The 353742-nt window shown below is 65.2% G+C and carries 314 protein-coding genes, 4 tRNA genes, 3 pseudogenes and 1 riboswitch (1 of these 322 cut by a window edge); of the genes and pseudogenes, 122 read left to right on the forward strand and 199 right to left on the reverse strand.

What is annotated here, in order from left to right:
* On the forward strand, positions 1-274 hold the final stretch of the coding sequence (rapA, locus tag ABD002_RS15475; protein ID WP_343792669.1) for an RNA polymerase-associated protein RapA. It extends 2573 nt beyond the left edge of the window; 274 of the gene's 2847 nt are visible here — the last part of the coding sequence; the start codon falls outside the window, past its left edge; it ends in the stop codon at positions 272-274.
* Between the two features lie 75 nt (positions 275-349).
* On the opposite strand, the gene ABD002_RS15480 is transcribed toward rapA, so the two are convergent.
* The 14 genes from ABD002_RS15480 to prmB all read right to left on the reverse strand — a co-directional run bounded on the left by ABD002_RS15480 (position 350) and on the right by prmB (position 13462).
* The gene (locus ABD002_RS15480; protein WP_343792671.1) at positions 350-634 is read right to left on the reverse strand and encodes a type II toxin-antitoxin system RelE/ParE family toxin; all 285 of its coding nucleotides are present in this window, start codon (positions 632-634) and stop codon (positions 350-352) included.
* A gap of 5 nt (positions 635-639) precedes the next feature.
* Positions 640-927 carry an addiction module protein gene (locus ABD002_RS15485; RefSeq protein WP_343792673.1) on the reverse strand — a complete coding sequence of 96 codons (288 nt, stop codon included), beginning with the start codon at positions 925-927 and terminating at the stop codon, positions 640-642.
* Positions 928-1248: 321 nt separating this feature from the next.
* Complete coding sequence (gene accD / locus ABD002_RS15490) at positions 1249-2112, reverse strand: acetyl-CoA carboxylase, carboxyltransferase subunit beta (RefSeq protein WP_343793302.1); 864 nt, start codon at positions 2110-2112, stop codon at positions 1249-1251.
* Positions 2113-2322: 210 nt separating this feature from the next.
* A complete protein-coding gene (gene trpA, locus ABD002_RS15495; RefSeq protein ID WP_343792675.1) occupies positions 2323-3132 on the reverse strand; it encodes a tryptophan synthase subunit alpha in 810 nt (269 codons plus the stop codon).
* Positions 3129-4340 (reverse strand): tryptophan synthase subunit beta, encoded by a 1212-nt coding sequence (gene trpB / locus ABD002_RS15500; protein ID WP_343792677.1) that lies wholly within the window; start codon positions 4338-4340, stop codon positions 3129-3131. Before trpB ends, trpA begins: the two co-directional genes overlap by 4 nt.
* Positions 4337-4990, reverse strand: a complete 654-nt coding sequence (locus ABD002_RS15505; protein ID WP_343792679.1) for a phosphoribosylanthranilate isomerase — start codon at positions 4988-4990, stop codon at positions 4337-4339. The genes trpB and ABD002_RS15505 overlap by 4 nt, the downstream gene beginning before the upstream one ends.
* A gap of 136 nt (positions 4991-5126) precedes the next feature.
* Positions 5127-5894 carry a tRNA pseudouridine(38-40) synthase TruA gene (gene truA / locus ABD002_RS15510; RefSeq protein ID WP_343792681.1) on the reverse strand — a complete coding sequence of 256 codons (768 nt, stop codon included), beginning with the start codon at positions 5892-5894 and terminating at the stop codon, positions 5127-5129.
* A 127-nt stretch (positions 5895-6021) separates the two neighbouring features.
* On the reverse strand, positions 6022-8664 hold the full coding sequence (locus tag ABD002_RS15515) for a motility hub landmark protein FimV (RefSeq protein WP_343792683.1): 2643 nt from the start codon (positions 8662-8664) through the stop codon (positions 6022-6024).
* A 112-nt stretch (positions 8665-8776) separates the two neighbouring features.
* Complete coding sequence (locus ABD002_RS15520) at positions 8777-9805, reverse strand: aspartate-semialdehyde dehydrogenase (protein ID WP_343792685.1); 1029 nt, start codon at positions 9803-9805, stop codon at positions 8777-8779.
* Positions 9806-9854: 49 nt separating this feature from the next.
* The gene (locus ABD002_RS15525) at positions 9855-10175 is read right to left on the reverse strand and encodes an NAD(P)-dependent oxidoreductase (protein WP_425545132.1); all 321 of its coding nucleotides are present in this window, start codon (positions 10173-10175) and stop codon (positions 9855-9857) included.
* Entirely contained in the window at positions 10172-10861 is a 690-nt protein-coding gene (locus ABD002_RS15530; protein ID WP_343792689.1) for an NAD(P)-dependent oxidoreductase, read from the reverse strand. The genes ABD002_RS15525 and ABD002_RS15530 overlap by 4 nt, the downstream gene beginning before the upstream one ends.
* 13 nt (positions 10862-10874) lie before the next feature.
* On the reverse strand, positions 10875-11252 hold the full coding sequence (locus ABD002_RS15535; RefSeq protein WP_343792691.1) for a hypothetical protein: 378 nt from the start codon (positions 11250-11252) through the stop codon (positions 10875-10877).
* 41 nt (positions 11253-11293) lie between these two features.
* Positions 11294-12382, reverse strand: a complete 1089-nt coding sequence (aroC, locus tag ABD002_RS15540; RefSeq protein ID WP_343792693.1) for a chorismate synthase — start codon at positions 12380-12382, stop codon at positions 11294-11296.
* A 159-nt stretch (positions 12383-12541) separates the two neighbouring features.
* Positions 12542-13462 (reverse strand): 50S ribosomal protein L3 N(5)-glutamine methyltransferase, encoded by a 921-nt coding sequence (gene prmB / locus ABD002_RS15545; RefSeq protein WP_343792695.1) that lies wholly within the window; start codon positions 13460-13462, stop codon positions 12542-12544.
* 107 nt (positions 13463-13569) lie between these two features.
* On the opposite strand from prmB, the gene ABD002_RS15550 reads away from it, so the two are divergent.
* The 3 genes from ABD002_RS15550 (at position 13570) to ABD002_RS15560 (ending at position 15727) form a co-directional block, all read left to right on the forward strand.
* Positions 13570-14232, forward strand: coding sequence for an SCO family protein (locus ABD002_RS15550; protein ID WP_343792697.1), 663 nt, complete (start codon positions 13570-13572; stop codon positions 14230-14232).
* A complete protein-coding gene (gene asd / locus ABD002_RS15555; protein WP_343792699.1) occupies positions 14233-15090 on the forward strand; it encodes an archaetidylserine decarboxylase in 858 nt (285 codons plus the stop codon).
* A gap of 199 nt (positions 15091-15289) precedes the next feature.
* The gene (locus tag ABD002_RS15560) at positions 15290-15727 is read left to right on the forward strand and encodes a hypothetical protein (protein WP_343792701.1); all 438 of its coding nucleotides are present in this window, start codon (positions 15290-15292) and stop codon (positions 15725-15727) included.
* 49 nt (positions 15728-15776) lie between these two features.
* On the opposite strand, the gene ABD002_RS15565 is transcribed toward ABD002_RS15560, so the two are convergent.
* Positions 15777-17294, reverse strand: coding sequence for a transglycosylase SLT domain-containing protein (locus ABD002_RS15565; protein WP_343792703.1), 1518 nt, complete (start codon positions 17292-17294; stop codon positions 15777-15779).
* Between the two features lie 158 nt (positions 17295-17452).
* Here ABD002_RS15565 and ABD002_RS15570 point away from each other — a divergent pair, with 158 nt between their 5' ends.
* Positions 17453-18937, forward strand: coding sequence for a helicase HerA-like domain-containing protein (locus tag ABD002_RS15570; RefSeq protein ID WP_343792705.1), 1485 nt, complete (start codon positions 17453-17455; stop codon positions 18935-18937).
* Positions 18938-18967: 30 nt separating this feature from the next.
* Complete coding sequence (locus ABD002_RS15575; RefSeq protein WP_343792707.1) at positions 18968-20248, forward strand: hypothetical protein; 1281 nt, start codon at positions 18968-18970, stop codon at positions 20246-20248.
* A gap of 12 nt (positions 20249-20260) precedes the next feature.
* Here the strand turns inward: ABD002_RS15575 and ABD002_RS15580 are convergent, their stop codons facing one another.
* Complete coding sequence (locus tag ABD002_RS15580; RefSeq protein ID WP_343792709.1) at positions 20261-21763, reverse strand: rhomboid family intramembrane serine protease; 1503 nt, start codon at positions 21761-21763, stop codon at positions 20261-20263.
* Between the two features lie 146 nt (positions 21764-21909).
* On the opposite strand from ABD002_RS15580, the gene greB reads away from it, so the two are divergent.
* On the forward strand, positions 21910-22419 hold the full coding sequence (greB, locus tag ABD002_RS15585) for a transcription elongation factor GreB (RefSeq protein WP_343792711.1): 510 nt from the start codon (positions 21910-21912) through the stop codon (positions 22417-22419).
* Positions 22420-22670: 251 nt separating this feature from the next.
* Here greB and ABD002_RS15590 read toward each other — a convergent pair whose 3' ends face one another.
* The 3 genes from ABD002_RS15590 to ABD002_RS15600 all read right to left on the reverse strand — a co-directional run bounded on the left by ABD002_RS15590 (position 22671) and on the right by ABD002_RS15600 (position 26018).
* Positions 22671-23828, reverse strand: a complete 1158-nt coding sequence (locus ABD002_RS15590; protein ID WP_343792713.1) for an SRPBCC family protein — start codon at positions 23826-23828, stop codon at positions 22671-22673.
* Positions 23829-24192: 364 nt separating this feature from the next.
* Positions 24193-24834: a response regulator gene (locus ABD002_RS15595; RefSeq protein WP_343792715.1), complete on the reverse strand. Its 642-nt coding sequence runs from the start codon at positions 24832-24834 to the stop codon at positions 24193-24195.
* On the reverse strand, positions 24831-26018 hold the full coding sequence (locus ABD002_RS15600) for a sensor histidine kinase (RefSeq protein ID WP_343792717.1): 1188 nt from the start codon (positions 26016-26018) through the stop codon (positions 24831-24833). Before ABD002_RS15600 ends, ABD002_RS15595 begins: the two co-directional genes overlap by 4 nt.
* Positions 26019-26347: 329 nt before the next feature.
* Here ABD002_RS15600 and ABD002_RS15605 point away from each other — a divergent pair, with 329 nt between their 5' ends.
* The 5 genes from ABD002_RS15605 (at position 26348) to ABD002_RS15625 (ending at position 29611) form a co-directional block, all read left to right on the forward strand.
* Positions 26348-26971 (forward strand): GNAT family N-acetyltransferase, encoded by a 624-nt coding sequence (locus tag ABD002_RS15605; protein WP_343792719.1) that lies wholly within the window; start codon positions 26348-26350, stop codon positions 26969-26971.
* A 14-nt stretch (positions 26972-26985) separates the two neighbouring features.
* A complete protein-coding gene (gene minC / locus ABD002_RS15610) occupies positions 26986-27780 on the forward strand; it encodes a septum site-determining protein MinC (protein ID WP_343792721.1) in 795 nt (264 codons plus the stop codon).
* A gap of 103 nt (positions 27781-27883) precedes the next feature.
* On the forward strand, positions 27884-28696 hold the full coding sequence (gene minD / locus ABD002_RS15615; protein ID WP_343792723.1) for a septum site-determining protein MinD: 813 nt from the start codon (positions 27884-27886) through the stop codon (positions 28694-28696).
* 2 nt (positions 28697-28698) lie between these two features.
* A complete protein-coding gene (gene minE, locus ABD002_RS15620; protein WP_343792725.1) occupies positions 28699-28986 on the forward strand; it encodes a cell division topological specificity factor MinE in 288 nt (95 codons plus the stop codon).
* Positions 28987-29095: 109 nt separating this feature from the next.
* Entirely contained in the window at positions 29096-29611 is a 516-nt protein-coding gene (locus ABD002_RS15625) for a hypothetical protein (protein ID WP_379988494.1), read from the forward strand.
* Positions 29612-29706: 95 nt separating this feature from the next.
* On the opposite strand, the gene ABD002_RS15630 is transcribed toward ABD002_RS15625, so the two are convergent.
* The 3 genes from ABD002_RS15630 to ABD002_RS15640 form a co-directional block, all read right to left on the reverse strand.
* Positions 29707-32700, reverse strand: coding sequence for a TonB-dependent receptor plug domain-containing protein (locus ABD002_RS15630; protein ID WP_343792727.1), 2994 nt, complete (start codon positions 32698-32700; stop codon positions 29707-29709).
* A gap of 134 nt (positions 32701-32834) precedes the next feature.
* Complete coding sequence (locus ABD002_RS15635) at positions 32835-33722, reverse strand: helix-turn-helix domain-containing protein (RefSeq protein WP_343792729.1); 888 nt, start codon at positions 33720-33722, stop codon at positions 32835-32837.
* A 316-nt stretch (positions 33723-34038) separates the two neighbouring features.
* A complete protein-coding gene (locus tag ABD002_RS15640; RefSeq protein ID WP_343792731.1) occupies positions 34039-36309 on the reverse strand; it encodes a winged helix-turn-helix domain-containing protein in 2271 nt (756 codons plus the stop codon).
* Between the two features lie 351 nt (positions 36310-36660).
* Between ABD002_RS15640 and ABD002_RS15645 the strand changes: the two genes are divergently transcribed.
* The 3 genes from ABD002_RS15645 to ABD002_RS15655 all read left to right on the forward strand — a co-directional run bounded on the left by ABD002_RS15645 (position 36661) and on the right by ABD002_RS15655 (position 43176).
* Positions 36661-36921 (forward strand): hypothetical protein, encoded by a 261-nt coding sequence (locus ABD002_RS15645; RefSeq protein ID WP_343792733.1) that lies wholly within the window; start codon positions 36661-36663, stop codon positions 36919-36921.
* A gap of 573 nt (positions 36922-37494) precedes the next feature.
* Positions 37495-40443, forward strand: coding sequence for a carboxypeptidase regulatory-like domain-containing protein (locus tag ABD002_RS15650; protein WP_343792735.1), 2949 nt, complete (start codon positions 37495-37497; stop codon positions 40441-40443).
* 174 nt (positions 40444-40617) lie between these two features.
* The gene (locus tag ABD002_RS15655; RefSeq protein WP_343792737.1) at positions 40618-43176 is read left to right on the forward strand and encodes a beta propeller repeat protein; all 2559 of its coding nucleotides are present in this window, start codon (positions 40618-40620) and stop codon (positions 43174-43176) included.
* 241 nt (positions 43177-43417) lie between these two features.
* Here the strand turns inward: ABD002_RS15655 and ABD002_RS15660 are convergent, their stop codons facing one another.
* Positions 43418-44644 carry a multidrug effflux MFS transporter gene (locus ABD002_RS15660; RefSeq protein WP_343792739.1) on the reverse strand — a complete coding sequence of 409 codons (1227 nt, stop codon included), beginning with the start codon at positions 44642-44644 and terminating at the stop codon, positions 43418-43420.
* Between the two features lie 139 nt (positions 44645-44783).
* Here ABD002_RS15660 and ABD002_RS15665 point away from each other — a divergent pair, with 139 nt between their 5' ends.
* The 5 genes from ABD002_RS15665 to cfa all read left to right on the forward strand — a co-directional run bounded on the left by ABD002_RS15665 (position 44784) and on the right by cfa (position 51203).
* Entirely contained in the window at positions 44784-45851 is a 1068-nt protein-coding gene (locus ABD002_RS15665; RefSeq protein ID WP_343792741.1) for a hypothetical protein, read from the forward strand.
* A gap of 91 nt (positions 45852-45942) precedes the next feature.
* Positions 45943-48795 (forward strand): fibronectin type III domain-containing protein, encoded by a 2853-nt coding sequence (locus tag ABD002_RS15670; RefSeq protein ID WP_343792743.1) that lies wholly within the window; start codon positions 45943-45945, stop codon positions 48793-48795.
* 333 nt (positions 48796-49128) lie between these two features.
* Positions 49129-49189: riboswitch (Fluoride riboswitch) on the forward strand.
* A 93-nt stretch (positions 49190-49282) separates the two neighbouring features.
* Positions 49283-49669, forward strand: a complete 387-nt coding sequence (gene crcB, locus ABD002_RS15675; RefSeq protein WP_343792745.1) for a fluoride efflux transporter CrcB — start codon at positions 49283-49285, stop codon at positions 49667-49669.
* A 14-nt stretch (positions 49670-49683) separates the two neighbouring features.
* Positions 49684-50019, forward strand: coding sequence for a DUF190 domain-containing protein (locus tag ABD002_RS15680; protein WP_343792747.1), 336 nt, complete (start codon positions 49684-49686; stop codon positions 50017-50019).
* A gap of 65 nt (positions 50020-50084) precedes the next feature.
* Positions 50085-51203, forward strand: coding sequence for a cyclopropane fatty acyl phospholipid synthase (cfa, locus tag ABD002_RS15685; protein ID WP_343792749.1), 1119 nt, complete (start codon positions 50085-50087; stop codon positions 51201-51203).
* A gap of 81 nt (positions 51204-51284) precedes the next feature.
* On the opposite strand, the gene ABD002_RS15690 is transcribed toward cfa, so the two are convergent.
* Positions 51285-51776, reverse strand: coding sequence for a hypothetical protein (locus ABD002_RS15690; protein WP_343792751.1), 492 nt, complete (start codon positions 51774-51776; stop codon positions 51285-51287).
* Between the two features lie 264 nt (positions 51777-52040).
* Between ABD002_RS15690 and parC the strand changes: the two genes are divergently transcribed.
* Both parC and ABD002_RS15700 read left to right on the forward strand, forming a co-directional pair.
* A complete protein-coding gene (gene parC, locus ABD002_RS15695; protein WP_343792753.1) occupies positions 52041-54281 on the forward strand; it encodes a DNA topoisomerase IV subunit A in 2241 nt (746 codons plus the stop codon).
* Between the two features lie 139 nt (positions 54282-54420).
* Positions 54421-56907 (forward strand): penicillin acylase family protein, encoded by a 2487-nt coding sequence (locus tag ABD002_RS15700; protein WP_343792755.1) that lies wholly within the window; start codon positions 54421-54423, stop codon positions 56905-56907.
* A 41-nt stretch (positions 56908-56948) separates the two neighbouring features.
* On the opposite strand, the gene ABD002_RS15705 is transcribed toward ABD002_RS15700, so the two are convergent.
* From ABD002_RS15705 to ABD002_RS15715, 3 genes are all read right to left on the reverse strand, one after another.
* Complete coding sequence (locus ABD002_RS15705; RefSeq protein WP_343792757.1) at positions 56949-59987, reverse strand: BACON domain-containing protein; 3039 nt, start codon at positions 59985-59987, stop codon at positions 56949-56951.
* Between the two features lie 228 nt (positions 59988-60215).
* On the reverse strand, positions 60216-62195 hold the full coding sequence (locus ABD002_RS15710; RefSeq protein ID WP_343792759.1) for a hypothetical protein: 1980 nt from the start codon (positions 62193-62195) through the stop codon (positions 60216-60218).
* A 6-nt stretch (positions 62196-62201) separates the two neighbouring features.
* On the reverse strand, positions 62202-64190 hold the full coding sequence (locus ABD002_RS15715; protein ID WP_343792761.1) for a hypothetical protein: 1989 nt from the start codon (positions 64188-64190) through the stop codon (positions 62202-62204).
* A 157-nt stretch (positions 64191-64347) separates the two neighbouring features.
* Between ABD002_RS15715 and ABD002_RS15720 the strand changes: the two genes are divergently transcribed.
* The 3 genes from ABD002_RS15720 to ppk2 are packed head-to-tail and all read left to right on the forward strand — an operon-like array spanning position 64348 to position 67820.
* On the forward strand, positions 64348-66450 hold the full coding sequence (locus tag ABD002_RS15720; protein ID WP_343792763.1) for an O-linked N-acetylglucosamine transferase, SPINDLY family protein: 2103 nt from the start codon (positions 64348-64350) through the stop codon (positions 66448-66450).
* 37 nt (positions 66451-66487) lie between these two features.
* Entirely contained in the window at positions 66488-67006 is a 519-nt protein-coding gene (moaB, locus tag ABD002_RS15725) for a molybdenum cofactor biosynthesis protein B (RefSeq protein ID WP_343792765.1), read from the forward strand.
* A gap of 37 nt (positions 67007-67043) precedes the next feature.
* The gene (gene ppk2 / locus ABD002_RS15730; protein WP_343792767.1) at positions 67044-67820 is read left to right on the forward strand and encodes a polyphosphate kinase 2; all 777 of its coding nucleotides are present in this window, start codon (positions 67044-67046) and stop codon (positions 67818-67820) included.
* Positions 67821-67921: 101 nt separating this feature from the next.
* Here the strand turns inward: ppk2 and secF are convergent, their stop codons facing one another.
* The 12 genes from secF to ABD002_RS15790 form a co-directional block, all read right to left on the reverse strand.
* Positions 67922-68860, reverse strand: coding sequence for a protein translocase subunit SecF (gene secF, locus ABD002_RS15735; RefSeq protein ID WP_343792769.1), 939 nt, complete (start codon positions 68858-68860; stop codon positions 67922-67924).
* A gap of 11 nt (positions 68861-68871) precedes the next feature.
* Positions 68872-70788 carry a protein translocase subunit SecD gene (gene secD / locus ABD002_RS15740; protein WP_343792771.1) on the reverse strand — a complete coding sequence of 639 codons (1917 nt, stop codon included), beginning with the start codon at positions 70786-70788 and terminating at the stop codon, positions 68872-68874.
* Positions 70789-70903: 115 nt separating this feature from the next.
* Positions 70904-71236 carry a preprotein translocase subunit YajC gene (yajC, locus tag ABD002_RS15745; protein WP_343792773.1) on the reverse strand — a complete coding sequence of 111 codons (333 nt, stop codon included), beginning with the start codon at positions 71234-71236 and terminating at the stop codon, positions 70904-70906.
* Positions 71237-71865: 629 nt separating this feature from the next.
* Entirely contained in the window at positions 71866-72978 is a 1113-nt protein-coding gene (gene tgt, locus ABD002_RS15750) for a tRNA guanosine(34) transglycosylase Tgt (protein ID WP_343792775.1), read from the reverse strand.
* Positions 72979-73153: 175 nt separating this feature from the next.
* Positions 73154-74212, reverse strand: a complete 1059-nt coding sequence (gene queA / locus ABD002_RS15755) for a tRNA preQ1(34) S-adenosylmethionine ribosyltransferase-isomerase QueA (RefSeq protein WP_343792777.1) — start codon at positions 74210-74212, stop codon at positions 73154-73156.
* Between the two features lie 50 nt (positions 74213-74262).
* Positions 74263-76380 (reverse strand): hypothetical protein, encoded by a 2118-nt coding sequence (locus ABD002_RS15760; RefSeq protein WP_343792779.1) that lies wholly within the window; start codon positions 76378-76380, stop codon positions 74263-74265.
* Positions 76364-77575: a DUF3142 domain-containing protein gene (locus ABD002_RS15765; protein ID WP_343792781.1), complete on the reverse strand. Its 1212-nt coding sequence runs from the start codon at positions 77573-77575 to the stop codon at positions 76364-76366. Before ABD002_RS15765 ends, ABD002_RS15760 begins: the two co-directional genes overlap by 17 nt.
* A 29-nt stretch (positions 77576-77604) precedes the next feature.
* Positions 77605-78207, reverse strand: a complete 603-nt coding sequence (locus tag ABD002_RS15770; RefSeq protein WP_343792783.1) for a response regulator transcription factor — start codon at positions 78205-78207, stop codon at positions 77605-77607.
* A 93-nt stretch (positions 78208-78300) separates the two neighbouring features.
* Positions 78301-79458 carry a sensor histidine kinase gene (locus ABD002_RS15775; protein WP_343792785.1) on the reverse strand — a complete coding sequence of 386 codons (1158 nt, stop codon included), beginning with the start codon at positions 79456-79458 and terminating at the stop codon, positions 78301-78303.
* Positions 79459-79570: 112 nt separating this feature from the next.
* Positions 79571-82102: a CIA30 family protein gene (locus ABD002_RS15780; RefSeq protein ID WP_343792787.1), complete on the reverse strand. Its 2532-nt coding sequence runs from the start codon at positions 82100-82102 to the stop codon at positions 79571-79573.
* Between the two features lie 38 nt (positions 82103-82140).
* Positions 82141-82914, reverse strand: coding sequence for an ABC transporter permease (locus tag ABD002_RS15785; RefSeq protein ID WP_343792789.1), 774 nt, complete (start codon positions 82912-82914; stop codon positions 82141-82143).
* On the reverse strand, positions 82911-83804 hold the full coding sequence (locus ABD002_RS15790; protein WP_343792791.1) for an ABC transporter ATP-binding protein: 894 nt from the start codon (positions 83802-83804) through the stop codon (positions 82911-82913). The genes ABD002_RS15785 and ABD002_RS15790 overlap by 4 nt, the downstream gene beginning before the upstream one ends.
* A gap of 258 nt (positions 83805-84062) precedes the next feature.
* Between ABD002_RS15790 and ABD002_RS15795 the strand changes: the two genes are divergently transcribed.
* Both ABD002_RS15795 and ABD002_RS15800 read left to right on the forward strand, forming a co-directional pair.
* Positions 84063-85571, forward strand: a complete 1509-nt coding sequence (locus ABD002_RS15795) for an aminotransferase class III-fold pyridoxal phosphate-dependent enzyme (RefSeq protein ID WP_379988480.1) — start codon at positions 84063-84065, stop codon at positions 85569-85571.
* Positions 85572-85789: 218 nt separating this feature from the next.
* Positions 85790-86182, forward strand: a complete 393-nt coding sequence (locus ABD002_RS15800; protein WP_379988478.1) for a PsiF family protein — start codon at positions 85790-85792, stop codon at positions 86180-86182.
* A gap of 100 nt (positions 86183-86282) precedes the next feature.
* On the opposite strand, the gene ABD002_RS15805 is transcribed toward ABD002_RS15800, so the two are convergent.
* Entirely contained in the window at positions 86283-86471 is a 189-nt protein-coding gene (locus ABD002_RS15805) for a GDCCVxC domain-containing (seleno)protein (RefSeq protein WP_343792793.1), read from the reverse strand.
* Between the two features lie 352 nt (positions 86472-86823).
* On the opposite strand from ABD002_RS15805, the gene ABD002_RS15810 reads away from it, so the two are divergent.
* The gene (locus tag ABD002_RS15810) at positions 86824-89544 is read left to right on the forward strand and encodes an FG-GAP-like repeat-containing protein (protein WP_343792795.1); all 2721 of its coding nucleotides are present in this window, start codon (positions 86824-86826) and stop codon (positions 89542-89544) included.
* A 314-nt stretch (positions 89545-89858) separates the two neighbouring features.
* Here the strand turns inward: ABD002_RS15810 and pip are convergent, their stop codons facing one another.
* The 15 genes from pip to uvrB all read right to left on the reverse strand — a co-directional run bounded on the left by pip (position 89859) and on the right by uvrB (position 107541).
* Positions 89859-90818, reverse strand: coding sequence for a prolyl aminopeptidase (gene pip / locus ABD002_RS15815; RefSeq protein ID WP_343792797.1), 960 nt, complete (start codon positions 90816-90818; stop codon positions 89859-89861).
* Between the two features lie 136 nt (positions 90819-90954).
* The gene (locus ABD002_RS15820; protein ID WP_343792799.1) at positions 90955-93903 is read right to left on the reverse strand and encodes a TonB-dependent receptor plug domain-containing protein; all 2949 of its coding nucleotides are present in this window, start codon (positions 93901-93903) and stop codon (positions 90955-90957) included.
* Positions 93904-94483: 580 nt separating this feature from the next.
* A tRNA-Pro gene (locus ABD002_RS15825) sits at positions 94484-94560 on the reverse strand.
* Positions 94561-94655: 95 nt separating this feature from the next.
* Complete coding sequence (locus ABD002_RS15830; RefSeq protein WP_343792801.1) at positions 94656-95012, reverse strand: MerR family transcriptional regulator; 357 nt, start codon at positions 95010-95012, stop codon at positions 94656-94658.
* A complete protein-coding gene (gene ihfA, locus ABD002_RS15835) occupies positions 94990-95292 on the reverse strand; it encodes an integration host factor subunit alpha (protein ID WP_131998830.1) in 303 nt (100 codons plus the stop codon). Before ihfA ends, ABD002_RS15830 begins: the two co-directional genes overlap by 23 nt.
* 1 nt (position 95293) lies before the next feature.
* Positions 95294-97672, reverse strand: coding sequence for a phenylalanine--tRNA ligase subunit beta (gene pheT / locus ABD002_RS15840; protein WP_343792804.1), 2379 nt, complete (start codon positions 97670-97672; stop codon positions 95294-95296).
* Between the two features lie 118 nt (positions 97673-97790).
* A complete protein-coding gene (locus tag ABD002_RS15845) occupies positions 97791-98783 on the reverse strand; it encodes a phenylalanine--tRNA ligase subunit alpha (protein WP_343792806.1) in 993 nt (330 codons plus the stop codon).
* A gap of 88 nt (positions 98784-98871) precedes the next feature.
* A complete protein-coding gene (rplT, locus tag ABD002_RS15850; RefSeq protein ID WP_343792808.1) occupies positions 98872-99231 on the reverse strand; it encodes a 50S ribosomal protein L20 in 360 nt (119 codons plus the stop codon).
* A 12-nt stretch (positions 99232-99243) separates the two neighbouring features.
* Positions 99244-99441 carry a 50S ribosomal protein L35 gene (gene rpmI / locus ABD002_RS15855; RefSeq protein WP_182532429.1) on the reverse strand — a complete coding sequence of 66 codons (198 nt, stop codon included), beginning with the start codon at positions 99439-99441 and terminating at the stop codon, positions 99244-99246.
* 187 nt (positions 99442-99628) lie between these two features.
* Entirely contained in the window at positions 99629-100153 is a 525-nt protein-coding gene (gene infC, locus ABD002_RS15860; RefSeq protein ID WP_343793310.1) for a translation initiation factor IF-3, read from the reverse strand.
* Between the two features lie 167 nt (positions 100154-100320).
* Complete coding sequence (gene thrS, locus ABD002_RS15865; RefSeq protein WP_343792811.1) at positions 100321-102225, reverse strand: threonine--tRNA ligase; 1905 nt, start codon at positions 102223-102225, stop codon at positions 100321-100323.
* A 521-nt stretch (positions 102226-102746) separates the two neighbouring features.
* Positions 102747-102821, reverse strand: a tRNA-Val gene (locus ABD002_RS15870).
* Between the two features lie 82 nt (positions 102822-102903).
* Positions 102904-103842, reverse strand: a complete 939-nt coding sequence (locus tag ABD002_RS15875) for a response regulator (protein ID WP_343792813.1) — start codon at positions 103840-103842, stop codon at positions 102904-102906.
* On the reverse strand, positions 103839-105182 hold the full coding sequence (locus tag ABD002_RS15880; protein ID WP_343792815.1) for a sensor histidine kinase: 1344 nt from the start codon (positions 105180-105182) through the stop codon (positions 103839-103841). The genes ABD002_RS15875 and ABD002_RS15880 overlap by 4 nt, the downstream gene beginning before the upstream one ends.
* A 337-nt stretch (positions 105183-105519) precedes the next feature.
* Positions 105520-107541: an excinuclease ABC subunit UvrB gene (gene uvrB / locus ABD002_RS15885; RefSeq protein ID WP_343792817.1), complete on the reverse strand. Its 2022-nt coding sequence runs from the start codon at positions 107539-107541 to the stop codon at positions 105520-105522.
* A gap of 179 nt (positions 107542-107720) precedes the next feature.
* Between uvrB and ABD002_RS15890 the strand changes: the two genes are divergently transcribed.
* Together ABD002_RS15890 and ABD002_RS15895 are read left to right on the forward strand one after the other, a co-directional pair.
* A complete protein-coding gene (locus tag ABD002_RS15890) occupies positions 107721-108278 on the forward strand; it encodes a GspH/FimT family pseudopilin (RefSeq protein WP_343792819.1) in 558 nt (185 codons plus the stop codon).
* Between the two features lie 41 nt (positions 108279-108319).
* Positions 108320-108396 (forward strand) — tRNA-Asn (locus tag ABD002_RS15895).
* Between the two features lie 67 nt (positions 108397-108463).
* Here the strand turns inward: ABD002_RS15895 and ABD002_RS15900 are convergent.
* The 44 genes from ABD002_RS15900 to ABD002_RS16115 form a co-directional block, all read right to left on the reverse strand.
* Positions 108464-116200, reverse strand: coding sequence for an ADP-ribosyltransferase-containing protein (locus ABD002_RS15900; RefSeq protein WP_343792821.1), 7737 nt, complete (start codon positions 116198-116200; stop codon positions 108464-108466).
* 2 nt (positions 116201-116202) lie between these two features.
* Positions 116203-117702, reverse strand: a complete 1500-nt coding sequence (locus ABD002_RS15905) for a hypothetical protein (protein WP_343792823.1) — start codon at positions 117700-117702, stop codon at positions 116203-116205.
* Positions 117703-117711: 9 nt separating this feature from the next.
* Entirely contained in the window at positions 117712-119595 is a 1884-nt protein-coding gene (locus ABD002_RS15910) for a hypothetical protein (RefSeq protein WP_343792825.1), read from the reverse strand.
* A 15-nt stretch (positions 119596-119610) separates the two neighbouring features.
* Positions 119611-121269, reverse strand: a complete 1659-nt coding sequence (locus ABD002_RS15915) for a hypothetical protein (RefSeq protein WP_343792827.1) — start codon at positions 121267-121269, stop codon at positions 119611-119613.
* A complete protein-coding gene (locus ABD002_RS15920; RefSeq protein ID WP_343792829.1) occupies positions 121266-121760 on the reverse strand; it encodes a hypothetical protein in 495 nt (164 codons plus the stop codon). Before ABD002_RS15920 ends, ABD002_RS15915 begins: the two co-directional genes overlap by 4 nt.
* A gap of 237 nt (positions 121761-121997) precedes the next feature.
* Positions 121998-122483, reverse strand: a complete 486-nt coding sequence (locus ABD002_RS15925; protein WP_343792831.1) for a hypothetical protein — start codon at positions 122481-122483, stop codon at positions 121998-122000.
* Between the two features lie 4 nt (positions 122484-122487).
* Positions 122488-122979 carry a hypothetical protein gene (locus tag ABD002_RS15930; RefSeq protein WP_343792833.1) on the reverse strand — a complete coding sequence of 164 codons (492 nt, stop codon included), beginning with the start codon at positions 122977-122979 and terminating at the stop codon, positions 122488-122490.
* Between the two features lie 5 nt (positions 122980-122984).
* Positions 122985-123458 carry a hypothetical protein gene (locus tag ABD002_RS15935; protein ID WP_343792835.1) on the reverse strand — a complete coding sequence of 158 codons (474 nt, stop codon included), beginning with the start codon at positions 123456-123458 and terminating at the stop codon, positions 122985-122987.
* Complete coding sequence (locus ABD002_RS15940) at positions 123458-126313, reverse strand: CAP domain-containing protein (protein WP_343792837.1); 2856 nt, start codon at positions 126311-126313, stop codon at positions 123458-123460. The genes ABD002_RS15935 and ABD002_RS15940 overlap by 1 nt, the downstream gene beginning before the upstream one ends.
* The gene (locus tag ABD002_RS15945) at positions 126313-126915 is read right to left on the reverse strand and encodes a hypothetical protein (protein ID WP_343792839.1); all 603 of its coding nucleotides are present in this window, start codon (positions 126913-126915) and stop codon (positions 126313-126315) included. The genes ABD002_RS15940 and ABD002_RS15945 overlap by 1 nt, the downstream gene beginning before the upstream one ends.
* Positions 126916-126920: 5 nt before the next feature.
* The gene (locus ABD002_RS15950; RefSeq protein ID WP_343792840.1) at positions 126921-127088 is read right to left on the reverse strand and encodes a hypothetical protein; all 168 of its coding nucleotides are present in this window, start codon (positions 127086-127088) and stop codon (positions 126921-126923) included.
* Positions 127089-127111: 23 nt separating this feature from the next.
* The gene (locus ABD002_RS15955) at positions 127112-128425 is read right to left on the reverse strand and encodes a hypothetical protein (protein ID WP_343792841.1); all 1314 of its coding nucleotides are present in this window, start codon (positions 128423-128425) and stop codon (positions 127112-127114) included.
* Between the two features lies 1 nt (position 128426).
* Positions 128427-129110, reverse strand: a complete 684-nt coding sequence (locus ABD002_RS15960) for a phage adaptor protein (RefSeq protein ID WP_343792842.1) — start codon at positions 129108-129110, stop codon at positions 128427-128429.
* On the reverse strand, positions 129110-129616 hold the full coding sequence (locus tag ABD002_RS15965) for a hypothetical protein (protein ID WP_343792844.1): 507 nt from the start codon (positions 129614-129616) through the stop codon (positions 129110-129112). The genes ABD002_RS15960 and ABD002_RS15965 overlap by 1 nt, the downstream gene beginning before the upstream one ends.
* 73 nt (positions 129617-129689) lie before the next feature.
* Complete coding sequence (locus ABD002_RS15970) at positions 129690-130133, reverse strand: hypothetical protein (RefSeq protein WP_343792846.1); 444 nt, start codon at positions 130131-130133, stop codon at positions 129690-129692.
* A 56-nt stretch (positions 130134-130189) separates the two neighbouring features.
* Positions 130190-131314 (reverse strand): N4-gp56 family major capsid protein, encoded by a 1125-nt coding sequence (locus ABD002_RS15975; protein ID WP_343792848.1) that lies wholly within the window; start codon positions 131312-131314, stop codon positions 130190-130192.
* A 79-nt stretch (positions 131315-131393) separates the two neighbouring features.
* Positions 131394-131591: a hypothetical protein gene (locus ABD002_RS15980; RefSeq protein ID WP_343792849.1), complete on the reverse strand. Its 198-nt coding sequence runs from the start codon at positions 131589-131591 to the stop codon at positions 131394-131396.
* Between the two features lie 5 nt (positions 131592-131596).
* Positions 131597-132574, reverse strand: a complete 978-nt coding sequence (locus tag ABD002_RS15985) for a hypothetical protein (RefSeq protein WP_343792851.1) — start codon at positions 132572-132574, stop codon at positions 131597-131599.
* Positions 132522-134807 (reverse strand): portal protein, encoded by a 2286-nt coding sequence (locus ABD002_RS15990; protein ID WP_343792853.1) that lies wholly within the window; start codon positions 134805-134807, stop codon positions 132522-132524. The genes ABD002_RS15985 and ABD002_RS15990 overlap by 53 nt, the downstream gene beginning before the upstream one ends.
* Entirely contained in the window at positions 134804-135196 is a 393-nt protein-coding gene (locus ABD002_RS15995) for a hypothetical protein (RefSeq protein ID WP_343792855.1), read from the reverse strand. Before ABD002_RS15995 ends, ABD002_RS15990 begins: the two co-directional genes overlap by 4 nt.
* Before the next feature lie 18 nt (positions 135197-135214).
* On the reverse strand, positions 135215-136603 hold the full coding sequence (locus ABD002_RS16000; protein WP_343792857.1) for a terminase: 1389 nt from the start codon (positions 136601-136603) through the stop codon (positions 135215-135217).
* Entirely contained in the window at positions 136551-137012 is a 462-nt protein-coding gene (locus ABD002_RS16005) for a terminase small subunit (protein ID WP_343792859.1), read from the reverse strand. The genes ABD002_RS16000 and ABD002_RS16005 overlap by 53 nt, the downstream gene beginning before the upstream one ends.
* Before the next feature lie 40 nt (positions 137013-137052).
* On the reverse strand, positions 137053-137370 hold the full coding sequence (locus ABD002_RS16010; protein ID WP_343792861.1) for a hypothetical protein: 318 nt from the start codon (positions 137368-137370) through the stop codon (positions 137053-137055).
* 69 nt (positions 137371-137439) lie between these two features.
* Positions 137440-138426, reverse strand: a complete 987-nt coding sequence (locus tag ABD002_RS16015; RefSeq protein ID WP_343792863.1) for a glycine-rich domain-containing protein — start codon at positions 138424-138426, stop codon at positions 137440-137442.
* 3 nt (positions 138427-138429) lie between these two features.
* Positions 138430-138951, reverse strand: coding sequence for a hypothetical protein (locus ABD002_RS16020; RefSeq protein WP_343792864.1), 522 nt, complete (start codon positions 138949-138951; stop codon positions 138430-138432).
* Positions 138952-138955: 4 nt separating this feature from the next.
* Positions 138956-139513 carry a hypothetical protein gene (locus tag ABD002_RS16025; RefSeq protein WP_343792865.1) on the reverse strand — a complete coding sequence of 186 codons (558 nt, stop codon included), beginning with the start codon at positions 139511-139513 and terminating at the stop codon, positions 138956-138958.
* The gene (locus ABD002_RS16030; protein ID WP_343792866.1) at positions 139510-140154 is read right to left on the reverse strand and encodes a hypothetical protein; all 645 of its coding nucleotides are present in this window, start codon (positions 140152-140154) and stop codon (positions 139510-139512) included. The genes ABD002_RS16025 and ABD002_RS16030 overlap by 4 nt, the downstream gene beginning before the upstream one ends.
* Positions 140151-140426: a hypothetical protein gene (locus ABD002_RS16035; protein WP_343792868.1), complete on the reverse strand. Its 276-nt coding sequence runs from the start codon at positions 140424-140426 to the stop codon at positions 140151-140153. Before ABD002_RS16035 ends, ABD002_RS16030 begins: the two co-directional genes overlap by 4 nt.
* Before the next feature lie 65 nt (positions 140427-140491).
* Positions 140492-140704, reverse strand: coding sequence for a hypothetical protein (locus ABD002_RS16040; protein ID WP_343792870.1), 213 nt, complete (start codon positions 140702-140704; stop codon positions 140492-140494).
* 9 nt (positions 140705-140713) lie between these two features.
* Entirely contained in the window at positions 140714-140911 is a 198-nt protein-coding gene (locus ABD002_RS16045) for a hypothetical protein (RefSeq protein ID WP_343792872.1), read from the reverse strand.
* Entirely contained in the window at positions 140887-141408 is a 522-nt protein-coding gene (locus ABD002_RS16050) for a hypothetical protein (protein WP_343792874.1), read from the reverse strand. Before ABD002_RS16050 ends, ABD002_RS16045 begins: the two co-directional genes overlap by 25 nt.
* A gap of 109 nt (positions 141409-141517) precedes the next feature.
* Entirely contained in the window at positions 141518-141820 is a 303-nt protein-coding gene (locus ABD002_RS16055) for a hypothetical protein (RefSeq protein ID WP_343792876.1), read from the reverse strand.
* 178 nt (positions 141821-141998) lie between these two features.
* Positions 141999-142256, reverse strand: a complete 258-nt coding sequence (lysC, locus tag ABD002_RS16060; RefSeq protein ID WP_343792878.1) for an Rz1-like lysis system protein LysC — start codon at positions 142254-142256, stop codon at positions 141999-142001.
* Entirely contained in the window at positions 142232-142639 is a 408-nt protein-coding gene (locus tag ABD002_RS16065; RefSeq protein WP_343792880.1) for a hypothetical protein, read from the reverse strand. Before ABD002_RS16065 ends, lysC begins: the two co-directional genes overlap by 25 nt.
* Positions 142636-142854, reverse strand: a complete 219-nt coding sequence (locus ABD002_RS16070) for a hypothetical protein (RefSeq protein ID WP_343792881.1) — start codon at positions 142852-142854, stop codon at positions 142636-142638. Before ABD002_RS16070 ends, ABD002_RS16065 begins: the two co-directional genes overlap by 4 nt.
* Positions 142851-143567, reverse strand: a complete 717-nt coding sequence (locus tag ABD002_RS16075; RefSeq protein ID WP_343792883.1) for a transglycosylase SLT domain-containing protein — start codon at positions 143565-143567, stop codon at positions 142851-142853. The genes ABD002_RS16070 and ABD002_RS16075 overlap by 4 nt, the downstream gene beginning before the upstream one ends.
* A gap of 1 nt (position 143568) precedes the next feature.
* A complete protein-coding gene (locus ABD002_RS16080) occupies positions 143569-143880 on the reverse strand; it encodes a hypothetical protein (RefSeq protein ID WP_343792885.1) in 312 nt (103 codons plus the stop codon).
* A 128-nt stretch (positions 143881-144008) separates the two neighbouring features.
* Complete coding sequence (locus tag ABD002_RS16085; protein ID WP_343792887.1) at positions 144009-144338, reverse strand: hypothetical protein; 330 nt, start codon at positions 144336-144338, stop codon at positions 144009-144011.
* Between the two features lie 420 nt (positions 144339-144758).
* Positions 144759-145430: a DnaJ-like cysteine-rich domain-containing protein gene (locus tag ABD002_RS16090; RefSeq protein WP_343792888.1), complete on the reverse strand. Its 672-nt coding sequence runs from the start codon at positions 145428-145430 to the stop codon at positions 144759-144761.
* A complete protein-coding gene (locus ABD002_RS16095) occupies positions 145354-145896 on the reverse strand; it encodes a RusA family crossover junction endodeoxyribonuclease (protein WP_343792890.1) in 543 nt (180 codons plus the stop codon). The genes ABD002_RS16090 and ABD002_RS16095 overlap by 77 nt, the downstream gene beginning before the upstream one ends.
* Complete coding sequence (locus tag ABD002_RS16100) at positions 145893-146150, reverse strand: hypothetical protein (protein ID WP_343792892.1); 258 nt, start codon at positions 146148-146150, stop codon at positions 145893-145895. Before ABD002_RS16100 ends, ABD002_RS16095 begins: the two co-directional genes overlap by 4 nt.
* Entirely contained in the window at positions 146147-146500 is a 354-nt protein-coding gene (locus tag ABD002_RS16105) for a hypothetical protein (protein ID WP_343792894.1), read from the reverse strand. Before ABD002_RS16105 ends, ABD002_RS16100 begins: the two co-directional genes overlap by 4 nt.
* 187 nt (positions 146501-146687) lie before the next feature.
* Positions 146688-146912, reverse strand: coding sequence for a hypothetical protein (locus ABD002_RS16110; RefSeq protein WP_343792896.1), 225 nt, complete (start codon positions 146910-146912; stop codon positions 146688-146690).
* Positions 146909-147121: a hypothetical protein gene (locus tag ABD002_RS16115; protein ID WP_343792898.1), complete on the reverse strand. Its 213-nt coding sequence runs from the start codon at positions 147119-147121 to the stop codon at positions 146909-146911. Before ABD002_RS16115 ends, ABD002_RS16110 begins: the two co-directional genes overlap by 4 nt.
* 35 nt (positions 147122-147156) lie before the next feature.
* Here ABD002_RS16115 and ABD002_RS16120 point away from each other — a divergent pair, with 35 nt between their 5' ends.
* Positions 147157-147339, forward strand: coding sequence for a hypothetical protein (locus ABD002_RS16120; RefSeq protein WP_343792899.1), 183 nt, complete (start codon positions 147157-147159; stop codon positions 147337-147339).
* 56 nt (positions 147340-147395) lie between these two features.
* Here ABD002_RS16120 and ABD002_RS16125 read toward each other — a convergent pair whose 3' ends face one another.
* Genes ABD002_RS16125 through ABD002_RS16175 form a run of 11 tightly spaced genes read right to left on the reverse strand, consistent with a single transcriptional unit; the run spans position 147396 to position 153614 of the window.
* Positions 147396-147815: a recombination protein NinB gene (locus ABD002_RS16125; RefSeq protein WP_343792901.1), complete on the reverse strand. Its 420-nt coding sequence runs from the start codon at positions 147813-147815 to the stop codon at positions 147396-147398.
* Complete coding sequence (locus ABD002_RS16130; RefSeq protein WP_343792903.1) at positions 147812-147988, reverse strand: hypothetical protein; 177 nt, start codon at positions 147986-147988, stop codon at positions 147812-147814. The genes ABD002_RS16125 and ABD002_RS16130 overlap by 4 nt, the downstream gene beginning before the upstream one ends.
* Complete coding sequence (locus tag ABD002_RS16135) at positions 147981-148178, reverse strand: hypothetical protein (RefSeq protein WP_343792905.1); 198 nt, start codon at positions 148176-148178, stop codon at positions 147981-147983. The genes ABD002_RS16130 and ABD002_RS16135 overlap by 8 nt, the downstream gene beginning before the upstream one ends.
* A complete protein-coding gene (locus ABD002_RS16140; protein ID WP_343792907.1) occupies positions 148175-148975 on the reverse strand; it encodes an ATP-binding protein in 801 nt (266 codons plus the stop codon). Before ABD002_RS16140 ends, ABD002_RS16135 begins: the two co-directional genes overlap by 4 nt.
* Positions 148938-149723: a YdaU family protein gene (locus ABD002_RS16145; protein ID WP_343792909.1), complete on the reverse strand. Its 786-nt coding sequence runs from the start codon at positions 149721-149723 to the stop codon at positions 148938-148940. Before ABD002_RS16145 ends, ABD002_RS16140 begins: the two co-directional genes overlap by 38 nt.
* Entirely contained in the window at positions 149720-149893 is a 174-nt protein-coding gene (locus ABD002_RS16150) for a hypothetical protein (protein ID WP_343792911.1), read from the reverse strand. Before ABD002_RS16150 ends, ABD002_RS16145 begins: the two co-directional genes overlap by 4 nt.
* Positions 149890-152400 (reverse strand): DNA methyltransferase, encoded by a 2511-nt coding sequence (locus ABD002_RS16155; protein ID WP_343792913.1) that lies wholly within the window; start codon positions 152398-152400, stop codon positions 149890-149892. Before ABD002_RS16155 ends, ABD002_RS16150 begins: the two co-directional genes overlap by 4 nt.
* Positions 152397-152570 carry a hypothetical protein gene (locus tag ABD002_RS16160; RefSeq protein ID WP_343792915.1) on the reverse strand — a complete coding sequence of 58 codons (174 nt, stop codon included), beginning with the start codon at positions 152568-152570 and terminating at the stop codon, positions 152397-152399. The genes ABD002_RS16155 and ABD002_RS16160 overlap by 4 nt, the downstream gene beginning before the upstream one ends.
* Positions 152567-152827: a hypothetical protein gene (locus ABD002_RS16165; RefSeq protein WP_343792917.1), complete on the reverse strand. Its 261-nt coding sequence runs from the start codon at positions 152825-152827 to the stop codon at positions 152567-152569. The genes ABD002_RS16160 and ABD002_RS16165 overlap by 4 nt, the downstream gene beginning before the upstream one ends.
* Positions 152827-153312 (reverse strand): hypothetical protein, encoded by a 486-nt coding sequence (locus ABD002_RS16170; RefSeq protein ID WP_343792919.1) that lies wholly within the window; start codon positions 153310-153312, stop codon positions 152827-152829. The genes ABD002_RS16165 and ABD002_RS16170 overlap by 1 nt, the downstream gene beginning before the upstream one ends.
* A gap of 47 nt (positions 153313-153359) precedes the next feature.
* On the reverse strand, positions 153360-153614 hold the full coding sequence (locus ABD002_RS16175) for a helix-turn-helix domain-containing protein (RefSeq protein WP_343792921.1): 255 nt from the start codon (positions 153612-153614) through the stop codon (positions 153360-153362).
* A gap of 83 nt (positions 153615-153697) precedes the next feature.
* Between ABD002_RS16175 and ABD002_RS16180 the strand changes: the two genes are divergently transcribed.
* The 23 genes from ABD002_RS16180 to ABD002_RS16290 all read left to right on the forward strand — a co-directional run bounded on the left by ABD002_RS16180 (position 153698) and on the right by ABD002_RS16290 (position 168565).
* Positions 153698-154186, forward strand: coding sequence for a helix-turn-helix domain-containing protein (locus ABD002_RS16180; protein ID WP_343792923.1), 489 nt, complete (start codon positions 153698-153700; stop codon positions 154184-154186).
* Positions 154187-154347: 161 nt separating this feature from the next.
* Positions 154348-154911 (forward strand): hypothetical protein, encoded by a 564-nt coding sequence (locus ABD002_RS16185; RefSeq protein WP_343792924.1) that lies wholly within the window; start codon positions 154348-154350, stop codon positions 154909-154911.
* A gap of 42 nt (positions 154912-154953) precedes the next feature.
* A complete protein-coding gene (locus ABD002_RS16190; RefSeq protein WP_343792925.1) occupies positions 154954-155241 on the forward strand; it encodes a hypothetical protein in 288 nt (95 codons plus the stop codon).
* A gap of 3 nt (positions 155242-155244) precedes the next feature.
* On the forward strand, positions 155245-155499 hold the full coding sequence (locus ABD002_RS16195; protein WP_343792927.1) for a hypothetical protein: 255 nt from the start codon (positions 155245-155247) through the stop codon (positions 155497-155499).
* A gap of 280 nt (positions 155500-155779) precedes the next feature.
* Entirely contained in the window at positions 155780-156268 is a 489-nt protein-coding gene (locus ABD002_RS16200) for an Lcl C-terminal domain-containing protein (protein WP_343792929.1), read from the forward strand.
* Positions 156269-156298: 30 nt separating this feature from the next.
* Positions 156299-156676: a hypothetical protein gene (locus ABD002_RS16205; protein WP_343792931.1), complete on the forward strand. Its 378-nt coding sequence runs from the start codon at positions 156299-156301 to the stop codon at positions 156674-156676.
* The gene (locus tag ABD002_RS16210; RefSeq protein WP_343792933.1) at positions 156673-156987 is read left to right on the forward strand and encodes a hypothetical protein; all 315 of its coding nucleotides are present in this window, start codon (positions 156673-156675) and stop codon (positions 156985-156987) included. The genes ABD002_RS16205 and ABD002_RS16210 overlap by 4 nt, the downstream gene beginning before the upstream one ends.
* A gap of 16 nt (positions 156988-157003) precedes the next feature.
* Positions 157004-157405 carry an Lcl C-terminal domain-containing protein gene (locus ABD002_RS16215; RefSeq protein ID WP_343792935.1) on the forward strand — a complete coding sequence of 134 codons (402 nt, stop codon included), beginning with the start codon at positions 157004-157006 and terminating at the stop codon, positions 157403-157405.
* A gap of 239 nt (positions 157406-157644) precedes the next feature.
* Positions 157645-158616, forward strand: a complete 972-nt coding sequence (gene bet, locus ABD002_RS16220) for a phage recombination protein Bet (protein WP_343793312.1) — start codon at positions 157645-157647, stop codon at positions 158614-158616.
* Between the two features lie 41 nt (positions 158617-158657).
* Positions 158658-159212 carry a hypothetical protein gene (locus ABD002_RS16225; RefSeq protein ID WP_343792937.1) on the forward strand — a complete coding sequence of 185 codons (555 nt, stop codon included), beginning with the start codon at positions 158658-158660 and terminating at the stop codon, positions 159210-159212.
* On the forward strand, positions 159209-160081 hold the full coding sequence (locus tag ABD002_RS16230) for a hypothetical protein (RefSeq protein WP_343792939.1): 873 nt from the start codon (positions 159209-159211) through the stop codon (positions 160079-160081). Before ABD002_RS16225 ends, ABD002_RS16230 begins: the two co-directional genes overlap by 4 nt.
* Positions 160078-160578 carry an HNH endonuclease signature motif containing protein gene (locus tag ABD002_RS16235; RefSeq protein ID WP_343792941.1) on the forward strand — a complete coding sequence of 167 codons (501 nt, stop codon included), beginning with the start codon at positions 160078-160080 and terminating at the stop codon, positions 160576-160578. The genes ABD002_RS16230 and ABD002_RS16235 overlap by 4 nt, the downstream gene beginning before the upstream one ends.
* Before the next feature lie 81 nt (positions 160579-160659).
* Positions 160660-161031, forward strand: coding sequence for a hypothetical protein (locus ABD002_RS16240; protein ID WP_343792943.1), 372 nt, complete (start codon positions 160660-160662; stop codon positions 161029-161031).
* Positions 161031-161840, forward strand: coding sequence for a DUF2303 family protein (locus tag ABD002_RS16245; protein ID WP_343792945.1), 810 nt, complete (start codon positions 161031-161033; stop codon positions 161838-161840). Before ABD002_RS16240 ends, ABD002_RS16245 begins: the two co-directional genes overlap by 1 nt.
* Positions 161841-161860: 20 nt before the next feature.
* Entirely contained in the window at positions 161861-162040 is a 180-nt protein-coding gene (locus ABD002_RS16250) for a hypothetical protein (RefSeq protein WP_343792947.1), read from the forward strand.
* Positions 162041-162103: 63 nt separating this feature from the next.
* A complete protein-coding gene (locus ABD002_RS16255) occupies positions 162104-162622 on the forward strand; it encodes an Lcl C-terminal domain-containing protein (protein ID WP_343792949.1) in 519 nt (172 codons plus the stop codon).
* A 25-nt stretch (positions 162623-162647) separates the two neighbouring features.
* Entirely contained in the window at positions 162648-163082 is a 435-nt protein-coding gene (locus ABD002_RS16260) for a four helix bundle protein (RefSeq protein WP_343792951.1), read from the forward strand.
* Positions 163079-164467, forward strand: coding sequence for a reverse transcriptase domain-containing protein (locus ABD002_RS16265; protein ID WP_343792953.1), 1389 nt, complete (start codon positions 163079-163081; stop codon positions 164465-164467). Before ABD002_RS16260 ends, ABD002_RS16265 begins: the two co-directional genes overlap by 4 nt.
* 184 nt (positions 164468-164651) lie before the next feature.
* Positions 164652-165749, forward strand: coding sequence for a hypothetical protein (locus ABD002_RS16270; RefSeq protein ID WP_343792955.1), 1098 nt, complete (start codon positions 164652-164654; stop codon positions 165747-165749).
* 414 nt (positions 165750-166163) lie between these two features.
* Positions 166164-166622, forward strand: a complete 459-nt coding sequence (locus ABD002_RS16275; RefSeq protein ID WP_343792957.1) for a hypothetical protein — start codon at positions 166164-166166, stop codon at positions 166620-166622.
* Positions 166623-166684: 62 nt separating this feature from the next.
* A complete protein-coding gene (locus ABD002_RS16280) occupies positions 166685-166891 on the forward strand; it encodes a hypothetical protein (protein ID WP_343792959.1) in 207 nt (68 codons plus the stop codon).
* Positions 166891-168039 carry an integrase gene (locus ABD002_RS16285; RefSeq protein ID WP_343792961.1) on the forward strand — a complete coding sequence of 383 codons (1149 nt, stop codon included), beginning with the start codon at positions 166891-166893 and terminating at the stop codon, positions 168037-168039. Before ABD002_RS16280 ends, ABD002_RS16285 begins: the two co-directional genes overlap by 1 nt.
* 412 nt (positions 168040-168451) lie before the next feature.
* Positions 168452-168565 (forward strand) — tRNA-OTHER (locus ABD002_RS16290).
* Positions 168566-168760: 195 nt separating this feature from the next.
* On the opposite strand, the gene ABD002_RS16295 is transcribed toward ABD002_RS16290, so the two are convergent.
* Positions 168761-169108, reverse strand: a complete 348-nt coding sequence (locus tag ABD002_RS16295) for a type II toxin-antitoxin system PemK/MazF family toxin (RefSeq protein WP_343792964.1) — start codon at positions 169106-169108, stop codon at positions 168761-168763.
* Positions 169105-169356, reverse strand: a complete 252-nt coding sequence (locus ABD002_RS16300; protein ID WP_343792966.1) for an AbrB/MazE/SpoVT family DNA-binding domain-containing protein — start codon at positions 169354-169356, stop codon at positions 169105-169107. Before ABD002_RS16300 ends, ABD002_RS16295 begins: the two co-directional genes overlap by 4 nt.
* A 430-nt stretch (positions 169357-169786) precedes the next feature.
* Between ABD002_RS16300 and ABD002_RS16305 the strand changes: the two genes are divergently transcribed.
* A complete protein-coding gene (locus ABD002_RS16305; RefSeq protein WP_343792968.1) occupies positions 169787-170182 on the forward strand; it encodes an MmcQ/YjbR family DNA-binding protein in 396 nt (131 codons plus the stop codon).
* Positions 170183-170282: 100 nt separating this feature from the next.
* Here the strand turns inward: ABD002_RS16305 and ABD002_RS16310 are convergent, their stop codons facing one another.
* The 8 genes from ABD002_RS16310 to ABD002_RS16345 all read right to left on the reverse strand — a co-directional run bounded on the left by ABD002_RS16310 (position 170283) and on the right by ABD002_RS16345 (position 180947).
* Complete coding sequence (locus ABD002_RS16310; RefSeq protein ID WP_343792970.1) at positions 170283-172118, reverse strand: aspartyl protease family protein; 1836 nt, start codon at positions 172116-172118, stop codon at positions 170283-170285.
* A 78-nt stretch (positions 172119-172196) separates the two neighbouring features.
* On the reverse strand, positions 172197-173003 hold the full coding sequence (locus ABD002_RS16315; RefSeq protein ID WP_343792972.1) for a helix-turn-helix transcriptional regulator: 807 nt from the start codon (positions 173001-173003) through the stop codon (positions 172197-172199).
* A gap of 597 nt (positions 173004-173600) precedes the next feature.
* The gene (locus ABD002_RS16320) at positions 173601-174878 is read right to left on the reverse strand and encodes a hypothetical protein (protein ID WP_343792974.1); all 1278 of its coding nucleotides are present in this window, start codon (positions 174876-174878) and stop codon (positions 173601-173603) included.
* Between the two features lie 2 nt (positions 174879-174880).
* The gene (locus tag ABD002_RS16325; RefSeq protein ID WP_343792976.1) at positions 174881-175207 is read right to left on the reverse strand and encodes a hypothetical protein; all 327 of its coding nucleotides are present in this window, start codon (positions 175205-175207) and stop codon (positions 174881-174883) included.
* 27 nt (positions 175208-175234) lie between these two features.
* The gene (locus ABD002_RS16330; protein WP_343792978.1) at positions 175235-176581 is read right to left on the reverse strand and encodes an NHL repeat-containing protein; all 1347 of its coding nucleotides are present in this window, start codon (positions 176579-176581) and stop codon (positions 175235-175237) included.
* Positions 176582-177106: 525 nt separating this feature from the next.
* On the reverse strand, positions 177107-177460 hold the full coding sequence (locus ABD002_RS16335; protein WP_343792980.1) for a hypothetical protein: 354 nt from the start codon (positions 177458-177460) through the stop codon (positions 177107-177109).
* A gap of 347 nt (positions 177461-177807) precedes the next feature.
* Complete coding sequence (locus ABD002_RS16340) at positions 177808-180084, reverse strand: LamG-like jellyroll fold domain-containing protein (protein WP_343792982.1); 2277 nt, start codon at positions 180082-180084, stop codon at positions 177808-177810.
* 2 nt (positions 180085-180086) lie between these two features.
* The gene (locus tag ABD002_RS16345; protein ID WP_343792984.1) at positions 180087-180947 is read right to left on the reverse strand and encodes a winged helix-turn-helix domain-containing protein; all 861 of its coding nucleotides are present in this window, start codon (positions 180945-180947) and stop codon (positions 180087-180089) included.
* A 185-nt stretch (positions 180948-181132) separates the two neighbouring features.
* On the opposite strand from ABD002_RS16345, the pseudogene ABD002_RS19750 reads away from it, so the two are divergent.
* A pseudogene (locus ABD002_RS19750) lies at positions 181133-181522 on the forward strand (ATP-binding protein); the annotation flags it as partial.
* A gap of 129 nt (positions 181523-181651) precedes the next feature.
* Here ABD002_RS19750 and ABD002_RS16350 read toward each other — a convergent pair.
* Complete coding sequence (locus tag ABD002_RS16350) at positions 181652-184219, reverse strand: VPS10 domain-containing protein (RefSeq protein ID WP_343792986.1); 2568 nt, start codon at positions 184217-184219, stop codon at positions 181652-181654.
* On the opposite strand from ABD002_RS16350, the gene ABD002_RS16355 reads away from it, so the two are divergent.
* Positions 184189-184554 carry a hypothetical protein gene (locus tag ABD002_RS16355; protein ID WP_343792988.1) on the forward strand — a complete coding sequence of 122 codons (366 nt, stop codon included), beginning with the start codon at positions 184189-184191 and terminating at the stop codon, positions 184552-184554. The two genes, ABD002_RS16350 and ABD002_RS16355, sit on opposite strands and share 31 nt — an antisense overlap.
* Positions 184555-184605: 51 nt before the next feature.
* Here the strand turns inward: ABD002_RS16355 and ABD002_RS16360 are convergent, their stop codons facing one another.
* The 4 genes from ABD002_RS16360 to ABD002_RS16375 all read right to left on the reverse strand — a co-directional run bounded on the left by ABD002_RS16360 (position 184606) and on the right by ABD002_RS16375 (position 189221).
* Positions 184606-186435 carry a zinc-dependent metalloprotease gene (locus ABD002_RS16360; RefSeq protein ID WP_343792990.1) on the reverse strand — a complete coding sequence of 610 codons (1830 nt, stop codon included), beginning with the start codon at positions 186433-186435 and terminating at the stop codon, positions 184606-184608.
* Positions 186436-186926: 491 nt separating this feature from the next.
* Entirely contained in the window at positions 186927-187187 is a 261-nt protein-coding gene (locus ABD002_RS16365; RefSeq protein ID WP_343792992.1) for a hypothetical protein, read from the reverse strand.
* 63 nt (positions 187188-187250) lie between these two features.
* Positions 187251-187856: an alkaline phosphatase family protein gene (locus ABD002_RS16370; protein ID WP_343792994.1), complete on the reverse strand. Its 606-nt coding sequence runs from the start codon at positions 187854-187856 to the stop codon at positions 187251-187253.
* Between the two features lie 639 nt (positions 187857-188495).
* Entirely contained in the window at positions 188496-189221 is a 726-nt protein-coding gene (locus ABD002_RS16375; protein ID WP_343792996.1) for an AraC family transcriptional regulator, read from the reverse strand.
* Positions 189222-189849: 628 nt separating this feature from the next.
* Here ABD002_RS16375 and ABD002_RS16380 point away from each other — a divergent pair.
* From ABD002_RS16380 to ABD002_RS16395, 4 genes are all read left to right on the forward strand, one after another.
* The gene (locus ABD002_RS16380; RefSeq protein WP_343792998.1) at positions 189850-191013 is read left to right on the forward strand and encodes a VirK/YbjX family protein; all 1164 of its coding nucleotides are present in this window, start codon (positions 189850-189852) and stop codon (positions 191011-191013) included.
* Between the two features lie 29 nt (positions 191014-191042).
* Positions 191043-191561, forward strand: a complete 519-nt coding sequence (locus tag ABD002_RS16385; RefSeq protein WP_379988443.1) for an RNA polymerase sigma factor — start codon at positions 191043-191045, stop codon at positions 191559-191561.
* A complete protein-coding gene (locus ABD002_RS16390) occupies positions 191558-192574 on the forward strand; it encodes a FecR family protein (RefSeq protein ID WP_343793002.1) in 1017 nt (338 codons plus the stop codon). Before ABD002_RS16385 ends, ABD002_RS16390 begins: the two co-directional genes overlap by 4 nt.
* Before the next feature lie 121 nt (positions 192575-192695).
* Positions 192696-195086, forward strand: coding sequence for a TonB-dependent siderophore receptor (locus ABD002_RS16395; RefSeq protein ID WP_343793004.1), 2391 nt, complete (start codon positions 192696-192698; stop codon positions 195084-195086).
* Between the two features lie 95 nt (positions 195087-195181).
* Here ABD002_RS16395 and ABD002_RS16400 read toward each other — a convergent pair whose 3' ends face one another.
* On the reverse strand, positions 195182-196633 hold the full coding sequence (locus ABD002_RS16400) for a hypothetical protein (RefSeq protein ID WP_343793006.1): 1452 nt from the start codon (positions 196631-196633) through the stop codon (positions 195182-195184).
* An 897-nt stretch (positions 196634-197530) separates the two neighbouring features.
* On the opposite strand from ABD002_RS16400, the gene ABD002_RS16405 reads away from it, so the two are divergent.
* The 5 genes from ABD002_RS16405 (at position 197531) to ABD002_RS16420 (ending at position 204857) form a co-directional block, all read left to right on the forward strand.
* Positions 197531-198220 carry an AraC family transcriptional regulator gene (locus tag ABD002_RS16405; protein WP_343793008.1) on the forward strand — a complete coding sequence of 230 codons (690 nt, stop codon included), beginning with the start codon at positions 197531-197533 and terminating at the stop codon, positions 198218-198220.
* 499 nt (positions 198221-198719) lie between these two features.
* Positions 198720-201041, forward strand: coding sequence for a M9 family metallopeptidase (locus tag ABD002_RS16410; RefSeq protein WP_343793010.1), 2322 nt, complete (start codon positions 198720-198722; stop codon positions 201039-201041).
* A gap of 130 nt (positions 201042-201171) precedes the next feature.
* Positions 201172-201399: an ATP-binding protein gene (locus tag ABD002_RS19755; RefSeq protein WP_425545134.1), complete on the forward strand. Its 228-nt coding sequence runs from the start codon at positions 201172-201174 to the stop codon at positions 201397-201399.
* 405 nt (positions 201400-201804) lie between these two features.
* Positions 201805-204369 (forward strand): hypothetical protein, encoded by a 2565-nt coding sequence (locus ABD002_RS16415; protein ID WP_343793012.1) that lies wholly within the window; start codon positions 201805-201807, stop codon positions 204367-204369.
* A gap of 98 nt (positions 204370-204467) precedes the next feature.
* Entirely contained in the window at positions 204468-204857 is a 390-nt protein-coding gene (locus tag ABD002_RS16420) for a hypothetical protein (protein ID WP_343793014.1), read from the forward strand.
* A 236-nt stretch (positions 204858-205093) separates the two neighbouring features.
* On the opposite strand, the gene ABD002_RS16425 is transcribed toward ABD002_RS16420, so the two are convergent.
* The 18 genes and pseudogenes from ABD002_RS16425 to ABD002_RS16515 form a co-directional block, all read right to left on the reverse strand.
* On the reverse strand, positions 205094-206707 hold the full coding sequence (locus tag ABD002_RS16425; protein WP_343793016.1) for an efflux transporter outer membrane subunit: 1614 nt from the start codon (positions 206705-206707) through the stop codon (positions 205094-205096).
* Positions 206647-209847 carry an efflux RND transporter permease subunit gene (locus tag ABD002_RS16430; protein WP_343793018.1) on the reverse strand — a complete coding sequence of 1067 codons (3201 nt, stop codon included), beginning with the start codon at positions 209845-209847 and terminating at the stop codon, positions 206647-206649. Before ABD002_RS16430 ends, ABD002_RS16425 begins: the two co-directional genes overlap by 61 nt.
* A 51-nt stretch (positions 209848-209898) precedes the next feature.
* Positions 209899-211083 carry an efflux RND transporter periplasmic adaptor subunit gene (locus ABD002_RS16435; protein ID WP_343793020.1) on the reverse strand — a complete coding sequence of 395 codons (1185 nt, stop codon included), beginning with the start codon at positions 211081-211083 and terminating at the stop codon, positions 209899-209901.
* A gap of 249 nt (positions 211084-211332) precedes the next feature.
* The gene (locus ABD002_RS16440; protein ID WP_343793022.1) at positions 211333-212634 is read right to left on the reverse strand and encodes a sensor histidine kinase; all 1302 of its coding nucleotides are present in this window, start codon (positions 212632-212634) and stop codon (positions 211333-211335) included.
* Positions 212635-212683: 49 nt separating this feature from the next.
* Positions 212684-213415 (reverse strand): winged helix-turn-helix domain-containing protein, encoded by a 732-nt coding sequence (locus ABD002_RS16445; protein ID WP_343793024.1) that lies wholly within the window; start codon positions 213413-213415, stop codon positions 212684-212686.
* Positions 213416-213614: 199 nt separating this feature from the next.
* Positions 213615-215438, reverse strand: a complete 1824-nt coding sequence (locus ABD002_RS16450; RefSeq protein WP_343793026.1) for a choice-of-anchor Q domain-containing protein — start codon at positions 215436-215438, stop codon at positions 213615-213617.
* Between the two features lie 518 nt (positions 215439-215956).
* Entirely contained in the window at positions 215957-217420 is a 1464-nt protein-coding gene (locus ABD002_RS16455; RefSeq protein ID WP_343793028.1) for an alpha-L-fucosidase, read from the reverse strand.
* Positions 217417-218743: pseudogene (locus ABD002_RS16460) on the reverse strand (alpha-L-fucosidase). Before ABD002_RS16460 ends, ABD002_RS16455 begins: the two are co-directional and overlap by 4 nt.
* An 18-nt stretch (positions 218744-218761) precedes the next feature.
* Entirely contained in the window at positions 218762-220126 is a 1365-nt protein-coding gene (locus ABD002_RS16470) for a glycoside hydrolase family 47 protein (protein WP_343793033.1), read from the reverse strand.
* Between the two features lie 17 nt (positions 220127-220143).
* On the reverse strand, positions 220144-221412 hold the full coding sequence (locus ABD002_RS16475; RefSeq protein ID WP_343793036.1) for an AGE family epimerase/isomerase: 1269 nt from the start codon (positions 221410-221412) through the stop codon (positions 220144-220146).
* The gene (locus ABD002_RS16480) at positions 221396-222388 is read right to left on the reverse strand and encodes a carbohydrate kinase family protein (protein WP_343793038.1); all 993 of its coding nucleotides are present in this window, start codon (positions 222386-222388) and stop codon (positions 221396-221398) included. The genes ABD002_RS16475 and ABD002_RS16480 overlap by 17 nt, the downstream gene beginning before the upstream one ends.
* 23 nt (positions 222389-222411) lie before the next feature.
* Positions 222412-223722 (reverse strand): sugar MFS transporter, encoded by a 1311-nt coding sequence (locus tag ABD002_RS16485; protein ID WP_343793040.1) that lies wholly within the window; start codon positions 223720-223722, stop codon positions 222412-222414.
* Between the two features lie 73 nt (positions 223723-223795).
* Entirely contained in the window at positions 223796-224836 is a 1041-nt protein-coding gene (locus ABD002_RS16490) for a LacI family DNA-binding transcriptional regulator (protein ID WP_343793042.1), read from the reverse strand.
* 159 nt (positions 224837-224995) lie between these two features.
* Positions 224996-227446: a GH92 family glycosyl hydrolase gene (locus ABD002_RS16495; RefSeq protein WP_343793044.1), complete on the reverse strand. Its 2451-nt coding sequence runs from the start codon at positions 227444-227446 to the stop codon at positions 224996-224998.
* Positions 227443-230088, reverse strand: coding sequence for a beta-mannosidase (locus tag ABD002_RS16500; RefSeq protein ID WP_343793046.1), 2646 nt, complete (start codon positions 230086-230088; stop codon positions 227443-227445). The genes ABD002_RS16495 and ABD002_RS16500 overlap by 4 nt, the downstream gene beginning before the upstream one ends.
* 77 nt (positions 230089-230165) lie before the next feature.
* The gene (locus tag ABD002_RS16505; protein WP_343793048.1) at positions 230166-232397 is read right to left on the reverse strand and encodes a glycoside hydrolase family 20 protein; all 2232 of its coding nucleotides are present in this window, start codon (positions 232395-232397) and stop codon (positions 230166-230168) included.
* Positions 232394-233713 (reverse strand): sugar MFS transporter, encoded by a 1320-nt coding sequence (locus ABD002_RS16510; RefSeq protein ID WP_343793050.1) that lies wholly within the window; start codon positions 233711-233713, stop codon positions 232394-232396. Before ABD002_RS16510 ends, ABD002_RS16505 begins: the two co-directional genes overlap by 4 nt.
* A gap of 90 nt (positions 233714-233803) precedes the next feature.
* Positions 233804-236761 carry a TonB-dependent receptor plug domain-containing protein gene (locus ABD002_RS16515; protein WP_343793052.1) on the reverse strand — a complete coding sequence of 986 codons (2958 nt, stop codon included), beginning with the start codon at positions 236759-236761 and terminating at the stop codon, positions 233804-233806.
* 452 nt (positions 236762-237213) lie between these two features.
* Between ABD002_RS16515 and ABD002_RS16520 the strand changes: the two genes are divergently transcribed.
* The 8 genes from ABD002_RS16520 (at position 237214) to ABD002_RS16555 (ending at position 247966) form a co-directional block, all read left to right on the forward strand.
* Positions 237214-238221, forward strand: a complete 1008-nt coding sequence (locus tag ABD002_RS16520) for a glycosylasparaginase (protein WP_379988432.1) — start codon at positions 237214-237216, stop codon at positions 238219-238221.
* A gap of 104 nt (positions 238222-238325) precedes the next feature.
* Positions 238326-239090: a copper homeostasis protein CutC gene (locus tag ABD002_RS16525; RefSeq protein WP_343793056.1), complete on the forward strand. Its 765-nt coding sequence runs from the start codon at positions 238326-238328 to the stop codon at positions 239088-239090.
* A gap of 25 nt (positions 239091-239115) precedes the next feature.
* A complete protein-coding gene (gene glk, locus ABD002_RS16530; protein WP_379988607.1) occupies positions 239116-240090 on the forward strand; it encodes a glucokinase in 975 nt (324 codons plus the stop codon).
* 188 nt (positions 240091-240278) lie between these two features.
* Complete coding sequence (locus tag ABD002_RS16535) at positions 240279-241256, forward strand: right-handed parallel beta-helix repeat-containing protein (RefSeq protein ID WP_343793060.1); 978 nt, start codon at positions 240279-240281, stop codon at positions 241254-241256.
* Positions 241257-241589: 333 nt separating this feature from the next.
* A complete protein-coding gene (locus ABD002_RS16540; protein WP_343793062.1) occupies positions 241590-242684 on the forward strand; it encodes a sensor histidine kinase in 1095 nt (364 codons plus the stop codon).
* Positions 242656-243462 (forward strand): LytR/AlgR family response regulator transcription factor, encoded by an 807-nt coding sequence (locus tag ABD002_RS16545; RefSeq protein ID WP_343793064.1) that lies wholly within the window; start codon positions 242656-242658, stop codon positions 243460-243462. Before ABD002_RS16540 ends, ABD002_RS16545 begins: the two co-directional genes overlap by 29 nt.
* A 166-nt stretch (positions 243463-243628) precedes the next feature.
* Positions 243629-246736 (forward strand): efflux RND transporter permease subunit, encoded by a 3108-nt coding sequence (locus tag ABD002_RS16550; RefSeq protein WP_343793066.1) that lies wholly within the window; start codon positions 243629-243631, stop codon positions 246734-246736.
* Positions 246737-246844: 108 nt separating this feature from the next.
* Positions 246845-247966 (forward strand): efflux RND transporter periplasmic adaptor subunit, encoded by a 1122-nt coding sequence (locus ABD002_RS16555; protein WP_343793068.1) that lies wholly within the window; start codon positions 246845-246847, stop codon positions 247964-247966.
* Here the strand turns inward: ABD002_RS16555 and ppnN are convergent.
* The 6 genes from ppnN to grxD form a co-directional block, all read right to left on the reverse strand.
* Positions 247963-249369 (reverse strand): nucleotide 5'-monophosphate nucleosidase PpnN, encoded by a 1407-nt coding sequence (gene ppnN, locus ABD002_RS16560; protein WP_343793070.1) that lies wholly within the window; start codon positions 249367-249369, stop codon positions 247963-247965. The two genes, ABD002_RS16555 and ppnN, sit on opposite strands and share 4 nt — an antisense overlap.
* A 137-nt stretch (positions 249370-249506) precedes the next feature.
* On the reverse strand, positions 249507-252722 hold the full coding sequence (locus ABD002_RS16565; RefSeq protein ID WP_343793072.1) for a TonB-dependent receptor: 3216 nt from the start codon (positions 252720-252722) through the stop codon (positions 249507-249509).
* A gap of 221 nt (positions 252723-252943) precedes the next feature.
* The gene (gene olsF, locus ABD002_RS16570; protein WP_343793074.1) at positions 252944-254671 is read right to left on the reverse strand and encodes a bifunctional ornithine lipid synthase OlsF; all 1728 of its coding nucleotides are present in this window, start codon (positions 254669-254671) and stop codon (positions 252944-252946) included.
* A 213-nt stretch (positions 254672-254884) separates the two neighbouring features.
* Entirely contained in the window at positions 254885-255481 is a 597-nt protein-coding gene (locus ABD002_RS16575) for a YhgN family NAAT transporter (protein ID WP_343793076.1), read from the reverse strand.
* Between the two features lie 58 nt (positions 255482-255539).
* A complete protein-coding gene (locus ABD002_RS16580) occupies positions 255540-256304 on the reverse strand; it encodes an SDR family NAD(P)-dependent oxidoreductase (RefSeq protein ID WP_343793078.1) in 765 nt (254 codons plus the stop codon).
* Positions 256305-256307: 3 nt separating this feature from the next.
* Entirely contained in the window at positions 256308-256625 is a 318-nt protein-coding gene (grxD, locus tag ABD002_RS16585) for a Grx4 family monothiol glutaredoxin (RefSeq protein WP_343793080.1), read from the reverse strand.
* A gap of 163 nt (positions 256626-256788) precedes the next feature.
* Here grxD and ABD002_RS16590 point away from each other — a divergent pair, with 163 nt between their 5' ends.
* Entirely contained in the window at positions 256789-257367 is a 579-nt protein-coding gene (locus ABD002_RS16590; protein WP_343793082.1) for a Fe-Mn family superoxide dismutase, read from the forward strand.
* A gap of 129 nt (positions 257368-257496) precedes the next feature.
* Here ABD002_RS16590 and ABD002_RS16595 read toward each other — a convergent pair whose 3' ends face one another.
* The 3 genes from ABD002_RS16595 to purE form a co-directional block, all read right to left on the reverse strand.
* Complete coding sequence (locus ABD002_RS16595; protein WP_343793084.1) at positions 257497-258408, reverse strand: DUF7450 family protein; 912 nt, start codon at positions 258406-258408, stop codon at positions 257497-257499.
* Positions 258409-258586: 178 nt separating this feature from the next.
* The gene (locus ABD002_RS16600; protein ID WP_343793086.1) at positions 258587-259714 is read right to left on the reverse strand and encodes a 5-(carboxyamino)imidazole ribonucleotide synthase; all 1128 of its coding nucleotides are present in this window, start codon (positions 259712-259714) and stop codon (positions 258587-258589) included.
* Between the two features lie 145 nt (positions 259715-259859).
* Positions 259860-260372, reverse strand: a complete 513-nt coding sequence (gene purE / locus ABD002_RS16605) for a 5-(carboxyamino)imidazole ribonucleotide mutase (RefSeq protein ID WP_343793088.1) — start codon at positions 260370-260372, stop codon at positions 259860-259862.
* 84 nt (positions 260373-260456) lie between these two features.
* Here purE and ABD002_RS16610 point away from each other — a divergent pair, with 84 nt between their 5' ends.
* From ABD002_RS16610 to nadC, 3 genes are all read left to right on the forward strand, one after another.
* Entirely contained in the window at positions 260457-260726 is a 270-nt protein-coding gene (locus tag ABD002_RS16610) for a Trm112 family protein (RefSeq protein ID WP_343793090.1), read from the forward strand.
* Between the two features lie 121 nt (positions 260727-260847).
* Positions 260848-263280: a DUF1631 domain-containing protein gene (locus ABD002_RS16615; RefSeq protein ID WP_343793092.1), complete on the forward strand. Its 2433-nt coding sequence runs from the start codon at positions 260848-260850 to the stop codon at positions 263278-263280.
* Positions 263281-263403: 123 nt separating this feature from the next.
* Positions 263404-264264 carry a carboxylating nicotinate-nucleotide diphosphorylase gene (gene nadC, locus ABD002_RS16620; RefSeq protein ID WP_343793094.1) on the forward strand — a complete coding sequence of 287 codons (861 nt, stop codon included), beginning with the start codon at positions 263404-263406 and terminating at the stop codon, positions 264262-264264.
* A gap of 18 nt (positions 264265-264282) precedes the next feature.
* Here nadC and ABD002_RS16625 read toward each other — a convergent pair whose 3' ends face one another.
* Positions 264283-265077, reverse strand: a complete 795-nt coding sequence (locus ABD002_RS16625; RefSeq protein WP_343793096.1) for an FHA domain-containing protein — start codon at positions 265075-265077, stop codon at positions 264283-264285.
* 137 nt (positions 265078-265214) lie between these two features.
* Here ABD002_RS16625 and ABD002_RS16630 point away from each other — a divergent pair, with 137 nt between their 5' ends.
* A complete protein-coding gene (locus tag ABD002_RS16630; protein ID WP_343793098.1) occupies positions 265215-265559 on the forward strand; it encodes a DUF3301 domain-containing protein in 345 nt (114 codons plus the stop codon).
* A 121-nt stretch (positions 265560-265680) separates the two neighbouring features.
* Here ABD002_RS16630 and ABD002_RS16635 read toward each other — a convergent pair whose 3' ends face one another.
* The 5 genes from ABD002_RS16635 to petA form a co-directional block, all read right to left on the reverse strand.
* A complete protein-coding gene (locus ABD002_RS16635) occupies positions 265681-266067 on the reverse strand; it encodes a ClpXP protease specificity-enhancing factor (protein WP_343793100.1) in 387 nt (128 codons plus the stop codon).
* 77 nt (positions 266068-266144) lie between these two features.
* A complete protein-coding gene (locus ABD002_RS16640; RefSeq protein WP_343793102.1) occupies positions 266145-266768 on the reverse strand; it encodes a glutathione S-transferase N-terminal domain-containing protein in 624 nt (207 codons plus the stop codon).
* Positions 266769-266908: 140 nt separating this feature from the next.
* Positions 266909-267643, reverse strand: coding sequence for a cytochrome c1 (locus ABD002_RS16645; protein WP_379988421.1), 735 nt, complete (start codon positions 267641-267643; stop codon positions 266909-266911).
* A gap of 31 nt (positions 267644-267674) precedes the next feature.
* Positions 267675-268970, reverse strand: coding sequence for a cytochrome b (locus ABD002_RS16650; protein WP_379988419.1), 1296 nt, complete (start codon positions 268968-268970; stop codon positions 267675-267677).
* Positions 268970-269575 (reverse strand): ubiquinol-cytochrome c reductase iron-sulfur subunit, encoded by a 606-nt coding sequence (petA, locus tag ABD002_RS16655; RefSeq protein ID WP_343793104.1) that lies wholly within the window; start codon positions 269573-269575, stop codon positions 268970-268972. The genes ABD002_RS16650 and petA overlap by 1 nt, the downstream gene beginning before the upstream one ends.
* A gap of 245 nt (positions 269576-269820) precedes the next feature.
* Here petA and ABD002_RS16660 point away from each other — a divergent pair, with 245 nt between their 5' ends.
* Complete coding sequence (locus ABD002_RS16660) at positions 269821-271110, forward strand: S1C family serine protease (protein WP_343793106.1); 1290 nt, start codon at positions 269821-269823, stop codon at positions 271108-271110.
* 1 nt (position 271111) lies between these two features.
* Here ABD002_RS16660 and ABD002_RS16665 read toward each other — a convergent pair whose 3' ends face one another.
* Entirely contained in the window at positions 271112-272233 is a 1122-nt protein-coding gene (locus tag ABD002_RS16665) for a lytic transglycosylase domain-containing protein (RefSeq protein WP_343793108.1), read from the reverse strand.
* Between the two features lie 230 nt (positions 272234-272463).
* Here ABD002_RS16665 and miaB point away from each other — a divergent pair, with 230 nt between their 5' ends.
* The 8 genes from miaB to ABD002_RS16705 all read left to right on the forward strand — a co-directional run bounded on the left by miaB (position 272464) and on the right by ABD002_RS16705 (position 280447).
* Complete coding sequence (gene miaB, locus ABD002_RS16670) at positions 272464-273807, forward strand: tRNA (N6-isopentenyl adenosine(37)-C2)-methylthiotransferase MiaB (protein ID WP_343793110.1); 1344 nt, start codon at positions 272464-272466, stop codon at positions 273805-273807.
* 310 nt (positions 273808-274117) lie between these two features.
* Positions 274118-274690, forward strand: coding sequence for a sigma-70 family RNA polymerase sigma factor (locus tag ABD002_RS16675; protein ID WP_343793112.1), 573 nt, complete (start codon positions 274118-274120; stop codon positions 274688-274690).
* Positions 274687-275418, forward strand: a complete 732-nt coding sequence (locus ABD002_RS16680) for an anti-sigma factor (protein WP_343793114.1) — start codon at positions 274687-274689, stop codon at positions 275416-275418. The genes ABD002_RS16675 and ABD002_RS16680 overlap by 4 nt, the downstream gene beginning before the upstream one ends.
* A 151-nt stretch (positions 275419-275569) precedes the next feature.
* Complete coding sequence (locus tag ABD002_RS16685) at positions 275570-276565, forward strand: PhoH family protein (RefSeq protein WP_343793116.1); 996 nt, start codon at positions 275570-275572, stop codon at positions 276563-276565.
* Entirely contained in the window at positions 276555-277070 is a 516-nt protein-coding gene (gene ybeY / locus ABD002_RS16690; RefSeq protein ID WP_343793118.1) for an rRNA maturation RNase YbeY, read from the forward strand. Before ABD002_RS16685 ends, ybeY begins: the two co-directional genes overlap by 11 nt.
* A gap of 147 nt (positions 277071-277217) precedes the next feature.
* Positions 277218-278060, forward strand: a complete 843-nt coding sequence (locus ABD002_RS16695; protein ID WP_343793120.1) for a CorC family transporter — start codon at positions 277218-277220, stop codon at positions 278058-278060.
* 76 nt (positions 278061-278136) lie between these two features.
* On the forward strand, positions 278137-279360 hold the full coding sequence (locus ABD002_RS16700; RefSeq protein WP_343793122.1) for a lipoprotein N-acyltransferase Lnb domain-containing protein: 1224 nt from the start codon (positions 278137-278139) through the stop codon (positions 279358-279360).
* Positions 279361-279427: 67 nt separating this feature from the next.
* Positions 279428-280447, forward strand: a complete 1020-nt coding sequence (locus ABD002_RS16705; protein ID WP_343793124.1) for a magnesium and cobalt transport protein CorA — start codon at positions 279428-279430, stop codon at positions 280445-280447.
* 42 nt (positions 280448-280489) lie between these two features.
* On the opposite strand, the gene ABD002_RS16710 is transcribed toward ABD002_RS16705, so the two are convergent.
* Genes ABD002_RS16710 through ABD002_RS16720 form a run of 3 tightly spaced genes read right to left on the reverse strand, consistent with a single transcriptional unit; the run spans position 280490 to position 284337 of the window.
* The gene (locus ABD002_RS16710; RefSeq protein WP_343793126.1) at positions 280490-281725 is read right to left on the reverse strand and encodes an alpha-hydroxy acid oxidase; all 1236 of its coding nucleotides are present in this window, start codon (positions 281723-281725) and stop codon (positions 280490-280492) included.
* A gap of 49 nt (positions 281726-281774) precedes the next feature.
* Positions 281775-282947, reverse strand: coding sequence for a hypothetical protein (locus tag ABD002_RS16715; RefSeq protein WP_343793128.1), 1173 nt, complete (start codon positions 282945-282947; stop codon positions 281775-281777).
* Positions 282922-284337 carry an MBOAT family O-acyltransferase gene (locus ABD002_RS16720; RefSeq protein ID WP_343793130.1) on the reverse strand — a complete coding sequence of 472 codons (1416 nt, stop codon included), beginning with the start codon at positions 284335-284337 and terminating at the stop codon, positions 282922-282924. The genes ABD002_RS16715 and ABD002_RS16720 overlap by 26 nt, the downstream gene beginning before the upstream one ends.
* 223 nt (positions 284338-284560) lie before the next feature.
* Here ABD002_RS16720 and ABD002_RS16725 point away from each other — a divergent pair, with 223 nt between their 5' ends.
* The gene (locus ABD002_RS16725; RefSeq protein ID WP_343793132.1) at positions 284561-286618 is read left to right on the forward strand and encodes a carbon starvation CstA family protein; all 2058 of its coding nucleotides are present in this window, start codon (positions 284561-284563) and stop codon (positions 286616-286618) included.
* Positions 286619-286673: 55 nt separating this feature from the next.
* Here ABD002_RS16725 and ABD002_RS16730 read toward each other — a convergent pair whose 3' ends face one another.
* Positions 286674-287270, reverse strand: a complete 597-nt coding sequence (locus ABD002_RS16730) for a hypothetical protein (RefSeq protein ID WP_343793134.1) — start codon at positions 287268-287270, stop codon at positions 286674-286676.
* Between the two features lie 35 nt (positions 287271-287305).
* Positions 287306-287500 carry a YbdD/YjiX family protein gene (locus ABD002_RS19760; RefSeq protein WP_379988605.1) on the reverse strand — a complete coding sequence of 65 codons (195 nt, stop codon included), beginning with the start codon at positions 287498-287500 and terminating at the stop codon, positions 287306-287308.
* A 174-nt stretch (positions 287501-287674) separates the two neighbouring features.
* Between ABD002_RS19760 and ABD002_RS16740 the strand changes: the two genes are divergently transcribed.
* From ABD002_RS16740 to ABD002_RS16755, 4 genes are all read left to right on the forward strand, one after another.
* On the forward strand, positions 287675-287824 hold the full coding sequence (locus tag ABD002_RS16740) for a DUF3096 domain-containing protein (RefSeq protein WP_343793138.1): 150 nt from the start codon (positions 287675-287677) through the stop codon (positions 287822-287824).
* Positions 287825-287929: 105 nt separating this feature from the next.
* Entirely contained in the window at positions 287930-289765 is a 1836-nt protein-coding gene (locus ABD002_RS16745; protein ID WP_343793140.1) for an autotransporter assembly complex protein TamA, read from the forward strand.
* The gene (locus ABD002_RS16750; protein WP_343793142.1) at positions 289762-293616 is read left to right on the forward strand and encodes a translocation/assembly module TamB domain-containing protein; all 3855 of its coding nucleotides are present in this window, start codon (positions 289762-289764) and stop codon (positions 293614-293616) included. Before ABD002_RS16745 ends, ABD002_RS16750 begins: the two co-directional genes overlap by 4 nt.
* A 59-nt stretch (positions 293617-293675) precedes the next feature.
* Positions 293676-294374 carry a class I SAM-dependent methyltransferase gene (locus ABD002_RS16755; protein WP_343793144.1) on the forward strand — a complete coding sequence of 233 codons (699 nt, stop codon included), beginning with the start codon at positions 293676-293678 and terminating at the stop codon, positions 294372-294374.
* A gap of 3 nt (positions 294375-294377) precedes the next feature.
* Here the strand turns inward: ABD002_RS16755 and ABD002_RS16760 are convergent, their stop codons facing one another.
* The 3 genes from ABD002_RS16760 to ubiH form a co-directional block, all read right to left on the reverse strand.
* A complete protein-coding gene (locus ABD002_RS16760; RefSeq protein ID WP_343793146.1) occupies positions 294378-295679 on the reverse strand; it encodes a glycosyltransferase in 1302 nt (433 codons plus the stop codon).
* Positions 295680-295854: 175 nt separating this feature from the next.
* Positions 295855-297090 carry an FAD-dependent monooxygenase gene (locus ABD002_RS16765; protein WP_343793148.1) on the reverse strand — a complete coding sequence of 412 codons (1236 nt, stop codon included), beginning with the start codon at positions 297088-297090 and terminating at the stop codon, positions 295855-295857.
* Positions 297087-298301: a 2-octaprenyl-6-methoxyphenyl hydroxylase gene (gene ubiH, locus ABD002_RS16770; RefSeq protein ID WP_343793150.1), complete on the reverse strand. Its 1215-nt coding sequence runs from the start codon at positions 298299-298301 to the stop codon at positions 297087-297089. The genes ABD002_RS16765 and ubiH overlap by 4 nt, the downstream gene beginning before the upstream one ends.
* Positions 298302-298408: 107 nt before the next feature.
* Here ubiH and ABD002_RS16775 point away from each other — a divergent pair, with 107 nt between their 5' ends.
* From ABD002_RS16775 to pdxA, 8 genes are all read left to right on the forward strand, one after another.
* The gene (locus ABD002_RS16775; protein ID WP_343793152.1) at positions 298409-299017 is read left to right on the forward strand and encodes a hypothetical protein; all 609 of its coding nucleotides are present in this window, start codon (positions 298409-298411) and stop codon (positions 299015-299017) included.
* A 53-nt stretch (positions 299018-299070) separates the two neighbouring features.
* A complete protein-coding gene (locus ABD002_RS16780) occupies positions 299071-299628 on the forward strand; it encodes a cob(I)yrinic acid a,c-diamide adenosyltransferase (protein ID WP_343793154.1) in 558 nt (185 codons plus the stop codon).
* Between the two features lie 33 nt (positions 299629-299661).
* A complete protein-coding gene (locus tag ABD002_RS16785) occupies positions 299662-299853 on the forward strand; it encodes a hypothetical protein (protein WP_343793156.1) in 192 nt (63 codons plus the stop codon).
* Positions 299854-299867: 14 nt separating this feature from the next.
* Positions 299868-300305, forward strand: a complete 438-nt coding sequence (locus ABD002_RS16790; RefSeq protein WP_343793158.1) for a hypothetical protein — start codon at positions 299868-299870, stop codon at positions 300303-300305.
* On the forward strand, positions 300302-301225 hold the full coding sequence (locus ABD002_RS16795; protein ID WP_343793160.1) for a histone deacetylase family protein: 924 nt from the start codon (positions 300302-300304) through the stop codon (positions 301223-301225). The genes ABD002_RS16790 and ABD002_RS16795 overlap by 4 nt, the downstream gene beginning before the upstream one ends.
* Before the next feature lie 103 nt (positions 301226-301328).
* Positions 301329-303722, forward strand: coding sequence for an LPS-assembly protein LptD (locus ABD002_RS16800; protein ID WP_343793162.1), 2394 nt, complete (start codon positions 301329-301331; stop codon positions 303720-303722).
* Between the two features lie 122 nt (positions 303723-303844).
* Positions 303845-305167: a peptidylprolyl isomerase gene (locus ABD002_RS16805; RefSeq protein WP_343793164.1), complete on the forward strand. Its 1323-nt coding sequence runs from the start codon at positions 303845-303847 to the stop codon at positions 305165-305167.
* A 98-nt stretch (positions 305168-305265) separates the two neighbouring features.
* Entirely contained in the window at positions 305266-306267 is a 1002-nt protein-coding gene (pdxA, locus tag ABD002_RS16810; protein ID WP_343793318.1) for a 4-hydroxythreonine-4-phosphate dehydrogenase PdxA, read from the forward strand.
* Between the two features lie 6 nt (positions 306268-306273).
* On the opposite strand, the gene ABD002_RS16815 is transcribed toward pdxA, so the two are convergent.
* Positions 306274-307161, reverse strand: a complete 888-nt coding sequence (locus tag ABD002_RS16815) for a LysR substrate-binding domain-containing protein (protein ID WP_343793166.1) — start codon at positions 307159-307161, stop codon at positions 306274-306276.
* Between the two features lie 47 nt (positions 307162-307208).
* On the opposite strand from ABD002_RS16815, the gene ABD002_RS16820 reads away from it, so the two are divergent.
* The 4 genes from ABD002_RS16820 (at position 307209) to ABD002_RS16835 (ending at position 310545) form a co-directional block, all read left to right on the forward strand.
* Positions 307209-308249 (forward strand): YeiH family protein, encoded by a 1041-nt coding sequence (locus tag ABD002_RS16820; RefSeq protein WP_343793168.1) that lies wholly within the window; start codon positions 307209-307211, stop codon positions 308247-308249.
* Between the two features lie 176 nt (positions 308250-308425).
* Positions 308426-309241 carry a 16S rRNA (adenine(1518)-N(6)/adenine(1519)-N(6))-dimethyltransferase RsmA gene (gene rsmA, locus ABD002_RS16825; RefSeq protein WP_343793170.1) on the forward strand — a complete coding sequence of 272 codons (816 nt, stop codon included), beginning with the start codon at positions 308426-308428 and terminating at the stop codon, positions 309239-309241.
* A gap of 72 nt (positions 309242-309313) precedes the next feature.
* Positions 309314-309697, forward strand: coding sequence for a Co2+/Mg2+ efflux protein ApaG (gene apaG, locus ABD002_RS16830; RefSeq protein ID WP_343793172.1), 384 nt, complete (start codon positions 309314-309316; stop codon positions 309695-309697).
* Positions 309697-310545 carry a symmetrical bis(5'-nucleosyl)-tetraphosphatase gene (locus ABD002_RS16835; RefSeq protein WP_343793174.1) on the forward strand — a complete coding sequence of 283 codons (849 nt, stop codon included), beginning with the start codon at positions 309697-309699 and terminating at the stop codon, positions 310543-310545. Before apaG ends, ABD002_RS16835 begins: the two co-directional genes overlap by 1 nt.
* 98 nt (positions 310546-310643) lie before the next feature.
* On the opposite strand, the gene ABD002_RS16840 is transcribed toward ABD002_RS16835, so the two are convergent.
* The 4 genes from ABD002_RS16840 to ABD002_RS16855 form a co-directional block, all read right to left on the reverse strand.
* On the reverse strand, positions 310644-311129 hold the full coding sequence (locus tag ABD002_RS16840; protein ID WP_343793320.1) for a dihydrofolate reductase: 486 nt from the start codon (positions 311127-311129) through the stop codon (positions 310644-310646).
* A gap of 14 nt (positions 311130-311143) precedes the next feature.
* A complete protein-coding gene (locus tag ABD002_RS16845; protein ID WP_343793176.1) occupies positions 311144-311938 on the reverse strand; it encodes a thymidylate synthase in 795 nt (264 codons plus the stop codon).
* Positions 311939-311963: 25 nt separating this feature from the next.
* Positions 311964-312860 carry a prolipoprotein diacylglyceryl transferase gene (lgt, locus tag ABD002_RS16850; protein ID WP_343793178.1) on the reverse strand — a complete coding sequence of 299 codons (897 nt, stop codon included), beginning with the start codon at positions 312858-312860 and terminating at the stop codon, positions 311964-311966.
* Between the two features lie 201 nt (positions 312861-313061).
* Positions 313062-314267 (reverse strand): class I SAM-dependent rRNA methyltransferase, encoded by a 1206-nt coding sequence (locus ABD002_RS16855; RefSeq protein ID WP_343793180.1) that lies wholly within the window; start codon positions 314265-314267, stop codon positions 313062-313064.
* A 181-nt stretch (positions 314268-314448) separates the two neighbouring features.
* Between ABD002_RS16855 and ABD002_RS16860 the strand changes: the two genes are divergently transcribed.
* Entirely contained in the window at positions 314449-316665 is a 2217-nt protein-coding gene (locus ABD002_RS16860; protein ID WP_343793182.1) for a thioredoxin domain-containing protein, read from the forward strand.
* 147 nt (positions 316666-316812) lie between these two features.
* On the opposite strand, the gene ABD002_RS16865 is transcribed toward ABD002_RS16860, so the two are convergent.
* From ABD002_RS16865 to ABD002_RS16885, 5 genes are all read right to left on the reverse strand, one after another.
* On the reverse strand, positions 316813-317301 hold the full coding sequence (locus tag ABD002_RS16865; protein WP_343793184.1) for a TPM domain-containing protein: 489 nt from the start codon (positions 317299-317301) through the stop codon (positions 316813-316815).
* 5 nt (positions 317302-317306) lie between these two features.
* The gene (locus tag ABD002_RS16870; protein ID WP_343793186.1) at positions 317307-318194 is read right to left on the reverse strand and encodes a TPM domain-containing protein; all 888 of its coding nucleotides are present in this window, start codon (positions 318192-318194) and stop codon (positions 317307-317309) included.
* A gap of 135 nt (positions 318195-318329) precedes the next feature.
* Positions 318330-318980 (reverse strand): LemA family protein, encoded by a 651-nt coding sequence (locus ABD002_RS16875; RefSeq protein WP_343793188.1) that lies wholly within the window; start codon positions 318978-318980, stop codon positions 318330-318332.
* Between the two features lie 117 nt (positions 318981-319097).
* Positions 319098-319865, reverse strand: a complete 768-nt coding sequence (locus tag ABD002_RS16880) for a TerC family protein (RefSeq protein WP_343793190.1) — start codon at positions 319863-319865, stop codon at positions 319098-319100.
* 19 nt (positions 319866-319884) lie between these two features.
* On the reverse strand, positions 319885-320259 hold the full coding sequence (locus tag ABD002_RS16885; protein WP_343793192.1) for a diacylglycerol kinase: 375 nt from the start codon (positions 320257-320259) through the stop codon (positions 319885-319887).
* Between the two features lie 91 nt (positions 320260-320350).
* On the opposite strand from ABD002_RS16885, the gene ABD002_RS16890 reads away from it, so the two are divergent.
* The 8 genes and pseudogenes from ABD002_RS16890 (at position 320351) to ABD002_RS16925 (ending at position 327279) form a co-directional block, all read left to right on the forward strand.
* Positions 320351-320530 carry a hypothetical protein gene (locus ABD002_RS16890; protein ID WP_343793194.1) on the forward strand — a complete coding sequence of 60 codons (180 nt, stop codon included), beginning with the start codon at positions 320351-320353 and terminating at the stop codon, positions 320528-320530.
* A 49-nt stretch (positions 320531-320579) separates the two neighbouring features.
* The gene (locus ABD002_RS16895) at positions 320580-321263 is read left to right on the forward strand and encodes a phosphatase PAP2 family protein (RefSeq protein WP_343793196.1); all 684 of its coding nucleotides are present in this window, start codon (positions 320580-320582) and stop codon (positions 321261-321263) included.
* Positions 321264-321404: 141 nt separating this feature from the next.
* Positions 321405-321779 (forward strand): annotated as a pseudogene (locus ABD002_RS16900) (oligopeptide:H+ symporter); the annotation flags it as partial.
* Between the two features lie 67 nt (positions 321780-321846).
* The gene (locus tag ABD002_RS16905; protein ID WP_343793198.1) at positions 321847-322935 is read left to right on the forward strand and encodes a peptide MFS transporter; all 1089 of its coding nucleotides are present in this window, start codon (positions 321847-321849) and stop codon (positions 322933-322935) included.
* Positions 322936-323128: 193 nt separating this feature from the next.
* Positions 323129-323830 carry a response regulator gene (locus tag ABD002_RS16910; RefSeq protein ID WP_343793200.1) on the forward strand — a complete coding sequence of 234 codons (702 nt, stop codon included), beginning with the start codon at positions 323129-323131 and terminating at the stop codon, positions 323828-323830.
* 22 nt (positions 323831-323852) lie between these two features.
* Positions 323853-325256, forward strand: a complete 1404-nt coding sequence (locus tag ABD002_RS16915) for a sensor histidine kinase (protein ID WP_343793202.1) — start codon at positions 323853-323855, stop codon at positions 325254-325256.
* Positions 325257-325417: 161 nt separating this feature from the next.
* On the forward strand, positions 325418-326719 hold the full coding sequence (locus tag ABD002_RS16920) for an ATP-binding protein (RefSeq protein ID WP_343793204.1): 1302 nt from the start codon (positions 325418-325420) through the stop codon (positions 326717-326719).
* Positions 326716-327279, forward strand: a complete 564-nt coding sequence (locus ABD002_RS16925; RefSeq protein WP_343793206.1) for a response regulator transcription factor — start codon at positions 326716-326718, stop codon at positions 327277-327279. Before ABD002_RS16920 ends, ABD002_RS16925 begins: the two co-directional genes overlap by 4 nt.
* A 49-nt stretch (positions 327280-327328) precedes the next feature.
* On the opposite strand, the gene ABD002_RS16930 is transcribed toward ABD002_RS16925, so the two are convergent.
* The 8 genes from ABD002_RS16930 to ABD002_RS16965 form a co-directional block, all read right to left on the reverse strand.
* Entirely contained in the window at positions 327329-328453 is a 1125-nt protein-coding gene (locus tag ABD002_RS16930) for a winged helix DNA-binding domain-containing protein (RefSeq protein ID WP_343793208.1), read from the reverse strand.
* 67 nt (positions 328454-328520) lie between these two features.
* Complete coding sequence (locus tag ABD002_RS16935) at positions 328521-328913, reverse strand: DUF3037 domain-containing protein (protein ID WP_343793209.1); 393 nt, start codon at positions 328911-328913, stop codon at positions 328521-328523.
* Entirely contained in the window at positions 328900-329667 is a 768-nt protein-coding gene (locus tag ABD002_RS16940; protein WP_343793211.1) for a HipA family kinase, read from the reverse strand. The genes ABD002_RS16935 and ABD002_RS16940 overlap by 14 nt, the downstream gene beginning before the upstream one ends.
* Positions 329664-329963, reverse strand: a complete 300-nt coding sequence (locus tag ABD002_RS16945) for a type II toxin-antitoxin system RelE/ParE family toxin (protein WP_343793213.1) — start codon at positions 329961-329963, stop codon at positions 329664-329666. The genes ABD002_RS16940 and ABD002_RS16945 overlap by 4 nt, the downstream gene beginning before the upstream one ends.
* Positions 329963-330223, reverse strand: coding sequence for a type II toxin-antitoxin system ParD family antitoxin (locus tag ABD002_RS16950; RefSeq protein ID WP_343793215.1), 261 nt, complete (start codon positions 330221-330223; stop codon positions 329963-329965). Before ABD002_RS16950 ends, ABD002_RS16945 begins: the two co-directional genes overlap by 1 nt.
* Before the next feature lie 266 nt (positions 330224-330489).
* Positions 330490-331473: an isoaspartyl peptidase/L-asparaginase family protein gene (locus ABD002_RS16955; RefSeq protein ID WP_343793217.1), complete on the reverse strand. Its 984-nt coding sequence runs from the start codon at positions 331471-331473 to the stop codon at positions 330490-330492.
* 222 nt (positions 331474-331695) lie between these two features.
* Positions 331696-333858: a peptidyl-dipeptidase Dcp gene (dcp, locus tag ABD002_RS16960; protein ID WP_379988401.1), complete on the reverse strand. Its 2163-nt coding sequence runs from the start codon at positions 333856-333858 to the stop codon at positions 331696-331698.
* Between the two features lie 156 nt (positions 333859-334014).
* Positions 334015-334638, reverse strand: coding sequence for an arylesterase (locus ABD002_RS16965; RefSeq protein WP_343793219.1), 624 nt, complete (start codon positions 334636-334638; stop codon positions 334015-334017).
* Here ABD002_RS16965 and ABD002_RS16970 point away from each other — a divergent pair.
* The 4 genes from ABD002_RS16970 to ABD002_RS16985 all read left to right on the forward strand — a co-directional run bounded on the left by ABD002_RS16970 (position 334637) and on the right by ABD002_RS16985 (position 339162).
* Positions 334637-335326 (forward strand): ABC transporter ATP-binding protein, encoded by a 690-nt coding sequence (locus ABD002_RS16970; protein WP_343793221.1) that lies wholly within the window; start codon positions 334637-334639, stop codon positions 335324-335326. The genes ABD002_RS16965 and ABD002_RS16970 overlap by 2 nt on opposite strands.
* Positions 335323-337803 carry an ABC transporter permease gene (locus ABD002_RS16975; RefSeq protein WP_343793223.1) on the forward strand — a complete coding sequence of 827 codons (2481 nt, stop codon included), beginning with the start codon at positions 335323-335325 and terminating at the stop codon, positions 337801-337803. The genes ABD002_RS16970 and ABD002_RS16975 overlap by 4 nt, the downstream gene beginning before the upstream one ends.
* A 44-nt stretch (positions 337804-337847) precedes the next feature.
* A complete protein-coding gene (locus tag ABD002_RS16980; RefSeq protein WP_343793225.1) occupies positions 337848-338186 on the forward strand; it encodes a DMT family protein in 339 nt (112 codons plus the stop codon).
* A 247-nt stretch (positions 338187-338433) separates the two neighbouring features.
* The gene (locus ABD002_RS16985) at positions 338434-339162 is read left to right on the forward strand and encodes a DUF3761 domain-containing protein (RefSeq protein WP_343793227.1); all 729 of its coding nucleotides are present in this window, start codon (positions 338434-338436) and stop codon (positions 339160-339162) included.
* 118 nt (positions 339163-339280) lie between these two features.
* Here ABD002_RS16985 and ABD002_RS16990 read toward each other — a convergent pair whose 3' ends face one another.
* From ABD002_RS16990 to gspG, 13 genes are all read right to left on the reverse strand, one after another.
* A complete protein-coding gene (locus ABD002_RS16990) occupies positions 339281-340420 on the reverse strand; it encodes a choice-of-anchor Q domain-containing protein (RefSeq protein ID WP_343793229.1) in 1140 nt (379 codons plus the stop codon).
* 97 nt (positions 340421-340517) lie between these two features.
* Entirely contained in the window at positions 340518-341333 is an 816-nt protein-coding gene (gene mazG / locus ABD002_RS16995; protein WP_343793231.1) for a nucleoside triphosphate pyrophosphohydrolase, read from the reverse strand.
* Between the two features lie 139 nt (positions 341334-341472).
* Positions 341473-342270 (reverse strand): 3'(2'),5'-bisphosphate nucleotidase CysQ, encoded by a 798-nt coding sequence (cysQ, locus tag ABD002_RS17000; RefSeq protein ID WP_343793233.1) that lies wholly within the window; start codon positions 342268-342270, stop codon positions 341473-341475.
* Entirely contained in the window at positions 342267-342827 is a 561-nt protein-coding gene (gene nudE, locus ABD002_RS17005; RefSeq protein WP_343793235.1) for an ADP compounds hydrolase NudE, read from the reverse strand. The genes cysQ and nudE overlap by 4 nt, the downstream gene beginning before the upstream one ends.
* A gap of 74 nt (positions 342828-342901) precedes the next feature.
* Positions 342902-343696 carry an inositol monophosphatase family protein gene (locus ABD002_RS17010; RefSeq protein WP_343793237.1) on the reverse strand — a complete coding sequence of 265 codons (795 nt, stop codon included), beginning with the start codon at positions 343694-343696 and terminating at the stop codon, positions 342902-342904.
* A 2-nt stretch (positions 343697-343698) separates the two neighbouring features.
* Positions 343699-344463, reverse strand: a complete 765-nt coding sequence (locus tag ABD002_RS17015) for a type II secretion system protein N (protein ID WP_343793239.1) — start codon at positions 344461-344463, stop codon at positions 343699-343701.
* 134 nt (positions 344464-344597) lie between these two features.
* Positions 344598-345089 (reverse strand): type II secretion system protein GspM, encoded by a 492-nt coding sequence (gene gspM / locus ABD002_RS17020; protein WP_343793241.1) that lies wholly within the window; start codon positions 345087-345089, stop codon positions 344598-344600.
* Positions 345086-346342, reverse strand: a complete 1257-nt coding sequence (gene gspL, locus ABD002_RS17025) for a type II secretion system protein GspL (RefSeq protein WP_343793243.1) — start codon at positions 346340-346342, stop codon at positions 345086-345088. Before gspL ends, gspM begins: the two co-directional genes overlap by 4 nt.
* Before the next feature lie 183 nt (positions 346343-346525).
* Positions 346526-347533, reverse strand: a complete 1008-nt coding sequence (gene gspK, locus ABD002_RS17030; RefSeq protein WP_343793245.1) for a type II secretion system minor pseudopilin GspK — start codon at positions 347531-347533, stop codon at positions 346526-346528.
* Entirely contained in the window at positions 347530-348141 is a 612-nt protein-coding gene (gene gspJ, locus ABD002_RS17035; protein ID WP_343793247.1) for a type II secretion system minor pseudopilin GspJ, read from the reverse strand. Before gspJ ends, gspK begins: the two co-directional genes overlap by 4 nt.
* Positions 348138-348509: a type II secretion system minor pseudopilin GspI gene (gspI, locus tag ABD002_RS17040; protein WP_343793249.1), complete on the reverse strand. Its 372-nt coding sequence runs from the start codon at positions 348507-348509 to the stop codon at positions 348138-348140. The genes gspJ and gspI overlap by 4 nt, the downstream gene beginning before the upstream one ends.
* Entirely contained in the window at positions 348506-349018 is a 513-nt protein-coding gene (gene gspH, locus ABD002_RS17045) for a type II secretion system minor pseudopilin GspH (protein ID WP_343793251.1), read from the reverse strand. Before gspH ends, gspI begins: the two co-directional genes overlap by 4 nt.
* A gap of 219 nt (positions 349019-349237) precedes the next feature.
* Positions 349238-349681 carry a type II secretion system major pseudopilin GspG gene (gene gspG / locus ABD002_RS17050; protein WP_343793253.1) on the reverse strand — a complete coding sequence of 148 codons (444 nt, stop codon included), beginning with the start codon at positions 349679-349681 and terminating at the stop codon, positions 349238-349240.
* Between the two features lie 43 nt (positions 349682-349724).
* Here gspG and ABD002_RS17055 point away from each other — a divergent pair, with 43 nt between their 5' ends.
* The 4 genes from ABD002_RS17055 to ABD002_RS17075 all read left to right on the forward strand — a co-directional run bounded on the left by ABD002_RS17055 (position 349725) and on the right by ABD002_RS17075 (position 353675).
* Entirely contained in the window at positions 349725-351080 is a 1356-nt protein-coding gene (locus tag ABD002_RS17055) for an adenosylmethionine--8-amino-7-oxononanoate transaminase (protein ID WP_343793255.1), read from the forward strand.
* Positions 351081-351282: 202 nt separating this feature from the next.
* Positions 351283-352017 carry a 16S rRNA (uracil(1498)-N(3))-methyltransferase gene (locus tag ABD002_RS17060; RefSeq protein ID WP_343793258.1) on the forward strand — a complete coding sequence of 245 codons (735 nt, stop codon included), beginning with the start codon at positions 351283-351285 and terminating at the stop codon, positions 352015-352017.
* 187 nt (positions 352018-352204) lie between these two features.
* The gene (locus ABD002_RS17065; protein ID WP_343793260.1) at positions 352205-352552 is read left to right on the forward strand and encodes a hypothetical protein; all 348 of its coding nucleotides are present in this window, start codon (positions 352205-352207) and stop codon (positions 352550-352552) included.
* A gap of 460 nt (positions 352553-353012) precedes the next feature.
* Positions 353013-353675, forward strand: coding sequence for a transposase (locus tag ABD002_RS17075; protein ID WP_343793262.1), 663 nt, complete (start codon positions 353013-353015; stop codon positions 353673-353675).
* Positions 353676-353742 lie beyond the last annotated feature (67 nt).

Raw genomic sequence — 353742 nt, forward strand, 5'->3', positions numbered from 1 at the left:
CAAGCTCGTGCCGCCGATGCTCGCTGCCTGCGAAACCCACGCGCGTGGCCTCGCAGCGGCCGAGATCGGCACCGCGCTGACCGCTGCGCAGCGCGAACTCGATGCCGAGCATGCGCGCCTGAGCGCACTCGCGAAGGTCAACCCGTCAGTGCGCGCCAGCGAGATCGAAGCGATCGCGGCCGAACTCGATGCACTGCGCGAGGCGTTGGCAACCGCGGCGCCACGGCTGGATGCGATCCGCTTTGTGTGCAGCGCGGATATCGCCGCGCGCTGACGAACACCGCAGGGTGGGCCTCGGCCCATCATTGCCCGCTGGTGGGCCGAGGCCCACTCTACTTGCCTTGAGCGATCAGGTTCGTCGCATCCAGTAGGCCGGTCGCCGCCGCTTGTGCGCGACCGCCAGGATCTGCACTTCGCCATCGACCTCGCGGAAGATCAGTGTCATCGGGAACTGGCGAAGGTGCAAGCGTCGCAGCCCCGGCTCGTGCTCGACCGGAAAACGCTTCGGCGCCCCGCAGATGAGCGCAATGGCCGCTTCTATTTCATCGAGATATCGGGCGCCGAGACCGGCCTGACGCGATTCGTAGAACGCAACGTGTTCGAGGTGTTCGGCTTCCGCGGCCGGATGGAACACATGCCTCACTTCAACAGCGCCCGCGCCTTGCGGGACACGTCCTCGCCGGAAGCCAGCGAAACCACCCCTGCGTCGATCTCGCGGGCGCGCCGATCTGCCTGTTCCAGCCAGAGTCGCTCGCTCTCTGCAGTGGACAATGAATCGAGGCTCTCCAGCAGTTCCTGAGCGAGCTTGGCGCGATCCTCAGGTGGAAGATTGAGGGCTTCGCGTTCGAGGGATTTGAGGTTCATGGCCGCCAGTCTACCAGTGCCAGAGAGCGGCAGCTTGCGCAGATCGGGCCGATTGGCGTCCAACTCGCTGCCCCTCGCGCGCCAAGATTGTTGGGCGTCACTGCGGCCAGTCCAACCTGCGCTGACGAACAACGAATCCGTAGGGTGGGCCTTGGCCCACCATTGCGCGTTGGTGGGCTGAAGCCCGCCCTACTCGCTGAGGCGTGAGAACGCTTCGTAGGTTGGGGTGAGCGACGCGAAGCCCAACGCTCGTCATGCGCCGCAACTGTTGGGCATCGCTACGCTCAGCCCAACCTACGCACTGGATGACCAGCCTGCGGTTGTTGAGAAGCGCTCCGGCTTTCGCCGGAATGACGAGCTAGCCTTCCCAAATGACGCCACGCGTCAGGCCGCCCTCGCCTGCTTCATCAGCAACGCCAGCATCGCCGCGAGCTTGTCGCGCATCTCCCGCCGGTCGACGATCAGGTCGATCGCACCGTGCTCGACCAGGAACTCGGAACGCTGGAAACCTTCCGGCAACGTCTCGCGCACGGTCTGCTCGATCACGCGCGGGCCGGCGAAGCCGATCAGTGCCTTCGGTTCGCCGATGTTGATGTCGCCCAGCATGCCGAGGCTGGCCGAGACGCCGCCGGTGGTCGGATGGGTCAGCACGCTGATGTACGGGACCCCGGCATGGCGCATGCGCGCGAGCGCGGCCGAGGTCTTGGCCATCTGCATCAGCGAGAACAGGCCTTCCTGCATGCGCGCGCCACCGGTCGCGGAGAAGCAGACCAGCGGCATGCGCTCGGCCAGTGCGAGTTCCGCGGCGCGCGTGAACTTCTCGCCGACCACTGAGCCCATCGAGCCGCCCATGTAGCTGAACTCGAACGCGACCGCAGCGAGCGGATGGCCTTTCACCTTGCCGCGCATCGCGATCAGCGCGTCCTTCTCGCCAGTCTGCTTCTGCGCGGCGACGATGCGGTCCTTGTACTTCTTGGAATCGCGGAACTTCAGCGGATCGGTCGGCTCCAGCGTCGCGAACAGCTCCTGCGTGCTGCCTTCATCGAAGAACGCGGCGAGGCGCGCACGCGCGCGGATCGCGTGGTGATGGGCGCATTTCGGACACACCATCAGCGCGGCTTCGAGCTCGGGCTTGTACAGCACCGCGCCACAGCCGTCGCACTTCTCCCACAGACCCTCGGGCACCTTGCCCTTGCCGACGGTCTTCGTGCGCGCACGCGGGCCGACCAATTTCTGCAACCAGTTCATGTCGTAAACCTCTCCCGTATCGAGCGGCGGCGCCGCAATCGGCGACGAATCCGCTGGGAATCCGGATTCGCCGTTGTCATCCGAGTGCGTTGGCATCCGACTCGCCATTCCGTACCCCGTTCATCCTTCGATCCCTCGGTACGAACGACGGTAGCCGCTCGCCGGGATCGAACCACGGGCGCATCGAAACGCCCATGCAAGGCAACCTTGTTATCGTCCTGCCCGCGCTTCGAGCGCGGCGCGGATCGGCGCCAGGAAATCGCGCGCGCGGGCGCAGGTTTCCGCCGCATCCGCACTGCCGGCAAGCCGGTCGACCAATGCGCTGCCGATCACGACCGCATCGGCGAATTCGCCGATCGCCGCGGCCGACGCCGCGTCACGTACGCCGAAGCCGACCGCAACCGGCGTCTTCGCCTGGCGCTTGATCGCCGCGACGCGCTCGCGCACGGTGTCCATGCTGAGCCTGTCCGCCCCGGTGATGCCGGCGAACGAAACGTAGTATAGAAAACCCCGCGCCGCCGCGCAGATTTGCGCCAGGCGCGTATCGGAGGTGGTCGGTGCGGCGAGCATGATCTGCTGCAGGCCGGCGTGGCGCAGTGGCGCGGCCGCGTCGATCTCCTCGATCGGGCAGTCGACCAGCAGCACGCCATCGACGCCCGCGTCGATCGCCTCTCGCGCGAAACGGTCGGCGCCGTGGATCTCGACCGGATTCATGTAACCCATCAGCACGACCGGCGTATTCGCGTCGCGTGCGCGGAATTCGCGCACCCAGCCAAAGATCTGCTTGAGGCCGACGCCACGCGCGAGCGCGCGTTCGCTCGCATGCTGGATCACCGGGCCATCGGCCATCGGGTCGGAGAACGGCACGCCGAGTTCGATCAGGTCGGCACCGGCCGCGACCAGCGCATGCATCAGCTCGACCGTTGCGTCCGGCAGCGGATCGCCGGCGGTGACGAACGGGATCAGGCCGGTGCGGCCTTTGGCTCTCAGCTCGGCGAAGCGATTGTCGATGCGGCTCACAGCGAGATCCCTTCCCTGGCGGCAATCGTGTGCACATCCTTGTCGCCGCGGCCGGACAGGTTGCACAGGATCAGCCGGTCCTTCGGCAGCTCGCGCGCGAGCTTGATCGCCTGCGCGACCGCATGACTCGATTCGAGCGCAGCGAGAATGCCTTCACTGCGCGCGAGTTCGTGGAACGCGGCGAGCGCCTCGTCATCGGTAACGCCGACATAGGTCGCGCGACCGCTGTCCTTGAGAAACGCATGCTCGGGGCCGACACCCGGATAGTCGAGGCCGGCCGAGACCGAATGTGTCTCGGTGATCTGGCCGTCGTCGTCACACAGCACGTAAGTGCGGTTGCCGTGCAGCACGCCGGGGCGGCCGGCCGCGAGCGAGGCCGCGTGGTGGCCGGTCGCAATGCCCTCGCCCGCGGCTTCGGCGCCGACGATCGCGATCTCGCGATCGTTGAGGAACGCATGGAACAGGCCGATCGCGTTCGAGCCGCCGCCAACGCAGGCGGTCAGCACGTCGGGCAGACGGCCATATTGTTCGAGCATTTGCGCACGCGCCTCGCGACCGACGACCGAGTTGAAGTCGCGCACCATCTGCGGATACGGGTGCGGGCCGGCGACCGTGCCGATGATGTAGAACGTGTCGGCGACATTCGTGACCCAGTCGCGCATCGCCTCGTTGAGCGCGTCCTTCAGCGTCTTCGAGCCGGAGGTGACCGGCACGACCTGCGCGCCGAGCAGCTTCATGCGGTACACGTTGATCGCCTGGCGCTCGATGTCGACCGCGCCCATGTAGACCACGCAGTCGAGGCCGAAGCGCGCGCACACGGTCGCGGTCGCGACGCCGTGCTGGCCGGCACCGGTCTCGGCAATGATGCGGCGCTTGCCCATGTGGCGCGCGACCAGCGCCTGGCCGATCGTGTTGTTGATCTTGTGCGCGCCGGTATGGTTCAGGTCCTCGCGCTTCAGCAGGATCTGCGCGCCGCCGATCTTCTTCGACAATCGCTCGGCGTGGTAGATCGGCGATGGCCGGCCGACGTAGTACTTGAGATCGCGCTCGAACTCGGCGATGAACGCGGGGTCGACGCGCAGCGCCTGATACGCGGCATTCAATTCGGCGAGAGGTGCGATCAGTGTCTCGGCGACATACGAGCCGCCATAGTCGCCGAAGCGACCGCGTGCATCGGGATATGCGAAATAGTCTTCGATCTTGTTCATCGTGCTGCTGGATGGGTAGGTTCTGGCGCCACGCTGCGCACTGCGTCGACAAACGCGCGCATCTTCGCGACGCTCTTGATGCCGGGAGCGGTTTCGATGCCGCTCGACACGTCGACTGCATAGGGTCGCACGAGCGCGATCGCTTGCGCCACGTTTTGCGCGTCGAGCCCGCCGGCGAGCACGACGGGACGCCCCAGCTGCCTCGGTGCGCGCGTCCAGTCGAACGCCTCGCCGGTGCCGCCGGTCGCGCCGCCCGTATGGCTATCGAGCAGGAAACCGGCCGCGTTCGGGTGCTGCGACGCATAGGTCGCGACATCGGTCACCGAGGCCATCGGCACCGCCTTGATGTAGGGCCGCGCGAAACTCGCGGCGAATCCGGCCGCTTCGCCGCCATGGAACTGCAGGAGATCCGGCTGCACTTCGGCGATCACTTCCTCGATCCATCCGGGCTCGTCGTCCATGAACAGCGCGACCGTACTCACGAACAGCGGCAGCGCGCGGCGGATCGTGCGTGCCTGCGTGATCCCGACGAAGCGCCGGCTTCTGCGCGTGAACACCAGGCCGATCGCGTCGACGCCGAGACCGGCGGCGAACCGCGCATCCTCGGTGCGCGTGATTCCGCAGAACTTGATGCGCGTCGGGCTGTTCATGATTTGCAAGACCGGGCATCCTGCCGCGGCTTGCAACAAACGGTCGCGGCAAAGCCGCGCCACGTTTGTCGCGCCGAGCACTCGCGTGCTCGCCGCGGCGGCACGTCCTTGTGCCGAAGCATTGCATAGAGGCAGCTCATAGGGTCACCTCCGCGGGCAGCTTCCATTCGGCCGGATAGCGCGGCGCGAGGAAGGTCAGGCCGGACGATGGAGCAGTCGGCCCGGCAACGCTGCGGTCGCGACCGTGCAACAGCTCGGCCAGCCATTCCGGTGCACGCTCGCCACGTCCGATCGGCAGCAGCGAACCGACGATGTTGCGCACCATATGGTGCAGGAACGCGTTCGCCTCGATCTCGATCGAGACTTCGTCGCCGCTGCGCGTGATCGCGATCTCGCGCACGTTGCGCATCGGCGAGTTCGCCTGGCACGCAACCGTGCGGAACGCACTGAAATCGTGCTCGCCGATCAGGGCCTGCGCGGCGCGCTGCATCGTGTCCACCTCCAGCGGCGCGCGTTCCCAGGTCACGAAACGCGCGCTGAGCGCAGCACGGACCGGCCGGTTCAGGATCGTGTAGCGATAGCGCCGCGCACGCGCGCCGAAACGCGCGTGAAAATCGTCAGCGACCGGTCGCGCCCACAGCACGGCGACGTCGCGCGCCAGATTCGAGTTCGCCCCGAGTGTCCACCCGCGTTCGCTGCGCTCGGCCACGGTGTCGAAATGCACGACCTGGCAACGCGCGTGCACGCCGGCATCGGTGCGCCCGGCACAGGTCACCTCGACCGGATGCGCGGCGACGAACGACAGCGCGGCCTCGACCTCGCCCTGCACGCTGCGTCCGTGCGACAGACGCTGCCAGCCGAAAAAATCGGTGCCGTCGTATTCGATGCCGAGGGCGATGCGCATTGAGGGCTTGTGGCGGAAGACTGGAGATGGAAAGACCGGACAGAATACAGGCAGCGTTCGTTTCACGTGTCCGCAAACGACAAGGGCCGGGAAACCCGGCCCTTGTCGCGATGGAAAATGCCTTGGATCAGCGGATCTCGGCCATCAGCCGGTGCGCCTCGGCCTTCTGCGCCTCATTGCCTTCGGCGATGACCTCCTCGAGCATCGAGCGCGCGCCTTCCGGATCGCCCATGTCCATGTAGGCCTTGGCGAGGTCGAGCTTGGTGCCGATCGCATCGTCACCGGCAAAGAACTCCTCGTCCAGATGCGCGGCCGGCGCGGCGGCGGCGTGATCGTGCTCCACGTGCTCCACAGGTGCGACCGGCTGCTCGAAATCGAGCGGCGGAAGGTCATCGAAATCGAACCCCTCGGCGGCACGCGCCGGAGCCGTTGGCGCGGCGTGCGTCATGTCGTCGTGATTGAAGCCGAATCCGACCGCCGGCTCCGGATGCTCGGGCTGCTGCACGACCGGTTCCTCATGGTTGTGCGCGTAACTGCCGCCGCGATGTTCGAACGCCGGCCGTTCGACCGTGTCGGCATAGCCGACCGCGATCGCCGCATCGCTGTCGTCGTAGTGCGCGGCTCCGGCGAACAACGGATTGTGCGGTGCGAGTTCCTGGCCCATCGCCTGCGCCTCCAGCCATTCCGGTTGATGAGGGTCGGTCACGTACGCATGCATCTCGGTCGCCGCATCCTCGAACTGGGCGACGTTGCGCTCGGCGTAGTAGAGACTCAGCAATTCGAGGTGCAGGCCGACGTTGGACGGCTCATGCTGAAGCTGCTCGTGCAGGCTCGCCGCCTCCGATTCCATCGAAGCATGCGCCGCATCGGACGCGCCCCCGGTGGAGTCGCCAAACGAATCGGCGAGCGAACCCCGCGCGACAGCGGTCGCCGGCTTGCGTTTGCGCAGACCGAGCAGACCGAACAGCAGGAGCAGGATGCCGGCGGCGAGCGCGGCCGACTTGACCCACACCTGTTCGTACCACGGCGCCGTGGCAGGCAGCGGCTGCGGCTTGGGCTTGCTCACCGCCGTGGCCGGGGCCGATGCGGCAGGTTTCGGGGCTTCGCTGGTCGCATGCGCCGGCGCCGGCGCCGGATTCGTCGTGGTGGGCGGCGTCGGCGTCAACGGCGTTGTCGTTACCGTCGTGCCAGCCGGAGCAGGCGACGCCGCCACAGGCGTAGCGCCGTTAGCGGTGACAGCGGGCGCCGGCGAAACCGGTTTGCCGGCTTCGGCAGGCTTCGTTGTCGCCGCCTTGTCGGCGGTGTTGCCCCAAATGTCCTGCTTTCCGATCTTCGCATTCGCGGCGGCGGCAGCGGCAGCGGCTGCCCCTGCTGCCGCCGGAGTCGATGCCGACGGTGCAGCCGCAGGCGTCGGATGCGTAGTCGCGGGAACGCTTGCGACCGGTGCGGGAGCACTTGCCGTTGCCGTCGCCGCTGCGGGTGCGGGTGCGGGTGCGGGTGCGCTTGGCGGACTCGCCGGCTTGGCCGTCGGAGCGCCCGACTTCTCCTGCAACTGCTTGAGCTTCTGCTGCAGTTCGGCGATCTCGGAATCCTTGAGGCTGATCAGACGATCGTTCTTGCCTTTCAGGTCCTCGAGTTCCTTGACCCGCGATTTCAGCTCGCCGGCTGCCTGCTGCTGCGTGGTCAGCGCTTCCTTGGCACGCGCGAGTTCGGATTTGAGCTCGGTGGTCGCGGCCGCACTGCCGGCGCCAGCGCCGGGCCGGTCCGCCATCGCGAGACTGTCCTTACCGGCCTTCGGTGGGACCAGCTCGAGACGCTCACCGGATGTCTTGCCGTCTGACGCAACCGCCTTCGGTGCCTTCGCGGGCGCGGCCGGAGCCGAAGCGGGCGCCTTGCTGCCGGTGTCCGCCACCAGGGTCGGGCTGGCGCGACCGCCGCGCCAGTCCTCGACCTGCGAGTGCACCTGTGCGGCGGCCTCGCTGGCCGATCCGACTGCCTTGATCTCGTCGGCCGACGGAACACGCAGGATCGCACCCCGCTTCAGCGCGTTGATGTTGTCCTTGTAGAACGCATTCGGATTGTTCTTGAGCAGCGCCAGCATCATCTGGTTGATGTTGACGCCCTCGTTCGGACGCGAGGCGCGGGCGACTTCGGACAGCGTCTCGCCGGCCTCGACCGGGCCGTACTCGCCCTCTTTTGCGTTGTGCGCAGGCGTCTCGCGTGCAGGCTTCGCGCTGGCACGCGGGACCGGTGCCGGCGTGGGAGTCGCTGCGGCCGTCGGATGTTCGGCCGGCTTCTTCTCAGGCTTCGGGATCGACGCCGTCGCCGGCGTGGCCGGCAACGGGGACGTGCTCGCGCTGCGCGTTCCCGGCGCGCTCACCGGCGGATCGAGCAGCACGGTGTATTCACGCAGCAGGCGGCCCTTCGGCCAGTTCGCCTCGACCAGGAAATCCAGGTATGGCTCGCGCACCGCTTCCTTGCTGGTGACCTTGATGACCAGGTCGCCCTGCGCGCCCTTGACCACCGCGAACTCGAGCGGAACGCCCAGGCGCGAGCGGTTCAGGCCGATGCGCTCGAAATCTTCGGCGCCGGCCAGATTGACGAGCAGGCCTTCGGCCTCGCCCGCGGTGCCCTGGATGACCGGAATCTCCGCGTCCAAGGGCTGGTTGAGCTTGGACTTCACATGCACAGGCCCGAGGCCCAGCGCCAGCGCGTTCGTTCCGCCCAGCGCGAGCGCGATCGCAAGTGGCAGTTGCAGCGGTCGTTTCATCTAGGCATGCCCCCCGGAGGCGTTTTGACCTGATCGAGTACATCTCGAAACGGGCTTATAACACAATCGTAACTATAGATCACAGCAGGTTTTAGCGGCCATGGGGCCTGGATCACAGGTAGCTTTTCACGAGGAGCTCGGCGACCTGCACCGCGTTCAGCGCGGCGCCCTTGCGGATGTTGTCCGAAACCACCCAGAGGTCGAGACCGTGCGGATGCGAAATGTCCTCGCGGATGCGTCCGACGAATACCTCATCTTTGCCGGCCGCGTGCGAGACCGGTGTCGGATAGCCTCCCGGCTTGCGCTCGTCGACGACGATCACGCCGGGTGCTTTCTCCAACAGCTCGCGCGCGGCGTCCGCGCTGATCTTGCCGCGCGTCTCGATGTGCACGGCCTCGGAATGGCCGTAGAACACCGGCACGCGGACCGCGGTCGGGTTCACCTGGATGGCCTCGTCCTCGAGGATCTTGCGCGTCTCCCAGACCATCTTCATTTCTTCCTTGGTGTAGCCGTTGTCCTGGAAGTCGTCGATCTGCGGAATCAGGTTGAACGCGATCTGCGCCTGGAACTTCTTCGGCTCGACATCCTGGAAATTCAGCAGCGCCGCGGTCTGGCGGCCCAGCTCCTCGGAACCGGAGCGGCCCGCGCCGGACACCGATTGATACGTCGCGACATTGATCCGCTCGATGCCGACCGCGCGATGGATCGGCGCGAGCGCGACCAGCATCTGCATCGTCGAGCAGTTCGGGTTCGCGATGATGCCGCGGTTCGTGTACTGCGCGATCGCGTGCGGGTTGACCTCGCTGACGACCAGCGGGATGTCGTCCTGGTAGCGGAACTCCGAGGTGTTGTCGATCACGACCGCGCCGGCCGCCGCCGCGCGCGGCGCATGCACGCGCGACACCGAGCCGCCGGCCGAGAAGAACGCGATGTCGATGCCGTTGAAGTCGTGCGTCGCGAGATCGCGCACGGTGATCTCGCGATTGCCGAACGCAACCTTGCCCCCGGCCGAGCGCTCGCTCGCCAGCGGCACAAGTTCGCCGATCGGGAACTCGCGCTCCTTGAGGATCGCCAGCAGCGCTTCACCGACCGCGCCGGTCGCGCCGACGATGGCCACGTTGTACTTCGTCTTCTTGCTCATGGGATTTGTCGGGATGGGGAATTGGGAATCTGTCGAAGCATGAACCGGATCAGGCCCCGCGCGCCAATAACGCATCGGCATTAATCGGATTCGGCGGCCGGCCGGCCAGTGGGCCGGCGCCGAGCGCTGCAACCAGGTTGTCGACCGCGAGCGCGACCATCGCACGCCGTGTCGCGGTGCTTGCGCTTGCGATGTGCGGGGTCAGCACGATGTTGCGGCAGGCGAGCAGCGCCGGGGGCAGGTTCGGTTCGTTCTCGTAGACGTCGAGCCCGGCCGCGGCGAGGCGACCGTTCGCCAGCGCGTCGGCCAGTGCCGCATCGTCGACGATGCCGCCGCGAGCGACGTTGATCAAGGTCGCGGAGGCCTTCATGCGCGCAAGCTCGGCGGCGCCGACGGCGTGATGATTGCCTGGGTTGTAGGGCGGTGTGAGCACCAGATGGTCGCTCGCCGCGAACAATTCATCCTTGTCCACGTAGTGCGCATTGCAGTCGCGCTCGACCGAAGCGGGCAGCCGCGAACGATATAGTAGAGCACGCGCATGCGGAACCCGGCCGCGCGCCGCGCGATCGCCTGGCCGATGCGGCCCATGCCGAGGATGCCGAGCGTGCTGCCGTGGATGTCCTGCCCGAGCATCAGCTCGAACGACCAGGTCGTCCAGTGCCCTTCGCGCAGCCAGCGCTCGGCCTCGGTGACGCGTCGCGCGGTCGCGAGCAGCAGCGCCCAGGCGAAATCGGCCGTCGTCTCGGTCAGCACATCGGGCGTGTTCGTCGCGACGATGCCCGCCGCGGTGAGGGCGGCGATGTCGAGATTGTTGTAGCCGGTGCCGATGTTCGCGATGGCCTTGAGGCGTGTCGCGCCTGCAATCGCGGCTGCATCGATGCGATCTGGAATGCAGACGATCGCGCCGTCGACGTCGCGCAGGCCCGCCGCAAGTTCGGCGCTCGTATAGCGCGTGACCGCATGCGCCTGCACGAGATCGAAATCGGATTCGAGCCGCGCGACGATATCCGGGAATACCGGCTGGGTGACCCAGACCTTCTTGCGGGAAGCGTTCATCGCGCAGTGAGGCTCAGGCACCGACCGACGGATAGATTTCGTCGACGACCCAGTAGTACGCCAACGCGACTGCGAACAAGGTGCCGGCGAGCCATGCGATCCACCTCCCGCCCCGCCATGTGGCGCGATACGACGAGTACTGGATTGGAATGTCCGCGAGATACGCCGCGCAGTAGCAGATATTGGCGAGCACAGCCAGGACGAGCAGCGCCAGCACGTGCTCCAAATTGAACTGGCCGCGGAAATACGGCCACTTCCTCGCGAAGCAGCCCACGACGACAAGAGCCAGCGCGAGGTTGTAGGCAATCCGGAGCCACTCCCAGTAGTGGATTGCGTCGCTCCATATTTCGCGGAACGAAACCGGTGCCCCTGATTCGGATGGTGTTGCCATATCGACCTCCAGAGCGCGCCGGATGCCCCTCGCTGCCCGCATCAGGGAATGCGCGGCGACACCGGCCCGACGTCGCCGCATTGCGCACGATGACGCAGCGCCTGATCCATCAACACCAGCGCGACCATCGCCTCGGCGATCGGCGTCGCGCGGATGCCGACGCAGGGATCGTGGCGGCCCTTGGTCACGACTTCGACCGGCTCGCCGGCGAGATTCACGCTGCGGCCCGGGATCAGGATGCTCGAAGTCGGCTTCAGCGCAATCGAAGCGACGACGCTTTGCCCGGTCGAGATACCGCCGAGGATGCCGCCGGCGTGGTTCGACAGGAATCCATCCAACGTGATCTCGTCGCGATGCTCGCTGCCCTTCTGCGCGACGCTCGCGAAGCCGGCGCCGATCTCGACGCCCTTGACTGCGTTGATGCTCATCAGCGCGGATGCGAGTTCGCCATCCAGCTTGCCGTAGATCGGCTCGCCCCAGCCCGGGGGCACGCCGTCAGCGACGACGGTCACGCGCGCTCCCACTGAATCGCCGGACTTGCGCAGCGCGTTCACGTAGCTCTCGAGCTCCTCGACCATCGCCGCATCGGGCCAGAAGAACGGATTGGCTTCGACCGCGCCCCATTCGAATGTGCGTGGCACGAGTTCGCCGATCTGCGCGAGGTGACCGCGCACACGCACACCGAATCGTTCGGCGAGCCACTTCTTCGCGATCACCGCAGCGGCGACGCGCATCGTCGTCTCGCGCGCGGACGAACGGCCACCGCCGCGCGGATCGCGGATGCCATATTTCTGCCAGTAGGTGTAGTCGGCGTGGCCAGGGCGAAACGTGTCGGCGAGCTCGTTGTAGTCCTTCGAGCGCGCGTCGGTGTTGCGAATCACGAGCGCGATCGGCGTGCCGGTCGTGCGGCCCTCATACACGCCGGAAAGGATCTCGACCTCGTCGGCTTCGCGGCGTTGCGAGGTGTAGCGGCTCCTGCCGGTCGCGCGACGCTCAAGATCCTCGCGAAAATCGCCCGGCGCGATCGCAAGGCCGGGCGGGCAGCCATCGACCACGCAGCCGATCGCGGGACCGTGGCTTTCACCGAAGGTCGTGACGGTGAGCAGTTTTCCGAAGGAGTTGCTGGACATGCCGGGTTGCTGCCTAGCCTCGAATCTGTTGACGAACTACTCTGCCATTAGTGCTGCGGTATCGAAGCACGAGCGACTCTTAACGATCTGTGCGTGCCGGCCATTCGCCCTTCGATACCTCAGGGCGAACGGCCTGATCAATGCCTACTCGAAGATCGATCAGCCGCGCGCTTTCGCCGCTTTGCGGATCGAGTCGGCATGCTCGACCAGGTCGCGCCGGTCGAGCAGGAACACGCCCATCTGGCCGACATCGAACTCGATCCAGTTGAACGGTACTTCCGGCAGCAATTCGACCAACGCGCGTTCGCTCTCGCCGACTTCGACGATCAGCACGCCGTCGTCGCTGAGGTGCTCCGGCGCCGCAACGAGGATGCGCAACGCGAAGTCGAGGCCGTCCTGGCCCGCAGTCAAACCTAGCGCGGGCTCATGGCTGTATTCGGGCGGAAGCGCGGCGAACTCCTGTTCGGTCACGTACGGCGGATTGCTGACGATCAGGTTGTAGCGCTCGCCGGCGAGTCCGGCAAACAGGTCGGAGCGGATCACACGCACGCGCTCGCCCACGTCCTGAAACTCGACGTTCTCGCGCGCGAGCGCCAGCGCATCGGCGCTGATGTCGGCAAGATCGACCCGCCAGCCCGGATTGTGCGCGGCCATCGCGATGCCGATGCAGCCGGAACCGGTGCACAGATCCAGCGCGCGCTCGACGTGACGCTCGTCCAGCCACGGCGAGAAACCGCCCTGGATCAGCTCGGCGATCGGCGAGCGCGGCACCAGCGCGCGCGTGTCGGACTTGAACTTGAGGCCGGCGAACCAGGCCTCGCCGGTCAGGTACGCGACCGGCTTGTGCTCGTCGATGCGACGATCGATCAACGCGAGCACGGTTTGTTTCTCGGTGGCGGTCAGGCGCGCCTGCCCATACGCGGGCGCGAGATCGTGCGGAAGATGCAGTGCGTGCAGGACCAGGTGCGTGGCCTCGTCGAGCGCGTTGTCGTAGCTGTGGCCGAAAGTCAGGCCGGCGGCGCCGAAGCGGCTTGCGCCGTAGCGGATGAAGTCAACGATCGTGGCGAGTTCGCTGGTCACGTAGGGAAGGCGCCGTCAAAAAAGGCCGCACAGTATAAGGCCGAGCCGCCCACATCGACCGCATGGCCGGCGTCGCGCCTTATAATGGGCGGATGACTCCTGCCCGCATGTCCGGCCGCATCTCCGCGACCGTGTTGATCCTCGTTGCCGCTTTCGCCGCCGCATTCGGACTGTGGTTCGGCGCACGCATGCTGGGTGCGCCGGCACCGCTTAAGCTCCAAGCCGCCGTGCTCTATCCGGCGCCGCGCGCACTGCCGGATTTCCATCTGGCCCGCAGCGATGGGCAGTCGCTGACGCCGGCGGACTGGAAGGGCCACTGGACGGTCGCGTTCTTCGGCTACACGAACTGCCCGGACGTCTGTCCGACCACGCTGGCCACGTTCAAACAGGCCTGGAAACTGCTCGAGCCGGTCGAGGCGGAGAAGGTCCGCTTCGACTTCATCTCGGTTGACCCGACGCGCGATACGCCCGAGCAGCTCGCACGCTACGTCGGGTTCTTCAGCAAGGACTTCGTCGCCGCGACCGGCGATGACGAGAACCTGACCCGCCTGACCCGCGCGCTCGGCCTGATCTACTCGCGCGAGAAGACCGACAACGGCAACTACGCGGTCGACCACAGCGCATCGGCGGTGATCATCGACCCGCAAGGCCGCCAGATTGGCCTGTTCCGGCCGCCGTTCGAGGCCACAAAGATCGCGGCCGACCTGAAGACGTTTGTTTCCCTCCCTGGCGCCGGGTCCCGGCCAATCCATGGCCGGGATGACGATTGAATGAGCCACTCCGGACTGAAGCTCGCCCTGCAATACATCCTGCCGCACCGCTTCCTGTCGCGCCTCGTGCTGTGGGGCACGCGCTGGACGTTCGCGCCGTGGAAGAACTTCCTGATCGGCCGGATCGTGCGCAGCTACCGCGTCGACCTCGACGAAGCGGAAACCGCGGACTTCGCCGCCTATCGCCATTTCAACGCGTTCTTCACGCGCGCACTGAAGCCCGGTATGCGACCGCAGCCGGCCGACGCTGACGCGATCCTCTGTCCCGCTGACGGGCGCATCAGCCAGTCGGGCCCGATCCTGGCCGGACGCATCCTGCAGGCGAAGGGACAGACGTTCAGCGCCGCCGAGCTGCTCACCGATGCCGATGCCGCGTCGGCGTACGCCGATGGCAGCTTCCTCACCGTGTATCTGTCGCCGCGCGACTACCACCGCGTGCACATGCCGCTGGCCGGCGAACTGGTCGAGACCGTGCACGTCCCCGGTCGCCTGTTCAGCGTCGCGCCGTTCGCGGTCGCGGCGATCCCGCGCCTGTTCGCGCGCAACGAACGCCTTGTCTGCCATTTCCGCGGCGAGCATGGGCCGTTCGCGGTCGTGCTGGTCGGCGCGATGCTGGTGTCGGGCATCGAGACCGTCTGGGGCGGCGTCGAAGTGCCACCCTACGCATCGACGATCACCCGCCGCGACTGGCGCGGACGCGGCATCCGGCTCGCGCGCGGCGCCGAGCTGGGGCGTTTCAACATGGGCTCGACCGCCATCGTGCTGCTGCCGCTCCAGGCGGGACGATTCGACCCGCACCTGCGCGCCGAACAGCCGGTCCGCGTCGGGGAGCGAGTCGGGAGCCTGGCAGGCCGATAGTCCCTCCGCCTCCCGCACGACTCCCTACAAGCCAGCCTCGCCAGAATCGGCCGCCTCGCTTTCCATTCCCGGGGGAATGGGTCAGAATGTGACGCAGTTCGGCAATTTGTGACGCACTGATCGAAACCGAGTTGCTCGGAAGACTTAAGATTTCGCTAATGGACCCTCGAATTTGATCCATGGATGGCAGGGAGGATCAATGCACTTCGTCACCCGTCTGATCGCTTTGACTCGCTCGGTGCAGTTGCGCCGGCAATTCCGTGAAATCAACAAGGCGCTGGAACAGCTGGCTCCGAACGTGCGGCGTCAGCTCGCCGCGATCGCGCTGCGCGAGTTTGCGAACGCGTCCAAGAGCGAATTCCCGCACCTGTACGCGACCCCGCCCGAGGAGAAGTACCGCGCCTGGGGCAGCGGCACCGACATCGGCCTGGAGCGCCTGCGCTCGGACAACCTGCAGGTGCGCCTGCGTGGCGTCGCGCTCTGGCTGACCGTGGTCTACCACGAAACCAAGGATTCGCCGTTCACCGAGCAGCAGGAACTGCACCGCCAGGTCATGCGCCTGCTGCGCACGCTGAAGGAAGCGATCCCGGCGACCGAACTCAACCGCTGGATGCTTGGCGAGGCCGAGGCGGCCTGAGAGCCCCTCGCGCAGTCGCAGCGACCGCTTCGGCGTCGCTGCGGCCTGCTCAGCAGCCCGGCAACTTCAGCGTCTGGCCCGTCTTCAACGCATAGTGCGGCGCGCGCAAGCCGTTCGCCGCGGCGATCTCCTGGACTCCGCCGCAACTGCTCTTGCGTGCGATCGATGCCAGTGAGTCGCCCTTGCGCACGACATAGCTCTTGACCTTCGATGCCTTCTGCTTCGGTGTTGCCGCCTGCTGCGCCAACGCGGACGGCGGCGACGGGATGGCCGCCGCATGCAGTTCGGCGGCGAGCTGCGGCCAGCGTCCGGCCGCGCAATCGCGCTGATAGGTCTTCTCCAGCCGCAGTGGCACCGCGAGGCGCGCGCCGGCCGGCTCCTGCTGCTGCGGGTCGAGCTGCGGATTCAGGTTGCGCAGGGTTCGAAACCAACCGTCATGCGCGTTACCGTCCTGGCCGAGGCACATCGTGAGTTCCGCGATCGATGCCGGACGCTTCAGCGTGATGCTGCCTGGCCGTCCCGGAATCTTCGGGAACTCGAGGTTGTAGCGCTCCGGGTGCATGAACAGCCAGGCCGCTGCGAGCACCATCGGTACGTATTCGCGGGTTTCCTGGGAGACGCCGAAGTACACCTGCGGATCCCAGAAACTGAGCGCACCCTCGCCCTTGCCGGCACGACGCTGCATCGCGCCCTCGCCGCCGTTGTACGCACCGATCACGAGCTCGAGGTTGTTGTTGAAGATCGCGAGCTGCTCGTTGACATAAGCCGCGTTCGCACGCGCCGCGAGTTGCGGGTCGAAACGCTGGTCGAAACCGTCGACCGTGCCGAGGCCGAAGCGCTGGCCAGTCGCATACATGAACTGCAGCGGCCCGGACGCCCCCGAGCGCGATACCGCATGCACCTTGCCGCCGGATTCCTTGGCGAGCATGCCGAACAGAAGCGCTTCAGGCAGCCCGGCCTTCTCGTATTCGGGCCACATGCGGTAACGCAGGTACTGGTAGTTCTCGTACGCGTCCATCAGGTTCGGGCGGTACTGGGTCAACCAGGCCTCGAGCGCGACCTTGACCGGGCCGTTCAGCGCGATGATGTCACCGAGTTCACGGCCCTTGAGCAGGGTCACCGTGCGGCCGAGTTCGGGCAGCGCCGCGGTGGCCGGCGAGGATTCTTCTGGCGGGACGGTCGCCTCCGGCGTCGCGCCGCTGGTATCGCCTTCGGCCGCACGAGCCGAGCCTTCACCGATGCCGAGCCGCAGCAAGTTGTCGAACACCGCGACGAAGCGCTGCTGGTCGCAGCCCGGCAGCTGGCCGCAACGCGTGGCTGCGGCGCGCAAGTCGTCGAGCGCGGCCTTCATCTCGCCCTGCGCCTGCGCGCTGTCGCCTTTGCGCGCGAGATCGAGGCCGCCTTCGTAGCGCTGGCTGTCCTGGTCGAGCTGCGCGTACAGCGCATCCACCTGCGCATCGCCGGATCGGGCAGCGCCCGTCGGCTGATTGCGTTGCTGTGGCGTGCCCGCGCAGGCGCCAAGAACCAGCGTGAGCGCAACAAGAGGGATGCGAGGGACTGACTGCATGTTTCTACTCCGGGACAATCGCTGCAAGTTACCCGTCGGCACCGGGTCCGGCAACCCGAAGCGCATGAATCCGAGCGCTCGTGGGCGACGCCACGACGCCGGTGCCGGCTAGAATCGACGCTCTTGCATGAACGGCGCGACGCGACAAGGAGCTGCGAGTGAACGACATCCTGATCGGCAAGGGCGACCATGAAGTCCGCCTGCTGACCAAGTACGCGAACCGCCACGGCATGATCGCGGGTGCGACCGGCACCGGAAAATCGGTATCGCTGATGCTGCTCGCCGAAGGTTTCTCGAAGCTCGGCGTGCCGGTGTTCCTGGCCGACGTCAAGGGCGACCTCGCAGGGTTGTCACAGGCCGGCGCGATGAGCGACAAACTGAAAGCGCGCATCGACCAGCTCGGCATCGCGTGGACGCCGGGCGCGAATCCGGTCGTGTTCTGGGACATCTACGGCAAACTCGGTCATCCGGTACGCACCACGGTTTCCGAGATGGGACCGAACCTGCTCGCACGCCTGCTCGAACTCAACGACATCCAGTCCGGCGTGCTCGAGATCGTGTTCAAGACCGCCGACGACGAAGGCCTGCTGCTGCTCGATCTCAAGGACCTGCGCGCGATGCTCGCGTTCGCGAGCGAACACGCCAAGGACCTCTCGCAACACTACGGCCTGATCTCGCCGACCTCGATCGCCGCGATCCAGCGCGCGCTGCTGTCGCTGGAGCAGGCCGGCGGCGACCAGTTCTTCGGCGAGCCGGCGCTCGATCTCGCCGACTTCATGCGCCAGGACCTGTCCGGCCGCGGCATCGTCAACATCCTCGCCGCCGACCAGCTGATCCTGAAGCCGAAGCTGTACACGACCTTCCTGCTCTGGATGCTGTCGGAACTCTTCGAGAAGCTGCCCGAGGTCGGCGACCTCGACCAGCCAAAACTCGTGTTCTTCTTTGACGAGGCGCATCTGCTGTTCGACGACGCGCCGCCTGCCCTGCGCCAACGTGTCGAGCAGGTCGTGCGCCTGATCCGTTCGAAGGGCGTCGGCGTGTACTTCTGCTCGCAGAATCCGGACGATCTGCCGGACGTGATCCTCGGCCAGATGGGCAACCGCATCCAGCACGCGCTGCGCGCATTCACGCCGCGCGACCAGAAAGCGGTCAAGGCTGCCGCGGAGACGTTCGCGCAGAATCCGAAGGTCAATGTCGTCGAGGCAATCACCCAGCTCGGCGTCGGCGAGGCGCTGGTCTCGACGCTGCAGGAAGGCGGCGTGCCGATGCCGGTCGAACGCACGTTGATTGCCTCACCCGGCTGCCGGATCGGCGTCGTCAGCGACGAGGAACGCGCCATGGTGCGTTCGCGCTCGCCGATCGGCGGCAAGTACGACACGGCAATCGACCGCGAGTCGGCATTCGAGATACTCACGCAGCGCGCCGCCACCGGCGCCGTGACGACGCCTTCGGGCGACGCCGGCAAACCCGGCGCCGCATCCCAGGGTCCCGGCTGGATGGGTGCGGCGAAGGACATGATCCTCGGCACCGGCCGCCGCCAGGGCATGCTCGAGGCGATGGCGAAATCAATGGCGCGCAATGCCGGCAGCCAACTTGGACGCTCGATCCTGCGCGGCGTACTCGGCTCGATCAGCAAGCGCTGAGCTCACGATCATCACACACAGGGGGTTTCAATGACGACGGACCATCCACCGATCGAGCCGTTCTGGAACCGGCTGCGCGAGATCTCTCTGTACCCGGCCCACAGCGGTGCGTTGACCACGATCGTCGTGCTCGCGCTTTGCCGCCTTGTCGGCTACCTGCCGCTCGGTGTCGTCGGCTGGCTGTTCCAGATGCTGATCTGGGTCGCACTCTACAAGTACGCGTTTGAATGCCTGCGCGCCTCGGCCAACGGACGGCTGAAGCCGCCCGAGATCGCGGTCTCCGTCGAGGACAGCCTTGGCTGGTCGCAGATCTGGCTGCAGGTCGCGTTCTTCGCGCTCAACCTGATCGGTTTCCTCCTGCTCGGCCCAGTGGGTGGCGCATTCGTCGCGATCTTCCTCGCACTCGCCCTACCCGGCGCGATCATGTCGCTGGCTATGGACGAGAACCTCGGCCACGCGCTGAATCCGGCGACCTGGCTCGCGATCATGGGGCGCTTTGGCTGGCCTTACATCGCGGTAGCAGCGCTCTATTTCATGTTCAACATCAGCCAGCGCTATGCGCAGGCTCTCGTATTGCCGTTCCTGCCGCCGGTGATCTCGGCGATCGCATTCCATTTCATCACCGGTTACGCCGTCGTCGCGACGTTCCATCTGATGGGCTACCTGATCTACCAGTACCACGAGGAGGTCGGCTACGAGCCCGTGCAGGCGCCGCCTCCGCTACGGAATGTTCGCGACGATCCGGATCAGGCCACGCTCGACGAAGTGGCCCGGCTCGTGCGCGACGGCCAACCGGATGCGGCAAGCGAGCTGGTCGGTGCGCAGTTGCGCGGACAGGGCGGCTCCGAAGCGCTGCATGCGCAGTATCGCAAGCTGCTGGCACTCGGCGACCGACGCGACGAGCAACTGCGCCATGGTCGCGAGTGGATCAGCATGCTGCTCGCACAGGACAAGGACCGGCGCGCCGTCGACGTCGCGCGCGAATGCCTCGAGCTCGATCCCGGGTTCCAGCTCGCGCATCCGGACCAGGTATCGCGCGTCGCGCAGAAGGCCGTGGATGCCGGCAACACCCAGGTTGCGCTGAAGCTGGTTTCAGGGTTCCACAAGCGTTACCCGAAGCACGCCGACATCCCGCAGAACTACCTGCTCGCGGCGAAGCTGCTCGCCGAGCGCATGGGCAAGGACGCCGAGGCGCGCGCACTGCTCGACCAGCTCACGCAGGCCTATCCGAACCACGCGCTCGCCGCCGATATCGCGGCGTACCGGCGGTTTCTCGACAAGCTCACGCCCGCGACCAGCCCGGCACGCTGACGAAGCGCAGGCCTACGCCGTGTCCGCAAGCAGCAGGCGCGCCTTGGCCGCCTCGCTGCTCTGCGGGTAGGCAGCGACGACCTTTTCGAGCAGCCTCTTTGCGTTGGCCGGTTCGCCGCGGGTGCGCAAGTCACGCGCAACGCCGAGGCAGGCTGCTTCAAGACCCGCCGTCGTCGGCGCGCGCTCGATCAGCGTCGCCAGCAACCTCGCCGCGTCGGCGCCGGCGCCGATCACCGGCCAGCGCCGCACCATGGCGATCATCCGCTCGTCGCTCAGCGGCAACGCGCCTCCGGCCGCCTTGACGTAGTCGTCGTAGAGCGCCTTCTGCTCGCGCACCTCGCTGGCGCTGTGCGTCGCGATCGCCAGCACGGCGCGCGCGGCTTCGGCAAGGCGCGGCGTGCGCGGCTCGTAGCGCGCGCAGCGGTACAGGGCGACGCGCACTTCGAAGTCTTCGGGCCGTGCCGCGGCCAGTGGTTCCAGCAACGCGCGCGCTGCCGGGAGTTCGAGACGACCGATATGCTCGCGTGCCTTGACCAGAGCGGCACGCCCGTCGGCGGCCGCCTCCGCAATCGCATCCTCGTCGAGAAAATCGCGACGTTCCCAGTGCAGCGCGCGCGCGCCGAGCGAGAGCAGCGCGCCGGCCACGATGCCGCCTGCGTGCGCGTCGAAACCGACGTGCGCGCCCTTGTTCCAGAACAGGTTCAGCAGTTCCCAGCCGAGCCAGAACGGCAGCAGCACCAGCGCGGGCGCCTTCACATAGTCGAACACGACGAAGAACCACCAGAAGAACCTCACCTTGCGTGTCCCCCAGAGCACGCAATAGGCGCCCATCAACGCGGCGATCGCACCGGACGCGCCGAGCGCACTGCCGGTTTCACCCCAACGCCACAAGAGGCTCAACATCGCACTGCCCAGTCCGCCGAGCAGGTAGACCGCAAGGAACAACCCGTGCCCAAGTGCGCCCTCGACGAGCAGGCCGAGCAGCGCGAGAAACAGCATGTTGCCGAGCAGGTGGCCGATGCCTCCATGCAGGAACATCGCACCGAACATGCGCCGCGGATCGAAGTCGGAGAAGTGGATCATCCAGCGTTCGGTGAACGCGGCGTTCCAGAGCCGATCGAATTCGTCACGACGTTCGCGCCAGTCGGCATGGCCCTTCGCCTGCGGCGTGATCAACTTGTCCGCGCGCAGGTCGGCGAGAAACGCCGCGTCCGACTGCAGGACCTGTATGGCGACCGCGCCATCGGCATCGGCGAAGCGCTCGAACAGCGCGCGACGCTGCCCGGCGTCGGCGTGCGCCGCCAGCCAGTCGCGATAGGCCGGGAACTCCCACTTCGCGAGGCCCTGCTGCGCGTAATAGTCGAGTGCACGCTCCTGCACGCGCGCATCGCCCGATTGCAGACCCAGGAACACGAACACGTTGGCCACGATCAGCATCAGCGTGATCCATGGGAAATTCGCCAGCGTCGGCGCACGATGCAACGGGATGATCAGCACGACGCGGTCTTTCCCCAAGGCCCTTCGCCGCGATTCTACGCATCCGCGACGGCAGGTGTGCACGCCAGGCCATTGGCGCCGGCCGGCCATCCGAGGATGTATCCGTTGACGATTGCCGGGCTCGTCGCTAGCGTCGCTGCCCTGCTTCGCACTGGATTGCCCGCATGAGCCGTTGGCGCCCTGCCGCCGCCGCTTCAACCGCCGTGATCACGCCCGAAGGCCATCGCCGCCTGAAGGCGGAACTCGACGACCTCTGGCGCGTGCGGCGCCCCGAGGTCGTGCGCGCGCTGGCCGCGGCCGCGGCCGAAGGCGACCGTTCGGAAAACGCGGAATACACCTATCGCAAGAAGCAGCTCGGCGAGATCGACCGGCGCGTGCGCTATCTCAGTAAGCGCCTGCCGGATCTGCGCGTGCTCGACACATTGCCGACGGACCGCTCGGCGATCTTCTTCGGCGCGTGGTTCCGCATCGAGGACGAGCGCGGCAACGAGCACGAGTACCGCATTGTCGGTCCGGACGAGACCGATGCCGCGCTTGGCTGGATCAGCATCGACTCGCCGCTCGCGCGCGCCGCGCTGAAGCGTCGCGCGGACGATGAATTCGAAGCGGATTTGCCGGGAAGGCGAGCGCGTTTCGTGGTCGTCGCGGTGCGCTACGAACAGGAGGCGCAGTGACGCTCCGAGCCTCTCCCCTGCAGGTGAGAGTTCGGGCGTAGTGGCGTTCCCCCGTCTTCAGCCGCACACCAAGACCGAACCCTCATCTAGCGCCGCGCGCCACGTTTATTCGCCACCTCCTTGTGGCTCTCCCTTCGGGCGGCTTCGCCGTGCAAATCGGCAATCCTTCCGATTTGTCTCCCGACCGGAGAAGGGAATAACGAAAAAGCCGCGCAATGCGCGGCTTTTTCTTCGGCAACGTTGCCAGTCCGTTACAGCTGGATCGGCAGATAGACCTTGAAGGTCTGCTGATCCTGCGCCGCGTCCGGCGCCGAGGTCAGTTCATCCCAGAAACGGCCGACCCCCTGCTCGTTGTAATGGTAGCCGTGCGTCTCCGCATAGGCTTTCTGGTTCAGGCGCATCAACGGCAGTGCAGCCGGGCTGCCGGTGTATTCGGTGACCAGCGCCTTGCCCTGGGACCAGAGTGCGGCGCGCACGTTGGCGTCGATGACCAGCATGCCGCTCTTGTCCTTGTCGCCCGGGTTGAAGGTCTTCGGCTGCTCCTCCTCATCACCGCCGGTATCGCTCGGTGACAGGACCGGGGTTTCAATCGCGTGCTGCTGACCGGCGATCGTGACGGATGCCGCGCTGACCGGCACCGCGACGCTGAACGTGTAGTCTTCCTCGCCCCAGTTCGTCGTGATCGTCATGCGCGGACCGACCGCGGTCAGACCGGCCTTCTTCATCGCCGCGTCGATCGCGGTCATTGCGGTGCTGGTCGCTTCGGCAACGTCCTCGAGCGTGCGCTTGGCCTTGGTGTTGACCAGGAACACCGGCTTCGCGGCCAGGTCGGTGATCGCGATCTGCTGGTCCTTGTAATCGGTATTCGGGAAGCCCGCAAGCATCGCCGAGAGATTGTTGAGGCTGGTCTGAATCACCGTGGCCGGATCGCCATTGATGTAGAGGCCGGCGTAACGCCACATCAGGTTCCAGCCGTAATCGACGTCATAGGCGACGTAGATCTTGAGCGTCTTGCCGCTCGAGGATGGTTGCAGCGAGACGGTGTAGTTCTTGTTGTTGCCCGTCCAGTTGTTGTCGATCGCGATGTTGACCTTGCTGTCCGGCTCGTTCGACTTGATCTCGAGGCTGCCGGTGCCGATCTTCTGCACCGCGCTGGTCCAGCTGACCTTGGCGCGGGGGCCGGACTCGGGACCTTCGAGCGTCATCTGGATGCGCGGATCGAAGCTGCGCAGCGCCGACCACTGCGGATAGCGGCGGAAGGTGTTGATCGAGTCGTAGACCTGCCGGACCGGACTGGACACCTCGACCGTGCGCTCGATGTGGCCATGATCCGGCAACATGACGCCGACCACGACGGCGAGCAGGAACACGATCAGCAGAGCAACCAGCACTTCGACAATACGAATCATCCGAGGCATCTCCAGACTTCAGCCATTGCTGCGCGCATCGCGGCGACCGTGGAGAGGGCCATCAATGACCACGCTCCCGATTCCCCGTCTCGCGCACGCGCGCGACCCCGCACGGGCGGGACAAGGAAGTGGATGGTACTGGACTCGGGGGCGGAAACGCTACGTCTACCCACCGGACGCTCAAACCCGTTCTCAAAGCGTAGCGAGCGAACGCAGTTCGGGCGCGCACGGAGCGCAGGAACCGGAGTGTACGCGCGGGTCCATGAGGGTGAGCGCGCGCTGCATGGCTCGCATGCGCACCGCGCGGGCCGGGAGCACCGTACGCGCGCGAAATGCCGAGCGCAGCAGCCTTGATGGCAGGTTTTCAGACGATGCCGAGTTCGAACGCCTTGAGCACCGCGCGCGTGCGGTCGCGCACGCCGAGCTTGGACAGGATGTTGGAGACATGATTCTTCACCGTTCCCTCGGCGACGCCGAGCGAATTGGCGATCTCCTTGTTGCTGTAGCCGCCCGCCATCAGGCGCAGGATCTCGGTCTCGCGCTCGGTCAGCGGATCCGGCCGGTCCAGGCTGACGAACTCGTTGTGCATGCGCTCGAGTCCGGACAGCAGGCGCTGGGTGACCACCGGCGCCACCAGCGAGCCGCCATCGGCCACGGTCTTGACCGCATCGACGAGCTGGTCCAGCGAGACATCCTTGAGCAGGTAGCCGCGCGCGCCCGCCTTCAGTCCGGCCAGCACCAGTTGGTCGTCGTCGAACGTGGTCAGGATGATCGTCGGCGGCAATTCGTTGCGGGCGGCGAGCGCATTCAGCACGTCGAGGCCGGACATGCCCGGCATGCGCATGTCGAGCAGGACCACATCGGGCTTGACGCGCGGGATCGTCTCGACCGCCTGCGTGCCGTCGCCGGCCTCGGCAACCACGCGGATCGAGTCGGACAGCTCCAGCAGCGACCGGATGCCCTGGCGCACCAGCGTCTGGTCGTCGACCAGGCAGACTTGGATCATGAGGTTCCCTCCAATGGCAGCAGGGCATCCAGCGTGAAGCCCTGTCCCTTGCCGGTGACGATATCGAGTTGGCCGCCGAATTGCGCGAGCCGCTCGCGCATGCCGGAAAGGCCGTTGCCTTGCTTGAACTGGATCGCGCCGTGGCCATCGTCACGCGCGTGGATCGCCATCTGGCGGTCTGCGCTGCGCTCGAAGCGCAGCCACAGGTTGCGCGCGCCGGCATGGCGCACGGTATTGGTGATGATCTCCTGCGCGCAGCGCAGCAGCACCTGCGCGCGCTTCGGATCGTCGACGCTGAAACGCGGCGGCAGTTCGAGATGGATGGTCAGGCCGGGCACGCCTTCGGTCAGATTCGTGAGCGCCTGGGTCAGGTCGATGCTGTCACCCTCGCGCAGCTGGCTGACCACCTCGCGCACGTCGCTGAGCAGCAGCTTGGCGACCGACTGCGCCTGGCGCACGTGCTCCTGCGCCTGACCCTGCACGAGATGGCTCGCGACTTCGAGATTGAGGCTGAGCGCCGTCAGGTGATGGCCGACCAGATCGTGCAGCTCGCGCGAGATGCGCATGCGCTCGGCCAGCCGGCTCGATTCCGCGAGCAGGGTGCGCGTCGCGCGCAGTTCCGAATTCAGCCGGCGCTGCTCTTCGCGCGCCTCGACCTGGCGCTTGGTGACGAACGAGGTGACGAACGCGAGCACGATGAAGCCGAAGTACAGGCTCGACTGCAGGAACGCATCGCTGAGGCTGAACACCGGCTCGCGGATGCTTGCGAATACCGGCACCAGCGAGAAATTCTGCAGCACCATCCAGGCAATCGCGACACGCAGAGGCAGCAGCCACGGCAACACCACCGCTATCACCGCCAGCAGCAGCGCACCGATACCGCCTTGGCTGAACCAGCCGATCGCGACCACGGTCACGTTGAGGACCAGCAGCAGCGCGATCTGCATGGCGCGCCGGAACGGCGTGCGGCGCTGGTCGCCGAGATCGCTGGTCAGGTACCAGTAGACGACGCCGAACACGGCATAGCAGCCCAGCCACAGGTGCGCGTAGGCGGTCGGCAGCTGCTTCTGCGCAAGATCCTCGACCAGCGTCTGATAGCGCAGGAACGGCGTGCCGACGCTGGCGTACTGGAACAGGCCGGCGTAGCGCAGCAGTTGGATATGGTTGAACTGCGGCAATGACATATCGCCATCATAGGCGCGACACAGCGCGGCGTAACCTGCCCGAAGTCATTGTGCCGCGGCCACGAGGGCGTGACTGCGAACCGACGGTTGTCGCGCCCGAAGGCGGCTGCCGGGCTGATCGTGGCGCCGGATCCGGCCGCCGAACCGGTGAATATCGGGCATCGTTCCGGCGCCCATGCGGTCCTGACCCCTTACTTCCTTTTAACGCCGCTGCCCGCACGGTGCCATGACCGCGCCGCGGCCACGTGCGATAATCGACGCAGTGGGAGTCGATCGGCGACCGCAACGCAAGCCACTCCGGCGCGATCTTCGATGGAGCAGAACACGACATGGCCTTGAGCATTCGCGATGTGCAACCGCACGAACTCGATTCGGTGCTCGCCCTCAACAATGCCGCCGGCTCCACGATCCTCCCCCTGGACAGTGCCGCCCTGCACGCGCTCTACGAGCAGGCGAGCTATTTCCGCCTTGCCGAAGTCGATGGCCATGTCGCCGGTTTCCTGCCCGCGCTGCGCGAGGACGCCGACTACGGCAGCCCGAATTTCCTCTGGTTCCGCGAGCGCTACCCGGCGTTCGTCTACATCGACCGCATTGTGATCGCAAAACCCTACCGCGGCCTCGGCCTCGGTCGCGTGTTCTACGCGGATGTGACCAGCTATGCGGAGACGCGCGTGCCGCTGCTCGCGTGCGAGGTGTTCCTCGAACCACGCGATGACATCTCCGTACTGTTCCATGGCACCTATGGCTTTCAGGAAGTCGGCCAGCAGACGATGCTGGGCGTCGGCCGCCGTGTCTCGCTGCTGGCCAAGACGCTGTGCAGCTTCCCGTTCGTGCGCGACACCTACCTGCACGAACCCGGCGGCCGACTGCCCGACCTGCCCTGGCTCGCCGAACGCTCGCGCACGAGCGCGCTGACACCGACCCGCGGCGCGCGCGCCGCGGGCGGCGCTTGAGCCATGCCGACCCGATGACGGCAGCCCCCCTCGCAACGCTCGAACCCGTCGCCGAGATCAAGTTCGGCCAGGTCGGCATCGCCAACCTCAAGCTCAAGCGGCTCGATCCGGACGGCATGGCCGCGGAATTGCGCGACAAGGTCGCCACCGCCGCGAAGCTGTTCCTGCGCGCGCCGGTCGTGCTCGACCTCAGCCATCTGCCGGCGCTGCCCGATCTCGACACCGTGCGCGACCTGCTCGCGCGCATTCGCGATGCCGGCATGCTGCCGGTCGGCCTGTCCTACGGCACCAGCGAGAACGATGCGCTGGCGCAGACGCTGGGCGTGCCGGTGTTCGCAAAGTTCCGCGCCGCGTACGAGCGCGCCGATGCGGCGCCGGTCGAGGAAGCACCGGCGCCTGCGCGCGCGACGCCGCGTCCACCGTCACGCGAGCCCGCTGCGGCCGAGCGGCCGACGCCGCTGCCGCCGAGCGCCGTCGCGACGACCGTCGGCCTGCTGCACGACAAGCCGGTGCGCTCGGGTCAGCAGGTCTACGCGCGCGGCCGCGATCTGGTCCTGACCGCGCTGGTCGGCAACGGCGCCGAAGTGATTGCTGACGGGTCGATCCATATCTACGGCGCCCTGCGCGGCCGCGCACTCGCGGGTGCACAGGGTGACGAGAGCGCGCGCATCTACTGCCAGGAGTTCCACGCCGAGCTGGTGTCGATCGCCGGTCAGTATCGCGTGTTCGAGGACATCCCGAAGGAGCTGCGCGGCCAGGCCGTGCAGGCCTGGCTGGACGGCGACAAGTTGTTGTTGAAGAAGCTGTGAATCGGGAATCGGGAATCGGGAATCGTGGAGGCCGAAGCATGTGCTTCTGCTTCCTGCTGTTCCCGATTCCCGATTCCCGATTCCCCATTCCCAGGAGAATCCATTGACTGAAATCATCGTCGTCACCTCCGGCAAGGGCGGCGTCGGCAAGACCACGACCAGCGCCTCGCTCGCGGTCGGCCTCGCCAGGCGCGGCAAGAAGGTCGCGGTCATCGACTTCGACGTCGGTCTGCGCAATCTCGACCTGATCATGGGTTGCGAGCGGCGTGTCGTGTACGACTTCGTCAACGTGATCCAGAGCGAATGCACGCTCAAGCAGGCGCTGATCAAGGACAAGCGCATCGAAACGCTGTTCGTGCTCGCCGCTTCGCAGACGCGCGACAAGGACGCGCTCAGCAAGGAAGGCGTCGAACGCGTGCTCAACGAGCTGACGGAAGACGGCTTCGACTACGTGATCTGCGACTCGCCGGCCGGCATCGAGAAAGGCGCCAGCCTCGCGATGTACTTCGCCGATCGCGCGATCGTCGTCGTGAATCCGGAAGTCTCCAGCGTGCGCGACTCCGATCGCATCCTCGGCCTGTTGTCGAGCAAGACGCGCCGCGCCGAACTTGGCAACGGCGGCGTCGAGCAGCACCTGCTGCTGACGCGCTACAACCCGGAGCGCGTCGCCGGCGGCGACATGATGGGCATCAACGACGTCAAGGACATCCTCGGCATCGAAGTGCTCGGCGTGATCCCGGAATCCTCCGGTGTACTGAGCGCATCGAACGCCGGTGTGCCGGTGATCCTCGACGACGCCTCCGATGCCGGGCAGGCGTATGCGGATGCCGTCGCGCGCCTCAGCGGCGAACAACGCCCGATGCGCTTCGTCGACGCGCAGAAGAAAGGCCTCCTTGCCCGCATCTTCGGGAGCTGACCATGGGACTGTTCGATTTCCTGCGTTCACGCCCGCGCAACACCGCCTCGGTCGCCACCGAACGCCTGCGCATCATCGTCGCGCAGGAACGCGCCGCGAGCGGCCGTCCCGACTACCTGCCGCTGCTGCGCCGCGAGCTGCTCGAGGTCATCCGCAAGTACGTGAACATCGATCCCGATGCGATCGAGATTCATGTCGAGCGCGATGGCGACCAGGAAGTACTGGAACTCTCGGTCGCGTTGCCGGAGAAGCAGAACGCCGCCGCCGTGGCTGCCGCCGGCGAAGCCTGAACACGCGTTGCGGTGTTCGGGCGTGATCGCCGGCAACGGGCCGGCGTTCGCATTCGCATATCGCCGCTTGGCGTTTCTTGCGCCGGCTTTTCTCACGCGGGATGGATCCGTGTCTGCCACACTCATTGATGCACCAGACGCGGACTCGGCCGTGCTCACGTTGGCCGACATCGACGTCGAAGCCGCGCGTGCACTGCTTGTGCGTCACGATCTCGCCCTGCTCCTGGTCGACGACGGCACGCCGATTCCGGGCAGCTACTGGGGCGAGTCCGAAGCCGGCGTCATCGCGCACACCGTCTACGCGCGCACTGACACACCGGTGCACTCGCTGCTGCACGAAGCCTGCCATCTGATCGTCGCACCCGCGGAAAAACGCGCGCAGATCCATACCGACGCATCCGACTCGCAGGCCGAAGAGGATGCGACCTGCTACCTGCAGATCCTGCTCGCCGACGAACTCGCGGGCGTCGGCCGCGAACGCCTGATGGCCGACATGGACACGTGGGGCTACACGTTCCGGCTGGGCTCTTCGCGCGCGTGGTTCGAGCACGATGCCGACGACGCGCGCGCTTGGCTCGCGCAGCGCGGCCTGCTGCCTCGATGCGACCGCGAGCACATGCCGTAGCAATCAGCGCGTTCGATAGCGCGTGCGCATGGCCGCCCGAAAAAAAGGCCGCGCGGAAAGCCCGCGCGGCCGTCACATTGCACTATCAACCCGTCTTAGAACTTCACGGTCACGCGACCGAAGTAGTAGCGCCCCAGCAGATCGAAGTCGCTCGGATCGGTGTTCGCGTTACCTGTGTTGTTCGCGTACAGCAGCGGCGGCTGCTTGTCGGCCACGTTGTTGATGCCCACATCGATACGCGTATTGAGCGCCTCGAGGTTGTAGCCGAACTGGACGTCGTTGTAGACCGTCGCGCCGAAGTCGGTGAACTGGCCTTTCAGGCGCGCACCGGCCGGATGCGTGTCCTGCGACGCGGCTGGCGAACCGTTGCGGAAGCGACCGATGTAACGCATCGACCACGACGCGTCGAACGGCCCCATCTGCCAACCGACGTTCGACTGGGCACGCCAGCGCGGGAACAAGCATACGGCGGTGCCGCCGGCCGGCGGCGGGCAGGCGCCCGCCTGCGCTGAGCCCCTCTTCATGAAATGGCCGGCGTAGTGGTACGTCACGTTCGAACCGAGGCCCGGCGCGGTCTGCTGATCGTAGTTCTTCATATACGTCGCGTTGAGCCCGACCTTGAAGCGACCAAATGCGGTCTCCGGCAGGCGGTAGTTCGCCGCGAGGTCGACGCCACCGACATCCACGCGACCGAGGTTGCCCGTCGGTTCGAGGATGAGCTGGAACTGACCCTGGCTCGGACCGCTGGCGAAACGCCGGAGCAGCGGGCAGTACTGGGTCTGGCCGGCAAAGCACAGATCGAGCACGCTCTGCGCGCGGACGGTGGTGATGTTGTTGGTCAGGTACAGGCGCCAGATGTCGGCACTGACCGATAGGCCTTCCAGCCAATGCGGGTCGTACACGGCACCGAAGTCGAACGACTTGCCCTTTTCCGGCGCGATCGGGAAGCCCGCATACGCGGCGCCCGACGTGGCCGCGTTGATCTGAGACGCGTTCGCGACATTGTCGTTGCGGAACGGGCCGGTGGCAGGCACGCCCTTGCAAGCCGGGTTGCCCGCGTTCGGATTCGCTCCAGTGCCGGAGTAATCGCACGGATCGCGCGTGAGGCCGGGCGCATCGCTGCCCGCGGCGCCGAAGATATCGGCGACCGTCGGTGCGCGGAACACCTTCGACACCGTGCCGCGCAGCAACAGGTCCTCGATCGGACGCCATTCCACCGCGATCTTCGTGTTGTTGGTGTTGCCGAACGTGCTGTACTTCGAGTAACGGTCGCCGACCGTCAGGTTCAACGCATGCACGAACGGCAGGTCTTTGAGGACCGGGATGAACAGTTCCGCGTACGCTTCCTTGACGTTGTAGCCACCCTGTAGTGCCGAAGCGCACTGGCTGCCGAGCGTGCAGTTGCCGTTGAAGTCGATGATCAAGCCGGTATCGGCATTCGAGTGGGTGTACTCGGTACGATAGTTAGCGCCAACCGCGAGCTGCATCGTGCCAGCCGGCAGCTCGAACAGACCGCCGTTCAAGTCGATGCGCTTGACCGTTTCCTTGGTGTAGAAGCTGCTGACGCCCGGCGACGCACCGGCGCGCAGCGCGGCGACGCTGTTCGGGTCCTGCAGGTTGAACGGATTGAATGGCGTACACCCGTCGATCGCGTTGCCCGGCCTGCCGCATTTGACGACGCCGTCGGTGTCGAGGAACGACGGACCCATCGCGACATTCAACTTGTCGACGTTCGGCAGGCCATAGGTGGTCGTGCTGAGGGCGACATGGCCGTAGTCGTAACCGATGTCCCAGTTCCACTGCTGGTCGTTCCAGACCGTGAACGAGCCTTTGAAGCCGGTCGAGACCTGGTCGTTCGTGGTGCCATTCGCGGCGCGCCGGTTACCGAGCGATTCGAGGCGCGCCGCAAAAGTCCCTGCTCCCGGGCCGAAGTCCTGGTGGAACGGATTGTAGTAACTGTCCTTGGAAACGACGGCGCCGAACGGCGTGCCAAACACGGCCGGGGCGAGCTGGAACGCCGACGAGGTCTTGTTGTGCATCACCGACAGGTAGGCCTCAACGCTGTCGGTCAGCTTGTAGTTGCCGTTCAGGAACAGGCCGGTGCGCTCCTGCGGGGTCAGGACCAGGTTGACCGTCGCATAGTTGTAGAGGTCGCTCGGCCCGTTGGCATCGGGCGTATTGCGGTAGCAGTGGTAGTCGGTGGCAACGTTCATGCCGCTCGCGCCCGGGTTGCGAGCGATGGACCCGGAGGCACAACCCGGGAAATCGCTGGCGAACGCCGCCGGAATCTTGATATTCCCATACGGCGACCGCGGCGACCCGCCGACGAAAAGTCGAATCGGGCCGCCGTCCGGACTGTATCTCGACACCGCGTTCTTCGAGAAGTCGCGATGTCCGGCGAGCACGCCGTCGATCTTCTTGTAGCTGACGCCGGCCATGATGCTGCCCTTGTCGGAGCTCTGGCCGAACGTGAACTGGTAACCCTTGCTGGTGCCGTCGTCGTGATTGGAAATGCCGTAGTCGACCGAGAACTCCGCGCCCTGGTAATCCTTGCGCAGAATGAAGTTCACGACGCCCGCGATCGCGTCCGAGCCGTACACCGAGGAGGCGCCGTCGGTCAGCACTTCGATGCGCTCGACCATATTGGCCGGGATCGCGTTCGGATCGCCGCTGAGGAAACGGTGGCCGTCGATCAGGACCAGCGTGCGGGTCGAACCGAGGCCGCGCAGGCCGATACTCGACGTACCGGTGCCGCCGCCGTTGTTGACCTGAGGGTTCATGTTCGGACCGGTGACCGCCGGCAGCTGCTGGACGAGATCGCCGAGGGTCAGCTTGCCGGACTTCGCGATCGCGGCGCGGTCGATGGTGACGACCGGGTTGGACGTTTCGATATCGACGCGACGGATATTCGAACCCGTCACCGTGATCGTTTCCAGCTTCTGGCCCGCCTCATCCTGGGCGATGGCCGGTACAGCCATCAGACCAAACGTCGCCAGCGCCGCGGCCGGCAGCGCGCGCAACGGAATCGTGTTCATGCCGGGAGCTTCGAGGGCCTGCCGGATCGACTGTCGGAGCAGCGTGTGTCGCATTGAATTCTCCTATTCTGGGTATGCATCCGCCGGCGGAATGAGGCCGAGGACTTGCTCGAACATTAGAAAAACGTGAACACTCAGCCTTTGCGTCTTCTTGCAGAGGACTTTGCAGAAATTGTTGGGGACGGCGGCTAGGCCGCGGCCGTGGCCGCCGCCGGGCCTCCCATTCGCAGGTCGGTGGCGGAGACGCCGAAACGCCGCTTGAACGAGCGCGAGAACGCGCAGCGGTTCTCGAACCCGCTGGCCCGAGCCACCTCGGTGATCGCCATCGAGCTGTCGTTGACCAGGCGCCGGGCACGTCGGAGCCGCTGCTCGATCAGCAATGCGTGAGGCGTCTCGCCATAGACCGCGCTGAACGCGCGAATGAAATGGCACGGCGAATAGCTCGCCATGCGCGCGAAGTGCGCGACATCGAGATCGAGATGGCAGCAGGTCGACATGTAGTTGCGCACGCGCTGCAGGCGCAGGAACACATTGCGACGTTGTGCGTGCGTGCGTCCTGCGCAGCGCTCGATCAAGGGGCGCAGCTCCGCCTGCAGATCGTTGACCAGCAGTGCGAATACGGAGGCCGCGGCGAGTGCGTGGCCGGCATCTCCCGTTTCGGCCGCGCGCACCAGGCGCAACGCGGCCCGACGCATGGATCGGTCAGCCGCGTGCACGGCCGGCAGCAGCCCGGCTGCAACCAGCGGCTCGCCGATCACATCGGCGACCAGGCGTTGCCAGCCTGCGGCCGGCAACAGAACCGCGATCCACAGCGCTGGACCGCGCCCGACCGCCTGCAGCGTCAGGCCGGGTTCGACCACCAGCGCCTCACCACTGGTCAAGCTGCGCGAGGTTTCGCCATCAGACAGCTGCAGGCGACCTCGCATCGGCACCATGACCAAGGCCGGCAGGCGTTCGCCATACAGCACGCAGCCGCGTCCGCGACCCAGCACGACGTGCAGAGCGTCCTCATCGCGCTCACGTGCATTCCAATCCCACCGCCCACCATTCGCGAGCTGCTCGCATTCGATACGCATCGGATCCTCACCATTGCCTGGCTGGCCCCGATGCTTCCGTCACGCGCACGTGTGAGTCAGGAAGATCCGCCGAAATATCGCCGAAGCGACCCTTCGTATCGACGAAGATTCACCGAAGGAGACCTGCATCGCCCGTGGCGGGCGGCCGACATGCAACGGGCTCAGGAGCGCGGCCGGCATCCGCCGTGAAAGGTCGAGACTCCGGGACAGACAAATGCGTGCACATCCCGCAGCACGAGCGCGCTGCGCGCGACCAGGCACGTCGAATCAATCGGGCGCGTATCACCCGGGAAGCACTGCGATTGGGCAGGGACGGTCAGTCGGCTGACACGTACGGAGGATTGCCCTCAGCGGGGACGCTGCGCTTCAACGTGATCGCGCCGATATCGGTATCGAGCGCTTCGATCCGCACGACAACGGCGTGCGTGCGATCGTGCGAGACGCTGAAGTTGAGATCGGCAAGCGTACCGGGGAACGCGGTGAGCTTGCGGTCGAGGCCGCTTGCCAGGTCGAAGACGCGGAACTCGTCGTGCCCGACAACATGCGGAACGACATAGAAGAGCTGGCCCGCCGACACCAGCCAGCCGTCGCGATCGCTCGGGTCGATGCCACGTGTGGCGACGGTTTCCGGGCCGGTCCGTGGATCGATCCGGAACAGGCCGGCCTGGCCGACATGCGTGAAATACAGCACGGCATTCGCACGGTCGTACTCGAAACGGCCGACGCCGCGCGCGAGCACGCGCTTCGAGACCGCGTGGCCTTCCCTGCTTTCGAATTCGACCAGCTCCCGCGCCTGCAGCGCATTGTTGATGATCGCCAGATACCGGCCGGGAGCGGATCCATAAGTCCCGTAGCGGATGTCATCTTCCGGGGAAGTCAGCACCGTCCGGCGGCGTGTCGCGACATCGATCTCGGTCAGATACCCCCAACCCTCGCCGCGTGCGTTTATCAACACGCGTGCACCGTCGGGCCGCCAGACCGGGTAGCGCAATGCCGGCTCGTCACTGTCGGCCAACGCGAAGGTTTCGTCGGTTGCCGGGTCGTGCAGCCAGAGCTGGGGTGCGCCGCCGCGATCGGAAACGAACGCGACGCGGTCGTCCGTCGGCGACAAGGCGGCCGCACTGTCGCTGCCGGTGGACGCCACGATGTCGCGAGGCGGTTGCGCATCAACCTCGAGCGAAATCATCGCCAATTGCGTACGCCCACGCGGAATCTCGTATACGACGGTATCGGACGCACGTGCGCAATTCGGGAACTCGGCCGGTTGCACGCCAAGCGCATCGACATGACCGTCTTCCATCGACACGGTGTAGAGCGCCTGCTCACCAGCGTGCCCCGATGAGAACACGAGGGCGCTGCCATCGCGCGTCCAATCGAATCCGCGGATCGTGCTGACCAGATGCGTCAGGCGACGTACGGCGCCACCGCGCGCATCCATCACATAGAGGTCGCTGAACGGGTTCGCTCCGCGTCGAAACGCGATGCGATTGCCATCTGGTGAATACACTGCGTCCAGGTCCATGTCGAATGGCGCCCGTTCGTAGTCGAGGGCATGCGCGCTGCCGCCATCGATCGGAACCAGCGTGATGGCCTTGGCCGTGCCATGCTGATCCGGCGACTGGCTCACCAGGAGATGGCGCGCATCCGGTGCCCAGGAGAAATGGCCAGGCACGTTGCCGGAACAACGTCCGACCTCGCGTTCTGCCCCACCGAGGGCTGGTTCGATCACGAGCCTGCAGTCGTCACCGCTGAACAGCACGTACGCGATCTCCGCACCATCCGGCGACCATGCCGGATATAACTGATCACCTTTCGCGATACTCGTCAGGCTGACCGCGCGCGAGGCCCCGAGCGAGCGCTGCATGATGCGGCTGTTGCGCAGATTCGCATCTGTCACCGTATAGCTGACGCGCGTTCCGTCGGGAGATATCCGAGGAGCCTTCTCCGCGCCCGGATCAGAGGTGACCGAGTGTCTGGCCGTCACTTGCCACGTTGGAGATGCCGCTGTCGCGCGCGCCATCTGGGTACGCGACGCGAGTACTGCCCACGCGAGCATCGCGACGATCACGCCGAGGCCGATCGCGAGCCACTTCCAGTACTTCGGCGATCCCGCAATGCGTGCGACGGGCACCGGCTCCATTTTGAAATCCGCCGGTGTCTCCGTGGGCTGCGGTGACGAGAGTTCCGCTGCGTCGACGAAGCGCGCCTGCGCAACCAGGCGATAACCGAGCCTTGGCAAGGTTTCGACATAGCGTGGCGCGTGGAGATCGTCGTCGAGGGCGCGGCGCAGATCCTTGACCGCCTGGGTCAGGACATCGTTGGTGGGACAGGTGCCCTTCCAGACCTCGTTGATCAGCTCGTCACGGCTGAGCGTCCGGCCGCCAGCGCGCACGAGCTGCAGCAACACCGCAGCCGCCTTCGGCGTCAGCCGGACGCCATCGGGCCGCGACAGCATGCGCAACGTGTCCACATCGACCACATGCGCACCGATCACGAGATAGCGGTCAGCATCGGACCGCAGGTTGCCGAGAGCATTCATGTCCGCCGTCTGTCCGCCATTATCCGCCGTCTGACGTACGAAACTCATCGTAACTCAATAGTGCCGAACCCGCAAATTCTGCTTATCCGACCGTATACAAATGGCAAAGCACCGCGCAAGAACCATTCGGGCCATGAATCCGACTACCCAAGCGGTACCGAAATCGCATGAGATTGCGGTCGTGAGGCGCATGCCAACGGCGCGTGCCCGCTTCCTCCATGACGGCCCGAAGCCCGCGCGCGCCGAAGCGAGTTGAAACGGAACGGTCGCCGGCGCTTGCCTGGCGCTTGCGCGCCAACTTGCGTCTTCCATGGCGATCGGAGCCAGGCATTGGATCCCGGCTTTCGCCGGAACGACGAATCGGCGAAGCTCTCCCCATTCACCAGTCACGGACCCGCCATGCAACGCTGGATCAAACTCCCCGACGGCCGTTTCATCGACGCCAACCGCATCGCCTATATCAGCAAGCCGGAAACCTTCGCTCGCGTCGATGAAGACGGCAACGACCTCGGCATCGGCTACGCGGTTTATCTCGGCACCGATTTCCCGCGCGACGCGCAGCTGACCGTGACAGGCGGCAAAGATGAGGTGTTCGCTGTGTTGCGCGCGATCCTCGGTGGTGCCCCGGTCGCACCCGCGGCCACTTCGGCCACGCCATAGGGTCGTTCGCAAAGACGCCCCTGCACAGGACGCGCCGCCGAGCAGGCGGCCCGTTCTCGTCGCCGCAGACGACCACACCGGCGACCAGCCTCCGTCGTCAGGTGGACGCAAGGTAGGCCGTGATACTTACTCGGGTTCCGTCCAGCCATGCCGTGGGGAGGCGCATTGCAGGCACGCGCATGCGCGCGCGTGATGGGTGATTACCCGTATCGCTGAAGCAGGCTACTGCTCGGCGTTCCCGATTCGTCCAGCGAGCCTCCGGAAAGACGTCGTTCCCGCCGAGGCGGAATCCAGATCGCGCCCTGAATGATTGCCGCTTCGCGGGCATGACAGGTTGTGTCCGGCTTCGCGACACGATCCCGAACGAGTCCATCTGCTGACCGAACCACGCAGATCACCCATGACCGCCTGAGTGCGCAGAGAGTCCTTCAGTAAGGGTCAGGCCGTGTCGACGACAGCTCGTTTGTCGTCGTTCCTGCGGCCGCGGTCGGTGTTTGCGTGACTACATGTCGGCACGAGCGTCCGCGCTCCGCCGCGATGATCAACTGGGGTTACATTTCGGGAGAAAAGACGATGCAGATTGCACGAGCGGCGTGTTGCGCTCTCTTGTTCCTGGCTCCACTGGCTTGGGCTGAGGAGTTCGGCGACGCCGAGGCCATCCAGCCAGGCCCTTCACTGTCGGCCATTCCGGCCTCGGCGATTCCGGCACCGGCGCGTCCGATCGGCGATGGCGGCGCGGTTCCCTATGTCGCCAAGCCGTACCTGACCGGTGTATCGCCAGCGGTACGCGACTTGCCGGCGGCGCCACCGATCACGGGCCCGCTGCCCGACGTCAGCGGGCCGCAGAACCCGTCACTGATACCGTTCCTGCACAAGGGCCCGTTGCATCGGGGCACCCTGCTGTGGAGCGGCCCTGACGCCGCGCTGTACTCATTTGCACCGAGTGTCGTAGCGATGCCTGCGCCGCTCGCCACGTTCGAAGGAATGAGCAACCACGACACCGGCCAGCTGTTCGGCGGTTACGTCGAGCCGCCGGATACCAACGGCGCGATCGGCAAGGCGCACTATGTGCAGACAGTCAACCTGACCACACAGGTCTACGGTCGCGATGGCACCGCGCTGACACCGCCGTTCAAGATGAGCCAGCTGTTCGCCAGCCTCGGCAGCGCCAGCCCGTGCGCGACGACCGATGACGGTGATCCCATCTCGCTGTACGACCACCTCGCCGACCGCTGGCTGATCAGCCAGTTCGTCGTCGCCGGCCCGCCGTTCCACCAGTGCATCGCGATCTCGCAGACCGGCGATCCGACCGGCACGTACTACGTCTACGATTTCGTCGTCCACCAGAGCAAGTTCGGCGACTACCCGCACTTCGGTGTGTGGCCGGACGGCTACTACATGACGACCAATCAGTTCGACGGCGCGACCCAGGCGTTCGCCGGCGACGGTGCGTTTGCGTTCGAACGCGCGAAGATGCTGGCCGGCGATCCGACTGCGAGCTTCATCTACTTCGATGTGGCCTCGATCGATCCGAACATCGGCGGCATGCTGCCGTCGTCGCTGGACGGCCCGCCACCGCCCGCCGGCGAACCGAATGTGTTCTCGAACTTCACCTCGACGCAGTTTGGCAATCCGAATGACGGCCTGAACCTGTTTGGTTTCCACGCCGATTTCGCGACACCGGCGAACACGACATTCGCGCTGATCGGCAACGTCCCGGTAGCGACCTTCGATCCACGCGTGCCTTCGACAGCACCCAACGGTGGCCGCGCCGTGATACCGCAACCGGCACCGGCGACCGCTACTGCGTATCTGGATGCGATCACCGACCGCCTGATGTATCGATTGCAGTACCGCAATTTCGGCGGCTACGAGTCGCTGGTGCTGAACCACACCGTCAACGTATCCGGCGATGCCACGGCTGCGACGTTCCGCGGCGGTGTCCGCTATTACCAGCTGAAACGCACGTTGCCGAGCGGCTCGTGGGCAGTCAACGAACAGGCGACCTATGCGCCAGCGGACACCACCAACCGCTGGATGGGCAGCGCCGCGATGGATAGTGCCGGCAATCTTGCGGTGGGCTTCAGTGTGTCGAGCGCGTCGGTGTTTCCCGGCATCAGCTATGCCGGCCGCCTGGCGACGGACCCGCCGAATGGCCTGGCCCAGGGCGAGCAGGTACTGCAGCTTGGCTCGGGCGTGCAGACGGACAACGGCGACCGTTGGGGCGACTACGGCAACCTGTCGGTCGATCCGGTCAATCAATGCACGTTCTGGCTCACCAGCGAGTACTACTCGAGCTCGAAGCCGGCGCCCTGCTCGTCGACGCGGTGCTGGCAGACGCGCATCGGCTCGTTCCGCATGCCGAACTGCACCAACGCGCCCGCCAACGGCCAGATCAGCGGCACGGTGACTGTCGCGGCCACCGGCGATCCGGCTGCCAATGTGGTCGTTATGGCCGGTAACGGCTACTCCGGTGTGACCGATGCCAATGGTCACTATCAGGTGGCGCTGCCGGCCGGCACCTACGGCATGACCGCCAGCAAGACCGGCGCGACGACCGCCACCGCCAGCGGTGTCAGCGTCGCCAGCGCCGGCACGCAGACCCAGAACTTCGCGCTGACCGGCGTGCCGTTGCTGCATGCCGGCACGCAATCGGTCAGCGATCCCTTGCCACAGGGCAACGCCAACGGCGTCGCCGATCCAGGCGAGTGCTTCGCATTCACCGTGCCGGTGAAGAACTCGGGCCTCGGCACCGCCGGATCGGTGCTTGGCACGCTGAGCACGACGACGACCGGCGTCAGCATTCCGGGCTCGCACGCGAGCTACGGTTCGATCTACCCGGGCAACTATGCCGCCGGCACGCCGTACCAGCTCTCGCTCGCACCCAGCATGATTCCGGGCGCGCCGGTTTCGCTCGCGCTCGCACTGAGTTCCGACCAGGGGCCGTCGACGCTGAACCTGATCCTGCCCACCGGCACGCCGGACACCGTCACTGTCAGCACCAGCACGGCCATGGGCCCGGTCGCGATTCCGGACGGCACGAACAGCGGCCCTGGCGCCCCCGCGAACCTGCCGATCACGGTGTCCGGCCTGACCACCGCGATCTCCAAGATCACGGTCGCGGTCTATGTCACCCATACCTACGTCAGCGACCTGACCTTCACGTTGACCGGCCCCGACAACACGAAGATCACGCTGTCCTCGGGTGTCGGCGCCAACGGCAAAAACTTCGGCACCCAATGCCCCGCCACAGCGGCCAACAACACCGTGTACGACGATGCGGCGGCGGTGTCGATCAACAACGGCAGCGCGCCGTTCAGCGGTAGCTACCGGCCGGCCCAACCGCTGTCGACGTTCATCGGCAAGGCCGGCGCCGCGGCCAACGGCACGTGGACCTTCACCGCCATCGACGGCTTCCCGGTCGATACCGGCACCATCCAGTGCGTGGCGCTGAACATCAACGGCTATTTGCACACGGTCGGCGCCTGCGGCGACACGATCTTCGCCAACGGATTCGAGTGAGTCTCGCAGGATTAACGAAGCAACACGGACGGCCCCGCAAGGGGCCGTTTTTTTGCCTGGAACAGCAAATATCCGTCCATGGGCGCAGCCGGTTGATTCGTAAGGCTGATGTAAGCTCCGTCGTGATATTGAAACCGACTGCTTTTGCATCCAACCAACCAGAGGGGAATCAGCATGTCTGTCTGGGTGCGCAAGAGTGTGATGGCAGCTGTCGCTGTTGCGGCGGTCTGTGCAAGTGGATCGGTGTTCGCCGTCAAGCCGCCGGCGGAGACGGAAGGCGAATCGAGCGACGTCGCCGCGCAACGCGAGGCGTACTACGCGCTGCGGCGCATGAATCCCTATGACTCGAATTTCGATTCGGCCAAGGCGCGGCTACAGGCCTACAACCAGTTCCAGCAAGTGCTGCTGGCGCGGTCCACCGGCATCGTGCTGCCGGGCCCGGTCCACACTGAAAGCTGGCAGAGCATCGGGCCCGCGCCGATCACGCTCGGCCAGACACCGACCAATGCAACCGCCACGTCACGTTCTCCTGTATCCGGACGCGTGTCGTCGCTGGCGATCGATCCGATCGACAACGCGGTCTACGCGGGCGGCGCGCAGGGCGGCGTGTGGCGCACGCGGAACAATGGCGCGTCATGGACGCCGCTGACCGATTTCCTCGGTTCGCTCGCGGTCGGCACGATCGTTGTCGCACCGGGTACGCATCCGCTCAACCAGGCGACGCTGTATCTCGGTACCGGTGAAGGCAACTTCAGCGGCGACAGCTACGGGGGTGTCGGCATCTACAAATCGACCGACTCGGGCCACACTTGGCAGGGTCCTTACGGCCAAGCCCAGTTCGGGAACCGCAGTGTCGCCACGATCGCTGTCGATTCGGCGAACGCCAATCATGTGTTGGCCGGGTCCACAAGCGGCATCTTTGGTGTCGGTGGCGTGCTTGGCCCGACTCTGCCGGTGCGCGGCATCTATATCTCTAACGACGGCGGCGCGACCTGGGCGATCTCCGCTTCGTTATCTGCACACGCGCGCATCTCGAAGATCGTGCAGGATCCAGTCGTGCCCACGATCTGGTGGGCCGGCGTTTCGCTGATTGCTCCAGCAAGTGGTGGCGGCCTGCTGAAATCCATCGACAACGGTGCGACCTGGAGCGCCGTCGACGGGGTCGCGACCGGCCTGCCAGCCATCGTCGGCGCCAACGGCGTCAGCGGTATCGCGCGCACCTGGCTCTCAGTCTCCTCCGGAGGCGCTTCCAGCGTGATCTATCTCGGTGTCAGCGTCGTCACCAGCCCCGGCAAAGGCGGCAGGCTGTACGTCTCGACCGACAGCGGCGCCACCTGGACCAACAAGCCCGCCGCCGATGGCTACTGCCAGGGCCAGTGCTGGTATGACATGCCGGTCTATTCACCGCCCGAAACAACGACCACGGTATTCACCGGCGGTGCCGGCAGCTCCGGTGCGTTGCCGAGTTCATTCATGCGCTCCACCGACAGCGGCGGTACCTTCGTCGACAAGATGGTCGGCATCGACGGCAATTCCGCATTGCACGCCGATTTCCATGCGATCACCTCCTGGCCGGGCCAGCCGACCCATATCTGGGTCGGCAACGACGGCGGCGTGTTCCACTCGGACGACAACGGCGATCACTGGATCAGTGCGAACACCACGCTGCAGTTGACCCAGTTCGAAGGGTGCGATCTGCATCCGACCGATCCGTCGCAGGCGTATGGCGGCACCCAGGACAACGGCACCGACAGCTTCCTCGGCAGCACCGCGTGGACACACAGCGACGACGGCGACGGCGGCTTCGCGCTGATCGACCAGGGCACGCCGACCAACGTCACACACACCTACTTCAACCAGTCAAACTACCTGATCGGTGCTGCGGTGGCGTTGAACGGCCCTGCGTCGGGTCCGGCCGACTATCTGTACTTCTCCGGAGACTACGTTCCCGGGGGCCAGAACAACGGCATCAATCCTGCCGACAACGTGTTGTTCTACGCACCAATGGCGCTCGATCGCGGCGTGCACGATACGCTGTACTTTGGCACCGATCATCTCTACATCGCACCGTCGTTCTTCGCCAATACGGTAGCCGCGACGAACACCAGTATCGTCTACACCGCCCTTAACGGCGGCGGTGGATTCGCGCCGCCGGTTCCGCCGTCAACCTTCCCCGGCGCGATCAGCGCGATCGAGACAATCGCGAACGTCGTGCCCGGCTCGCCGGCGAACACGATCCTCGTCGGCACCAGCAACGGCCGCGTCTGGCGCTCAACCAACGCCGGCACCAGCTTTACTGAAACCGATATGACCCCGTTGGTGATCGCGCAATACGTGTCGAGCATCGTGGTGAACCCGCGCAATCCGAACAACGTGTTCCAGTCCCGTGCCGGCTTCACCGGCGCAATGCCGGCGCACAACGTGCGCGTGTCCAACGACGGCGGCGCGACCTGGACCGACGCGTCCAACGGTTTGCCGGACATCCCGGTCAACTCGCTCGCGTTCGATCCGGTGTTCTCCAACCAGATCTGGGCCGGCACCGACATTGGCATGTACCTCTCCGCCGATGGCGGCGCGACCTGGATTCCCTATAACCAGGGCGTGCCGAACGTCGCGATCTTCAGCGTCAAGGCCAACGGACACACCGGCAACGTGCTGACTTGCACGCATGGCCGTGGCGCCTTCCTGCTCAAGCTCGATACGATCTTCATCGACGGCTTCGACGGTAACTAAACCGCTGTAAAGCCATCGAACCCGGCGCGTGCTGCGCCGGGTTCGATGCGTGTTACCGACCATCTTCGTCTTGTTTGTCGATCGGTACCCCAGTCAATGGGCATACCTTGTTGCGTGCTCTCGGATCAGCCGACACGCCGATGCGAGAACGTCCTTCGCCTTGAAGTAGCGGCGAACCAGCCGTTTCCCGCCGCTGCCCCAGCAGCTATCAAGGTCTGAAGCCGCATCACGCGAATCACGCCTACGCCTGCGCACCAGCAAGCTGCATTTCCCGCTGCTGGATTACCCGATACAGCCGCCACGCGCCAAACCCGAGCGCGGTCGACAGCAAGGCTCCCGACGCGAGCCAAACCATGCTGCCGGACAGCAGCGGCGAGATCACGCTCGCGATCGTCGCGCTGATCACGAGGCTGATGAACGCCTGCACCGAGGACACCGCTCCGCGGTGCTGCGGGAAGCGGTCGAGCAGGAGCAGGGTCAGGGTCGGGAAGTTGATGCCGATGCCGATCGCGTGCAGACCGATCGGCAACACCGACCACGGCACTCGCGGCGTGGGCAATGCGAACGCGACGATGAGATTGAGCGCGCCCGCGGCGAGCATGATCGTGTAGCCGAGACGCACGGTCGCCCCCGCACTCAGGCGTCCGGCGAGACGACCGGACAGGAAGGCTCCGAACATCATGCCGCTGATCGCCGGCACGAACAGCCAGGCGAAATGCTGTGCATCGAGCTTCAACAGGTTCAGCACGACCGCAGGGGCGGACGAGATATAGATCCACAATGCGTTGAAGTTCAGCGAGCCGGCCAGTGCGAGCGGATAGAAGGCGCGATCGCCGAAGATCATGCGATAGGTCTTCGCGAGTTCGCGCGGCGACAGCGCGACGCGACGCTCGCGCGGATGCGTTTCCGGCAGCAGCGCGAGGCAGGCAAGCCACAACACGAGTGCGAACGCGGCGAGCAGCCAGAAGATCATCGGCCAGCGCGCGAACGCGATGACCCAGCCGCCGACGATCGGGGCGACCGCCGGCGCGATGCCGAAAATCATCGACACGGTCGACATCAGCTTCTGTGCCTCGATGCCGTCGTAGCAGTCGCGGATGATCGCGCGGCCGACGATCAGGCCGGCGCCTGCGGAGACGCCCTGCAGCACGCGGAACGCGAGCAGCGCCTCGATCGTGCCGGACAGCGCACAGCCGATCGAGGCGAGGGAGAACACGATCACGCCGGCCAGGATCACGCGACGCCGGCCGAGCGCGTCCGAGAACGGCCCATGCAGCAATGACATCAGCGCGTAGGCGATCATGTAGACGCTGATCGTCTGCTGCATCGCGAACGGATTCGCGCGCAGCTGCGCCCCGATCGCCGGAAATGCCGGGAAGATCGTGTCGATCGAGAACGGTCCGAACATCGCCAGCGCGGCGAGCAGCGGCGCGAGCAGACGGCGGCGGGGAGTGGCAGCAGGGGTCATCGGCGGCGGATCGGGCGGGCGCGCATGCTACACCGGCTCCGCCATGCGCAGCACGCGGTTGCGCGACCAGCGATCCGTCTCGGCAACTGATAGCCTTTTCGTGCGCCACTGCCGGGCGAGCCACCGGACAAGACCCAAGATGAAGTTCTTCACGACCCGCTTCGCCCCGGCGACGGAGCGCTGCCACGCATTTCGCAGGCGGCTGATCGCCCTTGTGGCATGGGCCTTGGTCGCGCCTTGCGCATACGCCGATCGCCTGGCGTCACCGCTGGAATTGATCTATCAGCCGACCAACAGCCTGATCACGGGCAAGCTCATCGAGATCAATCCGGCGGGGCGCCTGGTATTCGTGCGCGGCCAGGTGCTCAGCGGAGAGGATCACCCGCCCGAACGCATCGATGTCCGCGTATCGGCCAGCCTGCTTTCTCAGGTGAAACTCAATCAGGACTACATCCTCGCCTATACGGCTTACATTTCCAGTCCGATGCAGGCGGAGAAAATGATCCGCAATCCGGACGGCCCGCGACTGCTGGTCAGCAATGGTCTCGAGCCGGCGCTGTTCCGCGACACCGCGCCGATTCGTGCGCTGTTGCGACTCGGCAGTTCCGAACACGGCCGGGAATCGAGACGAACGCTCGACGCATTGCTGGACGCACTCGGGGGCGCCGACCCGGCGTTGCAGAATCTGGCTGCCGCGGAAATCGCGTTGAATGAGGACCTGCGCGCGCGCATCCGGGCGACGGACCGCGGCCGCGTCGAGACCTTCGTCCGCAATGCCGAGGCGCCTCCTGCGGCACGCACCACCTTGCTGGAACTGGCAGCACGCGAACCGGCCCGGTTCGGCGAGGGCTGGTGGCTGGATGTGGCGCAAGGCCTGGTGGCGGGCATGCCTTTGGACGGATATGCTGCAGCGTCTGACGGCCGAGGTGGTCTCGTGCGTTCCGCACTGGGACTTCTCGACCGCAGGTCCGTCAAGCTTCCATCCTCGGCATTGATCCGTTGGGTCCGCAGCGACAGCTCCGCCATCGCGGAAGTTGCACTGTTGATGCTGCGACGGCAGGCCCCCGAGCAGGAGCGGCCTGCGATCGAGGCGGCGTTGGCGGATCCGCACTTGCCGACAGAGATGCGAGCGTTCTTGAGCGACCACCTGCGTCGACTCGACTTGCTCGAGGAGAGATTGCGCGCGCAGCGGGAGGGGTCCCGCTGAGCGGTGGGCGTGGCTCGGCCGCGCGTCCATTCGTCCAGGGAGGCCGAAAACTTACCAGACGGGAGGATTGCGAATGTCTAGAGTCAGTCGTATGCCCATTGCATCGGGCATCGTTGCCCTGTTGTTGCTGACCAGTGCGGCCCATGCCGCTAGCGGCGTGCCGGAGGTGATCACGGCGGTCCGGCACGATGTTTCGGCGCCCATGCGCGACATCATCGCGCAACTGCCGCCGGCACAGGTTCCGGGCAGAGAGCAGGAACCGCGAGAAGTTCCGAATATTTTCCTGAAGCCCGGCTATGTCGGCATCAGCCAGGAACAAGCGGATTTCCGCCTCCCCGGCATCCAGACCCGCAAGCTCGGCATTACGGCGCCCAGCCCGATCCAGTCCTTCGATGGTCAGGACTACACCAGTTGCGGCCCAGGTTGCGTTCCGCCAGACACCAATGGCGACGTCAGCGACAAGCACTTCATTCAATGGGTCAACACGAGCTGGGCGATCTACGACAAGATCACCGGCAGCAAGGTCTCCGGCCCGACGCCGGGAAATTCATTCTGGATCGGCTTCGGCGGCGCCTGCGAAAGCGGCAATGACGGCGACCCGATTGCGCTGTGGGATCCGCAAGCGCACCGCTGGGTGATGAGCCAGTTTTCGGTAGCTGGAAACGCACAGTGCGTGGCCATCTCCACAACCAGCGATCCGCTCGGCACCTACTATCGCTACCAGTTCAACTGGCCGAATTTCGGCGACTATCCGAAGCTTGCCGTGTGGACCGACACGACCGGCACGCAGGACGCCTACCTGCTGATCACGCACGAATTCGACGCGAGCTCGAACTTCGTCGGCGCGGCCTTCATCGCGATGCAGCGCGACAAGATGCTGCAGGGTCAGCCGGCCGCAATGGTTCGCTTCCCCGGCAACGATGCCTATGGCGTCGAGCCGGTCAACCTCACCGGTCTGCTCGCCGCTCCGGCCGGCAGTTGCCCTGCCTACGTTCACTTCGATGCCTCGACCAGCGAATACAAGTTCTGGGATCTGTGCCTGAACTGGACGACGCCGGCGAGCAGCACGCTGTCGGCCACGCCGACCCGCGTCGCGGCCGGCGCGCCGTTCGTGCCCAACTACAACGACGTCGCCGAGCTGGGCACCAGCAGCGGCCTCAACGCGTTCGGCACGCACATCATGTACCGCGCGAATGCGCGCGCGTTCCCGCCCGGAGCGCCGACCCAACTGTCGCTGGCGGTGAATCACACCGTGCTCGGCGCCGCGCAGCAGGGCGGCATCAAGTGGGTGCATTTCGCGTTGAAGTCCTCCTCGCCTTCGGTTCCATCCGATCGGATCTTCAGCGACGGCTTCGACCCGGCTGCCGCTGCGCAGGCGCTCGGCAAGGCGATCCTCGACGAAGGCACGTTCGCGCCCGACAACAATACGCGCTGGATGGGCGGCATCGCCGTCGATGCCAACGGCGACATCGGCGTCGGCTATTCGGTATCGAGCAGCAGCATCAACCCGAAGATCAACATCACCGGGCGCAGCCTCAACGACGCGGCGGGCATGCTGCGCGACGAGCAGACCTGCACCGCGGCGGCGACCGGCTCGCAGCTCACTACGCTCAATCGTTGGGGCGACTATTCCTCGATGAGCGTGGATCCCGCCGACCAGTGCACGTTCTGGTTCACCAACGAGTACTACCCGACCACCTCCAGTGGCGCCTGGTCTACGCGCATCTGTAGCTTCCGGTTCGCCGGCTGCGGCAGCCCGGATTTCGCATTCGTATCGGACACACCGCGGCGCCTTCAGATCTGCGGCGCGACGGCGACGGCTGATCCGAGCTACGCACTGCGCGCCGGCGTGCTGAACGGTTTCGCCGGTCCGGTCACGCTGGATACCAGCGGCATTCCGGCCGGAACGACCGCCAGCTTCTCGGTCAACCCGATCCAGGCACCCGGTTCCAGCACCTTCACCCTCACCGGCGGCCGCAATCTGCCATCGGGCGAGTACAGCTACACCGCCATCGGCGCCAGCGGCGCGTTGACGCGCACGCTCGGTTTGCAGCTCGGCGTATCGGCCACTGCGGCGGCGGCGCCGCCTCTGGTCGCTCCAGTCAACGCGACGACCGGCGTCAAGGTGCGTCCGCTGCTCAGCTGGACTGCGACGCCTGGTGCACTGAGCTATACCGTGGAGGTCGCTACCAGCGCGGCGTTCAGCACGATCGTGGCCAGCGGCAACGTGACCGGCACGTCCTGGGCGGTCAATGTCAGCCTGACACCCAACACTCAGTATTTCTGGCGCGTGCGCGCACACAACTACTGCGGCGACGGTGCGAACTCGGCCGCATTCTCGTTCACCACCGGCGTGCCGGGCCAGTGCGCGGTGGGCACCACGCTCAACACTGTGTTCAAGGACAATTTCCAGGGCGGCATAAACGGTTGGACTACCGCAGGCGGCGGTGCAACCGGTTGGACGCAGATGACGGCACCCACCGGCACCGGGCTCACCGGCACGCTATGGGGCATCCCGGACAACTCGACCACCAGCGACCGGCAGCTGATCTCGCCGACGATCGCACTACCGGCCGCAGCGAAGTCAGTGATGCTTTCCTACGATACCTATCACCACTTCGAGGAAAACGGTCCTCAAGGCTGCTGGGACAACGCGACCTTGACGATCAAGGCTGGCAATGCGGCGGGCTTCAGCTACCTCGGCCCGAACCGCATGTTCACCGATCCGTACACGGGCCTGGTCGCAAGCGGCGAAATCAACGCCGGCCTGACCGCCTGGTGTCAGGTCGCGGCCAGCGTGCCGGTGCGCTCCGTCGTCGACCTCGATGATTTCGCCGGGCAGAGCGTGCAGCTGAACTTCCGCGCGACGACCGATTCCAACGGCGTCGCGCCGGCGCCGAACGGCTGGTACATCGCCAATCTGAAAGTCGACGTCTGCCAGTAAGTGTCGTAGCCGGGGCCGTGCGCCCCGGCTTTTCTTCGATCAAAGCCACCGCGGCAATGCGGTGGCTTTTTTACGCACCAAGGCCGCCAATCGGTAGCTGCTGCACACGACTGGCAAGATCTCGCCATGCACGCTTTCGGCATTCCCCGAGCGACCCCAAGTTCCCTGAAGTGGCTGATCGACAAACAGACAAGGTTGGCGGGTCAGATCCAGCGCATCGTTGCGGTCGTCCCGCTGCAGGCCTATCGGAACGATCCGCACGTATAGGTCCACTGTTCGAAAAGCGCAGCGCCCGACAGCCGATCACGCACAAGGGACTGCGCTATCATGCTGCGGCTGCAAGGAGATGGCATTCTCCTCGAACCGCCGCAAGGCTGATGATGCCTGACGAAGTTCCCGGCAACGTGAGCCGTCGGGCGTCGTGGGCAGCCTCCACGATTCCTCGCGGTTCCGCGTTCCGGATGTCGCCAATCGAACCGGGAGTGCCATGAATCTCGTCTCCTTTCTCGCCGTGGGTTTCGGCGCCTTCGCCGGCGCGGTGCTGCGCTGGCTGCTCGGCCTGCTGCTCAACCCGATACTGCCGACGCTGCCGCTCGGAACCCTCGCTGCAAACTTGTTCGGTGGCCTCGTCATGGGCGTTGCGATGGGTCTGTTCGCGCACTATGAGGCGCTGCCGATCGCCTGGCGCCTCGCGATCACGACCGGCTTCCTCGGCGGCCTGACCACGTTCTCGACGTTCTCGGCCGAAACGGTCACCTTGTTTCTGCGTCAGCAATACGCCTGGACCGTGACGATCATCGCAGCGCACCTGTTCGGTTCGCTGCTGATGACGCTCGCTGGCATCGGCCTGGTCCGCCTGCTGCTGCGCGCCTGATGGAGGAACCCTGCATGAAAGGCTGCTCACTGCGTTTCTACCTGCACGAGAACCAGAAGCATCGCGGCATGCTGCTCTACGAATGGCTGCTCGAGCAGGCGAGGCAACGCGGCATCCACGGCGGCTCCGCGTTCCGCGCAATCGCCGGTTTCGGCCGCCACGGCGTGATGACCGAGCAGCACTTCTTCGAACTTGCCGGACAGTTGACGGTGCTGGTCGAGTTCATCGTCTCCGACCAGGACGCCGATGCGCTGCTGGAACTCGTGCGTGAAGAGGGTGCGCCGTTGTTCTACGCGCGCCTGCCGGCCGAGTTCGGCATCGTCGGCGAAAAGAAACCTGCCGGAAACTGACACCCACCTGCGCGCGCCTTACCGGCGCGTTATCCTTGCCGTACCGATGGCTGCTGGGGTAACGGATGTCTCAGGCCGGATCGCGTGCACGCATCGAATCCCTGTTGAACATCGCCGGCGTACGCATCGGCGGCGATGCATCCACCGACATCCGTGTGCACGATCCACGCCTGTATTCGCGCATCCTCGCGCACGGATCGCTCGGCCTCGGCGAAGGTTACATGGACGGCTGGTGGGACGCCGGCGACCTCGATGGCTTCCTGTTCAAACTGCTCGATGCCCACCTCGACGAACGAGTCGGCACGTTCGAGGACGCCTGGCTGTTCCTGAAAGCACGCCTGGTCAACCTGCAGCACGGTCGCCGTGCCTACGTGATCGGTGAGCGCCACTACGACCTCGGCAACGATTTGTTCCAGGCCATGCTCGGCAAGCACCTCGTCTACAGCTGCGGCTATTGGGACGCGGCGACCGATCTCAATACCGCGCAGGAAGCCAAGCTCGATCTCATCTTCCGCAAGCTCGGCCTCGCGCCGGGCATGCGTGTACTTGACATCGGCTGCGGCTGGGGCGAAGCGCTGAAACTCGCCGCCGAACGTCACGGCGTATCTGCTGTCGGCGTGACCGTGTCGCAGGAGCAGGCCGACTACGCGCGCGAGCTGTGCCGCGGCCTGCCCGTCGAGATCCGCCTTGCCGACTATCGCGCGCTCGACGAACGCTTCGACCGGGTGTTCTCGGTCGGCATGTTCGAGCACGTCGGCGTCAGGAACTACCGCACCTATTTCGAAGTGGCACGCCGCTGCACGGCCGAAGACGGCCTGTTCCTGCTGCACACGATCGGCTCGAACGTGTCATCGAACCATACCGATCCGTGGATCTCGAAATATATCTTTCCCAATTCGATGATCCCGTCCGCGGAACAGATCGCGAACCACGTCGAAGGCATCTTCGTGACCGAGGACTGGCACAACTTTGGCGCCGACTACGATCGCACGCTGATGGCCTGGCGCGCCAACTTCGACGCGGCATGGCCACGGCTCGCGAGCAAATACGGCGAACGCTTCCGGCGCATGTGGCATTTCTACCTGGCGGCCTCCGCCGCGGTGTTCCGCGCGCGCCGCGACCAGCTCTGGCAGTTGGTGCTGTCGCCCAATGGCGTGCCCGGTGGATATCGGGCGCCGCGTTGATCGCACCGAACCCCGGCGTAACGCCGGCGAACGCAGTGGGCCCGCCGGACGCCAGGCCGGAACGATGGGACGTTCCGGGCTTCAGTACCCCTCGACCGCTGTCAGGAAATATTGACCGCACATGGGATACTGCTGCCCGGTATTCCCGGTAACGATCACGTAGTACCAGCCCCATTGGGCAGGCACGGTCACGTGTTCTGACACGCCGATGCCGTAGTTGTCCGACACGTCCACGCAGCCGCGCACTATGTTGCCGCTCCTCGACTGGCAGACCCACAGCGCGAGATCCGCCCCATAGGGTGTCATGTTGATCTGGAACGGAACAAGCTGCGGCGGCGGCTGGTGGGGGCGCTGCACCGCGATCTGATTGATCGTGTAGACGTTGGACGGTGTGTAGATCGGGAAATAACCGTCGTCCATGTACAACATCTCCCACGGGGCGGCGCAGGTATAACCGCCGTAAGCGTCGCCGTTGTGCAGTTGTATGGGGCTGCTCCACGTCTGTGCATGAGCCGAGATGCCGATCATCAGCAGGACCGCCGCGGCGGCCCATTTCAGGGCATGAATTCGCATTGCAGTTCTCCGGGTGTGCGCGCGGCATTGCGCGCTTGCTTCCGGGAAAATGCGCAAGAATGACAGACCGAACACGATCCGGACCCGATACGCGGTGCCGAGTTCAGGGAATCACCGGAAACGCCAAACCTGGGGCCGCAATCGCCGACCCTTCTGGCGCGCCTATGCCGGTCGGCAATCCCGCGCGGCTATCGACCGGCGGCACCTTGCGTCAAACTATGCGTTTCGCGTCGGCAGTGCCGGCGCAGTCTTTCGTCGGACCCCATGAACATCCAAGCCAACTACGAACAGATCCCGCTCAAGGACTACGCCGAGCGCGCCTACCTCGACTACTCGATGTACGTGGTGCTCGACCGCGCGCTGCCGTTCGTCGGCGACGGCCTCAAGCCGGTGCAGCGGCGCATTGTCTACTCGATGAGCGAGCTCGGCCTCGACGCCTCCGCCAAGCCGAAGAAGTCCGCGCGGACGGTCGGCGACGTGATCGGCAAGTTCCATCCGCACGGCGACAGCGCCTGCTACGAGGCGATGGTGCTGATGGCGCAGCCGTTCTCGTACCGCTATCCGCTGATCGACGGCCAGGGCAATTTCGGCTCGACCGATGACCCGAAGTCGTTCGCGGCGATGCGCTACACCGAGTCGAAGCTGACGCCGATCGCGGAACTCCTGCTCGCCGAACTCGGACAAGGCACGGTCGACTGGACACCGAACTTCGACGGCACGCTGAAGGAGCCGTCGTGGCTGCCGTCGCGCGTGCCGCATGTGCTGCTGAACGGTTCGACCGGCATCGCGGTCGGCATGGCGACCGATATTCCTCCACACAACCTGCGCGAGATCGCGAGCGCCTGCATCCGTCTGCTCGACGATCCGGAAGCGAGCCTCGCGGACCTGTGCGAGCACGTGAAAGGCCCGGACTTCCCGACCGCCGCCGAGATCATCACGCCGCAGAGCGAACTCGCCGCGATGTACGCGACGGGCCTCGGTTCGGTGCGCTGCCGCGCGGTGTGGACGAAGGAAGACGGCAACGTCGTCGTGACCGCCCTGCCCTACCAGGTATCGCCGTCGAAGATCCTGGAGCAGATCGCCGCGCAGATGCGCGCGAAGAAGCTGCCGATGATCGAGGACATCCGCGATGAGTCGGATCACGAAAACCCGATCCGCATCGTGCTGATCCCGCGCTCGAACCGCATCGATCTCGACGAGATGATGCAGCACCTCAATGCGACGACCGATCTCGAGAAGAGCTACCGCATCAATCTCAACATGATCGGCCTCGACGGCAAGCCGCAGGTCAAGAATCTCCGGCAGATCCTGTCCGAGTGGCTGCGCTTCCGCCAGGACACGGTGACCAAGCGCCTGCAGCACCGCCTCGCCAAGGTCGAGCGCCGCCTGCACCTGCTCGAAGGCCTGCGCATCGCGTTCCTCAATCTCGACGAGGTCATCCGCATCGTCAGGACCGAGGACGAACCGAAACCGGTGCTGATCGCGCGCTTCAAGCTCAGCGAGGAACAAGCCGACTACATCCTCGAAACGCGCCTGCGCCAGCTGGCGCGGCTCGAGGAGATGAAGATCAATGCCGAGCGCGACGAACTGGAAGAGGAACGCGCGCGCATCAACGTGATCCTGAATTCGAAAGCACGCCTGAAGACGCTGATCAAGGACGAACTCAAGGACGACGCGAAGAAGTACGGCGACGAACGCCGCTCGCCGCTGATCGAACGCGCTGTGGCACAAGCGCTCGACGAAACCGCACTGGTCGCCAGCGAACCGCTCACGGTCGTGTTGTCCGCAAAGGGCTGGGTGCGCGCCGCGAAGGGCCACGATGTCGACGCGCCCGCGCTCGGCTACCGCGAGGGCGATGCATTCCTCGCCGCCGCGCAGGGGCGCACTACGCAGCAGGCCGCGTTCATCGATTCGACCGGCCGCAGCTATTCCACACCGGCGCACACGCTGCCATCCGCGCGTGGCAACGGCGAACCGTTGACCGGCCGCTTCGCGCTGCCGGCCGGCGCGCGCTTCGACGCAGTCGCGATCGCGGATGCATCAACGAGGCTGGTGCTCGCTTCCGACTTCGGCTATGGCTTCGTGACGAAGTTCGAGGCGCTGCTCGCGAACAAGAAAGCCGGCAAGCAGATCCTCAACGTCGAAGACGACGCACGCGTGCTTGCGCCCGCACTGGTCGCCGATTCCGCGCGCGACCGCATCGTGGTCGTGACCAACGCCGGACACTTGCTGATGTTCTCGGTCGCGGAATTGCCGGAACTCGAAAAGGGTGGCAAGGGCAACAAGCTGATCGAGATCCCGAAGGCGAAGCTCGCCGAGGGTGAAAGAGTCATCGGCATCGCAGTGGTTGCCGAGGGCAAGGGCGAAGTCACGCTGTATGCGGGCCAGCGCAAATTGACGCTGAAGTGGGCCGACCTCGTCGAGTACGGCGGCAACCGCGCGGCGCGCGGCGGCCTGCTCCCGCGCGGACTTCAGCGCGTGGAACGCATCGAAACCAGCGCCTGACGCCTTCCTGCGCGACATCTGTGGACCGCGTCACCGGGTGTGACGTGGTCGGCGCTCCGGATTTCTCCACCCAAAGACTGCCCGACACCGAGCCCGCGAATCAACTACGATGCGCGGTCCTTCGCCTGGGGAATCCTCAATGCGTCGTTCGTTGCGTCTGCTTGCGCGTCTGTTCGTTGTCGCGGTGATCGTCAGCACTGCGCTGCTCGCTTCCGGCTGGTTCGCACTGCACGGCAGCCTGCCGCAGTACGATGGCGACGTGCACAACCCCGCGTTGTCCAAAGCCGTCGAGGTCGAACGCGATGCGCTCGGCACGGCGACCCTGCGCGGCAGCAACCGGCGCGATCTCGATTGGACGCTCGGCTACGTGCACGCGCAGGAACGCTACTTCGAAATGGACCTTCTGCGCCGTCGTGCGGCGGGCGAACTGGCCGAGTTGTTCGGCAAGGTCGCACTGCCCGCCGACCGCACCGCGCGTGCGCACCGCATGCGCGCGCGCATGCAGGCCGCGATCACGGCGCTGCCGCAGGAACAGCGTGACGCGATCGAGGCGTATCGTGACGGTGTCAACGCCGGGCTCGCGGCGCTATCGGTGCGTCCGTTCGCGTATCTGCTGACGCGCAGCGAGCCCACGCCCTGGCGCAATGAGGACACGCTGCTGGTGGTCGCCGCGATGGCGTTCACGCTGAACGACGCCGAGAACAAGCGCGAACTCGCGTTCGCGCAGATGCACGCGGCGTTGCCGGAGTCCGCATTCCGCTTCCTCGTTGCGAGCGGTGGCAGCTGGGATGCGCCGATCGCGGGTGGCGCTCTGTCATGGCCGGATCCGCCGACGCCGGCCGAGCTCGATCTGCACGCGCTCGATCCGAAGTTGCTGCGCCACGACGCAGCTACCGTAGGTTGGGCTGAGCGTGAGCGATGCCCAACGTTCGTGGCGCTACTGGATTGTTGGGGTTCGCGGCGCTCACCCCAACCTGCGCCATTGCTCGACGACGACCGCGTATACGGCAGCAACAGCTTCGCGGTCAACGGCGCGCTCGCCGGTGGCGCCGCGCTGCTCGCCAACGACATGCACCTGGACCTGCGCGTGCCGAGCCTGTGGTTCCGCACGCGTCTGGTCTATCCGGATCCGCGTCACGTCGGACAGATGACCGACATCACCGGTGCCAGCCTGCCCGGCACGCCGGCGATCGTGGTCGGCAGCAATGGCCACGTCGCCTGGGGATTCACGAACAGCTATATCGACGCCACCGACTGGGTGCGCGTGATCCGCGATCCGCAGGATCCGGACCGCTATCGCACCACGGACGGCTGGACCTCCATCTCGAAACACGAGGAAATCATCCGCGTGCACGGCGCAGCCGACGAAAGCCTCGCGGTCGAGGAGACGCGGTGGGGCCCGATCATCGGCAAGGACGCCGACGGCACGCCGCTGGCGCTGGCCTGGACCGCGCAGCAACCCGGCGCGATCAACGTGGAGCTGCCGCGCATCGAGCAGGCCGAGACAGTCGACGAGGCAGTCGCGATCGCGCAGGTGAGCGGCGTGCCACCTCAGAACTTCCTCGTCGGCGACAAGGACGGCAGCATTGCGTGGACGATCGCCGGACGCATTCCCAAACGCATCGGCGGCTTCGATGCCAGCCTGCCGGCGGACTGGTCGCAGCCGGGCATCGGCTGGGATGGCTGGCTCGATGCGCGCGATGTGCCGCTGATCGCGAATCCGCCCTGGCAGCGGTTGTGGACTGCCAACCAGCGCCTCGTCGAAGGCGCGGCACTGGCGACACTCGGCGACGGCGGCTACGACCTCGGCGCACGCGCACTGCAGATCCGCGACGGCCTGCGCGCGCGCGCGCGCTTCACGCCAGCCGATCTGCTCGCGATCCAGCTCGATGATCGCGCACTGTTCCTCGAGCGCTGGAAGGACCTGCTCGGCCTCGAACTCAACCGTGCACCGTCGTCCGCGTTGAACGACGCGATGAAACGCGCGCTCGCTGACTGGAACGGGCATGCCTCGACCGATTCGGTCGCGTACCGGCTCGTACGCGCGTGGCGCAACGAAGTGATCGACACCGTGCTCGACGGTTTCGCCGCCGCGGTGCGCGGCCAAGTCGTGGACTTCGCGCTACCGAAACTGCAGCAGGGCGAGCACGCAGTGTGGAAACTCGTCGGCGAGCGACCTGCACATCTGCTGCCCCCGGGCTACGCGGATTGGGACGCGCTGCTGATCGCGTGTGCCGAACGCGCCGGAAAGAATCTCGACGCGCAGCCCCGTGGTCTTGCCGAACGCACTTGGGGCGAACGCAACACGATGCGCATCGTGCATCCGCTTTCTCGCGCGCTGCCCGCGTTCGTCGCGCGCTGGCTCGACATGCCCTACCAGCCGCTGCCCGGCGACAGCAACATGCCGCGCGTGCAGGGACCGGCCTTCGGTGCCTCCGAACGTTTCGCGGTCGCACCCGCTGACGAGGAACACGGCTATTTCATGATGCCCGGCGGCCAGAGCGGCCACCCGTTGTCACCGTACTACGGCGCCGGCCATGCCGACTGGGCTACAGGAACGCCGACACCGTTCCTGCCGGGGCCTGCGCAGCATGTGGTGCATTTCGTGCCAGCGTTGTCGCGCTGAGCATCGGCAACCCCGCGATCACGCATTGCTATGGCAAGCGCTCAACGCGTGCCGTCGAAGCCATCGATGAAGATCACGTCGTTCGGATCGAGAACCACGAGATTCACCGGAACCTGAATCGTCGGCTGCGCCGGATCGTTCGTGCCGACGCACAGGGTCGCCGCGTGATTGCCGAATGCGAGCCCATTCGAGTTCGCCTGCACGCTGATCGCGGCCGCGACCGCGCCCATGGCGACCGAACCGCTTGTCGGCGTCGCGCGCAGCCATGCAACCGAATTCGGATGCGCGCAATCGACCGGCGTGTGATCGGACATCGCGATCGTGAACTGCAGAGTCGTGCCCGCTGCTCCGGTGTTCGTGATATCGAGCGTGCCGCTGCCAGTGGCATTCCCGACGACGGTAAACCTGAAGCTGCCCGGCGACACCGAAGCGGCTGGTGGCGCGCTCACAGTCAACGCGACCGGCACCGCAATCACCGCGTGTGCGGGATCGTCACTGTGCACGCAGACCTGTGCAGAGTAGCTGCCGGCTGTCAGGTTCGCCGCGTTCGCAGTTGCGGTGACCGTCGCCGCCGTCGCGCCTTGCGCGACCGAGCCCGAGGTCGGTGACGCACTCAGCCACGTAACCGCGGACGGACTTGCACACGAGGTTGGCGCGACATCGATCGTGTAGTGCAGCATGCTTCCGGTCGCACCGGTATTGCCGATCGTGAACGGACCGCTGGTGCTCGCGCCCGCGACCACGCTGAGCGACAGGCTGCCCGGTGAAACCGCCGCAGTCGGCGGCGGCGGCGTGACGGTCAACGTGACTGGCACCGCGATCAGCGCGTGTGCCGGGTCATCGCTGCGCACGCAGACTTGCGCCGAGTAGCTGCCGGCGGCAAGGCTGGCTGCATTCGCGGTTGTGGTGATCGTCGCGGCCGCAGCCCCTTGCGCGACCGAACCCGAGGTCGGTGACGCACTCAGCCACGCAACCGCGGACGGACTTGCACACGAGGTTGGCGCGACATCGATCGTGTAATGCAGCGTGCTGCCGGCATCACCGGAGTTGCCGATCGTGAACGGACCGCTCGTGCTCGCGCCTGCAACGACGCTGAGCGCAAGGCTGGCCGGCGATATGGCCGCCAGAGGTTGCGACGGGGCGCCGGAAACCGGGCCGAGCGTGGCCACATGGAAACTTGCCGGACTGCCCGTCTGCGCAACGTGCAACGTGCTGCTTACGGAGCCCGGTGGCACATTGACGGTGAGCGAGAACGCGTAGAGCGAGCCCCAGTCCAAGGTCGGGCCAGATGCCTGCGCCGTCCAGGTGACGCTGCCACCGCTGGTGCTGACGCTCCAGTCGTTGGCCGCACTGAGATCGCCGTTGCTGAAGCGCGTGGCGCTGACCGTTGCGCCAGCCGGCAACGGAACACTGAAGCTGTCGAAGCCCTTGTTGCTCAGCACCTTCAGGTTCGGCTCGCTGCCCTGCGTGGTCGCGCGCGAGAAATCGAGATTCATCACCGCATAGTCGTATCGCCAGATGCCGCCGCCAAGATTCGTTGCCTTGACCGCCAGCTTGGCGTGGCCTTCGGTGACCGCGAGCTCGGTGTTGCCGGTATTCGCGGGTGGCGCGGTCGGGCTGACCCAGCGGTCGATCGCCGGACCGAGCTTGTAACCCGAGGCGCTGATACCCCAGAAGCCTTGTGCGGGCGGATTCGGTGGACTCCAGTTCTGCGCGGTCGCGACCGTGCCCATCGAGTTGTAGATGTTGATGTCGTCACGTGCGAGATACCACGATTCGAACAGCCAGCTGGCGCCGGGGTTCGCCGTCGCGCTGATCTGCGACTCGCCGACGACAAGACGGTAGGCGTAGCTGCCGTTGTTCGGGTTGTCGTTGACGCCATTGCAGTTCACGTCGTAGATCGAGCCGCAGCGGCCCCATTGGTTGGTCGCCGGAATGACCTCCGAGCGTGGGCCGAGTCGACTGCCGTTGTCGTTACTGCCAGTGCCATAGTTGTCCTCGCAGGTGACTCCGAGCACATGCCCCTCGGTATAAGGACAGCTGGCGCCACCATTGACGGTCAGGTACGCATGCTTGAGGCCGGAACGGCCGATCTGCTCGATACTGCCGTCCGCATTGATCCGGTACATGTTCCAGATCAGGTACGGATGCTGATCGTTGCCATAAGGCGGAAAATTTCCGGAGAACATCTCGAACCACGCGATATCCGCGGCCCACAGCGCGCTGCTGACGCCGAGCGCGCCCTGTCCCGGGATCGTGGTCTGGATCGATCCGGCGTTGACGTTGTTCTTCAGTGTCGACGACGGCGTGAACACGACCTGGCCGCTGCCTGAGGGACCCGTGCAGCCCTGGCAGCGGCTGTATTGCGGCGTGAAGCTCTCCATGAACAGGTCGGCCTGATAGGTGCCGCTATTGGGCGCCGCGATGCCCGCGAAATGGCAGTTCGCGCCCGAGTTCACGTCGCAGGTCGCGGTTGGCGCCAGCTGCGCACCGCGGCTCAGCACTTCGCTGTTGAGTTCCATGTCGGCGATCGCCCAGCCTGCGACCATCGGCTGGCCAAGCCGCGTGGCGAGCTGCGCGCTGATCCGCAGATCCATCGAACGCACCGCAAGCAGGTTGTTCCTGCCGGCGGTCTCGTACATCAGGCGGTCGACATAGAACCAGGCCTTGCCATCTGCGGAGACGAGATCGAGCAGGAACGGATCGTCCGTGCTTGGCACCAGGCGGAAATGGGTGAGATCGATCCTGCCGTCGGGCAGATCGATCACGTAGCCGCCACGAACCTGCAGTGCGCCGCCACTGAAACCGCGGAAATGGCCGTTCTCGACACGGAACCCGAGTGCATCGCTGCGACGCACCGCGAAGCGCTCGAAGTGATGGTCCGGCGCGTCGGCGAGCTGCGTGCTCGGCGCCGCGATGCGCAAGCCGATGTCGCCGGCCAGGTCGCGGTTCCAGCTCACGCCGACTTCGCCGCCCGAGACCGACCATTGCTGCGACACTGCCGCGGTCGTACGCGCCGCATCGGGCGCAGCCGCGTGGACCGACAAGACCGCGCCAACGGTGAGGATCAAACCCAGCATGAAACGCTTCAAACGCGCCCCCAGACAGAACACCGAAAGAGGGTTGTCCCGTCGTTTCGGCACGGACGGCAGCCGAAAAGCAGATCATCCGGCCGTGATCTTAAGGCTTGGCGTTGCGGCAGTCGATGAAATTCCTGCGGCGGCTTCGGTGCTGGCGATCTTGACCTGCGACGCGAAGGCGGCATCGGGAGGTGTCGACGGCCGCGGCACCATCTGCGATGGATCACGTCAGGGCGTGGCCGCGGACGCGCTCTGCATCAGTTCCGGCGGTGACTTGCCGTACCCGGGCTGCACCGGATCACTCGGTGCGTTATTCCACAATTCGTACACGTACTCGCCGCGCGTACGCTGCTTCGGGCCGACGACGAACGGCCGCCCCGTGCTGGCCGCACACATCGCGTTCTCGCTCTGCGAGCCGTTTGCGATCGCCTGGTCGCGTACGAACGCGATGTAGTCCTTGCTCTCGGTCTGGTAGTAGAGCCGCGCGGTCGCGGTCAGCGGACCGGGCGTTCCGATCGGCACGATCAACGAGTAGTACGTCGTGTCGAAGTTGACGAGGACACCCGAGCCGGGCGAAGTTTCCGGATACGTGCCGAGCGGTATCGGACGCAGCTCATAGCCGTTCGGATCGACCGCGGTCGCCGGCCTGAAGCCAAGCGGCGGAATGCGGTTGTCCTTGACGATGCAATCGTTCAGCGCAAAGTGGAACAGCGGCTTGCCGGCGCCATCGACGAAATCGCACTTGCCGGTGCCGTTGTGATTCCAGATGCCCTGCTGGGTCTCGTAGACCCGCGCCTGCGCATCGAGGGTCAGCACGCCGCCCGCCGCATCGTAGGCGCCGCTCTCGAACACGAGCGCGCCGTTCCTGTCCTTGACCTGCAGGTTCAGCCACATGCGCCGGCCTTCCGGATAGCCGGTCGGCAGCTTGTGGCCGCTGAGGTTGGTGACCTTGACCTGCACGGTCATCGAACCGGCGCCGATGCCCGGCGGCATGTAGTTCTGGATCGTCGTCGCGATGCTGGCCGCGCCGCCGAGCATCTGCCGCGCCCAGGCGACGGTCTGATCGAACGAAGCCTGTCGGCCGACGCCGCCATACGCACCGGGAATCGCCGCGGTATTGCTGTACTCGCCCTTGATGATGCCGGGCACCCAGGTGTTGCCGCCAGCGAACGCGTGCACCGGCAGGTTGCCGGTGCGGCTTGGATACCCGCCCAGCGAGCAGGCGCTCGCGCTCGGATCCTCGCTGGTCGGCATATGGCAGATCTGGCACGGCTGCGCATGCGCGACTATCGGTGTGCCGGCCAGCGGATCGCCGAAGCCGTCGCGGAAGATCGCATCGGCGAACAGGCTCTGACCCCATTCCGAATAGGTGCGCTCGATCGGGAAAGGCCGCGTGGTATCGGTACCGTTGTCGAGCAGCAGCGTCTTCAGCGGTCCCATGCTGGTATCTGGCGTCGTCACGTCATGGCAGACACCGCAGACGCCGCTTTCGGTGTGGTAGGCGGATTGCTTCCACGGATGCGGCGGCAACAGCGATCCGCTTGGATAGTCGTACGGCCCGCGCCGGCATGGCTCGCTGGCGTTCGCGTCGCAAAGCGTATCGTCGACCCAGGCATTCGCGTTGCCGATCATCGCCGGCGCGCTACCCGGTCCGCTGTCGGTCAGGCGATGGCAGTAGTGGCACGGCAAACCGCTGTAATCGTTGTCGGTGGTGTCCTGCCAGTCGTAACCGCCACTGAGCAGGCAGCCTGCGGCGCCGAGCGTCACGTCGTTGTTCGGCGCACCGAAGCCGGCCTTGACCACGCGCCCGCCGTACCAGCCGCGCGAGGCATGGCAGCGCAGGCAGTAGTCGCCGACGCCGGGCGCATCCACGTTGGCGATATCGAGCGCGGCGAAGAACACCGGATCGCGCGTCGCGTTGGCCATCATGCTGCCGCCCCAGCTCGGGTACGGACGGAAGGCCGTACTCGTGCCGCCGTTTGCGCCGTGGCAGCTCGAGCATGATGGGTTGGTTTCGAGCAGGGGGAGGAACAACCCCGGCTGCGTGCCGTGCGGCGTGAAGTTGGTCGCGCTGACGACCTGCGGCAGCGCTTGCGCAACGCCCTGCCAATCGACGGCCCCGGACTTCGCTGGCGCCGAGACAACCAGCATCGCGGCCAGCAGGACCTGGAGAGTGCCGGGCATGACGCGCGAACGGAACAGGCGCATGGCGGATTACTCGGTCGAATGCCCCGGCAGGGTCGAATTCGACCGCCTGCCCGGGCCGGACAGCACAAGTGCATAGGATAACTCTCCCTCGCCCGGACTTGCTGCGCCGACCAGGGTGATCGCGCTGCCGGCGACGGGTGCGGCGTTCGCGACGAACTCGAAGTGGTAGAGCGTGCCCCAATCGAGCGTATTGCCGGCGGCCGGCGCGGTCCACGTCACCGCACCGCCACCGGCGGCTCCGATCCAGTCGTTGCCGCTGTCGCCGTCGGCGTCGTCGAAGCGCAGTTCGGTCGCGCTCACCCCCGCCGGCAGCGGCACGCTGAAGCGCGCGAAGCCGTGATTCGACAGCAGTTTCAAATCCGGCGTGGTCGCATGCGCGGGATCGATGTAGGCGTGCGCATAGTCGAAATTCATCACCGCGTATTCGTAGCGCCAGCGGCCGTCGCCGAGATCGGTCGCCTTGACCGCCACGCGCGCGCGACCGAGCGGCGTCGCAAGTTCCCGATTCATCGCAGGCGACGCGGACGGATCGACCCAGCGGTTGATCGCGGGCCCGAGGAAGAAATCGCGATCCGGCGCATTCGCGTTGACCAGGCCGACCGACCAGTTCGCGCCGTTCTTGCGCGGCTGGATCTGCCGGTAGCCCATCGTGTTGTAGATGTTCGCGTCGTCGCGGACGATGTACCAGAACTCGAAGAAGTACTGCGCAGCGACGCTGAGCGGCGCGAGCAGGTCGCTCTCGGTGACCTGCATGCGGTACTGGTACAGGTCCTGCGCGCCACTGCCCGCGTCCATCTTGCCGTCGCAGTCCGCATCCCAGACCGATCCGCAACGACCCCAGGTCGCGCCATACGGGATGATCTCCGAACGCGGCGCGAGGTTCTGCTCGGTGATGCCGCCGCCGTTGTCGTTGCTGCTGAACGAGTAGATGTCCTCGCAGCCCGGCCAGAACACGTTGCCGGCAGCGCAGCCGCAGTCCTTGTTGATCGAATAGAACGCGTGCTTCACGCCGGATGCACCGATCTGCTTGATGCGGCCTGCGCTGTCCACGCGATACAGGTTCCAGATCAGGAACGGGTGCTGGTCGTTGCCGTACGGCGGATGGTTGCCGCTGAAGTGTCCGTACCAGGGAATTGCGGTCTTGCCGATGTTGCGCAGGCTGGCGTCGGCGCCGAGCACGAGCTTGCCATTCGTGCTGGTCGCTGTGCAGGCGCCACCGTTCGGCAGCGGCGGCAGTCCGCAGCGCGGCGCGTAGACCGAGTCCCAGAAGCCGCTCAGATTCGAATTGAACACTTCGATGTCGGTGACCAGGCCCGCTGCGGGCCACGGTGCACGACAGGTCGCGCCCGTTTCCGCATGCTCGTTGGCGTCGGCTGACGCATGGAATTCAAGCGTCCCGATCGCGGAGCCGGTGAGCTCGGGATGACCGAGCACCTGCGCGAAATGCGGCGCCAGGCGCAGGTTCATCTCACGCATCGAGAACTCGCGCGGATCGTCCTTGCCGAAACCGTAGTGCGCGTGGTCGGCGCTGAGCCAGGCCGTGCCCCGTGCATTCACCAGATCGATGCCGAGGCGCACTCCCGCGCCGCCGCGCAATGCGAACCCGCGCAGGTCGGCCGCGCCGCCCGGATACGCGAGCACGAAGCCGCCGCGGAAGCGCAGCTCGCCTTCACCGATGCCGACGATCGCGGAACCGCGCTGCAGGATCTCCAGCGTGCTGTCGCCGAGCGCGGCGAACGTGCTCGCGTCGTAACGCACGCCGGGCTGGCCGGGTGTGCGCGCGGATGCGCCGTTCACTTCGCCGACATTCAGTGCGAGCGCCGCCAGCGCATCGGGGTTGAAGCTGATCGCGGCTGCGCCGCCGTGCACCTGCAGCGCGCGCGCGGCCGCCGGGGATGGCTTCGGGGCATCCGCCCCCGGCGGAGACGCGGGGTCCGCGACCGCGACCTGTGCGGCGATCGCGGCGCAGGCCATCGCAACGAGCCATCTGTGCATCGCAGTTCCGAAGGATCCCAGTGGAGGGCGCGCGGAGGCGCGGTCCGCCGAATGGTGCCATGCGCAGCGGCGACAAATGAACCACCCACCAGCAGAGGATCTGCAGCACATCGCAGCAGGCTGGCGAAATCGGGGCCATTCGCGTTAGCGTGGCTCGATGAGCCAGCCGATTCCCTCCGACCTCTCCACGGCCCTCGACCAGCTCGTGCACCTCTTCGACAGCGGCCGTCCCGACCTGGCCGCGTCCGAGGCGATCGTGCTGCGCTCGCGTTTCCCGCGCGAGGCTGAGGTTGCGCGCCTGCACGCGATCGCGCTGCTCCAGCTCGGCCGCGTCGCCGACGCACGCGCGGCATTGGCCGAGGCGCACGCCCTCGCGCCGCAGTCGGTCGAGGTGCTGTGCAATCTCGGCAGCGTGCTGCTGGCAGGCGGCGAGACGGCTGCCGCGCTCGCCGCGCTCGAACAGGCGATCGCGCTGGAGCCGGAACATCCCGCGGCGCTCAACGGCCTCGGCAATGCGCGGCGCGCGGCCGGCGACCTCGAGGGTGCGCGCGATGCGTATGCAGGCGCGACGCGCGCGGCGCCGGACCATTCCGGTGCGTGGCTCAATCTCGCGGCCATCGAACTCGCGCTCGGGGACCACGCGGCCGCCGAGCGCGACGCACGCCACGCGCTCATGCTCGCGCCCGGCCATCCGGAAGGCCTGCTGCTGCTCGGCCACTTGCACGCCGCGCGGCGCCAGTACGCCGAAGCCGAAGCCGCGTATGCGGCCGGCGCGCGTTCCGCGCCGCGCGATGCGCGCTTTGCGTACCAATGCGGCCTGATGGCCGAGGAGCAGAAGCATCTCGCGACTGCGGCACAGGCGCATGCGCACGCATTGGCGCTCGATCCACACTTCGATCGCGCACTCGGCCAACTCGTGTTCCTGCGCCGGCAACTGTGCGACTGGGGTTCGCTCGACGAGCTGTCCGCGCGACTGCGCGCGCGCGTGGCCGGGAATGCCGGCGGCATCGCCCCGTTCGGCTTCCTCGCCGAACCCGCGAGCGCGGCCGAGCAGTTCCGCTGCGCGCGGACCCATGCGGCCGGGATCGAGGCGGCGATGGCGCCGCTGCGCACGCGACTGGCCTTCGCACGTGCGCTTAGTACTTTGCCCGCAACCCTTCGCGTGGGTTTCGTTGCCAGCGGGTTCGGCAATCATCCGACTGCGCTGCTCGTTGTCGCGATGTTCGAGGCGCTGCGAGAGCAGGCGATCGAAATCCATCTGTTCTCGACCGCGCCGGATGACGCCAGCGCGCTGTCGCTGCGCCTGCACGCCGCCGCCCATGCCTGGCACGATGCGGTCGGCGCGACGCCCGCGGCACTGGCGCGCACGATCCACTCTGCCGGGATCGAGGTGCTGGTCGATCTCGACGGCTACTGCAGCGGCGCGATGCCGGAGGTGTTCGCGCTGCGCCCCGCGCCCGTACAGGTGAACTGGCTTGCCTATCCGGGCACGCTGGCTGCGCCATGGATCGACTATGTGATCGCGGATCGGATGGTCTTGCCGAGGTCGCTGTGTGCGCAGTTCTCCGAACAGGTGGTCTGGCTGCCGCGCTGCTTCCAGCCGTCCGACACGACCCGCCGCGTTGACGAACCGCGCGCGCGCGATGCCTGCGGCCTGCCGGAAACCGGCGTGGTGTATGCCTGCTTCAACAACAGCTTCAAGATCAACCCGGCGAGTTTCGAGCGCATGCTCGCCGTGCTGCGCGCAGTGCCCGATTCGGTGTTGTGGTTGTTGGCGGCACCCGACGGTGCCGACCAGCGCCTGCGCGCGGAAGCCGTGCGGCGCGGCGTCGACGCGACGCGTCTCGTGTTCGCACCGAAGGTCGCACACGCGGACTATCTCGCGCGCTACCGGCATGCGGACCTGTTCCTCGACACAGCTCCATACAACGCGCACACGACCGCGTCCGATTCGATCTGGGCCGGCTGTCCGGCGCTGACGGTCCCCGGCGAGACGTTCGCCTCGCGCGTCGCCGCGAGCCTCAATCATCATCTCGGCCTGCCACAGTTGAATGCGCGCGACGATGCGGAATTCATCGAAACCGCGGTGCGGCTCGGACGCGATCCGGCCGCTCGCGCCGCGCTGCGCGCCGAACTCGCCGAACGACGCGAGTACAGCGGGCTGTTCGACATGCACGGCTTCGCTACGGATTTCGCGGCCGTGTTGCGCAAGATGGCGCAGCGCCATCGCGCCGGCCTTGATCCGGCTCCGCTCGACTGAGCTTTCCGCCGCCGCCGTGGCGCGCTACGCTCGGCGCATGACCGCCCAAGCCGACTTCGTTCCGCTGAACCTCTGCGTGCTGACCGTTTCGGACACGCGCACGCCCGACACCGATACGTCCGGCGATTACCTCGCGCTGTCGCTCGGCCAGGCCGGGCACCGACTGCACGAAAAACTCATCGTCAGGGACAATCGTTACGTGATCCGCGCGATCGTCGCGCAATGGATCGCGGACGAGAGCATCCACGGCGTGCTCGTGACCGGCGGCACCGGCTTCACCGGCCGCGACTCGACACCCGAGGCGATCCTGCCGCTGCTCGACAAGCCGATGCCGGGCTTCGGCGAGATGTTCCGCATGCTGAGTTTCGAGGAGATCGGCACCTCGACGATGCAGTCGCGGGCGTTCGCAGGGCTCTCGAACAATACCTTCGTGTTCTGTCTGCCCGGCTCGACGTCGGCCTGCCGCACCGCATGGGAAAAGCTGATCCGCGCGCAGCTCGATGCGACGACGAAACCGTGCAACCTCGCGGGTTTGATGCCCAGGCTGCGCGAATAGCACTCCATCCGCACCCTCTGCACCGGAGCATGCCGCGATGAAGAGTCTCAAGAAGAGGAAATACGAGCTTGCGCTGGAAGAACTCCACGAGCAGCTTGTCGAGCTGCAGCGTTGGATCATCGCCAGCGGCAAGCGCGTCGTCGTGGTCTTCGAGGGTCGAGACGCCGCCGGCAAGGGTGGCGTGATCAAGACGATCAGCGAACGCCTGAATTCGCGCTACACGCGCATCGTCGCGTTGGGCAAGCCGAGTGAGCGCGAGGCGTCGCAATGGTATTTCCAGCGCTACATCGAGCATCTGCCCGCCGCCGGTGAGCTCGTGCTGTTCGATCGCAGCTGGTACAACCGCGCCGGCGTCGAACACGTGATGAGCTTCTGCAGCGACGCGCAATACCAGCGCTTCCTTGCCGACTGCCCGGCGTTCGAGAAGCTGATCACCGGCGACGGCATCATCCTGCTGAAGTACTGGCTCGCAGTCGACCAGCAGGAACAGGAGCAGCGTTTCGAGGAGCGCGCCACCCATCCGCTCAAGCGCTTCAAGATCTCTCCGATCGATCTCAAGGCACGTGAGCAATACGCTGCCTATGGCAAGGCGCGCGACGCGATGCTGCGCGCGACCCATGCCAAATGGGCGCCCTGGCACGTCGCGAACTTCAACGACCAGAAGCGCGGTAGGCTCGACGTGATCGCGCACTTGCTGGATGTGCTGCCCGAGCGCATGCCGCCGGACAAGCCATTGAAGCTGCCGAAGCTGAAGGAGAAGCCGGGAACCGAACGGCTGCCGAACAAGGGCTTCTGGATACCCGAGCGGTTCTGAGCGAACCGCGCGCGGCAAGAACCGGCGCGCTGGACGCGCATCGCGCGGCCGGCCTGTCCACCTCTCCCCCGAGCAAAGTTCGGGGGAGAGGGTTTGAAGGTTCAAGGCCGGCGTGCGAGTTCCGGGTTTTCCTTCGAGACCGGCATCAGGTCAGTCTTGGACACGCCGAGCCAGTACAGGATCGGGTTCGCGAAGAAGATCGACGACAGCGTACCGATCACGATGCCGACCAGCATCGTCAGCGCGAAGCCGTGCACGGCCGGGCCACCAAAGAAGTACAACGCGGCCATCGCGAGCGCGGTGAGCAGCGAAGTCATGATCGTACGCGACAAGGTCTGGTTGATCGCCTTGTTGAGGATCGAATACGGCTCGGCCTTGCGGGTCAGGCGGAACAGCTCGCGCACGCGGTCGAACACGACGACCTTGTCGTTGATCGAGTAGCCGATCACCGCGAGCAGGGACGCCAGCACGGTCAGGTCGAATTCCATCTGCGTCAGCGCGAAGAAGCCGAGAGTCAGGATCGTGTCGTGGATTTCGCTGGCGATCGCAGCGATCGCGAAGCGCTTTTCGAAACGGATGCCGATGTAGATCATGATGCCGAGCATCACGAAGACCGCCGCGACGATGCCGTCGCTCTTGAGCTCGGAACCGACCTGCGGGCCGACGAAGTCATGACGCTTCAGCGTCGCATCGGCGCGCTTCGCCTTGAGCGCGGCGAGCACGTCGGTCGCGACCTTGTCGGCGTTCTTCTGGTCAGCCTGCGGCTGCAGGCGGATCGACACGTCGCGTGTGCCACCGAGGCTCTGCACCTGCGTGTTGTGGAAACCGCCGGCATCGAGCGCACCGCGCACCTGGTCGATCTCGACCGACTGCTCATACGTTGCCTCGACGAGCACACCGCCGGTGAAGTCCAGCGCGTAGTTGAGGCCGCGCGTCGCGAGCAGACCGATCGATAGGAGGATCAGCGCGATCGAGATCGCGATGCTGGCCTTGCGGCCGCCGAGGAAGTCGATGTTGCTGTTGGGATTGAACAGTTCCATGGTCGTTTCCGTCAGGCCGTCGCGGTACGCGTGTAACCGCTGCCGATCGCGAGGCCCTTGAGCTTCTTGCGGCCGCTGTGCACGAGGTTGGTGATCGCATGCGTCACCGTGACCGAGGTGAACATCGAGGTCAGGATGCCGATGAACAGGGTGACGCCGAAGCCGCGGATCGCGCCGGAGCCGAGCGTCATCAGCGCAAGCGCCGCGAGCAGGTGGGTCACGTTCGCGTCGAGAATCGTCGCCCACGCCTTCTCGTAGCCGGCGCGGATCGATGCGAGCGGCGTCGAGCCGTTGCGCAGTTCCTCGCGGATGCGTTCGCAGATCAGCACGTTCGCGTCGATCGCCATGCCGAGGGTCAGCACGATGCCTGCGATGCCGGGCATGGTCAGGGTCACGCCGATCGCGGACATCACTGCGAGCAGGATCACCAGGTTGAACACCAGTGCGATGTCGGCGATCAGGCCGAACAACCAGTAGTAGAACACCACGAACACGAGCACGGCGGCGAGGCCGAGCAGGACCGCGCTGACGCCCTTCTGAATGTTGTCCTTGCCGAGGCTCGGACCGATCACGCGCTCCTCGACGATCACGACCGGCGCGGCCAGCGAACCTGAGCGCAGCAACAGCGCGAGATCCGACGCTTCCTTGTTGCTGCCGAGGCCGGTGGTCTGGAAACGGTTGGAGAACACGCCACGGATGTTCGCGACGCTGATCACCTCTTCGGTGACCTTGGTGCTGCGCACTTCCTTGCCGTCGACGATGGTCACTTCGGGCGTGCGCTCGATGTACAGGACCGCCATCGGCTTGCCGACGTTCTGCGTGGTGAAATCGAGCATCTTGCGGCCACCGACCGCATTCAGCGTCACCGATACCGCCGGCGTACCGGACTGCGGATCCGGCGCGCTCGATGCATCGACCATCTCGTCGCCGCTGACGATGACCTTCTTCTTGAGCAGGATCGGCACCGGCTTGCCGTCGGCTCCGCGCTCACGGCGGTGATAGAGCTTGTCGTCCGGCGGAATCTGGCCGCTCTTCTCGGCCTCGAATGCACTCCCGCTCTCGTCGACCGCGCGGTATTCCAGCGTCGCGGTCGCACCGAGGATCTTCTTCGCCTCGGCCGTGTCCTGCACGCCCGGCAGCTCCACCGCGATGCGCGAGTCGCCCTGCTGCTGGATCAAGGGCTCGGCGACACCGAGCGCGTTGATGCGGTTGCCGAGCGTGGCCACGTTCTGGCGGATCGTGTTCTGCGCAATCGCCTTGAGCTTCTCCGGCTTCACGCTCGCGTTCAACGTGTACGCATCGCCGACCTGCGCACCGTTCGAGACCACGACGTCCGGCACCTTGACCTGGATCGCGGTCCGCGATGCATCGCGATCCTCGGCACTGCGCAGCTGCACGACGATGCCCTGCGGCCCGCGGCCGACCGACTGGTAGCGGATGTTCTTGTCGCGCAGCGTCGCGCGGATGTCGTCCGCATAGCGCTGCAGCTGCTTCTCCATCACATCCTTGTCGTCGACTTCCATCAGGAAGTGCACGCCGCCCTGCAGGTCGAGACCCTTGGGCATTTCCCTGGCACCGATCGCGCGCATCCAGCCCGGCACGGTCGAGGCGAGGTTCAGCGCGACCACGTACTGGTCGCCGAGCGTCGTCTTCAGCGCTTCCTGGGCCTTGGCCTGCTGCTCGGCCTCGCCGACCGGCAGGCGCACCAGCAGGTGATCGCCGTTCAAGTCGATGCTCTGGAATCCGATCTTGTCCTTCTCCAGCGCGCCCTGGACCTGCTCTTTCAGCGCCTGGTCGACGGTCGCGCCGCGGTTGGCGGTGATCTGCACGGCCGGCTGCTGCACGAACAGGTTCGGCAGGCCGTAGAGCACGCCGAGCAGCAGCACCACGGCGACGATCGCGTATTTCCAGCGGGGAAAATCGTTCATGCTTGAGTCCGATACGGCACAGCTTGAGTGTTTGGCGCGGGAGGGCGGACCATGGGCCCGATGTCATCCCGGCCAACGAATGGCCGGGAGCCAGCCCCGGGGAGGGACGACCTGCTCAGGAGGCCTTCAGCGTGCCTTTCGGCAGCACCGCGGAGATCGCCTGTTTCTGCAGCTTGACGGTGACGTTGGGCGCGATCTCCAGGGTCACGAACTGGTCGGCGATATCGTCGATGCGTCCGAGCAGACCGCCATTGGTCAGCACCTCGTCTCCCTTGTTCAGCGCGGAGATCATCGCGCGCTGTTCCTTCGCACGCTTCATCTGCGGGCGAATCAGCATGAAATAGAAAATGCCGAACAGGATGATCAGCGGCAGGAACGACACCAGCGGGTTCGGCGCTGCGCCCGCCCCGGCGGCCTGTGCGTACGCATTGGAGATAAGGAAATCCATGGATGCTCCAGCGGAATAGGGGCTGGCGCGAGAGCCGTCCCCATCAAAAAGGTCGCGGATTATGCCATGCCAGGCCAACACACGCACCGCTCGCCCGTTAAAGCAGGTCCGGCGGACTTGCCCCCTCTCCCCCAACAGCTCGACCGTTGGGGGAGAGGGCTGGGGTGAGGGGGTTGGGGTCGCATCGTGCAGCGAGCCTGGAGGCTGTCGCGAGCATCGCGTCAAGCGCAGGCTTCGCACGCTCTGCAATCCCTCGCCGCACCGAACCCCCGCCCCCTCACCCAACCCTCTCCCCCGAGAAACTCGGGGGAGAGGGCTATGACTTTGCTCAAGGGCTCTGGTCTCGATGATGTCTTGCTTCCTCTCCCCCCCAACAGCTCCATCGTTGGGGGAGAGGGCTGGGGTGAGGGGGCGGGGTCGCATCGTGCAGCGAGCCTGAAGGCCGTCGCGAGCATCGCGTCAAGCGCCCGCTTCGCACGCTCAGCAATCCCTCACCACACCGCCCCCCCGCCCCCTCACCCAACCCTCTCGCGAGAAACTCGGGGGAGAGGGCTATGACTTTGCTCAAGGGCTATGGTCTCGATGATGTCTTGGCCGCTCTCCTCCAACGGCTCCATCGGGGGGAGGGCTTATCCGGCATCGCGGCGCTGCGCATGGAACTCCGCGACGAACTCGTCCAGGGTCCCGCTCGCGATCGCTGCCCGCAGGCCGGCCATCAATTCCTGGTAGTAGTGCAGGTTGTGGATCGTCGCCAGCTGCGGCCCGAGCATCTCGCCGCAGCGGTCGAGATGGCGCAGGTAGGCACGACTGAAGCCGGACCGGCAGGTGTAGCAGGTGCAGGACTCGTCGAGCGGACGCGAGTCGCGCTCGTACTTCGCGTTGCGGATGCGCAAGGTGCCGTGGCGCGTGAACAGGTGCGCGTTGCGCGCATTGCGGGTCGGCATGACGCAGTCGAACATGTCGACGCCGCGGCGGACCGCCTCGACGATGTCCTCGGGGCGGCCCACGCCCATCAGGTAGCGCGGCTTGTCGCGCGGCAGCAGCGGCTCGACGCCTTCCAGCGTCACGTTGCGCTCGTGCTCCGGCTCGCCGACCGCGAGGCCGCCGATCGCGTAGCCGTCGAAGCCGATGCCGACCAGCGCCTCGGCCGAACGTCGGCGCAAGCCCGGATACACGCCGCCCTGCACGATGCCGAACAGCGAATTGGGATTTTTGAGATCGTCGAAGCCGCGCCGCGAGCGCTCGGCCCAGCGCAATGACAACTCCATCGACTCGCGCGCGACCTTCTCGCTGGCCGGATACGGCGTGCACTCGTCGAAGATCATCGCGATGTCGGAGTCGAGCCCATGCTGGATGCGCATCGATTCCTCCGGACTCAGGAACACGCGCGACCCGTCGACTGGCGACGCGAACGTCACGCCCTCCTCGGTGATCTTGCGCTTGTGCGCGAGGCTGAACACCTGGAAGCCGCCGGAGTCGGTCAGGATTGGCCTGTTCCAGCCGATGAAGCGGTGCAGCCCGCCGAACTCGCCGATCACGTCCAGTCCAGGGCGCAGGAACAGATGGAACGTGTTGCCGAGGATGATCTCGGCACCGATGTCGACGAGATTCTGCGGCGTCATCGCCTTGACCGAGCCGTAGGTGCCGACCGGCATGAACGCGGGCGTCTCGATCGTGCCGCGCGCGAACGTGAGGCGGCCGCGGCGTGCGGTGCCATCGCTGGAGAGAAGATTGAAATGCATCGGATCGGGACTCGGGAATGAGAAGGTATAAAGCCCTCTCCCCCAACGGTCTCTCGTTGGGGGAGAGGGTTGGGTGAGGGGGCGAGGCCTGCAGTCTGCTCCGGCGTTTCAAGCAAATCGTAGCGCAGCCCCCTCACCCTGCCCTCTCCCCCATGCAAAGCCTCGGGGAGAGGGTTCAAGAAGGCGGCAGGATCAGCATCGCATCGCCGTACGAGAAGAACCGGTAGCGCTGCTCGATCGCATGGCGATAGGCATCGAGTATCAGCTCGCGCCCGGCGAACGCGGAGACCAGCATCAGCAGGGTCGACTCGGGCAGATGGAAGTTCGTGACCAGCGCGTCGACGCTGGTGATGTGGTAGCCGGGGAAAATGAAGATCTGCGTCTCGCCCGCGAACGGCGCCACCTCGCCATCGCGCAGGCTGGACTCCAGCGCGCGCACGACGGTGGTGCCGACGGCGACCACACGCCCGCCACGCTCGCGCGTGCGGCGGATCTTCTCGACGAGTTCGGCACCGACATTGAGCCATTCGCGATGCATCGTGTGGTCTTCGAGGTGCTCCGCGCGCACCGGCTGGAAGGTGCCGGCGCCGACGTGCAAGGTCACGTAGCCGAAGTCGACACCCCGCTCGTGCAACACCTGCAACAGCGTCTCGTCGAAATGCAGCCCGGCGGTCGGCGCCGCGACCGCACCGGCTTCGCGCGCGAACACGGTCTGGTAGCGCTCGTCGTCCGTACGGTCGGCGGCACGCGTGATATACGGCGGCAGCGGCATGCAGCCGAGACGCAGCAGCAGCTTCTCCAACGGCTCGGGTGTCTCGAAACGCAACAGGAAGAACTCGCCCTTGCGTCCAAGCACGCTGATTTCGCTGCCGTCCTGCAAGATGATGCGCCCGCCGGGCTTGGGCTTCTTGCTGACACCGAGTTGCGCACGCACTTCGTGCGCACCGGTCACGCGCTCGATCAGGATCTCGACGGCGCCCCCGCTCCGCTTGTGGCCGAACAGACGGGCCGGCAGCACACGCGTGTCGTTGAACACGAGCAGGTCACCGGGACGCAGCAACTCCACCAGGTCGGTGAAACGGCGATCCTCGAAGCGGCGCGCGGCCGCGTCGAGGAGCAGCAGCCGGCTCGCCGAGCGTTCGGCAAGCGGCGCCTGCGCGATCAATTCGGGCGGCAGATCGAAATGGAAATCGGACTTCTTCAAGGCAACGCGGCGCAGCGGATGGGCGCGCATTGTAGGCCAGGCACGCCGCGTGCTCCGTATCGCGACGTGCCCGCCTTCCTTCAGGTGCGCCGGCGGCGACGCCAGAGCACGCCGACGACCAGCGCCAACGCGCCGATGCCGAATGCGTAAGGCAATGCCTTGCGGGCATAGCGGTTCGCAGCAGCGATGCGCTCGGCATGCAGCCGCTTCGCCGCACCGACGAAGTCCGGTTCTTCGCACCGGTTGCCGAAGTCCGCAGCCCATTCGACATAAGGACCGTGTTTCACATAGCGATCGTAGTACGCCCGCGCAGCTGCCGGATCGCGCGACAGCAACCAACCGGCCGCCTGGCACAGCGTCGCCGCGTAGGCCTGTGAACGCGAAGGTACGAGGTCGGCGGCGCGAGCGGCAAATCCGGCCGCGACATAGCGATAGTGAAAACGCGCGTTCGGTTGCGCCACGCTCGCAGCGACGCGCTCACGCTCGCCGGCCCCCGGACCGGTCGGAAGATTCAGGACGGGAGCGGACTTCGTCGCCGCAGGAGTTTGGTCGAAATTGTTGCCGAACGTGAAATCCCCACCGAAGTACTGATCGTCGGGGTCGAGTTCGTAACCGAGCAGATCGAGGCCATCCTCACGCGCCGCCACCGCGGCGCGATACCACTGCTCGGCACGCCTGATGCGATCGCCGGATTCCGCACCTCGACGCGCCGCGACGTAAGCAGTCGCCTTCGACTTCAGGGTCGCATCGTCGAAGTACGCGAGCGCATCGTCGTAGCGCTCGCTGCGCAGAAGGCGTCGCGCCAGCAACGCACGCAACAAGCTTGCCTGCTGCTCGCGAACGGCATTGCCAGCATCGGCCGCAAGCGGCTTCGCAGCAACGGAAGCGTGTTTGTCGACGAACTGCCTGAGTTCGTCCAGGGTCAGCACGCGCTCGGCAACGAACGCGGCGTCCATCCAGTAGGTCGGCGCAGCCGCGTACAGGTGTTCGAGCGCGGAGACATACTCGCCGCGAGCGAGCGCCAGCGTGCCCGCCTCACCTTCGACGCGGCAGTACGGCGCTGCGGGCTCGCGCGAATCCTCGTCGCGCGGCACCGCCGTCTCCACCGGAAACGCTTTCGCCGCTTCCGCATAGGCGGCAGCCGCGGCGTTCGCATCGCCGGCGCGCAACGCGAGTTTTGCGCGCACCCACGCGGCGAGTCCATCCGAGTCCTTCGCCGCGAGTTGCGCGGCGAGATCGTAGCGGCCATTGCGATAGGCCAGCGCGGCGAGCCGGTCGGCGCCCTCGACGTGGTCGAGCCCGCGCCGTGCAATCGCGTCGAGGAAGTTCTCGACTACGCCAGGCGACGCGGGCGCAGCGGGTGTATCGGAAGTGGCCGACTCGCCGGCGAGCTCGTCGCTGCGCGTCAGCAGATAGGCGGTGATCAACCGTTGCGTGACGGGATCGGCGATGCCGCGCTCGAGCCGCGCGGGGTCGGCAGCCAACGCGCGCGCAACGCGCAGCAGCGAAGCCTCGCCGAATTTCGAATCGAGCGCCGCTTGCTGTGCATACAGCGCGATCGCACCCGCGTCGTCACCGGCGCCCAGTCGAAGGCGCGCCTCTTCGCCATAGCTGTCGACGGCCATGCCGAGCGGATCGGCGGCGCCGGCCGCGACCAGCGCTCGCACCTGCTGGAATGCCTTCGCGGCAGCTGCGGCATCGCCGGGGGCCTGGCTGCGACCGAGCATGTAGGCCGCCCACACTCCATAACGCACGCGATCGGCCGTGGGCAATTCGAGCACGCTTGCGAAACGCCGCATCGCTTCGGCCATGTCGCCGGCCTGGAATGCGACCGCGCCGGCGAGATAGCGGCGCGCATCCTCGGGCAATCCTTCGCCGGCCGCATACGCGACCGCTGCGTTCTCGCGCCTGCGAATATCCAGCGTGCGCTCGAAGTCCACGCCGAGCAGTGTGCGCTCGACCGCATCGCGCGCCGGTGGCGCCTCGGTCCAGATCCAGTCGGCCCGCTCGACGGGCTTGAATGCCGGTTTGGGCTGCGGCACCAGATGCGCCGCCTCATACGCGAACGTGCCTTCGGGCAGCTGGCTCAAGGTTGCTGCGCGATCGTCGAGCAGGGTCTCCGGGAAGTACGGTCCGCAGGCGCTCGCGGGCGCCGCGATGAACAGCGCAGCCAACGCGGTCTCAAGGTGTCGTCTCATCGCTAAGTGTCGTCTCATCGCTTCTCCCTTCGATGCCATTGCGTTCGAGACGTGCGCCATCCACCTGCGCACAGCGTACCCAGCCGACCGCCCGGCGCGTTCCCGCGCGCAGCGGTTGCGGAGCTTCCGGTTCGAAGCGCCAGCCTTGTGCGACGCGTTCGCCGCGCCAGCCGGGCAGCGCATCGCCGGCCGTGCACTCGCTGCCGGACACGAGCACGCCCCCCACGGTCGCATCGGCTGCGCCGACATTGCTGACAAAGATATCGGATGCCGCGTTGTCCCGGGCGGCCATCGTTGCGGATACCCGCGGCATCGGTACCCGACCCGCGACGACGTCGCGCAAGGCCGCCAATGTCCACGCGCGTCGGTCGCCGGCCAGCGGCAACCGGAACCAGACCACGCCGTTCCAGTTGCGCGGCGGTTCGGCGGCAAGACGGCCAAGCAGTTGTACGACTTCGGCCGGATCGACCCGCAATTCGCGCGCGCTGTCCGTGGCCGCGCGGTCGACCGGCATCTCGCTCTCGACCGCCACCGCACGGCCGTCGCCGCCGAAGCGCACCCGCGAACCATAGGCCGGCAGTGCAACGCGGAAACCCTGCCGCGCGTGCGGCGCGAACGAGCGTATCCAGCGCTCCGCGCGCTGCGCATCGAACAGCCCTCGCGCCGGATCCTCGACCGCATGAACCTGCAGCACGGCCTCATCGCTGGCATCGAGTACGCCATCGAGGGCCGGCGCGCCCAGCCACGCGGGCAGCGCCGTGATCGACAGGCGCACGTCGGACGGCAACCGCGCGCGCACGTCATGCAGGCGTGCCGCATAGTCGGCCAAGCGCGCGCTTGCGCAGTCATAGTCGATCTCGACGCCGGCAATCGCGACACCTGCGCTGCGCCAGTGCGCGAACAGGCGATCGAGAAAAGGCATCAGCGCCGTCACGTCGGGCGGCGTGCCGGCGCCGTCGTACCGGACCACCGCGACGATCGGACGCGTGTCGCCGGAAAATTCCTGTGGAGTGGCCTCCGTCGCCAGCCATCGTCCATCGCGCCCCGCCTGGGCGACCAGCACGCGCGCGCCAGTAAACAGATCGCGACTCTGCTCCAGTGCGGAATGCAGCGCGGGAGTCCACTGGCGTTGCCAGACGTAAACCTCGTGGGTCGTCGCGGCAGGCGCGCCCGCAGCGGCCACGATGGGCAGCATCGCGGCCGCTGCCGCGAACAGCGCACGAATCAAAGCCAGCCCTTCTGCCGCGCCAGCCGATACGCCTCGATGCGGTTGCCGACGCCGAGCTTGCCGATCGCTTCGGACAAGTAGTTGCGCACGGTGCCCTGCGAAAGATTCAGGCGCTCTGCGATATCGCCTGCGGAAAGTCCCTCTCCGGCCAGGCGCAGCACCTGGCGCTCACGGTCGTTGAGTGGATCGGCGTCCGACCACGCCTCGACCGCGAGCTGCGGATCGATCGCGCGGCCGCCGCGATGCACCTTGCGCAGTGCTTCGGCGAGTTGCTCGGCCGGCGCGTCCTTGAGCAGATAGCCGCCGACGCCGGCCTCGAGAGCGCGGCGCAGGAAGCCCGGCCGCGCGAATGTGGTGACGATCACGACCTTGCAGGGCAGTTCATGGCGCTGCACACGCTGCGCGAGTTCGAGCCCGGTCAGGCCCGGCATCTCGATATCGGTGACGAGCAAGTCAGGCTTCGTCGCCTGCAATTGCCGCCAGGCATCTTCTCCGTCGGCCGCGCTGGCGACGACGTCGATATCAGGCTCGAGCTTGAGCAATGCGGACAATGCGCCGCGCACCATCGCCTGGTCTTCGGCCAGCAGCACGCGAATCATCGGCGGTTGGCTTCCATCAGCGCCGCACCTGCGGCGGCGGCGACTTTAGCGCAAGTCGCGCATTCGGCAGCGTGCGCGCAGCAATCGGATCGATCAGACCTGCGCCGAGCGTGCGAGCGCGAACGACGCTTCCGGCGGCATCGGCAGATCAGCGACGAGCCGCGTGCCCTGCCCGCGTACCGATTCGATCTCGAGGTGGCCGCCGAGCATCTGCAAGCGTTCGCGCATTCCGTTCAGACCGTTGCCAGGCACCACCACCTTCGCGGCGCGGCCGTCATCGGCGATCACCAGCAACGCCTTTTCGGAACAGACGCTCAACTCGATGCGCGCAGCGCTCGCACGTGCATGGCGCTGGATATTCGTGACCGCCTCGCGAACCGTCAGCGCAAGCACGGTCTCGATCTCCGGCGGCAGCGCCACTTCGACGGACCCGTAGTCAAGCCGGACGTCCGAGGATTCCAGCAACAACCGCGCCGAAGCCAGTTCGGCCGCGAGACCGGCGGTGCGGATGCCCGTCACCGCGCGGCGCACCTGGCCCAGCGCATCGCGCGCGACCCTTTCGACATCAAGGATCTCGCGCCGCGCCGCGAGCGGATCGCGATCGAACAGCCTGGCCGCGAGTTCCGACTTCAGCGTGATCAGCGACAAGGTGTGCCCGAGCAGATCGTGCAGATCGCGGCCGATGCGTTCGCGCTCGGCCAGTGCGGCGAGCCGGCGCACTTCGTCGTGACTGAGCTTGAGTTCGGCCTGGCGCAGCCGCTTCTCGCGGTGGTAGTGGTTCGCCGCGCAGATCGCCGTCGATACGATCGCGGTGACCCCCACTCCGATCACGACGAACGGGATCGGCCAGTGCAACAGCGACACTTCCAGTGCGAACAGTGAGACGCCGCCAGCGATGATCGCGATCGCTCTGCTCAGCCTGATCCCGCTGAACGGCAGCAGCGCCCCTGCGTAGATCAGGTAGGTGTTCGCGCTGGTATTGAGGGGCATGAGCGCAAAGCCCAGCAGCGCGATCGCCGCCGCATAGGCGAGCACGCGCCGACCGTATTGATGGTAGGCGCGGAAGTAGATCGGCAGGAACACCGCGATGGAGAGCAGGGTCACCGGCAGCCAGATCGACGATTCCTGCCAGTTCATGAAGAGGAACCCGAGATAGAGCAGGTTCCACAACGGCGCCCAGCCCCAATCGGCCAGATGCGCCGGCATCAGGCGCACGCGCAGCGTGTTCATGGCTGTGCCGATCCGCGTCACGCTGCCTCCTCCTGTGCGCCCCGCACCCCGCAATGATACGCCGCGTACACCGATGCACTTGGGCACGCCGCACTGCGATGCGATCGACGCCGGCGCAGGGCGAGGCAGCCGCTCAACGGATTTCCACCCGATCAATCAGGAAACCGAATGCGCCCGTCGCGCCACCCGCGGTGAATCCGATCGCGCGCAGACGTGCCGGGTCGCCGCCGGCGAAGGCCGCAAGCGGCACGCGCACCTGCTTCCACTCGGTGCCCGCATGGAAGGGCTGCATGCGCGGGATACCACTCGCCGCGGTGCCGGAGAACAGCAGCACGCTGTAGTCGCGATCGTCACCCTTGGTCCAGAACACGATTTCCTTGCGCGAAGAAAAGTCGATCGGCTGCATCGGCTGCTCCCCGACGTTGAACATCACGCCGGCCCATGGAAACGGCGCACCGGACTTGACCTCGCCGGCGACCTCGAGCGCGCCTTTGCTTCCCTCAGCACCGCCAGCAGCCAGGTGCATCGAGGCGGCGGATACACCACCCATGATCGCATCCGTGGTCGTCGACCAGCTGCCGAACCGGCTGGCGATCGCATCACCGTCGAAATCGCTGACCAGTGGATCCGTCGGCGCGACGCTCCCGGTCGCCAGCGCCGGCTTGTCCTCGTCCTTCAGCGTCCGGTCGATCGCGTAACCGTTCTTCCAGATCGTGCGGATCGCTCGGGTGGCGGTGATGTCGGTGGTCGGGTCACCGTCGACCAGCACCAGATCGGCGCGCATGCCTCGGGCGATGCGTCCTCGGTCGTCGAGATGGAAGCTGCGCGCCGGCAGCGCGGTTGCCGCACCCAGCGCCTCGACCGGCGTCAGGCCTGCCTTGACCAGCAACGCGAGTTCGCCATGCAGGCTCGCACCGTGTGCGGTGCCCGGATTGCCGGCATCGGTACCGGCCAGAATCGGAACTCCCGCCGTATGGAGCCTGCCGACGCTGGTCAACGCGTTATTGAGGAATGCCGGATGGGTATGCGGAAAGGGCTGGCCCAGCATGTCGTACTGGCCGGCCGATAACATCGGCTTCATGCGCGGATCGTCGCGCAAGTCGCGCCCCGCATCGGCGCCTGCGATGCTCGCCGTGACCGCGAGCGTGGCGATGACGAAGGGATGCCGGCGTTTCGCCAGCTCAACGATGTCCTCGCCGGCCGGTTTGTCCATGAACACGTGCGCGAGCCCATCAACGCCGTCCTCGATCGCCAGGCGCGCGGCCTTCTCCGTGGCGACATGGATCACGGCGAGCTTGTCGCCATGGTGTGCCGCCGCGATCACAGCACCGACCTCGTCGGCGCTCAGCGTCGGGATATGCACGTCAGGGCCATACGCGGAACCGTCGTCGAGAATGATCTTGATGTAGTCGGAGCCTTCCTTCACGCGTGCATCGACGAAGGCCGACGCGTCGGTCGCCTTGTCGAGTGTCGGGATCGTCATGCCGTATTCGGTGCCGTGCCCCTTGGGTGCCGTCACCAGCGTGCCGGAGGACCATTCATCGGCCTGGTCTGTGCGCGCGAGCGATGCGCGCTGCTTCTTCGCCGCGACCAGCGTGTGCCAGTCAGTGAACATGTCCAGTTCGGTGGTCACGCCGAAGCGCAGCGCGTCGCGACGTGCATCGCCCCAGGTATGTACGTGGGCGTCGATCAGTCCCGGCAGTACCGTCTTGCCGCGGCCTTCGATGATCGGCAAATCCGCCGGAATGGCGACATCCGCACCCACCGCCTCGATGCGACCTTCGCGCACGATGACATTGGCCTTCGCCAGCACGCGTGCTCCATCGAACACGCGCACGTCGTGCAATGCAAAGCCGTTGCCTGGCGGCATCGTGGCAGGGTTCGCTGCCGACGGCCGTGCACTCGCATCCGCAGTAGCACCAGAGCCACCAAGCTTCGGCAACAGGCGATCCTTCACCCACACGTAGTCCGGCGCTTCGGTCAGCGCTGCCGCGTATTCACGCCGCGCACCGGAAGCGTCTCCGTCGTCCGCGAGTGCGGCGCCCAGCCACGCATGCGCGCGAGCGCGCCCCCAGTCGGCGTGGACCTGCCCGGTGGACTTGAACGTGTCGAACGCGGATAGCGCGGCGGCGAATTCCTCGTGCGCCCGCTTGCGGTCGCCGCCGAACGTGGACGGCGTCATGTAGCTGGAAATACCCAGGAACAACTGGACGCGAGGATTGCCTGGCGCCGTTTTCCTGGCACGTTCGAGCGCAGCGCTCGCCTTCGGCCCCAGCCACATTCCCTTGATCGGATGCAGACCGATTTCCGCTCCATAGACGAGACCGAGCAGGGCCGCCGTTTCCGCCTCGTCGGCCGCGTTCGCCGGAGAAGCGGCGAGTGCGTCTTCCGCTTCACGCAGCAACACGCTCGCATGACTGCTGTCGGCATCCACGTCGGCGAGAAGATAAGCCGACAATGCGAAATCGTAGGCGCCCTGAGCGTCGTGGGCCGCAGCCTTCTGGTAGGCGGTCTTCAGCGCATCGTGGTGAGTCGCGAGGGTGGCACTGTCGGCGCGATAGTTTGCACGCTCAAGCGTCTGCTGCAGATCGGTGTCGGCGAGAACACTGCCGTCGAGACAGAGGCTGCCGAAGACTGCCAGGGCGATGCCAAGAACCGGCTTCATCATGATTTCCTTCCGTGTATTCGGGGATGGAGAGCAGCTCAACCGGCGCGTACGAGGCGACGCCGTGCCAGTGTGAGAAAAACGATCGTGAAGGCGGCCAATGCAAGGATGTGCGGCAGCGGTGCCTGACCGGGCGCCTGTCCGACTGCGCCGAGCGCGAGTTGGCCGAGGTGGTAGGCCGGCCACAGCGGCGCGATCTTGGCGATGAAGGCCGGCAGGACCGCGAGCGGCATCCACAAGCCGGACAGGAACGACATCGGCAGGTAGATCAGGTTCGCGATGGCGGGCGCGGCCTGGCCGCTGACCAGGCTGCCGATGAACAGACCGATCGCGCAGAACGGCAGCACGCCGAGGATCTCGGCCACGAACAGCAACAGCCACGACGACGCCGGCAGGCGCACGCCGCCGAACGTCGTCGCCAGCACGGCCAGGATCGAGAAGATGATCGCCGCGAACAGCATCGCCATCGCGAGCTTGGAAGCCAGATAGGCTCCGGGCGGCATCGGCTGCGCGCGCTTCAAGGTCATCCAGCCGCGCTCGCGATCGATCGCGACGGTGACGCCGAAGCCGAACAGACCCGGACTCATCGCGCCGAATACACCGTAGGTCGCGAGCAAGTAGACGTTCGCATGGAAGTCGCCACCACGATTGCCGAACAGCACCGCGAACAGCAGGTAGAACATCGCCGGGAAGATCAGTGTCGGCAGCGCGAACGAAGGCGCGCGCAGCAGGCGCAGGAATTCGTGCTTGGCTTCCAGCGCGTAGCAGCGTGCGAGCGACACGCGCGGCGCGGCGAGCACGAGGGTGTTCATGCGGCCTCCCGGGTGATCTCGACGAACGCTTCGGCGAGTCCGGCGCGCTGCACTTCGAGTTCGCAGAGTTCGCTGTCTTCGAAAAGCAGTTGGCGCACGACCACTTCGGCCGCATCCGTGACGATCTCGATGCGTTCGCCGTCGCGGCAGACGCTGCGCACTTCCGGCCAGGCGCCGATTGCCGCCGTATCGAGCGCGCTGATGCAGCGGATGCGCCGCTGCGCGACGCGTGCGCGGATCTGACTCACGCTGCCCGCTGCGACGATGCGGCCGCGCGCGAGTACCGCGACCCGGTCCGCGAGCGCTTCCGCTTCCTCCAGATAGTGCGTGGTCAACACGACGGCGCAGCCTTCGCCGACCAGGGTGCGGATCGTCTGCCACAACGACGTGCGCGCTTCGATATCAAAACCGACCGTCGGCTCGTCGAGAAACAGAAGCTGCGGGCGGCCGCAGACGGCCAAAGCGAACTGCACGCGCCGCTGCTGGCCGCCGGAGAGCTGGCCGTAGCGGCGATCCATCAACCCGTCGACGCCGCCCAGTCGCACGCATTCGTCGGTATCGCGCGGCGCCGGGTAGTAGCTGCGTACCTGCGCAAGCAGCTCGCGCACTTTCAAGGTGTCAGGAAGGCCGGCGCTCTGCAGCATGACGCCGATCCGCCGCCGTGCGGACAGGGCATGCGGGGATTCGCCGAACAGGCGCGCTGCACCCTGATCCGGCTCGACCAGTCCGAGGCAGGTCGCGATGGCCGTGCTCTTGCCGGCGCCGTTCGGACCCAGCAGGGCAAGCAGTTCACCGCTGCTCACGGCGAGATCGACGCCATCGAGCGCAGTGACCTTGCCATAGCGCTTGTGGACGCCTTCGAGTTCGGCGGTTGGGGTACCTGGCTTCATGGGTGCCACTCCGGTTCGGATCGTCGGTGCCACTCTACGGTTCGTCCCCCGCCTGGCCGCAGAAGCAGCCGTCAGGCATCGCTCATGACGCCTGTCATGCCGGACCGGCGCAGGAGAACGGTAGGTCCCGGGGTACCGCGGCCTGGGGGGCTGTGGTAAATTGCCCGCTTGGCGTTTTTTCCATTCCAATCAAAGATTAAAGCGAGCGTGCCCGCACCCGTCACGGGGCGGGCACGTGCCGTTTTCCGGGAGATTCCGATGAATCCGATGTTGGCCAAACTCAAGGAAATGCGCGAGTTCGATGGCGCAGTGCGCACCCGTGGTCTGCCCGACGCGGTCATCGAGCGTTTCGCGGAACGCGATCCGGCCTTGGTCGAGGCGATCGACGAGGCCTATGCCGCGCACCTGGCACTGCGCTCGTGCATGGCCGATTTCCTGCGCCTGGACGAGGTCGCGCAGATCGAACGCGCGCAGGCCGATTTCGTCAATTTCTACCCTGAGGATGGCGTCAACCCCTACATCGCGATGGCCGCGCACGGTCCTTGGCTGATCACGCTGAAGGGCGCGGTGATCTATGACGCGGGCGGCTACGGCATGCTCGGTCTTGGCCATGCGCCGAAGGCGATCCTCGGCGTGATGGCGCGGCCGCAGGTGATGGCGAACGTGATGACGCCGAACCTGTCGCAGCTGAAGTTCGGCAAGGCACTCAAGAAGGAAGTCGGGCACAGCCGCGGCGGTTGCCCCTACGCGAAGTTCATGTGCCTGAACTCCGGCTCGGAGTCGGTCTCGCTGGCCGCGCGCATCGCCGACATCAACGCGAAGCTGATGACCGACCCGGGCGCGCGCCACGCTGGCCGCACGGTCAAGCGCGTCGCGGTCAAGGGCGCGTTCCACGGCCGCACCGAGGCGCCGGCGCTGTATTCGGACTCCTCGCGCAAGGCCTACCAGCAAAATCTCGCGAGCTACCGCAACGAGAACACTTTGCTGACGGTCGAGCCGTACAGCGTCGAGCAGCTCAAGCAGGTGTTCGCCGACGCCGACAAGAACGGCTGGTTCATCGAGGCGGTGTTCATCGAGCCGGTCATGGGCGAAGGCGATCCGGGCCGCGGCGTGACGCCGGAGTTCTACGCGGCCGCGCGCGAACTGACCAAGGCGCACGGCAGCCTGCTGCTGATCGATTCGATCCAGGCCGGCCTGCGTGCGCACGGCGTGCTGTCGATCGTCGACTACCCGGGCTTCGAGAAGCTCGAGGCGCCGGACATGGAAACCTATTCGAAGGCGCTCAACGCCGGCCAGTACCCGATGTCGGTGCTCGCGGTGACCGCGCGCGCGGCCGAGCTGTACCGGAAGGGCACCTACGGCAACACGATGACCGCGAATCCACGCGCGCTCGACATCGCCTGCGCGGTGCTTGGCGCGCTGACGCCGGAATTGCGCGAGAACGTGCGCGCACGCGGCCGGGAGTTCCTCGCCAAGCTCACCAAGCTCAAGGCGGAACTGCCCGGCTACATCACCAAGGTGCAGGGCACCGGCCTGCTGTTCTCGTGCGAACTGTCGCCGGAGTTCCTCTGCTACGGCGCCGGCAGCACCGAGGAATGGATGCGCGAGCACGGCTATGGCGTGATCCATGGCGGCGTGAATTCGCTGCGCTTCACGCCGCATTTCAACATCAATGCCGAGGAAGCGGACATGCTGGTCGAGGGCGTGCGCCGCGCGCTGCTCGAAGGCCCACGCAAGGCCGAGGCCGTGCGCGCCGCCGCTGCCTGATTCGCAACGCAGCGTGCGGCGACCGCGATCGCCGCACGCTGCATTGCAGCACGATCGCTGATTTCCTACACCCCGTGAACCGTTTTCCCGCGCTGAATCGGGGGCAACGCGTTCGTCAAAATTCTTCGCTCCCCTCTCCCGTTCGACGGTGCCAAGCGTAGACTGCGCGGCACCGATGCCAGTCGGCAGCGGATACCCACTCGGAGAGGAGTTTCATCATGCAGCTGAAGACGACGTGTTCGTTGGCTCTGGCTTTTGCGCTGGCATTTGGTTCCGGCGCGGTGTTCGCGCAGGACATGAGCAAGACCGGCAAGCCTTTGACCGCTCAGCAGGAAAAGATGAAGGGCTGCAACGCGGAAGCGAAGACCAAGGCGCTGGCCGGCGCCGATCGCAAGGCGTTCATGAAAACCTGTCTGAGCGGTTCTTCCGCTGCCGCAGCGGCACCCGCCGCCAAACCGGCCGCAGCCGAAAAACCCGCAACGGCGAAGACGACGCAGCAGGAAAAGATGAAGGCCTGCAGCACCGATGCGAAGGAAAAGAAACTCAAGGGCGCCGACCGCAAGACCTTCATGAGCACCTGCCTGAAGGGCGAGGGCGCCGCGGCGCACTGAGTAACGCCTGCATTGCCACGAACGCACGGGCCCGCTTCGGCGGGCCCGTTTCGTTTCCGGCGCCGGCGACCTGTCGCTAGCCGCAGCAGGATCTGCTCTGCTAGATCGGCGGACACGGCACGCTTCCGTACGAGCAGAATACGCAGCAGTCGCCCGGCTTCGGCCGCAACAACTCACCGCAACCGGCACAGTCGTAGAAGAACCAGCACGCGTCGGTCGGCATCGTCTCGGTCGCCTGATGGCCGCAGTGCGGACAGGTCAATGTGCTCTGCAGAATGAGATCGGTCATGGGCCGAGCATACGCCGATGGCGGCGCGGATCTACGCGCCGGCGCAGACACATGAATTCATCGTCCGCATGGCGACTCGTTTGCCGGATCCGGTGCGAATCGGCTTCCGAATCGAATCCGTCGTTCAAGGGCTCGTCGTCTCCCGCGTCACCGGTTCGGTCCGGCAGTGCATAAAGAATCTGTCGGGTCTGATTTATCCAATTGGACATATATCCACAGGTGCACACAACCGTTAGGGTGATCGAAGGGGCGCCCGCCTCCAAAGGAGTGCGGTCAATTGTCAATGGCATGGCTTGCTAAGATCGCGAATCCTCTATTGCGCATCCGACTCACCTCGACCTGAAGGAAAGCCATGTCAACGAGCGCTTTGAACCGGCGTCAATGGATAACGCTTCGCCCGGCATCGTTTCTGGCTGCGTGGGCGTTGTGCCTGGCCGCATCGGCCCACGCCGACACCACGACGCTTACGGTGGCGAACGCAAGCAAAGGCAGCAGCAGCGCCCCCGTCACGATGTTGTTTCCGGTGACGCGCAGCGGCGACCTGGGCTACGAAACGGTGCTGAACTACCACACCTTGGATGGCACGGCGCTCGCCGGCACGGATTATTCGGCAGCCTCCGGCACGGTCACCCTTCCCGCCGGTGCGGGCAGTGCAATGATTCCGGTCACCCTCAGCCCCCAAGCCGGCGGCGGCGCCAACCTCACGTTCCAGTTGCAGCTGGATAGCGGAACCGGTATCGGCTCGGCACCGAGCTTCGCCGCCCAGCAGACCTTTGCCACGGGTGTGTATCCCGATTCCGTCACCGCCGCCGATGTGAACGGCGACGGTAAACCCGACCTGATCGTGGCGAACAGCGGTGACAACACCCTCTCGGTGCTGCTCAACACCTCCGCGCCGGGCGCCACCACGCCGAGCTTCGCCGCCCAGCAGACCTTCTATGCGGGACCGACTCCCAGTTTCGTCACCGCCGCCGATGTGAACGGCGACGGCAGGCCCGACCTGATCGTCGTGGGTCCAAGCGACAAGGAGGTCTGGGTACTGCTCAACACCACCGCGCCGGGTGCCGCTACGCCGAGCTTCGCCGCCCCGCAGTTCTTCCTCACGGGAGCGGGTCCCACTTCCGTCTCTGTCGCTGATGTCAACGGCGACGGTAGACCGGATTTGATCGTGGCGAACGGCAACGACAATACGGTCTCCGTGCTGCTCAACACCACCGCGCCCGGCGCCGTTACGCTGCATTTCGCCGCCCAGCAGACCTTCGCCGCGGGCGTGTATCCCGCTTCCGTCACCGCCACCGATGTCAACGGCGACGGCAAACCGGACTTGATCGTGGCGAACGCCAACGACAACACGGTCTCGGTGCTGCTCAACACCACGACACCGGGCGCTGCGACGCCCAGCTTCACCGCCCAGCGGACCTTCGCCACCGGAGCGAGTCCCCGCGCTGTCACTACGGCCGATGTCAACGGCGACGGCAAACCGGACGTGATCGTGGCGAACGGCCTCGGCGGCACGGTCTCGGTGCTGCTCGATACCACGGCGACGGGCGCCACCACGCCGAGTTTCGCCGCCCAGCAGACCATCCTCACGGGAGGGAGTGCCGATTCCGTCATCGCCGCCGATGTCAACGGCGACGGCAAATCGGACCTGATCGTGGCGAACTTTGGCGGTACGGTCTCGGTGCTGATCAACACCACCCCGCCGGGCGCCACCACCCCAAGCTTTGCCACCCATCAGGCATTCGCCGCGGTGTCGGGCCTCTTTTCTGTCACCGCCGCCGATGTGAACGGCGACGGCAAACCGGACCTGATCGCAACGAACTTCAATGGCAACACTGTCTCGGTGCTGATCAACACCACGGCACCTGGCGCCGCGACGCCAAGCTTCGCCGCCCAGCAGACTTCCGCCACCACGGGATCGACTCCCTGGTCCGTCACCGCCGCCGATCTCAACGGCGACGGGAAGGCCGACCTGATCGTGGGGAGCCTCAGCGACAACACCGTCTCGGTGTGGCTCAACACCTCCGCACCCGGCGCCGCCACGCCCAGCTTTGCCGCCCAGCAGACCTTCGCCACAGGATTGGGTCCAGCTTCCGTCACCGTCGCCGATGTGAACGGCGACGGCAAACCGGATCTGATCGTGGCGAGCAACAACGACAGCACCGTCTCGGTGCTGCTCAACACCACCGCGTCCGGCGCCGCCACGCCCAGCTTCGCCGCCCAGCGGACCTTCGCCACCGGATTGGCTCCCCGCGCTGTCACTACGGCCGATGTCAACGGCGACGGCAAACCGGACTTGATCGTGGCGAACTACAACGGCGGCGTCTCGGTGCTGCTCAACACCACCGCGCCCGGCGCCGCCACGCCCAGCTTTGCCGCCCAGCAGACCTTCGCCACAGGATTGGGTCCAGCTTCCGTCACCGTCGCCGATGTGAACGGCGACGGCAAACCGGATCTGATCGTGGCGAACGCCAACGACAACACCGTCTCGGTGCTGCGCAACACCACGACGTCCGGCGCCACCACGCCAAGCTTCGCTGCGCAGCAGACCTTTGGCACGGGAACTAATCCCGATTCCGTCACCGCGGCCGATGTCAACGGCGACGGCAAACCCGACCTGATTGTGGCGAACCTGAGCTCCAACACCGTCTCGGTGCTGCTCAACACCACCGCGCCCGGCGCCGCCACGCCCAGCTTTGCCGCCCAACGGCTCTTCGCCGTGGGATCGGGTCCCGTAGCCGTCACCGCCGCCGATGTCAACGGCGATGGCAAACCGGATTTGATCGTGGCGAACGCCAACGACAACACCGTCTCGGTGCTGCTCAACACCACCGCGCCCGGCGCCGCCACGCCCAGCTTTGCCGCCCAGCAGACCTTCGCCACAGGATTGGGTCCAGCTTCCGTCACCACCACCGACGTCAACGGCGACGGCAAGCCAGATCTGATCGTGGTGAACTCGTACTCCAACACCGTCTCGGTGCTGCTCAATACCCAGTATCAAGCGCTATTTGCCGGCAGCCCTGCCACCGGCACGATCGTGCACGACTACATCTTCGCGAACGGTTTCGAATAAGCCTCACGTACATGCTCAAGCTCGTCGGCCCGCGAAGGGCCCGCGAGCGATGGCAGACATGTACATGCGCATGCCGTCGCGTCGGCGCTTGCTCGCGAGCGAGCGGTCATCGAGATCTTGCCTTCCTACACTGGCACGCCAACTGGAAGCCGGCGACTTCGCCGAGTTTCAACACCGAGCCGGATGGGCGGCCATGCCGGTTTCCACACTCAAAAAATGAGCGTGCCAGGCAGCGACCTGCATCAGCATGGGACAAGAATCGGACCACGGTCGCCAGCACGCGAGGTCAGGTGCGCCAGAATCTGCGCCGGGCTTCAGCGGAAGCGGTCGGTCGCCTCGATCAGCTCGTGCGTGATGCCGGGCTCGAACGCGGAATGGCCGGCATCGGCGACGATGCGCAGGTCGGCCTCCGGCCATGCACGATGCAGATCCCAGGCGCTGCGCGCCGGGCAGACGATGTCGTAGCGGCCCTGCACGATCACCGCAGGGATGTCCTTCAGGCGATACGCGTCGCGCAGCAGCTGGTCATCGCACTCGAAGAAACCGCCGTTGACGAAGTAATGGTTCTCGATGCGTGCAAACGCGAGCGCGAATTCGTCTTCGCCGCTGGAGGCGATATGCGCCGGGTCCTGGAACAGGAAGCTCGTCGCGCCTTCCCAGATTGACCAGGCCTGCGCCGCAGCGAGGCGCGCCGTCGCATCCGGACTGGTCAGGCGGCGGTGGTAGGCGCTCATCAGGTCGCCGCGCTCGGCGAGCGGGATCGGCTTGAGGTAGTCCTCCCAGGCATCCGGGAAAATCGCGTCACAACCCTTCTGGTAAAACCACTCCAGTTCCCAGCGGCGCAGCATGAAGATGCCGCGCAGCACGAGTTCGGTCACGCGGCCGGGATGCGTCTGCGCATAGGCGAGCGCGAGCGTCGAGCCCCAGGAACCGCCGAACACCTGCCAGCGTGCGATGCTCAGATGCTCACGCAGGCGCTCGATGTCGGCGACCACATGCCAGGTCGTGTTGTCGGTCAGTTCCGCATGCGGGGTCGAGCGTCCGCAGCCACGTTGGTCGAACAGCACGATGCGGTAATGCGCGGGATCGAAGAAGCGCCGCGATTTCGCGTTGCAGCCCGCACCCGGGCCGCCGTGCAGGAACACGACCGGCTTGCCTTTGGGATTGCCGCATTGCTCGTAATACATCCGGTGCAGCGGTGAGACCTGCAGGAAGCCGGAATCGTAAGGTTCGATCTCTGGATAGAGGGTGCGGCGGTTGTCGGTCGTATTCATCCAGACAGTCTACAACGCAGCGCAAGGCTCGCCGGCGCTCGTCCTGCTTCCAAGAACGAGGTCCGCGCATGCGGTTTCGAATGCCTTCGCCGGAGCGCCGTCCCGGTTCCGTCCGGGACGGCGGCAGGCTTCTCGCTCAGAAACGCTGCTGGTAGCGGACATAGGCAAAACGACCGATGTCGAACCCGCCGTAGTAGGCATATTGGCTGTTCGGGTTGGCGTACATCATCTGCCCGTAGTGATCGAAGAGATTGTTCGCGCCGACGGAAACGGTGGCCTTCCACGGCAGCTTGTAGCGCACTTGCACGTCGTGGAACGTGTTTGCGCCATGCTTGTTCACCGGATAAGGCTCATGGCCGAGGTGCGGTGCCTGGTAGTTGGGTGTACTGCACTCCGGACCGCCTTCCTGATCGAACGCGCAGGCTTCCTTCGTACCGGAGAAGTAGCGCACGCCCCAGGTCGCACCGAAATTGCCCAGGCTCCAGTCCACGCCGAGATTGGATTTCATACGGAACGAACTGCCCCAACCCGTGTTGGGCGAAACCAGACTCGTCGGGTCGTTCGGATTGGTGTTCACATTGAAGTAGTCGATGTAAGTCGATTCCCACGTGAGCATGAAGCGTCCGAACGAGAATTCCGGCAGGCGGTAGCGAATGCCGAGATCGTAGCCCGCCGTCTCGACCCAGCCGAGGTTGGTGTTGCCAAACTGCATGCCGGTGATCGTGCCCGTGGCCGGATCGCGCACGAAATTGCGGCAACGCGCCGCCTGCTCGCGCAGGTAGCAATCCTCGAGGATCAGTCCCGGACTGTCGCTCGACACCTGATTGTCGATGCGAACCTTGTACCAGTCGAGTGAGACGTCGAAGCCTTCGACGAAGCTTGGGCTGTAGACGAAACCGGCGGTCCGGGTCTTCGCGAACTCGGGTTGCAGGAATGGATTCGAGCCGGAACTGAATGCATAGCCGGTCTGGCAGTTGGCCGTCTGGCACGTCACGCCCGCTTGTCCGATCTGGCGGTAGCCGCCCTGGCCCGGCGGCTGGTCATATCCCGGAACGCCCGGCACACCGGCGACGCGGCCGCCGCACGCGGGCGTGCCGCGCGCGACCCCGAATTTCGTGTCACACGGATCGGCATAGAACGAGAACGTCTGCGACGTCCCGCCGTAGAGATCGGAAATCGTCGGCGCGCGGAAACCTTCCGCATAGGTGCCACGCACGAGCAGATCGTCGATCGGCTTCCATTTCAGACCCAGCTTGCTGTTGGTCGTATTGCCGAAACTGTCGTAGTCGGAACGGCGCACGGCTGCGTCGATCGCAAGGTCCCTGGCAAACGGCATGTCCTTGAGGATGGGCACATCCACCTCGAGGTAGGCCTCCTTGACGCGATAGCTGCCGCCCGTCGGGCCGGCGCCGAGATCGGTCGTCGCACCGATCTGCGAAAGCGCATCCGGAAGGTAGCTGCCCGATTCGCGACGATATTCGAGGCCGACCGCGACCCCGAGGTTGCCGGCTGGCAACGAGAACGGGCTGCCATTGAGGTTCGCCGCATAGTCGACGGTCTTCGTCTGGCCGGTATGTTTCGTCATCTGGTAGACGTAGCGCTGCACGTTCGGGTCGGACAGCGAACCGACGCCGCCGTCGCCGTACGGCGAGAACACGTTCCACGGCGTGCACTGGCCGATGCCATAGCCGAGCGGAATCGGATTGTCCGGCGTGCCGCACTGGATCTGACCCTGGGAATTCCGGAACGAAGGTCCGATCGCACGCGCGGTGTTGATGAGATTGAAATTGCCGGTGTTGGTCTTCAGCACTTCGTTGCGGTTGAGCATGGTGCCGACGTCCCAGAACCAGGAACGGCCGAACACATCGAACGCACCGTCGAACCCGCCGGTGAACCGATAGGTCGAGAGGCCGCTGTCCGTGACCCGCGGCTGCTCCCATCCGCGACGCGAGAAATTCGCCGACTGCGGCGCCTTCTCGTTGTGCCAGTTTCCTAGCGGGTTGTACCAGCTGTCGATCGACATCGGCCCCAATGATTTGCCCTGGTTGGCCGTGCCGCTTGACAACGGATAGCCGGCTACCTGTTGCGAGGCGTCACGCTTGTTGTAGAGCGCATCGCTGCGGAACGTGATTTCGTCGGTAATCCTGTAGGTGCCGTCGATGTAGATCGATTTACGCTCGAGCCCGGTGTTCAGCATCATCTGCTGATTGGAGTTCGCATACAGGTCTCGTGTCAGACGGCGGTAGTTGGCGATATCGGTCGTGTCCGTGCCCGGAATCGCCGACCAGCTTCCACCGCCCGGACGATTGGTGATCGCACCGTACGCCGTGGTTCCGCTCCAGCCGAGTCCGGGATGACCTTCGCCAAAGGGCTGCGAGCTGAAATATCGGTTGCGCGCCCAAACCGGATCTTCCTTCGCGTATTGCGCGCTCATCGTCAGCGCGCCGCGTTCGCCGTGGGCGCCCAGCGTGAAATCGTACGACTGCTTCTGGCCGTCATCCTGATCGTACTGGCCGACATAGAAATTCGCCTCGGCGCCGTCGAAGCGGGTTCGCGTGATGACGTTGATCACGCCTGCGATCGCGTCGGATCCGTAGATCGACGACGCGCCGTCCTTGAGCACTTCGATACGCTCGACGACCGAGGTCGGAATCGTGTTGAGGTCCTGCAAGCCGCCGTTGGTGATACCCAGCCGCTTGCCGTTGACCAGGACCAGCGTCCGCTGTGGACCCAGGTCGCGAAGGTCGACATAGGAACCGCCGACGCTCTCGCCCGAGGCCAGCACCTGCGACCGGCTGATCGGCGGCGAACCGGCCACCGACATGCTGAGCAGGATATCGGCGACGGACTGGAGCCCCTGATGTTCGATCTGCGCCCGATCGATGACGAACACCGGCTGCGCCGTTTCGGCATCCGCGCGGCGGATACGCGAGCCGGTCACGACCACGGTCTCCAGTTTTTCAGTCGTTTCCTCGCTCTCGCTTTGTGCGAGAACCGGCGAAGCCCCCAGACCGGCGGCTACGGCCGCCCCTGCATACAACGCGTTACGAACCGCCTTGAACAGCGTATTGCTGATCAGTCTCATGGCACGTGTCTCCCCAGACAGTTGTGAAAAACGGATTGAGGTCTCGGGCAAAACGCACCGGCACCTCGTTCCAGCAGCACTCCTCCATCAGTCGATGAATCCCCAGGACAGCCCAATCATTACGTCAATATGAATTTTATATAGTCATATTATATTGACGTCAATAGAGTCTGTGAAATTGCTGGGAAACGTTGCCGTTTCCACAATTGAGCCGATCTTTGGAATGACATCAGCCGAAGGCTGGGGCAGGACGCAAGCGGGCGCCGAACTGTCCGCGCGTACCGGACGAATTGCAGGCAAAGGAATGCAACGCAATGGAAGCTGCATTCGACGAGTCGGCGATGGCGTGCCTTGAGCGTGATCGCGGCGTGCGCGCTTCGATGCCAACGCATCGCTCCAGTGCCGATTACGCCCTCATCGCGGCGATTGACCAGATCGGCGTTCGCGGAGGACCCGCAACACGTCGTCGCATGTGCAAGTTGACGAAGGCTGGGCGTTGGGCTCATCGGCCCGGCGCCGGTGGGCGCACGACGCGTCCGTTCCGACACGCCATGTCTTCACCAATCGGATGTTGTCGCGATGGTCGGGGCGGCGGGATTCGAACCCACGACCCCCTGCCCCCCAGGCAGGTGCGCTACCAGGCTGCGCTACGCCCCGACGTTTACGGCGACTCGAAAAGGGGCGCGGATTGTAGCAGATCGATTCGCAGGAACGTCGCCTCGAAGAGGCGCCAACGCAGCCCTTCGACAACTTCAACGCCGCAAGATCTGCAGCACTTCCTCGAGCTCCTGCCGCACCTGGCGCACGATCTGGTGCGAGATGCTCGACTCCATGCGGCCCTGCGCACCATCGAGGCGCTGGCGCGCGCCGGTGATCGTGAAGCCCTGGTCGTAGAGCAGCGAACGGATCTGACGGATCATCAGCACGTCGTGGCGCTGGTAGTAGCGCCGGTTGCCACGGCGCTTGACCGGTTTGAGGTTCGGGAACTCCTGCTCCCAATAGCGCAGCACGTGCGGCTTCACGCCACACAGCTCGCTGACCTCGCCGATGGTGAAGTAGCGTTTGGCCGGGATGACCGGCAGTTCGCTATTGCTGCCCTGATCCAGCATAGGCTTCGACCCGGACCTTCAGTTTTTGTCCGGGGCGGAACGTCACCACCCGCCGCGCGGAGATGGGAATCTCCACGCCGGTCTTCGGGTTGCGCCCTGGACGTTGGTTCTTGAAACGCAGGTCGAAATTGCCGAACCCCGACAGCTTGACCTGCTCCCCTTTTTCAAGCGCATCGCGTACGACTTCGAAGAACGCGTCGACGAATTCCTTGGCTTCGCGCTTGTTCAAGCCCACGTCCAGAAACAGACGTTCGGCCATCTCCGCCTTCGTCAGCGCCATCCTACCCTCGCAACTTTGCCTTGCAACCGGATTCCAGGGCCCCGACCGCAAGAGCCACGCAACGGTCTGCGTCCTGGTCCGTAAGGGTGCGGTAACGATCCTGCAAAATCAAGCCCATAGCGAGACTTTTGATATTGATTCCGAGGTTGGAATCTGCGTAGCGGTCGAACAGGACGATGCCGGCCAGCGTTTCGCCAACTGCGTCACGAATAGCGATCTCCACCTGCGCATAGGGCACTTCCTCGGGCAGCTCGAACGACAGGTCGCGGCGCACTGACGGATAGCGCGAGACCGCCTCGGTCTTGGGCAGCGGGCGCGGAGCGACCGCGTCGACGTCGAGTTCGAACACGAAAACGTCCTCGTCGAAGTCCAATGCCCTGAGCAGGTCCGGGTGCAGCGCGCCGATAAGGCCGACCAGGCGCCCGCCACGCCGCCATTCGGCGCCCTGGCCCGGATGCAGCCATGGCCGGGATGCCGGTGTGCAGCCGAATTCGTGCGGCGCATTGGTCAGTGCAAGCAGCGATTCGACGTCGCCCTTGAGATCGAAGAAATCCACCGTGCGGCGCGCCTCGCCCCATTGCTCGGCGGCCGCTGCGCCGCAGGCGGCACCGGCGATGCGCAGTGTTTCGATCGGGGCGTGGTTACCGGCATGGAACACGTTGCCGACCTCGCACAGGCGCACGCGCTCCTGCTGGCGACGCCGGTTCGTGGCCAGCGCGGCGACCAGGCCGGGCAGCAGCGAGGTGCGCATCACGCCGAGTTCGGCGGACAGCGGATTCGCGAGAGGAATCGAGCCGTCCCCGAGTTTCCATTTCGCCAGGACGTCGGCGCCGAGGAATGCGTAGCAGACCGCTTCGACGTAGTCGCGCGCGACCAGCTGCGCACGCAGCGCCGCGACGCCGAGCCTTGCTTCCGGCAACACCGGCGCCAGCAGGTCGCCGCGCGGCGCGCGCGTCGGCACGCGCTCGTAGCCGTGCACGCGTACCACCTCCTCGATCAGATCCTCCTCGATCGAGAGATCGAAGCGCCAACTCGGTGGCGTCGCGCGCCAGCCGTCCGCCGTGCGCTCGACGGCAAGACCGAGCGTGCTGAAGATCCGCTCAACTTCGGCATCGCCGATTTCGAGGTCGAGCAGGCGCGCGAGGCGTGCGCGGCGCAACACAATCGGAGAGCGGCGCGGCAGCGCGTCCATGTGGACCGCTTCCGTGACCGGGCCCACCTTGCCGCCGGCGATCTCGACCAGCAGTGCGCTGGCGCGCTCGAGCGCGAGGCGTGGCAGTTCCGGATCGATGCCACGCTCGAAACGGTGCGAGGCATCGGTGTGCATGCCGAGCTTGCGCGCACGACCCATGATCGCGGCCGGCGCGAAGTGCGCGCTTTCGAGGAACACGTTGCGCGTGGTGTCGGTCACCTTCGAGTCGTGACCGCCCATGACGCCGGCCAGTGCGAGCGGCTTCGATTCGTCCGTAATGGCTAGGAACTCGGGATCGAGCTTCGCCTTGCTGCCGTCGAGCAAGGTCAGCGTCTCGCCCGCACGCGCGCGGCGCACGACGATCGCGCCGGCGAGCGTATCGTTGTCGAACGCATGCAGCGGCTGGCCGAGTTCCAGCATCACGTAGTTGGTCACGTCGACGACCGCGCTGATCGGACGCAGGCCGCTGCGGCGCAGGCGTTCGGCCAGCCACAGCGGTGTCTTCGCCGACGCGTCGATGCCTTCGATCACGCGGCCGAGATAGCGCGGGCAGTCGGCGCCGTTCTCGACACGGATGGCGCGCGCAGCATTGCCGCCCACCGCGACCGGTGTGACAGCAGGCGGATGGAACGCGGTGCCGAACAGCGCCGCGGTATCGCGCGCGAGGCCGTGCACGCTGAGGCAATCCGGGCGGTTCGGCGTCAGCTTGATCTCGATGCTCGCATCGGGAAGGCCGAGAACCTTCGCGAGCGCCACACCGACGGGCGCGTCGGTCGGCAGCTCCATCAGGCCGGATGCATCGGCGTCGATGCCGAGCTCCTTCGCCGAGCACAGCATGCCGTTCGATTCGACGCCGCGCAGCGCCGCCTTCTTGATCTCGATGCCATTCGGAAGCGTCGCGCCGATCATCGCCAGCGGCGCCTTGATTCCGAGTCGTGCATTCGGCGCGCCGCAGACGATCGTCAGTGGTTCGCCCGCGCCGATCACGACCTGGCATACGCGCAGCTTGTCCGCGTTCGGATGCGGCTCGCAGCCGACGATCTCTGCGACGACGACACCGGCGAGCGCGCCGCCGATCGGTTCGACGCCTTCGACTTCGAGGCCGGCCATCGTCAGCCGGTGCATCAATGCGTCACGGTCGGGCGGAATGTCGACGAGTTCGCGCAGCCAGTTTTCGGAGAATTTCATGGAAAGAGCCGGGAATCGAGAATGGAGAATCGGGAATGGTCAGAGCAGGCAACGAGGATCGGGAGCGTAGGATTCGGTGAAACCTTCTCAACGATTTCCTGTTCCCGATTCCCGTTCCTCAGGCAAACTGCCTGAGGAAGCGCAGATCGTTCTCGAAGAACTGCCGCAAATCATTGACGCCATAGCGCAGCATCGCGAAACGCTCGCCGCCCATGCCGAACGCGAAGCCGGTGTAGCGCTCCGGATCGATGTCGCAGGCGCGCAGCACGTTCGGATGCACCATGCCGCAGCCGAGCACTTCGAGCCATGAACTCGTGCCGTCCTCGCGATCCCAGCGGATGTCGACCTCGGCGCCGGGTTCGACGAACGGGAAGTAGCTCGGCCGAAAGCGCATCTCGAAATCGCGCTCGAAGAACGCGCGCACGAATTCGGCCAGCGTGCCCTTGAGGTCGGCGAAGCTGACATCCTCGCCGACCAGCAGACCCTCGATCTGGTGGAACATCGGCGAGTGGGTCTGGTCCGAATCGCTGCGGTAGACCTTGCCGACCGAGATCAGCCGGATCGGCGGCGTGCGCACTTTCGCGGCGCGGATCTGCACCGGCGAGGTGTGCGTGCGCAAGAGACGCCCGTCTGGGAACCAGAACGTGTCGTGCATCGTGCGCGCCGGGTGGTCCGGCGGAAAGTTCAGCGCCTCGAAGTTGTGCCAGTCGTCCTCGATCTCCGGACCATCGGCGAGTTCGTAACCGAGCCGCGCGAAGATCTCGGTGATGCGATCGAGCGTGCGCGTGATCGGATGCAGGCCGCCACGCCCGGCGCGCCGGCCGGGCAGCGTGACATCGACGCGCTCGGACACGAGGCGCCGATCCAGCTCGATCTTCTCCAGCGCCGCCTTGCGCGCGCCGATCGCCTCGGCGATGCGTTCCTTGGCGCGATTGACCTCGGCGCCGCGCGCCTTCTTCTCCTCGGCCGGCAACGTACGGAGCGCCTTCAGCGCAGCGGTGATGATGCCGTTCTTGCCGAGCAGCGCGACGCGCAGCGCATCGAGTGCTTCGAGCGTGTCGGCACTCGCGATGTCGTCGAGCGAGTGATTGATTTCCTGCAGTGCTTCCATCGCGGACTTTCCAAAAAACCGGGGCGGCAGAAACGAAAACGGGGAGGAGGCCTGGCCTCCTCCCCGCGCTATTCCTCACGACCGATGGTCACGCAGCCAGACTGGCCTTGGCTTTTTCCGCGAGCGCGCCGAACGCCTTGATGTCGTGCACGGCGAGGTCAGCGAGCACCTTGCGATCCAGCGTGATGTCGGCCTTCTTGAGGCCGTTCATCATGCGGCTGTACGACAGCCCGAACATGCGCGCACCTGCGTTGATGCGGACGATCCACAGCGCACGGAAATTGCGCTTCTTCTGCTTGCGGCCGATGTACGCATACTGATGCGCCTTGGTGACCGCCTGCTTGGCGACGCGGAAAACCTTGCGACGCGCGTTGTAGTAACCCTTGGCCTTGCCGAGGATCTTCTTGTGACGACGGTGGGCGATGACGCCACGCTTTACTCGTGCCATGTCTCGTCCTCCTTATGCGTACGGCAGCATGCGGGAGACGCGACCGGCGTCTTCCTTGCGCACGTGGTTGGTCGCACGAAGGCCGCGCTTACGCTTGGTGGCCTTCTTGGTGAGGATGTGGCTCTTGAACGCATGTCCGCACTTGAACTTGCCGGACGCGGTCTTGCGGAACCGCTTCGCAGCGGCCCGGTTGGTTTTCATCTTGGGCATAACACAACTCCGTGAGTGATTTTTCGTTACTGGCGCGAGCGGTGGCCGATGCCACGCTTTCCGTCCTGCTCGTTCCGGTTTGTATGGCCCGGAATCCCGGGCCGGCTCCTGTTTACTTGTGCGTTCGTCCATGAACGAGAGAATCAACAAGCGGTCTTCCTGACCACGGGTGTCACCAAAAGCCCTGCTACTGCTTCTTCTTCGGCGCGATCATCATGACCATCAGGCGCCCTTCCATCCTCGGGTACTGCTCGATCACCGCTTCCTCGGTGATGTCGGCCGCGATCTTCTTGACCATCGCGTCGCCGAGTTCCTGATGGGCCATCTCGCGACCGCGGAAGCGGATCGTGATCTTGACCTTGTCGCCTTCCTCCAGGAAGCGCCGCAGGTTGCGCATCTTGATCGCGTAATCGCCGACGTCCGTGGTCGGGCGGAACTTCAGTTCCTTGATCTCGACCTGCTTGGTCTTCTTGCGCGCCGCGTGCGCCTTCTTCTGCGTCTCGAACTTGAACTTGCCGAAATCCATGATCCGGCACACCGGCGGATCGCCGTTCGGCTGGATCTCGACCAGGTCCAGACCCGCTTCCTGGGCCATGGCCAGCGCCTCGTCGCGCGACAGGATGCCGACCTGCTCTCCTTCGGCGCCGATTACGCGTACTCGCGGAACTCGGATTTCCAGATTCCTGCGGTTCGCTTTGTTGTCGGTGGCGATACGTCAATCCTCCAAGGGGGAATTAGCAGGATGCTGAAAAAGGGCTGTCCTGCCCTTTTCAGCTCAGCGAGTCCGGTACAAGTCCGGACTCGCTTCCGCCGAATCAATCACCAAGGCGATTGATTCGCGTGCGATCCATCCGTGGATCGCGCTCCCGGAACGCCGGATCAGGCCCGTTCGCTCTCGGATTTCAAGCGCTCGACGAAGCTGGCGACCGGCATCGACCCCAGATCCTCACCCGCGCGAGTACGCACGGCAACGGCTCCCGCATCTCTCTCGCGGTCGCCCACGACGAGCAGATAGGGAACCTTGTCCAGCGTATGCGCGCGGATTTTATAGCCAATCTTCTCGTTACGCAAATCCGCCTCGACCCGGAAACCTTGCGCGACAAGGGCTTGCGCGGTTTCAGCCACGTAATCGGCCTGCGCGTCGGTAATATTCATGACCACGGCCTGCACCGGCGCCAGCCAGGCCGGCAGCAGGCCGGCATGGTGCTCGATCAGGATGCCGATGAAGCGTTCCATCGATCCGACGATGGCGCGATGCAGCATAACCGGCCGCCGGCGCTGCGAGTGCTCGTCCACGTATTCGGCGCCCAGGCGCTCCGGCATCATGAAATCCACCTGCATGGTACCGACCTGCCAGGCACGGCCGATCGAGTCCTTCAGGTGGTACTCGATCTTCGGCGCATAGAACGCGCCCTCGCCCGGCAACTCCTCCCATTCGACGCCGGCTGCGCGCAACGCGCGGCGCAGCATTTCCTCGGTGCGATCCCAGAACTCGTCGGAACCGATGCGCTTGTCCGGCCGCAATGCCAGCTTGATCGCCAGATCGGTGAAGCCGAAATCGGCGTAAACCTTCATCGCCTGCAGATGGAACGCGGTGACTTCCGCCTCGACCTGGTCTTCCGTGCAGAAAATGTGGCCGTCGTCCTGGGTGAACGCGCGCACGCGCATGATGCCGTGCAACGCACCGGACGGCTCGTTGCGATGGCAGCCGCCGAACTCGCCGTAGCGGATCGGCAACTCGCGATAGCTGTGCAGGCCGGTGTTGAAGATCTGCACGTGACCCGGGCAGTTCATCGGTTTCAGCGCGTAGGTGTGCTTCTCCGACTCCGTGAAGAACATGTTCTCCGCATAGTTGTCCCAGTGGCCGGACTTCTTCCACAGCGAAACGTCCAGCACCATCGGGCAACGCACTTCCTGATAGCCGCTGCGCTTGTAGACGCCGCGCATGTACTGCTCCACCTGCTGCCAGACCGCCCAGCCCTTCGGGTGCCAGAACACCATGCCGGGGCTTTCTTCCTGCTGGTGGAACAGATCCAGCGCCTTGCCGATCTTGCGGTGGTCGCGCTTCTCGGCCTCTTCGAGCTGATGCAGATACGCGGCGAGGTCCTTGTCGTTGAGCCAGGCCGTGCCGTAGATGCGCGACAGCATCGCGTTGTTGGAATCGCCGCGCCAGTACGCACCGGCGACCTTCATCAGCTTGAAGGTCTTGAGGCGACTCGTGTTCGGCACGTGCGGGCCGCGGCACAAATCCGTGAACTCGCCCTGCGTGTACAGCGACAGCTCCTCGTTGGCCGGGATGCTCTCGATGATCTGCGCCTTGTACTCCTCGCCCTTGGCGCGGAAGTACTTCACGGCCTCATCGCGCGCCATCACCGAGCGCGACACCGGCAGCGCCTCGGCCGCGATCTTCTTCATCTCGGCCTCGATCGCGGCGAGATCCTCGGTCGTGAACTGGCGCTCGAACGCGAAGTCGTAGTAGAAGCCGTTCTCGATCACCGGACCGATCGTGACCTGTGCCTTCGGGAACAGGCGCTGCACCGCCTGCGCAAGCAGGTGCGCGGACGAATGGCGGATGATCTCGACCGCCTCGGGACTTTTCTCGGTGATGATCGAGAGCGTAGCGTCGTGGTCGATCGGGCGACTGGTGTCGACCAGCTGGCCGTCGACATTGCCGGCCAACGCGGCCTTGGCGAGCCCTGCGCCGATCGAGGCGGCGACGTCCTGCACGGTCGGTGCGTGATCGAACTGTTTCTTGCTGCCGTCAGGAAGCGTGATATTGATCATTGAGGCAATCTTTCCGGGAAGTCCGGCCCGAAATGGCCGGTCTGGCTCGGCCGTCACGACGACGACAGGAGCCACGGACAAAAATAAAGGGCGCCAGGCGCCCTTTTTCGGTGGCGACTCTGCGCGGGGAATTCAGCGGTAGAAAGTTCGCGTGCTCATGTCACACCCTCGACCGGCGATTACCCGCGGGCCACCTGTGTCTCTTCCGCGGCGCCTGCTGCACCGCGGCGACAAACGCTAGTGCAGCTACGGCAGCCTGTCAACGGCGGCCGCACCCAGGTTCAGAAGCGCCAATCCAGGCTCAGCGTTGCACTGCGGCCGACCTCGTCGACTTCGGAGCCGTGCTCGCGATAGCGCCGGTCGCCGAGGTTCTCCAGACGCGCCGTGGCGGGCTGGTGCAAATGTCGACGCTCGGCGGATCGATCCCTGCTTGGCGACGAAACCGACATGGCACGGCGAAACCCTCGCGGAAACGAAAACGGCGCGACTCCATGGAGTCGCGCCGTTGTTTCGTATCAAGGTGGTGGGCGGTACAAGGATCGAACTTGTGACCCCTACCATGTCAAGGTAGTGCTCTACCGCTGAGCTAACCGCCCACATTCGCCGCCGTGCCCGGCTGCGAAGGGCGCGCAAGGTAGCACAGCCTCCGCGGCGCGACAACCGCCACGTGCCCCCGCATCAGGCAACGCGGGCGCCTGCGGCCTCGCGGATGCGGCGCCAGACCTGCAGCAGTCGGCCCGGCATGGTCGGCGCCTCCGAACGCGGTGCCTCGACCTCGTGCCGATGCAGCAGGCTCGAGGTCGCGCGCAGCTCCGCATGTCGCTCCAGCGCCGCGATCAGACCGCGGCGCAGCAACTCGCGCGGCGGCGGTTGCAGCAGGAAGCGGAAGATCTGGCCCTCGTTGATCAGGCCGATCACCAGCCGGCTGTCGCGCAGCGGCGATACCACTATGGCCAGCGTTGCCGGCCGCAGCCGCTTGAGCTGCTTGAGCGCATCCGCCACGTCGCCACCGGCGCTCGACAATTGCGCGACGACGACCGCGACCTCGTGTTCGGCCAGCAGTTCCAGCGCGTCCTCCAGATGCACGGCGTGATCGACCCGGACCGCCATCGGCAGCAATTCACGAACCTGGCTCGCGACCGCTCCGGCATCGTCGAGAACGACGATGCGCGCGGCGATCGCGTCCAGCGCCGGCCTGTTCGGCATCGCGATCGGCGCCGCAGCCGCCGCGGCGAACTCGCGCATCGCGATGCGCGCGGCCTGCTCGACGGTTTCGATCAGGTACTGCGCGTTCCACGGCTTCTCGATGAAGCGGTAGATCTCGCCATCGTTCACCGATGCCGTCACGGCATCCATGTCGGCATAGCCGGTCAGCAGGATGCGCATCGTCGCCGGCGAATGTTCGGCGACCGCGCGCAGGACTGCGACGCCGCTGATTTCGGGCATGCGCTGGTCGCTGACCACGACATGCACCGGCTGCTGGCGCACCCATTCGATCGCCTCGCGACCCGAAGTCGTGGCGAGGATCTCGCAGCGGCCGCGGAACAGCATGCGCAGCGAGCGCAGGATGCGCTCCTCGTCGTCGACGAACAGCACGCGCGGCAGCACAGCGCTCATGGCTTGTCTCCGCGCGCAGCGATCGGCAGCACGACCAGGAAGCGCGTGCCGACGCCCGGCTTCGAGGTCGCGCGGATCACGCCGCCGTGCTGCTCGATGATCTGGTGCGAGATCGCCAGTCCCATGCCGGTGCCCTGCCCGATCGGCTTGGTCGTGAAGAACGGATCGAAAATGCGCGGCAAGTCCGCGGCTGCGATGCCCTTGCCGTTGTCCTCGATGACCACCAGCACGCGCCGATCGAGCGCCTGCGTGCGCACGACGATGCGCCCGCCATCGTGCTCGATCGCCTGCGCCGCGTTGCTGAGCAGGTTGAGCAGCACCTGGTTGATCTGCGCTGGCGCGCAGTCGATCTCCGGCAGCTCGCCTGCTTCGAAAGCCGCCGTGACGCCGCGCTTGCGCAGGATGTGCTGGACGATCTTCAGCGCGCTCTCGACGAGCCGGTTGACGTCGGCCTTCTGCATGCCGGCCTGGTCCAGGCGGCTGAAATCCTTGAGGTTGACGACGAGGTCGCCGATCTGCCCGACGCCGTGCACGGTGTCGTCGAGCAGCCCGCACAGATCCTCCAGCGCCGTGCCGTCGACACGCACGCGCAGATCCGCAATTTCATCGAACCGCGCATCGAGATCCGTGCCCGGCTCCGTTTCGCCGGTCAGCGCGCCGATCACTGCCTCCTGGGCGACAACCAGCCGCGCCGCATCAGCGAGCGCGGCGCGCGTCATCTCGACGTTGTTGCGCACGTAGCCGAGCGGCGTGTTGATCTCGTGCACCAGGCCCGCGACCATCTGGCCGAGCGAGGCCATCTTCTCGGACTGCACCAGCTGCAACTGCGAGGACTTCACGCGCGCGTAGGCACGCTCGAGTTCGACCGAGTGCTGGGCGAGGCGATCCTCGACCGCGCGCAACACATCGAGCACGAGGCCGGTGCCGGCGTAACCGTTGTCGTCGACCAGGATGAAGTCGTCGGTGATCGGGCTCTTGATATGCGTGGCGACAGCACGCGCCGCCTCCTCGATCGGCGTTGCCACCGGCAGCACCAGCGGCGCCGCGTTCATCAACGTGGTGATCGGGCGGCGGCCATACAGCTCGCGGCCGTACGGCATCAGGAAGATGCGCATCAGTTCGTAGCGGCTGATCATGCCGACCGGCTTGGAGCCCGCCGCGACGATCGGCAGGCTCAGCAGGCCCGCGTGCGCCGGCTGCAGGAAGAGCTGTGCGACATCGAGCACGCTGGTGTCCGGCGCGACCGGCGTGGTCGCCAGCAAAAGCAGCCCCAGATCGCTCGGTGCGCCGGCAAGGATCGGCGCGGTCGCCTGCAACGGCAGCGCTTGATTCATCGGCATCGGAACTTCGAAAGCGGGCCGCCACGCGCGAATGGTGACGGATTGCCCGAGGCAGCGCAGCCTAGCTGGCGTTGGCGACAAACATGTGACGCCGATCTCAAAAGCGCGTCGTCACCAAGCGAGAAACGGGCTGCCTTCGCCAACGAGGCGCGGATGGCGCGGCATCCGTTCGTCCTTCGATACCTCAGGACGAACGGATGGATGGATTTCGTAGGCACAGCTTCAGCCGCGATGCTCCGAGGATCAATGCAATTCGTGGCAGAAAAGCATCGCGGCTGAAGCCGCTCCTACAGGCGCGATGCTCCTTCAGCGCATCGGCTGAAGCCGCTCCCGCGCCTCAGCCGATCAATCCCTGCTCGCGGACGCGATGGATCTCGTCGCGCAGGCGCGCGGCGTCCTCGAACTCGAGGTCCTGCGCGTGCTTGTACATCTGCGCCTCGAGCTGGCGAATCTTCGCGGCGATCTGTTCCGGCGTCAGCAAGTGGTAGTCCGGTGCGGTTTCGGCGACCTTGCGCGCGCCACCGCGGCCGCGCGTCGGTTCCGATGCTGCATCGAAGCGCGCGCCTTCCATGATGTCGGTGATCTTGCGCACGATCGACTTTGGCGTGATCCCGTGCTCCTCGTTGTATTCGACCTGCTTGGCGCGACGGCGGTCGGTCTCGTCGATCGCGGCCTGCATCGAGCGCGTGATGCGATCGGCGTACAGGATCGCGGTGCCACGCAGGTTGCGCGCGGAGCGACCGATGGTCTGGATCAGCGAGCCGGTCGAGCGCAGGAAGCCTTCCTTGTCCGCATCCAGGATCGCGACCAGCGAGACCTCCGGCATGTCCAGGCCCTCGCGCAACAGGTTGATGCCGACCAGCACGTCGAACTTGCCGAGGCGCAGATCCCGGATGATCTCGACCCGCTCGACCGTCTCGATGTCCGAGTGCAGATAGCGCACGCGGATGCCGTGCTCCGCCAGATAGTCGGTCAGGTTCTCGGCCATGCGCTTGGTCAGCGTGGTGACCAGCACGCGGTCGCCCAGCGCGATGCGCGCATTCGCCTCGGAGAGCAGATCGTCGACCTGGGTGCGCGCCGGGCGCACCTCGACGACCGGATCGATCAGGCCGGTCGGGCGCACCACGAGTTCGGTGATATTGCCCTGCGACTTGCCGATCTCGTACGGTCCTGGCGTGGCCGACACGAATACCGAGCGTGGCGCGCGCTGTTCCCACTCATCGAACTTCAACGGGCGGTTGTCCAGCGCGGATGGCAGGCGGAAGCCGAACTCGACCAGGGTCTCCTTGCGCGAACGGTCGCCCTTGTACATCGCACCGAGCTGCGGAATCGTCACGTGCGATTCGTCCACGACCAGCAGCGCGTCCGGCGGCAGGTAGTCGAACAGCGTCGGCGGCGGCTCGCCGGGCTGGCGCCGGGTCAGGTGCCGCGAGTAGTTCTCGATGCCGTTGCAGTAGCCGACCTCGGCCATCATCTCGACATCGAAGCGCGTGCGCTGCTCCAGGCGCTGCGCCTCGACCAGCTTGTTCGCCTTGTATAGATACTCGAGGCGGTCCTTGAGCTCCAGCTTGATCGTCTCGATCGCGTTCAGCACGCTCTGCCGCGTGGTCGCGTAGTGCGTCTTGGGATAGACCGTGAAGCGCGGGACCTTGCGCAAGGTCGCGCCGGTCAGCGGGTCGAACAGCGAAAGATTCTCGACGTCGCCGTCGAACAGCTCGATGCGCAGCGCCTCGGTCTCCGACTCGGCCGGAAACACGTCGATGACCTCGCCGCGCACCCGGTAGCTGCCGCGACGCAACTCCATGTCGCCGCGCGTGTACTGCAACTCGGTCAGGTGCCGGATCAGCTGGCGCTGGTCCATGTGCTCGCCGCGCGACAGGATCAGTCGCATCGACAGGTAATCCTGCGGATCGCCGAGGCCGTAGATCGCCGATACCGTCGCCACGATCAAGGCGTCCGAGCGCGACAGCAGCGCCTTGGTCGCCGCCAGGCGCATCTGCTCGATGTGCTCGTTGATCGAGGCGTCCTTCTCGATATAGGTGTCGCTGCCCGGCACGTACGCCTCGGGCTGGTAGTAGTCGTAGTAGCTGACGAAATATTCGACCGCGTTGTGCGGGAAGAACTCCTTGAACTCGCCGTAGAGCTGCGCCGCGAGCGTCTTGTTCGGCGCCATCACGATGGTCGGCTTCTGGATGCGCTCGACCACGTTCGCGATCGTGAAGGTCTTGCCCGAGCCGGTCACGCCGAGCAGGGTCTGCTGGGCGAGTCCGGCCTCGAAACCATTGGTTAGGCGCTCGATTGCGGCCGGCTGGTCGCCGGACGGCTTGAACGGGGATACGAGCTGGAAACGGTCGGACATCGATGACTCCATGCAAGCCGCCGATTATAGAGCGTGCCGCGCGGCGGCTTCGGACGAAGCCACACTGCACTTCTGGCACGCGCGTCGGCCAAATTCCTACAAGGCGAGACATCGTCCCGCCATCGTCCGCGGAAGCGCGAATTCCTAGCATGGCCTGGTCGTCAACCGGAGCCTTCGCCATGCGCAAGAACGTCGCCCGCACCCGTGGATTCACGTTGATCGAACTCCTGATGGGCATCGCGATCCTCGCGGTCCTGCTCGCGATCGCCGCACCGGCCTACGGCAAGCTGATCGGCCGCACGCGTGGCCAGACCGCGCGCAGCGCACTCGACACCGCGTTGAACCAGGCGCGCCTGCTGGCGGTCGACCGCGGCGTTCATGTCGTCGTCTGCCCGAGCGAGGACGGTGAGCAGTGCAGTCGCACCACGCAATGGCAGCATGGCTGGCTGGTGTTCACGGACCTCGATCACGACGGCGCCCGCTCGGCTGACGAGCCCATAATCAGCGTTATGCAGGCACAGCCGCCCGGCGTCGCGATCCTCAGCACGACAGGCCGCCTGCGCGTCGACTATCAGCCGGACGGCACCGTCTCCGGCACGAATCTCACGCTGACACTCTGCGACCGTGCCGCCGGCGCGGCCGCCGCAACTTCGCTGGTCATCAACCGGGCCGGCCGTATCCGCAGGGCCACTGCCAAACCGGACGCGGCCGCGGCCTGCCTGCGCACCGCGGGGTGAGGCTTGACGTAGGCGGCCGACGAAAAGACAATACGCGGCTCGCCCGAATAGCTCAGCTGGTTAGAGCACTTGACTGTTAATCAGGGGGTCGTTGGTTCGAGTCCAACTTCGGGCGCCATCTTTTCAAGCACTTGCGCATACTCAGCCGGTGAAATTTCCCGGCCACGTACAATCCCACGTACAAATCAGGGGGCCGGCGACGCCCCTGATCGCACCTGCTGCAGGTGCTGGCGAACACCCTGGCGCTCATCTTCCGGCAACTGGTCGATCGCGTGCGCGGTGTTCTTGATGTGCTCCGCGAGCTGATACTTCTGCCGTTCCGCTGGCGTCGCCTGATCGTACGCGCGCAGCTTGTCCTCGAGCGAGAGCCGCTGGAACTTGGTCACGTACGGATCCTTGCGCGCGCCCTTGCGCGCCTGCGTGATATCCGCGGCTGACATGTCTGTCGTATCCGGCTGCTTGCCGGCGCGCAAGGCGTCCTCGGCCGCGTAGACGCGTTGCAGACGATCGGACTCTTCCGGAGTCCGCGCACCACTGGGCATCTTGTCGTGCGCCTTGTCGCTGACGAATGCCTGGAACGTGGACCGGTTGATATCGCTCGGCGCGGGCGTGATGCCAACGAACGGCAGCGCCTGCTGCGCGAGGCCGCCACCCGCCTGTTCGATATGGGCCCGGTTCTGGAACGCGTACGGCTCGACGCTGCGACCGAGATAGTCGGCCACCTGCCCGGCCGCCTTGGTCCACGGATCATCCGGATTGACGATCTCGGTGCCGTAGAAGTCCTTGTTGTTCAGGAGTTCGGCGATCATCGAGAACGACGGGTGCAGCTTGTGTTCGATGGTCGTGACCGGATGCGTGGCGAACCCGAACTCATCCTTCACGTACGACGGGAAACTGATGCGCTCCTCGGAGCCGTCGGGATTCTGCCGGCCCGTCTTCGGGAAGAAGTAGTCCTTGAGTTCGGCCGGTGCCTGACCGGTCAACAGGTACTGCGTGGCCGCACCCAGCGCGCCGATGCCGGCGTTCAGCGCGATCAGGTAGGACAGCCGTCCGGTGACGCGCGCCATCGTGGCATCGGTGATCGTACCGGCCTTGTCCAGCGGCGCAACCAGCTTCTCCGGATCGAACAGGCGCTGGGCATCCTTGAGGCCGCCGAAGATCACGTTGCCCGTACCCACGTTCCAGCCGACCGACTGGATCGACGCCTGCGCGATGTCCTTGACCGTGCGGTTCCAGAATAGGTTGTCGTACGCCATCTGGCCGAGACGGTCATCGACCTGGTCGACCACCTTGCCCATGATCTGACGCAGCGCGTCCGGGTTCATCGCCTGCACGATGCCGGCGTAGTCGCCCTTCTGCTTGCCGAGCTGCTGCGCCACGCGATCGAGCTCGAACTTCGCCAACAGCGCGCGCGCGGCCATCTTCTGCGCCGGCACCAGGTAGTGCGCGATCGGCCGCATGGCGCCTTCCAGAAGGCCGGGCAGCGCATTCAGCGCCGTGCCCTTCATGTCGCCCATGCGGATCGATTTGCGCAACGTGTCCCACGAATTATTGATGTCGGTTGCGTGCATGCGCCCGCGCGCGCCGCCTTGCTGCAGGGCTGACAGGATTGCCGCGGTGTTCGGGTCCGCTGCCGCTTCGCCATAGAACTGCTTGAGCAGCTTCATGCCTTCGATCGGCGAATGGATCGGCGATACGATGGCCTTGCCGAGCATGCCGAGCGCGCCACCCACGTCGCCTTCGAGCGCCTTGCGCATGGCGACATCAAGATGCGACACCAGTGTGTCCGTTGTCGTGAAGCCCGCATGGAATGCGGAGAGTCCGAGTCGCGCGGACAGCAGCAGATTTTGTGCGTAGCGGAAGTTGCGCCATGCCCCGAACTGCTGCAGGCCGGGCGCGAGGTAGTTGTTGATGTCCTTCGCGATCAGCGTCGGCACGGCATAGGAGCCCTGCAGGCCGCCGGCGATCTGGAACGCAGGATCGTCGACGCGCGCGAACCCTTCCGGCGGCCGCTCGCCAGCGGCCAGCTTCAGCGACCAATGACGGTCCTGCAGTTCCTTGCTGAACTCGCGCATCGCGATGAACTTGTCCATCTGGTCGAGCTTGGCCAGCGCCAGGTCGACCGGGTTCGTCGAGATCGGTTTCAGACCGCTGTCCATGCCTTCGGCGATCGTGCCCCAGTAGCGTTGCTTCAGGAACGCCTTGTTGCCCTCCAGCGGCCGTTTCGCGGCGACGGAGGCATAGAACGACTTCGCCTTGGTCGGGTCTTCCCACAGGTGCGGGAAGTAGTTCTGGATGACGTGCTCGAGCGCGCCCGGCGCGAGGTCACGAATCTTCGCGATGCGCTGATTGAACGCCTGCTGCATGTCGTTGAAGAATGCCCGGGCATCCGGATCCTTGACCTCGCGCCCGGTCTCCCACTCGTTGATGCTGCGCAGGTTATCGGTTTCTGGCTGCTTGTCGAATCCTTCGCGCGCCGAATCGAACGCCGCGCTGGCGGTGCCGCGGTCGCGCTCCAGTTTCGCCCACATATTGCGCAGGCCACCACGGCCGATGTCGCGCTGGCGCAGCGCTTCGGTGGTCGCGGCCTTGATCGCCTCGCGGTCCTGACCGGACAAGCGATCGCGGTACTGCGCCTTTGATTCACCCGGGGCTCGTGGTGACGCCGGTTCCGCGGCCTTTTCCCGCGGCTGATCCTCGACCGGCATCTCGTCGGCGGTGGCGGCACGGGAGAACTTCGGCGAACTATCCAATGCAGCGTTCCGCTGATCACGGCGGAAGTTGCGAAGGTCATCCGAAGTGCGTAGAGTTTGTTCCTGAGGCTCTTGGCTTCCTGGTTCCACGGTGCGATTCAGCGCATCGTCTGATCCCAGGAAACTAGGGGCCTTTTCTTTGTCTGCGTATCGCAGCCGGCCAGCGGCAACCTGATCCGCCGCCCATGTGTCACCTTCTTTTCCATAAGCGCTCGTCAGCACATGTACTTCCACATGTGCTTGCTTTCCATCTGGATGAATAGTGGCGACGATGGGATGCCCGTTCGCATCTTTCTGCGTCGTGACCACGACCAACGACTTGTCCTTGGTCGCGGAATCGAAGATGGCAACCGGCTCATCCAGCGTTTCTGGAAGACGTGCAATCTGCCGCTCCGTGAGCGCAGGTCGACTTCCGCCTTTGCCGGTCGCCAGTTTGAACAATACGGACGGCGGCATTCGCATCGACAGGTCGCGCAGCCCCAGCATCCGCAGTACCGCAGGAGTACGGCCCATCTCTAGCATCTCGCCACGCGCATCGCCTGACGCAAGACGCTCTCGCACCTGATCAGCGAATGGTTTCTGCACGGCCCTTGAGAATCGGATATCCGGATTGTTGCTCTCGAACGTGCCGCGGTTCTCGCCAGCCGACTTGATCTGCTCCGGCTTGAACGCGATCCAGGTCTTGGCATCCTTGATGCGGATGCCGTCGTATCCTTCCCGCTCCAGCTTCGCGCGCAGTGCGCGCGCCTGCGCCGGATCGTCGATCGCATGCGCCTGTTCCAGCGTCATCGCATACGGCTTCTTGACAGCCAGATAGGCGTCGACCACGCGCTCATCTGCGGGACGGCCATCGGCCGCTTTCTCCGCGTAGCGATCGGCGAGCTTGCGATCCTCGGTGAAGAAGTGGCCAAGCGGTGTGGTGGAATGCTCCGTCGCCGTGCCGGCGTGTTGCGAATCGAACACGTGGAACTCTTCGCCGGTGCCGTGATAGACGACCTGCGGCTTGCCCTCACCGTCAACGACCTTGCTGGCGCCGAAGAAGCGCTGAAAGAACGGCGATTCGGTGCCCTTCTCGCGCCAGGCCTTGGCCGCCGCGGCGATGCGATCGGGCATGCGCGCCTCGGCACCGTTCAGGCCGGCTTCCTCAACGCGTGAGAACGCAGGCGCTTCGCTGACCGGCTTGGCCTCCGGCATAAGCGCCTGCTCGGGACGCTGCCCGGCGAACAGTTCGCCGTCGCCTTCGCGCATCGGCACGGCGCGCTGGCCGGCGCCCGTCAGTTCGGCATCCTTGGCGCGCACCGCCGCGTCGACGTGCTCGCGTGCGGTCGCGTCGCCGAACAAGTCGCCGCTAGCGCGGTCGCCTTTCGAGAACGCCATGCGCTGCACGAACGCGCGCCGCAGGTCCGCCGTCTTCTGGCCCTTGAGATAGGTGTCTGACTTGACCAGCAGCTGCCGCAGGTCCGCCTCGCTGAGCTTCACGTCGAAGCCGATCGACCGCAGGAACTGCTTGACGGCCGTGACGATGCGATCCGACAGCGCGTTGCGCACGCCCCGCTCAGCCATGACCGCCACCGTCTCCGCGGCGCGCGTGGTGGGGTCCGCGTTCGGATAACGCTTGTCGACCTCGGCAAAGACCTTGCGCATCGCTTCCGACGCGTGGCCGCGCTCGCGCAGCGCGTTCACGTCCGCGACGAACTGACCCCACTTCTCCTTGCCGACGATGCGCTCGACGCCGTAGTGCCCGACCGCCTCATGCGCCAGCACCTGCAGCGCACGGGTCTTGTTCGGCAGCGCATCGGCGAACAGGTGGATCGTGCCGCGGTGCACGGCGCCTTCGATGTCGGTACCGAATCCCTCCGCATTGCGGATTTCTGCGGGTGCATCCGCGTGGCGCTGCCACACCTTGATGGGCGGTGCGTTGTCGCCCCACTTAGCACGAACCTCGCGCGTCCAATTCTCGACGTCGACACGCGTGCTGCCGCTCGTCGTCCCGCCGTCGCGCTTGGCCGACACCAGCAGCGGCGATTCCTTCGCCTCCCGCAGTGCCTCGCCGTGCGCGATGGCATCGTGCATCGCTTCGGCATCGCGGTAGCCGAGTTCGCGCGCCAGCCGTTCGTCGTGCTCCTGCTCGCGCTGCATGTGCTCGATGCCGGCGATGCGGCCCTGCGTCTCCTGCCCGCGCTCGGTGTAGAACTTCTTGTCCTGATTGAGCGATGCCATCACACGGTCGACGGCGTCGTTGGCCTCGCTGCTCGGCACACCGTCAGCGCTGTCGGGGGGCAGAAACCCGCGCTCGACCATCGCCTCACGCAGCGCATCCGGCGTCATGCCGCCTTCTTTGCGGAACAGCGGTTTACCGAAGAAGCGCTGGTTCTGGGACTGCGCGCGTCGCGTGTTCCAGGCGTCTGCGCTGACGCCCTGCTTCTCGAACGCGGCGCGATTCAGTCCGCCGTGCAGCGCCGCGAAGTCGAGCAGATCGTGCCAATGCTCGTTGAAGTGGCCGGGGCCGAAGGTGCGGCCGCGCTTGACCGGCAGCGGCGGCAGGCCGAAGGTTTCCGGATGTTCGCGCGGGTCGACGTCAAGCGGCAGCGCTCCGGATCGGCCGGTGTCGGCCGGCGACTCTACTGCTGCGGCGGCGGAATCGTTCCCGGCGCCGGGTTGCCCGGCTTCGGCGCGCTCTGGCTGACGCGGTTCAGCATCGCCTGCACCTGGCTCGCTACCGGATCCGCGGTCGGCTGCGGCGCGGTCGTCTGCGGATCGGTCGGTGACGGCGCGGTCGCCTGCACCGCGCTCCGGTACGCCAGCTGGTCGTTCGCCAGATCCTGCATCAGTTTCTGCTGCAGCGCCTGCGGGTTGTCCTGCAGGTGACTCAGCCCCAGCCTCGCCAGTCGGTTCGGGGTGCTCATAGTCGCCTCCGTTCTTTCGGTACTCTACCAGACGATCCGCAGCGCGAAACGTGTCCTTGAGCGGCGTGTTTGGCTCGATGCCCGCGACGCCGAAGTGAAAGCCGAAGCCGGGCGCGCGATCCGCCTTGGAGTGCGGAAGATCGGTCAGGCCCCGTTCCGCCGCCATCTCGGCCACGTCCTGCCGCGCCTGGTTCATCGCCTCGTGGATTGCGCTGGCGTCGGCGCCGCCCACCACGAACCCCACCTCATCGCCGCCCTTCCGGACTGGCGTCACGGCGGCGCCGATGTCGGCGAGGCGCTGGTGCATGGATTCAGTCGCCGCACGGTAGACCTCGTCAGCCCCACTCGCGCCGAGTCGGTTGTTCAGCCCGGCGAGATTGGTCAGGTCCGCTTCAACGTAAGCAGCGGGCTTGCCCGTCTCAGCGGTCCACTGCTGCGCGCGCTCCGCGGCGGGGTCGAGCTGACTCGCCTCGTAGAAGCCCGTGGTGCGGTCGCGCGGGAGCGGTCGGTGGAGTTCGTCGCGGAGACTGCTGACGGTCTCCGGGTCGAGGTGGCGAGCACCGGCGACGCGCTCAAGGCGACTCTGGAAATCCTGCTCGTGCGATTCATCGGGGCTCAGCAGCCTGTCTTTTGCGGGTGTACCATTCGCAGATGGACCTTCTTGAAGCGCTTTCGATTCTTGACCGCTATCCGGTCGGACATCCGTTGCAGCTTGAGGCGCAGGCTGTGCTGAATCGGGCACAGTCGGATGCGCTTCAGGTGCTTGCGGCGGCGCGCTCGCTTGGGATCGATCCTGATCGGCCGGTGCCGGCCCCGACGACGGGGATGGAGATTCTGGCGCGCGAATGGCGTCCGCAGCGCTAGCCAGCGTGCCCGGCCCAGCAGGCGCTTCGTTCGGCAAGGTTCCACGTGACGCCTCTGCCTTCGGCAGGCTCGCGTCGATGGTGTTTGCGGCATCCGCCAGCGTGCCCGGCTGCGCGTCGGGATAGCGCACGGGTGCGGGCTGGTCGAGGCCGGGGCCGCCGAACGGCTGCCCAAGCGTGCGATCGCCCTTGTTGACGAGCGTCCGGCCTTGCGCATCCGTGATGAAGTCGGGTTCCAGTCCCAGCTGCTTCGGTGCGACCTGCTGCGGGGGCGGAACGTTGGGCGCTTGCTGATCCATGCCCGGGCCGCCCGCCGGAACCGGCTGACCGAGTGTCTGATCGCCCTTGTTCGCGACGGTGCGGCCCTGCGCATCGACGATGAAGTCCGGCTCGTGACCGAGCGCCAGCGGTTCCGGCGCAGGCGCCCGTTCCGGTATCGGAATGCGGCGATGGAGAAGAGCGCCGGCAGCACCAAACGCGAGCGCAGGGAGCGCGCCGCCGGCGATGGACGTCAGGGAATTGGGTAGCAGCGGGCCTTGTTCGCCAGTAACCGATTGCGCACCGGCATTCGAAGCGGCTTCTTGCCCGGCATTGAGACCGCCGAAGATGGGAGCGTCGACCGCTGCGCGCGCGAGGAAGTTGCGTGTGAGCGTTGGCGTAGCGCCCGACAGCGCCTTGATGGCGCCTTCGACGGGCTTGCTGCCGGGAATGGCACCGAACGCGGCGCCGACGCCCGCGGCGGGCAGGAACGCCGCCTGCGCCGCTTCCTGCGCCAGCTGCTCGCGCGCGGCGTCGGGCGCGGTTCCGCCGGCGATCTTCGCCTGGTAGCCGGGCAGTTTCGCGAGATCATCCGCTGGCATCGCGCGGATGCGATCGCGTTGGTCCTCAAGGGCTTGACCACCGGCCTGAGCGCCGAACAAGGCCGCGCCAGCCACGGGAGCGAGTGCTCCATCGGTCGCGGCCGCGCCGGCGATGGCCGGTAGCGTGGTCGCAAACCCGCGGATCAGTGTGTGTCCTACCCCGTTCTGGTTCGATGGATCTTCACTGCCGACGATGGACTGCGACGCGTTCTGGAGCGCGTCTGCCGGGCGATCCAGCAGATTGGGCAGCGCGGCCTTCGTCCCGGCACCCTGGTTGAACGCATCCAGCGTTGGATTCACCGCCCGCTGAGCGAGCCCACCGACGCCGCGGAGCAGCTGGCCGGTACCGCTCAGCAGTCCGGCCGGGATGTCCTTGGCGTAGTCGATCGCCGAGCGTCCGAGGGAGGGCTCTGCCGACGCGGCCGGCGTGCGCGTGAGCTTGGCAGTCGTCGGGTCGAAGCGATCGAAGGGATTCGGGCTCGCCACGGGCGCTGCCGACGTAGCGGAGGCGTCGAACTGATCGAACGGATTGTCGGCCATGATCAGCTGCCCAGTGTTTTCGCCGCGGCTCCGGGCCCGTACTTCTGATCAAACTTGTCACGATAGGACGGGTTCTGTCGCAGGAATTCAGCAGCCTCCTTCGGCGGACCGGACCCGGTGAGCTGGCTGCTTTGGCCGCCCTGCGATTTGCCTGTCGCTCGCTGCATCGCCATCTGGTGAATCTGTTCTTCCGACATGGCAACCTTGGCCGGATTCTTGACAGCATCCTCGGACTGACTCTTGTTGAAAGCGGGGTTGTCGATCTGCGGCGGACTGGCCATCGAGGTCTTGTAGATCGTGTCGTACATGTTCTGCTGTTCCTTGCTCAGACCCATCCCGCCCGGCGTTATCGAGAACGGCTTGTCATCCGCGCCCGTGACGGGGGTCGCCTTCGTGCCGTTCAACGCGACATACTGGCCGGTCGCGGGATCGACCACGTAACGGTCGCTGTTCGACCGGGTCATGGCGTCGCGGGTCAGAGTGAACTGGTTCTGGCGCTGCGCGGCGGTGCCCGCATCGGCGGAACGCGCGCCCTCAAGGGCCAGCTCCTGATTGCCGCGCTGATCGCCTGCAGCCAAACCGGCGCGGGTTTGATAGTTCGCCTGAACTCCGCTTAGCAGATGATTGATAGCGTCCTGCGCCGGCGAGCTACCGCCACCGCCGTAGCGGCTGGCCGTGCGCTGATTGCTCAGGCCGACCATGGCATTGCGCGCCGCGTTGCCGAGCACGGAACGCGGATCCTGATTGATGATCGACGCGATGTCGCTGGCGTAGTCCTGCTGTGCGTTGGCGAGCTGCCCTTGCGGCGACAGCGCCGGGCGGCTCAGCGCCGGCGCGGTACCGCCGGAACCCAGCGAGACACCTGCGGGCGCGTCGCCGAGCGCGGGCGTTCCCGCCAGCAGATTCTTGCGCGCCAGCGCATCGTTGCCACCGCCATTGAAGCTGAAGCTGTTGCCGCCGCCGAGGTCGACCGTGCGGCCGGGTTCGGCACGCGCAGCCGCGGCAGCGCCTGCCAGATTGTTCTGGCTGCCCGTGAGGGCCGGCTGCGCGGCGTTCGACAGCGATGCGGGTGGCCCGGACTCCGCTGCAAGCGGTGCCGATGCGGCCGACGCACCAGTATTCGATGCAGTCGGCAACGTGGCCGCGCCGGCCGCGGCAATCGGCGACGGCGTCACGAGTCCGGCCCCCTTGGCGAACTGGCCCAGCGGTTTCGCCACGGCACCGGCCAGCGTGCTCGCCGTGTCGAGCGCGCCGGTCACCAGCCCGCTGGTCGCATTGACCGCCGAGCGCGTGCGTTGTCCGAGTTTTTCCGCGGCCGGCAGATCCGTGTCCGAACCGCCTGCCGCGTTGGCGAAGTTGGCGGGGTAGTCGGTCATGCCGGGAACGGCGGCGCGCTTCAGTTTGGGCGCGCCCGCCAGTCCGACCGAGCCGGTCATGACATTGCCATCGGCGTCGGTCATGTCGTTGCGGCCGAGCGTCGCGTCGTTGGGATTGAAGGCCATGGAAAATCCTCAGGTGGATGGCGCGGTGCCGAAATAGGTGAACGCGGTCTGCTGGCTGCACGACTGCTGCTGCGAGAGCTCGGAGCCGATGCGTGCGGAGAAGTTGACGGCGGACAGCGCAGAGGCGGCGAGCTGCGCCTCGACGGTCGCGGCACTCTTCTTCGCTTCGATCAGCAGGTTCGTGGTCTGCACCAGTTCCTGAATCGCGATCTCGGCGTTCTTGAGCGCGACCTGCGCCTGGTTGTTCTGCGCGGTGATCGCGAGTTCGACGCCCTTCTGGCTGACTTCGGCGGCGACCTGCTCGACCGTGGCCTGTGCGCGGAACGCGTCGACCTGGCCGGCGTAGCCACGCGTGACCGCATCGAGGCGCTTCACTTCGGCGTCCAGCGCCGACATGTAGCGCTCGAGCTTGGCCTTCCAGACATCGATGGTCAGCTGGTCGCTTTGCAGCTCCAGCTTCTTCGATTCGATGCCGACCGTGTTCTGCTCGGACCACGCGCGCACGCGGGTCGAATAGGCATTCACGCTGGTTTCGTAGATCTTCTCCAGCGAGAGCTGGCCGTCGACCGCGGCGCGGTAGCCTTCCCATTGCGCGGTATATGCCCTCACCTGCTCGGCGTACGCGGTGACCTTGGCCCGGAAGGCTTCGATGATCGTCGCATTCGCCTCGGCCTGGGCACGCACGCCGTTGACTTGCGCGGTGTAGACCTCGACCGTCGCCAGCAGCGCCTTAACGCGCTCGGCGTAGATCTGCACGGCTTGTTGGTTGATGTCGCCGATCAGCTTCTGGGCGTCGACCTCGGCCTTGTAGATCTCGACCTGTGTCAGCGCCGCCTGCAGCTTGTCGCGGTAGACCTGCGCATCGACCGAGTAGGCCTGCAGGTTCGCGTTGAACAGCTTGACCTGCGCATCGAACACGTCGATCGAGGCCTGCAAGGCGAACTGCGCCGCCTGCAGCGACAGCCGCATGAACTCGACGTGATGCACCAGCAGCGCGGACTCGATCGCGATGCCCTGCTGCACCGAAAAACGCAGGTTCTCGACCGCGATCTCCTGATCCTTGATGTAGATGTCGCGGCTCAGGCCCGAGCGCAGGTTCTGGTTGGTCTGGCGGATCTCGGCGAGCCGGCGCTGCAACAAGCCATTCGGTTCCGAGAAGCCACGCGAGGACAGTTCCTCGTACGCCTGCTGGACCGCGCGCGTCTCCAAGATGTCCTGCGAGGCATACGCGCGATCGCGCAGCGCCTGCACCACGGCGGACGGCAGGCCCGTGCCGCCCTGCAGCATGGTCGCGATCGTCGCCTTGACCGACGTCAGCAGCGTGTCGGTGTAGTCGGTCGGCGTGAACGCCAACGCGACGGCCGGCGCAACAAGATTGGACGTGGGGCGGACGCCTTGGAACGTCGGCAGGGTGATCGACGGCGGGGTCGGCAGCGCGATGTCACGCAGCGCCGGCGCGTTGGGGAAGGTAATCGAGGGCGCGGCCGGAACGACCAGCGAAGGCAGTACCGGTGGATCACCCGGCGCGGTGGCCGTCAGCGCACCGGGCTGCGGCGGCAGGCTGATCGCCGGTGCTTGTGAATTGTCGGTGGGCGCATTGCCGGGAGTGAACGCTTGGTAAGGCGTGACGGCGACGTCGGGAATCTTCGTCTGGTCGGGGTGATAGCTCAGGTCAGGGCTCTGCGGTGCCGCGGGCCTGACGTACTGAAACCACGCGGTGGGGAGGGCCAACGAGACATTGGCCGGAATCGATCCCACCTGAAATGCCTGCAGCGCCTCCGCCTGCTTGAGCGCCATGGTGAACGCGGCGCCGGCATACGCCGAATACGTGGTGTAGGCGTTGTCGACGATCGCAGCAACGCCGTCCTGCACGATGAGAGGACAGTCAGCCATCCAAGACTCCGGAAATCAGATGCGGCGATCGACGACGATCGGAAACAGTTCGACATCGCGCAGCGAGAACGCATCGCCCGCGAAGTTGTGCAGTTCGAAACCCCAGTACACCGACTTCAGGCCGCGGCCGATCTTGATGCGCGACTCGCGCACATCGGTCGCGGTGCGGGAAACGAGTTGGTACCAGTTCTCGACCTTGGCGCCCTGCGGCGAGGTCGTGATGACCTTGAGCACCATCGTGCCGGACGCGGTGTAGCCGAGATACATCGACGGCAGCCGCTTCATCTTGCCGGTGCCGAGATTCGACAGGCCACCCCGCACCCACGCCTCGATCGGCGTACCCGCATCGGTGTCGCCGGTCAGCTCGTAGACGCCGGTATCGGTCGCGCCGAAGTAACGTCCGCCCAGTTCGGCGAAACTGTTGAACGCATAGTTCTGGTACGTCGTGGCGCCGAGCGTATCGGTGTTGAGCACCCAGGCGGCGAAGTATTCGCCGTTGAGATGCAGCGTGATGGCCAAGCCGAAGCCGTCCGCTAACGCGGATTTCAGCGCGGCTTTGGTCGCCGCGGCATCGTGCAGATTGACGTGCTCGCTGACCACGCCGTTGAACGTGACGTGCTGCGCGGGCGTGGCGGTCAGGGTCACGTGATCGAGCGCCGCGTTGTAGGCGGCGAGCGTGGCCGCAAAAGCCGGCGACAGCGTCAGGTGCTCGGTGACCTTGTTGGCCCACAACGGGCCGGTCGTGTCGTGCAGCGCCAGCGCCGCCGCGACCGCGTTGCGTGCGGCCAGCGCACTGTGTGGTCCGCCCACCAGCTTGAGGGCATCGACCAGGTGCAGCAGGTAGGCATAGTGCGGCGTGACCGTCGGCGAGAACGTCACGTGCTCCGTGATCAGCGAGCGCCAGATGATCGCCAGCACGTCGCCCATCGACACCGTGGAGGACGTGCGGCTGGTTCCGTGCAATGCGCTGGCCGCTGGTGTAGCGGTTTTCAGCGTTTCAACAATGGGCCACGTGACCCGCGCGGTCACCTGATCGGATAGGCGGAGGGTGCCAGCGACCAGCATGGTCGCCGTTTTGGAACCTGCGATGTACGCAGACCCCGGCGTTTGCAGCACGCTGATCCAATTCGTCGACGGCGGCCAAACGCCGAGGCCGAACCCGAAGAACTGCGGAAGGGCGCCTAGCCCGACGCCCTTGGTTGCGGTGCCGAGGCCGTTCCATTGAAGGCTGGCGGTGCCGACACCGGGTGTCGTCAGCCCGACGCCCGTGCCGCGCCATACCGGTATGGAGCCGTATCCGATCGACACCACTGGAACGATCGCCGTGCTACTGCTGTAGCCAAGCAAAGTCGGAAGGCTTGCGACACCGACACCGCTGCTGCCCGCGACGCCGTTCCACGCCAGCGCGCCAACGCCTCGCCCTGGGAACCCGTAGGCGTATCCTGACAGCAGCAGCGAACCGAGGCCGAGGCCGTTCGGTCCGCCGATGCCATTCCACTGCAGCGCGCCTGTACCCGCCGGATTGATCGAGTACGCCTTGCCGTTGAAGACGATGTCGCCACCCACGCCGATCCGGCTGTTCTGCCAGATCGGAAGCGCAGCACTACCCGTGCCGCCGAGCCCGTTCGGCCCGCTCGTTGGGTCGGCAACGAAAACGATCGTCGGGACCGTCACGCGACTTCATCCCCGGAGGCATAGAGGCAGGCATTGACGATCAGCGGGCCTGCGCTCGTGACCGACGACTGGTACAGCAGCGTGCTGTTGCGCTTGTATCCCACCACACCACCGTAACGGCCGATGGTGAACACATCGCTGGACGCACACAGAACAGGCGCGGTCATGTTCACGCCGTTCTCGATGACGTTGACGTACTGGTGCCCGCCGGCGTTGCTGAGATAAAGGCCAAACGCTACCAGCGTCGGCACCGTTGCCCATGCTCGGAATGCCTTGAACCCGATCACAATCCCGGCGCACTCCGTTGGCAGACCGAACTGCGTATAGAGATCGCCGTCCAGCATCGCGATGCTGTTGGCGCCTGCATTCCACCCAGCATTGGGGATGTTCGTGTAGGTCGGTAGTACTTCCGGGATGGCAGGAAGTGGCGGACAGACAATGCAATGATTGATGTCCGTCGTGCACGTAACAACACGGTTGCTGCAGTCCATCAGGTGCACACCACGTAGCAATGGACCGGGTCAATGGTGCCCGGGCCGCTACCGCCGCCGCTGCACACGCCGAAGCAATGGTGGCCGCCACCGCCGCCGCCGCTGCTGGAGCCGCCACCGCTAGGACCGCCTCCACCTGTTGGGGGTGGAGACGGCGGGCAGGAGGTTGACGCCGACGAGCCCGGACAACCCACGTGGCCAAGGGTGAACGTGTAGAGCGAGGACTTGATGAGCACGTCACGCCTCCGCGCAATTCACGAAGTCTTGCCAGAACGGCACGGCGGCTGACAGCAATAGCTCGACTTTAGTGATCGATGTGCTGTTCGCCCGGCAGCCCCCTATGTCAGCGAACTGCGCTGTGATGCCATAGCTGGGATTGCCGGATGCCGCGAACGGGAATGTCGCACTGGTCGTCACGTAGACAACCGCGGTGTTGGGTGTTCCGGGCGGATCGGCGGTGAAAACGAGGTCGCTGGGCACGTTGTTCGGCAGCGACCGCACATCCAGGATTCCGAAGAACAGGTTGTCGCCGCCGCCGCAATCGGTACCCGCTCCGGCGACGGATGCCGTGATGCGCATCGCCGTCGCCGATGCCGATACGGCCACGCACGCCGCCGTCGGATACGCCGCCACTTGATAGGGCGGAGCGCCAAACGCGGTCACCGTCGGATTGTGGATGAACGTCAGATACGTCGGCCCCGTGATGTCAACCCACGTCGACACGGAATTACGCCGCCTGCGGCTCGTTGTACTGGAACGTGCCGATCGGAACGGCCGTGCCTACGGTGATCGTGGTCGACGGCAGGATCAGATCCGTGCCCGTCGTGCCAACGGTGCCCTGGATGCGGATGTTCGTGCCGCTGTCGGCCGCCATGCCATCATCGCTGGTGCCGGCGCAGTAGCGATAGAACGTCGCGGTTCCGCTGGCGATGACGCCGGTGGCGGACGTGCCACTGGACCACGTTTCAGCTGCGGCCTTGTACAGTGTCGGAGTCGTCGGCTGGTCGAAATGGCACACGGCCGGTGCGGTGGCGGGGACCGTGTTGACGCCGATCTTGGCGAGCTTCGTGCCCGTGACGGCGGCTGCGGCGGTCAGCGGTACTGTTCCGCTGTACAGGTAGAGAAAGCCGCCAGTCGGGCTGCTGACGGGGCTGCCGAGCTGCGCAGCCAACGTGACGGCCAACTGGGTCGCCAGCGTGTCGGTGATGGAAAGTGCCATGGGCGTTAACCTCCAATGATCGGCGGGATGGTGTAGAGGAAGCTGTCCAGAGGAATCGCGGTTCCGGTGGTCAGCGTGGTGGAGGCAAGGATCATCTCGGCACCCGAGGCGGGGTCTGCCGAAATTGCGCCGTCGATGCGCGGCAACGAATAGGACGGGTTGCCATCGTCAAGAGGCGTGATGAGGCGCCACCAACCGGCGGTGCCATTGCTCGATGGAACGATCTCCCACCGCTGCCATGGCAGCTTCACGATGTAGGGGCCGCTGCGCGTGAAGGTCAGCCCGTTCACGCGGTAGTTTGGCAACCAGAAATCACCGTTGAGCGTGATCAGTCCAAGCAGCGTTCCCTGTTCCGCCATGTCAGCGGTGGTAGGCTGCAGGCCGGAGAACACGCGGATCACGCCGCTGTTGAAAATAGACTCGAAAGACGATGGCCCGAGGATGTCGGTCTTGAATCCGGTGGAAACCTGCAGCGTCATCAGACGACTCCGACACGATTGAAGAACAAGCCGCTGCCTGGCGTTTGCGTCAACGCGGCGAGATGGGCGTTGTCAGCGAACGAGGACGTGCACCACCCGCCGCGCGGGTTGAGGTCGTCGAGCGTGGTGTTGTGCGAATTCCAGTACGCCGGACATCCGTACTGCGCGGGATGCGATAGCAAATCCGGCCAGCTCGGCGTACACGCGGAATACCCCGCACAGTCCGCCTGCACATACGGCGCTGCAGCGGTGTGCATGAAGGTCTGCCCTTCGTAGGGCTGCGGAGAGACCTGGTAACTGAGCACCCAGTCGCCAGCGCGATTCGTGGCGTAAGACGCCTGGATAAAGCGCGCGATGCTGTGGATCAGGTACAGCCCACTGAAGAAGAGGAAATTGTGGTTGCAGTCGAACCACGTATTGCACATGTAGTCCGTCTCGAAGTACGTGCCGTCCGGGTTTGAAAACCAGCGCGCATCGATCAGTGCGCCCTGCCGGTACGTGCTCACGTACAACACATTGGCATTCGTGAATTGCCAGCAGGTGCTGAGTGTCGGCACGGGGATATGCGCTTCGATCAGAACGAAATCGACGACACTCGCGACGAGGGTGCAGATACCCGCCACCACGTCCGTAGCGGGCGCCGACGGCCGCGGCAGCACCACGGGGTTCGAAAGCTGCGGGATGCTGGTTAGCCCAGGCGGACCTTTCCCGTAGTAGAGCTTTTCGTAGTACGGATTCAACGCCGGGTTGTTGCTGCTGTCGTACCCGACGTAAATGAACTGGATGTCACCCGCGGGGCCGTAGTCCGCCGCCATCGGGCGGAACACTTTCTGCCGTGTCGTGCCGCTGATCGTGTCCGGCGGGGAGGCCGGTAACAGGGCCAGTGAAGCGGCCAACGGGCTGCCGGTGATCGGCGTATTCAGCAGCAGAGGACGCACGACGCCGAAGTATTCCTCGGTGCCGGCGGTGGTCGTGATGTGGCTGATAAAGTCCGCCATGGTCGCTTCAGAACGCAGGCACACGGCTTGGGAGCCGTCCGCGTTGAAGCGCCACAGCGACAGATAGGTCAGCAGGTTCGTGCCGGTGCCGCTCGACGACGACACATCGATCGTGCCCGCATCGATCCAGGCCCACGGATCGTCCGCCACCTGCCACGGGAAGGTACTGATGGGATGCCCACGCACACCCTTGATGACCGAGTCCGAATGCGCGGCGAACCCCTCGAAATCGGGTAGATCAATGGTGTAGACGTGCAGGATCGGTGTTGCGCCGTTCGTCGTCTGCGTACCGACTTGATCCGTCTGCACGTGCACCAGCGCAATCAGGCGGTACATCTGCGGCTGCGTCGCCAGCAATGGCGCCGGCAGCTTCTGGATTGCGGCGCCGAGCACAAACCCGCCGTGCGGCACGATCGCGATGATGCGACCCCGCATGTACAGGCTTGAACTCAGCGCAGGCCGCAGACTGGCACCGATGACCTTCGTGTTGACGCGGTCCAGTTTGTTGTACCCGTAGGCCAGCCAGAACGCGTCACTGTTGGTGAGCTGCGCCACGTCCGTGAGCACGCCGCTCAGCGCGTCGACCGGCCACATCTCGTAGGCCAGGTTCATCGAATGAAACGACAGCCACGACAGTGCGGGGACTTCCGGGTGCGTCGAATACCAGTACGCGTTGCCGGTCTGAATCCACTGGTCGCGCAGCGTGAAGTCCTGCGCGATGAACCCTCCGGTGGTACCCACATCGAGAAACGCGGAGCCGTGGTCCCACAGCGGGCTCTCGATATCGAACCGATGCGGCGGCGACCCCAGCCACCCATTGAACGCTGCCTGCGGGTCGACCGATTGAGCCGGTCCGTTCACCAAAGAGATGTTGTCGCCATTCGGATCCGTGCCGATGACCGTGAACGACACGGCAAACGCTTCCATATTCTCGCCCGCGCTTCCGCAGACGTCGCGGTTGTCAGCGTCGACACTGCCGCCCCCATAGACGGTCAAGTAGCGCGTCTGCGGGGTCGGGAATCCATCCTTGCAGATGCGATCGGGGCCCGCCTTGTAGGTCGGGTAGAACGGGTCCGCGAAATGGCCCAGCACGCTGGTCGCCGCCATCATGTCGGTGTAGGTCTGCGACATGCTGTAGAAGCCGCGCAGCGGAAGGTTGAGCGGATCACGGCCGATGCCGACGCGATGCGTGTTGGTCAGCTCGAAGACCGCCCGGCGTGCGCCGATGGACGCTGCGTGCGCACTGTCGGCGTAGTTGGTCAATTCAAGCCGATAGGCGCTCCACGGACCGGTCGCCTGATCCAGCACGATGTCGATCCGCTGCGTGCTGCGGACGGGCTTTGGCCCGAACGTCGGGTGGTACATGAGCGGCGCGATCGGCGTGCCGACGGGCGGATACCCCGCACCCGGGACACGGGTCAGCAGCACCTGGCCCAGCGCACCGCCGGGCGTCCAGCGCGACACGTCAAGTCCCGGCGCGGTATTCACCGCGCTATAGGCCGTGTCTCCGGTCTGCGTGCGCTGGATGATCGGCAGGCCCCAGCCCAAGGGCGACGCCGTGCTCGCGGGGTAGACCACGAAGCCGCGCGGAATCCATATCTGCGATGGCTGCGATTGTTGAGCAGTACTCGCTGTGACGATACCTTCGACCTCGATGATCGGAATGGTTCCGACCATGCGCACAGACACCCGCGTTCCATCCGGTAACGTCTTGCGTAGGACGCCTTGAAAGCTGCCCCAGCGCGCGCGCGTTTCGTTCAGTTGACCGAGCAGCTTGCGCCCCGCGTGCGATACCGCATCCGCATCGAACTGGCCGCTGGTCCGAACGCGCGCCCAGCCGATGAACAGACCCGGCATCAGGTGCTGGTGGCGGTGATGTCGTACTGGATCGACAGCGTGTCAGCGGCCAGCAGATTGAGGCGCGCCGAGGCGAAGGCACTGCAGGCGACCAGGACCGTGCTGGCGGCGTCCGCCTTGACGCCGGTGCCGGTCAACAGCGCCGCGCCGTAGATCGCGGCGATGCCACCGGTGCCGATCGTGAACTGCGCGGGGCTCGCATCGTTGCCGATGGTCTGGCTGGAGGCGCCGGCCTGCGTCCACGTTGGCCGCGTCGCTTGCGTGTAGTTCGTGGTTTCGCCCTGCACGGTCGCGAACGCGGTGCCACCGGTGCCGGTGAGCGTCGCCACGGGCACGACGTTGTTCGAATACGGCGCGATGTAGAACGTGACGCGGTTGGTCGAGTTGGCGAAATACACGCCGAGCAGATCGTTGAGGCCCTGATTCACGATCAGGTTCGGATCCATCCGAATATCCGCGCCGTTGACGTTGTGCGTGAACACGCCGCCGACGAACACGCCTTGCTGCGGGAACAGCACGCGGCCGTCGTCGGTCGGTTCGAACTGGAAGTTGCGCAGGGCACGGGCAAACTCGTCCCGATGAGCCAGCAGAGACTCGAACATGGATGTCACCATTGGTTGATGGGGCAGGACGCCCGTTGCAGGGAAGCTTTCATCGCCAGCACGCAACCGCAGCGGCCGCAGATCGCGGCGTGCGTCACGGCCATCTCGGTGCGGTGCGGACAGGCTTGGCAGATCGCCAGACGCCGCTCGCGCTCTTCCGCGCTGGCGAACATGACGGGTTGCGGATGAGGTTGATTCACGGCATCGGAACGCCGTTGCGCGTGACGCTCGCGACGGCCGTGTCGACCACCGACAGGCCTTGCCCGGCCGGCCCGCGCAAGGACGTGATGATCTGGCGCACGCCGTTCTGTTCGCGCAGCAGTGACACGGCAGACGTAGCCAGCGGCGCCGCAGCTTGGCGCTCGCGAATGCCTTGCACGGATCCGCCCGGAAGCCCGAGGCAGGCGATGCCTTGCGCGTCGATCCAATACGCGACCGGCGCCTGCACGGGATGCTCAAGGCCGAACACGGAACCCGGCGCGCGCAGGCCAGATCCAGGTGTCACGCCGTAGCCGCGCACGGTCTGCCGCGTGAACTTGTCGGGCTCGCCGCCGCCGAGGAAGTAGGTGCGCGCGCCGGCGGCAATGTAGAGCCCAGCCCCGTCCGTACCGTCACCGACTGTCACCAGCAAGTCGATCGGATGGCCGAAGCCGATGCGGTTCTTCAGCGGATGGGTCAGGCCGTAGCGCAGCGGCTCTGACCAGACGAGATCCGGACCCGCCGCGCCGTACAGGCGGCCATTCAAGAGCGCGAGGCGCGTGACCGCCGGCATGCGATCCAGGAACTGGGTATCCAGCGGTTTGCCCAGTGCCGATTCGGTCAGCGTGACACTGGTCAGGCCGACCGGGAGATCGCGCGCGTAGTAGAACGCATCGCCGTTCGCCGGCGTGCGGTACGCGCGCACCGCGGTCACGCCGGAGCCAAGCGGCTGCGGGACGGCCGTCACCGCAATGCCGCCGCCGTCCGGAACGGTGACCGTCGCCGCCCCGTACGCGCCGGACTCTTCGCCGGTTGCGCTGACGAACGTGAACGTAACCTGGTACTGGCCGCCGTTCAGTCCGCCGGCGGCGGCCGATGCCAGGTTCGCCTGTCCGTCTGGCGTTTCGACGCCCCAGCCCGTCACGGCACCGCTCGAGGTCACCACGCCCAATTGCTGTCCGTTGGACCAGTAGACGCGGTCATAGACCAGCGCGTTGGCGACCGGCAGGAGCGGCGCCAGCCCCGTCTGCAGCACGGAGGTCGAGGTATCCGGCCAGAACGCCATCAGCGTGCCAGCCTGCACGAACAGCCCGAACGGGAACGGCCGTTCGTTCCAGATCGAATGAACGCGCGTGCCGGCGTAGCGCAGCGTCTGGCCGAGCCGCCGCGATGGAATCCCGTCGCGATCGATGTCGACGTTGACGGCCTGGCGCAGCTCGCCCGCTGGAACCGCGTCCTCTTTCGCGAGCGTGTTGACGCCCGCCGGCCACGGACCCAACCGGATCAGCTTGTCGTCAGGAACGCCGGTCACGTCAGAAGTACTGCGGTTGCACGCCGCGCAGCGCGTTCTCGCCCATCAGCTTCAGTGCATCCGCCGATGGGCGCTTGCCGTAGCGATCCTCGAAGCGCTTGTAGGCGCGATCCGAACGGGCGGGATCGTAGGTCTCCGCATCCTTGCGGTCGTAGGCGCGGTATTCGACCCAATCGGTCAGGCCACGATGCAGGTAGAACGGCATCGGCGGCGTGTCCTTTGGCGCCTTCAGGTACTCACAGTCCAGCGGCATGCGCCACACCGACAGCGCCATCGTGTCGGCGATGTTCGGGAACGGCACGACGACCAGAACCAGGTGGTCCTTGTTGTCCTGATCGCTGAACCAGAACTGCGGCGGACCGGCGCGGTACGGGAAGTCCCAGTATTCGACGCGATCGTCCATCAGCCCCATCGTGAATTTCTTCAGCGGTACAGGATTGGAGCCCAGCCGCACGCGCTCGACCTTCAAGATCGTCGGATCGAGGTGGTAGCGCTGCACGTACGGCGTGATCGCCAGCGAGCAGATCGACGGGGTCGTCGAATCCAGAATGCCGCGCCGACGCAAACAGACTTCGTCGATCGCCTCGTTCAACCATCCGGTCACATCCGGATCGGACCACAGCGTCGGCAACGCGGTGTCATCCAGCTGCGCGCGCGCCTGGACGAGGAGGTCCGAGAGGATCATTACGCCAGCGCCGACTCAATGACGGCGCACCACGATTCGCGGCCATCTCCGCTCGCGCGTTCAGCGGTCAGCGCCGCGCGCAGCTGGTCCGGCGTGAACGCCTTGGCGGTCAGCGCCTCGCGCAACTGCCGCACGCTGAGCGCGACGATGCTTTCGACATCGGACAGGCCTTGCGGAAGCACGGCTGGCGCATCGGATTCGTCGGATTCCTTCGCGGTCGACTCGACTGCGGCAATCGGAGTGGCCGACACCGCTTCGTGTCGGATCGTGCGTGCCAAGGTCAGTTCCTTCGGCGCATCGCCGGTGTACGGCGCATAGTGATCGAGGCGCAGGAAGGTGCGGATATGCGTTTCGTCCTTTACGTCGGCGACGTGCGGACAGTGCTTGTCGAGCGGATCGACGGGCTTGAAGAAATAGGTCGTCTCGGCGACGGTCTCGCCTTTCTCGTTCTTGTGCGGCAGCGGAATCGGGCACTCGGGCTGCTTGCGCTTGGTCTGGATCAGCATGGGTTCTCCGGGTTCGAGGAACAAAAAAAGGGGGAGCGCGAACGCTCCCCCAACTGCCGCCGCTGTGTTTCGGTTACGCCTGGGCCGGACGCGTGGTGATGGCCACGAAGTAGTTACCGGTGCCGGTCGGTGCGCCCGTGAAGCGGAGTTGCACGATCGAGCCGGCATCCGGCGTGTTGTTGGCGAGCGCATAGTTGAACGCACCCGGCGAATCCGCCTGCACCTGCTTGGCAACGCCCGCAAACGCGGCGGCCGTAACGAGGACGCCGGCACCGCCGTCGACCTCGAGGTTGACCGCAGTCGTGGTGGCCGTATCGCCGTGGATGTAGCAGAGCTCGGGGACGTACGCGCGCAGGCCCGACTTCTGGCGGATCTGCACGACATCGCCCGCCGCCAAGGTCGGGAAGGTCGCGATCAACGACGCGGTGTTGATGACGATGATGTCCTGAGCCGGCTGACCGGCCTCGAACGTCTCGGGACCCGACTGAAAGAACGTCTTGTACTGCCAAGTTGCCATTGCGATTCTCCTGAAACGAGGAAGCCGGCGCCGGAACTTCCGGCGCCGGCAAAGGGTTACGCCGCGCCGAACTGGCCGCCGTTCGGATCGGCCGCCGCGGTGTCGACCGCGATGACACCGAAGTCGAGGCTGTTGAACGTGGTCTTCTTGCAACCGAGGATCGTGTTGGTGGAGATGACGATCTGGTTGCCGTTGTCGCGCGTCTCCTCGTACCAGTCGAAGCGCATGCCGGAGCCGGGCGAGCCGTAGGCCATGACCATCGCCTGGCGACCCATGAACAGCGAACGAGCGCCCGTGACGTTGCCGCCAGCACCCCAGTTGTTGAACAGGATCGCCGCCTTGTGCTGGTGCAGGATCGTGCCCGAGTACATGCCCTCGGCGCCGGTGAACAGCGGGTTCTTCTGGCCCTGGGCCGCCGCCGCCGCCTTCTGCACGTCGATCCACTGGCCGACCGACGTATTCGTGCGCAACGAATACATCTGGTAGGTGTGCATCACGAGCACGTAGCGGTCCTCGCCGTTGATGCGGATCGGACGGATCTCCGGATGACCCGAAGCGCCACCACCCATCGTCAGCGCCTTGTTCTGCGCCTTCTCGATGGTGGTCAGCGACATGGTGTCCGTCGCCTGCACGGTCGCATTCGACGTCGCCACACCGCCGAACAGCTGATGCAGCGAGTCCGGGGCGGTGAACGGGTTGGAGGCGAAGCCGGTGTAGTTGAGGTCTTCGATGAACTCGAGGTTCGCACCGCGTGCGCCGGATCCGTACATGAACAGGATCTCGTCGCCCCAACGGCCCCACCACTCCGACATGCGCTGACGGGCGATCGCACGCAGGTCGTGCAGCGTGCGCTTGCGCGTCATGCGGCCACCGGCGTTGACGCCGCCGCGAACCTGGTCGACGAACACCTGATCGGTGTAGAAGTTCAGGTTCTCTTCCGTGCCTTCCTGGATGTTGTCGCCGTAGATCGGCTTGTTGCGCAGCTGCATGTTGAGGTCGTAGCTGATGCGGTCACCCGCATCGCGTTCGAGCTCGGTCAGCAACTGCACCGGGGTCATCGCGTTCGCGCCCTTGCCGACAAAGCGCGTCTGCCAGTAGGACTCGCGCGCCTGATCGACGAACAGGGACGCGCTCCAAAGCTTGCGAGCCTTGGGGTCGTTGATGCCAACAATGGTTTGCATGGTGCTTCTCCGAAGGGATCGGCACTCATGCGCCTAGCGAATTGGGGTGCGCACTCGTGCGCGCACCGGGCCTGTGCGGTCAGCGCGTTACGCTGCGCCGCATCAGAGGGGGAAGGGGTTCGGGGGAATCGTCTTGCTTGCCCGAATCGGTCATCGACACGTCTTCGTCGCTGTCAATGCGAAGACGCGTGCGCCGGCCGGTCTTGTTGATCACGGTGACGCGGGACGCGCCGATCTGCACCGTCTCGCCCGCGTCAACATCCAGCATCAACGCCATATACGTCAGGCGGCCAGGTTGCCGCGGTAGTCAGAGCCCGGCGTCTGCCGCAACAGCTCGTCGACCTTGCCGGAATCCATTGTCGCCAAGGTGTCTTCGAGCTTGTTGATGTCGAGTTCGTAGAGCGTGTCGACACTGGACTTGGTGCCTTCGCTACCAGCGACCGGCAATGCACCCACCGTCTTCGGAACATCCGCCATGGATGGCGCGCGACGCTCCGGCGGCTTGGCGTCAGCCGGCGGTGCAGCGGTGATGCCAAACGTCGTGTTGAAGAGGTTGCGTGCCTCGACCAGCAGCTGCAGATGGTTCGGCGCCGGCTTCTTGCTCTCCTCGTAGCTGGACTCGACCTGGTGGATCGCGGCCTGGAACGCGTTGAAGCGCAGCCCATCCTGCACGATCGCTTTGGATTCCGGCTGCGCGAGGAAGCCGCGATACGTGGTTTCCCAGGTGCGCGCGGCTTCCTGCTGCGCCGCTGCGGCGAACGCCGTCTGCGACTTCACCAGCGCGTTGTGCTCCGCCTGCTGACCGATCACGCGCGATTCGGCGGCCGTCAATGCACGGTCCTGCCGGCGGAACTCGGGCAGCTCGACCTCGCCGTCCTCGTAGCGCTTGTCGAGCGCAGCGCGCTGATCGTCGATCGTCTTCAGCTGCGCCTCGAAATCCGGCGCGTCGGCGGCTGGATCAACGAGGTTCGGGATGATCGGAGCCTCGTAGCCCATCGGCGCCACGACCGGTTCGGCTGCTGGCGTCGCCACCGCAGCAGCTGCTGCAGCGTCTTCGGGTTTCGACGCATCGGCCGCCACGGCCGGCGCGGGTTCGGCGGCCTTCGCCGCGGCATCGTCCGCCGCCTGGGCGTCGGCGTAGACCTTGCGTTCGGCATCGGTCAGCTCCGTCATCACGTCGCTGATCGGCGTGTCGTTGGTCGACGGGTCAGGTGCCCCCGAGGGAACCGGGAGCGGGGTTGAAGTTTCCGGCGTCTGCATGCGTGTCTCCTAGCTGATAGGGCGGCGTGGCGGGAGGCGGCGGTCGCCGCGGTTTGATGCCGCCCTCTTGGTAGAGCTTGTCGGCGGCGGCGGCCAAGTGCGGCGCGCCGGCGACTTGACCGGCGGTCGTGAGCGCGGTCTGTTGCCCTTCCACGCCGATCTTCGCGGCCGACGCCTGTTCCTTGCCGGCCATGGCTTGATCCTTGGCCGCGGCGGCGTTGTTGCGGGTGGCCTCGGACTGCGTCTTGGACAAGGCGGCCACGCGCGCCTCCTCGGCGTCCTGGGCCTTCTTGGCCAGCTGCTGCTGGGTCTGCGGATCGAGCGGCTCGCCCGGCATGGTCTGGCCGTTGATCGAGCGGATACGCTTGACCAGCTCGTCCTTGTTCGGGATGTCCGTCATGTCGACGGCGAGGTCGAGCAGCTGCACCGCCATGTTTGGATCGATCTTCGAGAGCAGGTCGAACAGCGATTCGGCCATCGCCTGCCGCACCGTCTCGCGGTAGTCCTGCTGGTCGACGATGAAATCGCCTTCCGTCTTGGTGATGTCGTTCTCGAACGCCCACTTCCCGGTCTGCTCGTTCCAGACCGGATTGTTCAGCGTCATGTAGTCCGCGTTGCCGCCGCTGCCGAGGATGCGGATCTGCTTCGGCATCGGCATGTACTGCTCGGTAAGCGACAGCACCTTCTGGCCGGATAGCTGGAACGCCTGGCGGAAGTTGTCGAACAGCTCGGCCGTAGAGACCGCGCCCTGCTGTTGCTTGGCGATGATCGCGCGCCCACTGGTGGCGCTCGAGTCGGAGCCCATGTTCTCGCGCGTGATGCCGGAGACCTGGAACACCATCTCCTCGGACGACTGCATCAGCTTGACGTGCGCCTCGGCGAGGTTGACGTCGTTTTCGATGCGGAACCGGTTGTCCTTCAGCGCGCCGTCATTGAGCCGGATCTGCCCGTTCGGACGCGCTACTTGCTCCAGCACGTCGTCTTCGTTTGCCATCTCGATCGCGCTCTCTTCGTAGATCACGCGATTGGTCGAGAGGATAAACAGCGCCTTGGAACGCCGCTTGTTGTATTCCTCCTGCGGGTCGCGCGCGCCGCGCACGATGCCGTAGGGCATGCCATCGCGGTGCCGGCGATAGGCGAAGTCGGGGGTGAACGGATAGCGGCCATGCTTGTACGGCGACTTCATGTTCTGCAGCAGCGCGCCGTGCACCCAGATTGCACACCACATTTCCTGCTGCACCGCATTGGTCAGCGTGACGTATTTCTTCGCGACCGCGGAGACATGCTCGGCATTGTTCGGGTCGTAGATCGTGGCATCCCACTCGTCGCCGCTCTCGTTCGCCGAGAACATCTTCTTGACCGAGATCGGCCGGCGATACCAAGTCTCGATCAGGCGGATGCGCTTGCGCGAGCGCCGGGAACTGGCCGTCGTGCCGATCAGGTGGCCGTACCGCGTCATGCGTCCGAACCGGTCCAGGTTCGTGAACACCATCGGCAGGCCGTTCCAATCCTCCATCATCGACAGGCTGTCGGTGTCGAAGGCATTCACCGACGAGGTGCGGATCTTATCCTGGCGGTCCGGGAACATCGCGCAGGCGTAGTCTTCGTCGACCCACCGCTCACGGTGCAGCGCGCGGCAGTCCTCGAGATCGTTGCGCCGGCTGTACGGGTCCCACGTCATTTCCTTCCAGTCGACGTAGCGAACCTGCACCGCCTCGCCGTCGCCATCGGCGCGGATGCCCTCCTCGGTCCAACCAACGCCGACAATACAGGCGTCACGGAACTGGCGCGAGCGTTCCCACGGCACGCCGTTGACGTCCGACAGGTACTTGAGCAGCGCCATCTTGGCGCGCGCGCCTTCATCGTCACCCGGGTTGCGGCCGTAGACCTTCCAGTCCACGCGCGTGCGGCGTTCGGTGCCGATGACCCAATCGACCGCCGGCTTGATCAGGTTGAACGTGAGCGGCGCCTGGCCGCGGTTCATCAGGATGGTCGAGTCTTCCAGCGTCCACTGGATGTGGTCGTAGAAGTCCGCGTCGATCATCTGCTCGCGACGATTCTCGGCGCCTGCTTCATGGGCTTCGCGGTACAGCGCGTCGATGTAGCCGAGCACCTTGGCCGACTCGGCATCGTCCAGCGGGTGCTGCGATTCCTGCGACGGGATGTCGTCCGCGGCCGGGCCGGGCGGATCGAACGCCGACTCCGCCCGGAAGTTTTCGAGGGTCGGGCTCATGCGTTCAGCGGCGTGCCGTTCTTCGAGATGATGATGCCGTCACGCGCCATGGCTTCGAGTTCCTGCGTGAGGCTGCCCATCGACGTCGGCGGATAACGGTGCAGGTCTTCGATGCCCTCTTCGATCGCGTGCATCACGTTGATGCAGCCGGGCTTGGTGACCATGCCGTACAGCTGCTCGCAGATCTTTGGCACCTGCCGCGCCTGCCAGTCGGTATCGAGTACGCGCCACAGGTCGCGCCGTGGAATGCAGGCCGACTCGATCCGACCGACACGCTTGCGGCTGATCTTCAGCACCTCCTGATCGCCGTTGTGGTCTTTCATGTCGGCGTAGAAGTAGCTGATCGTCAGGTCGCGGACGCGACGGACGGTATTGACAGGGACGGGCATGAAGACCTCGGAAGTGGTTCAGACAGCGCGCCAGTTGTTCTCGCGCTGCGCGGCGCGGCCGTCGTTGCGACGAACGCGCGTCAATGTCTTGGCTCGGTAGGCTTGGGCGAACATGCGAAACGCATCGGCGCCGTTCGAGGCCCAGTCGTGCAGCGGATCGCGCCGCCAGACCTGCTGGCGTTCGTTCCACTCGTAGCGATAGGCCTTGAGCGCCGCGATGCCATCGGCGCAGCGCTCGGTGTCGAACAGGCACGACGAGAACACGTCGCGCACCATCTCGATACCATCGGCCCGGTTCTCGATGCGCGGCACCACGATGACCGGCTTGATGCCCGACTCTTCGAGCATCGCCTTGCGCGACTTGCCGGTGCCGAGTTCGGTCACGTCGGCATCGAACGGCAGGTAGTGATCGCCGAACAGATAGCCCTTGTCCTTCAGCACGCGCACGTAGGTCGCGAGGCCGGTCAGGCTGTCTTCGTAGTAGTCGATGAAGCGGTTCTCGGAACCGACGCGCTGGTGGAACCAGATCGCGGTCGAGTCGTTGTGGCCGAGGTCCCAGAAGGTATTGACCGGCAGCCGCGGCACGATCGGCACGCGCGTGAAGCGCTGCTCGATGACCGCCTTCTCGATCTCTTCGCGGTAGATCTGGCCGGGAATGTCGGTGACATCCCAGCGCCCTTCCAGCAGCGCGCGCCGTTCCATCTCGGGCAGCTGCAGCAGGTTGGACAGGTAGTCGGTGCTGGCGAGGTACGGGTTGTCACCCAGACGCGCTGGAATGAACCGCCGCGTGATCGTGCGCTTGACGGTCGATCCGTCCGTCAACTGCATCTCGACATCGACCTTGAAGCGCGTCGCCTCGCCGGCATCGTTGATGGCCCAGTGGTCCTTGACCCACTCGTGCCCGACACCGCCGGGGTTGCAGGTCGCACGCGCGTAGGGGCGAATCCGTGGATTCGCGGTACGGATGCGGCTGAGCATGTAGCGGTACACCGCATCGGTCGCGTACTGCGTAAGCTCGTCGAAGCCGCCGTAGGCAAACGCGCGGCCCTGATACAGGAACCGATCCTGCTCGCGCTTCAGGAAGTTGAGCTCGATCTTCGCGCCGCTGGTGAACGTCCACACCTTTTCCGTGTGGTTGTACTTCGCGCCGTCGTCGACGATCGGATAGATCAGCTGCGAGCGATCGATCAGGTCGCGCAGTTCGGGAAAGCTGCGGCGCAGCAGGATCGCCCGATAGTCGGGTTCCGCCAGCGCGTTTTGCGACAGCCCGGCGGCATCGATCAACAGCCCATCGGACTTTCCACCCCCCGCGCTGCCTCCGAACAGAACTTCGAAGTCGGGCGCGGCGAGAAATTCAGCCTGGCGCGGCGTGGGTTTCCACGCCACCGCCTGAATCTGTGGGTCCATCGCCATAGCTCGCCGCTTCCTTGGCCGGCACGACGATGCAGCCGAGCGGACGCGTGCCGCTCGGATCGGTCAGTGCCAGCTTCTGCGGCGGGAAGAAGTTCGGTACGCGCTTGCCCAGCAGCTCGAGCGCGCGCACGCGCCCGGCCTGCGTAGTGTCCTTGCCATCGCCCTCGGCCTCCTTCATGAGGCGCGAGACGATCCAGTCGGCATTGAGTTCAATGCGTTCGGCTTGCTTCGCGAGCAGGCTATCGATGCGTGTCTTGACGCGCGGATCGGCCAACGCGCGCGAGGCGTGCTGCGCCGCCGACTTCTCGGCATAACCGGCACGGATGGCCGCCGCTCCCCCATTCATATCGACCGCGAACTCTTCGCAGAAGCGAAGGGTTCGCGGTGAGAGTGGCTTGGTCATTTTCAATCGGCGTACGCCGATTGCAAAGCCCGCGTCAGCGTCACGCGCCCAAGGGCGGCTCGACCGGCGGCGGGTAGATGCCCGGCGGTCCGATAACTTCTGGCGGCCCGATGCCGACGGCCGCCGCCACGGCTTCGGTGCCGCCCGCTTCGTTCGCGGCCGCTGGCGCAGGCGTCAACGCGGCGGTTTCGGCATCGAGCTTCGCCGACAGCGCGTTGATCGCGGCGACGGCCACGCGTACGGCGGGGTCGAAGGAAGCGCTGGTACCGGCCAGCTTGGCCGTGATGGCCGCCAGTTCGGCGCTGACCGACGCAGTCAGCGTGGTGATGGCAGTGGTGAGATCGGTGATATCGGACATGATGCGAGACTCCATTTGGATTAGGTAACGAAGCAGTTTGGCGCTGGACAAGAACATGTGGGGCCCGGGTTATCGTGTCGAAATGATCAGCGCAAACCCGTCCGCGCCCTTTCCACCCGCTCCGGACGTGCTGCCGCGCGTCTTGGTGGCAGCGCCGCCGCCACCACCACCCGCGCCGTACAAGGCGCCGTCGCCGCCGGTACCGCCGTTGCCGCCGCTGTTGCCACCACCGCCGCCACCTCCGCTGCCGGGAGCATCGGTCGCTGCGTTGGAAGTTCCCGTGGTGCCGTTGAACGCACCGCCCGCACCACCGGCTGTGTTCGCGCCCAGATAGCACGCCACGCCGCCGTTGCCGCCGCTTGCGACCACATTGCCGGTACTGATGCCACCGCCTGCGCCGCCTGCGCCGGGCGCGAAGCCGCTGCCGGGGAACAAAGCTGCTGCGGGGGTTGGGCCGTTGCCACTGTTGCCAGTGCCGCCGGCATTGTCGGACACGCCGCCTTGTTGTCCGTTGGCGTAAGTGCCGCCGGCGAGGGTAACGGGACTATCCAGTGCGGTGTTGTTGCCCCCGGCGCCGCCCGTACCGCCCTGCGCGACCAAGAAGGCACCTAAGCTGGTGTTCCCTCCGTTCCCTCCCGTATTTCCCGACGTGCTGGCAGTGGCGATACCCGCTCCCGCGCCACCGCCGGTGCCGACCGTGACACTGACTGTTGACGTCAACACCGAAGCTGGCAAGACCAATGCCGATACCGCGCCACTCTGGCCACCCCAGCCGCCGCGGCTCAGACTGCTGGTCAAGCCGAGCCTGCCCGAACCGCCGCCGCCACCGCCGCCGATCAGATACACATACACTTCGGTCGCCCATGTCGGCTTGGTCCAGGTACCTGTCGCGGTGAACGTCTGCACGTCCGCTGCCACCAGTAGGCTGGGGTCAAGCTTGCCGTCAGTTGCGCGCAGTTCGACGAGCTTGCCGCCGTCAGAAGCGCCAGCACTGGTCGGGGTGGTCAGCACTTCGACCTTTCCGCCGGCTACGGTCTGAGCGACAACACGCGCCATCCGCTATGCCCTCGTGATGCCAATTTGCGGCAGGAACATCAGAATGGTCGCGCTCAGCGCGTAGCCGATGTTCTGCGCCAGGTTGCCGGTCGCCGCAGGGACTGTCGCGGTCGCGGTTCCTGCGGTCGACGCGCTGAGGAAGTGGTATGCGCCGATCGTGAGTCCGGAAAGACCGGTGATCTGCTGACCAGCGAAGAACACCGTGTTGGCAGCAGGGCTCGTCGATGCTGCAGTCACGAAACCCATCGCTGGCTTCGTCGCGTCAGTGGCGTTGGCATTGCGCGCAGTGAGTACGCCGGCGTTGTTGTACAGGTTGACCAGAGCGCCAGCGGCCAGATTCTCGCTGGTAACAACGGAAATCGATGACTCTCCGAATCCAGCAGGAAACAGGGTCGAGTCGAGGAATCCGGAGGAATTAAGCGCGACGACTTGGTTTGCGTTCGCACCGCCCGCGCTGACCTGTGTGGCCGCGACTTCAACCGGAAGCCCGGTCCCGCCGAGCGAGAGATACTTGTTGGCCGCCATGACGCTACCTTTGAATGGGGGTTTGGAAATTGAGCACGATGGCTGTTGCCGAGACCGCGCGACCGACGACCTGCAGCCAGCTACCTGCGGCAGGAACGGCCTGTGTCAGCAACGACGAAGGACCGACAAACAACGGACCCGGACTCCACGACCACAGCGCGTCCGTCACCTCGCCAGCGGTCTGCACCGTGACGGGATTGCCGGTGGTCGCTCCGGTGACAGCAAAGCCGACGGCCAACGGCGCGTCAGCGGGATTCGTGACGTCAACCAGCGTCACGCTGGTGTTCTGCACCTTGACGACTTGGTAGCCGGCGATGTTCTGTCCAGCCGTGCCGACAAACGTCTCGGTGCCCGAGGGTCCTGGCGGACCGGGCGGCCCCACCTGCCCAGCGGCGATGACCTGCTGCCGCGGCGTGTCTGTCGTGACGTTCGCAGTGGGCGCTTGCTGCACCACCAGCGCCTGCTGGACCGTTGAGACTTGATCGACCCGCTGATTCGTCACCGTGACGATCGCGAGCGATCGCGCGACGACGACCTGCACGTCCTCCGGGGTGGCGCTCACAACCCGGGAATGCCCGTCACGCCGGGCGTGAAGATCAGGAGCTGGCCTTGGTCGAGCAGCGTCACCGCGCCGGTGGAGTCGGTGACTTCGAGCGTGTAGGTGTACTGGCCAGAGGCGAGCGCCTGTGTCTGCGCCGCGGTGAGCATGATGCTGATCGTCTGCGCGGCCGGCGTCACGACCGCAGCGATCGTCAATATTGGGGTCGGTAGCGCGGGCGGAAACGGCGGCGTCAGCGTGAACGGTGGACCTTGCGGCTGCAGGATGGTCAGCGTGCCGGTCACGCCGGTCAGGGGCACCGGCGTCAGATAGGCGATCGTGCCGCCGCTGGTGTACGTGCCGACACGCGAGGCGTCGACATCGGTGAACGCCAACGTATTCGTGTCGACCACAGTCGCGGTCAGGTAGTCCGATGGTGCCGGCGGCCAGTTCGATGCGTTGAGCGCAGCAAGGCCGCCAAGCGCGGTCAGCGCGACTGGCCAGCCGTTCGGAACGCCGTGCGCGGTCACCGTGAGCGTCAGCGGCGTCAGCGACGGAACGGCCGTCACCGGCTTGTAGATCAGCGGCGGCGCCGACCAGCGATAGACGCGCGTGAACGTAGTCCCCTGTCCGACGGACAGCGGTGCGTTGGTGCACGCACTCACTGCAACGTGGTCCGCTTCGCCATGACCGCCGTTACCTTGGCCATGTTGGAACGGCAGTGGTGGGCCAGGTCATGGTTGCCGGCGCGCTCGCAAATCTGGCCCGCCACCTGCAGCAGGTTGTGCAGCCAGAACAGCAGCGGTGTCGGCACCAAGTCGCCGTTGCCGCGCTCGATATGGCCGAGCACGTCGTCACCGAGAAACACGGCGGCTTGGCTGCTGAGGTCGGCCAACTCGTTGATCAATCGCTGCGGCACCTGCTCGGCATTGATCATGGCGTCATCGACGGACTGCCGGATGGTCGTCAGCGCCTCCGCGAGGTTCGTCGCCGGGGCCTGACTCACCGCCTGCCGCCTTTGCCGAGCACGCGGTTCGCCTTCGCGTCGATCTCGGCCTTCTGTGCAGCGGTCAGGTTGCCCTTCTCGACCTGCTGCGTCGCGCGCGCCTTCGCGTTCGCGGCGTGCGACTTGTCCGGCATCGGATACTTGCGCTGCGCGGGCAGGCCGAATTGCGCGCCCGGAGCCATGTTCCGGCGCGTGAGGGTGAGCTTCATGGGCGTGTCCTAACTGAGAATGGCGTTCGTCAACGTCTGTGTGCGACCGCCGATCACGTGCGCGATCTTGAGGCAGCGCTTCACGCACTTGTCGTAGTCGGCGAACCAGCCACGAAACTTGCCCTGTCTGTACTCATGCGGGTCAATCTCGCAACGGGTTGGATGCACACCGCTGTTGATCGTCACGCAGGGCTTGAAGACTTCCATAGCGGCTTCCCTTCAGAGAACATCTTGCGCAGCGTCTTCACGTCGCGTTCGTCGGTGTACGGCGTGAGGTCGAGGTCTTTCGGGCAGTTCGAGTAGAGGTCGCGCGCGCCGATCTTGCGCACCTGGCGCTTGCACCAGCCGTCGTACACTTCCCACGGAAGGCGATCGGCTTTCACCGCATCCTCTTCGGCGTGGTAGGCGAGCTGGTGCGCGAGTTGGTACGGCAGCCCCTTGATGTATTCGAGCAACGCCTTCTCGACTTCTTCGTGCAGCACGATGTAGCGCACGATGTCGAGCTTGCGACCGCGATACAGCAGGAACTTCGGTAGCTCGCGATCGACGTAGATCGTCTTCCCATCTTTACTGTAGCCGGCGACGTACGGCACGTCGTGCTTGCGGTCGATCGTCTTCGACTCGTACAGTGCCGTCGTGGCTTGATCAAGAATTTTCGGGTTGAGCAGCCAGTCGCCGCGGTGGGCGTGGAAGCCGATGCTCATGCGATGCGCTCGACGACGAATCCATCCGCCACCAACGCCCAGGCCATCAACTCGCCGACGACGCCGATCTGGTTGCCCATGACAACCGCATACAACGGAACGATCGGCATCATGCAGCCGAATACGCGCCGACCGGCTGCCGCGTCTGCTCCTTGGCCAAGCGGTATACGCCAGGGCCGAGCACTGCATAGTTGTTGGTGTCCGTCAGGACTAGAACCTGCCCCTGGTGCACCATCGGCAGATACACCCCGTTCGGGTCCTTCGACAGGATGCGAATGGCGAACGGCGTTACCGTCGACGGATCGGTGGTGTACGCGAACACCGAGGCAGTTGACCCGGCAGCAACCGAGACGTCAGCGGCGCCGTTCGCGGCCGCCTTGGTCGGCGTGATGATGTTGGTCAGGGTGGTCACAGTCGAATCCTGTCAGCGAATGGAAGGACGTCCATAGGTCCGCTTTGATCTCCAGAAATTGCGCGAAGTCGGCCGATAGTCGTCAAGCCGATAGCGTTCCGTTCGTGGCCGCACCGGCTCACACCAGCGAGGACAGGGGATCGGCGCATGCCCTGCCGTACTCGGAAGAAGCGAGGTGTCACTTCTGGTTGCCGAGCGCCTGGATCGCTTCGAGCTGGCCATTGCACTTCTCGATGCTCGCTCGGCGTTCGCGCGCGACACGCACCGCTTCCTGCACGGTGTTCGCGGCCGGTTTCGCGATGGGGCACGGCGCGGTGAGGTCAGCCGGCACCGGCACGTACTTCGTCACGGTCACCTGCACGACTTGAGGCGGCTTCACCGGCGCGGGAGCGCACGCCGCGAGCGCGAGGATCAATAGTCCGATGCAGCAGCGCATAGCTGGTCCTGCAAGGTCTTGGCGCAGTCGGGGTCACGCGCGGCGCGCGCATACTTGTCCATCCACGCCTTCAAGGTTCGATCAGCGTCCTGGGCGTTGGCCTGCGACGCCGCTACCGCAGCTGCCGCACGCTGTGCCTGTGCCTTGGCTTTGTTCTGTTCGGCTTGCGCCGCCTGGTTCGCCTCGTTCAGGGCTGTGATGTATTGATCGCGCTCCGTCTCGGCGACCTTCTGCGCAGCTTTTGCCGCCGCAATGGGTTTCTGGTCGCGTGCGAGCTGGGCTTTCTCGCCCGACGCGTAAATCGTGTGATGGGCGAACACCAAAAGCGCGAGGAAGGCTGCAAGTGCTCCTGCGCACGCATAGAGCTTCACCGTCCCGATCATGGAACCTTCGCCTTGGCTGCCGTTTGCACCACCCAGCCGGCGGCGAGCACCGCGCCAACCTGACCCACCATGTACGCCGCAACCGTCCACGTGACCGCGCTGACCCACTGCGCGCCGTCGAGGCGATGCGCCCAGAGGAGGCCGGTCGCCGAGAGGATGACCAGCAGCGCGACCGCGAGCTTGCTGCGATCCGCCGGGCTGGGGACGTCCGTCACGGCCGGCACTCCACGCCGCGGCCGTAGCCACCAGCGACATACACCGGCGTCAAGCCCAGCAGGATCACGCGCGGATAGCCGCGGTTCTCGGCGCGCGCGGAGGGTGACCGGCGCAGGTCCGGCGACAGCTCGACATTGCCGAACCAGCGATCCGCCACGCAGCATGCGCAGGTCGCGCCGTTGATCGGCTTGCGGCGGCACACGGCGATGTCGCGATCCACCCAGCCACTGCCGCCGTTGTACGCCGCGAGGCCAAAGGCCCAGGTGTCGCATTCGGTGCGGCCGGCGTGATCGCGCATCAGATCGCGCATGTAGCGCGCCTGCGCCGCAATCGCCCAGCGCGGATTGGTCGGATCGGCCGGCCCGAGTTCGGTCGGATACAGCCGCGCCATGTCCTGCGCCGTATCCGGCATGAACTGGGCCAGCCCTTCGGCACCGGATCGGCTGACGATCGCGGCGTGACAGCCGCTCTCCTGGTGAATCTGCGCGGCCAGCGTCGACACAGGCGCGTTGAGCCCGAACAGGTTGTACGCCTCGCTGGTGATCTGGCGCTGGTATTGCCGACAGAGCTCTGGAACACCCGCATGCGCGGCGCGCCATGCCAGACAGCCGGCGATCAGCACCCACCACATCAGCAGCGAAATCAGCGTCCAGCGCGTGATCGCGGTCGCGGCCCGCAGCACGTCTTCGGGCTCGCGGCCGGTACGGCGCATGTCAGACGGCGAGGCACACGCCGAGGATGGCCGCGGCGATGATCAGCGCGCGTGCCAGATGCAGCACGGCAAACGCCATCGGGTTGACCGGTAGACCGGAGTATTGCGTGCTGCTGGGATCGATGCACGCGATGTCGCGGCTGATCCGATAACCACCCCACGCACCGGTGGTGACCTTGAGGCAGGCGCCGAGCCAGCGCTGCGTGTATTCGTTGAGGCCCAACTCGCCGGCATGGCCATACAAAAGCGCGCCGGCAACGCCGATGGCAAGCCAGACCAGCCCGCGCTCGAACTTGCGGTCGGCGAACTTCATTCGCCCGACCCAGGCGGCCCCTTCGCGGGCGGCGCAGGCTTGTATTTCTTGACCAGTGCGATCACTGCGGGACCGGCGAATGCACCGAGTACAAAACCAATCAGGAGGTCTGCCATGTCGCTCTCCGGTTATCGCAGCTTGCGCAGCTGCTCGAGGTCGCCAATGCGGCGCGTGTTGTCGTCCACCCGCACCTTCGTTTCCGCCATCGCTCGCGTGAGCCCAGGCACATCCGAAAGCTGGGTGGTCAGCGTCAGCATCTGTGCGTTCGCGACCGCCTGTTGCTCACTGAGGCGCTGCAGCGTTTTCCCCTGCTCGTCCAACCGCGTGGCGAAGCCGCTGCCGATGTAGCCGAAGGCGCCGATGAGCATGCTCAAGGCGCCGGCGACCACCCACTTCTCGACCGGGCCCAGACTGAAGTGCCAGTGGCTGTCGTCTTGCCGGTCAACATTCATGGTCATCGAAATAGGCAGAGTGGATGTAAAAGGAACAGGCGCGCGGATCGCCAAGCCGCGCAGTGGATGCCAGCGGCTGGTCGGGTTACGTGGGGAAAAACATGCTGTTGCCTGAGGAGGGAGGTCCTCGGCATGGGTAGATCCGTCGCCACGTCTCACGACGTTGCCTAGCGCCTGCGTAAATGGCGCCCTGCGCCGATCCGGTCGGGAGGGGAGTTACCGGACGGGCCACGTGCGTGCCAGGGACAGCACTCACGGCAGGGCATAAAGTCGTCGGGAACCGGAAACGAAAAGAGCCGCCCGAAGGCGGCTCTTGGGTGTTCGTTTTCGGCTATTCCCCGTTGTGCCTAAATTAGCACGAAACGCTGTTCCCGTGTCAAGAGAAAATAACTCAGCCGGACGTGTGCGGACGCCGGTGGACGCAAGTCATTCCAGAGCATCCGCGTGTCGAGATGCCGCCTTGCGTTCCAACATCCGCAATCGGTCGATGACGGCGGCGAACGGCTCGGCGAGATGACGGATGAAGTCCGACTTGCGCACGCGCATCAACCGCGCACGGGATCGGTTGCCGAGTGCAATCGCGCCCTCTCCGCCGCACGCCGCGCACGACCTGCCGAACGCGTGGCCCGGTTGAATCACCACGCCGTACCCATGGCAGGCCGAGCAGTGGGAGGGGCCGGCGAACTCGGAAAGGACCGCGTTAACTAACCTTAACAATAGCGATTCCCTCTCGTTCTTCGCGCGCTTGTCAGCCTTCACGTACTGCACCCAGCTCGCGCCTGGATGACGATTGGCCATACCGGCGATCAACATCAGCACCAGCTGCTGGCTGTCGTTGACGTGATTCGATGCCCACGAGGGCCACCAAGCGGACAGGTACGCCGTCAGTGCGCGACGGTTACCGATGAAGCCGAGCGCGCCGGCAATGTCCGTCTGCAGCATCGCGTCCGGATTGCTGCTGCTGGTTGACCGCGTTCCAGCGACCCGAGACAGCCAACCCTTCGGACAGCGATCGGAGCGCTCAAGCAGTTCGATGGCGCGCTCGACGCGGCTTCGGTAGCGCGTCACCGGCAGCGTGATGGCGGCTTTCTTCGCCACACGGCGCGCCGGTCGACGGCCGTCCGGGATCGGTGTGATGGCGGGTTCGAGGCGAGCGAGCAGCTTTCGTGCGTTGGTCATCGGTTTCCCCTTCCAGAGGTTCAATCAAGACATCGGTGCGTTGTTCGGTGCTGTGGACATGTTTCACGTGCAACTCGATGCAGCGGCTGGAGTCGTCGACGATGACGCCCAAGCCACAGGGATGGCGCTTCGAGAACGGCTGCAGCACGTCGAGCAGTGCCTTGGCTGTCGCAGGCAAGCCATCCGGATCCGGCTCCTTCGGGCCGTGGCGGTGAATGGTCACGCGCGCCCTCTGAAACGGCTCACGCGGCTTGGCGTGCTGCTTGGCCAGCTCCAGCCACACCTCTGCGGACACCGCGCGCATCAGGCGCCTGCGGGCGTGCCGGTGCAGGCGCAGCCATGCGTTCAGCGTCGGCAACCGGCGAGCAAGGGTGAAGGCGATCATCGTTTGTTCCGAACTTCAATCCACTCGCAGTACGCCCGTTTTGGTCCGTCGGACGCGCTGAAGTTCAGCTTCAGCGTGTACTCCAAGGCGATCGCATCGCCATCGCGAAATTCGCCCTCCAACTTTCTCGAAAGGATGGCGCCCAAGTGCAGCCGCATGCGCCGGACCGCTTGCTTGCGCGCACGCTCCGACAGACGTCCCCAACCGACCCCGTACCCATCCACCCGCACCACGGCGGTCGTACGAGTGCTCACGGACATGTCGTCGCCCCCGGCGCTGGCGCGAAGTCGTGATAGGTCGCGCCGCCGTCCAGCAGGTGCTGCGTCCGTGCGATCAGTTCAGCCCGGAACGTCGCGAACGACAATCGCGCGCGCCACTTCCACTGGCCAAGGCACAGACCGGTTTCCCGGCGATCGAACGCATAGCGCGGCCCTTGGCGAACGAAGTGCAGGTAGATCTGCGCCGGGAAATTGGCGTCGAGGCGCAGATACAACTCCGCGATATTGCGATCGGCCAGGTGTGCGCGTGGCGAAAATGGGCCGTATGTGGCACGCCACTGCGTCAGCGTGTAGCTGGTGTCCCGGACCACGGAATCCCGCCTCATGATCGGCACCTGCCGCGCCGCGTGATGGATTGCAGCAGGGCGGCGCGGCCAAACCCATCGCCGCGGTACGGTTCCGGCATCGTCCGATAGTCGCGTCGCCACGGATGACTCTTGGCCGGTATCCACATACGCGTCTGAACGGGGATTCGATTTCTCATGCACGCCTCTCCTGTGGAATCCGTATTCGTCATGGCACGACCTCGAACCCGTTGCGAAAGATGCCATCGCCGTCCGGCACGTACTCCAACAGCATGTGTCCGCCGGTGTACTGCCAGTTCGTGACGTGACCGACCGTCTGCACCACCCCGTCGTACGTGTGTTCGATGACCAACACGTCGGGAAGCGGCGGCGCGCTGCTCACGACGAACGCGACACCGGCGAACGCGGCGGCGAGAAGCGCAAGGCGGATCATGCGAGTCTCGCCCACGTGATCGGCCCGCTGGCTCCGCGCAGCTCGCGCATGCGTTTGTGCACCTGGTCCTTCGTGATACCGAGACGCGCCGCAATCTGGCGGACGGTGACGTATTCGTTTTCGATCCGGTAACGCGCATCAGTCGACTGTTTCGCGGCGGATCGGCGCGCTCCTTCGAGCATTTCTGCCTTCGGTTTGAATGCGATCATGTAAGCGTCAGCCTCCCGGATTTGATCAGTGCGTCATGCGTGCGGACAATCGCGCGATCCATCAGCGCGCGGCGTTCATCGCGGCCAAGTTCACGACCATTGTCGATTTCGTGGTGGCAGCTCGCGCAGAGGTATGCCGTCATGTGCGCGTCCGATTTCTGGCCCATTCCCCGGCCTTCGTTGCGGTGCGCTACCTGCTGGCCGGCGCATCCGCATAGGACGCACGATTCAAGCGATGCGACAGCAGCGAACCACTTTCGATCCGCTGCCGCGGTCATGCTGCCTCCCGCGCACCGAGCGCCGGCTCATCGACAAGCCACCGTGCTTTGCACACCGAAGCGCACCAACGCACCGGCGGTGATTTCAGCCCCTGCGATTCGGGGTCGTCGCCGATGTGGAACACCATCGTGATGGCGTCGATGCACTGCGCTTTCGTCAGGTCCAGGCTGCTGCCGCCGAGCATGATGAAACCGGGAGCGCCTTCGCCCCGGTCATACGCCGGCATCATCCGCCAGCCAAGAATCGTCCCGGCGATGAAGTGCCGCCAATCGTCTTTTGACATCCGGTTGCCGTGCCAAACGATTTGATCGGCTAGGTCACCGCATGCCGCGTTAAGGATTTTTCGCTGCTGCTCGGTCAGCGCTTCGCGCCACGGCTCAGCTGCGTGAGCGTGCGGGTAGGTCTGCGCGTTCACTTCGTCACCTTTGCGGTGATCTTCACATCCCGCAGCAAGCAGCACGCTCCGCGCTTTCCCATCACCGCCTTGAACCGGCGCGCACGGCTACGGGTGTGCGTCGCGATCAGCATCCCGTCATCGCGTACCATGGCCCAACGAAACGTCTGCACATGAAGAATGGGCTTACGCATGGCGCGCGCCCCGGATCTCGGGACCCCCGGCGCGCAAGGGGACGCAGAGCGTCGTCATCCCGGAGTAGCGGATCCGTGCATACACGCGACTGCGATTCCGCTCCACTTCGACGACTTCGCATTCGTCATCCCCGGCTATGCCGATGAGGGAATCGCCCGGTTTTAGGGTGTCGAGTTCAGCGCGCGTCATGCCGCCGCCCTCCCGCGATAGCTGGTCCAGTCGAACGCGATCACGCCGCCAGCCTCGCGAAAGCGGTCCATGACGCGTTCGCCGAGGTACGTGGTCAGCTCGTCCTGGTTCAGATTGGAAATCAGGATCGTCGAGCGGCACTGCTGGTAACGCTCGTTGATGATCTCGAACAGCACCATCTTTTCGTGCTCGCTGCCGATCTGCACGCCGACCTCGTCGACGATCAACAGGTCGGGCGCGACCATATCGTTGATCGCGTCGCTCTCGGTGCGTTCGGAGTCGCGGCGATAGGTTTCCTTGACGTGGCGCACGGCCGACAGCACGGTCCCGAACTGGACGGTGCGCAGCTTGTCCGTCAGCGCGTGACCAATCGCGCAGGCGAGGTGGGTCTTGCCGGTGCCAGGGTTGCCGCAAAGCACCAGCGACGCGCCGCGCTTGGCATCATCGAGGATCGTACCGAGCAGCCGCCGGGCGACACGCAGGGCGTGTTTCTGTCCGTCGTTGTCGGCGCGGTAGTTCTCCAGCGTCCGGTCGGCGAAGCGCGCTGGGATGCCGCTGCGGCGGAATAGCGCGGTGACGCGCTCCTGCTCGCGCCGCAACCGTTCCGCCTCGCGCTCCTGCGCTTCGCGCGCTTGGCGCACCTGCGAACACTGCGGGCAGCCCATCGTGATCGGCTCGCCGCCGAACAGCCCAGGGATCTGCTGCGCCTGAAACGCGCCGTGCTTTTCGCACTGCGCATCGACGAACACGGGCTTGGGCTCAAGCCGCGTCGGATCGGAGGAAGGCTGGGAGTTCATGGTCCGGGGTTCCTGTGTAGGTCTTGCCAGCGAACGAATCGGCGACGGACGGCTTGCCAGAACGCGGTGGTCCCGTGACGCGGGCCTCGTAGGCCTTGCGCAGCCACGGCACCGGCGCGCTCACGTCCTCCGCCTCGGCTTTGGCCAGTAGCTCGGCGGCGAGGACATCGCCGCAGGCCTTGCGCATAGCACCGAGGAAGCTGCGCGCACCGCGTTCGCCGACACCTTTGGCGCGCAAAAATGCCAGCCCATGACCGAAGATAGGATCCGGATCGGGCGGCGCAGCCGCCGACGAAGTCGGAAGCTCTTGCTGTTGTCTGGAGTCTGGAGTCTGGCTAGGTTGGTCGTTCGTTGGACGAACAGAGCACGATTCGTGTAACGAACCGTTCAACGATTCGTGCTCGGTTTGTGCCTTGATCGATGCACGCTTTTTCTCTTCTCGTTGCTCGGCGATGCGACGGTTCGTTTCCGCCTGAGCATTGGCCTTGGCCATTTCCTCAAGCGCACGCTTCTGCACGAAGCCAGCGTCTATACGCTCGAAAAACTCTCCGACCACGCGCGTGACGTTCTCTCGTTCTGCCTTGGATGAGGCGCGACCGATCCGCCACAACGCCGGCATCCCGAGCGGCAGCGGCTTCTCGTTGGAGTAGAGCCAGTCCAGGAGCAGGTCGTACGCCCCCATTTCACCTTGTGACAGGTGGCCACAGGCCTTCGCGATATCTCCAAGATGGCGCTTGTAGAAGTTCATGAGCGAACCGGCTCAACCTCAGATCCACGACGCAGCAGGCGTATTTCGTCGGCGATCGCCTTACGATCCTCCGGCGTGCGAGCAGACAGATAGCGCAGCTTGAGCACGTCGATCATGTCTTCGCGCTCTTCCGCATCGACGCTCGCGATGGGTTTAACGACTGCTTTCACGCCGCGGCAGCCTCGGGCAGCACGTCAAACAAGCCGGGCATGGATATCTGCCGTTCTGCAGCCTCGAGGTAGCGAACACCATCCATGAAATAGGCAGTCGACAGCTCCGCTGCACGCCCCTTGCGCCCTTTCAGCAGCGCGCGATACGGCACCGTGAACAGACCACCGAACGGGTCGAACACCAGCTCGCCGGGATTGCTGTAGCGCTCGATCAGGCGATCCACGATGTCGAACTGCAGCGGGCAGATATGGTTTTCGAGGCCGCGCTTGGTCTGCTCGCCGTTGAGCGTGATCATGCGATTGACGTCATGCCAGACGTCATCGTTGTGGCTGCCAGGCGCCAGCGACATAAAGGTCGACGGCAGCGCGCCGCGCGCCTCCAGCGCTTCACCGATACGCACATGCGTGGCGTAGTCGTAGACCTCGCGCAGGCTGTATTCGGTGAACAGCTTGGCCAGCTTGTCGGGGCCGAGGCCGGCCAGATCATCCGCTGTCAGTTGGCGATTGCCACTGGAGCGCCAGAACGCATGCGCGTCGACCTGCCAATGCGCGCGGGTGTAGTCCGCCTTGTCCTTGCGCACCGGCGCATCGGCATAGCCGCGCGTGCGATCGGTTTGCGGCTTGCGCACCAGCACGATGTACTCCGGCGAACCGACGCCCATCTTGGTGCCGTCCTTGCACTGCTCCGACCAGCCCAGGCGATAGGTCTGGTTGTTCTCGCGCACCACGTCGGTGACGACCGTGATCAGGCCCATGTAGTCGAAGCCGTGCTGGCGGTAGTGGAAAATCGCCTCGGCATGGAACGGCGACACCGTCGGCGCGCCGGCACCGGTCACGGCACCGAACTGAATCCGGTCCTTGACGTGGATGCAGGCCAGCCGACCCGGCTTGAGGATGCGCAGCAGGTTCTCCGTCAGGAAATCCATCTGCTTCCAGAAATGATCGTTGTTGTCCGTGTGCCCGAAGTCGTTGTAGCTCGGGCTGTATTCGTAGTGATTGGCGAACGGGATCGAGGTGACGATCAGGTCAACGCTGTTCTCGTCCATCGCGCGCGTCTCGGCCACGCAATCGTTGTTCGCGACGATCCAGCCCTGCCCGCTCGCCTCGATGCGCTCCACGCCAATCGAACGCTGCAACACCGTCGCCATCGCGGCGGCGGCGCTCAAGCCGTATTCCCGAATGATTTCGCTCATCTTCCCCACCAGTTCGTTGTGCCGCGCCCACTTGGCTTGCAGCGTGTGAAGGACTTCGCGCTCGCTCTCGGCGTGCACGATGTGAATCTCGACGGGCTCCGTCTGCAAAAACCGCTGCACGCGGTGAATGCTTTGGATGAAATCGTTGAACTTGAAGCCGATGCCGGCGTAGATCGCTTTGTGGCAGTGGCGTTGGAAGTTGCAGCCGGATCCGGCCAGCACCGGCTTCGCGCTCAGGTACTGGATCTTCCCTTCGCTGAAATCGATGACCGCCTGCTCGCGCTCGTCGAGGTCCTGGTCGCCGTACACACTGACCGCATCCGGCACCGCCGCCTGGATCGCGTGGCGCTCGGCTTCGAGGTCGTGCCAGATCAGGTAGTTGTTGTCCGGATCCACGTCGAGGATCGCGCGCACCGCTTCGACGCGCGCCGGCAGCGTGTCGCGCTTCTCGCGCGAGGCATTGACAACACCGAGCGCGGCATCGCAGAACAAGTTACCCTGCCCGTCACGGTCTGCCTTCGCAGCTGCGTGGTCGACCTTGACCTCGTGATAGACGATCTTGATAGGCGGCAGGTCGTAGCCTTCATCGCTGTAGCCAAGATCGGAGGGCCGCTGCAGGAACAGCGCCCACGACGCGACCCACAACCAGAATTCACGCTCCTTGTGCGGATACAGCGTCAGGTTGTTCGCCTGCGTGCTATCGCGCTTGAACCAACGTGTGAGCGCCTGCCCGGTATCCATCACGCCGAGGAACCCGGCGTAGTGGATCAGCTCCTTGTAGCGGTTCGGACTCGGTGTCGCGGTGGCGACGAAGCGGAAGCGCACCTTGTCGAACAACGTCAGGAACGTCTGGTAGGTCTTGCTGCCGAAGCTGCGCAGCACGCTCGCTTCGTCCAGACTCACGGCGGTGAAGTTGTTCGGATCGAGCCGGCCGTCGCGGACCGCCTCGTAGTTCGTCAGGTGGATGCCGTCGAATATTGGATCGATCTCCGCATCGGTGCGAATGAAGCGCGTCGCGATGCCAAGCATTTCACCATCGCGGCGGAACTCCTGACGCACGCCAAGCGGGCAAACGATGAGCACCGCGCCGCCAGCCTGCGCGCGGCACAGTCGCAGCACCTCAAGCTGCTGCACCGACTTGCCGAGGCCGAACGCCTCGAACAACGCACGACGACCGCCCTGCAGCGCCCACAGCACCGCATCGCGCTGATGCGGCTTCAACAGCGGATGGACGGCATCCGGCGAGACGATGAATCCGGATTGCGCGGCGACACGCACCTTGCCGGCGAGGAAATCGCGATAGGCGTCGCTCATGCCGCGCCCCGCAAGTACGCCTCGCCAACCTCGCGATGCTCCCAGCAATACCAACGCGATGGATGGCCCTTGACCGTGTAGCCGAACGGCGCGCGGTCGCTGCCGCACACGTTGCACGGATGGATCATCATGCGGGTGCCGGATTCGAGCTTGCGCAGGACGGCAGTCATGCGATTTTCTCCGTGAGGCGCGCTGCCGCCCCATAGGCCGGCTCGCTCAGGTCGCGCGCGAATGTCACGTCATCGGCAAAGCACGCGGCCTCGCCGTGATGCGGGCAACTCAGGGTGACGATGAAACACGGATGGCCGTCGGCGTCGAGGTAGCCGCAGCCCTTGCCGCGCGCATTGTCCAAAATCGGGCAGGTGCAACCATCGGCAACCGCCTCGGGCGCGCCCGGCGGATGGGGATAACGCTCCGCCGCTGCCATCAGAACGCCTCCGGTTTGACGCTGAACCGGGTCGGTGCGCCCTCACGCGGCGGCTGAGCCGGATGCAGGAGGCGTTCGACGGCATCCCGCAGCGCAGCGGCGTCAACCTGGGCATCCGCGGCCTTCGTCAACTTCCGGTCGATGCGCTCGAGCAGATCGGCGATGCGCTGTTCGGTCGGCAGGCGCTCGACGCGGTAGCCGAGGTCGTCGGCCATCGCCCGAAACAGCGCGTGGTGCCCGCTGCTGCGCATCCACGCCCAGAGCTCCGACACCTTCAGGAACTGGCGGCTGGCGCCGTCGTTGCGCAGGCACTCGTTGAGCCGCGACACCGCCGCGTCCCACGTCAGCTTTTCCGAATCCCAGAATCCCGCCTCGAACATCAGGGCGATGAACGCCTTCTTCTCGGCCTGTGGCAGCGTGGCTTTCAGTGCCTTGGCGGCAGCGACCAGCCACGCCAGATCGTTCCCTTCCGCGATTTCGCTCACCCCTACCCTCCTCACCCTTGCCGCCCCTTGAACCGATGGATGACCGCTTACGTGTGCTTGCGCGATCGTTCGGGAATGGGAGGTCGGAGAGGGGGTTGCAGGCCGAAGACATCCGGGCGCAGGGCGTACCGCGTGACCGCGCCAGCAGTTGCGTTTTCAATAGGAATGCAGTGGACAGCGGGGACCGGTCTGCGGCCGTTCAACCACTGCCAAACCACCTGCTGGCTGACTCCGACAGCAGCAGCAAGGGCGGCTTGACTGCCACATAGGGAGACTGCGGTCTCGATGGATTTCGCGTTCATACGTTAACGATAGCATCGCTATCGATAGCGCGCAATAGCTTTGATCGGCGACAAGAACCATCCTCATGAATAGCATTGCTACAATGAAGAAGTCTGAATGCTCGCCCGAGTCACAAGCATTGAAGGCCGCTTTCAAGGCATCTGGCCTCAAACAGGCTGCTGTTGCTGAACACATGGACGTCACACCAGGGGCGGTCCGCCAATGGCTTGAAGGGGAGCGCCCTGTTCCGGCCACAAAGGCAGACCGTCTAGGCACGCTTTTGAGCGTTGCTCCGGCCACGATTTGCGCGAAATACGCCGTGATCGCAGAACAACGCGGCAACGTGGTTCCGCTTCGGCACGATGAAAATGTCGATCAGCGCCGTCCTGACCAAGCTCTGCGGCGCGTGGAGAACGACGTTGATGCGCTTCGCTACGCCCTCGCCGGCATCGTCAGTGTCACGACGGTGCATCGACCAGCCGAAGCGCTGGCCGTTGCTGCGGCAATTCGCCGGTCAGTTCCAAAGAAATTTCTGGAACGAGGCTTTGTGCATGAACTACTCGTAACACTGGACGCCGCTTCACGGGCATAGGAATTTCAGCCGGTTGCATTTCTGCAGTTCTAAGCAGGCGAAGGCGTCCAACAAGGTCATCCATCAAATCATCGACAGTCTCGGTCATCTTTGACTCCCCATTTGGCGGCACATTGGAGCATGGGAATCGCAGATCGTGAGATTCACAAGCGGAGTTTGTCATGTGGTGGAGTAAGAAGAAAAATAATGCGTTAGCCACGCCAAGCGACGTCGAATCCGTGATTCACGTCGTGTTGGCAACGTTGGCGCACATGACCCCGAAGTACCAAGAGGTTTTCGACATCCAAGCGGGCAAAAAACGCTCGCAGCAACAGTTCGATGCCCTCAATCTCGAAGTGACTATCTTTGTTCTCCATCTCTTGGATGTATCACTTTTTGCCTTCAAGGGACCCGAATCGCGTAGCGCTTACATTCCTGCCGTAGTTGACGCTATCGGCGTTCCTTACGACGAATGGTTGACAGAGCGCTACGGAGAAGCCAGTGCCACGTTCCTATCGCTTTACAAAGCAGCAAATTTACACTATTCAAGATTCAAAAAAATAACAGTTGATTGCGCAGACGGCGTGAAGGAAGGAACTCTTACGTGGGAAGCAGCCAAGGAAATGTGCAAAGCGCATGGAATTCTTGATGCTCCTGCCGTGATGGTGCTGGTAGTCCTCAATCAAGACGTATTCATTTATTTACTGAGCTGCTTACGAACCGCGCACATTATTTCTCCAGCATAGAACATGCTTTCGCAAGCTACCCCACGTTTTCTAGCTGCAATCATGATCCTGATTGCCTGCGATGCAGGAGCGAGAAACCACCGCGACTCGCGCGCCAGGCACGAGTTCGAGCGCCTGCATCCCTGCCCGTCCACTGGCCGGTGCGCCGGCCAGTGCCCCGGCTACATCATCGATCACCGCATCGCGCTGTGCGTGGGCGGCAGCGACACGCCCGACAACCTGCGCTGGCAAACGTTCGACGCCTCGCGCGCCAAGGACGCGTGGGAATGTCGCAAGGGATGGCCGGCCAAACTGGCGGAGTGCGAGCGAACCGGGTGTTTCGTGGAGTAGCCAATGCGAATCAACGTCATCGAAGCAGTGAACGCTCAACAGGCAGAAATCGCCCTGCTACGGATCATGGTCATGCTTCTGCATGACCACATCCACAACAAGCCGGCGCTGCTCAAGGACTTCGATGAAGTCACCGAAGATCACGCCGTGCGCGCCATGAACTCCACCATGCCTGAAGCCTTCTTCCAATCCTTCGAAGAATGCCGGGCGGTTTATCGGGAATCACTCGTCCAATCGACAGCGCGGCCAGCGCCATAGCGCGTCTGTGGTTGTAGTCGCTTCGTGACTCGACGCCTTCGCGTTGACTGCACGGAGCTGTCGTCGCACGTGCTGAAAAGTCCATCGCGCTGAGCGACGACCGCTCCAGCTGAGCACGCACATCCTCGTTCTCGTCCATCGCTGATCTCCAGGCCGAAAGGTCTCAGCCAAGAGTCTGGCAGAACTTTGGGAATATCGATAGCAACGCTATTGCTATCGAAAGATAGCTATGCTATTGTCTCATCGTCAGCCGCCCACCGCGGCCAGCACGAGGGAGACCATGCGCACCGCAACCGCAAAGAAGGCCGCGACCACCGCGCCGGCCGATCAAACCGTCCGCCCGATCCTCACCAAGCTGGATGCAAAGGGCAAACCGCTTCCCAACGACGCAGCTGAGTGGGCAGCGGTCAACGTCAAGACGGGCGACCTCTGCTTCGACGTGCTCGTTGGTGACATCGGCGAACCTGAGAAGCACGCCAAAGCAATGGCAGCCTGCGCTGCGTTGACAGCACTCGGCACGTCCGACTGGCGTCTTTGGACCCGGCAGGAAGCGGAAGCGATCCTCGACCTGACCCGCTTCAACCCCGCGGTTGACCCTCAGTTCTTTCCTGACATTCGTTCGAGCTGGTACTGGACGGCGTCGCCGGTTGCTTCCTATCCGGGCTACGCGTGGATCGTCCACTTCTACCACGGCGGCGCGTACCTCTACTACCGCGGCTTCCAGTGCCGCGTCCGTGCGGTGCGCTCGGTCGCGCGCGCCAGTCAGTAATTGGCTTTTTGGCATTGAGGGAGTAACGCCATGAACTACGCCGACAGCTACGCCGATTGCCTGCCGCCAGACGACAGCCGCGCGCAGGCCCTTGAGGATGCGGTGGAACTGGCGTGCGTCGCGCTAGAGCGCGACCGCCTTGAGGTACGCGATATCGTGGTCTCGGCATTGCTGGCCGATGCCGAGCACGACGCCGGCGAACTCGCCGAGCGCCTCGCGGCCATGACCCTTGCGCTGCGCAACGCATTTCGCCCGCTGCACCATCTGCACAGCTACAGCGAGGAAGCCAAGGCGCGGGACGCCGAGGCGATGGACGCCTTGTGCGAGCTGGCCGACACGTGCGCGACGAGGGTGGAGGCCGCGGTCGAAGCCGTCGCCCGCGCCAACGTCGAGCGGGAGGCCGCATGACCGCCACCCTCAGTTTCCTGCGCCCCGCTGCGGTCGAGCAGCACGTGCGCCGCGTCGCGCGCCGCATGGGCTGCGACGCCGACACGATCCGGCAGTCCGTTCAACGCGCGAAATCCGCGATGCGCGCCGGCGAGTCGGCGCATCGCGCCATCGTCGCTGGCATCGAGGTCGCCGCGGCATCGCTTGCCACTGAGCGCCGCCGCGCGCCGGAGTTCGTTTCGCCGCCGGCCGTAACACCCGGTATCGGCGCTTCGATTGCTCTCTTCGCCATCGTGCTGCTGCTCAGCGGCATCGCCTACCTGACCCGATAACTCACTGGAGCAAACCATGAGCCGTTTTTCGATTCCCGAAGCAACTGACGCTGGCATCGTCCTCGATTCGTCCGCCGGCCTGATGTGGTCTGCAGCCGATGTTGGCGACGACGAAATGACGTGGCAGGAAGCGACCGACGCCTGCGCGAAGCTCAACCTCGGCGGCTTCACCGACTGGCGTCTGCCGACTGTCGAGGAACTGTTCCCGCTGGCTGACCGCTCGCGCTACTCGCCCGCGATCGACACCGCGTTCTTCCCGACCTGCAAATCCGATTGGTACTGGACGGCGTCGCCGGTTGCTTCGAATCCGGACGACGCGTGGATCGTCGGCTTCGACTACGGCGGCGCGTACCTCTACTACCGCGGCTTCCAGTGCCGCGTCCGTGCGGTGCGCTCGGTCGCGCGCGCCAGTCAGTAATTGGCTTTTTGGCAGGGGTGCGCCATGGAACGAATCTCGCGAATGTCAGGAACCCTCGCCACATGCCCAGGCTGCGGCAAGCAACCCAAGCATGTCGAGCGATTCGGCTATGGCGGTACGCACTGGCTGGAATGTCCGCCGTGCGGCACGCGAACGCCACGCTTCCCGACTCTGAATGAGGCGGTCGAGGCATGGGAGAAGCAGGAAACGAAACAGCATCAGGTGGCCGCATGAACGCAATGACCCGCACCGTACAAGGCACCGCACTCGTCACCGAGCAGCACGCCGCCGAGATCCGCTCGGCGCTGAAATCCAGCCTCTACCCCGGCGCTTCGGATGCGTCGATCGACATGGTGCTGGCCTATTGCAAGGCCGCTCAGCTCGACCCGATGACGAAGCCCGTGCATATCGTGCCGATGACGGTATCCACGGGCAAAAAGGATGCTAACGGCTACGACATCAAGGAGAAGCGCGATGTTGTCATGCCGGGCATCGGGCTTTACCGCATCAACGCTGCGCGGACCGGCCAGTACGCCGGCTGCAGTGAGCCGGAGTTCGGCCCCACGCGCACGATGACGTTCAAGCGCGAGAAGTGGGTCGACGGGGAAAACGGCAAGCGCCGAAAGACGTTCGTAGACGCCGACATGCACTACCCGGAATGGTGTCGCATCACGGTACGCCGACTGATTGGCGCGTCTATCGTCGAGTTCACGGCGCTGGAATACTGGCTGGAAAACTACGCCAGCAAGGGGGATGACGGCGGTCCGAATGCGATGTGGGAGAAGCGCCCCTTCGGGCAGATTGCGAAGTGCGCGGAAGCCCAGGCGTTGCGCAAGGCGTTCCCCGAGGCGGTCGGATCGCAGCCCACCGCCGAAGAAATGGAAGGTAAGTCGATCGATATCGAGACCGTCGCTTCGGCGAAGGCCGCGATCGAAATGCCACGCGCGAAAGCGGTTCCCTCTGTCGTGCCTGCCGATGCGCCGATCGACGCGGAGTTCAGTGAGCAGGCAACGAAAGAACGCACGCCGGCCACTGTCGATGGCGAGCCGGGCCCGCTCGGCGATCTGTCGCCGTCGCAGGCGCGACTGATCCGCGCGAAGGCGGTCGCAGCCGGGTTTGCGGACGACGCCGCGTTGCTTGCTGCGCATCCGGATGTCAGCAAAGCGACGATCAATACCGTGCTGAAAGCGCTGTCGGACGCGTCGGCATGATCGCGTTCGATGAAGCGACGCACACGTATCGCAATGCGGGCGTGATCGTGCCGAGCGTGACGCAGATCCTCGGGCCGCTGTCGGCTGCGGAATACCGCGGCGTTCCGGCTGATGTGATGGAAGCGGCGGCGCAGCTCGGAACCGCCGTACACAAGCTGATCGAGCTCGACGTGCGCGGCGAGCTCGACGAAGACAGCGTGACCGGCGCGCTGCTGCCCTATCTCGGCATGTGGCGCGAGTTTCGCGCGCAATCGGGATTTGAGCCTGCGGCGTCGGAATGGCGCGTGCACTCCGCGCGCTATGGCTACGCCGGCACGCTGGATTTATTCGGCCGGTTAAATGACCGATGGGTGCTGATCGACGCCAAGCGCACCGCGAAGGTGCCGCGCATCGCTGGCCCGCAGACAGCGGGTTACGAAATCGCGCTGCGCGAATCGGCCCCGATCGTGTCGTTCGAGGCCGGCGCGGCGATCGACCGCTACGCCCTGCACCTGACACCGGAACGCTGGCAGCTCGTGCCGTTCCGCTCCCCCAACGATTCGCGCGTGTTTCTGTCCGCGCTGACTGTCCACACCTTTTTGGAGAACGCAGCATGAACTTTGATCCGAACGCCATCCTGGTGCCGCCCGAAGCGCAGAAGGCACAATCCGAAGCGGACTCCATGTTCGCCGTCGTCGACGCCTACGACGTGGATTCGCCAGCGATGTACGAAGCAGCCGGCGCCGAACTGCAAACGATCCGCGCGAAGTTTGCCGCGATCGAGAAGCAGCGCGTGCACGTCAAGGAGCCGTTCCTCGAAGGCTGCCGGCGCATCGACGCGTTCTTCAAGGTGCCGCTCGACCGCCTCACGGATGCCGGCAATCTCCTGAAGGGCCGGATGCTCACGTTCCAGCAGTCCGAGCGCGAGAAGGCCGAAAAAGCGCGACGTGAAGCCGAAGAAGCCGCGCGCAAGGAACGCGCCGAGCAGGAGCGCATCCGCCGCGAGGCCGAAGAGAAGGAACGCCAGATCCGCGCAGCTGCCGCCGAAGCGCAGCGCAAGGCAGACGCAGAAGCCGCAGCGGCGCGCAAGGCCGGCGACGAAGAGGCGGCGCGCGCGGCGGAAGAAGCCGCACGCATCGCAGCCGAGGAAGCCGCGCAAGCGGCCAGCGCATGCGTCGCCGAAGCCGAACAGGCGCACCAACAGATCGAGCTGGCCGAGATTGCGCCCGTTGCCGTGCCAGCCGTGATCGCACCGAAGGCCGCCGGCATCGGCACGCGCGAGAACTGGAAGGCTGAGGTCGTCGACTTCGCCGCATTGGTCACGGCGGCGGCGGCGGCACTCGCCAACGGCGACACGACGTTGCTCGGCTACCTGCAGGCGGACACGAAAGCGATCGGCCAAGTGGCGCGCGCGCTCAAGGCCCAAGCGCGGATTCCTGGCGTCCGGATTTACGCCGAAGAATCGCTGTCGGTGCGCACGGCATGAGCCACGAACCCGGTGCCGTGTTGAAGCCGCTGGTGAAGCTCGGCCGCGATCCTGCCGATTGCTGGACGTGGCTGGCGAACGTGGACGTTGGCGGTGTCGCCAGCAAGCAGTTCGGCGGCAAGCGCATGCCCGCTCGTCGGTGGATGTGGGCGCAGTTGTTCGGCCCAATCCCGGATGGCCTGGTGGTGACGACAGCGTGCGGCAGCAAGACGTGCGTCAACCCGCACCACCTGCGCGCCTGCACGCAAGCCGATGCCTGCCGCGCCAGCGTGAACACGTCGTTGCTGCCGGCCGATGTGATCGACATCAAGCGCGCGAAGAAGGACGCCGGCCCGAACACCGCGCGCGTGCTCGCCGACAAACACGGCTGCAGCCCGCAGACGATCCGCGACATCTGGAAGCGTCGATCGTGGTCACGCGCAAAGCCGAACTACGGACCGCGAAAGAACCCGACCGGCAGCCCTGCGCCGGTAGCCGCTGCGAACCCTCCCCCGTAAGCAGCGGCACATCCCGCCCATCGTCGCCGTGGGCACGCGAGGCAAGGCGACCAGAATTCAACAGGCCAAAGGAGGCCAACGATGAGTAACAACAGCAACAGCAAGACGAATATCGCGGAGTTGCTCGGCGACTTGAACGCCGGCGTCTTCGAGGAACAGATCAACACGGCGCTGTCCGACATCGCCGCGAACGTCTGCACGCACGGCAAGAAAGGCGAGCTGACGATCAAGTTCAAGCTGCAGCAGATCGGTGAGGGTAGCCAGGTCGCGGTGACGCATTCGATCAAATCCGTCGTGCCGAAGTCGCGCGGCAAGGTCACGGAGGAGATGGCGACGGATACGCCGCTGCATGTTGAGCGCGGCGGGCGCCTGACGCTGTATCCGACCACGCAGACGAAGATGGAACTGGGGGCCGGCGCTGCGACGGGCCGCACAGACGGAGTGCGCGCCTGATGGACGCCTCCGCGATTCACGAAATAAGCAACCTCGCGGTCGAAGCCTCGCGCGCGAACCGGATCAATCCTGGCGAGTTTCCGCAGTTCCCGAACGGCATCCAAGCGGTTCTGGTCGGTAACGAGATCAAGACGCTGGAGCACCTGCAGCGTTGTCGCAGCCGGTTCCGCGGCCAGTTCTCTACGACGGCGCTCTCGGAGTTCGTCGGTTACGTGAAAGCGAACGCAGCGACTCCTGAGAGCAAGGATGCCGCCGGATTCATTGATGCGAAAAAGTGTACTGCGCGCGTCTACCTCAATCTCGGCAAGCCTGAAACTCCAGGTCACGGCGATTGGACCGCTTCGCTAGCGCTCGATCCGACGGCTGCCTATGCCGCTCTGAAGAAGATCGAAGGCATTCCGCAGTCGCAGAAGTCGCTGGTGGAGTGGATCGAGGACTGGTCCGCGCAGCTCTCTGCACAGTTTGGCGATCGGGCCGAACCGACGGGCATCGCGCTGGCACTGATGGCGATCCGCAATCTTACGATCTCGGCGAAGTCGGATGTGACCCATACGGACAAGGATTTTGGCGCTGCGCGATCGGCGCTCGAAGAAATCGCAGCCAAGGCGGATGGCGGCATCCCGACGCATCTTGTGTTCGCGTGCGAGCCCTACGCGCGCTCGACAACAAGGAGTTCAGCGAGGCATGGGCTATGCGCGACTTCGTGCAGAACTTGTATCGCGGCGAGCCTGGGCACCCGGCACCGGGCGCCATCGACAAGGCAACGGAGTTCGATCCGAACGCGGCCGCCTGGGCAGCGAACGGCCTGACGTTCTACGACATGGCTTGGGTGAACATCGCAGGCGTCCTTCCCGGCGCGTTCTACTCGGCGTGGGGCGTTGTCGATCCGTCGAAGCCGATGCCGAGCCATGGCGTCTATGACGCGTTCTTCGACCTGCGCACCGACGACAACCTCGCACGGTTCATGCGCAACTTCGCGATCCGCGTAGGCGCGACGATCACCCCGTAGTCATTCGCACGGAGTCGGCGGCTGCATTGGCCGTCGCCGACTTCCCTGTCATGGAGATACAAATTGAACGTTTTGACTCTCAGCTTTGCCGGCAACACAGCATCCGCGCTCCGCATTGACCTGGGCGGCGTCTCCACGGTCGTGATCGGCAATCCGGCGATCAACGACAATGCGCCTTCAACAGCGGCCGCCAAGCCGGCACGCCAGAGGATCAACGTCCCTGGCGGCTTCATCATCGTCGACCACCGCGCCGGGCTGGAGTGGTCGCACGACCTCGGCGATATGACGCATGCCGAAGGTGATGCGGCAGCCAAGGCCTGTCGACTCGGCGGTCACGAGGACTGGCGTCTGCCTACGCTGGACGAACAGGAAACAAATCGCGACATCACGCGATACAACCCTGCGTGCGATCCGATTTTCACCGATATGAAGTCCTCTGCGTACTGGACCGCGTCGCCGGTTGCTTCCTATCCGGACTACGCGTGGATCGTCTACTTCGACTTCGGCGGCGCGGACATCTGCCTCCGCCCCCTCCAGTGCCGCGTCCGTGCGGTGCGCTCGGTCGCGCGCGCCAGTCAGTAATTGGCCTTTTGGATAGATAGCCGCCATGTCCTTCGTGCCGCCACCGGTCGTGAAAGCCTCGGAACGCCTGCTCGTCGATGTCGAGATCGTCGTGCGTCGCTTCGCCAGGTATCACAAGTACAGCATCGGCTCCGATCTTCGTGCCGACGCCAAGACCGTTGCGCGGCTAGCGCATCGGGCATGGCGTGATCGATCCCATCAGCAGGATCTGGTCGCGCAGCTAGTGCGCGCGGTCGATGACTTCAAGATCACGCTGCAGCTCGGCAGTCAGGTAAAGGCGTTCCCGAGCTTCGCGCAATTCGAAGCGCTCGCGCGCTTGGTGCGCGATCTCGGCAAGCAGGTAGGAGGCTGGCACCGCCAGCATTGCACCCCAAAGGGCCAGAGTGCGGCGTCCGACGTGTCGCCGCAGCGTGCCCAGATACTGAGTACCCGAGCCGCCTCAATCGGGGCCAATTCATGACGACGCCGCGCTACCTACAAGGATGTTCGGCTTGGTCGCAAGTGCGCGGGGAAGCGTCGCCGGTTGCTTCAAATCCGGACTACGCGTGGATCGTCAACTTCAACAACGGCAACGCGAACATCTACAACCGCAACAACCAGTGCCGCGTCCGTGCGGTGCGCTCGGTCGCGCGCGCCAGTGAGTGTCAGGGTGCAACATCTGTAGGGTTCCATGAACTGTTCCTCGCGTGGCGGTGCGCTCGGAAGAACAAGCAGCCGAGTGCTAACCAGCTCGACTTCGAATGCCGCTGGACCGATCGCCTGCTGGATCTGCAGGAGCGGATCAATGCAGGCCGATGGTCGCCGTCGCCGACAACCTGCTTCGTCGCCACGCGGCCGAAGGCACGGGAGATCCACGCGCCCGACTTCTCCGATCGCGTCGTTCACCACTGGCTGATGTCACGCATTGAGCCGGCGTTCGAACCTGGATTCATCTTCGACTCGTACGCCAATCGCAAGGGTAAGGGCAGTCATGCGGCGGTTGATCGCCTGAAAGGCTTCGTGCGCCAGGTCGCGAGCGGCCAAGGTGGCGGCTGGTATCTCCAGCTCGATATCGCCAACTATTTCAACACCATTCACCGCCCCACGCTGTGGACCATCCTGAAGCGCCGCATGGCAAAGGCCGGCGTTCCGGAGGTCGCACAGCGCGTCACGCATGCACTGCTGCGCAAGTCGCCGATCGAATACGGTGTCGTGCATCGCTCGACTGCTCAGGAGCGTGCGCAGATCCCGCTGCACAAACGCCTGGAGAACTCGCCGGCCGCCTGCGGCATTCCGATCGGCAACCTCAGTTCGCAGTTCTTCGCGAACGTCTATCTGAACGAGCTGGACCAGTTCGTGAAGCACGAGCTCAAGGCCCAGCGATACATCCGCTACGTCGACGACTTCGTGATCATCCATCGTGATCGTGCGCAGCTCGAGCGCTGGCGCGATCAGATTGAGACATTCCTGCGCGACCGGCTCCGGCTGAAGCTCAAGGCCGACCAGCGCCTGCGGTCCCTTACTGATGGCGCCGACTTCCTTGGCTACGTCGTTTTTCCTACGCATACCCGCGTCCGCACGCGTGTTGTTCGGCATGCACGCGCTGCGCTGACCGAATGGGCGGCTGATCACGTGCGAGCGGATGCGGTGCGTGCTACGCCCGAAGACTACCGACGCCTGCAGTCGATCGCGGCAAGTTATGACGGGCACTTCACGCACGCAAACGCCCATCGACTGAGCGAACAGTTCAACAAACGATTTCCCTGGCTCGCAGCGGCGCGCACGCCACGACGCTTCCGACTGCGCGATGAGGGCCGCTATAGCGCGATATTGCGCGACGCTACCAACTACGAGGACGCAGCATGAATGCAGGGGATGACATTCGAAACGCGATAGCAGATGCGAGGTCGCAGTTGTCAGCGGCAGATTCCCACGTAAGACAAATGGCCGATCTGCTTTGCGGGCGCCTCAAGCACGTCAACCACCACACGCTTATCAAGCTCAAGCGAGAACTGCGCGACTTCGACGCGCACAAAAAGGAGTGGAAGCAATGAGCGCACTAACCGACCAACTGGCCGAGGCGCTGCGCGAGTTCGTTGCATCCGATGGGTTCCGCATCTACACGGCGTCGGAATGGCAGGAAAGGATGGATGCGGCTGCCTCTCTCCTCGACAAATATGGCGCCGCGAAGTCCGCGCCGGCCGCGTTGGCGGGCGGGTGGGTGCTGGTGCCGAGGGAGCCGACGCCGGAAATGCTGCGCGCCGGATTCCTGAGCGAGTCGAACGGATTTGATATTGAAACGCCAGCCGATGCTCCGGGTCTCGTCTACCGCGCCATGCTCGCCGCCGCTCCGCCCGCGCCTGCCGAGCCTGCCCCACTGCGCCTGACATGCGGGCAGATCGCGCAGCTCGCGGGCTTTGCCGGAGAAGATGGCGAGCCGTTCGAGGATCAGTCGGTGCTCGTTATCGAGCACCGCGTGGACGGCCGCAGCGGGGCCGGCCTGTACGCGCACTATGAAGAGCTGCCCGAAGAGGGCGCGATTCATCTTGACGGCAAATGGCCGGAACGCTCCGAACCTTCCAGCCCAGCCCAAGTGAATGGGCAGCTCCTGTTGCCTCATCCCGCCTTTGTTGATGCTACTCGTTTCGGCGACGTCTATTCCTATTCGGCCGACCAAATGCACTCCTATGCCCGCGCCGCCATCGCCGCGCTACAGCAGCCGAAGGAGTGCGGCTGTTACACAGAAACGACCTACGCAAACGGCATCGACGAATCGACCGTAGTCCGATGCGCGCAGCATGCGCAGCAGCCGAGCGCGCAGGAGGCGGATGAGGAGGTTATACGCCGTTTCATTTGCGCCTTGCGCGCGGCGGATTCGGTCGTGATGGCAAACGGCGGCGGAACGACGACTCGGCGCTTCGTTTTTGACGCCTTGCTGCCCGCGATGGAGGAGCAGGGAGTCCGCATTGCGTCCACCGCCGCGCCCACGCTGCGGTCGATCACGGATGAGGATGTGGAACGTGCCTGCATTGCCTACACGGGTAGCGCCGGTAAAGTGAAGGAAGGCCCTACTCGCGCTGCGATATGGATGCGCGCCGCCCTCGAATCCATGTTCCCGAACGGCGTGCCGGTAACTACTAACGCCTGAGTTAACGCGCCGCTGCGTAGCAGCGGTCGCGGTTGAACGAACTGTTATACGGTTGAGCGAGGTGACGGAATGAGCACAAGCACGAACGCAGGCTGGCGACTTACATACATGGGACGGTTAATGACTCAGCACGGCGCGACGATGGCTGACGCACAGAAGCATTTTGCTGATACCCAAAAATTGTACGGGATAGATTACTCAGACGACCCCGTGAAGCTCGCGGATGAGGAAGCTAAGTTGTTCGGGTTTGACTGGAGCAACTGGCGCCCGCACCGGCAAGAGACGATTGAGCGACTGCCGTGCCAAGGAACAAAAGCTTGGGCAAGGCTCCGAGGAATTTCACCCACCGTATAACTACAAATCTACCCCGCATCCGGGGCGATAAAAAAGTATCGGCACATTACGGAGTGAGCAATGACTGATGACCTGATCCAGCGGCTGCGCCCGCACGGGAATCCGTGCGAGTGGGCCGCACGAAGCGACGTACCGGACCTGCTGTGCTTGGCAGCCGATGAGATCGAGCGGCTGCGGGCGGAGGTTGGGCGCATGCGGGCTGAGGTAATCGCGTCGTTGAATGCCTCGCTGACCGTGATCCAGAAAGCAAGGGAATGGCAGGAATACGCGGAGCGGATCGAGCGTGATACTGACGCCGCGATGGCCGAGGAAATCCAGCGGTTACGTCGTGACAAGCCGAGGGCGGAAGCCAGCGCCGAGGGCGCCGAGGCCGAGCGCGACGAGTACCGCGAAGTCCTGCGCGACTTGTGCGCTCTGAATAGCGAAGAGTTTGCGCTGACCGGCGGCGGACCCGGCATCAAGGAGCGTTTGTCAAAGGCATGGGAACGCGCGCACGAACTGACGAGGATTGAGCCGTGAACTGGCCGAGTGACGCGGCGTTTGTCAACCAGCCAATCGCGGATCGCTGAGGGATCGATCCTGTGCTAAACGGCGTCCTTTCCACGGCAGACCTGCTCGCAGCGACCAGCTACGAGAGTGTCGGCGCTCTGCGCAGGAGCCTCGACAAGCAAGGTGTGCCCTACTTCCTCGGAAGGGATGGCCCATGGACGACGATCGAACTGGTGAACTCAGCAAAGCTAAAGGACGCGAACAGCGACAACGAACGCTACTCGCCAGAGATGTTGTGATGCGCGGTCGGCCACGACAGTTCAATCCGCGCATTCCAACGCACATCGAGCAGATCAAACTTCCCGCCAACGTGTACTTCGACCACCGCTGGGGTGGTGGCACGTGGTATCAACTCGCGTTGGTCGACGGCAGGCGCCGGCGAAAGGATCTGGCGAACGCCAAGGCGACGCTGGCTGACCTGCACAAGCGCATCGAGGAGCTGCGCGTCGGCGACAGCCGTGGCACGATCGACTGGCTCTGCGGCCTGTTCGCCGAATCCGACAAGTACAAGGCGCTGGCGCAGGGTACCCGCGACGACTACGCCTATTGCCGCGAGGTGCTTCGCAAGCGCAAGGACAAAGCGGGCGGCCCGCTGTCGGCGTGGCCGGTTGCCGCGTTCACCGCGCCCGTCATCCAACGTCTGGTCGACGGTATCGCGAAGACGCATCCATCCAAGGCAAACCATCTGCTGCGCTACCTGCGCCGGCTGTTCCGCTGGGGTGGCAACCGCGGCCACTGCGCCAAGCTCAATCCGGCCGACGGCATCGAAGCTGCCACGGAGCGCAAGCAGCGCCAGCTGCCCGAGCCGGCGGTCATGGCGTCGGTCATTCAGTACGCGGCCGCGTGCGGCGCTATTACGACGCGGCGGCCGGGCTCGCAGCCGGCCTACCTGTGGGCGGTCGCGGACATTGCGTACCTGTGCCGCCTGCGTGGCATCGAGGTGGTCACGCTCACCGACGCGAACGCGACGAACGAAGGCGTGATGACGAATCGAAGGAAGGGAAGTCGCGACAACGTGGTCACCTGGACGCCGCGGCTACGCATGGCGTGGGACAGTCTGGTCGAACGGCGGGATACGATATGGCGGGCCAAGCGCGCCGTCATTCCGCTACGCGCGGAAGATCGGCCGCTGGTGGTTGCGGAGGATGGTGCGGCTCTGCGTCGCGGTGTTCTCAAGACGGCGTGGCGGCGGCTGATGGTGGCCGCTGTCGCGACCGGCGCGATCACGGCGGATCAGCGCTTCGGCATGCACGCGTTCAAGCGGCGAGGCATCACCGACACCAAGGGCACCAAGGCCGACAAACAGCAGGCGAGCGGCCACAAGTCGGCGGCGATGGTTGACGTGTATGATTTCGAAGTGCCGGTGGTGAAGCCGGCGGGAGAGTGATGATGATGGGAATAGTCGAGCAGTCGTCAGCCGCGCCAGAGGTTCTTGGAGACGCTAGCCTTCTTCGGGCCCGCATTGAGATGGCGCGATCACGGTTACGATTGGACATCTCCGCCGAACTCATGTCATACGGCGCAGCCTGCACGAGCGATGCCGTAGACAAGGTGATTGCTGGTCTGCCACCTGATGTATTGGCACGCGAATTGGCGGCACGCGCCTGACGATGCGCTGTGAGGAATGCCGCTGGTGGCGCAAGATCCGGACCGCCATTGGCGAATACCGGCGCATGCCACCACACCCGCTGACAACGCCGTGGATCCGCGCTGGTGGCCAGCGACACATCGCGACGACTGGTGCGGAGAGTGCGCTGAAATCCCACGTACAAATCCCCGGCAAGTTCCTGACGCGAAACGCCCGAAGTAGCGCGACCACGTACAAAGAAGCGGTCCAACCGCCTGATTTTTCGACAGGGAGCCGGTGACTGTTAATCAGGGGGTCGTTGGTTCGAGTCCAACTTCGGGCGCCATCTTCAAAGGCCAGCAAATCATTGCTGGCCTTTGTTTTTTCCGGATGCAAAAATTTCCTGCCTCGCTGACGTTCGATGCACCGTCTCGGCTAGAGGTACAGTTTCGGTGCAGTGCCCGTACCGGAGCGCCTCATGGCAACGATTGTACGAACGCCTGATTCGGGTCAATTGCAGCGTTTCCTCGGGCCGACTCTGCTATTCGAGAATGGACCGAACCGCGTCCAAGGCTTCCTGCACCACTTGCGATGGCGCATTCTCTAAGCGCTTGAACGTCCGCGCCCTCGCATCCACCGTGCGGGTTTGATCGCAAAGAATGATGCCTTGAGTACGCGTACCTGATCCCATCAGCGTCACGCTGAATCCTGTTTCTCGCGAGGCTGCGCCTCCTTGCGTGATCGGCGCTACGAGGAGCAGGCCGGACGCCTTATTGAACGCATCCGCCGACAACACGAGCACCGGTCGCGCCCCACGAATCTCGCGGCCGTGCGTCGGGTCCAAGCTCAGTTCGAGAATCTCCCCGCGTTGTGGAACACCGCGGCTCACAGCCCCTCGCGTCCTTGCGGCGCATCCTCAAGCCATTCGTCGTCGCGCTGCCACTGCGTAGGCGACCTCGGGCTGGCAGCGAGGCGTTCGGCCAAGCTGCGCCGAGCCGGCGTGACGGAGAGGCTGCGGCCACGCAAGGACAGTTCGACCACAGAACCGGCGTCGACGGCCAGCGACTCGACGATGGTCTTCGGGATCGAGAGAATGACGGAGCCACCGGAGCGGCGGAGGGTTGCTGTACAGCTCATGACGAACCTACACTCGATGTTTTACTGGAGTAAAACATACGCCGATCTTGCTGGATCGGCAAGCGCGCTCCGCGCCACACGCCTCCGCCGCACTTTCGAGGTACAGCACAGGTACAGCGCTCAGTTCGCAGCAGCTTCGCCAACCTTCGCTAAGCTGCTGTTCTGGAACTTCTTTCCGCTTCGCCTGCCTTCGCTCGACTTCGCCAGAACATCAATAACTTATTGATTTCCTTGCGAGCTGTTAATCAGGGGGCGTTGGTTCGAGTCCAACTTCGGGCGCCAAAATTTCTTAGTTGTTGATCTGCATGGGCTCTGGTGAAAACCGGGGCCTTTTTTCGTTTGGGCACCTCGGCATAGGCTCTTGATGCTTCGGGCTACCGAGGCGAAAGACAGCCTGCGCTAGCCGTGCCACTTCATTTATTCTCCGGTGATGGCTAGCCAATCCGACGTGCGGCGAATCGCCCTCTCGCTTCCGGAAACCCGCGAGGAAGAGGACCGCTTTGCGTTCTCGGTTCTCAACGGCAGGAAGTACAAGGGTTTCGCATGGGTTTGGCTGGAACGCGTCCAGCCGCGCAAAGCGCGTGTGCCGTGTCACGACGTGCTGGCGGTGCGAGTCGCGAACCTGGACGCCAAGGAAATCTTGCTGATTTCCGATCAGCGCAAGTTCTTCACCGAACCGCACTACGATGGATTCCCTGCAGTGCTGGTCCGCCTGAAGGAGATCGGTCGGACCGAGCTGCGCGAGCTGCTGATCGAAGCCTGGGCCGCGCAGGCGCCGAAGGCGCTGCTCGTGAAATTCAAAGGCGACCCTTTGCCGGCGATATAGAGATATCGAACCTGGTGAATGCTAAGCGGACAGTCGCCCGATCGGGTCGAAAGCGACGGCTCGCAAGCGGCGCCGCTTTGCCCTTTCCCCTAGATTTCGTTCAAGGCAGCAATTCGCGCAGCGTCAGCGCCGCCTGACTTTCGACACCCTTGCGACGCAGCGTCAGCGCCAGTGACGTGCCCGGCGCCTGAGTGATCTTGTGAAACCAATCATCGCCACTCAATTGCGTCGCCGCTACGCCGTCGACCGCGATGATCTCGTCGTTTGCCTTGACGCCGGCGATCGCAGCCGGCGTGTGCTCGCCGACCAGTGCGACGGTGAATGCGTCGGCGCGGTCCTTGTACGCACGCACGCCGGAACGGTCGAACGGCGGCGGTGTCCAGCCCGGCACCGGTTCGAACCAGACCTGTCCGCCGGCGTAGTCGAAATCGAGCGTGAAGTGGGCGAGCACGTCGCTGCCGATGTTGCCGGCTTCGGTGCGCGACGAAAACGAGCCGTGCTTGTCTTCGGCATAGCGCGCGGCGAGATGGCGCAGGTTTTGCCCGGCGATGTCGAAGCGGTCCACACGGCTGGCCCAGTTGCGCGATGCGCCGCCGGCGCCGTACGACACCAGTTCGACGCCACTCTTGAGCCGCTGCGCGAAGCCTTGTTTTTCCGCCCATAGATGCTGCACGAGCATCGAACCGCCGTTGCCGGTGTCGAGCGCAAAGTCACCGCGCTTTCCTTCGAAACCCACCTCGACCAAGGGCTGGTCATCCGAAAATGTCATGCGCAACGGCACGCCGCCGCCGACATGCCGGTAGCCGGCGCGCGGGCGCAGCGTCAGCGTCTTGGCGCGGTAGTCGATGCGCGTGCCGAAGCGTTCGAACACTTCGAGCCCGATGATCCCGGCCAGCGGCGTGCGCGCGCCGCGTTCGATGGTGCCGTACTGCAACGGCATCACGAAGAAATGCTGGTCGGTCATCACCGCCGCGCCGATCTCGAAGCGACCGACGCGCACGTCGGCTTGCGTCATCGTGCCCTCGCCTGCGCCACCCGAGGTGCCGCTACCGACCGCCTTCAAACCGAGCTGTTGCGCGACATCTGGGGTGATGATGTCGTGGCCGCCGGTGTCGAGGATGAACGCGAACGGTCCCTTGCCATTGAGCTTCGCCTCGACCACGAGGTAGCGCGTGAACTCGAGCGGTACGGTCGTGCCGGCAGCCGGTGCCTGGGCATCGTCGGGTGGCGACGGTCGTGCGAAATCGCTGTCGCTTGCGTTCGGACGCGTCTGGTACGTGCGCAGCTCGACGATGTCGTCGCCGTTGCCGGCATCGTCGCGGGTGATGATCGAGAACGGCAGTTCGATGCCATCGACCTTGCGATAGTCGGCGTAGCTGACGCTGACGATCGAGATCGGCATCGTGCGCACGCTGCGTTCGAGCCGCGCGCTGGCGGGATCGAACCAGAGTTCGACCGCCTGGCCGCCCTGCGGCGTTGCGGTCAGCACGGCGTAGCGGCGTTCGCCCTCGTTGCGCATCGCCATCGCGCCGATCTTCGCGCCTGCCGCATCGCGGCGCAGCCAGCCGCGACGCGCAAGCCAGGCGTCGGTGACCGTCGCCGTTCGCGCAAACGCGGAATCGAGATTGTGCAGGCCACCCGAGGCGTCCTGGCGCCAGTGATCGCGGCCGTCGAAACCTTCGGCGTAGCGGACGACGCCGAAATCTGCACTCTGGCGCGAACGGCCATCGCGCAGGTCGACGTCCATGCGCCAGTCGGCGCTGAGGCCGGAGGCTTTTTCCGTGCCGTTCGCGCTGAGCCCGACGATCGCGTCCCAGGCATCGCCGCCGCTCGTCGCGCGGGCGCGAGCGAGCAGACTTGCCGCGCTTTCTACGGGTTTCGCGGATGCGCCGCCACAGAACAACAGGGCACCGAACAGGACCACGACGGTTTTCATTTCAACGTCCTTCTGAGGAGTGCAGGCAAGCACAGTGAAGCACGGACACCGCACGCGGTATTGCACCGGAGTTGCGCGTTAGGACCCGAGTTGCACGGTACGGCGCCGCTGCAACGGCGTCTGTCCGAAGCGATGCCGGAACGCGCGCGTGAAATGCGACTGGTCGTAGAAGCCGGCGGCCAGTGCGATCGCGCCGAGTGCTTCATCGCCGGCGGTCAAGGCACGATCGGCCTGCTCGAGCCGGCGCCGGCGCAGGTAGTCGCCGATCGTTTCGCCGCGCGCCTGGCGGAATGCACGCGCCAGATGGGCCGGATGCACGTTTGCCAGCGTGCCGAGTTCGGCCAGCGACGGCGTGCGCGCGAGATCAGCTTCGAGCGCCTCGATCACGCGATCGATCCAGCGCAGCGGCGCACGCGGAGTCGGCACGCGCATCAGACTGGCGAGCAGGTCGAGCGCGGCCGCCGCGATGGCCAGCGGAGCAGCGGCGTCCGCCTGGTCCAGCGCGCGCGCGAGTCGCGCGATCGGGACGGCGCCGGCTTGCAGGCGCAGATGCCGGTAATCGGCGACCAATCGAGCGAACGACCCGTCCGCCAGCCAGTCGCCGCTCGCCTGGATATTCACACAGCGCGCGCCCGTGTCATGAAAACGGTTCGCGTGCGCATGCCCGCCCGGATGCAGCACGACCGAGCCAGGCGCGCACTCGAATAACGCCGTGCTGCGCTGTTCATAACTGCCATCGAGCACCACACAGACATACGGCTCGGCGTGTTCATGCCGGTCGAGTTCAGTCGCGCCCGCGTGAATCGTATCGACGACGCGCAGGCCCGCCGCATCAATTCGCTGGCGCGGTGCGGTGGGCAGGCTGGGATCAGGGGGCTGGGACATCGGATGAAGGCTGCCGGAGAGGCGTCGTTCGATTCAGGGTGCGGGCGTTGGATGCGCGATCAAGGATCGAGGGTTGTGCTCTCATCTGCAAGCGCGCAACGTCGGCCGTGCGCTCTCCTGGTGCCCTCGCAGCATCGTCCGCCCAATCAGGGTATCGCCGACCTCCGCGCTGCCCAAGATCCATCAACGCCACTCATCGGGAGTTCCGGGCGTAAGGCACCGTGTTGATGGGGTCAACGCCATCTGCGAGATAGGATGTCACGTGATGTCGGGTTCACGGCGCCGGGCTTCCGCTTACCCGAGCAAATGGCTGATGTACGGTAGCGCAAAAGCGTCTCGCCCCCGTACGATCAGGCGGCCGATCCTATGGAGGAGTTCACGCATTGGGTCCACCGTCGGACGGCCGGAATCTCAGTAGGTGGGCGGTTCCCACAACATCGGGCGATCGCCGGAACCGTCCAGTCAGACTGTGCGGTTAATCAAGGCACTCGGAAAGCCACCCGGCGCTTCGAAGCCGTAGCGGAGATCGCGATACAAGTGCGTGGCCGGCGCCCAAGTACGGTTGATGGCCTTCTGCGCCTTTCCTCGGCGCGACCTTCAACGCAATATCACCAACATCGACACGACGCCGCTCTCACGATCGAAGTTCTGCAACGCCTTGCCGATCACGGTCCCTGGTGCCGGCAAGTCTGCAGCGCGCATCGCGCGGCCTGGCGTGGAAGAGGCCACGAGCAGATCGCCCAAGCGAATGGCGCCGTTCTCTTTGGTCACCTTGACGGGTACACGGCCGGCCAAGGCCAGCGCGGGACCGTTATCCGGCGTTTGCGCGCTGTGCTTGTCGTTGAGCGTGACACCGGGCTCGGTGGAAATCACGCCGACGACGCGTGTGCTGTTCGCACTGGAACACAGACGAAAGTGATCCGGATGATCCGGGTCGATCTCCACCACGTCGCCTGGCTGCAAGGCGGTCCCCGCAACAGGAATCAATTCGGCAAGGTCGGCGCCACCGGTCTGAGTGCCGCCGTTGAAGAATCCTTTGCCGGTCCGGTCGATACGCGCCACGTTAGCGCCACCAGCCTCGAAGATCGCTGGATCTCCGCTGCTGCCGTGTTGATCGACGACCAAAGCGTCGCCCATATCGTAGGTGATGACTTGCAACGTGATGCCGAAGCCGGTCGTCTCGGAATGCTCGAAATAGCCGGCATATCCGCCGGTACCCGAGGCGACGCCGTATACGCCGGCGGTACCGTTGTTGCCGAAAATGCTGTTCACTTCACCACGCACGCCAGCGCCTACGCTTTGGGTGTTGTTCACGAAGAAACTGCCGGCGTTGCCCTGGGAATGATCGGCGATGACGCCCGGTCCGATCGAAACGACCTGCACCGTGTTGGCCGTGTTGTTGGGGTTCGTACTCGTGAAGACACTGACTGCACCTGCGCCGGTATTGGTGAGCGAAAACAGCGGGCCGGCATCGGCCTGAGACGCAGAAAACGGCAGAACCAACGGCGGTGCGATCATCGCGTATTGCGCGGTGGGCGTGGTATTTACCCGCTGACGCGGGGCCAGCGTCTGTCCATTGACATTCACTTCAAGCCAATACTGCGTAAGACCAAAAATCAGGCCAAAGTCGAGGTCAGCCGTAAACAGGCCGTTGACGACCAGGATCGGCTGGCTCGGTACTTGTCCGATCTGGGTGCCTCCGCTAGCTGCATCGAACAGCGTAAACGTGATGTTGTACGTTCCATTGGCCAGCGCGCTCGCGTTGGTCAATTGTCCCTGGTACGTAAATGCCGTTGTTTGCGGTGTCGTTGCATGCACGTCGGTCAGCGCAAGCACAAGCGTCACGACAAGCGCGAGCAGTCGATAGTGATTCATGGTCAGCATCCCTCGAAGCCGTTGAAAAAGATTTCGTCCAGCCGGGTAACGGGCGCCACCGACCAGAATCCGGAACCGACTGCAACGGCTCCCCCGCTCGAATGCCCAGGCACCGGCTGCCCGATCGCGCCGGACAATTCAAAGCAGCTGCTGCTCGATCGCACAATTCCGCCAGCGACGATGGCGTAGACGCCGATGCCATAGCTGTTGGTCTGGGTTACTGCGTTGGCGGATGTCATCCGAGCCACATCGGCGCGATCGGTGGCGGACCAGACGGTGGTGGCGCTACCAAACACGATGGCTACGGCGAGGCCGCGTCGTATGTGCATGTATCGACTCCCCTGAATTCGGTTTCCCTACTCGAAGCCATGCGAAAAAATATAGTCATGCCGATTGATGACGAACGCATTGAAGCCGTTTGCAATCCTCGCGTTGGAACCCACCACCAGTGGACGCCCGGTGCCATCGAGGATCACAGCCGACGCGCCCGCATAAGACCCGAATAGTGCTGTCGTGTAACCACCTGGGCTGAAAGCGCTATCTAGCGTCGCATCGGCGTTGTAGTGCGCCAAAACCAGCACCTGCTGAGTGGTTCTACAGCTGCCGCTGACGAACAAGCGTCCGCTGGCATCGACTTGAACGCCGGTGGCCAAGCCGTCGGTGCATCCGTCAAGCGGAGTGTTGACTTGGCCGACGCCGCCGAAGCTGGTATCTGCCAGCCCGCCGGAAGTGAAACGAGCCAAAGCCATGGTTGCTGTCGCCGCTGGAGCAATCGGGAATGCCGTGCCTGCCACGATCGGCCGGTTCAATTGATCGACCGCGACCGCATTGGCATTGCCTCCATTCGCAAATGAGGCGATAGCGATCGCGCCGCCATGAAAAGTCGGGTCCGGGGCGCCATTGGGTAGTAACCGCGCCACGCCGAGGGCGCCGTTCGGGTGTGCCAAGTCGGCGACAGTACCGGCGACGATGATCGAACCATTGCTGTCGACGGCAATCGCCGAAGCTTGAGCGGCGCCGCCGCCGGGGGCGGCGACCGTCGCGACGCCGCCGGTTCCAAAGTTCGTGTCTTCAATCCCCGATCCGTTGTAGCGAACGACCGTAAACACAGGGTGGCCGGTGACGGAACTGCTGCTATATCCGGCAACGAGAATCGAACCCGAGCTGTCTGTGGTCATCGCCTTCGCGTAGGCGTCGTCCCGTCCGATGCGAGTGACGACTGTGCCGGCTGTACCGAAGTTGGAGTCCACACCGCCGGTGCTGGTGAAGCGCGCAAGGCAGAATGAGTGGTTCTGCGGCATTGCAGGGTTCGTGCAATCGCCGGCGATGACGATGCCATCGCCGGCGCAAACCTGCACCGCGTATCCGCTCGCTCCGTCGATACCGGCGGGCACCGTTGCGATGCCGGTGTTGTTGAAGTCCGTATCTTCCATGCCAACGAACGAAGGATTGTCGTCGCCGTGGTAGCGGACGACCGTGAACTGAGGGTTGCCGCCTGCAACAGGATAGGAATAGCCGCCCACGACGACCCGGCCCAGGCTATCGACGGCGACCGCGTTGGCGAACGCATCGGTCGTGCCGACTACGGTGACCGTATAGCCACCCGGCGGGTCCCAAATGGGATCGAGATCCGAGTCGGCTCTCACTGAGTGACTAAAAATCATTGTCAACCCAGTGCAAACGAACAAACGTGCCGTCCACACGTCAGTTGTCCCCTGCGGGGCTGATGGAATCGAGCTCACGGCTTGCGGTGATCAAGCCGGGCCGCACCAGGGCCCACCTCGTGACGCGACGGATCCAATGAACGACTTGCATGACACCATCCCGACGGAAATAGATCGCCGGGAAGATAGTCAGCATGAACTTGAGAAGCTTGAGCGTTACATGAGCTGAACGTGAGCGCGACTGTTTACACGCTGTTTCAAGCACTTACATCATCGCCCATGGCCCGCTGGGGGTAATGCCAACGGGTCCATCCTGCCATCGAGTCCTCGCCCGCTCCGAGGGACGGGGGTCAGTGGAGGCGCCGAGTCACTCTGATCGCTACTGCCGCACCGACTGAACGCGCCCAATGGCGCTTTCGCCGTTGGCGAGCTTCTCTGCGCATCTACCCCAGATGGCCGGCCAAAGTGCGCCATTCGTGGCCGGGTTCAAATGTACCTCCTGGACCAGCCAAGCTACCTCGCCGCGTCGTGAAGTGATGGGCAGCGAACCGACGAGGGTGAACGTCAGCCAAGGGCTTCTCCCCGTTTGAGCTTTTTCATTGCCTCATTGGGGTTGCCGATCTGATCGGACGCTGTCGCCGCTGAGAGCAGCTCGATCACAGGGCCTAGTCGTTCTTCCATGGCTTTACCGCCGAGTCGCTTGGCCACGACACGGATGGCCAGCGCCGTGTTGTGGGCCGCACTGGCCAAGGCATCCAGCATTTCCGCCGTCCGCTGACTTGGCATGCCGCCCGCCATGGCAAAGCGGCCATTGGCCACATCGGCAGCGCCGTTCGGATCGGGCCTGGCGCCGAAGAGCTCCATGATCGTGATGGGCTCCACCTTAGCGATCTTGCCCGTTTTGTGATCGACGATCACCTCGAAGAACTTTCCAGCCTTCGTTGTGTAGACCGAGAGTTGAGGTTTGCCGTCTTCGATTTCGAACTTGCTCGAAATCGGCGTCCCCTCTGCCTCGCTTGCTTTCAGGCCCGCCTCCAGTGAGACCTTGGCCGCTTTCAGCGCAGTGGCGAGCGCCGCCGCGTTCTTCCTGCCAACCCTCGATACCTTCAGGGGAACCCGAGCGCGATCGGACCACGCTTGATCACGTAGACGTGGCCGCCAGGCTCGCCGTGATTCGTCAATGAACTACATTCAATAATTTCAATTTATCCGCCGCTAATACATGAAATGGAAACAGATATTTCGCGCAAATCACAGCTGCCACATTACCCATCAAATCCGTCTGCGAAGATCACATCGGTACTCATCAGAGCGGTAATCTGAGCAGCATTGAGTGCGCCCCTATAGATGCGGAATTCATCGATAAAACCGTTGAAGTACGGGTCATTTGGATACTGCGAGCGGCCAATCGAATTTTGGCTGGTGCTGCCGAGGTGGAACGGTGCAAATTCCATAGCCGTATTCGAACCGACCACGCTGCCATTTACGTACAAGGTGCCGGTGGTGCCCAACAGCGTCACGGCGACATGAACCCATTGTCCCGGGGGTAAAGCCACCGCACTGTCGATCGCCACCTCGCCCCCATTGCTAGTGAGCGAGTTCTTAAAGCACAAATTGCCGTTGTCGCCCTTCGGCGTCAAAAACATGTAGTGGTCGGTACCTGAGCCGAAGTCGAATAGGCGTTCCCAGCTTCTTGTTCCTTTCCACTGGACCCAGGCCGCGATCGTGAAGTCGGCCACATCGACCAGAATGTCGTTGGGTAGACTGACGTAGCCGTCGCTGCCATTGAGCGACACCGCATCGCCTATCTTGCCGGCAACCCAGGCCACTCCACCGACCAATGTTCCCATATGCCCGTTGCCGCTCGAATCGGCTGCGCTGATGCCGCTGCTCTCGTTGAAAGCCAGGTAGGTATGCAATCGCGTGCCCGTGATAGCAGTCGCCTCATTCGATGCGGCGGTTTCGCCAGAAGGTGTTACGGCGGTCACGACGTAGTAGTAGGTACCCGCCGCCAAACCGTCGTCCGAGTAGGTAAGTAGATCGGTGATATCGCTCGCGATGGTTGCATAAGCTCCACCGCGGGTGGTACTGCGCTTGACGCTATAACTGGTCGCGTAAGCCGAGCCCCACCACGACAGCGTCACTGCACCTGCACTCACCGTCGCGGTGAGCCCGCTGGGTGCTGCGCCGCTGGCAATCGCATCACGCGCGAACGTGAGCGAGCCATACCCCAATTGGTCATAGGAGCCACCGCCACCGCCATAGTCGTGGTTGCCGCCTTCCGGCTCGATCAGGATCGCGAACTTCTGACAATAGGGTGCGGCCAAACCCCGGCGGTTGACGTAGTGGTTGTAGATCATGGCCCACTCGGGCCGAACGGCGCCCTGACTGCCCGTTGCAAATGCCGTTTGGGTGACATTGGAGTTTCTGTAAGTCGCGAACGGCACTGCGTAGTACATCGATCCGGATTCGATGAGATTGCCTTTGGCAACGTATTCGGCACCCGCTAGGACACGGTTGTTGTCATAGCCATACAGATCGACACCTTGGTTCCAGGCCATTTCGCATAAGGAGGTCAGCAGCGAGATGCTGAGCGTGTCATGTCCCTGGTCGCGTCCGGACTCCTGTGTCTGCCCGAGGTAGCCAGGATGGATGTAGTAGATTGTTTGCGCAATGGCGCCATTACCGAGGCCGGTCTTGAAATAGCTGATCGCCTCGTCGAACAGGGCTCGGTCGTCACACAGCACGCCGATGGACAGTATCGACGCCATGCAGCAGAGCTGCCAGTTGGAATAGACTGTGAGGGGAGTGAGACTTACGGTCAGGCCATGATGGTTATCCTGATAGAAGATATTGAGCATCATTGCCTGGAATCGAGCGAAGTCCACCGCCGTCCAACCCGAATACGTGCGCATGATTTCGGCAGCATTGGCGAACTGATAGCCCTGGATGCCTGACGCCAAAAACGCGTCTATGCTGCCGCCGAATCCTGTCAGCTTCGAAGACCACGCATTCATGATCTGCACCGCCTTGTCGGCATAGGCGGTGTCGCCCGATACCTTCCAGCGAAGCGCGCACGCGTAGGCGGCATGGACATCGTTGTACAGTGTGGCAAAGTTTTGGGCGTGCACGCCGTCGTTGCCGCGGTAGACAACGGCCTGCGGATTCGGCGTCCATGCCAGACTTGCGTGGTTGTTCCCAATCAATCGGTTCCAGCTGCCGATCCATGGGGATGCCTTCGCTGCGACCTTCTCCCTCATCCGGTCGAAGTCAGCCTGGGTGTGCAGAAGTCCAGGATGCACAAATGGCGTGGGCGGGGCACCGTTCGTCGTCTCGCTTGCACTTGTCGTCGCGGACCAGGAGAAAGAACTTCCGGCGTAAGCGAACAGACCTAATGCACCGAGACCGCCTAGGAACACGCGACGAGACTCGTCGTCTGCAATGCGAGCTGCGTTCCGACCATATCCATCGGCGTGGCCGGCGCTGATGATGTCTGAATTCAGGTCTGGACTTGATGCACGGTTCTTGCCTGACTTCTTCATGTCTATTTTTCTCGTGGGGAGTTGTATAGGGGGCGAGTCCACCTTGCAGGCAGCCAGTGCTGGGTATGCGACGCCGACAGCGCGTCCGAACTACCCGTATCGCCGATTGCACTGATTGTCCATAGACTTCGGAAACGCCGCGCGCGAGTGAGATGTAGTCCGCGTGTATCGACGTGTAAAAGTCGTGTGTTCACGTGTGTTTCAGAGTTTGGGAACGATCGCATCGAGGTTTGCAGGCAGCACAGACGAGATCCATGAGCCCGAGACGCAGCCACGCCCATTCGTCCGATGCATGAACATCGGCCGGCAATACCATCACAGGCGCTCGTAACGCGGTCGAGTGATACCTCGGCGGAACCGCGATGGTGATAGCGCACGGCCGCAAAGACCGCCAAGGCTCCGAGTAGCGAAACGAGAGCCCATGAGCGAATGGGCTCAGTCCGTGGAGAAACGGCGATGACTTCGTTCAGCAGCCCCACGTTGGGCGACGCCGGTGAGGCCGCGATCTCCTCTGAAACCAGCGTTGGTGCCTGAGCAGGCGATTGCTCAATCGCTGTTTCGACGACCCAGCGATAACCGAGCCGCGGCACGGTACGGATGCTATGTCCCCGAGAGCCGCTGTCCCCGAGCATGCGCCGCAGGCGCATGATCGTGTGGCTGAGCGTTGCTTCGCTGACGTCGGTGCGCCCCCAGACTGCCGCGGTCAGCTCATCGCGCCCGACGAAACGATCGCGGTGTTCGATGAGGTAGACAAGATACTCGACCGTGGAAACCGGAAGTGCGACCAGGCGTTCGTCTTCGCGGACCTCGCGCGTGGCGGATTTGAGCCGAAAATTGCGGAAACGATAAATCGATGCAGCCATTGCGCTCTCCGTTCCCGACGGTGCGTTGCCGGTACCGGGGCGGTCGATAGTCTAGTGCAACTGCTTCATTGGACTTGTGAAGCAGACGACGATCTCCTTGAGGTGATCGCACAGAAATCTTTCGCCGCGACGCTCGTATGAGCGGCGGCAATCGACCCAAAGCAAGCAGGCGAGTGGCACGTTTGATGCTTCTTGAGTTGACTAGAGGGGGCTGCCATGGTCAACAGCAAGCTACAGGGGGTGGTTTGGCTATATGCGCTAGCGGGTGCGCTACTTTTGATCGCGCCCTCCTCGACTGCGTGGTCGAGAAGCCTGACGCGTCGCTCTCTTCGGTCCATCGGAACGGTGCTCAACTTCTCGTTATCGACGATCTGTTCCTCCGCAGGCTACCGCAGGGAGCGGGAGACGAGCTCGCGGATATTCTGATGAGCCGGTATGAGAAGGCATCGACCATCGTCACGTCCAACCGGCCGATTGAGGACTGGGCAGCCCTGCTAGGCGACGTCGTCGTTGTGGCTCCGCTGCTCGATCGTTTGATGCACCACGGCCATCTGTTCAAATTCGATGGTAAGAGCTGGAGGCTGAAAGGGCTGCCGAGCGCAGTGCTCGATTGGGTGAACTGGTGGAACCGCCTTTGGAGTAGGTGGCGCATTTCGACCTGGCCATGGATGGCACAGTTTCAGGTGGCCACCAGGGCATCTACCTCATTGACCAAAGCTGTCGGCGAAGATTCGATCCGTCACCAAGTCGATCTTCCATGCACCGGTGCCATAAGTCCCGGCAACCAGGACGTGACGGCCGCCCATTCTCAATGTGCTCACGACCGCACCGAACGGGAGCCCGAGCATCATCGGCGTGAACGTGCTTCCGTTGTCGACACTCTCATAGACACCGATGTCGGTGCCGACGAAGACTCGTGCGGAATTCTCGCTGTCGACAATGACGCAGGTGGCCGGTACGTTCGGCAGTCCGGTCCCGCCGGGTTGCCACGTCGTCCCGGCGTTGCTGGAGCGATAGAGCTGCGCTGATCCGAAGGCGCTGCGGGTAACGTAGACAGTGTCGGCATTACCCGGGACGGCCGCAATGCCCGTGATGCGGCTCGCCGGCAATCCGGCGCTGATATCGGTCCACACCGGATTCGCGGCCAGCGCGTTGTCCGTACGCCAAGCGTGGCCATTGTCAGTGCCCACGTAGACGCGCAACGGGGTTCCTCCGTCGGCACGCGTCACATCGATCACCGAAATGGAACTGCCATCGCCGGTCAGGTCGGGCGAAACCTTGGTCCAAATCCAACCGCTGGGGTTCTGATTGGTCGCGGAGCGGTACAAATAATTTGAACCGATGAACAACATGCCCTGGGTGACCGCCATCGGCGTGACCCACGGAAAAGGCTCCTTGCTGCCGATCCCGTTGGTCGCCAGTGAATCGAACGTATTCGGGGCCCCATAGTTCGCTGACAGGTTGACCGACGGCATGCTGGTATCGTCGGGATAGCTGTTCTGGAATACGCGGCGGCCGTTGTCTGCGCCGATGGCGTTCTCGACCGCGTTCATGAAGCCATCGCCCGTCTGTACGGTCACCGCCCAGTTGTCGCCGTCGCTGCGCACTTGCGATGCGTCGTCCTGGGCGCCGCCGTACACGCGGTCGGGATTCCGCGGGTCGAGCGCGATGTCGTAGTACTGAGCGATGTTCAGACCATCGCTCAAGTTCGTGTAGTTGCCCCCGAGATCATCGCTGCGCCACAGCCCGCCGTCGGAACCGATCCACACACGTTTCGAGTTGCTCGACGAGAAACGCACGACATGCGTGTCCTGATGCACGCGTTGGGCGCTGCCGAACCTTTCGGTAATGAAATTCAGAGTGGTGCCGCCGTTGGTCGAGAGCGCGGGACGAATGGTGCCGACCAGGACCGTATTGACGTCGGTTGGAGAGATATCGAGCGTGAGGTTGTAATCGCACTGACCTTCACACGCGTTGGCATTGGCCAACGTCCATGTGGTACCGCCGTTCGCGGTCTTGTAGAGGCCCACGGGATTTCCGGCGAGCGCATAAAGCGTGTTCGGATCACTCGGCGCCATCGCAAGGCGGACGCTGCCGGCGGCAGCGCCGACCGGCAACGCGCCGGTCAACTGACTCCAGTGATCACCAGCATCGGTCGATTTGTACACGCCACCACCGTTGGCCGCTGCGTAAACGATGCTGCCGTTGTTGGGGTTGTAGATCACGTCGGTCACGTCGGCCGGTCCGAACACGCTCGACCAGGTCAGACCATTGTCCGTCGTGCGATAGATGCCGCTGCCGCTGATGCTGCCGTCAGCGCCGCACTGGCCGAAGCCTCCGGCCAGGAGCGTCTGCCCGGTCCCCGGCTTGAGCGCAATGGCATTGATCACCGACAGGTTGAGCTGATTGAGGCCGCTGCCGTTGCGCGAACTGAAGCTCGCGCCGCCGTTGTTCGAGTAGTAGAGGCCCCGGCCGAAATAGGTGTAGCACCCGCCGGCATACGGCTCACCGGTGCCGACCCAGATCTGGTCTTGATTGGTACTGGCGCCCGCCACCACGAGGACCGAACCGATGCTCGGTGAGTCGAACGTATTTGACAGGCGCGTCCATGTCGTACCGCCTGTCGTCGACTTCCACAATCCACCCGCGGCAGCACCCAGATAGAGGACGTTGTCGTCTCCGGGACGTACGCCCAGCGCACTGACGCGGCCGGCGACGAAGCCGACCGCCCAGTCGAGGAATTGGATATGCCGTGGACCGACCGATTGCCAGCGCGGGCTCGTGCTGAGCAATTCCGGTGCGGCGCGCGACGCAATCCGCTGCTGGTCCTGCATCGACGCGGCACGCAAGCCGCGTGCGTCATGGGTGCGATCGAGCGCGTGCGTCTTGATGAACCATTCGTCGCGACGTCGGATCGCGTCTTCTTCACCCGTCGATTTGTCGACGTAGGGCGGCATCAGCCCCGGCTCTCCGGCAGCCACGAGGTGGCATGCCATCAGCAACCCCATTGCGCAGGCAGCCACCCACGACGCGGCACACCCCCGAAATCCACGCCCTAAGCGGGTCGGCGCGCCCCTGCTCGGCGAATGGGCTACTCGATCGACATTCGACATCCGCAATCCTCTGTTCTGATAAGGGTGTCGGCCATCCCAGGCCATGGACCAGTGCGAGTTCCGCGACTCGAGCCGTAAAAAACTCCTCCATCGCAAGACGGATAAGCGACCTGATTTTGAAATAGTCGTTGCTGCGTTCCGCCTCGCGCGCGATGCCACGATCGGCCGACGATGGGCACGTCATAGGCGACCGACGCAAACCCCGCCCCGGTCAATATGAGCGAACGTCCGTCGCCGCTCTTCTCGATCCAGCCCTGTTGGATCGCTCGAGAACGGCCAACATTCAGTTCCCGGGCGCACCGAAGGCCGAACCTCTTCCACACGGTGCGGAACGGCACACCAGCGCCAGAGCAGCCTTCCTGAAGCAGGAGTACGACAAGTTCCAGAGCAAATTTGTCGGCATCGTCGTCAAGCATGATCAGAAGCCTCCGTTCGATCCCGCGGCGCGAAGCCGCGAGATCGAATGTCGACTCGTCGACGATCAGGCGCAGTGAACACGCGACCTGCTTCCGGGAGTCTGTCTGGTGCGAATGTCGAACTCTGTCTCAGGGCCCGTCGAAGCCGTCCTTGAAGATCACATCCTGCAGCGCCCCTGGGTCAGGATCGCCGACGGCGGCGATCTTGAAGTTCACGGCGGAGATGTTGAGAAACACGTTGCTGGAGCAGCGCACGCGGACTCGCGCCAGCGCGGTGTTGGCAACCTGCGGCACGACGATCTGTGCGCTGCCGTTGTTTGGAACATTCGCCGCCAAGGGATAGCCGAATGTTTGGCCGCCATCGGCAGAGAGATCGATATTCACCGCGGGGCAGTTGACGGGCGCGACATTCGTATTGGCAACGTTCCAGGTCACGCTGTGCGACTCACCGCGCCCCCATGTGATGTTGGTGCTCGGTCGCGTGACAGTGAACGGGCCGGACGTGCTCACAACATGCAGCTGGACATCAGCGCTCTGAGAGCGGCCGCCGACTGTGCGGTTGTCGCGTGCGGTCAGGCGAAAGTTGAGGTCACGCGTGGTCGTCGGAAGCGTTTCGCCAAGGGCCGGCGCGCCGCCGAGGATCGTCGACAGCCGGGGAAAGTAGCGCGTGCCGCCGGCCATCGCATTGAATGAGCGGAAGATGGGGCCCTTGCCGATGTCACCCTGCAACAGGGTTGTTGTGTCGCCGAGATCGTACTGTTCCCAGTTGTAGCTGATGCTGGCGCCCCCGGTGCTGTTCGCAGCCCCGGTCAACGCGAACGGTGTCCGCGCCGGAATCGTGAAACCGTTGGGAAGGTTTGCAGTGTCGATGACCGGCGCAGCATTCGGATTGGCGCTCTGCGTGGCGCAAGTGCCACCGTTTCCACTGATCCAGGCATTGATCACGTCCAGGCTCTTGGCATGGAAGTACGGGTCGGAGTGCGGCTGTACGTCGTCGGCGTCGCAGATGCCGGCGTAGGCCATGACCGTCGTGCCGCTGCCAGGCTCATAGGCCTGGTCCGGCGCGCGATTGCCGCCGCAGGCGCCGGCCGTGGAGTTGAACGTGTGGTCGGCGCCGAACTGGTGGCCCATTTCGTGCGCGACGTAGTCGATGTAGAACGCATCACCCATGGGATTGGACATGCCGGTCGTGCCTTGCGCTTTCTGGCCGTCCACGCATGTCACCCCCAAGGCGGCCTGGCCGCCGCTGCCGGTGGTGAACACGTGGCCGATATCGTAGTTGGCGGAACCGATCACCTTGTCGAGATTGGGCTGATTCTGATCGAGCGCCAGACCATCGTTGCTGTACGGATCGCCCGTGGCGCCCGGGTAGATGATGCGGTCGTTGTTCGCGACCAGGGTCATGTGCACTGCGAGCTCGGTCTCGTAGACCTGATTGACGCGGTTCATCGCCTGCACGACCGCAGCGAGCCCTCCCGCAATGGTGTTGGCACCCACGGCAGCGACGTAGTTGTGATTGGCAGCTACCGCAACGCGATAGTCGCGATGGATTGAACCGGTCAGAGTCATCGGTTGCGGCGCAGCGAGCAGGCTCTTTCCGGAGGCGTCCAGCCTGGCGTCACGCACGCCGCATTGAAAACCGCCGGCGGGCGCGAGGTCCGCGCGCCGGAAACTCAGGTAGCGGTCGCCCGTGCCGGGCGTTTCCGGACGCACCATCCAGATGCCCTCATGATCGAACACCATGGCCTGGAAACCCAGCGGCGAGCTGTCGATACGCACTTTGCGGCCTTCGCCATCGGTACCGGCGAGGCTGACGATTTCCGGATACCGATCCGCTAGCTCCTTGGGCATCGCGTGCGAGTCGGTCACTTCGAACTCGGCGAAACCACCCTCCGGGCGCGGCAGCGCGAGTGACATCGCGATACCGTTTGCACGCGCTACCGCGAGTTCACGCCTCATCGCGCTGACGTCCAGTGCCAGCGATCGAAATTGGGCTGCTTGCGGTACTTCATTCGATAGTGCACGCGCTTGCACGTCAAGCCAGAATGCTTCGCTCGGTACGCTCGCCGAGGCCGCGGTGGCAGCCATCGCGCTCGCAACAAACGCGACGGACATCACCCGCAGTACGGTGCGAAATCGAAACGCCCGCCAGAGTTCGGCTGGCGCGGTTGCGCGCGCGCGCCTGCTCGGCGAGCAGGTTACCTGATTGAGTTCCAACACCTAAAATCCTCCCACTTGATAGAAGCAGCCCGCCTTGGAGGCGATGGTTGCGCCGAACCGTGATCGAGAGCCTCCGTCGCATGCGCAACCCCGGTTCCTGTTCGCCAAGCACTGAGTGCGATCGCGGGCCCATCCTGGGAGTCCTCACATCACGGCCACGTTCTCCCTCGACGGATGAGTGACCTGATTTTGAAATAGCCATTACTACGCGTGCAGCTTCGCGCACGCCGTCACGATGGGCCGACGCAGAGCACGGCATAAGTGGCCGATGCAAATCCTGCCCCGGTCAATATGAGCGAACGTCCGTCGGTGCTCTTCTCGATCCAGCCCTGTTGGATCGCTCGAGCACGGCCAACATTCAGTTCCCGGGCGCGCCGAAGGCCGAACCTTTTCCACACGGTGCGGAATGGCACACCCATCTCAGAGCAGCCTTCCCGAAGCAGGAGTACGACAAGTTCCACAGCAAATTGGTCGGTATCGTTGTCAAGCATGATCAGAAGCCTCTGTTCGATCCCGCCGCCGAAGCCGCAAGATCGAATGTCGATTCGTCGCGATCAGGTGCGTTGGACAATGTTCGGACTCCGCCTCAGGGACCGTGTGAAATCGGTCGGGAACGAGGTCAGCGCTCGATTCGTCGACGCCGCCAGGTTGCTGAAGTTGACCCACGGATTGTGCTTGCGCGCATTGCCGTGCGAGCCGTAGCTGCAGCCGGTAAAACCGTCCGACGGCATCGTTTCGGAGTAGCCGGCAAACGTGAGGTTTGCGGCAATCAACTGGCCCAGATTGTCCGTGCTGAACGTCCACGGACAGCTGTCGTCTACGACGCCCTGGGTGTCTCCCGAGAACAGCGCGAGGTAGTTCGGCTGGCTCGGATGGGTGATCGCGAACGATTGCGTGAAATTCGCGCCGGTGGTCGCCAGCGAGTTGATGTAGGGCGCCTCGGTGGTATTGCCGATGACGCTGCTTTCGCTGGTGTTCTCCTCGATCACCACCACGACATGGTCGTAGCGTGGAATCGACGCAGCAGCTGTGCTCGATGCGAGGTCAGCGGGTACTGCTTCGATCGATGTCTGCAGTGAGGCGCCGTTCGCCAGGCCCAGGCCCAGTGCCCAGGCCAGGGCCGCGCCTGACGCCACGGATCGCCTGATGTGCACTTTCATCATGTAGTCCCTCTTGAAAAGCGACAGAATGAAAATGAAAAAGCAACACCACAGCAATGAAAATCAACATCGGGCTTGGGTAGCCGATTTCCGGAGCAGGAAGGGGTTGCGGGAAGGCTCCGGAAGCGGCCTGGAAATCGTGCGCTGTGACTTTCGAGACCGGGCAAGCCAATTGGCCCCTGCGCTGCACGGGGCCCATAAATGTCCACGGCGCACTGCACGGCAGCACGCATAGGCACTCGCTGATGACTCTGCCACACGAAACGCAGCTGCTCGCACGGCGCCCATCCCGACATAGCGACGGCATGACGGGAGTGCGCCGAATGCGACGCATCGACCTGCCTGACGAATCGCTCCGGGCTTCGCAATGTGCCAAGCGCAACGGAGCGGCAACAGGTTAGATTCGCGAGAGCCTCGGGTCTTGTTCAGGACGTGCGCAATCTCGCGACGAATTCGATAATGTGAATGCCGTATGACGGAATCGAGTACCCGCTCTTCGAAAGCAGTCTTGACAATTCGAGCACGGCCCCGCTGCGCAGTGCGACAACTCGTCGGAACAGCGAAGCTGGGCGGATGAATCAAGCCAGGCATGGCGATACCGAACGGTTCTGATCCGTCGTCCAGCCGTTGCTCTCGGACTTAGATCCAGCGCCCGTCCCGCACAAACTGCCGGTATTGCCCTGGCGTCAAACCCGTCGTGTGACGGAACCTGTGCGAAAAACTGCTCTGGTCACAGAAACCCGTTGCCAGCGCGATTTCCGCAATCGTCTGATCACTGTTGACCAGCCGTTGCGCGGCGGCGTCGACCCGAGTCTTGATCAGGTATTGCGCCGCGGTCAGATGGAAGATCTTCTTCATCCGCCGTCCGAACTGCGCGGGCGAAAGCCCCGCCATGCGCGCCAGATCCTCGGCGCACAACGGTTCGGCGAAATGCTCGAGCAGATAATCGATGGCGCGGACGAAGCTGACGTCGACCAAGCCGGCCCTGCTGGGCTCGACCAGGTCCTTGGATATGCAGGCCAGGCCGATCACCTGCCCCTCGCTGTCGCGCAAGGGTTCCTTGGTGCTGAGGCACCAACCTGAAGAGCGGTCCCCGTACACCGTGAGATCGAGATTGTCGACGATTGGCCGCCCGGTCCGGAACAACTGCTCGTCCTGGTGCGTGTAACGCTCCGCCATCGGCGCGGGAAACAAGTCGAATGCGGTGCGCCCGATCGCGTCGCGCTTGCTCGTCAATCCGCAGCGCCCCACGCAAGCCTCGCTCATCACCACGTAGCGTCCGCTGCGATCCTTGATCGAGAAGACAATATCGGGAAGACGATCGAACAGAGCTTCAACGAACGACGGCGAGGCAATGCGCTTCATGAACGCATCGCGCCAGTCGAGCAGCTCAGTCGACATACAAAACGACCGCTCCAGCATGATTTACGAAATCACGACGCCGAACCGGCCGCAAACGCCAGGCCGGCGATCGCGTCACGTTCTATGTTACGCATTTCGGCACGCTGCGTCCGCTCGTACACGAGGTGCTTGATGAGCGCCTTGCAAGGAGCCGGCGGGCCAATCGTGACGGTGACGCAACGCCGCGGCCCCGCGGTGCTTCGTGCGCCGACCGGTGTCGATCCCGGGACCCAGCTTGTCGACGAGTCTGAAGAGGCTTGTCAGCATAGGCCGGCCAGAAAAAAGGCCTGGCCGGCTCCGAACAATTCCAGGCCTATGGCCGGATACGTCACGTCCATGGGCGAGCTCTCACACGATGATTGTGATGCCACCAAGACGGATGAGCCTGTCGATCTGGAAATGCCGGCGGAACCCGCCTGGTCCGGTCCAGCTGATGGTGCGCTATCGAGGCTGTCGACGATCGGCTGCCCGGGCAGTTACGGCGGGAGTCGAACTCCGTGGTGTGGTGCGGCGATCGCCGCCGCGGGACATTTCAAAACCGGGCCGCTCATACGTCTTGGAAAGAGTACGACCAGGATGTGAGTGGAACGCCTTGAACAAATTCATCGATCGATACGGCTCCGAACTCGCGAACGGAGGCGCCAACCTCATCGTTGCAGCCGGTTCCTTTGGACACACCGGAGGCCAGGCATCTGCCCGGGAAACATCGGTATCAACGGCTCATGGGAATCCGCATGAGGCGATGTATCGCGCGGATATTCTTAATGCCCTACGCCTTTCCGCGCGATCGAGCTTCGTTGGCTCCCTGTTTGGCCGCCATGACTGGCGCGGAAGCACGTACAGACGCTGCGTCGCGGCCGTCAAGTACGGCATCCGTGCGGCGGGCATGCCGCTGCTGCATGGACGGTATGTGAACTTCGTCCACCAGCATCCGTTGATGTTGGCCTGTCGGCATCGTGATCCGCGTCTGCTGGAGCGACATCAACACCGCTTCGTAAGCACTCGCTGGGGACGGCGTCAGCGAGTGCATGGCTTGCTTTCGCACTATCGGTTCGCGCTGAAATGCCTGCCATCGCAGCTGTTCGAGGCGGTCTATGTGCAGGGGAATGCCCCGCTGGGCACCCTGACGATGAAGGATGGTAGCCTGCTCACGCTCTGTCTCAGGCCACCGATCGACAAGGGGTGTGAGGGTGAGCTGTGCATCCAGCTCAACGACGCCGATGATCAGCCGCTGTACCGCATTGTTTTCACCGTGATCGATGGCGGGCAAGCCCTCGTCATCGGGTGCCTGCAGGGGCCTGGGGGCGAGCAGAGCAAGGAGAGGGTCCGGGCGCTTACACGCCATATGCATGGCATGCGACCCAAGCAACTGATGCTGTCCCTGGTCTATGCCTTTGCCGGACAATTCAGGATCAGGCGCATCCTGGCGGTAAGCAACGCAGTGCATCCGTTGCGGCATCGTCGGCGCAGGTTTGACGCCGACTACGATTCGTTCTGGCTGGAGCAGAAAGGTCACGTGCGCAAGGACGGATTGTTCGCGCTCCCCGTTGCGCCCGCTCGAAAAACCGAGGCGGATGTTCCAAGCCATCATCGTTCTGCGTTTCGCAAACGCGAGGCCCTGCGCGTGGAGTCGGAGCGACTGCTGACGGACGCGCTGGGAACGATGCCGCCAAGGAGCTTCATTGCGCCTGTGGAGGAACGAGCTCTTCGACGATCGTTTTATAACGTGCATCCGGAAGCATCTTGGACAAGCTAAGACACGTCGGCGATGGCGACCTGGGCGCGATGACGTCGGCTGGTTATGCAGCGCAGATCGAGAAGCTGTGCGGGGAGCACCATCGCGCGTTGCTCGCCTTCCTCCAGTGCCGGCTCAACTCGTTGGCCGATGCCCAGGAAGTGGCACAAGAGGCCTATGTGCGCTTGCTTACGCTGGAGTGCCCGGAGCGGGTCGGAGACCTTCGAGCGTACTTGTTCCGCACGGCCTCGAACCTGGCCATCGACCACCTTCGCATGCGCCAGGTGCGCGATCGCGTTGCGGCGGAAGCTGATCTGGCCGAGGCGCCTACCGCCCCGCCCTCGGATCGCCAGGCCATCGCGATCGAGCAGTTGCATGGCATTCGGGAGGCGCTGCGCGAGTTGCCGGCCAAGACGAGCCGAGCCTTTGTGCAGCATGTGATCGAAGGACGCGACTTTGGTGTGATCGCGCGAACGATGAAACTCAGCGAGCGCATGACGCGCTATCACGTAACCCGCGCACTCGCCCATTGCCGTGCGCGGATGGACGAACCGGAGATGGAGCGATGACCAGGGCCGAACCGTACAAGAACGAGGCCGTACTGCAGACCGCCGCCGATTGGTGGGCGCGCTTGCGCGATCCTGAGGTTTCGGATGAGGTCATGCAGCAGTGGCTGGAGTGGGTGTATGCGGATACGCGTCACCTGGACGCTTTCGAGCAGGTGACGGATCTCGGCCACCGGCTCGGTACGCTCGATGACGTTACGCGACGTTCTTTTCTCGGTGAGTTCACGCAGACACCGGCAACCCTGCGGCCGCGACCGCGCTTTTCGCTCTCCATGGCCGCGGGGTTGGCGGCGGGGCTGATTCTGATCGGCTACATGACCTGGAACTGGATGGCTCCAGGCGTGAAACAGCAGGTTTATGCCAGTGCAGTAGCGGAGAACCGTGAGATTACGCTGCCCGACGGCACGCGGGTGGCACTGGGCGGTGCGTCCAGGCTTGCAACGCGTTTCAGCAAGAGTCAGCGCCAGGTCGAGCTGAGTGCGGGTGAGGCATTTTTCCAGGTGGTGCACGATACGGAAAAACCCTTTGTGGTCACCGCCGGGCCGCTGACCATTCGCGATGTGGGCACGGCCTTCGACGTACGGCGTACCGGCGGCCGCGTAACGATCGCCGTCACGGAAGGACGGGTGCATGTCGAGGGAAACGTGGGGGCCACGGGCTCGTCGCAGCGCAGTTCGATTGACGCCGTGGCTGGCCAGCTGGTTTCGTACGATCCGGCGGCTCCGGCGTTTACCGTTGGCAGCGTGACCGCCGAGCAAGCCACGGCATGGCGCAGCGATCGGCTCGAGTTCAACAATGAACCGCTTGGCGTGGTCGTTGCCAATATCAATCGCTACAGTTCGCGCCAGATACGCATTGCCGACGCCCATCTGGAAGCCCTGACGTTCACGGGCGTCATCAAGACGGACGCGATCGATCGTTGGCTTGGCGCCTTGCCGCAGGTGCTTCCGCTACGGGTCAGCCAGACGCCTGGCGAGGTGACGCTCTCCGAAGCAAAGGGCACTCAGCTTCGCTAGAAACGTTCTCGGAGTGGATGGAGCGAGCGGGCCTGCGTGTTGAACGCAGGTCAGCGCCCGGTACCCATTCCGTCCATGCGCATGTCAGACTTACGGCTTTCGTCCGGAGGTCTTGAATGCCATGAGGCGATTTGCCCTGCTGCTTGCCTGCAGCTGCCTGGGCGCGTCGCCCTTCGTCTGGGGCGCGGAAAATCCGGTTGGCCCGGAACCCTCACAGGCACGACTCGTCTTCGCGATTCCGACGCAGCCGCTGTCGACTGCCCTGATCGCGTTCGGCAAGCGGGCGAATGTGCAGGTCCTCACAGCCGGCGGACTGATTGCTGATCTGCATTCCGGCGGAGTGAATGGCGCATTCACCGCCGCCGCTGCGATGGTCGAACTGCTGAAGGACACCGGCTTCGGCTTCGAATTCGTCGACGCCGGGACCGTGGTAGTGAAGCCGCAGCCTGCACCCGCCATCGGCCCGCGCTCCGGCGAGGCCGCGACAGCGGCCGCTCCCACCGTGCTCGCCCCCGTGCATGCCATGGGCTTGTTCGGCCGCTCGGGTTACCTGGCCGACATAAGCAGCAGCGCGACCCGCAGTGAAACCGATCTGGTCGACATACCGCTGTCCATAGGCGTGGTCACCCGTGATTTGATGGACGCACAGCAGGCGCGCACGGTGGCTGAAGCGGCTCAGAACGTGGCGGGCGTGCAATATCTCGACGGATCCATCGGCTTGCCGATTTTCCAGATACGCGGTTTCCGTACGGGCAATGGCATGACCGACGGCATGCCTAACAGCATCGCCGGCGTCGGCGACTACCCGCCGCTGATTGGCGTGGAGCGGATCGAAATTCCGAAGGGACCACAGGCGATCCTTGGCGACGTTTCGTCCAACAATAATTTTGGCGGCCTGATCAATCTGGTCATGAAGAAGCCGCAGAATGAAGTGGTCCGCAAGCTGACCTACTCCGTGGGCGACTATGGTGAAACGCAGGCAGCGCTCGATATGGCGGGGCCGTTGAGCGCAAGCCGAGGCCTGACCTACCGGCTGGTGTTCTCCGGTGAGCAATCCGATCGCACAGCGCAGGGGTCTCACGGCCAGCGCATTGTCTATGTTGCTCCATCGCTGGGCTGGCAAGGCGAGAACACAGAGCTGATCGCGGGGGTGGCGCGCAACGTCAATCGCCGACCCATCCCTGACCATACGATATTGCTTGGCGATACGGTGGATTCGGCTTCGCCTTCCCATCTCCTGCTGGGCAATTCGCAGGACCGTTCCAGATTCGCCTCAAGTCGGTTCTTTTATCTGCTCGAGCATGCTTTCGGCGATACATGGTCGTTTCGAGGTCGCGGCCAATACGTGCGCGAAACCGCTGGCGTGCAGGATTGGTTGCTGCGCAGTCCTGACCCATCGGGCAATGTCATGGCCACGGCGGAGTTGTATCGATACTCGGACGCGTTCTACAACGTGCAGAATGACATCGTGGGCACGTTCGACCAGGGTCCTGTGCGACAGGCTCTGGTCGTCGGCTTCGATTACTCACGCGCGCGTATCGGCAGTATCGACGATGCCTTGAGCACTATCGGCGATGGCAGCTACAACCTTTTCACCGGGGGGCCGCTGCCGCCGGCGCGCTGGATCGTTCAGCGCGCGGACGATGTACACCTTCCCGCGGATCGCTGGATCACCGACACGGGCTTGTTTCTGCAGGATCAGATCAAGCTGGGCGATCAATGGGATGTGCTGCTGGCCCTGCGACGGGCGACGTACGAGTTGTCGACCAGCCACCCCGATGGGACCCCTTGGATACAGCACAAGGCGCATTGGGTGCCCAACCTGGGCATTGTCGACAAGCTCGGTCACGGCGTTTCCATCTACGCCAGCGCGACCAGCGGCTTTCAGCCCGATACCGTGCTCGGGCAAAGCGGCCGTCCGTTGCTGCCCGCCTTGTCGCGACAGATCGAGATGGGCGCCCGGTTTGACTTGTTCCAGGGTCGCGCTCGCCTGACGGCGTCGTTGTACCGCATCATGCTTGATCACAGCGCAGACCTGGTGTCGCCGAAACCTCCCTATTTCGGAATTCCCGGCCCCGGGCAAACCAACAAGGGCGCTGAGGTGGAGTTCAACGGCCGGATCGCTCCCGGCATGGATGTCAGCGCAAGCTACGCCTATGCGCGCATCCACAACCATGATGGTTCGCTGGCGACCGGCGCTCCCCGGCAACGTTTTCGCCTGTGGACCAGCTACTGGTTGAATGGCACGCCACAGCGAGGCTGGGGGTTGGGCGCCGGTATCCAGGGTCGCAGCCGCGCGCAGGGGCAGACATCGGATGGCAGCGTGACTTTCAACAACCCGGGTCAGGTCAGCGTGGATGCGAGTGTGTCCTACGGAGCAAGGGACTGGCAGCTGACGCTGGGGATGAAGAATCTGTTCGGTCACCGTTTGCTGGACGATGATTTCGACGAGACCTTCGTACCCCTCTACAGGCGACGCACGGTTTTGTTGACGGGGTCTTATACGTTTTGAACGTGAAACGCGCAGCAGCAGCATGCTGCGGTCGATAGGGAGATCTCCCGTCTTGTGCCATGGCGCGGTGCGCAGATGACGACCAGCGTCGCGAATCACGCAGGCCATCGCATCTCCAACGCACGTGCGTGACGAGGCAGCAGGCGGTCGACGGTGGCCGCGAGGCAGATCAGGAACAGCATCGGCAGCGGATGCAGGTAGCGAAACGAGATGATGTGCGCGCAGAGGAATTCGCCGATAACCATGCCCGCCGCGAGCAGGGCGAGCAGCAGCGCCGGTGCGGGCCGCACGCGCCATTGCAGGTGCAGCATGGTCAGAGCAAGCGGCAGCAGGGCGAACAGGCAGATCACCAGCCACAGCGCCCCCTGCTCGAAATAACGCAGGATCGGCGTCGGCGTGCGCGCGACGCCGGCGGCTTCGTAGTGGAAGCGTTCGCGCAGGAGAGCCAGCGTCTGTTCGCCCGGCGGTTCGCCGTAGCCGATATCACTGTGCAAGCGCTCGCTGCGCTGCCACGGGTCGAAATACTCGGCGAAGGTGACGATCCCCAGTGAGACCAGGCCCATCGGGTCGTCGTGGATGGCGTGCTCGGCCAGCATCGCCGCGACCTCGCGCGTTCGCAGTCCGGCGTGTTCACGCAGCACCGAAATCAAACCTCCCGGTGTCCAGATATGCGCTTCGCGATTGTGCGGATTGGCGAGCGGAATGCGTACTTCGTCGAGGATCGCCGGGCTCACACCGGTGCCGGCGAAGTGCTCGGGTTTCAGCAGCGGCACGACCAGACCGAGGCGGAAGACCCCCGCATCGAGCAGGTAGGCCGGTGCGCTGGCCGTGCGCGCGCCGTACCAGATCTTGTATTCGTGGTGGCAGATGCCGGTCGCCAGCACGGCGACAAGAAAATGGATCGCGAGGCGCGCGTGGCCAGGCGTGGGCACTCCGGAACGTCCACGCAGCAGGGCGACCAGCAGCGGCGCCAAGGGTGCAAGGCAGAGCGCGACCGGCACCAGGCCGACCCGCAAGCTGGCCACTACGGTGCCGAGCATCGCACAGGCCAGCAGCCAGAGCAGACGGCCGTCACGCAGGTAGGCGAGCGTGAGCGTCACGCACCCGAGCAGGCATAGGCTGCTGGTCGTCTCGGTCATCACCATGCGTTCGTAAAACAGCTGACTCGGTTCGACCGCCAGTGCCGCCGCGGCGAGAGCCGCAAGCCAACCGCGGACTCCAAAGGCAGTGCGCAACGTGAAGTGGAGGCACAGTGCCGCGGCAATTCCGAACACGGTCTGAGCGAGCAACAGGGAGACCAGCGAGCCGGAGCGGCCCGCCGTCTCGCCGATCAGCATCGGGTAGGTGAACGACCGATCCGGAGGTGTTGCATGACTGACTGCGCTGAACAGGTAGGTCGCCGAGTCGCCCATGAAAAGGCGTATTTGCGGATCGAGGAGGAGCAGCAGGAACTTGGCAAACACCACGGCGGCCAGCGCACCCGCCGCGGCCGACACATGCCCCTTGTTGGTCCAAATGGGCGCACGGGCCACATGCCGATAAGACATGCAATCCTCGCCCATCGGGGCAAGCGAGTTTCTGCCCGCGTGACGTTCATCGAGTCCGGCGAGCGTTTCGTGACCGCGCCAGACGTCGAATTGAGGCGGAATTGGGAGACGGCCAGGGCGCCAGGCTCCGGCTGTGCTGCTTGCTGGCAGCCTCCGCTCGCGGCTTCGGAGCGCCGGTCGACGGATTTGTTCGAGCCTTTCACTCACACCATGGCCACGTTCGCTCAGTACATACGACAAGACGTATGAGCGAACGAATTTTGAAACATGGCGTTGCGGCGGGACCGGTTCTCGCGCGCGTTGTCAGGATAGGCTTGGGTCAGCGACGTTCGTCGCGTCGGTCGCAGGTTCGACAGCGCGCAGGATTGACCACAATCAGGCCGACTTGTTCAGACCTTTCCTGACGGCTTCGAGTCTGGCTGCAATGAATGAGGACGGCAGCCGTAGCGAGGGCTGCCGACGAGCGACAATCGCTGATCAGCATTCCTGCATATCCTGAGCAACGATGTCGGCGAATGCGCACACGTCTATCGAGGCTCTCACGAAAGCCGAGTTCATTCGGGCAATACGGAACCTGCCCCGGCCGGTTCGCTGCGGCCTGGCACGCGGTGATGACACCGCCTTTACCCGTTGCGTTCAATCAGCGTATCGTCAAACGGCGTCGGCAGTCCTCGACAGTGCTCCGCAGCACGGCGTCAGATGCGGAGCGCGAGCGGGCGAGTGGTACTCCAAGCCGATGGTAAGAGTGGCGCGACGGCCGATCTTGGTCGTTCCAGTCACCTTTGCATCGAAATCCGCAAAATTGTCCGATTGGGGTAGTCCCGCATGTCAACGGAGCTGTTCGCATGGCGCGATACTTTCATGAAGCGCCTTGCCTCGCCGCTGTACGTCGAGGCGTTGTTCGATCGTCTGCCCGATATCGTTTTTTCCATCAAGGATCGCAGCGGGCGCTACGTGCTGATGAGCGAAGCGTGCGTGGAGCGCTGCGGGCTGTCGAACAAGCGCGAAGCGCTCGGTCGCAGTGCGTTCGACTTGTTTCCGGAACCGATGGCGGAACGCTACACGCGTCAGGACGAGCGTTTGTTTCGCACTGGCAAGCCCATCGTCGACAACCTTGATCTGACCCTGTATCCGGACCGCAGTTCAGGATGGTGCCTGAGCACGAAAGAACCTCTGCGCGATCATCACGGCCACATCATCGGCCTCGCCTGCATATCCAAGGATCTGGTCGAACCCAGCCGCGCGGGCCTGATCGATGTTGGTTTCGCGCGGGCGATCGACTACCTGCTCGATCATTTTGCCGAAGCACTTCGTGTGGAGGATCTCGCGCGTATCGGCGAGCTGTCATTGGCACAGTTTGAGCGAAGGATGAAGAAGATATTTCATCTTTCGGCGGCGCAATACATGATCAAGGCTCGGGTCAGCGCAGCGGCGCAGATGCTGGCGAAGAGCGAACAGCCAATCGCCGAGATCGCGCATGTGACGGGCTTTTGCGACCAGAGCGGGTTATCGCGCAAGTTTCGCCAGGTCACCGGCCTCACACCGCGGCAATACCGATTGTTCGTACGCGAAGGGCGTTGGATGTAGAAGTCTCTACCTTCCTCGCGGGCTGACTCCCGAACTGCGTCTGTGCGCAGCACTGGCTCAGCGGAACGGTCGCCGCCGCGTGCCTGATGGGGCAACTGGCAGGATCGGTTCGACAAATGGGGCCCCGCGAGTAATCGAGTCCGATACGAGAAGACGAGCGCCTCGCGGGAGCGCGCCTGATCCGGAGCGCACCGTCGTGACGATCGTTCGTTCCGGAAACCACGGGTATTTGAAGCGAGCCGCCCCCCAGGCGTCGCCAGTCTCCGCACTGACACAAAACTGTCTGATTGCGCAAATCCCGACGCTGCAGCGAACGTTACAGCCAAGACCTCCGGTGGACGTCGGTACTAGGGTGTCGTCACGCCGCCGCTGTCCGCAAAACATTCATCGCACTCGATTCGAAAGAGCGCGAGGTAAACCGTTGAGCGCGGACGAAAGAAGCGGTCAATCGCCCGACGAAGTCGGATGCAGTTCCAAACCAGATCCAAGGGGATAGCAAATGAGCGTCACCCGTACCTTAGTGCTGGGCCGCCGTTCGCGGCTGCTCGTCATCATGATGTGTCTGGCATGGCTGTCCGGCAGCGCGCTCGCCGCTGGACTCCCGCCATCGGGTCCCGACCTGGCAGACAGCCCTCACGTTCAGACCAGCCCGCTCGACGCAGCGCATCGGCCGCCGCAGTCGGCATGGCGCGAGCCCCTGCGGCAGGACTACGACCGTCCGCAGGATCTACGAAAATTAGTGCAGGCGCGCTACACCCTTGTTACGACGGCAAAGAGCACGACCGCACCAGCGGCAAGCTGCGACGTCGCCCCATTCGCCACTGCCAGCGGCTCGGCGCTGGTCAGCCTGGTGAAGGGCTCTACGGTCGATTGCCTGAACAACCTGTATGCGATCACCGGTACGACAGCCGCGCAAACGTTTGTGGAAAGCAAGATGGTGACGATGGCCAATGCGCTGCAGTCGCTGTCGGCAGGCTATCCCGGCGACAACAGCACCAGTGCGCTGCAGGTCATCACCTTCCTGCGAGCGGGCTACTACGTGCAGTTCAACGACAGCGCGGACGTCGGCAGCTACGGCGCCGCACTGGCGACCGCAATCCGGCCGGCACTCGACGCGTTCGTCGCCAACGCCCATTTCGCCGACGTCAACGACAATCACGGCCAGGTGCTCAGCGAATTCGTCACCCTGATCGACAGCGCCGGCGAGAACGCGCATCAGCTCGGCACGGTGAAGGCCATGCTCGGTCGCTACAACGCGAGCTACCACGCCTATGCGAGCATGATGAGTGCGACCAACAATCTGTTCAACGTGCTGTTCAGGGGACATCAGAACGCCGATTTCCAGGCCTTGGTGCAGAGCGACCCGTCGATCACCGACAGCCTGGCGTCCTTCATCAGCAACAACGCTGCCGAGGCGGGAACGGCGAACGAATACCTGATCGCGAACGCCGGTCGCGAACTGGCGCGGTTCCTCAAATATCCCGATCCGCTGCTCACCGCGTTGGAACCCAAGGTCAAGGCCGTGCTCAACGCCTATGGCCTGACCGGGCCGGGCTCGTCGGTCTATGTCGGTACCGCCGATGTCACGCTGTACTACGACCAGGCGCATTGCAGCTATTTCAGCCTGTGCGATTTCGTGCAGAAGCTGACGCAGACCGTGCTGCCGATCAGCTATCAGTGCGGCCCGACCTTGAAGCTGCGCGCGCAGTCGCTCACCCAGGACCAGATCAACCAGACCTGCGCGAAGGTCGGCAAGGAGGAGATCTACTTCCACGACCGTATGCAGACCAACCATCAACCCGTTGCCAACGACAACAACACGAACCTGGAAATGGTGGTGTTCGCGTCGAGCTCCGACTATGTCAACTATTCGGGCGTGATCTTCGGCAACAACACCAACAACGGCGGCATCTATCTGGAGGGCGACCCGTCCAATCCCGCCAACCAGGCTCGTTTCCTGTGCTATGTCGCCGAATGGCTGCAACCGTTCCAGATCTGGAACCTCACCCACGAGTATGTGCACTACCTCGACGGCCGGTTCGACATGTACGGTGGATTCTCCGACTACCCGCTGACGTTGCCGGGATCGTCGGTTTGGTACATCGAGGGCCTGGCTGAATATTTCTCCTACAGCTTCCGCGGCATGGTGTATCCGGAAGCCGATGCCGACGCCGGCACGGCGCAGTTCAAGCTCAGCCAGGTGTTCGACAACACCTACGGCAGCGGCCGGGAGCTGGTGTATCGCTGGGGCTACCTGTCGGTGCGCTACATGTTCGAGCGCCACCACGACGAAATCGATTCGATACTCGGATATTTCCGGCCGGGCAACTACGCGGGCTATCGCACCTGGCTCGCCGGTGCGCAGACCTCGCATGACGCCGATTGGCCGAGTTTTCTCGCCTGCATCAGCGCGCATTCCGGTGATACGTCGAGCTGCGGCGGGACCAATCCGGTCGACGCGATTTTCCAGAACGGCTTCGAGCCGCTGCCGGAATGCCCGCAGAAAGCGCAAGGCCGGCTCGACAACGGTTGCCAGATCAGCAACCAGAGTTCGACCAGCGTGCTGTGGTACGCCGTATTCATCCCGGCGGGGACGACATCGATCACGTTCATGACCCACGATGGCACGGGCACCGCGGGTCTCTATGTCCGAGCCAGCAATTGGCCCAACGACACCACCTACGACGCGAGTTCCGTGTTGCCCGGTACCAGCCAGCAGATCGTTCTGAAAAACCCTGCGGTGACCGGCGACTACTACTACGTGATGCTCAAGGCCAATCCGTCCTACAGCGGCGTCAGCATCCAGGTCCAATTCCAATAGCTGCGCAACTGCGCAAATTGCGGTCGCTTTCAGGGCGGAGCCCTGAAAGCCGGCCCTCTCGCAGGCGATACGAACCAGCACGCCTAGGCCACCGACGATTCGTGGCGGGTCGAGACGACGTCAGCCACTCATTCAAGCCAGCTCTGCGAGCAGGCCCTCCTGTTCCGACTACGGGGCGAATCACCCCGAGCGCAGCGCCACCGCGCTCACGACCAATCGTGTCTACAAGCACTGGCCCGCGATCTTCAACAATGACAGCGCCCCCACCTCGGCGCTGCTCGATCGCCTGCTGCACCACGCCGATACCGTGCGCATCGAAGGCAAGAGCTGCCGCATGAAGGAGCAAATCCAGCAGTGAAGTGTCGACGTCCCACGACACCGAGTCCGTTCATTTGCCTCACGATTTTCAAGCCGGCCAAATTTACGGAAATTCAAACCGGCGCTAAGGAACCTCTGAACAAGGCGTCATCCCGGCGAAAGCCGGAGGCGCTTCTCAACAGCCGTAGGCTGGTCATCCAGCTCTACGGCAACTCGTTTGAAAACTGGATGACCAGCTTCGCTGTTGTGAAGCGCTTCCGGCCTTCGCCGGAATGACGAGCTCTGACTTGTTCGGACCTTCCCTAACACTTAGGTTGATCTATCGCATCTTTGCAGAGCAATTTGCCTATCAGCCATTCCCCAGCCGGAAGCAAATTACTACTCGCGGCCTAATCAGACCGCGCAAAGCGATCGTTAGTCATCCTGGTAGGGGGAGTGAGTTATCGTGAAGTTCAAGATATTTATTGCGGCGCTTGCCGTGCCGCTGGTGCTGACGATCGCGCGCGCGGTAACTCATCCGGGTGTACCCGAACGCGAGCTAGAGGGTCCACCCCATTTGCGCGAGGCATACGAGGTCTTGCGTCGAACCAACCCTGACGATCCAACGTTCAATGCGGCGGCTGCGCGCTTTCAGGCCGTTCAACAGGCAGCCGCTGCCTCCGCGCTTCAGAGTGCAAATGCACAAACTCGCGAAAGCGCCTCGATATCAGCGGCGTATCTGCATACCGAAAACTGGCAGGCAATCGGCCCGACACCGCTGCTCCATGGCGAGACGCCTTGGGGTTCACCGCAGCATCTCAGTGCCGTATCCGGGCGCGTTACCGCGATTGCTCTGGATGCACAAGACGAAGTAGCGTTCATCGGTGCGGCACTGGGCGGCGTGTGGCGCACCAGCGACAGCGGCCAAACGTGGGCGCCGATAGGCGATCAGCTCGGTTCGCTCGCGATCGGCAGCATCGCCATCGCGCCGGGACCACACCCTCGCAACGAGGCGACGTTGTATGTCGGCACTGGCGAAGGCAACTTCGGCTGCGACACGTACGGTGGCGTCGGCGTCTACAAGTCGACCGATTCCGGTCGCACCTGGCAAGGGCCGTACGGCTCGTCCCTGTTCACAAACCGCGCCGTCAATTCGATCGCAATCGACCGCACCAATCCCAATACGTTGCTGGCGACAACGGGCACCGCTTTTGTCAGTGCGGGTGGCGCATGCATCACGGAGCCGTCTCTGCCGCCGCGCGGTATTTTCAAATCCACCGACGCAGGATTGACGTGGACCAAGATGACCACGCAGGTGGCGAACGATCCTGCATCACAAGTCATCCAAGACCCGGTTACGCCGACCCGCTGGTGGGCAGCCATGTACGCCAATGGCGGCGTCGTCGGTGGCATCCTGCGCTCCGATGACAGCGGCGCCACCTGGAATCAGATCGCCGGTACCGGTGGATTGCCGCCGCTCGACGCCACCGGCACATGGAGCCGCGCCGCGATAACGGCCACCGGCGATGGGCATGGGAATACGGTGCTCTATGTAGGCAACGGACAAACTGCCACCGGCGCCGGCAGCGGGGGGCGCGTGTTCAAATCGAACGATAGCGGCGCGACCTGGACCGAGCTCGCCAACGCGCAAGGTTTCTGCAACACGCAATGTTGGTACGACATGCCGATTGCGGTCGAGCCTGGCAATCCCAGCGTCCTATACACCGGCGGCTCCTACATTTCATCGGTTGATGCCAACAACAACGAAGTGACGCCGAGCGAGTTCATGCGTTCCAACGATGGCGGCGCCACGTTCGCCAGCAAGGTGCGCAGCGCAGATGGCACGACGGCTCTTCATGCCGACGTCCATGCGATCCAAGTGTGGCCGGGCCGCAGCAATGAAATCTGGGTCGCCAACGACGGCGGTGTCTGGAAATCGATCGATCGCGGCGACAACTGGGTCAACCTCAATACGAATTTGCAGATTACCCAGTTCGAGCAATGCGACCTGTATCAAGCCAACCCGAATATCGCCTATTGCGGTACGCAGGACAACGGCGTGGACGGCTTTACGGGAGGAGCAGGCTGGCTGCATTTGGACTACGGCGACGGCGGAACCGCGTTGATCGACCAGGACAATCCCAACAACCTCGTGCACACCTACTACGACACAAGCGGCGGCGACTGGTCGATTGGCGTCGGCTACACGACGGCGGGATTTACCGCGTTGGAAAACTATAGCTTTTCGGGCGCTGCCAAAAACAACCCGCCATACAACAACGGAATGAATTACACCGATCGCGTGTTGTGGTATCCGCCGATTCACCTCGATCGCGGCGTGCACGACACACTCTACTTCGGCACGAACAAGCTCTATCGAGCCGATCGCTTCTTCTCGTACCCGACCGGAGCTCCCAATATTTTCTCGGCTCTTGGCCCTGGTACCGGCGGGCAGGACTTGGCCTTGCCGAACGGGGAGATCAGTGCGATCACCACGCTGCCCAATCCGGCTCCAGGGCTTGACGCTCAAACCATCTTTACCGGTTCAAGCAACGGCCACGTGTTCGTTTCCAACGACAGCGGCGCCAGCTTTACGGAAGTGGATGCCGCTCCGTCCCCGATTTCGCTTTTTGTCACGAGCATCTTGATCGACCCGCGCCATTCAAACGTGGTTTACCAGGCGCGAGCAGGATTCACAGGCAGTTTGCCCGCACACAATGTGCGCAAATCCACCGATGGCGGAATGACCTGGGCCGATGCTTCCAACGGATTGCCGGATATCCCGGTGAACGCACTCGTCACCGACCCGATTGTGCCGAATGCAATCTGGGCGGGTACCGACGCCGGGGTGTTTCTCTCCACGGATGGTGGCACGACATGGAATCCTTACAACACCGGTTTGCCGAACGTCCCGGTCTACGATTTGAAGACCAGTCGGCAACCCGCGCAAATCATCGCATTCACGCACGGACGTGGCGCGTTCCGATTGCAGTTTGACGCCATCTTTATCGACGGCTTCGAAGTGCCGTAGCGCAGCCCGCAACCCCAGGGGTGGCCGCATACCAATGCGGCCACTTTCGTCGGAGCTGATTCTGCACCGGGCCGTGAAGTATCACCGCCAAGTACTGGATGGCCGCGTACCTCGCGACGCCGACCTTCGGCACCGGCAACTACGCGAACGGCTGGCTGTGGTACCAATCGTCCGCCGCGAACGGCAGCAATGCGCAGGATATCGACCCAGGCAAGATCGATCCCAACTCATCGGGTAGCTGGACCAACAACAACAATCCGGGCATGGCTATGCACATCGAACAGGTTGCGGCGTGTGGCGCGCCTTGGATGACTACGACGCCGGTGACGTTGACGCTGAAGGGGTTGCTCAGTGGTTCGGTGACCGTGACCGTCGACAGCACGCAATTTCCGGCGGGACAGAACAAGGCAGCCGCTCTGTTGTGCATCGACAGCAACAACGCCGCACATCCGGTCTGCGCCGTACCCGTGACCGCGACCCAGAACTGAGTGCCTTCCGAATGCGGAGTTCCTAGGGAAGGTCTGAACAAGTCCTGCTTTCGCATCGATGGCGTCGGCAGGACTTGGATCGCAAGGAGTGCTCAGCGACGGCTGGAGAAAGCGAGGCCGAAGCCTCCGTATGAAGAGTGTCGGGAGCGCGGGGGACTCGAACCACCCCACTGCGCTGACGAGTTGAACGTCGTGCAGTGTCCGAACGCAGATCGCACGAGTCGCGGCTACCCGCTCTATCCGCTGGATACGGTGTCCGCAGTGGATTGCCAACTGCCGCCGAGACTTTGAACCAGCGCCGCTGTGTCGCTGAAGCGGGCCGCCTGCGCCTGGATGCGGGCGATCTTCGTCTGCTGATAGGCCTGCTCGGCGTTGAGCAGTACCAGCGCATTGACATAGCCGAGATCGAGCTGCTTGCGAACGAGGCCCAGGGTTTTCTCCGCGGCTGCTTCCGCTTGCATGGCTGCACTCAGCGCCCTCGCATCAGCGTCGAGTGCGTAGAGTGCGTCGGCCACGTTCTGGAAGGCTGTCAGCACCACCCCGCGATACTGCGCTGCCGACTGCTGCCATGCTGCCTCGGCCGCACGCTGACGATGCTTGAGTGTGCCAAAGTCGAGCACCGTCTGCGCAAGATTGCCGGTGAGACCCCAGAACTTGTTGTGATCTTCGAACATTCGACTGAATTGCGTCGAGCTGCCGCCATACATGGCGGAAATGGAAAACTGCGGCAGCCGGTTCGCCACCGCCACGCCCACCTGGGCGCTCGCGGCATGCACCTGCGCCTCGGCGGCGCGCACATCCGGCCGCTGTTCGACCAGTTGCGAAGGCAGGCTCAGCGGCAAGGCCTGCGGCAACTGCAGGCTGGCCAGATCGAAATCCTCGGTTCCACCCTGCGAGGGAAGGCTTCCCGCCAGCACCGCGAGCAGATTGCGAGTCTGTTCGAGCTGCTTCTGCAGCGCAGGGAGACTCTGCTGCGCCTGGGCCAAGGCGGTCTCTTGCGTAGCCACATCCAGGCCGGAGGCGTAACCCAAGACGGCTTGCTGGCGCAGGATCGCCAATGAACGCGTGTCGGCCGCAATGATGTCCTTGCTGGCGTCGATCTGCGCGCGCAGTGCGGCTTCCTGGACGGCGGCCGCGACGACGTTGGAAGCCAACGTCAGATAGGCCGCTTCCAGCTGGAAGCGTTGCGCGTCGGCCTGCGCCTGGAGCGATTCGACGGTGCGCCGGTTGAGCCCGAACACGTCGGGCGCATAGGCAATGCTGAGCTGGGCCGTGTGCAGTGTGTACAGCGCCTCGCCCGAGGTCAGCGTTGGCGAAACCGTGCCCACTGCATTCTTCTGCCGGCTGGGCGAGTAGCCGAGCTGCACGGATGGGAAATACGCGCCGCGCTGAGCGGTGACATTTTCCTGTGCCTGGCGCAACACCGCCTGGGCGCTCTGGATGCTCGGGTTGTGCGCAAAGGCGCGTTGCACCAGAGCATTCAGTGCCGGTGAAGCGAACACGGTCCACCACTCGCGGGTGATCTTCGCGCCGAGTTCGAGATGCTGCTCGTCCTGGCCGACGGTGGTCGAGCCGATCGCGGCGGGCAGCGGCGCTCGGGTATAGCTGTCCGTTGCCGGTAGCGCAGGCCGTCGATAGTCCGGGCCCACGGCACAGCCCGTGCACAGTGTGGCGAACAATGCCGCAACGATGATCGCGTCCTGTACGCGCGGCCTGCGCAGCCGAATCGACAATAGCCTGTCGCGATGGCCGCCTGGTTGCCAGCTAGGTGCGATGCGTGAAGTCGTCATCACAGGCCTCCCGTCTCGACAGGGCTCGGCCCGCGGCGTTGCTTGCGCTTCTGCGACCACTCCACGACCAGCACCTGCAGCGCGGGGGCGACAACCAGCAACATGATCGGTCCCAGCAGCATGCCGCCGACCACGACGGTGGCCAGCGGTCGCTGCACCTGGCTGCCGATGCCGGTGGAGATCGCCGCCGGAAACAGGCCGATGCAGGCCGACAGCGCCATCATCAGCGTCGGGCGCATGCGCTCCTCGGCCGCGTGATACATCGCGTCGAGCGGCGCCTGGCCCTCGAATACCAGGTGATTGAAGTACGAGATCACCAGGATGCCGCTCATCACCGACACGCCGAACAACGAAATGAAGCCGATACCGGCGGATACGCTCAGGTTCAAGCCGGACAGGTACAGTGCGATGATGCCGCCGGCGATCGAGAACGGGATCGCGGCAAGCGTCAGCAGGCTGTCGAGCAGCGAGTTGTACAAGGTATACAGCAACGCAAGGATCAGCAGGATCGCGATCGGCAACGCCACCGCAAGACGGCGCGCGGCCTGCTGCATGGCATCGAACTCGCCGGCCCAGACGAGGTGATAGCCGCCCGGCAACACGACATTCTTCGCGATGCGCGCCTGCGCCTCCACCACCGTGCTGCCGAGATCGCGCCCGCGCACGCTGAATTTGACCGGGATAAAGCGCTCGTTGCGCTCGTGGTAGATGTACGACGCCCCGGTATCCAGCGCGATCGTCGCCAGCTCGCGCAGCGGGACATACGCGGTCGCGCCGCCGGGCGCGGTGTAGCCGACGCTGATATTGCCGATCGCCTGCACGTCGGACCGATACTGCGGCGCCAGGCGCACCACCAAGGCGAACTGTTTGTCGTCCTCGAGCACGGTCGTCGCCGGCGTGCCGCCGGCAGCCGCCTGCACGACGTTGTTGATGTCGCCGCTGTTGAGGCCATAGCGCGCGGCCTTGGCGCGGTCGATCGTGATATTGAGGTTGGGCTGGCCGAGCACGCTGAACATGCCCGCATCCTCCACCCCCTTGACCTGCCGCATCTCGCGCAGCACCTGGTCGGCCAGCTTCTCCAGTTCGACCAGATCAGGGCCGATGATCTTGACCGAGTTGGCGCCCTTCACGCCCGACAGACCTTCCTCGATGTTGTCCTGGATGTACTGCGAGAAGTTGAATTCGACGCCGGGAAATTCTTCTTCGAACTGTTTCTGCAGCGCATCGACCAGCATCTCCTTGGTGTGACCGCTGGGCCACTCGCCTTGCGGCTTGAGCGGAACGAACAGCTCGACGTTGTAGAAGCCCGAGGCATCGCTGCCGTCGTCGGGACGCCCGTGCTGGGAGACCACGGTGACCACTTCCGGATGGGACTTCACGATCTGCCGCATGCGGTTGACCTTGTCCATGCCGGCTTCGAGCGAGATCGTGATCGGCATCGTCGCGCGTATCCACAGGTTGCCTTCCTCCAGCGCGGGCAGGAATTCGGTGCCGATGCGCGGCAACAGCAGGCCGGCCACGAGGAGAAAGGCGACTCCGATCGCGACGGTGGTCCTGCGCCTGCGCAGCGCCCAGCGCAGCACCGGCGAATAGACCCCGCGGATCGCGCGCACGAAGACCGTTTCAGTTTCCTTGACGTGCCTGGGCAGCAGCAGCGAGGCCAGCACCGGCGTCACGGTGAACGTCGCGATCAGCGCACCGGACAACGCATACGCATAAGTGCGCGCCATCGGGCCGAAGATCTGACCCTCCACGCCCTGCATCGTGAACAGCGGGATGAACGCGGCGACCGTGATCGCGGTGGAGAACAGCACTGCGCGGTCGACCTCGATCGCGCTGACGAACAGCAGCCGGAGCTTCTTCGACCATCCATGCGCGATGCCGCCCGGCGAGTACATCGCGAAGTCGCTCTGGGCCTGGTCATGCAGCAGTTGCTGCCGAGCCTCGGGGCTCCTCTGGAAGTTGCGGAAGATGTTCTCGATCAGGATCACCGCCGAGTCGACGATGATGCCGAAATCCACCGCGCCGACCGACAACAGGTTGGCGGAATCGCCCATCATCACCAGGATGATGATGCTGAAGAGCAGCGCAATCGGAATGTTGGCGCTGACGATGATCGCACTGCGCAGATCGCCCAGGAACACCCACTGGATCAGGAATACCAGCAGGCAGCCGAAGATCAGGTTGTGCAGCACCGTGTGGGTGGTGACGTTGACCAGGTTGGATCGATCGTAGAACGGCGCCACCTCCACGCCTGGCGGCAGCGTGCCATCGTGATTGAGTTTCTCCACCTCGGCCTTGACGCGGGCGAGCACTTCATTGGTCTGCAAGGTGCGATTCATCACGACGATGCCGGTCACGACGTCGTCCTGATCGTCGCGTCCGGCCTTGCCGAGCCGTGGCACGGAGCCGACCGACACCTTCGCGACATCCTTGACCAGCACCGGCGTGCCATTGGATTGCGACAGCACGATGTGACCGATGTCGTCGCTGTTCCTGATCAGCCCGACGCCACGGATGTTGACCGACTGCTGACCGATGTTGACGGTGCGCCCGCCGACGTTGGTGTTCGCGTTCCCGATCGCGCCGATCAGCTGCGGCAGGGTCACGCTGTAGCCCTCCAGCTTGTGCAGGTCGGCCTCGACCTCGTATTCCTTGGTCGTGCCGCCCCAGGTCACGACCTGGGCAATGCCGGGCACCGACAGCAGCCGGCGTGTGACGACCCAATCCTGCGCCGTGCGCAGATTGGTCAGGCCGTAGTGCGGCGGCCCGACCAGCTGATAGCGATAGATTTCACCGACCAGGCTCGAAGCCTGGATCTGCGGCACGATGTTGTTCGGCAGGCTCACGTTCTGCTGCAGGTTCAACGCCGCCTGCGTATACGCGAAGTAGTAGTCGATCCCGTACTTGAAGGTGACGCGGACGAACGACAGGCCGTAGAACGACGTCGAGCGGATGTTGTCGACGCCGGGTGTGGTCGCCAATCCCACCTCCATCGGTCGCGTGTAGCTGCGCTCCATTTCCTCGGCCGACAGCCCGGGGGCCTGCGCGGTGATCTCCAGGATGACCGGCGCAGGATTCGGATAGGCTTCGATGTTGAGCTTCGCGTACGCCGCCAGGCCAATCGCGATGAAGGCGGCCAGGCCCATGATCACGATGGATCGTCGGGTCAGTGCGAACGCGATGAGACCTCTGAACACGGTGTCGCCTTCTGTCGATGGAGCACGGCAGCAAGCGGCCGTCCCGATGCGCTAATTGGATTGCAGAGCCAGTGCGTTGCTGACGAACAGGGCGCCGTCGCCGGCCGCACGTTCGCTGGCCGACAGACCTTCGATGATCTGGTCCATCCCGTCCTGCTGCAGGCCGAGCTTGACCACGCGACGCACGAAGCGACGACCATCCCCGGTGACGAAGACCGTCATCGTGCCGTCGCCTTCGCGTACGACCGCATTGGCCGGCACGCCGACCGATTGCACGGGCGCGCCGGTGTGGACGACGAAGGTGGCGAGCATTTGCGGTCGCAGCTCATGCTGCGGGTCGGCAATTTCCGAGCGTACGCTGACGCGATGCGTACTCGGGTCGACCGTGCTGCCGATGTAGCTGATCGAGCCTTGCAGTTTCCGTCCCGGCAGCGCGGCGACCGTTACCGAAACGGATTGGCCGATCCGCAGTGCGGCGACGTCGCCCTCGACCACGTTGGCCACCATCCACACGCTGGACAAGTCCGCGACCGTGAAGGGCGCCGGCGCTGCGCCCGGCTGGACCAGTACGCCGGGGGCTGCGGCGCGCGCGGTCACGCGGCCGGCAAACGGGCTCACGACGCGCAGTTCGCCGTCGATCTTGCGGCTGGCGGCAATCCGATCCATGTCCGCGTCCGATTTGCCGAAGATGCGCAGTGCATTGCGCGCGGCCTGGTAGTTGCCCGCCGCGGTCTGCTGGTCGGAAACGGCTTGCTCGATATCCCTCACGGCGTTCGCCTGGATGGTGATCATCTGCCGCGCTCGCTCCAGCGTCTTGCTGGTCAGCGCAAGCAAGCCCGCCGTCGAGATCAGGTTGGACTCGGCCTGCACCAGGTCCGGGCTGTCGACGGTGAACAGCACCTGGCCCTTGGCGACGTCGTCGCCCGCTTTCGCCCGTACCTCCCGCACGCGCCCCTGGTAGGGCGAAAACACCTGGGCCAAATGATCCTGGTTGAAATCGATGAAGCCAACGGCATCGAGCCGCGCGTCGAATGCGTGCATCTGGGCGGCAATCACGCTGACGTGCTTAGCCTGCAGCTCGGTGATCGTCACCGTGTCTTGCGCAGCGGTCGGCGCAGCAGCCTTGGTCGGCAACGAGGCGCCACCCCGAGGAGCGAGCCAGACGTAGCCGATGCAAACCACCAGAACAGCCAAGGCGGCGGCCGCGCCGATCTTCAGCTTGTGCGTCATCTGCATGCCCATTCCAGGTTCGGTGGCGAGTGCGAAGCGTCGACAATGAGGGACCGCCGGGCGCGACGGGCCGGCTCCACGCGACGCGCAGGACTTCATCGGAGGCCGTATCAGTCGGTTGCCGCAGATCGGGCCTGTGCGCGGACGCGCGGCCCACGGGCAGGCGAGCACTTCGCGGCGCCACCTTAGTGAGCATGCCGCATCGGTAAAAGTTACGGTTTGGAAAGGTTGCCGTGTCGGCGGCGTCGGTCCGCCTCAACCGTGCGGCAACGAGATGCCCACTTCCAGGCCCGGATGGGCATCGCGCAGCGTGAGAGTGCCGCGATGCAGGGCCACCACCGCCGCGACGATCGACAGACCCAAACCGTTGCCGCGCAGATTCCGGCTGGAATCCACACGGAAGAATCGCTCGGTGGCTCTGCCGATAGCGTCCGCCGGTATGCCGGGGCCATCATCTCGGACCAGGATGCGCACATCGCGTGGGCCACTCAGGATTCGTACCTGCACATGCGCACCGCGGCCAGCGTACTTCAGCGCGTTGTCGAGCAGATTCGCCAGCACGCCGGCGAGCAGGTCGCGATCGGCGCTCACCATCGGCTCGCCCTCCACCGCCAGGCTGAGCGCGATGCCCTCGTTTTCGGCGGCGGGTTGGTACAGCTCGACGATGTCGCCGATCACCTGGCGCAACGGCAGCAGGTCGAAACGTTGCCGGCGCACACCGGATTCGGCCTCGGCGATCTGCAGCAGCTTGTCGAATACCCCAATCAGCGCATCGATCTCGTCGATCGCGTACTGCGCGCGACCGGGGAGCTTCTCGAGCGGATGATGGGACTGCAATGCATCTTCCAGCGCGCCGCGGATCCGCCCCAGCGGTGTCCGCAGATCGTGCGCGATCGCGTTGGACACGTTGCGCGCGGTGTCCATCAGGCGCTCGATCTCGTCGAGCATGTCGTTGATGTCGCCGGCGACCACCGCAAATTCGTCCCGCGAACTGCCAACCTCGATGCGCCGGTCGAGATTGCCGGCGGAGATCTCGGCGGTGGTGCGGTGGATTGCCTTGAGCTGATTCTGCAATTGCGCGCGGAACAGCCACGCCCCGACGGCCGCGAGCACCAGCGCAACCAGGCCACCCAGCCCCAGCGCCACCAGGATCATGCGCTCCAGTTCGCGCTGGTCCTGCATGTCGCGCCCCACCACCAGTGTCGTGCCATCCCGGAACCGGTAGGTCAGCAGGCGGCTGACCGAGTCGCGGCCCAACCGCTTGACCTGTTGCTTGACCAGTTGGTCGTTCTGGCCCGACAACCCCTGCCATGCGGTGAGGTTGCCGATGATCTTCCTGCCGGCCGGATCGATGAGCAGGTAGACCTCGGTATTGACATCCCGGTCATCCGTCAACAGAACATGGATCTCGCGCTCCAGCGCGTCTTGTCCGGCCTGCTCGCGGATCTGGATGAGGCGTCGCGAGGTCGCGGTCAGCTGCTTGTCGATGTTGCGAGCCAGCAGGCCGGCCGTCCCGACGTAGAACACGGTTGAGATCAGCGCGACCGAGAACAGCAACAGCAAGCCGTAGCCAACGGCCATGCGGAAGACGACGGAATGACGGAAGCTAGCCATCGACGGGCCGGCTCGCGGTCGCCGTGTCGGGCGGGGCCTGGATCGTGTAGCCGACACCACGAACCGTCTGGATCAGCGGCACGGCAAAATCCTTGTCCACCTTGTTGCGCAGTCGGCTCATCTGCACATCGATCACGTTGGTTTCGGGATCGAAGTGGTAGCCCCATACCGCCGCCAGCAGCATCTTGCGCGTCACGACCTCGCCCTGGTGACGCACCAGATATTCCAGCAGCAAATACTCCCGCGGCTGCAGCGCAATGAGCTTGCGATCGCGGAACACGCGTCGAGTACGCGGATCAAGCTGCAGGTCTGCCACGGTCATCCGTTCGGTGTCGTTGCGATGAGTGGCACGCCGAGTCAGCGCCTCGATGCGGGCCAGCAATTCGTCGAACGCAAACGGCTTGGTCAGGTAGTCGTCGCAGCCTCCGCGCAGACCGCGAACGCGTTCGTCGAGGCTGCTCAGCGCGCTCAGTACCAACACCGGGGTCGCGTCGTCGCGCGCGCGCAGCGCAGCGAGAATATCGAGCCCATCGACGCCGCCGGGCAGCATCCGGTCGAGCACGATCACGTCCCACTGCCCTTCAATGGCCTGAGTCAGTCCCGTCTTGCCATCATGGCAAGCTTCCACCGTGCAGCCGGAACGCTGCAGGCCGTCGCGGATGAAGCGCGCTGTGGGCTTGTCGTCCTCGATCAGTAGGCATCGCATGGGCATGAACCCTCGCATCGGGCCATCGAGCTTTTCAAAACCCGGCCTCGATGGCCCGATGCGATGAACGGCCGCATCGCGTTGGTCATCTCACTGCCAAGGCTCGATTGAGCCATCGTCAGTCGACACCGCGTTGCCACTCGGAACGCGCCCGGAGGCGGATCGCTGCGGTGAAGGCGCGGATTCTCGAGTCCGATGCGCCAACTCTCTGCTGCTCTTACGGAGAACTGCCATCGAATCCGTCGTGAAAGATGTCGTCGTTAAGACCGGGTTGTGAACCGTACTCATAGGCGCCGAGATCGGGCGCACGACCCCATATGCGCGCATAGCCGCGCTGGTCAGTTGGCGGCAAGTTGCTGCCGCTCGCGACGGCGACGTCGATGGCGGGGCTGCCCGTTTGCGGTGCCATCGTCGGAGTAGGGCCGCCGTTGTTGGTCAAGGCGAGCAGTAGCGGATCGGCAGTCAACCAGCCGTTGGGTAGCGCCGACGCGTTGTTCAGACGGGTCGCTGTCCTCACCAGATTGACGCCACCACTCATCACGCTGGCGACGCTGTGATTCGTCAAACCGCCGGCCACTTGCGCTGGCTGGTCGCTGACGAGATCGTGGGAGCCGTTGCTACTGTTCGCGAGAACGCTGTTGGACAAATTCAGCATGGCCGCATGGCTGCCGGTGTAACCCGGGGTTCCTGGTGTCGTGCTGTCGCCGTTGTAGGCCAGGCTGTAGATCGCGCCGCCATCGGCAAACCCGTTTGCAGCGCTTGCGCCGGCACTGACGGCATTGCCCGCGAGGGTCGAAAACGCCACGTTGACCGTGCCATTGAGATTGAAGATGGCACCGCCGTAGCCGCTGCCGCCCCCGCCGTTGGGTGCGCCATTTCCGCCCGCGGCTGTGTTTCCGGTCAGCGTGCAATTGACGAGCGATACCGAGCCGTAGTGGTTGAAGATCGCGCCGCCAAAGCCTCCGCCACCCCCGCCACCTCCGCCACCGGCGGCTCCTCCGCCGAAACCGCCCGCTGCGCCACCTCCAACGCCGCCGCCCCCGCCACCGAACCCACCGTTGCCGCCTACCGCACCACCACCTGCACCAAAGCCGCCACCGCCACCAACGATGCCGTAACCGCCGCCGCCGCCGCCGACACCGCCGCCCGCGTTACCACTAGCGCCGCTACCAAAACTGGCGCCACCTGAAGTGGCGCCGCCGAAACCACCGCCGCCGTCATCGCCTAAAGCCGAGCCGGATTCGCCACCGCCGCCGCCGCCATCACCGCCGGCGCCGCTGGCGAAGCCGGTGCCACCTGCCCCCCCCATCCCATTCGGCCGACCGCCACCGCCCCCCCCGGCACTCGAGGTTCCGAGGTTGCCGGGCTCCCCACTGCCAAACGGGACCGGGCCTCCCATACCTCCGCCATCGCCGCTGCCCGTACCATCGGAAGCCATGCCGCCGCCGCCGGTGAAGCCGGAGGTACCGCTGCCGCTGCCCCCACGAGCCACATTGCCGGTCAGCGTAACCGCGTTCAAATTCAGCGTGCCTTGATTGAAGATGGCTCCGCCCATGCCGGCACCACTGCCGCCCGTCTGACTACTGCCGCCCTGTTGGACGCCGCCCATGAGCGTTAGGTTGTGCAGCGTGAGGCTCCCCGCACCCGGGGTGTTGTAGCCGGGGGTCGCGGGAGCCGAACCTGTGGTTGACGGATTGGCACCGACAAAGAAGAAGCGCAAACGGGTCGTGCCGTTCGCGATCTGATACGTCGCACCATTGCCTTCGATCGTGATGTTGCTCGCGATCGGCGGCAAGGCATTGGGCCCGTACCAGTAGTTGTCGGCTGTGCCGTAGGACAGTACGGAATTCGGGGCAAGCGTGATGACATTCGCGCCGCTCGTTGCGCTCGCGCTGCAACTGCCGGTCGTAGTGGTCGCCGATTCTCCCAGTGCGGGGGCGGCGTTGTTGGCCAGATTTGCCGCAAGTATGGCCTGTGCCAGGGTGCAGTTCGCGTGATCGACCGCGATCGTGCCTGCCAGCGCAGGGAGCGAACCCGCCATCAGAAACACGGCCAACGTGCAGAGCGAATTCCCGCCCAATCGAGACATGACTGGATACCCCTTCTTGAATTGATCCGTTGTGTTGAGCCGTTCGATTTCTACTCCCGACTATCGCTCGTAGGGAACGTTCGCGCTGCGACACAAGTCGGAATAACGCCGGAAAGACTACGACGCAAATAGAAGTGAACACAGAATACCGCCAATGACGACAATCGCCAGCGGCCGGCGCCGACGTCGAACGCCATCGGCAGGGAGGCGGGCGGCGCGACAGACGTAGTCTGAAGGCCGAGGCCGCCTTTCTCGTGTGCTGCCGGCGTAGTTGTGTGAAACGGCCTTCGAATCGCGCTTCAGTAGACGCGGATGCCGAGAGCGTGCACGATCCAGCAGCGCAATTGGAACTCACGATCAACGACGCAAGTGACGTCTCCGGACGAAGCGAGGCGGTCTTGCTGTCGAACGGCAAGGTGATCATTGCTGGAGTTGGGGTGGCCAGCAATGCGCCGCTCACGACTACAGACTCACGACCCGGCGAGCGTTGGCGGCGGCGGTTTCCTGATTTCTGAAATCCGAATCGTCCAGGCGTAGGCACCGACGGTCTGTTTTCTGACCGCCGCAGGAATCCCGATGGCGGTTCCCTTGCCTTCTCGCCGCCACGACAGCGGGGCTGGGGAACCGAGTATTCGCATCGTCGCGTTCTTCGCCGGGATTACGCCATTGAGGATGATCGTGGCCGGCAGTTGCTGTTCTTCGTTTCCGGCGGGGTAGATCGCATACACCGTGCCGTCCTTCAGCGCCGTGAAACGCAGCTTGCCCTCCCTGTACGGTGCGATCGGGCGGCTCGCATAAATGGCCTCGCCGTTCGTCTTCATCCATGCGCCGACCTCGCGCATGCGTTGCAACGCAACTGCCGGCAGTTCGCCGTTCGCATCCGGGCCGACATTGAGCAGGAAATTGCCGCCCTTGGCGACGACATCCACCAGCAGGTGGACGATCTCGCGCGCAGACTTGTAGTTGTCGCCGGGTTTGTACGACCAGGAGTCCCCCAGCGTCATGCAGGTTTCCCACGGATAGGGCAGTTCGGTCTCGGGGACCTTCTGCTCAGGCGTGCGATAGTTTTCGTAGCGTCCGCCGACCGCGCGGTCGACGATGATCAGGCCGGGTTGATTGTGTCGCACGGCGCTGGCGAGGCCCGGCATGTCGATGTCCTGCGGCCACGTCGCTTCGCCACTGCCGGCGCGCGCGTCCGGATGGCTGCGCGGATTCACCCAGCCCGCATCGAGCCAGAGAATGTCCAGCGGGCCATATTGTGAGGTCAACTCGCCGATCTGCCTGTGGGTGAAATCGACGAAGCGCTGCCAGCGCTCGGGGTATTTGCGTGTGTCGTAATTCACATTGCGATCAGGCGTCGCCCACTCCGGCGCCCAGTAATCGGGATGATGCCAATCCGCCTTGGAAAAATAGGCACCGATGCCGAAGCCCTGCGCACGAAAGGCGCCGAAGACCTCCTGGGTGATGTTCGCACGCGGATTCGTGTGAAACGGCACGTTGGCCGCGGTGATGCGGTAGTCGGTCTGTTTCGTGTCGAACATCGAAAATCCGTCGTGGTGCTTGGTCGTGAACACGACGTAGCGCATGCCGGCGTCTTTCGCTGCGCGTGCCCACTTCGCCGGATCGAACCGGGTCGGGTTGAACGTCGTCGGCAGCTGTTCGTATTTCTTCTTGTAGTCGACGTAGCTGATGCCTTTCGGCCGCTCGCACCACGGCACGTCCTCGGAGCAGATCGACCAGGATTCGACGATGCCCCATTGGCTGTATGGCCCCCAATGCATCATGAAACCGAATTTCCAGTCCTGCCACTGATCGAGCTTCTTCAGCACCAGCGGGTCGGTTTCAGGAACGTACGCGTCCTGTTGTGCCCCAGCCAACGGCGCTGCCGTGAGCGTCAGCATGATGGAAAGCCACAATGCGCGAGTCGCGTTCATCCGTTGCTCTCGATCGCCTTCACTTCCTCGCGAAACAGATCAACCGGCCCGTCCAGCAGCAAGGCCAGTATCGTGACTTGCGGGTCGAGCGTGTCCGCGGGTACATCGATGTACAACAAGCCGGGCACCTTGCTCCAGTACGCCTTGCCGACCACCACGGTCGCCAGCTTGGTACCGTTGCCGACCACGCGCGCGCGCAGCACCTTGTTCTTGAGCCCCTTCACCAGCACCGGGCCGCTCGGTTTGCCGTCGACGAATAGGTATAGCGTCGTCTTGTCCTTCGACAGCGCGCTGTCGCCGTAGTAATAGTCTTTCGGAATACCGGCCTCGGTCGCATAGATCGCCTCCTGATGCTTGGCGGTCCAGCGGCCGATTTCCTTGAGGATCTTCACCTGCTCGTCGGGAATGGTTCCGTCCGCGCGCGGACCGATATCGAGCAGCAGATTGCCACCCATGCTGATCGTGTCAGCCAGAATGCGGATCAGCTGGTTCGGCGTCTTGTAGGCGTGATCGTGGGGCTGGTAGCCCCACGAATCATTCATGGTCATGCACAGTTCCCAGTACTTTGCGTCGGGGCGCACGATCGGCACACCCTGCTCCGGGGTCGCATAGTCGCCATGACCGACCAGGCGTGAGTTCAGGATCGCATTCGGATTGCGCGCTAGAAGCAGCTTGCGCGTATCGTCGGCGTGCCACTCCACGGCGCTGTGTTCCCAATCGCCATCGAACCAGTACAGGTCCGGGTTGTAACGCTGTGCGATTTCCTGAAGCTGACCCTGGTAGTAGTCAACGAAGCGATTCCAGCGCACTGGATCGTTCGAGTAGCGCGTCAGCGTTTTCGTCATTGCCGGGTAGTCCGGGTACGACCAGTCGATCAGCGAGTAGTACAGGCCGACCTTGAGATCATCCTTGCGCAACGCGTCGACGAACGGCTTGACCAGATCACGATGCGCGGGGGTATCCCTTGCGACGTTGATGCCCTGCTTCGAATCCCACAACGCGACGCCGTCGTGGTGCTTGCCGGTCAGCACCGCGTAGCGCGCCGCTCTGCTTGATCAGGTCGGCCCACGCCTGTGCGTCGTAGTTCTTCGCCGTGAAACCCTTGAGTTGCTTCATGTAGTCATCGCGCGAGAGGTAGCCGTTGAAGAACGACCACGACTCGTCGATGCCGTCGACCGCGTAAATGCCCCAGTGAATGAACACACCGAACTTCGCGTCCGCAAACCATTGCATGCGTGCGTCGGTCGACGCCGCGGGCTCCGCCGCTTGTGTGGCGAAACCGCATGCGATTCCAAGCAGCAACAGACCCAATATGCGTTTCATGCGCGCTCTGCGGGCTACCTATTGCGGCTTGCCGGAATTCGCGCTTCGCCGCAGGGGATGCGCCTCGGTATTGAACACGACGCGATCGAAATCCAACGTCTTCGACGGCGCGAACAGCAAGTAGAAGTACTTGAACGTTTCAGCAAACACGAAACTTTCCATCTCGTCCTTCTTCTGCCCGTCGATCACGCTCTGCAAGGCCGCGTAGCCGATATCCGCGTGGCAGCAACGCACGAAATCCTCGAACAATTCCTTACCCTCGCGGCGATAGCGCGCGTCGCCGCTGATGTGCCACAAGTAGTAGGTGGATTCGACGATTTCCGGGCGCAGCACATAGCTTGCATCCTTGACCTGCATCGTTGCATAGTCGATGGATTCGGGCTCGACGTGATGCAATCGCCACATCGCCATCGACGAGGCCTGCAGCCTGCGCGCGCGCGGCAAGTCACCGCTGAATGCGAGCAGGGCCGGAAAGAACGCATCCAATGCGCCGTACTGAGCCGCCGTTCGCTTGCCGGACTTCATGTCCGCGTGGCCATACCAGAGTTCGCCGCGCACGGTGTCCGCGAGATGGCGGTTGATCGCGGCGATGCTGGTTTGCCACATGCGATGGCAATCCTCGTCGCCGAACAGCTTCCAACACTTCCACAAATACTCGTAATAGGAATCGATGCCGCCGCCGATATGACTCTCCGGATCGGTCCATGCGCCCGTTTCGATGTCGATCGCGGAGCCGACCAGATCGAGTTTCGAGCGGTGATTGAAGGTTTCGACCAGCGCGCGTTTCGCCTTGTCGTAGTAGATCGGCTTGCCGGTGAGTCGGGCGAGCGTGCCGAATTCGAGCAGCAAACTGCCTGTCTCGGCGGGATTGCTGATCTTCCCGCGCACCGCACCGGTGCGCAGGTTGACTTCGGTGTACGGCAACCCGGTCTTCGACTCGAACGCCGGCAGCAGGCGCGTGCCGAGATCGTCGGCGAGTTTGAGCAGCCGTTCGTCGTGGGTGAGCTGATACCCGGAGAGCAGACCGCCGAGCAAGCGGATCGTGATCTCGAAATTCTTGATGTAGATATCTTGATCGAAACGGAGCCCGGTCACGATCAACTCGCGCGCCTGCGCGGCCTCTTCGTCGAGCCCCATCAGGATCAGGGTGTCGAGTGCATCGACGGGCGTCATCAGCAGCGATTGCGCGTACCAGTCGTGCGCGCCGCGACTCAGCGGCTTCAGCGCATCGCGGCCCTTCGCGTACTGCATATAACCACGCCACGCATGCTGCGTCTCGGCTTTGACCTGCCGCGCGATGCCTGCTGCCTCGGCGTCGCTGAAATCGGCGGCGTGAAGCGCGGATGTCGACACGAGCGCGATCAGCGCAAACAGGATCCGCATGGGCTGCTCAATCGACATCACCCCTCTCCCTTCAATCGCCGTACGACGTTCAGCACCTCGTAGCACGCGCCCATCGTGTGATAGTCGGTCTTGCCGGCAGGACTCTTCTCGTCGCTGTACTTGCGATTGTCGGCATCGAGGATGCGATACCACGCGCCGTATTGGTGATCGACGAAGTGCCGCCAGGAATACGCCCAGAGCTTGTCGTACCAATCCCAGTAGCGCGCTTCGCCGGTGCGCGCAGCCAGCAAGGCGGCTGCGGCCAGCGATTCGGCTTGCACCCAGAAATACTTGTCGTCGTCGCAGATGTATTGAGACGTCCGGCCAGGGACGGCCGGGCTTTTGGATCCGCTCAACGTTTCATCAGCGAAGCCGTAGTACATCCCACCGCGTCGGGTGTCCCAGGAACGCTCCAATGCGACATCGAACAGGCGTTGCGCGGTCGGCACCAGCCAGTCCGCCTTCACGTGACGTTCGAGGATCACCAGCAGCTTGGCCCATTCGGTCTGGTGACCGGGCTGGAATCCCCACGGACGGAACAGATGCCTGGGATTGTCGCGGTTGTAGTTCCAATCGACATTCCAGTCGATGTCGTAGTGTTCCCAAACCAGGCCACCAGCCTTGGCGGCCTGGCGACGCGTCATCGTGTCGGCAAGTGCGAGCGCACGCTCGAGATAGCGGCGATCGCCGCCGGCCTCGAACGCCGCCAGCATCGCCTCGCACATGTGCATGTTCGCGTTCTGGCCGCGATAGGCGGAGAAGTTCCATTCCACGTCGGCCTCGTCGCGGTAAAGGCCGGCAGCGGAATCCCAGAAACGCTGTTCGAGCAAGTCCCAGGTTTCGGCCATCCAACCGCGCGCTTCCTCGATGCCGGCTTTCAATGCCGTCGAATACGCGAGCAGGACGAACGCCACGCCGTAGCAATGGTTCGTCGGATCCTCCACTTTTCCGTCCTGCAAGGTCCAGGCATAGCCGCCGGCCGCGTTACGATGCACATCGCGCAGATAGCGCAGGCCGTGCCTTGCAGCATCGAGATAGTCCTGCTTGCCGAACTCGCGGAACGCCATCGCATAGTCGAAGATGAAGCGCGTGCTGCTGACCAGATGGCGATGGCCGGCGTTGTATACCGAACCGTCGTCGCGGAAATAATGAAAAAATCCGCCAGCCGCGTCGATTGCGCGCGGATGGTAGAACGCCATCGTCTGCGCGACGTGGGCGCGCAGGAAATCCACCGAACGGAAATCGACCGGCAGGCTCGAATCGCGCGTGTCAGGCAGCGTGCTCATATTGTTCCCGCAGCAGTTGTTCGACTTCAGCAAGCGCGGGCATCGCCGCGAACGCGCCATGCCGCGTCACGGTCAGCCCGCCGACTGCGGCGGCAAAACGCAGCGCACCCTCGAACGCGCCCGCATCACGCACAAAGACAGGCAGACCCTCGCCATCGACGCCATGCTCGGCCAACCGGTACAGCAGGCCACCGACGAAAGCGTCGCCGGCCGCGGTCGTGTCGAGCGCGCGTACGCGAAAGCTCGGAACCTGACCCGCGGCATCGCGCGTGAACCAGCGGATCGGTGCCGCGCCATCGGTGATGATCACCGCCTTCGCCCGCCCTTCCCACAGTCGCGTCATGACAGTGCGCTCGTCACCCAGCGGCCCGGCGACATAATCGAGTTCGGCGCGCGCGAGCTTGATCAGATCCGCCACCATCAGCACGTCCCACAGGCGCGGATGCGGATCGATACCTTGTGGCCACAGAGCCGGGCGCAGGTTCATGTCGAAACTGACCAGCGCGCCGGCGTCACGTGCACGGGCGATGCCTTGCAAGGTCGTCGCAGCGATCGCGTCTTCGGTCAAGCTGTTGGAGCACACATGGAATGCGCCGGTATCGGCGAAGCATTCGGGCTGGAAGTGCTCGGCGCGGAACAGCAGATCGGCGGCCGGCGGCCGGTAGAAACTGAAACTGCGTTCGCCCTCGGGATCCAGCGCAACGAAAGCGAGTGCCGTCTTCGCCGCCACGGTGCGTGCGCTGCAACCGGTGCCGACACCGGCCGCACGCAGGCTCTCCAGCAGGAAGTCGCCGAACATGTCGGCTCCCAGCATGCCGACGAAATCGGCGCGGCCGCCGAGCCGCGCGACCGCGACCGCTACGTTCGCCGGCGCGCCGCCCGCATACTGCAGGAACGCACGCGGCTCCCCGGGTGCCTGCGCGGGCTGCGCGAGAAAATCGATCAGTGCTTCGCCGAAGCAGACAATCCGTTGCATGGTTGCGTCCTTCGATGGGCCCGTTACGCGATCGACGCCGCTGGCGCACCAACGCGCGAACCCCGCAGGCCGTACCAGACGATGTAGGCATAGCACAGCGCCGGCAGGACGAATGCGTACTGCAGCGCCGTGGTCTCGTTGCCAACATCTGCCTGCAGGAAATCGACCAGATGCCCTTGCAGAAACGGAATCACCGCACCGCCGAAGATCGCCATCACCAGCAAGCTGGATGCCTTCGGGGTGAGCGGGCCAAGCCTGTCGATGACCAGCGTGAAAATCGTCGGGAACATGATCGAATTGAAGAAGCCGATCACGATCACGCTCCACATCGCAAACTCGCCACTGCTGAAAATGGTGGCAAGCAACAGCGCGATGTTGATCGTGGCATAGGCACCCAGCATCCGCCGCGGATTCAGCTTGAGCAGCAGCGCTGCGCCGACGAAACGCCCGGTCATCGCGCAGCCCCAATACAGGGATACGTAGAAACCGACGTCGGCCTTCGCGATCGCGCCGATATCGGGTCGCATGGCGTAACTTGCGAGGAAGCTGCCGATCGTGACCTCGGCACCGACATAAAGGAAAATCGCCAGCACACCCCAGCGCACATGCTTGTGGCGCAGGACTTCGATGAAGGTGTGGCGCTGCGGATCGGCCTTCTCGGTTGCCTCGCCATGCGCCGGCAGGCGGAACAGATAGACAGCCACCGCGAGCGCGATCAGCGCGAGTGCGACGCCGAGGTACAACGGCTGCACGGTTTGCGCGCGTTGCGCCGCCGGCAGCGCGGCGAGTTCGGTGACAGTGAGATGCGTTGTGGTGAAAATCAGCGCACCGCCCACGGCCGGACCGATCGTGTGCCCGACCGAGTTGATCGCCTGCGCGAAGTTGAGGCGGCTCGCCGCATGCTGTGGCGCACCGAGCAGGCTGACGTAGGGATTCGCCGATACCTGTAGCAGCACGATCCCGGTTGCGAGGATGAACAATGCCGGCAGGAAGAGGTTGTACGCGCCGATCTGTGCGGCCGGCAGGATCAGCAAGGCTCCGCCGCCGGCCACGAGCAGGCCGATGACGATGCCGAACTTGTAGCCCACGTGCGCGACCACACGCCCCGCCGGCACCGCCATCACCAGGTAGGCGCCGAAGAAGCAGAACTGGATCAGCATCGACTGGCGATAGTTCAGCGAGAACACTGACTTCAGATGCGGAATCAGCACGTCATTGAGCTCGGTGATGAAACCCCACATGAAGAAAATCGCCGTCATCGCGATCAGCGCAACGCGAGCGTTCATCGTGCGTCGAGAGCCAGCGGAGACATCGATCGCGATGGGTTTGCTCATTGGACTGACCTGGTGACGTGATTCGTTACGCACGCGGCGATCCGCGCGCCGGGATGGTTGCCGTATGAGCCATTCATGACGGCGGCGCCCCGCTGCTGCCGCGCACGACCAGTTGCACGGGTGCGACGACCTGCCGGGTGGGCGCATCGCGATCGCGCACGCGTTGCAGCAGCAGTTCCGCCGCCTGGCGCCCGCGTGCGCGCGGCTCGACCGCGATCGTGGTCAGCGGCGGAGTGGTCTGTGCGGCTTCCGGAATGTCGTCGAACCCGGTCAGTGCGAAGTCCAACCCGGGTCGCACGCCGCGCGCGATCAAGCCCAGTTTCAGGCCCAACGCGACGTTGTCGTTGTAGCAGACCGCTGCGGTCGGCGCGCGCGCGTGAGCGAACAGTTCGACAGTCCGTTGCGAGGCCTCCACGCGAGTCGGCGCACTTTCGATCAGCCAACGCGGATCGGGCGGAATGCCGGCCGCGATCATTGCGTCGGCATAGCCTTGCCGGCGTTGCTGACAGGAACTCGAGTCCGCGTGGCCGCCAAAGAAAGCGATGCGGCGATGGCCCCTCGCCAGCAGATGCTCGGTGGCGAGCCAGGCACCGCGACGATTGTCCAGCGCGAGGAAATCGTACCCTGCGCCGGGCAGTTCGCGGTTGAATACCAGTACCGCGGTATGCGGACCGAGCAGACGTTGCAAACGCTCGCCGTCACTGTGTTCAGCCGGCGAAAGAATCACGCCGGCCGGGCTGTGCTCCATCAGCGAAGCCAGCAGGGTCTCCTGACGCGCCGGCGACTCGCCCGTGCTGCCGAGCAGGGTCACATAGCCCTCGCCGACCAATGCCTCATCAACGCCCATCGCGAATTCGGCGAAGAACGGATTGGACAGGTCGTTGATCACCAGCGCGACGCTGGAAGAGGTGCGGCGCCGCAGGTTCGCGGCGCCGCGGTTGTAGACATAGCCCTGGCGCTTGAGTTCGAGCTCGACCCGGTTGCGGGTTTCTGCGTGCACGAGCGGACTGCCGCGCAGCACCAGCGACACCGTCGCACGCGATACCCCGCTGGCGCGGGCGATATCGTTGACGGTCACAGCGCGTCGCGGTGGTGGCTGTTGAGTCTCTGTCATGCGTGACGAGTGTCTTTATGCAGTTAATTGGATAATTGGATCGATCTAATCATGCGTTGGGTAGCTGGTCAACCATTCGCTGATCGCAACCCTCACGGCTGGCATGGGCCGCGTGAGCACACGCTCGCCATGCGTTACGGTTCGTCGTCTTCACGGTTCTCATCGGCTTTCCGCACAGGGCGATCGCGGTGCAGCGCCAACGGCCGTGCCCCAACCTTGCGTGGGCGGCGCTTCCGTGAGCTTGAACGCGATCGAGCCTCCAACGCGCAGATGCTGCCAATCCACCCACACCTGTTCGTGTGCGGCGGCGTCGATCGTCAGGCCCTGGATATATTGCAGTTTGCGGCCATCGGCGCCCGGCGCTGCGATGCGCAAACTGTGGCCGTTTCCGAGATCGATATCGATGCGTTCGAAGCGCGGCGTATGCAACAGCAATTGCCCGCTGCCCGGTACCGCAGGAAATACGCCAATGGCGGAGAACAGGTACCAGGCCGACATCGTACCGAGGTCGTCGTTGCCGGTTACGCCATCGGGCGCATTCGTGAACAGCGCTTGTGCGGCCCGCAGTACGGTCGCGGTTTTCGACGGTTGACCGACCAGCGTATACATCCACGGGCTGTGCAGATCGGGCTCGTTGTTGGGGTTGTAGCGGAATTGATTGTAGTAATCGTAGGGACCCACCACCCATTGCTTGCGCGCAGCGTGCAGCGGGTCCTTGACCAGTTCGTCGTAGGCGAAGAAGGCGTCGAGCCTTCTGCCCGCGCTCTCGCGTCCACCCATTGCCTCGATCATCCCCTGCGCGTCCTGCTGCACCAGCCATTGATATTGCCAGGCCGTACCTTCGTGAAAGCCATGGTTCGAGCGCGGGCTGTAGGCGCCATCGGGTGCAACGTACCAGCTGCCATCGGTGAGCCTGGGTCGCGGGAAGCCCTTGAAACCGAGTTCCTTGTCGACGACGCCGGGATCCCAGACCTTGCGCCAATTACGGCCGCGCTCGCGCAACGTCGCCGCATCGCTCTTTTCGCCGATCGCATCGGCCATCTGCGCGAGCGCGCAATCGGCCAACGCGTATTCCAGTGTCGCCGAGCCACCGTGATGCGGATCGACGTCCATGCTTTTGGCCGGAAAGCTGCGGTCGTACTGCACGAAGCCGCGGCTCAGATAGCTTTCGTTGCCGGCACGCCCGCTGCTGCGTGACAGGGCCGGCGGCACACCGAACGCGTTCTGGCGCAGCGCCGCGTAAGCCTGCCGCTCGCGGCCTTCAAGCGCGCCAAACCGCCACAGGTCGACCAGAAACGGCGTCACCGGATCGCCGGTCATTACGTTGGTTTCGAAGTTGGCGTAGCTCCAGCGCGGCAGCCAACCCCCTTGCTGCTGAATCATCAGCACTGAATTGGCGATGTCGCGTGCACGCTGCGGCCGCAGCATCGCCAGCAGTTGATTCTGCGCGCGATAGATATCCCACAACGAAAAGTATTCGTAGTAGGTCCAGCCGTCGGCGCGATGGACCTGGGTGTCATAACCGCGATAGCGACCATCGGCATCGCTGCCGGTGAGCGGTTGCAGCAGCGAGTGATAGAGGGCGGTATAGAACACCGCGCGGTCATCCGCATTGCCACCGGCGATGCGGACCGAGTTCAACTCCTTGCGCCACACCTCCTGCGCGCGCGTCCGCATCGCATCGAAGCTCTGCAGCTTGCCGTTGCGCATGCCGTCTGCACGCAGATTGTTGCGCGCGCCTTCGGCGTCGACATGCGAGATTGCGCTGATCGCGGTGATGGCGCGGCCGTCCTTCAGGTCGAAGGTGAACCAGGCCCCGTGTGGGCGCCCGTCGCCCTGTTGGCTCTCTACACGCGAAGACGGCGTACCGCCCTCCTCGTCCCAGGTGCCGAATGCACTGAACGGTCGGTCGAATTCCATGCGGAACCAGGTAACGTATTGCTGGCCGCCGCAAAAACTCTTGGTCAGGATCCTGCCTTCGACGGCGCGATCGCCGACCACCTGCACACTGCTGCCGATCACCCAATGGCGCTCGTTGGCCTGCCCGGCATTGACGAGGATGTGCCCTTGCTTTTCACCCGCGGCAAACGTGTAGCGCTCGGCCGCTGCACGCGTCAGCGCGGTCGCTTCCGCGTCGATGCCGCCCTGGTTATGACCAGGAGCCGCTGTCAAATGCACCTTGTAGTAGCCGGCTTCGCCGATCTCGCCTGCGTGCGTGTAAGCCGCCGAATAGTTCTTTTGATCGAAACGGTCCGCCTTTTTGATGTCGAACGTGCCGCCGGGTCCGATCGCGCCCGTTACCGGCAACACCGACAGTTGTCCGCCCTGCTCCCAGCAGCCAGCGCCGGAAATGAAGGAATGACCGAAGCCGCGGATTTTCGGATCGTCGTAGCGCCATCCCGCGTAGTGCTCGCCGATGGGGCTGACCTGGATCAAACCAAACGGTGCCGAGGCGCCCGGAAACGTGTTGCCATCGTCCTTGGTACCGATGAACGTGTTGACCTGCTTCGGCAGATCAGATGGCGCGGTTGTTTCCTGCGCGCGTGCAAACGGCGAGCACGCGGCGCATGCGAGTGCGAGGACCAGCGCGCGAGCAAGATTCATGGTCATTGAGATGTTCCCGTGATCGGATCGAAGGATCGGACGGCGTCGTGCAAATCGCGCACATGCAACTCGCGTTCGATGGTCGCGAGCGCTTCGCTGGAAGCAAGACGCAACGCAACCGTCTCGCCAGGCAGCAGTGTCAATGCATTGACTTCGAGTTCGACATCGAGGTCGCCACTGTCGATCCAGACCTCGCGTGCGAACCGCTTCGCGCTGACCAGCAGGCGATAGCCTGCGTCCTCGCGGAGCAGGCTCGTGCGCAGTTCCGGATCCGGCAACGCGAGGTTCTTCGCGGCATCGAAATACACGAACTGGCGCGACACGCTGCTGCCGCCGACGATCAGCTCGAATACCGCGACCATGCGCCGCGGATCTGCGCCGCCCAGCAAGTGGGCATCGTCATAGTCCGCCACCAACGCGCTCGACAACGGCGGCAAGATGGCTTCATGTCGTTCATCGCGCACAACCTTGCCATCGAAATCGATCACGCGCAGACGCCACGCGGCCGCGGTCGGCGTCATGCGATCGGAGACCAGGGTGACATGGGTCCGCCCCTTGTTGCGGATCGGCGCAATCAGCAACGGTGCGTAGAAACGGCGCGCATGGAAAGCCAGCGCCTTGCGCCGGCCGTAGTAGTCGATCGACGACCACGACGCGCCCGGCCAGACGTCGTTGAGCTGCCAGTACAGCGAACCCATCGAACGCGGACGTTCGCTGCGCAGGTGCGTGGCGGCCAGCTCAATGCCTTCGGCCTGCATGACCTGACTCAGGTAGACGAATGATTCGAAATCCTTCGGCGCGCCGTAGTTGTCGCCTATGTACTTGAGAATGCGCGCGTTGCCCTTGCCGCCATCGTACTTCTGATGCGCCGTGATGACCGGCGAGTCGATACGCAGCTCATCGGGCCCGGCGAACGCGCGCACGCTGCGCATCACCGGCAGCGATTGCAGCCCGTACTCGGACATGAAGCGCGGCGACGTATCCAGATAGTGCTCGACCGGTTCGCCGCTCCACACTGCCCAGGAATGTCGGTCGCCATCGTCATCGACATCGACTTCACCCTGGAGATTCGTGCCGGGCGAACTCGACCAGTACGGCACGTCGCCATGATAACGCGCCGCCAGCGCCGGCAATTCGTCGCCGAACAGTTTGCGGTAGCCGGCCCAGACCTGCGCGGCACGCTCGGGCGCGCCCTTCTTGAAGGTCTGGCGATCGCCCCAGCCTTTCCAGCTGGTTTCGATTTCGTTGTTGCCGCACCAGAGCGCGATGCTCGGGTGATCGCGCAGGCGCGTGAGCTGGTCGATCGCTTCGGCGCGCACATTGGCGCGGAACGCCGGGTCGTCCGCCGGCGGAATCGCGCCACCGAACATGAAGTCCTGCCACAGCAGCAGGCCGAGTTCGTCGGCGAGATCATAGAGATCATCGGATTCGTAGTAGCCGCCGCCCCATAACCGCAGCATGTTCATGTTGTCTTCGCGCGCAGCGCGCAACACCTGCGCGTGCTGCGCGCGCGTGACGCGGCTGGCGAAACTGTCGAACGGAATCACATTGGCGCCCTTGGCGAACACCGGGATGCCGTTGACGACGAAGGCCATGCTGCGGCCCCAGCCGTCTTTTTCGCGCCGCAGCTCGATGCTGCGCAAACCGGTGCGACGAGTGACGGCCACGTCGCCGAGCCGGGCGTCGAACGTGTACAAGGCCTGCTCGCCATAGCCGGCCGGGAACCAGCGGCGCGGCTGCTCGATGCGCAACGGCATTCGCACCACGTTGTGCCCAGCCTTCAGCGTGACCTGTTGCGTGAATGCGGCGCTACGCTTGCCGTCTGGACCGCGGTAGTCGAGTGCGAGTTCGACAGCGCGTGCGGCGTCGGCATCGACGTCGAGTTCCGCCTCGAGCTGCGCCGCGCCGGCCGCTACGCTGTCCTGCTTGATGTGAAAGTCGTCGATGCGAAACCCGTCCCAGGCTTCGAGCTTCACCGGTCGCCAGATGCCCGCGGTGACATAGCGCGGACCCCAATCCCAGCCATACTGGTAGTTCGCCTTGCGCACGTAGTTGTCGGTATGCACATCCGGCGGTTCGTCGCCGAACGCTGAACTGTACGCACCGGGCAAGCGCTGTGACGGCGGAATCGCCTGCACGATCGGCAGCAAGCGGTGGATTGGCGAATGCAGCACCACGCGCAATTCGTTGCCGCGCGCTTTCAGATGAGCCTTCGCAGGCACACGCCAGCGGCGGTGCATATTGTCGGCGGACAGCAGACCTTTGCCGTTGAGCGTCACCTCCGCGTACGTGTCCAGCCCCTCGAAGATAAGGTCCAGATGACGGCGCCGCAGCGTTTCTGCGCCAAGATCGAAATGCGCGCGGTATTCCCAATCGGCCAGACCGATCCACTGCAAGCCCGCCTCGGCGCTGCCTCTGTCGGGATCGGGAATCAGGCTCGCGGCGAGCAGGTCGGTGTGGACTTCGCCAGGAACGCTTGCCGGCATCCAGTCGCGCATCTGCGGATGCTGCGCGGCCTGCGCATCACCGGGCAGCAGGCGGAATTGCCAGTGTTCGTGCAGGGTACGCGTCGTCGGCGCTGCGGCGTTCGCGACGGCGCCGAACAACAGCATCAACGCACATGCGGGACCGAACGTCGCGCGCGTCATGCCGGATCCCACAGGCCGGTCTTCGCGACGGCGCCCGCTCGCAAACCAGACAGCGTGTGCGGTGTTTGCATCTGCATTCAGCGCACGACGACTTCGTCAGCGAAGATCCACGCTTCACCGCCCGCGCCATCGTGTCCGGTGGGCAGCTCCCCGTATTTGCGCGCCTCGACGCGGACGAAGCGCGCGTTGATCGGCTTTGCGGATACGAACTCCAGCTTGCGGACAAAGGTCTTCGGGTCACCTGAATCCGCGTCTATCCGCTCGACCTGCAGTCGCGTCCAGGCCTGGCCGTCGGTCGAAGCAAGGAATGTCACGCGCCTGGGCAGCAGGATCCACGAGCCGCTTTGCTGCAAGAAGTTGACCGCGATCGATGTGAACGACACGGGTCGTTGCAAATCGATCGTCGCTCCGAGATCGACACCCTGCCAACCCACCCAGGTGCCGTCATGGAAATCGGTGCTGCCGAGGATGCCATCCGCCAGCGCTCCCGCGGTGCCGTGATAGCGGCCGGACGGCGGATTCGCATAGCTCACCGGCTTGCCCAAGGCCTTGTTGTCGACCAGGGCGACAATCTGCGTCGGCAGTACTTGCCGGGCGTTGCGGAACGGCGCGACTTTGAGCTTAGCGGGGGCATGCAGGTCCAACACGTCGGCGAACGCGGGCGAATCCTGCGCCGGCTCGCTGCCATCGGTCGTGTAGTGCAGCTGGATGTCGTCGAAACCGCGTGCGGCACGGATGCGCCAGCGCGTGTGCGCAGCATTGAAGCTGAGCTGATAGTCGACAAGGTTCTTGCCTTCCGGACCGTAGGCAATCTGGCGCGCGTTCATCCAACGGTAGTGCTGCTGCAGGCGCCGCTTGAAATCGGCGTAGTCATGCGCGTCCGCATTCCACAGGCGTTCGGCGAACGCCTGAAGGCGCGGATACAGCATCGCCTCGGCATTGAGCGGCGTGATGTACTCGGTCCACAACGGCGCCTCGGCGCCGAGGATCCGTTCACGATGCTCGGCATAGATCGAATCGGCGAATGCGTCGGTACGATAGACGTCTTCGAGCGTGAACGCCTCGATCGGCTGATCGAGATAGAACGGGCCCGCACTGATCAGGCGATTGCCATTGAGCAGCGCTTTCCTCGCTTCGTCATCGCCACGCCACATTTCCACGATCGCGCTCTTGTCCGCGCCGCCCTCAAGGATTTCGTCCCAGCCGATCAGCGTCTTGCCCTTGCTCGCGAGATAGCGCTGGATGCGCTTGACGAAATAGCTTTGTAGCTCGCCGGCGTCCTGCAGGTGCTCATCACGCATGCGCTGCCGGCACGACGGGCAATCGCTCCAACTGTCCTTGGGCACTTCGTCGCCGCCGATGTGCACGTAGGGCGCCGGGAACAGCGCGACGACTTCGTCGAGCACGTCTTGCAGGAATGCGAAGGTGCCTTCGTAGCCGACGCAGTACACCCCCGCCTTCATGACACCGAAGGCCGCGGGCACGTCGATGGGCCGCTTGCCGCACGACAATTCCGGATAAGCCGCCAGTGCGGCGGAGGAATGCCCCGGCATCTCGATTTCCGGGATCACCATGATGTTGCGCAGACGCGCATACTCGACGACGTCGCGGATCTGCTCCTGCGTGTAGAAACCGCCGTAGCGGCTGCCGTCGCTCTCGATGCGCCAGGCGCCGACTTCAGTGAGCCTGGGATACTTCTTGATCTCGATCCGCCAGCCCTGGTCTTCGGTCAAGTGCCAGCGGAACGTGTTGATCTTGTAGTAGCTCAGCAGGTCAATCTGTTTCTTGACGAACTCGACCGGGAAGAAATGCCGTCCGACATCGAACATCTGGCCGCGGTAGCTGAACTGCGGCGCGTCCTCGATGTCGATAGCGGGAATTTCCACCCGCTCCGCCTTCTGCACCGGCAACAATTGGCGCAGTGTCTGCACGCCCCAAAACAGGCCGCGCATGCTCGACGCTGCGATGACGACACCGTCGCGCGCTACGCGGAGGCGGTAGGCTTCTTCACCTTTTACTTCGGGATCGACCCGCAGCTCGATCTGGCCATGGCCGCTGCCATGTCCACGAGTCAAGGCAATGCCGGTCTCCTGCTCGATCGTTTCCTGCGCGAACGTGGCGATTTCCTGCGCGCGTGCTTCGCCAGGCGCGACGATCGCGCTGTGTCGATCCAGCACGAAATAGCCGTCACCGACGGTCGCTCTCAGCGGCTTGGGGATCAGCGACACCTGCGCATGTGCGCAGACGCTCACGAGCAGGACAAGACCGGCCAACAGGAAATGGATGCGCCGGCGGGCAATCCGAATCACGGCACCGTTCCGCTTGTACCTTGACCAGGTTCGCACGCATCCATTCGTCGTGGGCCCAGGGATGCTCGATGCCCTCGCAAGCCGAAATAGAGGATGTACAGGTAGCACGGCACCATCAGCAGCGCGAATACGAACTGGAAGTCGTGCGTCTGTTTGAGCACCGCGAATAATTGCGGAATCAGCGCACCGCCGCAGATACCCATGATCAACAACGCGGAACCGCGCTCGATCAGGCGCCCGAGGCCTTGGATCGCGAGCGGGAAGATCGCCGGCCACATCATCGCATTGGCGAAGCCGAGCGCAGCGACGAAACCAACTGAGACATAACCTTTGGTCACCAGCGCGCCAAGTGTAAGCACAATGCCGAGCACCGCCGACAGCGCAAGGTAGCGCTGCTGCGATATCCAGCGCGGAATCGCCAGGAAGCCCGTGACATAGCCGACCAGCATGCTGCCCAGCGTAAGCGAGGTGAAGAATTTCGCTTCGTCGAGCGGAATATTGAAACTGCGCCCGTAGGTGCCGATCGCATCACCCGCCATCACCTCGGCGCCGACGTAGACGAAGATCGCGAGCGCGCCCAACCACACATGTGGGAATTTCAACAAGCTTGTCTGCTGCCGATCGACCGCCGCCGTACCGCCAGCGCGCTCGGCGCGCAGATCCGGCAGTGGCGAGAACAGAATGCCGGCGCCGAGCACGACCAGCACGCCGGCCATCGCGAGGTACGGTGCATGGATGCTCGCGGCGAAGCGGGTCAGCAATTGCGCCTTGCCGGCGGCGTCAGACGCAGCCACCTTGTCGGCGATATCGCCCATCCCGTGCAGCACCAGCGTACCGAGCAGGATCGGCGCGAGAATGCCGGCGATCTTGTTGCAGATGCCCATCACCGCGATGCGTTGCGCTGCGCTTTCAATCGGGCCGAGGATGCTGATGTAGGGATTGGCCGCGGTTTGCAGCAGCGCCAACCCCGCGCCGATCGCGAACAACCCGGCGAGCGCACCCGGATACCAGCGTTGCGTGCAGAACTCGCCGAACGCAAACGCGCCGCCAGCCATCACCCACAACCCCAGCGCCATGCCCTTCTTCATGCCGGTGCGATCGAGGAGCCACGACGCCGGCAACGCCCAGACGAAATACGAAAGATAAAACACGAACGTGACCAGGAACGCATTCACCACATCGAGTTCGAACGCGAGCTGCACGAACGAGATCAATGGGCCGTTGATCCAGGTGAACCAGCCCATGATGAAGAACAATGTGCCGATGATCGCGATCGACGCAAGGTAGCTGCGTGGCGGGGCGTTCGTTGTGTTCATCGGCGAATTCCCCCGTGAATGGTCCCGGCTTTTCCCGCCTGCCAAAAAAAGCCCGGCTTGACGCCGGGCTATCGACGTTGGAAACAGCAATCAGCGGAACCTGTAAACGAACTCCAGCGAATAGGCACGACCGATCTGGTTGTACAGGTTATCCCAGGTATACGAGTAGTCGAGCTTGTAAGGATCCTGCACATCGGCCTTGTCGAACACGTCCGTCACGTACAGATTCAGCTTCGCGTCGTCGGTGACCTGGTAGCCGAGGCCGAAATTCCAGAAAATCGCCGGCGCGCCGCGCAGCCGGACGCGTCCGTTGCTCAGATGCGTCAGCGGGTCCACGCAGCCGTTCGGATCGGTGCCCGATTCGCCATAGGGCGGAATGAAACCGTCCGAGAGCGGAATACAGTTCAAGTAGTGCGCGCTGCGCAAACCGCCCGTGCGCGTGCCGAGCACGGTCGCATTCCAGCGGCCGTACTGCCAGTCGACCGAACCACGCACGCGGCTGCGGACGTGATCGTCGCGTTCGTTGCGCCATGGATCACCGGGATGTGACGAGGTTTCGTATTTTGTCGACAGCGTGTAGTTCAGCCCCAAGGTGAAGTTGCCGTAGCGTGCGGTCTCGAGCGCATACTTCAGCGAGGCGTCGATGCCGGCATTGCGTTGACCACCCTTGTTGATCGGACCTTGCTCCACCGAAACGAGCGCATTGCTGGTGGGATTGCGATGGATGCGCGTGTGGACGAACGCGCAGTCGCTGGGTGTCGGCACATAGCCGGCGCTGGTCGACCCGCCGAACGCACAGGCGCGTTCGATCGCAAGTTCGTCTTGCGCGCTGATGTCCTGGATGAGGTTCTTGAGATAGATGTACCAGTAGTCCACCGTGATCGAGAGATTGTCCCGCGCATTCCAGACGAACCCGTAGGTGAAGGAATGCCCTTTCTCGTAGTCCAGATGGGTCGAGCCTTGGCGAGTCACCAATGCGTCGTGCGTGTATTGGGTCTGGAAGCCGCAATCCGGATAGGCGCCCTTCAACTGACACAGGTAGTCGTCTTCGACGCGATTCGTCTGTGAACTGGCGAGCGCATACGTGTAGTGCATGTCCGGCGCACGGAAGCTGGTCGCATAGGTGCCGCGCAGCAGCAGACTGTCGACCGGCCGGTACTCCAGGCCCGCCATGTAGCTCACGTTGCTCGCATTCTTGACCGCTTTGTAGCTGTCCCAACGCGCGCCGACACTGGCGGTCAAGGTGCTCAGCAGCGGCACACGGAATTCCGTGCCCACGGCATAACGGCTGCGGCTGCCGCCGCCTTGATCGACGAAACCGAGATCGTCATTGGCACCGAAGTCGCCGTTCACGAGACGCATATCGGGACTCAATTTGTAGCCTTGCCTGGCGGCTTCGACTTCGGCCGCCCATCCAATCGGCCCGGCCCAGCCCTGGAACAGTTCGCCGGTGACGCTCGCGTTCGCCTGGTTCACCCAGGATTTCGCCTCGTTGACCGCATGCGTGGCGATGCTCGCGAACTGAGCGGGCGTCAGTGGGTTCCACCAGCGCTGCTGGTCGAGCTTGTAGATCGGCGTACCGTCGGGGGTCGTGCCGAGGTTTGGGCCGAGGAAGAACTGATTGACCGGACCCGGCAAGAGCTGCAAGTAGCTCTCGTGCGTCTTGTCCTGCGAACGGCCGATCGACGCTTCCCAGTCGAAACGATCGTCGAACAGCTTGCCTTTCAAGCCGACCGCGAAATCGATGTAACGATCGCGCGTGTGATTGCGATAGTCATCGCGACTTCCCACCTCTCGCGGCGTGAAGACTCGAATGGCGCTGGTTACGTTCCTGCCGTTGGGATGGGTCGCATCCGTCATCCCCGGATCAAACCAGGTGCCATCGTTCAGCATATCGACGAACGGCGCATCGGTCTGATGGGTCGTCTTGGTCTCGTAGACGGCCAGACTCCCCCATGCCTGCAGGCTGTCGCTGAAATTCCAGGTGCCGTAAAGATTGCCCAGCTGATTGTTGTTGCCGTTGTCGAGCGTGTTGGCGCCGAAATCATTCAGCTGGCCGCATTGGTAGCCGCGGTCCTTGATCGTGCCTTGGCCGAGCCCGGTGCGGGTGTAGTTTTGCCGGTGAAACAAATTGAAACCGCTGAATTGGTCGCAGGTCGCGGCACCGTTGGGTGGGGCGATGCGCATGCCCGTGTCATTGTCGATGAGACGGATGCCGATACCCTCCTGGATGCCGATTGCGCGATCGGAGTCATTCTGGATCGTCCTCGGCTTGTCGAGGCTCGAGTTCATGAATGGCCGGTCATCACCCATGATCGGCTGGCGGCGGAAATTCTCGAATGAATAGGTCAGGCTCCAGTTGTCGCCTGTCTTGCCGCCTACCCAGGAAAAATCGTTGAAACTGCCGCCGCCGCGCTCGGTGCCGCCAACGCGTGCGGAGAACTGATCACCTTCATAGTTCTTCTTCAGAATGATGTTGATGACGCCCGCGACCGCATCGGAACCGTAGATGGCTGATGCGCCGGTGGCGAGGATTTCGATGCGGTCGATCGCCGCTGCCGGAATATTGCCGTAGTTGGAGAAGTTGCTCTGCCCGCCGCTCGGTTCCGGGTAATCCGCAACGCGACGGCCGTTGACCAGCAGCAGGCTGCGACCAGCGCCAAAGAAGCGCAGTTCCAACGGTTTCGCACCCGGGGTACGCGATCCGTACAGTACGTCGGGCTGGGGGTTGGGCGCGAATTGGGTCATCGACTGCAGGGCGTCGGCAACCGTCGAAAAGCCTTGCCGCTTGATGTCGTCGGCGGTGATGGTGACGACCGGCGCCGCACCTTCGACCTCGACGCGCCGGATGCGCGAACCGGTGACCAGGATCGTCCGCAGTTGCGCGGATTCTTCCTTCTTGTCCGACTTCTTGTTGGCGGGCGGCGTGGGCGCTGCCTGCTGATCCTGAGATTCGGCGGTGGACTGCGCCAGCGCGGCCATCGGGGCCAGCAGGGCGAGTGAGAGCGCGCTCGCGAGCGCGCTACGTTGGAACGTTGAATTGGTCATCGGGCCCCCTCCGAATTGCGACAAGTTGGTTGCAGGCTGCCAGCGGCCATGGCTGGCGCTTTTAGATCGATCCAATGGATCGATCCATACGATATGGTGAATCGCTGATCTGTGCATCCTGCGCTGCAGCACATCGGATCTGTACGCTCGTCCGCCGCCGCGCACGCTCAAGGTCGGAGCCGGCAGCACCAGGAGAGCAAAAGCATGAATATGTGATATATGCCACGGAATTAGAACGATCTAATTCTCAGTGCGAGCCCTTTTGTCAACAATGAACTGGCGAGGCTTATGGTGGGGCTCGCGGCGGAGGATCGACGCCTGCAACAGCATCATTGCCCTCGTTGCGCAAGGCGGTCGTCGCAAACAGCACCCCGACGCCGCTTTCATCACCGTGGCAACACAGGATCGACACGCTCGGTAACGACATTCCGCCCCCCAAAGGCATCGCACATATGAACACCCGCAGAAGCTTTCTCATGACATCGATATTGGCCGCGTCGACTCTGGCCTTGCCGCTACGCGCGCGGGCGACCAATGGCGGCGGCAGCGCCAAGGTGATCTCGACCTGGGATTTCGGTGTCGCCGCCAATCAGGCGGCCTGGACGGTGCTGTCACGCGGCGGCAGCGTGCTGGATGCCGTGGAGGCTGGCGCGCGCGTACCCGAGGCGGATCTCGCCAATCACAGCGTCGGCAAGGGCGGCTATCCGGACCGCGACGGCATCGTGACGCTGGATGCCAGCATCATGGACGGCGATGGCCGCTGCGGTGCGGTTGCGGCCCTCGAACACATCGCACACCCGATCTCGGTTGCGCGCCGGGTCATGGAACAGACACCGCACGTATTGCTGGTTGGCGATGGCGCGCTGCAATTCGCGCTGGAACAGGGCTTCGACAAGGACAACTTGCTGACACCGGAAGCCGAGAAGGCATGGCGCGAATGGCTGAAGACGGCCAAGTATGCGCCGGTGATCAATCGCGAGAATCTCGATTACCGCAAGTCGCTGCCGGGCGGCAAAGACAATCACGACACGCTCGGCCTGCTCGCACTCGACGCCAGCGGCAAGCTCGCCGGCGCGTGCACCACGAGCGGTATGGCGTGGAAGCTGCACGGTCGTGTCGGCGACAGTCCGATCGTGGGGGCGGGCCTGTACGTCGACAATGACGTCGGTGCTGCGACGTCGACCGGCGTTGGCGAGGAAGTGATCCGCAACGCCGGCAGCTTCCTCGTCGTCGAGCTGATGCGGCAAGGACGGGCGCCGCAGCAGGCGTGCGAAGAAGCGGTTCGGCGCATCGTCAAGAAGCATCCCGACGGCGCGAAGAAACTGCAAGTCGGCTTCCTCGCCCTGAGTCGCCATGGCGAAGTCGGCGCGTACGCGATCCAGAAGGGTTTCAGCTATGCCGTTTGCGATGCACAGAAGCGGGATCGCCTGCTGGAATCGCGCAGCGTTTATTCAACGTAGATGCGGCCGATCACGGTGATCGCGACTTGCTCCCGGCACAAGCGAGATTGAATGATGTCGTCGCGTACTTTGGTTTCGATGGATAAGCGCCCTCTCCAATGAACATGAACGATCGCGCCATTCCGCTGCTGGAAATCGCCGCCAATTCCGTCGGTTCTGCGCTCGCTGCACAGGAAGGTGGCGCCGGCCGAATCGAGCTGTGCGACAACCTCGGCGAAGGCGGCACAACGCCGTCCTACGGCACGCTGACGCTGGTCCGCGAGCGTCTGCGCATTCCAATACACGTGATGATTCGGCCGCGCGGCGGAGATTTTCTGTACGACGAAGCCGAACTCGCGGTGATGCAGAGGGACATCGAAACGTGCGTGCGGCTCGGCTGCGATGGCGTGGTGCTCGGCGCACTCGATGCCGACGGTGCCATCGATGTCACTGCCTGTCGTGAGCTGATCGCCAGCGCTGGATCACTGAACGTAACGTTTCATCGCGCATTCGATGCGGCCGGCGATCCGGCGCAAGCGCTGCAAGACCTCATTGCGCTCGGCTGTAGCCGGGTGCTCACCTCCGGTGCACGGGAAAGCGCCCTGCAAGGCGCGGATGCCATCGCTGCGTATGTGCGTCAGGCCGAAGGGCATGTCCGCGTAATCGCCGGCGCCGGCGTCACCGCGGACAACCTGCGCGAACTGGCCACGCGCACCGGGGCGCGCGAGTTTCATGCCTCGGCAAGCTCCCGGCACCGTTCATCGATGCGTTATAGGAACCCGCAATTGCAAGGGCTGGAGGCGGACTATCGCGCCAGCGACGCGACGCAGATACGCCGCATGGCCGAAGTCTTGCGAAGCCTGACCGGACAAGGACAAGCAGGTGGCTGAAGTCATCGATCCGCAGCAAGCGAACATGCACGGTGCACGCCTGATCGCCGCCGATGTCGGCGGCACCCATGCTCGCGTCGCACTGGTGAATGCAGCGCCCGGCTGCGCGCCTGTGCTTGAGCGTGTAAACAAGTACACCTGCATGGATTTTCCGGACCTGGCCGCTGTCCTGCGGGCTTTCATGCAAGCCGCTGGTGTGCATGACACGGCGCATGCCGCAATCGCGATCGCCGGCTATGTCGACGGCGACAACCTGATCAATACGAACCTGCCTTGGCAGGTATCGTTGGCGCGCACACGCGAGGCGACCGGCTTGCGCAACCTGGTCCTGATCAACGACTTCGAAGCGCTCGCCTGCGCGATACCGCATGTTGATCCGGCCGCTGCCGTGCTGCTGGCCGGCACCCCGGCGATGCGCGGTGATGGCGCGACGCTGGTGCTCGGTCCCGGCACTGGTTTCGGCGCGGCATTGTGCTTGCCGGGTACGCCTTCCCGCGTACTCGCGACCGAAGCCGGTCATGCGTCGCTGGCTCCGGGGAACGAATGTGAAATCGAGGTCCTGCGTTGGCTGCTGCAACGCGGATCACATGTCGACAACGAAGCTATCCTGTCCGGCCCTGGTCTGGTCAACGCCTATGCCGCGCTGTGCGATCTCCGCGGCGCAGCACCGGCGATGAATCAACCATCGCATATCGCAGCCGCTGCCCTGCAGGGCGATGATCGGCTGGCGGTGCAGGCGCTCAGCATGTTTTGCGCCCTGCTCGGCAGCCTCGCCGGCGACCTCGTGCTGAGCCTCGGTGCCAGCGAGGTCTATATCGCGGGCGGCATCCCTTCGCAGATCATGCCGTTCCTCACACGCAGTAATTTTGTCGCACGCTTTCTCAACAAGGGACGCATGCGCACGGTGCTCGACCGCGTACCGGTCTGGGTGATCGAACATGGTCAACTCGGCGTGATCGGTGCAGCGAGCTGGTACGCGGATCATTGCTTGCGCGTCTGACGCCAATGTCGATTGGCCGAATCAACCTACCGCCTGCGGTCTGCGTATACTTACAAACTTTCTATAATTGTTTACGCATGGCCTCGCGCGGCCGACAAGTCGATATCGATCGTCGGAACCGACGCGCGCGGTCGCATGCACTTTGGAGCTAGCGCATCCCAACCCGTCGTAGGAACCGAACCGTGGTCATGAAGTGTGTCCAGACTAGGCCATCCGCGTGGCGCAGCATCGCCCTGTTCGTCCTGACGGCCAGCACCGCGTCCGTGCATGCCGGCTCGAACGATGGACACGCACCACATCCGCTCCACGGAATCGGCACGGGCGCGGCCGTACGCGCACCACAGGCCGACACGATATTTCTCGATGGATTCGAGTGGCCGAATGCCGGGACCACGGGCGCACCCCGTGGTCTGGCCCTCACCAACCAGTCGGCGCCGATGAACACAGGCCTGGTGATTGCGGTCGACAACACCGTCGTCGATGCGATCAATCTCAGTGGCTGGATCGACGTCCAGGCCAACAACGTGGTCATCCAGAACAGCATCATCACCTCGAACAACTGGTGGGGAATCAAGTACGAGTCCGGCTATACGGGGTTGAAGGTCGTGCGCAACACCATAACCAGCGTAGCCGGCCTGGGCCCGGACAACGGTGGCTACGACTACGGCGTATCACCGCTCGGCAACGGCTCGATGGAGGTGGCCTACAACGATATTTCCGGATTCAAGGATGCGGTGGACGTGGCAACCGGCAACGTCCACGACAACTACATGCACGATCTCTCGCAGTTCACCGGAGCGCATACGCAGGATGTCTACGTCTGGTGCGGCGGCAGCGGAGTCACGCTGCTGCACAACACGATGCTCAACCAGACCGCTCAGGTCTATTCGACGGCGGCGCTGTATGTCGCTCCTGATTGCGGCAGCCAGAACAATGTCACCGTGCAGAACAACTGGCTGGCCGGCGGCTCGCTGGTGCTCTATGGCGGCGGAAGTACTGCGACCGATATTCGCGTTCTGGACAACGCGTTCTCCACGGCGATCTGGTCTCCCGATGGGGGTTTCAATGGCACCGTCGGCTACTGGTCCGGTGGAAACAGCGGCAACGTCTGGAGCGGCAATTTCTGGGGCGACGGGCCAAACGTGGGGCAGCCTGTCACGCCATGAGCGCACGGGATTGCATCAGAGGTATTGCCACCGACGTTCGTTCGGGCGGCTCCTGATCGACGGTCCGACTGCCCTTTCTCACACCGTGGCCGGTGCGACGCGCGTCCGCGACGACGCACGCGCGCCATCCCGTCACACACCAGTGCATTCCCGGCCCCCGCCACATGGCAATCGATGACCGCACGATGTTTCGCGCTAGCGGGCGGCACAGGTTCGAGGCGACGGCGACGCGGGACGAATCGTTGCCGCGGCACGGCAGTCCGCGTCTGGAGGGCGCCGAAACGAACTACCATGCGGCTTTGCCGCTGCCCGACGTTCGCCCCGCCCGTCGCGATGACGACCACGACCACCCGCCAGTTCTGGATCCTGCAGACAGCCGTCTGGCTGGGCTACGGCATCGAGACGTACTTCGCCGGGCTCGGCATGGGGCGGCCGGTCGGGTACTACCAGCTTGCCGTGTTCGACGCGCTGTGCGGCTTCGTGCTCACTCTGGTCATCCGCCAAGGCCTGAAATACAGCTGGAACTGGCCGCTGCGGGCGCGCCTGTGGACCGGAGGTGGGCTGCTCATCGCCGTGTCGGTGGTTTACGGCTACATGTGGGCGATCGCGATCTACCACATGTGCACCGAGTGCAAGCCGCCGCCGAGTGCGCTCGGCTACCTCTCGTTCTTCGCTGGCGCGCTGTACCTGATGATCGCGTGGACCGGCGGCTACGTCGGTATCAAGCTCGCGCGCCAGTTGCAGCAGGAAAAGGAAACCGCGCTGCAGGCGACCGCGATGGCGCATCAGGCGCAGCTGCGGATGCTGCGCTATCAGCTCAATCCGCATTTCCTTTTCAACACGCTGAACGCGATCTCGACGCTGATCCTGGACGACCGCCGCGACCAGGCCAACGGCATGGTCGGCGCGCTGTCGGCGTTCCTGCGCTACTCGCTGGACAACAATCCGGAACAGAAGGTCACGCTCGACCAGGAGATCGGCGCGATCAAACGTTATCTCGCGATCGAACAACTGCGTTTCGGCGAGCGCCTCAAGGTCGGCATCCTGGTCACCCCGCCGGCCGGATCGGCGCGGGTGCCGAGCCTGATCCTGCAGCCGCTGATCGAGAACGCGGTCAAGTACGCGGTATCGAAGCGCGAGGAAGGCGGCCGCATCGAGATCGTCGCGCGCGTCGACGGCGACATGCTCGACATCACGCTGCGCGACGACGGTCCCGGCAGCGCCGACTACCAGCCCCACTCGAGAGGCGGTGCGGGGGTCGGCCTCGCCAACACGCGCGAACGGCTGCGCGTGCTGTATGGCGCGTGGCACGAATTCACGATCCGCAGCCCGCGCCGGCAAGGCACCGAAGTCCATCTGGCGTTCCCATTCGAACGCTCCTCCACCGAGGCATCCACCGATGCGCATACGCACACTGATCGTCGATGACGAACCGCTCGCGCGGCGCGGCCTTGCGCTGCGCCTGGCGCGGCATCCGGACATCGAGATCGTCGGCGAGGCCGGCAACGGCCGCGAGGCGTTCTTCGCGATCTCCGAGCACCTGCCGGTACTGATGTTCCTCGACGTGCAGATGCCCGGCGTGAACGGCCTCGAGCTGCTGCGCGCCGTGCCGCTGCCGCAGTTGCCGCTGACGGTTTTCGTGACCGCGTACGACCAGTACGCGATGCAGGCGTTCGACGCGAACGCACTCGACTACTTGCTGAAACCGATCGATGATGCGCGCCTCGACGCCGCGGTGGAGCGCGCCCGCCGCAGCATTTCCACACGCGATGCCGAGGACCATCGCGAGCGCCTGTTGCGCCTGCTCGGCAATGTCTCGGGCCGGCCCGGCCTGACCCTGGACGAGGCGCTGATCGATGCGGACAACCTCTGCGTGCACGCCGCCGACGATCGCCTGTCGATCAAGGATTCCGGCCGCATCCTGCGCGTGCCGCTGAACGACATCCTGTGGATCGACGCGGCCGGCGACTACATGTGCGTACATACGCCGGCCGACACGCACGTGCTGCGCGCGACGATGCGCGAGCTGGAAGGTCGCCTCGATCCGCGCCGCTTCCAGCGCATCCACCGCTCGACAATCGTCAACGTCGCGCGCGTGAAGGAGCTGCGCTCGCACCTCAACGGCGAGTATTTCCTGATCCTCGACTCCGGCCAGCAGCTGAAGCTGTCGCGCAGCTACAAGGACAAGGTACGACTATTGCATTGAGTCGCAATCGGCACTTGAAAGCCGGATGCGCCCGCAGCGCATTTCGTTGCACGTCCTGCCGCTGCGCGGCAACGCCCTGGCGCAGCCGTTGCAACCTTCGTGACTCTCGACGCATCCATTTCCACGATACCCGACGCACAGTGCCGACGGGGGCTGGAGGGTTGTCATGCGTCTGATCAATGCGTCCATCCGCAACCCGATCGCAGTCGTGGTCACGGTCCTGCTGATCTGCCTGTTCGGCGCGCTGAGCCTCGCCAAGCTGCCGCTGCAGCTGTTCCCGGACATCAACCGGCCGAACATCACGATCTTCACCGGCTGGCGCGCTGCCTCGCCCGAGGAAGCCGAGGCGCAGCTGCTCGAACCGCAGGAACAGGTGCTGCAGGGCCTGCCCAACGTCGAGGAGATCGAGGGCAACGCGAACAACGGCGGCAGCTTCATCAACCTGACCTTCTCGATCGGCACCGACATGAAATCGGCGCTGGTCGACGTGATCGGGCGCATGAACCGCATCCGCCCGCTGCCGCAGGATGCGGATCGGCCGGTCATCCAGATCGGCGGCGGTGGCAACGACTCGAATGATTCGCTGTCGTGGTTCTTCGTGCAGCTGCTGCCCGGCACGCAAGGGCCGATCGAGAACTATCGACGCTATATCGAGGACGTGATCAAGCCGCGCATCGAAGCAGTGCCGGGCGTTGCCTCGGTCAACGTCAATGCGGGCCCTCCGAACGACGTGCGCATCACCGTCGACCTCGCCAAGGCCGCCGCGATGGGCATCGCGATCCCGGACATCGCCCAGAAGGCTGCGAGCGCAAACGACGTGTCCGGCGGCCAGGTCGAGGTCGGCCGCCGCCAGTACGCGTTGCGCTTCACCGGCCGCTACAAGCCCGACGACCTCGGCGGACTCGTGCTCGCCTGGCGCAACGGCCGGCCGATCAAGCTTGGCGACGTCGCGACGATCGAGCTGAAGCCGCCCGAGCAGCAGTTCTTCGTCTACCAGAACGGCAATCCGGCGATCGGCCTGCAGGTGCTGCGCGCACCAGGCGCGAACGTGCTCGGCACGCTGGAGCAGGTCAAGAAGGTCGTCGACGAGTTGCGCGCCGGGCCGTTGAAGTCGCGCGGACTCGGCATCGAGCAGAGCTTCGACTCGGCGCTGTTCATCCATCGCGCGGTGAACCTGCTCAGTGAAAACCTGATCGTCGGCGCGCTGCTCGCTCTGTTCTGCGTGTGGTGGTTCATGCGCGACTGGCGCGCGACCCTGCTGATCGCGAGCGCCATTCCGGTCTGCCTGCTGGCGACGTTCGGCGCGCTCGATCTCGGCGGGCGCAGCCTCAACGTGATCTCGCTGGCCGGCCTCGCGTTTGCGGTCGGCATGGTCGTCGAGGGCGCGATCGTCGTCTCCGGCAACATCATCCGCCTCAAGGAAGCCGGCATGACGCCGATCGAGGCCGCCCGCGAAGGCACGCAGCAGGTCGTGCCGGCGCTGGTCGCCTCGACCATCACGACGATCGCGGTGTTCCTGCCGGTGCTGTTCCTGCGCGATGTCGAAGGCCAGATCTTCTCCGACCTCGCGCTGACGATCTCGATCGCGGTCGCGCTGTCGATCGTGGTCGCGATCACCGTGCTGCCGGCCGCGGCCGGTGGCTGGCTCAAGGCGAAGAAGCTCAAATCCGGCTATGGCGACGGTTGGCCGGCGCTGACCGAACGCATCCTGCGCTGGACCGACACGCGTCCCAAGCAGCTCGGCTGGGTGTTCGGCCTGCTCGTGCTGCCGCTCGCGGCGAGTTGGTACTTCCTGCCCAAGCTCGACTACCTGCCGCCGGTCAAGCGCGCCGCGATCGACGCGTTCTTCACCTTCCCTCCGGGCATGAGCCCGGAGGCGGTCAACCGCGAGATCGGCGGCAAACTGATCGAGCGCCTGCAGCCGTACATGAAGGGCGAGAAGCAACCGAAGCTCAAGAACTACTACATCTGGCTGTGGCCGGGTGGCGGCACGATCGGCGCACGCGTGGTCGACGAGAAGCGCATCGGCGACCTCGAGCGCATCATGCGCGACGAGATCACGGTCGGCTTCCCGGACACGCGCGCATTCGCCACCGAAGGCGAACTGTTCGGCGGCGTCGGCGGTTCCGCTCGCTCGGTCGCGATCCATCTGCAGAGCGACGATGCCGATACCCTGAACCGCGTCGCCGAGGATGGCCGCAAGCTGCTCGAGCAGAAATTCCCCGGCGCGAACGTGCAGGCGAACCCGAACACCGACCAGACCACGCTCGAACTGCATGCGATCCCGAACGACCGCCGCATCGCCGAAGCCGGCTGGGATCGCGCCTCGCTCGGCACGATCGTGCGTGCGCTCGGCGACGGCGCCTGGCTCGGCGAATACTTCGACGGGCAGACGCGCTTGCCGATCATTCTGCGCGCGGATCGCCGCGAGACCCCGGAGCAGTTGGCCGAAGCGCCCTTGGTGACGCCATCCGGCCAGGTCATCCCGCTGGGCGACGTGATCACGCTGGAAACCACGCTCGGTCCGAACCAGATCCGCCGCCTCGACCACCGGCGCACGGTCACCTTGACGATGGATCCGCCGCAGACGCTCTCGCTCGAGGACGCGCTCGCCACGATCCAGAACGAGGTCGTGCCCGCGCTGAAAGCGAAGCTGCCGCCGGACGCGAACATCCGCCTCGCCGGCAGCGCGGACCGCCTGCAGGCGACCGTGAAAACGATGGCGAAGAACTTCGTGCTCGCGCTGCTCGTGCTGTTCATGCTGATGGCGGCGATGTTCCGCTCGCTGCGCGATGCGCTGGTCGTGGTGCTGACCGTGCCGGTCGCGCTGGTCGGTGGCGTGCTCGGCCTGCGCGTGCTCGGCGTGGTCGCGTTCCAGCCGCTCGATCTGCTGACGATGATCGGTTTCATCATGATGGTCGGCGTGATCGTCAACCACGCGATCCTGCTGGTCGACCGCACGCGCGACGCGCAGAACCACGGCCACGACCTCGAGGAATCGATCCGGCTCGCGCTGAACCAGCGACTGCGCGCGATCCTCGCCAGTACGCTGACCGGCGCGCTCGGCGCGCTGCCGATGGCGGTGAATCCGGGTCCTGGCAGCGTGATCTATCGCGGCCTCGCTGCCGTCAATGTCGGTGGCGTGATCGTTGCGATGGTGTTCTCGCTGCTGCTGCTGCCGAGCCTGATGCGGCTGACCACGCGGCGAACCGCGCAACAAGCCGCCCCAACGGAACCCGTGCACGAGCGCGCGACGATCGCGCGCGTCGCGTGATAAAGGATGATGGAGCCCACGATGCAATCAGCCATGTCGAAGAAGTTCCCGTTCGCCGTGAGGTATCGACGGGCGAACCGCGCATACCTGGAGTCTTCGAGGCCGCTCGTGCCTCGATACCTCAGCACGAACGGCTGGGCGGGTCGATACGCGCTGGCCGGCTGCATCATCGCGCTGTCGCCAGCGATTGCGGCACATGCGCAAACGCCGCCGCCGGTACCGATCGTCGAGGTCGCCAAGGCGCAGCTCGCGCGCATCGCACCGCAACGCTGGGTACCCGGTAGCGTGGTCAGCCGCGACGACGCCAAGCTCGCGACCAGCGCAGCGGGCCGCGTCGAATTCGTCGCCGAGGTCGGCACGCGCCTGAACAAGGGCGACCGCGTCGCCAAGCTCGAGGACCAGGCGATCCGTCTGCATCTCGAAGACGCTCGCAGCGAAGTCGCGCGGATCAAGGCGCAGCGCGAACTCGCGGAGCGCCAGAGCGAGCGCCTCGAAAAGCTCGCGGCGAGCCGCAGCATCGCCGCAAACCAGGTCGACGAGGCGCGCGCCCAGGTCACGCAGTTCGCCGCGCAGCTGCGCCAGGCCGAAGTGCGCGTGCGGTCCGCGGAATACGACCTTGACCAGACGGAACTTCGCGCACCATTTCCTGGTGTCGTCAGCGAGCGCCTTGCGCAGCGTGGCGAGTTCGTGGCGACGGGCGCCGCGATCGCGCATCTGGTCGACATCACGCATCTGGAGGCGCGCGTGCAGGCACCGCTTGCACTGGCCGCGATGGTGCACCCGGACATGGAGCTTGCGACGCGCTCCGCCAGCGGTACCGCGAAGGCGCGCGTGCGCGCGGTCGTGCCGGTCGGCGAGGAGCGCTCGCGGCAATTCGAACTGCGCCTGACGCTGACCGCGGCCGCAGCGCTCGTCGGCAGCGCGATCGAGGTTGCGCTGCCGGAGCGCGATGTCGTCGAGACACTGGCCGTGCCGCGCGACGCACTGGTCGTACGCGCGGACGGCAGCTACATCGTGCGGGTCGGCGGTGACGGCAGCAGCGAACGCATCAGCGTGCGCCCCGGCGCGAGCGATGGCGAACTCACCGCCGTCGAGGGCGCGCTCGGCGCCGGCGACCTGGTTGTCGTGCGCGGCGCGGAGCGCCTCACGTCCGGCCAGAAGGTGCAGGTCGCCGCGCGCGCCGCAGTCGCCGCGGGCGCCACGTCGACCGCGGCGAAACCGCCCGGCTAGGGTGACACCGCTCCGTTGCCCGAGTGGATCCGGTAGCACGGCACGTAGCGCGAACCCGGCAGCTTCATGCGCTGCTGCGCGACGAAGCTCGCGAGCAGCGCGTCGAGCGCCTGCATGATGCCGCGGTCGCCGTCGATCTCGAACGGGCCATCCTTCTCGATCGCGCGCATGCCCTCCTCCTTGACGTTGCCGGCGACGATGCCGGAGAACGCGCGGCGCAGGTCTGCCGCAAGCCGGTGCGGCAGCTGGTCGCGTTGCAGGTTCAATGCGGCCATCGCCTCGTGGGTCGGCTTGAACGGAACCTGGAATTCACGCTCGATCTGCAATGCCCAGTTGAAGAAGAACGCGTCCTGGTTTTCCAGGCGGGACAGGCGCACGCGCTCGATGCCCTTGCGCACATGACGCGCGACCTCGCGCGGGTCGTCGACGATGATCGTGTAGCGCTTTGCCGCTTCGTCACCGAGTGCGAGGCGCAGGAAGCGGTCGATCTGCTCGAAATACGCGGCCGATTCGCGCGGGCCGGTGAAGATCAGCGGGAACGGGATGTTCGCGTTCGCCGGATGCAGCAGGATGCCGAGCAGGTAGAGGATCTCCTCGGCGGTGCCGACGCCGCCGGGGAACACGATGATCGCGTGCCCGATGCGAACGAACGCCTCGAGGCGCTTCTCGATGTCCGGCATGATCACGAGGTTGTTGACGATCGGATTCGGCGACTCCGCGGCGATGATGCCGGGCTCAGTGATGCCGATGTAACGGTTGCTGCGGCGACGCTCCTTCGCGTGCGCGATCGTCGCGCCTTTCATCGGCCCCTTCATCGCGCCCGGTCCGCAGCCTGTGCAGATATCGAGCGCGCGCAGGCCGAGTTCGTAGCCGACGCGCTTGGTGTAGTCGTACTCGGCGCGCCCGATCGAGTGGCCACCCCAGCAGACGACGAGGTTAGGGTCGACGTTCGGTCGCAGCACGCGCGCGTTGCGCAGGATCTCGAACACCAGGCTCGTCATGCCGGCCGAATCGGAAAGGTCGAAGCGCTCCGCCTCGATCTGCGTGGCGACATAGACGATGTCGCGCACGACCGCGAACAGCAGCTCGTTGACGCCGCGGATCATGTGGCCGTCGACGAACGCATCGGCTGGCGCATTCTTGAGCTCCAGCTTGACGCCGCGATCCTGCTGCAGGATCTGGATGTCGAAGTCCGTGTAGCGGTCGAGCAGCGCGCGCGCGTCGTCGCTCAAGCTGCCCTGGGTCAGCACGGCCAGCGCGCAGCGGCGCAGCAGTTCGTGCAGACCGCCGGCGCCGGCATCACGCAGGCGTGCGACCTCGCGGCGCGACAGCACGTCGAGCCCGGAGGCTGCTGGCGAGATGCGCGCGTTGACGGTGGCGGATCGGGTCGTCGTCTGCTCCATTCGAGTTCCTTGGTAATGCGTCCGCGGCATGCGGAGTGCTAGCAATGCCAAACCCGGCCGCGGGGGTCAAGTGTGCTCCCGCAAAAAGCAAACGGCCGGCACAAGGCCGGCCGTTTGCGATACGACGACGGGAATCCTCAGAACGTGTAGCGCAGCGTGACCAGCACGGACCAGCGCGACTGGGCCTGGTCGTCCTGCTTGGAATACGCGTAACTGTCCGGGCTGGTCAGGTTGTAGATGTACTTGCCGGTCGCTTTGTCCACGCCCGCGAAGTTCGCGAGCGAGCGGGTGAACGGGAAGTTCGGGTTGTAGATCTGCCCCCACTTCTTGTTCAGCATGTTGCCGACGTTGAAGAGGTCGAAACGGATCTCACCCTTGTTGCCGGCGAACAGGCCCGGTACTTCCTGGCGGAAGCTCAGGTCGATCTGGTTGATCCACGGCGAGGTCGCGCCATTGCGGGAAACAACGCCGCCGCGGTGGTTCCTCAGGTAGTTGTTGCCGTTGATGAACGCGAAGAACTGGTCCTTCTGCGCCTGCGACGTTGGGTTCGTGAACAGCACATCATTCGGACCCGCCGGCACATAGAACACATCGTTGCCGCGAATGCCGTCGCCGTTCGCATCGTTGGCGAACGTCCAGGTGTAGGGTTGACCGGTGTAGCCGTTGTAGACACCGGAAATGCTCGACACGTAGTCGCCGAAGAACCGGTGCTGCCAGGTCAGTGTGGAGAGCAGGCGTGCCTTGATGTCGTAGTTCGAACGACGCGCGACATTGTCATTCGGGTTGTACGACGAGGTGTTGCTGTAGTTGCTGAACGCCTGGCTGGAGGTGCCGGGATTGACCTCGGTCGAGCGGCCGAAGGTCAGCGAGGTCATGCCGAACCAGGTATCCGAGTACGATTTCTGCAGCGACAGGGTAAGGTAGTTCGCCGCGCCCTTGCCGGTGTTGGTCAGGTAAGTCGACGCAGCGCCGAATGCCGGATTCGACTGATAACGCTGGTTGTTGCGGTAGTTGGTCGGATCGTTGGCGCCGACCGGCTTGCCGTTGTTGCCGATCCATAGCGAGGGATCGGTGCTGCCCCAGTAGTTGATGCGTCCGTCCGGCAGGAGGCCATGGCCCGGGCCGAGATTGATCGCCTCGTAGCGGATCGCATCACGCACGCCGACGTGCGCGAACTCCGCGGTCGCGACCACACCCCACCACGGCAGTTCGCGATCGAAACCGAGGCTGATCTTCAGCGCGGTCGGCAGGTTGAGGTTCGGATCGACCGTGTCGACGGTCTGCTGCGGATTGCCGCCGACGCCGCTCGGCGGCTTCTGGGTGAACGGGTTCGGATTGAAGCAGCAACCGTTGCCGGCGGAATAGGTGCGCAGCGTCAGGCCGTTGTTGGTGAACGGATTGGCCTGCCATACACCCGGCGTCACACCTTCGGTCAGGCCGATGCCGCCGCGCAGCTGGGTTTTGAGGTCGGTGTCGAACGAATAGTTGAACGAGGCGCGCGGCTCGAACACACCGTTGCCGTCGACCGTGCCCTGATTCGTGTAGCCGAAGGCGTTATTGAACGACGCGTTGTAGCGCGGACGATCCGGCGTCTTGGGAAGATCCCAGCGCAGGCCGTACTGCAGCGAGAACTGCGGCGTGACCTGCCAGGTGTCCTGCACGAACAGGCCCCACTGGTCGAGACGCAGATTCGCCGCGATGCTGTTGATGTCGCCATTGGTTGGCTGGTAAAGGCTGTAGCTCGAGTACTTGCCGGCAGCGAAGTCGTCGATGCTGGCGAAGTTGTACGCGCCAAACTCGGTGCGGCCGAACAGGTTGTAGTACTCGTCGCGCTGGAAATCGGCGCCGGCCTTGACCGTGTGGTCGCCGAGGAACCAGTTGCCGGCGAAGAAGCCGGACAGCGACTTCACGCTCAGCACGTTGTAGTGGCGGAACTGCTCCTCGCCGAGATTGACGACGGTGCCGGAGTTGTTCGGTCCGAGGCGCACCTGCACCTGCGGCTGCTTGGCCAGCGTGGTCGGCGTCGCATCGTACTTGGAGTACGAGAACGAGCTTTCCGTGGAGAACGTGTCGTTCCAGTCGTCGTACAGGTTCAGCACGTAGCTTTCGAGATTGCGCGACTGCGTGTACCAGTAGCTCGACAGGGAAAGCGTGCTGGTGTTGAAGCCGCCGAGGATCGGCTGCGTGCTCTTGGTCTTGTTGTAGCGGAAGCTCGCGCGATGGCCTTCGGTGATGTTCCAGTCGATCTTGCCGAGATAGAGCTTGCTGTCCAGGTTCGCGTTCGCGGCGTTGAGATCGCCGGGCGTCATGCCATAGCCCTTGGCGATGCCGATGATGCGGTTCAGGTCAGCCTGGCTGATGTTGACCTCGTTGCCGCGCCCCGAGCCGAGCGGACCATAGTCCGGCGTCGGCGCAATCGTCTTCGAATCCTCGTAGCTCAGGAAGAAGAACAGCGTGTCCTTGATGATCGGACCGCCGACGGTCACACCGAAGGTTTTCTTGGCGTTGTAGCCCTTGAATTCGGCCGGCTCGTCGCTGGTCAGGTCCTTCGCGTTCGTGTACGCGTAGTACGCGTCGCCGTGGAACTCGTTGGTACCGGACTTGGTGACGATGTTGATGTTCGCGCCGACCGCACGCTTGTTGGTCACGTCGAAGTTCGCTGTCGAGAGGTTGTATTCCTCGATCGCGTCGAACGACAGCGGCTGGTTCAGCGAGGGCAGGCCGTTCGGCTCGAGGCCGAACGAGTCGTTGGTCGCGACGCCGTCGATGGTGATGTTGTTGTAGCGACTGTTCTGGCCGAGCGCGGAGATCTCGCCGCGACCCTTGTTGGTCAGGTTGATGTTCGGGTCGAGGCGCGCGATGTCCTGGATCGAACGACCCGGATTCGGCAGCAGCTTGAGCTCGCGCTTGGAAACGTTGGTGCTCAGGCCCTTGTTGTCTGCCTGGAACACCGCGCCCGGCGCGGCCGCGGTGACCGTGATGCCGGCCAGTTCGGTCGCAGTCGCCGCTGCTCCCGCGACAGTCAAGTTCAGCGTGGTTTCCTCGGCGAGCTTCAGGTACACGTCCGGCTGGTCGGCCTTGTCGCCATGCTCACCCGAGGCCTTGACCTCGAACGGACCGCCGACGCGCAGACCCTGCGCTGCATAACGTCCGTTCGCGTCGGTGACGACAGTGCGCGACGTACCCGACGGCACGTGCACGATCTCGACCGTGGCGCCGGCGACCGGATGGCCACTTGCATCGACGATGCGACCGCTCAGCGACGACGAGGTGTTCTGTGCGAACGCCGCCGAGGCCGCGAAAAGCGAGCCGATGACCCACGGCAGAAGTCGCATGCGGAGTTGTTTGTTCATTGCTGCTTGCCCCTTTTCAGCATCATGAGGATTTCGGACACAAAAACCGCCATGCCGGCGCGCCCAGGTTCCTTCCTGCAGCGCGCTCGCGGCTGTCGGCGGTGTGGTTCTGAGACTGTCATGACGCGGGGAGCCGCAAAGACTCTCCCCGAGTCTTAACCCCAGTTTAACAGTGTTTGATGACGAATTCGTAACATGACGCCATCAAATGCTGCGGCGCGTCATGCCGCGCGACCACCCTCGACATAGCGCGCACGCTTGCTCGGTCGCAGCTGGCCGAGATCGAGCCGAACCAGGCCGTCGATGCAGCCGCCGAATGCCGGGTCGACCCCGAAGTCGAGAAAGCGCACGCCAGCAGGCTCGCAGAGGTCCGCGTACTGCCGGTAAAGGGTCGGCAACTGCGCGCCCAGCGCGTCGAGGCGCTGGCGCAGAACCGTCAGCCCCTCGCCCGGCGAGCGCCTGCCCCAAGCCGCCCGCGCCTCGGCCGAAACCGCATTCGAGATGACAAAAGGATTGCGCGCACGTGCCAGCCTGTCCGCGTCGCCGAAGTAGTGGCGGTGGTAATGGACGACCCACTCACGCGCTTCCAGCGGCAACGCCGCGCTGAGGCTCACCGGGCCAAACAGATAGCGCAGGTGTGGGCGCCGGCGCAGATAGGCACCAATGCCCTGCCACAGGTAGTCCAAGCTGCGCGTGCCCCAGTACGCCGGCTGCACGAAGCTGCGGCCGAGTTCGACCGCCTCGGCAAGGAATGCCTCGGACGCCGGGGCATAGTCGAACAGGCTCGCCGAATAGAGCCCGGCGAGGCCGTGCGCCTGCACGATGCTGGCGGCCTCGCCGAGCCGGTAGGCGCCGACGATGGCCAGCGCGGATTCGTCCCACAGCACCAGGTGACGATAGTGCGCGTCGTAGCGATCCAGGTCACGGCGCGCGCCGGTGCCTTCGCCGACCCTGCGGAACGCAAGTTCGCGCAGGCGCCCGATCTCACGCAGCGCGGGGCAGTCTGCTTGCGCCTCGAGCAGCAGGATCTGCTTGCCGTCGTTGGTCTGTCCCAATACCTCGGCCTGACGCAATGCGCGGCGCACGCCGAGCGGTGACTCCGGATGCGCAACCGCGGCCGAGGTCGGGAACACGGTCGGCCGGCGGCGCGCCAGCCGGTAGACATGCCGACGCATATGCCGCGCGATCTGCTCCGGATGCATCGTCGACTGCGTCAGCGCGGACGGCGACACGATCTCGCCGACCTGGAAGCCGATCCGCGCATGCACGGCACCGAACATCTCGCGCGCGAGCAGCAGCGAGGCTAGCGGTTTCGCAAGCATCGAGACGCCATAGAACATCGGTGAGTTCTGCGCGGCGATGTGCACCGGCAGCACCGGCGCAGCGGTCTTCAGCGCGAGCCGCGCGAAACCGGTCGACCAGCCGAGGTCGCGCACGCCCTGCGGACGCATGCGCGAGACTTCGCCGGACGGAAACACGATCAACGCTTCGTCGCGTTCGAGTGCGCGGTACGCCTCGCGTGCACCGCCGAGCGCACTGCCGGCGCCGAACACCGGCAGCGGCAGCAACAGCGGGGCGAGCGGGCCGAGCTGCATCAGCACGTCATTCGCGAGCACCTTCACATCGCGCCGCACCGAGCCGACCAGATGGATCAGCGCGAGCGCATCGAGCGCGCCGAGCGGATGGTTCGCGACGATCACGACCCGGCCCTCGACCGGAATGTTCTCGCGATCGGTGTTGGCGACGCTGTAGCTGATCTTCAACAGATCGAGCACGCGCTCGACGAACGCGAATCCGGTCAGCGGCGCGCTCTCGGCGAGGATCGCGTTGATGCGCTCCTCGCAGGTGATCCGGCGCAACAGGCCGACCACCGGCTGCGCGAAGCTGCGCGCCTTGCCGTCCGCGAAGCGCGGAAATTTCTCGTAGAAGCTGCGTTCGACGCTGATCATGGCGTGCCCCGTGGTTCGGGGATCACGGTAGCGGGTATGTGTTACAGGGACATGGAGGGCGACAGATCTTTCGTCATTCCCGCGAAGGCGGGAATCCATTGGTCCTCTTTGAGGCGCATGAAAGCGAACGTGGATTCCCGCTTGACCAGCTCGCCGTTGAGAAGCGCTTCGCGGGAATGACGGCGAAGGGGGACTTTCCCGCCTCCTCGCTCCTCAATGCACGCCAGCGAGCCTCACGTAGGCGACGACGCCGTCGAGGAACATCTGCACCGACAGCGCGACCAGCAACATGCCCATCAGGCGCTCCAACGCAGTCAGAACGCTAGTGCCGAGCCAGCGGAACAGATAGGTCGACGACAGCAGGATGAACGCGGTCGCCAACCAGGCGAGAAACAATGCCGCGCTCCAATCCGCGGTGCGGCCCGGATTGCTGTTCGCGAGCAGCATCACCGCGGCCATCGTCGATGGACCGGCGACCGCCGGAATCGCCATCGGCACGATGAACGGCTCGCCTTCGGCATCGCCGAAGATGCCGTGCTGCGGCGGGAAGATCATGCGCACGCCGATCAGGAACAGCACGATGCCGCCGGCGATGCTGACCGACTCCTGCTTGAGTTGCAGCAGATGCAGCAGGTACTGACCGCCGAACAGGAACGCGAACAGCACCACCAGAGCGATCAGCAACTCTCGCACGAGCACGAGCCGGCGTCGTTCCTTCCTGACGTTGCGCAACAGGCTGAGGAACAAAGGAATGTTGCCGAGCGGATCCATGATCAGGAACAGCAGGATGCCCGCCGACAGCGTGCTCATCGAGTTTTCCATGGTCCCCTCGCCTCAATCAGCGCGATCGTCGCGCGCGGCGCCACGATCATCCCCGCAAGTCCAGCACCTTGCCGCGAACACCGCTCGCGCCGGCGCCAAGCAACCAAGCGATCGCTCGCGCCGCATGCGCGGGATCGGGATGGGCCAGCGTGTCCTCGCCATAGTACGCCGCGCGGCGCAGTGCCGTGCGCATCGGGCCCGGCAAGATCGCATGCGTGCGCACGGATGAGCTTTCGGTTTCCTCGTGCACGATCGAGGCAAGGCCGAGCAACGCATGCTTGGCGACACCATAGCCGCCCCAGAATGCGTTGCCGATACGCGCGACGTCGTCGAACACGAACACGATCGCGGCGTCGTCCGCGCGGCGCAGCAGCGGCAGGCAGGCCTGGGTCAGCAGGAACGGCGCGGTCACGTTGACCTGCTGTGTGCGATTCCATTCCTCCGGCGTCTGCTGCTCGAACGGCTGCAGCGTGTCGAACTGTGCAGCCGCGTGCACGATACCGTCGAGCCGCCCGCACTCGCGCATCACTGCGGCGGCCAGATCGGCATAGTCCTTCGGTGTCGCGCCGGCAAGATCCATCGGATACAGAGCGGGTGTCAACGCGCCGCTCTTCTCGATCTCGTCGTAGACCCCTTCCAGCGCACGCACCTTGCGGCCGAGCAACACGAGGGTCGCGCCTGCGGCCGCGGCGGCCAACGCGGTCGCGCGGCCGAGCCCGCCTGTCGCGCCGGTGACGAGCACGACGCGGTCGCGCAGCGATTCCGCCGCGGGCGACGCGACGCCGTCCGCCAGACGTTCCAGCGCCAGCATCGATCAGACCTTCTGCGCGTCCTGGACCAGGCGTTCCAGCTCGCCCGACTCGTACAACTCGAGCGTGATGTCGCAGCCGCCGATCAATTCGCCATGGATGAACAGTTGCGGGAAGGTCGGCCAGTTCGAATAACGCGGCAGGTTCGCGCGGATTTCCGGATCCTCGAGCACGTTGACCGAATGGAAGTTCGCGCCGACCGCCTTCAGCGCCTGCGAGGTGCGGCTGGAGAACCCGCACATCGGAAACTGCGGCGTGCCCTTCATGAAAAGCACGATGGGATGGGAACCGAGAGTGCCCTTGATGCGTTCGATGACGTCCATTGCCGACCTGCCGTACAAGCATGAGCGCGTGATGCCGCGCGGATACGCGCATGGTAACAGTTCGCTCCTTGGTCGATGGACGCGCGCGCTTCCTGCCGGCGCCTGTTCGCGGCATCCTGATAAACTGCAAGACCCTCCCTATCCCATCGACAAGGAGTATCCCGTGGCGATCGAACTTCCCCCGCTTCCGTGGGCGCGTGACGCGCTGGCTCCGCACATTTCCGCGGAAACCATCGACTACCACTACGGCAAGCACCACCAGACGTATGTCACCAACCTCAACAACCAGATCAAGGGCACCGAGTTCGAGAACCTCAAACTCGAGGAGATCATCAGGAAATCCTCCGGCGGCATGTTCAACAACGCCGCGCAGATCTGGAACCACACGTTCTACTGGAACTGCCTGAAGCCGAACGGTGGCGGTGAGCCGACGGGACGCCTCGCCGACGCGATCAACAAGGCGTTCGGCGGCTTCGCGCAGTTCAAGGACGAATTCACCAAGACCAGCGTCGGCACGTTCGGCTCCGGCTGGGGCTGGCTGGTGCAGCGTCCGGACGGCGGCCTGGCCTTGGCCAGCACCTCGAACGCCGGCACGCCGATCACCGGCGCGGATCGTCCGCTGCTGACCTGCGACGTCTGGGAACACGCGTACTACATCGACTACCGCAATGCGCGGCCGAAGTACGTCGAGGCGTTCTGGAATCTCGTGAACTGGGAGTTCGCGGCCAGCCAGATGGCCTGAGCGTCCCACCTGCACCCGTAGGAGCGACTTCAGCCGCGATGCTCCGAAAGAAGCATCGCGGCTGAAGCCTGTCCCGAGCCCGTCGAAGGGCCGCTCCTGCAACCTACGCCGCGAGACTTCGCCGTCTCCTCATGCTTTTTTCGTTGACGGCACGCACAGGTATTCCACACGTGCAGTCTTGAGCAGGGCCGGATTCTCGAACTGGCTGTGGATCACGGCCTGCTCCTTGACGGGTCCTTTCTTGACTGGGCTGACCGAATAACAGACGAGATGCGCGTTGGGATGATGACGCTTCATTTCACGCTCGCCTTTTTCGCCCTTGACCGTCTTGTCGACGGGATTGCACAAAAGCTGCGGAGACTTCACGTTGAAATTGCCGTCGACGAACTGATCCTTGAGATGCACCACCTTCCCCGGGGGTTCCTTCGTTTCCGGAGGCGGGGGTGAATAGCACGCGAAGTGATCGAGGTCCTTTTCGGGCGGAATCTCCGGAGTCTTCGGCTTTGGATCTTCCTTCGTGACCTTGTTCTTGCCTGATGGCGCGCACAGCGCATAGGCGGACACGACCTTGATCCTCCGCCCATCCTTGTCGATCTGGTTGGTGACCGTCCTGGCCGTGCGGAAATCGTAGACCAGCTCATAACAGACGAGATGCGCCAGGGGATGCCTGGGCGTGTTCTTCGGCTCACCTTCCTTCGGCTTGCCCTCGTCGTCCAGCGACGACGCCTTCTCGACCGGATTGCAGAGGAGAACGTGGTCCTTGACGTCCACCGGCTTGGGCTCGTCCAGGAACTGGTCCTTCAATGTCACCTTTGCGCCCTTGAACGCGTCCGTCTCGTTGCGATCGATGACGTAGCACAGGAAATGATCGAGTTCGGCCTCCGCGTCCTTGTAGCCGTATTCCACAGGCGTTGTCGCAGCCGGCTGAAGGACCGTACAACCGATAAGGGTTTCCACGGCCATGACGCCGGCGAGGACTCGCCACGAATGGAATCGAGCCGATGGCGCGATGCGCTCGACTGCGCGGGGACGAATTTGCATGGGACACCTCCGGTGAACATGCAATCGGCGCGAATGTACACCCGTCAAGAGGGGCGCTACACGGGCTTATGCGGCGATGACTCGACGCCCAAATTTCGTGCCAGCGGCGGGCTGCATCGCCCGTCGCAGTGCGTGGCCGAACACCCCTTGCGGCGGCGTAGCACTGGCTTTTCAGCCGTCAGCCAAGGACGGCCAGCACCGGCTCCACCTGCTGCTCGCGCCCCAACGCTTTGCCGATCCGCGCCAGACGCTCGTGCATTTCGGCCGTGTTGGCCGCACAGATCGTGGCGTGGCCGACCTTGCGGCCGGCGCGCGGGCTCTTGCCGTAATCGTGCCAGTGGGCGCGCGGCTCGGCGAGTATCGGCGTCGCCGCCGGCAGCTCGCCGACCCAGTTCAGCATCACGTTCACTCCAAGCGCGGTCGTGTCACCGAGAGGCAGGCCGAGCACCGCGCGAACGTGGTTCTCGAACTGGCTGGCGGGAGCACCCTCGATCGTCCAATGACCGGAGTTGTGCACGCGCGGCGCCATCTCGTTGCCGAGCAACTTGCCGTCACGCACGAACAGCTCCAGCGCGAACGTGCCGACGTAATCGATTTCCTCGGCGATGCGTCGTGCATGCGCGATCGCGATCGGCGCGAGCACATCGCTGTGTGGCGCGGGCGCGAGGCTGACCGAGAGGATGCCATCGGCATGCCAATTCTGCGTCAGCGGATAGGTGCGGAATTCGCCCTCTCGCGAGCGCACCGCGATTACCGACAGCTCGCGCTCGAACGGCACGAACGCCTCGAGGATCGACGGGGCGCCGTTGAGCGTGGACCACGCGGCGTCGATGTCGGCCGGCGATTTCAGGCGGAACTGGCCCTTGCCGTCGTAGCCGAGCCGGCGCGTCTTGAGGATCGCCGGCGTGCCGATCCGCTCGACCGCGCGCGCAAGGTCGTCGCGATTGTCGACCGCGGCGAATGCGGGCGTGTCGAGCCCGATCTCGCGGAACAGGCTCTTCTCGGCAAGCCGGTCCTGCGAAATCGCGAGCGCACGCGGATTCGGAAACACGCGCGTGTGTTCGGTCAGCCAATGCGCGGTTTCCGCCGGCACGTTCTCGAAATCGAACGTCGCGACATCGATCGCGCGCGCGAACTCCGCGAGCTTGTCGAAATCACGCCAGTCCGCGCGCAACAGTGGCGCGACCTGGGCGGCACAGGCGTCGGGCGCACTGTCGACCACGAGGAAGCGAAAGCCGAGCGGCGCACCGGCTAGCACGAGCATGCGGGCCAATTGGCCGCCGCCCAGGATACCTATGGTTTGCATATGGACGATCGCCGAGATGCCGTCGCGGTTCCGGACGGGCGAGCCTGCCCGATGCCGACGCGCCCCGCACCGATCGCCGGACAGGGACAGGGAGAGGATCGCCGCTTCGCGACCGGCGCGAAGGAGGCGCAGCGGACCGGCCTGTTCATGCGTTCGCGCGCGGATCCGGATTGGCGAGCACGGTCTCGGTCTGCTCACGACGGAACGCGTCCAGGCGCGTGGCCAGCGTCGTATCCGTCGTTGCCAGCATTGCCGCGGCGAGCAGCGCCGCGTTCACCGCGCCGGCGCGACCGATCGCCAGCGTCGCGACCGGAATGCCGGCCGGCATCTGCACGATCGAGAGCAGCGAATCGAGACCGTTCAGCGCCTGCGACTGCACCGGCACGCCGAGCACCGGCAGGCGCGTCTTCGCAGCGAGCATACCGGGCAGGTGTGCGGCGCCGCCGGCACCCGCAATGATCGCGGCGAGACCACGTCCGGCCGCGTTTTCCGCGTAGTCGAACAGGAGATCCGGCGTACGATGCGCGGAAACCACCTGCACCTCGTGCGCGATGCCGAGCCGCTCCAGGGTTTCCGCCGCGTGGCGCATGGTTTCCCAGTCGGATCGGGACCCCATCACGACGCCTATCCGTGGACGCTCGATCGCGCTTTTTGTCATGGCCGTGGCACGCGCAAATCGTTATTGTACGCGTATTCCGCCGCGCACCGAACGGCCCCCGGTTTTGCCAAGACATCCGCCTCTATGGACAAGCGCCTGCTCGACATTCTCTGCTGCCCGGTCACGAAATCGCCGGTGCGGCTGCTCGCCGAAAACGAGCTCTTGGCACTGAACCGCGCGATCGCTGCGGACCAGGTGCTGAACGGTGCCGGCGCACGCGTCACGGGTGCATTTTCGGGCGGCTTGATCACGCGCGACGCGCGCACCATCTATCGCGTCGAGGACGATATTCCGGTCATGCTCGCCGACGAGGCGGTCGCGACCTCTCAACTGACGGACTTTCCGCGGTCGTGACTCATTCCTTCACCAGCAAGCGTGATCGCGGTCACACTCCGTGCATGGCGGCGAACTATCATGGTCTGCCGTGGCGAATCCGTACGCTGCCGCGTGCGCCAGCGATCTCCGGAATCCCGCAATGACCGCCGCCAAAGACACGCCGAACGTGATCGACCTGCAGCAGCGCCAGACGGTCGCTTCGAGCACCGACCGCCTCGGTGACCTGCTCAAGCTGGTGCGTGGCATCTCGCTCAAGCGCATCAACGGGCTGGTCGGTACCCTGTTCGAGAACGTCGATGACGCGCTGTTCGACCTCGCCGAGCGCGCCGGCAGCAATGCGATCCAGACCGAATACTTCGACGGCATGCGCGAAGTGCGCAAGAAGCGCCAGCTGGTCGAGCGCCTGTTCCAGGAAGAGGCGACCAAGGCGTTCGGGGAATTCGCGGACGGCAAGCTCAAGCCCATCAAGCCGGACGTTGCGCCGCAGCAGGCCCACGCCGGCCTGTCGCTGGTCGACGATGTCGAGCTCGAGGAATCGCTCGCGGTAACGAGCATGGTCGCCAAGGCCGAGAATCGCCTGCAGCGTTCGCTGTACCAGGTCAACCAGCGCCTTGCGGTGATCATCGGCGGCGGCAAGGTCGATGATGCGAACAATCCGATCGGACCGGCCGTGCTCGGCAACGCGTTCCGCGCCGCGATCCGCGAGTTCGATGTCAACGTGCAGGTCAAGCTGATCATCTACAAGCTGTTCGACCGCTACGTGATGGCCGGCCTCGATCCGGTCTACGAAGAGGTCAACATCGAGCTGATCCGTGCCGGCGTGCTGCCACAGGTGCGTCACGTGATGCCGCACGGCGCCCGTCCGCCCGCACCCGCAGGCATGCAGCGCGGCGTGCCCGGGCAGCCGCAAGCGGGCCAGGGCGCAGCTGCCGGTGTGAGTGCGTACTACGACCCGGCGGTCGGCGATCTGCAGATCGAGATCTACAACACGCTGCGCTCGTTGCTGGCGAGCCGCCATTCCGGCAGCGACTATGTATCGTCGGCAGGTGATCCCGGCTCGGCCACCGGCGTCGGCCTGCCGGGGCTGAGTCCGACCGACCTGCTCAGCGCATTGACGATCCTGCAGAACCAGTCGATGGCGGCGCAGGCCAGGGCCGACAGCGTTTCCGACGCGGCGCAGGCCGTGCAGCAGATCAAGCGCGAACTGCTCGAGCAGGTCGGCAAGTTGTCGGACGACTCGAAGGAGCGCCGGGTCTCGACCGCGGACGAGGACACGATCGACCTCGTCGGCATGCTGTTTGAGTACATCCTGCAGGACCGCAACCTGCCGGCGCAGATGCAGGCGCTGTTCGGTCGGCTGCAGATTCCGTATCTGAAGGTCGCCATCCTCGACAAGCACCTGTTCGCGCAGAAGTCGCATCCGGCGCGGCGCCTGCTCGATGCGCTCGCCGAGGCCGGCAAGAGCTGGTCCGAGGAATCCGACCGCGATCATCGCCTGTACGAGCGCATCAAGACCTCGGTCGAAACCGTGCTGCGCGACTTCGACGATGACGTCGGCGTGTTCGAGCGCGAACTGGCCACGTTCTCCGACTTCGTCGATTCGCATCACAAGCGCGCCGAACTCGCCGAGCAACGCGCCGCGGAAGCGACGCGCGGGCGCGAGAAGCTGCAGGAGGCCCGCCGCACCGCCGCGCGCGAGATCCTCAAGCGTATCGACGAGCGCAACCTGCCGCCGGTCGTGCACACCGTGCTGTCGCGGCCCTGGGCCAACTATCTCGTGCTGACGCTGTTGCGCCAGGGCGAAGGTTCGGACGAATGGCGCAACGCGCTGCGCTTCGCCGACGAGTTCGTCTGGAGCGCGCAGCCCAAGACCACCGAGAACGAGCATACCCGCCTGCGCGCGCTGCTGCCGCAGCTGGAGAAGGCGTTGCGTCACGGCCTCGCCACGGTCGCCTATCACGAAAGCGACGTGAAGCAGCTGATGCACGAGCTGTCGCAGTTCTACAAGCGCCTGCTCGACGGTCAGAAGGTCGAGACCAAGACCGCCAAGGAAGTGATCGTCGAGAATCTCGCGCCGATCGTGCCGGCGGCTGCCTCGGAAGACGGTGCGAGCGGCGCGGAAGGCGCGGCCGCGCCAGCGCCGACGGTCACGCAGAGTCCGGTCGAGGAAGTCGTGCTCAGCTCCGGCGAGCCCGACACGGAAGCTCCCGTCGAAGTGCTCGCCGAGGACGACGAGCATTTGCGCGCGGTACGCGAGCTGAAAGTCGGCACCTGGATCGAGTTCATCGACGATAGTGGAGGCCGCGAGCGCGCGAAGCTGTCCTGGATCAGCCCGATCAGCTCCAAGTACCTGTTCGTGAACCGCCGTGGCCTCAAGGTCTGCGACAAGACCGTGTCCGCGCTGGCGGTCGAGATGCGCAGCGGCAGTGCGGTCGTGCTCGAGGAAGTGCCGCTGTTCGATCGCGCGCTCGACGCGATCGTCGCGCGCCTGCGCCATGCGAACGACGGAGCCGACGCGCCCGCAGCACCCGCTACGGCAACCACTCCGGGCGGCAGCGCGCAGGCGCCATAGACCTGAGACATCGCCGGCGCGCCTCGATCTGCGGGCAGACGGGCCGGTGACACCTGTGTGGAATAGATCAGAGCATCCCTTGCTATCCTCCGCGTCCCGATGTTTCCAGCGAGCCCGCCGCACGTGACAACGCAAGCTGTGGTTCCTCCTCCGCACGACACGATCGAGCGCGATGTCCGTCGCGCCCTCGAGGAAGACATCGGCAGCGGCGACGTGACCGCCGATCTGCTGCCGACTGGCGCCAGCGCGCGCGCGCGCGTGATCACGCGCGACGCCGCCGTGCTCTGCGGCCGCGCATGGTTCGACGAATGTTTCCGTCAGCTCGACGCGGCGACACGCGTCACCTGGCATGCAGCCGATGGTGACCGCGTCGCGGCGGGAGCCGTGCTCTGCCACATCGAGGGCACGGCGCGCGCGCTGGTCAGTGCCGAGCGCACCGCCCTGAATTTCCTGCAGACGCTGTCCGGCACCGCGACCGCGACGGCCACCTACGTCGAAGCCGCGCGTGGCACGCGCACGACGATCCTCGACACGCGCAAGACACTGCCGGGCCTGCGCCTGGCGCAGAAATACGCAGTGCGCATCGGCGGCGGCCAGAATCATCGCATCGGCCTGTACGACGCGGTGCTGATCAAGGAAAACCACATCGCGGCCGCGGGCTCGATCGCCGCCGCGATCCAGCGCGCCCGGGCGCTGCATCCCGGCCTGCTGGTCGAGACCGAGGTAGAGGATTTCACCGAATTGCGCGAGGCGCTCGCGGCCGGCGCCGACCGCATCATGCTCGACGAATTCGAGCTGCACGAGCTGGCGCAGGCGGTCGCCGAAACCGCGGGACGCGTGCCGCTGGAAGTGTCCGGCTCGGTCGCGCTCGATCGCGTGCGCGCGATCGCCGAGACCGGCGTCGACTATGTCTCGATCGGCGCGTTGACCAAGCACGTCCGCGCGATCGACCTGTCGATGCGCGTCGAGGTCCTCGGCGGCTAGCCGGCCGATCCGCGAGCGTCAGAACACGCCGGCGTAATGCAGCGCCGCCAACACGGCGGCCACCAGCACCACCCCGCCGATCACGACCCAAGGCATCGACGTGCTGCCGGATGCGGCCGCGGCCGGCACTTCGGCGCGGGCCGCGGCGGACTGCTGGCGCGCATCCATGCCCGGCGTGACCAGCAGGAAACGTACGGTGTCCAGGCGCAGTTCCTCGCCGGGCTTCACGAGGCCGCTCTGGACGCGCTTGTCATTGATGTAGGTGCCGTTTGCCGAGCCGAGATCCTCAACATGCACGCCTTCGGGCGTCAGCTTCAGGCGCGCGTGGTGGCGCGAGATCTCCTCGGCCGGCACCGGGATGTCGCAGTCGGGCTGACGGCCGATCACCGCGTTGTCGGTCACCGCGAAGGTCTTGCCGAACGTCGCGCCGGAGACACCGCGCAGCATGAAGCGCGGCAGCGTGGCGCGCACCCGGGTACGGCCGTCATCGGCAGGCGGCGCCCTGGTCGCGGATGCCGGGGATGCCCTGTGTTCGCTCGCGCTCACCGAACAGCCGATGCGTCCGAACACGAGCAGGTCGCCGGACTTGATCGCCGTGTCGCGATCGATCTGGCGACCGTTGAGGATCGTCGGTGCGGCGGCATCGAGCGGTCGTGCGATCGCGTTGCCGCTTTCCAGCCGGATCTCGCAATGGTGCGCCGCGACCGCGGCAGCCGGAAGCACGATCCCGCAATCGGCGCTGCTGCCGATGCTCGTGACGCCATCGGCCAGATCGACCGGTGCATGTTCACCGCCAGGAAAAACCAGTTTCATCAAAACCCCCTGATAGTCCGCCGACCCGACCCGCGGCGTCGCAATGATTGTAACCGGCACCCCGGCAGCGTTTGTGACTGCCCGCACCGGCTGCGCAACGGCTTGTCAGCCGCGCCGGTCATCCCCACACTGTCTCAATGATCGGAACCTGGATTTTCCTGCTCGTCATCGCCACCGCCGTGTGGGCGTGGATGGATGCGCTCAGCGCGCGTGAACAGGCGATCCGCCACGGCCGTGAATTGTGCCGCGAGGCCGGGGTGCAGCTGCTCGACCAGACCGTGTCGCTGAAGCGCCTGCGCATCGGCCGCCGAGACGGCCTGCCGACCTTCCTGCGCCGCTACGATTTCGAGGTCAGCCTCGACGGCTCCGACCGCCATCGCGGCCATCTCGACCTCGGCGGCCATCGCCTGGAAGCCTGGAGCCTGCCGCTCGGAGAGGCCGTGGCGGCCGCGGCGCGACCGAACCATTTGAGGCTCGTGTAGGCGGGCCTCGGCCCACCGATGTCACGTGTGGAGTTCGTTGGTGGGCCAAGGCCCACCCTGCGGCGCTGGATCCCGTGTCATCGCACATCCCTGTGCTGCACCGGGTGAGTTCATCCTGAACTCATTTGATCACGCGCAGATGCGGGCGCTTCGGCGCCTCGTCCGGCTGCGGCGCGGCCGGCGGTGGTTCGGTCGGCGCGTTGTCGGCCGAGAACATCATGCCCTGGCCGTTTTCCTGAGCGTAGATCGCCAGCACAGCGGCCATCGGCACGTGGACCGACTGGCTCACCCCTCCGAAGCGCGCGAGGAAACGCACATGGTCGTTGCTGATCTCGAACTGGGTCACCGCGCGCGCGGCGATGTTGAGAACCACGCGGCCGTCTTTCGCGGCACCGGGCGGCACGCGCACGCCCTCGGCGGCGGCATCGACGAGCAGGTACGGGGTCAAGCCGTTGTCGCTGATCCACTCGTAGAGCGCCCGCAACAGATACGGACGATTGGATGTCATTGCGATCGAGGACACTGAATTCCCGAAGAATATTCGACCACGCCGGGCCGATTTGACAGAAGACAGCTTAAGGCAGCTTATGACCGCAGCGCCTTCTCATCGGCGGTCAGGCTGCGCGCAAACCCCTGGCTGCGGAAGATGCGCTCGCCGTAGTCGACGATCGCCTGGGCCTCGCGCGGCAATTGCACGCCGAGCGCGCCAAGCCGCCAGACCAGCGGAGCCAACGCGCAATCGGCGAGGCTGATTTCGGGGCTGAGGAAGAACCTGGAGGCCTTGAAGGCCGAGGCGTTCTTGACCAGATCGTCACGCAGCGCCTTGCGTGCGGCGTCTGCCGCCTTGCCGCCGGCTTCGATCTGGTCGACCAGGGTCAACCAGTCGTTCTCGACGCGCACGATCGCCAGGCGCAGGCGCGCACGCGACAGCGGATCGACCGGCATCAGTGGCGGGTGGGGATAGCGCTCGTCGAGGTATTCGCAGATCACGCTGGTGTCGTACAGCACCAGGTCGCGGTCGACCAGGGTCGGCACCGAGTTGTACGGGTTCAGGTCGAGCAGGTCTTCGGGCGGGTTGTCCAGGTCGACCAGCACGTGGTCGTAGGTGACGCCCTTGGCCGCGAGGGTCATGCGGACGCGGTGGCAGTGCACGCAGTCGGGAGCCGAATACAGGGTCAGCACGGTGCGCGAACGCTGGTTCAAGGCCATTCCGGAATCCCCCTCCACTTGCGATCTGGGCAAGCCCTTGCACCGCAATGTACTACGCGCACCGGCGCGCGCCTAGCTGGCGGGCGGCCTGGGGGGCAGCGGGGCTGGCAGCGCCACCGGGCGCCGCCAGCCCTGGCGCGTCAATGCACGTCCTTCCAGAACTCGTGCTTGAGCAGGTACGCGATGAAGGTGAAGAAGGCGAGGTAGAGCAGGACCCAGACGCCCATCGCTTCACGCTTCAACGCGGCCGGCTCGCCGGCGTACTGCAGGAACGCGGTGATGTCGCGCGCGGCCTGGTCGTACTGGCCGGCGCTGAGGCGACCCGGCGTTTTCAGTTCGAGCTTCTCGATCTCGGCGTCGTGGCCGGGCTCGGCGGGCTTCATGACCGCAACCTGCTGGCCTTGCAGCTCCCACAGTGCGTTCGGCATGGACGCGTTCGGGAACACCGTGTTGTTCCAGCCGAGCGGGCGCGACGGGTCGAGGTAGAACGACTTCAGGTAGCTGTAGATCCAGTCCGAACCCTTCGCGCGCGCTTCCAGCGACAGATCCGGCGGTGCCTTGCCGAACCACTTCGTGGCGTCCTCGGCCGGCATATGGCTGATCGCGTGGTCGCCGATCTTGCCGCCGGTGAACACGAAGTTCTTCTCGACGTCCTTCGGATCGAGCTGCAGATCCTCGGCAATCCGCGAATAGCGCAGGTACTGCAGCGAATGGCAGCCGGAACAGTAGTTGAAGAACAGGCGCGCACCGCGCTGCATCGAGGCGACGTCGTCGAGGCGCACGTTCGCCTCCTGCAGGCCTGCTGCCTCCTCGGCGCTGGCCACGGCGGCCGTCATCAGGCTGGCGAACAGCAGCGCGGCAAACTTCGTGAACATCGCGGTTCCCCGGGTCTTGGTCGTCATGGCCTTAGTCATGCATGGTCACCCGATCCGGCACCGGCTTGGTCTTCTCGAAGCCGAAATAGGTATAGGCCCAGAGGAACGCGAAGAAGCCGAAGTAGACGACCGTCCAGAAGCGCCCGAACAGGTTCTCGATCGTGGTCACGTCCGCGCTCGCACCGAACCACTCGGGAATCTTCTCGGCGGTGACGCCGGCACCGACCGCGGCGAGCATGATGAACGAGACCGCGAACAGCCCGAGCGCGATCTTGTAGCCGAGGCCGCGGTAGCGGATCGACTTCACCTTGCCGCGATCCAGCCACGGGAAGAAGAACAGCACCGCGATCGAGCCGAACATCGCGATGACGCCGGGCAGTTTGAACGGGATCATGCGCACGATCGCGTAGAACGGCGTGAAGTACCAGACCGGTTTGATGTGCGAGGGCGTGGCCAGGTTGTTCGCCGGGATGAAGTTGTCGTGCTCGAGGAACCAGCCGCCGAAGGTCGGCGCGTAGAAGATGATGAACGCGGCGATCACCAGGAAGAAGCCGGTACCGAAGATGTCCTTCACCGTGTAATACGGATGGAACGCGATGCCGTCCAGCGGCGTACCGTCGGCCTTCTTCTTTTCCTTGATTTCGACGCCGTCCGGGTTGTTCGAGCCGACCTCGTGCAACGCGGCCAGATGCAGTACGACGAGCAGCAGCAGCACCAGCGGCAGCGCGATCACGTGCAGCGCGAAGAAGCGGTTCAAGGTCGCGTCGGCCGGCAGGTAGTCGCCCATGATCCATTCGACCAGCGAATCGCCGATCACCGGGATCGCGCCGAACAGCGAGATGATCACCTTGGCGCCCCAGAACGACATGTTGCCCCACGGCAGCACGTAGCCCATGAACGCCTCGGCCATCAGCACCAGGAAGATCAGCATGCCGAGCAGCCAGACCAGCTCACGCGGCTTCTTGTACGAGCCGTACATCACGCCGCGGAACATGTGCAGGTAGACGACCACGAAGAACAGCGAGGCGCCGGTCGAGTGCATGTAGCGGATCAGCCAGCCCCAGCTGACGTCGCGCATGATGTACTCGACCGAGGCGAACGCTTCCGCCGCGTTCGGCTTGTAGTTCATGGTCAGGAAGATGCCGGTCAGGATCTGGTTGACCAGCACGATGAGAGCGAGGGAGCCGAAGTAGTACCAGAGGTTGAAGTTCTTCGGCGCGTAGTAGCCGCTGGTATGCGAGGACAGGAACGAGAAGATCGGCATGCGATCCTCGATCCAGTTGACCACGCGGCTGTTCGATTGGATCCGGGTCATCGTGGTGCCCATTACGCAGCCTCCTTGCCCGGATCGACGCCGATCATGATGTGCGTGTCGTCGATGAACGTGTACGGCGGCACGGCGAGGTTCGCCGGTGCCGGCACGCCGTCGAAGACGCGACCGGAGATGTCATAGCGCGACTTGTGGCAAGGGCAGTAGAAACCGCCCTTCCACTGCGGGTCGAACGGCTCGGGCTTCAGCTCCGGGAAGAAATCCGGAACGCAGCCGAGATGCGTGCAGATGCCGGTCACGACCAGCCATTCCGGCTTGATCGACCGGTATTCGTTCTTCGCGTACTCGGGCTGCTGGTCGGTGTTCTCCGACTTCGGGTCCTTGAGGCGCGAATCCTCTCCGGCGAGCGCATCGAGCTGCGCCTTGGTCCGGTTCACCACGAACACCGGCAGGCCACGCCACGCGAACGTGACCTTCTGACCCGGCTCGATCTTGCCGATATCGGCCAGCACCGGCGCGCCGGCCGACTTCGCCGCCGCACTCGGCTCCCACGACTTGACAAAGGGAATCGCCGCCAGCACGACACCCGCACCACCGACGACCGAGGTCGTCGCGGTCAGGAATCGACGGCGTCCCTTGTCCACCACAGCATCGCTTGCCATCCAGCACTCCGCTGCAAACTTCAGAGAAAATGGTTCGAAAGGATTGCCGCGAGCCGCTGCGAAACCGATCAGCCGAACCGAACGCACGGGCGCCCGCCGCAACCAACCCGAATTCATCCGCAACGGCCACATGCCGCGCCGGAAGCGCGCACACCGGCCGCGCCGAATCCGCAGCCTGTAGGGCAAGCCCGAAAATCGTGTTAGTTTAACGAACGCCCCTGCACCGCACAATCAAAGTCGATCACGTGCATACGCGCTGCGCCCGCCGGACCGCGCGCCTCGACCTCGATCACTTCGAAACCACGCAGCGCGGCACAGTACGACCCGACAGCATGCCGATCAGCTCGCCCCACAAGACACTCGCCTTCGTCGCCCGCTTCACGGTGATCGGGCTCGCTGCCGCGTTCGTGCTGAGCGTGGTCGCGCCGAACCTGGTCGAGCGCCTGCGTGGCACTTCCGGCGGCAGCCGTTCGGCACCAGCGTATGCCAACGCCGGCGCTGCGGCATCACGCCACGCCCCGTTCTCGTACGCGGCGGCGGTTGCGCGCGCGTCGCCATCCGTCGTGAACATCTACGCGAACAAGATCACCACGTTCCGCAGTACCTATCTGATTCCCGACCCGCTGACCCAGCGCTTGCTCGGCTACATGCAGGGTCCGCCGCGGCAACGCAAGGACCAGAGCCTCGGCTCCGGCGTGGTCTTCAGTTCCGACGGCTACGTACTGACCAACAACCACGTGATCAGCGGCGCCGACGACATCCAGATACTGCTCGACGACGGGCGTGTCGAACAGGCCCAGGTGATCGGCAGCGATGCCGAGACCGATCTGGCCGTGCTGAAGATCCCCGCGAACAACCTGCCGGTGATCACGGTCCCGGAGGACGTGAACGCCGACGTCGGCGACGTGGCGCTCGCGATCGGCAACCCGGTCGGCCTCGGCAAGACGGTCACCATGGGCATCGTCAGCGCGACCGGCCGCCAGCTCAGGATGTCGGCCTACGAAGACTTCATCCAGACCGACGCGGCGATCAATGCCGGCAATTCCGGCGGTGCACTGGTCAATGCGCTGGGCGAGCTGATCGGCATCAACACCGCGATCTACCCGCGCACGCCGACCTCGGATGGACGCGGCACGGTCACCCAGGGCGCCGAGGGCATCGGCTTCGCGATCCCGGTCAGCACCGCGAAGGCCGTGCTGGACCAGATCATCAAGCACGGCCACGTGATCCGCGGCTGGATCGGCGCCGACTACACCGACATTCCTCCGCCCAACGGCGCGACCTCGCGCCAGCAGGGCGTGCAGATCATGCGCGTGGTGCCGGAGAGCCCAGCTGCGCAGGCGAGCCTGCAGCCCGGCGACCTGCTGCTGAAACTGGACGGCACTGCGATCGCCAACCAGATCGACCTGCGCAACCGCGAAGCCGCGCTCGCGCCGGGAACGAAGGTGCGTATCGAGGGATTGCGCGGCAACGTGCCGTTCGCGATCGATGTGACGCTGGTGCAACGACCGGCACCAAGTACGACCGGCGCCTGATTCAGAGCGCTTTCTGGTAGCGGTCGCGCAAGGTCGCAACGCGCTGCACGTAGACCTGCGTTTCATCGTACGGCGGCACGCCGTGGTACCTCTGCACGGCGCCTGCGCCGGCGTTGTAGGCGGCAGTCGCGAGCTGCGCATCACCGTTGAAGTTTTTCAGCAGCTGGGCGAGGTAACGCGCGCCGCCGCGGATGTTCTGGGCGACGTCGAACGCATCGGTGACGCCGAGATCGCCGGCCGTGTCCGGCATCAGCTGCATCAGGCCCTGCGCGCCCTTGTTCGAGATCGCGAGCGGGTTGAACGCGGATTCGGCGTGGATCACCGCGCGCAACAGCGCACTGTCGACGCCGTAGTCGGCCGCTGCCGCCGCAATCTCGGCCTGGTACGCCTCGAGGTTCAACGCGGTGCGCGCAAAGTCGATCTTCGAGTGCACGTCGCATGCGACACAGGTCGCGATATAGGTGAACAGCACCGCGAATGCGCCCGCGTTCGGCTTGATGTTCGTGTATTCGGTGATGCCGTCCTTTCGGGCGACCTTGTAGACGGCTCCGCGCAGGACGCGGGGCGCCGGGGACACCGTCGTCGAGGCGGCCAGCGCGGCCACGCCGGGGGCGTCCGTGCGTGCCGGCGTCCGGTACGGCGCGGCGATGAAGAGCGGGTTGCCCACCGTCGGTGCACTGCTCGCGACATCGGCGAGCACCGTCGAGAAATCCTGTAGAACGACGATCCGCGCGCTGCTCGCGACGCCGCCCGAGACGGCCGCGAAATTCACGCGCACGATCGCCGCGGGCTCGCTCGCCACGTCGGATACGACGTCGGAAAAATCGGCCCTGATCGGCTCTCTCGTGTTTTCCTGATAAACCCAACCGCGTTTCGGCGCGGCTTCAGGTGCAGCGTGCGGCGCGACCGGCGCCAGACGGGGCACCGCGGCAGGTTTCGGTTTCGGCGCGTCCGCGAACGTCGAGATTGCCTTGCAGCCGGCGAACCCCTTCTGCGTGCTGGTGTACGCGATGCTGCCGTCGCTCGCCGAGCACTTGTACAGCACACTTGCGGAGGCGAGCGCCGGCGCGGACAGGAGTCCGGGCACGAGCAGCACGATGGCGAGGCGACGAAGACGCGACATGGACGCTATTTGAACCCTTCCCGACGCCGAGGTTCCGCCAGCGCGATCACGCTGTCGAAACGACCCCTTTGGACGGCACACGGCCGCGCAACCATTGGCGACGCGCCGTTTTACCACGTAAACTACTGGATTGCCGCATCTTTTTCGCCGAATCGGGGCACGAAACCCGCTTCCATCGCGGCCGAAACACCCCCTGCGACGCAGCGGCAACACGTTCCTGGATTTCCCGCATGACCGGCAAGCTCTACATCAAGACCCACGGTTGCCAGATGAACGAGTACGACTCGGCCAAGATGGCTGACGTGCTCAAGGCCGCGCACGGTCTGGAGCTGACCCAGGACGAAGCCGAGGCCGACGTGATCCTGGTCAACACCTGTTCGATCCGCGAGAAGGCGCAGGAAAAGGTGTTCAGCCAGCTCGGTCGCTGGAAGCAGCACAAGCAGGGGGGCAAGCCGGTGCTGATCGGCGTCGGCGGCTGTGTCGCGAGCCAGGAAGGCGAGGCGATCGTCAAGCGCGCGCCGTACGTGGATCTGGTGTTCGGCCCGCAGACCCTGCACCGGCTGCCTCAACTGATCGAAGCGCGCCGCGCGACCGGCAAACCGCAGGTCGACATCTCGTTCCCGGAGATCGAGAAGTTCGACAAGCTGCCCGAACCGCGCGCGGAAGGACCGACCGCGTTCGTCTCGATCATGGAAGGCTGCTCGAAGTACTGCTCGTTCTGCGTCGTGCCCTATACGCGCGGCGAGGAGATCAGCCGGCCGTTCGACGACGTCGTCGCCGAGATCGCGACCTTGGCCGAACAGGGCGTGCGCGAGGTCAACCTGCTCGGCCAGAACGTCAACGCGTACCGCGGCCCGATGTTCGATGGTTCGATCGCAGACCTCGGCCTGCTGATCCACGCGATCGCCGAGATCGACGGCATCGGCCGCATCCGCTTCACGACCTCGCATCCGCTCGAGTTCAGCGACTCGCTGGTCGACGCGTATGCGCACGTGCCGCAACTCGCGAACTTCCTGCACCTGCCGGTGCAGTCCGGCTCCGACCGCATCCTCGCCGCGATGAAGCGCGGCTACACCGCGCTCGAGTTCAAGCAGAAGATCCGCAAGTTGCGCGCGGTGCGCCCGGATATCTGCATCTCTTCGGACTTCATCGTCGGCTTCCCCGGCGAGACCGATGCCGATTTCGAGAAGACGATGAAGCTGATCGACGACGTCGGCTTCGACCAGAGCTTCTCGTTCATCTATTCGAAGCGCCCCGGCACGCCGGCTGCGAACCTCGAGGACGACACGCCGGACGCGGCCAAGCATGAACGCCTCGCGCGCCTGCAGGCGACGATCAACGCGAACGCGAAGCGCATCAGCGAGGCGATGGTCGGCAGCGTGCAGAACGTGCTGGTCGAAGGCCCGAGCCGCAAGAATCCGAACGAGATGACCGGGCGCACCGAGAACATGCGCTACGTGAACTTCCCCGGCCATCCGCGCATGACCGGCCAGTTCGTGGATGTGACGATCACCGAAGCGATGAGCAACTCCCTGCGCGGGCGCCTGGTCACGGACGAAAGTCTGGTCGCCTGATCGCACACCCGTCGTCCGGTGCCCGCACGGCGCCGGACGACAAGTCCGCTGCATCCGTACACTTCTCTCCTTCGTATCGATTCGATGAAGCCTGCCGGTTGGCAGCGCGCGTTCGGATGCGCATGCGACACCGCCCCAACCTCTCGTCGATGCTCCGCGGTCACGCGAATATCAGGCCCCGGTGCATCCTGCCCGGCGCCGGCGGCGCAGCCCACCCCGCCCACGGGCTCATGCCCGGCCCACGTAGCCGTTGCACGCGCGATGGTATTTGCGGACCATCCGTCGAGTCGCTTCAGGTGTGAGCGGACCCATGGCCGACTCGACCGACACCTATCCGCCGGACCAGGATCGCCTGGCTGACCTGCTCGCCGCGGTCGCCGCCGGCGACAGTCATGCGTTCGAAAGCCTGTACCGATCGACGTCCGCAAAGTTGTTCGGTATCTGCCTGCGCATCGTGCAGCAGCGCAGCGACGCCGAGGACGTGCTGCAGGACGTCTACACGACGATCTGGCGCAAGGCGAAGCAGTACGACGCCGCGCGCGCCAGTGCGACCACATGGCTCGCAATGATGACGCGCAACAAGGCAATCGACTGCGTGCGCGCCAGCGGCGCCGGGCGCGGCGCGGTCGCGATCGACCTGGCCCAGGACGTGCTCGATCCGGATGCGTCGACATTCGCCGCCGCCGAAGCGAGCGAGCAGCGCCGCCGCCTCGACGCCTGCCTTCGCGAGATCGAGGCGCAACGACGCAACCTGATCCGCGTCGCGTTCTTCGAGGGCGCGACCTATGAGGAGCTCGCTGCGCGTAGCGGCACGCCGCTCGGCACGGTCAAGAGCTGGATCCGGCGCGGTCTGCTCCGGCTGAAAGCGTGCCTTGAGCGATGAATACCCACGCCGACAACCTGCACGAACCGCCCGAGCGCGCGGATACCGCTGCTGAATACGTGCTCGGCGTGCTCGATGGCGCCGAACGCCGCGCCGCCGCGGAACGCATCGCGCACGACCCCCGGTTCGCGCGCGCGGTCGCCGCATGGGAAGCGCGGCTGACGCCGCTCATTGACGAGGTCGCACCGGTACCACCGCCGCTCGCGCTGTGGCCGAGAATCCGCGCAGCAGCCGGACTCGCGAACGCGGACCGGCCTGCGCAACCCACGCAGCGACCGACGTTGTGGCAAAACACGCCGTTCTGGCGCTGGCTCAGCGCGGGTGCCTTCGTTGCAGCGGCCGCGTGCCTCGCGATGGTGTTCCTCGCGCCACACCCGGCACCGCCGCCTGCGATGCCGCTGGTCGCGAAGCTGGTGCAGGACGACGGCAAGGCGCTGTTCCTCGCCACTGTCGATGTACGCCACGGCACGCTGGTAGTGCAGCCGACCAGCGTCGAAATCCCGGCCGGTCGCGTGCCGGAACTCTGGTTGATCCCGCCGGGCGACCGGCCCCATTCGCTGGGCATCCTCGATCCCGCGCGTGCGAATTCGATGGTCGTGTCGAAGGATCTCATCGCTGCCCTCGGCCCGCGTGCAATCATCGCGGTGACCATCGAACCGCCGGGGGGCGGCCCCGGCGGCAAGCCGAGCGGCCCGATCATCGCGAAGGGCGAGATCTCGCTGCTGTGAGGACCGCGCCGCATCCGAATGGCAGCGCAGGCCGGTGTGGTGGCTCCCAGATCACCGACCCCGAACGCGAGGATGCGGCCTGAGGTCGCAGTCGCGACTCGCATGGCGACTTGCTTTTCCGTCCCCCCGCATCGCGCGCTACCATGCACGGATGAACCAGATGAACCAGCGCGACCTCACCCTCGAACCCGAGGACGGCGAGCGCCTCGCCAACCTCTGCGGTCCGTTCGACGAGCACCTGCGCCAGATCGAGCTGCGCCTCGGCGTGGAGATCTCCAACCGCGGAAACGTTTTTCGCGTGACCGGAGCCGAGCCTGCAGCGCAGCTCGCGGAACGTGTGCTGCGCGATCTCTATGACGTGACCGGCGAGGAAACGCTGACCGGTGCGCAAATCAACCTGCACCTCTCCGAATCCGGCATCGACGCGCTCGACGCGCGCGCCGCCGAGGGCGCGCAGGAAGTCGCGATCAAGGTCAAGCGCGGCACGATCCGCGGCCGCGGCGCGAACCAGACGCGCTACCTGCACTCGATCGCCACGCACGACATCAATTTCGGTGTCGGTCCGGCCGGCACCGGCAAGACCTATCTCGCCGTCGCGATGGCGGTCGACGCGCTGAACGACAACCGCGTGCAGCGTCTGATCCTGGTCCGGCCCGCGGTCGAAGCCGGCGAGAAGCTCGGTTTCCTGCCTGGCGACCTGACCCAGAAGGTCGACCCCTACCTGCGGCCGCTCTACGATGCGCTGTACGAGATGCTCGGCATCGAGAGGGTCATGAAGCTGATCGAACGCAACGTGATCGAGATCGCGCCGCTCGCGTACATGCGCGGACGCACGCTGAACGATTCGTTCGTGATCCTCGACGAGGCGCAGAACACCACGATCGAGCAGATGAAGATGTTCCTGACCCGGATTGGTTTTGGCTCGGTCGCGGTCGTCACCGGCGACATGACCCAGACCGATCTGCCGAAGCACGTGAAATCAGGCCTGCGCGATGCCGTCGAGGTGCTGCGCGAGGTTGATGGCGTCAGTTTCACGTTCTTCACGGCGAAGGACGTCGTGCGCCATCCACTGGTGCAGCGTATCGTGCGCGCATACGAGCAGCGCGAGGAAGCCGCGCAAGCGGCGGCGAAAGGCGATGGCGGCTAGCGCGCGCGCGCGCAGGTCTGCGCCTGCGCCGGAGGCGACCGGCAAGATCTGCCTGTGGCTGAGGAACGAGGCCGGCCGCCGCGGCGTGCCGGTGCTGCGCTCGTTCGAGCGCTGGCTCGGCGCGATCCCGGAATTGCGCAAGCGCCGCGACTGGGCCGAACTCAACATCCTGATCGTCGGCACGGCGTCAGGACGCCGCTTCAACCGCGAATTCCGCGGCCGCGACTACGCAACGAATGTGCTGAGCTTTCCGTACGAGCCGCTCCCCGGCGAGCATTCCGGCCTGCTCGGCGACCTCGTGATCTGCGCGCCGGTGGTCGCGCGCGAAGCACGCGAACAGCGCAAGATCGCGCGCGACCATTTCGCACACATGACGATCCACGGCGTGCTGCACCTGCTCGGCTACGACCACGAGACCGCGCGGGATGCCGAGCAGATGGAAGCACTCGAGCGCAGGGTGCTCGCCAGTCTGGGCATAGCCGACCCTTACACCGTGCGGGACTAAGGGTCTGTTGGCAATTCTCCAGCCGGTCAAGGCACCGTATCGGGGCGCAAACGCCGCAGCCATACGCCTTCCGGGCCCTGCAAATCATCTGTAAACCGGCTTTGATACACTGATCGGCCCGCCCACCCGGGCTTGCATGCAGTACAAATGAGCGAGGACCCTCCCAGTACCCCCCATCCACGATCGTGGTTCGAGCGCATCAGCCAGGCGTTCTCCGGGGAACCGCAGAGCCGCGAGGAACTCATCGAGGAACTGCGCCACGCACAGGCCAGCGGCCTGATGTCGAACGACACCTTGTCGATGGTCGAGGGCGCGATCGAGGTCGCCGACCTCACCGTCGCCGACGTCATGGTGCCGCGCGCGCAGATGGTCTCGCTGTCGATCGACGCGCCGTTGCCGCAGATCCTCAAGGACGTGCTCGAATCCGGGCATTCGCGCTTTCCGGTGCACGCCGGCGACAAGGACGAGATCCTCGGCATCCTGCTCGCCAAGGACCTGCTGCGCTGCTTCGCGGAAGGGTCGATGTCCGGGATCCGCAGCCTGCTGCGACCGGTCACGATGATTCCCGAATCCAAGCGCCTCAACATCCTGCTCAAGGAATTTCGTCTCTCGCGCAACCACATGGCGATCGTCGTCGACGAGTACGGCGGCGTCGCCGGCCTGGTCACGATCGAGGACGTGCTCGAGCAGATCGTCGGCGACATCGATGACGAGCACGACGACGACGACGACAAGCACACGATGATCCAGGCCGCGCCGAACGGCGATTTCCTGGTCAACGCGCTGACCCCGATCGCCGAGTTCAACGAGCGCTTCGGCTGCGAGTTCAGCGACGAGGAATTCGACACGGTCGGCGGCATGGTCACCGCCGAGATCGGCCACCTGCCCGAGGTCGGCGAGGAAGCCGCACTCGGAGGCTTCCATTTCCAGGTGACCAAGGCCGACGCACGCCGCGTGCAGCAATTTGCGGTGCGCGTGCATGAGGCCTAGGAATCGGGAATCGGGAATCGGGAATGGGGAATCGGGAAAGCGGCGTCTTCGCCGCCTGCTCGGCCTTGCCAGCCTATTGCTCGTCTCTGCCTTCGCGTTCATCGACAACGCAAACGCCCAAGCGCTTGCCGAACCCGCTTCTCCCCATTCCCCATTCCCCATTCCCGATTCCCAGCCTACGATCAGCCTGCTCACGATCGGCCCCGGTGAGATCTTCTTCGAACGCTTCGGCCACAACGCGATCGTCGTGCGCGATCCGGCGGGCGGCGAGGCGGCCGCGTACAACTACGGCATCTTCGATTTCGAGCAGCAGGATTTCCTGCTGAACTTCGCGCGCGGCCGCATGCGCTACAGGATCGCGGTCGATGCGCTGGACGACGATCTCGCGATGTACCGCGCCGAGGGCCGCACGATCACCGAGCAGCGCCTGAACCTGGCACCGGAACAGGCGCGCGCGCTGGTCGAATTCCTCGACTGGAATTCACGGCCCGAGAACGCGCAGTACCGCTACGAATATTTCGAGGCGAACTGCTCGACACGCGTGCGCGACGCACTCGATCGCGCGCTCGGCGGCGCGCTGCATGCGCAGAGCGAAGGCCGTTCGCGCGGGTACACCTACCGGCTCGACGCGCTGCGCCTGATGGCGCCGGAACCGCTGCTGATGCTTGGCGTCGATCTCGGCCTCGGGCCCTACGCGGACCAGCGCATCGACTTCTGGCAGGAGAGCTTCGTACCGGAGACGCTGCGCGATGTGGTTGGCCGGGCCAGCGTGAAGTCGGCCGACGGAAGCGTCGGGCCGCTGGCCATCGCGGACGCAACCCTTGCGGCAGGAATCGTCGAGGACCCGCCGATGCTGCCGCCGGATCTGCGCTGGCCGTTCCTCGGCCTCGGTCTCGCACTCGGCGCATTGCTGCTCTGGCTCGGTGGACGCCGCCGCGCCGCGATACGCATTCCGGTCGCGATGTTCGCCACCGTGTTCGAACTCTTCTGCGGAGTCGGCGGCGCGGTGCTGCTGTTCCTCTGGCTCGGCACCGAGCACCACGCGGCGTGGCGCAACGAGAACCTGCTGCTGCTGAATCCGCTGTGCCTGCTGCTCGTGCCGGCCTGGATCGGTGTCGCGCGCGCGCGCTGGCGCGACCGCCGCATCGCGCGCTGGATTGCCTGGCTGGTCGTGCTCGGTGCCGCCTTCGCGCTGTTTTCGAAGATCCTGCCCTGGTTCGTGCAGACCAACCTCGCCTGGATCGTGCTGTTCCTGCCGATCCACATTGCGCTGGCCATCGCGATGACGCGCGCGCGCTGAGCCGCGAACGTCACGATTGATGCCGTCACGATTGCCGCCGTCACGGCGGCCGCGGCATGATGCGCGGATGAACCATGCCGCGACACAGCTGCCGACCGACCCGACCTGCACCGATCCGATGCTCGTCAACTGCGTCGCCTATTCGGCCGATGGGCACCGGTTGCGCGACATCAGCATCGACGAAATCAGCGACGTGCTGGAAACCCCCGACCAGTGGGTCTGGGTCGGCATGCGCGAACCCGACGAACCGCTGCTCGAGAAGCTGCGCGAGGAATTCGGGCTGCATCCGCTCGCGATCGAGGATGCGCACAGCGCGCACCAGCGCGCGAAGATCGAGGTCTACGGCGACTCGCTGTTCATCGTCGCGCATACCGCGCAGGTCGTGGACGGCAAGATCGCGTTCGGCGAGACGCACATCTTCATGGGTCGCCGTTACATCGTGACGGTGCGTCACGGTGCGTCGCTGAGCTACGCGGCCGCGCGGCGCAGCTGCGAACAATCGCCGGCCATGCTCGCGCTGGGATCAAGCTATCCGCTGTATGCAGTGCTCGACTTCATCGTCGACAATTTCTTCCCGATCGTGGGCGATTTCCAGAAGGAACTGCAGGAGCTCGAGGAAGAAGTCTTCCAGGACACCTTCAAGCGCGAGACGATCCGGCGGCTCTATGAGTTGAAGAAGGAACTTGTCGCGCTGCGCCTCGCAATCGCGCCGCTGCAGGACATCTTGAACCAGCTGATCCGCCAGTTCCCGGGCTTGATCCGCGACGAGGTGCGTCCGTATTTCCGCGACGTTTTCGACCACACCGCGCGCATCAACGAATCGACCGACACGATGCGCGAGATGCTGACCGCCGCGCTGAACGTGAACCTTTCCCTGGTCACGGTCGCGCAAGGCGAAGTGGTCAAGCGCCTAGCCGGCTGGGCCGCGCTGCTCGCCGCACCGACCCTGCTCGCGAGCTGGTACGGCATGAACTTCAAGAGCATGCACGAGCTGGATGTGCCGTGGGCGTACCACGCGATCATCGTGATCACGGTGGTCACCTGCGGCGTCCTGTACTGGGTGCTGCGCCGCGCGAAGTGGCTGTGACCGGTTCGTCGAACGGAAGGCAAGTCTGTCCTTCGCTGCATTTTACCCGTGGATCACATGCTCGGGCGTGATGGCTGCGATGGTGGGCGTGCCCGCTTGACGCATGATTTGCCGAAGTTCGCGCGTCAGCAGGTCGATGACCGCCTCGACGCCGCTCTGGCCAAAGGCTGCCAGTCCCCACACGTAGGGTCGACCGATGCCCACCCCGGTTGCGCCGAGCGCCAGCGCCTTGAAGACGTCGGTCCCGCGGCGAATGCCGCCGTCGACGAACACGGGCACGCGGCGCTTCACCGCGGCCACGACTTCAGGCAGGCAGTCGATGCTGGGACGGAGCGTCTCTTCGTCACGCCCACCGTGATTGGAAACGACGATGCCATCCGCTCCGTGACGCACGGCGAGTGCCGCGTCCTCCGCGGTGACGATGCCCTTGATGATCAGCTTTCCAGACACGACGCCGCGCAGACGAGCAAAAAAATCCCACGACATGTTCAAGGGAGAGAGTTCCGTGGCGTGGCTGAGATCGAGTCCCGCAAGCATCGGTTTGCGGCGCGTGTAGCCCGCAAAGTCCGAGACGTGACACTGCGCGCAATCGCGCGTGTCGACGCGCTTTGCCCGCTCCAGCGTCTCGTTGTTCCTCCCGGTGAGATTGTCGACGGTCAGGACGATCGCCGAACTGCCAGCCCGCTCGGCGCGACGCACAATGGCTTGCGTGATGCTCCAGTCATCGGTCGTATACAGCTGTTGCCAGACCGGAGTGCCACGTGCGGCGATCGCATCCTCGATGCTCGTGGTCGCCACCGTCGACAGCATCATGAGAGCCGACTTCGCGCCAGCCGCGCGCGCCACCGCAAGCTCTCCGTCCGGGTGGAACGCGCGCATGCTGCCCACAGCCGAGAGGTATATGGGGCAGGTCCACGGCTGGCCGAAAACCTGCGTCGACAGATCGGCGTGGCTGACGTCGATGAGCCGGCGTGATCGAATCTGGTAGTGGGAAAACGCCTCATGATTCAGACGCACGGTCTGGTCGTCGTCGGCGCCGGTAGCCAGATAGGCGAAATGCGCCGGCGGCAGCGTCGCTTTGGCCAACGGCTCGAAATCCATGACATTGAGTATTTGTGCCGCAGCCGTCAGTGCTGCATCAGACACAGCCGCCGGTTCGGCATGGGCTCGCGCCAAAGCGCCCAGCAATGTCGTCAAAGGTAAGCCAGCGATGGGCAACGCGGCGAACGCCCGCAAGATGCGTCGACGCTGGGTCCGTTCGGGTCGAAAGGTCTTCATATACCTCCCCTGCAATACCTGTAGCTGCCGGCGGCGATTGAAACTGTCCTCAGCGTGAAGTGATCTCGCGCTGCTCCTGCGGCGGCCAGAAATCGCGCTCGATGATCGGCACCAGCGCAGCGGTGAAGCGTTTGGCTTCCGATGCGGACAGATGCGACCATTCCGGCTGTTCGTAGCCCTGCAGTTCCGGGTAGTCCTCGAAGTGGATGCCGGGTGCGCCGGTGCGTTGCAGCAGGACGTCCCAGGTCTTCGCCCGCGGCAATTCGCGTTGCTCATAGGCGTAGAACACGTCGGTGCTGGGTGGGCGCAGGAACAGGACCTGGACTCCGCGCTTGCGCAGCTTGACCACCGCGTCGACCGCCCGCTGGATCTGCTCGTCGATCACTTTCTGCGCCTTGGTCGGCGTGTCCATGTTGGGCAGCGGCTCGTTGAAATCCTGCGCCCAGATGCTGCGCGCGAGATCGCGGTACGCGGGATCGGTCTCGAGCTTGCGCCACATGGTCGTGTTGCGGTCGGCGTCCTGCATCATCAGCTTGCGTACCGACATATGGGGTCGCGCACCGGGCCACACGGGCCACGCCTGGCGTCTGATCACGGTGGCGAGGGCGAAGTCGGAATCGTAGAACGCGAGCCAGGGTTCGAGCAGGCGCTTGGACAGCCAGTCGCCGATGCGTTGCGAGGGTGTCTGGGCGCGGTAATAGTGCAGCGCATCGCCGCGATAGGCGAAGCCGCTGAAGAAGATGTCGGGCGCGACGCCGACCAGCAGCCTGCCCGTGAACTGCGGATCCGCGGCCAGGTCTTCCAGGACCGGCAGCGGCGAGGTGCCTTCGAGCGCGAGCTGGATCGGGCGCTCGCCGGTGATCCGCTCCCACACCGGCAGCTGCACGTCGAACAGCACGCGCGAGGCGCCGATCAATACGGTCTTGCCGCCCTCGCCATGGTCGATGCGGCGGCGCTGTTCCACCCACTCGCCATTGCTGTTGCGATAGCCCGGCGTTGCACCGAACGCGCGCCAATAACCCTCCCAGCCCGCCACCAGCAACACGGTGAGTATCAACGCAGTGATCGAGATGCCGCGCCAGGGTCGCGCAGGGATGTCGCGCACCGGCACCGGCTGCGCCACGCCGGGGCGGTCGGAGGCAGTGAGTCGCACGCCCGCCGGCGCGACGTAGCCAGCCGCGTCGCCGGCATACGGATCAGAACTGGAAATAGATGAACGCACTTCCCGCTCCTTGCGCGATCACGATCGCAAATGCCATCAGCGCCCAGCCCACCGACAGCACCGGCGCCGGCATGCGCGCGACCGCCGACTCCAGCGTGCGGTTGCGCATCAGCCAGTGCGCGATGACGAGGCCACCGACGATCACGACGACCGGCACGAGGTGCGCGGTCGGCAGGATCGGCTCGGCCTTCGCGTTGAGCCCGAACATGCCGGTCAGCACCAGCCAGGCCTTGCCGAAGCTCTTCGCGCGGAAGAACACCCAGGTCAGGTTGATCAGCGCGTAGGTCAGCAATCCGAATCCGAGCAGTGCCAGCGGGCCGGGCGAATAACCGGCGAAACGCGCACGCAACATGCGCTCGACCGAGAGATACAGACCGTGCAGGCCGCCCCAGGCGACGAAGGCCCAGCTCGCGCCATGCCACAGGCCGCCGAGCAGCATTGTCGTCATCAGGGCGAGATAGGTGCGCGCCTCGCCGTGCCGGTTGCCGCCGAGCGGAATGTAGAGGTAATCACGCAACCACGAGGACAGCGTGATGTGCCAGCGCCGCCAGAAATCCGAGAAACCGATCGCCGCGTACGGAAAACGAAAGTTGTCCGGCATCGCGAAGCCGAGGCACATCGCCGCGCCGATCGCAGTGGTCGAGTAGCCGGCGAAGTCGCAGAAGATCTGCCCGCTGAACGCGAGCGTCGCGACCCAGGCATCGAGCGCGCCCGGGATCTTGTCGCCGTCGTAGACGATTTCCGCCGGCCGGGCAAGGAAGCTGTCGGCCAGCACGATCTTCTGGAACAGGCCGAGCGTCATCAGCGCGAGTCCGAAACGCAGCTGATCCGCGCTGGCGCGGCGCGGCTGCGCGAACTGCGGCACCAGTTCGGTCGGGCGCATGATCGGTCCAGCGACCAGGTGCGGGAAGAACGTCACGAACAGCGCGTAGTCGAGGAAGTTGCGCGCCGGCAACGCACGCCGCAGGTACACGTCGAGCGTGTACGACATCGTCGCGAACGTATAGAACGAGATGCCGACCGGCAGCACGATATCCCAATCCGGCGGCTTGTAGTGGACACCGAACGTCGCCATCAACGCGGTGAAATTCGCGAGCAGGAACTTGCCGTACTTGAAGTAGCCCAGCATACCGAGGTTGGCGACGACCGACAGCAGCATCCAGGCGTGACGACGTCTCTGGCCTTCCGACTTCACGAGCTGCTGCGCGGCGTACCAGTCGACGACGGTCGAGATCCACAGCAGGAGCACGAACGGCGGATTCCACGCCGCATAGAACAGGTAACTCGCGACGAGCAGGTTGATCTTCCTGACCGTCCACGGGAAGGGCATCGCGTGCAACGCGAGCACGAGCGCGAAGAACACGACGAACGCGAGTGAGTTGAAGACCATTCCCCGCCCCGCCTGTGGTTTGGGTCAGCCCAACGCGGCGCAGTGTAGTCGCATCCGTTCGTGGCTGCCCGCGCCGCGGCCATGCCTCAAACGTCAGGACCACGCAAGGCTGCTGGTGCCGCACGATGCAAGCGGCCACGCGCGCTCGCCTTGACCGCACGGAGCCGTGGCGCGACGCTGCGCTCGACCATCATCTCGACCATCATCAACAGGGCCGGACTACATGACGACTGTCGCGAACAGGCTGGGTTGGGCTGCGTTGGCCCTCTTTGGCGCGTGCTGCCTCGGCGCCATCGCCCTGCATCGCGGCGAATCGATCAACGCGATCTGGCTGGTCGCGGCGGCGGCGTCGATCTTCCTCATGGCGCAACGCTTCTACGCACGCTTCATCGCCGAAAGAGCACTCGGTATCGATCCGACACGCGCGACGCCGGCCGTGCGCCGCAACGACGGCCTCGACTACGTGCCAACCGACCGCTGGGTCGTGTTCGGCCATCACTTCGCCGCGATCGCCGGCGCCGGCCCGCTGGTCGGTCCGGTGTTGGCCGCGCAGATGGGTTACCTGCCGGGAACCCTGTGGATCCTGATCGGCGTCGTGCTGGGAGGTGCGGTGCAGGATTTCATGATCCTGTTCCTGTCCTTGCGCCGCGACGGCCGCTCGCTCGGCGAGATGGTGCGTGCGGAACTTGGGCCAGCCGCCGGCGTGATCGCGATGATCGGCGTGTTGATGATCATGTTCATCATCCTTGCCGTGCTCGCGCTGGTCGTCGTGAAGGCGCTCGCGATCAGCCCCTGGGGCACGTTCACGGTTGCGATGACCTTGCCGATCGCGCTGCTGATGGGTGTGTACCTGCGCTTCCTGCGGCCCGGCCGCGTGCTCGAAGTTTCGCTGATCGGCCTCGTGCTGCTGTTGCTGTCGATCTGGCTCGGCGGCCGGGTTGCGGCCGATCCAGCGTCGGCGGCGCTGTTCACGTTCGATGGCAAGGCGCTGGCGTGGATGCTGATCGCGTACGGATTCTGTGCCTCGGTCGTGCCGGTCTGGCTGCTGCTCGCGCCGCGCGACTACCTGTCGACGTTCCTGAAGATCGGCACGATCCTGCTGCTGGCCATCGGCATCGTGATCGCGATGCCGGAACTGAAGATGCCGGCGTTGACGAAGTTCGTCGACGGCAGCGGCCCGGTGTTCGCCGGCTCGCTGTTTCCGTTCCTGTTCATCACGATCGCGTGCGGTGCGGTATCGGGCTGGCATTCCCTGATCGCGTCCGGCACGACGCCGAAACTGCTCGCGAACGAACGCGACGCGTGCCTGGTCGGCTACGGCGCGATGCTGATGGAGGCATTCGTCGCGATCATGGCGCTGATCGCGGCCTGCGTGCTGCAGCCCGGCGTCTATTTCGCGATGAACGCGCCCACGGCGCTGATCGGCACCACGGTCGAATCCGCCGCGCAGGCGATCACGCAACTGGGTTTTGCGGTCACGCCGGACATGCTCGCGCAAACCGCGCAGGACATCGGCGAGACGACGATCCTGTCACGTGCCGGCGGCGCACCGACGCTCGCGGTCGGCATGGCGCAGATCCTCCACGGCCTGCTGCCCGGCGAACGCATGATGGCGTTCTGGTACCACTACGCGATCCTGTTCGAGGCATTGTTCATCCTGACGACGGTCGACGCCGGCACACGCGTCGGCCGCTTCATGATCCAGGAACTCGCCGGCCTCGCCGTGCCCGCGCTGAAGCGCACTGAATCCTGGACCGCGAACCTGGTCGCGACCGCGCTCTGCGTCGGCTGCTGGGGCTGGTTCCTGTATCAGGGCGTGGTCGACCCACTCGGCGGCATCAACACCTTGTGGCCGCTGTTCGGCATCGCGAACCAGATGCTCGCCGCGATCGCGCTGACGTTCGCCTGCGTCTGTCTGATCAAAATGAAGCGCGAGAAATATCTGTGGATTCCGCTGCTGCCGACCGTATGGTTGGTGATCTGCACATTGACGGCGGGTTGGCAGAAGACATTCGGTGACGACGTCAGCATCAGCTTCGTCGCGCACGCCCGGAAGTTCTCCGCTGCGCTCGCGGACGGCAAGGTGCTCCCGCCAGCCAAGGGGCTCGACGAGATGCAACGCATCGTCACGAACGACTACGTCGATGCGACGCTCGCGGCGGTGTTCATGCTGCTCGTCGTCGCGGTGATCGGATTCGGCCTGCGTGCGGCATTCGCGGCGCGCGGATCGGCGGCGCCGACCGTACAGGAGACGCCGCGTGTCGCGTTGGTCACGCAGTGATAGCTACTCGTCTGAGGCGATGACGAAGCATCCGCTATGGATGCTGTGCTTCAGCTTAGCGCTTCAGGCGAGCGCGTCGCGCACCCGCTGTTGCAACCAGCAGTCCCGCCAGCAACCACTGTGTGACCGGGGACAACACAGGAATCGGTGCGGGAGGCAGCACGGCAGCGCGTTGCAACTGTACCGACGCAGTGTCGTTGTCCGGGTTGATATCGGCAAAGAACGGAAAGCCGAAACTCAATGACAAGCTTTGCGGCGCCTGCGCGGCCAGGGCAAGTTTGAAATGACATGTGATCGTTTCACCGACATTGAAGAACGTAGGCCCCCCGCCCAAGGTTACGTTCCATTGCAACAAGGAAGACGTTGGCCTGCCTGTCGGATCGGTGAAAAGGTAGGTATGGAGAGCGCAATCATTCGAATTCCGGACCAGGCTCAACGCATCGAGAATATCGGAGCTGCGGAGTGAGAAAACGTCTACTCTCTCTGGTCCGTAGTTGGTTACCGAGAGCGTCACGTTCATTTGCTCGCCCGGCGCCAGGTTGGTGCTCGGTGTCACGCTGAGCGTCACGCCAATGTCGGACGGGATAACGATCTGGGCTTGCGCAACATTGGTGACGATCGCCCAGACCGTCGCTGCTACCAGATTAGTCACTGGAGTTCCCCCCTCGGTCCCACAAGATGGCACGCTCAGCAGCACCGCCCACCGCCGCCGCGATAGCGCGCCTGCTGGCGCTCCGTGAAAAATTCGGCGTAGGTCGGAATCGCGCGCTCGGGATGATGCTCGCGCAAGTGAGCGACATAGGTGTCGTAGTCGGGCACACCGATGATCCGGCGGCAGACACGGACCGCTTCTTGCCAGAGGGTTCGCAGGGATCGATGCATCAGCGGGCCTCCCTCGTCCTGACGACTGCGCCATCGTCCATCGCCACCGCAGGCGACGCAAGCACCCTGTGGATCGGCCATACCGGTGGATGAAAGACCTTGCACGGGCACATCGCGCATTCGGCGAAAGCTGCTACCTTGCGCAACCCGAAACCGAACCGCGAGGAGCTTGCCATGCATATCCATGTCGCCCTGCAACCGCTGATCGCGCTGATCGCCGGCATCCTGATCCTGATCGTGCCACGCCTGCTGAACTACGTCGTCGCGGTCTACCTGATTGTCGTCGGCCTGATCGGGCTGATGCCGCTGCTGCATCTGTCCTGACGCGCATCGTAGGGTCGGCGCAATGCCTGCGCCGACCTTTTCCCACGGGATCCGTCGCCGGGTTCATGCGATGCCGCGACCACACCTGCTATAACTAGCTCCATCATGGAAGTGAGCGCCGGCCAATTCGTGTTCCGCCGATCCGGCGCACGCGCGCGCCGCGTCGCGCTTGCGTTGCTGTTGTCGACCGTGGCGACACCGGCCATGGCCGGGCGTATCAGCGCTGCGGTCGATGGCGTCGAGGGGCCGCTCAAGGACGCGGTTGTCGCCGGGATCGAGGTCGCGCAATACGGCCAGCGCGAGGTGACCGCGGCGCAGGCGCGGCGCCTGTACGAGCATGCGGACGCGCAGGTACGCAAGGCGCTGGAACCCTACGGCTACTATGCCGCCGACGTGAAGGGCGAGCTCAAGGAAAGCGCTGGCGACTACGTCGCGGTCCTGCACGTCACGCCCGGCGAGCCGGTCAAGATCGGCACGCTCGACATCAAGCTCGACGGCGACGCCGATGGGCAACGCGCGGTGCAGAAGGCGATCGCCGCGTTCGCACCGGCCAAGGGTCAGCCGCTCGACCACGCCGCCTACGAGAAGAGCAAGGCGGCGATCCAGGCCGCGCTGTTCGGCAGCGGCTATCTCGATGCGGAGCTCGTCACGCACCAGGTCGAGGTCACGCGCTCCGCAAACACGGCGGAAGTTCATCTGGCCTGGAAGGTCGGCGCGCGCTACCGGCTCGGCACGACCACATTCGAGGGCGGCCAGTTTCCCGACGAATTCATGCAACGCTACATCCCGTGGCGCGAAGGCGATTTCTATACGCAGGACCAGTTGCTCGGCTTCCAGCAGCGCCTGATCGACGCCGACTATTTCTCGATCGCGCAGGTGCAGCCCGACACCGAGCACGCGCACGACGGCGTCGTGCCGATCATGGTGTCGCTCGCGCCGGCCAAGCGCACGATCTACACCGGCGGCGTGTTCTTCGGCACCGACACCGGCCCCGGCGTGCGCGGCGGCATCGAGCGACGCTGGATCAACCTGCGCGGCCACAAGCTGAAATTCGAGACGATCCTCGCCACGCGGCTGAAGACACTGTCGGCGCAGTACCAGATTCCGCTGGCCGGACCGGACAACCACAGCCTGAATTTCGGCGCGACCTTCCGCGACGAGAACACCGATACCAGCACTTCGCGGACGCTCGGCCTCGCCGCGACCGACTCGGCGATCTGGCAGGGCTGGACGCGCACGCTCGGCCTCAAGTTCCTGACCGGTGATTTCAAGGTCGCCAATATCCAGGGCAGCACCACCCTGCTCTACCCGGAGGTGTCGCTCGCGCGCAAGCAGGCCGACGATCCGATGTTCGTGCGCCGCGGCTACTCGCTGACCGTGGCCGCGCGTGCCGGCCAGAGCGGATTGTTGTCGGACACCAGCTTCGCGCAGCTCGCCGCGGACGCGAAGTGGATCCGCGGCCTCAGCGAGAATTCGCGCTTCATCGCACGCGGCTCGTTCGGTGCGACCAAGGTCGACAATTTCGACAAGCTGCCGCCGGAACTGCGCTTCTTCGCCGGTGGCGACCGCTCGATCCGCGGCTACCCGTTCCAGACCATCGGCTCGCCCTTGCCGGCAGGCCAGGTTCCGATCGCGCTGGCCCAGTGCGCCTCGCACCCAGGCTCGAGCTGCCAGACGCTGGTCATCGGCGGCAAGAATCTGGTCGTCGCCAGCGCCGAGTACGAGTATTACTTCAAGCCGAACTGGGGCATCGCGACGTTCGTCGATACCGGCGACGCGTTCAACAGCTTCAGCGACTATCGCCAGAAGATCGGCACCGGCTTCGGCGTACGCTGGCGCTCGCCGGTCGGCATGGTCCGCGTCGACCTCGGTTTTCCGGTGCATGACAGCAAGGCCCAGAGTTCGGTCGAGCTGCATATCGTGATCGGGCCGGATTTATGAGCCGTCGCCGCAACGAACATCGTGCTCCGCTCCCGCTCTCCCAAGCGCAGCTTGGGGGAGAGGGTTTCCAGCGCGCGCGTAGCTCCGGCTTCACGCTGCCACGCCTGCTGAAATGGATCGGCATTGCATCCATCGTGCTCGTGCTGATCCTCGCCTCGCTGTCGTTCTGGCTGCTCGGCACCGAGTCCGGCGCACATTTCGCACTCGCGCGCGCGATCGGTTCGACCGAGGGCAAGCTGGCGGTCGAGCGGTCCAGCGGCAAGCTCGCCGGCCCGCTGACGCTCGAAGGCGTGCGCTGGCACGATGCCGCGGCCGGCGTCGATGCGAAGGTCGGCCGCGTGCTGATCGATCTCAAACTGCTCGAATTGCTCGGCAAGCGCGTGCACATCACCCGCCTCGATATCGACCACGTCGATGTCGCATTGACCACGATGCCGCCGAAACCCGCGCCGCCCGCGTCGGAGTTCTCGCTGGCCGCGCCGATCGACATCGCGCTCGACCGGCTCGCGCTGAAGCAGGCCGCGATCACGCAGGACGGCAAGCCGCTGTTCGCGCTCGACAGCCTCGATCTCGGCGGCGCGTGGACGCGCAGCGGTGCGGTCGTGAAGGCGTTGAACCTGCGCGCGCCGGAAGGCAGTGTGGATCTGTCCGGCACGATTTCCGCGCTGGCCGGTTATCCCGGCAACGGCGAAACGAGCTTCCGCTGGAAGGTCGCCGATGTCGACTACGCCGGAACGCTGAAGGCGAATGGCGACGGCAGGCAGGCGCGGCTCGATCTGAATCTCAGCGAGCCGACACCGGCGACCGTCGCAGCGGCGCTGACGCAGTCGCGTGATTTCCCGTGGATCGCGAAGGTCGCGGTGCCGCGTTTCGATCCGAAGCGCGTGCAGAAAGGTTCGACGCTGACGGCACTCGCGCTGAACCTCGAAGGTTCCGGCGACAAGGACCACGGCGCACTGAACGGCGAAGTCGATGTCAACGAACATCGCGTGCAGCTCGAACCGCTGCGCTACGCGCTGGCCGGGCAGTTGCTGAAGATCGAGGCGCTGACGCTGAAGAGCCCGGAAGCGGCCGGCACATTGAATGCGAATGGCGAAGTGCAGCTCGATGCGAAACCGGTATCCGCGACGCTCGCACTGGAATGGCAGGGTGTCGAATTGCCCGCCGATCTCGCCGGCCAGGTGCTCGCCACGCACGGCAAGCTCAACGCATCCGGCAGCGCGGAGAAATTCCACGCCGACGGCGCGCTCGCGATCGGTCCGCCCGGCAAGCTTGCGGATCTCGCGCTGGATCTCGACGGCACGCCGGACCTGGTCACGCTGAAACAACTTGCGTTGAAACAATCCAGGGCCGGCCTCGATGCACAAGGCACGGTGAAGCTGAAGCCGGCGATCGGCTGGCAGCTGATCGCGAAGGCGGACAAGTTCGACCCCGGTGCGTTCGCGGCCGAATGGCCGGGCGCGCTCGATTTCAACCTGGCCACCGACGGCGTGATGACCGACAAGGGTCCGGACGCGACGATCGAGCTGGACCGGCTCGGCGGAACGTTGCGCAAGCGTCCGATCTCGGGCAACGCGGATCTGAAGATCAAGCCCGACTACATCGTCGATGGCACGCTCGACATCGCTTCCGGCAAGAGCCGGGTCGACGTGACCGGTCGCGGCGGCAACCAGACCGATGCCACGATCAAGCTCGCGATCGCCTCGCTCGGCGACTGGCTGCCGAACGCCGGCGGCCATCTCGATGGCGAGTTCCGCGCACAGGGCAAGTGGCCCGGGCTCGCCGTGACCGGCACTGCGCACGGTGCGCAGATCGTGTCCGGCACGACGCAGGTTGGCACGCTCGACGTCACTGCGAACATCGCGAACCTGCAACCGCCGCAGGGCAGCGTGAATGTCAAAGCCACGAAGATCAGCAGCGGCAGCCTGGCGTTCGACACGCTCGATCTCGACGGCAGCGGCAACCAGCAGGCACATGCGCTTATGCTCGATGCGCACGGGACACCGCTGGGTCTCAAGCTCGCGTTGTCCGGTAGCGCGAAGGATGACGGCCGCTGGAGCGGCACGCTGAAGACGCTCGACGTCGCGATCAAGGGTGCGCCGCCGCTCGCGCTCGAACAGCCCGCGCAACTCGCCTGGGACGGCCAGCAGTTCAGCGCGACCGAAGCTTGTCTCGCCGGCGGCGGCCCGAAACTCTGCGTCGCCGGTAGCGGCGGTGCCGATGGCGCGCTTGCAGCGCGTTACCGGATCGAGCAACTGCCGATCGCGCTGATCTCGAAACTCGCCTCGCCCGAAGCGCCGTTCAGGGCCGACGGCGTGATCGCCGGCAACGGCGACCTCCAGCGCGCCGCGAACGGCGCGTTGAACGGGAACGCGACGATCCATTCCGATCAGGGCAGCGTCGCCTACCCCGACAACGCGAACCAGCCGCTGCTTGCCTATACCGGCCTCGCGCTCGACGCACAGCTTTCGCCGCAGTCGACGCACGCGACCTTGCGCGCGACACTCGACCACGACGGGAAACTCGATGGCCAGATCACGCTGAGCGGTGCACCGGGCTCCGCGCAAGCGTTGTCCGGCCACGTCGATCTCGCGCTGAACAGCCTCGGCTTCCTCGAGTTGCTGACACCGGAAGTCGCGAACACCAAGGGCCGGCTCGCCGCGAACTACACGATTGCAGGAACCACGGCCGCGCCGCAATTGAACGGCGCGCTGACCCTGAAGGATTTCGCGACCGAGGTGCCGTCCGCCGGACTCAAGCTGCACGACGGCGACGTCACGGTGCACGCGACCGACTCCGAACACTTCACGCTCGACGGCACGCTGAAATCCGGCGAAGGCACACTGACCCTCTCCGGCGGCGGCGGGGTCGGCGCGACCGCGCCGCTGAAAGCCAGCATCAAGGGCACCAACTTCCTCGCCGCCGACATCCCGGCGGCCAAGGTGGTCATCTCGCCGGACCTGACGATCGAGCGCAGCGCCGAGAACATCAAGGTCGGTGGCAGCATCGAGATCCCGATGACCAATGTCGATCTCGCCAAGCTGCCCGGCGGCGGTGTCGCCAAGACCTCGCCCGACGTGGTCGTCACCGACGCCGAGCAGCCCGCACCGGGCAAGCCGCTGCCGGTCGTCGTTGCCGTGACCGTGAAACTCGGCGACGACGTCAAGCTCGCCGGCCTCGGCCTCGACGGCACGATCGGCGGCCAGCTGCAGATCGACCAGCGTCCCGGCAAGCTCGCGACCGGCACCGGCACGCTGAATGTTGGCGGCAGCTACAAGGCCTACGGACAGAGTCTCAAGATCGAATCCGGTCGCCTGCTGTTTGCCGGCACCGCGCTCGACAATCCCGGCCTCGACGTGCGTGCGGTGCGCAAGATCCTTGGTGCTTCGCAAGGCCAGGGCGACGACACGATCACCGCCGGGCTGCAGATCCGCGGCACTGCGCTCGTTCCGGTTTTGACCGTATTTTCGCAGCCGGCGATGGAACAGTCCGAGGCGCTCTCGTACCTGATCACCGGCAAACCGCTGTCGGGCCTCAAGAGCGGCGAAGGCGACATGCTCGGCAGTGCCGCGCGCGCGCTCGGCTCGGCCGGCGGCGACCTGCTCGCGAAAGGCATCGGCGCGCGCATGGGCGTCGACGCCGGCGTTTCCGACAACACCGCGCTCGGCGGCGCTGCGTTCACAGTCGGCAAGTACCTTTCGCCGAAGCTGTATCTCAGCTACGGCGTCGGCCTGTTCACGCCGGGCGAAGTGGTCACGCTGAAATACCTGTTCAGCACGCGCTGGAATTTCGAGGCGCAGAACGCGACGACGGGCAATCGCGCCGGTATCAACTATCGTTATGAGCGTTAGGCAACGGCGCGCATGGTGCTCGATGAAGGCCCCTTGGATCTGAACCGCACCGATCGTCGATGAGTCACAGCACCGATCCCGAGTCGCGCCTCGAACACAGCTGGCGAGCGAATGCCGCCGCGTGGTCGAGCGCGGTGCGCGAACAGCGGATCGCGAGCCGTCGCGCCGGCACCGATGCCGCGATCATCGATGCAGTCGTGCGAACGGGCGCCAGACGTGTCCTCGACCTCGGCTGCGGCGAAGGCTGGCTTGCTCGCGCCCTCGCTGCGCGCGGACGCGAGGTCGTCGGCATCGATGCAAGTCCTGAACTCGTCAGCGCTGCGCGCGCGCTCGGTGGCGGACGCTTCGAGATCGCCTCGTACGCAGGGCTCGCCGCACGCACGCAGGCATTCGGCGTGTTCGATGCGGTGGCCTGCAATTTTTCATTGCTCGGCGAGGACGTGCAGATGCCGTTGCGCGCGGCACGGGAGGCACTGCGCTCCGGAGGTTCGCTGGTCGTGCAAACCGTGCATCCATGGGCCGCGTGCGGAAACGACCCTTATGTCGACGGCTGGCGTATCGAGACCTTCGAAACTTTCGGCGGCAAGTTCAACGAACCGATGCCGTGGTATTTCCGCACGCTGTCTTCCTGGCTGCGGGACCTACGCTCAAACAGCTTCGTCATCGACGAGATGATCGAACCCGTCGATCCTGCCAGTGGCCGACCGCTGTCACTGCTGCTGCGCTGTTCCCCGCAAGACCCGAACGCAATCACCTGACCCTCATCGTTGCTTCGCGGGTGCCGGTCCCACCGAACGCGTGGCATAGTGTTCGACAAGATCCGCGGCAACCGCAGGTGGATCCCCGGCTCCTCGCAGCGTCGTCGAAAAATCCCGAGCCCGTGCGCGCAGCGCGTCATCTCCAAGAGCACGCGCGGTTTGATCGAGCACGTCGCGCCACGGGATCGACACGGCCTTGTCGAAGTAGCGCTGCCGGTCGGAGAAGTCACGCAGGCCGATTGGGTTCAGATTGAGGCCGAGGCCGAGTTCGACCAGGCGCGAGGCGATCGTCGCCTGATCGATGTTGTGCGGAATCGCGACGACCGGCTTGCCGTGCCACAGGGCTTGCATCGCGGTGCCGTGGCTGCCGGTGCCGACGACGATGTCGGCGTGCATGCAGGCCTTCAGTCCAGGCGTCAGCGACTGGATCACGAAGTTGTCCCGGTCTGCCGTAAAGTCCGCACGCGGGAAGTTGGGGCCGAGCGTCAGCAGCACGTTCCAGTCGGTGCGCGCCGCGAGCGCATCGATCAGGTCGAGGTAACTTTGCTTGCGATAGATCGAACCGCCGAGTGACACGTAGACGAATGGCTTCGACAGATCGGCGAAGAGTTCAGCGGGCTCGAACCGGACACGCTCGAAACCGGACCAGAACAGCGGCCCGACGAAATGCAGGTCGTTGCGCCCGGAGCGGCCGATCGGCTCGAATGCGGCGACGCTCGGTACGAGCACGGCAGTGCGACGATTCACGTCCGCCCGATCATGCGGGCGCTCGTCAATGCCGAGGCGTTGGTAGAACGCGCGGATCTCCGGCAGGTATTTCGCGCTGAATTTGCGCTCGAACAGCGGCCGCGCGAGCGTGCGCATTATCCGGTGGTCGAGTCCGTCGCCCGCCAGCGACAACCCGAGCAATCCCTTGAACTCAGGCAGCCACTGAGCGTTGATCACGGAGACCTGCGGAATGCCGAGCTTCAGGCTCGCTGTGGGACCGAAGAAGCTCGGCGAACTCACGATCACGTCAGGCCGGAACGCGGTCGCTGCATCGATCTCGTCGCCGAGCCAGCTCATGAACAGGTCGCGATTGTTGGCGAAGTACGACAGGCTCTGGTCGTGCTCGTCGTTGAGGTTCACATCCGCATGGCCTTCGCCATGGACCGCATGGCCGGACCGCTCGACGAAGACCTTCTTCGATGTCGAGGTCGTGAACAGGATGTCGTGACCGCGCGCCTTCAGCGCATCGGCGATCGCGAGCAGGCGCGCGATGTGCGCAATCGCTCCTCCGGAGTACGGCGTGAACAGGATTTTCATGAATCCCCTGACGATACGAACCGGCTCGGGCATCCGTTCCGGACGTCTGCGCCCTCACGAGCGCCATGCCGATTCGAATGCCGTCCCCTGCGGGTGCCCTGCCCGCGAAACCCCGGCCGATAGTAACGTCATTTGACGGCCTCGCGAAGGAACCCTCGGATGATCGAGGCCCAATCTAGTGCCGGCCGGCCGCGGTATCGGCGAGGGCCTGGCGCAGCGGTGCGATTGCGTTCGCGGCGGCGAGACCCGCTCCACGGGCGACTGCGAGCGGCATGAACGCGCTGCCGAATGCGCGTTCGATGGCATCGAGTCCCTGCGCGGCGAGCGTGTTCTCGCTACGCCGCTCGCGCTCATAGCGGCGCAGCACATGCGTGGCGCCGATGTCGCTGCCGCGCTCGCGTGCAGCGCGCAGGGTCGCGTGCAGCGCGCGCGCGTCGCGGAAACCGAGGTTCATGCCCTGCCCGGCGAGCGGATGCACGACATGCGCGGCGTCGCCAGCGAGCAGGCAGCGGCCGGCCACATACTTCTCGGCAAGGCGCAGGCGCAGCGGGAATGCGGCGCGCGGTGTGCTCGCGGTGACCGCGCCGAGGCGGAAATCGAATGCGCAACCAAGCTCCGCGCGGAACGCTGCGTCATCGAGAGCGAGGATGCGCGCCGCCTCGGCATCGGGCAGCGACCAGACGATCGAGCAGCGGCCGTCCGCAAGCGGCAGGAACGCGAGCGGACCGCCGGGCTGGAAGCGCTGCCAGGCAGTGCCTTCGTGCGCACGTTCGGTCGCGACATGCGCGACGACCGCGCGCTGGTCGTAATCGCCACCCTCGAACGCGATACCGAGCTTGGCGCGCACCGACGATTCGGCGCCCTCGGCGGCGACCAGCAATTTCGCGCGCAGGCGCGTGCCGTCAGTGAGCGTGGCGGTCACTGCATTGACGCCATTGTCGATCTCGGCGATTTCAGCCGGGCAGTACACGCGCAGAGTCGAGTTCTTGTGGAACGTGCGGCCAGGGATGGCCGCTTTTTGATCTTCGCGATCAGGGACGAGCGCAGACCACAATACATGCTGGATCAGCTTGTTCTCGACGATCCATCCGAGCGCCGCCTCGCCGCGGTCGGCCGCGTCGAATGCGAGTTCGCCCGGTGCGAGCGCGTCCCAGACGCGCATGCGGCGATACGGTCCGATGCGCGCAGACGCGATCGAGGTCCAGACGCCGAGGTCGTGGAGCAGATCGCGCGCATCGGGCGCCAGCGCGACGACGCGCAGGTCCACGTCATCTTCGGCACGCCAGGGTTTGGGCTCACGCGCCTCGATGAGCGCGACCTCGAAGCCGTCGCGCGCGAGCGCGAGTGCGATCGCGCCGCCAACCGCCCCGGCTCCGACGACGATCGCGTCGAGTTCGCCGCGCCGGCTCATCGCAGCAGACTCAAGGTCGGCACATCACCGCGGAAGCCCATGCCGCGCAGCGCGAAACGGCGTTTCAGCGGTGCGATGCGGTCGAGCGCGTGGAAGCCGAGCGAGCGCAGCAGGCGCAGAGGCAGGAAATCGTTGCCCATCAGACGCACGAGGTCGTCGCTGAATGCGGTCGTGGCCTCGCGATCGGAGGCGCGGCGTTCGACGTGGCGTGCGAGCAGCGCGGCATCGCCGGGATCGCTGTTTGTCGCGACGGCTTCACGCAGCAACTCGGCCAGGGTCAGCGCATCGCGCAGGCCGAGATTGAAACCCTGCGCGCCGATCGGATGCACGGTCTGCGCGGCGTTGCCGACCAGCACCGTGCGCGGCGCGATGGTGCGTTCGGCGAGCCTGCGAGCGAGCGGATACGGCTTGCGCTTGCCGGGACGCGACAGGCGTCCGGCGCGCCAGCCGAAACGTTCGTGGACGAACGCGATGAATGCCTCGTCATCGAGCGCGGCGACGCGCTCTGCGTCGGCAGCCGGAACCGTGAGCACGAGGCCGGCGCGGCGCTCGCCGAGCGGCAGCAACGCGACCGGGCCGGAGTCGGTGAAGCGCTCGTAGGCCGTGCCGTCGAGCGGCTTCTCGGTGGTCAGCGTCGTCACGAATGCGGATTGCGCGTAGTCGTGGCGGATCGCATCGATGCCGAATGCGCCGCGCACGAAGGATTCGGTGCCATCGGCGCCGACCAGCAGGCGCGTGCGCACGCGCCGGGTCGCATCGCCGCTGCGCAGCTCGACCTCGACCGCATCGGTGCCGGCATCGATCGCGACCGCCTGCGCCGGCGCGATGCGCGCGAGTTCCGCGCAGCCATCGAGACGCCGCAGCAGCGCGTTGCCGAGTTCACGTGCCGGCAGCACCGCGCCGAACGCGGGCAGGCCGAGTTCGCCGGCGTCCATACGCACCGCGCCGAAATCGCCGCGGCGGCTGACGTGGATGCGCCGGATCGGCGTCGCCTGGGAAGCCGCGGCATTGAGCACGCCGAGCGCCTCGAGCGCGTTCACGCTGGCGCGCGCAAGCGCGAGGTTGCGCTCGTCGTAGCTCGGTTGCAGGTCGAGCCGTGGCGGCACGGCCTCGGCGAGCGCAACGCGCAAGCCGGCGCCGTCGAGTGCGATCGCAAGGCTGGCACCGACCAGGCCTCCGCCGATGATGAGGACGTCGCAGGTTTCGTTCACGCGGCGATGATAGCGGCGGCGGCGGCAACGGGGCAGTCCTTTGCGATGAAACACGCGGCCTGACGCCGTTCGGCTAAACTAGCGGCTCGCACCATCGGACTCCGACCATGAACACCGCGAACCCCTCCCTGTCGAACATCGCGCGCGCCGGCATCCTGCTGATCCTCGCGCTGGTCATGCTGGCGACCCGCATCAATCATTTCGGTGCGCTGCCGGATGCGTCGTGGGCCGTGTTCTTCGTTGCCGGGTTTTATCTGCGTGGTTCCGCCCGCTGGGCGTTTCCGGCGCTGATGGCGCTCGCGGTCCTGATCGACTTCTTCGTGATCACCAGCCAGGGCATCAATTTCTGGAGCCACTATTGCGTGTCGCCGGCGTACTGGTTCCTGGTGCCGAGCTACGGCGCGCTGTGGTTCGGCGGCTCGTGGCTGCGCCAGCGCTACGCCGGCCTGCATGCGCGTGAACTCGGCCTGCTGATCGGCAGCGCGGCCGTCGCGGCCAGCGTCTGCTACCTCGTCTCGAACGGCAGCTTCTACTGGATCAGCGCGAGCGTGCCGGCGCGCAGCTTCGCGGGCTGGATGGAAAACCTCGGCGACTGGTATCTGCCGTATCTGCGCACGACGCTGATGTATGTCGGTATTGCGACTGTTCTGCACGCGCTGACCGAGCAAGCGCTGCGCTGGATGCCGACGCAAGCTGGACATGCAGCGCGTCGCTGAAGGCGGACACCATCCCCACCCAACCCTCCCCTTGAAGGGGAGGGCTCAAGAGCATGGGTAATCGACTTTCCAAGATCTACACACGCACCGGCGACGACGGCACGACCGGTCTGGGTGACGGTACGCGCGTGGCGAAGGACTCGGCGCGGGTCGCGGCCTATGGCACGGTCGATGAGCTGAACAGCGCGATCGGCATCGTGCTCGCCTGCGAGATTCCCGAGCGCATGCGCGAGGTGCTGACCCAGGTGCAGCACGACCTGTTCGATCTCGGCGGCGAGCTGTGCATTCCCGGCATGGCGATGGTCCACGCGGCCGACATCGACCGCCTCGAACACACCCTCGATGCATTCAACGAGGACTTGCCGCCGCTCAAGGATTTCATCCTGCCCGGCGGCGGCATGGCCGCGGCGCAATGTCATCTCGCGCGCACGATCTGCCGGCGCGCGGAACGCGAGGTGGTGACGCTCGCGCGCCACGACACGGTGCGTGCGGAGGCCGTGCGCTACCTCAATCGCCTGTCCGACCTGCTGTTCGTGCTGGCACGTGTACTTGCGCGCACGTCCGGGCATGGCGAGGTGTTGTGGCAGCACGAGCGGCGCAAGCGCGACTGAGGCGACCGCACGTTTCCACACGGGAGGCGACGCATGAAGACGCAAACCTTTGTTCTGGTCAGCACGATCATCTTCGGTCTGGTCGCGATCATGCATCTGGTGCGTGCCGTGCAAGGCTGGACAGTGCAGCTCGGCCCGTATGCGATCCCTGCCGCCGTTTCGTGGATCGGCCTGCTCATCGGCGGCGCGCTGTGCCTCTGGGGGTTCGCTTGTCTGCGCCGGTGACGCCTGCGCAAGCATTGGCGTTCGTCGAGCGCCACGGCATCGTGCTCGAGGCGGCGCGACGCGGCGCGATCCCCTCGCTGGCGGATGCGGTGGCGGGCGAGCCGATCCGTGGCAATTGGTGGTCACATCCGAAGAGCCGCGCGATTTTCGCGGCGACGCGTGCGGTGCGCGATGCGCCCGAAGTGCTGGTGTGCCGGCTCGTCGATGGCAAGGTCAGCTTCGTGCACGCGCGGCTGTGGCCCGCGCTGGTCCGGTTCGCGGACCGTTTCCCCGCGCCGCACCTGGCGCGCCTGCGCGAAATCCACTCGGAAAGCGGTGCGCACCGGATCGAAGAGACGCCGTTTCCCGATTGGCTGGACGCCGACATCATTGCGTCGGCAAGGAGTCTGGATGAAGCGGCGGCCCGCGCGGCGCTCGATGCGGCACTGGCAGTCGTGATGGCCACGCCATGAGCGTCGCGCTGTACACGCATCCGAGTTGTCTCGAACACAATCCCGGTCCCGGCCATCCGGAGTCGCCGGCGCGCCTCGCCGCGGTGCTGGAGGCGCTCCAGGAACCAGACTTCGCGCTGCTCGACCGCCTCGATGCGCCGCGCGCGACGTGTGAGCAGCTCGAGCGCGTGCACCGCGGCGACTTCATCGACGAAATCCTCGGCAGCGCTCCGCACGCAGGCTGGCATCGCCTCGACGCCGACACGCTGATGTCACCCGCTTCGGGAGAGGCGGCCCTGCGCGCGGCGGGCGCAGTCTGCGCTGCGGTCGATGGCGCCGTCGCCGGCTGGAACCGGCGCGCGTTCTGCGCAGTGCGCCCGCCCGGCCACCACGCGACGTCGTCCACCGCGATGGGCTTCTGCCTGTTCAACAACGTCGCAGTCGGCGCGGCGCACGCGATCGCTGCGCATGGCCTGCAACGTATCGCGATCGTCGACTTCGACGTGCACCACGGCAACGGCACGCAGGACATCTTCAGGGCCGATCCAAGAGTGCTGTACGCCTCGTCGCACCAGTGGCCGCTGTACCCGGGCACCGGCGCACGCGGCGAAACCGGCGTCGGCAACATCGTCAACGCACCGCTGCCGTCAGGTTCCGGCTCGAAGGAATTCCGCGGCGCCTGGGAGGACGTGCTGCTGCCTGCACTGGAAGCGTTCAGGCCGCAACTGCTGATGATCTCGGCCGGGTTCGATGCACATCGGCTCGACCCGTTGGCGAATCTCGCGCTCGAGCGGGCCGACTACGCCTGGATCACGCACCGCCTGGTCGACCTCGCCCAGCGCCATGCGTACGGCCGTGTGGTGTCCAGCCTCGAGGGCGGCTACAGCCTGACCGCGCTGCGCGAATGCGCCGCCGCGCATGTCGCCGCGCTGATGGCCTGAACGGCCGACGCGACGGCCCGTACGGCCTGTTCAGCAGGCAGGTTTGCCGCGCGGCTGCACTTTCGGCAAGCTAGCGGCCCTCGCTTCGCAAAGAAACGACTCCGTGCCGTCCATTCCGCTTACCGCACGCCGGCGACGCAGCCTTGCGCTCGCCATCCTCCTCGCGCTGCCGGCCGCCGCGCATGCCGATGACAACGACGCCCCGGGCTGCCCGGTCGGCGTGGTCAAGTGTCCGAAGAAATCGGTCAGCTGGGAGATGTGCAGGAAGAACGACCTGCTCGACTTCTACGTGCCCGGCCTGCCGACCGAGGGCGACCGCAGCAGCGTGCCACGCGATGCGAGCGCGCAGAAGGTATCGAGCCCCGACAAGAGCCACTACGTGCTCGAGGGCGAGGCGCAGGTCAAGCAGCTCGACCTGCTGCTGCGCGCGGACAAGATCACCTACGACACCGAGACCACCGACTACACGGCCGGCGGCCACGTGCGTTACCAGGATCGCGGCCTGCTGCTGTCCGCAGACCGCGCCAGGGGCAACGCGGACCTCGACCAGTGCACGCTCGACGGCGTGCGCTACCAGCTGCTCAGTTCGCGCGGCAATGGCGTCGCCCAGGTCGCGGTGATGGACGATGTCGGCCACGCGCGCCTCAAGGGCGCGACCTATTCGACCTGCGACGTCGGCGACCAGCAATGGGCGTTCCGCGCGCGCGACATGGATCTGGACGAAAGCGAAGGCGTCGGCCGCGCGCACGACATGACGTTCCGCATCCACAACGTGCCGGTGTTCTGGCTGCCGTATGCGCGCTTCGCGCTGGACGACCGGCGCGTCAGCGGATTCCTGTATCCGTACATCGGCTACAGCAACCGGCGCGGCTTCGACTTCATCCTGCCGTACTACCTGAACCTCGCACCGAACTACGACGCGACCCTGCTGCCGCGCCTGATGACCGACCGCGGCTTCATGCTCGGCGGCGAATTCCGCTACCTGACCGACAGCAGCAAGGGCACGTTCAATTTCGAGTACATCCCGAACGACCGCGCGGCCAAGGATGAGGAGATCAAGTACGGCGAGTCGCTGCCGGGCAGCCGCTGGTGGTACCGCTGGCAGGACAGCACCGGCATCGCCGCGAACTGGGCTGCGGCGGTGGATATCAACCGCGTTTCCGACGACCGCTATTTCGAGGATTTCGGCCGTGGCCTGTACAGCGCGGCGGTCAGCTTCCTGCCCTCGAGCGCCTACCTCTACGGCCACGGCGACTGGTGGAACGCGAGTTTCGGCGGCGACGAGTACCAGATCACCGATCCGACGCTGCCGAGCCAGTTCGAGCCCTACCGGCGCCTGCCGCGGGCAACGTTCACGGCCGAAAAGTCGTTTCTCGGCGACCTGACCGGTGGCGTCAATTCGGAATTCATCGCGTTCTCCAAGAACAGCTTCCCGCAACTGGATGCGAACGGGCACAGCGTCCGCATCCGGCCGCTCGAAGGCCAGCGTCTCGACCTGTTCCCGTATCTCGCCTATCCGATCGAGACCTCGGCGTATTTCATTCGCCCGCAGCTCGGCTACCGTTACACCACCTACGATCTGTCCCATCTCGACGCGACGCTGAATCCGCTGGTGAGCAGGCGCAGCCCGAGCCGCGGCGTGCCGATCTTCAGCCTCGACACCGGCCTGGTGTTCGAGCGCGGCCTGACCATCGGCGACAAGGCCTGGACGCAGACGCTGGAACCGCGCGCGTACTACCTGCGCGTGCCGTATCGCAGCCAGAACGACCTGCCGGTGTTCGACACCCAGGAGATTCCGTTCAGCTTCGGCGAGTTGTTCCGCAGCAACCGCTTCGTCGGCGCCGACCGCCAGATGGACGCGAACAATCTGTCGCTCGCGCTGACCACGCGCTTCCTCGAGGACGCGACCGGCGAGGAACGCCTGTCCGCGAGCATCGGCCAGATCCGCTATTTCGGCGACCAGCGCGTGCAGTTGCCGGGCGCGCCGCCGACCGACTACTCAGGCTCGACCTATGCGGGCGAGATCGACCTGCACCTGTCCGACCGCTGGCGCGTCGTGCTGGACCAGCAATGGAATCCGAACACGCACCGCACCGACCTTTCGGCATTCACCGTGCAGAACCGCTTCGGCAGCGACGGCATCGTGAATTTCTCGTACCGCTACCGGCGCAATTTCCTCGAGCAGGTCGATGTCTCCGCGGCAGTGCCGATCACGCCGAGCTGGCGCCTGATCGCGCGCGAGAACTACGCGCTGAACGACCCGCTGGCGAGCCCGCTGGACCGGCATGGCAAGGACGGCCGCACGCTCGAACGCTTCATCGGCATCGAGCACGACACCTGCTGCATCGCCTGGCGCGTGATCGCCCGGCGCTGGATCCACAATGTCGAGGGCAACGCGGACAACGCGATCTACTTCGAGATCGAATTCAAGGGCGTCGGCTCGGTCGGCCAAAAGACGGACAACTTCCTGCGCCGTGGTATCCTTGGCTATCAATAAGTTGGGGTGGCCCGATCGGACCATCCGCAGCATTCTGGCGGCTCCACCTGCCGGCGGTCCGCCGGCCGCCGCAAACCTCCTTTCTGCAAGGTGCCGGGCGCACCGGAACATTCGGAATCCCCATGAAAGCATTTCTCGTTGGCCTCGCTCTCACGCTGCTCGTGCCGGCGGCGCACCCGGTGTCCGCGCAAGCGGTGACGGCCCAGCCGCTGGATCGCATCGTCGCCGTCGTCGACGAGGACGTGGTCCTGCAAAGCGAGCTCGACCGTCAGATCGATACGGTGACCAAGCAATTTGCGAACAATCCGCAGCAGTTGCCGCCGCGCGACGTGCTCGAACGCCAGCTGCTCGACCGGCTGATCATGCAGAAGGTCCAGGTCGCGCGCGCCGGCTCGACCGGCGTAAAGGCGTCCGATGCCGAGGTCGACCAGGCGCTGACGCAGATCGCCAAGCAGAACAACATGGACGTGAGCCAGCTGCGTGGCGCGATCCAGCGCCAGGGCCTGGACTACGACCAGTTCCGCAAGGGCGTGCGCGAGCAGCTCATCGTGCAGCACCTGCGCCAGCGTGTCGCGCAGAGCCGCGCGCATGTCAGCGATGCCGAAGTCGACAGCCTACTGAAGAACGGCAACCTCAATCGCGGCGAGCTGCACCTGGGCTACATCATGATCAACGTGCCGGATGGCGCGACGCCGGAACAGATCGACGAGGCCCATGCGAAGGCGGCGGAAGCAAAGAAGCAGATCGACGGCGGCATGGATTTCGCGGCCGCGGCGATCCGCTATTCGAACGCGGAGAATGCGCTGCAGGGCGGCGATCTCGGCTGGCGCGGCCTCAATGAGTTGCCGCCGGCGCTGGTCGATGTCGCCGGGAAGATGCAGGACGGACAGGTTTCCGAGCCGCTGCGTGGGCCGAACGGCTTCCATATCATCAAGCTGCTCGGCAAGCGCGACAGCGGTGCGCAACTGGTGACCGAGTATCACGCGCGCCATGTCCTCATCAAGACGAGCGAGCTCGTTTCCAGCGAGCAGGCCGAGAAGTCCGCCGCGGCGGTCCGTCAGCGCATCGTCGCCGGCGAGGACTTCGCGAAGGCGGCCAAGGAGTCCTCCGAAGACGACGCGAACGCACGCCTCGGCGGTGATCTCGGCTGGTTCTCGGGCGATGCCTACGGCACGCGTGTCGGCGAGATCGTCAAGACGCTCAAGAACGGCGAGATCTCGCAGCCGTTCCAGACCGATGCCGGCTGGCATGTCCTGCAGCTGGTCGACACGCGCAGCACCGACAAGTCCGGCGAGCTGCAGCGCGACCAAGCCAAGAACATCCTGTTCCAGCGCAAGGCGGAAGATGAGTACGAGGCGTTCCTGCGTCAGATCCGCAGCGAGGCCTACGTCGACATCCGACTGCCCGGCGTCAATGCCGGTGCGACCAAGCCTGGCGCACCATAGCTCACGGACCAGACCCGTTCCCGGCGTTGCACGCCCACCAAGCCACACCCTCTCGCCCCGCCCTCTCCGCCGACGCTGAATCCGTCGGCGCAGAGGGACTGTTGCCACGCCTCGCATTGACGCCCGGCGAGCCGGCCGGTATCGGCATGGAGCTGGTCGCAAAGCTGGCGGCGAGCGACTTCGCTGCCGACCTCATCGTCATCGCCGATCCGGGCGCGCTCGATGCCGCCGCACGTGCCGCCGGCATAGGGCTGCGCATCGCGAGCTACGACCCGTCCGAAACGATCACTGCACGCGCACGCGGCAGCGTGCGCGTCATCGCGATGTCACTGCGCGCGCCTGCGGTGCCGGGCACGCTCGACCCGCGCAACGCGCCTTACGTGCTGGCGACGCTGGCGCGTGCGGCCGATGGCGCCGCCAGCGGCGAGTTCGATGCGATTGTGACCGCGCCGGTGCACAAGGGCGTGATCAACGACGCCGGCATTCCGTTCACTGGCCACACCGAGTTTTTCGCGCAGCGCGCCGGGCGCGATGTGGTGATGATGCTGACCGCGCCTGGCGGCGGACGCGCGGCGAGCGGCGGCGCCCTGAGAGTCGCGCTGGCGACGACGCATCTGCCGCTGTCGGCGGTACCGGCCGCGATCACGCGCGCCGGCCTCGTGCGTACGCTGCGCATCCTCTGCGACGACCTGATCGCGCACTTTCGCATCGCCGCACCGCGCGTCGCGGTGCTCGGTCTCAATCCGCATGCGGGCGAAGGCGGTCATCTCGGCCGCGAGGAAATCGACGAGATCGCGCCGGCGATCAAGCAGCTGCGCGCGGCCGGCTTCGATGTGCAGGGACCGATCCCGGCCGACACCGCGTTCGTGCCGGCGCAACTCGAACGCTACGACGCGGTGCTCGCGATGTATCACGACCAGGGTCTGCCGGTGCTCAAGCACGCCGGCTTCGGCCATGCGGTCAACGTCACGCTCGGACTGCCCTACGTCCGTACCTCGGTCGATCACGGCACCGCGCTCGACCTCGCCGGCGGCAACCGTGCCGATCCGGGCAGTCTGCTCGCGGCGGCGCGGCTCGCGCGCGATCTGGCGAAGCGATAGCGCCGCCTACGCGCGCGGGACGCCGCAACTTTCGAGGAACGCGCGCAGCGTCGCGCCGCGCCAGCGCGCGCGATGCACGATCAACGCGAGCGTGCGTTCGAGCACGAGGAACGGCGTACGCAGTGCAACCAGGCGCCCTGCCGCGATCGCTTCGTCGATCGCGGCACCCGGCAGGCACGCGATACCGAGACCGGCAATCACGGCCTGCTTGATCGCCTCGCTCTGGCCGAGTTCGAGCGCGACATCAAGGGGGCCCAGCACACCGCGGCTGGCGTCTTCGAAGATCGAACGCGTCGCCGAACCGCTCTCGCGCAGGATCCAGCGCTGGCCGACCAGGTCCGCAGCGCGCAACCGACGACGCCGCGCCAGCGGATGATCGGTGCGCACGCAGACCTTGAGTTCGTCGCGCCGCCACGCGATCCGCTCGACGTCAGCGTGCTCCAGCGGCCCCTCGATGCAGCCGATGTCGAGGCTGAAGTCGAGCACGCCGGCGAGGATCTCGGCGCTGTTGGCGACGCGCAGGCTGAGCTTGACCGCCGGACAGGCAGCGACAAATCCGCCGAGCAGCTCGCCGACCAGGTAATTGCCGATCGTGTTGCTGGCGCCGACCGCAAGCATGCCGCGAGGCTCGGCGTCTGCGGCGCGGCCGCCGAGTTCGCGCATGCGTTCGACGATCTCCCGCGCGCGCGGCAACAGTTCCCGGCCATGCGCATTGAGGCGCAGGCGCCGCTGCTGGCGATCGAACAGCGGTGCGCCGAGCAGTCGTTCGAGTTCGGCCAACGCCATGCTCGCGGCGGGCTGGGTCAGGCCGAGCTGGTCAGCCGCCGCACGCACGCTGCCGGCAGAGGCAATCGCACTGAACACTTCGAGCTGCCGCGGGCTGATCGCTAGCATCAGGCAAGCTTATCACCCATATCCATATAATCGATTATCTTTATTGAATGGGCAGGGCGAAGATGGGCGACGTCGCGATCAACGGTGTCGTCATGTCCATACTCGCTTCCCGCCTGCCCGGCCTCGTCTTCGCGCTGCTGCTCGGTCTCGCCGGACTCGGCCTCGCCACATTGCCTGCGTTCTCGCACTTGCAGCTTTCCGCGCTGACCCTCGCGATCGTGCTCGGCATGCTGCTCGGCAATCTCGTCGGCGAGCGACTGCCGCGGAGACTGGCGCCCGGCATCGCCTACGCACAGCGCTCGCTGCTGCGCGCCGGCGTCGTGCTGTACGGCCTGCGCATCAGCTTCCAGCAGATCGCCGCGATCGGGCCGGGCGCATTGGTCCTCGACCTAGCGATCGTCGCCAGCACGCTCGGCCTCGGCGTATGGATCGGCCGGCGCTGGCTTGGCCTCGACCGCGACACCGCGCTGCTGACCGCCTGCGGCAGCGCAATCTGCGGCGCCGCCGCGGTGCTCGCGACCGAGCGCCTGCTCAAGCCCGAGCCAAGCAAGGTCGCGATCGCGGTCGCCAGCGTCGTGTTGTTCGGCACCCTGAACATCTTTCTCTATCCCTACCTGCAGGCGCACCTCGCGCTGTCGCCGGGCAGCTTCGGTGTCTATACCGGCGCGACCGTGCATGAGGTCGCGCAGGTCGTCGCGATCGGCAACGCGATCGGACCGGACACGACCGATACCGCGGTGATCGTCAAGCTGACCCGCGTCCTGCTGCTGGTGCCGTTCCTGTTCCTGCTCGGCGGCTGGCAGGCGCGCCAGGGCGGCGCGCGCGGTGCGATCAGCATTCCGTGGTTCGCGCTCGCATTCGTTGGGGCTTGCGCGCTGAACTCGCTGATCACGCTGCCGGCTGCGCTGCGCGAGCGCCTGCTTGATCTCGACACGCTGCTGCTCGCGACCGCGATGGCAGCGCTCGGCCTGGAGACGCGCTTCGCGCGCCTGCGCGCGCTCGGACCGAAACCGCTCGTGCTCGCACTGTTCCTGTTCGGATGGTTGAGCATCGGTGGTTACTGGTTGACACGTTGGCTGGTGGGATAGCCAGGCCCGCGGCGGCCACAATTCATTGATCGTGATGGAGTTCGACCGGCTGAGCATCGGCGGTTGCGGTCGATGCGACTCACGACCTCGTCATCCCGGTTTTCGCCGGGACGACGAGCATTCCTCTCCCTCGTCCCTCGTCCCTCGCCCCTCGCCTCATCCGCTACGATGCGCGCATGCACGACGACCGCCACATCCACAAGAAACGCTTCGGCCAGCACTTCCTGCACGATGCCAACATCCTGCACCGCATCGTGCAGGCGATCGCGCCACAACCCGGAGAGCGCGTCGTCGAGATCGGGCCGGGCGATGGCGCGCTGACGCTGCCGCTGCTGCGCGCGCTCGGACGTCTGACCGTGATCGAACTCGATCGCGACCTGATCCCGCGCCTGCGCGCCGCAGCCGAGAGCGTCGGTGAGCTCGAGATCGTCAACGCCGACGTGCTCGGCGTTGACCTTGCTGCGCTCGCGCACGGCGAACCGTTGCGCGTGGTCGGCAACCTGCCCTACAACATTTCCTCGCCGATCCTGTTCCACTGCATCGAGCATCTGGATGCGATCCGCGACATGCACTTCATGCTGCAGAAGGAAGTCGTCGAGCGCATGGCCGCCGCGCCGGGCAGCAAGGTGTACGGGCGCCTGTCAGTGATGCTGCAGCTGGTGTGCCGCGTGGAACCGTTGCTCGAAGTGCCGCCGGGCGCTTTCCGGCCGCCACCGAAAGTCGATTCGGCCGTCGTGCGCGTGACGCCGCGTACACCTCAGGAACGCCCTCAGGTCGACGGCGCGGCGATCGCGCGCGTGGTCAAGGCAGCGTTCGGGCAACGCCGCAAGACGCTCGCGAACGCGCTGCGCGATGTCGTTCCGACCGAGCGGATCGAAGCGGCCGGCATCGATCCGCGCGTGCGTGCGGAACAGCTGGCGCCATCGGCATTCGTCGAACTGGCCGCGGCAGTGAGCGAAGCGAAGCCATCGCCGCTCAAACCCTCCCGTTGACGGGCGGTTTTGGAGCGAACGCCACAATCTTTGCGCTTGCCGGCGCGCCCCGCGTCCCGGAAAATCAGCAGCATGAGTGGCAAGAAACCTTACGACATCACGATTTCGGTCGACACGCGGTTCCTCGACGATCAGTCGGCGCCCGCGGACAACCGTTATGCGTTCGCATACACGATCACGATCGCCAACCACGGCACGGTCGGTGCGCGCCTGCTGTCGCGCCACTGGGTCATCACCGATGGCAATGGCAAGGTGCGTGAAGTGCAAGGCGACGGCGTGGTCGGCGAGCAGCCCTGGGTGCGCCCCGGCGACGACTACGAATACACGTCCGGCGCAGTGCTCGAGACCGCGCTCGGCACGATGCATGGCAGCTATCAGATGATCGCCGACGATGGCACTCATTTCGACGCGCTGATTCCGGCGTTCGTGCTGTCGACGCCGAGGACGCTGCACTGATGGCGACCTGGGCCATCGGAGACATCCAGGGTTGCCACGACGAACTTGCCCGCCTGATCGACAAGCTCCGCTTCGACGCGGCGCGTGACACGCTCTGGTTCTGCGGCGATCTCGTGAACCGCGGCGGCCAGTCACTGGCCGTGCTGCGACTGGTCAAGTCACTCGGCGAGCGCACCGTCGTGGCGCTCGGCAACCATGACCTGTCACTGCTCGCGATCGCCGAGCGCAAGCGCGAGGACCAGGCGCGCGTGAACCCGGAGCTGCGCGAGGTGCTGTTCGCACCGGACCGCGACGATCTGCTCGGCTGGCTGCGTGGACGCAGCCTGCTGCATGTCGATCGCGAGCTGGGCTTCGCGCTCGTGCACGCCGGCCTGTTCCCGCGCTGGACGATCGAGCAGGCCGTCGAGGTCGCACGCGAGATCGAGGACAAGCTGCGCAGCGAAGCCTACCGCCGCCTGCTCAAGCAGTTGTTCGGCAACAAGCCGGACCTGTGGACGCCGAAGCTGCGCGGCATCGACCGCTGGCGCGCCGGCATCAACGTGTTCACGCGCATGCGCTACTGCGACGTGCGCGGCCGCATCGGCTTCGGCGACAAGGGAGCGCCCGGCACACAACGGCCTGGCCTGTATCCGTGGTACGAAGTGCCGGGCCAGATCAAACGCGACATACGCGTGGTCTGCGGGCACTGGTCCACGCTCGGCCGTTTTGTCGGCCTCGGTGTCCATGCGATCGATACCGGCTGCGTCTGGGGCGGTGCGCTGACCGCGCTGCGCCTGGACAGCGAGGAACCGGAGTTCGTCAGCATCAAGTCGGACCGCAAGCCGGTCGCGGGCAGGGACCAGGACTAGCTTGTAGACAATACGGGTGTTCCGCGGATGTCCGCACGCGCTGTCGCTTCGGTGATCAAGCTCCTGGTCCGGCGCCTTTCCGGCTTCCGGGCTTCGACTCAGCGCCGCATGTAGTCAACGAATTCCAATCGGAACGCATGCCGTGCGTCGATACGCAACTCTTGCCGCTGCGTCTCGATCCATTCGTGTGCATCGAAGCGCGGAAAGAATGCATCGGCACCCTCGACTTCGGTATCGACCCAGGTCAGGTGCATGCGCGTTGCGCGCGGCAGCGCGAGCGCATAGACCTCGCCGCCGCCGATCACCGCGAGCTCGGCCTCGCCGGCGCAGGCGATCGCCTCGTCGAGCGAATGCACGACGACCTGCCCGGTGAACGGCGCGCTGTCGCCGCGCGTCAGCACGAGGTTCGTGCGCCCGGGCAGCGCGCGACCGATCGCGAGCGCGGTCTTGCGCCCCATCAGCACCGGCTTGCCGAGCGTGAGCGCCTTGAAGCGCTTCAGGTCGTCCGGCAGATGCCACGGCATCGCGCCGTCGCGGCCGATGGCGTGGTTGCGGTCAAGCGCCGCGATCAGGCTGATCTTGATCGAGCCGGCTCCGTTCACACCGCCACCGGCGCCTTGATCGGCGGATGCGGCTGGTAGTCGACGATCGCGACATCCTCGTAGCGGAAATCGAACAGCGAGCGCACATCGGGATTCAGCACCAGCTTCGGCAGCGGCCGCGGTTCGCGTGAGAGCTGTTCGCGCGCCTGTTCGAAATGGTTCGAATACAGATGCGCGTCGCCGAGCGTGTGCACGAAGTCGCCGGGCTTCAATCCGCTCACCTGCGCGACCATCTGCGTCAGCAGCGCGTAGCTCGCGATGTTGAACGGCACGCCGAGGAAGATGTCGCCGGAGCGCTGGTACAGCTGGCACGAGAGCCTGCCGTCCGCGACGTAGAACTGGAACAGCGTGTGGCAGGGCTGCAGCGCCATCTTCGGCAGGTCCGCGACATTCCACGCGCTGACGATCAACCGGCGCGAATCCGGATTGCGCCGGATCTCGTCAAGCACCCAGGCCATCTGGTCGACGACGCGGCCATCCGGACACGCCCACGACCGCCATTGCCTTCCATAGACCGGACCGAGTTCGCCACTCGCATCGGCCCACTCGTCCCAGATCGACACGCCGTTCTCGCGCAGGTAGCGCGTGTTCGTCTCGCCGCGCAGGAACCAGATCAGCTCGTGCACGATCGACTTCAGATGCAGCTTCTTCGTCGTGACCAGCGGGAAACCCTGGGCGAGATCGAAGCGCATCTGCCAACCGAACACGCTGCGCGTGCCGGTCCCGGTGCGGTCGGATTTCTCCGTGCCGTGTTCGAGCACATGGCGCAGCAGGTCGAGGTATTGGCGCATATCGGTGACTGGCGTAGGAGCGGCTTCAGCCGCGATGCTTTTCAGGAACGACCGGCCCGGCCTCGACTTCCGCCGGCGCCAGCGTCGGCGCGCGCCGTGACAACCAGAGCAGGAGCAGTCCGACGGCAATCAGCGGCAGCGACAGGATCTGCCCCATCGTGACCCAGTCGAATGCGAGGAAGCCGAGTTGCACGTCCGGCTCGCGCACGAATTCGACGCTGAAGCGGAAGATGCCGTAGAGCAGCGCGAACAGCCCGGACACCGCGTAACGCGGCCGCGGCTTGCGCGAATAGAACCACAGCACTGCGAACAGCACGATGCCTTCGAGCGCGAACTCGTAGAGCTGCGAGGGATGACGCGCCTCGTTGTTCAATTGTCCGGCCAGATACATCTGGTACAGCTCGTCGCGGCTCTTGCCGAGCGACTCCAGCGCACGCGGGAAGATCATGCCCCAGGCCACGTCGGTGCGACGTCCCCACAACTCGCCGCCGATGAAGTTGCCGAGCCGACCGAGACCGAGGCCGATCGGCACCAGCGGCGCGATGAAGTCGATCGCGTCGAAGAAGGTGATCGCGTGCCGGCGCGTCCAGATCAGACCGGCTGCAAGTACGCCGAGCAGGCCGCCGTGGAATGACATGCCGCCTTCCCAGACGCGGATCAGGCTGAGCGGATGGTGGATCAGCTCGGACGTGTCATAGAACACCATGTAGCCGATGCGGCCGCCGAGGATCACGCCGAGCATCAGGTAGAAGCACAGGTCCGAGAACTGGTCATGCGTGACCGGCAGCCGTCCCGCCGCACGCCGGCGTTGGCCGAGCCACCATGCCGCGCCGAAACCGAGCAGGTACATGATCCCGTACCAGTGCACTTGCACGGGCCCAAGCGAGATCGCTATCGGATTGATGTCGACGAAGTAGTGCATTCGGCGTCCGGCTCAAGGTTGCACACACCCTCAATCCGTTCGCCCTGAGGTATCGAAGGGTGAGCGGACGTCGCGCCGATCGTACTTCGATATCTCAGCACGAACGGTACGAAAGGTCATCCTTGAATTGTTTCACAACCTCTACGCGGTTACGACCAAGCACTGCACAGTGCGAGGATCGCTCCGCGACCATGCTCTTCCTCAGGCGGGCAACACGCGGCAGATGAACCCTTTCAGGTAATCGGTTTCCGGAATCGCCGGATGCACAGGATGATCCGGCCCCTGCTGCAACGCGACCAGCATCTGCACCTGGCGGTCGAGATGACGCGCCCCCTGCTGCACGGCATCGAGCAACGCCGCACGCGGCATATGGTGCGAGCACGAGCAGGTCACCAGCAGGCCGTCCTTCGCCAGCACCTGCATGCCGAGCTCGTTGAGGCGGCGGTACGCGAGGCTTCCTTCCTTGAAGTCCTTCTTGCGCTTGACGAACGCGGGTGGATCGAGGATCACCACGTCGTAGCGCTCGCGCGCCTCGCGCAAAGCCTTCAGGTGATCGAACGCGTCGGCGCGGATCGCAGTGACGCGATCGGACAGCCCGTTGCGCTCCGCATTGCGCGCGATCGCCTCGACGGCGGCAGCAGATGCATCGACGCAGGTAACTTCGCTGGCGCCGAATGCGGCCGCACGCAGGCCCCATGCGCCAAGATAACTGAACATGTCGAGCACGCGCTTGCCCTCGACCAGACGCGCGAGCCGGTCGCGGTTCTCGCGCTGGTCGTAGAACCAGCCGGTCTTCTGGCCGCCGACCGGATCGACGCCGAAGGTCAGGCCGCCCTCGCGAGCGACCACCTCGCCGCCGTACTCGCCGTGGCCGAGGTCCGAATAGCTCGGCAGCTGCTCCATCGCGCGCGAGCCGGCATCGTTCTTCCACCAGAGCTGGCGCGGCTTCAGCACCTTGACGATCGCTTCGGTGATTTCGTCTTTCAGGCGTTCCATGCCCGCGGTCGTCGTCTGCCCGACCAGCACGTCGCCGAAGCGGTCGAGGGTGAGGCCGGGCAGACCATCGGACTCGCCGAACACGAGCCGGTAGTACGGTTCGGCATACAAGCGCTCGCGCAGCGCAAGCGCGACCTTGAGCCGGTGCACGATCAGCGAACGGTCGAGTGCATGCTCCAGCCCGCGCGCGACCAGCCGCGCCGCGATCAGCGAGTTCGGATTCACGTAGCCGATGCCGAGCGGCTTGTCGCGATGATCAACGATCGCGCAGATCTCGCCCGGTTCGAATCCACTCAAGGGCGAACGCGTGACATCGACCTCGTTCGAGAACACCCACAGATGCCCGGCGCGCAGGCGCGCATCTTCGCCGCGCTTGAGGTACAGGGCCGGATATTCGACGGAATCGGACACGTTCATTGCCTGCGCTGGCGAAGGCCGCGCACGGTAGCCCCTCCCGAGCGCTGCGACAAGCCGCATCGTTCCTGGGCTCTCGTAGGAGCGGCTTCAGCCGCGATGCCTTTGCTTGCTGCCTTGCTCTAAAAGCATCGCGGCTGAAGCCGCTCCTACCGCTACGCGGGCATACACTTGCGCCATGTCCAACCGCCTCGCCACCGAAACCAGCCCCTACCTGCGCCAGCACGCCGACAACCCGGTCGACTGGTGGCCGTGGGGCGAGGAAGCGCTGGCCGCCGCACGCGCGCAGAACAAGCCGATCCTGCTCTCGATCGGCTACGCGGCCTGCCACTGGTGCCACGTGATGGCGCATGAGAGCTTCGAGGACGAAGCGACTGCGCGCGTGATGAACACTCGCTACGTGAACATCAAGGTCGACCGCGAGGAGCGGCCGGACATCGACAAGGTCTACCAGCTCGCACACCAGGCGCTGGCGCGGCGCGGCGGCGGCTGGCCGCTGACGATGTTCCTGACGCCGGACGATCTGCTGCCGTTCTACGCCGGCACGTATTTCCCGAAGACGCCGCGCTACAACATGCCGGCCTTCGTGCAGGTGCTCGAAGGCGTGCGCCGCTGGTTCGACGAGAAGTCCGATGAAGTGCGCGCGCAGAACGCATCGCTGGCCACGTTCCTTGCGCAACACGCGCGCACCGACGTGCACACGGACACGCTCGACGATGCGCCGATCCGCCTCGCGCTCGAACGCATCGCGGCCCGCTTCGACGCGCAGAACGGCGGTCATCTCGGCGGCCCGAAGTTTCCGCACGCGAGCGAGATCGAGCTGCTGCTTCGACAAGCCACGGATGCAACCTTCGACAAGGCAAATCGAGAAACGCTTGCTCGTCGTCCCGGCGAGCGCGGGGACCCAGTGCCCTTGTCTGCGTTGTCCGAGCCCTCGTCGAGTGATGTAGACGCTGGGTCCTGGCATTCGCCGGGACGACGAGAATGGAACGGCGTCGACGGGCAGGCTGCTTCGATGGCCCACCTCACCCTCGCCCGCATGGCCGAGCGCGGCCTCACCGATCACCTCGGCGGCGGCTTTTTCCGCTACTGCGTCGACGAGCGTTGGGAGATCCCGCACTTCGAAAAAATGCTGTACGACAACGCACAACTGCTGCCGCTGTACGCCTGGGCTTCGCGCGCATACAGACCAGATGTGCCTGCGCAGACCGCGATCCGCTTCGACGAGTCCGCGTTCGCAGACGCAACTCGCGCCTGCGCGGGCTGGATCGCGCGCGAACTGCGCGCGCCATCCGGCGGCTTCTGGAGTTCGCTCGATGCGGACTCCGAGGGCGAGGAAGGGCGCTACTACGTCTGGGACAAGGATGAGGTGCGTGGTCTGCTGATGACAAACGAATACGCGGTGGTCGAGCCGCGCTACGGCTTCGATCGTCCGCCAAACTTCGAGAACCATGCCTGGCATCTGCAACTCGCGGTGTCGATCGAGGACGTGGCCACGCAAACCGGCATCAGCCATACCGAAGTCGAGCAACGCCTGGCGAGCGCCGACGCGAAACTGCTGGCCGCGCGCGCGCGACGCGCGCGCCCCGGTCTCGATGACAAGATCCTGACCGCCTGGAACGCGCTGACGATCGCCGGCGCCGCGCGCTCGGCACGCTGGCTTGAAGACCAGCCGCTGCTTGCCGAAGCGGGGCTAGCGCTGGATTTCCTGCATGCGAACGTCTGGAAGAATGGCCGCCTCTACGCCTGCCATGCCGGCGGCGAGGCGAAATTCCCGGCCTATCTTGACGACCACGCGTTCCTGCTCGACGCGCTGCTCGCGCTGCTGCAGGTGCGCTGGAACCGCCGCGATCTCGACTGGGCGATCGCGCTCGCCGATGCGTTGCTGGAGCGCTTCGAGGACCGCGAGCACGGCGGCTTCTTCTTCACCGCACACGACGCCGAAGCGCTGCCGCAGCGGCCGAAACCGTGGATGGACGAATCGCTGCCCTCCGGCAATGGCGTCGCCGCGCGCACGCTGTTGAAGCTCGGCCATCTGCTCGGCGAGACGCGTTATCTCGACGCCGCAGAACGCACGCTGCGCGCGGCTTGGCCGACGCTGTCGCAATACCCTGAAGGCTGCTGCACGCTGCTGCTCGCACTCGACGAGTTCCTGCATCCGCGCACGCATATCGTGCTGCGTGCGGACCAGAGCGACGAGGCAGCACGCTGGCGCGATGCGCTCGCGCAGTTCACGGCAACGAGTGCCGATATCTACCGCATTCCACCAATGGAAGCCGCGCTGCCCAGCGCGCTCGACGCGCAATCACACCGCTCCGGCGGCATCGCCTATGTCTGTCGCGGCACGCAGTGCCTGCCGCCGGTCACCGACCCTACGGAATTGAGCGTCGTCTGAGCCGTGCAGGCAGCTGGCAGCACTGAACCGTTGCGCTTGGGCTCCCGAGGACCGCGGGCGCCGTCTCCGCATGCCCGTTCGCTTTGAAAGAAATCAGGCCGATTCTTTCAAAGCGCCTACCAGTAGTGAAAAGAGCCTTTCGGTGCTTCACAGCAATATGGGCCGGTCCGGCAGCTCGTCCAGCTTGGGTTCGCCATTCGCGGGGAAATGGCGGATCAGCAGCTCACCGATCGCCGCGACGCCGGCGACCGCACCGCGTTCGTAATCGCCGGCCGAAAAATGCTGTTGCATCACGGCGCAGATCGGCTGCCATTGCGCCTGATCGATCTTCGCGGCGACCGCGCGATCGGCGACGATCTCGATCGCATGCTCGGCGAGCAGGATGTAGACCAGCACGCCGGTGTTGTGTTCGGTGTTCCAGACATGCAATCGCGCAAACACCTCGTGTGCCCGCTCACGCGGCGTGCGTTTGCGCACGGCTTCGGCGAGCGGCAGGCTGCCTTCGACTGCGAACACGATTTCGCCGAGATGGCGATGTTCGCTGGCCGCGATCGCGCGCTGGATCGAATCCAGCGTCGCCGGCGGAAAATGTCGTTTCGCGCTCGACAGGTCGAACAGATGTCGGATCCAGCGCATCGTCGTCACCAGCTTCCTGAGGCGCCGCCGCCGGAAAATCCGCCGCCGCCGCCGCTGAAACCACCGCCTCCACCGAATCCCCCGCCACCCAAACCGCCGCCGCCACTGAAGCCGCCCCAGCCGCCGCGGCTGGCGAAACCGCCGCCACCGCCGCCGCTGAGCAAGCCGAGGAACAGGCCGAGCACGCCAGCGCCGATACCGAGCGGCAACAGGCCGCTGATCAGCCACGCGAGCCCGCCGGCGCCGAGGCCGACGACTGGCGCGCGCACGCCGGCGGGCGAACCGCCGAACAGGCCGCGCAGGAACAGGGCGGCGAACCAGGCTGCGATCAGCGCGGGAGCGAAACGGTCTCCGCCCCGGCTGCCACCGCGATCGTCGGTCAACGGCGGCGGCAGCGGCTCGTCGTTGATCAGCTTGGTCAACGCGCCGGTCGCGTCGTGGACGCCACCGTAGTAGTCATTGGCGCGAAAGCGCGGCGCGATGTATTCGCGGATCACGCGCGCGGCGGCGGCATCCGGGATCGCTCCCTCCAGACCGCGACCGACCTCGATGCGCACGCGCCGGTCGTTCTTCGCAACGATCAGGATCACGCCGTCGTCGGTGCCCTTGCGGCCGAGCTTCCACGCATCGGCGACGCGGATGCCGTATTCCGCGATGTCCTCGGGCTGTGTGCTCGGCACCATCAGCACGCCGACCTGCGAGCCCTTGGATTTCTCCAGCGTTGTCAGTTCGCTTTCGAGCGTCTGCTTCTGCGTCGCGTCGAGCGTGCCGGTGAGATCGGTGACGTGCGCGGTCAGCGCGGGGATCGGTTGCGGGTCGCCTTCGGCGGCGGCGGCAGTGATCGCCAGACCGCAAGCGACGAACAAGGCGAGCAGGACGCGAAGCGCGCGCATCACGTCAATCCGTCCAGATGAAAACGCCCCATCCGTTCGCCCTGAGGTATCGGGTGAACGGAGGTGGCGCCGTTCGTGCTTCGATACCTCAGCACGAACGGTCCGGAACATATCGCGGCGTGTCGCCACAGGCGCTCAATGCGCTGGCTGTGGCGTAGATTGCGGTTGCTGCGGCGGCTGCGCGGGCGGCGCCGCCGGCTTGCTGAAATCGACGGTCGGCGCGGTCGAGATCTGCTTCTCGTTCTCGACCGTGAAGTTCGCCTTGGCCTTGTAGCCGAACATCATCGCAGTCAGGTTCTGCGGGAAACTGCGCACGAACACGTTGTAGTCCTGGACCGCCTGGATATAGCGGTTGCGCGCGACGGTGACGCGATTCTCGGTGCCCTCGAGCTGCGCCTGCAGGTTCTGGAACAGGCCGTCGGCCTTGAGCTGCGGGTAGTTCTCGGACACCGCCATCAGCCGCGACAGCGCGCTCGAAAGCTCGCCCTGCGCCTGCTGGAACTGCTTCATCTTGGCTTCGTCCGAAAGATCGTCGGCCGACAACTGGATCTTGCCGACCTGCGCGCGCGCCTCGGCGACCTTGGTGAACACCTCTTCCTCGTGCGTCGCGTAGCCCTTGACCGTGTTGACCAGGTTCGGCACCAGATCCGCCCGACGCTGGTACTGGTTCACGACCTCGGACCAGGTGGCCTTGACGCCCTCGTCCTTGGACTGGATCGAGTTGTAGCCGCAGCCGCTAAGGAATGTGATCAGCAGCACCATGGACAGCCATCGAATCGCGCGCATATTCCCTCCGTTCACAGCGACATTGACCCAGCCGAGGCCGGTTACCGCACTACTGTGGCGTGGACGCCGATCCGGCGCAAGCGGCAGCGGTCGGCGCCACGCTGACACGAGTCCGCGTCAGGACGATATCGATTGGTCGGGACGCCGTGCGTGCTGCTGAGCGTTCTGCTGATGGCGCCGCCGCGCCAGCAGGTTCAGCGACTCCACCGCCGCCGAGAACGCCATCGCGAAATACAGGTAGCCACGCGCGATGTGTACGTCGACACCGTCGCACATCAGCGTGACGCCGACCAGGATGATGAACGCGAGCGCAAGCATCCTGATCGTCGGATTGCGATCGATGAACTCGCCGACCGGATCGGCGATGAAGATCATCACCAGCACGGCGAGGATGATCGCCGCGACCATCACCGGCAGGACGTTGATCATGCCGACCGCGGTGATCACCGAGTCGAGCGAGAACACGATATCGATCAGCGCGATCTGCGCGATGACCAGGCCGAAGCTCGCCGAGGCGTGGCCGTTGCCGTGTTCGTGCGGCGCGGCGCTGAGCGCGTCGAGGATCTCCATGACGCCCTTGACGACGAGGAAGATGCCGCCGCCGATCAGCACCAGGTCACGGATCGAGATGATCTGGCCGAACATGCGGAACAGGGCGGCCGTGCGGTCGTCCATGCGTGCCAGATGCGCGAGCGAGAGCAGCAGCAGGATGCGCGTGATGCAGGCGAACGCGAGACCGATGCGCCGCGCGCTCGAGCGCCGCACATGGGGCAGCCGGCTGACCGCGATCGAGATGAAGACGAGATTGTCGACGCCGAGCACGATCTCGAGCGTGGACAAGGTCAGCAGCGCGATCCAGGTTTGCGGGTCGGCCAGAAGATTCAAGCGCCCGTGACTCCGTCATTCAACCCTGCAGGTGCGCCGAGAGTACCAGTCCCCAGCACAGCACGACGTTGAACATCAGCAACAGCACCGCAGCCGAACCCATGTCCTTGGCGCGACCGGCCAGCTCATGGAACTCCGGGCTGGCCTTGTCGACGATGGCCTCCACGGCGGAATTCAGCAATTCCGCGGACAGAACGAGTATCAGGCTTCCGCAGAGCAGCGCCTTCTCGATCGCGCCGTGGCCGAGCCAGAGGCCGAGCGGAAACATGATCACGAAGAGATAGCCTTCGAGGCGGAACGACGCCTCGTGGCGCCATGCCGCGCGCAGCCCCTTCATCGACCATTGCAATGCGCGCCAGATCTGGCGCGGTCCGCGCGGTTCGGTGCTCGGCATCGACTCCCCTCCAGTCGCTCGTAGTCAGAATGCCCGTGCGTCTGCGCGGCGCCGTGCCCTGTCGAATTCCCTGTCGGACCCGACGTCGTTGATGCCACGCACCCGTGCCATCGGTGCGCCCTTCATCGCGCAAACGCGATGGCGGAACCTCTCCGGCCGGTCGCTCGGAGCGATGGTGCCCGCCGAGAGCTGGATTGCCGCGCTGCGGCCGGGCTGGGAAAACTCGAGGATCGGCATGGTGCGCGATGGGGTGGAAGAGGCCGCGCCATGATGCCATAAAGTACTCCCGCTTCTGCCCGCTCCGATCCTGAGGGACACCGATGAATCGACGCCTGCTTTGCATCGTCGCCGCAATCAGCGCCCTGCTGATGGCGACCGGTCTGTTCGTCCTGGACCGTCCGCTCGCCGAATGGGTGCACTCGGGCGGTTTCGAGCAGGCGCGCGTGTTTTCGGTGGGCCTTGGCGCGCTGGATACGCTCAGCGGAATGAACCTGTGGTTCTGGCTCGCCGGTGCGGTCGCGCTCGCATTGGGACTGGCCGGTCTTGCGTTGCGCCGGCACGCGCGCTGGCCGCGCGCCCTGATCGCCGCCGGCCTCGTGCAGACCCTCTGCATCGAGACGATGATTCTCGGCAAGAACCATTTCGGTCGCCTGCGTCCGCAGCAGGTGCTCGATTCCGGCGACTGGTCGCAGCTCTGGTTCGCCGGTGGCGGTTCGTTTCCTTCCGGCCACTCGGCGTTCTACTTCGGCCTGCTGCTGCCACTGGCCGCAGCCTGCCCGATCCGCTGGCTGCGCGCCCTGCTGATCGCGATCCCGGTCTATGTCGTGCTCGCGCGCATCGACCTCGCCCGGCATTTCCTGTCCGACGTGTCGGCGTCCGCGCTGATGGCCGCGCTGTACGCGCTGCTGGTCGCAACGCTCGCGCAGCGCTGGCTGCCGGCGCCGGGCCATTCCATGCAGTCGCCGCCCCGCGCGCTGGCGGTCGAACCGCTGCGCGCCCGCTGACAGCGTCCGACCGGCGGATCGCCAGATCGCCCCAACGGGGCGCCGCCACCCCGGTGGCGTCCATGTGCGTTTGTACACACGCAGGCGGGCCGCTTGCGCTAGCCTCATCCGGTTTTCCTGTCCTTTTCGCAGGAATTTTCGATGAACACGCAACACGCCCACCCCAGCCAGACCCGCTCGTTCTCGACGATCTTCCTGATCGAACTCTGGGAGCGCTTCGGCTACTACGGCATGGCCGCGCTGCTGGTGTTGTTCATGGTGCAGAAGGTCGGCTTCGCCGATACGCAGGCGAATCTGGTCTGGGGCGCGTTCACCGCATTGGTCTATGCGGCGCCCGCGATCGGCGGCTGGGTCGGCGACAAGATTCTCGGCACGCGGCGCACGATGCCGATAGGCGCAGCGATCCTCGCGATCGGCTACCTGCTGCTGGCGATACCGAGCGAAAACCTCTACCTGCTGTACTGCTCGATGGGCGTGATCGTGGTCGGCAACGGCCTGTTCAAGGCGAACGCGGCGAACATGGTGCGGCGCATCTACGAGGGTGACGATGCGAAGATCGACAGCGCGTTCGCGCTCTATGTACATGGCGGTCAATGTCGGCTCGACGGTGTCGGTGCTGCTGACGCCGTGGATCAAGGACCATTGGGGCTGGCATGCCGCGTTCGCGGTCTGCTGCACAGGCCTGATCGTCGGCCTGATCAACTACGTGTTCATGGTGCGAACGCTCAAGGGCATCGGTTCGCCTCTGGATGAGCAACCCGTACGCTGGGGCCGCCTTGCGATGGTGCTCGGCGTCGGCTTCATGGCGCTGTTCGCAGTCGCGTTCGTGGTCCAGCATCGCGGGATCGCGGTTGCCTGCGTCTACATCGCCGGCATCGTGATCCTCAGCATCTTCGGCTACATGATCGCAACCGGTGCGAAAAGCGAACGCTCCGGTCTGGTCGCGGCCCTGATCCTGGTTGCAGAGACCCTGCTGTTCTTCATCTTCTACCAGCAGATGTCGACCTCGCTGACCCTGTTCGCGCTGCGCAACGTTGAGTGGAACCAGACCCTGTTCGGCATGACCCTGTTCACCTGGTCGCCGGCGCAGTACCAGGCTTTGAACCCGATCTGGATCATGCTGCTTTCGCCGCTGCTGGCCTGGACCTACACGCACCTTGGCAAATCCGCTCGCGATCTGCCGATCGCCGCGAAATTCGCGGTCGGCTTCGCCGTCGCCGCGGTCGGCTTCTTCATCTACGGGCTCGGCGCCGGTTCCGCCGTGAACGGCAAGATCTCGTCCTGGTACATGATCTGGGGCTACGGCTTCTACTCGCTCGGCGAACTGCTGGTCAGCGGCCTTGGCCTGGCGATGATCGCGCGCTACGTGCCGGTGCGCATGGGCGGCTTCATGATGGGCGCGTACTTCGTCGCCGCCGGTATCTCGCAATATCTGGGCAGCGTCGTCGCGAACTACGCGAGCATCCCGGAGAACCTCACCGATCCGCTCGAAAGCCTCACGATCTACACGAAGCTGTTCAACAACCTCGGTTTCCTCGCGGTCGGCGGCACCGTTCTGGCCATCGTGCTGCTGCCGCTGATGAAGCGCCTCTCGGCGACGCACAGCGCGCGTGACGATGTCGCGACATCGGGTGCGGCCGGCGGACTGCGCGCGGTGACTGCGGAGGAGTGATGGGGCGGCGAGCGGCATGGCGGTCAGCGGAAAGAGCGGGTGACGCGCGTTTCGGTGCGGGGATCAGAAACACCGATTTGGTGCTTTTCCCACTCAGCACTCACCGCTGACGGCGCTCGTAAAGCCGTGCAAAGGCGCGCAAGCGCCTGAAAAGACGCGGCCCCGGCCGGGTTTTGGGCGCTATGCTTGGCGCATGAGCCGCAACCGCATCCTGCTCGCCGACGACGACGAGGAACTCGCGCAGCTCCTGCGCGACTTCCTCACGCGCGAGGGCTTCGACGTCGTGCTCGCGCATACCGCCGACGCCGCGATCGCGGTCGCGCGCGCCGAGGCGTTCGACGCACTCGTGCTCGACGTGATGATGCCGGGTCGATCCGGACTCGATGCGCTGCGCGAGCTGCGCCGCGAATCCGCGCTGCCGGTGCTGATGCTGACCGCACTCGGCGAGGACATCGACCGCATCCTCGGCCTCGAACTCGGCGCGGACGACTACATTCCCAAGCCCTGCAATCCGCGCGAACTCGCCGCACGCCTGCGCGCGGTGCTGCGCCGTGCGCGCGGCGAAAGCGCCGAGGCGCTGACCGACTTGCGCAACGGCCCGATCTGGCTGCGCGCGGCCTCGCGCAGCGTCAGTGTCGACGGCAAGCCGATCACGCTGACCGCGACCGAGTTCGACCTGCTCGTGCTGCTGCTGCGCGAGGCCGGCCGCGTGGTCAGCAAGGAACGCATCTCGCAGAGCGTGCTCGGTCGCGCGCTCGGACCGTTCGATCGCTCGATCGACGTGCACGTGTCGAACCTGCGCCGCAAGCTGGGCGATGCGCCGGACGGCTCCTCGCCGATCACCACGATCCACCGCAGCGGCTACCTGTTGCGCCAGCTCGGCGATGCCGCTTGAACATCGCCGCAAACCCGTCGCCATGATGCGCCGCCTGTTCTGGCGCATCTTCGCCGCGTGCTGGGTGGCGACCGTCCTCATGCTGCTCGCGGTCGCCTGGATAACCACCAACCATTTCGAGACCGAGCGGATTCCCGGCCTGGAGATCACGCGGCTGCAGGCGGTGATGGACGATCAGCTCTCGCACGCCGGGCGCGCGCTGCGCCATGACGGCGAGGAAACCACCCGCGACTGGCTGCGCTCCACGCTCGGATTCGGTCCGGTCGGCCTCTACGTGTTCGCGCCCGACGGCAGCGAACTGCTCGGCCGGCCGGTCTCGGACAACGTGCGCGCGGCTGCGGTCGCCGTGGCGCTCACGCAAGCGACCACCGAGGAACGCACCACCTACAGCGCGAGCAGGCTGCGCGCACGTGCGGTGCGCACGAAGGAGGGCCGCATCTACACCGTGGTGGCTGCGCTGGAAGGCAATTTCCTGTCGCGCCTGCTGTCGCGCCGGCCGCTCGCGTTCTGGACCAATATCGGCATCGCGATGATCGTCAGCGCCGTGGTCGCGATGCTGCTCGCGGGGTACGTCGCCGCGCCGCTGACGCGCATCCGCGCCAGCACGCGCCGCTTCGCCGAAGGCGACCTGGACGCGCGCGTCGGCCACCTGCGTTTCGGGCGCAGCGCCGAGGTCATCGCACTCGCTGCCGAGTTCGACGCCATGGCCGAGCGCATCAAGGCGCTGGTCGACAGCCACCGCCGGCTCGTGCGCGATGTCTCGCACGAGTTGCGCTCGCCGCTGGCGCGCCAGCGCGTCGCACTGGAACTCGCGCGAGGCGGCGACGCCAAGCAGGTCAGCGCGTCGCTCGACCGCATCGAGTGCGAGTCCGACCGTCTGGAGGCGATGCTCGCGCAGGCGCTGGAGCTGTCGCGTCTGGAAACCGCGACCGGCGCCGCGCGCGACAACGTCGCACTCGACGCGCTGCTCGAGGACGTGATCACGAACGCCGATTACGAGGGCGCGCCGCGCGGCCGCAAGGTCGTGCTCGCCGATTGCGAACGCTTGATTCTCGTCGGCTCGCACGCAGCGCTCTACAGCGCATTCGAGAACGTGATCCGCAACGCGCTCGCGTACACCGCCGAGGGCAGCACGGTCAGCGTGCGCCTGGTGCGCGCGGGTGGCGACGCGCAGATCAGCGTGCGCGACCACGGCCCGGGCGTGCCGGAGGCCGACCTTGCGCGCATCTTCGAGCCGTTCTACCGCACCGACAGCGCGCGCACGCGCTCCAGCGGAGGCACCGGCCTCGGCCTCGCGATCGCGCGGCGTGCGATCGAGCGCCACGGCGGACGCATCACGGCGCGCAACCTCGACGGTCGCGGCCTCGAGGTCACGATCCGCCTGCCGCTGCAACCTGCAAACACCACGAACCCCGCAACCTCCTGACCCCGTGCACGCTATGTGACGTGGCGGCGGCCGCGATGCTTTGCGGTCGTGACAAACGGACGAGGGCACCGCACGACGCCCGCAAACAACGGGGCAGAGCGAGAGAGCGGCGACCACACGATCGGCTCGGATAGCCGGATTGCGCTGCGCGCAGTGGCACAATGGCGACGATGCCCTCCTCCTTCGCCACCCGCAGCGGCTTCTTCGATCGCGCCCGGCAGCTGACCGAGACGCTGGCCTGGCTGCGTCTGTGCGCGGTCTCCGGACAGGCCTCGACCGTCGCGATTGTCGCGCTCGTGTTCGGCATGGCGATCCCGGTCGCTCCGCTGTCGCTCGGCATCGTGACGCTGGCCGTGTTTGCGCTGTTCGCGTTCTGGCGCCTGCGCCAGCCCTGGCCGGTCAGCCTGCCCGAGGCATTCGGCCATGTCGCGGTCGACATCGGCGTGCTGACCTGGTTGCTGTATTTCTCGGGCGGCGCCACCAACCCGTTCGTCTCGCTGCTGGTGATGCCGATCGCGCTGGCCGCCGCCGCGCTGCCGCTGCGCTACGTGGCCGCGGTCGCGCTGCTCGCCGCGGCCTGCTACCTGCTGCTGATCCCCTGGCATGTGCCGCTGCCACCGCAGCACATCGTCGGCACCGGCGACTTCAACCTGCATGTCGCCGGCATGGCGATCAACTTCACCGTCACCGCCGGCGTGCTCGCCTTCTTCATCGCGCGGCTCGCACGCGCATTGCGCGAGCGCGAGGCGGACGTGCAGCGCGAGCGCGAACGCGCGCTGCGCGATGAGGGCATCCTCGCGATCGCCACGCAGGCGGCTGGCACCGCGCACGAGTTGAACACGCCGCTGTCGACGATCCGCACCCTGCTGGCGGAACTGCAGCGCGAGCAGCCGGCCGGAAGCGCGCTCGCGGCGGATCTCGCGTTGCTCTCCGGCCAGGCCGAGCGCTGCCGCGACATCCTGCGCGAACTGGTCGCGGTCGGCAGCCGACAGCTCGTTGGCACACCGCAACGGCTCGCGCTGCCGGCGTTCGTGCACGACTGCGAGAACCAGTTCGGCCTGTTGCGCCCGGAGGTCGAACTGCGCGTCACGCTCGATCCGGACGCGGACGCGCGCGTGATCGAAGCCGAACCGAATCTGCGCCATGCGCTGATCAACCTGCTCAGCAACGCGGCCGACGCCTCGCTGGCGGCGGGTGCCTCGACGATCGAACTCGGTGTCGCCGCCGATGCCGATGAGGTCGAGTTCCGCGTGCGCGACCACGGAACCGGCGGTGGCATCGGACCCGGCACCGGCATTGCGTTCAAGACCAGCAAACGCGATGGCCTCGGCCTCGGTCTCGCCCTCGCGCATGCGACCGCGGAGCGGCTCGGCGGCGAACTGACCGCGCAGACGCTGGCTGAGGGCGGTTTGCTGCAGCGATTGCGCGTACCACTCGCGGCAGCCGACAATCGCGCCCCATGACCGCCGCAAACACCCATCGCGTCATCCTGATCGACGACGACGCCGTCTTCGCCGCAGTGCTCGCGCGCGCGCTGACCGCACGCGGCTTCGCGGTCGATACTGCCTCCGACGGCGCCCATGCCCTTGCGCTGGTGCGCGCGAAGTCGCCCGACTTCGCGGTGCTCGATCTCAAGCTCGGCGCCGAGAACGGCCTCGCGCTGATCCCGGAGCTGCTCGCCGCACGCGCCGAACTGCGCATCCTGCTGCTGACCGGCTATGCGTCGATCGCGACCGCGGTCGAGGCGATCAAGCGCGGCGCGCACGATTACCTGGCCAAGCCGGTCGACGCGGACCAGGTCGTGCAGGCGCTGCTTGGCGATGACGGCGAGGAGGCCGACGTGCCGCTGGCCGTGCACACGCCGCCGCTGAAGCGGCTGGAATGGGAACACATCCAGCGCGTGCTCGCCGAATGCGATGGCAACATCTCCGAAGCCGCGCGCCGGCTCGGGCTGCATCGACGCACGCTGCAGCGCAAGCTCGCGAAACGGCCGGTGCGCGAAAGCGGCGGCGCGGCGCACTGATCGCACATCGCGGCTGTTCCTTCCGCATCGTCACGATGATGCGCGCCCCCTAAAGCGATCGCTCTCCGGCTCCCTTCGGCGGCTTGCGCGGTTTGACACTGGCCACCGGCTCCGTCATCGCGGCCGACAGGCCGACAAATGCTGCGTAGCGATGCGCCGCGCCTTCGAGCGCCTTGCCCGAAGCCTTATCGAATGCGACGAACGGGCTCGGCGCGACCGCGACCGATGCGCGGCCCAGCGTGCGCTTCCAGGTCCCTGCGATGTGCCCATCAACGACGATCACTGGATTGAAGATGCCGTTACCCGCCTTGGCACTGTGCGCCGGTGATAGCACATGGCCGCGATCCTTGTAGGCGATCGCGTATTCGTCATAGGCCGGCAGCAGATGCACCACGGACGACTTCAGGGCCGGATTCGGTAGCGCTGACGTGGACCGCCAATACGTGCTTCCGCCGCGGGTTTCCCGCAGCAACTGCGGCTGCACGATCTCGAGCGCGATCCGCGCGTCCGCGGCTGCGAGTCCGGACCACCAGGTGAAATCCTGCGGCGTCGCCGGACCGCGGCTGGTGAAATAGCGTAGCGCGAGTTCGGCCAGCGCTTCTTCGCGCGAAAAGCGCTTCGCGGCAGGCAGCCATTCGTCGAGCAGCACGAAGGTCGGCTGCTTGCCCTCGCGCGTACCGTGGCAAATCACGCCCTGCTGCGCCAGCCACCACAGGATATGCAGTCCGCGCTGGCCCTCTGCGGAAATTCGCGCCGACTCCAGGACCTGATACAGCGCGGGCCGCGTCAGCTGCCGACCTCCACGCAGCGCGCGCTCGATCACCTTGCGTGCACCTGCGAACACCGGATCGTCGAGCCCGAATTCGTCGTGCAGGCGCCGGCGGCTGCGCTCGAGCACGCGCGGCGTCGCCAGTTCGAGCATCCAGTGCACATCAGCCGCCGCCACGAAATGCAGGGTGCCGCGCAGCGGCCAGGTCCGCACGATACGACGCTCGGTGAGCGCGGCTTCGACGCTGCGCTCGGTCGCCTCGCGCATGCGCAGGCCGACCGCCCACAGAGCGCCGAGATAGTCCTGCGCCTGTACTGCGCCGAACCACGCGACAGCCTCGGCCGGCGTTGTGAACGCGGCCGGCTCGATCCGCTGGTTATGCAGGCGCTGACATGCGATGTCCATCGGATTCTGTGTGTTGACGGGCCTGGCGTGTTGACGGGTCTGGCTTGTTCGACGTGATGCGATGCGATCAGGCTTTCGGGCGCGGCACGCGCACCATCGTATCGAGCAGGCGCTCGATCGCGACCGCCGGATCGGGACAGCGCCCGGTATGCGTCGGCGAGGTCTGGATCATCGTGCTGCGCGGCGCGGTCAACCAGTGGAAGCGCTCACGCGGCGGCAGTTTTCCGATCGGGCCGGCCGCCTCGCCGCCGGCACAGATCGCCGCGAACGCGGCGAGATGGCCGCGTACGGTGTCGAGATCGAGCGCGGGATCGAGTGCGCGCAGGCGTGCTTCGTCGAGCTCGATGCGCGCCTCGAGGAAGCCGCCACGCTTGCACGACAGCACGACGCCGGCATTGACGAACTCGCCGCGCTCGACTCTTGGCACCACGCGGATCAGTGCATAGTCATACGCGTGCACGGATCGCCTCCTCGACGAATGCGTGCGGCGCCTCGATGCGCCGGCACAGGTACTGCGCGTAGGCGCCGCGATGTTCTTCGGCGCTCGCGAACGGGGCGTCGCCGCCCAGCCACGCTTCCGGAATCCGCGCGACGATACGCCCGATCGCCTCGCGCGTGACGAGCGCGCTCATGCGCGCGTCCGCTTCGCGCAGTGCAGACGCGAACGGCAGCAGCACATGATCCCTGATCCGCGCGAACGGATCGGTCGCGCGCTCCAGATAGCCGTCCCAGTTGTGGTGGAAGTACAGTGCCGCGCCGTGGTCGATCAGCCACAGCTTGCGATGCCAGATCAGCAGGTTCGTGTTGCGCGCGGTGCGGTCGACGTTGCTGACGAACGCGTCGAACCAGACGATCGCGGAGGCGAGCTCCGCATCGGGCTTCTCGACGACCGGATCGAACGTAACCGATCCCGGCAGGTAGTCGAGCGCGAGATTGAGGCCCGCGCTGGCGCGGATCAGGTGCTGGATCTCCGGATCCGGTTCGGTGCGCGCGAGATCCGGATCGAGTTCGACGAACACGATCTCCGGCACCGGCAATCCGACCAGGCGTGCGAGTTCACCGGCGATGAGCTCCGCGATCAGCGCCTTGGCGCCCTGCCCCGCACCGCGGAACTTCAGCACGTAAAGGCCCTGGTCGTCGGCCTCGACGATCGCGGGCAGCGAACCACCTTCGCGCAGCGGTGTGACGTAGCGGGTGGCGGAGACAGTTCTCAATCGCGAATCCCTTCGAGTTGCGCGGGCAAATCACGTGCGCCATGCAGGATGCGCACGATCAGGATCTGTTCGGCGCTCGCACGGAAAAAGACCACATAACGTCCATGCAGGCTGGATCGGATCCCCGGACCGAGCTGAGGACGGGCAGGCCATGCGAGTGGCGCGTCGGCGATCCGTGCGCAGTGTGCGCGCAGCTCGCGGACAAACGTGACGGCACGCCGCAGATTGTCCGCGGCGATGTAGTCGCCGATCTCTTCCAGATCGCACTCGGCGAGCCGGGAAAAGACGGCTCGCATCAGCCGCGCGCGTTGGCCGCCTGATACTTCGCTTCGAGTCGATCGAACACGGCGTCCGCGTCGTGCCCGGCGCCGCTGTCCAGACCTGCCTTGACCGCTGCACGCAGCGCCTTCAGGCGCAGCGCCTTCTCCGCTTCCGCGTCCTCGAGAAGACGCAGGCCGGCACGAACCACCTCACTGGCGTTGTTGTACTGCCCTTCCGCAAGCTTGCGCTTCACGAAATTCTCGAAATGCTCGCCAAGGGCGACGCTGGTCGGCATGACCGCTCCCACTAACAGTTAGTTATCATCATTGTCCGCGAAGGCCGCTGCGTGTCAATGACTATCATCACGCAGCCACGTAGGTGGGCTTCAGCCCATCCGGCGTGTCCATGCATCGCTCACTCGATCTTCAATGAGGTGAAACTGGCAAGAGCCTATAGCTCGTCGTCCCGGCGAAAGCCGGGACCCAGCGTCTGACTAACTCGAGACACTGGATTCCGGCTTTCGCCGGAATGACGAGACAAGTGCCTTCGCATAGACGCCGATCAATCCCCCAGAATCGCGACGTGCACCTTCCCATCGCGATCGACCCAGCCGCGATACATGCCATCGGTATTGAACGGCGTCGCGAAGTTGCCGTCGGCGTCGAGCGCGATCACGCCGCCGTCGCCACCGAGTTTCGGGATCACGTCCATCACGACTTCCTTCGCGGCCTGCGCGACCGGTTTCTTCGCGTACTCGACGCGCGCGCAGATGTCGTGTGCGGCCGCCGCGCGGATGTAGTACTCGCCCCAGCCGGTCGCGGAAACCGCGCAGTGCGCGTTCGCGTAGGTGCCGGCGCCGATGACCGGCGAATCGCCGACACGGCCCCAGCGCTTGTTGGTCATGCCGCCGGTCGAGGTCGCCGCGGCGAGACGGCCGGCGCTGTCGAGCGCGACGGCGCCGACCGTGCCGTAGTGGATCGCGCGACCGAGCGATGAATGCTGGTTCTTCGCCTCCGCCTTGAGCGCTTCCTGCAACTGCTGCCAGCGCTCCTCGGTGCGGAAGTACGAGGGATCGACCAGTTCGATGCCGACCGTCTTCGCGAACGCCTCGGCGCCATCGCCGATCAGGAACACGTGCGGCGACTTCTCCATGACGGCGCGCGCGAGCAGCACCGGATTCTTCACTCGGTGCACGCCGGCGATCGCGCCGGCGCGCAGTGTTGCGCCGTCCATGATCGCGGCATCGAGTTCGTTCCTGCCATCGTGCGTGAACACCGCACCCTTGCCGGCGTTGAAGCGCGGCGAGTCCTCGAGCACGAGGATCGCCTTGGTCACGGCATCGAGGCTGCTGCCGCCGCTCTTCAGGGCTGCATAGCCATTCTTCAGCGCGGTCTCGAGATCCGCGCGAACGAGCTTTTCCTTTTCCGGCGTCAGGTCCTTGCGGATCACGCCGGCGCCGCCATGGATCACCAGCACGGGCACGGCGGCCTCCGCGAGTCCGGCAAACAGGCACAAGGAAGCAGCGAGGATGCAGCGGACAAGCATGGGCGCATTCCGGTGAGGGACATGCGACGAGTATAGACGCGAGCGGCGGAGCGGAACGCCACGATGCGGGAGCGGCGGCCGCGACTCACTGGGGCCGTGTTGAACACCATCCCCACCCAACCCTCCCCTTGAAGGGGAGGGCTGAATGCAGCGCGGCTGCCGCCGCGCCGCACGCGCGTCAGGTCGAGGGAGATCCCGTTCCCAGACGCGCAATCAGGTGAATTACTTGTCGCCCGCGGTTTCCTTCAGGCCACGCTGTTCAAGCAGCGGCTCGACGCTCGGATCGCGGCCGCGGAAGTCGCGGTACAGCTTGGCCATGTCCTCGGTGCTGCCACGCGAGAGCACCATGTCGCGGAAGCGCTGGCCGTTCTCGCGGGTCATGCCGCCGTGCTCACGGAACCAGTAGAACGCATCGTGATCGAGCACTTCGCTCCACAGGTAGGCGTAGTAGCCGGCCGCATAGCCGCCGCCCCAGATGTGCGCGAAATACGAGGTGCGGTAGCGCGGCGGAACCTCATACATGTCGATCTTGAATTCCTTGAGCGCCTTGGTCTCGAACGCATCGACGTCCTGCTTCGGTGTGCTCTCAGGCAGCGTGTGCCAGGCCATGTCGAGCAATGCGGCGGCCAGGTATTCGGTGGTCGCAAAGCCCTGGTTGAACGTGCGTGTCTTCTTGATCTTCTCGACCAGTTCCGCCGGCATCGGCGCACCGGTCTGGTAGTGCTTGGCGTAGTTCGCGAACACCTTCGGATCGCTGGCCCAATGTTCGTTGAACTGCGACGGGAACTCGACGAAATCGCGCGGCACGTTGGTGCCCGAGAGCGTCGGGTATTTCACGTTCGAGAGCATGCCATGCAGTGCGTGGCCGAACTCGTGGAACATCGTGGTCACGTCCTCGAACGTGATCAGCGCCGGCTGGCCCGCGGACGGCTTGGTGAAATTGCAGACGTTGAACACGACCGGCTTGGTGCCGAGCAGGCCGGACTGGCCCATCAGGTTGTCCATCCAGGCGCCGCCGCGCTTGCTGTCGCGCTTCCAGTAGTCGGCGTAGAACAGCGCCATCGAGGTGCCATCCTTGTCGAACACCTCGAATGCGCGCACGTCCGGATCCCAGACCGGGATGTCCTTGCGTTCCTTGAAGGTCAGCCCGTACATCTGGTTGGCGGCGAAGAACACGCCGTCATGCAGCACGCGGTCGATCTCGAAATACGGCTTGATCTGCGCGGCATCGAGATCGTACTCGGCTTTGCGCACCTGTTCGGCGTAGAACTGCCAATCCCACGGCGCGAGCTTGAAGCCGCCCTTGTTCTTGTCGATCAGCGCCAGCATCTTGGCCGCTTCGCCATGCGCCTTCGCGATCACCGCCGGCACCATGTCGGTCATCAGCTTCTCGGCAGCTTCCGGCGTCTTCGCCATCTGGTCGTCGAGCGTGTAGGCGGCGAAATTCGGGAAGCCAAGCAGTTTGGCGCGCTCGGCACGCAGCACGGCGAGGCGCTGGATGATCGCGCGCGTGTCGTTCGCGTCGGTGTGCTCGGCACGCTCGGTCGAAGCTTTGAACAGGCGCTCGCGCAGAGCACGGTTCTGGAGCGAGACCTGCGCCGGCTGCTGCGTGGTGTTCTGCAGCGTGATCACGTGCTTGCCGTCCAGCTTGCGCGACTTCGCCGCGTCGGCCGCGGCCGCGGTATCGGCGGCGGAGAAACCGGCGAGCTCGGCCTTGTCGGAGACCACGACCGCGCCGGCGTTATTGGCCGCAAGCAGCTTGTTCTGGAAATCCGTGGTGAGCGTGGATTCTTCCTTGTTCAGCGCGCGCAGCTTCACCTTGTCGGCTTCGCCGAGCTGGGCGCCGGCGCGCACGAAGTTGCGGTAATAGCGTTCGACCAGCTCGTTCTGCTCCGGGTCCAGGCCGAGCGTCGCGCGCGTGTCGTAGAGCTTCTTCACGCGCTGGAACAGCTTGTCGTTGAGGTAGATCGCGTCCTGGTGCTCGGCGAGCTTCGGCGCGATGTCTTCCTGCACCTTCTGCAGGGTCTTGTTGGTGTCTGCGCCGGTCAGCGCGCCGAACACCGCGCCGACGCGGTTGAGCAGCTGTCCGGAACGTTCCATCGCCTCGATCGTGTTCGCGAAAGTCGGCGCGGCCTTCAACGCCGCGATCTTGTTCATCTCGGCAAGCTGCTCGCGCATGCCGGCCTCGAGCGCAGGCTGGTAGTCGCCATCCTTGATCTTGTCGAACGGCGGCGCCTGGAACGGCAACGCGCTCGCCGCCGCGAACGGATTGCTTGTCGGCAGCGCAGCGGTCTTCGCGGCAACGTCCGTGACGTTCGCCAGCATTCCGAAACCGCCAACCAGGATCAGGTTCATCGTCGTCGTCAACACTCGTGATCGCAACATGGGCAGACTCTTCCTCGCCGGGTTGATGATGGAATCAGGCACGATCAGGCCCCCCGCGCCTGACAGCTGGCCCGCCAGCTTAGCGAATGCGGGACGTGACGGGCATGTGCCGTTTGGCCCGGCCGGATGCCCTGCCCGGCGCCGGGCGGCCCCGTCTCAGCGCAAATCCTTCAATACCGGCGCGAGCACCGACCAGACGTTGTCGAGCACCTTCGGCTCGCCAGCCACCTTCGGATGCAGGCCATCGTCCTGCATCAGCGCGGGGTCGAGCGCGACGCCGTCGAGCAGGAACGGGACCAACGGCACGTTGAATTCATCGGCCAGGCCCCGATACAACGAACGCAGGCCGTCGCGATACTGCGGACCATAGTTGACCGGCAGCTCGATGCCGACCAGCAGCGTGCGCGCCTTGGCGGAACGGATCGCCTTGAGCATCGCCGCGAGGTTCACGCGGATCCCGGCGAGCGGCAGGCCGCGCAAGCCGTCGTTCGCGCCGAGCTCGACGATGACCAGCGCGGGCCGGTGTTCGGCAAGCAGGGCCGGCAGGCGCGCGAGCCCGCCGGCGGTGGTTTCACCGCTGATGCTGGCGTTGACGATCGGGCGCGGCATCGAGGCTTCCTGGAGGCGGCGGTCGAGCAGCGCGACCCAGCCATCCTTCGGCGCGAGACCGTGGGCGGCCGACAGCGAATCGCCAAGCACGAGGATCGGCGGCTCCGGTGCTACCGCCGAAGCCGACACGCACCAGACCGATAGAAGAACCACGAGGACAGCACGAAACATGAGCGGACCCACCGGAATCGCGTTGAGTGCCAGCGAGATTAGCAAAGTCGTCGACGGCCCCGACGGCCGTCTGACCATCCTCGATGGCGTCGCGCTCGAGATCGCGCGCGGGGAGAGCCTCGCGATCGTCGGCGCCTCAGGCTCCGGCAAGACCACCCTGCTGGGCCTGCTCGCCGGCCTCGATCGCCCGAGCGCAGGTTCGATCACGCTCGCCGGCACGCGCCTCGACGCGCTCGACGAGGAAGCGCGCGCACGCCTGCGCCGACGCCTGGTCGGCTTCGTGTTTCAGAGCTTCCATCTGCTGCCGGCGCTGAACGCCGAGGAGAACGTGATGCTGCCGCTCGAACTCGAGGGTCGCGACGACGCGCGCGAACGCGCCGCCGACGCGCTCGCGCGGGTGGGACTCAATGCGCGCCGGCATCACTATCCGCATCAGCTATCGGGCGGCGAGCAGCAGCGCGTCGCTCTGGCGCGCGCCTTCGTGCACGGACCACAGATCCTGTTCGCCGACGAGCCGACCGGCAATCTCGACCAGCGCACCGGTGCCGCGATCGGCGATCTGTTGTTCGCGCTGAACCGCGAGCATGCGACGACCTTGGTGCTGGTCACGCACGACTCCACGCTGGCGGCGCGCTGTGCGCGCAGCCTGCATCTTCACGAAGGACGCATCGACGGAGCCGCCGCGTGAGGCCGCTCGCGTTCGCCGCACGCAGCCTGCGCCGTGAATTCCGGCACGCCGAACTTGCGACACTGGCCGCGGCGCTGGTGCTCGCGGTCGCTGCGCTGACCGCGGTCGCGACACTGGCCAGCCGTGTCGAACGCGCGCTGGTCGCGTCGGCGGCCGAGCTCATCGGTGGCGACCTCGGCATCGGCGCGAGCAAGCCGTTGCCGCTGGAGTTCGCCGAGGAGGCGCGCCGACGTGGCCTGGCGACGAACCTTCTCGCGGATTTTCCGAGCGTCGTGTTCGCCGGCGACAGAAGCCAGCTTTGCGACGTACGCGCCAGCGACTCCGCGTTTCCGCTGCGCGGCACGCTCACGGTCACTGATGCGGCCGGCTTCGAGAAAGCGGCGCATGCGCCGCCTGCCGGCACGCTCTACGCCGACCACGCCGTGCTCGTCGCACTCGGCGTCGGCATCGGCGCGCGCGTGCAATTGGGCGGACGCGACCTCGTGATCGGTGGCGAAATCCGCAAGTCGCCAGACAGCGGCAGCCTGTTCCGGCTGGCGCCACGCCTGCTTGTGAGCCGTGCCGATGCCGAGGCCAGCGGCCTGCTCGGGGTCGGCAGCCGCGCGCGCTATCGCCTGCTCGTCGCGGGCGACGAGAGCGCCGTCAGCGCATTCGCGGACTGGGCGAAGCCGAAGCTCCCCGACGGCGCCGAGATCACCACGGTCGAGGATGCGCAGCAGAACCTGCGCAGCGCGTTCGAGCGTGGCGAGGGTTTCCTGCGCCTTGCCGCCTTGCTCGCCGCGCTGCTGTCCGGTGTCGCGGTCGCGCTCGCGGCGCAGCGCTTCGCACGGCGCAAGGTCGAGGAGGTCGCCCTGCTGCGCTGCCTGGGTGCAAGCCGCGGCGAGATCGTCAGCGCGCTCGTGCTCGAACTCGCCCTGCTGGCGTTGCCCGCGTGCATCGCCGGGCTCGCGATCGGATTGGCGCTGCAGCAGCTCGTGCTGAGCCTCGCCGGCGGTCTCCTGCCCGGCGCACCACCCGGGCTGCCATGGGGACCGCCACTGGCGGCGTTCGCGGTCGGACTCGCGGTGCTGTTCGGTTTCGCGCTGCCGCCGCTGCTGCGCCTGCGTGATGTCGAACCGATGCGCGTATTCCGCCACGATGTCGGCGCGCGCATACGGCGTTTCGATGCGCTGTACCTGTTGCCGGTCATTGTCGGCGCGCTGCTGGTCCTGCTCGGCGCCGGCAACCTGCGACTCGCCACGACGCTCTCGATCGGTTTCGCCGGTGTCGGGCTGGTGACCTTCGTGCTCGGTCTCGCGATGCTGGCATTGGTCCGAATCGGCAGCACGCGCCTGCGCGGCGCATTGCGCTTCGGACTCGCCAATCTCTCGCGGCGCCGCGCGCTGACCCTGCTGCAAGCCGGCGCGCTTGCACTGAGCCTGACCGCGCTCGCGCTGCTCGGCGTGATCGGGCCGTCGCTGCTCGAGCGCTGGCGCGCCGACCTCGCGCCGGACACGCCGAACTGGTTCCTGATCAACCTGCAGCCGGACCAGCACGTGGCGATGCAGCAGCGCCTGCACTCGCTCGGCGCGGCGAATCTCAACCTGTTGCCGCTCGCCGTCGGCAAGCTCATTGCGATCAATGGCCGCGTTCCGAATGCGACCGACTATCAGGATCGCCGCGCCGCCGGCTGGATCAACGGCGAGACGCGCGTGAGCTGGAGCGAGCAATTGCCGCCTGCGAACAAATTGCTGCAGGGTCGCTGGTTCGGTGCTCACGCTGATCGGCCCGAGCTGTCGGTCGACCGGATGTGGGTCGACCTGTTCCACCTGAAGCTCGGCGACACGCTCACCTTGAGGGTCGGCGAGCGAGAGATCACGGCCACGATCACCAGCATCCGCGGCGTCGACTGGGACTCGTTCCGTGCGAACTTCTTCCTGATGCTCGACCCGGCCAGCGGCGCGGTCCTGCCGCACAGTTTCGTCGCGAGCTTCCATCTGCCCGGCGACACCGCCTCTGCGCTGGCCGCGCTGTCGCGCGATTATCCGAACGTGTCGCTGATCGATCTCAACGCGGTGCTCGACCGCGTGCGCGACATCGTCGACCGAGTCACGCGCGCGGTCGCATGGGTGCTCGGCTTCAGCCTGCTCGCCGGCGTGCTGGTGCTGCTGGCCGCGCTGGCGGCGACCGCGGACGAACGCCGCTTCGAGGCCGCCCTGTTGCGCACGCTCGGCGCGTACCGGCATCAGCTTTCCACTGCGGTGCTTGCCGAATTCGCGGTGCTCGGCCTGCTGGCCGGCGTGATCGCGGTCGCCGGCGCGGCCACGCTTGGGAGCGTGCTCGCGCACCAGGTGTTCCGCCTTGCCGACTACGCGCCGCCGCTGGCTCCGCTGGCCGCGATCGTCGCCTGCGCCGCCCTGATCGTCGCACTCGCCGGCTGGGTCGGCACCTTGCGCATCGCACGCAGCGCGCCGGTCGCGGTGCTGCGGCGCGGTTGACAGGTTCGCTACCATGCGCGCGACCTCGTTCGTGAGTCGCGCCCATGTGGAACACCCTGCTGCCCCTCCTGCTGCTGACCGGTTCGAACGTGTTCATGACGTTCGCCTGGTACGGCCACCTGAAGTTCACCGACCGGCCGCTGTGGCTGGTGATCCTGGCGAGCTGGGGCATCGCATTCTTCGAGTGCTGCCTGCAGGTGCCGGCGAACCGGTATGGCTTCGCCGTCTACAACCCGGCGCAACTCAAGGCGATCCAGGAAATCATCACGCTCGCCGTGTTCGCGGTGTTTTCGGTGGTGTATCTCGGCGCGGCGATCCGCTGGAACCATCTGGTCGGTTTTGCGCTGATCGTCGCGGCCGCGTTTTTCATCTTCAAGGAGTAGCGCATGCGCTTCGTCGGCGTCCGGCCGGTTGATGTCGTGTGTGCATACGCAGCATGGTTTGGCGGTGCTGTAACGACCAGACTTCCGCTGCGCTGACCGCCGCTCACTGCGCGCCCGGCCTCCCGGTCAACATTCGTTGCATCTTCCGGCGCCGCAGCATCGCTATGTTCATATTTTCTCTGGCATGCTGCGCGCGCGCTTCCATCCGGAACGCGGCAGTCCATCCACCCTGTCCAGGAGAAGTGATATGAAAGCTCTGCTCGTGTCGTTGACGATGAGTCTGGGATTCCTCGCAGCTCTCGGCGCTCAAGCGCAGGCGCCGGCGACCGCGCCGGCCGGCACTACCGGGCTGTGCAAGGACGGAAGCTACTACTCCGGCGAAACCAAGAAGGGCGCCTGCCGCGGCCACCAGGGTGTCAAGGAATGGTACGGCGCCAGCGCCGCTGCGCCCGCGCCGGCAGCGGACAACGCAACGAAGAAATCCAGGAAATCCAAGGCCGACACCGAAACCGCATCCGCCGCTCCTGCAGCCGCGCCGGCCGCTGCCGCACCTGCCGGCTCGACCGGTCTCTGCAAGGACGGCACCTACTACTCGGGCGCCGAAAAGAAAGGCGCCTGCCGCGGCCACAAGGGTGTGAAAGAGTGGTACGGCGCGCCGGCCGCAGCGGGTACGGCTGCAGCGGCAACGACGAAGAGCAGCGCGCCGATGACGCCTGCTGCGGCACCGGCGGCGCCGGCACCCGCGCCGGCTGCACCCGCACCGACCCACTCCGCGATGCCGGCCGCGCTGAATCCGGCCTCACGCACCGCCGCTCCGGGCGGTGGCGCCGGCAAGGTCTGGCTCAACACCGAGTCGAAGGTCTACCACTGCGAAAAGGACGAGTGGTACGGCAAAACCAAGCAGGGCGAGTACACGACCGAGGCGGATGCGATCGCCAAGGGCGCGCATGCTGCGCACGGCAAGAAGTGCTCTTGATCGTCAATTGACGGATCCGTGCAGGCGGTTGCCTGCACCTGGCAACACGAATCCCGCGGAACCTAAGGTTCCGCGGGATTTTTTCATGGTGCGCATCACTCCCCGCGTTGCAACGGACTCATCCGTCGAAGCCGTCGGCGAAAATCAGATCGATGATGCCCCCGACCTCGACCGCACCGCTGTCGCAGCCAACGCCACTTGGCCTGCCGGCACCGCGCTGGTCAACCAAGATCGCGCACTGTGCGGCCGGTATGTGGTTGATCGCGGGATTGCCGGCTTGCGGAAGCATCGTGAGTGTCGGACCACCATTGTTGGCCAGCGCGCCCATCGGCAGGCTCTGGTTGACCAGGTCGCCAGTTCCGGTGAACACGCCGCCACAACCCGTGTCGTTGCTCAGGTTGTAGCCGGCCGTCGCGAGCACGCCATCGCAGTTGCCGGCGCTGTTCGCGCTGACGATCGACTTGCCGATCGTCAGCGTGCTGGTCGCGCCGCCGTCGTTGTAGAGCCCCGCGCCGAATGGAGCGGTGTTGCCGACGATTGTCGTGTACGTGACCGAACTGGCGCCGCTTCCGGTCTGGTAGAACGCGCCGCCACCGAGGCTGCCCGCGTTGGCGGCGAACGTCGAGTTCACGATCGTGGCGGGGCTGTTGCTGTAGATCGCGCCACCGTAGCGTGCGGCGCTGTTGCCGTTGAACGTGCTCGTGCTGACATGCAGGTCCGTGCCGGTGTGGGCGATGGCGCCGCCGTCGCCGCTGGTTGACGACGTGGCCGCGTTGCCGGAGAACGTGCTCCAGCTCACCGTCAACGTGCCGTAGTTCGCGACCGGCGTCTCGGTCGACGAATTGTTCAGCACACGCACGGTATCGAGCGCAAGGACACCGAAGTTCTCCAGCGCATGACTGGCATTGAACACGCCGTGCTGCAGGGTCAGGCGACGCAGGGTCACGCTGGCGCTGGCGAACACCTGGAGGAACGGCGACGCATTGCCGCCGTCGAAGGTGATCCTGCCGCCGCCGTCGATCGTGACCGCGTTCGCGATCGTCTTGTAGCTCGTGAACGCGATCGTCGCGGCCGCGCCGCAATTGAATGTGATCTTGCCGCCGCCGCTGCCGTCGACCGTGGCAAGCACACTGCTGAAACCGACTTCGTTGCAGTTGGCCGGGCCAACGACGCCGTCGCTGGCGGCGACTCCGGGGGCGAAAACGAGCAGTCCGGACAGCGCGCAGAGACCGGCGCAATGCTTGTCGATGCGATACATGGCGACGCTCCTCGCAGGGCGCATCCATGCATTCGGGATTTCGCGGTTGCGATTACAGGGGCCTGGACGCCGCCTGACAGCCCGTGGTGTGTCGCGGTCAGCCGGCGGACTTCTCCTCGGCCTTGGCACGGTTCCAGAGCGCATCCTGCTCCGCGAGCGGCTTGCCGGCAAGCGTTTCGCCCGACGTCATCGCGATCGCTTCCATGCGCCGGAAGCGTCGCTCGAATTTCGCGTTTGCATGGCGCAACGCGTGCGACACGTCGACCTTCGCATGCCGCGCGAGATTCACGCAGACGAACAACACGTCGCCGATCTCGTCGGTCAGGCGCTGCGCATCGGCGCCGTCGGTGAATTCGGCGCGTACCTCGTCGATCTCCTCGTGCAGCTTGTCGAACACCGGGTTCACGTCCGGCCAGTCGAAGCCGACACGTGCCGCGCGCTGCTGCAGCTTCAACGCGCGCTGCCACTCGGGCAGGCCGCGCGAGATGCCGGCCAACGCGCTGGTGTCGGCATCGCCGCGCGCGCTGCGCTCGTCGGCCTTGAGCGCCTCCCAATTCACGGTCTGCGCCTCGGCGGATTCGAATGACGCATCCGCGAACACGTGCGGATGGCGACGCACCATCTTGTCGCAGATCGCGGTGACCACGTCGCCGAACGCGAAATGCCCGGCCTCCTCGGCCATGCGCGCGTGGAACACGACCTGCAGCAACAGGTCACCGAGTTCATCGCGAAGATGCGCGAAGTCGCGCCGGTCGATCGCGTCGGCAACCTCGTACGCTTCCTCGATCGTGTACGGCGCGATTGTCTCGAAGGTCTGCTCGAGGTCCCAGGGACAGCCGCGTTCGCGATCGCGCAAACGCGCCATGATCGTCAGCAAGTCATCAATGCGGAGGGTTGTGGAGTCGCTCGTCATGTCGGCGGTGGGTCGGAAAATCAGATTGGCTGTAGGAGCGGCTTCAGCCGCGATGCTCTTCGAGACACGTTGAACATCATCCCCTCCCAACCCTTGAAGGGAAGGCTTGAAACGACTGTGGCTGAAACGCTGTTACGGGCTACGCCAGCAGCGCGGACCAGTCCGCATCCCGATCACCGATCGCGAAGAAATCCGGATTGATCAGCGACTCGCGCGTGTTGTACCGGAATGGCCTTCCCTCGAAATCGAGCACCGCACCGCCCGCCTGCTCGAGCACGCACTGGCCGGCCGCGGTATCCCATTCGCAGGTGGGGCCGAGACGGAGATAGAGGTCGGCCTCGGCCGCCGCGATGCGCACGAACTTCAGCGACGAGCCCAGCGGCAACTTCGCACACGGCCCGAGCCGCGCGAGCAAGTCGGTTTCGTGCTCGGATGCATGCGAACGACTCCCGGCGACGACCAGCGGCGACGCGCGCCGGCGCGTACCGACATGCCGCGACCTGCCGCCCGCGTCCGTCAGCCAGGTGCCGCCGCCCTGCCAGGCGCAGGCGAGCTCTCCGCTGATCGGCGTCTGCACAATACCGAGCACCGGTTTGTGGTCGTCGATCAACGCGATGTTCACCGTGAATTCGCCGTTGCGCTTGACGAACTCGCGCGTGCCGTCGAGCGGATCGACCAGCCAGTAGCGCACCCAGCGCGACCGCTCGGGCCAGGCGATGTCCGCGGATTCCTCGGACAACACCGGCAGTTGCGGTGCAAGGTCATGCAGGCCAGCGACGATCACGCGATGCGCGGCGAGGTCGGCCGCGGTCAGCGGCGAGCGGTCGTCCTTGTGCTCGACCGCGAAGTCGGAGCGGTAGACCTCGAGGATCGCCGTGGCTGCATGCCGTGCGATCTCGGCGGCGCCGCGCGCGAGGCGTTCGAGTTCCGAGCTCATGGCTGCGGCCGGAAACGTCCGGCGAGATATTCGCGCGCGATGAACAGTGCGGCGATCGAACGGCCGTCGGTCACGTCCGGCTGTTCGAGCAGCCTGTGCAACTCGGACATCCGCCATGGCACCACCTCGAGCGGCTCCGGTTCGTCACCGACGAGGCGCTCCGGATAGAGCTGGCGCGCGAGCACGATGTCGGTCATCGCCGTCATGTAGGCCGGCGAAACGGAAAGATTGCCGAGGATGTGCAGCTCGCGCGCGCCGAACCCGATCTCCTCCTTGAGCTCGCGATTGGCGCCCTGCTCGACGGTCTCGTCGCGATCGAGGCGCCCCTTCGGCAGGCCGAGTTCGTAGCGGTCGATGCCGACCGCGTATTCGCGCACCAGCAGCACGGTGTCCTCGTCCTGCATCGGCACGATGATCACCGCGCCGTGTCCCGAGCCTTTCAGCCGCTCGAACGTGCGCTTCTCACCGTTCGAGAACTCGAGATCGACTTGTTCGGCACGCAGGAACCGGCTCGCTTCGAGCGAGCGGGTCGCGTGGATGACCGGCGGCTTTGGCATGGCCGCATTGTACGCGGCGCGCGCTATGCAGTCGCGCGGACAACCCGTTCAGCACCGCCGGGCCATCGGCGGCGTTATCGCGCGGCAATGAAAGCAGCCAGTGCCTGCGCATGCAGCGCAGGCGTTCCGGCCAGCGCGCTGCGCGTGTCGAGACCGACCGCGCGGCCATCGAGATCGGTGAACACGCCGCCGGCCTCGCGCACGATGACGACCAATGGCGCGATGTCGAGGATGTTGAGGTCGGATTCGATCACGAGGTCGATCGCGCCGCGGGCGAGCAGGTGGTAATGCAGGAAGTCGCCATAGCCGCGGATGCGACCGACGCGACGCACGAGATCGGCCAGCACATTCCAGCGCGCCGGCGCCGCCGCCAACGATTTCAGGTTGCCGGTCGAAATCGCCGTCTGCGCGCCGAACTCGCGCGTATCGGCGACCTGCAACTGCTTGCCGTTGAGAAATGCACCGCCGCCGCGCACGGCCCAGGCGCGCTCGCAGTACTCGCCCGCGGCGGACACGCCGAGCACGAGTTCGCCCACATGCATCAGCGCGATCTGCGTCGAAAACATCGGATAGCCACGCACGAACGCCTTGGTGCCGTCGATCGGATCGATCAGCCAGAGGAAATCGCCCTCGCCTTCGCGGCCTTCCTCTTCACCGTAGAACGCATGATCGGGAAACTCGGCGCGCAGCACGCGCTTGATCGCAGCCTCGGCCTCACGATCCGCCTCGGTGACCGGCGTCGCATCGGGCTTGGTCACCACCGAGAAGTCCTGCGCGCGATAGCGCGGGCGGATCACCGCTTCGGCCGCATCGGCCGCGCGATGCGCGACGACGAGCGCGCGGGCGAGAAAATCGCCGGTCGGCAACATGCTCAAAGCACTTTCAGAATCTGGCCGTGGACGACCAGTTTCGTCGAACCGTCCGGCTGCGGCTCGCCGATATAACGCAGCGCCTCGGTGATCTGCGCGTCGCCATTGCGCGCGCTGAGTCGCGCCTGCGCATCGGTCGTGGCGAACCGCACCTTGAACGTGCCGTCGACCGCGAGAGTGCCTTGGCCATCGTCGCGCAACGTGCCGGCAACGCTGCCATCCGGCTGCGAGGCGAATTCGGCGAGGATGTCGGAGAAGCGCGCCTCGGCCTGGCCGGCCACGCCGGCGTCGCTCCAGCGTGCGTTACCGCTCGCATCGCGCAGCATCGCGTTCGCGAGCGTCGCCTGGTTGACGACACCGCTGATCGTGCCGAGCAGCTTCAGCGTGCCGATGTCGAGCACTGGCGCGAGCAGCGCGGCAGGCATGCTGAAACGCAGATCGCGCGCGCTGATCATGCCGGCGCTGCGCGCCAACTCGCCGGCAACGTCCACACCGGCACCCTTGATGCGCACGTCCGCAACGAACTGCCCATGCAGCAGCGGCCCCTTCGATGCATGCCAGTCGAGCTCGCCGATATCGTGCCCGAACACGCTGACACCATCGGCATGACCGTTCCAGACGGTTCCGCTGATGCCGGTCAGCGCGACCGGCCCGAGATAGCGGGTGCCATAGCGGTAGCCGACATCGGCCGGCAGCGTCCAGGCAAGGATGCCTGCGACAACCAGCACGAACACGAGCAGCGCAAGCAGGATCTTGAAGACGCGCATTTTCCTTGGATTCCGGGAAAGTGGTGTTGGCGCATCGCGCCGCCGCCATCGGCGTGACGACCCGCACGCCACGCCGATCAGGATTGGGTGGATTGTCTTAACACGGTTTCAAACGATCGTTCAAACCACGACCGTCATGGCGCTTCCTGCAAGGTCACACGCGCGTTGACCAGACCGATGCCGTCCGCGCGGTCCGCCGACAGGTCACTGGCCTCGACGCCGTAGCCTTTCGACAAACCCTCGATCCATTGCACCAGCGCATCGAAGTTCGCCGCCTCGAAGCTGACCCGCACGCTGCGCGCACCGACCGGTTCGACGCGCTTCAGCGCCGCATCGAGGCCGGCCGCGCGCGCCGTCGCGTCGGCCAGCGCCAGCAACGACTTGCCCTGACGGTCCGCACGCGAGCGCGTGCCGGCGCTGCGCAGCTTTTCGACCTCGGCCGCACCGAGGCGCACGTAGGCAAGATCGCGGCGCTGGTTCTCGACATTCTGTTCGAGCTCGGCACGCTTGGCCGCGAGCGGATGCCAGAGCAGCGCCCAGCCGAGCAGCACGACCACGATGACTGTGCCGATGCCGAGCATGCGCCGCTCGTTCGGCGCCAGCGCCTGCCACCAGGCGGCGATCATGGGGCGCTCCCGTTGATGCGGATGCGCCCGTCGACGCCGTCCGCACCCGGATTCGCGGCGGTCACCTCGGCCTTCAGGCCCGGCACCGTGGCGAGGCGTTCGCGCACGCTGTCGAGCATGGCCACATCCCGCGTACGCAGCGCGAGTTCGAGCGTACCGTTGCGGTATTCCATGCCACGTGTCTGGATGAGCGTCGGCGAGTTCGTACCGAGCACCGGCGCGATCTGCGCGAGCACGCGCAGCAGGCCGCTCGATTCGGCTCCGCCGCGCAGGCGATCGAGGCGACCGCGCATCAGCTGTTCAGGGCTTAGGCGCGCCAGTTGCGCGGCATCGATGTCCGGAAACGCCTTGTGCACCGCCTCCTGCGCGAGCGTGTCCATGCGCGCGGACGCTCGCGACAGTCGCAGCACGTCGAAGCCGAGGTTTGCGATGGCGAGCACCACGACGGCAGCCGCCAGTGCCGCTGCGATGCGCCACCAGCGCGCACCGCGCGCGGCGCGATGCCGCGCGGTGAATTCGCCTTCGAGCAGGTTGATTGTTTCCCTGCCTGGGCCCCGGCCAGCCCATGGCCGGGATGACGATGAGGCCGTGTCGTCAAACGCCGCCGCGAGAAACGCGAGCGGATCACGCTGACGGTCCTGATAGCCTGCGACCGGCACCGGCAACGCGAGCGCCGGCGCCGCGCGGAAATCGTGCACCGTGAGCGGCGCGAGCGCGTTCGCAGCCTGCGCCTGTGCCAGCCAACCGGGCAACTCGGCCAACGTGCAGGCGAACGACGACCATGCCGCGAGGCGCACGACCGCACGACCCTCCTCGATCAACGCGCTCGCCCGACCTTGGCCCGCCGGCAGCGCCAGCGCGTCGGGAATCAGGATGTCGGGGCGGATGCCGGCCGCGCCGAGCGTGTCCAGCCACGCACGCAGTTTGGCTCTCGCGACGACCGCGACGCCGACCTGGTCGCCGTTGCCGGATGACGCGGCGAAGTGCAGTTCCTCGACCGGAGCCAGCAACTGATCCTCGACCGCATAAGGCAGCGCCTGCAGCAGCTGTGCGCGGTTGCGCGCGCTGAGCTTCGCCTCGGTCAGCAGCACGTCCTCGCTCGGCACCAATACCACGATCTCGCCGGCGCTTTCGAGCGCGCTCGCGGGAGGCAAACCCGGCGCGGACGCCGACGCCACGCGCGCAGCGCCGGCCTGGCGCAGCCAGGTCAGGCCGCCGTCGGGAGAAAGGCGCAGCAGCAGGCGATCGGGCATGTCGGTGGCTTGATCGGTGGCGTCGAAACGCGGGGATTGTAGACGAGATCGCCACCATGCCGGAGGCTCTGCGGCCTTCAATGACCACCTCCCTCCGTTCGCCCTGGGGTATCGAAGGGTGAACGGACATGCCGCCCGCGCTTCGATACCTCAGCGCGAACGGATGGAAGTCGATACGGGCTGTCAGTGCAGCGTCGTGTCCTTCCCGCCATCAATCGCGAGCGGCGCCGGCGCGACCAGCGCGTCATCGCTACCGCGGCTGCGTTCGAGCACGCGGATCAAACCTTGCCTGGGTCTTTCGATCAGGCTGTAGAACGTGAACGGCACGGCGTCGAGCACGATCTCGCCGCGGGCGAGGAAGTAGGTGCTGGCGACGTCAAGGAGCGGTGTCTGCGTGACGAGAGCGGGATCGATCTTTATGTCCAGTCGATTCCACTTGTCTGCCAGCGTCGTGACTTCCCGCCAATAGGCCTGTCCGTTCTGCCAGAGCCGCTCTCCCTGCGCCTGGGTCAGCTGCGACGCGCCAAGCGCGCGCAGCACCGGCACGCTCGCGGTATTGATGTTGATCTTCGTATTCGGTGGCAACGCGCAGACATAGGGCGCGAGCCGCGCATAGACGTCGCCGGTCACGCCACGCACCAAGCGTAGTTCCGAGACATGGGCGAAACTGCGATGCGACGCCCGATACGGCACGGGCAGCGAAAAGTAGTAGTTGTCATCGACGGAGATCCCCGACGGATCAAACCAGTTCTGGATCGATGTTGCGAGCCCCTGATCGATGCCTTGCACAATGAGCAGGCGCTTGAAAACCGCGTTCCAGGTTGTGTAGTTCGTGTTCCCTAGTGGCGGCGGCATCAGGTTGTTGAGATTGAAGCAGCCGTTGAGGTCGCGCATCGTCGCACTGATGACGCCACCCGGCACCGGCTGCGGCGGCAGTGGAAGGGCCCACGGACTGGCGTTGGTATCCACGCCTGGATTGAGGCTGAGCGACGCCTGCAGGATCTGCGCAGCATAGATTTCCAGGCCATGCGCATAAGCGTCGGCCTGCTCGGAACGCAGCACGTTGCGCGTGCGCGCGTACGCGAGTTCGCCGCGGTCGAGCAGCGCCGCGATCAGGATCACCGCGAGAGCGACGACCAGTAGCGCGACGAGCAACGCGACGCCGCGCTGGCGACGAGGCAGCGAGGTCATGGCGAGGCCTTCGGCGGCAACGGTGAGGGCAGCTCGACGATGCGCCGGATCTCGCCGAAGTCCGCCAGCGTGAAACGAAATTCGACCGCGCGCGGGAGATCGCAGCCGAGCACGTCGCGCGGCGGCCACGCGTTGCGCCACGCGCCGTCGCAACCGTAGTAGCGCAGTCGCCAATCGCCGACGCGATCGAGCAGCGCCGTCGTAGCCGGGACTGAATTCGGCGCGCGATCGAGCACCGCATAATGGCCGCGGCGCAGCGTGCCGGCATCGAGCGCATAGACGACGCGCTCGAGATTGCTGCGCGGTTCCGCGCGTGGATTGGCGAAGCCAAGGCGACTGAACTCGATGCTTTCCGCCGAGCCGGCCAGCGCCGGGAGCGTGGCGGAATCGTTGCCGAGCACCGGGCGCGAGACCGTCTGGCGCAGATCGCGTTCCAGCGCAGACACTGTGCGCGTGACCGCGGCGAAGCGATCCTGTTGCACGGCAAGCGCACCTCGCGTGCGCGCGATCGCCGCGAGCCCGCCGTAGGCAGCCGCCGCGAGCGCAGCGAACACGACCAGCGCGACCAGCAGTTCGATCAGCGTGAAGCCGCTGGAAGGCCGCTTCATGGCGACAACGCCGTGCCGGCGAAACCGCTCAGCGCCGCCGAGGGATCATGCGTTTCACCGGCGAACACGCGGATGTCGATGCGGCGGATCTGCGCGTCCGGCGTCGCCTTCACTTCGCGCTCCCAACGCCAGCCGCGGCTGGCGAACTGAACGCGGCCGTCGCTGCGCCCGGTCGCCGGGAATGGGCTCGCGAGTCGGGTCTCGGTCAGGACGTTCGCGGCCACCCAGCCGGCCAGCGTGCGCTCGCGCAGCGCATCGAAATCCTGCACCTGCACGCTCGCCGCACGCGTCAACGCGATCAGCGCGAGCGCGACCACCGCGAGCGCGATCAGCACTTCGATGAGCGTGAAGCCGCGCGTTTGAGTCATCGTGGCGGCCCGACCTTGTCGACTTTCAGCGAGCCATCGTCCTTGCCCTGGACGCGATAGCGCGGCGCATCGCCGAGCGCCAGCACCAGCGAGAACGGCGTCAGCTCGCCGGATGAGAAGCAGACCACCTGTGGCGCATCGTGCTGCGGCGTCGCCAGTTCGAGCGGCCGGCCTTCGCGCGTGAATTCGATGCGCAGCCCTTCCGGCCAGCGTCGTGCGCGCAGCTCGCCGTCCGTGCCGAGGTCGCGCCATGCGTCGCCGTCGAGCCGTCTGAACGCATAGCCGTCCGCGCTGACGACGGCACCGATCTCGCGGCCGGTCAGTTCGGCCTCGCTGCAGGCATGCCCGAGCAGCGCCTGGAAGCGCTCCGAGGTGTTCGCGAGCTGGCGTTCGCTGGTGCCGCCGATCGCGATCGTCAGTGCGGCTGCGAGCACGCCGACGATGACCACCACGACCAGCAGTTCGAGCAACGTGAAGCCGCACTGCTCCCTCTCCCCCAACGGCTTCATCGTTGGGGGAGAGGGCTGGGGTGAGGGGGCGGGGCTGCGGACGCATGCAGCTTCCGGTTGGCTTGAAGCAGCGCACCGTCGGCGCATCGCGAGAATCCAGTGCTTCATGAGTTCGCGGCCTCGCCCCCTCACCCTACCCTCTCCCCCAACGATGATGCCGTTGGGGGAGAGGGGAAATCGGGCTTTCGCGAGCATTGCCGGAGTCGCCGGGAGCGGGGATCACTGATCCCAGTTGCCGACGTCGGCCGCCTCACCCTCGCCACCGGGCTTGCCGTCGGCACCGAAGCTGTAGACGTCGATGTCGCCGTGCTGGCCGGGATGCTGGTATTGGTACGGACGACCCCACGGATCCTTGGCGACGCGATCGAGGTAGGGGCCCTTCCAATTCGGCGCATCCGGCTGGCCGGCCGGCTTGGTGACCAGCGCGTCGAGGCCCTGTTCGCTGCTCGGGTACACGAAATTGTCGAGCTTGTAGAGGCTCAACGCGGTCACGATGCCCTGAATGTCCTGCTTGGCGCGCGTGACGCGCGCCTCGCCGGGACGTTCCATCACGCGCGGCACGACGATCGCGGCAAGGATGCCGAGGATCACCACGACGACGAGGATTTCAATCAGCGTGAAACCGCGCGGGGTTCGCGGCGACGGGGAGCGCAGATGTTTCATGGCGAGACTTGTGCTCAAGGCAGACCGGCCCGGATCATAGGCCATGGACACTTCCCTTGCGAACCGCCTCGCCGTGCGCGACCTCGCCGTGGTCTGGCATCCGTGCACGCAGATGCACGATCACGAAACCCTGCCGATGCTGCCGATCGCGAGCGCCGAGGGCGCCTGGCTGACCGGCCATGACGGCAAACGCTACCTCGATGCGGTGAGTTCGTGGTGGACCTGCCTGCTCGGTCATCGCCATCCGCGCATCGTGGCCGCGCTGAAGGACCAGCTCGATCGGCTCGACCACGTGATGCTGGCCGGTTTCACGCACGAACCCGCGATCGAACTCGCCGAGGAGCTGGTGCGGATCACGCCGGCCGGCCTCGATCGCGTGTTCTACGCGGACAACGGTTCCAGTGCGATCGAGGTCGCGCTGAAACTGAGTTTCCACTATTGGCGCAACCTCGGCCGAGGCGAGCGCACGCGCTTCATCGCGCTGAGCGGCGGTTATCACGGTGAGACGCTCGGTGCGTTGTCGGTGACTGATGTCGCGCTGTACCGCGAAACCTATGCGCCTCTGCTCATGCAACCGATCTTCGCGCGCTCACCGGATGCGTATGAGAGCGAACCGGGCGAAAGCGCGGCCGAGTGCGCACAACGCCGACTCCGCGAGATGCGCGCGCTGCTCGAACACAACGCGCACGAGGTCTGCGCGGTGATCGTCGAGCCGCTGGTGCAGTGTGCCGGCGGCATGCGCATGCACGACGCGGGTTATCTCACCGGCCTGCGCGCGCTCTGCGACGAATTCGACGTGCACCTGATCGCCGACGAGATCGCGGTCGGCTTCGGCCGCACCGGCACGTTGTTCGCCTGCGAGCAGGGAAACATCGCACCGGATTTCCTGTGCCTGTCGAAGGGATTGACCGGCGGCACCCTGCCGTTGTCCGCGGTGCTGACAACGCAGACGGTCTACGCGGCGTTCTACGCGGAGTACTCCGCAGGCAAAGCCTTCCTGCATTCGCACAGCTATACCGGCAATCCCATTGCATGCCGCGCCGCGCTGGCGACCTTGCATGTGCTGCGCGACGAACCGGTGCTCGAACGCAATCGCGCGCTGGCCACGCATCTCGCCGCGAAGCTCGCGCCGCTCGTCGATCATCCGCACGTTGCCGACGTGCGCCAGACCGGGATGATCGCCGCGATCGAACTGGTCCGCGACAAAAAGACGCGCGCGCCGTTCCCTGCCAATGAGCGCCGCGGGCTGCGCGTGTATCGACATGGACTCGAACGCGGCGCCGTTCTGCGCCCGCTCGGCAATGTCGTCTACTTCATGCCACCGTTCTGCATCACGCCGGACGAGATCGACTTCATGGTCGAGGTTGCTGCCGAGGGTATCGATATCGCCGTCGCTTGAAGCTCGTGATCCAGCGCTGTCGTAGGAGCGGCTTCAGCCGCGATGCTTGCCACAGCGCGATGAACACCATCCCCACCCAACCCTCGCCTTGAATGGGGAGGGCTTGAAAAGCCATCGCGGCTGAAGCCGCTCCTACGGAACCAATCGGCACGCGATCACGGCTATTGCTCCGCGCGCAAACCCTGTCCATTACACTTCCCATATGCGCATCCCACGCATCTACGTGCCGCAACCGCTGAAGCCGGGCCGCGAAGTCGAACTGCCGGTGCAGGCCGGCCAACACATCGCGCGCGTGCTGCGGCTCGACCGCGGCCATCCGCTGCGCCTGTTCAATGGCGACGGCGGTGAATACGCCGGCGAACTCGCCTCACTGGCGAAGCGTTCGGTGACCGCTCGCGTGCTCGAATCCGCTGCTACGGCGAACCGCGAAAGCCCGCTGCGCATCACGCTCGGCCAGGGCATCGCACGCGGCGAGAAGATGGACTGGATCCTGCAGAAGGCGACCGAACTCGGCGTCGCCCGCATCGTGCCGCTGATCACCGACCGCACCGAAGTGAAGCTCGATGCCGAGCGTGCCGAACGCCGCCTCGCGCATTGGGAAGCGGTGATCGCGTCCGCCTGCGAGCAGTGCGGCCGCAACCGCCTGCCGGAACTCCACGAGCCGATCCGCCTCGCGGACTGGGCCGCCGCGATCGCCGACGAAGCCGGCCTGCGCCTCGCACTCGATCCGCAGGGCGAGGTCGCCGCACGCGAACTCGCGTCGATCGATGCCGCGACACTGGCAGTGGGACCGGAAGGCGGCCTCTCAGAGCACGATCTCGCGACGCTGGAACAGGCCGGCTTCCGCGGACTGCGGCTGGGTCCTCGCATCCTGCGCACGGAAACCGCCGGACTCGCCGCGCTCGCGGCCTTGCAGGCCATACACGGCGATTTGTAAGCGACCTGCAAATTCGAGTGAGTCGACTCCGATCGACCGCCCGTTGAACGACGCGCCGCCCTACACTGGCTGCCATCGGTCGGGGCGCATAGGCTTCACTGCACCCGCTGGGCACAAGGCGGTCCACACGCGCTGACGAACCAGCGATGCCACCATCGCCGACGCACCGACATCGAAGGCAGTTTCCATGAAAGCGGGTATCACAGCTGTACTGATCGCTGCATTCGCGCCATCTGCACAGGCGCAGACGCCGGCACAGCCGCTGGATCTGAAACTGCCCGCCGCCCACGACGCCGCCGCCGCAACGGCCGCGGATCCGCCCGGTACCTACTACGGCGACGTGGGAGGCAACGGAGATGCTTCGGACACACTGATATCAGGCAGCTTCAGCACGACCGTCGGCTACGCGAAGGGTTTCGGCACCGGCGTGTCGAACGCGGCGACGCTCAATGTGAGCAAGCAATACGACGACGGGAGGACCGTCAACCTGCACATCGATGTCAGGCGGAGCAGTGGTTTTCCAAGTCGGCGGTAGCGCGACGGGCAAATTGCGTCACGCTACCATCACCCCTACTTGAAGATTTCCTTGTTCTTCGCGTAACCGAACGCTGGCGCGCGACCAGACAGCGCTTGACCATCTCCTTGCGGATCAGTTTCGGATCGCGGGGATGCCAACCATGATCTCATGCGCGGCGACGCGGCTACCCCCGACAGCAACGACTGCGAGATCACCGCGCGCAGAATTCCGACAAGCGCTATCGCTTCTCACTGGCGGAAAACACGTCGATGATCCGGTCGGCAGTCTTTGCAGCCAAGTTAGTGCACAGGGTAGCGAAGAAATAACAAGATCAGAGTGTCTTTTCGCACGCCTGCTGTAGCGAATTTCTGACGGACAGGCGCAACCAGGTACCGGTGGCTCGGCCAGCGAAGTCACGGATGATTCGCGCATGGCCCGTTTGCCTCGCCCCGATCTCGCCCACGTTCCGCAGCACGTCGTGCAGCGCGGCAACAACCGCATGCCGTGCTTCTTCGATGACGACGACCGACGACGCTACATGACCGTACTGCGCGAAGCGAGCCTGCGCCATCACTGCTCGATTCATGCCTATGTGCTCATGAGCAATCATGTCCACCTGCTGGCGTCTCCCGCCACGCCGGGCGCCACCGCATCGATGATGCAATCCCTCGGGCGGATGTATGTCTCCACGTTCAATGCGCGACATCGACGCAGCGGCACGCTCTGGGAGGGACGATACAAGTCCCGCCTGGTGGACTCGGAAGCCTACCTGCTGCGCTGCTATCGTTACATCGAACTCAATCCGGTGCGCGCGGCGATGGTCGCCGCGCCGGAGGACTATCGCTGGTCCAGCTATAACGCCAACGCGGCAGGTGCTGATGACCCCCTGATCCACCCGCATCCGAGCTACACGGCGCTTGGAGCCACACCCGATGAGCGCCAGCGCTTATACCGCCAGCTCGTATCCGAAACACTGAGCGAAGACGAACTCGCCGAGATCCGCATCTATGTCCAGCAACAACGCGCACTCGGCAGCAATCGCTTCCAGGCAATGATCGAAGCCGAACTAGGTCGATGCGCCCATGCGCGGCCCGCCCATCGCCCTCGGCTCGCGCAACCCGCGGACGACACCCGCGGCTAAGGCACTCTGAAAACTCATGTCGCCGCCGCCTGTGCGTGGCGGTAAGTTCGCGACCGCGACGTCCGAA

The organism is Dokdonella soli (assembly GCF_039523175.1).
GTDB lineage: Bacteria > Pseudomonadota > Gammaproteobacteria > Xanthomonadales > Rhodanobacteraceae > Dokdonella_A > Dokdonella_A soli.

Coding starts and splice junctions, on each gene's coding strand:
- ABD002_RS16795 (WP_343793160.1), top strand. CDS start 300,302: ATGAGCGTCGCGCTGTACACGCATCCGAGTTGTCTCGAACACAATCCC.
- ABD002_RS15530 (WP_343792689.1), bottom strand. CDS start 10,861: ATGAACGCTTCCCGCAAGAAGGTCTGGGTCACCCAGCCGGTATTCCCG.
- ABD002_RS16215 (WP_343792935.1), top strand. CDS start 157,004: ATGAGCCGTTTTTCGATTCCCGAAGCAACTGACGCTGGCATCGTCCTC.
- ABD002_RS15905 (WP_343792823.1), bottom strand. CDS start 117,702: ATGGCCTTCAATCCCAACGACGCGACGCTCGGCCGCAACGACATGACC.
- ABD002_RS16785 (WP_343793156.1), top strand. CDS start 299,662: ATGAAGACGCAAACCTTTGTTCTGGTCAGCACGATCATCTTCGGTCTG.
- ABD002_RS16020 (WP_343792864.1), bottom strand. CDS start 138,951: ATGGCGGCCAACAAGTATCTCTCGCTCGGCGGGACCGGGCTTCCGGTT.
- gspI (WP_343793249.1), bottom strand. CDS start 348,509: ATGACTCAAACGCGCGGCTTCACGCTCATCGAAGTGCTGATCGCGCTC.
- ABD002_RS16390 (WP_343793002.1), top strand. CDS start 191,558: ATGACCAGGGCCGAACCGTACAAGAACGAGGCCGTACTGCAGACCGCC.
- ABD002_RS15960 (WP_343792842.1), bottom strand. CDS start 129,110: ATGATCCTCTCGGACCTCCTCGTCCAGGCGCGCGCGCAGCTGGATGAC.
- nudE (WP_343793235.1), bottom strand. CDS start 342,827: ATGCCAAAGCCGCCGGTCATCCACGCGACCCGCTCGCTCGAAGCGAGC.
- ABD002_RS16200 (WP_343792929.1), top strand. CDS start 155,780: ATGCGCACCGCAACCGCAAAGAAGGCCGCGACCACCGCGCCGGCCGAT.
- ABD002_RS16035 (WP_343792868.1), bottom strand. CDS start 140,426: ATGATCAATGCCGAGCAGGTGCCGCAGCGATTGATCAACGAGTTGGCC.
- ABD002_RS15935 (WP_343792835.1), bottom strand. CDS start 123,458: ATGACGCTGCAGGTTTCCACCGGATTCAAGACCGACATCCTCGGGCCA.
- ABD002_RS15910 (WP_343792825.1), bottom strand. CDS start 119,595: ATGGCTGACTGTCCTCTCATCGTGCAGGACGGCGTTGCTGCGATCGTC.
- ABD002_RS16990 (WP_343793229.1), bottom strand. CDS start 340,420: ATGTATCGCATCGACAAGCATTGCGCCGGTCTCTGCGCGCTGTCCGGA.
- moaB (WP_343792765.1), top strand. CDS start 66,488: ATGACCGCCCAAGCCGACTTCGTTCCGCTGAACCTCTGCGTGCTGACC.
- ABD002_RS16155 (WP_343792913.1), bottom strand. CDS start 152,400: ATGAGCGACGCCTATCGCGATTTCCTCGCCGGCAAGGTGCGTGTCGCC.
- ABD002_RS16145 (WP_343792909.1), bottom strand. CDS start 149,723: ATGAACTTCTACAAGCGCCATCTTGGAGATATCGCGAAGGCCTGTGGC.
- ABD002_RS16300 (WP_343792966.1), bottom strand. CDS start 169,356: ATGAGCTGTACAGCAACCCTCCGCCGCTCCGGTGGCTCCGTCATTCTC.
- ABD002_RS16970 (WP_343793221.1), top strand. CDS start 334,637: ATGAGCGGACCCACCGGAATCGCGTTGAGTGCCAGCGAGATTAGCAAA.
- ABD002_RS15880 (WP_343792815.1), bottom strand. CDS start 105,182: ATGCCGATGAATCAAGCGCTGCCGTTGCAGGCGACCGCGCCGATCCTT.
- ABD002_RS15765 (WP_343792781.1), bottom strand. CDS start 77,575: ATGCTGCCCATCGTGGCCGCTGCGGGCGCGCCTGCCGCGACGACCCAC.
- ABD002_RS16320 (WP_343792974.1), bottom strand. CDS start 174,878: ATGAATCACTATCGACTGCTCGCGCTTGTCGTGACGCTTGTGCTTGCG.
- tgt (WP_343792775.1), bottom strand. CDS start 72,978: ATGCATTTCAATCTTCTCTCCAGCGATGGCACCGCACGCCGCGGCCGC.
- ihfA (WP_131998830.1), bottom strand. CDS start 95,292: ATGGCGCTGACGAAGGCGGAGATGGCCGAACGTCTGTTTCTGGACGTG.
- ABD002_RS16750 (WP_343793142.1), top strand. CDS start 289,762: ATGAGCCGTCGCCGCAACGAACATCGTGCTCCGCTCCCGCTCTCCCAA.
- ABD002_RS17010 (WP_343793237.1), bottom strand. CDS start 343,696: ATGTTGCCGACCGGCGATTTTCTCGCCCGCGCGCTCGTCGTCGCGCAT.
- ABD002_RS16745 (WP_343793140.1), top strand. CDS start 287,930: ATGGAAGTGAGCGCCGGCCAATTCGTGTTCCGCCGATCCGGCGCACGC.
- ABD002_RS16815 (WP_343793166.1), bottom strand. CDS start 307,161: ATGCTAGCGATCAGCCCGCGGCAGCTCGAAGTGTTCAGTGCGATTGCC.
- ABD002_RS16545 (WP_343793064.1), top strand. CDS start 242,656: ATGCGCATACGCACACTGATCGTCGATGACGAACCGCTCGCGCGGCGC.
- ABD002_RS16710 (WP_343793126.1), bottom strand. CDS start 281,725: ATGAAGACCTTTCGACCCGAACGGACCCAGCGTCGACGCATCTTGCGG.
- secF (WP_343792769.1), bottom strand. CDS start 68,860: ATGGAACTGTTCAATCCCAACAGCAACATCGACTTCCTCGGCGGCCGC.
- ABD002_RS15820 (WP_343792799.1), bottom strand. CDS start 93,903: ATGAGACTGATCAGCAATACGCTGTTCAAGGCGGTTCGTAACGCGTTG.
- ABD002_RS16640 (WP_343793102.1), bottom strand. CDS start 266,768: ATGGCCTTGAACCAGCGTTCGCGCACCGTGCTGACCCTGTATTCGGCT.
- ABD002_RS15595 (WP_343792715.1), bottom strand. CDS start 24,834: ATGATCCAAGTCTGCCTGGTCGACGACCAGACGCTGGTGCGCCAGGGC.
- ABD002_RS15550 (WP_343792697.1), top strand. CDS start 13,570: ATGTCCGGCCGCATCTCCGCGACCGTGTTGATCCTCGTTGCCGCTTTC.
- gspK (WP_343793245.1), bottom strand. CDS start 347,533: ATGACCTCGCTGCCTCGTCGCCAGCGCGGCGTCGCGTTGCTCGTCGCG.
- ABD002_RS16610 (WP_343793090.1), top strand. CDS start 260,457: ATGGACAAGCGCCTGCTCGACATTCTCTGCTGCCCGGTCACGAAATCG.
- ABD002_RS15890 (WP_343792819.1), top strand. CDS start 107,721: ATGCGCAAGAACGTCGCCCGCACCCGTGGATTCACGTTGATCGAACTC.
- ABD002_RS16385 (WP_379988443.1), top strand. CDS start 191,043: ATGACGTCGGCTGGTTATGCAGCGCAGATCGAGAAGCTGTGCGGGGAG.
- ppk2 (WP_343792767.1), top strand. CDS start 67,044: ATGAAGAGTCTCAAGAAGAGGAAATACGAGCTTGCGCTGGAAGAACTC.
- ABD002_RS16500 (WP_343793046.1), bottom strand. CDS start 230,088: ATGACGCGCGCGACGTTCGGTCCCGCATGTGCGTTGATGCTGTTGTTC.
- ABD002_RS15590 (WP_343792713.1), bottom strand. CDS start 23,828: ATGATTCGTATTGTCGAAGTGCTGGTTGCTCTGCTGATCGTGTTCCTG.
- ABD002_RS15635 (WP_343792729.1), bottom strand. CDS start 33,722: ATGCGTATCGAATGCGAGCAGCTCGCGAATGGTGGGCGGTGGGATTGG.
- ABD002_RS16525 (WP_343793056.1), top strand. CDS start 238,326: ATGAACGATCGCGCCATTCCGCTGCTGGAAATCGCCGCCAATTCCGTC.
- ABD002_RS16635 (WP_343793100.1), bottom strand. CDS start 266,067: ATGACATCCAATCGTCCGTATCTGTTGCGGGCGCTCTACGAGTGGATC.
- ABD002_RS16725 (WP_343793132.1), top strand. CDS start 284,561: ATGACGACTGTCGCGAACAGGCTGGGTTGGGCTGCGTTGGCCCTCTTT.
- ABD002_RS16095 (WP_343792890.1), bottom strand. CDS start 145,896: ATGATCGCCTTCACCCTTGCTCGCCGGTTGCCGACGCTGAACGCATGG.
- ABD002_RS16870 (WP_343793186.1), bottom strand. CDS start 318,194: ATGCGCGCGCTTCGCGTCCTGCTCGCCTTGTTCGTCGCTTGCGGTCTG.
- ABD002_RS15800 (WP_379988478.1), top strand. CDS start 85,790: ATGCAGCTGAAGACGACGTGTTCGTTGGCTCTGGCTTTTGCGCTGGCA.
- ABD002_RS16845 (WP_343793176.1), bottom strand. CDS start 311,938: ATGCGCCAATACCTCGACCTGCTGCGCCATGTGCTCGAACACGGCACG.
- ABD002_RS15790 (WP_343792791.1), bottom strand. CDS start 83,804: ATGAAGCCAGGTACCCCAACCGCCGAACTCGAAGGCGTCCACAAGCGC.
- ABD002_RS15980 (WP_343792849.1), bottom strand. CDS start 131,591: ATGGCGTTGATGCTGGATGTTGACGCGGGCGAGACGGTGCAGATCGGC.
- gspM (WP_343793241.1), bottom strand. CDS start 345,089: ATGATCGCCGCCTGGTGGCAGGCGCTGGCGCCGAACGAGCGGCGCATG.
- ABD002_RS16240 (WP_343792943.1), top strand. CDS start 160,660: ATGAGTAACAACAGCAACAGCAAGACGAATATCGCGGAGTTGCTCGGC.
- ABD002_RS16805 (WP_343793164.1), top strand. CDS start 303,845: ATGAAAGCATTTCTCGTTGGCCTCGCTCTCACGCTGCTCGTGCCGGCG.
- ABD002_RS17055 (WP_343793255.1), top strand. CDS start 349,725: ATGGACACTTCCCTTGCGAACCGCCTCGCCGTGCGCGACCTCGCCGTG.
- ABD002_RS16550 (WP_343793066.1), top strand. CDS start 243,629: ATGCGTCTGATCAATGCGTCCATCCGCAACCCGATCGCAGTCGTGGTC.
- ABD002_RS16245 (WP_343792945.1), top strand. CDS start 161,031: ATGGACGCCTCCGCGATTCACGAAATAAGCAACCTCGCGGTCGAAGCC.
- ABD002_RS15940 (WP_343792837.1), bottom strand. CDS start 126,313: ATGCCGGGTCTGTTCATCGGCTGGGCGCGCGTTCGGACCAGCGGCCAG.
- ABD002_RS16650 (WP_379988419.1), bottom strand. CDS start 268,970: ATGGGCACCACGATGACCCGGATCCAATCGAACAGCCGCGTGGTCAAC.
- ABD002_RS15505 (WP_343792679.1), bottom strand. CDS start 4,990: ATGAACAGCCCGACGCGCATCAAGTTCTGCGGAATCACGCGCACCGAG.
- ABD002_RS15535 (WP_343792691.1), bottom strand. CDS start 11,252: ATGGCAACACCATCCGAATCAGGGGCACCGGTTTCGTTCCGCGAAATA.
- ABD002_RS15715 (WP_343792761.1), bottom strand. CDS start 64,190: ATGCACAGATGGCTCGTTGCGATGGCCTGCGCCGCGATCGCCGCACAG.
- ABD002_RS17065 (WP_343793260.1), top strand. CDS start 352,205: ATGAAAGCGGGTATCACAGCTGTACTGATCGCTGCATTCGCGCCATCT.
- ABD002_RS16955 (WP_343793217.1), bottom strand. CDS start 331,473: ATGCTTGTCCGCTGCATCCTCGCTGCTTCCTTGTGCCTGTTTGCCGGA.
- ABD002_RS16180 (WP_343792923.1), top strand. CDS start 153,698: ATGAAGAAGTCTGAATGCTCGCCCGAGTCACAAGCATTGAAGGCCGCT.
- ABD002_RS15780 (WP_343792787.1), bottom strand. CDS start 82,102: ATGAAGCCGGTTCTTGGCATCGCCCTGGCAGTCTTCGGCAGCCTCTGT.
- ABD002_RS16045 (WP_343792872.1), bottom strand. CDS start 140,911: ATGGAAGTCTTCAAGCCCTGCGTGACGATCAACAGCGGTGTGCATCCA.
- ABD002_RS16540 (WP_343793062.1), top strand. CDS start 241,590: ATGACGACCACGACCACCCGCCAGTTCTGGATCCTGCAGACAGCCGTC.
- ABD002_RS16285 (WP_343792961.1), top strand. CDS start 166,891: ATGCGCGGTCGGCCACGACAGTTCAATCCGCGCATTCCAACGCACATC.
- ABD002_RS15810 (WP_343792795.1), top strand. CDS start 86,824: ATGTCAACGAGCGCTTTGAACCGGCGTCAATGGATAACGCTTCGCCCG.
- ABD002_RS16005 (WP_343792859.1), bottom strand. CDS start 137,012: ATGACCAAGCCACTCTCACCGCGAACCCTTCGCTTCTGCGAAGAGTTC.
- ABD002_RS16340 (WP_343792982.1), bottom strand. CDS start 180,084: ATGAAGAAGTCAGGCAAGAACCGTGCATCAAGTCCAGACCTGAATTCA.
- yajC (WP_343792773.1), bottom strand. CDS start 71,236: ATGGATTTCCTTATCTCCAATGCGTACGCACAGGCCGCCGGGGCGGGC.
- ABD002_RS15720 (WP_343792763.1), top strand. CDS start 64,348: ATGAGCCAGCCGATTCCCTCCGACCTCTCCACGGCCCTCGACCAGCTC.
- ABD002_RS16235 (WP_343792941.1), top strand. CDS start 160,078: ATGAGCCACGAACCCGGTGCCGTGTTGAAGCCGCTGGTGAAGCTCGGC.
- ABD002_RS16965 (WP_343793219.1), bottom strand. CDS start 334,638: ATGTTTCGTGCTGTCCTCGTGGTTCTTCTATCGGTCTGGTGCGTGTCG.
- ABD002_RS16050 (WP_343792874.1), bottom strand. CDS start 141,408: ATGAGCATCGGCTTCCACGCCCACCGCGGCGACTGGCTGCTCAACCCG.
- ABD002_RS16400 (WP_343793006.1), bottom strand. CDS start 196,633: ATGTCTTATCGGCATGTGGCCCGTGCGCCCATTTGGACCAACAAGGGG.
- ABD002_RS16120 (WP_343792899.1), top strand. CDS start 147,157: ATGCGTGCGGACAATCGCGCGATCCATCAGCGCGCGGCGTTCATCGCG.
- ABD002_RS15805 (WP_343792793.1), bottom strand. CDS start 86,471: ATGACCGATCTCATTCTGCAGAGCACATTGACCTGTCCGCACTGCGGC.
- ABD002_RS15875 (WP_343792813.1), bottom strand. CDS start 103,842: ATGAGCGCTGTGCTGCCGCGCGTGCTGTTCGTCGACGACGAGGAGCGC.
- ABD002_RS16140 (WP_343792907.1), bottom strand. CDS start 148,975: ATGAACTCCCAGCCTTCCTCCGATCCGACGCGGCTTGAGCCCAAGCCC.
- purE (WP_343793088.1), bottom strand. CDS start 260,372: ATGACAAAAAGCGCGATCGAGCGTCCACGGATAGGCGTCGTGATGGGG.
- ABD002_RS15985 (WP_343792851.1), bottom strand. CDS start 132,574: ATGCAGACGCCGGAAACTTCAACCCCGCTCCCGGTTCCCTCGGGGGCA.
- ABD002_RS19760 (WP_379988605.1), bottom strand. CDS start 287,500: ATGCATCGATCCCTGCGAACCCTCTGGCAAGAAGCGGTCCGTGTCTGC.
- ABD002_RS16310 (WP_343792970.1), bottom strand. CDS start 172,118: ATGAAAACCGTCGTGGTCCTGTTCGGTGCCCTGTTGTTCTGTGGCGGC.
- minC (WP_343792721.1), top strand. CDS start 26,986: ATGACGGCAGCCCCCCTCGCAACGCTCGAACCCGTCGCCGAGATCAAG.
- ABD002_RS16780 (WP_343793154.1), top strand. CDS start 299,071: ATGGGTAATCGACTTTCCAAGATCTACACACGCACCGGCGACGACGGC.
- ABD002_RS16115 (WP_343792898.1), bottom strand. CDS start 147,121: ATGATCGCATTCAAACCGAAGGCAGAAATGCTCGAAGGAGCGCGCCGA.
- ABD002_RS15660 (WP_343792739.1), bottom strand. CDS start 44,644: ATGACCCCTGCTGCCACTCCCCGCCGCCGTCTGCTCGCGCCGCTGCTC.
- ABD002_RS15930 (WP_343792833.1), bottom strand. CDS start 122,979: ATGGCACTTTCCATCACCGACACGCTGGCGACCCAGTTGGCCGTCACG.
- ABD002_RS16740 (WP_343793138.1), top strand. CDS start 287,675: ATGCATATCCATGTCGCCCTGCAACCGCTGATCGCGCTGATCGCCGGC.
- ABD002_RS16885 (WP_343793192.1), bottom strand. CDS start 320,259: ATGCCGAGCACCGAACCGCGCGGACCGCGCCAGATCTGGCGCGCATTG.
- ABD002_RS16485 (WP_343793040.1), bottom strand. CDS start 223,722: ATGAGCAAACCCATCGCGATCGATGTCTCCGCTGGCTCTCGACGCACG.
- ABD002_RS16895 (WP_343793196.1), top strand. CDS start 320,580: ATGAATCGACGCCTGCTTTGCATCGTCGCCGCAATCAGCGCCCTGCTG.
- trpB (WP_343792677.1), bottom strand. CDS start 4,340: ATGAACAAGATCGAAGACTATTTCGCATATCCCGATGCACGCGGTCGC.
- gspL (WP_343793243.1), bottom strand. CDS start 346,342: ATGCCCGATCGCCTGCTGCTGCGCCTTTCTCCCGACGGCGGCCTGACC.
- queA (WP_343792777.1), bottom strand. CDS start 74,212: ATGCGCGCCCATCCGCTGCGCCGCGTTGCCTTGAAGAAGTCCGATTTC.
- ABD002_RS16775 (WP_343793152.1), top strand. CDS start 298,409: ATGAACACCGCGAACCCCTCCCTGTCGAACATCGCGCGCGCCGGCATC.
- petA (WP_343793104.1), bottom strand. CDS start 269,575: ATGGCAAGCGATGCTGTGGTGGACAAGGGACGCCGTCGATTCCTGACC.
- ABD002_RS16190 (WP_343792925.1), top strand. CDS start 154,954: ATGATCCTGATTGCCTGCGATGCAGGAGCGAGAAACCACCGCGACTCG.
- ABD002_RS15970 (WP_343792846.1), bottom strand. CDS start 130,133: ATGGCAACTTGGCAGTACAAGACGTTCTTTCAGTCGGGTCCCGAGACG.
- ABD002_RS16865 (WP_343793184.1), bottom strand. CDS start 317,301: ATGCGCTGGATCCGACATCTGTTCGACCTGTCGAGCGCGAAACGACAT.
- ABD002_RS16365 (WP_343792992.1), bottom strand. CDS start 187,187: ATGCTTGACAACGATACCGACCAATTTGCTGTGGAACTTGTCGTACTC.
- ABD002_RS16755 (WP_343793144.1), top strand. CDS start 293,676: ATGAGTCACAGCACCGATCCCGAGTCGCGCCTCGAACACAGCTGGCGA.
- rplT (WP_343792808.1), bottom strand. CDS start 99,231: ATGGCACGAGTAAAGCGTGGCGTCATCGCCCACCGTCGTCACAAGAAG.
- ABD002_RS15515 (WP_343792683.1), bottom strand. CDS start 8,664: ATGAAACGACCGCTGCAACTGCCACTTGCGATCGCGCTCGCGCTGGGC.
- ABD002_RS16205 (WP_343792931.1), top strand. CDS start 156,299: ATGAACTACGCCGACAGCTACGCCGATTGCCTGCCGCCAGACGACAGC.
- ABD002_RS16705 (WP_343793124.1), top strand. CDS start 279,428: ATGAACCATGCCGCGACACAGCTGCCGACCGACCCGACCTGCACCGAT.
- olsF (WP_343793074.1), bottom strand. CDS start 254,671: ATGATCAGCGTCGAACGCAGCTTCTACGAGAAATTTCCGCGCTTCGCG.
- rsmA (WP_343793170.1), top strand. CDS start 308,426: ATGCACGACGACCGCCACATCCACAAGAAACGCTTCGGCCAGCACTTC.
- ABD002_RS15785 (WP_343792789.1), bottom strand. CDS start 82,914: ATGAACACCCTCGTGCTCGCCGCGCCGCGCGTGTCGCTCGCACGCTGC.
- ABD002_RS15665 (WP_343792741.1), top strand. CDS start 44,784: ATGAAGTTCTTCACGACCCGCTTCGCCCCGGCGACGGAGCGCTGCCAC.
- greB (WP_343792711.1), top strand. CDS start 21,910: ATGAGCCGTTGGCGCCCTGCCGCCGCCGCTTCAACCGCCGTGATCACG.
- ABD002_RS15565 (WP_343792703.1), bottom strand. CDS start 17,294: ATGCAGTCAGTCCCTCGCATCCCTCTTGTTGCGCTCACGCTGGTTCTT.
- ABD002_RS16480 (WP_343793038.1), bottom strand. CDS start 222,388: ATGCAACGGATTGTCTGCTTCGGCGAAGCACTGATCGATTTTCTCGCG.
- glk (WP_379988607.1), top strand. CDS start 239,116: ATGCACGGTGCACGCCTGATCGCCGCCGATGTCGGCGGCACCCATGCT.
- ABD002_RS15640 (WP_343792731.1), bottom strand. CDS start 36,309: ATGAGTTTCGTACGTCAGACGGCGGATAATGGCGGACAGACGGCGGAC.
- ABD002_RS16905 (WP_343793198.1), top strand. CDS start 321,847: ATGGCGGTCAATGTCGGCTCGACGGTGTCGGTGCTGCTGACGCCGTGG.
- ABD002_RS16455 (WP_343793028.1), bottom strand. CDS start 217,420: ATGAACGCGACTCGCGCATTGTGGCTTTCCATCATGCTGACGCTCACG.
- mazG (WP_343793231.1), bottom strand. CDS start 341,333: ATGACGAGCGACTCCACAACCCTCCGCATTGATGACTTGCTGACGATC.
- ABD002_RS16195 (WP_343792927.1), top strand. CDS start 155,245: ATGCGAATCAACGTCATCGAAGCAGTGAACGCTCAACAGGCAGAAATC.
- ABD002_RS16600 (WP_343793086.1), bottom strand. CDS start 259,714: ATGCAAACCATAGGTATCCTGGGCGGCGGCCAATTGGCCCGCATGCTC.
- grxD (WP_343793080.1), bottom strand. CDS start 256,625: ATGGACGTCATCGAACGCATCAAGGGCACTCTCGGTTCCCATCCCATC.
- ABD002_RS15645 (WP_343792733.1), top strand. CDS start 36,661: ATGCAACGCTGGATCAAACTCCCCGACGGCCGTTTCATCGACGCCAAC.
- ABD002_RS16445 (WP_343793024.1), bottom strand. CDS start 213,415: ATGCGAGGGTTCATGCCCATGCGATGCCTACTGATCGAGGACGACAAG.
- lysC (WP_343792878.1), bottom strand. CDS start 142,256: ATGCGCTGCTGCATCGGACTATTGATCCTCGCGCTCGCGGCGTGCGCT.
- ABD002_RS16230 (WP_343792939.1), top strand. CDS start 159,209: ATGAACTTTGATCCGAACGCCATCCTGGTGCCGCCCGAAGCGCAGAAG.
- ABD002_RS15655 (WP_343792737.1), top strand. CDS start 40,618: ATGTCTGTCTGGGTGCGCAAGAGTGTGATGGCAGCTGTCGCTGTTGCG.
- ABD002_RS16520 (WP_379988432.1), top strand. CDS start 237,214: ATGAACACCCGCAGAAGCTTTCTCATGACATCGATATTGGCCGCGTCG.
- ABD002_RS16265 (WP_343792953.1), top strand. CDS start 163,079: ATGACGACGCCGCGCTACCTACAAGGATGTTCGGCTTGGTCGCAAGTG.
- ABD002_RS16470 (WP_343793033.1), bottom strand. CDS start 220,126: ATGCGGATCCTGTTTGCGCTGATCGCGCTCGTGTCGACATCCGCGCTT.
- ppnN (WP_343793070.1), bottom strand. CDS start 249,369: ATGGAGCAGACGACGACCCGATCCGCCACCGTCAACGCGCGCATCTCG.
- ABD002_RS16130 (WP_343792903.1), bottom strand. CDS start 147,988: ATGCGTAAGCCCATTCTTCATGTGCAGACGTTTCGTTGGGCCATGGTA.
- ABD002_RS16765 (WP_343793148.1), bottom strand. CDS start 297,090: ATGAGCCGGCGCGGCGAACTCGACGCGATCGTCGTCGGAGCCGGGGCG.
- ABD002_RS15965 (WP_343792844.1), bottom strand. CDS start 129,616: ATGCTGATCCAGACCAAGCGCAAGCAGCCCGAGTGCCCGATTCCGCTG.
- ABD002_RS16695 (WP_343793120.1), top strand. CDS start 277,218: ATGAGCGAGGACCCTCCCAGTACCCCCCATCCACGATCGTGGTTCGAG.
- cfa (WP_343792749.1), top strand. CDS start 50,085: ATGTCTCAGGCCGGATCGCGTGCACGCATCGAATCCCTGTTGAACATC.
- ABD002_RS15575 (WP_343792707.1), top strand. CDS start 18,968: ATGACGACGGACCATCCACCGATCGAGCCGTTCTGGAACCGGCTGCGC.
- ABD002_RS15900 (WP_343792821.1), bottom strand. CDS start 116,200: ATGGCCGACAATCCGTTCGATCAGTTCGACGCCTCCGCTACGTCGGCA.
- ABD002_RS17015 (WP_343793239.1), bottom strand. CDS start 344,463: ATGCGCGTCTTCAAGATCCTGCTTGCGCTGCTCGTGTTCGTGCTGGTT.
- ABD002_RS15845 (WP_343792806.1), bottom strand. CDS start 98,783: ATGGAAGCACTGCAGGAAATCAATCACTCGCTCGACGACATCGCGAGT.
- ABD002_RS16625 (WP_343793096.1), bottom strand. CDS start 265,077: ATGAAACTGGTTTTTCCTGGCGGTGAACATGCACCGGTCGATCTGGCC.
- ABD002_RS16475 (WP_343793036.1), bottom strand. CDS start 221,412: ATGAGCACGCTGCCTGACACGCGCGATTCGAGCCTGCCGGTCGATTTC.
- ABD002_RS16160 (WP_343792915.1), bottom strand. CDS start 152,570: ATGACTGCCGTCCTGCGCAAGCTCGAATCCGGCACCCGCATGATGATC.
- ABD002_RS15605 (WP_343792719.1), top strand. CDS start 26,348: ATGGCCTTGAGCATTCGCGATGTGCAACCGCACGAACTCGATTCGGTG.
- ABD002_RS16010 (WP_343792861.1), bottom strand. CDS start 137,370: ATGTCCGATATCACCGATCTCACCACTGCCATCACCACGCTGACTGCG.
- ABD002_RS16135 (WP_343792905.1), bottom strand. CDS start 148,178: ATGACGCGCGCTGAACTCGACACCCTAAAACCGGGCGATTCCCTCATC.
- ABD002_RS15995 (WP_343792855.1), bottom strand. CDS start 135,196: ATGCCCGTCCCTGTCAATACCGTCCGTCGCGTCCGCGACCTGACGATC.
- cysQ (WP_343793233.1), bottom strand. CDS start 342,270: ATGAGCTCGGAACTCGAACGCCTCGCGCGCGGCGCCGCCGAGATCGCA.
- ABD002_RS15975 (WP_343792848.1), bottom strand. CDS start 131,314: ATGCAAACCATTGTTGGCATCAACGACCCCAAGGCTCGCAAGCTTTGG.
- ABD002_RS16435 (WP_343793020.1), bottom strand. CDS start 211,083: ATGCAGATGACGCACAAGCTGAAGATCGGCGCGGCCGCCGCCTTGGCT.
- ABD002_RS16950 (WP_343793215.1), bottom strand. CDS start 330,223: ATGCCGACCAGCGTCGCCCTTGGCGAGCATTTCGAGAATTTCGTGAAG.
- ABD002_RS16175 (WP_343792921.1), bottom strand. CDS start 153,614: ATGAACGCGAAATCCATCGAGACCGCAGTCTCCCTATGTGGCAGTCAA.
- ABD002_RS15950 (WP_343792840.1), bottom strand. CDS start 127,088: ATGTTCGCCAGCGCGGAAGAGCGCGAGCGGCGTCTGGCGATCTGCCAA.
- ABD002_RS16685 (WP_343793116.1), top strand. CDS start 275,570: ATGAACCAGATGAACCAGCGCGACCTCACCCTCGAACCCGAGGACGGC.
- truA (WP_343792681.1), bottom strand. CDS start 5,894: ATGCGCATCGCCCTCGGCATCGAATACGACGGCACCGATTTTTTCGGC.
- ABD002_RS15650 (WP_343792735.1), top strand. CDS start 37,495: ATGCAGATTGCACGAGCGGCGTGTTGCGCTCTCTTGTTCCTGGCTCCA.
- ABD002_RS16565 (WP_343793072.1), bottom strand. CDS start 252,722: ATGAACAAACAACTCCGCATGCGACTTCTGCCGTGGGTCATCGGCTCG.
- ABD002_RS15600 (WP_343792717.1), bottom strand. CDS start 26,018: ATGTCATTGCCGCAGTTCAACCATATCCAACTGCTGCGCTACGCCGGC.
- ABD002_RS17060 (WP_343793258.1), top strand. CDS start 351,283: ATGCGCATCCCACGCATCTACGTGCCGCAACCGCTGAAGCCGGGCCGC.
- ABD002_RS16495 (WP_343793044.1), bottom strand. CDS start 227,446: ATGACCATGAATCTTGCTCGCGCGCTGGTCCTCGCACTCGCATGCGCC.
- asd (WP_343792699.1), top strand. CDS start 14,233: ATGAGCCACTCCGGACTGAAGCTCGCCCTGCAATACATCCTGCCGCAC.
- ABD002_RS15560 (WP_343792701.1), top strand. CDS start 15,290: ATGCACTTCGTCACCCGTCTGATCGCTTTGACTCGCTCGGTGCAGTTG.
- ABD002_RS16925 (WP_343793206.1), top strand. CDS start 326,716: ATGACCGCCGCAAACACCCATCGCGTCATCCTGATCGACGACGACGCC.
- ABD002_RS16105 (WP_343792894.1), bottom strand. CDS start 146,500: ATGAGGCGGGATTCCGTGGTCCGGGACACCAGCTACACGCTGACGCAG.
- ABD002_RS16305 (WP_343792968.1), top strand. CDS start 169,787: ATGGCTAGCCAATCCGACGTGCGGCGAATCGCCCTCTCGCTTCCGGAA.
- ABD002_RS15680 (WP_343792747.1), top strand. CDS start 49,684: ATGAAAGGCTGCTCACTGCGTTTCTACCTGCACGAGAACCAGAAGCAT.
- ABD002_RS16675 (WP_343793112.1), top strand. CDS start 274,118: ATGGCCGACTCGACCGACACCTATCCGCCGGACCAGGATCGCCTGGCT.
- ABD002_RS16275 (WP_343792957.1), top strand. CDS start 166,164: ATGACTGATGACCTGATCCAGCGGCTGCGCCCGCACGGGAATCCGTGC.
- ABD002_RS16515 (WP_343793052.1), bottom strand. CDS start 236,761: ATGACCAATTCAACGTTCCAACGTAGCGCGCTCGCGAGCGCGCTCTCA.
- ABD002_RS15770 (WP_343792783.1), bottom strand. CDS start 78,207: ATGATTCGCGTGCTGCTGGCCGAAGACCAGGCGATGGTGCGCGGCGCA.
- ABD002_RS15920 (WP_343792829.1), bottom strand. CDS start 121,760: ATGGACTGCAGCAACCGTGTTGTTACGTGCACGACGGACATCAATCAT.
- ABD002_RS16835 (WP_343793174.1), top strand. CDS start 309,697: ATGGCGACCTGGGCCATCGGAGACATCCAGGGTTGCCACGACGAACTT.
- ABD002_RS15945 (WP_343792839.1), bottom strand. CDS start 126,915: ATGTTCGAGTCTCTGCTGGCTCATCGGGACGAGTTTGCCCGTGCCCTG.
- ABD002_RS16110 (WP_343792896.1), bottom strand. CDS start 146,912: ATGATCCGCCTTGCGCTTCTCGCCGCCGCGTTCGCCGGTGTCGCGTTC.
- ABD002_RS15700 (WP_343792755.1), top strand. CDS start 54,421: ATGCGTCGTTCGTTGCGTCTGCTTGCGCGTCTGTTCGTTGTCGCGGTG.
- gspH (WP_343793251.1), bottom strand. CDS start 349,018: ATGAAGCCGTTGGGGGAGAGGGAGCAGTGCGGCTTCACGTTGCTCGAA.
- ABD002_RS16410 (WP_343793010.1), top strand. CDS start 198,720: ATGAGCGTCACCCGTACCTTAGTGCTGGGCCGCCGTTCGCGGCTGCTC.
- ABD002_RS16040 (WP_343792870.1), bottom strand. CDS start 140,704: ATGAAGCTCACCCTCACGCGCCGGAACATGGCTCCGGGCGCGCAATTC.
- ABD002_RS16920 (WP_343793204.1), top strand. CDS start 325,418: ATGGCGACGATGCCCTCCTCCTTCGCCACCCGCAGCGGCTTCTTCGAT.
- ABD002_RS16945 (WP_343793213.1), bottom strand. CDS start 329,963: ATGCGAGCCGTCTTTTCCCGGCTCGCCGAGTGCGATCTGGAAGAGATC.
- ABD002_RS16450 (WP_343793026.1), bottom strand. CDS start 215,438: ATGGCGGGTTCGCTCCCTGCGCTGGCAGGCACGATCGCGGTCGATCAC.
- ABD002_RS15795 (WP_379988480.1), top strand. CDS start 84,063: ATGAATCCGATGTTGGCCAAACTCAAGGAAATGCGCGAGTTCGATGGC.
- ABD002_RS16370 (WP_343792994.1), bottom strand. CDS start 187,856: ATGAAAGTGCACATCAGGCGATCCGTGGCGTCAGGCGCGGCCCTGGCC.
- gspG (WP_343793253.1), bottom strand. CDS start 349,681: ATGAAACATCTGCGCTCCCCGTCGCCGCGAACCCCGCGCGGTTTCACG.
- pip (WP_343792797.1), bottom strand. CDS start 90,818: ATGAATACGACCGACAACCGCCGCACCCTCTATCCAGAGATCGAACCT.
- ABD002_RS15705 (WP_343792757.1), bottom strand. CDS start 59,987: ATGCTGGGTTTGATCCTCACCGTTGGCGCGGTCTTGTCGGTCCACGCG.
- ABD002_RS16860 (WP_343793182.1), top strand. CDS start 314,449: ATGTCCAACCGCCTCGCCACCGAAACCAGCCCCTACCTGCGCCAGCAC.
- ABD002_RS15990 (WP_343792853.1), bottom strand. CDS start 134,807: ATGAGCCCGACCCTCGAAAACTTCCGGGCGGAGTCGGCGTTCGATCCG.
- ABD002_RS16420 (WP_343793014.1), top strand. CDS start 204,468: ATGGCCGCGTACCTCGCGACGCCGACCTTCGGCACCGGCAACTACGCG.
- ABD002_RS15760 (WP_343792779.1), bottom strand. CDS start 76,380: ATGAGACGACACCTTGAGACCGCGTTGGCTGCGCTGTTCATCGCGGCG.
- gspJ (WP_343793247.1), bottom strand. CDS start 348,141: ATGAAGCGGCCTTCCAGCGGCTTCACGCTGATCGAACTGCTGGTCGCG.
- ABD002_RS16065 (WP_343792880.1), bottom strand. CDS start 142,639: ATGATCGGGACGGTGAAGCTCTATGCGTGCGCAGGAGCACTTGCAGCC.
- ABD002_RS16890 (WP_343793194.1), top strand. CDS start 320,351: ATGCCACGCACCCGTGCCATCGGTGCGCCCTTCATCGCGCAAACGCGA.
- minE (WP_343792725.1), top strand. CDS start 28,699: ATGGGACTGTTCGATTTCCTGCGTTCACGCCCGCGCAACACCGCCTCG.
- ABD002_RS16260 (WP_343792951.1), top strand. CDS start 162,648: ATGTCCTTCGTGCCGCCACCGGTCGTGAAAGCCTCGGAACGCCTGCTC.
- ABD002_RS16720 (WP_343793130.1), bottom strand. CDS start 284,337: ATGGTCTTCAACTCACTCGCGTTCGTCGTGTTCTTCGCGCTCGTGCTC.
- ABD002_RS16915 (WP_343793202.1), top strand. CDS start 323,853: ATGATGCGCCGCCTGTTCTGGCGCATCTTCGCCGCGTGCTGGGTGGCG.
- secD (WP_343792771.1), bottom strand. CDS start 70,788: ATGAACGATTTTCCCCGCTGGAAATACGCGATCGTCGCCGTGGTGCTG.
- rpmI (WP_182532429.1), bottom strand. CDS start 99,441: ATGCCCAAGATGAAAACCAACCGGGCCGCTGCGAAGCGGTTCCGCAAG.
- ABD002_RS16165 (WP_343792917.1), bottom strand. CDS start 152,827: ATGGCAGCGGCGGAGCGTTATCCCCATCCGCCGGGCGCGCCCGAGGCG.
- ABD002_RS16665 (WP_343793108.1), bottom strand. CDS start 272,233: ATGTCGCGTCTTCGTCGCCTCGCCATCGTGCTGCTCGTGCCCGGACTC.
- uvrB (WP_343792817.1), bottom strand. CDS start 107,541: ATGTCCGACCGTTTCCAGCTCGTATCCCCGTTCAAGCCGTCCGGCGAC.
- ABD002_RS15690 (WP_343792751.1), bottom strand. CDS start 51,776: ATGCGAATTCATGCCCTGAAATGGGCCGCCGCGGCGGTCCTGCTGATG.
- ABD002_RS16015 (WP_343792863.1), bottom strand. CDS start 138,426: ATGGCGCGTGTTGTCGCTCAGACCGTAGCCGGCGGAAAGGTCGAAGTG.
- ABD002_RS16985 (WP_343793227.1), top strand. CDS start 338,434: ATGAAAGCTCTGCTCGTGTCGTTGACGATGAGTCTGGGATTCCTCGCA.
- ABD002_RS16980 (WP_343793225.1), top strand. CDS start 337,848: ATGTGGAACACCCTGCTGCCCCTCCTGCTGCTGACCGGTTCGAACGTG.
- ABD002_RS15520 (WP_343792685.1), bottom strand. CDS start 9,805: ATGAGCAAGAAGACGAAGTACAACGTGGCCATCGTCGGCGCGACCGGC.
- ABD002_RS16645 (WP_379988421.1), bottom strand. CDS start 267,643: ATGTTCACGAAGTTTGCCGCGCTGCTGTTCGCCAGCCTGATGACGGCC.
- ABD002_RS15630 (WP_343792727.1), bottom strand. CDS start 32,700: ATGCGACACACGCTGCTCCGACAGTCGATCCGGCAGGCCCTCGAAGCT.
- accD (WP_343793302.1), bottom strand. CDS start 2,112: ATGAACTGGTTGCAGAAATTGGTCGGCCCGCGTGCGCGCACGAAGACC.
- ABD002_RS15525 (WP_425545132.1), bottom strand. CDS start 10,175: ATGAAGGCCTCCGCGACCTTGATCAACGTCGCTCGCGGCGGCATCGTC.
- ABD002_RS15710 (WP_343792759.1), bottom strand. CDS start 62,195: ATGCGCCTGTTCCGTTCGCGCGTCATGCCCGGCACTCTCCAGGTCCTG.
- ABD002_RS16875 (WP_343793188.1), bottom strand. CDS start 318,980: ATGCGCGCGATTCGATGGCTGTCCATGGTGCTGCTGATCACATTCCTT.
- ABD002_RS16325 (WP_343792976.1), bottom strand. CDS start 175,207: ATGCACATACGACGCGGCCTCGCCGTAGCCATCGTGTTTGGTAGCGCC.
- ABD002_RS16075 (WP_343792883.1), bottom strand. CDS start 143,567: ATGCGCCGTACCGGCCGCGAGCCCGAAGACGTGCTGCGGGCCGCGACC.
- ABD002_RS16210 (WP_343792933.1), top strand. CDS start 156,673: ATGACCGCCACCCTCAGTTTCCTGCGCCCCGCTGCGGTCGAGCAGCAC.
- ABD002_RS16375 (WP_343792996.1), bottom strand. CDS start 189,221: ATGAAGCGCATTGCCTCGCCGTCGTTCGTTGAAGCTCTGTTCGATCGT.
- ABD002_RS15670 (WP_343792743.1), top strand. CDS start 45,943: ATGCCCATTGCATCGGGCATCGTTGCCCTGTTGTTGCTGACCAGTGCG.
- ABD002_RS16510 (WP_343793050.1), bottom strand. CDS start 233,713: ATGAACACAACGAACGCCCCGCCACGCAGCTACCTTGCGTCGATCGCG.
- ABD002_RS16000 (WP_343792857.1), bottom strand. CDS start 136,603: ATGGACCCACAGATTCAGGCGGTGGCGTGGAAACCCACGCCGCGCCAG.
- ABD002_RS16315 (WP_343792972.1), bottom strand. CDS start 173,003: ATGTCCCAGCCCCCTGATCCCAGCCTGCCCACCGCACCGCGCCAGCGA.
- ABD002_RS16575 (WP_343793076.1), bottom strand. CDS start 255,481: ATGAGCACGCTGTCGGCGGGCATCCTGCTGTTCCTGATCATGGATCCG.
- ABD002_RS16080 (WP_343792885.1), bottom strand. CDS start 143,880: ATGAAGTTCGCCGACCGCAAGTTCGAGCGCGGGCTGGTCTGGCTTGCC.
- apaG (WP_343793172.1), top strand. CDS start 309,314: ATGAGTGGCAAGAAACCTTACGACATCACGATTTCGGTCGACACGCGG.
- crcB (WP_343792745.1), top strand. CDS start 49,283: ATGAATCTCGTCTCCTTTCTCGCCGTGGGTTTCGGCGCCTTCGCCGGC.
- ABD002_RS15830 (WP_343792801.1), bottom strand. CDS start 95,012: ATGCTGGATCAGGGCAGCAATAGCGAACTGCCGGTCATCCCGGCCAAA.
- ABD002_RS16535 (WP_343793060.1), top strand. CDS start 240,279: ATGAAGTGTGTCCAGACTAGGCCATCCGCGTGGCGCAGCATCGCCCTG.
- ABD002_RS16270 (WP_343792955.1), top strand. CDS start 164,652: ATGAGCGCACTAACCGACCAACTGGCCGAGGCGCTGCGCGAGTTCGTT.
- pheT (WP_343792804.1), bottom strand. CDS start 97,672: ATGAAATTCTCCGAAAACTGGCTGCGCGAACTCGTCGACATTCCGCCC.
- ABD002_RS16595 (WP_343793084.1), bottom strand. CDS start 258,408: ATGCAAATTCGTCCCCGCGCAGTCGAGCGCATCGCGCCATCGGCTCGA.
- ABD002_RS16345 (WP_343792984.1), bottom strand. CDS start 180,947: ATGGCTGCATCGATTTATCGTTTCCGCAATTTTCGGCTCAAATCCGCC.
- ABD002_RS16680 (WP_343793114.1), top strand. CDS start 274,687: ATGAATACCCACGCCGACAACCTGCACGAACCGCCCGAGCGCGCGGAT.
- miaB (WP_343793110.1), top strand. CDS start 272,464: ATGACCGGCAAGCTCTACATCAAGACCCACGGTTGCCAGATGAACGAG.
- lgt (WP_343793178.1), bottom strand. CDS start 312,860: ATGCACTACTTCGTCGACATCAATCCGATAGCGATCTCGCTTGGGCCC.
- aroC (WP_343792693.1), bottom strand. CDS start 12,382: ATGTCCAGCAACTCCTTCGGAAAACTGCTCACCGTCACGACCTTCGGT.
- ABD002_RS16820 (WP_343793168.1), top strand. CDS start 307,209: ATGGGCAGGGCGAAGATGGGCGACGTCGCGATCAACGGTGTCGTCATG.
- ABD002_RS16630 (WP_343793098.1), top strand. CDS start 265,215: ATGATCGGAACCTGGATTTTCCTGCTCGTCATCGCCACCGCCGTGTGG.
- ABD002_RS16580 (WP_343793078.1), bottom strand. CDS start 256,304: ATGCTGGCGCTGGAACGTCTGGCGGACGGCGTCGCGTCGCCCGCGGCG.
- ybeY (WP_343793118.1), top strand. CDS start 276,555: ATGGCGGCTAGCGCGCGCGCGCGCAGGTCTGCGCCTGCGCCGGAGGCG.
- ABD002_RS16360 (WP_343792990.1), bottom strand. CDS start 186,435: ATGAGGCGTGAACTCGCGGTAGCGCGTGCAAACGGTATCGCGATGTCA.
- ABD002_RS16085 (WP_343792887.1), bottom strand. CDS start 144,338: ATGACCATGAATGTTGACCGGCAAGACGACAGCCACTGGCACTTCAGT.
- ABD002_RS16615 (WP_343793092.1), top strand. CDS start 260,848: ATGACCGCCGCCAAAGACACGCCGAACGTGATCGACCTGCAGCAGCGC.
- ABD002_RS16185 (WP_343792924.1), top strand. CDS start 154,348: ATGTGGTGGAGTAAGAAGAAAAATAATGCGTTAGCCACGCCAAGCGAC.
- parC (WP_343792753.1), top strand. CDS start 52,041: ATGAACATCCAAGCCAACTACGAACAGATCCCGCTCAAGGACTACGCC.
- ABD002_RS16760 (WP_343793146.1), bottom strand. CDS start 295,679: ATGAAAATCCTGTTCACGCCGTACTCCGGAGGAGCGATTGCGCACATC.
- bet (WP_343793312.1), top strand. CDS start 157,645: ATGACCCGCACCGTACAAGGCACCGCACTCGTCACCGAGCAGCACGCC.
- ABD002_RS16395 (WP_343793004.1), top strand. CDS start 192,696: ATGAGGCGATTTGCCCTGCTGCTTGCCTGCAGCTGCCTGGGCGCGTCG.
- ABD002_RS16930 (WP_343793208.1), bottom strand. CDS start 328,453: ATGGACATCGCATGTCAGCGCCTGCATAACCAGCGGATCGAGCCGGCC.
- ABD002_RS16490 (WP_343793042.1), bottom strand. CDS start 224,836: ATGACAGAGACTCAACAGCCACCACCGCGACGCGCTGTGACCGTCAAC.
- ABD002_RS16910 (WP_343793200.1), top strand. CDS start 323,129: ATGAGCCGCAACCGCATCCTGCTCGCCGACGACGACGAGGAACTCGCG.
- dcp (WP_379988401.1), bottom strand. CDS start 333,858: ATGTTGCGATCACGAGTGTTGACGACGACGATGAACCTGATCCTGGTT.
- thrS (WP_343792811.1), bottom strand. CDS start 102,225: ATGATCAATATCACGCTTCCTGACGGCAGCAAGAAACAGTTCGATCAC.